The 461,373-nt window shown below is 35.3% G+C and carries 427 protein-coding genes, 34 pseudogenes, 5 riboswitches and 1 other annotated feature (2 of these 467 cut by a window edge); of the genes and pseudogenes, 374 read left to right on the top strand and 87 right to left on the bottom strand.

Annotated elements, in window-relative coordinates; genetic code table 11:
* On the top strand, positions 1-202 hold the 3' end of the coding sequence (locus AC0L8O_RS14345) for an efflux RND transporter permease subunit (RefSeq protein ID WP_473443229.1). 3,044 nt of this gene lie to the left of the window's left edge; only the last 202 of its 3,246 coding nucleotides appear in the window; the start codon falls outside the window, past its left edge; it ends in the stop codon at positions 200-202.
* A gap of 239 nt (positions 203-441) precedes the next feature.
* Here the strand turns inward: AC0L8O_RS14345 and AC0L8O_RS14340 are convergent, their stop codons facing one another.
* Both AC0L8O_RS14340 and AC0L8O_RS14335 read right to left on the bottom strand, forming a co-directional pair.
* Positions 442-591 carry a hypothetical protein gene (locus tag AC0L8O_RS14340; RefSeq protein WP_473448896.1) on the bottom strand — a complete coding sequence of 50 codons (150 nt, stop codon included), beginning with the start codon at positions 589-591 and terminating at the stop codon, positions 442-444.
* Positions 588-2,264: a DNA ligase D gene (locus tag AC0L8O_RS14335; RefSeq protein ID WP_473448894.1), complete on the bottom strand. Its 1,677-nt coding sequence runs from the start codon at positions 2,262-2,264 to the stop codon at positions 588-590. Before AC0L8O_RS14335 ends, AC0L8O_RS14340 begins: the two co-directional genes overlap by 4 nt.
* Before the next feature lie 96 nt (positions 2,265-2,360).
* On the opposite strand from AC0L8O_RS14335, the gene AC0L8O_RS14330 reads away from it, so the two are divergent.
* A complete protein-coding gene (locus AC0L8O_RS14330) occupies positions 2,361-2,879 on the top strand; it encodes a D-glycero-alpha-D-manno-heptose-1,7-bisphosphate 7-phosphatase (protein WP_473443227.1) in 519 nt (172 codons plus the stop codon).
* A gap of 218 nt (positions 2,880-3,097) precedes the next feature.
* The gene (pulA, locus tag AC0L8O_RS14325; protein ID WP_473443225.1) at positions 3,098-9,283 is read left to right on the top strand and encodes a type I pullulanase; all 6,186 of its coding nucleotides are present in this window, start codon (positions 3,098-3,100) and stop codon (positions 9,281-9,283) included.
* 104 nt (positions 9,284-9,387) lie between these two features.
* On the opposite strand, the gene ku is transcribed toward pulA, so the two are convergent.
* Positions 9,388-10,287: a non-homologous end joining protein Ku gene (gene ku / locus AC0L8O_RS14320; protein WP_473443223.1), complete on the bottom strand. Its 900-nt coding sequence runs from the start codon at positions 10,285-10,287 to the stop codon at positions 9,388-9,390.
* Between the two features lie 89 nt (positions 10,288-10,376).
* On the bottom strand, positions 10,377-11,156 hold the full coding sequence (locus AC0L8O_RS14315; RefSeq protein ID WP_473443221.1) for an undecaprenyl-diphosphate phosphatase: 780 nt from the start codon (positions 11,154-11,156) through the stop codon (positions 10,377-10,379).
* 153 nt (positions 11,157-11,309) lie between these two features.
* Positions 11,310-11,471: riboswitch (yybP-ykoY riboswitch) on the top strand.
* Positions 11,472-11,519: 48 nt separating this feature from the next.
* Between AC0L8O_RS14315 and AC0L8O_RS14310 the strand changes: the two genes are divergently transcribed.
* The 3 genes from AC0L8O_RS14310 to AC0L8O_RS14300 all read left to right on the top strand — a co-directional run bounded on the left by AC0L8O_RS14310 (position 11,520) and on the right by AC0L8O_RS14300 (position 14,744).
* Positions 11,520-12,323 (top strand): TerC family protein, encoded by an 804-nt coding sequence (locus AC0L8O_RS14310; RefSeq protein WP_473443219.1) that lies wholly within the window; start codon positions 11,520-11,522, stop codon positions 12,321-12,323.
* 484 nt (positions 12,324-12,807) lie between these two features.
* Positions 12,808-13,554: an RNA polymerase sigma factor SigI gene (sigI, locus tag AC0L8O_RS14305; protein WP_251683429.1), complete on the top strand. Its 747-nt coding sequence runs from the start codon at positions 12,808-12,810 to the stop codon at positions 13,552-13,554.
* A gap of 41 nt (positions 13,555-13,595) precedes the next feature.
* Complete coding sequence (locus AC0L8O_RS14300; RefSeq protein WP_473443217.1) at positions 13,596-14,744, top strand: anti-sigma-I factor RsgI family protein; 1,149 nt, start codon at positions 13,596-13,598, stop codon at positions 14,742-14,744.
* Positions 14,745-14,899: 155 nt separating this feature from the next.
* On the opposite strand, the gene AC0L8O_RS14295 is transcribed toward AC0L8O_RS14300, so the two are convergent.
* Positions 14,900-15,100: a small, acid-soluble spore protein, alpha/beta type gene (locus AC0L8O_RS14295; protein ID WP_473443215.1), complete on the bottom strand. Its 201-nt coding sequence runs from the start codon at positions 15,098-15,100 to the stop codon at positions 14,900-14,902.
* Positions 15,101-15,221: 121 nt separating this feature from the next.
* Entirely contained in the window at positions 15,222-15,899 is a 678-nt protein-coding gene (locus tag AC0L8O_RS14290) for a DUF1836 domain-containing protein (RefSeq protein ID WP_473443214.1), read from the bottom strand.
* A 174-nt stretch (positions 15,900-16,073) separates the two neighbouring features.
* Between AC0L8O_RS14290 and htpX the strand changes: the two genes are divergently transcribed.
* From htpX to AC0L8O_RS14275, 3 genes are all read left to right on the top strand, one after another.
* On the top strand, positions 16,074-16,952 hold the full coding sequence (gene htpX, locus AC0L8O_RS14285) for a protease HtpX (RefSeq protein ID WP_473443212.1): 879 nt from the start codon (positions 16,074-16,076) through the stop codon (positions 16,950-16,952).
* 267 nt (positions 16,953-17,219) lie between these two features.
* Positions 17,220-18,566 (top strand): TrkH family potassium uptake protein, encoded by a 1,347-nt coding sequence (locus tag AC0L8O_RS14280; RefSeq protein ID WP_473443210.1) that lies wholly within the window; start codon positions 17,220-17,222, stop codon positions 18,564-18,566.
* A 114-nt stretch (positions 18,567-18,680) separates the two neighbouring features.
* Positions 18,681-20,699, top strand: coding sequence for a penicillin-binding transpeptidase domain-containing protein (locus AC0L8O_RS14275; protein WP_473443208.1), 2,019 nt, complete (start codon positions 18,681-18,683; stop codon positions 20,697-20,699).
* 53 nt (positions 20,700-20,752) lie between these two features.
* On the opposite strand, the gene AC0L8O_RS14270 is transcribed toward AC0L8O_RS14275, so the two are convergent.
* Complete coding sequence (locus AC0L8O_RS14270) at positions 20,753-21,094, bottom strand: DUF3905 domain-containing protein (RefSeq protein WP_473443205.1); 342 nt, start codon at positions 21,092-21,094, stop codon at positions 20,753-20,755.
* 150 nt (positions 21,095-21,244) lie between these two features.
* Here AC0L8O_RS14270 and AC0L8O_RS14265 point away from each other — a divergent pair, with 150 nt between their 5' ends.
* Positions 21,245-21,403: a hypothetical protein gene (locus AC0L8O_RS14265; RefSeq protein ID WP_169908412.1), complete on the top strand. Its 159-nt coding sequence runs from the start codon at positions 21,245-21,247 to the stop codon at positions 21,401-21,403.
* On the top strand, positions 21,400-21,567 hold the full coding sequence (locus AC0L8O_RS14260) for a hypothetical protein (RefSeq protein WP_473443203.1): 168 nt from the start codon (positions 21,400-21,402) through the stop codon (positions 21,565-21,567). Before AC0L8O_RS14265 ends, AC0L8O_RS14260 begins: the two co-directional genes overlap by 4 nt.
* A 17-nt stretch (positions 21,568-21,584) precedes the next feature.
* On the opposite strand, the gene AC0L8O_RS14255 is transcribed toward AC0L8O_RS14260, so the two are convergent.
* The gene (locus AC0L8O_RS14255) at positions 21,585-23,351 is read right to left on the bottom strand and encodes a B12-binding domain-containing radical SAM protein (protein ID WP_473443201.1); all 1,767 of its coding nucleotides are present in this window, start codon (positions 23,349-23,351) and stop codon (positions 21,585-21,587) included.
* A 170-nt stretch (positions 23,352-23,521) separates the two neighbouring features.
* Entirely contained in the window at positions 23,522-24,529 is a 1,008-nt protein-coding gene (locus tag AC0L8O_RS14250; RefSeq protein ID WP_473448892.1) for an acyltransferase family protein, read from the bottom strand.
* A 355-nt stretch (positions 24,530-24,884) separates the two neighbouring features.
* On the opposite strand from AC0L8O_RS14250, the gene AC0L8O_RS14245 reads away from it, so the two are divergent.
* Together AC0L8O_RS14245 and AC0L8O_RS14240 are read left to right on the top strand one after the other, a co-directional pair.
* Entirely contained in the window at positions 24,885-27,074 is a 2,190-nt protein-coding gene (locus AC0L8O_RS14245) for a PAS domain S-box protein (RefSeq protein ID WP_473443199.1), read from the top strand.
* Between the two features lie 57 nt (positions 27,075-27,131).
* A complete protein-coding gene (locus AC0L8O_RS14240; RefSeq protein WP_473443197.1) occupies positions 27,132-27,632 on the top strand; it encodes a methylated-DNA--[protein]-cysteine S-methyltransferase in 501 nt (166 codons plus the stop codon).
* 260 nt (positions 27,633-27,892) lie between these two features.
* On the opposite strand, the gene mtnA is transcribed toward AC0L8O_RS14240, so the two are convergent.
* The 3 genes from mtnA to AC0L8O_RS14225 form a co-directional block, all read right to left on the bottom strand.
* Positions 27,893-28,942, bottom strand: a complete 1,050-nt coding sequence (mtnA, locus tag AC0L8O_RS14235) for an S-methyl-5-thioribose-1-phosphate isomerase (protein ID WP_473443195.1) — start codon at positions 28,940-28,942, stop codon at positions 27,893-27,895.
* Between the two features lie 25 nt (positions 28,943-28,967).
* Positions 28,968-30,170 carry an S-methyl-5-thioribose kinase gene (gene mtnK / locus AC0L8O_RS14230; RefSeq protein ID WP_473443193.1) on the bottom strand — a complete coding sequence of 401 codons (1,203 nt, stop codon included), beginning with the start codon at positions 30,168-30,170 and terminating at the stop codon, positions 28,968-28,970.
* Between the two features lie 99 nt (positions 30,171-30,269).
* A riboswitch (SAM riboswitch) is annotated at positions 30,270-30,414 on the bottom strand.
* Between the two features lie 143 nt (positions 30,415-30,557).
* Positions 30,558-31,346 (bottom strand): carbon-nitrogen family hydrolase, encoded by a 789-nt coding sequence (locus tag AC0L8O_RS14225; protein ID WP_473443191.1) that lies wholly within the window; start codon positions 31,344-31,346, stop codon positions 30,558-30,560.
* A 102-nt stretch (positions 31,347-31,448) separates the two neighbouring features.
* Here AC0L8O_RS14225 and AC0L8O_RS14220 point away from each other — a divergent pair, with 102 nt between their 5' ends.
* From AC0L8O_RS14220 to AC0L8O_RS14200, 5 genes are all read left to right on the top strand, one after another.
* The gene (locus AC0L8O_RS14220; protein ID WP_473443189.1) at positions 31,449-32,624 is read left to right on the top strand and encodes an aminotransferase class I/II-fold pyridoxal phosphate-dependent enzyme; all 1,176 of its coding nucleotides are present in this window, start codon (positions 31,449-31,451) and stop codon (positions 32,622-32,624) included.
* A 60-nt stretch (positions 32,625-32,684) separates the two neighbouring features.
* Positions 32,685-32,796, top strand: a riboswitch (SAM riboswitch).
* Positions 32,797-33,007: 211 nt separating this feature from the next.
* Entirely contained in the window at positions 33,008-34,249 is a 1,242-nt protein-coding gene (mtnW, locus tag AC0L8O_RS14215; protein ID WP_473443187.1) for a 2,3-diketo-5-methylthiopentyl-1-phosphate enolase, read from the top strand.
* Complete coding sequence (locus AC0L8O_RS14210; protein WP_473443185.1) at positions 34,246-34,908, top strand: 2-hydroxy-3-keto-5-methylthiopentenyl-1-phosphate phosphatase; 663 nt, start codon at positions 34,246-34,248, stop codon at positions 34,906-34,908. Before mtnW ends, AC0L8O_RS14210 begins: the two co-directional genes overlap by 4 nt.
* The gene (locus tag AC0L8O_RS14205; protein ID WP_473443183.1) at positions 34,905-35,525 is read left to right on the top strand and encodes a methylthioribulose 1-phosphate dehydratase; all 621 of its coding nucleotides are present in this window, start codon (positions 34,905-34,907) and stop codon (positions 35,523-35,525) included. Before AC0L8O_RS14210 ends, AC0L8O_RS14205 begins: the two co-directional genes overlap by 4 nt.
* A 44-nt stretch (positions 35,526-35,569) precedes the next feature.
* Positions 35,570-36,112: a 1,2-dihydroxy-3-keto-5-methylthiopentene dioxygenase gene (locus tag AC0L8O_RS14200; protein ID WP_473443181.1), complete on the top strand. Its 543-nt coding sequence runs from the start codon at positions 35,570-35,572 to the stop codon at positions 36,110-36,112.
* A 20-nt stretch (positions 36,113-36,132) separates the two neighbouring features.
* Here AC0L8O_RS14200 and abc-f read toward each other — a convergent pair whose 3' ends face one another.
* The gene (abc-f, locus tag AC0L8O_RS14195) at positions 36,133-37,836 is read right to left on the bottom strand and encodes a ribosomal protection-like ABC-F family protein (protein ID WP_473443179.1); all 1,704 of its coding nucleotides are present in this window, start codon (positions 37,834-37,836) and stop codon (positions 36,133-36,135) included.
* Between the two features lie 377 nt (positions 37,837-38,213).
* On the opposite strand from abc-f, the gene cbpA reads away from it, so the two are divergent.
* Complete coding sequence (gene cbpA, locus AC0L8O_RS14190; protein WP_473443177.1) at positions 38,214-38,852, top strand: cyclic di-AMP binding protein CbpA; 639 nt, start codon at positions 38,214-38,216, stop codon at positions 38,850-38,852.
* A gap of 46 nt (positions 38,853-38,898) precedes the next feature.
* Here the strand turns inward: cbpA and AC0L8O_RS14185 are convergent, their stop codons facing one another.
* Positions 38,899-39,675 (bottom strand): divergent polysaccharide deacetylase family protein, encoded by a 777-nt coding sequence (locus AC0L8O_RS14185; protein WP_473443175.1) that lies wholly within the window; start codon positions 39,673-39,675, stop codon positions 38,899-38,901.
* A gap of 482 nt (positions 39,676-40,157) precedes the next feature.
* On the opposite strand from AC0L8O_RS14185, the gene AC0L8O_RS14180 reads away from it, so the two are divergent.
* Positions 40,158-40,406 carry a Spo0E family sporulation regulatory protein-aspartic acid phosphatase gene (locus tag AC0L8O_RS14180; RefSeq protein WP_473443173.1) on the top strand — a complete coding sequence of 83 codons (249 nt, stop codon included), beginning with the start codon at positions 40,158-40,160 and terminating at the stop codon, positions 40,404-40,406.
* A 44-nt stretch (positions 40,407-40,450) separates the two neighbouring features.
* Here AC0L8O_RS14180 and AC0L8O_RS14175 read toward each other — a convergent pair.
* A pseudogene (locus AC0L8O_RS14175) lies at positions 40,451-41,190 on the bottom strand (ZIP family metal transporter).
* 414 nt (positions 41,191-41,604) lie between these two features.
* On the opposite strand from AC0L8O_RS14175, the gene AC0L8O_RS14170 reads away from it, so the two are divergent.
* Positions 41,605-42,060 carry a MarR family winged helix-turn-helix transcriptional regulator gene (locus tag AC0L8O_RS14170; RefSeq protein WP_473443171.1) on the top strand — a complete coding sequence of 152 codons (456 nt, stop codon included), beginning with the start codon at positions 41,605-41,607 and terminating at the stop codon, positions 42,058-42,060.
* Between the two features lie 48 nt (positions 42,061-42,108).
* On the opposite strand, the gene motB is transcribed toward AC0L8O_RS14170, so the two are convergent.
* From motB to AC0L8O_RS14145, 5 genes are all read right to left on the bottom strand, one after another.
* Complete coding sequence (motB, locus tag AC0L8O_RS14165) at positions 42,109-42,870, bottom strand: flagellar motor protein MotB (protein WP_473443169.1); 762 nt, start codon at positions 42,868-42,870, stop codon at positions 42,109-42,111.
* The gene (gene motA / locus AC0L8O_RS14160; protein ID WP_473443167.1) at positions 42,863-43,663 is read right to left on the bottom strand and encodes a flagellar motor stator protein MotA; all 801 of its coding nucleotides are present in this window, start codon (positions 43,661-43,663) and stop codon (positions 42,863-42,865) included. The genes motB and motA overlap by 8 nt, the downstream gene beginning before the upstream one ends.
* Positions 43,664-44,059: 396 nt before the next feature.
* The gene (locus AC0L8O_RS14155) at positions 44,060-44,329 is read right to left on the bottom strand and encodes a hypothetical protein (protein WP_473443165.1); all 270 of its coding nucleotides are present in this window, start codon (positions 44,327-44,329) and stop codon (positions 44,060-44,062) included.
* Between the two features lie 135 nt (positions 44,330-44,464).
* On the bottom strand, positions 44,465-45,481 hold the full coding sequence (locus AC0L8O_RS14150) for a potassium channel family protein (protein WP_473443163.1): 1,017 nt from the start codon (positions 45,479-45,481) through the stop codon (positions 44,465-44,467).
* Between the two features lie 151 nt (positions 45,482-45,632).
* Positions 45,633-47,747, bottom strand: a complete 2,115-nt coding sequence (locus tag AC0L8O_RS14145; protein WP_473443161.1) for an ATP-dependent Clp protease ATP-binding subunit — start codon at positions 47,745-47,747, stop codon at positions 45,633-45,635.
* A gap of 241 nt (positions 47,748-47,988) precedes the next feature.
* Here AC0L8O_RS14145 and AC0L8O_RS14140 point away from each other — a divergent pair, with 241 nt between their 5' ends.
* From AC0L8O_RS14140 to AC0L8O_RS14115, 6 genes are all read left to right on the top strand, one after another.
* Positions 47,989-49,017, top strand: coding sequence for a YkvI family membrane protein (locus AC0L8O_RS14140; RefSeq protein WP_473443159.1), 1,029 nt, complete (start codon positions 47,989-47,991; stop codon positions 49,015-49,017).
* A 122-nt stretch (positions 49,018-49,139) separates the two neighbouring features.
* Entirely contained in the window at positions 49,140-49,874 is a 735-nt protein-coding gene (locus tag AC0L8O_RS14135) for a metallophosphoesterase family protein (RefSeq protein WP_473443157.1), read from the top strand.
* Between the two features lie 19 nt (positions 49,875-49,893).
* Positions 49,894-50,460 (top strand): HAD-IA family hydrolase, encoded by a 567-nt coding sequence (locus AC0L8O_RS14130; RefSeq protein WP_473443155.1) that lies wholly within the window; start codon positions 49,894-49,896, stop codon positions 50,458-50,460.
* 462 nt (positions 50,461-50,922) lie between these two features.
* Positions 50,923-52,266 (top strand): hemolysin family protein, encoded by a 1,344-nt coding sequence (locus tag AC0L8O_RS14125; RefSeq protein ID WP_473443153.1) that lies wholly within the window; start codon positions 50,923-50,925, stop codon positions 52,264-52,266.
* Positions 52,267-52,376: 110 nt separating this feature from the next.
* Complete coding sequence (locus AC0L8O_RS14120) at positions 52,377-52,877, top strand: hypothetical protein (RefSeq protein ID WP_473443151.1); 501 nt, start codon at positions 52,377-52,379, stop codon at positions 52,875-52,877.
* Positions 52,878-52,957: 80 nt separating this feature from the next.
* On the top strand, positions 52,958-53,083 hold the full coding sequence (locus AC0L8O_RS14115; RefSeq protein ID WP_226530086.1) for a DUF6254 family protein: 126 nt from the start codon (positions 52,958-52,960) through the stop codon (positions 53,081-53,083).
* A 17-nt stretch (positions 53,084-53,100) separates the two neighbouring features.
* Here AC0L8O_RS14115 and AC0L8O_RS14110 read toward each other — a convergent pair whose 3' ends face one another.
* The 3 genes and pseudogenes from AC0L8O_RS14110 to AC0L8O_RS14100 form a co-directional block, all read right to left on the bottom strand.
* The gene (locus tag AC0L8O_RS14110) at positions 53,101-53,322 is read right to left on the bottom strand and encodes a hypothetical protein (RefSeq protein ID WP_473443149.1); all 222 of its coding nucleotides are present in this window, start codon (positions 53,320-53,322) and stop codon (positions 53,101-53,103) included.
* A 33-nt stretch (positions 53,323-53,355) separates the two neighbouring features.
* Positions 53,356-53,424, bottom strand: a pseudogene (locus AC0L8O_RS14105) (hypothetical protein); the annotation flags it as partial.
* 34 nt (positions 53,425-53,458) lie between these two features.
* The gene (locus AC0L8O_RS14100) at positions 53,459-54,442 is read right to left on the bottom strand and encodes a DUF2254 domain-containing protein (protein ID WP_473443147.1); all 984 of its coding nucleotides are present in this window, start codon (positions 54,440-54,442) and stop codon (positions 53,459-53,461) included.
* A 309-nt stretch (positions 54,443-54,751) separates the two neighbouring features.
* On the opposite strand from AC0L8O_RS14100, the gene queC reads away from it, so the two are divergent.
* The 5 genes from queC (at position 54,752) to AC0L8O_RS14075 (ending at position 57,696) form a co-directional block, all read left to right on the top strand.
* Positions 54,752-55,414: a 7-cyano-7-deazaguanine synthase QueC gene (queC, locus tag AC0L8O_RS14095; protein WP_473443145.1), complete on the top strand. Its 663-nt coding sequence runs from the start codon at positions 54,752-54,754 to the stop codon at positions 55,412-55,414.
* Entirely contained in the window at positions 55,411-55,854 is a 444-nt protein-coding gene (queD, locus tag AC0L8O_RS14090; RefSeq protein ID WP_026559935.1) for a 6-carboxytetrahydropterin synthase QueD, read from the top strand. Before queC ends, queD begins: the two co-directional genes overlap by 4 nt.
* Before the next feature lie 50 nt (positions 55,855-55,904).
* Entirely contained in the window at positions 55,905-56,579 is a 675-nt protein-coding gene (gene queE, locus AC0L8O_RS14085) for a 7-carboxy-7-deazaguanine synthase QueE (protein WP_473448890.1), read from the top strand.
* Between the two features lie 24 nt (positions 56,580-56,603).
* A complete protein-coding gene (gene queF, locus AC0L8O_RS14080) occupies positions 56,604-57,101 on the top strand; it encodes a preQ(1) synthase (RefSeq protein WP_026559933.1) in 498 nt (165 codons plus the stop codon).
* Positions 57,102-57,426: 325 nt separating this feature from the next.
* Positions 57,427-57,696 carry a hypothetical protein gene (locus AC0L8O_RS14075; RefSeq protein ID WP_026559932.1) on the top strand — a complete coding sequence of 90 codons (270 nt, stop codon included), beginning with the start codon at positions 57,427-57,429 and terminating at the stop codon, positions 57,694-57,696.
* Between the two features lie 314 nt (positions 57,697-58,010).
* On the opposite strand, the gene AC0L8O_RS14070 is transcribed toward AC0L8O_RS14075, so the two are convergent.
* The 3 genes from AC0L8O_RS14070 to AC0L8O_RS14060 form a co-directional block, all read right to left on the bottom strand.
* Positions 58,011-58,697, bottom strand: a complete 687-nt coding sequence (locus AC0L8O_RS14070) for a CsxC family protein (RefSeq protein WP_026559931.1) — start codon at positions 58,695-58,697, stop codon at positions 58,011-58,013.
* 198 nt (positions 58,698-58,895) lie between these two features.
* Positions 58,896-59,519 (bottom strand): BC_2427 family protein, encoded by a 624-nt coding sequence (locus tag AC0L8O_RS14065; RefSeq protein ID WP_473443143.1) that lies wholly within the window; start codon positions 59,517-59,519, stop codon positions 58,896-58,898.
* A complete protein-coding gene (locus tag AC0L8O_RS14060; RefSeq protein WP_473443142.1) occupies positions 59,491-59,751 on the bottom strand; it encodes a DUF7852 domain-containing protein in 261 nt (86 codons plus the stop codon). The genes AC0L8O_RS14065 and AC0L8O_RS14060 overlap by 29 nt, the downstream gene beginning before the upstream one ends.
* 228 nt (positions 59,752-59,979) lie before the next feature.
* Here AC0L8O_RS14060 and AC0L8O_RS14055 point away from each other — a divergent pair, with 228 nt between their 5' ends.
* Entirely contained in the window at positions 59,980-60,156 is a 177-nt protein-coding gene (locus AC0L8O_RS14055) for a hypothetical protein (protein WP_473443140.1), read from the top strand.
* Between the two features lie 38 nt (positions 60,157-60,194).
* On the opposite strand, the gene AC0L8O_RS14050 is transcribed toward AC0L8O_RS14055, so the two are convergent.
* The gene (locus AC0L8O_RS14050) at positions 60,195-60,383 is read right to left on the bottom strand and encodes a YkvS family protein (protein WP_026559928.1); all 189 of its coding nucleotides are present in this window, start codon (positions 60,381-60,383) and stop codon (positions 60,195-60,197) included.
* Between the two features lie 306 nt (positions 60,384-60,689).
* Here AC0L8O_RS14050 and AC0L8O_RS14045 point away from each other — a divergent pair, with 306 nt between their 5' ends.
* From AC0L8O_RS14045 to AC0L8O_RS14005, 9 genes and pseudogenes are all read left to right on the top strand, one after another.
* The gene (locus AC0L8O_RS14045) at positions 60,690-61,547 is read left to right on the top strand and encodes a patatin-like phospholipase family protein (RefSeq protein ID WP_473443138.1); all 858 of its coding nucleotides are present in this window, start codon (positions 60,690-60,692) and stop codon (positions 61,545-61,547) included.
* Positions 61,548-61,612: 65 nt separating this feature from the next.
* Positions 61,613-61,810: a hypothetical protein gene (locus AC0L8O_RS14040; RefSeq protein WP_473443136.1), complete on the top strand. Its 198-nt coding sequence runs from the start codon at positions 61,613-61,615 to the stop codon at positions 61,808-61,810.
* A 173-nt stretch (positions 61,811-61,983) separates the two neighbouring features.
* Positions 61,984-62,586 (top strand): cell wall hydrolase, encoded by a 603-nt coding sequence (locus AC0L8O_RS14035; RefSeq protein WP_473443134.1) that lies wholly within the window; start codon positions 61,984-61,986, stop codon positions 62,584-62,586.
* A gap of 372 nt (positions 62,587-62,958) precedes the next feature.
* Positions 62,959-64,379, top strand: a pseudogene (locus AC0L8O_RS14030) (spore germination protein).
* 13 nt (positions 64,380-64,392) lie between these two features.
* Positions 64,393-65,484: a GerAB/ArcD/ProY family transporter gene (locus tag AC0L8O_RS14025; RefSeq protein ID WP_473443132.1), complete on the top strand. Its 1,092-nt coding sequence runs from the start codon at positions 64,393-64,395 to the stop codon at positions 65,482-65,484.
* Positions 65,481-66,554: a Ger(x)C family spore germination protein gene (locus AC0L8O_RS14020; protein ID WP_473443130.1), complete on the top strand. Its 1,074-nt coding sequence runs from the start codon at positions 65,481-65,483 to the stop codon at positions 66,552-66,554. Before AC0L8O_RS14025 ends, AC0L8O_RS14020 begins: the two co-directional genes overlap by 4 nt.
* 123 nt (positions 66,555-66,677) lie before the next feature.
* Entirely contained in the window at positions 66,678-68,003 is a 1,326-nt protein-coding gene (locus tag AC0L8O_RS14015) for a polysaccharide biosynthesis protein (RefSeq protein ID WP_473443128.1), read from the top strand.
* An 80-nt stretch (positions 68,004-68,083) separates the two neighbouring features.
* Positions 68,084-68,590 (top strand): TlpA family protein disulfide reductase, encoded by a 507-nt coding sequence (locus tag AC0L8O_RS14010; RefSeq protein ID WP_473443126.1) that lies wholly within the window; start codon positions 68,084-68,086, stop codon positions 68,588-68,590.
* Between the two features lie 266 nt (positions 68,591-68,856).
* Positions 68,857-70,785, top strand: coding sequence for a heavy metal translocating P-type ATPase (locus AC0L8O_RS14005; RefSeq protein WP_473443124.1), 1,929 nt, complete (start codon positions 68,857-68,859; stop codon positions 70,783-70,785).
* A gap of 295 nt (positions 70,786-71,080) precedes the next feature.
* Here AC0L8O_RS14005 and AC0L8O_RS14000 read toward each other — a convergent pair whose 3' ends face one another.
* On the bottom strand, positions 71,081-71,302 hold the full coding sequence (locus tag AC0L8O_RS14000) for a hypothetical protein (protein ID WP_473443122.1): 222 nt from the start codon (positions 71,300-71,302) through the stop codon (positions 71,081-71,083).
* A 166-nt stretch (positions 71,303-71,468) separates the two neighbouring features.
* The gene (locus AC0L8O_RS13995) at positions 71,469-72,980 is read right to left on the bottom strand and encodes a phytoene desaturase family protein (protein ID WP_473443119.1); all 1,512 of its coding nucleotides are present in this window, start codon (positions 72,978-72,980) and stop codon (positions 71,469-71,471) included.
* 285 nt (positions 72,981-73,265) lie between these two features.
* On the opposite strand from AC0L8O_RS13995, the gene AC0L8O_RS13990 reads away from it, so the two are divergent.
* The 3 genes from AC0L8O_RS13990 (at position 73,266) to pfkA (ending at position 76,352) form a co-directional block, all read left to right on the top strand.
* Positions 73,266-74,366 (top strand): M24 family metallopeptidase, encoded by a 1,101-nt coding sequence (locus AC0L8O_RS13990; protein WP_473443117.1) that lies wholly within the window; start codon positions 73,266-73,268, stop codon positions 74,364-74,366.
* A 12-nt stretch (positions 74,367-74,378) separates the two neighbouring features.
* The gene (locus AC0L8O_RS13985; RefSeq protein ID WP_473443115.1) at positions 74,379-75,086 is read left to right on the top strand and encodes a thermonuclease family protein; all 708 of its coding nucleotides are present in this window, start codon (positions 74,379-74,381) and stop codon (positions 75,084-75,086) included.
* 306 nt (positions 75,087-75,392) lie between these two features.
* Entirely contained in the window at positions 75,393-76,352 is a 960-nt protein-coding gene (gene pfkA, locus AC0L8O_RS13980) for a 6-phosphofructokinase (protein ID WP_473443113.1), read from the top strand.
* Between the two features lie 337 nt (positions 76,353-76,689).
* Here pfkA and AC0L8O_RS13975 read toward each other — a convergent pair whose 3' ends face one another.
* Positions 76,690-76,905: a WYL domain-containing protein gene (locus AC0L8O_RS13975; RefSeq protein ID WP_473443111.1), complete on the bottom strand. Its 216-nt coding sequence runs from the start codon at positions 76,903-76,905 to the stop codon at positions 76,690-76,692.
* A gap of 171 nt (positions 76,906-77,076) precedes the next feature.
* On the opposite strand from AC0L8O_RS13975, the gene AC0L8O_RS13970 reads away from it, so the two are divergent.
* Entirely contained in the window at positions 77,077-77,346 is a 270-nt protein-coding gene (locus tag AC0L8O_RS13970; RefSeq protein WP_473443110.1) for a hypothetical protein, read from the top strand.
* A 532-nt stretch (positions 77,347-77,878) separates the two neighbouring features.
* On the opposite strand, the gene AC0L8O_RS13965 is transcribed toward AC0L8O_RS13970, so the two are convergent.
* On the bottom strand, positions 77,879-78,076 hold the full coding sequence (locus tag AC0L8O_RS13965; RefSeq protein WP_473443108.1) for a hypothetical protein: 198 nt from the start codon (positions 78,074-78,076) through the stop codon (positions 77,879-77,881).
* 330 nt (positions 78,077-78,406) lie between these two features.
* On the opposite strand from AC0L8O_RS13965, the gene glcT reads away from it, so the two are divergent.
* The 11 genes from glcT to AC0L8O_RS13910 all read left to right on the top strand — a co-directional run bounded on the left by glcT (position 78,407) and on the right by AC0L8O_RS13910 (position 91,599).
* Positions 78,407-79,204 (top strand): glucose PTS transporter transcription antiterminator GlcT, encoded by a 798-nt coding sequence (gene glcT, locus AC0L8O_RS13960; RefSeq protein ID WP_473443106.1) that lies wholly within the window; start codon positions 78,407-78,409, stop codon positions 79,202-79,204.
* Positions 79,205-79,436: 232 nt separating this feature from the next.
* Positions 79,437-81,542, top strand: coding sequence for a glucose-specific PTS transporter subunit IIBC (ptsG, locus tag AC0L8O_RS13955; RefSeq protein WP_026559910.1), 2,106 nt, complete (start codon positions 79,437-79,439; stop codon positions 81,540-81,542).
* A 99-nt stretch (positions 81,543-81,641) separates the two neighbouring features.
* Positions 81,642-81,908: a phosphocarrier protein HPr gene (locus tag AC0L8O_RS13950; RefSeq protein ID WP_026559909.1), complete on the top strand. Its 267-nt coding sequence runs from the start codon at positions 81,642-81,644 to the stop codon at positions 81,906-81,908.
* The gene (gene ptsP, locus AC0L8O_RS13945) at positions 81,908-83,629 is read left to right on the top strand and encodes a phosphoenolpyruvate--protein phosphotransferase (protein ID WP_473443104.1); all 1,722 of its coding nucleotides are present in this window, start codon (positions 81,908-81,910) and stop codon (positions 83,627-83,629) included. Before AC0L8O_RS13950 ends, ptsP begins: the two co-directional genes overlap by 1 nt.
* 96 nt (positions 83,630-83,725) lie before the next feature.
* Positions 83,726-83,962 (top strand): transcriptional regulator SplA domain-containing protein, encoded by a 237-nt coding sequence (locus AC0L8O_RS13940; protein ID WP_473443102.1) that lies wholly within the window; start codon positions 83,726-83,728, stop codon positions 83,960-83,962.
* Positions 83,963-84,058: 96 nt separating this feature from the next.
* A complete protein-coding gene (gene splB / locus AC0L8O_RS13935) occupies positions 84,059-85,087 on the top strand; it encodes a spore photoproduct lyase (protein ID WP_473443101.1) in 1,029 nt (342 codons plus the stop codon).
* Between the two features lie 136 nt (positions 85,088-85,223).
* Positions 85,224-86,012, top strand: coding sequence for an SDR family oxidoreductase (locus AC0L8O_RS13930; RefSeq protein WP_473443099.1), 789 nt, complete (start codon positions 85,224-85,226; stop codon positions 86,010-86,012).
* Positions 86,013-86,077: 65 nt separating this feature from the next.
* Positions 86,078-86,947 carry an NAD(P)-dependent oxidoreductase gene (locus tag AC0L8O_RS13925; protein WP_473443097.1) on the top strand — a complete coding sequence of 290 codons (870 nt, stop codon included), beginning with the start codon at positions 86,078-86,080 and terminating at the stop codon, positions 86,945-86,947.
* 235 nt (positions 86,948-87,182) lie between these two features.
* Positions 87,183-89,279, top strand: coding sequence for a peptidoglycan D,D-transpeptidase FtsI family protein (locus tag AC0L8O_RS13920; RefSeq protein ID WP_473443095.1), 2,097 nt, complete (start codon positions 87,183-87,185; stop codon positions 89,277-89,279).
* Between the two features lie 80 nt (positions 89,280-89,359).
* On the top strand, positions 89,360-89,554 hold the full coding sequence (locus AC0L8O_RS13915; protein WP_473443093.1) for a hypothetical protein: 195 nt from the start codon (positions 89,360-89,362) through the stop codon (positions 89,552-89,554).
* Positions 89,555-89,793: 239 nt separating this feature from the next.
* Complete coding sequence (locus tag AC0L8O_RS13910) at positions 89,794-91,599, top strand: PAS domain S-box protein (RefSeq protein ID WP_473443091.1); 1,806 nt, start codon at positions 89,794-89,796, stop codon at positions 91,597-91,599.
* A gap of 75 nt (positions 91,600-91,674) precedes the next feature.
* On the opposite strand, the gene AC0L8O_RS13905 is transcribed toward AC0L8O_RS13910, so the two are convergent.
* The gene (locus tag AC0L8O_RS13905) at positions 91,675-92,826 is read right to left on the bottom strand and encodes an aminotransferase A (RefSeq protein WP_473443089.1); all 1,152 of its coding nucleotides are present in this window, start codon (positions 92,824-92,826) and stop codon (positions 91,675-91,677) included.
* Positions 92,827-93,147: 321 nt separating this feature from the next.
* Here AC0L8O_RS13905 and AC0L8O_RS13900 point away from each other — a divergent pair, with 321 nt between their 5' ends.
* The gene (locus AC0L8O_RS13900) at positions 93,148-93,333 is read left to right on the top strand and encodes a hypothetical protein (protein ID WP_473443087.1); all 186 of its coding nucleotides are present in this window, start codon (positions 93,148-93,150) and stop codon (positions 93,331-93,333) included.
* Positions 93,334-93,394: 61 nt separating this feature from the next.
* Here the strand turns inward: AC0L8O_RS13900 and AC0L8O_RS13895 are convergent, their stop codons facing one another.
* The 4 genes from AC0L8O_RS13895 to AC0L8O_RS13880 form a co-directional block, all read right to left on the bottom strand.
* Entirely contained in the window at positions 93,395-93,523 is a 129-nt protein-coding gene (locus tag AC0L8O_RS13895; RefSeq protein ID WP_285844079.1) for a hypothetical protein, read from the bottom strand.
* A 144-nt stretch (positions 93,524-93,667) separates the two neighbouring features.
* Positions 93,668-94,054, bottom strand: a complete 387-nt coding sequence (locus tag AC0L8O_RS13890; protein ID WP_473443085.1) for a transporter — start codon at positions 94,052-94,054, stop codon at positions 93,668-93,670.
* Positions 94,055-94,190: 136 nt separating this feature from the next.
* On the bottom strand, positions 94,191-94,583 hold the full coding sequence (locus tag AC0L8O_RS13885) for a hypothetical protein (protein ID WP_473443083.1): 393 nt from the start codon (positions 94,581-94,583) through the stop codon (positions 94,191-94,193).
* A 116-nt stretch (positions 94,584-94,699) separates the two neighbouring features.
* Positions 94,700-95,986, bottom strand: coding sequence for an NCS2 family permease (locus AC0L8O_RS13880; RefSeq protein WP_473443081.1), 1,287 nt, complete (start codon positions 95,984-95,986; stop codon positions 94,700-94,702).
* A gap of 341 nt (positions 95,987-96,327) precedes the next feature.
* Here AC0L8O_RS13880 and AC0L8O_RS13875 point away from each other — a divergent pair, with 341 nt between their 5' ends.
* Together AC0L8O_RS13875 and AC0L8O_RS13870 are read left to right on the top strand one after the other, a co-directional pair.
* Complete coding sequence (locus AC0L8O_RS13875; protein ID WP_473448888.1) at positions 96,328-96,978, top strand: glycoside hydrolase domain-containing protein; 651 nt, start codon at positions 96,328-96,330, stop codon at positions 96,976-96,978.
* A 166-nt stretch (positions 96,979-97,144) separates the two neighbouring features.
* Positions 97,145-98,050 (top strand): chemotaxis protein, encoded by a 906-nt coding sequence (locus tag AC0L8O_RS13870; RefSeq protein ID WP_473443079.1) that lies wholly within the window; start codon positions 97,145-97,147, stop codon positions 98,048-98,050.
* A 129-nt stretch (positions 98,051-98,179) separates the two neighbouring features.
* Here AC0L8O_RS13870 and AC0L8O_RS13865 read toward each other — a convergent pair.
* The 3 genes and pseudogenes from AC0L8O_RS13865 to AC0L8O_RS13855 form a co-directional block, all read right to left on the bottom strand.
* Positions 98,180-98,658 (bottom strand): annotated as a pseudogene (locus AC0L8O_RS13865) (YkyB family protein).
* Between the two features lie 301 nt (positions 98,659-98,959).
* Positions 98,960-100,258, bottom strand: coding sequence for an MFS transporter (locus tag AC0L8O_RS13860; protein ID WP_473443077.1), 1,299 nt, complete (start codon positions 100,256-100,258; stop codon positions 98,960-98,962).
* A gap of 91 nt (positions 100,259-100,349) precedes the next feature.
* Positions 100,350-100,844: a L,D-transpeptidase family protein gene (locus tag AC0L8O_RS13855; protein ID WP_473443075.1), complete on the bottom strand. Its 495-nt coding sequence runs from the start codon at positions 100,842-100,844 to the stop codon at positions 100,350-100,352.
* Positions 100,845-101,095: 251 nt separating this feature from the next.
* On the opposite strand from AC0L8O_RS13855, the pseudogene AC0L8O_RS13850 reads away from it, so the two are divergent.
* Together AC0L8O_RS13850 and AC0L8O_RS13845 are read left to right on the top strand one after the other, a co-directional pair.
* Positions 101,096-102,573, top strand: a pseudogene (locus tag AC0L8O_RS13850) (Ppx/GppA phosphatase family protein).
* Positions 102,574-102,714: 141 nt separating this feature from the next.
* Positions 102,715-104,826, top strand: a complete 2,112-nt coding sequence (locus AC0L8O_RS13845) for an RNA degradosome polyphosphate kinase (protein WP_473443073.1) — start codon at positions 102,715-102,717, stop codon at positions 104,824-104,826.
* A gap of 197 nt (positions 104,827-105,023) precedes the next feature.
* Here AC0L8O_RS13845 and AC0L8O_RS13840 read toward each other — a convergent pair whose 3' ends face one another.
* Positions 105,024-105,884: a metallophosphoesterase gene (locus AC0L8O_RS13840; protein ID WP_473443071.1), complete on the bottom strand. Its 861-nt coding sequence runs from the start codon at positions 105,882-105,884 to the stop codon at positions 105,024-105,026.
* Between the two features lie 187 nt (positions 105,885-106,071).
* Between AC0L8O_RS13840 and fadH the strand changes: the two genes are divergently transcribed.
* The 4 genes from fadH (at position 106,072) to AC0L8O_RS13820 (ending at position 109,364) form a co-directional block, all read left to right on the top strand.
* On the top strand, positions 106,072-106,836 hold the full coding sequence (gene fadH, locus AC0L8O_RS13835) for a 2,4-dienoyl-CoA reductase (protein ID WP_473443069.1): 765 nt from the start codon (positions 106,072-106,074) through the stop codon (positions 106,834-106,836).
* A 137-nt stretch (positions 106,837-106,973) separates the two neighbouring features.
* On the top strand, positions 106,974-108,191 hold the full coding sequence (locus AC0L8O_RS13830; RefSeq protein WP_473443066.1) for an EAL-associated domain-containing protein: 1,218 nt from the start codon (positions 106,974-106,976) through the stop codon (positions 108,189-108,191).
* A 64-nt stretch (positions 108,192-108,255) separates the two neighbouring features.
* Positions 108,256-108,495: a hypothetical protein gene (locus tag AC0L8O_RS13825; RefSeq protein WP_034332189.1), complete on the top strand. Its 240-nt coding sequence runs from the start codon at positions 108,256-108,258 to the stop codon at positions 108,493-108,495.
* A 206-nt stretch (positions 108,496-108,701) separates the two neighbouring features.
* Complete coding sequence (locus AC0L8O_RS13820; protein WP_473443064.1) at positions 108,702-109,364, top strand: DUF3993 domain-containing protein; 663 nt, start codon at positions 108,702-108,704, stop codon at positions 109,362-109,364.
* A 181-nt stretch (positions 109,365-109,545) separates the two neighbouring features.
* Here the strand turns inward: AC0L8O_RS13820 and AC0L8O_RS13815 are convergent, their stop codons facing one another.
* Positions 109,546-109,779, bottom strand: a complete 234-nt coding sequence (locus tag AC0L8O_RS13815; RefSeq protein ID WP_473443062.1) for a glutaredoxin family protein — start codon at positions 109,777-109,779, stop codon at positions 109,546-109,548.
* A 396-nt stretch (positions 109,780-110,175) separates the two neighbouring features.
* Between AC0L8O_RS13815 and AC0L8O_RS13810 the strand changes: the two genes are divergently transcribed.
* The 9 genes from AC0L8O_RS13810 to AC0L8O_RS13770 all read left to right on the top strand — a co-directional run bounded on the left by AC0L8O_RS13810 (position 110,176) and on the right by AC0L8O_RS13770 (position 117,201).
* The gene (locus AC0L8O_RS13810; protein ID WP_473443059.1) at positions 110,176-110,412 is read left to right on the top strand and encodes a YkuJ family protein; all 237 of its coding nucleotides are present in this window, start codon (positions 110,176-110,178) and stop codon (positions 110,410-110,412) included.
* A 24-nt stretch (positions 110,413-110,436) separates the two neighbouring features.
* On the top strand, positions 110,437-110,589 hold the full coding sequence (locus AC0L8O_RS13805) for a hypothetical protein (protein ID WP_473443057.1): 153 nt from the start codon (positions 110,437-110,439) through the stop codon (positions 110,587-110,589).
* 121 nt (positions 110,590-110,710) lie between these two features.
* Positions 110,711-111,229: a ribonuclease H-like YkuK family protein gene (locus tag AC0L8O_RS13800; RefSeq protein ID WP_473443055.1), complete on the top strand. Its 519-nt coding sequence runs from the start codon at positions 110,711-110,713 to the stop codon at positions 111,227-111,229.
* Between the two features lie 253 nt (positions 111,230-111,482).
* Positions 111,483-111,941, top strand: coding sequence for a cyclic-di-AMP-binding protein CbpB (gene cbpB, locus AC0L8O_RS13795; RefSeq protein WP_026562806.1), 459 nt, complete (start codon positions 111,483-111,485; stop codon positions 111,939-111,941).
* A 212-nt stretch (positions 111,942-112,153) separates the two neighbouring features.
* Positions 112,154-113,656 (top strand): MDR family MFS transporter, encoded by a 1,503-nt coding sequence (locus AC0L8O_RS13790; RefSeq protein WP_473443053.1) that lies wholly within the window; start codon positions 112,154-112,156, stop codon positions 113,654-113,656.
* Positions 113,657-113,831: 175 nt separating this feature from the next.
* A complete protein-coding gene (locus AC0L8O_RS13785) occupies positions 113,832-114,713 on the top strand; it encodes a LysR family transcriptional regulator (RefSeq protein WP_473443051.1) in 882 nt (293 codons plus the stop codon).
* A gap of 106 nt (positions 114,714-114,819) precedes the next feature.
* Positions 114,820-115,530: a 2,3,4,5-tetrahydropyridine-2,6-dicarboxylate N-acetyltransferase gene (dapD, locus tag AC0L8O_RS13780; protein ID WP_026562803.1), complete on the top strand. Its 711-nt coding sequence runs from the start codon at positions 114,820-114,822 to the stop codon at positions 115,528-115,530.
* An 84-nt stretch (positions 115,531-115,614) separates the two neighbouring features.
* Positions 115,615-116,742, top strand: a complete 1,128-nt coding sequence (locus AC0L8O_RS13775) for an N-acetyldiaminopimelate deacetylase (protein ID WP_473443049.1) — start codon at positions 115,615-115,617, stop codon at positions 116,740-116,742.
* Positions 116,743-116,955: 213 nt separating this feature from the next.
* Positions 116,956-117,201, top strand: coding sequence for a YkuS family protein (locus AC0L8O_RS13770; protein ID WP_026562801.1), 246 nt, complete (start codon positions 116,956-116,958; stop codon positions 117,199-117,201).
* Positions 117,202-117,264: 63 nt separating this feature from the next.
* Here AC0L8O_RS13770 and AC0L8O_RS13765 read toward each other — a convergent pair whose 3' ends face one another.
* Positions 117,265-118,098, bottom strand: a complete 834-nt coding sequence (locus tag AC0L8O_RS13765; RefSeq protein ID WP_473443047.1) for a mechanosensitive ion channel family protein — start codon at positions 118,096-118,098, stop codon at positions 117,265-117,267.
* Positions 118,099-118,490: 392 nt separating this feature from the next.
* Between AC0L8O_RS13765 and AC0L8O_RS13760 the strand changes: the two genes are divergently transcribed.
* The 7 genes from AC0L8O_RS13760 to AC0L8O_RS13730 all read left to right on the top strand — a co-directional run bounded on the left by AC0L8O_RS13760 (position 118,491) and on the right by AC0L8O_RS13730 (position 122,762).
* Positions 118,491-119,033 carry a peroxiredoxin gene (locus AC0L8O_RS13760; RefSeq protein WP_473443045.1) on the top strand — a complete coding sequence of 181 codons (543 nt, stop codon included), beginning with the start codon at positions 118,491-118,493 and terminating at the stop codon, positions 119,031-119,033.
* A 104-nt stretch (positions 119,034-119,137) separates the two neighbouring features.
* Entirely contained in the window at positions 119,138-119,749 is a 612-nt protein-coding gene (locus tag AC0L8O_RS13755) for a molybdenum cofactor guanylyltransferase (RefSeq protein ID WP_473443043.1), read from the top strand.
* Positions 119,750-119,778: 29 nt separating this feature from the next.
* Positions 119,779-121,059, top strand: a complete 1,281-nt coding sequence (locus tag AC0L8O_RS13750) for a molybdopterin molybdotransferase MoeA (protein WP_473443042.1) — start codon at positions 119,779-119,781, stop codon at positions 121,057-121,059.
* Positions 121,038-121,562 carry a molybdopterin-guanine dinucleotide biosynthesis protein B gene (mobB, locus tag AC0L8O_RS13745; protein WP_473443040.1) on the top strand — a complete coding sequence of 175 codons (525 nt, stop codon included), beginning with the start codon at positions 121,038-121,040 and terminating at the stop codon, positions 121,560-121,562. The genes AC0L8O_RS13750 and mobB overlap by 22 nt, the downstream gene beginning before the upstream one ends.
* On the top strand, positions 121,555-122,010 hold the full coding sequence (locus AC0L8O_RS13740; RefSeq protein WP_473448886.1) for a molybdenum cofactor biosynthesis protein MoaE: 456 nt from the start codon (positions 121,555-121,557) through the stop codon (positions 122,008-122,010). The genes mobB and AC0L8O_RS13740 overlap by 8 nt, the downstream gene beginning before the upstream one ends.
* A complete protein-coding gene (gene moaD / locus AC0L8O_RS13735) occupies positions 122,007-122,240 on the top strand; it encodes a molybdopterin converting factor subunit 1 (RefSeq protein WP_473443038.1) in 234 nt (77 codons plus the stop codon). The genes AC0L8O_RS13740 and moaD overlap by 4 nt, the downstream gene beginning before the upstream one ends.
* A gap of 318 nt (positions 122,241-122,558) precedes the next feature.
* Positions 122,559-122,762 carry a cold-shock protein gene (locus tag AC0L8O_RS13730; RefSeq protein WP_216773001.1) on the top strand — a complete coding sequence of 68 codons (204 nt, stop codon included), beginning with the start codon at positions 122,559-122,561 and terminating at the stop codon, positions 122,760-122,762.
* Positions 122,763-122,800: 38 nt separating this feature from the next.
* On the opposite strand, the gene AC0L8O_RS13725 is transcribed toward AC0L8O_RS13730, so the two are convergent.
* Positions 122,801-122,980, bottom strand: coding sequence for an H-type small acid-soluble spore protein (locus AC0L8O_RS13725; protein ID WP_026562794.1), 180 nt, complete (start codon positions 122,978-122,980; stop codon positions 122,801-122,803).
* 302 nt (positions 122,981-123,282) lie between these two features.
* On the opposite strand from AC0L8O_RS13725, the gene AC0L8O_RS13720 reads away from it, so the two are divergent.
* Positions 123,283-124,251, top strand: coding sequence for a phosphatidylglycerol lysyltransferase domain-containing protein (locus tag AC0L8O_RS13720; RefSeq protein ID WP_473443036.1), 969 nt, complete (start codon positions 123,283-123,285; stop codon positions 124,249-124,251).
* A gap of 199 nt (positions 124,252-124,450) precedes the next feature.
* Here the strand turns inward: AC0L8O_RS13720 and AC0L8O_RS13715 are convergent, their stop codons facing one another.
* Entirely contained in the window at positions 124,451-124,738 is a 288-nt protein-coding gene (locus AC0L8O_RS13715; protein WP_473443033.1) for a DUF6509 family protein, read from the bottom strand.
* A gap of 276 nt (positions 124,739-125,014) precedes the next feature.
* Here AC0L8O_RS13715 and AC0L8O_RS13710 point away from each other — a divergent pair, with 276 nt between their 5' ends.
* From AC0L8O_RS13710 to AC0L8O_RS13690, 5 genes are all read left to right on the top strand, one after another.
* Entirely contained in the window at positions 125,015-126,508 is a 1,494-nt protein-coding gene (locus tag AC0L8O_RS13710; RefSeq protein ID WP_473443030.1) for a BCCT family transporter, read from the top strand.
* 205 nt (positions 126,509-126,713) lie between these two features.
* A complete protein-coding gene (locus AC0L8O_RS13705; RefSeq protein ID WP_473443029.1) occupies positions 126,714-127,982 on the top strand; it encodes an ammonium transporter in 1,269 nt (422 codons plus the stop codon).
* A 55-nt stretch (positions 127,983-128,037) separates the two neighbouring features.
* On the top strand, positions 128,038-129,027 hold the full coding sequence (locus AC0L8O_RS13700) for a DUF294 nucleotidyltransferase-like domain-containing protein (protein WP_473443027.1): 990 nt from the start codon (positions 128,038-128,040) through the stop codon (positions 129,025-129,027).
* A gap of 77 nt (positions 129,028-129,104) precedes the next feature.
* Entirely contained in the window at positions 129,105-129,728 is a 624-nt protein-coding gene (locus AC0L8O_RS13695) for an exonuclease domain-containing protein (RefSeq protein ID WP_473443025.1), read from the top strand.
* A 266-nt stretch (positions 129,729-129,994) separates the two neighbouring features.
* Entirely contained in the window at positions 129,995-132,007 is a 2,013-nt protein-coding gene (locus tag AC0L8O_RS13690; RefSeq protein ID WP_473443023.1) for a methyl-accepting chemotaxis protein, read from the top strand.
* Positions 132,008-132,127: 120 nt separating this feature from the next.
* Here AC0L8O_RS13690 and AC0L8O_RS13685 read toward each other — a convergent pair whose 3' ends face one another.
* On the bottom strand, positions 132,128-132,319 hold the full coding sequence (locus AC0L8O_RS13685; RefSeq protein WP_473443021.1) for a histidine kinase: 192 nt from the start codon (positions 132,317-132,319) through the stop codon (positions 132,128-132,130).
* 320 nt (positions 132,320-132,639) lie between these two features.
* On the opposite strand from AC0L8O_RS13685, the gene AC0L8O_RS13680 reads away from it, so the two are divergent.
* From AC0L8O_RS13680 to AC0L8O_RS13620, 13 genes are all read left to right on the top strand, one after another.
* Positions 132,640-134,394 (top strand): ABC transporter ATP-binding protein, encoded by a 1,755-nt coding sequence (locus AC0L8O_RS13680; protein WP_473443019.1) that lies wholly within the window; start codon positions 132,640-132,642, stop codon positions 134,392-134,394.
* Positions 134,395-134,402: 8 nt separating this feature from the next.
* Positions 134,403-136,223: an ABC transporter ATP-binding protein gene (locus AC0L8O_RS13675; protein WP_473443017.1), complete on the top strand. Its 1,821-nt coding sequence runs from the start codon at positions 134,403-134,405 to the stop codon at positions 136,221-136,223.
* 221 nt (positions 136,224-136,444) lie between these two features.
* Positions 136,445-136,603, top strand: coding sequence for a hypothetical protein (locus AC0L8O_RS13670; protein WP_169908394.1), 159 nt, complete (start codon positions 136,445-136,447; stop codon positions 136,601-136,603).
* A 211-nt stretch (positions 136,604-136,814) separates the two neighbouring features.
* Positions 136,815-138,254: an NAD-dependent malic enzyme gene (locus AC0L8O_RS13665; RefSeq protein WP_473443015.1), complete on the top strand. Its 1,440-nt coding sequence runs from the start codon at positions 136,815-136,817 to the stop codon at positions 138,252-138,254.
* Between the two features lie 293 nt (positions 138,255-138,547).
* A complete protein-coding gene (gene yknW, locus AC0L8O_RS13660) occupies positions 138,548-139,219 on the top strand; it encodes a YknW family membrane protein (protein ID WP_473443014.1) in 672 nt (223 codons plus the stop codon).
* On the top strand, positions 139,219-140,337 hold the full coding sequence (locus AC0L8O_RS13655; RefSeq protein ID WP_473443012.1) for an efflux RND transporter periplasmic adaptor subunit: 1,119 nt from the start codon (positions 139,219-139,221) through the stop codon (positions 140,335-140,337). Before yknW ends, AC0L8O_RS13655 begins: the two co-directional genes overlap by 1 nt.
* The gene (locus AC0L8O_RS13650) at positions 140,334-141,017 is read left to right on the top strand and encodes an ABC transporter ATP-binding protein (protein ID WP_473443010.1); all 684 of its coding nucleotides are present in this window, start codon (positions 140,334-140,336) and stop codon (positions 141,015-141,017) included. The genes AC0L8O_RS13655 and AC0L8O_RS13650 overlap by 4 nt, the downstream gene beginning before the upstream one ends.
* On the top strand, positions 141,018-142,211 hold the full coding sequence (locus AC0L8O_RS13645; protein WP_473443008.1) for an ABC transporter permease: 1,194 nt from the start codon (positions 141,018-141,020) through the stop codon (positions 142,209-142,211).
* Positions 142,212-142,544: 333 nt separating this feature from the next.
* Positions 142,545-143,456 carry a 1-phosphofructokinase gene (pfkB, locus tag AC0L8O_RS13640; RefSeq protein ID WP_473443005.1) on the top strand — a complete coding sequence of 304 codons (912 nt, stop codon included), beginning with the start codon at positions 142,545-142,547 and terminating at the stop codon, positions 143,454-143,456.
* 13 nt (positions 143,457-143,469) lie between these two features.
* Positions 143,470-145,329, top strand: a complete 1,860-nt coding sequence (locus AC0L8O_RS13635; RefSeq protein ID WP_473443002.1) for a PTS fructose transporter subunit IIABC — start codon at positions 143,470-143,472, stop codon at positions 145,327-145,329.
* A gap of 122 nt (positions 145,330-145,451) precedes the next feature.
* Positions 145,452-145,877: an organic hydroperoxide resistance protein gene (locus tag AC0L8O_RS13630; RefSeq protein WP_473443000.1), complete on the top strand. Its 426-nt coding sequence runs from the start codon at positions 145,452-145,454 to the stop codon at positions 145,875-145,877.
* A gap of 174 nt (positions 145,878-146,051) precedes the next feature.
* A complete protein-coding gene (gene lepB, locus AC0L8O_RS13625) occupies positions 146,052-146,612 on the top strand; it encodes a signal peptidase I (protein WP_473442997.1) in 561 nt (186 codons plus the stop codon).
* Between the two features lie 117 nt (positions 146,613-146,729).
* Positions 146,730-147,665, top strand: coding sequence for a DUF4349 domain-containing protein (locus AC0L8O_RS13620; protein ID WP_473442995.1), 936 nt, complete (start codon positions 146,730-146,732; stop codon positions 147,663-147,665).
* Positions 147,666-147,672: 7 nt separating this feature from the next.
* On the opposite strand, the gene AC0L8O_RS13615 is transcribed toward AC0L8O_RS13620, so the two are convergent.
* Positions 147,673-147,933, bottom strand: coding sequence for a hypothetical protein (locus tag AC0L8O_RS13615; protein WP_473442993.1), 261 nt, complete (start codon positions 147,931-147,933; stop codon positions 147,673-147,675).
* A 159-nt stretch (positions 147,934-148,092) separates the two neighbouring features.
* On the opposite strand from AC0L8O_RS13615, the gene AC0L8O_RS13610 reads away from it, so the two are divergent.
* Together AC0L8O_RS13610 and AC0L8O_RS13605 are read left to right on the top strand one after the other, a co-directional pair.
* Positions 148,093-149,064 (top strand): aminoglycoside phosphotransferase family protein, encoded by a 972-nt coding sequence (locus AC0L8O_RS13610; protein WP_473442991.1) that lies wholly within the window; start codon positions 148,093-148,095, stop codon positions 149,062-149,064.
* A gap of 96 nt (positions 149,065-149,160) precedes the next feature.
* Complete coding sequence (locus AC0L8O_RS13605) at positions 149,161-150,051, top strand: lysostaphin resistance A-like protein (RefSeq protein ID WP_473442989.1); 891 nt, start codon at positions 149,161-149,163, stop codon at positions 150,049-150,051.
* Positions 150,052-150,078: 27 nt separating this feature from the next.
* Here AC0L8O_RS13605 and AC0L8O_RS13600 read toward each other — a convergent pair whose 3' ends face one another.
* Entirely contained in the window at positions 150,079-150,501 is a 423-nt protein-coding gene (locus AC0L8O_RS13600; RefSeq protein ID WP_473442987.1) for a hypothetical protein, read from the bottom strand.
* A gap of 315 nt (positions 150,502-150,816) precedes the next feature.
* On the bottom strand, positions 150,817-151,017 hold the full coding sequence (locus AC0L8O_RS13595) for a cold-shock protein (RefSeq protein ID WP_026560538.1): 201 nt from the start codon (positions 151,015-151,017) through the stop codon (positions 150,817-150,819).
* Positions 151,018-151,351: 334 nt separating this feature from the next.
* Here AC0L8O_RS13595 and AC0L8O_RS13590 point away from each other — a divergent pair, with 334 nt between their 5' ends.
* On the top strand, positions 151,352-152,971 hold the full coding sequence (locus AC0L8O_RS13590; RefSeq protein ID WP_473442985.1) for an ABC-F family ATP-binding cassette domain-containing protein: 1,620 nt from the start codon (positions 151,352-151,354) through the stop codon (positions 152,969-152,971).
* Between the two features lie 59 nt (positions 152,972-153,030).
* Here the strand turns inward: AC0L8O_RS13590 and AC0L8O_RS13585 are convergent, their stop codons facing one another.
* Together AC0L8O_RS13585 and AC0L8O_RS13580 are read right to left on the bottom strand one after the other, a co-directional pair.
* Positions 153,031-153,945 (bottom strand): CobW family GTP-binding protein, encoded by a 915-nt coding sequence (locus AC0L8O_RS13585; RefSeq protein WP_473442983.1) that lies wholly within the window; start codon positions 153,943-153,945, stop codon positions 153,031-153,033.
* An 83-nt stretch (positions 153,946-154,028) separates the two neighbouring features.
* The gene (locus AC0L8O_RS13580; RefSeq protein WP_473442981.1) at positions 154,029-155,261 is read right to left on the bottom strand and encodes an aminopeptidase; all 1,233 of its coding nucleotides are present in this window, start codon (positions 155,259-155,261) and stop codon (positions 154,029-154,031) included.
* 166 nt (positions 155,262-155,427) lie between these two features.
* On the opposite strand from AC0L8O_RS13580, the gene AC0L8O_RS13575 reads away from it, so the two are divergent.
* A complete protein-coding gene (locus tag AC0L8O_RS13575; RefSeq protein WP_473442979.1) occupies positions 155,428-156,594 on the top strand; it encodes an acyl-CoA dehydrogenase family protein in 1,167 nt (388 codons plus the stop codon).
* A 65-nt stretch (positions 156,595-156,659) separates the two neighbouring features.
* On the opposite strand, the gene AC0L8O_RS13570 is transcribed toward AC0L8O_RS13575, so the two are convergent.
* The 3 genes from AC0L8O_RS13570 to mreBH all read right to left on the bottom strand — a co-directional run bounded on the left by AC0L8O_RS13570 (position 156,660) and on the right by mreBH (position 158,327).
* On the bottom strand, positions 156,660-156,926 hold the full coding sequence (locus tag AC0L8O_RS13570; RefSeq protein WP_473442977.1) for a hypothetical protein: 267 nt from the start codon (positions 156,924-156,926) through the stop codon (positions 156,660-156,662).
* Positions 156,927-156,950: 24 nt separating this feature from the next.
* A complete protein-coding gene (locus tag AC0L8O_RS13565) occupies positions 156,951-157,088 on the bottom strand; it encodes a protein YkpC (protein ID WP_198025723.1) in 138 nt (45 codons plus the stop codon).
* 231 nt (positions 157,089-157,319) lie between these two features.
* Positions 157,320-158,327: a rod-share determining protein MreBH gene (gene mreBH, locus AC0L8O_RS13560; protein ID WP_026560532.1), complete on the bottom strand. Its 1,008-nt coding sequence runs from the start codon at positions 158,325-158,327 to the stop codon at positions 157,320-157,322.
* 579 nt (positions 158,328-158,906) lie between these two features.
* Here mreBH and AC0L8O_RS13555 point away from each other — a divergent pair.
* Positions 158,907-161,234, top strand: a complete 2,328-nt coding sequence (locus tag AC0L8O_RS13555; protein WP_473448884.1) for an immune inhibitor A domain-containing protein — start codon at positions 158,907-158,909, stop codon at positions 161,232-161,234.
* Positions 161,235-161,506: 272 nt separating this feature from the next.
* Entirely contained in the window at positions 161,507-163,642 is a 2,136-nt protein-coding gene (gene recQ, locus AC0L8O_RS13550) for a DNA helicase RecQ (protein ID WP_473442975.1), read from the top strand.
* Between the two features lie 266 nt (positions 163,643-163,908).
* Here recQ and AC0L8O_RS13545 read toward each other — a convergent pair whose 3' ends face one another.
* Positions 163,909-164,865: an AbrB family transcriptional regulator gene (locus AC0L8O_RS13545; RefSeq protein ID WP_473442972.1), complete on the bottom strand. Its 957-nt coding sequence runs from the start codon at positions 164,863-164,865 to the stop codon at positions 163,909-163,911.
* Between the two features lie 388 nt (positions 164,866-165,253).
* Between AC0L8O_RS13545 and AC0L8O_RS13540 the strand changes: the two genes are divergently transcribed.
* Complete coding sequence (locus AC0L8O_RS13540; protein WP_026560529.1) at positions 165,254-165,913, top strand: potassium channel family protein; 660 nt, start codon at positions 165,254-165,256, stop codon at positions 165,911-165,913.
* 94 nt (positions 165,914-166,007) lie between these two features.
* Here AC0L8O_RS13540 and rnjA read toward each other — a convergent pair whose 3' ends face one another.
* From rnjA to AC0L8O_RS13520, 4 genes are all read right to left on the bottom strand, one after another.
* Positions 166,008-167,675: a ribonuclease J1 gene (rnjA, locus tag AC0L8O_RS13535; RefSeq protein WP_078434482.1), complete on the bottom strand. Its 1,668-nt coding sequence runs from the start codon at positions 167,673-167,675 to the stop codon at positions 166,008-166,010.
* A gap of 5 nt (positions 167,676-167,680) precedes the next feature.
* Complete coding sequence (locus tag AC0L8O_RS13530; RefSeq protein ID WP_026560527.1) at positions 167,681-167,890, bottom strand: DNA-dependent RNA polymerase subunit epsilon; 210 nt, start codon at positions 167,888-167,890, stop codon at positions 167,681-167,683.
* Between the two features lie 441 nt (positions 167,891-168,331).
* Positions 168,332-168,886 (bottom strand): peptide deformylase, encoded by a 555-nt coding sequence (def, locus tag AC0L8O_RS13525; RefSeq protein WP_473442970.1) that lies wholly within the window; start codon positions 168,884-168,886, stop codon positions 168,332-168,334.
* 172 nt (positions 168,887-169,058) lie between these two features.
* Positions 169,059-169,208 carry a YjcZ family sporulation protein gene (locus AC0L8O_RS13520; RefSeq protein WP_473442968.1) on the bottom strand — a complete coding sequence of 50 codons (150 nt, stop codon included), beginning with the start codon at positions 169,206-169,208 and terminating at the stop codon, positions 169,059-169,061.
* Between the two features lie 267 nt (positions 169,209-169,475).
* Between AC0L8O_RS13520 and AC0L8O_RS13515 the strand changes: the two genes are divergently transcribed.
* The 5 genes from AC0L8O_RS13515 (at position 169,476) to lpdA (ending at position 175,562) form a co-directional block, all read left to right on the top strand.
* Positions 169,476-170,138, top strand: a complete 663-nt coding sequence (locus tag AC0L8O_RS13515; RefSeq protein ID WP_473442966.1) for a YkyA family protein — start codon at positions 169,476-169,478, stop codon at positions 170,136-170,138.
* A 513-nt stretch (positions 170,139-170,651) separates the two neighbouring features.
* Entirely contained in the window at positions 170,652-171,767 is a 1,116-nt protein-coding gene (gene pdhA, locus AC0L8O_RS13510; RefSeq protein WP_026560524.1) for a pyruvate dehydrogenase (acetyl-transferring) E1 component subunit alpha, read from the top strand.
* Positions 171,768-171,770: 3 nt separating this feature from the next.
* Positions 171,771-172,748, top strand: coding sequence for an alpha-ketoacid dehydrogenase subunit beta (locus AC0L8O_RS13505; protein WP_026560523.1), 978 nt, complete (start codon positions 171,771-171,773; stop codon positions 172,746-172,748).
* Between the two features lie 54 nt (positions 172,749-172,802).
* Complete coding sequence (locus AC0L8O_RS13500; RefSeq protein WP_473442964.1) at positions 172,803-174,149, top strand: dihydrolipoamide acetyltransferase family protein; 1,347 nt, start codon at positions 172,803-172,805, stop codon at positions 174,147-174,149.
* A gap of 3 nt (positions 174,150-174,152) precedes the next feature.
* Positions 174,153-175,562, top strand: coding sequence for a dihydrolipoyl dehydrogenase (lpdA, locus tag AC0L8O_RS13495; RefSeq protein ID WP_473442962.1), 1,410 nt, complete (start codon positions 174,153-174,155; stop codon positions 175,560-175,562).
* 101 nt (positions 175,563-175,663) lie between these two features.
* On the opposite strand, the gene AC0L8O_RS13490 is transcribed toward lpdA, so the two are convergent.
* Positions 175,664-176,038 (bottom strand): hypothetical protein, encoded by a 375-nt coding sequence (locus tag AC0L8O_RS13490; protein WP_473442959.1) that lies wholly within the window; start codon positions 176,036-176,038, stop codon positions 175,664-175,666.
* Positions 176,039-176,865: 827 nt separating this feature from the next.
* On the opposite strand from AC0L8O_RS13490, the gene AC0L8O_RS13485 reads away from it, so the two are divergent.
* Complete coding sequence (locus AC0L8O_RS13485; protein ID WP_473442957.1) at positions 176,866-177,012, top strand: GapA-binding peptide SR1P; 147 nt, start codon at positions 176,866-176,868, stop codon at positions 177,010-177,012.
* 124 nt (positions 177,013-177,136) lie between these two features.
* Here the strand turns inward: AC0L8O_RS13485 and AC0L8O_RS13480 are convergent.
* A pseudogene (locus AC0L8O_RS13480) lies at positions 177,137-178,611 on the bottom strand (aminotransferase class I/II-fold pyridoxal phosphate-dependent enzyme).
* A gap of 477 nt (positions 178,612-179,088) precedes the next feature.
* Here AC0L8O_RS13480 and AC0L8O_RS13475 point away from each other — a divergent pair.
* Positions 179,089-179,358 carry a UPF0223 family protein gene (locus AC0L8O_RS13475; protein WP_473442955.1) on the top strand — a complete coding sequence of 90 codons (270 nt, stop codon included), beginning with the start codon at positions 179,089-179,091 and terminating at the stop codon, positions 179,356-179,358.
* A 110-nt stretch (positions 179,359-179,468) separates the two neighbouring features.
* Here AC0L8O_RS13475 and AC0L8O_RS13470 read toward each other — a convergent pair whose 3' ends face one another.
* Positions 179,469-180,089, bottom strand: a complete 621-nt coding sequence (locus AC0L8O_RS13470) for a YktB family protein (RefSeq protein WP_473442953.1) — start codon at positions 180,087-180,089, stop codon at positions 179,469-179,471.
* 311 nt (positions 180,090-180,400) lie between these two features.
* On the opposite strand from AC0L8O_RS13470, the gene AC0L8O_RS13465 reads away from it, so the two are divergent.
* The 3 genes from AC0L8O_RS13465 to AC0L8O_RS13455 all read left to right on the top strand — a co-directional run bounded on the left by AC0L8O_RS13465 (position 180,401) and on the right by AC0L8O_RS13455 (position 181,992).
* Positions 180,401-180,589, top strand: a complete 189-nt coding sequence (locus AC0L8O_RS13465) for a hypothetical protein (RefSeq protein ID WP_026560515.1) — start codon at positions 180,401-180,403, stop codon at positions 180,587-180,589.
* 147 nt (positions 180,590-180,736) lie between these two features.
* A complete protein-coding gene (locus AC0L8O_RS13460) occupies positions 180,737-181,528 on the top strand; it encodes an inositol monophosphatase family protein (RefSeq protein WP_473442951.1) in 792 nt (263 codons plus the stop codon).
* Positions 181,525-181,992 (top strand): GNAT family N-acetyltransferase, encoded by a 468-nt coding sequence (locus AC0L8O_RS13455; protein ID WP_473442949.1) that lies wholly within the window; start codon positions 181,525-181,527, stop codon positions 181,990-181,992. The genes AC0L8O_RS13460 and AC0L8O_RS13455 overlap by 4 nt, the downstream gene beginning before the upstream one ends.
* Positions 181,993-182,030: 38 nt before the next feature.
* On the opposite strand, the gene AC0L8O_RS13450 is transcribed toward AC0L8O_RS13455, so the two are convergent.
* A complete protein-coding gene (locus AC0L8O_RS13450) occupies positions 182,031-182,216 on the bottom strand; it encodes a YlaF family protein (RefSeq protein WP_473442947.1) in 186 nt (61 codons plus the stop codon).
* A gap of 200 nt (positions 182,217-182,416) precedes the next feature.
* Here AC0L8O_RS13450 and typA point away from each other — a divergent pair, with 200 nt between their 5' ends.
* Both typA and AC0L8O_RS13440 read left to right on the top strand, forming a co-directional pair.
* Positions 182,417-184,258, top strand: a complete 1,842-nt coding sequence (gene typA, locus AC0L8O_RS13445; protein WP_026560511.1) for a translational GTPase TypA — start codon at positions 182,417-182,419, stop codon at positions 184,256-184,258.
* Positions 184,259-184,499: 241 nt separating this feature from the next.
* Positions 184,500-184,817: a YlaH-like family protein gene (locus AC0L8O_RS13440; protein WP_473442945.1), complete on the top strand. Its 318-nt coding sequence runs from the start codon at positions 184,500-184,502 to the stop codon at positions 184,815-184,817.
* A 104-nt stretch (positions 184,818-184,921) separates the two neighbouring features.
* Here AC0L8O_RS13440 and AC0L8O_RS13435 read toward each other — a convergent pair whose 3' ends face one another.
* Entirely contained in the window at positions 184,922-185,122 is a 201-nt protein-coding gene (locus AC0L8O_RS13435) for a YlaI family protein (RefSeq protein ID WP_473442943.1), read from the bottom strand.
* 189 nt (positions 185,123-185,311) lie between these two features.
* On the opposite strand from AC0L8O_RS13435, the gene AC0L8O_RS13430 reads away from it, so the two are divergent.
* Positions 185,312-185,770, top strand: a complete 459-nt coding sequence (locus AC0L8O_RS13430) for a pyridoxamine 5'-phosphate oxidase family protein (RefSeq protein ID WP_473442942.1) — start codon at positions 185,312-185,314, stop codon at positions 185,768-185,770.
* Between the two features lie 95 nt (positions 185,771-185,865).
* Here AC0L8O_RS13430 and AC0L8O_RS13425 read toward each other — a convergent pair whose 3' ends face one another.
* Entirely contained in the window at positions 185,866-186,468 is a 603-nt protein-coding gene (locus tag AC0L8O_RS13425; protein WP_473442940.1) for a YhcN/YlaJ family sporulation lipoprotein, read from the bottom strand.
* Between the two features lie 276 nt (positions 186,469-186,744).
* On the opposite strand from AC0L8O_RS13425, the gene AC0L8O_RS13420 reads away from it, so the two are divergent.
* Positions 186,745-188,073, top strand: a complete 1,329-nt coding sequence (locus AC0L8O_RS13420) for a PhoH family protein (protein ID WP_026560506.1) — start codon at positions 186,745-186,747, stop codon at positions 188,071-188,073.
* A gap of 64 nt (positions 188,074-188,137) precedes the next feature.
* On the opposite strand, the gene AC0L8O_RS13415 is transcribed toward AC0L8O_RS13420, so the two are convergent.
* Positions 188,138-188,635, bottom strand: a complete 498-nt coding sequence (locus tag AC0L8O_RS13415; RefSeq protein WP_473442938.1) for a peptidyl-prolyl cis-trans isomerase — start codon at positions 188,633-188,635, stop codon at positions 188,138-188,140.
* Between the two features lie 209 nt (positions 188,636-188,844).
* On the opposite strand from AC0L8O_RS13415, the gene AC0L8O_RS13410 reads away from it, so the two are divergent.
* Together AC0L8O_RS13410 and AC0L8O_RS13405 are read left to right on the top strand one after the other, a co-directional pair.
* Positions 188,845-189,126, top strand: a complete 282-nt coding sequence (locus AC0L8O_RS13410) for an Fpa/YlaN family protein (RefSeq protein WP_026560504.1) — start codon at positions 188,845-188,847, stop codon at positions 189,124-189,126.
* 291 nt (positions 189,127-189,417) lie between these two features.
* Positions 189,418-190,639, top strand: a pseudogene (locus AC0L8O_RS13405) (FtsW/RodA/SpoVE family cell cycle protein).
* A gap of 440 nt (positions 190,640-191,079) precedes the next feature.
* Here the strand turns inward: AC0L8O_RS13405 and AC0L8O_RS13400 are convergent.
* Positions 191,080-192,018 (bottom strand): COX15/CtaA family protein, encoded by a 939-nt coding sequence (locus tag AC0L8O_RS13400; protein ID WP_473442936.1) that lies wholly within the window; start codon positions 192,016-192,018, stop codon positions 191,080-191,082.
* A 613-nt stretch (positions 192,019-192,631) separates the two neighbouring features.
* Here AC0L8O_RS13400 and cyoE point away from each other — a divergent pair.
* The 8 genes and pseudogenes from cyoE (at position 192,632) to AC0L8O_RS13360 (ending at position 199,922) form a co-directional block, all read left to right on the top strand.
* Positions 192,632-193,561, top strand: a complete 930-nt coding sequence (gene cyoE, locus AC0L8O_RS13395; RefSeq protein ID WP_473442934.1) for a heme o synthase — start codon at positions 192,632-192,634, stop codon at positions 193,559-193,561.
* A 99-nt stretch (positions 193,562-193,660) separates the two neighbouring features.
* Positions 193,661-194,737, top strand: coding sequence for a cytochrome c oxidase subunit II (gene coxB / locus AC0L8O_RS13390; RefSeq protein ID WP_473448883.1), 1,077 nt, complete (start codon positions 193,661-193,663; stop codon positions 194,735-194,737).
* A 32-nt stretch (positions 194,738-194,769) separates the two neighbouring features.
* Positions 194,770-196,623 (top strand): annotated as a pseudogene (gene ctaD / locus AC0L8O_RS13385) (cytochrome c oxidase subunit I); the annotation flags it as partial.
* A 9-nt stretch (positions 196,624-196,632) separates the two neighbouring features.
* The gene (gene ctaE, locus AC0L8O_RS13380) at positions 196,633-197,259 is read left to right on the top strand and encodes a cytochrome c oxidase subunit III (RefSeq protein ID WP_034332400.1); all 627 of its coding nucleotides are present in this window, start codon (positions 196,633-196,635) and stop codon (positions 197,257-197,259) included.
* A 4-nt stretch (positions 197,260-197,263) separates the two neighbouring features.
* On the top strand, positions 197,264-197,596 hold the full coding sequence (gene ctaF, locus AC0L8O_RS13375) for a cytochrome c oxidase subunit IVB (protein WP_473442933.1): 333 nt from the start codon (positions 197,264-197,266) through the stop codon (positions 197,594-197,596).
* A gap of 149 nt (positions 197,597-197,745) precedes the next feature.
* Positions 197,746-198,648, top strand: coding sequence for a cytochrome c oxidase assembly factor CtaG (gene ctaG, locus AC0L8O_RS13370; protein WP_473442931.1), 903 nt, complete (start codon positions 197,746-197,748; stop codon positions 198,646-198,648).
* An 89-nt stretch (positions 198,649-198,737) separates the two neighbouring features.
* Positions 198,738-199,204, top strand: a pseudogene (locus AC0L8O_RS13365) (DUF420 domain-containing protein).
* A 205-nt stretch (positions 199,205-199,409) separates the two neighbouring features.
* Positions 199,410-199,922 carry a GNAT family N-acetyltransferase gene (locus AC0L8O_RS13360; protein ID WP_473442929.1) on the top strand — a complete coding sequence of 171 codons (513 nt, stop codon included), beginning with the start codon at positions 199,410-199,412 and terminating at the stop codon, positions 199,920-199,922.
* Positions 199,923-199,960: 38 nt separating this feature from the next.
* On the opposite strand, the gene ytvI is transcribed toward AC0L8O_RS13360, so the two are convergent.
* Both ytvI and AC0L8O_RS13350 read right to left on the bottom strand, forming a co-directional pair.
* Positions 199,961-201,019: a sporulation integral membrane protein YtvI gene (ytvI, locus tag AC0L8O_RS13355; RefSeq protein ID WP_473442927.1), complete on the bottom strand. Its 1,059-nt coding sequence runs from the start codon at positions 201,017-201,019 to the stop codon at positions 199,961-199,963.
* A gap of 157 nt (positions 201,020-201,176) precedes the next feature.
* On the bottom strand, positions 201,177-201,536 hold the full coding sequence (locus AC0L8O_RS13350; protein ID WP_473442925.1) for a YugN family protein: 360 nt from the start codon (positions 201,534-201,536) through the stop codon (positions 201,177-201,179).
* Positions 201,537-202,024: 488 nt separating this feature from the next.
* On the opposite strand from AC0L8O_RS13350, the gene AC0L8O_RS13345 reads away from it, so the two are divergent.
* Entirely contained in the window at positions 202,025-203,098 is a 1,074-nt protein-coding gene (locus AC0L8O_RS13345; protein ID WP_026560493.1) for a CAP domain-containing protein, read from the top strand.
* Positions 203,099-203,178: 80 nt separating this feature from the next.
* Here AC0L8O_RS13345 and AC0L8O_RS13340 read toward each other — a convergent pair whose 3' ends face one another.
* Positions 203,179-203,667, bottom strand: coding sequence for a PaaI family thioesterase (locus tag AC0L8O_RS13340; protein ID WP_473442923.1), 489 nt, complete (start codon positions 203,665-203,667; stop codon positions 203,179-203,181).
* A gap of 204 nt (positions 203,668-203,871) precedes the next feature.
* Between AC0L8O_RS13340 and ylbD the strand changes: the two genes are divergently transcribed.
* From ylbD to AC0L8O_RS13315, 5 genes are all read left to right on the top strand, one after another.
* Positions 203,872-204,222 carry a spore coat protein YlbD gene (gene ylbD / locus AC0L8O_RS13335; RefSeq protein ID WP_473442921.1) on the top strand — a complete coding sequence of 117 codons (351 nt, stop codon included), beginning with the start codon at positions 203,872-203,874 and terminating at the stop codon, positions 204,220-204,222.
* Positions 204,223-204,254: 32 nt separating this feature from the next.
* On the top strand, positions 204,255-204,494 hold the full coding sequence (locus AC0L8O_RS13330) for a YlbE-like family protein (RefSeq protein ID WP_026560490.1): 240 nt from the start codon (positions 204,255-204,257) through the stop codon (positions 204,492-204,494).
* A gap of 98 nt (positions 204,495-204,592) precedes the next feature.
* The gene (locus AC0L8O_RS13325; RefSeq protein WP_473442919.1) at positions 204,593-205,024 is read left to right on the top strand and encodes a hypothetical protein; all 432 of its coding nucleotides are present in this window, start codon (positions 204,593-204,595) and stop codon (positions 205,022-205,024) included.
* Positions 205,025-205,103: 79 nt separating this feature from the next.
* On the top strand, positions 205,104-205,547 hold the full coding sequence (locus AC0L8O_RS13320; RefSeq protein ID WP_473442917.1) for a YlbF/YmcA family competence regulator: 444 nt from the start codon (positions 205,104-205,106) through the stop codon (positions 205,545-205,547).
* 194 nt (positions 205,548-205,741) lie between these two features.
* On the top strand, positions 205,742-206,014 hold the full coding sequence (locus tag AC0L8O_RS13315; protein ID WP_026560488.1) for a YlbG family protein: 273 nt from the start codon (positions 205,742-205,744) through the stop codon (positions 206,012-206,014).
* Between the two features lie 72 nt (positions 206,015-206,086).
* Here the strand turns inward: AC0L8O_RS13315 and AC0L8O_RS13310 are convergent, their stop codons facing one another.
* Complete coding sequence (locus tag AC0L8O_RS13310; protein WP_473442915.1) at positions 206,087-206,476, bottom strand: DUF7147 family protein; 390 nt, start codon at positions 206,474-206,476, stop codon at positions 206,087-206,089.
* A 619-nt stretch (positions 206,477-207,095) separates the two neighbouring features.
* Here AC0L8O_RS13310 and rsmD point away from each other — a divergent pair.
* Positions 207,096-207,671: a 16S rRNA (guanine(966)-N(2))-methyltransferase RsmD gene (gene rsmD / locus AC0L8O_RS13305; RefSeq protein WP_473442913.1), complete on the top strand. Its 576-nt coding sequence runs from the start codon at positions 207,096-207,098 to the stop codon at positions 207,669-207,671.
* The gene (gene coaD, locus AC0L8O_RS13300; protein ID WP_026560485.1) at positions 207,664-208,149 is read left to right on the top strand and encodes a pantetheine-phosphate adenylyltransferase; all 486 of its coding nucleotides are present in this window, start codon (positions 207,664-207,666) and stop codon (positions 208,147-208,149) included. Before rsmD ends, coaD begins: the two co-directional genes overlap by 8 nt.
* A gap of 33 nt (positions 208,150-208,182) precedes the next feature.
* Here the strand turns inward: coaD and ylbJ are convergent, their stop codons facing one another.
* Positions 208,183-209,379, bottom strand: a complete 1,197-nt coding sequence (gene ylbJ, locus AC0L8O_RS13295; protein ID WP_473448880.1) for a sporulation integral membrane protein YlbJ — start codon at positions 209,377-209,379, stop codon at positions 208,183-208,185.
* Between the two features lie 265 nt (positions 209,380-209,644).
* Between ylbJ and AC0L8O_RS13290 the strand changes: the two are divergent.
* Together AC0L8O_RS13290 and AC0L8O_RS13285 are read left to right on the top strand one after the other, a co-directional pair.
* Positions 209,645-210,444: pseudogene (locus AC0L8O_RS13290) on the top strand (patatin-like phospholipase family protein).
* Entirely contained in the window at positions 210,434-211,462 is a 1,029-nt protein-coding gene (locus AC0L8O_RS13285; RefSeq protein ID WP_473442911.1) for a SepM family pheromone-processing serine protease, read from the top strand. The pseudogene AC0L8O_RS13290 and the gene AC0L8O_RS13285 overlap by 11 nt, the downstream one beginning before the upstream one ends.
* Positions 211,463-211,504: 42 nt before the next feature.
* On the opposite strand, the pseudogene AC0L8O_RS13280 reads toward AC0L8O_RS13285, so the two are convergent.
* Positions 211,505-212,729 (bottom strand): annotated as a pseudogene (locus AC0L8O_RS13280) (nucleotidyltransferase).
* Between the two features lie 272 nt (positions 212,730-213,001).
* Here AC0L8O_RS13280 and AC0L8O_RS13275 point away from each other — a divergent pair.
* The 3 genes from AC0L8O_RS13275 (at position 213,002) to AC0L8O_RS13265 (ending at position 214,661) form a co-directional block, all read left to right on the top strand.
* A complete protein-coding gene (locus AC0L8O_RS13275; RefSeq protein ID WP_473442909.1) occupies positions 213,002-213,520 on the top strand; it encodes a YceD family protein in 519 nt (172 codons plus the stop codon).
* An 85-nt stretch (positions 213,521-213,605) separates the two neighbouring features.
* Entirely contained in the window at positions 213,606-213,779 is a 174-nt protein-coding gene (rpmF, locus tag AC0L8O_RS13270; protein WP_026560479.1) for a 50S ribosomal protein L32, read from the top strand.
* A gap of 255 nt (positions 213,780-214,034) precedes the next feature.
* On the top strand, positions 214,035-214,661 hold the full coding sequence (locus AC0L8O_RS13265; RefSeq protein WP_473442907.1) for an RsfA family transcriptional regulator: 627 nt from the start codon (positions 214,035-214,037) through the stop codon (positions 214,659-214,661).
* A gap of 53 nt (positions 214,662-214,714) precedes the next feature.
* Here the strand turns inward: AC0L8O_RS13265 and AC0L8O_RS13260 are convergent, their stop codons facing one another.
* Complete coding sequence (locus tag AC0L8O_RS13260) at positions 214,715-215,179, bottom strand: N-acetyltransferase (protein ID WP_026560477.1); 465 nt, start codon at positions 215,177-215,179, stop codon at positions 214,715-214,717.
* A 269-nt stretch (positions 215,180-215,448) separates the two neighbouring features.
* On the opposite strand from AC0L8O_RS13260, the gene AC0L8O_RS13255 reads away from it, so the two are divergent.
* From AC0L8O_RS13255 to AC0L8O_RS13005, 51 genes and pseudogenes are all read left to right on the top strand, one after another.
* Positions 215,449-216,327 (top strand): 2-dehydropantoate 2-reductase, encoded by an 879-nt coding sequence (locus tag AC0L8O_RS13255; protein ID WP_473442905.1) that lies wholly within the window; start codon positions 215,449-215,451, stop codon positions 216,325-216,327.
* Between the two features lie 12 nt (positions 216,328-216,339).
* Positions 216,340-216,735, top strand: coding sequence for a DUF3397 domain-containing protein (locus AC0L8O_RS13250; protein ID WP_473442903.1), 396 nt, complete (start codon positions 216,340-216,342; stop codon positions 216,733-216,735).
* 59 nt (positions 216,736-216,794) lie between these two features.
* Positions 216,795-218,423, top strand: coding sequence for a bacillithiol biosynthesis cysteine-adding enzyme BshC (bshC, locus tag AC0L8O_RS13245; RefSeq protein WP_473442901.1), 1,629 nt, complete (start codon positions 216,795-216,797; stop codon positions 218,421-218,423).
* A gap of 122 nt (positions 218,424-218,545) precedes the next feature.
* Positions 218,546-218,977 (top strand): division/cell wall cluster transcriptional repressor MraZ, encoded by a 432-nt coding sequence (gene mraZ / locus AC0L8O_RS13240; protein ID WP_026560473.1) that lies wholly within the window; start codon positions 218,546-218,548, stop codon positions 218,975-218,977.
* Between the two features lie 127 nt (positions 218,978-219,104).
* Positions 219,105-220,037 carry a 16S rRNA (cytosine(1402)-N(4))-methyltransferase RsmH gene (gene rsmH / locus AC0L8O_RS13235; protein WP_473442899.1) on the top strand — a complete coding sequence of 311 codons (933 nt, stop codon included), beginning with the start codon at positions 219,105-219,107 and terminating at the stop codon, positions 220,035-220,037.
* Between the two features lie 38 nt (positions 220,038-220,075).
* Positions 220,076-220,438 carry a cell division protein FtsL gene (ftsL, locus tag AC0L8O_RS13230; protein ID WP_026560471.1) on the top strand — a complete coding sequence of 121 codons (363 nt, stop codon included), beginning with the start codon at positions 220,076-220,078 and terminating at the stop codon, positions 220,436-220,438.
* Between the two features lie 114 nt (positions 220,439-220,552).
* Positions 220,553-222,736 (top strand): penicillin-binding transpeptidase domain-containing protein, encoded by a 2,184-nt coding sequence (locus AC0L8O_RS13225; protein ID WP_473448878.1) that lies wholly within the window; start codon positions 220,553-220,555, stop codon positions 222,734-222,736.
* A gap of 215 nt (positions 222,737-222,951) precedes the next feature.
* Positions 222,952-224,898, top strand: coding sequence for a stage V sporulation protein D (locus AC0L8O_RS13220; protein ID WP_473442897.1), 1,947 nt, complete (start codon positions 222,952-222,954; stop codon positions 224,896-224,898).
* A gap of 246 nt (positions 224,899-225,144) precedes the next feature.
* Complete coding sequence (locus AC0L8O_RS13215; protein ID WP_473442895.1) at positions 225,145-226,602, top strand: UDP-N-acetylmuramoyl-L-alanyl-D-glutamate--2,6-diaminopimelate ligase; 1,458 nt, start codon at positions 225,145-225,147, stop codon at positions 226,600-226,602.
* Between the two features lie 183 nt (positions 226,603-226,785).
* Entirely contained in the window at positions 226,786-227,760 is a 975-nt protein-coding gene (gene mraY, locus AC0L8O_RS13210) for a phospho-N-acetylmuramoyl-pentapeptide-transferase (RefSeq protein WP_078434431.1), read from the top strand.
* Positions 227,761-229,116, top strand: coding sequence for a UDP-N-acetylmuramoyl-L-alanine--D-glutamate ligase (gene murD / locus AC0L8O_RS13205; protein WP_473442893.1), 1,356 nt, complete (start codon positions 227,761-227,763; stop codon positions 229,114-229,116).
* A 121-nt stretch (positions 229,117-229,237) separates the two neighbouring features.
* Positions 229,238-230,383 carry a stage V sporulation protein E gene (spoVE, locus tag AC0L8O_RS13200; protein ID WP_078435323.1) on the top strand — a complete coding sequence of 382 codons (1,146 nt, stop codon included), beginning with the start codon at positions 229,238-229,240 and terminating at the stop codon, positions 230,381-230,383.
* Positions 230,384-230,578: 195 nt separating this feature from the next.
* Complete coding sequence (gene murG / locus AC0L8O_RS13195; protein ID WP_473442891.1) at positions 230,579-231,670, top strand: undecaprenyldiphospho-muramoylpentapeptide beta-N-acetylglucosaminyltransferase; 1,092 nt, start codon at positions 230,579-230,581, stop codon at positions 231,668-231,670.
* Between the two features lie 35 nt (positions 231,671-231,705).
* Positions 231,706-232,614 (top strand): UDP-N-acetylmuramate dehydrogenase, encoded by a 909-nt coding sequence (gene murB, locus AC0L8O_RS13190; RefSeq protein ID WP_473442889.1) that lies wholly within the window; start codon positions 231,706-231,708, stop codon positions 232,612-232,614.
* 208 nt (positions 232,615-232,822) lie between these two features.
* Positions 232,823-233,611 (top strand): cell division protein FtsQ/DivIB, encoded by a 789-nt coding sequence (locus AC0L8O_RS13185; RefSeq protein ID WP_473442887.1) that lies wholly within the window; start codon positions 232,823-232,825, stop codon positions 233,609-233,611.
* Entirely contained in the window at positions 233,601-234,302 is a 702-nt protein-coding gene (locus AC0L8O_RS13180; RefSeq protein WP_473448876.1) for a DUF881 domain-containing protein, read from the top strand. The genes AC0L8O_RS13185 and AC0L8O_RS13180 overlap by 11 nt, the downstream gene beginning before the upstream one ends.
* A gap of 200 nt (positions 234,303-234,502) precedes the next feature.
* Positions 234,503-235,093, top strand: a pseudogene (locus tag AC0L8O_RS13175) (DUF881 domain-containing protein); the annotation flags it as partial.
* A gap of 90 nt (positions 235,094-235,183) precedes the next feature.
* Entirely contained in the window at positions 235,184-235,549 is a 366-nt protein-coding gene (locus AC0L8O_RS13170) for a small basic family protein (protein ID WP_026560460.1), read from the top strand.
* A gap of 165 nt (positions 235,550-235,714) precedes the next feature.
* On the top strand, positions 235,715-237,001 hold the full coding sequence (gene ftsA / locus AC0L8O_RS13165) for a cell division protein FtsA (RefSeq protein WP_473442885.1): 1,287 nt from the start codon (positions 235,715-235,717) through the stop codon (positions 236,999-237,001).
* Between the two features lie 44 nt (positions 237,002-237,045).
* The gene (ftsZ, locus tag AC0L8O_RS13160) at positions 237,046-238,197 is read left to right on the top strand and encodes a cell division protein FtsZ (protein WP_078434423.1); all 1,152 of its coding nucleotides are present in this window, start codon (positions 237,046-237,048) and stop codon (positions 238,195-238,197) included.
* A 278-nt stretch (positions 238,198-238,475) separates the two neighbouring features.
* Positions 238,476-239,405 carry a sigma-E processing peptidase SpoIIGA gene (spoIIGA, locus tag AC0L8O_RS13155; RefSeq protein WP_473448542.1) on the top strand — a complete coding sequence of 310 codons (930 nt, stop codon included), beginning with the start codon at positions 238,476-238,478 and terminating at the stop codon, positions 239,403-239,405.
* Positions 239,406-239,528: 123 nt separating this feature from the next.
* Positions 239,529-240,248 (top strand): RNA polymerase sporulation sigma factor SigE, encoded by a 720-nt coding sequence (gene sigE, locus AC0L8O_RS13150; protein WP_078434421.1) that lies wholly within the window; start codon positions 239,529-239,531, stop codon positions 240,246-240,248.
* Positions 240,249-240,289: 41 nt separating this feature from the next.
* Positions 240,290-241,171, top strand: coding sequence for an RNA polymerase sporulation sigma factor SigG (gene sigG / locus AC0L8O_RS13145; protein WP_264143864.1), 882 nt, complete (start codon positions 240,290-240,292; stop codon positions 241,169-241,171).
* Between the two features lie 285 nt (positions 241,172-241,456).
* Positions 241,457-241,735, top strand: a complete 279-nt coding sequence (locus AC0L8O_RS13140; RefSeq protein ID WP_026559437.1) for a YlmC/YmxH family sporulation protein — start codon at positions 241,457-241,459, stop codon at positions 241,733-241,735.
* 92 nt (positions 241,736-241,827) lie between these two features.
* Positions 241,828-242,664: a peptidoglycan editing factor PgeF gene (gene pgeF, locus AC0L8O_RS13135; RefSeq protein WP_264143865.1), complete on the top strand. Its 837-nt coding sequence runs from the start codon at positions 241,828-241,830 to the stop codon at positions 242,662-242,664.
* 3 nt (positions 242,665-242,667) lie between these two features.
* On the top strand, positions 242,668-243,354 hold the full coding sequence (locus AC0L8O_RS13130; protein WP_473448538.1) for a YggS family pyridoxal phosphate-dependent enzyme: 687 nt from the start codon (positions 242,668-242,670) through the stop codon (positions 243,352-243,354).
* A gap of 1 nt (position 243,355) precedes the next feature.
* Complete coding sequence (locus tag AC0L8O_RS13125; RefSeq protein ID WP_264143867.1) at positions 243,356-243,805, top strand: cell division protein SepF; 450 nt, start codon at positions 243,356-243,358, stop codon at positions 243,803-243,805.
* Between the two features lie 6 nt (positions 243,806-243,811).
* On the top strand, positions 243,812-244,075 hold the full coding sequence (locus AC0L8O_RS13120) for a YggT family protein (RefSeq protein WP_078434417.1): 264 nt from the start codon (positions 243,812-243,814) through the stop codon (positions 244,073-244,075).
* Positions 244,076-244,207: 132 nt separating this feature from the next.
* The gene (locus AC0L8O_RS13115) at positions 244,208-244,984 is read left to right on the top strand and encodes a YlmH family RNA-binding protein (RefSeq protein WP_264143868.1); all 777 of its coding nucleotides are present in this window, start codon (positions 244,208-244,210) and stop codon (positions 244,982-244,984) included.
* A gap of 125 nt (positions 244,985-245,109) precedes the next feature.
* Positions 245,110-245,616 carry a DivIVA domain-containing protein gene (locus AC0L8O_RS13110; protein ID WP_078434415.1) on the top strand — a complete coding sequence of 169 codons (507 nt, stop codon included), beginning with the start codon at positions 245,110-245,112 and terminating at the stop codon, positions 245,614-245,616.
* A gap of 72 nt (positions 245,617-245,688) precedes the next feature.
* Positions 245,689-245,917, top strand: a binding site (T-box leader).
* 105 nt (positions 245,918-246,022) lie between these two features.
* Entirely contained in the window at positions 246,023-248,785 is a 2,763-nt protein-coding gene (gene ileS, locus AC0L8O_RS13105; protein WP_473448533.1) for an isoleucine--tRNA ligase, read from the top strand.
* A gap of 285 nt (positions 248,786-249,070) precedes the next feature.
* Positions 249,071-249,390: pseudogene (locus AC0L8O_RS13100) on the top strand (TraR/DksA family transcriptional regulator).
* Between the two features lie 155 nt (positions 249,391-249,545).
* The gene (gene lspA / locus AC0L8O_RS13095) at positions 249,546-250,010 is read left to right on the top strand and encodes a signal peptidase II (protein WP_264143870.1); all 465 of its coding nucleotides are present in this window, start codon (positions 249,546-249,548) and stop codon (positions 250,008-250,010) included.
* Positions 250,010-250,924, top strand: coding sequence for an RluA family pseudouridine synthase (locus tag AC0L8O_RS13090; RefSeq protein WP_078434412.1), 915 nt, complete (start codon positions 250,010-250,012; stop codon positions 250,922-250,924). Before lspA ends, AC0L8O_RS13090 begins: the two co-directional genes overlap by 1 nt.
* A 195-nt stretch (positions 250,925-251,119) precedes the next feature.
* Complete coding sequence (pyrR, locus tag AC0L8O_RS13085) at positions 251,120-251,665, top strand: bifunctional pyr operon transcriptional regulator/uracil phosphoribosyltransferase PyrR (protein ID WP_473448873.1); 546 nt, start codon at positions 251,120-251,122, stop codon at positions 251,663-251,665.
* Between the two features lie 184 nt (positions 251,666-251,849).
* Positions 251,850-253,130 carry a solute carrier family 23 protein gene (locus AC0L8O_RS13080; RefSeq protein ID WP_473448530.1) on the top strand — a complete coding sequence of 427 codons (1,281 nt, stop codon included), beginning with the start codon at positions 251,850-251,852 and terminating at the stop codon, positions 253,128-253,130.
* Positions 253,131-253,301: 171 nt separating this feature from the next.
* Positions 253,302-254,219: an aspartate carbamoyltransferase catalytic subunit gene (locus AC0L8O_RS13075; RefSeq protein ID WP_078434409.1), complete on the top strand. Its 918-nt coding sequence runs from the start codon at positions 253,302-253,304 to the stop codon at positions 254,217-254,219.
* Positions 254,203-255,489, top strand: a complete 1,287-nt coding sequence (locus AC0L8O_RS13070) for a dihydroorotase (protein ID WP_473448526.1) — start codon at positions 254,203-254,205, stop codon at positions 255,487-255,489. The genes AC0L8O_RS13075 and AC0L8O_RS13070 overlap by 17 nt, the downstream gene beginning before the upstream one ends.
* Positions 255,486-256,577, top strand: a complete 1,092-nt coding sequence (locus tag AC0L8O_RS13065; protein WP_264143874.1) for a carbamoyl phosphate synthase small subunit — start codon at positions 255,486-255,488, stop codon at positions 256,575-256,577. Before AC0L8O_RS13070 ends, AC0L8O_RS13065 begins: the two co-directional genes overlap by 4 nt.
* Entirely contained in the window at positions 256,577-259,789 is a 3,213-nt protein-coding gene (gene carB, locus AC0L8O_RS13060; protein ID WP_264143875.1) for a carbamoyl-phosphate synthase large subunit, read from the top strand. Before AC0L8O_RS13065 ends, carB begins: the two co-directional genes overlap by 1 nt.
* On the top strand, positions 259,789-260,565 hold the full coding sequence (locus AC0L8O_RS13055) for a dihydroorotate dehydrogenase electron transfer subunit (RefSeq protein ID WP_473448872.1): 777 nt from the start codon (positions 259,789-259,791) through the stop codon (positions 260,563-260,565). The genes carB and AC0L8O_RS13055 overlap by 1 nt, the downstream gene beginning before the upstream one ends.
* 1 nt (position 260,566) lies before the next feature.
* The gene (locus tag AC0L8O_RS13050) at positions 260,567-261,502 is read left to right on the top strand and encodes a dihydroorotate dehydrogenase (RefSeq protein WP_078434404.1); all 936 of its coding nucleotides are present in this window, start codon (positions 260,567-260,569) and stop codon (positions 261,500-261,502) included.
* A complete protein-coding gene (pyrF, locus tag AC0L8O_RS13045) occupies positions 261,474-262,190 on the top strand; it encodes an orotidine-5'-phosphate decarboxylase (protein ID WP_473448521.1) in 717 nt (238 codons plus the stop codon). Before AC0L8O_RS13050 ends, pyrF begins: the two co-directional genes overlap by 29 nt.
* Positions 262,187-262,818: pseudogene (gene pyrE, locus AC0L8O_RS13040) on the top strand (orotate phosphoribosyltransferase). Before pyrF ends, pyrE begins: the two are co-directional and overlap by 4 nt.
* 379 nt (positions 262,819-263,197) lie before the next feature.
* The gene (locus tag AC0L8O_RS13035; RefSeq protein ID WP_264143878.1) at positions 263,198-263,899 is read left to right on the top strand and encodes a phosphoadenylyl-sulfate reductase; all 702 of its coding nucleotides are present in this window, start codon (positions 263,198-263,200) and stop codon (positions 263,897-263,899) included.
* A gap of 12 nt (positions 263,900-263,911) precedes the next feature.
* A complete protein-coding gene (locus AC0L8O_RS13030) occupies positions 263,912-264,979 on the top strand; it encodes an inorganic phosphate transporter (RefSeq protein ID WP_264143879.1) in 1,068 nt (355 codons plus the stop codon).
* Positions 264,980-265,077: 98 nt separating this feature from the next.
* The gene (sat, locus tag AC0L8O_RS13025; protein ID WP_264143880.1) at positions 265,078-266,217 is read left to right on the top strand and encodes a sulfate adenylyltransferase; all 1,140 of its coding nucleotides are present in this window, start codon (positions 265,078-265,080) and stop codon (positions 266,215-266,217) included.
* A 17-nt stretch (positions 266,218-266,234) separates the two neighbouring features.
* On the top strand, positions 266,235-266,837 hold the full coding sequence (gene cysC / locus AC0L8O_RS13020; protein WP_078434398.1) for an adenylyl-sulfate kinase: 603 nt from the start codon (positions 266,235-266,237) through the stop codon (positions 266,835-266,837).
* A 99-nt stretch (positions 266,838-266,936) separates the two neighbouring features.
* A complete protein-coding gene (gene cobA, locus AC0L8O_RS13015) occupies positions 266,937-267,716 on the top strand; it encodes a uroporphyrinogen-III C-methyltransferase (protein WP_264143881.1) in 780 nt (259 codons plus the stop codon).
* A complete protein-coding gene (locus tag AC0L8O_RS13010) occupies positions 267,713-268,480 on the top strand; it encodes a sirohydrochlorin chelatase (protein ID WP_264143882.1) in 768 nt (255 codons plus the stop codon). The genes cobA and AC0L8O_RS13010 overlap by 4 nt, the downstream gene beginning before the upstream one ends.
* Before the next feature lies 1 nt (position 268,481).
* Entirely contained in the window at positions 268,482-268,982 is a 501-nt protein-coding gene (locus AC0L8O_RS13005) for an NAD(P)-dependent oxidoreductase (RefSeq protein WP_473448514.1), read from the top strand.
* Positions 268,983-269,022: 40 nt separating this feature from the next.
* Here AC0L8O_RS13005 and AC0L8O_RS13000 read toward each other — a convergent pair whose 3' ends face one another.
* Complete coding sequence (locus AC0L8O_RS13000; protein ID WP_473448511.1) at positions 269,023-269,940, bottom strand: DMT family transporter; 918 nt, start codon at positions 269,938-269,940, stop codon at positions 269,023-269,025.
* A 157-nt stretch (positions 269,941-270,097) separates the two neighbouring features.
* Positions 270,098-271,812: pseudogene (locus tag AC0L8O_RS12995) on the bottom strand (Rqc2 family fibronectin-binding protein).
* A 233-nt stretch (positions 271,813-272,045) separates the two neighbouring features.
* Here AC0L8O_RS12995 and AC0L8O_RS12990 point away from each other — a divergent pair.
* From AC0L8O_RS12990 to spoVM, 18 genes and pseudogenes are all read left to right on the top strand, one after another.
* Positions 272,046-274,736: a calcium-translocating P-type ATPase, SERCA-type gene (locus AC0L8O_RS12990; protein WP_473448509.1), complete on the top strand. Its 2,691-nt coding sequence runs from the start codon at positions 272,046-272,048 to the stop codon at positions 274,734-274,736.
* Positions 274,737-274,938: 202 nt separating this feature from the next.
* Positions 274,939-275,814 carry a YicC/YloC family endoribonuclease gene (locus AC0L8O_RS12985; RefSeq protein ID WP_473448505.1) on the top strand — a complete coding sequence of 292 codons (876 nt, stop codon included), beginning with the start codon at positions 274,939-274,941 and terminating at the stop codon, positions 275,812-275,814.
* 74 nt (positions 275,815-275,888) lie between these two features.
* Positions 275,889-276,152 (top strand): extracellular matrix/biofilm regulator RemA, encoded by a 264-nt coding sequence (gene remA, locus AC0L8O_RS12980; protein WP_026559405.1) that lies wholly within the window; start codon positions 275,889-275,891, stop codon positions 276,150-276,152.
* A gap of 15 nt (positions 276,153-276,167) precedes the next feature.
* On the top strand, positions 276,168-276,782 hold the full coding sequence (gene gmk, locus AC0L8O_RS12975) for a guanylate kinase (RefSeq protein ID WP_226528379.1): 615 nt from the start codon (positions 276,168-276,170) through the stop codon (positions 276,780-276,782).
* A 1-nt stretch (position 276,783) separates the two neighbouring features.
* On the top strand, positions 276,784-276,984 hold the full coding sequence (gene rpoZ / locus AC0L8O_RS12970) for a DNA-directed RNA polymerase subunit omega (protein WP_026559403.1): 201 nt from the start codon (positions 276,784-276,786) through the stop codon (positions 276,982-276,984).
* Positions 276,985-277,166: 182 nt separating this feature from the next.
* Positions 277,167-278,295, top strand: a pseudogene (gene coaBC / locus AC0L8O_RS12965) (bifunctional phosphopantothenoylcysteine decarboxylase/phosphopantothenate--cysteine ligase CoaBC); the annotation flags it as partial.
* An 80-nt stretch (positions 278,296-278,375) separates the two neighbouring features.
* Positions 278,376-280,790, top strand: a pseudogene (gene priA, locus AC0L8O_RS12960) (primosomal protein N').
* Positions 280,791-280,832: 42 nt separating this feature from the next.
* The gene (def, locus tag AC0L8O_RS12955) at positions 280,833-281,315 is read left to right on the top strand and encodes a peptide deformylase (protein ID WP_473448500.1); all 483 of its coding nucleotides are present in this window, start codon (positions 280,833-280,835) and stop codon (positions 281,313-281,315) included.
* A 5-nt stretch (positions 281,316-281,320) separates the two neighbouring features.
* A pseudogene (gene fmt, locus AC0L8O_RS12950) lies at positions 281,321-282,254 on the top strand (methionyl-tRNA formyltransferase).
* Positions 282,247-283,598 (top strand): annotated as a pseudogene (rsmB, locus tag AC0L8O_RS12945) (16S rRNA (cytosine(967)-C(5))-methyltransferase RsmB). Before fmt ends, rsmB begins: the two co-directional pseudogenes overlap by 8 nt.
* 24 nt (positions 283,599-283,622) lie before the next feature.
* A complete protein-coding gene (gene rlmN, locus AC0L8O_RS12940; protein ID WP_473448869.1) occupies positions 283,623-284,696 on the top strand; it encodes a dual-specificity RNA methyltransferase RlmN in 1,074 nt (357 codons plus the stop codon).
* Between the two features lie 5 nt (positions 284,697-284,701).
* Positions 284,702-285,456, top strand: a pseudogene (locus tag AC0L8O_RS12935) (Stp1/IreP family PP2C-type Ser/Thr phosphatase).
* A pseudogene (pknB, locus tag AC0L8O_RS12930) lies at positions 285,450-287,457 on the top strand (Stk1 family PASTA domain-containing Ser/Thr kinase). Before AC0L8O_RS12935 ends, pknB begins: the two co-directional pseudogenes overlap by 7 nt.
* Before the next feature lie 80 nt (positions 287,458-287,537).
* Positions 287,538-288,421 (top strand): annotated as a pseudogene (gene rsgA / locus AC0L8O_RS12925) (ribosome small subunit-dependent GTPase A).
* Between the two features lie 2 nt (positions 288,422-288,423).
* Positions 288,424-289,080 carry a ribulose-phosphate 3-epimerase gene (rpe, locus tag AC0L8O_RS12920; protein ID WP_473448498.1) on the top strand — a complete coding sequence of 219 codons (657 nt, stop codon included), beginning with the start codon at positions 288,424-288,426 and terminating at the stop codon, positions 289,078-289,080.
* 74 nt (positions 289,081-289,154) lie between these two features.
* Positions 289,155-289,331, top strand: coding sequence for a hypothetical protein (locus AC0L8O_RS12915; protein WP_473448495.1), 177 nt, complete (start codon positions 289,155-289,157; stop codon positions 289,329-289,331).
* Positions 289,332-289,439: 108 nt separating this feature from the next.
* Positions 289,440-290,084 (top strand): thiamine diphosphokinase, encoded by a 645-nt coding sequence (locus AC0L8O_RS12910; RefSeq protein WP_473448493.1) that lies wholly within the window; start codon positions 289,440-289,442, stop codon positions 290,082-290,084.
* 145 nt (positions 290,085-290,229) lie between these two features.
* Positions 290,230-290,310, top strand: coding sequence for a stage V sporulation protein SpoVM (gene spoVM, locus AC0L8O_RS12905; protein ID WP_216775481.1), 81 nt, complete (start codon positions 290,230-290,232; stop codon positions 290,308-290,310).
* A gap of 99 nt (positions 290,311-290,409) precedes the next feature.
* On the opposite strand, the gene rpmB is transcribed toward spoVM, so the two are convergent.
* The gene (rpmB, locus tag AC0L8O_RS12900) at positions 290,410-290,598 is read right to left on the bottom strand and encodes a 50S ribosomal protein L28 (protein WP_026559391.1); all 189 of its coding nucleotides are present in this window, start codon (positions 290,596-290,598) and stop codon (positions 290,410-290,412) included.
* A gap of 276 nt (positions 290,599-290,874) precedes the next feature.
* On the opposite strand from rpmB, the gene AC0L8O_RS12895 reads away from it, so the two are divergent.
* The 133 genes and pseudogenes from AC0L8O_RS12895 to AC0L8O_RS12235 all read left to right on the top strand — a co-directional run bounded on the left by AC0L8O_RS12895 (position 290,875) and on the right by AC0L8O_RS12235 (position 429,002).
* A complete protein-coding gene (locus tag AC0L8O_RS12895) occupies positions 290,875-291,237 on the top strand; it encodes an Asp23/Gls24 family envelope stress response protein (protein WP_473448490.1) in 363 nt (120 codons plus the stop codon).
* 17 nt (positions 291,238-291,254) lie between these two features.
* The gene (locus AC0L8O_RS12890; RefSeq protein WP_473448487.1) at positions 291,255-292,919 is read left to right on the top strand and encodes a DAK2 domain-containing protein; all 1,665 of its coding nucleotides are present in this window, start codon (positions 291,255-291,257) and stop codon (positions 292,917-292,919) included.
* 338 nt (positions 292,920-293,257) lie between these two features.
* A complete protein-coding gene (gene recG / locus AC0L8O_RS12885) occupies positions 293,258-295,303 on the top strand; it encodes an ATP-dependent DNA helicase RecG (RefSeq protein ID WP_473448866.1) in 2,046 nt (681 codons plus the stop codon).
* Positions 295,304-295,422: 119 nt separating this feature from the next.
* Positions 295,423-295,995 carry a transcription factor FapR gene (gene fapR / locus AC0L8O_RS12880; RefSeq protein ID WP_473448484.1) on the top strand — a complete coding sequence of 191 codons (573 nt, stop codon included), beginning with the start codon at positions 295,423-295,425 and terminating at the stop codon, positions 295,993-295,995.
* 8 nt (positions 295,996-296,003) lie between these two features.
* Entirely contained in the window at positions 296,004-296,984 is a 981-nt protein-coding gene (gene plsX, locus AC0L8O_RS12875) for a phosphate acyltransferase PlsX (RefSeq protein WP_473448481.1), read from the top strand.
* 18 nt (positions 296,985-297,002) lie between these two features.
* Complete coding sequence (fabD, locus tag AC0L8O_RS12870; protein ID WP_473448479.1) at positions 297,003-297,947, top strand: ACP S-malonyltransferase; 945 nt, start codon at positions 297,003-297,005, stop codon at positions 297,945-297,947.
* Positions 297,947-298,687 carry a 3-oxoacyl-[acyl-carrier-protein] reductase gene (gene fabG / locus AC0L8O_RS12865; protein ID WP_473448476.1) on the top strand — a complete coding sequence of 247 codons (741 nt, stop codon included), beginning with the start codon at positions 297,947-297,949 and terminating at the stop codon, positions 298,685-298,687. Before fabD ends, fabG begins: the two co-directional genes overlap by 1 nt.
* Positions 298,688-298,815: 128 nt before the next feature.
* Entirely contained in the window at positions 298,816-299,049 is a 234-nt protein-coding gene (gene acpP, locus AC0L8O_RS12860) for an acyl carrier protein (RefSeq protein ID WP_026559383.1), read from the top strand.
* Between the two features lie 249 nt (positions 299,050-299,298).
* Positions 299,299-300,042 carry a ribonuclease III gene (gene rnc / locus AC0L8O_RS12855; protein WP_473448474.1) on the top strand — a complete coding sequence of 248 codons (744 nt, stop codon included), beginning with the start codon at positions 299,299-299,301 and terminating at the stop codon, positions 300,040-300,042.
* Positions 300,043-300,266: 224 nt separating this feature from the next.
* Positions 300,267-303,829: pseudogene (gene smc, locus AC0L8O_RS12850) on the top strand (chromosome segregation protein SMC).
* Positions 303,830-303,878: 49 nt separating this feature from the next.
* Positions 303,879-304,847, top strand: coding sequence for a signal recognition particle-docking protein FtsY (gene ftsY / locus AC0L8O_RS12845; protein ID WP_473448864.1), 969 nt, complete (start codon positions 303,879-303,881; stop codon positions 304,845-304,847).
* Positions 304,848-305,064: 217 nt separating this feature from the next.
* Complete coding sequence (locus AC0L8O_RS12840) at positions 305,065-305,397, top strand: putative DNA-binding protein (RefSeq protein WP_026559379.1); 333 nt, start codon at positions 305,065-305,067, stop codon at positions 305,395-305,397.
* Positions 305,398-305,409: 12 nt separating this feature from the next.
* Positions 305,410-306,753 (top strand): signal recognition particle protein, encoded by a 1,344-nt coding sequence (gene ffh, locus AC0L8O_RS12835; protein ID WP_473448471.1) that lies wholly within the window; start codon positions 305,410-305,412, stop codon positions 306,751-306,753.
* 171 nt (positions 306,754-306,924) lie between these two features.
* The gene (rpsP, locus tag AC0L8O_RS12830; RefSeq protein ID WP_078434369.1) at positions 306,925-307,197 is read left to right on the top strand and encodes a 30S ribosomal protein S16; all 273 of its coding nucleotides are present in this window, start codon (positions 306,925-306,927) and stop codon (positions 307,195-307,197) included.
* Positions 307,198-307,208: 11 nt separating this feature from the next.
* Entirely contained in the window at positions 307,209-307,439 is a 231-nt protein-coding gene (locus AC0L8O_RS12825; protein WP_216773142.1) for a KH domain-containing protein, read from the top strand.
* 176 nt (positions 307,440-307,615) lie between these two features.
* Complete coding sequence (locus AC0L8O_RS12820) at positions 307,616-307,996, top strand: YlqD family protein (protein WP_473448468.1); 381 nt, start codon at positions 307,616-307,618, stop codon at positions 307,994-307,996.
* 5 nt (positions 307,997-308,001) lie between these two features.
* A complete protein-coding gene (gene rimM, locus AC0L8O_RS12815) occupies positions 308,002-308,523 on the top strand; it encodes a ribosome maturation factor RimM (protein WP_473448466.1) in 522 nt (173 codons plus the stop codon).
* Positions 308,523-309,257, top strand: a complete 735-nt coding sequence (trmD, locus tag AC0L8O_RS12810) for a tRNA (guanosine(37)-N1)-methyltransferase TrmD (protein WP_473448463.1) — start codon at positions 308,523-308,525, stop codon at positions 309,255-309,257. The genes rimM and trmD overlap by 1 nt, the downstream gene beginning before the upstream one ends.
* 137 nt (positions 309,258-309,394) lie before the next feature.
* Entirely contained in the window at positions 309,395-309,739 is a 345-nt protein-coding gene (gene rplS / locus AC0L8O_RS12805; RefSeq protein WP_473448460.1) for a 50S ribosomal protein L19, read from the top strand.
* A 226-nt stretch (positions 309,740-309,965) separates the two neighbouring features.
* Complete coding sequence (gene lepB / locus AC0L8O_RS12800; protein ID WP_473448457.1) at positions 309,966-310,517, top strand: signal peptidase I; 552 nt, start codon at positions 309,966-309,968, stop codon at positions 310,515-310,517.
* Between the two features lie 19 nt (positions 310,518-310,536).
* Entirely contained in the window at positions 310,537-311,397 is an 861-nt protein-coding gene (gene ylqF / locus AC0L8O_RS12795) for a ribosome biogenesis GTPase YlqF (protein WP_473448454.1), read from the top strand.
* A gap of 124 nt (positions 311,398-311,521) precedes the next feature.
* Positions 311,522-312,292, top strand: a complete 771-nt coding sequence (locus tag AC0L8O_RS12790; RefSeq protein WP_473448452.1) for a ribonuclease HII — start codon at positions 311,522-311,524, stop codon at positions 312,290-312,292.
* Positions 312,293-312,310: 18 nt separating this feature from the next.
* Entirely contained in the window at positions 312,311-313,348 is a 1,038-nt protein-coding gene (locus AC0L8O_RS12785) for a hypothetical protein (RefSeq protein ID WP_473448451.1), read from the top strand.
* A gap of 86 nt (positions 313,349-313,434) precedes the next feature.
* Positions 313,435-313,563: a hypothetical protein gene (locus tag AC0L8O_RS12780; protein ID WP_473448449.1), complete on the top strand. Its 129-nt coding sequence runs from the start codon at positions 313,435-313,437 to the stop codon at positions 313,561-313,563.
* A 39-nt stretch (positions 313,564-313,602) separates the two neighbouring features.
* Positions 313,603-313,845, top strand: a complete 243-nt coding sequence (locus AC0L8O_RS12775) for an EscU/YscU/HrcU family type III secretion system export apparatus switch protein (RefSeq protein WP_473448446.1) — start codon at positions 313,603-313,605, stop codon at positions 313,843-313,845.
* A 233-nt stretch (positions 313,846-314,078) separates the two neighbouring features.
* Positions 314,079-315,239, top strand: a complete 1,161-nt coding sequence (gene sucC, locus AC0L8O_RS12770; RefSeq protein WP_473448444.1) for an ADP-forming succinate--CoA ligase subunit beta — start codon at positions 314,079-314,081, stop codon at positions 315,237-315,239.
* 18 nt (positions 315,240-315,257) lie between these two features.
* Positions 315,258-316,160 carry a succinate--CoA ligase subunit alpha gene (gene sucD, locus AC0L8O_RS12765; protein WP_026559365.1) on the top strand — a complete coding sequence of 301 codons (903 nt, stop codon included), beginning with the start codon at positions 315,258-315,260 and terminating at the stop codon, positions 316,158-316,160.
* A gap of 65 nt (positions 316,161-316,225) precedes the next feature.
* Entirely contained in the window at positions 316,226-317,134 is a 909-nt protein-coding gene (gene dprA, locus AC0L8O_RS12760) for a DNA-processing protein DprA (RefSeq protein WP_473448441.1), read from the top strand.
* A gap of 277 nt (positions 317,135-317,411) precedes the next feature.
* A complete protein-coding gene (topA, locus tag AC0L8O_RS12755; RefSeq protein WP_473448438.1) occupies positions 317,412-319,487 on the top strand; it encodes a type I DNA topoisomerase in 2,076 nt (691 codons plus the stop codon).
* A 93-nt stretch (positions 319,488-319,580) separates the two neighbouring features.
* Positions 319,581-320,891: an FADH(2)-oxidizing methylenetetrahydrofolate--tRNA-(uracil(54)-C(5))-methyltransferase TrmFO gene (gene trmFO / locus AC0L8O_RS12750; RefSeq protein ID WP_473448435.1), complete on the top strand. Its 1,311-nt coding sequence runs from the start codon at positions 319,581-319,583 to the stop codon at positions 320,889-320,891.
* Positions 320,892-320,964: 73 nt separating this feature from the next.
* Positions 320,965-321,866, top strand: a pseudogene (gene xerC, locus AC0L8O_RS12745) (tyrosine recombinase XerC).
* Positions 321,867-321,889: 23 nt separating this feature from the next.
* Positions 321,890-322,432 (top strand): ATP-dependent protease subunit HslV, encoded by a 543-nt coding sequence (gene hslV, locus AC0L8O_RS12740; RefSeq protein WP_026559361.1) that lies wholly within the window; start codon positions 321,890-321,892, stop codon positions 322,430-322,432.
* A gap of 20 nt (positions 322,433-322,452) precedes the next feature.
* Positions 322,453-323,852: pseudogene (gene hslU / locus AC0L8O_RS12735) on the top strand (HslU--HslV peptidase ATPase subunit).
* Positions 323,853-323,888: 36 nt separating this feature from the next.
* Positions 323,889-324,668: a GTP-sensing pleiotropic transcriptional regulator CodY gene (gene codY / locus AC0L8O_RS12730; RefSeq protein ID WP_368659201.1), complete on the top strand. Its 780-nt coding sequence runs from the start codon at positions 323,889-323,891 to the stop codon at positions 324,666-324,668.
* 340 nt (positions 324,669-325,008) lie between these two features.
* Complete coding sequence (gene flgB / locus AC0L8O_RS12725) at positions 325,009-325,401, top strand: flagellar basal body rod protein FlgB (protein WP_473448430.1); 393 nt, start codon at positions 325,009-325,011, stop codon at positions 325,399-325,401.
* A gap of 2 nt (positions 325,402-325,403) precedes the next feature.
* Entirely contained in the window at positions 325,404-325,853 is a 450-nt protein-coding gene (flgC, locus tag AC0L8O_RS12720; protein WP_473448427.1) for a flagellar basal body rod protein FlgC, read from the top strand.
* 9 nt (positions 325,854-325,862) lie between these two features.
* Entirely contained in the window at positions 325,863-326,177 is a 315-nt protein-coding gene (gene fliE / locus AC0L8O_RS12715) for a flagellar hook-basal body complex protein FliE (protein ID WP_473448425.1), read from the top strand.
* Positions 326,178-326,247: 70 nt separating this feature from the next.
* Positions 326,248-327,849 (top strand): flagellar basal-body MS-ring/collar protein FliF, encoded by a 1,602-nt coding sequence (gene fliF / locus AC0L8O_RS12710; protein WP_473448422.1) that lies wholly within the window; start codon positions 326,248-326,250, stop codon positions 327,847-327,849.
* A gap of 12 nt (positions 327,850-327,861) precedes the next feature.
* Positions 327,862-328,878, top strand: a complete 1,017-nt coding sequence (gene fliG, locus AC0L8O_RS12705) for a flagellar motor switch protein FliG (protein ID WP_473448419.1) — start codon at positions 327,862-327,864, stop codon at positions 328,876-328,878.
* Between the two features lie 84 nt (positions 328,879-328,962).
* Positions 328,963-329,622, top strand: coding sequence for a flagellar assembly protein FliH (gene fliH, locus AC0L8O_RS12700; protein ID WP_473448416.1), 660 nt, complete (start codon positions 328,963-328,965; stop codon positions 329,620-329,622).
* A gap of 13 nt (positions 329,623-329,635) precedes the next feature.
* A complete protein-coding gene (gene fliI, locus AC0L8O_RS12695) occupies positions 329,636-330,955 on the top strand; it encodes a flagellar protein export ATPase FliI (RefSeq protein ID WP_473448861.1) in 1,320 nt (439 codons plus the stop codon).
* A complete protein-coding gene (gene fliJ / locus AC0L8O_RS12690) occupies positions 330,955-331,398 on the top strand; it encodes a flagellar export protein FliJ (protein WP_473448413.1) in 444 nt (147 codons plus the stop codon). Before fliI ends, fliJ begins: the two co-directional genes overlap by 1 nt.
* A gap of 10 nt (positions 331,399-331,408) precedes the next feature.
* Positions 331,409-332,005 (top strand): MotE family protein, encoded by a 597-nt coding sequence (locus AC0L8O_RS12685; RefSeq protein ID WP_473448410.1) that lies wholly within the window; start codon positions 331,409-331,411, stop codon positions 332,003-332,005.
* A gap of 15 nt (positions 332,006-332,020) precedes the next feature.
* Positions 332,021-333,493 (top strand): flagellar hook-length control protein FliK, encoded by a 1,473-nt coding sequence (locus AC0L8O_RS12680; RefSeq protein WP_473448408.1) that lies wholly within the window; start codon positions 332,021-332,023, stop codon positions 333,491-333,493.
* Positions 333,494-333,505: 12 nt separating this feature from the next.
* Positions 333,506-333,931 (top strand): flagellar hook assembly protein FlgD, encoded by a 426-nt coding sequence (gene flgD / locus AC0L8O_RS12675; protein ID WP_473448405.1) that lies wholly within the window; start codon positions 333,506-333,508, stop codon positions 333,929-333,931.
* Between the two features lie 15 nt (positions 333,932-333,946).
* Positions 333,947-334,318, top strand: a complete 372-nt coding sequence (locus tag AC0L8O_RS12670; protein WP_473448402.1) for a TIGR02530 family flagellar biosynthesis protein — start codon at positions 333,947-333,949, stop codon at positions 334,316-334,318.
* Between the two features lie 84 nt (positions 334,319-334,402).
* Positions 334,403-335,908, top strand: coding sequence for a flagellar hook-basal body complex protein (locus tag AC0L8O_RS12665; RefSeq protein WP_473448400.1), 1,506 nt, complete (start codon positions 334,403-334,405; stop codon positions 335,906-335,908).
* A 50-nt stretch (positions 335,909-335,958) separates the two neighbouring features.
* Positions 335,959-336,180 carry a flagellar FlbD family protein gene (locus tag AC0L8O_RS12660; RefSeq protein WP_473448397.1) on the top strand — a complete coding sequence of 74 codons (222 nt, stop codon included), beginning with the start codon at positions 335,959-335,961 and terminating at the stop codon, positions 336,178-336,180.
* Positions 336,173-336,601, top strand: a complete 429-nt coding sequence (gene fliL, locus AC0L8O_RS12655; protein WP_473448395.1) for a flagellar basal body-associated protein FliL — start codon at positions 336,173-336,175, stop codon at positions 336,599-336,601. Before AC0L8O_RS12660 ends, fliL begins: the two co-directional genes overlap by 8 nt.
* Positions 336,602-336,635: 34 nt before the next feature.
* Positions 336,636-337,634, top strand: coding sequence for a flagellar motor switch protein FliM (gene fliM / locus AC0L8O_RS12650; protein WP_473448393.1), 999 nt, complete (start codon positions 336,636-336,638; stop codon positions 337,632-337,634).
* Positions 337,624-338,898 (top strand): flagellar motor switch phosphatase FliY, encoded by a 1,275-nt coding sequence (fliY, locus tag AC0L8O_RS12645; RefSeq protein WP_473448390.1) that lies wholly within the window; start codon positions 337,624-337,626, stop codon positions 338,896-338,898. Before fliM ends, fliY begins: the two co-directional genes overlap by 11 nt.
* Positions 338,899-338,922: 24 nt before the next feature.
* Positions 338,923-339,285, top strand: a complete 363-nt coding sequence (locus AC0L8O_RS12640) for a response regulator (RefSeq protein WP_026559341.1) — start codon at positions 338,923-338,925, stop codon at positions 339,283-339,285.
* Between the two features lie 192 nt (positions 339,286-339,477).
* On the top strand, positions 339,478-340,008 hold the full coding sequence (locus AC0L8O_RS12635) for a flagellar biosynthetic protein FliO (RefSeq protein ID WP_473448388.1): 531 nt from the start codon (positions 339,478-339,480) through the stop codon (positions 340,006-340,008).
* Positions 340,001-340,666 carry a flagellar type III secretion system pore protein FliP gene (gene fliP, locus AC0L8O_RS12630; RefSeq protein WP_026559339.1) on the top strand — a complete coding sequence of 222 codons (666 nt, stop codon included), beginning with the start codon at positions 340,001-340,003 and terminating at the stop codon, positions 340,664-340,666. Before AC0L8O_RS12635 ends, fliP begins: the two co-directional genes overlap by 8 nt.
* 14 nt (positions 340,667-340,680) lie before the next feature.
* The gene (gene fliQ / locus AC0L8O_RS12625) at positions 340,681-340,950 is read left to right on the top strand and encodes a flagellar biosynthesis protein FliQ (RefSeq protein ID WP_026559338.1); all 270 of its coding nucleotides are present in this window, start codon (positions 340,681-340,683) and stop codon (positions 340,948-340,950) included.
* Between the two features lies 1 nt (position 340,951).
* Positions 340,952-341,743 carry a flagellar biosynthetic protein FliR gene (gene fliR, locus AC0L8O_RS12620; RefSeq protein WP_226528298.1) on the top strand — a complete coding sequence of 264 codons (792 nt, stop codon included), beginning with the start codon at positions 340,952-340,954 and terminating at the stop codon, positions 341,741-341,743.
* Entirely contained in the window at positions 341,730-342,812 is a 1,083-nt protein-coding gene (gene flhB, locus AC0L8O_RS12615) for a flagellar biosynthesis protein FlhB (protein WP_473448859.1), read from the top strand. The genes fliR and flhB overlap by 14 nt, the downstream gene beginning before the upstream one ends.
* A gap of 56 nt (positions 342,813-342,868) precedes the next feature.
* On the top strand, positions 342,869-344,905 hold the full coding sequence (gene flhA / locus AC0L8O_RS12610; RefSeq protein WP_473448384.1) for a flagellar biosynthesis protein FlhA: 2,037 nt from the start codon (positions 342,869-342,871) through the stop codon (positions 344,903-344,905).
* On the top strand, positions 344,902-346,056 hold the full coding sequence (gene flhF / locus AC0L8O_RS12605) for a flagellar biosynthesis protein FlhF (RefSeq protein WP_473448382.1): 1,155 nt from the start codon (positions 344,902-344,904) through the stop codon (positions 346,054-346,056). The genes flhA and flhF overlap by 4 nt, the downstream gene beginning before the upstream one ends.
* Before the next feature lie 6 nt (positions 346,057-346,062).
* The gene (locus tag AC0L8O_RS12600) at positions 346,063-346,929 is read left to right on the top strand and encodes a MinD/ParA family protein (protein ID WP_473448380.1); all 867 of its coding nucleotides are present in this window, start codon (positions 346,063-346,065) and stop codon (positions 346,927-346,929) included.
* Between the two features lie 5 nt (positions 346,930-346,934).
* Positions 346,935-348,020, top strand: a complete 1,086-nt coding sequence (locus AC0L8O_RS12595; protein WP_473448378.1) for a protein-glutamate methylesterase/protein-glutamine glutaminase — start codon at positions 346,935-346,937, stop codon at positions 348,018-348,020.
* 83 nt (positions 348,021-348,103) lie between these two features.
* Positions 348,104-350,125, top strand: a complete 2,022-nt coding sequence (locus AC0L8O_RS12590; protein WP_473448376.1) for a chemotaxis protein CheW — start codon at positions 348,104-348,106, stop codon at positions 350,123-350,125.
* 73 nt (positions 350,126-350,198) lie between these two features.
* Positions 350,199-350,663 (top strand): chemotaxis protein CheW, encoded by a 465-nt coding sequence (locus AC0L8O_RS12585; protein WP_473448374.1) that lies wholly within the window; start codon positions 350,199-350,201, stop codon positions 350,661-350,663.
* 6 nt (positions 350,664-350,669) lie between these two features.
* Positions 350,670-351,311 (top strand): chemotaxis protein CheC, encoded by a 642-nt coding sequence (locus AC0L8O_RS12580; protein ID WP_473448372.1) that lies wholly within the window; start codon positions 350,670-350,672, stop codon positions 351,309-351,311.
* On the top strand, positions 351,301-351,801 hold the full coding sequence (locus tag AC0L8O_RS12575; RefSeq protein ID WP_473448370.1) for a chemotaxis protein CheD: 501 nt from the start codon (positions 351,301-351,303) through the stop codon (positions 351,799-351,801). The genes AC0L8O_RS12580 and AC0L8O_RS12575 overlap by 11 nt, the downstream gene beginning before the upstream one ends.
* Before the next feature lie 97 nt (positions 351,802-351,898).
* Positions 351,899-352,666: a FliA/WhiG family RNA polymerase sigma factor gene (locus tag AC0L8O_RS12570; protein ID WP_473448368.1), complete on the top strand. Its 768-nt coding sequence runs from the start codon at positions 351,899-351,901 to the stop codon at positions 352,664-352,666.
* A 65-nt stretch (positions 352,667-352,731) separates the two neighbouring features.
* Positions 352,732-353,028 carry a hypothetical protein gene (locus AC0L8O_RS12565; protein WP_473448367.1) on the top strand — a complete coding sequence of 99 codons (297 nt, stop codon included), beginning with the start codon at positions 352,732-352,734 and terminating at the stop codon, positions 353,026-353,028.
* Between the two features lie 25 nt (positions 353,029-353,053).
* Positions 353,054-353,587 carry a hypothetical protein gene (locus tag AC0L8O_RS12560; protein WP_473448365.1) on the top strand — a complete coding sequence of 178 codons (534 nt, stop codon included), beginning with the start codon at positions 353,054-353,056 and terminating at the stop codon, positions 353,585-353,587.
* A gap of 227 nt (positions 353,588-353,814) precedes the next feature.
* Positions 353,815-354,518 (top strand): annotated as a pseudogene (gene rpsB, locus AC0L8O_RS12555) (30S ribosomal protein S2).
* 191 nt (positions 354,519-354,709) lie between these two features.
* On the top strand, positions 354,710-355,591 hold the full coding sequence (gene tsf / locus AC0L8O_RS12550; RefSeq protein WP_473448364.1) for a translation elongation factor Ts: 882 nt from the start codon (positions 354,710-354,712) through the stop codon (positions 355,589-355,591).
* A gap of 157 nt (positions 355,592-355,748) precedes the next feature.
* Complete coding sequence (gene pyrH, locus AC0L8O_RS12545) at positions 355,749-356,480, top strand: UMP kinase (protein ID WP_473448362.1); 732 nt, start codon at positions 355,749-355,751, stop codon at positions 356,478-356,480.
* The gene (frr, locus tag AC0L8O_RS12540) at positions 356,473-357,030 is read left to right on the top strand and encodes a ribosome recycling factor (RefSeq protein ID WP_473448360.1); all 558 of its coding nucleotides are present in this window, start codon (positions 356,473-356,475) and stop codon (positions 357,028-357,030) included. The genes pyrH and frr overlap by 8 nt, the downstream gene beginning before the upstream one ends.
* A gap of 187 nt (positions 357,031-357,217) precedes the next feature.
* Positions 357,218-357,997, top strand: a complete 780-nt coding sequence (locus AC0L8O_RS12535; RefSeq protein WP_473448358.1) for an isoprenyl transferase — start codon at positions 357,218-357,220, stop codon at positions 357,995-357,997.
* 18 nt (positions 357,998-358,015) lie between these two features.
* On the top strand, positions 358,016-358,813 hold the full coding sequence (locus tag AC0L8O_RS12530; protein WP_251682779.1) for a phosphatidate cytidylyltransferase: 798 nt from the start codon (positions 358,016-358,018) through the stop codon (positions 358,811-358,813).
* A 41-nt stretch (positions 358,814-358,854) separates the two neighbouring features.
* Positions 358,855-360,006 carry a 1-deoxy-D-xylulose-5-phosphate reductoisomerase gene (gene dxr, locus AC0L8O_RS12525; protein ID WP_473448355.1) on the top strand — a complete coding sequence of 384 codons (1,152 nt, stop codon included), beginning with the start codon at positions 358,855-358,857 and terminating at the stop codon, positions 360,004-360,006.
* 16 nt (positions 360,007-360,022) lie between these two features.
* Positions 360,023-361,282 carry an RIP metalloprotease RseP gene (gene rseP, locus AC0L8O_RS12520; protein WP_473448353.1) on the top strand — a complete coding sequence of 420 codons (1,260 nt, stop codon included), beginning with the start codon at positions 360,023-360,025 and terminating at the stop codon, positions 361,280-361,282.
* Between the two features lie 32 nt (positions 361,283-361,314).
* A pseudogene (locus tag AC0L8O_RS12515) lies at positions 361,315-363,017 on the top strand (proline--tRNA ligase).
* A 163-nt stretch (positions 363,018-363,180) separates the two neighbouring features.
* A pseudogene (locus tag AC0L8O_RS12510) lies at positions 363,181-367,493 on the top strand (PolC-type DNA polymerase III).
* A gap of 525 nt (positions 367,494-368,018) precedes the next feature.
* Positions 368,019-368,489, top strand: coding sequence for a ribosome maturation factor RimP (gene rimP / locus AC0L8O_RS12505; RefSeq protein ID WP_473448351.1), 471 nt, complete (start codon positions 368,019-368,021; stop codon positions 368,487-368,489).
* A gap of 120 nt (positions 368,490-368,609) precedes the next feature.
* Positions 368,610-369,743 (top strand): transcription termination factor NusA, encoded by a 1,134-nt coding sequence (gene nusA, locus AC0L8O_RS12500; RefSeq protein WP_078434314.1) that lies wholly within the window; start codon positions 368,610-368,612, stop codon positions 369,741-369,743.
* Between the two features lie 13 nt (positions 369,744-369,756).
* A pseudogene (rnpM, locus tag AC0L8O_RS12495) lies at positions 369,757-370,028 on the top strand (RNase P modulator RnpM).
* A 4-nt stretch (positions 370,029-370,032) separates the two neighbouring features.
* Complete coding sequence (locus AC0L8O_RS12490; protein WP_216773193.1) at positions 370,033-370,338, top strand: YlxQ family RNA-binding protein; 306 nt, start codon at positions 370,033-370,035, stop codon at positions 370,336-370,338.
* A 19-nt stretch (positions 370,339-370,357) separates the two neighbouring features.
* On the top strand, positions 370,358-372,517 hold the full coding sequence (gene infB / locus AC0L8O_RS12485) for a translation initiation factor IF-2 (RefSeq protein ID WP_473448349.1): 2,160 nt from the start codon (positions 370,358-370,360) through the stop codon (positions 372,515-372,517).
* Positions 372,514-372,792, top strand: a complete 279-nt coding sequence (locus AC0L8O_RS12480) for a DUF503 domain-containing protein (protein ID WP_026559309.1) — start codon at positions 372,514-372,516, stop codon at positions 372,790-372,792. The genes infB and AC0L8O_RS12480 overlap by 4 nt, the downstream gene beginning before the upstream one ends.
* A 17-nt stretch (positions 372,793-372,809) precedes the next feature.
* The gene (rbfA, locus tag AC0L8O_RS12475) at positions 372,810-373,166 is read left to right on the top strand and encodes a 30S ribosome-binding factor RbfA (RefSeq protein WP_026559308.1); all 357 of its coding nucleotides are present in this window, start codon (positions 372,810-372,812) and stop codon (positions 373,164-373,166) included.
* A 71-nt stretch (positions 373,167-373,237) separates the two neighbouring features.
* Positions 373,238-374,157, top strand: a pseudogene (gene truB / locus AC0L8O_RS12470) (tRNA pseudouridine(55) synthase TruB).
* A gap of 51 nt (positions 374,158-374,208) precedes the next feature.
* Positions 374,209-375,156, top strand: a complete 948-nt coding sequence (ribF, locus tag AC0L8O_RS12465) for a bifunctional riboflavin kinase/FAD synthetase (protein ID WP_473448347.1) — start codon at positions 374,209-374,211, stop codon at positions 375,154-375,156.
* Positions 375,157-375,279: 123 nt separating this feature from the next.
* A complete protein-coding gene (rpsO, locus tag AC0L8O_RS12460; protein ID WP_026559305.1) occupies positions 375,280-375,549 on the top strand; it encodes a 30S ribosomal protein S15 in 270 nt (89 codons plus the stop codon).
* 211 nt (positions 375,550-375,760) lie between these two features.
* Complete coding sequence (pnp, locus tag AC0L8O_RS12455) at positions 375,761-377,881, top strand: polyribonucleotide nucleotidyltransferase (RefSeq protein ID WP_473448345.1); 2,121 nt, start codon at positions 375,761-375,763, stop codon at positions 377,879-377,881.
* Positions 377,882-378,018: 137 nt separating this feature from the next.
* The gene (locus tag AC0L8O_RS12450) at positions 378,019-378,996 is read left to right on the top strand and encodes a polysaccharide deacetylase family protein (RefSeq protein ID WP_473448344.1); all 978 of its coding nucleotides are present in this window, start codon (positions 378,019-378,021) and stop codon (positions 378,994-378,996) included.
* 23 nt (positions 378,997-379,019) lie between these two features.
* On the top strand, positions 379,020-380,261 hold the full coding sequence (locus tag AC0L8O_RS12445; RefSeq protein WP_473448343.1) for a M16 family metallopeptidase: 1,242 nt from the start codon (positions 379,020-379,022) through the stop codon (positions 380,259-380,261).
* A gap of 89 nt (positions 380,262-380,350) precedes the next feature.
* Entirely contained in the window at positions 380,351-380,611 is a 261-nt protein-coding gene (locus AC0L8O_RS12440) for a YlmC/YmxH family sporulation protein (RefSeq protein WP_473448342.1), read from the top strand.
* 209 nt (positions 380,612-380,820) lie between these two features.
* Positions 380,821-381,722, top strand: a pseudogene (gene dpaA / locus AC0L8O_RS12435) (dipicolinic acid synthetase subunit A).
* Positions 381,719-382,321, top strand: a complete 603-nt coding sequence (locus AC0L8O_RS12430; RefSeq protein WP_026559299.1) for a dipicolinate synthase subunit B — start codon at positions 381,719-381,721, stop codon at positions 382,319-382,321. Before dpaA ends, AC0L8O_RS12430 begins: the two are co-directional and overlap by 4 nt.
* A gap of 124 nt (positions 382,322-382,445) precedes the next feature.
* Positions 382,446-383,489: an aspartate-semialdehyde dehydrogenase gene (asd, locus tag AC0L8O_RS12425; protein ID WP_473448340.1), complete on the top strand. Its 1,044-nt coding sequence runs from the start codon at positions 382,446-382,448 to the stop codon at positions 383,487-383,489.
* Between the two features lie 68 nt (positions 383,490-383,557).
* Positions 383,558-384,775, top strand: coding sequence for an aspartate kinase (dapG, locus tag AC0L8O_RS12420; protein WP_473448338.1), 1,218 nt, complete (start codon positions 383,558-383,560; stop codon positions 384,773-384,775).
* Positions 384,776-384,881: 106 nt separating this feature from the next.
* The gene (dapA, locus tag AC0L8O_RS12415; RefSeq protein WP_473448336.1) at positions 384,882-385,760 is read left to right on the top strand and encodes a 4-hydroxy-tetrahydrodipicolinate synthase; all 879 of its coding nucleotides are present in this window, start codon (positions 384,882-384,884) and stop codon (positions 385,758-385,760) included.
* A gap of 190 nt (positions 385,761-385,950) precedes the next feature.
* Positions 385,951-387,618, top strand: a complete 1,668-nt coding sequence (locus AC0L8O_RS12410; RefSeq protein ID WP_473448857.1) for a ribonuclease J — start codon at positions 385,951-385,953, stop codon at positions 387,616-387,618.
* Positions 387,619-387,960: 342 nt separating this feature from the next.
* Complete coding sequence (locus AC0L8O_RS12405; protein ID WP_473448334.1) at positions 387,961-388,695, top strand: ClpP family protease; 735 nt, start codon at positions 387,961-387,963, stop codon at positions 388,693-388,695.
* Positions 388,692-388,916, top strand: a complete 225-nt coding sequence (locus AC0L8O_RS12400) for a YlzJ-like family protein (RefSeq protein ID WP_078434297.1) — start codon at positions 388,692-388,694, stop codon at positions 388,914-388,916. The genes AC0L8O_RS12405 and AC0L8O_RS12400 overlap by 4 nt, the downstream gene beginning before the upstream one ends.
* Before the next feature lie 143 nt (positions 388,917-389,059).
* Positions 389,060-391,438, top strand: a complete 2,379-nt coding sequence (locus AC0L8O_RS12395) for a DNA translocase FtsK (RefSeq protein ID WP_473448332.1) — start codon at positions 389,060-389,062, stop codon at positions 391,436-391,438.
* Between the two features lie 394 nt (positions 391,439-391,832).
* Positions 391,833-392,558, top strand: a complete 726-nt coding sequence (locus tag AC0L8O_RS12390; protein WP_078434295.1) for a GntR family transcriptional regulator — start codon at positions 391,833-391,835, stop codon at positions 392,556-392,558.
* A 214-nt stretch (positions 392,559-392,772) separates the two neighbouring features.
* Positions 392,773-393,849 (top strand): BMP family lipoprotein, encoded by a 1,077-nt coding sequence (locus tag AC0L8O_RS12385; RefSeq protein ID WP_026559290.1) that lies wholly within the window; start codon positions 392,773-392,775, stop codon positions 393,847-393,849.
* Positions 393,850-394,147: 298 nt separating this feature from the next.
* Positions 394,148-395,671 carry an ABC transporter ATP-binding protein gene (locus AC0L8O_RS12380; RefSeq protein WP_473448329.1) on the top strand — a complete coding sequence of 508 codons (1,524 nt, stop codon included), beginning with the start codon at positions 394,148-394,150 and terminating at the stop codon, positions 395,669-395,671.
* A 2-nt stretch (positions 395,672-395,673) separates the two neighbouring features.
* Entirely contained in the window at positions 395,674-396,720 is a 1,047-nt protein-coding gene (locus tag AC0L8O_RS12375; protein WP_473448328.1) for an ABC transporter permease, read from the top strand.
* 6 nt (positions 396,721-396,726) lie between these two features.
* Positions 396,727-397,680, top strand: coding sequence for an ABC transporter permease (locus tag AC0L8O_RS12370; RefSeq protein WP_473448856.1), 954 nt, complete (start codon positions 396,727-396,729; stop codon positions 397,678-397,680).
* Positions 397,681-397,828: 148 nt separating this feature from the next.
* Positions 397,829-399,061, top strand: a complete 1,233-nt coding sequence (locus AC0L8O_RS12365; protein WP_473448326.1) for an MFS transporter — start codon at positions 397,829-397,831, stop codon at positions 399,059-399,061.
* Positions 399,062-399,220: 159 nt separating this feature from the next.
* Positions 399,221-400,498, top strand: coding sequence for an EF-P 5-aminopentanol modification-associated protein YfmF (gene yfmF / locus AC0L8O_RS12360; protein WP_473448324.1), 1,278 nt, complete (start codon positions 399,221-399,223; stop codon positions 400,496-400,498).
* On the top strand, positions 400,495-401,781 hold the full coding sequence (gene yfmH, locus AC0L8O_RS12355; protein WP_473448322.1) for an EF-P 5-aminopentanol modification-associated protein YfmH: 1,287 nt from the start codon (positions 400,495-400,497) through the stop codon (positions 401,779-401,781). The genes yfmF and yfmH overlap by 4 nt, the downstream gene beginning before the upstream one ends.
* A 95-nt stretch (positions 401,782-401,876) precedes the next feature.
* Entirely contained in the window at positions 401,877-402,587 is a 711-nt protein-coding gene (gene ymfI / locus AC0L8O_RS12350; RefSeq protein ID WP_473448321.1) for an elongation factor P 5-aminopentanone reductase, read from the top strand.
* A gap of 69 nt (positions 402,588-402,656) precedes the next feature.
* Positions 402,657-402,914, top strand: a complete 258-nt coding sequence (locus AC0L8O_RS12345) for a DUF3243 domain-containing protein (protein WP_026559282.1) — start codon at positions 402,657-402,659, stop codon at positions 402,912-402,914.
* 108 nt (positions 402,915-403,022) lie between these two features.
* Positions 403,023-403,814, top strand: a complete 792-nt coding sequence (locus AC0L8O_RS12340) for a DUF3388 domain-containing protein (protein WP_078434285.1) — start codon at positions 403,023-403,025, stop codon at positions 403,812-403,814.
* Positions 403,815-403,830: 16 nt separating this feature from the next.
* On the top strand, positions 403,831-404,712 hold the full coding sequence (locus tag AC0L8O_RS12335; protein WP_473448319.1) for a helix-turn-helix domain-containing protein: 882 nt from the start codon (positions 403,831-403,833) through the stop codon (positions 404,710-404,712).
* A gap of 138 nt (positions 404,713-404,850) precedes the next feature.
* Entirely contained in the window at positions 404,851-405,429 is a 579-nt protein-coding gene (gene pgsA / locus AC0L8O_RS12330; RefSeq protein ID WP_026559279.1) for a CDP-diacylglycerol--glycerol-3-phosphate 3-phosphatidyltransferase, read from the top strand.
* Positions 405,430-405,457: 28 nt separating this feature from the next.
* A complete protein-coding gene (locus AC0L8O_RS12325) occupies positions 405,458-406,705 on the top strand; it encodes a competence/damage-inducible protein A (protein ID WP_473448317.1) in 1,248 nt (415 codons plus the stop codon).
* A 298-nt stretch (positions 406,706-407,003) separates the two neighbouring features.
* Positions 407,004-408,044: a recombinase RecA gene (gene recA / locus AC0L8O_RS12320; protein ID WP_026559277.1), complete on the top strand. Its 1,041-nt coding sequence runs from the start codon at positions 407,004-407,006 to the stop codon at positions 408,042-408,044.
* Positions 408,045-408,514: 470 nt separating this feature from the next.
* The gene (rny, locus tag AC0L8O_RS12315; RefSeq protein WP_034331980.1) at positions 408,515-410,077 is read left to right on the top strand and encodes a ribonuclease Y; all 1,563 of its coding nucleotides are present in this window, start codon (positions 408,515-408,517) and stop codon (positions 410,075-410,077) included.
* Positions 410,078-410,161: 84 nt separating this feature from the next.
* Positions 410,162-410,956 carry a TIGR00282 family metallophosphoesterase gene (locus AC0L8O_RS12310; RefSeq protein ID WP_473448315.1) on the top strand — a complete coding sequence of 265 codons (795 nt, stop codon included), beginning with the start codon at positions 410,162-410,164 and terminating at the stop codon, positions 410,954-410,956.
* Positions 410,957-411,162: 206 nt separating this feature from the next.
* On the top strand, positions 411,163-411,423 hold the full coding sequence (gene spoVS / locus AC0L8O_RS12305) for a stage V sporulation protein SpoVS (RefSeq protein WP_003181955.1): 261 nt from the start codon (positions 411,163-411,165) through the stop codon (positions 411,421-411,423).
* Between the two features lie 99 nt (positions 411,424-411,522).
* Positions 411,523-412,446, top strand: a complete 924-nt coding sequence (locus AC0L8O_RS12300; RefSeq protein ID WP_473448312.1) for a dipeptidase — start codon at positions 411,523-411,525, stop codon at positions 412,444-412,446.
* A 191-nt stretch (positions 412,447-412,637) separates the two neighbouring features.
* Positions 412,638-414,374, top strand: a complete 1,737-nt coding sequence (locus AC0L8O_RS12295; protein ID WP_473448310.1) for a 2-oxoacid:acceptor oxidoreductase subunit alpha — start codon at positions 412,638-412,640, stop codon at positions 414,372-414,374.
* Between the two features lies 1 nt (position 414,375).
* Positions 414,376-415,245: a 2-oxoacid:ferredoxin oxidoreductase subunit beta gene (locus AC0L8O_RS12290; RefSeq protein WP_473448308.1), complete on the top strand. Its 870-nt coding sequence runs from the start codon at positions 414,376-414,378 to the stop codon at positions 415,243-415,245.
* Positions 415,246-415,430: 185 nt separating this feature from the next.
* The gene (locus AC0L8O_RS12285) at positions 415,431-417,572 is read left to right on the top strand and encodes a DNA topoisomerase III (protein ID WP_473448306.1); all 2,142 of its coding nucleotides are present in this window, start codon (positions 415,431-415,433) and stop codon (positions 417,570-417,572) included.
* 363 nt (positions 417,573-417,935) lie between these two features.
* Positions 417,936-419,462, top strand: coding sequence for a tRNA (N6-isopentenyl adenosine(37)-C2)-methylthiotransferase MiaB (gene miaB / locus AC0L8O_RS12280; RefSeq protein WP_473448304.1), 1,527 nt, complete (start codon positions 417,936-417,938; stop codon positions 419,460-419,462).
* Between the two features lies 1 nt (position 419,463).
* Positions 419,464-419,898, top strand: coding sequence for a regulatory iron-sulfur-containing complex subunit RicA (gene ricA / locus AC0L8O_RS12275; RefSeq protein WP_473448302.1), 435 nt, complete (start codon positions 419,464-419,466; stop codon positions 419,896-419,898).
* 356 nt (positions 419,899-420,254) lie between these two features.
* Positions 420,255-420,797 (top strand): outer spore coat protein CotE, encoded by a 543-nt coding sequence (cotE, locus tag AC0L8O_RS12270; RefSeq protein WP_026559268.1) that lies wholly within the window; start codon positions 420,255-420,257, stop codon positions 420,795-420,797.
* A 166-nt stretch (positions 420,798-420,963) separates the two neighbouring features.
* Positions 420,964-423,561 (top strand): DNA mismatch repair protein MutS, encoded by a 2,598-nt coding sequence (mutS, locus tag AC0L8O_RS12265; protein WP_473448300.1) that lies wholly within the window; start codon positions 420,964-420,966, stop codon positions 423,559-423,561.
* A gap of 38 nt (positions 423,562-423,599) precedes the next feature.
* A pseudogene (gene mutL, locus AC0L8O_RS12260) lies at positions 423,600-425,497 on the top strand (DNA mismatch repair endonuclease MutL).
* Positions 425,498-425,621: 124 nt separating this feature from the next.
* Positions 425,622-425,795, top strand: coding sequence for a hypothetical protein (locus AC0L8O_RS12255; protein WP_473448298.1), 174 nt, complete (start codon positions 425,622-425,624; stop codon positions 425,793-425,795).
* Positions 425,796-426,035: 240 nt separating this feature from the next.
* Positions 426,036-426,974 (top strand): tRNA (adenosine(37)-N6)-dimethylallyltransferase MiaA, encoded by a 939-nt coding sequence (gene miaA, locus AC0L8O_RS12250; RefSeq protein WP_473448296.1) that lies wholly within the window; start codon positions 426,036-426,038, stop codon positions 426,972-426,974.
* A gap of 38 nt (positions 426,975-427,012) precedes the next feature.
* A complete protein-coding gene (gene hfq, locus AC0L8O_RS12245; protein WP_026559264.1) occupies positions 427,013-427,240 on the top strand; it encodes an RNA chaperone Hfq in 228 nt (75 codons plus the stop codon).
* 340 nt (positions 427,241-427,580) lie between these two features.
* Entirely contained in the window at positions 427,581-428,537 is a 957-nt protein-coding gene (gene spoVK / locus AC0L8O_RS12240) for a stage V sporulation protein K (protein ID WP_473448294.1), read from the top strand.
* Positions 428,538-428,648: 111 nt separating this feature from the next.
* A complete protein-coding gene (locus tag AC0L8O_RS12235) occupies positions 428,649-429,002 on the top strand; it encodes a hypothetical protein (protein ID WP_473448293.1) in 354 nt (117 codons plus the stop codon).
* Between the two features lie 37 nt (positions 429,003-429,039).
* On the opposite strand, the gene AC0L8O_RS12230 is transcribed toward AC0L8O_RS12235, so the two are convergent.
* The gene (locus AC0L8O_RS12230) at positions 429,040-429,363 is read right to left on the bottom strand and encodes a hypothetical protein (RefSeq protein WP_473448291.1); all 324 of its coding nucleotides are present in this window, start codon (positions 429,361-429,363) and stop codon (positions 429,040-429,042) included.
* A 325-nt stretch (positions 429,364-429,688) separates the two neighbouring features.
* Here AC0L8O_RS12230 and AC0L8O_RS12225 point away from each other — a divergent pair, with 325 nt between their 5' ends.
* Complete coding sequence (locus tag AC0L8O_RS12225) at positions 429,689-430,033, top strand: hypothetical protein (protein ID WP_026559261.1); 345 nt, start codon at positions 429,689-429,691, stop codon at positions 430,031-430,033.
* 90 nt (positions 430,034-430,123) lie between these two features.
* Here AC0L8O_RS12225 and AC0L8O_RS12220 read toward each other — a convergent pair.
* Positions 430,124-430,752, bottom strand: a pseudogene (locus AC0L8O_RS12220) (trimeric intracellular cation channel family protein).
* Between the two features lie 281 nt (positions 430,753-431,033).
* Between AC0L8O_RS12220 and hflX the strand changes: the two are divergent.
* The 4 genes and pseudogenes from hflX to glnA all read left to right on the top strand — a co-directional run bounded on the left by hflX (position 431,034) and on the right by glnA (position 435,425).
* Positions 431,034-432,241 (top strand): annotated as a pseudogene (gene hflX, locus AC0L8O_RS12215) (GTPase HflX).
* Positions 432,242-432,244: 3 nt separating this feature from the next.
* Positions 432,245-433,519, top strand: a complete 1,275-nt coding sequence (locus AC0L8O_RS12210; protein WP_473448288.1) for a methionine gamma-lyase family protein — start codon at positions 432,245-432,247, stop codon at positions 433,517-433,519.
* 106 nt (positions 433,520-433,625) lie between these two features.
* Positions 433,626-434,027, top strand: a complete 402-nt coding sequence (locus AC0L8O_RS12205) for a MerR family transcriptional regulator (RefSeq protein WP_216773238.1) — start codon at positions 433,626-433,628, stop codon at positions 434,025-434,027.
* A gap of 63 nt (positions 434,028-434,090) precedes the next feature.
* Entirely contained in the window at positions 434,091-435,425 is a 1,335-nt protein-coding gene (gene glnA / locus AC0L8O_RS12200) for a type I glutamate--ammonia ligase (protein ID WP_026559256.1), read from the top strand.
* An 83-nt stretch (positions 435,426-435,508) separates the two neighbouring features.
* Here glnA and lexA read toward each other — a convergent pair whose 3' ends face one another.
* Entirely contained in the window at positions 435,509-436,129 is a 621-nt protein-coding gene (lexA, locus tag AC0L8O_RS12195) for a transcriptional repressor LexA (RefSeq protein ID WP_078434219.1), read from the bottom strand.
* Between the two features lie 155 nt (positions 436,130-436,284).
* On the opposite strand from lexA, the gene yneA reads away from it, so the two are divergent.
* From yneA to AC0L8O_RS12165, 6 genes are all read left to right on the top strand, one after another.
* Entirely contained in the window at positions 436,285-436,596 is a 312-nt protein-coding gene (yneA, locus tag AC0L8O_RS12190) for a cell division suppressor protein YneA (protein ID WP_473448285.1), read from the top strand.
* 34 nt (positions 436,597-436,630) lie between these two features.
* Entirely contained in the window at positions 436,631-437,293 is a 663-nt protein-coding gene (locus AC0L8O_RS12185) for a YneB family resolvase-like protein (protein ID WP_473448283.1), read from the top strand.
* A gap of 119 nt (positions 437,294-437,412) precedes the next feature.
* Entirely contained in the window at positions 437,413-437,643 is a 231-nt protein-coding gene (locus AC0L8O_RS12180) for a DUF896 domain-containing protein (protein WP_078434216.1), read from the top strand.
* 170 nt (positions 437,644-437,813) lie between these two features.
* Entirely contained in the window at positions 437,814-438,263 is a 450-nt protein-coding gene (gene sirA / locus AC0L8O_RS12175) for a sporulation inhibitor of replication protein SirA (protein WP_026559251.1), read from the top strand.
* Between the two features lie 86 nt (positions 438,264-438,349).
* Positions 438,350-438,568 (top strand): YneF family protein, encoded by a 219-nt coding sequence (locus tag AC0L8O_RS12170; RefSeq protein ID WP_026559250.1) that lies wholly within the window; start codon positions 438,350-438,352, stop codon positions 438,566-438,568.
* Between the two features lie 346 nt (positions 438,569-438,914).
* Positions 438,915-439,295, top strand: a complete 381-nt coding sequence (locus AC0L8O_RS12165) for a PH domain-containing protein (protein ID WP_473448281.1) — start codon at positions 438,915-438,917, stop codon at positions 439,293-439,295.
* Positions 439,296-439,490: 195 nt separating this feature from the next.
* On the opposite strand, the gene AC0L8O_RS12160 is transcribed toward AC0L8O_RS12165, so the two are convergent.
* Complete coding sequence (locus tag AC0L8O_RS12160) at positions 439,491-439,676, bottom strand: hypothetical protein (protein WP_078434210.1); 186 nt, start codon at positions 439,674-439,676, stop codon at positions 439,491-439,493.
* Between the two features lie 412 nt (positions 439,677-440,088).
* A complete protein-coding gene (locus tag AC0L8O_RS12155) occupies positions 440,089-440,250 on the bottom strand; it encodes an aspartyl-phosphate phosphatase Spo0E family protein (RefSeq protein ID WP_084042933.1) in 162 nt (53 codons plus the stop codon).
* 238 nt (positions 440,251-440,488) lie between these two features.
* Here AC0L8O_RS12155 and AC0L8O_RS12150 point away from each other — a divergent pair, with 238 nt between their 5' ends.
* The 3 genes from AC0L8O_RS12150 (at position 440,489) to AC0L8O_RS12140 (ending at position 442,515) form a co-directional block, all read left to right on the top strand.
* Positions 440,489-441,196, top strand: coding sequence for a cytochrome c biogenesis CcdA family protein (locus AC0L8O_RS12150; protein ID WP_026559247.1), 708 nt, complete (start codon positions 440,489-440,491; stop codon positions 441,194-441,196).
* A 278-nt stretch (positions 441,197-441,474) separates the two neighbouring features.
* Positions 441,475-441,834, top strand: a complete 360-nt coding sequence (locus tag AC0L8O_RS12145) for a response regulator (protein ID WP_026559246.1) — start codon at positions 441,475-441,477, stop codon at positions 441,832-441,834.
* A gap of 237 nt (positions 441,835-442,071) precedes the next feature.
* A complete protein-coding gene (locus AC0L8O_RS12140) occupies positions 442,072-442,515 on the top strand; it encodes a CcdC family protein (RefSeq protein ID WP_473448854.1) in 444 nt (147 codons plus the stop codon).
* Positions 442,516-442,599: 84 nt separating this feature from the next.
* On the opposite strand, the gene AC0L8O_RS12135 is transcribed toward AC0L8O_RS12140, so the two are convergent.
* Positions 442,600-443,025, bottom strand: coding sequence for a DUF2621 domain-containing protein (locus AC0L8O_RS12135; protein ID WP_026559244.1), 426 nt, complete (start codon positions 443,023-443,025; stop codon positions 442,600-442,602).
* A 122-nt stretch (positions 443,026-443,147) separates the two neighbouring features.
* The gene (locus AC0L8O_RS12130; RefSeq protein WP_026559243.1) at positions 443,148-443,354 is read right to left on the bottom strand and encodes a hypothetical protein; all 207 of its coding nucleotides are present in this window, start codon (positions 443,352-443,354) and stop codon (positions 443,148-443,150) included.
* A gap of 478 nt (positions 443,355-443,832) precedes the next feature.
* On the opposite strand from AC0L8O_RS12130, the gene AC0L8O_RS12125 reads away from it, so the two are divergent.
* A complete protein-coding gene (locus tag AC0L8O_RS12125; protein ID WP_473448278.1) occupies positions 443,833-444,300 on the top strand; it encodes a sugar phosphate isomerase/epimerase family protein in 468 nt (155 codons plus the stop codon).
* Positions 444,222-444,584 (top strand): sugar phosphate isomerase/epimerase family protein, encoded by a 363-nt coding sequence (locus tag AC0L8O_RS12120; protein ID WP_473448852.1) that lies wholly within the window; start codon positions 444,222-444,224, stop codon positions 444,582-444,584. The genes AC0L8O_RS12125 and AC0L8O_RS12120 overlap by 79 nt, the downstream gene beginning before the upstream one ends.
* 108 nt (positions 444,585-444,692) lie before the next feature.
* Here AC0L8O_RS12120 and AC0L8O_RS12115 read toward each other — a convergent pair whose 3' ends face one another.
* A complete protein-coding gene (locus AC0L8O_RS12115; protein ID WP_473448276.1) occupies positions 444,693-445,568 on the bottom strand; it encodes a helix-turn-helix domain-containing protein in 876 nt (291 codons plus the stop codon).
* A 142-nt stretch (positions 445,569-445,710) separates the two neighbouring features.
* On the opposite strand from AC0L8O_RS12115, the gene AC0L8O_RS12110 reads away from it, so the two are divergent.
* Positions 445,711-446,784, top strand: a complete 1,074-nt coding sequence (locus tag AC0L8O_RS12110) for a Gfo/Idh/MocA family protein (protein ID WP_473448274.1) — start codon at positions 445,711-445,713, stop codon at positions 446,782-446,784.
* A gap of 86 nt (positions 446,785-446,870) precedes the next feature.
* Positions 446,871-447,701, top strand: coding sequence for a sugar phosphate isomerase/epimerase family protein (locus AC0L8O_RS12105; protein WP_473448272.1), 831 nt, complete (start codon positions 446,871-446,873; stop codon positions 447,699-447,701).
* A 45-nt stretch (positions 447,702-447,746) separates the two neighbouring features.
* Here the strand turns inward: AC0L8O_RS12105 and AC0L8O_RS12100 are convergent, their stop codons facing one another.
* Positions 447,747-448,307, bottom strand: a complete 561-nt coding sequence (locus tag AC0L8O_RS12100) for a peptidoglycan-binding domain-containing protein (protein ID WP_473448270.1) — start codon at positions 448,305-448,307, stop codon at positions 447,747-447,749.
* 227 nt (positions 448,308-448,534) lie between these two features.
* Between AC0L8O_RS12100 and AC0L8O_RS12095 the strand changes: the two genes are divergently transcribed.
* From AC0L8O_RS12095 to AC0L8O_RS12065, 7 genes are all read left to right on the top strand, one after another.
* Complete coding sequence (locus tag AC0L8O_RS12095) at positions 448,535-449,635, top strand: NAD(P)-dependent alcohol dehydrogenase (RefSeq protein WP_473448268.1); 1,101 nt, start codon at positions 448,535-448,537, stop codon at positions 449,633-449,635.
* A gap of 40 nt (positions 449,636-449,675) precedes the next feature.
* Positions 449,676-450,575 (top strand): helix-turn-helix domain-containing protein, encoded by a 900-nt coding sequence (locus AC0L8O_RS12090; RefSeq protein WP_473448266.1) that lies wholly within the window; start codon positions 449,676-449,678, stop codon positions 450,573-450,575.
* A gap of 152 nt (positions 450,576-450,727) precedes the next feature.
* Positions 450,728-452,239: an alpha-galactosidase gene (gene melA / locus AC0L8O_RS12085; protein ID WP_473448264.1), complete on the top strand. Its 1,512-nt coding sequence runs from the start codon at positions 450,728-450,730 to the stop codon at positions 452,237-452,239.
* Positions 452,240-452,396: 157 nt separating this feature from the next.
* A riboswitch (SAM riboswitch) is annotated at positions 452,397-452,509 on the top strand.
* A gap of 81 nt (positions 452,510-452,590) precedes the next feature.
* Positions 452,591-452,778: riboswitch (cobalamin riboswitch) on the top strand.
* A 156-nt stretch (positions 452,779-452,934) separates the two neighbouring features.
* Positions 452,935-455,232: a 5-methyltetrahydropteroyltriglutamate--homocysteine S-methyltransferase gene (gene metE / locus AC0L8O_RS12080; RefSeq protein ID WP_473448262.1), complete on the top strand. Its 2,298-nt coding sequence runs from the start codon at positions 452,935-452,937 to the stop codon at positions 455,230-455,232.
* A gap of 274 nt (positions 455,233-455,506) precedes the next feature.
* Positions 455,507-456,460 carry a ribose-phosphate diphosphokinase gene (locus AC0L8O_RS12075; RefSeq protein ID WP_473448260.1) on the top strand — a complete coding sequence of 318 codons (954 nt, stop codon included), beginning with the start codon at positions 455,507-455,509 and terminating at the stop codon, positions 456,458-456,460.
* A 181-nt stretch (positions 456,461-456,641) separates the two neighbouring features.
* Positions 456,642-457,391: a pentapeptide repeat-containing protein gene (locus AC0L8O_RS12070; RefSeq protein ID WP_473448850.1), complete on the top strand. Its 750-nt coding sequence runs from the start codon at positions 456,642-456,644 to the stop codon at positions 457,389-457,391.
* A gap of 374 nt (positions 457,392-457,765) precedes the next feature.
* A complete protein-coding gene (locus AC0L8O_RS12065) occupies positions 457,766-458,437 on the top strand; it encodes a serine/threonine protein kinase (RefSeq protein ID WP_473448258.1) in 672 nt (223 codons plus the stop codon).
* Between the two features lie 281 nt (positions 458,438-458,718).
* Here the strand turns inward: AC0L8O_RS12065 and AC0L8O_RS12060 are convergent, their stop codons facing one another.
* Both AC0L8O_RS12060 and AC0L8O_RS12055 read right to left on the bottom strand, forming a co-directional pair.
* Positions 458,719-458,853 (bottom strand): anti-repressor SinI family protein, encoded by a 135-nt coding sequence (locus AC0L8O_RS12060; protein WP_473448256.1) that lies wholly within the window; start codon positions 458,851-458,853, stop codon positions 458,719-458,721.
* 29 nt (positions 458,854-458,882) lie between these two features.
* Entirely contained in the window at positions 458,883-459,476 is a 594-nt protein-coding gene (locus AC0L8O_RS12055) for a TetR/AcrR family transcriptional regulator (protein ID WP_473448254.1), read from the bottom strand.
* A gap of 244 nt (positions 459,477-459,720) precedes the next feature.
* Between AC0L8O_RS12055 and AC0L8O_RS12050 the strand changes: the two genes are divergently transcribed.
* Both AC0L8O_RS12050 and AC0L8O_RS12045 read left to right on the top strand, forming a co-directional pair.
* On the top strand, positions 459,721-460,710 hold the full coding sequence (locus AC0L8O_RS12050) for a beta-ketoacyl-ACP synthase III (RefSeq protein ID WP_473448252.1): 990 nt from the start codon (positions 459,721-459,723) through the stop codon (positions 460,708-460,710).
* On the top strand, positions 460,700-461,373 hold the 5' portion of the coding sequence (locus tag AC0L8O_RS12045; RefSeq protein ID WP_473448250.1) for an ATP-grasp domain-containing protein. It continues 475 nt past the right edge of the window; the window shows 674 of its 1,149 coding nt (coding positions 1-674); it begins with the start codon at positions 460,700-460,702; its stop codon lies off the right edge, out of view. The genes AC0L8O_RS12050 and AC0L8O_RS12045 overlap by 11 nt, the downstream gene beginning before the upstream one ends.

The raw sequence follows: 461,373 nt of genomic DNA, 5'->3' as shown, positions 1-461,373 counted from the left end.
AACAAGAAGAATGAATAAAAAATACGTTACACCAGAGGGGTATCTTGTATCACCCTATCGAATAGAAGATCCAATTTTCCATCAAAATGAACAATATGATTCAAAGAAAGAAGAATTGCCTGGACCCTCTAAATTTGACAAAGATGATATGGTCAATATGCTTGAACAAATGATAGATATTGTGAAGGATAAAAAGAAGTAAAGCAAAGTTGGTAGTCAATGTAGACTGTCAACTTTGTTTTACTTTTATATCTTAGTGTGTGAAATGTTGAAAGACAAAAAGAAAAGAAACCTAGTCAGAATGTCTCTCATAGAGCAGATGAAAGAAAAAAAGGAAACGAAACCGAATCAAAATGTCACTCATCATAAATCATATGAAAACAATCCAGGAAAGAAACGTGAAACGTCCTTAATGTCCAACCAAGGAATAATAAAGCCTTCTTATTGCACATTGTTGATTTGGTCAATTATTGTTCTTAGCGTTTTATCCTGAGGAGATTCAAAATAATCTTGAAAAGGACAACCGATTGTTTTTGATCGGTGAAGCACCTCATCAATTGTAAATTGTTCTACTGACAAGTGTTCATTTATTTCATCCCAAAAAAGGGGTGATGCAATAAATGCTCCTTCTTTTTCCCTCGGAGAGAGTAGGGGGCGATAATGGTCTTGCCTTCAGCATGTTGAATATAGTCTAAATAAAGTCGGTTACCACGATTTTTTTTCATCCGTTCAATCGTAAAATCTTCAGGAAAACTTGTAACAAGAAACTGAGCGATAAATTCTGTGAAAACACGAGTTTCCTCATAAGTAAATGAATTTTTGGTAAGTGGTATATGAATTTGCAACCCTTTATTTCCTGACAATTTAGGAAATGTCTTAAGTTGAAATTGATCAAAAATTTTTTTCATTTCTAATGCAGCTTTTATCGCTAAAGAGAAATTTTCTCTGGAAGGTGGGTCCAAGTCAAAAACAATTTCGGTTGGGTGTGCTGTATCAATGGTCTGGAATGGAACATGGAACTCAAATGCTAGTTGATTTCCTAACCACATCAATGTTGAAAGATCTTCACAAATAATATACTCGATTCCTTCATGTTTACTTGTTTTTATAAAGGAAGGAGCATAATCAGGACAGTTTTTTTGATAAAATGCTTCACCAAACATTCCATGTGGAAAACGAATAACTGTAAGTAGTCGTTTTCGTAAAAAAGGTAGCATTAATGGTGAGATTTGATAAAGATAACTTAAAAATTTCTCTTTCTTAACATCAACCGTTTCCCACAATGGTTTATCGGGATGTGTAATGGAAATCTCGTCACGAATAGGCGCTGTTTTAATCAATAATTGATCCCATGTGCAATCATCGATATGGACATCAAATCGAAATGATGAAAAAGAAGGTTCACGTAATTGATTTTTATAAAGAGATAAAAATTGAATTTCTACAACAATAGCTGGTTCTATCTCAATAAAGGAGGTTGTTTCAGTTGTTTTATTTTCACGTACTATTGTTAATAGTGCTTCCCGCTCGGTACTTGATATTCCATGTGAGAACACCCCTAATGGAACAACTTGTTCCTTTTGAAAAACTCCAACATGAAAATATCCATTTTCTTTGTAATAACCCGTAATAAAAAAGTTTGCATATTTATAGTTTTTAATTTTTAACCATTGTTGTGTACGCATCCCTGCTTCCCATTTGCTTTTTAATTGCTTGGCAATAATCCCTTCTCCATTTTCAAGACGAATTTCTCCCCACAACTTAGAATAGTTCGTTGTATAAGGAACATACTGTAAAAGATTGGATGAAACGGGAGTTACATATCCAGTTTCTAACGTTTTAAATAATACATGAAGCAGTTGTTTTCGTTCATTAAGTGACTTTGTGAATAGAGTTTCTCCGCTTATTTCCAAAAGGTCAAAGGCAAGAAATCGGCACGGACGTTTTTGTGCTTCATTTCCAATTTTGTCCTGATTTTTTAATCTCCCTCTAATTTGAAGTTGTTCGAAATCCGAGAAATGTGTTGAGATAAGGCAGACGATTTCACCATCCAAAATTAGGGGCAAATGTGGTTTTAAAGTGTCCTTCATTCTCTCAAGTTCTGAAATGATTTCGGGGAATTGCTTGTTTAATGATTTTTCATTCCGGCTCATTAATTCAATTGTTGAATCTGTTACATATAAGATAGAACGAAATCCATCATACTTGGTTTCATATATCCAATCAGAACCTGTAGGAATATCAGTATGTAATGTTGGGAGCATTGGTTTCAAAGAGCATCATCCTTCAATATTTATACTATTTTCTTTATCATTAATATGATCAAATTCGTGACGATTCATGAAAGGAGAATCCAAATTGTGAAAAAAGCTGTGTTCCTTGATCGAGATGGTGTCATTAATGAGGTGTTAAGTAACCGTGTAAAATTCGTTAACAAGCCGGAGCAAATGCATTTATTAGAAGGAGTTGCTGAAGGAATAAAACTCTTAAACAACGCAGATTATCTTGTCTTTGTGGTGACAAATCAAGGTGGTGTTGGTTTAGGGTATATGAAGGAAGGTATGCTAAGGAAGGTTCATGAAAAAATGAAGGGCGATATAGCAAAAAATGGAGGGAGAATTGATGATATCATCTATTGTCCACACAAACCGAACTCTGGTTGTGCATGTCGAAAGCCAGAGCCAGAAATGCTTTATACATTAGCGGAAAAACATGAGGTAAATTTGAAGGGAAGTTATATGGTAGGAGATCGGGATGTTGATATATGGGCTGGCAAACAGGCAGGCACCAAAACGATTCTAATTGGTGATAAAGAAGGATTAGCTGATGCCCAATTTCCTTCATTATTAATGGCAGCTCAATGGATTATCACTCAATGACGAGCAATCAACATGAATTTGATTGCTCTAATTAGGAGAAATAATGATGATTGATTCATAATACATATTGCAACAATATTTTGAAGGTGATATTCTGAATGGTATAGAAAGCGTTTGCATTTGAAAGTCTGTATGGAGAGGATACGTTTTTACTTTCTTTTTTTAATGTGCAATCGTTTTCGCAACAAATGACAGATTTAAAGGGGAGGCAAAGGAATTTGAAGAGGTCAAATTTGAGAGCGTTATCTTTGTTGGTTGTATTTTCTTTCGTTTTACAACTATTTTTGGCATTTCTTCCTTATGAAAGCGTTAGCGCAGAAGTGACGAGTCCACTAATCAATGATGATGGGACTGTTACATTTTTATATGAGGGGGAAGCAACATCTGTTAAGATTGCAGGCAGCTTTACAGATTGGCAAAATGGAGCTATTAATATGACAGAAGAATCAGATGGAATATGGACTCTAACGAAAGAGCTTCCAGAAGGAACTTATGAGTATAAGTTTATTGTAAATGAAGAATGGATAATGGATCCTTCTAACTCTAAACAAGCAAATGGGAATTCTGTATTTACAATAGGTGAACCGCCCGCATCACCTGTTATTAAAAGCCCGGTCATAAATGAGGATGGCACGGTTACTTTCAATTACGAAAGTAAAGGGGAAACCGCAATTTATGTAATTGGCAGCTTTAATAACTGGGATTTAACAACAGCTGTAGAATTGATAGAGAAAGATGGTATTTTTTCAACTACACTTTCAGGCCTTGAACCAGGTGAGTATCAGTATAAGTTTATTTTTAACAAGCGCAGTTGGGATGAAAACAGTGCAGATCCGCTGAATCCAAACGTAATAGATGGAAATTCAGCTTTCACAATTGAATCATCGGAGTCCGTTAAGGTTCAATCTGCATTAATGGAGTCACTAAATGAAATTTTGGTTACAACAAATAAAGAATTTGGAAAACAAGAATTTGTGTTAACTGACAATAAAACTAATGAGGTCATTGATACCACAACAACAGTTTTAGGTGATAAAAAAGCAAAAATTACGATTGCTGATGGCAAAAATATTGATGTCCGGAACGTGTATGAAGTTTCATTGGGGCAATCAGAAGGTCAAATAGTAACGATGCGTAATGTCCTGAATGATGATCGTTTCTATTATGATGGAGATGATTTAGGCTATACCTACTCTTCTAGCCAAACAACTTTTAAGTTATGGGCACCGACCGCAACAAAGGTAAATCTAGCAATCTATGATGAAGAAGGTACATATGAAGGTGCTTTTGTTAAGGACCACTCAGGTGGTAATGAAATAGACATGGAAAGAGCAAATAATGGTGTATGGTCTATCACGATAAAAGAAAACTTGAAAAATAAATATTATATGTACAAACTTGAATTCGCTGATGGAACGTCTCATTATGCTGTTGATCCATATGCCCGTGCAACGTCTGCAAATGGGCAAAGAGCAGCCATTGTTGACTTAGATAGTACAAATCCTAGTGGATTTGATCCAGCTGATAAACCAGCAATCGTGTCACCAGCGGATGCGATCATTTATGAACTCCATGTAAGAGATTTCTCGATTGATGAGCAATCTGGAATGGACAATAAAGGGAAATATTTAGCCTTTACAGAAACAGGAACAACAGGACCAAATGGGGTGAAAACAGGTGTTGATTCCTTAAAAGAATTAGGTGTGAATTACGTTCACTTATTACCAACTTATGACTTCGGTTCTGTAAATGAATTAACGGTTAATGATCCTAACTCCACAGACGCAAAATTTAACTGGGGCTATGATCCGATACATTTTAACGTACCAGAAGGATCTTATTCTACTGATCCTACTGATCCAACTAGTAGAATAAAAGAATACAAGCAAATGGTGCAATCTTTGCATGATAACGGAATTCGTGTCATTGCAGACGTTGTCTATAATCACACATATATGAACGAATCAACACAATTGGAAGGCAGTTCCCCATTTGACTTGATTGTTCCAGGTTATTACTATCGTACAGACGAAACAGGAAAAATGACAAATGGCTCTGGGACAGGAAATGAAGTAGCGTCAGAACGGCCGATGGTTCGTAAATACATTAAAGACTCTGTTCATTATTGGGCTACAGAATTTGGTATTGATGGCTTCCGTTTTGACTTAATGGGCTTAATTGACCAAAAAACAATGCAAGAATTAACAAAAGAATTGAAGAACAATGTAGATCCGAATGTGCTGATTTACGGTGAACCTTGGACTGGTGGTTCAACTAGCCTACCATCTTCAATGCAGCATGTAAAAGGATCGCAAAAAGATCAAGGCTATTCTGTTTTTAACGATAATATCCGTGGTGCCATTAAAGGGGACAGTGATGGAGCTGGGACTGGTTTTGCAACAGGTGCTGCTGGTAAAGAGGGAGATATCGTTGCCGGTATAAAAGGTGCAATCGATCAATTTACAAGTAAGCCTCAAGAAAGCATAACATATGTCACGGCACATGATAACTTAAACCTTTGGGACAAGTTAATGAGAGTAGCAGGTACAGATGGCGATCGCGAGTCAGAGCAATATGACCCTCATGCTGTGATCACAGAAGAAAATGCATTGAATAATGAATGGGTAAAACGCAGTCTATTAGCTAACGGCATCGTCTTAACTTCACAAGGTACTCCATTCCTTCATGCCGGAGAAGAAATGTTAAGAAGTAAATATGGTGTACACAATAGCTATAAGAGTCCTGATACAATTAACCAAATTCGTTGGGAATTAAAGAACGAATATCAATCTGTCTTTAACTACTACAAAGGCTTAGTAGAACTACGAAAAAAACACACTGCTTTTAAAATGGAGTCGAAAGAAAAAGTTGAAAAACACCTTCAAGTTCTCAAGCAGGATGAAAACATTGTTGCATACCAATTAAAGGATAATGCGAACAATGATACGTGGAAAAATATTGTTGTGATTTATAATGCAAATAAAACAACAAAAGAAGTAGCTCTACCAGTAAACGGAAACTGGAATGTTGTCGTTGACCATACTTCAGCAGGAACAGAGACAATACGTACAGTAAAATCAGACAAGGTATCTGTTGAAGGTCTTTCAATGATGGTACTGTATGATCAATCTGAAGCAGAATATATTCCTAAACCAACCAGTATTGAAGTAAATCCTGATACATTTGCCATTAACCCTGGTGACACGAAGGGTGTAACAGCATATGTAAAAGATCAAAACGGTCGTGTCATGCTTGGCGAAGAGCTTATTTGGTCAACTTCTGACAATGAAGTAGCAACTGTAGACAATGGAAGAGTGGTTGGAGTAGCAGAAGGTGTTGCTACCTTAAAGGTAAAGGCGGGTGACATTGAAGCTTCAATTGAAGTAACGGTTGAAACATTAGTTGCCGATACAATCACTATCGTAGGTAATGACTCTGTTTTCGAGACATATTCAACTCAGCTTTCTGCTCATGTTAAAGATCAATTTAATCAAGATATGCATCAGGCTAAAATATCATGGTCTTCATCAGATAAAACAATTGCTACAATTGATAACACAGGAAAGGTTACTGGGGCCAAACCAGGAAACGTAGTGATCACAGCTACCTCTGGTGATGCAGAAGCAACATTAGACATGGCTGTAAAGAAAAATGTAAAGCGTTATGTCCGCATTAAATATGTCCGTCCAGACGGAGATTTTACAGGTGATTTTGGAGCTTGGAACCTTTGGGTATGGAATACTGGTGTAAAAAACGATCAAATCGATTTTGAAACAATTGATGGTGATACAGCAGTAGCAAACGTTGAAATTGCTCCTGAAACAGAATCAATGGGATTCTTAATACGTAAAGGTACTGATTGGAATACAGCAAAAATTTCTCCTGACAGTGATGATCACAATATTCAAATTAACCGGGATGATATTATTACAAAAGTGACCGTTGTCACTGATGTCCCAGGACAAACAGTTGTACCATCTGTCAATGGACCTGTTTTAGAGGATGGAAATGTTACGTTCTATTATCGAGATGAAGAGTTATTCCAAAGTGATGAAATGCATTCAATCGAAGAAGTAAAAGTAAAAATCGGTGGAAAAGAATATCCATTAGAATATAATAAGGAAAATGAGTATTTTTCTTATAAACTTGAGGGTCTTGAGGAAGGAACTCATGAGTATACGTTCCTAGTTACAAAAGACGGTGAAACGGTCGAAGTAATTGATCCAAATAATATAAAGAATGGCAAGTCAACGATTATCTACACACGTCCAAATCTTACAATTAAGACAAGCGTTTCTCCCTCTGAAATCTCTTTTGATGAAAATGCGGTTTTACAAGTAGATGTAACATCTGGAGATAAGGTAAACATAAAAGAAATATATGCCGACTTAAGAGCACTTGGTGGCAAGGAAAAGGTTGAAATTGATCCAAATGTGGGCGCTGTTTCAATTGCTGCTAATCAATCCGTTACTGCGGGTGAAAAAGAGATTAAAATCGTCGTCATCGATGAGTTTGGTAACACGCATAAGCAATCAGTAAAAGTAACCGTTAAACCAGAGCAATCTGTTGGTGGAAAAATGAACTTTAATTGGGATGAAGCACGTATTTACTTTATGCTAACAGACCGTTTTAAAGATGGTGATCCATCTAATAATGGTAAGGAAGAATATGATCCAACTCATTCTGAAGCATATCATGGTGGTGATTTCCAAGGGATTATTGATGAATTAGATTATATTGATGACTTAGGAATCAATACAATTTGGATTTCGCCAATTGTCGATAATATTGAATTCAATAAAGGTTTAGATTTTAAAACCGCTGTAGGTCTTGAACCAAAGCAGTATGGTTATCATGGTTACTGGGCAAAGAATTTTACTACTTTAGATGAACATTTAGGGGATATGGAAACATTCCAAGAGCTTATTGAAAAAGCTCATGATCGTGGAATTAAAATCATGCTTGATGTAGTTGTAAATCATGCTGGATATGGAATGGATGGAGACATTTGGGATACATGGAAAGCTGATGCAGAAAATCTTCCTACAGAGGACGAATTAGCAATGTTTAATGGGATGTTACGAACTGTGGATGAGGACCCAACGGTAAGGGGAGAACTTGATAATCTTCCAGACTTCAAAACAGAAGATCCAGCTGTACGACAAAAAATCATAGATTGGCAAACAGATTGGCTTGAAAAGGCAAGAACAGATCGTGGAGATACAATTGACTATTTTCGTATTGATACAGTAAAACATGTTGAAGATGCAACATGGCAAACACTAAAAAATGAGCTAACTGCCATTGATCCGTCTTTCAAAATGATTGGAGAATATTGGGGTGCAAGTATAACAAATGACGGAGGTTACTTAGGTACAGGTCAAATGGATTCTCTGTTAGATTTTGATTTTAAAGAAAAAGCAAAAGCATTTGTAGATGGAAATATTGATAGTGTGGAAACTTATTTACAAGATCGAAACAATAAACTAACAAATTCAGCAACACTTGGCCAATTCCTAAGTAGTCATGATCAAAATGGCTTCTTGACAGAATATGTACAAGGGGATGTAGGAAAATTAAAAGTTGCAGCTGCTCTACAAATCACAGCAAAAGGTCAGCCGGTTATTTACTATGGTGAAGAATTAGGTAGATCTGGTAAGTCTGATTGGGAAAAAGATGCTGATGGAAATGTATTGGCATTTGGTCAAAATCGTGATGATATGCCTTGGGACCTTTATGAAAATGAGGATCCGGAAGCTATGGCTCTTCACAAACACTATTCTACTCTCTTAAATATCAGAGAAGATTACTCAAAAGTCTTTTCAAAAGGAACTAGGGAAAAAATAGCAGGTGGAGATGCAGAGAAATACATTGTTTTTAAGCGACAATATGATGATGAAAATATTTTGGTAGGTTTAAATACAGCAAACGAAGAAAAACAAGCAACTTTTCCGGTTGATTTTGCTGCTAATACAATATTAACAGACCTATATAATAACAAAGAATACGTTGTAAACGACAAGCAAGAAGTAACGATTATACTTCCCTCTAAAGACAACGGCGGAACTGCAGTATTGACGTATGCTACCGAAAAACCAGGAGACAATCCAGGAGAAAAACCAGGAGACAATCCAGGAGAAAAACCAGGAGGAGATACTGGAGATGTAAATTCAGAAAATTCCGGTAATAAGCCAGAGCATAAATCTGACGTAAAGTCCGGTAACAATCCTAGCGATAAACCGAATGACAGCAAGAAAGGCAACAAACCAGTTTCTTCGTCAAAAGAAGGGAACTATTTACCATTAACTGCATCTACTCATTACAACTGGTTAATAGTGGGAGTAATTATGATATTAATTGGAAGTGCTTATGTTTTTGTTCAAAGAAGAAGAGTAAAAAGGTAATTGAAAAGGCGAAATAAAACTTGGTGATTTGCACAACCACCAAGTTTTTTCGTTTTTGAGATATAGGGGATAAGACCCAAGTGGAAAATGATAAAGTTTCATAACTAGGCCTTTTTTCGAACGGTTTTTGTTTTCTTTTCTGTAGTTCCACTAGTATGAGCTGTTTTTTGAGAGTTATCATCACCAACTGCCTTTGCGGACTTTGCCTTTGGCTTTGCTTTTGTTTGCGGTTTTTTTGTTTTTTCAATACTTGCTTGAAGAGCACTCATTAAATCAACTACATTTTGACGAGGTGCTGCTTCTGTTGGTGTTTTTCCTTCATCCTGGTTTACTTTTCTCTCGATTAATTCTTGTAAAGCTAAACGATAATCATCCTTATATTTTTCTGGTTCAAACGTGGTGGTTAACTGATCAATAAGCATGATAGCTGTATCCAGTTCTTTTTCACCGACTTCTACATTTTCAGGAACACTAGGGACTTCTTTTACGTTTCTGACTTCGTCCGGATAATGAACAGTTTCCATGACAATGCAATTCTGATAAACACGTACCATTGCAAGCTGTTGCTTAGAACGGATTGTAATTTCTGCAATTCCAATTTTCTCTGATTTCGTTAACGCTTCTCTAAGTAAACCATACGCTTTTCCGCCATTCTCTCCCGGACCAATAAAATAAGAACGGTTAAAATAGATAGGATCAATATCATCCATTTTGACAAAATCAATTATTTCTACCGTTTTATCTTCATGTTCATCCTTTAATTCCTTAAGCTCATCATCTGTTAGTACAACATATTTTCCTTTTACATATTCATAGCCTTTCACAATTTCATCTTGTTTTACTTCTTCATCACAATTCGGACATGTTTTTTCATATTGAATAGGACTATGGCATTTCTTATGAAGGGTTCTCAGTTTTATGTCCTTATCTTCTGTTGCTGCATAAAGTTTAATCGGAATGTTAACTAAACCGAAACTAATGGAGCCTTTCCACATTGTATGCATATAATCCCCTGCCTTATGTTATAAGTTTCCTGCTTTTATTTTTTACTTAAGACAAGGGTTTCATTAGTAGCAATAGCTGCCAATTATGTTTAGAAAATAGATAATTGCTGAAGAACAATAATGATAATACCTAAAATCCACACATAAACGGCAAAGATTTTTAAAGATCTGTACTTAACAAATGCAATCATAAATCTAACGGCAATATAACCGAAAATCGCTGAAGATAATGTGGCTATAAACATAGATGAAAGACTGATTTGAGGTACTGATCCTGAAATCATATCTTTTAATTGATAGATAACTCCTCCACATATAGCGGGGATAGATAGGAGAAATGAGAAATAGGCTGCAGCTTCTTTATCCATTTTTCTTAAGAGAGCACCAACGATCGTCATACCAGATCTGGAAATTGCAGGGAATATAGCAAGTGCTTGAAAGCTACCAATAAAAAATGAATCAAATAAAGAAAGGTTTTCAACTTTTTTTGATCCGTTCTTAATTGAATCTGCAAACCACAAAAAAAGACCTGTAATTAAAAATTCCCATCCAATGGAAACTCCGGATTTTGATAGTCCATCAAAGTAATCGCTAAAAAGTACACCGGTCATAACAGCTGGGATCGTTCCAATAACTAATAGTGCTGTTATCCGGCTAAATGGTTTTTTTATTAATTTGATTAGTATGTCTTTATAAAAGACAATAAGAGCAATAAGTGTACCCAAATGAAGCATTGTATCTAAAAATAAACCTGCTTCTTCTAATCCAAAAAAGTTACGCCCCAAGTAAAGATGCCCTGTACTACTTATCGGAATAAACTCTGTTAAACCTTGAATAATTCCCAAAATAACTGCCTGTATCCAGTCCATGTTCATCCCCCTCAAAACAAAGCTTGTCTGTATTTATGAATATGTAGGATAGTTCCTTGTGTAGAACAATTTATTAAAGAATATAAGGTAGGAACAAAGAAAAACATTTGACAAAAAAACATGCTAGCACGTATGATAAAGGTAACATAATAATCTTCTTTCAAAGGGGAGTAGCGTTCAGGGGAACCTGAAAACAAAGTCGTCATTTCATGGATATCTTTCCATCGGCTTTGTTGGCATGATCGGATCGGTTTAACATGCTCAGCAAGACCTTTGCCTTTAGCGGCAAGGGTCTTTTTTTGTTGTCCTATTGCTAATAAAGGGTTAAAGAAGATAAATACCCTAAGCATAGGAGGAGAAATAATGGAAGTAACTTTATTATTAGAGTACGGTTGGGTGCTATTAGTGTTAGTTGCCCTGGAAGGGATCTTAGCAGCAGATAATGCATTGGTAATGGCTGTTATGGTGAAGCATTTACCAGAGGATCAAAGAAAGAAAGCTTTATTTTACGGATTGGCTGGAGCATTTGTTTTACGATTTGGTGCACTATTTCTCATCTCATTTCTTGTCAATGTTTGGCAAGTTCAGGCAATAGGTGCCATTTACCTTCTTTATATTTCAATCAACCATATTGTGAAGAAGTTTATTTTAAAGAAAAGTGAGCAGCACAAGGTTGTAAAGAAGGAATCTGGTTTTTGGGGTACAGTCCTAAAGGTAGAACTTGCAGACTTGGCTTTTGCAGTAGATTCCATTTTGGCTGCAGTAGCACTTGCCGTTACACTACCAGCAACAAATTTACCTACTATAGGTGGACTTGATGGCGGACAATTCCTTGTGATCTTAGCAGGTGGAATAATTGGAATTGTGATCATGAGATTTGCCGCAACGTATTTTGTGAAACTGTTAAAGAAAAAACCAAATTTAGAAACGGCTGCGTTTTTAATTGTTGGTTGGGTAGGTGTGAAGCTTTCATTATATACACTTGCACATCCACAAATTGATGTCATTTCAAAGCATTTTATAGAATCTGCCACTTGGAAAATCATTTTCTGGATTATCCTTGCTGGTATTGCAGTAGGTGGATGGTTCTTATCTAAAGATGTCAATGAAGAAGAGGCCATTGAAGAAAAGACCATAGATAAAGCTAAAGCGAGTAATGATTTTTAAATAATAAATAATAAAAAGGAATCCGATTCGGGTTCCTTTTTATATTGACTAAAGAAAATATACACATAAATATATCAAATGTGTAACATTTTGTAGGTCTAAAATCATATTTGAGTTATTTTTTAAAAAATATTATTTTAACACCCTTAAGATAAATTATTGTGACGTAACTATTTAGAGAATAAATTAAATCTTGAGAGGGGGAATATGACAAAAGGGAATTTTCCTAATATTTTTCTGTTTTTTCATTGTTTTGCTAATGTGTTGTCTTGTTTGAAGTGACCTGTTAATTTGATTAGTCTTTGCTTTTTTGATGATTTATAATAGGTTTAAATCAATAGGTCTAAAGTAGTTTGTTTTGTAATAATTGACTTTCTTTTGTAGAAAATTAGAAAGATAGTTTCATATATCTTCCTTTGCGATCCCCTATTAAATTAGCTATGATATACAAAGTAATATAGGGGAAACAGAGGTGAACATCCCAATGCTTAGCCTTTTGTTTAAATTAGGTAAAAAGAAGCGAACATTAGAAGAAACAGTTCTCCAAATACAAAAGGGAGATCTACATTTACAAAATGAACTAATCGAACAATATAAACCATTTGTTGCTAAAACAGTCTCATCTGTTTGTAAACGATATATTAGCGAAACTGATGATGAATTTAGCATAGGTCTTATCGCATTTAATGATGCCATTGAGAAATATTCGACTGATAAGGGGAGCTCACTATTAGCTTTTGCTGAGCTTGTCATTAAAAGGAAAGTGATTGACTATATTCGAAAGGAAGCACGCCATCCTTATACAGTCCACCTTGAGCTGCAAGAGCATGAAGAAGGAGAATTTTCCCAAAGCAAAATTGAATCAGACTTATCAATTGAAGAATATACAAAAGCAATTGAACAAGAACATCGTAGAGAAGAAATTATTTATTTTCAACACTGCCTAAACGATTTTCAATTAACTTTTGCTGAAATTGTGGAACAATCTCCAAAACACTTTGATGCCAGACAAAATGCGATGTTAGTGGCAACTGAGTTGGTAAATGATGAGAAACTGCGAAATATACTTTTTACCAAACGACAGCTGCCAGTAAAACAGCTCGAGGCAAAAGTTTCAGTAAGTCGCAAAACAATAGAGAGAAATAGAAAATACATCATAGCTATGGCTATCATTCTTTCGGGAAACTTCGTCTATTTAAAAGATTATATAAAAGGGGTGCTAGATTCATGAAAAAAGGGGTCGTCGTAGATCTCGATGATGACTTTGTTACATTGCTTACCCCAGATGGGCAATTTCTAAAGGCTTCAAATAAAGAGGGTAATTATGAATTAGGTGAAGAAATTTCTTTTTTTCCTTTAGCGGATAAACGTGAAGAAGCTGCAACAAGAACAAAAAGGGCAAGCAATCATACCTTTCTTAAATCTTTACGTACTCGAACAGCTAGGGTAGGTGCTTTATCAGCAGTCGCCATCATATTTTTTATGATTAGTTTTCTACCTTTATTTAACAATGATAAAGTTTATGCATACATGTCAATTGACATAAATCCTAGCTTTGAAGTAAGTCTTGATGATCATTTAAAGGTAATTTCATTAGTACCGCTTAATGACGAGGCTAATAACATTATGAAAAGCCTTAAAGATTGGGAGAAAAAGCCACTAAATGAAATTATGCAAATAATTATTAAGAAATGTAAGTCAGATGGATACGTTTATCCTGGGAAAGAAATTGTTATCACTACGGTAATGAATGACACTGACAAGAAAATTGAAAAAGAACTGCAAGAAGGTTTGACAGAAATAAGTTCAGTGATTGAAGAAGAGGAAATGGTCGTAAAGACAATTAATTCAGATAAAGATACAAGAGATAAAGCACAAAAACAAGGGGTTTCGACCGGTAAATATATTGAACTTGTTGAGCAAAAAGAAGAATCTAAAGAAACAGAAGCGCCTGAAGAAACAGATGAATCAACACAGAGTGAAATTACACCAGCTCCAACTGTTCCAGAAAAAAAGGGCACAAGCATAACGAGTCAAGTAAAAGAACAGAAGAACCCTAAACCTGCTGATAATACCACTTCTGTGCAAAAAGATAAATCTGAAGCAAAAGAAAAGTTAACTAAAGCTAAGGAAAAGCTACAAGAGAATGCTCATCAAATTCAACAAAAGAGAAATGAAAATAAACAACAGAATAAACAACACCATAATCAACGTGCTAAGTTTAACCAAGAGGAACGGAAAAAAGGGCGTACCGAAAGTGAAAAACCCTGGCAAGAGAAAAAAGACAGGTATGATGACAACGACGATCGCAATGATGACCGAAGGGTTGAGCGCAAAGGAAACAATAGAGGTAAAAACAACAACGGTCGCCAAGATAGAGATGATAACAAACGAGGAAAGAAAGACCGTGACCACGATTAAATAACGTACAGTTTTATATACCAAAAGGCTGATCAATCGGATCAGCCTTTTTACACTATCAGAAAGTATATAAATTTTTATGGAAGATAGTATAAGAAAAACTAAGGCTTTCGCCATTAGGACTTGGCGACAAGCCAAGTTTTTCTAACCATACATTATTCAGTTTTTTGTCCGTTTAACTGTGATTGGGCTTGTGCCACAAGACGTTTGGTGATTTCTCCACCTACTGAACCATTTGATCGAGAAACAGTATCTGATCCTAATTGCACACCGAATTCTTGTGCGATTTCATATTTAATTTGATCCAGAGCTTGTTCAATCCCTGGTACAAGTAATTTATTACTACTTCTTGCCATTTCTTAGCACCCCTTTTATATTAATTGCTTTAGTCTATAAAGAGTTTCCTTTATAGCCTTACTCATAAGGTTTCTTTGAGTATGTATTTCTATACTGGAAATGTTTAGTGGTGCTTAAAATTTATATATCATTTAAATAAGTTTGTGCCCTTGTTTGGATATGTGAGGCTAATACTGCCAAAACAGTTGTCACCAAGATTCTACGAATTGTATAACATTGATCATTTGTCAAGTTTAAAATAATTTGTGAGGGGAACTTTATTTTGCTATTAATACGTTTTTCCAATGTTAAATCATTCCCCGAGCTCGTGTCTAAGCTTTCCAACACAGATCCATATATTTCATAAAAAGTTATTGGGCTCATTAAATCATCACTTCGGTCTGAAAGTGTGTTAAATACCTCAGTCAAGATGTTTCGGATTCGCTCAAAATCAAAAATTGCTTTTAAATCTTTTACAATTAATAGCATAGCTGCTTGTTCTATTGAATATTTTTTACCAAGCTCCGGTTGTCCGATTAATTCCTTTACATCACGTTTTATCCAATTTTGAATGGAGGTAGATTTTAAAGAAGTTAGTTCGCATAGATTGGCTAATGAAACAATTTCATTTGTAGATAAGCCATACTCAACTTGGTTTTTACGGTTGCTAGCCTTTATTAAGAAGTTTGGAATCACTTCTTCAGTGAAGGACGATGTTTTTACGGCTTCCTGTATAATATGTAAAGGAGTCTCTACCGACTCACCTTTTAACGCATATAAAAGTTTTGTCATTTGTACTCGAGTTAATTGAAAAGACATCTTAACACCTCGTTTTATGAATCTAAAAGATGGTTTAATCTTTATTGTAAAGGATTTAACAAAATCGTGAACGATTTATTAAATGTAAGTATTCTATCTTGCTTTTTATGAAAAATATTTCTATAATTCTTATTATAATATAAGTTCATGTGAACTTGAAAGATGGAGGTCTGTATGGCAAAAAGAATTTTTCTTTTTCTATTATCAAATATTTTAGTTATCACCACAATTGGCATTGTTTTATCCCTATTGAATATATCACCTTATCAAACAGCAGGTGGTGGTCTCGATTTAGTTAGTCTCCTCATCTTTAGTGCAGTTGTAGGTTTTACAGGGTCATTTGTATCATTGGCTATGTCTCGTTGGATGGCCAAAATGATGATGGGTGTAAAGGTATTAGATCCAGATAGCTCGCTCTCCCCGGCAGAAAGAGAATTAGTAGAACGAGTTCATCGCCTATCAAGAGCAGCAGGGCTTATGAAAATGCCTCAAGTAGGAATTTATCAGTCTCCTGAAGTAAATGCTTTTGCTACAGGTCCTTCCAAGCGTCGTTCTTTAGTAGCTGTATCAACAGGACTGTTACATGAAATGGACGATGATGCTATTGAAGGCGTTGTTGCACATGAAGTAGCTCATATCGCAAACGGTGATATGGTGACGATGACATTATTACAAGGTATTGTTAATACATTTGTTGTATTCCTAGCACGTATAGCAGCATGGCTCGTTTCACGATTTGTTCGGGAGGACTTGGCTCCGATTGTGCATTTTGTGGCTGTGATTATTTTCCAGTTAGTCTTTTCAATACTCGGAAGCTTAGTTGTATTTGCGTTTTCTAGATACCGGGAATATCACGCAGACAGAGGTGGAGCCGATTTAGCCGGTAAAGATAAGATGGTTCATGCTCTGCGTTCACTTAAACAATATACTCAACGAGTAAGAGATGATCAGGCGTCTTTATCCACATTAAAAATTAACAGTAAAAAAGGGATGTCACTATTTTCAACACACCCTGACTTAGATGATCGTATAAATAGATTGGAAGCGAAATAAAAGAAAAGGATGGCATAATTGCCATCCTTTTCACTTTTTGTTTACCTATATTAAAGGATTAAAGTATAAGGAAAGGCATTGACTTCCGACATGCTTGGAGGTAAGTCGTGTTTTCAAATAATTAACATACATGGTGGTAATAGTTGATTCAAATAAGAAGGTAATTAGCCTTTTCATTTCCAGGAATAATCGTTATGATATAAAACATGGGTACATCAATACACTTTAATTCATAGTTTTTGAACTGTAAGATAGGAATGAATGGATATGAAACAATTAAAGCATAGATTACAATCATTAACACCGGTACAACTAATCGTTGCCTATTATTTTTTAGCTGTAAGTGTTTCTGTTTTATTGCTGAGTTTACCAGTGGCGCATAAGCCCGGTGTTGAATTTGCCTTCATAGACAGACTATTTACTGCAGTAAGTGCTGTAAGTGTAACAGGTTTAACAACTGTGCCTACTGCTGAAACATTTAGTGTTCCCGGCATATTTATCTTGGCTTTTGTATTGCAATTCGGTGGAATTGGAATTATGACACTCGGAACATTTGTATGGCTTATTATGGGGAAAAAGATTGGCTTAAAAGAACGGCAACTTATTATGGCAGATCAAAATCAAGTTAACTTATCAGGAATTGTGAACCTAATTCGCCAAATTATTGTGCTCATTCTTTTGATTGAATTTCTTGGTGGGTTAATACTCGGAACCTATTTTCTTAAATATTACCCAACTTGGCAAGAAGCCTATTTACAAGGTTTCTTCACTTCTATCAGTGCAACAACCAATGGTGGTTTTGATATAACAGGACAATCAATGATCCCGTTCGCCCATGATTATTTTATTCAATTTATCACCATGATACTAATAGTATTGGGAGCGATTGGTTTTCCAGTTTTGATTGAAGTAAAGGATTTTTTATTTAACAAAAATAAAAGACATCGGTTTACATTATTTACTAAGTTAACAACTATTACATTCTTTGCCCTTATTTTGTTTGGAACAATTGCTATTGCTATTTTAGAATACTCACACTTCTTTAAGGGAAAAGAATGGCATGAAACCTTCTTTTATTCATTGTTTCAATCAACTGCTACTAGAAGTGGAGGGTTAGCAACAATGGATGTAAGTTTATTCACTGAGACAACCATTTTAATATTATGTGCTTTAATGTTCATTGGAGCTTCACCCAGTTCAGTTGGAGGAGGAATCCGTACTACAACATTTGCTTTAAATTTATTATTCCTTTTCCATTTCGCCAGAGGACATAAATCAATCAAGATATTTAAACGGGAGCTACATGAAGCAGACCTTAATAAGTCTGTTGTCGTCACAATGATGGCCTTCTTAATATGTTTTACCTCAGTCGTCATTTTATCAATAACAGAACCTTTCCCGTTTGTTTCAATTTTATTTGAAGTATGCTCTGCATTTGGAACAACCGGATTATCAATAGGAATTACACCGGAACTTAGTATAATAGGCAAAATCATCATTATGATCTTAATGTTTATCGGTCGTATTGGGATATTAACATTCTTATATCTGTTAGGTACAAAAGAGAAAAAAGATAATTTTCATTATCCAAAGGAAAGAGTCATTATTGGATAGGGAAGAAAAAGAGTTGGTGTTAAATCCAACTTTTTTTCATTTAACAAAAAATCAAACGTTATTAATTGATGGCTTCATAGTCTTTGGTACAATATGTAAGGAGGAGGGAGCGATATGAGAAAAAATTTATTGGCATTTGTTTTTTTTGTATTATTAATCGTCTTAAGTGCATGTTCAGAAGCACCAACTGCTGCAGACCGTTTTTCTGAATACATAAAATTATGGAATGATCAAAAGTTTTCAGAAATGTACGATAAACTATCGTCACATGCAAAAGAGGAGATTACAAAAGAAGATTTTGTTAATCGCTATGAAGGAATATACGAGGGTGTGTCAGTTAATGAGTTGAAGGTTGAGTTTGATAGACCGGAAGAAGAAAAGATAGATGATAAGACAACTGAGGTTAGCTACCCTTTTTCATTAACAATGGAAACCCTGGCTGGCCCAATATCATTTGATCAAGATGTGAAGATTATCCAGGAAAAAACAGAAGATGGAAAGGATTGGTTTGTTTCCTGGTCACCTTCTATGATCTTTCCGCAATTAGAAGGTAATGAAGAAGTAAGAGTGAGTAGTACATCACCGGAGCGTGGACAAATTTTTGATGAAAAAAATAAAGGGCTCGCAGTGAATGGTTTAGCATATGAAATTGGAATTGTTCCCGGCAATCTTCCGGAAAATCGGGATGAGACGGTCGAAAAGATTGCTAAAATACTTTCAATGGATGTGAAAGAAATAGAAGATAAGCTTTCACAAAGCTGGGTTCAACCTGAATTATTTGTTCCCATTAAAAAAATTGATCCACAACGACAAGAATTACTAGCTGAATTAATTTCAATTCCATCAATTCAAAAGAAAGATGTTCCAGCAAGATTTTATCCTTACGGAGAAGCTGCAGCACATCTAACAGGATATATTGGAAGCATTACAGCAGAACAGCTTGAGGAATTAAAAGATGAAGGGTATTCCAGTCAATCCTTGGTTGGAAAAGCCGGTTTAGAACAAGTATTTGAATCAAGGTTAAAAGGAGAAACAGGTTATACCATTTACGTTGAAGGTACAGAAAAAATTATTGCCGAAAAGCCTCCTAAAAATGGTGAGGATATCCAAGTAACCATTGATGGTGAGCTGCAAAAACAACTGTTTGATCAGCTCGAGGGTGAAGCAGGTACAGCTGTTGCGATGGATCCTTTAACAGGAGAAACATTAGCTTTAGTGAGCAGTCCTTCTTATAATCCAAATGAATTTATATATGGTCTATCTTCCTCACAGTATGCGGCATTATCTGATCATCCACAAAAGCCATTAATGGCTCGTTTTAATAAAACATTTTCTCCAGGATCTTCTTTGAAACCGATTATTGCATCAATTGGATTGAATGCAGGAAAGTTAGATCCTAATGCTGAAAAGCAAATAACAGGACTAACGTGGAAAAAAGATGCTAGTTGGGGAAATTATAGCATTACAAGAGTGTCAGATGCAGATTCAAATGTTAACTTAAAGGATGCTCTTATCTATTCTGACAATATCTATTTTGCACAATTAGCATTGGATATAGGGGCAGAGGAAATGGTAAACGGATTAAAACAGTTTGGATTTGAAGAAGACATTGACTTCCCTTTTCCAATTGCAACATCTTCTATTTCCAATGAAAATCTTTCAAATGAACAGCTTCTGGCTGATTCCGGTTATGGACAAGGAGAAATATTGATGAGTCCTTTTCATTTGACAGCAGCATATACAACCTATGTAAATAATGGCAGTATGATAAAGCCGTATCTCGAGGTCACAGATGAAGATAAAACAAGTTTTTGGAAAGAAAGTATGACAAAGAAAGAAAATAACGATATTCTTCTGTCAAATTTAAAAGAAGTTGTAAACAATCCAAATGGTACCGCTTATAAGCCTAAAGTAGATAGCCTACAAATAGCAGGCAAAACTGGAACAGCTGAATTAAAACAGTCAAAAGAAGATAAGGCAGGTAAAGAAAATGGATGGTTTGTAGCTGTTAATACAGATAATCCTAAACTCTTGGTTACAATGATGATTGAAGATGTAAAAGACAGGGGAGGGAGCCATTACGTAGTTCCTAAAGTAAAAGAAGTAATGAAGCAATACTTCTCAAATGAATAATAAATGGATGACTCAAATGAATTTGACATTTTGAGTCATCTTTTTTATTTAAATTAGTCACTGCTATAACTTACATCTTTATCAGGATGTGTAAAGAGAGCACCTTTTGCTTCTCTCTTTTCTTCAAGTAATTCTCTATTTTCAGGAGTATTCCAGCCAATATCATTTGTCTGGTGAACCCATTGTTCACCAGACATAATAGCCGGATCAGTCTCATCACTCCATTTGTTTAATGGAGAATGCTTGGAGTTATAGTTGCTATCTCCAATCACCACCCCATAGTCGTTTATAAACGGTTCCTTCATTGTCACTCCTGTTCCTTCCCAAGATGGAGCATGTATTTGATGTGGTAATGATTCATCAAGTGAAAACTTGTCTTTCTTTTCCTTTTTCATATATTTCACCTCAATCTTGTTTATGTTTAGAATGCCCAATCAGTACCTGATCTTTTTTCCGATTTCTACCTATGATAGAAAACAGTAAAATGGAGAAAGTAAAAAAGTAACATCTTGAACTAGTCGAAACTTATCATTGAGGTGAGAAGATTGAAGAGAAAAGCATTTAGAAATCAAGCCGTAAAACATAATAATACACCAACGGAAAGTCTGCCAGATGTGGAATTTGCTGAAATTAATGATGATGAAAACCCGATGAAGGGTGCAAATCGAAATTCTAAACATGGAAAGCAAGGGAAATCATCATGACACATAAAAAGGTGAAAAGCAGAGATATGCAAAACCATAAAATTCCTACTGAAAAGGATTTGCTACAAGAAGAATTTGGTCATGAAATGGGAGATGTTAATGCATCTCAACTTTATAGCGCACTAGCAGGTAATAAAAAGGAAAAAAAGAAAAGTGAGAGATAATCCTCTCACTTTTTCCTTCACCCTACTTTAGATTCGAATTCATGTGATAAAGCTGTATAAACTGTTGTTTTTGATTGGATGGTATCGTAGTGTACAAGAATGAAAGAGCCTTCTTCTACCATTTTTCCTGTTTTAAGATAGTGATTTAAATTAAATGGTAAGGTTTCAAGCACTGTATGTTTGAATAAATCCTTCTCTGTTAGTTGTTTTCTTGCAAATTCTTCCCCTAAAAGAAGAGGATTTTCCAATATGGAGTGATAAATTTTGCTACGTTCCTGTTTAGAAAGTGCATCATCCCACCATGGTTTACGTGGTTTGAATTTTTGATTACGTAAATAATCATATTTCATAAATCCACTAACAATGTCTACAACGTCATGATTAGAGCTTGCAAGGAATTCAAAAAGATGTTTATAAAGATCTTCTAACTGATGGCCAATTCGACTCCAGCCTTTTTTATCCCAAAATGTTCCAAAATCCTGAAAAAAGTCAAAAGGAGATGCAAATACATTTGAAACTAAGTATTCAATAGTTTCATCCATTCGATGATCATTCCAATATTTTTCTAATACATCTTCTACATGTTTAATTTTTGTAATGTCTTCAAATGACAGGATGTTGTTTTTCAAAATTTCATAAGGGGAATGATCCATATATACATAACCATGATCTTCAGCCCGAAGTCTGAGACCCGTTCCTCTTAACATTTTCAAGAATCCTAGCTGAAGCTCTTCTGGACGTAGTTCAAAAACATCATTAAAGGTTTTCTTAAATGAATGATAATCTTCTTCAGGTAAACCTGCAATTAAATCAAGATGCTGATCAATTTTCTGTCCTTCTTTTACCATTGTGACAGTACGTGTTAATTTACTAAAGTTTTGTTTCCTCATCACAAGTTCATTTGTTGCATCGTTTGTTGATTGAACACCAATTTCGAATCTGAACAAACCTTTAGGGGCATTGTCGTTTAAAAATTGAATGACCTCAGGTCTCATAATGTCTGCTGTTATTTCAAATTGAAAAACAGTACCAGGCTTGTGCTCATCAATGAGAAATTGAAACATTTCCATGGCATAGCTACGGCTAATATTAAATGTACGATCAACAAATTTAATTGTCTTTGCTCCATGTTCCATTAGAAAGCGAATATCCTCTTTAACTTTTTCACGATCAAAGTAACGTACACCTACTTCAATCGAAGATAGGCAAAATTGGCAGCTAAAAGGGCACCCGCGACTTGTTTCAATATACGTAACACGCTTTGAAAGCTGTGACAAATCTTCTTTAAAACGAAATGGAGAAGGTAATGTCTTTAGATCAATTTTGTTCCGCTGCGGTTTAATTTGTAATGCTGCGTCTTTGCGGTAAGCAATCCCACTAACATTTTCATAATGATGTTCACCGTGTAATTCATCTAATAATTGCTTAAATGATTGTTCTCCTTCACCGATAATAATAAAGTCAACTTCCGGAATCTTCTCCATCCATTCTCTTGTGTCATATGTTACCTCTGGTCCCCCTAATACAATCAGTAAAGAGGGGTTAATCTTCTTCAACATTTTTATCACTTTTATGGTTTCTTCAATATTCCAAATATAGCAGCTAAATCCGATAATCTCAGGTTTTTTTGCATGAAGGTCTGTAACGATATTCATTGCAGGATCTTTGATTGTATATTCTGCTAACTCTATATCATAATCTGGCTCTGCGAAGGCTTTTAAATAACGAATTGATAAACTTGTATGGATATATTTTGCATTTAATGTTGATAAAACAGTTTTCATTTCTACACCACTTTTATTTGATTTTAATAAAAATAAATTGCGTAACCTTTTAATCAATTATTTATTTTAACATAATGCTTCGATTGGGTATATAACCACAGTATGGAAGGAATACCAGACATTTAAACAAAAATGAGACATGATCCTTTATAGGAAAATGTCTCATATCATTATTTATTCAATGAAAAAGGCTTATTATATATATGTGATGGCTTTAACTCAATAAAAGGGCTCGCAATTTCTTTCACTGTTTTTGTTGATAATACCGTTGTTAGCAAAACTGCTAACAGCGTAAGAGTAGCAATACTTTGATAATCGCCTAACCACTCAATCGTATCACCTTTTCTCATATATTGTATGATGAAGCCATGTAGAAGATATACATAGAACGTTCTAGTACCCCACTCAGTGAAGAAAGCATGTCTGGTAGGAATGAGAGCCAAGAAACTAAGAGACGTGATCAATGTTAGAGTGTAAAAGCCCATTCGAATAATAGCATTAAAAATGGAGACTTCACCAAACTGTGAATAAGGCTTTGAACCAAATAACCATTCATAATCAAAGTCTAGGTAGAAGTACGAAACAAATGTTATGGTTAACAATAACAAGGCAATAACTCTGATATTTGGTTTAGTAAGGAACGTAAAATGCTCTTTCTTTAAATAAAAACCAATTAAAAATAATGGGAAAAACACAAATGTTCTTGATAAGCTTAAATAATTACTTACTATGTCAAAATATCCAACTGCAATTCCGATCGCAAAAGCTAAAGTTAATGACCATTTCGGAGAAAGCTTTGCTGCTCCAAATAAGAAAACATTCCAGAAGAATAAACTGACTAGAAACCATAGTGACCAATGGGGATCTAATGGGTCCAAAACACTTGCACCTTGTTTTTCAATCGCAAAATAATAGACAGAGTAAATTCCTTGGAAAATTAAATAAGGCAAAATAAGCTTTTTGGCGATTTTACTGACATAGCCCTTTTTATTAAATCCCTTGGCAAAATAACCGGATACTAAAATGAATGCTGGCATATGGAACGTATAAACAAATTTATAAATGGTCAACATAACATCACTTTCATCGATAAACGGCCTAATAATATGACCAAAAACAACTAAAAAAATTAAAAAGAATTTTGCATTATCAAAATAACTCAAACGATTAGTCATTATTTTATCATTCCCTTTGAAGTAATTAATCGTAAAATTATCCTTTTTATTCCCGAAAAGAGGTGGAAATAAACGTTGTATGAATTTAAATCAATATGAGCTTATTACATTACTTTCGATAAAAATAGTTTTTTTATTAGGGACGTAACAAAGCTGTCATCTATTTGTAAAACGATGACAGCTTTTATGTGGGTGAATTGATCATTTCTCTTTTCCTTAAACAAAATACTTTAATATATTACACCGTTCACAGTTAAAAAGAAACATTTTCTATCATTTTGTAGATAGGTGAAGGACAATGAAGGAACTTGTAGAATAGAACTTATAGAAGAAAGTGAGTCAGGTAGGGGTGAATGAATTGAAACAAACGATGGAGGATTTCGAAATCGTTACCTTGAAAGCACAATTAGCTAAATTAGAAAAAGAAAATGAAATGTTAAAATTTAAGTTACTGCAGCACGAAAATATATTGGAAGGTGCATTAGATGCTGTAGCTATTTTTGATGAAAATATGAAATTTATTGATGTAAACTCGGCGGCATGTCATATGTTTCAACTACAAAAGAAGGAATTATGTCAAAAAAGCCTTTATGATTTTCTATCTCTAATTCCAAAAAATCAATTGAGCGAAGTTATGGAAGCAATCTATCAAGATGAGCCTGGCAGAAATGAATTAATCGTAAAACTAGAAAATGGACAAGTGAAGTTTTTGGAAATTTCTGTACGTAAGCAGGCGATAAATGGGTATGATCTTGCGATGATCAAAGATGTCTCATTCAAGAAAATGCTTGAACGAGAAAGAACAATTAATGAACAACTTTTTAAAGATCTATTTCACCGGGCTGTTGATGGAATTGTGATATTTGATCAAGATGGAGCATTTATAGATGCAAATGGCTCCTTTTGCACAAGTTTTGACATTAATAAGAATCAGTTAAACTCATTTGTTTTAGGCGATTTTATTGATGAGCCGGATCTTTATAAATTGGATAGACTATGGAAGATGTTGAAAGAAAATGGAAGTGCAAAAGGTGAACTTCCCGTGCTGCTTAGAAATGGCAGTAAAAAGGTTTTTGAATTTACAACAACTTCAAATATTATTAATGGTTTTTACATGGCGATTATGCGGGATATAACTGAAAAACGATCGATGGAAATGAAACTATACAAGAGTGAGGAGCGCTTTAGAGAGGTTTTTGAAAATGCCATTGATGCCATCATGATCTGGGGGAAAAATGGGCAAATTCAAAAGGTAAATCAAGCCGCAAGCAGAACGTTTGAATTAAGTGAGACAGAGCTTGTACAAAGAAATATTTTAGATTTTGTGGATCAGAGTTCAGTAAGCTTTCAACGAGTGAAAAAAGAATATTTTCAAACAGGTGCCATAAGAGAAGAGTTGCTTTTTCACATGCCGAACGGTCAAAATAAAGAACTTGAGTTCACCTCAAAAATGGACATTTTAGATGGCCATCATTTAACAATCTTTCGGAATGTTAGTGAAAGAAAAAGAATGGAAAAAGTCTTAAGAGAAAGTGAGCATAAATTTAGGAATATATTTAATGCATCTATGGACGGTATCATCCTTTTTAATAAAAATTATGAAATTATTGAAGCAAATCCTGCTGCAAGGAAAATTTTGAATCTATCTTCAAGTGATATAAAGTCGTATAAAATTTGTGATATTCTTTTTTCGAAGATGGCTGATCTTTATCAGGAGGAAGAATTAGATTTTTACGAGGCCAAAACACAGGAGACCATTTACACTCTTTCTAATGGTGCAGAGAAAATTTTAGAGATTTCTTTAAAACATCATATAAATGAAGATATGAATCTAGCGGTATTTCGAGACGTAACAGAAAAGAGAGAATTAGAGGAGCAATTGCGGAAATCCGATACATTAAATGTTGTTGGAGAACTGGCAGCTGGAATTGCCCATGAGATACGAAATCCAATGACAGCATTAAAAGGTTTTATTCAGCTCTTAGAGGGAAGTGTGAAGGATGATTTTTCTATGTATTTTAATGTGATCACATCAGAGTTGAGTAGAATTGAATCGATTATTACTGAGTTTCTTATTTTAGCTAGGCCGCAAGCAATTAAATTCTCTGAGAAAGATCTCAGTATCATCATGAAGGAAACAACTGAATTATTGAACGCTCAAGCCATTCTAGTCAATGTTCAGATGATCCTTGATATCGAAGACAATCTTCCGCTAATTTATTGTGAACCAAATCAATTAAAACAAGTTTTTATCAATGTGTTAAAAAATGCAATTGAAGTTATGCCGAATGGCGGTCAAATTGACGTGAAAATAAAACAAAAAGATCAAGATAATCTTCTAGTATCTATTACAGACAGAGGTTCAGGTATTTCTGAAGATAAAATCAAACGGTTAGGGCAGCCTTTTTATACAACGAAGGAGAGAGGAACCGGTCTTGGTCTAATGGTTAGTTATAAAATTATTGAAGAGCATCAGGGACAAGTGGTTGTAGAAAGTGAAGAAGGGAAAGGCACAACTTTTCATATTATGTTACCTATTAGACAATAGAATAATAGGTTATTTTATGGTAAACGAAAAAGCTTGAGAAAAATGAGGGTTTTATTTATGTATTATTATCGATTATTGGAATCACCATTAGGAACATTAACGATTGTCTCAAAAAAAGACAAGCTAACAAACTTGTTTTTAACAACAGAACTATTTGATTCGTTTCGATTGGGAAAAGAGATTGTTCATGATCATGAACATAAATGTGATGTTCTGGAGAGTGCCATTCAACAATTACATGAGTATTTTCATGGAGAACGAAAAGAATTTGACATACCTATGGAACTAAATGGAACTGACTTTCAAAAAAAGATTTGGGGAAGATTAAGAGACATCCCTTTTGGAAAGGTATACAGCTATCAGGATATAGCAGTAGCTATTGGACAAAAAAATGCTGTACGAGCAATTGGTCAGGCTAATAAAGCAAATAAACTTCCAATCTTTATTCCATGTCACAGAGTAATAGGTAAGAACAAAAAACTTACTGGTTATGCGGGGACGAAAATCGAGTTGAAAGCAACCCTATTAACACATGAAAAAATTACATTTAAAGAGTAATTCATAACTTGTCACACTTTTGACTTTGTAACATATTATTTCATTAAGAGAAAAAAGTTGCGTAAGGTAAAGAAAGGGGCAAGGTAAATGTGGGCACAAAAGAAACGGTCTAAAAAAGTGTATTTTTATTCTGTTTTGTTATCAAAATTACACATTTTATCAGAACAGGAAAAAAACACACTTCTTCAAAAAAAGAATTAGTTAATAAAAAGAACAAAGTAATCACGATGTGAAAACTTTGTTCTTTTATTAATTACTTATTAATTAAATAAAGAAGAAATTGCTTCCTTTAAATCACCAGTTAAAATGCCCTTTTCCGTAATAATCCCTGCGATTAATTCATTCGGTGTTACATCGAATGCAGGATTAAACACTTTAACACCATCAGGTGCTACTTGAACACCATGAATATGTGTGATTTCTTCTGAATGACGTTCTTCAATCGGTATTTGATTTCCATCTGTAATCGCAGGATCAAATGTAGATAATGGTGCTGCAACATAAAATGGAATGTTGAAGGCACTAGCTAAAAGCGCTAGATTAAAAGTTCCTATTTTATTTGCAGTATCACCATTTGCGGCGATTCGATCAGCACCAACAATGATAGCGGTGATGTTTTTTGATTTAATGGTATGTGCTGCCATATTATCAGTAATTAATGTTACATCAACACCTGCTTGCATCAGTTCCCATGTTGTAAGACGTGCTCCTTGCAGAACTGGTCTTGTTTCACAGGCATAGACACTTAAGTTTATATTTTTTTCTTTGGCAAGATAAAAAGGTGCTAGAGCTGTTCCGTATTTAGCTGTTGCTATAGAACCGGCATTGCAGATTGTCATAATCCGATCACCGTCTTTAAAAACAGAAAGAGCATGTTCTCCAATTGATTGGCACACTTTTTCATCTTCCGCTTCAATAGCTTTTGCTTCATTTAAGATTGTTGTCTTTGCTTCATCTATGTTTGTCACTTCTTTTATACTGTTCATTAATCGATCTAATGCCCAGAATAAGTTAACAGCTGTTGGTCTTGAACTTGCCAGATAATCACGATGTTTTTTCAGATTGTTTAGAAAGGCTTCATAAGTTTGTGAAGTTTCCTGGTTAGCCGCTAATGCTAAACCATAAGCGGCAGTTATACCAATTGCAGGAGCTCCTCTTACTTTTAATGATTGGATAGCTTCCCAAACATCCTCGACTGTTCTCAGTTCGAGATACTCAGTGACTTGAGGGATCTTTTGTTGATTTAATAAAGAAATATACTCTTCCTTCCAGATGACAGAACGAGGTATAACGAAATTTTGTGTTGGCATTTTGTAAAACTCCTTTTGCAATTCTTTAGTTGACTGTTACAGCAGTTTGCTTTACATATTCTTTAAATTGTTGTGGTGATGTAATTGATTTTCTGTTTTTGATTAACTCGATTCCCAAAGATAAAGCAACTTGCTTTGTTGCAATTCTTCTTTCAAAGGGTTCAATTGTATCTAAGTCTGCAACATGTGCCAATCCGATTGTACGACGAATAATTTCACAGCCGGCAAACCCGACAGCTTCTTCAAAGATTTCAGTTAAAACATGCTCCAAATAGCCATCGACTTTTGCGAAAATCTCGAGTGCATCTTTGTTCCATGCATTGGAAAATTCAGTTACAAACACATCCCATGTCGTTTCAATATGGTTATAGATGACGCCTTGATGTTCGGGATTACGAGCCAATACATTAAAGAGAAGGTTTGCAAATACTTGCCCAACATCGAAACCAATAGGTCCAAAATAGGCGAACTCAGGATCGATGACTTTTGTCTCGTTTTCATCAGCAAAAATACTACCTGTATGTAGGTCACCATGAACGAGTGCTTCGGCCTTGGTAAGGAATAGCTGTTTTAACTTTGCTGTTTCTAGTTTTAACGCTTGATCTTTCCAGATTTTTTCTACATCTTGTTGCAGCTCCTGCTCATAATCATTTGTGTCATGATTAAAGAAAGGATCTGTAAAGACAAGATCTTCTGTAATTTTACAAAGGTCAGGGTTAATAAATTGTTTAACCAATGTTTTTTTATAATGCTGGTTTAGACCGTAATCAGATGTATAAAATAATGTTTTAGCTAAAAACTCTCCGATATGTTTGGATAAAAGTGGTAAATCGTTACCTTCAATTAAAGCTGCTCTTGCAATTTGTAAATGTGAAAGATCTTCCATGATCGTAATCGCAAGTGCTTCATCTGAATAAAACACTTTAGGTACATATTGAGGAACAAATTCCGCTTGCTTTAAAAGAGCATTTGTTTCAATTCTTGAACGATCTAAAGTTAATGGCCAACTTTCTCCAACGACCTTTGCATAGGGTAAAGCCTGTTTAATAATGATGCTATCACCAGATTCAATGTTTTTCACTTTAAATACAAGGTTTAAATTCCCGTCACCAATTTCATTACAAGTTAATTGACTGTTCTCTTCAAAAAGCTGAAGCTTTTTTGCTAAAGCGATTGCTCCGTTTTCATTTAATGGTTCATATGCAGATGATTTTTTGTTTGCACACATTTGAATGACCTCCAAGTAATAATTGTGTTGGAGGCTTTTCTGAAAAATAAGAAAAGCCCCTTTCCAGATTGAAAGAGGCTTGAAGTCGTCGCTTCGCACCTCTCATCTTTCAGAAAGTTTCCCTTCTGATGGAATTAGCACCGTGCCCTACTGGTAGTTGCCCAGATTTATTTCATGAAAATGAAATATGGTCGGTTGCTGCGGCGTCATTGGGCCAAGTCCCTCTGCCAACTCTTGATAAGAGATTATTATAAAAATAATAGATTCATTTAATTGTTTTTAGGTATAAATGCTTTTAGCAAAATATAACGCTTGATTAGCATATTATCAATGTTCATAAGATTTTGTCAACAGTAAATCTAAAGAATTGCCTAAATATTTGTAAATTTAACGATAATAATTTGGGAGACGGTCATCGAAAATAGGGATTTGACTGCGAACTTGTTTCACCATGTTGATGTCCAGTTCAGCTGAGATTAAACCTGGATTTTCATCTGCTTCAGCTAAGATATTTCCCCATGGGTCAATAATAAGTGAATGTCCTGCAAATTCATTATCTGGGTCACTTCCTGCCCGATTGCATGCTACTACATAGCATTGATTTTCTATTGCTCTGCTGAGCAGCAGCGTTTTCCAATGGTGAAGACGAGGCATTGGCCACTCTGCTACAACGAATAATACCTCTGCTCCCATTGTGGTATGCGCACGAATCCATTCTGGAAAACGAATATCATAACAAATGACTCCAGCACCTTTCATGCCGTCAAGGTCGAATAGTCCTTTTTCCTTTCCAGCAGTAAGGTAGTGATGTTCATTCATAAGCTTAAATAGATGAAGTTTGCTATATTCATGGATAAGCTGCCCATTATTATCCACAATGAACATCGTATTTGTAACATGCTTGTCACTCTTTTTTGCGATGGATCCACCGATGATGTGTATGGTATATTTTTTTGCAAGCTTTTGCAAAAATGAGCATGTTTTTTCTCCATTTTCATCAGAGATTTCATCTAAGCGAGTTAGATCATATCCAGTTGTCCATAGCTCTGGTAGAACGACGATTGTTGAATCTTCTTGTTGAACAGCTTGTGCAATCTTTTCTTCTACTTGTTGATAATTAAAGTCTGGATCACCGAATTTAATGTCTAATTGAATACATGTAATGATAGATTTCATTTTGTTCACACTTTCATTATAAAATTTTTACTTTACAAGTTGTTACTAACAATATATGATTTGTGACTAGAATTTCAAGAATTTTTTGAGTAGGTGCTAAAAATGAAAATATATAAGCAATCAGAATTATTAACTTCATTACCAACGCAGTTTTTTGCAAGTCTTGTTGAAAAAGTTAACGATATTATGGAACAAGGACATGATGTGATTAATTTAGGGCAGGGAAATCCTGATCAGCCAACACCGGCACATATCGTAGAAGCGATGGAAAAGGCAGTGCAGAATCCTAATTACCACAAGTATTCTCCGTTTCGGGGTCAGACCTTCTTAAAGGAAGCCGTCTCTCTTTTTTACAAGAGAGAGTATGGAGTGGATGTTGATCCGCAATCAGAGGTGGCCATTCTTTTTGGAGGAAAAGCAGGGTTAGTTGAGGTTCCTCAATGTCTTCTCAATCCGGGGGATGTTGTGCTTGTACCAGATCCAGGTTATCCTGATTACTGGTCAGGTGTAGAATTAGCTCGGGCAAAAATGGAAGTAATGCCTTTGTTGGAGGAAAATAAGTTTTTACCGGATTATAAAAGTTTGCCAAAAGATGTCGTAAAACAAGCAAAATTAATGTTCATTAACTATCCGAATAATCCCACTGGAGCAACAGCATCAGCAGAATTTTTCGAAGAGACTGTTCAGTTTGCAGATGACCATAATATTTGTGTTGTTCATGATTTTGCATATGGTGCGATTGGCTTTGATGGGAAAAAACCGAAAAGTTTCCTACAAACAAAGGGTGCGAAAGAAGTTGGAATTGAAATATACACATTTTCTAAAACATTTAATATGGCCGGTTGGAGGGTTGGATTTGCAGTAGGTAACCCATCTGTTATTGAGGCGATAAACTTGCTGCAGGACCATATGTATGTAAGTGTATTTAGTGCAATCCAAGAAGCGGCTGCACATGCTTTATTAAGTCCGCAAACATGTGTAGAAGAATTAAATGAATTATATGAGTCTAGACGAAATGCATTAATAGAAGCATGCCTTGATATCGGGTGGAAAGTAACCGCACCAGCTGGATCGTTTTTTGCATGGCTACCTGTACCAAAACAATTTGAATCTTCTCAAGAATTTTCGGATTTTTTGCTTGAGAATGCCCATGTTGTTGTAGCACCAGGTGTTGGATTTGGAGAGTATGGTGAAGGGTATGTGAGGGTTGGTTTACTTACATCTGAAGAAAGATTAAAAGAAGCAGTTGAGAGAATAAAGAAATTAAATATTTTCTAATCTTGACAGATTATATTTTGTTCTGTCATAATCTTATTAATTTAATATATTGAACGTTCGTTCTTATCAAGAGCAGGTGGAGGGACTGGCCCGATGAAGCCCGGCAACCGACTTAAACATTACAATGTTAAGCACGGTGCTAATTCTTGCAGCATAAGCTGATAGATAAGGGAAATTGCTTTATACATTTGTACGTACAAAAAGCTCCTTTGATCTATTCAAAGGGGCTTTTTTAGTATTAATTTTAAATCCGTATATGAAACGAAATGTTCAAGATTTACAGAAGGAATCAAATGGCATAGAGTAATAAAAGATGTTAAAATTAGTATGATTAATAGAAAGATTCAGATAATGTCAGATGTATTGAGAAAGTAGGGTTATCAGTGAGTGAAGTTATTGCTACATACCTTGTACACGATCCAAAAGGTAATTTAAACAAAAAAGCCGAAGGCATTGCATTGGGTTTAACGGTTGGTTCATGGACCGATCTTCCATTGCTTGAGCAAGAACAATTAAAAGCCCATAAAGGTCGTGTATTAGAAGTCAGTCAGCTTGATAGTTGTGAAAAAACAAATCAATTTTTAGGGAAACATGTTACAAAAGGAATCATCAAAATTGCTTATCCAAGCGTAAATTATAGCCATGATATACCAGCCATTTTAACAACTGTTTTCGGAAAATTATCTCTTGATGGGGAAGTGAAGCTTCTTGATTTAGAGTTATCTGAAGAGGTGAAGAAAGCATTTCCAGGTCCAAAATTCGGTATACCTGGGATCCGTGACTTGGTAGGAGTTTATGATCGACCACTACTAATGAGTATCTTCAAGGGTGTCATTGGTAGAGATCTTGTTTACTTAAAAGACCAATTGAAGCAGCAAATATTGGGTGGAGTTGATTTAGTAAAGGATGATGAAATCCTCTTTGAGAATCCTTTAACACCTTTTGATGCTAGAATTGCAGCTGGTAAAGAAGTATTACAACAAGTATTTGAAGAAACAGGACGTAAAGCATTATACGCGGTAAACTTAACAGGAAAAACATTTGAGCTGAGAGACAAAGCGAAAAGGGCCACTGAGCTCGGAGCCAGCGTGTTGCTTTTTAATGTGTTTGCATATGGTTTGGATGTAATGCAAAGTTTAGTGGAAGATCCGGAAATTAATATACCGATTATGGCACATCCGGCTGTTAGTGGTGCTTCAACAGCATCAAGTTTGTATGGGTTTTCCAGCTCTTTACTATTAGGAAAACTAGTTAGAATGTCTGGTGCTGATTTCTCTTTATTTCCATCTCCATATGGAAGTGTTGCTTTAGATCGAAATGAAGCGCTCGGAATTGCGGAATACTGTTTGAAACAAGAAGGGCTAAAGCAAGCATTCCCGGTTCCGTCTGCAGGTATTCACCCAGGATTAGTCCCCTTATTAGTGAACGATTTTGGAATCAATTCTGTGATTAATGCCGGTGGCGGTGTACACGGACATCCAAATGGAACAATTGGTGGGGGACAAGCCTTCCGAGCAGCGATAGATGCTGCCCTTTCAGGTAGTTCCTTAAAGCAAGCTGCCGAAACAAGTGAGAACCTTAAGCTTGCCATTGATCTTTGGGGTGCAAAAGAGGTAAGCAAATGAGTGACACAGTAATTATTTGTGACTTTGACGGGACAATCACTGAGACAGACAACATTATAGCTATTATGAAAAAGTTCGCTCCACCTGAATGGAATGCTCTTAAAGAAGGGGTTTTATCCCAGGAAATCTCCATAAAAGAAGGAGTAGGCAAGATGTTTCAATTACTTCCTTCTTCATCAAAGGCGCAAATTGTGGATTATATCCTTAATCATGCTGAAATCCGATCAGGCTTTAGTGAGTTCGTTCAATATACAATCGATAAAAATATTCCACTTTATATTGTCAGTGGAGGAATTGACTTTTTTGTTTATCCTCTTCTTCACGGATTAGTTCAAGAAGATCAAATTTATTGTAATGTGGCTAATTTTTCTCATGAAAAAATAGTAATTGAATGGCCAAACAGCTGTGATGATTTATGTGCAAATGAATGTGGATGCTGTAAGCCGTCTCTTATTCGTCAGCTTACAAATGAGAATCAGAAGAAGATCGTAATAGGTGACTCAATAACAGATTTACAGGCTGCAAAATTGGCGGACTTTGTGATTGCCAGGGATCTGTTATTAAAAAAATGTATAGATTTAGAGTTACCACATCAGTCCTTTACTACATTTTATGAAGTGGTGAACATTTTGGATCAGTTTGAGGAGGTGAGTGTGTGAGTTTACTAGAACAACGCTGGGATGAACTAGCTGATATAAAAAGAGTGCTAGCTAAGAGAGAGTGGTTCCCGGGAACAAGTGGTAACTTGGCTATAAAAGTGAATAGTGATCCTATTTCGTTTCTTGTTACGGCAAGTGGAAAGGATAAAACAAAGGAAACGAGCGAAGACTTTTTGCTTGTAGATAGCACCGGTCAGCCGGTCCATGACACTCACTTAAAGCCATCAGCTGAAACGCTGTTACATGTTGAAATATTTAATAACACGGATGCTGGCTGCAGCCTTCATGTCCATACAGTCGATAACAATGTCATTTCCGAACTGTATGGTGATAATGAAAAGATCACGTTTAAAGGTCAGGAAATTATAAAAGCTTATGGTTTGTGGGATGAAGATGCAGAGTTTACGATTCCAATCATTTATAATCATGCTCACATTCCTACATTAGCAAAAGAGTTTAGTGAATATGTTAAAGGTGATGCAGGTGCAGTCCTTATTCGTAATCATGGTATTACTGTATGGGGAAGGGATGCATTAGAAGCGAAAAAATTCTTAGAAGCTAGTGAATTTTTGTTTTCCTATCATCTTAAATTGATGGCTTTGAAAGCAGTGCGCTAAAAATGAATGTTATATAACAATTTAATATATTGGAGGAGAAAAGAATGGCAGTTATTAAAGTAAGAAACACAAAAGAAGTTATAGAAGGTCAAGAGAAGGTTTCTTCATTTCTAGAAAAACAAGGTGTTTTATATGAGCATTGGGATATGAGCAAACTTCCATCACATTTAGTTGAAAAATTCGTTCTAAATGATGAAGAAAAATCAGAAATATTAACAACTTATAAAGCGGAAATTGAAGATTTAGCTGAAAGAAGAGGATACAAGACTTGGGATATCGTGGCATTATCAGATGCGACACCAAACCTAGAAGAGCTATTAAAGAAGTTTGAAAATGTTCATACACATACTGAGGATGAGGTTCGTGCAATTACTGCGGGGCATGGGATTTTTATTATCAAAGGTGACGAGCAAACAGGATATTTTGATGTAGAGTTGGAAGCGGGAGATGTTATATCTGTACCAGAAGGAAATCCTCATTTCTTTACATTAATGGAAGATCGTCAAGTTGTAGCTGTTCGTTTATTTATTGAAACTGAGGGATGGGTGGCACATCCTTTTAAGGAAGAGCAAGAATTAACTAAATAAGACGAAAAAAAGCGGAGATTTTATTTCTCCGCTTTTTTTAATAAGTGTTGTTTTTTCTTTGTTAACTTTAGAAATTCTTGATCTAATATTGCATATTTTTCAGAATCCGGTGTTAATAAGCTAAGCTCACCAAGTACCGCAGAAATTTCTGTGTTCACTCTCAATAATTCTTCTTCTATTTCCTTTTGGCTAGAAGAAATAGATTTTTGAGGTGTAGTTCGTTTCTTCTCATACTCTTCAATCGACATTTCTATACGTTTAATTTTTTTATCCTCGAAAACTAACAGTTTATCACAAACATGTTGTAAAAAATAGATATCATGAGAAACGATAAGAATGGTTCCGGAAAAATCTTTTAATGTTTTTTCTAATTGATTTCGGCATGCTAAATCTAAATGATTTGTCGGTTCATCCAGGATTAAGAGGTCGTATTCATTAACTAGCATGTTTGTTAATTTAATTCTTGTCCGCTCTCCCAGACTTAAAGTTCCAACTCGTTGACTCAGTTTTTCTGCGTCCATTCCCATATTTGCCAGAGTTGTTCTGGCTTTAAGTAGTTGTGTCCGGTCTGAGATCTGTAATGCTTCTAAACCTGTTTGCGAGATATCCATATCTGCAACATCCTGACTTAAACTTGCGATGTTAAGTGAGGAGCTAATAGTTAAATTACCTGATGTGATTGTTTCTTTTCCCCTTAACATATTTATTAATGTTGTTTTCCCTGAACCATTTGGTCCATAAATACCAATTTTTTCTCCATGCTTAATATAAAAATGACTTTGCTGAAACAACATTCTTGTTTGATACTTTTTCATAAGGTCTTTTGCCTCAATGATACGGTTTCCTCTTTTTTCGTTTGCTTTAAATTGAAATGCAATGTTTTTCTCTTCAGAAGGTTTTTCAACCTTATTTTTTTCTAATTCACTTTTTAGTCTTTTCATTTTTGACTTCATTGCACGATCTATTTTCTTCGCTTTCACACCATGGAATTCTTTCATTCCTTCTTGATCACGCATTGTACGGTGAGCTTTTCCTGCCCAATGTTGTAATTGCTCCATTTGAGCTTCAACTCTTGCGATATCCTTTTGCTGGCTATGATAGTGATGGAATTGAACGTCTCTGCGTTTCTTTTTCTCATTAAAGTAAGAAGTGTAATTTCCTTCATAAGTTGTAAGATGTCCGTTCTCCAGGTCAAAAATATGACCAACAGTTTGATCTAAAAAGTAACGATCATGAGAAATGACAACGATAGCTCCTTTGAAGGTTTTAAGTTGTTCGATTAACCAATTAATTCCTTGAAAATCCAGATGGTTCGTAGGTTCGTCAAGTAAAAGGATATGTGGATGACATGACCAAACTTCAGCTAAAGCAATTTTAAGTTTTTCACCCCCACTTAAATGTGAGAGGCGGTCATGATCCCACGATTGGTATTTTGAAAGTCCTAATTCACTTGTCTTTTCTAGAAATTCACTAGAAGGATGTAACATTTCTGCTGATTGAAAATCGACGGATTGCTTTAAATAACCAATTTTAAGTGAGGGAGCTTTTACGATTGTGCCGCTATCAGGCTCTATTCTGCCGTAAATCAAGTTGGCAAGTGTTGATTTTCCTGCACCATTTATACCAACTAACCCAATTCGATCTTGGTTTTTTATTTCAAAGGAAACATCGTTTAAAATCTGTAGATCACCAAAATGTTTGTGAATATTCCGTACTGTAAGCATAAAAAAACCTCCCTAGCCCTAGAGAGATCATTCTTTTAAAAATACATATGCATATGAAAAAAGGCTTCTGATATGGAAGAACATATCAAAAAGTTTCATAAGGGATGTATAATGTTGAAGAATGCAGACTAATCCAATTTCTCTAGGTAATATTAAGATTCAATAAATAAATGAATAATAATAGCCTGAAAAAAAGATTAGAACTTCATTGTCTCAACATTCACCCTTTCCGTTTTTATTACTATTATTATATGTAACAGGAAAAGAAAATGCAACACCATATCATATACATGGAAAACGGATATTTTCAAATGCCCTTTACTATTAAGTAGGGCTATGATAAGTTTTTATCAATTACACTTCAAGGGGGCTGTGTTATGAAAGTTCGCTATCATTATGTGAACAAAGCTGAAGTTAAATATTGTGAAAGTCAATGGACTGTCAAGGAAGCATATGAATATTTAAAGGAAGCAGGGTATAGGTCAATACCCGTTTTAAAGGATGATGGGAAAACATTTGTTGGTTTCATCTATAAAGTCCATTTATTGGAGCATTTTGTTGAACATAATGGAAAGGAAACAGATCAAATTGAGCCATTCATTAAAAATCAAGATGCATACATATTTGAAGACGATTCTTTCTTTAAAACATTTTTATCCATTCGCCGGTTGCCTTTCCTAGCTGTCATCAATGAACAAAATGAATTTTCCGGTATTATTACTCATTCAAATATCATGGATGTATTAGAAGATTCTTTCGGAATGAAAACCGGGGGAGTTCTTTTAACAGTTGGTACGAAGGAGCATAAAGGTGCAATAAAGGATTTAGTAACTGCTGTAAAAGATATTAATATCGAAGGTTTGTTAACATTAGATAATGGTGATGAGTATATTAGAAGGATCATTTTAAATTTATCTGGAGATTTATCTGATCAAAAACTTCAAAAAGTCGTGAAGAAATTAGAAGACAAAGATTTTCGTGTAACTGCAATCGACCGCATTGCCAAAACAAATTAATAACCAAGGGATTGTTCGAATATAGAACAGTCCCTCTTTTTTTCTATTATTGAAAATTTGTCACGTCTTCTGGATGAAGAAATAATTCTGATAGTGTAACCGCTTTTGCTTTCTCTTTGACCTTTGGTACATACTGTCTTAGGACTGCTGCTGTTTTATCTCCGGCAATTCCAACATGACCAATTGCTATAATTTCAGTATCATCCTCAATCCTGTTTAATAATAAATTTGCTTGCCTAACAATATGACTTGTCGTATATTGTTCATCAAAAAATAATTCGTTTTCAAGGTAGGGGACACCTAACTCACTTGCCAATTTTTCAACAACACTTTTTCCAGTTGTTTTACTATCTAAGTAATATAAACCTTTCTCCTGACATACTTCCAAAATGATTCTCATAATTCGTGAATCAGCTGTAATTTTTGACCCCATATGATTATTCATTCCAACAGCATGGGGAACATCTTCTATAGCTTTTATGACTCTATCCCGTACTTCTTGATCTGATAAATTACTTGTAATTGCACCTGGTCCTAGCCAGCTCTTTTTTCCATGTAATGGTTCCATTGGAAGGTGAAGAATCACTTCATCCCCTTTTTGATGTGCAAGCTCTGCATCTTTTTTCGTGGTTGATAAAAAAGGCATCACTGCTACAGTAAGAGGAATAGGTAAAGAAAGAATTTCCTTTGTTCCTTTCATGTCATTTCCAAAATCATCAATCACAATGGCGACATGTTTTGGACCTGTAGGTTGAGAAGCCTCAGAAAGCATAGGACTTGCAATATTCAAAAAAAGAAAACCAAAGATCATTAAAATCTTCATATTTGATACTCCTTTTGTTTAAATTTCATCTTTCGTTTACCCTTATAAAAAACTGTTCATTGTTTTCACAGATATTGCTGTTATGAAAATATAGTAACTCTGTAGTAGAGCGCGATGAAATGAATGGAATTTCACTTTTAATCATTAAAACAAACAACAAAGTATGTGGAAAACAGCCTAACTTTTTTATAGTCTATCCAATCAAGAAAAATCGATGTGTATATAATGTCAAAATCAATCTGAAGGGAAGTTTAAAGAATACAAAATGTGGGAATAAAGAAAATATAAGTAAGTAAAAATGAAATGAAGATGTTTGCAATATTGACATATTTAATTATGCGAAAATTGTCTAAATATGCTTTAGTCTTTACAGATTTGAGAAATTCTGTAATAATTTTTGTCATAATAAAATGGATTTTGATAATGCATAACTATTTGAAGTCCTAGATTCTCGTATAAATGAATAACTAGGAGGCTATGTAATGAATACTGAACACATGAAGAAGAGTTTACTTGAATTAATAAACAATAAAAGAGAAGAAATGATTGAAACAGCAAATAGAGAAGGTTATACAAGTGTATTAGCGGTTCAATGCAGTCAAGATTTGGACAAGCTATTAAATGAATATCAACGGTTATTATTAGATGAAAAAAAACCGAAAAGAGGAACTTTTCAGCATTTTGTTCCAAATATGAAATTTTTTTCGTTTCAAGATACTTTTTCCTATTAAAAAAATACAGTGGACACCACTGTATTTTTTCTTTGTTTCAATTATTAAAAGCTATTGATTAAGATGACCATACATAGGATCCCTGTAATAAAGGAATAGGTGGCAAACTGTTCGTTTCCATCACCATGGGATTCGGGTATAAGTTCTTTGTAAATAATAAATAGCATAGCTCCTGCTGCAAATGCTAAACCATAAGGGACTAGAAAACCTACATAGTTAGTTAAATAAAATCCTAATAATGAAGCAACAATTTCTACAGCACCAGTTGCGGTTGCAATTAAAAATGCTTTTCCTCTTTTAATACTTTGATTAATTAAAAACAGCGCTACTAAAAAACCTTCCGGAGCATTTTGTAAACCGATTGCAAACGCAATGAGATTTCCGGTTTCATTTGCACCGCTGCCTGATGATGCATAACTAACCCCCACAGAAAGTCCCTCTGGGATATTATGCAATGTTATAGCAGCAATAATGAGAAGTGCTTTCTCATCAAATTTTATCCCGCTTTTGGTATGCTCTAAGTCAATATGAGGAATGGCTCTTTCTAGGGAGGTTAGAATTAAAACACCTAAAAATAACCCGATTGAGACCTCTATTATACCTCCATATTTTAATGATTCAGGTATTAAGCCTAACATTGCAGCAGTCATCATGATTCCAGCTGTAAAGGCTAATAAAATGTCTCTCCAGCGATGTGTAATGGTTTTTTGTAAAAAAGGATTGGAATGGCACCTAATCCTGTTGATAGGGCTGATAAAATACTACCTATTAATACTTCAGACATTTGAGTTTTCTCCTTTTAATATGGATACCCTTTGTTCATTTATTATCATTTAGAACTATTATAGCTGAATCTCTTATTACGAAGAAACAAATACCTTTAAAATTATACTACTCATGTATCTATTTTGATTAGAACAAAGAATTCATAGATGGTATAACATTCTGTAAATACTTGGAGTAAACACGACTTTATGTAAGTATATGTTAAAGTGGGCTCCGTGTGCCTTCGTTGTTTGATATAGGGGAGTTATGAAGTGTTGATTCAAGTAAAAAACTTGTGTAAGATATTTTTAAATGAGGAACCAATGCCAAACAGAGGAGCTATGTAGTTCTGTTTGACATTCTGATTAACATAGTCTATTATTATGCTTAATCAATATTTTGAATTCAAGATAATTTTAAAGGGTTGAGAAAAATGGCTAATACAAAGAATATTGAAGAATCATTGAAATTTTTTATCGTGCTTTCACGTGCACATCGAGCTTTTAATGATGTCGTGAATAAACATATATCCACATTTAATTTAAATCCAACTGAATTTGCTGTACTTGAGTTGCTTTATCATAAGGGACCACAACCTTTGCAGCAAATTGGCGGAAAAATTTTGCTTGCAAGTGGAAGCATCACATACGTAGTTGATAAATTAGAGCAAAAAGGATTACTGGAAAGACGAGCATGTCCAAATGACCGCCGTGTTACACATGCCCAAATTACTGAAAAAGGACAGGAATTAATCGAAGAGATCTTCCCAACTCATCAAGAGAAGATAGATGAAATAGTCAGCGTCTTAACAGACGAAGAGAAAAATCTTGTTACAGAGCTTCTTAAAAAGGTTGGCTTTCATGCTAATGATATCATGAAAGGTGAGTAATTATCATAAAAAGGATCATCCTGAGTTATAGGATGATCCTTTTTTAGTTTACTCTTTCTGTTCATAAGGTAAAACTAGAACTTCAACTCTTCTGTTTTTCTGTCTGCCTTCTTTTGTGTCGTTGCTGGCAACCGGCTTGTATTCACCAAACCCTTTAGCGCTAAATGCTTTAGCATCCAGCTTATCATTTTCAATTAGGATCTTCATAAAATTAACGGCACGCATTACACTTAAATGCCAGTTAGAATCAAAATCCGAGTTACTAATAGGTACATTATCTGTATGTCCACTCACAATAATATTCCGGGGAGGATTCATAACAAGTAGTTCGGATATTCCTCTTGCCAGCTGTACATCTTTTGAACGTATATCCGCATTTCCTGAATCAAAGAAAATGTCATTTAAAATTGTAATCATTAATCCTTCGTCAGTTAAAGTTGTTTGTAATTTCGTTTCAAGATGATTATCTTTAATATACGTATTTATTTTTTCCTGTATTTTTTGCAAGTTTTGTTGTTCCATCCGTTTTTGTGCTTCTTCTATATTTTCTTCAGATTGCTCTTTTTCAACATTTAGTTGCTCCATTTGTGCCTCAGGTGTTGGACTCGGATATTCCAATACACCAGTACCACCGGTAAAAGCAGCGTTTAAAGATCTAGCGATTTGTTGGAACTTTTGTGCATCAACTGAACTCATGGCAAATAAAACAATGAAAAGTGCAAGAAGTAATGTTAATAAGTCGGCATAGGGGACAAGCCAAGACTCATCTACATGTTCATCATGGTGTTTATGTTTTTTCTTTTTAGCCATCTATGCTCTCTCCCCCGGCGATAGAAGCATTTAGTTTATTTCTTTCTGCAACAGGTAAATATGTGGATAATTTTTGCTCAATTGCTTTAGGTGCTTGTCCTTCTAATACAGAAAGAACCCCTTCAATGATTACCTCTTTTACCTTTGCTTCTTGTCGTGATTTGCGCTTTAATTTGTTTGCAAAAGGATGCCAAAGTACATATCCTGTGAAAATCCCCAACAGAGTTGCAACAAAAGCGGCACTGATAGCATGTCCTAGTGCGTCCGTATTGCTCATATCAGAAAGTGCTGCAATCAATCCAACTACGGCACCAAGTACTCCAAGGGTTGGAGCGTAAGTTCCCGCTTGAGTAAAAATGGAAGCATTGGTTTGATGTCGATCTTCCATTGCCTCAATTTCTTCTGTCATTACATCACGAATAAATTCTGCATTTTGACCATCAACAGCCATTAGTAATCCACTTTTTAAGAAAGGATCATCAACTTCTGTTATCTTGGCTTCGAGTGCAAGTAAGCCTTCTTTACGAGCAACCTGAGCCCATTCAGAGAATAAAGGTATTAATTCTTGAATAGTAAATGTTTTTTGCTCTTTGAAAATAACTCCAAATAATTTTGGCACTTTTTTAATTTCACTTGTAGGGAATGCGATAACAACCGCTGCAGCTGTACCTAATATAATAATTAATAATGCAGCCGGATTAATTAGTACTACGGGACTAACACCTTTCATAAACATACCGACTCCAACTGCAATCGCTGCTAAAACTAAACCTAATAATGACGTTTTATCCATTGTAAATCACCAAATTCCTCTTATTTTTCTTATGTATTATATCGGAGGAAAAAGGAAAAACTTTAGAGTTTCTTCAAAGAAGTTGTGAAAAGAATATGACAAGGAGAGATTCATTATCATATTCTGCAACTATTCAAGTTTTAGGGGTTGACGTTTTTAACACTTGCTCATCTTCATCGAGGTGGGTGTTCAGTTTATTTTGTTCTTCAAGTTCGTAAAGAAAAAAATCGTATAACAGCTTATGGGTATATTCATTAAAAAACATTTTTTTCATCTCCAATCAATGAATTTCTTAAGTTCATCATAGAAGAGAAATGAAAAAAAGACGTCGGGAACTTGAAGGAAATAATGCTCATCAAAGAGGTGGAGATTATTCAGTCTATTGACTGAGAGGTACTAACTTAAGATAAGTGAAAAACCATAGTAATAGAATGGGAGGAATGTAATGACCAGGTTGCTGTAGAAAAATAAACGGGAGTAGTAGCTGGTTTTTTCTTCATATGCGATAGATGCTAAAAGTGCGCCAAATAAACTTGTACCACAAAATAATGCAATCCCAAATCCATCACCCAATCTTGCTTGGAAAAGGATAAAGCCTATGGCAGAGCCATTTAAGAAGAGGAAACAAAAAGAAATGAACAAAAATAAAGTTGAAATCTTCATCATGGACAACACCTCATTGGATGTATATGATCAATGAAGACAGGCCATGACAAGATATGCGAAAGAATGGATAAAATGATGAAAACAAGTGAGAGTATAGGGGAGTTTTTACTAAGTTCCTCACTTGTTTCCTGGATTTTAAACTATATCCTTATAATTATCGTCATGACAAATGATAAATAAATTCGCATCTTCAGGGATTGTTTCTTGTAATCGGTTAATGATTGAAAAGTCATTCCCATTTGAAATAAGAAGTGCACCTTTTTTAGAAAGGGCCTTCCTTGCATCTTCATACGTTTTCCATTCGGTTTTTTTAGGAATGGAGTATAAGTCATAGCCTTCATTACTCGTAAGCTGCCGAATAACTTCACTTGAGCCATTAAAAAGGATTGATCGTGCAGCTAAATGTGCAGCTGTGTCGTTAGCTGTTATGTATTCATTAACATTTACATGTGCAAATGCCTTAATATGTGCAGAATTCGTTACTTCACAAAGAGTATAGATAGGTTTATTATTTTCCTTTTCAATTCCTTTAACCATCGAACCGATTAATAATGTGTGACCATCAGCTTGGGATGCAGTTTGTAAGTCATCTGGTGAAAAGATCATAACTGATTTGGAGTGAAGAATGTTAGCTTGTTCAAGGATAGAAGTATTCGCAGGATTGCCTTTTACAAATTCTACTCTGTCGTGCTGAATCGGTATTTTAGGTAGATGCTCATCAATGATAACGACCTGGATATGTTCAAATGCTTTTAAGAGTTCATCAAGTGTAATAGCAGCCTTTTTTGTCCAATTGATTAATAGAATGTGATTTTTTGTTGAAATAGCCATTTTTCCTTCCTCCTTTAATCGCTTACGAATGCTAAAAAAGTCAATCACTTTTCCAATAAAAATACTCATAAGTCCAATCCCTATAATGTATAAAAACATAGCAAATATTTTCCCGCTAACTGTCGTAGGTGAAACATCTCCATATCCCACAGTAGCAATGGTTGTCATTGTCCACCAAAGACCTTCGAAAGGATTAGCAAATGTTTCGGGTTCAATAAAGTAAATAATATAACTACTTGATAATATAAGGGTTAATGTGGCGAACATAAGTATCCAACTGTTTATTTGGATGGCCTTTAAAAAAAAACGTATCAAAATCATGTAATATCCCTCCTAGTGTTGAAGTGTTGAAAAATACAACTTTATGAAAATATTAACATAAAATGAATCGCTTTTTTAGTTGATAAAGAAGACGTAAGTAGTATCCATACAAAAAGGATTGCCCAGTTAAGACAATCCTTCAGTAAACAAATTAACTAATAATGATGTTATCTTTTTCTACATCAACAATAATTTGATTGATTTTTTGTTGTTCCAATAAAAGGTCTGTAATTTTATCTTCAACATGCTCTTGGATAACCCTACGCAGTGGACGGGCTCCAAATGCTGGATGATAACCAAGTCCAGCTAGCTTTTCTTTTGCTTTATCAGAAACGGTCATGGAAATATCTTGTTCTGCTAAAGTTTCAGCCAAATCGTCAAGCATTATTGTGACAATTTTTAAGAGATCTTCTTCTTCCAATGAAGAAAACTCAATAATATTATCAAATCGATTGAGAAATTCAGGCTTAAAGAATGAACCTAATGATTCTAATAGTTTGCTTTCTTCAACAGCAGTATTCGATGAAGTTTCAAACCCAACAGTCACACGTTTTTCTGCAACACCGGCATTGCTTGTCATAATAATAACAGTTTCTTTGAAGCTTACAGTCCGCCCCTGACTATCTGTTAGACGGCCATCTTCCAATATTTGAAGGAACATATGCTGAACATCAGGATGAGCTTTTTCTATTTCATCTAACAAGATAATACTATATGGGTTGCGACGAACCTTTTCTGTTAATTGTCCTGCTTCATCATGACCAACATAACCCGGAGGTGAACCAATAATTTTAGACACTGCATGTTTCTCCATATACTCGCTCATATCCAGGCGAATCATTGCATCTTCTGATCCGAATAATTCTTTTGCCAATGATTTTGTGAGCTCAGTTTTACCAACGCCTGTAGGACCAACAAATAGGAAGGAACCGATTGGTCTGGTTTTTGATTTAAGACCAGCTCTGCTTCGTCTAATAGCTTTTGCCACCTTTTTAACGGCATCTTCTTGACCAATCACTTTATTGGAAAGGTTCTGTTCTAAAAACTTCATTTGTGTTTGTTCATGTTGTTGAAGTTGGCCTACAGGAATACCTGTTTTCTTTTCGACGATTGCTTGGATATCTTCAATAGTAACCGAAAGCATGTCGGCTTTTCCTTCGTTATGATTTAATTGTTCTGTTAATTTATTTTCTTCATCGCGTAATTTTGCTGCTACTTCATAGTTTTCAGTATTTGTTGCTTCCTGTTTTTCCTTTCTAAGTTGAATTAATCGTTTTTCTATTTCAGCGACTGAAGGAGCAACTTGCATTAAGTTCTTTTTTGAGCCAGCCTCATCAAGTAAATCAATGGCTTTATCTGGTAAATATCTATCCTGAATATAACGGTGTGAGAGATTTACGCAGGCTTGGATGGCTTCTTCCGTATAATTGACTTGATGATAGTCTTCATATTTGCCCTGAATACCTTTAAGGATCTCGACTGCTTTTTCAAGAGATGGTTCATGAACAATAACGGGTTGAAAACGTCTTTCCAAAGCTGCATCTTTTTCAATTTGACGATATTCCTTTAAGGTAGTAGCTCCAACTAATTGTAATTCTCCCCTTGCTAAAGCAGGTTTTAAAATGTTTCCCGCATCCATAGATCCTTCTGCAGATCCTGCACCGACTACTTGATGAATTTCATCAATAAAAAGAATGATATTTTTGCGATTTTGTAAATCGTCAATTAACTTTTTCATTCTTTCTTCAAATTGTCCTCTAATACCAGTGTTTGCGACAAGTGATGCCACGTCTAATAAATAGACCTCTTTGTTAGCAAGCTTTGCAGGTACAGTTCCATTAGCAATATTTAGGGCAAGTCCTTCCACAACAGCTGTTTTTCCGACACCTGGCTCACCAATTAGTACTGGATTGTTTTTATTGCGTCTATTTAAAATTTCGATGACTCTTTCTACTTCTTCGTCGCGCTCAATGACTGGGTCAATGAGACCTGCACGTGCAGCAGAAGTTAAGTTACGGCCTAATTGATCAAGGATGCCGCCGCCACCTTGCTTGTTTTGTGGTTGTTCCATTTCAGTTGGATTTGGCTGAAACCCTTTGAAAAATTGCTCAAAAGGAATAGAAGAAAATCCTCCAGAACCAGTAGGAATCGCTTGTTTATATGAAGAATAGCAGTCTTGACATAATGTTAGTTGTTTTTGTTGTTTATTTATTTGAATATTTAAATGAATAGTAGCTTTGTTTGTTTTGCATTTTTCACATTGCATATTAAAAACTCCTTTTTCAAATAGTTTTGATATTAGAGGTCTTGACCAACTTTGACTAATAGGATAAAAAATGATCAATTGTTTGACCTTGTTTGACTATAGTATACTTTGACCAAATTTGACATTCAACTATTTTGATTCATGAAATTTTTTCCAAATGGTACTTGAAAGGAAATAGAATCTTCCTGTTTTTCTTTCATATAATGATACAAGCCTGTTTAACTATAGTGAGGTGTACTGGATGAGAAGATCGTGGATTGCTCCTTTCCAAATTGCTGCTGTTTATATAGGAACTGTTGTGGGAGCTGGCTTTGCGACAGGAAGAGAGATTGTTGAATTTTTTACAAAATACGGCGTATTTGGACTTGCGGGTATTTTGTTAGCTGGAATACTTTTTATGTTTGTTGGAACAAAACTGCTCATCTTATCAAAAAGAATACGAGCTACATCGTACCAGGATGTTATGATTTACTTATTTGGGGTTAGATTTGGAAGATTTGTAAATATATTTATGCTTATCGTGTTATTAGGTTTAACCTCCATCATGTTATCAGGAGCAGGAGCAATTTTTAGAGAGCAGCTTGGCCTATCAGTTCGACTTGGTGTGATCATTACTATATTGTTGACGATTGCAGTCATGACTTTCGGAGTAAAGGGTCTTTTTAGTGTTAATCTTATTGTAGTTCCAATGTTAGTAGTTTTTAGTTTATTGTTAGCTGTACAAGCATTTTCAATCGAATCATTTGAATACAGACCAAACAAATCATCTGATTCATATAAATGGATTATATCAAGTTTTTCATATGCAGCCTTTAATTTAACGATGGCTTCAGCTGTACTTGTCCCTCTAGCTAATGAAGTGAATGATGAAAAAATGTTAAAAAGAGGGGGCATGTTGGGAGGGTTTTTATTAACAGCTATTTTAGTAAGCAGTCATATTGCTCTCTCTACATTACCAAATGTAGTTGAATTTGATATACCGATGGCAGAGGTAATGAAATCAACATTATATGCCGTCTACTATATATACATTGCCATTATATATGGAGAGGTTTTTACATCAGTTATTGGAAATTTGTATGGCCTTGAAAGACAAATTGTGTCAATTATTAATGTACCAAGAATGATTATTGTATGTGGGATCTTGTGTTTGGCAGCATTTATCAGTAAGATCGGATATAGTTCATTAATTTCATCATTGTATCCTATATTTGGCTATGTTTGCTTAGGAATGCTTGTTTTATTAATCGTTAAAAAAGTGCCGGAATGATCGTTGGTTTGTGCTACACTAAAGAAACCAATATACTGAAGTCGTCGTGCAATTAATCTTGCATTTCACTTCAGGGAAATAAAAGGACAAGCTGCTAAAGACGTGATAAGGAGGCATTATTAATGGAACAAATTGCCTTAGTTTCTGATATACATGGAAACATGCCGGCGTTGACATCTGTATTGGAGGACATTGAAAGAAGAGGAATTAAAAGGATTTTTTGTCTTGGAGATTTAGTAGGTAAAGGTCCGGACTCTTTTGGATCAATTGAAAAAATCAAACAAACATGTGAGCATGTATTAAAGGGGAATTGGGATGATTTTATTACCAAGGATACTGAATTTGATACATTAAAATGGCATCAAAAGCAATTATCAGACGAACAGAATGTTTATTTGGAATCATTACCCTTTTCGATTGATTTTTATATGAGTGGCAAAATGATTCGATTATTCCATGCCTCACCGTTCAGTTTATATACTCGTATACAACCTTGGGATTCGATAGAAAAGCGTCAAAGTATGTTTGAAAACACAGAAAATACAGGAAACTCTATGGGTAGTCCTGATGTAGTTGGATACGGTGATGTTCATAATGCTTTTATTCAGCATCTTAACGGAAAAACTCTTTTTAATACGGGAAGTGTAGGGAATCCTCTTGACCATACTTCTGCAGCATATGTTATTTTAGAAGGGGAATACGACTCCAAAGATGAAGCTTCTTTTTCTATTCAGTTTGTTAGAGTACCGTATGATATTCAATATGCAATTAAATTAGCTAAAGATGTAAATATGCCGGATCTGGAACCATATATGAAAGAATTAACAACTGGCACATACCGTGGAATGAAAAATTAAGTAATAACAGGTGAGTAAAATGAACATCTTATGGGACTTTGATGGAACTTTATTTGATACATATCCTGCATTTACTCTTGTTATGCATGATCTTTTGCATGAGAGAGCAGAGAAAAAAGACATTCTTAAACAGCTTAAAGTATCTTTTCGTCATGCGGCAAAATATTTTAATTTGTCAGAAGAACAAATTAATATGTTTAAAGAGAAAGAAAAATCTCTTTCTCCAAAAATGAAAAAGCCATTTCCTTATGTTGAAAAAATTCTTATGAATGCAAATATAAATGTGATTATGACACATAAGCCGAGAGATGAAGTAAAGTTAATTTTAGACTACTATAATTGGAATGATTATTTTCATGAAATTGTGGCAGGCGATGATGGTTTTCCGCGAAAACCGGATTCAGCATCTTATCGATATTTACATGAGAAATATCAATTAGATATAGCAATAGGGGATCGTTTGTTGGATATTTTACCTGCAAAGGAAATTGGAATTTTGACATGTCTTTTTCAAAATCATTCACAAGGAGCGGATTTTTACTTAGATTCATATAGGGACTTCGATAAAATTGTGAAATTATTGTAATCTAATCTTACTCGCCGATTGGCGGGTTTTTTGTTTCAGTATATGATTAAATAAAGGTTAAATATTAAAGGAAAAGGATGCTTTATTAAGAATTGAGTATAAGTGTTTTTTCAAAATCTAACAAACATTCCTTAAAATGTGGTAAATATGTTCATTTCGGGTCATAATGAGTGGTTTTTCATTAGAAAAGGTATTATTAAACGAATTATCACATATTTATTTAAGAAATCGGCAAAGTGTTATGTTTGACTGAAGAGTTTCATTCATATTATGATAATTCTAACTAAAACTGTGGGGTGATAATATGGGGCAGTGTTAAAAATAAATACAATTATCGCATCCCTTATTGTACTCCAAGCGGACGCAGATAATGATCATGTAAATTAATACAAAACATTTTATTATGATTTGACTCTCAGGAGGTGACTCCTTTTCCGTTAATAACGGAGAAAGGAAGCTTATTTGGACATAGTGAATTTGTTGCTTGTTGCAATTTTAATCGCTCTTACGGGTTTTTTCGTTGCTTCTGAATTTGCAATTATTAGAATTAGGAGCTCTCGTATTGACCAATTAATTGCAGAAGGAAACAAAAAGGCAGGCGCTGCAAAGAAAGTCATTAGTAATCTTGACGAATATTTGTCTGCCTGTCAGTTAGGGATAACCATAACAGCTTTAGGTTTGGGGTGGCTTGGAGAACCTACGATTGAACATTTGCTAAAACCTTTGTTTCAGCAATATGAACTGCCTACATCTGTAGCTACTGTGTTATCATTTGCAATTGCCTTTACATCAATTACGTTTTTACACGTAGTTGTCGGAGAATTGGGACCTAAAACAGTTGCTATTCAAAAGGCTGAAGCTGTTAGTTTATGGTTCGCAAAACCTTTAATGGCTTTCTATTTTATAATGTACCCATTTATCTGGATATTAAACGGATCAGCTCGATTTATTACAGGCCTTTTCGGATTTAAACCTGTTTCAGAGCATGAACTGGCACATAGTGAAGAGGAATTAAGAATTATTCTTTCTGAAAGCTATGAAAGTGGGGAGATTAATCAATCTGAATATAAGTATGTGAATAAAATCTTTGAGTTTGATAATCGAATTGCTAAAGAAATTATGGTGCCGCGTACTGAAATTGTATCTTTATCAATTGATGCACATATTCATGAGCAATTGGAAATTATCAAAGATGAGAAATATACAAGATACCCAATTGTAGATGGAGATAAAGATCACATTGTTGGTATTGTCAATATTAAAGAAATTTTTACAGATCTTATACAAGTCGAAAACCAAAAAGCGTTTTCAATTGAAAAATACGTTCGACCTATTATACAGGTGATAGAGTCAATTCCTATTCATGAACTCTTGTTGAAAATGCAAAGAGAACGAATTCATATGGCCATCTTAATTGATGAATATGGAGGGACAGCTGGCCTAGTGACTGTTGAAGATATCTTGGAGGAAATCGTAGGAGAAATTCGTGATGAATTTGATGCGGATGAAGTACCTTTAATTCAGAAGATATCTGATTCCAGATATATTATTGATGGAAAAGTTCTAGTTAGCGAAGTGAATGGATTATTAGGAGTAGATATCGATGATTCTGACGTTGATACTATTGGTGGCTGGGTATTGACAGAACGATATGATATTAAGAAGGGTGATTTTATCGAATTTGATTCCCATATTTTTAAAGTTCATGAAATGGAAAACCATCACATTCGTTCCCTTGAAATTACAACAGTTCCACAGGTTGTATCGACAACAAGTCTACTCGATAAAAAAATAGCCACATCATAGAGGTGAAAAGAACTTACATCATGTAGGTTCTTTTTTCTTTATTTGAAACTTTTCCCATATTTTAACGTAACATAGAGATAGAAGTTATACAAAGTGAGAGGAGGGAACTTATGAAGAACGGTAAAGTTTTTTATGGTGTCTGTTTAATTGGGTTAGGACTATTCTTTTCATTACAATCATTTGGACTAATAGGTAATTTATGGAGTGTCTCCTGGCCAATTATTTTGTTGTTTGTTTCAGTAGGTTTTCATTTAGGATTCTTTTTGAGTGGAGGCAAAAAGCAGCAAGCGGGATTGTTGGTTCCTGGAGGTGTATTATTTGTATTAAGTTTACTCTTTATGTTTGAAGAGATGACAAATTGGTCATTTTCCGGTTATACATGGCCTGTTTATCTTTTCGCCGTTGCATTTGGCTTATTTGAATTATGGTTATTTGGTGGAAAAGAGGTGGGATTGCTTATCCCCATTTTTATATTATCTGGATTAGGTTTTGTCTTTCTTATCCAAAATCTTTTTACTTTTAACATTCTTTCCTTTTGGCCAGCTATCTTAATTATTATCGGGTTAATTCTGATTTTTGGCAGAGGAAGACATCACTCGAAAGATTTATAAGAGAGAATTGATTTTCCCTTTTGAGGATATCATAAAAAAGCTTCATAATTGAGGCTAAAATGCAACCTGGGGGAGTAATTATGACACAATCCAAGTCTCAAAAAGAACGCCAGTGGACTGTACGTAAGCAATCACAAAATCCTCATGGTAAAGTAAAATCATTTGATCAGCTTGCACAGGATGCAGGTAAAAAAGAAGATCATTAAGAAAAAAGGTGAGATTCTCACCTTTTTTCTATCAACATCAATTCATCCGATTTGTTAAACTTTTGACAAGCCTTGGCAATGTTTTTTAGATGATTATTTAAGTGTGCTTGATCTCTCGATAACCATTTCGTTTCTTTTAATCCCTCAACGATATAATATGAAAAATCCCAGACAGCTTGTTTAATAATAGGAGAATTTTCTTGTGCAATGTATGTCAATGCCTTTAAGATGGCGGTCATAACGGAAACATCTTCTTTTGCGTAATGTCGTATTTGATAAAAACTTTCATATAAATAGTCATCAAAGCCTGGTCTTTCATAAATGACTCTTAATTGACGATGCTGATCATAATAAAATGGTGTTGCTAAATGTTTTTTACCAAGTAACGATAAAAATTTTAGCCAAGTGGTTAATGCTGTTTATTGCGGTATATGGATCATTTATGGATGGTGAAATTGCTCTAAGAGCAATTTCAACAAGTTTTTGAAAACCAAAATGAACATCTTGGAAAGGCTCTTGATCAGATGAAATCGTAATATATGATAAATAAATTTCTGCTTGTTTTTTATTCTTAAGCCTCCAGATCGAGAACAGTGGGGTATATTCATCCACATATTTCCCTAAATCCTGTTCTATTTTAATGATGAGATTATCTTTTGTTGAGTGAGTCATTAATTTATCAAATTCAATATATTCAATATAGCCCGAGCGTTTGCTATATACTAAATAAGGTTCAAGCGATTGAATTTCATCAAACTCCCAATTTTCCCAGGGTGGATATTCTTTATAGTTTTCTTCATCAACAAATTGTTTATGAATCGATTGAATCGTTTTTTGAGTGATGTGAAAAATTAAGTTACTTACTTTAATCCATGTTGTGACATGATGAATGAAAAAAACGAACATTCCTAAGCAAATAATGGAGACAATGATAGCGAATGTTGGAACAATATAAAATGAAGGATCTTCATTATTTCTAACGAGCAGTAATAAAATGATTGTATAAATAAATCCACCTATAAAAATACCCAGTACACGCTGTGTGTGGTGATCAGTGATAAAATTTTGTAGAGTTCTGGGTGAAAATTGAGAAAGATAAGTAGTTAATACGACTAGAATTGATGAAAACGTTATTGTAGTCATTGTTAATAGTGAAGTGGATAATGAGCTAAGAATGGTTTGGGCAAGATTTACATCTGATAAAAAGACATTTGGTAATAGTATAGAAAAATCATGTGACAGAATAAACCTATCAATAACCATACTGATAATTGCTAAAATAAAGGCAATAATACTATAAACAGTCGGTAAGTACCAGAAACTGCTTCGAACTCGAATGAGGATTTGCTTTAGTGACATACGAAGTCCTCCATAGATAAATTCATTGCAAAAAAATATATTCATGATATATTTTCTTAGTTGAAAATTTAACAAAAATCCGATTCTCATAAATCGGGAGAGGTTCTAGCTAAACCCTCTATAAAAAACTATAATATCTGTTCTTGAGATATAAGTTTTATTATAGATGAGCTATAGCAAACACCTCGAATATGAATTCGAAGGTGTTTTTTTATTTTGTAAATATAATTTTAAAATTTCTAATATGTAAAGTTTATGTTAAATACTCACTGTTATACACGTAAGATCATGTAGAAGGGAACGGTTTAGATGAAGAATGAAAAAGCGGTTGTTGTTTTTAGTGGTGGACAGGACAGCACAACTTGTTTGTTTTGGGCGTTAAAGCAGTTTAAGGAAGTAGTGGCTGTTACGTTCAATTATAATCAACGGCATAGCTTAGAAATAGAGGTTGCCAAGTCTATTGCGAAAGAATTGGAGATTCAACATCATATTTTAGATATGTCCTTACTAAATCAGTTAGCTCCGAATGCATTAACAAGATCGGATATTGAGATTGAACAAAAGGAAGGAGAACTTCCGTCAACTTTTGTTCCTGGTCGTAATCTTCTGTTTTTATCGTTTGCCACTATTTTAGCAAATCAAATTGGGGCAAAACATATTGTAACAGGTGTTTGTGAGACTGATTTTAGCGGCTATCCAGATTGTCGTGATGCATTTGTAAAATCATGTAATGTGACGTTAAATCTAGCTTTAGATCGCTCGTTTGTCATCCATACACCACTAATGTGGATTAATAAAGCTGAGACATGGCAAATGGCAGATGAGCTTGGTGTTCTCGATTTTGTCCGTCATAAGACACTTACATGTTATAACGGCATCATTGCCGAGGGATGTAGGGAATGTCCGGCATGTGAATTACGTCAAAAAGGACTTGATGAGTACTTGTCTGATCGTGAGGTGAAAGAGCAATGATGCAACAAATATATCCTCAAGTTCAGCACCCTTTCCAATTTGAATTAAATAAAGATATGCATATTGCTGCAGCACACTATATTCCACATGAGGACGCAGGGAAATGTCAGAAAGTCCATGGCCATACGTACTTTGTTAACATCACCATTGCTGGGAATGAGCTTGATGAGTCTGGATTTTTAGTGAATTTTGCTTCATTAAAAAAATTAATCCATAACCGATTTGATCACTCACTATTAAATGAACATACAGATCTTTTTTCAGATAAAGATTCAAATTACTTTCCAACAACCGAAGGTGTGGCAAGAGCAATATATGAAGTGATACAAAAAGACTTGGATACAAAAGAAAATAAACCTAAATGTGTTCAAGTTTTCGTTAGAGAAACACCGACTAGCTATGTAGTGTTCCGCCCGAAAAATAAGGAGGAACAAGCGTGAAGAAAGTACCGGTATTAGAAATATTCGGACCAACCATTCAAGGTGAAGGAATGGTTATTGGTCAAAAAACAATGTTTGTTCGTACTGCGGGATGTGATTATTCTTGCAATTGGTGTGATTCAGCCTTTACCTGGGATGGATCTGCGAAAGATGATATAAGACAATTGACAGCAGAAGAAATTTGGTCAGAGTTAGTTGAATTAGGTGGAGATTGCTTTTCACATGTTACCATTTCAGGAGGAAATCCAGCTCTTCTAGGAAACCTTCAAGAGTTCGTTACCTTGCTAAAAGATAATGGAAAGCAGATTGCAATTGAGACACAAGGCAGTCGTTACCAAGAGTGGTTAAAGCAAATCGATGATTTAACCATTTCACCTAAGCCGCCTAGCTCTGGTATGAAGACCGATTTTGAAAAACTCGACCACATTATTCATAAGTTAACGAGAGAAGAAACCTCTCAGTCTATAAGTTTAAAGGTTGTTGTGTTTAACGAACAAGATCTTTTTTATGCAAAGAATGTTCATAAACGTTATCGGGACATTCCATTTTACCTGCAGGTAGGAAATGAAGATGTTCATGGTTCTGATACAGATCATCTTGTCCAACACTTGCTTAAAAAATACGAGTGGCTCATTGACCAAGTGATAGTAGATTCAGATTTAAATAATGTGCGTGTTTTACCACAGCTTCATACGTTAGTATGGGGAAATAAACGTGGTGTGTAATCAAGAATGTAAGGAGGCCAAATCATGGCAGGAAGAAAAAACGAAGAATTAAAAGATGTAACATTATTAGGGGATCAAGGAGTCAAATATTTATTTGAATATTCACCTGATATTCTGGAATCATTCGATAACAAGCATCCTAATCGTGATTATTTTGTTAAATTTAATTGTCCAGAATTTACATCATTATGTCCAATAACAAATCAACCCGATTTTGCCACTATATATATTAGCTATATTCCTGATAAAAAAATGGTTGAAAGTAAGTCACTAAAGTTATATTTATTCAGTTTTAGAAACCATGGAGATTTCCATGAAGACTGCATGAATATCATTATGAACGACCTTATTAAATTAATGGATCCACGTTATATTGAGGTATGGGGTAAATTCACGCCACGTGGAGGGATTTCAATTGATCCTTACACAAACTACGGAAAGCCTGGAACAAAATATGAAGAAATGGCACAATACCGTTTAATGAATCATGATTTGTATCCTGAAACAGTAGATAATAGATAGTAAAAAAGATAAGTTGTGACGTGTCACACAGATATGTATGATGTCACTGTGATACAAGGTATAACGATATTTAAGTTGAAATTGAACTAAATAAGTTTGATTTTTAGAGGCAATCCTTTTGGGTGCCTTTTTTGTTGTATAGTAAGACGCTCTTACAGATGATTCTAACAGTCATATCCTTTTTTCTTTGATTCTTTGTTTCTAATAACATCAATCCTAATAAAGGAGTTCTGTTTTTCTAAAGCACTTTTTTTGAGTGAAACTTGCAAAACTACAATTCGTTATGATAAAACCTATAAGAAGTTACCTATAGGAGGTTGTTCTAATGAACGAAATCAAAGACTTATTATCTAAAGCATTAAAAGCAAATGAAGAAACGATAAAAGGCAAGGAATTCAGTGTGCAAGCAAATTTAAAAGGAACTGATGATTACATAAACCTTTATGTAAAGGGTGCGGTAGTAGCTGTATACGATGCAGATGATCAAGATCTTAATATTATCAATTATGATTATAAGAAAGCCGTTAAATTCTTTGGTGAATGCTTAGAAGAAGAGGGAATGGAAGTATATATTGATGAAGGATTGATGAATTGACACTCAATAACGGGTGTCTTTTCTTTCTCCATTAAATCTAAACTTTATTTAAAACGATTAGGGATGTGAAATTGGAAAAATATCAAGTAGTAGACAATTTAAATGAGTTGTCAAAGAATATCTAAAAGAAACTTTGAGGAAATTCCAATACCGTTTAATGAACCATGATTTTGTACCTGAAACAGTAGATAATAGATAGTAAAAAAGATAAGCTGAGTGATTAGTATACTCAACTTATCTTTTTTGTATATTTAATGACAAATGCTTTCTTACAAGGGTTTATTGATTACTTGAGTATTCCTTATCGGAATAAATTACTCATCACCATTTCCATTAAGAGGAATTTGTTGGAATTGTAATACTTTTAAAGTAACGTCCATAACAATTTTTTCACGTAATGTGCTAAAGCACTTAGCTGGTCCGTTGTGATGATGAGGAGAAAAGTCTAATTCAAAGAAGTCAGCTCCGATAAGTTCACAGAATGGCTGTTCATTGTAAAGTACACTATTTTCAAAGAAGTACTTATCTAAACGAGGTGATTCTAAACCAACAGGATCAATAAATTGAGCTCTTCTTTGTTCACCAAATCCAAAGATTGGATCATTTAATAATTCTCCAGAAATATCAGCAAAACCTGAGAAAGGTACTTTTGCTGTAGTTGTACGAATTGAACCGTAACATTCTTTTGTTGCATATTCAATGTTTTTACGGATATAACCTTCTACAAATAATTTAGCTCCTGCAGAAGTAAAGAATCCTGTATCACCAATTTCTGTGAAAGGTCCAACCGGTACAAGTTTGCATTGAGTTAAAAATACATCTTTTAAAACTCGTTTAATTTCGCCTGCTGGAGGATTAAGCGGAATATCCGCTTCTACTACGACCTGGATTGTAGGTTCTGCCAAAACAAGAGGAACCTTGATTAGCGGACTAACCAGGTTTGGATTCACAACAGCTGGACCTGTTGAAACAGGAAGTTGTGTCTCTGTACGAGCCTTCACTTCACAATTATTTTTTTTGCACCAACACACTTTGATTTACCATTACCTTTAGGATAAAAACCCATTAATATTCCCTCCTACTTACTATTTAAAGAATTAAACTTTATACAATAGGATATACAATTTCTTCTTTTATGATTGGATGAATATTACTAGTTTAATAGTGGAATTTTTTGATTGGGTCGTGTGTTTTTGCTTTTAACTAGACGAACTACTAGAATTAATAACCTGCTGCTGGAGCAAAAGAAGTTGCAGCTCAACAATAAGTACCTGATCAATTTGGTAACATATCTTTTTAATCCATTCTCTTGGCGGTTTTTGGTCTAAATTTAACGCGGGAATAAATTCTATTGATTCATCAATAAAACCTTCAATAAATAATGTTCCTTTTGAAACATGTCTTTTCATTTTATTTGAATCAAGAGAATAATCCGTGGGGAGAAATTTACAATTTGTTAATACGACTTCTTTAGTAACATCAACAATGTTTGTAATCCCTTTTTTGAACGGAATAGTTGAATGAATAATTATATCTGTTTTGTACTCACCAAGAACAATCGGAAGTAATGCTTTAGGGTACACTTGGGTATCTCCGAGTTCTAAGTTAGTAAGGGTTTCTGTTGAGATGGACTGTCCAGTGTGAATTGGTGTAAAGGTATTAGGTAAAGTCTCAATTAACTGATTCTGTTGTATCCCTTTTTTGTTTAAATCAGTCATTAACCGGATATCGGAACGGACAAGTTTGCAAAATGGTTGATCCTGATAATACGTAGTAGTAGTAAATTGCTGTTGATCAACGTGATGATCGTCTTTTTTTATCAAATAATTTTATATTCTGTTTTATTTTATTTCCATAAATAGGATTGTTAAGAAAAGAATCAATATGAATATAACTGGAAAATGGAATAGTTGCCATTTTTATTTTGTGGGAATTACTTTTTCCTTTAATGTAGTTTGTTGAGCCAACCAATTTATTGGTAGATTTATTCGTCTCTATTTTTGCTTGGTTACTAAGGGGGAAGGGGCTGGTTTTATTATTTGTAACCTGTAACATCTTTTCACTCCTGACACAATTATTTCCTTAATATTGTGTATGCAACTATTTTTTATTTGCCCCCTTATGAAGCAATCCATTCCTTGCTTGCAAATACTTTGGGATAAGTTCATTTTACTGTAAAGTGTTATCGTGAATTTTATTCATCATTGATTGATAGCATAGCATCTAATAAAAATCAATAAAATAAGAATATGTAAGAAGAGATTTATTTTGGGGGTGTATTTAATGGAGTTCCATGAAGCAGCTAAATTGCGAAAGGAATGGGAGGAAAAGGGAAAAAGAGAGTGTGAACATTTTCAGCTTGAACAGCGTTTTTTGGGAGAATATGCTGGTGACTATGCGTGCAAAGTATGCGGGCAAACTTTTTTGTCCCCATTTCTTGATAGTAAAGATGAAAAATAAAACGAGAAGGATTAACCATCCTTCTCGTCGCTTTTCTATTAAGAAAATGAATCTTTAATAATTTTATAGTTTTTATGATTAACAACCGTACGTCTATCAAGGTCTAAATCATGGAAATTCTCCATATACGTGAGATCAACAATTACGGAATTTTCATTTACTTTTTCAACAACACCTGTTAAACCGTCTTTAAATTCAATGATACTGCCAACTTTAGCGATTTTCATTGCCTCGCTCCTTTACATATTCTTATACGATTAAAATTTTTTATCTCTTTCAATTCTAATCATCTGTATACGCTTAACGCCGTGAGCCAAGGGCGCTAATAAAATAATAGAAAATCTCTATTAGAATTATTTAACACTATTTTTTTTACTAAGTAAAGCGTTTTTACTTATTTTTTCAAAAATATGACAAATGCCTTTTACCTCACACATCAAAGGAAAGAGTCGATGATTAGTAGAACTCAATAACTGATCAAAAAGGTTATTTATGTTATATTAAAAAAGAGTTAAAGTGAAGGAGCGTTCAACATGGATGACACAGGTTTAGTATTAGAAGGCGGAGGGATGCGAGGGATATATACAGCTGGTGTTTTAGAGGTTTTTATGGAACAGGATTTGTACGTTCCATATGTTATTGGTGTATCAGCTGGTGCATGCTTTGGAGCTTCTTATTTATCGAGACAACGAGGGAGAAACCGTAAGGTGAATATAGATTATGTTACACACCCAAAATATCTTTCTCTTCAAAACTATATAAAGCATCGTCAATTATTTGGCATGGACTTTATATTTGATGAAATTCCTAACTTACTTGTTCCATTCGATTATGAAACCTTTTATAAGGGTACAGAAGAATTTGTCATAACGGCAACGGATTGTCAAACAGGTCAGCCGGTTTATTTTAATAAAAAGGACTATGGAAAAGATATGTTAACGGTTATCCGTGCATCAAGTTCATTACCTTTTATAGCTCCTGTTGTTGAATATAAAGGAAAACAATTATTGGATGGAGGGATCACTGATTCTGTTCCAATTAAAAAGGCGGAAGAAGACGGAAACAAACGTAATATTATTGTGCTAACAAGAGAAGAATCCTACTCCAAGAAAAAATCAAACATTAGGTGGTTAATTAATAAATCTTATCGGCAATATCCTAAATTAATCGAAGCCATCTTAGCTAGATATAAGATGTACAATGACACACTTGAACATATTAAGGTACAGGAAAAAGAAGGTAAAGTATTTGTGATTAGGCCAAGCTCAAAATTGAAAGTGGGCAGAATTGAGAGAAATCAAACCAAACTTGAAGATCTATACATGATGGGAATGGAAGATGCCAAGAGGGAGTTTAAGCGATTGGAAACTTGGTTAAAAACATCTAAATAAGATCCTTGCAAATAAACACCCTTTTTTCTATAATGAAGCATTGAATGCTTATAAAGTGAGGAAAAATGATGGACAAGCAAACAATTAATGACATTCTTAATAAATTAAAAGAGGGAGAATTACACGAATATTATGTTGCAAAAGAACAATTCTTGCCATTTCGTGATGTTCTCGTAGCGCGTGAGGATTTTAAACATTTTCGCGGTATTGCAAAACAAGGTGGACATGTTGTCTATCATTATTTAAAAGAGCCGAGAAGTTAGTATCACTTCTTCTAGGCTCTATTTTTTTGTCCGTAAACCTATTAATAACTTTTGGTAAGTCTACCAGATTTTGATGAGTGCTATTAAAGAGTGATCCTGTTAGGCTTGTGTATGTGGCGAGAACAACAAGATCAAAATTATTAACTTATGAATCTTTAGGAGGTAACAAACCTATGAAAAAAATGGTCCTAAAACTTGTTGCTGTTTCAACATTAGCTTTATCGCTTGTTGCGATTACTGCACCACAATCAAAAGCTAATGCTGCAACAACACATCAAGTAAAAACAGGTGATACATTTTGGAAAATTGGCAAAAAATATGGAGTGCCCGTAAAATCGTTAATGTCAACAAACAAAAAAACATCCCATTTATTATTAGTAGGTGAAAAATTAGTTATACCGCAGAATGTAACAAATGCTGAGATGGATTTATTAGCAAGGCTAGTACATGCTGAAGCAAAGGGTGAGCCTTATGCAGGGAAAGTAGCGGTTGCCTCTGTTGTACTAAACCGAGTTGATAGTTCATTATTTCCGAATGATATAAAAAGTGTCATATATCAAAAGGATCAAGGCTATTATGCTTTTACACCCGTTCAAAACGGAGCCATTAATCAACCGGCGGATTCATCTGCAAAAGAAGCTGTGAAAGAAGCATTAGCTTTCCGTGGAATGGGGAACGGTTCTCTCTATTTTTATAATCCCAAAACAGCGAAAAGCACTTGGATTACTTCAAGAGAAGTAACCATTACAATCGGTAACCATCGTTTTGCTAAATAGTATGATGATAAAAGGAGTACCTAAGGAGGTGCTCCTTTTGTATTTTTATATGATCTGAATGGGTAGGGAAAAGTAAGAATTTCACCAGTAGGAATTGGTGTTAAGCCAAGTTTTTCTTCTTAAAAGATAAGAAGGTATAGAATTTAGTTCTAAGTTTGGTGTTTATTAACCTCAGGCGCCACCGGCTCGAGGTTATAAGAGGAAAGGTGGGCACATTGTGCTTTTCTAATCAAAAGGCTGCGCTGCATAATTCTAACAAAAGTTGGAAACCTAAAAAAAACGATATTACGGAGCGTGTAAAGTGGATAAATGGATAAAAAAATGTCGAATAACAACATAGTGCAGGAACCAATTGTACAAGTTGTCAATAAAATGAGAACGTCTTCAGATTTTATTCAATACAGTGATAAGAATGACCATACTCAATATTGGTTCTCGTATTTTCGTACATTAGTTGATACGGAGACTCTACAAAAGAAGATATTGCCAGCACTAAAAAGTAACGATTGGAAATCACTTTTAGGATTGAAGAATGCTATTCCAATCGAAGAGATCCTTCTAACGACAGATACAAACACAATTAAAGACAAGCTGCTTGATGGATATATTATGGTCACGTTAACAGAATATGGTGTGCATTGTTTACTCATAAAGGCAACCCTTAATAAAGCCCGTGATGTTTCACTTCCAGAGGTCGAATTTAGTGTTGTAGGGCCAAAAGAAGCATTTGTAGAATCGATTGAATCTAACATAAATTTAATTCGCAAAAGAATACCTGATGAGAAATTAAGAATCCGTGAGCTTCAGATAGGAGATCTCTCCAAAACGAAAGTCGCCATTTTATGTGTTGAAGAAATTGTAGATGAAGAGAACTTCCGAACTATTTTGCAGCGGATAAATGAAATTGAATTTGATCAAATAAGTGATAGTTCGTTTATTACCCAAATGATATCAGATAATCATAATTCACCATTTCCTCAGCTATTAGATACAGAAAGACCTGATCGGGTTGCTTCTATTCTAGCTGAAGGAAAAGTAGGTGTAATGGTAGATGGTTCACCACATGTACTAATCGGACCTACCACGTTAGTTGAATTTTTTTCAGCATTTGATGATTATTTCTACAATTGGTTAAATGCGTCATTTATCCGGCTTGTTCGATTGTTTGCCGTTGCTTTTTCGATTTTAATTACACCCATTTATGTTGCTGCCTTAACTTATCATTATGAGTTAATACCTAATGATTTATTAAATACACTTATTTCCTCTCGCCGAGAGGTTCCGTTACCTCCTTTATTAGAAGCGTTATTTTTAGAACTAACGATTGAACTATTACGGGAAGCAGGAGCACGACTTCCAACAAAGGTTGGTCAGACAATCGGTATCGTTGGAGGAATTGTGATCGGAACTGCTTCTGTTGAAGCAGGATTAACAAGTAATATTTTGCTTATTATTGTGGCGTTATCCGCACTAGCTTCATTTACTACACCTATTTATGCCATGGGCAATACGATTCGAATGCTTAGATTCCCTTTTTTGCTCTTTGCAGAGTGGCTAGGATTATTAGGGATTGTGCTTTGTTTTTGTTTTTTAACGACCCATTTGTTGAAGTTAACATCGCTGGGACGACCTTTTTAGAGCCGATCTATCCACCAAGAACAGCTGATATGAAAGATTCATTAATTCGTTTGCCATTTTCCTTAATGGCAAAGCGTCCTCAACAATTACGACCTGGAAAGCCAATTCGCTTTTCAATTAAAAAAGCCAAGCAAAACAAGGATATTGATGAATAAGTGAGGTGATACCATGATTAAGATAGCAGAACGTTTTCAAGTATCTCATTTTTTAGTCTTTTATTTAATTCATTCACTTCAATTTGGAGTTGGAGTATTAGGGTTTCAAAGAATTGTGGCTGAAAAAACAGGAAGAGATGCTTGGATTAGTGTTATTTTAGCTGGTATCCTAGTCCATATTTCCGTATGGATGCTTTATAAAATTCTAAAGGATTCAGGCGGAAACGTAATTACAGTTCATCGAAATCTTTTTGGTAAATGGATTGGAGGATTGTTGAGTGTAGGTTTAGCACTTTACTTTTGTTTATTAGCCATAACAGTTCTCAGAACTTATATTGAAATTGTTCAAGTATGGATGTTTCAAGATTTGAATGTATGGGCGTTTACGCTTGTCTTTCTACTACTTGTCTACTATATCATTTCTGGTGGATTTCGGGTTGTTACAGGAATCAGCTTCTTTGGAGTAATTCTGCCGGGCTATGTATTGTTAACCTTTCTGTTTCCACTTGAATTTTCAGATTTAAGTAACCTTGCTCCACCTTTAAATCATTCAATTAAGGATTTTGCACAGTCCACAAAAGATATGTCGCTAACAATCGTCGGATTTGAGGCATTACTTGTTTTTTATCCGTTTATTAAAAAGCCTGAAAAATCAAAAAAGTGGGCTCATATAGCTGTTGCGTTTAGTACCGTCATCTATACATTAATTATGTTGGTTTCGCTTGCTTATTTTAGTGAAGAACAGCTACAAAAAAATGTATGGGCTACATTGACAATATGGAAAATTGTTGAAATGCCTTTTGTTGAGCGCTTCGAATATATAGGAATTGCGAATTGGTGTCTAATTATTTTGCCTAATATTTGTCTAACTTTATGGTGTGCTAGCAGGTGTTTAAAAGATACATTTAAAGTGAATCAAAAAATAGTCCTTCCCATTGTGCTGCTAGGAGCATTTTTAGTCGTTTCCTTTTCTCAAACAAGAGAACAAATCAATGTTTTAAATGATTTAGTAGGTCGACTAGGTTTTTATATGATGTTTACTTATATCCCGTTTATCTATATTTTTAATATAATTACGAGAAAAGTAAAGGGGAGAATAAGATGAGGAAGAAGTTATTATTAACGATGGTTATGATCCTTCTCCTATCTGGTTGTGTGGAAAAGGAAGTTATTGATGATGTGAATTTAGTCGTTGCAGTCGGATTTGATTTAACTGAAGATGGGAAAATCCGGGGGTCTGCCAATGTTAATACATACATGAAAGATCAACCAGTTACAGATTACCTAATGGTATCCGAGTCAAAGCTTAGTAGAGATGTATTGTCAGAAATGCAGAAGCAATCTCCAGATCCATTAGTTATCGGGAAGCTGCAAATTGCCCTGTTCGGTGAAAAAATAGCAAAACAAGGATTATCTGAGATTGTTGATACCTTGCAGCGTGATGCTTCCATTGGAGAAAGATTATTGTTAGCGGTAACAAGAGGTGATGCTAATAATATACTGGAAGCAGAATTTGCCACAGTTGGTGCGGCTAAATATTTAACAAACTTAATTTTACATAATAAATTAAGTAGGGATTTGCCTAGAACCAATCTCCATTTATTTTTGTATCAACATTATTCGGAAGGACAGGACCCTTTTCTCCCTATCTTAAAGAAAAATGAACAAACCGGAAGTGTTGAAATTGATGGAATTGTCTTAATGGATGATAAAAAGGTTGTAGGAGAACTACCGAATAACAAGTTGTTGTTTTTTAAAGTTCTTACAGATCAATATACAAAGGGTTCACACATCGTAGAAGTCCCTGATTCAGAAGATTCAGCTGTTGTTAAAAGTATATCTTCTTCAAGAAAGCTAAAGGTGATTTCTACAAATCCCTTAAAGGTAAAAATTGATGTGAAGATTGAGGGGTTTATTAATGAATACACAGGTAAGAAAATTACACCACAAGTAAAGGAACAACTCGCGAAGGCCTTTGAGAGTCAAGTAGAAAAAGAATCAACTGCGTTAATTCAAAAGTTTAAGGAACTGAAGATCGATCCAATTGGAATTGGGGATGAACTCCGGTCAAAAATTCGCACATTTAAAATTAAAGAGTGGAGGGAAAGAATTCCTGAGCTAGTAGTAGATGTTCACGCTGATGTTATAATTTCAGAAACGGGTGTTATTGATTAGCATATGATGAATGGGATAGACAAACGTAAAAATTAATAAAAAGTACGAAAGCTTGTTTTATTTAAGAACCTTGTCTCATATTCTTTACAAACGGATTGTAAAAGATAAGGGGACAAAGACATCATGAATAATTTTGTAAAAGGAACTTTATTGCTAGTTATTGCCGCCTTTTTTGGAGAATGCTTGGAGTTTGTCATTAACATGATTTTAGCGAGGGAGCTTGGTGAAGAAGGTATGGGGAAGTACATGTCTATTCTGCCCATCATCTTCTTCATTGTCATAATTGCAAGTCTAGAGCTCCCTGTTTCTATTTCAAAGTTTATTGCTGAGAAACATCGTGAAACACATTATCATATGTTAAAGCACACATTAACGCTAACCATTATTTTCACTTGTTTGTTTACGGTGTTTGCTGCAATCGTATTGCCGTATTTACCGATCTTTCAAGGATACCATCCATATGTAAAGTGGCTTTTTATTTTGCTTATACCTGTTATTGCGTTTTCATCCATCGCTAGAGGTTATTTTATGGGTGTTCAGCATATGGGCAAAATAGCAGTTTCGAACTTTCTTAAAAAAGTTGTTCAGTTGGCTATTTTGTATTGGGTTTATCAATCTTTTCATTTTAACTTAGAAGTAGCGCTGTTAATAGCCTTAGCCACCTTAATAGGAAGTGAGCTGCTTGTATGTACCTATTTAGTTGCTATGTATTTTATAGAAGTTCAAATTCTTAGTAAGGAAAAAAAGAAATTTATTAGAGGCAGCAAGGTTCGTCGGGCCTTGTTTGCTGTTTCATTTCCTACAACGGGTTTAAGACTATTTCATTCTTTAACACATGCAATACAGCCCTTTTTAGTCAAGGGAGCATTAATTGCAGCAGGTTTTTCCACGGTAATGGCGAATGAACATTATGGGATGCTCGCAGGTGTGGCGATGTCAATTGGGTTTTTTCCTGCTTTTATTGGACATTCCTTAATGGTCATGCTAATTCCAAATGTATCTGAAGCTTACGCGAATAATGAGACCAATAAATTAATCCGGCTTCTGCAGCAATCCATGATGATAACGATGATATATGGAGCAGTTTCAATGGTAGTCATGTATGTTTATGCTGAACCATTGACACATTTGTTCTTTGATTCTACTGCAGCATCTATTTATTTAAAGCTGCTATGGCCTTACTTTCTATTTCATTTCTTTATTATTCCGATGCAGGCTTATTTAATTGGGCTTGGTCTGGTTAAGGAGGCTCTTTTTCATACTGTATGGTCACATATGATCTCTTTTGGGATGATGTATGTGCTTGGATCAATGGAAACACTTCAAATGAAGGGTATTATTCTCGGAATGAATATGGGGGCAGTCCTTCTTATGCTCATGCATTATGTAACGATCTGTAATAAGTTGGGTGTGAGTGTATATTTTTTAAGGAAAAAATTAACTATTTAATGGTATGTATGCTGATATGTATACATACCTTTTTTTGTTGGTAAAAGTAATAACAAGTCAATCAACGGAAGGTGATTCTATTGAATAAACAAAGATGTTATCAGATTGTTTTTTTTGTTTTCCTGATTATTGGATTTGCAATAAATAATGTCTCAAAGGTGAGTGCCTTAAATGAAGGTGAAAAAGCAATTGATTTTACGTTGGAATCTAATTTAAATAAAAGTATTCGACTAGAGGATTTAAAAGGGAAAATAATTGTAATAAACTTCTGGACAACATGGTGTACATACTGTCAGGAAGAAATTTCAGAGTTACAAACATTCTACAAAGAAAAAGGTGGTGATATTGAATTAATCGCTGTTAACTTAACTGCATCAGAACAAAGTAAGCAAGGAGTCCTTCAATTTATTAATCAGTCAAACATTCCATTTACTGTACCATTGGATGTGAATGGTGAGGTTGCGAAAAAATATAATATTATTGGTATACCAACTACTTTTATCATTGATAAAAAAGGAATCATTACAAAAAAGGTAGTAGGTCCAGTTACAGCTGATATGCTGCAACAATTAATTGATCAACTTTAAGAAACAGGACATATGGGACTGTTTCTTTATTTAATTAGCTTAAATTATTATACATAGGGGTAATGAGAGATAGTGAGAAGAATTATCGTTATCAATAATTATTATAAAGTAATAATTATAATAATTATTACTTGAAAATGAACTGGTATTTGTTATAATCATATTATACCTTAAATTATAAGTGTTTTAAGTGGTTTAAAAAGAAAAATGCGACATTATTGAGAAGATGATGATGAATCTTATTCTCAATTAGAGGAGTGGAGAACATGGAAATAAACAATGTTACAGAAATTGAACATCATACTGAATCAACTAAAAATCAGTTTTATACAAAATGGGTAGAACATATTGAATTAATTAATGCTATTATTTCCGGAATTCTAATTGGGATTGGCTGGTACTTAAACTCGCAAGGAAATGAAAATATAGCAATTCCTTTATTTATATTAGCCTTTGTTATTGGGGGATTTGCAAAGGCTAAGGAAGGGATAGAGGAAACCATAGCAGAGCGAACATTAAATGTAGAACTGCTGATGATATTTGCTGCAATTGGTTCTGCGATTATTGGATATTGGGCTGAAGGAGCAATACTAATTTTTATTTTTGCATTAAGCGGTGCTTTAGAAACCTATACAATGAACAAAAGTCAGCGTGAAATCTCAGCACTTATGAGCTTGCAGCCTGAAGAAGCGTTACTCATAACAAATGGAAAAGAACGTCGCGTACATGTGTCTACGTTAACTATTGGTGATACGATCTTAGTTAAACCGGGTGAACGAATTGCAACGGACGGATATATCTTGTCAGGTAGGACGTCAATTGATCAATCTGCGATAACTGGTGAGTCAATGCCTGTTGAAAAAGAGGTAAATGATGAAGTGTATGCTGGAACAGTAAATGGCAATGGTTCCATTACTGTTTCTGTGATGAAAAAAAGCACTGAAACGATGTTTCAAAAAATACTTGACCTTGTTCAATCAGCACAGTCAGAAAAGTCACCATCCCAGCAATTCATTGAAAAATTCGAAGGGACTTATGTTAAAGCTGTTTTAATGTTGGTTGCTTTAATGATGGTATTGCCTCATTACTTACTGGGATGGAGTTGGAACGAAACAATTTACCGTGCGTTAGTGCTTATGGTTGTGGCCTCTCCATGTGCACTTGTTGCATCAATTATGCCTGCAACACTATCTGCAATTTCAAATGGTGCAAGAAAAGGTCTCTTATTTAAAGGTGGTATGCATTTAGAAAGATTAAGTAAAACAAATGTTGTTGTTTTTGACAAAACAGGTACATTAACTAAGGGTGAACCGGAAGTAACGGATATTTTGACATTAGAGAATGCAGATCTTCAAGAATTTTATGAAGCGGTCCTATCAATAGAAAATCAATCAAACCATCCACTTGCAAAAGCAATTGTTGCAAAAATCAATCAAGATTTCCCTACTGAAGCAGCAAAAATGACATCGGTTGATGAAAAGTCAGGTTTTGGTGTAAAGGCAAATATTCATGGTGTACAGTGGAAAATTGGGAAAGCAGATTTTGTAGGAAGGGATGCAGCAGATTCTTTTCATTTAGGTATTAATACGACTCTCTCGAGAGATGGAAAAACAATTGTATATGTTCAACGTGAGAATGAAATCATCGGAATCATTGCTTTAAAGGATGTAGTAAGGGATGAGGCTAAAGCTACTATTAGAGAGTTGCAAAACAATGGAATTAAAGCTGTAATGTTAACCGGAGATAGTGTAGAAACAGCAGAGGCCATTTCGAAGGAGTTAAATATCGACATATTTAAAGGAGAATGCTTACCAGAAGATAAGGTTACAGAAATTAAATTATTGAAAGAAAAGTATGGAAATGTAGCGATGATTGGTGACGGAATTAATGATGCTCCAGCATTAGCAACAGCAGATGTAGGTATCGCAATGGGAGAAGGAACAGATGTTGCTCTTGAAACTGCTGATATCGTTTTAATGAAAAACGAACTTTCCAAGTTAACCTCGTCATTTACTTTATCTAAACAGATGAATCGGATTGTTAAACAAAATATTGTGTTTTCAATGTCTATTATTGCTTTATTAATTTGTTCGAATTTCTTTCAAGTACTTGACTTACCTTTGGGTGTTATAGGACATGAAGGAAGCACAATTTTAGTCATCTTAAATGGATTACGTTTATTAAGAGGTGAATAAAGTAAGGGGCTGACCCAAAAGTCTAGATTTTAGACCTTGGGTTAGCCTTTTTTCATATTTTGACCTTTTTAATTCAGACAAACGTATAAACTGGGACATTCCATTGCGCTCCAGACACTTGCTTTCCGCGGGGAGGGAAATAAAGAAAGAGAGAAAAATAGATACCAATAAGGAGGGAGGAATACCCCATTTCATTAAAAAAATCCCACTATTTGATTCTTTTCAAAAACAAATAAGAAAAAGGTGCTCAAAAAGTCGTCATTTAACGACCTTTTGAGTCACCCTCTTTTTAGTGCTACATTTTAATGGTCTCTTCTGAAGTTTGTACGGAAATTTCTTCTTCATCTGGGCGTTTGCTAAGGATGATATAGGATGTAACGAAGCAACAAAAGCCATTGATCCACCCGACGATCGTACTAAAGTAAAAGATATCTATTAACATCATACCTACAACTGGAGAAAGAATTCCTATAATACAAAGTACTAAAATTAAATGACGTTTTACCCATTGAAGCACAAAGAACAACTCCTTAATAGGAAGAAAGATTGCTTTATAGGATTATTATACAAGAAAAAGAACTTTTGTAGTATCAACGAAATGTTAAAAACAGATTACAATTTAATTTTGATGATATCATTCCTGTAACTCCGATACTTAAAAATGTCAATGATAGCGGAAGGGTTTAGCTTATTTCTTTTTTTAGATTGGATTTAACATCTTTAGAAAGGATAAGATCGGCAGTTAATTGACCCGAGAGAGTAACATAGGGAACTCCTCCTCCAGGGTGGGTAGAACCTCCAACAAAGTATAGATTTTCTAGTAGAGCACTTTCGTTTGGAAATTTAAAACCGCCATTTTTTTTGCGATCTGAGACAACTCCGTACATAGACCCTCCATTTGATCCATATAGATTTTTAAAATCATCTGGTGTTAGGGTATACTCAAACTCGATGTTATTATTTAGTTCCTTTAGACCCATTCGTTCAAGCTTATCAAAAATAAGTTTGCGATACTTTTCTTTTTTGTTTTCCCAGCTGTCTCCTTCGCTTAATGGTGGTACATGTGTTAACACAAAGAAGTTTTCCTTTCCCTGAGGTGCTTGGGATTGATCAGTTTTTGAGGAAATACCAACATATATTGTAGGATCATCTGCTGGAACACCCTTATTGAAGATTTGATCGAATTCTTTATCGGGATTATCGGAAAAGAAAAAGTTATGGTGTGTAAGATTATGATATGGCTTTTTTATGCCGAGCAATAAAGCGAAACCTGACACTGTTGGAGGGAATTTCTCTTCCTCTTGCTTAAGTTGTCTACTGTTCAAAGCATCTTTCAATAAAGTCTTGTATGTAGGGATAACGTCTATATTAGAAATAACAAGGTCAGCATCAATGACAATTCCATTTTCCAATTCAACTCCAATAGCTTTGGTTCCAGAGGTTAAAATTCTTTTTACTTGAGTGTTTAGGTGTACATCTGCTTCTAATTCATGCAACACTCTGGACATAGCGTCGGCAATTTGAAACATGCCGCCTTCTACATAATAAATACCTAGACCTAATTGTATATGAGCTAATTGAGATAAGAAGGCTGGTGCATGATATGGAGAAGAACCGATATACATGGTGAGAGTGTTAAATAATTGTTGAAGCTTTTTGTTTTTGAAGAATCTTTTCGTCCCTTGGCTTATCGTTTTCAGTGGATCCATAGATAGGAGCTCCTTTACACTATGCATGGATCGTAAGTCTGTTAAACCGGTTAAACTCTTTTTATAGAAACTTTTTAAACTATATTCATACATTTTGCTGCAATAGTTTAAATAGCTAAAAACTTCATTGGCATCATCTTTTGAAACGGATTCCAGTTGTTTAATTAATTCTGGAATATCGCATGTTAAATCTATAACAGTTCCATCTTCAAAAAAGGTCTTCCATTGAGGTTCAATTCTTTTTATACGAATGTAGTCAGAAAGATTTCTGTTAACATGATGAAAAAGTTGTTCAAGCACCCATGGCATCGTTAAAATGGTGGGACCAATATCAAAGGTATACCCCATACCTCCACGTTTATTTAATTTACCGCCAAGACGTCCTCCTTTTTCCAAAATAGTAACATCATAATTATCTGCAGCAAGACGAATGCCTGCAGACATACCGCCAAGACCTCCACCAATAATGACAACTTTCTTATCCAAGTCCTATAACCTCCTCATTTCGTTAAATTTATGTGCAAAATTAATCATCATTTTGAGTTTAAATATGTTTCTATTGCTTTTCATTCTAACCACCATTTCTACATTCATAACAATATAAGGATTTATTCTTTCTTTGACGGGTAAAAAATGTATACAGATAGCTTTAATCTTCCTTTTGTTGAAATACTGTTTGAGAAGATTGAATCGTTTTTAAGTTGTTCGATTGTACTTTCTACTACTCATTGTTATGATAAAAAAAGAAGTTTTTTGAAGGGTAGTGACAATATGAATCAGCGTTTAGAGAAAGTAATGGAGTGGCTACAAGAGCAAGATATCGATTTGTGTTTCATTCAATCAAAGGAAAATGTATTCTATTTTACACAGTTTTATACAGACCCACATGAGCGTTTAATGGGGGTTTTTCTATTTAAAGAGCAGGATCCATTTTTTGTTTGTCCAAAGATGGAAGCGAACCAAGCGAGGGCTGCAGGATGGTCATTTGAAGTGATAGGATATAGTGACCACGAAAATCCTTGGGATTTAATCGCAAGTGCCTTAAAACAGCGTCAAGTTTCTATTCAAAAAGTTGCCATCGAAAAAGACGTGACATCATACAGTCGTGCGGAAGAATTACTTGAAAAGACTGGTCATCCTAAAATTGTGTCAGCAGAAGGAAAATTAAATCAACTTCGCTTAATAAAAGATAAAGATGAAATAAAAATCATGAGGGAAGCGGCGAGGCTTGCAGACTTTGGAGTTCAAGTTGGAATAGATGCCTTACAAACAGGTGTCACCGAAATGGAAGTTTTAGCAACAATTGAGTATGAATTAAAGAAAAAAGGTATCCGTGAGATGTCTTTTTCTACCATGGTTTTATTCGGAGAAAAATCTGGCGATCCTCATGGAAATCCAGGGCAAAGAGTGTTAAAAGATGGGGATTTTGTTCTGTTCGATCTTGGGGTTGTGTTGGATGGATATTGTTCAGATATAACGAGAACCGTTGTTTATAAAAAAGCTACTCAAGAACAAAAAAACATTTATGACACTGTACTTAAAGCGCAAACGGCTGCATTAGAAGCAAGTAAAGAGGGTACTAGAATTGGTGATTTAGATACTCTTGCAAGAAATATAATAGAAGATGCAGGATTTGGTGAGCATTTTCCACACCGTCTAGGTCATGGGCTAGGAATCAATGTTCATGAGTACCCTTCAATGAGTTTTACAAATGATGAATGTTTAAAAGTTGGAATGGTGTATACAATTGAACCGGGAATTTATTTACCTAAAATTGGTGGCGTGAGGATTGAAGATGATGTAGTGATTACAGAACAAGGGTACGAAACATTAACAAAATTTCCGAAAGAGTTTACCGTTATAAATAGGTAATAGTTATTGATAATGAAAAAAACAAAAAGTTTATACAGTTTTTTCCTTCTTGTTTTAACTTTTACTCTTATAACCGGTTGTGGAAGTGAACAAACAAATACAACCTTATTGGATGCAGAAGTAACAAAAGTGGTAGATGGAGATACACTTCACGTCATGATTAGTGGAAAGAAGGAAACAATTAGACTCTTGCTAGTAGACACCCCTGAAACAGTTCATCCATCAAAGCAGGTCCAGCCATTCGGACCTGAAGCAAGCAATTATATGAAAGAAAAATTAAATGGTGAAGAAATACAAGTTGAACTCGGTATAGGAGAAAGAGACAAGTATGGACGTTTGCTCGCATACGTTTATCAAGATAATCAGATGATCAATAAACTATTATTGGAAAAAGGGTTAGCTAGGGTGGCGTATGTGTTTGAACCAAATACAAAATATATTGATGAATTTAAGGAAATTCAAAAACAAGCCCAAAATGAACAAGTAGGGATTTGGAGTCTTGAAAACTATGCGTCAGAAAATGGCTTTCAAGATGAAACACAAATTGAAAATGACGATACAGTTAATTCTGGTTGTACGATTAAAGGAAACATAAATTCAAAAGGAGAAAAAATTTATCATACAGTGCAATCTCCTTCCTACAATGTGACAAAGCCTGAAGAATTATTTTGTACAGAGAAAGAAGCGGTAGAAGCAGGCTATCGCCCAGTGAAAAGATAAAAGGTGATAAGAGCGTTAAAAACGTTCTTATCACCTTTTTTAGGTACTAAATATTTATTTCCTTACTTTATATCAATGAGTTAAACAAGTTACCATTATGGTTGTAAATCGTTTTAGAAGACTATTGATTAGAAAAAGAAAAATAGGAAAATCTATAATGAAGGAATTATTTGGTGGAAAAATGATTTATACATTCCCTATTGGTGAATATATTTATTGAAAATGAAATAAAACTAGATTTATAACTAAGGCTTATTTGTTACTTTCTGGATATATATAAATGGTTTTTTGAATGGAGGGATTTACATGAAGAAAATAGCTGTTCTAACAAGTGGGGGAGATTCACCAGGGATGAATGCGGCAATCAGAGCTGTAGTAAGAAAAGGTATTTATGAGGGTTTAGAGGTATATGGGGTTTATCAAGGATACGCTGGACTAATGGAAGGAAAAATGAAAAAGCTGGAACTTGGATCAGTAGGTGATATTATCCACAGAGGTGGAACGATTTTATACTCTGCTAGATCTGAGGAATTTAAAAAGGATGAATCCCAATATAAAGCAATTGAACAGTTAAAACAGCTAAGAATTGAGGGACTTGTTGTGATCGGTGGTGACGGCTCATATCGAGGGGCTGCGAAATTATCAGAGAAAGGGTTCCCTTGTGTAGGTTTGCCTGGAACAATTGATAACGATATTCCGGGAACAGATTATACTATTGGATATGATACGGCGTTAAATACTGTGATTAATAGTATTGATAAAATAAGAGATACTGCTACATCTCATGATCGTACGTTTATAATTGAAGTAATGGGGCGGCACGCCGGGGATATTGCCTTGTTTTCTGGTTTAGCTGTAGGAGCGGAGTCCATTATTATTCCTGAAAAAACGTATGAAATTCAAGATATAGTTGCAAAGCTGAAAAAAGGAATTGAAAGAGGAAAAAAACATTCCATCATTGTGTTGGCTGAAGGTGTTTGTTCCGCGAGTGAGCTTGCAGCAAAATTATTGAGTAATTATCAATTGGAAACAAGAATTTCGGTTTTAGGGCATATTCAACGAGGAGGAACTCCAACCTGCTTTGATCGTGTATTAGCATCTAGATTAGGAGCAAAAGCGATAGAGCTTTTACTGGAAGGGAAATCAGGTAGGGCAATTGGAATGCAAAAACAGGAAATTGTAGATCATGATATTATTGAAATTTTAAAGAAAAGGGATCCAATCCAGGAAGGTGTGTACACACTTTCTAAAGAGCTGTCCATATAAAAAAGTTGTTAATCGTTGGTAGAGGCTGACCAGTACGTATGATTTTTAGCGTACTGACCAGCCTCTTTTTTGTTTTAATTCCTATGTAAATGGAGGAATTTTTTAAAGGGAAATTTATTGACGCCTTTATGATATAAGCCCTGCCTCTCTTATATCGTTGCGGCTCCTAGGCCGCGCCACGTGTTTATGCGTCTAGCTGTGTTTGTTATAGGTAATGTCACTGGTAACGCGCTCAATTATGTATTACCCCAATAACACAGGGTAAAACCTATAGACAAGCTATTGGGAAATATAAAATGAGGAAAGAGGGCTACATGTCGAAGTAATTAGTATAAGGTTATACAGCGTTTGAAGAAGTTTGGATTCCTGCTGATAAAATATGATCAATTGAAAAGGTCCTTATTTGCCTGCGAAGTAAACAGTATGCAATTAATCTGTTTGGTGTGACTTTCTTTACGATGATTTTTCTTTGAGTAATTGAACGATCCTTAGCAATATAAATAATCGTGATCGGATGGTTTTGCTCCAGGCTCTGTGTGAAAAAACAATTCATTTCATCCACCTCCAATGTATTCCTTTATATTATATACGAACATACATTCTTTTATCCATACATACAAACATACATTCTTATTATTTTCTGCCATAATTGAACATTGTATAGCGTATGATGGATATTAGTAATCCGTGAAAAAATATATTAATGATGGATGGGGGAGAGAGAATGACAACTATCGAAAAAGCTAGGAGAATTAAGGAAATAACCAATGAAATGATCAGACATTATGTTAAAGATAATAAAGGAATAAAAGAAAGTGAACAGGAAAGGGCTGTTGAATTATTAGCTAGTGCTATTCAAGACTTTTCAGAAATATATCTAAATAAAAATGCAGACGACGATGAGATGCTAAAAGGAATTTTAGCAAAAGTAAAAATTGCTTCAAATATAATAGATGAAGTAAAAAAGCCAAAAGTGGTGATCAAAAGGGTATGATGTAGGCTAATATTACCAAAGTAAGAACGTGTGTTCTAATTTTAGGCGTCGTATGGTACAATTAGGTTGCAGTTTCATTAGGATCGAACAAGCCCCTTCTGGAAGGAGGTGATGCTTGTTGACGATTTATGAAAGTTTAATTTCAATGTTTACATTCGCCTCATTAATTATCGCTATTTTAGCCTTCTCACAAAAAAAATAGACCCTATGAAAAAGGTCTACTTATGTCACAAGATTTGGTCCAATAAGAAACTGCAGACTGTGGATGCGGCAACATCCACGGTCAATCCGGATTTAATTATAACACAAACTGGGAGATGTAGCAGTATCATTGTATCTTATTTACCGTTCATTGCTAAATTTAATTCTTTAGATAGGGTTGTGAATTCAAAATAGATGTCAAAAAAGACTGGTGTATTTTCATCATTATATAAAATAAGTCTATGTTGGGTTTTATCCTCTACATTATAAATAATTAATGCCTCTGAAATAAAGTCATCAAACCATTTATTTTTTACCTTTACTGAATTGGTTAAAGGAACTCTAATGAGATACCCTTTTTTAGGAAGGGGCTTGCTTGAATTGTAATATTTTTAATACCTTCTATTGCTTTTTTAACTTCACGATCAAATAATAATGAGCTTTCTTTCTCAAGTATAACAGAATTAGATTCTATATCTAGCACTTTTACGTCTGGTTGTTCTGCAGCTCGAGCGTTGTTTAATGTCATTAATCCTATAAAAAAAATAGCTGAATCATGATCATTGATTTTCGCATGTAGTCACCTCTTCTATAGCTTCCCCCAGCTTTTGATTTTATTCCTAAATAAATGTACGGTACAGCGGAACCCTACTCATAATAACTAGTAATTTACAGGTGTAAAGTGATATAAAAAAATAATTCCATTGTATTATAATCACTATAATAATTCTTTACTACAAAAATCGACAAATTCATTGACGTCCATGCTTAACTTTTGTACGATATGTAAGATTGAATGTAAAGGAGTTGTGGATTTCGTGAAGGAGTCCTTTAAAATAAAAAAACATTAAATAACAATGTGTTGATCGCTTCACATGACTCTTACGGAGAAGTGGTATTGATAGGTAAAGGTATAAGTTTTGGTAAAAAGAACGGTGACATTATTCAAGAGCAGAGCTATGAAAAAATGTTTGTGCTTACAAACCAAAAAGAACAAGAGCAATATAAAATGTTATTATCAGACATTGATGAAGACATGCTCGAAGTTGTTCAAGATGCTATTCGGTATATTTTTGAGCGTGTGGAAAAGCCGCTTAATGAACACATCCATATCGCACTTACCGATCACATAACTTTTGCTTTAAAGCGTTTGCAACAAGGGATGGATTTGAAAAATCCCTTTTTGTTAGAAACGAAATCTCTTTATCCTTTTGAATATGAGCTGGCAACAGATGTTATACAGTTTTTAAATAAGTCGTTATCTGTTGATTTGCCGGAAGGGGAAATAGGGTTTATTGCTCTCCATATTCATAGCGCAATTTCTAATAAACCATTATCTGAAGTTAATCAATATTCACAATTAATAAGCCTTTTAACTGAGGTTATTGAGGATTCACTTAAGGTGAAAGTGGACCGGGACAGTGTGAATTATCTACGATTAATTCGCCATCTTCGTTACACGATAGAAAGAGTTAACGCTGGTGAAACTGTATCAGAACCAGAAAAATTATCTTTTCTGTTGAAAAAGGAATATCCCTTATGCTACAATACTTCTTGGAAAATGATAAAAGTGATGCAACAGGTGTTACAAAAACCTGTTTATGAAGCTGAAGCAGTTTATTTAACAATGCACTTATACCGATTAACAAATAAATAATTGTAACCGATATTATTCACGTGTTACTGATTCGATCAGGCATGAGTGAACAAAGTGTTTTTATTTGCTATTTTGGGGAACTATACCTAATAGCAGATGAAAGCTATGTTCACCATGCCTTTTTTGTATTTGATACCTCATTGTAGGGAGATTGTAAACGGTTAATATTAAGAGTGTTTTTGGCTTCAAGACTTTTATTAAGCAAATATGTAATGAAATAGGAGGTTGTTTTATGTTTAAAAATGCATTTGGCGTCTTGCAAAAAGTTGGACGTGCTCTAATGTTACCAGTTGCATTACTACCTGCTGCTGGATTATTACTTGCATTAGGTAATGCGCTGCAAAATCCAACACTAACTGATTTAGCTCCATTCTTAACAGCTGATTGGGTTGTGTTAATTGCGAGTGTAATGGAAAACGCGGGTAATATTGTATTCTCAAATCTCCCAGTATTATTTGCCGTTGGGGTAGCTATCGGCCTAGCTAACGGAGATGGAGTTGCAGGTATCGCAGCTTTAATTGGTTACTTAATTATGAACATCACCATGAGCAGTATTCTTAAAGGGGTAGGGACTATTCCAGAAGGTGGACAGGAACTTACCGAGTTTTTAGCTAATAATGGAGCTGCTTATGGTAATGTCCTAGGCATTCCAACACTACAAACAGGAGTTTTTGGAGGTATCATTGTTGGTATCATTGCAGCAGCAATGTACAATCGTTTCTTTACAATTGAATTGCCTTCATATTTAGGGTTCTTTGCAGGGAAACGATTTGTTCCAATCGTAACGGCTGCATCTACAGTATTATTAGGGATTGCAATGTACTTTGTATGGCCTCCAATTCAAACAGGGTTAAATGCTTTCTCAACAAATCTTTTAGACGCAAATAGAACATTGGCTGCCCTTATCTTCGGGATCATTGAGCGTTCATTAATTCCATTTGGTTTACACCATATTTTCTATTCACCATTTTGGTTTGAATTTGGCAGTTATGTTAATGCTGCTGGTGAGACTGTTCGTGGTGACCAAACAATTTTCTTTGCGCAAATTCGTGACGGAGTTCAAGACTTAACAGCAGGTACATTCATGACAGGTAAGTTCCCATTCATGATGTTTGGGTTACCAGCTGCTGCTCTTGCAATATACCATGAAGCAAAACCAGAAAACAAAAAAGTTGTTGCAGGTTTGATGGGTTCTGCTGCATTAACTTCTTTCTTAACAGGTATTACAGAACCACTTGAATTCTCTTTCTTATTCGTTGCACCAGTGTTATTTGGTATCCATGCTTTATTTGCTGGGTTATCATTTATGATCATGCACATCCTTGATGTGAAAATTGGGATGACGTTCTCTGGAGGATTAATCGACTTTTTACTATTCGGGGTATTAAACCCTCAAACAAACTGGTGGTATGTAATTCCAGTAGGTTTGGTACTAGCAGTCATTTATTATTTTGGGTTCCGTTTTGCTATACGTAAATGGAATCTTGCCACACCTGGTCGTGAAGCGGCAGATGTCGAGACTTCTGATCAAGGTCAAGCAAAACCTTCTACAGGTGATTTACCTTCACAAGTTTTAGAGTCATTAGGCGGATCAGGAAATATCAAGCATTTAGATGCTTGTATTACTCGTTTACGTGTAACAGTTAATGACAGTAAAAACGTTGATAAGGATCGTTTGAAAAAATTAGGTGCTTCAGGTGTACTTGAAGTTGGTAACAATATTCAAGCTATCTTTGGTCCTAAATCGGATAACTTAAAAACTCAGATCCAAGACGTCATGTCCGGAAAACGTCCAAAAGCAACTGGAACACATTCACAAGAACAGGAAGTTCAGGAGCAAGTGGAAGATGTAGTTGCTGACGGAATTAAAAATGAAGTCGTTAATGAAACATTTGTTGCGCCACTTACTGGAGAAATAAAAGAAATTACAGAAGTTCCTGACCAAGTATTCTCCGGGAAAATGATGGGAGATGGTTTTGCTATCTTACCTACAAATGGAACGGTTGTTTCACCTGTAAATGGTAAAATTCTAAATGTATTCCCAACGAAACACGCGATTGGGATCCAATCTGATGGTGGGAAAGAAATATTAATCCACTTTGGAATTGATACAGTAAACTTAAAAGGTGAAGGTTTTGAAGCGTTTGTTCAGGAAGGTGACATTGTTGAGCAAGGTCAAAAAATACTTGAAGTAAATCTTGATTTTGTAAAGGAAAATGCACCATCTGTAATGACACCAATTGTATTTACAAACCTAAAAGATGGTCAATCAATTAAGCTTCAAGCCCAAGGTAATGTAACGGCAAAAGATGCAGATGTTATTTCGATTGAAGATTAATTTGAATATAAAAAAGATGCCACACTTGTCATTTGACTAGTGTGGCTGATAAAATAAAAACTTGAAAAAAATGTTGAATTTTAAAGGAGATTGATGAAAATGGCAGAAAAAACATTCACAGTAACAGCAGATTCAGGAATTCACGCACGTCCGGCAACAGTTTTAGTACAGGCTGCTAGCAAATATGATTCAGATGTTAACTTAGAATATAATGGTAAAAGTGTTAACCTAAAATCAATTATGGGTGTTATGTCTTTAGGTATTCCTAAAGGATCTCAAATTAAAATTATTGCTGCTGGTTCAGATGCTGAAGATGCTGTTGCAGGATTAGCAGAAACATTTAAAAATGAAGGGCTAGGCGAATAATGAGTAATAACCTTAAAGGGATTGGAGCTTCTGCAGGTATTGCAATTGCAAAGGCATACCGCTTAGAAGAACCAGAATTAAAGATAGAACAAAAAACTGTAACAGATAAAGAAGCAGAGAAAAGCAGATTCGAAGCGGCAATTGCTACATCAAAATCTGAGCTTGAAAAAATTAAAGAGCATGCTAACCGTGAGTTAGGTGCAGATAAAGCAGAAATTTTTGCTGCTCACTTACTAGTTTTAAGTGATCCCGAGTTATTAAGTCCTGTAAAGGATAAAATTGAAACAGATGGTGTTAATGCAGAATCTGCAATGAAAGAAACAGCAGACATGTTCGTTTCAATGTTTGAATCAATGGACAATGATTATATGAAGGAGCGCGCAGCAGATATCCGCGATGTAACGAAACGTGTTATCGCTCATTTGTTAGGTGTTCAAATTCCTAATCCTAGCTTAATTTCAGAAGAAGTTGTGATCATTGCTGAAGATTTAACTCCTTCTGATACAGCTCAGTTAAACCGTCAATTTGTAAAAGGATTTACAACTGATATTGGCGGTCGAACATCACATTCAGCAATTATGGCAAGATCAATGGAAATTCCTGCGGTTGTTGGTACGAAGCAGGCAACTTCTTCTATTGAGAATGGCGTAATGGTTATTGTAGATGGGCTTGATGGTGATGTCATTATCAATCCATCTTCAGATGTCATTGCACAATACGAAGAGAAAAAAGCAAAATTCGAAGCTCAAAAAGCTGAATGGGCAAAGCTTGTTAACGAACCGACAATCTCAAAAGATGGTCAACACGTTGAGCTTGCAGCAAACATCGGAACTCCTGATGATGTAAAAGGTGTATTAGAAAACGGTGGAGAAGGAGTAGGACTTTATCGTACTGAATTCTTATACATGGGAAGAGATCAGCTTCCAACTGAAGAGGAGCAATACGATGCATACAAAACAGTTCTTGAAAGAATGGGAGATAAGCCGGTTGTTGTTCGTACGTTAGACATCGGTGGAGACAAAGAATTACCATACTTACATCTTCCAAAAGAAATGAACCCATTCTTAGGTTTTAGAGCAATTCGTTTATGCTTAGAGGAACAAGAGATTTTCCGTACACAATTACGTGCGTTACTACGTGCTAGCAGCTACGGAAACCTAAAAATCATGTTCCCTATGATTGCGACTCTTTCTGAATTTAGAGAAGCAAAAGCAATTCTTTTAGAAGAAAAAGAAAAGCTGGTTGCAAGTGGAGTTCAAGTATCTGATTCAATTGAAATTGGTATCATGGTTGAAATTCCATCAACTGCCGTTATGGCAAGCCAATTTGCAAAAGAAGTAGACTTCTTCAGTATCGGAACAAATGATTTAATTCAGTACACAATGGCAGCTGATCGTATGAACGAGCGTGTCTCATACTTATACCAACCATACAGTCCTGCAATTTTACGTCTTGTTTCAATGGTTATTGAAGCAGCTCATAAAGAAGGGAAATGGGCTGGAATGTGTGGTGAGATGGCAGGCGATCCAATCGCAATTCCATTGCTGCTTGGACTAGGCCTTGATGAATTCTCAATGAGTGCAACATCAATACTTCCGGCACGTACACAAATTAAAGGATTATCAAAAGAACAAGCTCAAAGCATTAAAGAAACTGTATTATCCATGGATACTACAGAAGAAGTTATTGCATTTGTAAAAGAAACATTTCAAATAGATTAATGTCTTAAGAAGGACGGGCTGAAAATGCCTGTCCTTTTTGCGTATTTACTAATCAATAGGGAAAACTACCTTTATCAAATGAAGGAAGGTGTCTTAATGAATAATTTTAGAGTAGGGGAAGAGGTATATGTCATTTACAGAAATCCCCATGCTGTCAATGTAGCGAATATTGAAAAAGCAGAGATCGTAGAACATCCTAATAACAACCAAGAGCTTGCTCTGTTTCTTCATGATGCCTACCATCCGCTTGCAGAGGATGATGCTGTTTTTTCCAGCTTTGAAGACGCTGAAGAATTGTATAACCAATTGTTTGATTATAAAACGCATGATTAAATAGGAAATTATTATTGAGACTAAGGGTGTAACGAAATGCATATTTTAATGATGTATAGTTCTTTCTAGTGACTTTTAACAAAGGAAGGTACATTCATGATTAAACCGTTTGTTCCACAATTAGTTTATATAGAACCAAGAGCTTTGGAATATCCCCGTGGTGTTGAATTGAAAGAAAAATTTGAGAAGATGGGATTGGAAATTCGGGAAACGACTTCACATAATCAGGTTCGTAATATACCTGGTAAGAATCACTTACAACAATATCGAAATGCAAAATCAACCCTTGTTGTTGGGGTAAGAAAGACTTTGGAATTTGATAGCTCAAAACCTTCGGCGGAATATGCCATTCCATTAGCCACTGGCTGTATGGGGCATTGTCATTATTGTTACTTACAGACAACAATGGGAAGCAAACCGTATATTCGCACATATGTAAATGTTGATGAAATCCTTGAACAAGCACAAACTTATATGGAGCAGCGAACACCTGAAGTCACACGTTTTGAAGCTTCGTGTACATCAGATATAGTAGGAATTGACCACCTTACACATTCACTAAAATCTGCCATCGAATTTTTTGGACAAACCGATATGGGAAGACTTAGATTTGTGACGAAGTTTCATCATGTAGACCATCTGTTAGATGCGAAACATAATGGCAAAACCAGATTTCGTTTTAGTATAAATGCTGATTATGTTATTAAAAATTTTGAACCTGGAACATCGCCGCTGGAAATGCGTATTGAAGCTGCCGTGAAAGTAGCAAAAGCCGGATATCCCTTAGGGTTTATAATTGCTCCTATATATGTTCATGAAGGATGGCAAGAAGGATACAAAGTGTTATTTGAAAAACTCGATGCATCCTTGCCAAAAGAGGTTCGAAGTGATATCACGTTTGAGATGATTCAGCATCGTTTCACTAAACCGGCAAAAAGAGTGATACAAAAAAATTATCCTAAAACAAAGCTGGAGTTAAATGAAGAGGAAAGAAGATATAAGTGGGGCAGGTATGGTATCGGAAAATATATCTACCCAAAAGATCAGGAGCAGGAACTTCGAGAAACACTTGAGGATTATGTTGATCATTATTTTCCTACAGCAAAAGTTGAATATTTTACCTAAAGGCTATACTCTCATCAAAAGATGGGAGTTTTTTGTTTTATACTTAACGAGTAGTACAGCTTCAACTGAAAGCTCACTTTATCACACATTACATGTAATGGTAAAATAAATTTATCATACATAAGAGGTGAAATAAATGCATCTAAATCTAAAAGGTAAAAATGCCTTAGTCATCGCTTCGAGCCAAGGTTTAGGTAAAGCAATAGCTGAAAAATTGTTTGAGCAAGGTGCTAATGTCATGATATCCAGCCGTGACCAGGCAAAACTGGAGAAGATAAAAGCAGAGCTTGAAAGTAAGAAAAGTCATGCTCGCATCATTTATCAAACATGTGATATAAAAAATAAGCTGGAAATCGAAGCACTTGTTGCAAAAACAGTAACCGATCTGGGATCTATTGATCTTTTAGTTAATAATGCAGGAGGACCGCCTGCAGGTACATTTGAGCAAATGACAGATGAAGATTGGCAGCATTCGTTTGAATTAAATCTGCTTAGTTATATTCGGATGATTAGAGCGGTTTTACCTCACATGAAACAAAATGGTGGCAAAATTGTCAATATCGCCTCTTCATCAGTGAAAGAGCCTATTCCCGGTCTTATTTTATCAAATACATTTCGAATTGGGATAGTCGGTTTATCTAAAACATTGGCTTCAGAACTTGCTCCATATCAAATACTAATAAATACGGTGGCACCCGGCCGAATTGCAACAGACAGGGTAGCGTTTCTGGATGAAACAGCAGCAAAAAATAATGGGGTTTCAAAAGAGGAAATAGAAGATAAAATGAGAAAAACGATTCCTTTAGGAAGATATGGTTTACCCGAGGAATTCGCAAATTATGTTGCATTTCTTTTATCTGATCATAATAGTTTTATGACTGGTCAAACCTTCTTAATTGATGGAGGTATGGTGAAGTCAATTTAATTAACTGAAAATGAAACCTCATAAAATAAGTGAAAATATTTATAAAAAATAAGGAGGAGTTACTGATGAAACAAAAGGTTGGATTTATTGGATTAGGTGTTATGGGACAAAGCATGGCTAAACATATCTTACAGGCAGGTTATCCCTTAAGTGTCTATACAAGAACAAAGAAAAAGGCAGAAGATCTTATAAATTTAGGGGCAGTTTGGATTGATTCTATTAATGAATTGGCTAATGAATGTGAAGTCATCATTACCATGATTGGCTACCCAAAAGATGTTGAAGAAGTATACTTAGGGGAAAACGGGATTGTTTCCTCAGCAAAACCTGGTACATATGTTATTGATATGACAACCTCACAACCTTCGTTGGCTAAAAAAATATATGAACAGGCTAAGTTAAAAGATATATATGCTCTTGACGCCCCTGTATCTGGAGGAGATATAGGAGCTAGAGAAGCACGGTTAGCGATTATGGTTGGCGGTGATAAAGAAGCTTTTGACACCTGTTTTCCTCTATTTGAAAAGATGGGAAAAAACATTGTCTATCAAGGAGAAGCTGGATCTGGTCAACATACAAAAATGTGTAATCAAATTGCTATTGCTTCAGGTATGATCGGTGTTTGTGAGGCTATTTCTTACGCGAAAAAATCAGGGCTGGAACCTGAAAATGTACTGAAAAGTATTACGACCGGTGCAGCTGGAAGTTGGTCATTAAGCAATCTCGCACCACGTATGTTGGCAGATGATTTTGAACCGGGTTTCTTTATCAAACACTTTATAAAAGATATGGGCATTGCGCTTGATGAATCAACTACAATGAACCTTTATACTCCTGGATTGGAACTTGCACATCAATTGTACGAGAAACTGGCTGAAGCTGGTTTTGAAGATAAAGGCACACAAGCTTTAGTGAAATTATGGGAAGAAATTTGAAGAAAAAACAAAATTAGTATCCTTTTTTGAAACTTTTCATAAAATAAAATCGTCTAAATATAAAAGGTTGTCCAATAAAAATGGACAACCTTTTATATTCATTTCACTTTTTCTACTTCACATGAATGTCATAAAGCAATCTATCTCTTTGTGCTTTTTAGTGGTAAAATAAAGGGTAGCCTAATTTTATAAATCATTTTTTTATATAGAAAAAATTTAGATAGGAGGGAGTTCTTTGACAGAACAAAACACAAGTAAATCAGAACAGCGAAAGCTGAGAAAATCAAGGTACATAAGGACCAATGTGTTCTTTTTTGTTGTGTTCCTGTTATTTGTTGCTTTAATTGTTCGATTAGGAGTCGTTCAAATTGTTCAAGGGGAAGAATTTTCAAAGGAAGTTTCAAAGACAGAATCAGATTACGCAAGTCTGCCTGCTCCACGGGGAAAGATGTATGACAGGTACAATCGTGTGGTTGTTGATAACAAAAGGGTGCCTGCGATTACCTATACTGTTGATAAGACGACAAAAGCAGAAGACAAAATCAATACGGCCATTAAGCTTGCAGAGTATATTAGCTATGAACCCGAATACTTAAAAGAAGAGCTTAAAGAGCGTGATATACGTGATTTTTGGTTAGCTTCGAATCCAACAAAAGCAAAGGAATTATTAACTGAAAGTGAATTGGAATTAGAACCATCTGAAACATATAAGCTACAAGTAGAACGTGTTCCTAAAGCTGAAATTAGTAAAATTGAGAACAGCCTGGAAGATATGGAGTTAGCTTATATTTACACACGCTTTTCGTCAGGCTACCAATATGAACCACAAGTTGTAAAATCGCTAAATTTAACAGATGATGAGGTTGCACTTGTTGCTGAACATTTAGAACAGCTTCCTGGGGTTGATGTTATTACGGATTGGGGACGTGAATACCCTTATGCTTCCCTACAAACGATTTTCGGTGGAGTAACTTCGGCTGAACAGGGTATTCTTCAATCACGTCAGGATTATTATAAGGCAAGAGGATATGCAAGAAATGAACGTGTAGGAAAAAGTTATCTTGAATATCAATATGAAGATTATTTAAATCCTAAAAAAGCAAAAATTGAATATATTTCTGATAATAATGGGAATATTGTATCCGAACAAGTTGTAGAAGAAGGACAACGCGGATATGATTTAAAGCTGTCATTTGATATGGAATTGCAGATGGAAGTAGAAAAAATCATTGAAGAAGAACTACGCAAAGCGAGTAGAAGTCACTTTCTTATGGATCGGGCGTTTGTCGTGATGATGGATCCGTATCAAGGTGATGTATTAGCGATGGCTGGAAAGATGCTTGATCCAGATGACCGAAGTGGAGAAATGCTTGACTTTGCTTATGGAGCCTTTGCTACTCAATATGAAGCTGGATCAACTGTTAAGGGTGCAACTGTGCTAGCTGGTTATCAGGATGGGATGCCTATTGGGCAAGGATTTGTTGATAAAACAATGTATTTCAAAGGAACTCCACCAAAAAGTTCTTATAGTACTCTCAATTATGTTACTGATCTAACTGCATTACAACGGTCATCAAATGTGTATATGTTTAATGTTGCTCTAAGAATTGCTGATATAAAATATGTTCCACATGGCCCCTTAAATGTGTCAACGGAGGACTTCCAAAAGCTTCGTAATTATTTCGCCCAATTTGGTTTAGGAGTTCCAACTGGTATTGATTTGCCTCAGGAATCAGCTGGTTTGTTAAGTACACCTGATGCAGCTGGTAAGCTTCTGGACATCTCCATCGGACAGTTCGATACGTATACACCACTTCAATTGGCTCAATATGTATCTGTTATTGCAAACGGTGGTTCACGTGTTCAACCGAGAATCGTAACAAGTATCCATACACCTGTTGATGAATCAACACTAGGGCCAATTGCTGTAGATAAGTCTCCAACTGTATTGAATCGAGTAAACAATACTCAAGATGAAATTGAGCGTGTTCAACAAGGGTTTAAAATGGTTGTTCAAACAGCTCGTGGTACTGCTTCAAGGTACATTGATTATGATTCAGCAGGTAAAACAGGAACATCTCAAACAAATTACTATGGACCCAGACGTGAATATTGGGGTAAGAAAACAAACAATTTAAACTATGTGGGTTATTATCCAGCAGATAAACCAGAAATAGCATTCAGTGTTGTTGTGCCTTGGGCAAACAATGATAAAACCCCTGTAAATAAAAATATAGCCAACAAAATTATTAAAGCTTATATAGATCTCCAAAAGAAATATGTTACCACAACCGAAATTGATCCTGAAAAATCGGCAAAAGAAGAGGAATAATCTCCTCTTCTTTTGCTATTTATGGAAAAATTTATTTATCACATATTTCATTCTTCCTATCGCAAAATAAGATTAATCGTGTGAAAGGAGTGAAGAAAAATGGCAAAACGAACGAAAAAAATGATCCGCAACAAAAAAATAAAAAAGGCTTTGATTCCAGTGTACTCGATTCAGAGTTTAGCCATGAGTTTGGAAGCGCTGCGGCAAATAAAATTCATAAAGATAAGGCGAAAAAAGAAAAAGCGGCTAAAAATAATGGGGAATATAAAGGCTAAAAACTTGGCGGTATGCCAAGTTTTTTCTTATGATCCCTACAAAAAGAATAGAATAATGAAATTTGATAGATTGACAAACTTACAGAACAATGTAAACTTATTTTTAAGAAATATGCGGTCTTAAAAAAGGAATTTTTACTATAGAAATAGAATTATTAAGGTTAAAATAATCGAGATGTTTGTTCGTTATATAAAACTAATGAACTAGTATAGAGGTCACGAAAAAGGTGGGAGAACGAATGGAAAGAGGCTTAGTACGTCAAGAGGAAGTGAGTCAGTCTTTAGAACTTTATGCTGTTGTCTCTTCAAATGGCCGCTTTCAATATATTTCATCCAATTCATTAGAATTACTGGGCTATTCAAGTTCTGAACTGGTCGGTAAGTACATGAAAGAATTTTTACATATCGAGGATTTATTTTTAGTTGAAAGTTACTTTTTTAATGAGCATCATCTTCATCCTTGTTCATTCCGTTTTTTTACTAAATTAGGTAAATATGTCTGGTTTGAAGCTGACCTTGACTTTATCCGCAGCAATGTTCAAGATGTTGAGCAGGAAATCATCCTCAAAATGAGATTATTAACCAAAGCAGCTACCGGTTTGACTGATCATAATCAGAATGGCTTAACCAAGTTGAATGATAAAGAATTTGTGAGCCAAGACCGTATTCTACTTGAAGATTTGCCTACACCTGTTTTCATATCAAAGAAGGGAAAGCTTTGTTTTGTTAATCAAGCATTTCAGGATTTATTAGGGGCAGCTTCCAAGGAACAACTAATTGGGAAACATACATTCGATTTTACGGATAAAGGATATCATGATGTCATTAAAAATAGAGAATATCGATTATACAACGGAGAGAAAATCGGTATTATTGAAGAAACTTGGCACACGTTAGATGGTCGTGAAATCAATCTGGAGATAATGGCCTCGCTAACGAAATTTAAAGGGTCCTTAGCTGAACTGGTAGTTATGAATGACATTTCTTCTAGAAGGAACTTTCAAAAGATCCTCCAGAAAAGTAGAGAAAGATATCAAAGGCTCATTGATAATTCCATCGACACAATAGCCGTTATTCATAAAGATAAATGGGTGTTTATGAATGAATCAGGTGTGAAGCTTTTTAAGGCAGAAGATTATCCAGATATGTTGGGACGTAATATTTATGAATATTTACATCCTGGCGATCATCAAACAATGAGGAATTCTTTGAAACATATTTTAGACGGAACATCAGATGTACAACTAACAAAACAATCATGGTTAATTTCAAAAGAAACAACCATATATACTGAGATGGTATGCATTCCTACAACTTATTATGGGGAAAAAGCAGTTCAAGTGATTTTGCGTGATATTTCTTACCGAAAAAAAACAGAAGAGTTAATGATTAGATCCGAAAAATTATCAATTGCTGGGCAATTGGCGGCAGGTATTGCACATGAAATTCGTAATCCATTAACATCCATCAAAGGATTTTTGCAAATCATGCAACCGGATATTTCTAATCATAGTCAATATTTTCATATCATTTTTTCAGAGCTCAATAGAATCGAAATGATATTAAGTGAGCTTCTTATGTTAGCAAAACCACAGGAAACAAAATTTACGAAAACAGATTTGGTAACATTACTCAATGACGTTGCAATTCTACTAGAAACACAAGGGAATATGAATAATGTTTCAATCTTACAAAAGCATTCTTTCCCGGAATTGCAAATCAATTGTGATGAAAATCAATTAAAACAAGTATTTATTAATTTATTTAAAAATGCAATAGATGCAATGCCTAAAGGCGGTAAAGTAAAAGTACTAACAGAGAAAATCAACCAATCTGTTAAGATTATTGTAAAGGATGAAGGAGAAGGGATTCCTCCCGAATTTCTTGAGAGAATAGGTGAACCTTTCTTAACAACGAAGGAAAAGGGAAATGGTTTAGGTTTAATGATTACATATAAAATAATTGAAAACCATAGGGGTAATATGTATGTAGAAAGTGAAGTAGGAAAAGGAAGTATATTTACAATTGTATTGCCATGTGGATAATTTTTTTCGTTAAGCTGAAACAACGGCAAATGCCGCTGTTTCAGAAAGTTAACGGTTGGAAACGAACAGAAAAGATCATGAAAGATTCGTTACGTAGTTTTCCATTCTGTCCATTGCTTTTTTTAATTGCTCCATTGAGTAAGCATATGATAATCGCACGTATCCCTCTCCATACTCCGAAAAAGCACTACCGGGTACTAAAGCAACTCCAGCATTTTTCACCAATGATAAGGCAAAATCAAATGATGATTGCTTGAATTGGCTAATATTAGGGAATAAGTAAAATGCTCCATTTGGTTTTACTACATCGAATCCCATTTGAATTAATCGATCGTACACATAATCTAAACGTTCTTGGTATGAATGTTTCATAGCATTAGCATCGTCCATTCCAATCGTTAAAGCTTCTACGGCCGCTTTTTGAGATATAGATGTAGCGCAGGAAACATTGTATTGATGAACCTTTAAAAGATGTTTGGTGATAGCTTCAGGAGCAAATACAAAGCCGACTCTCCATCCAGTCATACTATGTGACTTTGATAAGCCATTAATGACAATGGTTTGTTCCCATATATGTTTAGCAATAGAATGATGAGTTCCTTCATAAACTAATTCACTATATATTTCATCTGATAAAACAAAAATATCTTTTCCCCTGACAAGATCTGCAATTTCACTTAATTCTATATCAGTAAGTGTCACTCCGGTTGGGTTGGACGGGTAAGGAAGAACAATACATCTCGTCTTTTCTGTTATGTAAGGTGCTAAAAGTTCGGCAGTTAACTTAAAATCAGTTTTTGTTGTATCCACGTAGACTGGTGTTCCACCAGCGAGTTTTATTAGTGGTTCGTACCCAGGATATACGGGACTAGGTAAAATGACCTCGCTCCCTGTCTCAAGTATTGTACGAAACGTACAATCAATTGCTTGGCTAGCGCCAACCGTCGTAATGATTTCGTTATTTGGAGAGTAGGTTAAACCATATTTTTTATTCACAAATTGACTAGCAGCTTCTCTTAATTCAATCAACCCAGCATTATGAGTATAAGTTGTGAAATTATCATCAATTGCCTTCATTCCTGCGGCTTTTACATGCTCAGGTGTTGGAAAATCCGGTTGTCCAATCGTGAGAGATATAACATCTTCATAATCTGCTACAAGATTAAAGAACTTTCTAATGCCTGAGAGTTCTATTTGTTTTACTTTAGAATTAACTAAATGTTCCATATATGAATCCTCCTAAAGATAATGTAAAAGGTTGTATGATTGCGTTAAAGCTTGGCATATTTCTAAAAATTAAACATATAGGAGTAATTTTACCATTTTTATTGGACATGTCACCTTTTTTCTTATATAGAATATATGTCTTTTTAACGTGTTTAGATATGAGAATAAAAGGGTAAAGTGAATTGGATGTAAGAAGGAGATCTAAAGATAATACAAAGAATAACAATAATTATAAATCTCCATATTTAGAAAGACCGACACAAAGGTGGTTTAACGACCGAATAATTATAGAAACATGATTTTATAACTATTGAGGTGATAATGATGAGTGAAGAAATAACATTATTAACCAAAGAAGAACAAGCGCTAATTGATAAGTTGGAAAATGAAATGCTTTTTGCCCTTTCAAGTGCACATGTTAAATTTTATAAAAATGAAATACAAACGATAATTTCACAAGCAAAACGAAGACAAGCATTTTTAACAAAATATGCTTATGAACTATAAAATGTTTAAGGTTCTCAAAACTACGGAATCATGTAGGTGAGAACCTTTTTGTTATCATATTTTACTGATTTCGAGGACGAGTTTTTTCTGCTTTTTTATTAACCGATGTAAGATCTTTAGAAATTTCAAGATCTGTGATAGGTTTAGCCGTTTGAAGTCCGGATTTTGTTTTAATATTGCGCTTTGTCATGATATTGCCCTCCTAATAAATATTTGGTCTTGCAAAATTACTATGTACAGGTAATGGTGATTTTATTTTTACAATTTTTACTTCTGAGTCAAAATAAAAAATCATGAAGGTTGCACATAGGACAATCCTTCATGATTTTTGCTGTTAACAACTAAACGAGCGAATTTGATCAAGGTCAATTCCAAAGTAAACCCAACGATATTGACGTCTTCTCCAGCGATAGCCTGCAACTGAATTTCGACCTACAAATGTAGGATAATACCAAAAGGCACGACCATTATTTAGACGAACGTACGTAAAGCGGAATAAACATCTACGGATTCCACCGGGATCAACTGCAAAAGTTCCTATTTGACTTTGGGATTGCATTGGAGGTATCTCACCAGGTGGTGGTCCTTGTGGGGGTCCCCCTTGACCAGGCCCTCCTTGAAAACCCGGTGGTCCAAATGGTGGTTGTTGATCAAAGCCGCCGCCAGGAGGTCCAAATGGCGGGAAACCGGGCATTGTAAACTGACGATTGTATGGATACATGTGTAATTCTCCTCTCATAAAACCTTCACGTTTACAATATGCCAGTGTCAAAAATAGGTGAATGTCCACATAGAGAGTGATTGGAAAATAGTGAGGGGCAGCTCATTTTGCATGAGCTGCCCCATTCACTAGAACATTAACGAACAAGTGTCTCGACTGTTCTAGTTTGTAAATCCACCATATACCATGCTTCACTTTTTTCACGATTACCTTCAAGAGAGTAGACATGTACTATATAATTCCCATCTTCAACATGATCGTATTGTACGATCGTATTCTTATCTCTTCTAACTCCAAGCTTCTCTTTTACTAATTCCTCTGCTTGTGTAGGGTGAAGAGGGTCACGATCATGATCATAATTTACTTCTTCTCTTGCTTCTAAAAGAAGATCATCATTTGTTTTGACTCGATTATTTCCTGTTTGTAATAATCCCTCTTCTTGATTCTCACTTGTAGCCTCATCCTCGTTTACGTTGTTGCACGCTGTCATCATTAATAATGTTAATAACAATACAACATATCTTCTCATGCTTCACCTCTAGTATACTTTTTTCACATTATCTTTATTTTGTGAAAAGGAATAAATTTTATACGAAAGATGTAGAAGTAAAAGAGGCAATGAAAAAAGACAGACAAGTGTCTGCCTTAATGAAGGGTATGAAAAACAAAATTAAATAAAAATAGCAAAGCAATAATATACAGAGCTGGTTTTACCTCATCTTTTCTTTTTAAAATGACTTTTACTATAGGATACATAATAAAACCAAATGCCATACCATCTACGATACTGTAAGTAAAAGGAATTAAAGCGATGATAAGAAAAGCTGGAAAGCTTTCACTAAAATCATGTAAATCAATGTGTTGGATATTTTGTATCATTAAGCTACCAATTAAAATGAGAATTGGTGCAATAGCACTATCCGGGATAATTTTGATAATAGGTAAAAATAACAGAGAACTTAAAAAGAGCAAACCTGTTGTAATAGAAGTTAAACCCGTTCTCCCACCTGCAGTAATCCCAGCTGCAGTCTCAACTGTACTTACAGTTGGACTTGATCCGAAAATGCCTGATGTGATAGTAGATAAGGCATTAGCTTGAAAAGAACGCTTGTAGCGATCAGGGCGATTGATCATATGAACCTGACCAAATACTAGCCCAATATTTTCAAAAACAATAACCATTGTTAAAGAAAAAGTAGCAGTCCAAAATGCAAGATCCATTATACGACTAAATGACATGGCAAAAAGGACATCTTTGTAGACAAGAAAAGCCTCATGCGGTTTTGTCGAGAAATCAACTTCCAGCAAACCAAAACATGCAGATAAAATGGTACCGGCAAAAATACTGATTAGAAAATTACCAGGGATTTGTCTGATAAATAAGCCAACCGTAATGAGTAAAGTTAAAAGTGTCACGATCACTCCAGGTTGGCTAAAGTCTCCTAAAGCAACAAAGGTATCACTATTAAGAACAACAATCCCACCCTTTTGCAATCCAATAAATGTTAAAAAGAAACCAATACCCACTGTAATTGCTTCTTTTAATGAGAGGGGAATAGATTCTGAAATAATGACAGACAGCTTTGTAAATGCAATTAGTGTAAAAAGAATGCCGGACACAAACACAACTGCTAAACCTTCTTGCCATGTTAGTCCCATTCCCATGACAATTGTATACGTAAAGAGAGCGTTGACACCCATGCCTGGTACAAGGATGATCGGAGTATTTCCGAAGAAGCCCATAATTAGGCAACCTGCTATTGAGGTCAGAACCGTTGCAATAATCCCAGCCTCTAAAGGTATTCCCGCATCTGATAATATTGAAGCATTTACAACAACGATGTAGACGATCGTAAAAAAGGATACTGTCCCTGCAAGTATTTCCTTTTTTATAGTGGTCTTGTTTTCATGCAATCGAAAAAACTTTTCCAAAGTTACCCTTCCTTATGTGTGTAACCCTCAACCCAACCCGTAAATTTGTAATCAAACAATTTACAAATGGATTATATCAGGAGTGTTACAACTTTGCATTATTTTTAATTTATAAAGTGTGAAAATTTCAATCATTTACATGTAGGATGGCATTAAAATATTCGAAACATGTACATGTTAGGAGATTGTATAATTTGTTATGACCTTAGCTGGTGAAACAAATGCAGAAAATCATAAAGCTTAATGTAAAAAAAGATCAAACTTTATTTGTTAGCATGCTTTAAACAACCCTTGTCATACATATATATGTGTAGAGCTTAGAGAGAAAGGGCGTGATGTCTCTGGCACGTAAGATTTGGGGAGTAAATTCTACTGGCCCAGTTAATCAGGATTTCTTCATAAGGGTAAGAAAAAATTTAGGATTACCAAAATATTGGGGGAGATATCTAACAGAAATCCCCAATGTGTCAAGCGGTTTAACAAAAGCGGAAATTAACTTTCTTAGAAATAAAGGAATTAAGATTTTGCCAATATATAATGTCATTAGTGAAGAAATAGGCTACGAATATGCTCAAGTTGCTGGTAGGAATGCAGTATATCATGCAAGGAGGTTAGGTTTTCCGAAAGAAACAGTATTGTTTGCAAATCTAGAGAATTTACATAATGTCGATGCCTTATGGATACGTGGGTGGACGGAAACTCTTATTCCATCAGGCTATAGAGCAGGATTTTATCAGGATTCTAAAAAAGGAAGTTTTGCTCAGGCATTTTGCCAGGCAGTAAAAGATAATCATGACATTGCAACACAAACAATACTTTGGAGTGCTGAACCTGAAACGGGTACTTCATCTGAAAGAAAAGCACCAAGATATAATCCTGTAACTCCATCTTGCAGAGCCAATGTCTGGCTGTGGCAATATGGTCGAGATATGAATAATGGTCCGATTGATACAAATTTAGCAGATGATAGAATTTTAAATTTCTTATATTGATGAAGAAGCTTGGATGTTAGACCAAGCTTTATTTAAGTACTTGTGAGAAAATAGAAACTAATTTACTTCTTTCCTATCATTCATATTATATGAAAAAGGGCTATAATTTTTTAATAATATGCCGATATAAAGTATACAAATGTATCTTCATGGAAGGAAGTTTTATATGGACCAACAAAAGGGTATTTTACTTGAAAGCGGCACAAATGAGCTTGAAATAGTCGAATTTAGTATTGGGAAGAGTAAGTTTGGTATTAATGTAATTAAAGTTAAAGAAATTATTCAGCCAGTACAAGTTACTAAAATACCACATTCTCACCCAAATGTAGAAGGAATAATAGAAATCCGGGGAGAGATTCTTCCTGTGGTGGATGTAGCGAAAGCTCTGGGATATCCTCAAAGTGATAGACCATTAGAAGAGAAATATATTGTAACTGAATTTAATCAAACGAAATTGGTTTTTCATGTTCATTCTGTTACACAAATCCACCGTATCTCTTGGGAACATATTGAAAAACCATCTGGAATGTACCAGGGGCTCGAGAGCCAAATAACCGGAGTAGTGAAAATGAATGATCAAATGATTTTACTATTGGATTTTGAAAAGATCGTTGTTGATATAAATCCTGATTCAGGGATAAACATTGAAAATGTAAAAAAATTAGGTGAAAGAGAGCGGTCTGAAAAGAAGCTAGTTGTGGCTGAAGATTCACCACTTCTTAGAAAGTTACTCCAGGAAACGTTAAATGAAGCAGGGTTTCAGCATATTGAGTTTTTTGAAAATGGGAAGGATGCTTTATTCTATCTAATTTCAATTGTAGAATCTGGGAAAGCGATTGAAGATGAAGTTCAACTTCTCATAACAGATGTTGAAATGCCGCAAATGGATGGACATCATCTAACTAAGCAAATTAAAGAAAACCAGTCCTTAAGTGTCCTTCCGGTTGTGATCTTTTCGTCGTTGATCACAAATGACCTTCGTCATAAAGGACAAATGGTTGGAGCTAGTGCGCAGATTAGCAAACCTGAAATAAATCTTCTTGTAGAGCAAATAGACAAACATATTCTATAATATAAAGGCTATCATGTTGTAATATACATGATAGCCTTTTGTTAAAATATAGAAAAAATTCAGGGATGGTAGAATATATGTGGAGAATAGCCACTTATAAAAGTGCGTATTTCCAAAGTGTGGCTATTATTACCTGTAACTTTCACCTAATCTTTTAAACACGGGTTTTTCATATGTACGTGTTTTTTTGATTGAAAGGATTGAGCTGGCTTTTTTTCTTCATTCATACCAACATAACATTGTAAAAGGATTTTAGCCTTTGATAAAGACATATGTGCTTTGGGATTTCGATAGGTTTTATTTAAAGTACCTAAATGTGGAAGTTTATCGAAGTCATCTTTTGTAGGAGGCATATGAAAGTAATATTCTCCTGCTGATACTAAAACATCTGATTGCTGTTTGCTAAATTTAGGATTGTTTGAAAAATGTAGTCCTTTTTTTAAAGCTTTCCCCTCGTGGACAAGTTTCAATAATGCTTTCTTCTTTAATGCATAGAGAAATTTAGGGTTTGGCGCAGTTTTTGCATGTCTATTTACAACATAAATAGCACGGGCGAGGTTTTCTGTAGATTGTTGATTACTTGGATCGAGACGATTATGATCCTCCATTGGTTCTCTCCTTTTCATTTTACACTCTCATTTAATAAGTTTCTTACTTAAATTATACTTAGTAAAGAGTAAAATGCAACAAGTTACGGTATTTATTTTGAATAATTCAATAGCTATTTCGTATTATTGTATAAACAAGTACATTAGAAAAGGTTAGAAAAACTAGGCTTGTCAACTGTCCTAATGGAGAAAGCCTTAGTTTCTTCTATACTATCATCCATAAAATTAATATACTTTCTGATGAAATAAAAATAAAAGTGTATCTGCTCAATTGTATATCAGTTGAGCAGATGCACTTTCTTTACATCGATGGGACATTACTTGGTTTTTGTGTTTTTTGTTTGTGTTGTAGTAGTTTTTGTTTCTTATCAAAAGCTTCGCTTAGCTTAGGTAAGGTAAAAGCATAGAATAAAGAAACCAATAATATGACAAATGCAATACCATAATATAAGTAATCAATTTCTTGAATAAACTTAGGGAAAAGGAGAGCAATTAATCCCAGTGTTGCGGATTGGGCGAACATCATTAAAGGATCAATCCAACCGCTTACACGTCCCATTAGCTTCGGATGTACTATTTTTGGCATCCAACCGCCTATAGCAATATTAATTGGTCCCAGGCATGTCCCAATAATAAACACAACGACAAGGAAGACAGAAAGTTTATCTGTAAAGCCTAAAAAGAAAATGAGTAAACTTGTTAAGAAAATAGGAAAAATCATTAATTGATGAGGCTTGAACTTTGAGGCAATCAAGGTTCCTAAACCGCTGCCTGTTAACAATCCGAAGCCTAAGGAAACAGCAAATAAAGAAGCGTACCATTCATAGTTCGTTGGTGATAACTCATATTTCATGGTAAACATTGGTAAAATGGCGAAAGCTCCGTTGAAGAATCCGAAAATAAAAAATCCGAAAATAAGGACGGAAAGCAATCGGTTTTTGACAATATAAAGAATACCAGCCTTAAAGTCTCCAATAGATGATTTTATGTTTACATCTTTCCAGTCTACTTTCCCATTAGGCAATCTTGCAGAAGTAGGGATTTTGCAAGAGCGGATTAACAAAGCAGAAAATATAAAACTAAAAAAATCTACAATGACCGCACCATGGACGCCAACTGTTTTATAGATAGCGGCTCCTAAACCAACTCCAAACACCATAAAGATACTAAAAAGCATTTGATTTAATCCAGCAGCTTGGGCATATTGCTCTTTATTTAATATTCCTTGAACAAGGCTGTTCTCCGCTGGGAAAAAGAACTTAGTAACAGCACTTCTTAAAAATAATACGAGAAAAATAAAAGGAATAGAATTGGTGAAAAGAGCTCCGAAAAGGAGAACTGTTAAGGCAGCTCGAATCCAATCGCAATTTTCAGCCACTTTTTTTCGATCAAATCGATCTGCAACGACTCCGACGATAAAAAACACAAGGATGGTTGGTAGTGAATACATTAATTCAGCTATAGTTGCGTAAGAAGGTTGATGACTAAAGTGATCTAAAAGATAAAAGGCAAAAGCCATGTTTCCAATCGTTGTTCCCATTTGAGAGAAGAGGGCTGCAAAAAATAATTTTACAAAATTTCGATTATGAAAGATTTTCATGGGTACGCTCCTTATATGACAATATTCCATTTGTCATTATAAGGTAATATTACTCGTTTTGATACGTTAATTACAAAATCTTAATAAAATCTTAAGGTCTAATTGATACTTTAGTTCCATTTGGAACCAGGGAAGCCAATTCCACGACATCCTCATTATACATTCTGATACATCCAAGTGATACTGCTTTTCCAATCGAAGCAGGGTTATTTGTACCGTGAATACCATAGTGTATCTTGGATAAAGAAAGCCACATTACTCCAAATGGACCTCCAGGGTTTGGTTCACGATTTACGATCACAAAGTCTCCTACAGGAGTAGCAGTAACCATTTTACCAACTGCAATAGGATATTGTTTCATTACCTGTCCGTTCATGATTAAAGTTAACCTTTTCAGTGAGATTGAAATCTCTATGGAATAGGGAATACTGTTGGGATCGGGTAAACCTGGTATTGTAATTTTCTGACCTATAAATAGTAAGTTTGGATTGGTAATCCTATTAACAGCTATGAGCTGTTGTATAGATGTGCGATAATTAGCAGCGATTACGGCCAATGACTCTCCTCGTTGAACAGTATGAATCATTAACATCACTCCAGTTGGAAGTAAATTGCCCAAGGAACAGGGATTTTGTAGGTTAAAACTTAATATACCTTATGAATGAATATGTTATAATGTACATTAATTTATGACTGTTTATTTTTCTTTTTAGTTGATAATCTGTAAAGTTGAAGCTCTATGACTTGTGTAAAAGTAAATGTATTTTTATTTTGAAAATAAGGGTGTTGAATTTGGATAGAGAAAAATATGCAATTGTTGATATCGGCTCAAATACAATGCGTTTGGTTATTTATTTACGTGAGAAAAGCGGTAGATTAAAAGAAATAGAAAATGTTAAGGTTGTTGCACGGTTACGAAATTTTCTTTCGGATGAAGGAGACTTAACAGAGGATGGTATTCGTATACTTATTGATTCACTATTAAGTTTTAGGGAAGTTACGAACCATCATTCTTTATATGATGTAAAGTGTGTTGCAACTGCTACTATTCGACAAGCAAAAAATCAACAGCAAATTCTTGAACGTGTAAATAATGATACTGAATTTTCAATTCAAATCTTGTCTGAATACGAAGAAGCTTATTTTGGTTATTTAGCTGTGGTCAATACAACATCCTTTCAGAGTGGGATCACTATAGATATCGGTGGAGGAAGTACAGAAGTAACGTACTTTCATGACCGGAAGTTAATGAACTATCATAGTTTTCCTTTTGGGGCTTTATCATTAAGAAAACAATTTATTTCTGGGGAAATTCCCACTGAATCAGAATTAATAACCCTTCGTAATTTCATTAAAAATCAATTGGACCAGTTAGAATGGGTGAAAGATAAATGTCTACCTATAATTGGTATCGGAGGTAGTGCACGTAACCTGGTCCAAATTCATCAAGAATACGTTGCCTATCCAATTGCCGGGGTTCATCAATATTTAATGAGTAGAGAAGATGTTTTTGAAATGAATCAGTATCTACAATCCCTTTCATTTCCCGAGTTGCAAAAGGTAGAAGGACTTTCAAAAGACCGTGCAGATATTATTATACCTGCTGTTGAGGTGTTTCGTCAGTTAATGAGCATCGTAGGAGCGGAACATTTTGCCTTAAGTCGAAAAGGGTTACGGGATGGAGTTTTCTTTGAAGAATTAACAAAAGAATTTGGTATTTCTTTTTTCCTAATGTTATTGAGGAAAGCTTTTATGAGCTTGCAACAGACTATAACGTTAATTTAAATCATGTTTTTCATGTTACAAATAGTGCTGTAATGATAACGGAATTATTAAATAAAGCTGGAGTTATTTCAACAACAGATGAGGATAAGTTGTTTTTAAAACGGGGTGCCTTTGTTTATAATCTTGGATCATATATCGATTCTGAATCAAGCAGTCAGCACACATTTTATTTATTAGCAAATCGTACAATTGATGGATTATTTCATAAAGACCGTATGATTGTTGCCCTCATCGCTTCTTATACAAGCAAGTCAGGATTTAAGCGATATGTTACTCCATATAGTCAATGGTTCTCAAGAGAAGAGTTACAAACATATAGGATATTAGGGGCAATCTTAAAATTTGCTTACAGCTTAAATGCAACAAAAAGAAATATTATTAAATCCATTGATTTACATACTTACAAAGAAGGATTAACCTTTTCTATTACATGTCATCATGATTGGAAACCGGAACAATATCAAGCTGAAAAGCAAAAAAAGCATTTAGAAAAATTATTGAAAAGGTCAATAACAATTATTTTTTCCTGAGGAGGACATTTTAAAAAGTAGCAAGACAAAACGAATTCTATTTACGAAAAATTAATAATAATTTACAAAAAATTTACAATCGAATTAGTCCCTTAGTGCTATTATGAAACAAAAGAAATTGTCGAAAAAGGGTGAAGGTACATGAATACAATCAATCAAAAAGCTTTGGATCTTCAAAGTCCGCTTTATTATAACAATAGAGAATTAAGCTGGCTTGCATTTAATGAACGTGTTTTAGAAGAGGCTTTAGATGAGCATAACCCTTTATTTGAGAGGTTAAAGTTTCTGGCTATCTTTAGCTCTAATTTAGATGAGTTTTTTATGGTTCGTGTAGCGGGATTAAAAGATCAGGTAAAGGCTGGATTTAATAAGCCTGAAAATAAAGCTGGGATGACCCCAAAACAACAATTAAATCAAATTGCTCAAAATGCTCATAGGCTAGTTGGGCTGCAATATGACTCATACAATAATTTGCTTATCCCACAGTTAAGGGAAGAAAACATCGAAATACTACATATGACTGACTTAACGTCTGAACATTATAAAATTCTCGAGGAATATTTTGATGAGCAGATTTTCCCTGTCTTAACACCTATGGCAGTTGATGCATATCGCCCATTTCCTATGCTCCTCAATAAAAGCTTAAACTTGGCCATTGTGATTGAGGATAACGATGAATTCGAGGAAAATCGCTATAAGACAGCAATCGTTCAAGTTCCTGCTGTTTTAGAACGATTTGTAAAATTACATACTTCCTCTGATCAAAATCGGTTTGTTTTATTAGAAGATATTATCAGTACATTTATTCATAAGCTTTTCAAGGGGTATAAAGTAGTGTCAGTTTCAGTTTTTAGGATTACAAGAAATGCGGATATGACAATACATGAAGAAGGTGCTCGGGATTTACTGAAAGAGATTGAAAAAGAGTTAAAGAAACGTAAATGGGGAGCTGCGGTTAGGTTGGAAATTCAAAAAAATGGATTTGACTTAAACATTCTGCGTTATTTAACTAAAGAACTTGAAATCCATGAAAAAGATGTATATGAAATTGATGGACCTCTTGATCTAACCTTCCTATTTAGCTTTGCAAAAGAAATGTCAAAACTTAGAGAAGATCTTACATTTGAAGCTCTAATTCCCCAGCCACCGGTGGACATTTCTTCAGATGAGGATATCTTTGAAAAAGTATCAGAACAGGATGTGTTTCTTCATCATCCATATGAATCATTTGAACCGGTAGTAGAGTTTATATCGGATGCTGCTGACGATCCGGATGTATTAGCGATTAAGCAAACATTGTATCGGGTTAGTGGAGATTCGCCAATTATTGATGCATTAAAACGTGCGGCTGAAAACGGTAAGCAAGTAACAGTTTTAGTTGAGCTGAAGGCACGCTTTGATGAAGAAAAAAATGTACAGTGGGCTAAGGAATTAGAAAAGGCCGGATGTCATGTTATCTATGGAATGACATATTTAAAAACTCACAGTAAGATAACACTTGTCGTAAGAAGAAAAAATAACCGGATTGAACGTTTCGTTCATTTAGGCACAGGTAATTATAATGATCAAACAGCAAAGATTTATACAGATATGGGACTTATCACTTCAAAGCGTAAGTTCGGAATTGATGCAACAAACTTTTTTAATTATTTAAGTGGATACACTGAAAAGCCAGACTTCCATCATCTTTCAGTGGCACCTTTTGACATTAGAAAAGATTTTATAAAATTAATAGATCAAGAGATTCAATTTCAAAAGAGATTCTCTAACGGACGTATTATTGCAAAAATGAATTCATTAACAGATAAAGTGATCATTACAAAACTTTATGAAGCATCAAATGTAGGTGTGCAGATTGATTTAATCATCCGTGGAACGTGCTGCTTACGACCAGGAATAAAGGGCGTAAGTGAAAATATTAGAGTTCGAAGCATTGTTGGGCGATTTTTAGAACATAGTAGAATCTATTTTTTCCATCATAATGGTGAAGAGAAGACCTTTCTTTCATCTGCAGACTTGATGACAAGGAATATGGAAAAACGTGTTGAAATTTTGTTCCCTATTTATGAGGGTCATATAAAAATGAGGCTAAACCAGGTGCTGGCTCTGAATTTAGCTGATAATGTGAAGGCAAGAGAACAAGATCAACATGGAGTTTACCATTATGTTAAACGCAATGAGGATGAAGCATTAGTTGATAGCCAGCTCACATTATTTAGCAAAGCCTATCAATTGCTAGAGGATGAAGAATAATTGAAGATCCAGTAAGACATGACTTTACGCCAAGAATGGAGGAAGTTGATGTCTTTTCTAATAAGTTGAAAATTTAAAGTATTAAAAGGACAATTTCTTAGAAATTGTCCTTATTTTGAGTTAAGAAAGTATAAAATAGGTACTTTTTTCTAGCACAAGCGCTAAGCCCCTTGATGGACTAGGCGCTTGTGCTTTTCTTATTCAGAATGAAGAGTTATTTGTGTAATCTCCGGAACGGATAAAAAGCGAAAAGGAAGTCTTGTTGTTCCTAAGCCCCTATTAACATAGAGCTTCATATTATCAATATCATACATTCCTTCAAAATATTCAGTTGCGAATGGAGGTGTAATAAGAGGGCCGTAAAAAGGAAGCTGCACTTGACCACCATGACTATGACCTGACAATTGTAAATGAACATGATATTTTCTTGACTCAAGAGCAGCATCCGGTTCATGTGCTAATAAAATATTAAATGTATGTTTATTTAATTTACCTAAAGTTCCTTCATAGCTTGGTCTCCCTAACATTAGATCATCAATCCCGGAAACGGAAATTTTATGTCCATCTAACATGGAAATATTTTGCACTTGGTTTTGGAGTAATGTAAAGCCTGACATTGTAATAACATTTTGGTAAATATCAGTCCCATATCCTCCATGATCATGATTTCCATAAACAGCAAATTTTCCAAAAGGAGCTTCTAATTTTTCAAGTACAGGAACAATTTCATTTATTTGTGAATATTGATTAGGCTCATCCATTAAATCACCAGTGAAAAACAATAAATCAGGTGATAGATCATTTATTTTATCGACGATTGTTCGTAGTCTTCCAATCGTAAAGTATTCACTAAGATGTGTATCACTGAATTGAACAATTTTAAATCCATCGAACGATTTTGGGATCGTTGAATGTGTAATTTTTAGTTGATTTATATCTAAGAAACCAGGTTCAAAATATCGAGCATATGTATACCCGCCGGCTCCAGCCAAGATTCCTCCAATGGATATGGAAAAAAGTCCTTTAAGAAAAGATCTTCTTGAATAAAGTTTTTTCATTAAATACCAACCATTCTCAAACATTTTTCAATAGATCAATTATTTCATACTAAATTATAGCACGGTTTTATGACTAAGTCCTATTTAAACGTAAAGATGAACCTTCAGTTTCATTAGATAATAGGGCTAAGTTATGATAAAATAGATGAATGAATAGTCATTCATAAAAAGGGCAGGAGGGAAGAACATGAAAAATAAAGTGATCATTGTAACTGGTGGTTCTAGCGGTATGGGAAAAGTGATGGCAAAGCGATTTGCTAGTGAAGGGGCTAATGTTGTTATTGTTGGGAGAAATCAGGATAGACTTGATGAGGCTCGAAAAGATATCGACGGAGAAACTGGGAAAATTTTTTCTTTTCAAGCAGATATAAGAGAACCGGAAAAAGTATCAGAATTAATTCAATATGTTGATTTAACATGTGGAAGAATAGATGCAGTAATTAATAATGCTGCAGGAAATTTTATTTGTCCAGCTGAAAAGCTGTCAATTAATGGTTGGAAATCTGTCATTGATATTGTCCTAAATGGTACTTTTTATTGTTCATCCGCTGTAGGGAATTATTGGATTGATAAGCAAATAAAAGGTTCGATTATAAACATTGTGGCTACATATGCATGGGGAGCCGGTGCAGGTGTTATTCATTCAGCAGCTGCTAAAGCCGGAGTATTATCAATGACGAGAACCTTAGCTGTAGAATGGGGGAAAAAATATGGAATAAGGGTGAACGCTATTGCACCTGGGCCAATTGAAAGAACAGGTGGAGCTGAGCGTTTATGGGAATCTGAGGAAGCGGCGAAAAGAACGATCGATAGTGTTCCACTAGGTCGTTTGGGTACGCCTGAGGAAATTGCAGCATTAGCATCATTTCTTCTTTCAAATGATGCAGCTTATATTAATGGAGAATGTATTACAATGGATGGTGCTCAATGGTTAAATAAGCATCCTTTCTAATACGAGAGTTAAGTCTAACTGTTGACACATCTATACATTAAGTAAAACCATTGTTCACAAAGTATAAATACATCTAAACATTCCCTTAATATGCTATAATTATGTTTATACAGATAGAGATATGTGAGGGGATTGCAATGGATCCGTTAGATGTGTTAACGAATATAGATAAGGTTATACCTTACTACCAGGCCATTTTCAGCGCTGATGAACAAAGGATCATCGGATATGAAGTATTAGGAAGAATAAAGCTAAATCATGAGATTAAAAGTTTGGGTGAATTTTTCCAGGATGAAAACATTCCAGATGAATATCGGATTGAAGTAGACGATTCTATCTTACATAATGCAATAGATGAGTTTCTGGAATTAAAGGAATCGCATCTTCATCTCTTTATTAACCGTGATGCAAACTTATTAATGATGGATCATGGTGAAAGTTTTTTAAACATCCTACTGGATAAACAGGAAAAAGGATTAAAACTTAATCAGATCGTATTAGAGATTACCGAACATAATTTTCGAGGTGATATTGAACAACTTTATCATCTTTTATTATATTACAGAACATACGGTATTAAAGTAGCGATTGATAATATAGGTAAGGCTAGTAGTAATCTTGATCGGATTGGTCTTTTATCTCCTGATATTCTAAAAATAGATCTACAGCCATTAAGACTAAGTTCACCATCCCAATCATATTACGATGTACTTTATTCAATCTCCCTTTTAGCAAGGAAGATTGGGGCTACATTGCTGTATGAGGATATTGAGGTCAATTTTCAGCTTCAATATGCGTGGAAGAATGGCGGCCGTTATTATCAAGGATTTTACTTAAATAAACCACAACGGGAATTTGCAGAAATTGATGATTGTAAAAATATGCTAAAATATGAGTTCCAGACATATATTTCCTCCGAGAAAAAGAAGCTTGAAAAACTTTATCTTTTTACGGAAGCCTTTAACAACCGTGTGCAACAAGTGCTTCATAAAATAGGGAAGCAATTTATTGATTACGAAGATCTGTTACAACAGCTATCAAAGCAGCTAGATGACTGTAGTTTTAGAATTTATATTTGTGATGAAGATGGTTTTCAACAATCCGTTAATATTTTCAAAAAGGATAATTGGCAAATTCAGCCGCAATATTACTTAAATAACTGGAGTTGGCGACCTTATTTCTTAGCCAATATTATGAGAATGAGATTTGATCAAAAAGGATTTTTAAGTGATGTATACAGTGATATTGAAACGGGAGAATTAATTCGGACATTTTCCTTTCCCTTAAACCAAAAGCATTATCTATTTATTGACTTGTCTTATGATTACCTCTATGAAGAAGAAGGTCTATTATAAGTTTTTCCAAGGCATATTTATTTATTGAGTGAGTCATCCTATTTATAAAAGGGGTGACAGTAGGATGACCTATTTAACAATGGTTCTTGGTGTAATCGCATTACTAATATTAGTAACAAGCTTAATATATACCTTTAAAATAGGGAAGCTTGTTAGTGGAAGAAAAGCGAAATATGATACACAGTTAAATGAGAAGGTGCAGGATCATCCTTATTCGCGTAATCCTGTTTTTTTGGCCTATATGATTGCAGCAGTTCTTTCATTAGCTTATATTTTTTATTTGGCTTTTTCAATATCATGGTAAACAGTGGACAAAGGTTCACTGTTTTTTTTGTGAATTTATAAAGATCGATTAGACCTTTGTCAAATTGGGTAGAGAATAATGAAGGTTGTTGTCATAATTTGATTGGATTTTACGAACGTTCATACCGCTATATTGACAAATTTGTTGGTAAAATAGGGAAGAGATAAAGATTGTCCAAATCATTAATGAGAGAGGATGGAATAAGAATGAGACAAAATAAAGTATGTTGCAGTTTACTTATCATAGCTATTCTCCTGGTATTTTCTCATCCAGTATTTGCTTCAAACCTTGAAAGTTTGAATAGAGAAAACATCTTATCTCATCTACAAGATGCCTTTAAAGCACAACAATCATTATCAGAAAAGCCAAGAGAAAAAGAGGAAATAATCCAAATTCTTTCTGAATATTTTGATAAAGATATAACATCCCAATATTTAAACAAAAATCTGTTTGAAGAAGACGGGAAATATATTGTTTATGGTACAGATTTTCCAATTCACGTGATTCCGTTTTTTAGCTTTGACGAAAAGACAAAGATTGTTGAAGAAAATGAACAAATTGTTGTTTATGAATTTTTCCCTGCCTCAAATGATGGTCCTGTTAGCTATGATGACCACTATGAGTGGGTAAAATTAACGAAAACACAAAAAGGATTAATGGTTACTGATATTAAAAACTATGCAAAAAATTTAGAAGAAATTGGACATAATAAAAAGAATGGACAAGAAGTTAGAGGGACAAAAAATTCAGAAGTGGATAATCATAATGAAAGAGGATATCTTTTAAATCAACACTTAAGCCAGATCTTGTTACCTTATTTTTACTCAAAGACAATTTCACATCATTTTCTCATAGAGAAAATGATGTGAGTTTATGAAAAAAACATTTGACATTGAAAGTGATAATCATTATCATTATAAATGAGAAAGATAATCAACTACTGCCTATTGCTACGTAGGAACTTGATTAGTCATAAACTCTCGTTTTCCCCAAACCCCTTTAATAGAGTGAAAAAAGCTTGGCTGGTCACCAAGCTTTTTTCTATTCCTTTTACAATCCTAATAGTTCCTCAAGTTTTTTTAAATCAAACCCAATAACAACATGGTCGTCAACAGTAACAGTGGGTGTTGACGATGATTGTAAATCTTCAACAAGGGTGTGCCGTGCATCTTTATCGACACTAATATCTTTATCAATATAAGTGATATTATGATGGTCTAAAAATTGTTTAACAACTTGGCAAGGTGGACAACTTGGCTGAGAATATACAATTATTTTTTTCACGTTTATCTCCCCAAACAATAAATATTTCCTATGGAGTCATTGATAACAAATTTTATTAGTAGAATAATGAATGTATTTGTGTTAGTTAATAGAACAACATCTGTTTTATGAACATCATAGGAATATGTGTTACAATTATACAGGCTACTGCTTCGAGCGTAAATAAATAAACGACATTTTCATATAATATGATGAAAAAGTGGACAAAATAAAGGAAGTTTAACATACTTTGATAATTTCCTTGGAATTCCCTACATACATAGTGTAAAATTGACATGGCACAAAAGTAAGATGCTGATTATTGAATCGTCGTTTAGTGGATAGAATGAGTGGTAGAGTAAACAATAAAACGAAGGAATTAGTTATACGTTAACTCTTCCGGAAGGGGGATATCTGGTGTCACAACTTTTAGGTATTATTACAAGACTTCAAAATCTTCAAGAAAATTCTGGTTCAGGAGAACCTATCCAGCGCTTTTTTGAGGTTGAAGGTGAAAAACGTTGCAGTGTAAAATATTTTGACAAGAATAGTACGTTTGAGCTTGAGGTTTATCAAAAAGGTGAAAAACCTCAATCATATCAATTCGATAATATTGATATGATTGCTATGGAAATTTTTGATCTCCTTCAATAACAGTTTTAAAACTAAGGAGGCAAAATGAAAAAAGATCCTTTTGTTATTTGTCCATTTTGTCAAGGAAAAGGACCACTTTCAGAATCATTAACAGCACAATCTAATCAAAATGTGATCTTTACCTGTACTCAATGTCACGAGACCATTAGAAACATTGAAACAAGTAAAGGGGAATAGTCATACCATCTGGTATGGCTATTTTTTATTCATATTATGTCTTGTCTTCGTCATACAGTATAGTAACGGAAAATTTGTTTTTCGAACATACTAACAATGAAATATGACAAGGAGTTGTAAGATGAACGATTCTTTCACCTTTTATAATGTCTCTGAGAAGAGGATGTCCTTTCAAACTGTACTTGAGCGTATAAAAGGCTTTATGTTAAAGGACCCACGTTCAGAATATGTATTGTCTATTGGGTCAGATTCACATGTTCATCAGACAGAAACAAAGTTTATTACAGCTGTTCACCTTCATAGGGTTGGTAAAGGTGCGTGGGGTTGCTTGAAAAACCATACTGTAAACCGGCCGATTACAAGCATTAGAGAAAAGATCTCAATGGAAACAGCACTAAGCCAGGAAATTGCTTACTATTTTATTTCTAAATATTTAATGGAATTAGCAGATATTCTAATTCCGTTTGCAGATGAGGGAGCAGATTTAATTTTTGAGATACACTTGGATATTGGCAGAAGAGGAGTGACAAAGGAATTAATCCAAGAAATGACTGGAAGAATTGAAGCAATGGGAATCGAGGCAAAAATAAAACCGGAATCCTACACAGCTTTCAGTTATGCAAATAGATATACCAAATGAGAATTAAATAGTCTTGAATAAGTAGATACTCCTGCAAGAGTATCATTTTTTTGTCATCAGAAAAACCACATTGTATAGCTGTATGAACCGTATACAACGGATCTCAACAGTTAAAATATTACGATTTCTTATCTTTTTAAGAATATAGGAGAGTAAACGAAGAAATGGAATTTCATTTTATGATATGATAGATTAGGAAACTTTAACACACCTCTTTGTGGTTAAAAATAGCTTTTTAGAGAGGAAGAACAACATGTTTAGCTTAAGTGCCAATGAATTAATGGGTTTAACTATACAAGATTTAATGATTTCAGGGGATAAAGTAGCACATGTCCAGATAGGTAATAATTTAGAGCATGCATTATTAGTTTTAACAAAAACAGGCTATACAGCCATTCCTGTTTTGGACCCGACATTTACATTACATGGACTTATTGGAATGAATTTAATAATGGACAATATTTTCGGATTGGAACGAATTGAATTTGAAAAGTTAGAGAATATGAAGGTCGAAGAAGTGATGAATACGGATATCCCAAGGTTGTATTTACATGATACCGTTGAAAAAGGCTTAGACCTTGTTGTGAATCATCCGTTTGTTTGTGTGATAAATGAAAACAACATATTTGAAGGTATATTCACAAGAAGAGCGATACTAAAAAAAGTAAAAAAACAAATTCAACTTGCTAATAATGGAAATGATAGTGAATAAATATGTAGAAAGATTGAATGATGAAAAAAGGGGACTGTGCACATTTTGCAACATAAGATGACAGTCCTTTTTTATCTGGATTGTTATTTAATCATTTACTTTTTTATACTTTAAGAAAGTTTATCTATATAGATTATAGTATAAGAAAAGACATCGCCTTCCGCCATCCTTGGCGGTGTGTCGTGTTTTCTAAAAGGAAGGTATTATTTCAAATGGGACAAGAACTGTATGTTTTAAAAGCAAAGGAACGTAAAACAAAGCGACCCTATGTGCTGGCTACGGTAATGTTAGCAATGTTTATGGCAGCAATTGAGGCGACAATTGTGGCAACAGCCATGCCTGCCATCGTTGCAGAATTAGAGAATTTTTCCCTCTATAGCTGGGTATTTTCATCGTATTTATTAATGAATGCTGTGACTGTATTGATTTATGGGAAATTATCTGATTTATTTGGCAGGAAGCCAGTTCTAACCATTGGTATTGTCATCTTTTTAATTGGTTCAATTTTATGTGGAATGGCTTCATCAATGGAAATGCTTATTTTTGCACGTTTTGTGCAAGGTTTCGGTGCAGGTGCAGTAATGCCGATTGCCACAACCATTGTTGGTGATATTTATACAAAAGAAGAAAGAGCGAAGATTCAGGGATATTTGTCCAGTGTGTGGGGAATCTCAGCGATTATGGGTCCTGCTATTGGTGGATTGTTAGTGGAATTTGTTAGTTGGAGATTTGTTTTTTGGATTAATATTCCCCTTGGAATACTTGCTATTATAGGATTGTATTTATTTCTACAAGAAAATATAGAAAAACGTAAACCTCAGGTTGATTATGGTGGTGCTGTTTTTTTAACAATTGCTGTCACTTCCTTTATGTTTATCCTGGTAGAAGGCGGAGTTCGCTTTGATTGGCTTTCCTTACCAGTCTTATTGCTGTTTTTGCTATCATTATTTAGCTTTATTGTTTTTGTTTTCTATGAAAGAAAAGTTGATGACCCAATGATGCCTTTTGAGCTTTGGAAAGAGAGGTCTATATTAGTAGCAAATCTTACATCCTTAACTACTGGAGTTATCGTAATAGGATTATCGACATTCCTCCCAACATTCGTACAAGGAGTTATGGAAGAAAAGCCAATCGTTGCTGGTTTCACTTTAACAACAATGTCGATTGGTTGGCCAATTGCCGCAATGATATCAGGCAGGGCCATATTGAAGATTGGCTTTAGAACAACCTCTATATTTGGCGGAATATCACTAATTCTGGGAAGCGTTGTATTTATTTTCTTATCAAGCGGCGATAGCCCAGTTTTTGCTGCTTTTGGTTCTTTTTTAATTGGTACAGGTATGGGACTTACTACTACAGCCTTTATTGTTTCAATTCAAAGTACGGTTGAGTGGAATAAAAGAGGAGTAGCTACAGCGACGAATATGTTTATGAGGAATGTTGGCAGCACTATTGGCGCAGCTTTATTAGGCGGGATATTAAACAGTCAGTTGATTTCATTCTTTAAAAGCGAAGGTGTAGATAATGAATTAAACCTCGATTCAACAACACTTATTTTAGATGATCAACAAAGAACATCACTAACTTCACAAGCGCTAAAGATCCTCAAAGAAGGCCTTGAAATGGCTCTTCATCATGTTTTTATAGTTATATTAGGTTTTGCTGTTTTAAGCTTTATCTTGATCACATTTTTGCCTAAAAAAGAAAAAATATAATGAGGACTGCCCAAATCTTTTTGGCAGTCCTTCTTTTGTTATCTTTTTTAACGATATATAAAATCCTTTACAAAAGTCACCGATATCCTTATGATACAATTGATACCTCAATAACTAAATAAGTATTTTTTTAGTTTTTTCTATAAGGAAAACTTATTATGAAAAGGGTGAGTGGATGCAAACTTCTGAACTTAGAATGCTGGTTGTTTTAGCAGAAGAAATGAATATGAGAAAAGCGTCTGAACGACTGTTTGTTTCTCAACCAGCATTATCACAGCGGTTACAAACAATTGAAAAGTCTTGGGGATTACAATTATTTATCAGATCACAGAAGGGCCTTACTCTAACTCCAGCGGGTGAAAAAATTGTTGCTTATGCACAAGAAGTCGTTCTAAAAGAAGACAAAGTAAAAGAAGAAATACTGGCGCTGGAAGGTGAGGTACACGGAACATTAAAGCTTGCTGTGGCTTCTATAATTGGCCAACATTGGCTACCAAGTGTATTAAAAACATATGTTAGAAAATATCCTCATGCAAAAATATCACTCATCACCGGGTGGAGTAGTGAAATTTTGAAAAGTATGTATGAAGATCATGTTCATTTAGGAATTATACGTGGAAATCCTGAATGGAAAGGGATGAAAAAACACCTATTAACAGACACGCTTTACCTGGTAGATACCGAGATACAGAATATTGAAGAAGTCCTACATACGGAAAGACCTTTTATTCAATTTAAAAGCGATTCCTCTTATTATCAAGAAATACAAGACTGGTGGCATCGCCAATTCAATACATCACCAAAGAGAACGATTGTTGTTGATCAAATTGAAACATGTAAACAAATGGCGTTGAATGGAATTGGTTATGCCATTCTTCCTTCCGTCACATTAAAGGATGAGGAACAGGAGGTGTTTAAAATACCACTTCTAGAAGAAGATGGGAAGCCAATTGAAAGACATACTTGGTTATTGGGTTTTGAGTCATCCTTTGAATTAAAACAAGTAAAAGCTTTTGTCGAAATTGTGGAAGAACATCAAAGGGATGAATGTTATTAGAAAAATAAGAATTCGACAATATGACAAATTTAACAGATCTCTTGTCAACAGTTTGATCCTTTGATACAGTAAAGAATGACTGACATAGTACAAGGAGGAAATACATATGAACATGATGGATGCAAATGAGATTATCTCATTTATACAAAACAGTAAAAAATCAACACCTGTAAAGGTTTACGTTAAAGGAAACCTTGAAGGAATTAATTTTGGGGATTCTGCTCAAACCTTTATTACTGGAAACACAGGGGTTGTTTTTGGTGAGTGGGCTGAAATTGAAGCAGCATTAGAAAGCAACAAAGCAAATATTGAAGACTATGTGATTGAAAATGACCGTCGTAATTCAGCTATTCCTTTACTGGATCTTAAAGGAATTAAAGCACGTATCGAGCCAGGTGCGATTATTCGTGACCAAGTTGAAATTGGGGATAATGCAGTTATTATGATGGGTGCTTCTATCAATATCGGTTCTGTCATTGGTGAGGGAACAATGATTGATATGAACGCAACATTAGGTGGACGCGCTACAGTAGGTAAAAATTGTCACATTGGTGCAGGTTCCGTATTGGCAGGTGTTATTGAACCGCCTTCTGCAAAACCGGTTGTTATTGAAGATGATGTTTTGATTGGTGCTAACTGTGTTGTTCTCGAAGGTGTAACAGTTGGTAAAGGTGCCGTTGTAGGTGCTGGATCAATTGTAACAAAAGACGTTGAGCCATATACAGTTGTATACGGTGCCCCAGCCCGTAAAATTAAAGATATCGATGCTCAAACACAATCTAAAACTGAAATTATGCAAGAACTAAGACAATTATAAGAATGGTGAGGATGACTCTGGATGGTCTATACAACAGACTATTTCGTATAGTCATCCTCTTCTGTATAGAGAGGATTGGTCATTGTGGGGACAGAACACCTTATTCAAATACGCAGGGATCTACATCGGATTCCTGAGATTGGTTTTCAGGAATTTAAGACACAACAATATCTTTTAAATCTCTTAAAACAATTTCCGGAACACCGTTTGAAAGTAAAAACGTGGAAAACGGGTATATTTGCTTTGGTGAAAGGTACCAATCCACAAAAAACGATTGGCTATCGAGCTGATATCGATGGGCTGCCAATAACAGAAGAAACAAACGATGATTTTAGCTCTGAACATCCAGGATTCATGCATGCATGTGGACATGATTTTCATATGACAATTGCGATTGGTATATTAACACATTTTGTGAAGAATCCAATTTCAGATAATGTCCTATTTTTATTCCAACCGGCTGAGGAAGGACCAGGTGGGGCAGAGCCAATGTTAAATAGTGATATAGCTAAAGAATGGAAACCAGATATAATCACAGCACTCCATATTGCTCCAGAGCTCCCAGTTGGAACAATTGCAACAAAACCAGGTCTGCTTTTTGCCAACACATCAGAGTTGTTTATCGATCTGAAAGGAAAAGGCGGACATGCTGCATATCCTCATACAACAAATGATATGGTTGTAGCTGCATGTTCATTAGTTACTCAGCTCCAAACTATTATTGCCCGTAATATAGACCCATTAGACAGTGGTGTTATTACTATTGGAAAAATAACGGGTGGAACTGTACAAAATATCATTGCCGAGAATGCAAGATTAGAAGGTACAATACGAACATTATCCGTAGAATCTATGGAAAAGGTCAAGGAAAGAATCGAAGCTATTGTAAAAGGGATCGAAATAGGGTATTCATGTAAAACAATGATTGATTATGGTTCGATGTATCATCAAGTAGACAATGATGAGATGTTAACGAGAGAATTTATGGAATATATTTCAGATCAGACGAGCTATGATGTAAGAGAGTGTACAGAAGCGATGACAGGTGAAGATTTTGGATATATGGTAGATCAAATATCAGGCTTCATGTTCTGGCTAGGTGTAGGCTCGCCATATGGGTTACATCATGCGAAATTACAGCCAGATGAATCAGCCATTGGAGTTGCAGTTGATATTATGTGTAAATATATTTCTTATAAAGCAAACCAATAATGTGGAAAAGCAATCGGTGAGAACCAATTGCTTTTTTTGAGCAACCGACGGTGTAGGATTTTGACGAACGATGTCTAATAGTGGAAAAACATAAAAATTAAAGAAAAAATCTTAAGGATTGATATATTCTGTTCATAGTCACATATTATCACCAATTTACAAAGTATATTTTATCCAACTGTGTACACAATACTTGTAGGAGGTGGATAAATGATGGCAAAAATCGGTGTAGAACAATCATTATCTGATGTTACTTCAGCATTACAAGAAAAAGGGTATGATGTTGTCCAATTAAACAATGAAAATGATGCAAAAGGCTGTGATTGCTGTGTTATCACTGGTCAAGATTCCAACGTAATGGGGATTAGCAATGCAGTAACTGCTGGTTCAGTTATTCAAGCTAGTGGTTTATCAGCAATGGAAATCTGCCAACAGGTTGAAAGTAAAGTAAATCGTTAATAGCAAGAAAATTGCAAACTACAAAAAGAGCCTAAAGTTTTTCAGGCTCTTTTTGAACAATATTTATTTTTTCTCCACGTTCACTTGATGGGGATATGGAATTTCAATCTTATTAGCATCAAATGCCTCTTTAATTGCTTTACGAAGGTTACGTTCGACTGCCCATTGCTCCATATTTTTTGTTTTTGCAAGAACTCTAATGACAACATCTGAAGATCCAAGTGCTTGCACACCCAAAACATTTGGGCCATCCACAATATTTTCATCCTCTGCAGAAAGTTTATCACATACATCTTGTAATACTGAAATGGCCTTGTCGATATCATCGTCATAGGATATACCAATATCAACTAATGCCCTCATGTTTCCACGTGAATGATTGCTTACATTAGTTATTTCCCTGTTTGGAACATAGTGAAGTGTACCGTCAAACCCTCTAATCTGTGTAGTACGCAGTCCTACTTGCTCTACAATCCCATCAAAGCCCGCGACTGTTACATAGTCTTCAACATCGATTTGCTTTTCCAACAGCAGGAAAAAACCAGTCACTACATCACTAACCAATCCTTGTGCTCCAAAGCCGATCGCTAATCCTACAACACCTGCTCCAGCTATTAAAGCAGAAACATTATAATTAAAAACTTCAAAAATCATGACAATAAAAATAAAAATTAACACATAGGAAAAAATGTTTAAGGTCAAACTGTGTAACGTTAAAGCTCGTCCATTCGATATATTTTCACGTTCTTGTAACCTATCGAACATCTTTCTAATTACTTTGTTTCCAATTGCTTTAACTATTAAAAAAGCAATTATGATACCAAGTAATTTCAAAATAATAATTCCTGCAGTGGTCATTAGCGCTGACCACTCAATTTTTTCAAAAAAATCCATCATTCAACATCCTTTCTCGAAATAGAGGTTCTTTCAACGTGCACGCAATAGCTGGAATTATACTCTAAATTTTAAAGAAAGAACACATTATTAATACCCTCCGCCTACCATGTTAAACATATTTTGTTCAAAAATGAAGGGTTTAAGCTCAGTTGTCGTAAATTACGGGCAATTTGAATAGTAGATTTGAATATCGCTTAAACTACAAAATAGGATTTGTTCCAGATTGTCTCCTTTATTTTATATAAGTTCCGGAAAAGTGTAAGTAAGAAAGTATGAAATTTTGACTTAGTGTTGGTGTCTAGTGCAAGCGCCTAGTCCTTCGGAGCTGATCAAGGCGTTTGTGCTTTTCTTAGATAACACATAAATAGAACATGATTAGGAGGAATGGTATAATGACAGAACGAATGGTTGGAAAACAAGCGCCAAGATTTGAAATGGACGCTGTATTAGCTAATAAAGAATTTGGTAAGGTAAACTTGGAAGACAATATGAAAAATGATAAGTGGACTGTTTTGTTTTTTTATCCTATGGATTTTACATATGTTTGTCCGACTGAAATTACTGCACTTTCTGACCGTTATGAAGAATTTGAAGAATTGAGTGCAGAAGTGATTGGTGTTTCAACGGATACAATCCACACTCACTTGGCATGGATTAAAACGGATCGAAAAGACAATGGCTTAGGCAATATTAAATATCCTTTAGCGGCTGATACAAATCATTCTGTCTCACGTGACTATGGTGTGTTAATTGAGGAAGAGGGAATTGCCCTTCGCGGATTGTTTATCATAAATCCAGGTGGAGAACTTCAATATGCAGTTATAAATCACAACAATATAGGGCGTGATGTTGATGAAACATTACGGGTACTTCAAGCACTTCAAACAGGAGAACTCTGTCCTGTAAACTGGAAGCCGGGACAATCTACGCTTTAATTATAGTGAATGGACAGCGGTAAAAAATGAAATTAGTCGGTTACCATATGTCGGTAACTGACTTTTTAAATTTTAAGTTAAAAAATCAGAGGGGATGGGGGAAAATGCAACAAATTATAGGGGTTTTACTCGCGGGAGGAGAATCAAGGAGATTCGGTCAACCTAAAGCATTTGCAGAGTACAATGGTAAAAAATTCTGGCGCTATTCAATGCAGGCCTTAAAAGAAACAACTGAAAAACAGGTTATTGTAAGTCATCAAAATCTTTTAACGAAATTTACTGATGAAACAAAAGTAAATGTTATAACTGATGATCATCAATTTATAGGAGATGGTCCTAAAGCTGGGGTATATACTGCGATGAAAATCGAAGTGTCAGAGTGGTTTGTTATTTTGTCATGTGATATTCCTCTCATTACTGGAGAAGTGATTAAAAAATTACTAGCTTATATTTCTTCAGGTAAGAAAGTCATTATTCCAAAAATTGAAGGAAAGTTACATCCCTTAGTAGGAGTATATCATCACTCAGTTTTTCCATTAATTGAAAAGCAATTAGTAAATAAAGATCGAAAAATGATGACACTTCTAAATCAAGTTAACGTATTGTTTGTGACGGAAAAGGAATTAAATATAGATCCTAAAATATTTAGTAACATAAACTCACCAAAAGATTATGGTATGCTATTAAATAATGATAAAATATCAGAATCTAAATAGTAAACTATATTTGTCTCGGAGAGGATTATATGATTGAAAAAAGAAAGCCATTACCAGTAAAAGAAGCAATAAAGAAAGTGATGAGTTTTGCGACTGTCGGAGACATAGAGCAAGTACCCCTTAGAGAAAGTTATGGACGGTATTTAGCGGAGGATTTAATTGCAACTCACCCAGTTCCACCTTTTGATCGGTCACCCTACGATGGGTTTGCTATACGTACGCATGATACAGTTAATGCCAAAGCTGATCAACCCGTTGAATTTGAGGTGATTGATGAAATCGGTGCCGGTAGTGTTAGCAAGGAAAGTGTTGGTCAAAATCAAGCGATCCGTATCATGACAGGTGCGCAAATGCCTTGTGGCAGTGATGCGGTTGTTATGTTGGAATTAACGAAAGTTTATACGAAGGACAATAAAGTATATATGTCGATAAAAAGACCCTTTCATAAAGGTGACAATGTATCTTTTAAAGGTGAAGATACACCAGAAGGAAGTATACTTGTTAAAAAAGGTACATACATCACGCCGGGAACTATTGCGTTACTTGCAACATTTGGTTATGAAATGGTTAAAGTGGTAAGGCAACCACGTATTGGCATTATTGCAACAGGTAGTGAATTATTGGAAGTTGGTGAGCCCCTTGAACCAGGCAAAATAAGGAATAGTAATTCATTTATGATAGAAGCACAGGCAAAAAGAGCTGGGGCACAACCGATATACCTCGGGAAATTAGCCGATGACTTTGAAACTTGCTATAAAGCTGTAGTTGACGCCTTGGAAGAGGTAGATATTTTACTCACAACGGGAGGCGTTTCTGTTGGAGATTATGACTATTTGCCGGATATTTATCAACGTTTAGGGGCCAATGTTCTATTTAATAAAGTTGCCATGAGACCTGGGAGTGTGACAACGGTAGCTGAATACAATGGTAAGTTATTATTCGGGCTTTCTGGAAATCCATCTGCATGTTATGTTGGGTTTGAGTTGTTTGTTCGACCAATTGTTCGACATTTCTTATACTCAACCCGCCCGCATTTACAAAAGGTTACAGCTGTTTTAGGAAAGGATTTCTTAAAGCCAAATCCTTTCACAAGATTTGTAAGAGGATCTTTTCAACTAATCGATGGACAAGTTATTGCAAGCCCTGTTGGTTTGGATAAATCGAATGTCGTATCATCATTAGCTGATGCTAATGTCTTTATTGTCTTGCCGGGAGGATCAAGAGGATATAAAACTGGAGATATGATTGATCTCTTATTATTTGAAGATCAACTAGGAAGTGACACGCATTGGGCAGAATCCTTCAAGTAGTCGGATATCAAAACAGTGGAAAAACCACATTTGTCACGGAGTATATTAGAGAAGCGGCTAGATATAAATTAAAGGTGGGTACCATCAAACATCATGGGCATGGTGGAGCATTAACCCAAAATGATAATGGGAAAGATACTCAAAAACATCGTGAAGCAGGCGCGCAAGTATCGTTTATCGAAGGAAATGAATCTTTTATTTTATCTTCAAATCAATTTAAATTAACACTTTCCCAGATGATATCTTTGTATAATACATTTTGCTTAGATGTTATCTTAATAGAGGGCTATAAATTTGAGGGATATCCTAAAGTTGCTTTGCTTCGATCTCATGAAGATCTTCCGATGTTAAAAAAATTAGTTAATATTACATGTGTATTGGCCAGTTTCTCATTACCTCTTGAAGTTAGAGAAAAATATCTAATCTTTTCTTCTCGAGATAAGTGTATTGAATGGCTTATGATAAATGAAGTAGGTGAAGATATTGACAACGCAAATGTTTGAAATTGTAAAGAATCCAATTTCAATAGAAGAAATTACTAATAAAGTTATACGTAACGAGGCCGGCGCTGTTACAACTTTTACTGGAACGGTAAGAGAATTTACATATGGAAAACGTACCTTATCACTTGAATATCAAGCTTATGAAAAGATGGCAGTGAAAAAGCTCGAACAAATAGGGGAAGAAATAAAAGTGAAATGGAGTGACGCGAAAGTAGCGATTACTCATCGGATCGGGAAATTAGAGATTTCAGAAATTGCTGTTGTAATTGCTGTGTCAACCCCACATCGTAAAGATGCTTATGCAGCAAATGAATACGCGATTGAAAGAATAAAACAAATCGTACCAATATGGAAAAAAGAAATTTGGGAAAGTGGAGAAGCTTGGATAGGAGATCAATTAGAAAAAACTCCATATCCAGAAGGAAAGCCGATGGAGGAAGATAAATGATAAAAGTACTTTTGTTTGCTCATTTACAAGAAAAGGTTGGACAAGAAAGCATTAGTATTGAAAGAAACCAGACAACAGTGAAGGACATTAGAGACTATATGTTATCCGCCTATGACTTAGGAAATTTAGAAAATGTCATGATTGCTGTAAATGAAGAGTATGCTCTGGAGGATGATATGGTTAAAGCTGGGGATGTAGTAGCCTTTATTCCTCCTGTTAGTGGCGGGTAATCCTTTTTTCGTAGTTTTATTATCGTAATTTTTTCAAGAGTATTAGATAAAAAGGGATTTAATTTGACAACATCATTATATTGATCTATAATAGATCTTTATGCTTGATTAAAATCCTCACTATATAGTGATTTGTGGATGAAACGTATAATGTGCTTTCAATTCACACTGGCGCGGACTAGGAGCCGTAAGGACGGAAGAGAGGTAGGGCTTTCGTTGTTTTGAGTAACGGCAATTTCGATAATAAAACAATTGATCATAATATATTCTAGTTAAAATATAGAGCAACGTTTTAAAAAATCTTTGGAGGTTCTACTTATGAAAACAACTGGTACTGTAAAATGGTTTAATTCAGAAAAAGGTTTTGGATTTATAGAAATTGCTGAAGGAAATGATGTATTCGTTCACTTCAGTGCTATAACTGGTGAAGGTTTTAAAACGTTAGAAGAAGGACAAAAAGTTGAGTTCAACATAGTTGAAGGTAACAGAGGTCCTCAAGCAGAAGACGTAGTGAAATTATAAGCATAATTTAAAATGTGGACTGACATATGTCAGTCCATTTATTCTTCAATTAATACATCCACAGGAACGTTTTTTTCAGCTTGGGGATTACTCAGTGAGAAAATACGAGCAGTTCCTTGATCCTCATTTACAGATTGGATATAAATGGATTCACCTTCGTATTGCACATTCACCATTTCTCCCATATTTGCAATTTCTTTCGCTCGATTTACATTCATTTTCTCCACTCCTTTTTTACAACGATAAAAGTATTAAATGTAAAAGCCTATCTATACATTTTCCTAAACCGATAAAATTATGCCAAAAAACTTATGTTAAAATGTATTTTCTAAAATAAGTGAATGTGTTATCTTTTATAGAGGAAAAAGGGGGATCAAGTGTATTGTTTATTGCAATAGTCATACTTTTTACTATCATGGTCGTAATAACCTTTCTATTAACCAACTCTCTCAAGAAGGATCACCATAAAATTAATGTTTCTTTTACTTCATCTTTTATAAAAAGATTTGGTGGAAATACATTGTCACATTTGCTTTTTTTAGAAGATAAACAGTTATTTTTAGCGCAAGGTGATTCGGTGTTAATTTCATATAAACAAATGGGGAAAAAGCTATTCGTTTTAGGTGATCCGATTGGTGATGAAGATAAGTTTGATGGTGGATTAGAGGAGTTTTTTGATTTTGCTTTAAAGAACCGTATGACACCGATTTTCTACCAAGCATCTGAGAAGTATTCTTCGAATTATCTAAAGCGAGGTTATCGTTTATTTAAAATTGGAGAAGAGGCAAAAGTTGATTTAAAAACCTTTGCTATTGAAGGAAAAAAATTCAGTAATATGCGAAACATAAGAAATAAATTTTCGAAGGAAGGCTATCGTTTTTCAGTTGTTCATCCTCCTTTTAGAAAAGAATTACTAGAGGAATTGCAATTTGTTTCAGATGAGTGGTTAAATGATCGTAAAGAAAAAGGTTTTTCAGTAAGTTCTTTCTCTGAGAAATATATCGGCCATTTTTCAGTGGCCTTATTTCGTGATCCTGATGGCTCTTTATTAGCGTTTGCTAGTCTTCCTACTGATTATCAACAGAAGCAAACAATAAGTATTGATTTAATGAGATATAGAAAACACAGCCCGAGAGCAACGATGGATATGGTGTTCGTTTCAACTATTCTTTGGGCGAAAGAAAAAGGATACTCAGTTTGCGGTTTGGGAATGTCTCCTTTATCTAATGTTGGAATAGATCCCGGCTCACCTTACCAGGAGAAATTGGCAAGATATGCTTTTTTGAATGGGTGTAAATACTATAACTTTAAAGGTTTAAGAAAGTATAAAGGAAAGTTTGCGACAAATTGGACTCCGCGATACTTGGTCTACAAAAAATCAGTATTGGTTATTATTATCATCCAGCTCATTATAATTGTGAGGAAAGTGCCTAAACAGAATGAACTAATTTTCTTAAGGAAACTTACGCGGGATAAACAGGTGGTTTGAGAGGACAACATTAAGTTGTCCTCTTTTGTTTTTGCTTAGGAAACGATAAAATTCTTTGTACTGTGGATAAGTCTCGGCATCCAGCTCCAGTGCCTAGCACCTCGACGTCATAAGCCAATTTAGAATTGAAGGCAAAGAACGCCTTCTATTCTAAATCGTCTTATTTGCCTTAGGTTGTTCAAGGCACTTGCGCATTTGGTTAAAATTCTGCCACAAGTTTCTCGCAATAGGCTTTTACTTGCTGCTCTTCTTCTTCTTCTAGAGCGAAATCTAATACTTCCCCTGTCGTGCTCTCGATAAAATCATATTGAGCAATCTTTGATTGGTTTTGATCAATGGCAAAGATTAGTTTCAATTTAATTCCATGTTCACTATATAACTCATCCTCCTCATCAACTTCTAATGTAAGGAAAATTTCATAACGTTCGCCGGACAAAATGCCAAATGGATCTTCCAGTTTTTCGATTGTTGATTCAATAATGTTCATATTAATACCTCTTTCATTATCCATATACAAGGTTTTGTTTTGCATTTAATATTATAGCTCTTTCATTGGGTTAAGCCAAATTTAAGAAAATTGATTGAATGGAGTGATGCATATTAACTCAAAAGCTCCGGTTTTATGTTTAGTTTTAATAAAATGGGTTAATTTTCCCTATCGAAGAGATTAGTAATTCTTATAAAAAAGAGAAATGCTACATAATAAACACAAATACATTTTTTAAGTTTTTTCTATGATCTACATCAAAAGGAGAACAATATAATGGAAAAAGTAACAAAGGTTTTTTGGATTTCAATCGTAATTGCCACTTTTTTTGTTGGTTGGGGTGTTGTTGCTCCTGTTCATCTAGGGGAAATGATGGATAAAACGAAGGGCTTTTTTCTAAGTAGCTCTGGTTGGTTTTATCAATTGTCTGCAACATTCTTTTTGATTTTTGCATTGTTTTTAATATTTAGTAGGTATGGAAAAATTAGACTTGGTGATGATGGTGAAAAGCCGGAATTCAAACGACCTACTTGGTTTGCGATGTTATTTAGTGCAGGGATGGGTATTGGATTGTTGTTTTTTGGAGTTTCGGAACCAGTATCACATTTCGCGAGTCCACCAATCGGAGATGGAGGGACCGCTGATGCTGCAAAGGTGGCACTACGCTATACGTATTTGCATTGGGGCTTCCATGCATGGGCTATTTACGCAGTGATTGCACTAGTGTTAGCTTATTACAAGTTCAGAAAAAAGCAGCCTGGATTGATGAGTGTAACATTAACTCCTTTGCTCGGGAAACGCGCAACCGGAACACTGGGAATAATTATTGATGTTATAGCTGTCTTTGCTACGATTTTCGGGGTGGCTGCATCTCTTGGTCTGGGAGCAGCACAAATTAATAGCGGATTAAATTATATAACAGGTATTCCGATATCTTTTACGATACAGTTAGTTATTATTTCAATTGTGACTGTCTTATTTATGTTATCAGCTACGACGGGTATTCAAAAAGGGATAAAATATTTAAGTAATGCTAATTTAATAATGGCTGTTATTCTTCTTATCGTCTTTTTATTCCTAGCACCTACTGGTTTTTTATTGGATTTGTTTACGACAACTTTAGGTAGTTATATTCAAAATTTACCTAGCATGGGATTAAGACTTGCTCCATTTAACGAGGAAAATGCTTCATGGATTCAAGACTGGACGATCTTTTATTGGGCATGGTGGATAGCATGGGCACCATTTGTAGGAACATTCATTGCTCGTGTTTCGAAAGGAAGAACGGTGAGAGAATTCATGATAGCTGTATTAGTTATACCGACACTTGTTTGTATTTTTTGGTTTGCAGTATTTGGTGGTACCGGTATTTACTACGAGTTTTTTGAAGGGCTGGATGTAAGTGGCCAGACATTGGAGACGGTTCTATTCTTTGTTTATCAACAATTACCACTAACAGGATTATTAATTGTCATAACACTAATGTTAATTACCACATTCTTTGTTACATCAGCTGACTCAGCTACCTTTGTTTTAGGGATGCAAACAACTAACGGAAGTTTAAACCCGCCAAATATCGTGAAAGTTGTTTGGGGATTTTTCTTATCAGCATCCGCGGTCGTCTTAATGCTCTCAGGTGGATTAAATGCGATGCAAACAGCAATTATTGTTAGTGCATTTCCTCTAACTTTTGTCCTAATTGCGATGTCGTTTTCAATTCTTAAGGACTTTAGTAAGGAAATGAAAAGGAAGAAAGTCATAAAACAATGAATCGTCTTAGAAAGCATCTCATGTTGTTTGGGGTGTTTTTTATTTATTTTGTTTTTTAGATTGTGTCAGATATTCTAACATTAAATTATCAGAAACTTTAAAAAACAGGTTGACACTTGTAGAATATCGTATAGAATAGTAAATAAGAAATAGATGTTATATTTTCTAACATCTTAAGTTAAGTATACAGACAGGAGGAAATAGTATGGAAGACACTTTGTTTTTGATGAATAGTGTTTGGATTATGTTAGGTGCAATTTTAGTTATTTTTATGTTAGGTGGGTTTATTTTACTAGAAGCAGGATCAACAAGAATGAAAAACGCCGGTCATATTGCTGGTAAAACAATTTTCACAGTTGGTCTTGCATCATTAGTGTATTGGGCAGTCGGTTATGCATTTACATTTGGTGGAAATGGAAACTTTTTCGTTGGATTAACAGACTTCTTCTATTCAGGAGCTCAAGCAGAAGGGGCAAGTTATTCGACTGCAGTATTCTTTGTATTTCAATGTGCGTTTGCTTGTATCTCAATTACAATTGCTTTAGGTGGTTTCGCTGAACGTGCTAAATTATCTGTTTATCTTGTATTTACAATTCTATTCTCAGCACTTATTTATCCTGTAATAGCTCATTGGATCTGGGGTGGCGGATGGTTAGCTGAACATGGTAAGCAAGACTTCGCAGGATCAACTGTTGTTCACTTAACTGGTGCAATGGCTGCATTTGCAGCAACAATTCTCTTAAAACCTCGTATCGGAAAATACAATAAAGATGGCTCAGCAAACAATATTCAAGGACATAACCAAGTCTTTACAGCTCTAGGTGTGCTAATTCTTTGGGTAGGTTGGTTTGGATTTAATGCAGGTAGTACTGTAGCAGTTGATGAAGGGTTCTTTGGATTTGTCGCAATGAATACAAACTTAGCTGCGGGAGCAGGTGCAGTTTCCGCACTTCTTATATCTTGGATGGTTTTAGGAAAATCAGATGTACCTACTATGCTTAATGGTGCATTGGCAGGATTAGTTGCAATCACTGCATCATGTGCATTTGTAGACACATGGGCAGCAGTTGTAATTGGATTTATTGCTGGTATTCTAGTATTCTATAGTGCAAGATTCTTCGAAAAGAGAAAAATTGATGATCCAATCTTTGCACTTTCTGTTCACGGTGTAGCAGGTGTCTGGGGCACATTATCAACAGGATTCTTCGCAACACCGGAATTGGCTACTGTTGGTAAACCGGGCCTATTCTACGGCGGTGGTTTTGATCAATTAGGTGTACAGTTCATGGGTGTAGCTGTCTCAGGAATTTACGCATTTGTTGTATCATTTGTTATCCTGGCTATTGCCAAGAAAGTAATGAACGGTTTGCGTGTAACTGAAGAAGAAGAAGTGATGGGATTAGACATGAGTGAGCATGGAAGCTATGGTTATCCTGAATTATTTGCTTCCAAAGATCAAAATGTTGGTTCATAATCAGGATAAGTGGTCTAGAACACTCATTTTGACAAAACGTGAGGAAGTGTCTCTCATGAAAGGAAATTTCGATTCCTATGAATCAATTAAAAAATGGAAAGATGAACATATCCACAATTATGAGTCTGAAACAAGAATCTTGAATGAGTTTCATGATGAGATGATGAGGAGTGCTAGTCAAATAGCACTCTTTCATCATGAAAGAACTTATGGAAAACCTCCATGTCCTTATTCTTGGTTTATAACAGGAAGTGGAGGTCGTTATGAACAAGGAATTATAAGTGATCAGGATCATGGTTTAATTTATGAGCAACATTCTAATCAGGCAAAGGAGTATTTTAATAAGCTTGGTGAAGAATTATCTAAAGGATTATTTCTTATCGGGTATCCGTATTGTGAAGGAAAAGTTATGAGCTCAAATCCCTTATGGTGTAAATCATTTCAGGATTGGAAAGGTCAGCTTATTCATTGGATGGATGAAAGAAGTTGGGAGTCGATAAGATATTTACAAATTTTTTATGACTCCCGAAGTTTGATAGGCAATGGTGATCTTGTGAAAGAGTTGAAGAAAATCATCTATGATTATCAACAAAAGGAGCCAATGCTTTTGAAGCGGCTTATGGATAATATACAGCATATTAAACAATCCGTAGGTCCACTGGGGCAAATTTATGTGGAGCAAAGCGGTCAATACAAAGGTTCGATTGATTTAAAGAAAACGGCATTTTTACCTTATGTAAATGCTATAAGAGTTTTGGCAATGAAAGAAGGCATTTTAAAAACTTCAACTATAGACAGGTTGAATTGCCTATCTGAAATTGGAAATTACAAAAATGATATGCCCTATTACAAACATAACTTTGAAAAATTACTCAAATACAGAGTCATGTTATTTAAAAGTGCTACTTCATATGATGATGTTCATTACTTGAATATAAAAAAGATGTCAAAGGAAGAAAAACGTGACATGAAATGCATTTTAAGGGATGGAAAAAAACTTCATTATTATGTAGAAGGGATTATTGATAAAGGGTGTTTATCATGACATTTGACCCGTTTTTTTTTATGAAAGGAAGGCTAGGCGGATCACAAGGGAGGCAATCTCATCAGCAGGTTGCATATATGAGACAATTGCAGCGAGAAATGAAGGTTGAAGAAACGTTAAATATTCCGCTTACAGACCTTAATGTCATTGTGTTTGATATTGAAACAACCGGATTTTATCCTGATCAAGGAGATCAAATAATTTCGATAGGTGCTATTAAGGTAAAGGGAGATGAAATCAAAGAGAGAGAGACATTTTATTCTTTGGTCCGCTCAGAAAAAAAGATTTCTGAAGAAATAAGTCAACTAACAGGATTAACAAACAAAGAGTTGGATCATGCTCCATTATTATCTGAGGCACTATTTGAATTTTTTCAATTTACTCAAGACTATACACTTGTCGCACATCATGCTAATCATGAGAAAAATTTCCTTCAGCATGCTTCATGGAAGTTATATCGTGCTCCGTTTAAACATCGTCTTGTTGATATGTCTTTTCTGTATCGAATTGCAGAACCTGATCAAAAGTTGGTCACTCTTGAAGAATGTTGTGAGCATAATGGTATTTCTATCCATGGAAGACATCATGCTCTATATGACGCAAAATTAACGGCAGAACTTTGGAGTATATACGTAAATAAACTCCGTCAAAAAGAATGTTATTCATTAAATGATCTTTATGAGCGATATACGATTGCTTGATTTATTAGAGGGACAGTCTTAGGTGATCATACAACCGGGGCTGTCTCTCTTTTTTTGCTTTCCTTAAAAATAAAAATTAGGTAGAAAGTAATAGTGATGAATGATTAAAGAGTTGTCGTTATATTCAGAATATACAAAATTGAGATTATTTTGTAGTCATATTGAGTTAGACATAGTATGATTGACCTATATGATTGTTAGTCTAATATAACGATGGAAAAATGAAATTCTTTAAAGTTACATATTAAAAAGAGGAGAATGGCATCATGAAAGATTTATTCGAACGTATAAAAAAATTACGAAGTAAATGGAATTCCAATTTAACAATAAGAAAAAAATTAATCATTGCTTTTGTATCTATATTACTGATACCGAGTTCTTTGATAGGGCTAATTTCGTATAAATCGGCACAATCAGAGTTGGAAAAAAGTATGTTACAAACCGCCCGGGAAAGTGTCCAACTTATTAATTCTTCTTTAAATGCTCAACTTGAGCCAATAAAAGAGGATATCGAATATTTTGCTAAAACAGCAAAAACAGCTAATGCTAAAGTAGAAACTGATGATTTTGAGAAAATCATGATGAAATTTAATCAGTATATTCAAACAAAGCCAAGTGCTCAGGCGATTTATATCGGATTTAATACAGGTGATATGGTTGTTTCACCTAGGTCTGTCCAGTTACCAGATGACTATGATCCAAGAGATCGTCCTTGGTATACCCTAGCAATGGAAAATAAGGGGGACGTTGTCATAACGGATCCATATATTGATGCCGACACAAATGAAATATCTGTTACGTTTGCAAAGGTACTTAACGATGCTTCTGGTGTTATAGCCGTTGACATTGATATTAACTCTTTAAGTGAGTTGACTAGTGAGGTAAAGGTAGGGAGTGAAGGATATGTCACGATTATTGATAAGACTAAAAACTATATCATTCATCCAACAATGCAAGGCGAAGAGGTCAAGGGAACTTGGGTAAATAAATTATTTGAAAGTGAAAAGGGGGTTTTCGCTTATCAATTAGATCATAATGATATGCGAATGGATTTTACTACCAATGAGCTTACTGGATGGAAAATTGCTGGTACGCTTTATTCAAGTGAAACAACAGAGAGTGCTAATGGAATTCTGCAAGACACTTTAATTGTCATTATTATTTCTTTTGTAGTAGGTGGGATCATCATTTTTATGATAATAAGAGCAATTTTACAGCCGATTCGTAAGTTGATTCACACATCTGAAAGTATATCGAATGGTGATTTAGGCGTTGCGGTTGATACAAACACTAATGATGAAATTGGCAAGCTGTCTAAAAGCTTTAAAATAATGGTTGAAAACCTGCGTAGTATGATCACTAATTTACAGTCTGCTTCTGAACGAGTTAGTTCATCTTCTGAAGAACTAATTGCAAGTGCCGATCAAACAACGGCAGGGACAAAACAAGTAACAGAAGTTATCCAAGAGGTTGCTGCAGGTGCGGAACAACAAACTTTAAAAATCGAGGCAAATAATGCAGCATTAGAAGAAGTTCTTCAAGGTGTTCTTCGCATTTCTTCAAGCTCTCAAAGTGTCTCGAACTTAGCACAAGATACAATAAATGAAGCTGAAATCGGTGGGGAATATGTAAAGAATAGTTTAGAACAAATGAGATTTATTCATGCCTCTGTTACAGAATCTAACAAAGTCATTCAGTCGCTTTCTATTCGTTCTCAAGAGATTGGAAAAATATTAGACGCAATATCAGATATTGCGAATCAAACAAATTTATTAGCACTTAATGCAGCTATTGAGGCTGCAAGAGCTGGAGAACATGGGAAAGGATTTGCAGTTGTTGCAGATGAAGTACGGAAATTGGCTGAACAATCTCAACAATCAGCAGGACAAATCTCTGCACTTATCTCTTCTATACAACATGATACTGACCAATCTGTTGAGGTTATGAATGAGGTATCCAAAAACGCTGAACAAGGGCTTTCTATTTCAACAGAAACCTCAGAAAAGTTTGATGTAATAATGAATCGAATGAATAGGATGACTCCACAGATCGAAGAAGTATCAGCAGTTGTCCAGCAAATTTCTGCTGCTGTACAGGAAGTAAGTGCTTCAGCCAATGAACTAGTTGTTATTGCAAAAGAAAGTTCAGCCACTTCTGAAGAAGTAGCTGCTACAACAGAAGAGCAGCTTGCTTCTATGGAAGAAATTACTGTGGCTGCAAAATCATTAACGGATATGGCTGAAGAACTTCAATCAATTATTGATCGCTATCATGTATAAATCTTCCAAACTAGCTAATTTTACAATTGTTAAATTAGCTAGTTTTTTTGTTCTAAAGAATTTTGGGATAGGATCGTCATTTCGAAGGTTAACATAATGGATGAACCTTCGAAATAATAATTAATGTTGTTTTTGATTCTGATTACCTGGAAATAGAAAATAGGAGATAACACCAGAAATGAAAGCTCCTCCTAACGCTATTAAGGTTCTTATGCCAATTGTAATATCTTCACCATAATTTTGATCAAGAATTCTGATCGCAAAAATAAAGACAATAATTGAAATAGGGATGACGATTTTTAACCTTTTCAATATGACACATCCTTCAGGGAAAAGTAACATGTTCATAGTTTAACATAAAAAAGGAAAAGATCGTGTGATATTAATAAGTAAAGCTGAGTTAGAGGGGGTATGTTGTACATAGTTAACACTAATGAGAGATCGGAATGGGTTTAGTATGTATTCTGATTTCCGTCCTTTGGAGTAGGTCTGTTCATTCTATAGTTGTGTTTTTTTAAAGATTCAGATAAATATATGGAAAAATATTTCGATTCCCGATATATTTAAACGTATCACGTTATATGTATAGATAATGTGATCAAAAATGGAACATGTGAACGGGGAGGGTATATATGGAAACCTTTAAAAAGCTGAAAAGCTTTTATTGGCCATATAAAAAGTATTTTTTATGGTCATTGTTTTTTGTTTTATTTATTACCACCATTACTGTGGTCTATCCAATTGTTCTTCAATTAACAATTGATGAAATTGTTTTAAAAGAACAATATGAATATATCCCATGGATTGTAAGTGGATTTTTAGCATTAATGGTTGTAAAAGGGGTATCTGCATTTTTTCATCAATATTTAGGTGATATGTTTGGAATTCAATCTGTGTACCGGCTTCGGAATGCATTGTACGAGAAGCTCCAGAGGTTGCCTTTTATGTATTATGACAATGCAAAAACAGGTGACTTAATGTCCCGGCTAACTGCTGATGTAGAAGGATTTCGTTTCTTTTTATCTTTCGGGTTTTCAGAACTAGTTCGTTTTATCCTTTTAGTGTGTGGGACATTAACGGTCATGTTTATTTATTCTGTACCATTAACTTTTGCTACGATTGCTGCATTACCGTTTTTAGCCTTGACAGTTTATCGTTTTGATAAAAGAGTTCATCCGGCCTTCCGGAATATTCGTAAATCATTTGGGAAATTGAATACAAATGTTCAAGAAAATATTAGTGGGATTCAAACCGTAAAAGCACTTTCTCGAGAGGACTTTGAGATAGGAAAATTCAATCAATCAAATGGAGATTATAAAGAAAAATCTTTAACAACTTCATATGTTTGGGCGAAGTTCTTCCCGCTTATGGAGCTGATAGGTAATATTTGTGTTGTTGCATTACTCGCATACGGAAGTATTTTAGTCATTCAAGGTAGTCTTCAACCAGGTGAACTTGTCGCATTTTTTAGCTTAGTTTGGTATTTAATGGGCCCGATTATGCACTTGGGATTTGTTATTAATCTATTTTCTCAATCAAAAGCTTCTGGAGAAAGATTGCTGGAAATTCTCGATGCCGATGAGAAGATTAGAGATATGGATACATCAATTTCCGAGACAAAGATAAATGGCAATGTCGAGTTTCATCATGTTAGCCTTCGGTATAAGGATGAGGATGAGCTTGCGTTAAATGACATTTCATTTAACGCAACATCTGGAAAAACAATAGGATTAATTGGTGCAACCGGGTCTGGGAAAACGAGCTTAACCCAACTTATAACACGGTTTTATACTCCATCAAGTGGGCAGATTGTTATCGATGGCAAAGATATTAGAGATTATTCCTTACATGCATTACGTTCAAATATTGGAGTTGTCTTACAAGAATCATTTTTATTTTCTTCCACAATAAAATCCAATATTTCATATGGCAGACCAGATGCTTCAATGGATACCATTATTGATGCAGCAAAAAGAGCACAGGCACATGACTTTATTATGGAACTACCAAATGGTTATGACACTATGCTTGGTGAGCGGGGTCTTGGTTTATCTGGCGGCCAAAAACAAAGAATTGCGATTGCAAGGGCTATTTGTTTGAATCCAAGTATATTAATTTTAGATGATTCCACGAGTGCGGTTGATATGACAACAGAATTTAATATTCAAAAAGCGTTAAAAGAAGTTATGAAAGGAAGAACTACTTTCATAATTGCTCATCGTATATCATCTTTAAAGCACGCTGATGAAATTCTTGTCCTTGAAAACGGTTTAATTACTGAAAGAGGAAAACATGAGGAATTAATCAGGAAAGATGGCTATTACAAACGAATTTATGATATTCAATATAAGGACCAAAAGGCTGTTTTACAGTCAACGGCAGGGTAGGTGTTATTATGGATCATAAGCAAAAAAAAGAAAAAATTATGGAAAGGTTTCACTATTCCACAGACACAATTATTGATAAACCATTTAACTGGAAGCAAATGTGGAGACTTTTCAGCTATTTAAAGCCGTACTCAAAAAATTTGCTTCCAGCAGCATTTGTTGCGGTATTCATTTCAGCACTTGTCAGGTTGATTGCTCCAATCTTAATTGGAAAGTATACACTTGACTATGCTATTGCTAATAAAGATATAAATCTATTAACAGTATTAGTTGTTACAATTGCAGGATTGTATATTTTGTCTTATATTGCCAATAAATTCCGCATTAAATGGATGAATATGTTGGGTCAGAATGTAATATATGATATACGTAAGCATTTATTTACACATGTTCAAACGTTGTCACACCGATTTTTTGATCAACGTTCGGCAGGTTCGATTCTTGTGCGAATTATGAATGATATTAATTCACTTCAAGAATTGTTTACTAGTGGAGTTATTAATCTATTAATGGATTTTATCCTTTTAATTGGTGTTGTTGCCTTATTATTTACGTTAAGTCCACAACTAACGTTAGCTATCTTAATTATTGTTCCATTAATGTTTTTTATTTCTACAAGCTTACGAAAAAAAATACGCCGTTCCTGGCAAACTGTAAGATTAAAACAATCAAAATTAAATTCTCATTTAAATGAGTCCATTCAGGGAATCCGTGTAACACAATCATTTACACAAGAAAAAGAGAATATAGAATTCTTTGATGGCGTGAATAGTGAAAACTTCCGTGCTTGGCAAAATGCAACAAAAAGAAATGCAATGTTTACACCGATGGTTGAAATGACAAATGCAATTGGAACAGCGATTTTAATTGCATACGGTGCCAGTTTAATAGCAAATGAATCAATTACGATCGGAATCTTCGTTTCATTTGCCTTTTATTTAGGCATGTTTTGGGAACCGATCTCACGCTTAGGGCAGGTATATAATCAGTTGCTGATGGGGATGGCTTCATCTGAACGGATTTTTGAATTCCTGGATGAAAAACCGATAGTGGCTGAATCTCATAGTCCTATTTCTCTAAGAAATATGGATGGGAAAATAACGTTCGAATCTGTAGAATTTGCCTATGATTCCTCAAGAAAGGCATTACATGATGTCTCTCTTACCATTGATGCTGGGCAAACAGTAGCCCTTGTAGGGCATACAGGGTCAGGTAAAACGACGATAGCAAACTTAATTAGTCGTTTTTATGATGCAACAGCTGGAAAGGTAAAAATTGATAACATTCATATAAAAGATTTATCGATTCAGGAACTAAGATCACAAATAAGTGTTGTTCTTCAGGATACTTTTATATTCTCTGGAACGATCATTGATAATATCCGTTTTGGTCGTCCTGAGGCATCTGATGAAGATGTTATTGAGGCAGCTAAAGCAGTAGGTGCAGATGATTTTATTAAAAATCTGTCAAGTGGCTATTTTACTGAGGTAGAAGAAAGAGGGAACATTTTATCAGTAGGTGAAAGACAATTAATTTCATTTGCAAGAGCATTGCTTGCAGATCCGCGCATCATCATCCTTGATGAGGCAACCGCTAGTATTGATACAGAAACAGAAGTGAAAATTCAACATGCATTGAGAACACTTTTAAAAGGAAGAACTGCAATTATGATAGCCCATCGACTCTCAACCATTCGAGAAGCTGATAATATCATTGTCCTTGACCATGGTCATATTATAGAACAGGGAAGCCACCAACAATTGATGGAGAAAAAAGGTATTTACTATGGGTTAGTGAAAGCACAGTTTAATATGTTAGAAGTAGGATAAAAAAGCGTTGACCTAACGCTTTTTTTTCTTGCAATAGATAGAGTTTATTCGTTGAAAGGTAATAAGCTTAAGTGATCTAGCTTCAATGGTATAGTTCATAAATTTGAACATTATGTAAAATATATTTCTACCTATTTACAATACTTAAAATTAGAGATATTATTTTTGGTGGAAGTAAAATTGTTTTTTAATCCACTAATTATTGGAGGCACAACAGGAAAATGTGGGTCATAACCTTGTATGATGAAGAGAATATTAAAATGTATGAGTTTGATAATGAAGAGGAAGCAAAACAATCTTTGAAGAAGATGAAAGGTCAAACCATTCTCTCACATGTTGTCTATTTTAATGATCAAATTTTAGAAGCTGTTCATCCATAAATGATGATACCGGCACCCTTTAATAAAAAGGGTGCCGGTTTTTTTGTGAAAATGAGTTTTTAGATAAACAAGAAGAAAACAGTTACAATTTATAAAAGTTGTACTAAAATGGAAATAGGATATTTAAAACGCTTACAATGAACGTTTATAAGTGAGCTGTATTATTCTTGAAAATATCCCTCTTTAAAAGTAAAAGATATGGAGGTCAGAGATGTCACAATTAAGTAATGCTAGCACAAATATTATTATTCGATTGCATTTTCAAAAAAACTTAATTACCTTTAGTGAAATTGCAAAAGTAATAGGTGAAGTTGGCGGAGATATAATAGGGATTGATGTGATCTCTACAAGCAAAACACAAACAGTACGAGATATTACGATAACAGTAAAAAATCAGAAGCATGGTCAAAACGTAATGGATGTTCTAGGGTTACTAAAAGGTGTAAAAGTCATCTCGGTTTCCGATCGTACTTTTCTCTTGCACCTTGGAGGAAAAATAGAAGTTACACCAAAAAATCCTATTAAAAACCGCGATGATTTATCAAGAGTTTACACTCCAGGTGTTGCACAGGTTTGTCGTGCGATAGAAGATGAACCACAAAAAGCTCACTCATTAACAATTAAGCGAAATACCGTTGCGGTTGTTTCTGATGGTACAGCCGTTTTAGGCTTAGGTGATATTGGTCCATTAGCAGCGATGCCTGTAATGGAAGGGAAAGCAATGTTGTTTAAGCAAATGGCAGATGTTGATGCATTTCCAATATGTCTTGACACGAAAGACCCTGATGAGATTATTAAAATTGTTAAAGCGATTGCACCTGCATTTGGCGGTATAAATTTGGAGGATATTTCTTCACCAAGGTGCTTTGAAATTGAGGAAACACTTAAATCTGAATTAAATATTCCTGTTTTTCACGATGATCAGCATGGTACAGCTGTTGTATTGTTAGCAGGGCTTTATAATGCGTTGAAGTTGACAGGAAAGAATATAGAAGAAATTAAAGTCGTTCTTAATGGAGTGGGAGCTGCAGGAACAGCTTGTGCCAAAATGTTGCTAGCAGCAGGTGTCCGTCAAATTATTGGAGTTGATCGCGTAGGTGCCCTTAACAAAAATGAATCCTATGAAAATCAAAACTGGACAGCCTTTTCTCAAATGACTAATCCGGATAACTTAAAGGGTTCGCTTACAGATGTCATTAAAGGTGCTGATGTTTTTATTGGAGTATCTGCACCAGGAGTTTTAACAGTAGAACACCTTCAATCAATGGCAAAGGATCCTATTGTATTTACATTAGCAAATCCGGATCCGGAAATTGATCCGGAAATTGCAGAACCGTATGTAAAAGTATTGGCCACCGGACGCTCTGATTATCCAAATCAGATTAATAATGTTTTATGTTTTCCAGGTATTTTTCGCGGTGCATTAGATTGCAGAGCTTCAGAAATCAATGAGCAGATGAAGATTGCTACAGCAAAAGCAATTGCGGATGTTGTTTCAGATGATGAATTAAGTGAAACATATATTGTACCTAGTGTTTTTAATCAAAAGGTTGTTGAAAAAGTTAGACAAGCAGTTGTCAAAGCTGCTCATGAATCGGGTGTCGCAAGAAAAGATTTGTATAAAGAAGAAAATAGTTTCCAAGAAAATTGATAGGTTAATACTCTTAAGTTCATCTTCTATATAATCTTCATGAAGGCATATTTGAAGGTTATATAGATCATGGTACTTAAGAGTTTTTTTATACGATCAGAAAATTTAAGATTTTTATTCATTGATAGTTAAAAGAATTTAAGAATTTCTCCATTAAACTTGGCGATAAGCTATGTTTTTCTAATGAAAGATTAGTAGTTCAGAAATTTTTTACAAATAAACACCTTTTTTATGAAACTATTTCCAATCACCCTCGTATAAGTATATGAAAATATAATTTGGAGGGAAAAAAGATGGAACAAGAAACTATACAAACAAAGAAACCATCATTATTTGGAATGATTTTTCAACCGGGGGAACAGTTTGAAAGAATGCGTGAAAAACCGAAAATTTGGCTTCCTTTAATTATTCTTTCTATTTTAGGTGCACTTGTGGGTGTAATAGCCGCTTTAAATGTTGATTACGCAACAATGCCAGGCATGGAAGGAATGCCGGCTGATCAAATAGAAATTTCAAAAATGTTTGGGATTATCTTCGGGGGCATTGGAGCATTGTTCGGTACACCGATTGGATATTTAATTGTTGGTGGTATATTATTTGGAATCACGAAGATTGCTAAGTCACCGGTTACATTTAAACAAATGTTTTCATTAATCATTTTTACAAGTTTTATTTCAGCTATTGGGCAAATATTAAATCAGCTTATTATATTTGCTATTGGATCACATTCAATGGTTATGGTTACAAGTCTTAACAGTTTTGTGGGTGCTGAAGGTGTTTTGGGTGGTATTTTAGGTGCGATCGAGGTATTTCAAATCTGGTATTATATCTTACTTGGAATCGGTCTAGTGAAAGTAGCACAACTTTCTAAACCGGCAGCCTATACAATTACAATTATCTTCTTTGTATTAGGTCTTATCTTTGCTGCAGCTTCTGGAGCTTTAGAAGGGCTGGCTCAATTTTAATGAAGAAAAAGGTTTGGATTTCAATAGCTGTCGTGTCTTTGATCATACTATTAGTTGGAGTAAACATCTACAGGGCATCAAATCAGGAAGTCCTTTCAGTGGAGACGGAGACAGTAGAGGAGCGTGAGTTGACCGGGAGTGTTATGGTTCCCGGTACGCTCTCTTTAAGTCAAGAAAACTTTGTATATTATGTGCCTGAAAATGGTGAGGTAGCCGAGGTCCTTGTAAAAGAAGGTGATAAGGTAGCCGAGGATACCCCATTAATAAAATATGAAAACGAACAGTTACAATTAGAAAAAGAACAAAATGCTCTTTCCCTTGAATCCTCCTATTTACAAATTAATCGAATTAAAGATCAAATTGATGATTTAGATGATAAAGAAAAGGATTTAAAGGAACAAGTAGGAGAAGAGGAAGCTGAAAAACAAATTGATGCTGAACGTGATCAGCTTAAGACGGATTTAAAGGTCGCAGATCTTGATGCAAGGCAGATTCTGCTTCAAAAGGAAACGATTGAAAATAAGCTTGAAGATCTTGTCGTTAAAAGTGAAAGTGCTGGAACAGTTCTTACTATCAATGATGACGCGATAAAAGGGATTTCACAAGCTCCTATTTTACATATAGGTAATTCAGAAGACTTAATGGTGAAAGGGACAATATCGGAATATGATTCCTTGAAAATAAATGAAGGGCAAGCCGTTACTTTGCGTTCAGATGTTCTTACTGACAAGGAATGGAAGGGAAAAGTAGCAAAAGTTAGCTATTTACCTGTACAAAGTGAAACAGCGATATCAGGTGAAGAAACAGCTGTTCAATATTCTATTGAAGTTTCTATTGATGATAAAAATATTGAGGCTAAGCCCGGATTTAAGCTGATTATGGATATTGAAACAGAGAAACGCTCTGCAGTAGCTGTGCCTTTAGAGGCTGTAAAACAAGATGGCGAAAACTACTATGTATACACCCTCGAAGAAGGAAAAGCCGTTCATAATGAGGTCGAAATTGGAACAGCCAGTAATGAGTATATGGAAATCAAATCAGGTCTTAAATCAGGATCAAAAGTCATTCTTAATCCTTCAGAAGAAGTCCGGGATAACGTGGAAGTGAATGAAAAATGATTGAGCTAACGTCAATTACAAAAAGCTATAAAGTAGGTCAAGATACGTTAGACGTGTTAAAAAATATCAATCTTACGATTAATAATGGAGAGTTTGTTGCCATTATGGGTCCATCGGGTTCTGGAAAATCAACTTTAATGAATGTAATAGGTTGTCTGGATAATCCCACTTCAGGAACCTACCTTTTAGATGAAGAGGACATTTCAACATACAAGGATGAAATGCTTGCAAAAGTAAGAAACCTCTCGATCGGATTTGTTTTTCAACAATTTCAATTATTACCAAGGTTATCAGCCTTGAAAAATGTGGAACTTCCAATGGTTTATGCCGGGTACAAGAAGAAAGAGCGGGAGGATCGAGCAAAACAAGCTCTTGAAAAGGTGGGTTTAGGTGAAAGAATAAATCACCTGCCTAATGAATTATCTGGTGGACAAAAACAACGGGTTGCTATAGCCAGGTCAATTGTGAATGAACCGAAAATTATTTTGGCTGATGAACCCACCGGTGCTCTTGATAGCAAGACAAGTATAGCCATTATGGATCAATTCACACAATTGAACAAAGAAGGTACTACCGTCATCCTTGTTACTCATGAACAAGAGGTTGCAGATTATGCAAATCGAATTATTACAGTTAGAGATGGAATTATTCTCTCTGATGAAGAGCGGGGGAGAGTATAGATGAGTTTAATGGAAAATATTAAAATGGCATTAAGCTCAGTTCTCGCTCACAAATTACGTTCCATTTTAACTATGTTAGGTATCATTATTGGTGTAGCGTCAGTCATTCTTGTTGTCGCAATAGGACAGGGGGGCGAACAATTATTAAAAACTTCGATAACAGGACCCGGAAACACTATAGAAGTCTATTATGAACCGAGTGAAGAAGAATTGTTATCAAACCCTAATGCCTATATGAATGCAGCTTTCACCCAAGATGATGTAAATGCATTAAGTGAGATTCCTGAAGTGAAAAAAGTCGTTGCATCATCAACCGAATATTTCCAAACAAGTTTCCGTGAAGAAACAGCTGATACAAGTGTTTATGGTGTAAACCAAGCATATATGGAAGTGAATAATTTAAATGTTCAATCTGGCAGAAACCTATTAGAAAGTGAATATATAGGAGGAACCAGAGTAGGTGTTATTAGCCACGAGCTGAGCACAGAAATTTTCGACGATAAGTCTGCAATAGGTGAAGTAATTTGGGTTAAAGGTCAGCCAATTGAAATTGTTGGAGTATTAGAAAAACCTAGTGGATTATTTGCATTCGGAGCTATGGAAGTATATATTCCTTGGAATACTTTTCGTAATTCTTTTGGTAAAAATGAATATAACCAAGTAACATTACAAGCCAAGAATGCTGATGTGATGAAAGAAGTGGGAGAGAAGGCAACGACTCTATTAAATACCTCCCATAATACTGAAGAGTCATACAAAGTGTTTAATATGGAAGAAATGGCAGAAGGAATCGGACAAATTACAACGATAATGACGTTAATCATTGGCTCAATTGCTGGAATATCCCTTGTCGTTGGAGGGATTGGTGTTATGAATATTATGCTTGTTTCTGTTACAGAAAGAACGAAGGAAATTGGTATTCGAAAAGCACTGGGTGCCACAAAGCGGCAAATTCTAACCCAATTCCTAATTGAATCTGTTACCCTCACACTAATCGGAGGGGTTATAGGTATAATTTTAGGTGCTGTTGCAGCAAATATCGTATCCATTTTTGCTGGATGGCCACCTTTGATTTCGTGGGAAGTTGTTGTCGGTGGACTACTTTTCTCTATGATTATAGGAATTGTGTTTGGCATGCTCCCTGCAAATAAAGCAGCCCGATTAAGTCCAATAGAATCTTTACGATATGAATAAATTAAGAGAACCTCACAATCAGATTATTTCTATGTGAGGTTTTTTGTTATTCATTCGAAGGAATAAATACATGTTTAGATAGTGTTAATCGTATTAAAATTCTAAATTATGATTGTTTGTGATTGATAAAATGCTATATAGATATAAAAATGATAGTTTTTGATATTTTACGATTGATTTTGACTGAAAGTGAAAGTATAATAAGATGTAAGCAAGCGGTGAATTCGCTTACAAAAATTAGTTGCAATGAAATGTTACAAAATACTTGTAATGGATATTAGGGGAAAAGCTTTATCCATATATAAAAAATAAAGCAATAAAGGTAGTGAATTCATGATTTATACTATTACGCTAAATCCTTCGGTGGATTACATTGTTAAATTAGAACAATTCGAAATAGGCTCTTTGAACAGAATGACAGATGATTCTAAGTTTCCTGGAGGAAAGGGAATTAATGTATCAAGAGTTATGAAGCGACTAGGAGTAGAATCTAAGGCAATAGGTTTTTTAGGTGGCTTTACGGGTGTCTTTATTGAAGATTTTTTAACTGCTGAGAATATTAATCATCAATTTATAAAAGTATCTGGTGATACACGAATTAACATAAAATTAAAAACCGATGTTGAAACAGAAATCAATGGTTTAGGTCCAAGTGTGTCAGATGAGCAATTAGATCGGTTTTTACAACAATTTGAAGACATGGATCGCCATGATATCGTTTTATTAGCAGGAAGTATCCCTGGAACATTACCATCATCCATCTATAAGAGAATTATGGATATTTGCAAAGAAAAAGAGATAAAAGTGGTTGCAGATGTTTCAGGAAATGCATTGAAAGAAGTTGTATCCGGAAAACCTTACTTAATTAAACCTAACCATCATGAATTGGGCGAATTATTCGGTACAAGAATTGAATCGGTAGAAGAAGCACATGAATATGCGAAGAAGCTAGTTTCACAAGGAGTTCAACATGTTATTGTGTCATTAGCTGAAAAGGGCGCATTGCTTGTAACTGAAAAAAATAGTTTTGTTGCGAATGTTCCGAAGGGAAAAGTGTTGAATTCAGTTGGTGCAGGTGATTCTGTAGTTGGAGGATTTATTAGTGCGTATTCAACAAATCATCCAATTGAAGAAGCATTTAAGATTGGAGTCGCTTCAGGAAGTGCAACAGCTTTTTCAATTGAGTTATGTACAAAAGAGGAAATGGAAGAATTATTGCCTCAAATTGAAGTGAAGAAGGTATAGAGGGGGAAGAAAGATGAGAATAACAGAGATATTAACAAAGGATACAATTATATTAAATATCCAATCAACATCTAAAGGCGATGTTGTAACAGAATTAGTGGAAGTATTAAACCGTGCGGGCAAGCTATCTGATAAGGTTGCTTACGAACAGGCGGTTTTAGAACGGGAAAAGCAAAGTACAACTGGAATTGGTGATGGGATTGCAATTCCACATGCTAAAACAGCAGCTGTTAAAGAACCGTCTATTGTATTTGGACGATCAGTTGAAGGGGTAGATTATGAGTCATTAGATGGTCAGCCCAGCTATTTATTTTTTATGATAGCAGCTCCGGATGGTGCGAACAATACTCATTTAGAAGCATTATCGAAACTATCCAGTATTTTAATGAAACAAGAAGTAAGAGATCAATTAATGGCTGCAAAAACAATTGAAGATGTGTTGGCTACTATCGATAAATACGATGTTCAAGATGAGGACAAAGAGGTAGAAGGTACCAATAAAGGGAAAATCCTCGCAGTTACTGCTTGTCCAACAGGAATTGCCCATACGTATATGGCAGCAGACGCGTTAAAAGAAAAAGCAAAAGAGATGAATCTTTCTTTTAAGGTTGAAACGAATGGCTCTGGTGGAGCAAAAAATGTGTTAACAGCATCAGAAATTGAAGAAGCTACTGCCATTATTGTTGCGGCAGATAAGCAAGTTGAAATGGAACGCTTCAAAGGAAAGCATGTCATCATCGTCCCTGTAGCGGATGGAATTCGTAAAACAAAGGAATTACTAGATCGAGCTGTTAACCAAGATGCTCCTATTTATAAAGGAAATGGAGAAGGAAGAAAAGAAGAGGGAAGTAGTGAAAGAACTGGATTTTATAAACACTTAATGAATGGTGTTTCGAATATGCTTCCGTTCGTTGTTGGAGGCGGTATCTTAATCGCTCTTTCTTTCATATTTGGTATTCATGCTTCTGATCCGAACGATCCTTCACATAATGTTTTAGCAGAAGCGTTAAGTACGATTGGTGGCGGAAATGCTTTTGGTTTAATGATACCGGTATTAGCCGGATTTATCGCATTAAGTATTGCTGATCGCCCTGGTTTAGCACCTGGTATGGTTGGTGGGTTTATGGCAGCACAAGGTGGGGCTGGTTTCTTAGGAGGTTTAATTGCCGGTTTCTTAGCGGGTTATATTGTTGTTCTTTTGAAGAAACTACTTTCAGGTTTACCAGCATCATTAGAAGGAATTAAGCCTGTTCTGTTATATCCAGTTTTAAGTATCTTATCTGTCGGAATGATCATGTTCTTTGTGGTAAACAAACCAGTAAGCGCATTAAATGCTGGTATTAGTGATTTCTTAGGTGGATTAGGAACTGGTAACTTAGTATTACTTGGTTTATTATTAGGAGGAATGATGGCTATTGATATGGGTGGTCCTGTCAATAAAGCTGCTTTTACTTTTGGTATTGCGATGATTGACTCAGGAAATTTTGCTCCACATGCCGCAGTAATGGCTGGAGGAATGGTTCCACCGTTGGGAATCGCTTTAGCAACAACTTTATTTAAGAACAAATTTACAAAACGTGAACGTCAATCAGGTATTACATGTTATATAATGGGTGCATCCTTTATTACAGAAGGAGCAATACCGTTTGCGGCGGCCGATCCAGGTCGTGTCATTCCTTCAATTGTAACAGGCTCAGCTGTTGCTGGTGCATTAGCGATGTTTTTCGGAAATGGATTACGTGCTCCTCATGGTGGCGCATTTGTTATTCCATTGGTTGAGGGAAATCCATTTTTATATCTTCTAGCAATTGTGATTGGTGCTGTTATAACAGCTATTATGCTTGGGATTTTGAAAAAACCAGTGAAGGAATAATAAGAAAGCTGATTTGTCTCGGATAATTCGAAACAAATCAGCTTTTTTTGATTAGATATGTGTAAAATAGGGTGCATTCTAGTAATGGTCAAACTAAAGAAAATGGAAGGTGGAATATATTCATGTCAGAATCATTGTTTACATCAACTGCAAAAGCTGTTGGTGGTAGAGATGGAAGAGTAGAGTCTTCTGATGGGAAAATGAACTTGAAATTAGCTATGCCTGGTTCACCTCAGGCTAAAGAAAATCCTGATGCTACAAATCCTGAACAATTATTTGCAGCAGGATATTCTGCATGTTTTGATGGTGCCCTCCAATTAATGGCGAAAAGAGAAAAAGTTCATTTCGAATCTGAAGTAACAGCAAATGTATCTTTATTGAAAGATAATACAGATGATGGCTTTAAAATAGGGGTTACCTTACAAGTAAAAGGGACAGGCATTGAAAAAGCAAAGCTAAGGGAGCTGGTTGATAAAGCTCATAAATTTTGCCCTTATTCAAAAGCAACACGAGGAAATATTGATGTAGAGCTTGAAGTTGTTGAATAACCAAATAAAACCATATTAGAAGCAGGCCCTGGATACTGGTAGGGCTTGTTTTTTTATGTTTATATACTCTTTTAGGAGTATCATTCAATAAAAGATAAAGGATTTTTAAATATTTAACAAATGGGCATATAAAGAGGTATAATAAGAAGAGGATTGAATTTAGGAGGACTTTTCATGTCACAAACAGAAACTGAAACAACAAAATCTAAAATATGGGAATGGACTAAGGCCATCGTTTTAGCTGTGGGGCTCGCAATGATTATACGATTCTTTTTATTTGAGCCGTATCTTGTAGAAGGTTCATCAATGGACCCTACTTTACATGATGGTGATCGTCTATTTGTAAATAAAACATTAAAATTTATCGGTGAAATAAATAAGGGAGATATTGTTATTATTGATGGTGAAGAAGAAAATATTCGTTATGTAAAGCGAATAATTGGATTACCAGGTGATAAGGTTCGTGCAGAAGAAGGACAAGTATATGTGAATGATCAACTTATAGAGGAACCCTATTTATCAGAAAACCGTGAAGAAGCTGAGCAGTTGGGAATGATGCTAACAGGAGACTTTGAAGAGGTGGAGGTACCTGAAGGAAGTTATTTTGTGATGGGCGATAATCGTTTAAATAGCATGGATAGTCGAAATGGATTGGGTCTTATTGAATCAAGCCGGATACTCGGTAAGTCTGAATTCATTTTTTATCCATTTGATCATTTTCAAAAAACAGAGTAAAAACAAAGAGTCGATACTATAGGTGTCGGCTCTTTGTTTTTTTCCATTTTTGTAACATTTGATCTCTCTATACGTCTACTTCTAAGAGATTACAACCTATTAAGGAAGTGTTGTGTAATGAAAAGTTGGATGGTTATCATATGTTCATTTTTACTAGTAATTGTTATTGGCGGATGCAGCAATTCTTCTAGTGAAGAAAGTCAAGCAGATAAAGCTAATTATGCATCTGAAGGTGATACTGTTGAAGAAAAGGCAGTTGAAACAGAAAACAAGGCAGAGTTAAGGTCAGATCCTGTTGAACAAAAGGAATCGGATACTAAATCTCAGGTAACAAATATGAGTGATCGAATGGTCATTTATACAGCAAACCTTTCCATTCAAGTTAACAGCTATACTCAAGCTATATCCTTTATCCAAAAGGAACTACAAACAAATAACGGATATATCGTAAATACAAATTCTTATTCAGTAGAAGATGAATTAATGGAAGGGACTATTACGGTAAGAATTCCTCAAGAAAACTTCCAATCATTTTTAAAGACTGTTGAAAGCGAAAGTACAAAAGTAATTGATGAATCCATAAGTGGTCAAGATGTGTCAGAAGAATATGTAGATTTGGAATCAAGACTTAAATCAAAACAAGTAGTTGAAAAGCGTTTACTTGAATTTATGGAGAAAGCAGAAAAGACAGAGGATCTATTAAAAATATCAAATGATTTAGCTGCTGTTCAGGAAGAAATAGAACAAATAAAAGGTAGAAAGAATTATTTAGATAATCAGGTGAGTTTAGCAACCATAACAATTCATTTACAAGAGAGTAAGGTCAATGTTCCCGCTCTTGAAAATAATGACTTAAATACCTGGAATGAAACGAAAAAGCAATTCATGGAAACTCTAAATTTCGTCATTAGAGCCATATCTACAGTAATAGTATTTATCGTAGGTAGTATACCCGTCTTCATTGTGTTAGGTGGCATTCTCATTGTCGTTTGGTTCATTTTAAAAAGAAAGCGAAGACAGCAAGAAGAACCACCTGAAAATACAGGGAAATAGTTTTTCGTCAAGTTGCTAAAATTGTTAAAATTAGCATTGTAATAAATACACTTCCACTTATTAAAGCAACACTTACTAATAGTGAAAGTTTTTTATTTTCGATCTGGTAGTGTGGGAGAATCCGTTTCAATAACAATGTGATAATTATGTAAATAAAGATTACACCAATAATAAAGGCAATTCCATTTGATTGAAAGCCCAGAAATGCAAAATAAATCCCGGAAAAAAGTATAAGTAAACAATATTCAATAAGTGTATGTAGTTTCATGTTGTGGCTCCTCATATGATTAAGATAATCTATTTTACCATAGTTTATTTCTTTGATTAAGTAAATCGTATCTTTTGAGAATAATGTTCAATTTAAGGAGTGAAGGAATGTAGAGACGGATATAGAATATATAGTTAATTAAAAGTTATGGAGGAAGCGATGAGTTATTTACCAGATCACTTTATCAGGACTATAAAGTCAATTCATAAGCAAAAAGGAGATGAATGGCTAGAACATTTTGATAACTTAAAGCGTGACTGTGAATTAAAATGGGACTGTGACATTCTCCAACCATATGAATTATCTTATAATTTTGTTGCTCCTGCTGTAAAAAAAGATGGAAGTTTTATTGTTGTAAAATTTGTTGTGCCCCATGGAAAAGAATTTATACAAGAAGTTGAGGCGTTAACAAATTTACAGAGTAGCACGATAGTTAGATTACTAGATGTAGAGGTTGAAAAAGGGATAATGGTACTGGAACACATTTCGCCAGGAGAAAAGCTATATACTGTTAACAATGACGAAGATGCCACTTTCATTATGGCAAATGTTATGAAAAATTTGTGGACTGAAGCTCCTCTAAAAAGTTCAATACCAACTATTTTTCAAAGAGAAGAAGACTTTAAAAAGATTCGTTTAAATCATAAGGATGGAATTGGACCAATTACAGCTGATATGTTGATTGAAGCAGAACTAATTTTCTCAGAACTTACAAGTTCAATTGAAAAGTTATTTTTGCTACATGGTGACCTTCATCATCATAATGTTTTATTCTCAAATCAACATAAATGGATTGCTATCGATCCAAAAGGGCTAATTGGAGAAAGAGAATATGATGTAATTCAATTTCTCTTGAACAAAGTGCCTCCGGAGAATTATTTAGAGGTTTTGGAAAGGCGGATTGACATACTAGTTGACCATTTACTTTTAAAAAAAGATCGAATTATTTTATGGGGCTTTTGCCATTCCATCCTAAGTTTATATTGGGATATAGAGGACTTTGGTAAAGTAAATGAACATACATGGAGCATCGTTAAATCATTTGAATGTTTAATGAAAAAAGTAAACGGAGCTATTCACAGATTAACAATTTTATTGAATAGCTTCAAAGAACTCGGCAATTACAAATAAACTAGATATATATATTGTACAAAAATCTTTTATGATGTTAATTTATGTAAAACTAAGTTAATATTAGTAAGATAAAACATTCATAAAAGGAGATTGATGATGAGTCAAAATTTTATAAAGATTGAAGAAGGAAAAAATACTCATAAACGTTATATTAGTTCACTTCTTGTTATATTAGCTTTTATGGTTATTTTAGGTACTCTTGCATACATAGTTGCTTTAATCATTGGTGAAGTCATAAACCCTGGCCTTCTTGATATCGAAACAGGTTTAGTAACAGATCCGCTTGTAGATCTTTATTTATTGCATCTTCAGAGTATCTTATTGGTTGTTGGGTTATTTATTGCTGTTAAATTTATATTAAAAAGAAGATTTATTTCGATCATTACCCCAGCCGATAAACTTAATTGGGCAAAAATTGGGTATGGTTTTCTGGTTTTCCTTGTGATTCTGGGTGTTTTTTCTTTTATTGATTTTATCATTTTCCCTAGTGATTATCACTTGAATGAGTTTGATATGTCGAGGTTTCTATGGTTATTAGTAGCTGTTATTTTCCTTGTACCTATTCAAACAACTTCCGAGGAATTATTGTTTAGGGGCTTTTTACTGCAATGGGGTGGGAAATTTACACAAAATCCAATTCTATTAACTATTATTGTTGGTGGAATCTTTGGAAGTCTTCATTTCTTTAATCCGGAGATGGAATATGGAGCATTTTGGGTTGCGTTAGATTATCTTTCTATGGGCTTTATATGGACCTATATTTCTATCAAAACAAATAGTTCCGAATTTTCAATTGGTGCTCATGCAGCAAATAATATGTTTCTTTGTCTATTTTTAACAATGGAGGACACTGTATATGGTGATATTCCTTCCTTGTTTGTCACGACAAATGTAAATGCCATGATATCCACTTTAACAACAGTTGTGACCGGGATTATATTTTCCATTATTGTTTTTAGAAAAAATAAAAAAGCTGCATTCTAAAAAAGCGTGCAAACTATGCATGCTTTTTTAAATAAAGCTGTTATTCCGACCTTCCAGAATATGCTTGATTAAGGTCAAATGAATGGTTGCCCAAGCCTTTTCCCTAAAGTGTAAGATAACACTAATGATTAAGATGGACAGATAAACTGTAATAAATATAAAAAACGGCATACTCCCGTTATTAAATAAAAATTCTTGAAGTTGTTTGGAGAATAGAAACAGCAGCCATGGTCCTGCCGAAACAAAAATAGGTATCATTCCCATTCCGTTTTTTTCTTTTAGCATTCGATAATAGATTTTCTCCAAAGTTGCGGTATCGATTTTCTTATAAAATGTTTTCATTGCAGATATTTCTCTTAATTCATTTAATTCATGTAATGGTTCGCCCTTGTCTGATATCCTTTTAAATTTCAGGTATAATTTATGTGCATCCCCACGAGTTGAAAACATTTATGTAAACCTCCATTCTGTACCCTAAAATCGTTTGCAAATTTAAGATGAAATATACTTAAAAAGAGGAATAGAGTATAAGGAAGGATAAGGATTAGGTTTATTTTTAATTATGTGGTATCCTTGAGGTACCATTTAATACTTGTAGCAAGACTTCAACCACTCATTTTTGAGTGGCTTTTTTATTTTTTAGAAGAATTACGCAGATTAATCGGCTATATGAATAAGTAAATGGATAACTACAATTGGCGGTTTGTTTATAAAAAAAGAAGGCCTCTAAATTAGAGACCTTCTTGTCATAAATCAATCAGTTAATTATAATTTTGTAACGTTAACTGCTTGAAGACCGCGTTGACCTTGCTCTGTGTCAAAAGAAACTTTTTGACCTTCGTCTAAAGATTTAAATCCTTCGCCTTGGATAGCTGAGAAATGTACGAATACGTCGTCTCCACCTTCAACTTCGATGAAACCGAAACCTTTTTCTGCGTTAAACCATTTTACTGTACCTTGTTGCATAATTGTTGCCTCCTGTGTGGAAAATCCACGTTTTATTACTATCCTTGCTCAATTAGATATCAAAGGCGAAAAGTTTAAACCACTTATTCTTTCCTTACAGACCGAACAAAAATAATTCTTACTTATCATAACAGAAATAAAAGGGAAAAGCAAATAGTGAATAGGTATTATTAAAAAATCTTCGTTTTTCTAAGAGTGGATTGATTTGTTGTATTCATTGCTATCACTATGATTTTCCATTATAATAGGCATGTCCATAAAAGTATATATAGTAGTAAAAATACTTACTTTTAAAGAAATAGGGTAGACAACCCTTTATTAATGGAGGAGTTATATGATTCAAGTGACAAATGTTAGCTTACGATTTGGTGATCGAAAGCTTTTTGAAGATGTAAATATTAAATTTACACCTGGTAACTGTTATGGATTAATTGGTGCTAATGGTGCTGGAAAATCCACATTCTTGAAAATTTTATCAGGGGAAATTGAAGCTCAAACTGGTGATGTTAGTATGGCGCCGGGTGAACGATTAGCAGTATTAAAACAGAACCATTTTGAATACGAGGAGTTTGAGGTTCTAAAAACAGTCATAATGGGGCATAAACGCCTTTATGAGGTTATGCAAGAAAAAGATGCGATCTATATGAAGGAAGATTTTACAGATGAAGATGGAATGAAAGCAGCTGAGCTTGAAGGAGAATTTGCCGAACTAAACGGATGGGAAGCAGAAAGTGAAGCAGCTATACTTCTAAAAGGTCTGGGAATTACTGAAGAGCTTCATTCGAAAAAAATGGCTGAACTTACTGGTGGAGATAAGGTCAAGGTATTATTAGCACAGGCATTATTTGGCCAACCTGATGTTCTGTTACTAGATGAGCCGACAAACCACCTTGATATTCATGCAATTCAGTGGTTGGAAGAGTTTCTTATTAACTTTGAAAATACGGTTATCGTTGTATCACATGACCGTCACTTTTTAAATAAAGTATGTACTCATATTGCTGATCTTGACTTTTCTAAGATCAAAGTCTATGTCGGTAACTATGATTTCTGGTATGAGTCAAGTCAATTAGCATTAAAATTAGGCCAGGAAGCAAATAAGAAAAAAGAAGAAAAGATTAAAGAACTTCAAAACTTCATTGCTAGATTTAGTGCGAATGCATCTAAGTCAAAGCAAGCAACATCAAGAAAAAAATTATTAGACAAAATTACTCTAGATGATATTCAACCTTCTTCCCGTCGCTATCCATATGTAAACTTTACACCAGAACGTGAAATTGGTAACGATGTATTACGTGTAGAAGGACTATCTAAAACAATAGATGGAGTAAAAGTATTAGATAATATAAGCTTTATTATGAACAAAGAAGATAAAATTGCCTTAGTTGGTCGTGACGAGATTGCGATTACTACATTATTTAAAATTTTAGCTGGGGAAATGGAGCCTGATAGCGGGACATTTAAATGGGGTGTAACAACATCACAAGCTTATTTTCCAAAAGATAATGGAGAGTATTTCAAAGGGGATGAGCCAACATTAGTCGATTGGCTGCGTCAATATTCTCCAAATGATCAAAGTGAAAGCTTTTTACGCGGATTCTTGGGAAGAATGTTATTTTCTGGAGAAGAAGTATTGAAAAAACCAAGTGTCTTATCCGGGGGAGAGAAAGTTCGTTGCATGCTATCTAAAGCGATGTTAAGCGGTGCGAATGTCCTGTTATTAGATGAACCTACAAACCACTTGGATCTAGAATCTATTACAGCGTTAAATAATGGTTTAACAGTTTATAAAGGTGCCATGATTTTTACATCTCATGACCATCAATTTGTCCAAACAATTGCAAATCGTATCATCGAAGTTACACCAAACGGTACTGTAGATAAACAAATGACATACGATGAATTTCTTGAAGATGAACAAGTTCAAAAACAAGTGAAAGAACTTTACATTTAATAAAATGTTTTAATAAGCCAAGCATCTAAACCTAGACGCTTGGCTTATTTGTTTTGAGCTCATATCACTAGAGTATCTAGCTGCTTTTGTAATGAGGAATGATCTAAGTTTTCACCAATAAATACAAGAGTTTGTTTTCTGTTCACTTGCTCCTTCATATATAAAGGCATACCGTAGGAATACTGAAAAAGAAATGATTCGTTTGAATGACTAAAACGAATATAGCCTTTTATACGGAAGATTGTATCAGGCATCTCTCTCAAAAAATCTTCAAATTTATCTAAATCGATCGGATTAGCAAAAGTATGTACATAGCTTCTTAAGTGAAGATGATTGTGAACATGTGCTTGTTCATGTTGTTGCTTCTTGTTCATTTTATTTATCTGAATGGATGATAAAGGAATTCTGGCAAATTCAGTCATAAACAGTTTTCCTGTTTGATTTATTGATTGTATTTCAGAGGTGACCTTTGCTTTTTCGTTTTCAGATAAAGAATCTACTTTGTTAAGAAGAACAACATCTGCATGTTCAACTTGTTCGCTCAGTAATTTACGTAATTGAATGCTTAGTGCGGTTCGATTTTGCCACCTATGTGCATCCACTATGGTTAATATGGCTTTTACTTCAAGTTTTTCTGCGAAAAGTGGGGACAAGCAGGCATCCAAGACTTCGATTGGGTGTGCAACACCAGTTGTTTCAATGTATATAGCATCGAGGTCATATTCTCGAAGCATGTTTTCTAACTGTACTTCAAGCTGTCCTTGGATGGTACAGCAAACACAGCCATTTAGCAGTTCCTTTAGAGGAGTCTCTTCAGGAATCATATTTGAATCGATTGAGACTTCACCAAGTTCATTCATTATGACGGCTATTTTACGATGATTCTGTTGTTCCTCTGAAAGGATATTTTGAAGAAGTGTGGTTTTTCCAGCCCCTAAAAATCCAGATAAAATATATACTTCAACTTGCTTCATGAAAAAACTCCTTATCTATATAAATAAACGATTGTCATGGTTACTTATGAAAAGGGCTGACAACTGTCAGCCCATTTAGATAACTAAAAAGCCCATGTTCCATTTCGGAAGATCGCTTCAGATGTTCCATCTTCTCTAATACCATCAATATTCATGTCAGCTGAACCGATCATAAAGTCAACATGTGTTATGCTGGAATTTACACCTACTTTTTCTAATTCTTCGCGAGACATTTTCTTTCCGCCTTCTACACAAAATGCATAACCGTTTCCGATTGCTAAGTGATTTGATGCATTTTCATCAAAAAGTGTGTTATAAAAAAGGATACCGGATTGAGAAATAGGTGAATCATGTGCAACTAATGCTATTTCTCCTAAATAGTGTGAACCTTCGTCTGTTTCAACAAGTTGTTTTAATACTTCTTCACCTTTTTCTGCTTGTACAGAAACAATTCTTCCATTTTCAAAGGTTAGTGAAAAATTATCAATTAAATTTCCGCTATAGCTTAGAGGTTTTGTGCTTCTCACAATCCCGTTTACACCATTTCGTAGTGGTACCGTAAAGACTTCTTCTGTAGGCATGTTTGCCATAAAGAAATTTCCCTTTTCATTTTCACTTCCAGCGCCAACCCATGTATGAGTTTCATGAAGTTCGATTGTCAAATCTGTTCCCGTTGCTTTATAGTGAAGCTTTTTATACTTTTTGTTATTTAAGTAATCCACTTTTGTATGTAAGTTGTCATTATGCTGATTCCAAGCTGTGACAGGATCTTCCTGATCCACACGTGTTGTCTTAAATATAGCTTCCCAGAGCTTTTCAACTTGTTTGTCTTCATGCTCGTTTGGGAAGACTTTTTCTGCCCATTTCTTTGAAGAAGCTGCAATAACAGACCAGCTAGCTTTATCTGCTTGTAAATAATTTCGATACTTTGATAGAGCCATTCCGGCAGCTTTGGTTGATACAGCGATTCTCTTTGGGTCTATACCGCTTAAAAGATCAGGATCAGAAGAGATAATGGACATAAATGCACCATCATTTTCAGCTAAAGTCTCAAGACCTCTTGCTTTCCATTCAGGATAATCACTTAAAGACTCTTCAGAAGCAAGTTCAAAACGAGTTCGAGTGATCACATCATCACTCCACTCAACATAAACATTTCGAGCACCTGCTTCATATGCTTTTTTTACAACAAGGCGAACAAAATCGACTACTTCTATTGATGCGTTTATTGTTAAATTTTGGTTTGGTTGAAGATTAACTCCTACACGAACAGCTAGGTCCGCATATTTTTCTAGGCTTTTTTGAAAATTTGACAAATTAAACACTCCTTCTTATCAGGAAATATGTAAAAACTGCTAAACTTATTTCATTATTATTGTAACAAAACAAACCAATAGATGAAATGTTTAAGCCCTTTCATAAGTTAAATTACTTTCAGTTAGAATGGAAAATGAATACAATAAGAAGTAATGAGGTGATGACGTGAATTATTTGGATGAACAATTTATTAAAACATCGGATCAAAGAAAATGGCTAATGAAAACAGAAAAGTTATCAAAGGAATTCGCTAAACGAGCAGACTATAATGACAGGAACGGAACATTTCCGTTTGAAAATTTTGATGCTTTAAAGACAGAAGGATACCTTCATCTTACTATTCCTAAAGAATTTGGAGGACATGGAGTAAGCTTATATGAATTTTTATTAGTTCAAGAAAAAATTGCACAGGGTGATGGTGCTACTGCCTTGTCATTAGGGTGGCATTTAGGGATCATGATGCATTTGCATGTAACAAAAAAATGGGATGAAGAGATTTATAAACAAATTTGTCAGGATGTCATTTTAAATAAAACATTAATTAATAGTGCTGCAACAGAACCTAACTCAGGAAGTCCGGCGAGAGGAGGAAAACCGGAGACGACCGCTTTTAGAGAAAAAGATACTTGGATTATTAACGGGAAAAAAATCTTTACATCATTGGCTCCAGCTCTCGATTATTTTATTGTTCCCGCAACAATTGAAGAAACCGGTGAAATCGGGGATTTTCTCATCCCTAGAGAAACACCGGGAGTTGTAATTGAAGAAACGTGGGATACTGTCGGCATGCGTGCAACAAGAAGTGATGACCTTATATTAACGAATGTTCGCCTTCATGAGAGTGCATTAGTTGAAAGAAAAGAGAAGAAGGAGCGACCGTCAGCTCAAGGATGGCTGCTTCATATTCCTGCCTGTTATATTGGAATAGCTCTTGCTGCGAGAAATGAAGCTGTTAGTTTTGCAAAAGCCTATCAGCCGACAAGCCTGCCTCATCCTATTAAAGAGGTGCCAGAGGTAAGACGGAAGGTCGCGGAAATTGATATTAAGTTAACGAGTGCAAGAACATTATTATATACCACAGCTGATAAATGGGATGAAACACCTCAACAGGAGAGAGGAAAGCTGGTTTACGACTTAGCCATTGCAAAAACAATTGTCACGAACACAGCAGTAGAAGTAGTTGATTTAGCTATGAGAATTGTTGGCGGTCAAAGTTTGTACTCTTCAAATCCTCTTCAAAGGTATTATCGTGATGTGAGGGCAGGATTGCATAATCCGCCTTCCGATGATATCACGTATAAAATTTTAGGTGATCGGGCTTTTAGTGAGTAAATAAAAGCATTCAAGAAGGGGAAGATCAACATTATCCCCCCTTGAATGCTTATTTATATGTATATTTATATGTCAGCCGCAAACCCGATAAAATACAATACGGCACCTCCAAACATTAATATTCCTATTACGTAAAGATTAATAATGGATCCAATTACAGCCTTTTTGTTCATCATCGATACAAATGAATATGCGAATCCAAACATTAAAATAATGACAAAGACGGGAATTGTATAGGAGCCTCCCCACCCGCTAAAAAATAAAAACAGAGCAGTAATCGGAAACGAAAATGGAATGATGTGTTGAGTAGTGTTTTTATTTTCAATAAACATACTTCCTAAAAACCTCACTTTTACTTATTCGCTGACAACTTGCACAATTTCATCATTATCAGTAGGATTACCTGGCATATTTGCTAGTGAAACACTCATGCCACCCATAATAATAAGCGCTAATGTTAAACTGATGATAAAACGTCTACTTAGATCCTTCACTCATGTGCCTCCTTAGGTATTGATTAAATAAAAAAACAAATCATAACTTTTTGCCACTAGTAAACCAGATATAATGTATTCATGAATAAAAGAATTGATGCAACTTATTTTGTAAAATTCTTGGAAAGATAGAAAAAGAGGCTCATAATTATAATAAAAAGGATTAAACCCACTTGAATTTGTTTCCTTTAATCAAGTGAGTTTAATCCTTTTATTATTTTAATTTTCGTATTACTTTGCTACTCTTAGTAATTTGTTTATCACAGAAAGAGATCTGCCTGTACCAATAGCAACTGATTCCAATGGATTTGGAGCTATATGAACTGGAACAATCATTTCTTCACTTACCCATTCTTGAAGTCCCTTCATTAATGCACCGCCACCGGTTAAGATGACACCACGGTCTACAATATCACCACTTAATTCAGGAGGGCAATCTTCTAGTGTCGCACGAATTGCTTCTAAAATGTGTAGCAGTGACTCTTTCATGGCTTCTTGCATTTCGGTAGATGTGACAGTTATTGTTTTTGGTAATCCTGTCACTAAATCCCGACCCCTGATCTCCATTGATTCTTTTTCATGTTCAATTAATGCATAACCAATCTCCATTTTCATTTGTTCGGCCGTTCTCTCACCAATTAATAGGTTGTAATGTTTACGTACATATTGAATGATATCCTCATCTAATTGATCCCCGCCTATCCGAATGGAGTGGCATGTAACAACACCGCCAAACGATATAATTGCTACTTCAGTAGTCCCTCCGCCGATGTCAACAATTACGTTAGCGATCGGTTCATCTACTGGCAAATCAGCACCAATGGCAGCCGCTACAGGTTCTTCAATTAAATGAACTTGTTTAGCACCTGAACTTCGTATTGCATCCTGAATTGCTCTTCTTTCCACAGAGGTTGCTCCTGAAGGTGTACAAACAACAACTGTCGGCTTTCTTACAGACATTCCTAGCTTTTTTGATGCAATTCTCATTATATGTTTTAACATATCGGTGGTAATGTCATAATCAGCGATAACACCATCCTTTAGCGGTCTAACGGCTACAATTTGGCCTGGTGTTTTTCCGATCATGTTTTTGGCTTCAGAACCAACAGCTAATACCTTCTTAGAAACAGTATCAATTGCGACTACAGAAGGTTCGTTCAGGACAATTCCTTTGTTTTTTGTATAAACAAGTATATTTGCTGTTCCTAGATCTATTCCAATTTCAGTTGTTGAAAACATAATTTATACTACCTCTTTTCATCATAACTTATATATAGAATTTGTAGAACTTTGTTGTTTTTTGGGGGCTTTCCTCAAGTTGAAATGAGAACGTCATCCCTTTGTCATAAATGTAATATTTAGGTTTAATATATTTTTTAGAATAATATTCTTTAATGGATGAAAGCTTTAAAGCTAAAATAATTTAAAGTAGAGGTGTCAAATCAAAATAATCCATGTGAAATAGTGTTGTTTATCTGATAAAGCAATATTCTTGGTGAGAAAAACTGCCAGGAATATTGATAAATTAAGTTATTTTTGACAATTTAAAACTACTTATAATGACCTAGACAATGAGGGAAATATAGGGAAAAAGAACTTATTTTAATTTTCAGAAAATAGAATCTTCGAACTATTTATTATATTCATATAAAGATTATAATTATGTTGTAGTTATTTATAATTTTAGTAGAATCATTTGTATTCTAAAGGCTTTCTACTAAAAGAAGGGGGATTTCAGTGAGAAAATTGAATAGGGGTAAACAGGAGAAAAACAGGCGGTGGCAAACCACGTTAAAAATTACCGCGAGCTCGGTCGTTATGGGGGGACTTTTATTCAGTACATATATACCGAATATTTCAAATGTCCAAGCAGTGAGTAATGTACAAGAATCTGCACCTATCGATTGGAATATCATTCCTGAAGAAAGATTAGCAAACTCATTGAAAGAACAAGGTGTTGTTTCGAAGAATGCTAGTAGTCAGCAAGTAAATAATGCAGTTAAGGAATATGTTGAGAAAAAGCAAGGTGAGAAGCCTGGTAAGGTATCCGATAAACATGAAAATGAAGTGTTAATGGACAAGAAAACAAAGGATTTTCTTACAAAACAAAAGGACAAGCTAGCTAAACAACTTAGCAAAGGGCATGAAAATTATAAAAAAGGTAAACCAAATGGTGCAGTGAAAGTAAATTCAGCCAAGCAGACACCTTACAATGGTGATGTCCGTACGGATAAAGTTTTAGTTCTTTTGACTGAATTTGAAGATTTTAAACATAATAATGTTGTTCAAGAAGATGGATATATGTATGCTGAAGACTTTAATCGAGAACATTATGAAAAGTTAATGTTTGGTGATAAGGAATTCAAGCTGTTTAACGGAGACAAAGTGAAAACGTTTAAACAATATTATGAAGAACAATCAGGTGGAAGCTATACGGTAGATGGTACAGTTTCAGATTGGCTGACAGTCCCAGGTAAGGCGGCTGACTATGGTGATGACAACCCTGAAGGGGGACATGATAACCTAGATCCTCAGGGGCCGCGTGATTTAGTAAAAGAGGCGTTGGATGCTGCGGTTGAAAATGGAATGGATTTATCCGAATATGATGAGTTTGATTTATACGATTTAGATGGTGATGGAAATCAAAATGAACCAGACGGTCTAGTCGATCATCTTATGATTATTCATGCAGGTACAGGTCAAGAAGCGGGTGGAGGACAGCTTGGAGATGATGCTATTTGGTCTCATCGCTGGACTTTGGATGGCGTATACTCTGTCCCTGGATCTCAAGCAAAGGTAGACTATTGGGGAGGTCAAATGGGTGCGTTTGACTATACAATTCAACCGGAGGATGGAGCTGTTGGTGTTTTCGCACATGAATTTGGACATGATTTAGGGTTGCCAGATGAATATGATACACAATATACAGGTCAAGGTGAGCCTGTTGCTTCATGGTCGATCATGAGTGGTGGAAGCTGGAACGGAAAAATTGCTGGAACAGCCCCTACAAGTTTTTCTCCGCAAAATAAAGAGTTCTTCCAAGCGACTATGGGAGGTAACTGGGCGAATATTTTAGAGGTAGATTATGAGCAGATTACGAAATTAGGTATTGCATCGTATATTGATCAAAGTGTAACAAAATCTAAGAACCCTGGTATTGTAAAAGTAAATTTACCACAGAAAAATGTTAAGGGTTTCTTGCCTGATGAGGCTGGAGGGGAAAATTATTACTACAGCACAAAAGGTGATGACCTTCATACAAATCTTCAAACTCCGGAATTTGATTTAACAAATGTAACATCCGCAGAATTTAATGCGTTGCAATGGTTTGAAGTTGAATATGATTATGACTATGTCTATGTAAATGCTGTAACAAGTGATGGACAAACTGTTCAGTTAGACGTTATCGGTGATGAAAATACTGAAGGTGGAATGGAAACGACAAATGGTAAATGGGTAGAAAAAACATATGATTTGAGTCAATTTTCAGGTAAAAAGGTTAAACTTGTATTTGAATATGTAACAGATGGAGGCTTAGCTCCACAAGGATTTGCTCTCGATAACATTTCAGTTACAGCTGATGGCACAGAAATTTTTTCTGATGATGCTGAAAGTGAAGCGTTAGTAACATTAGATGGATTTATTATTTCTAACGGGTTTTCAAAAGCGAAAAATCATTACTATCTTGAGTGGAGAAACTACGCTGGATCGGATAAAGCTTTAGCATATTCTCGTGAAGCAGTATATAATACAGGTTTGCTGGTTTGGTACGCAGATGAAAGCTATACAGATAACTGGGTGGGTGTTCATCCGGGCCAGGGTTTCCTTGGTGTCGTTGATTCACATCCTAAGGCGGTCTATGGTACATTAAACGGACAGAAAACTGTAGCCCAAAGTACTCGTTATCAAATTGCAGATGCTGCGTTTTCATTTGATAAAACGCCAAGTTTCTTTGTGGATTCTCCTACACGTGGAGCATACGAATTTGTAGGTTTCAAAGGAGAGAAAAAGTTTGATGATTCCAACAAGTATATCGATCCTGCAATCCCGGATGCTGGTCGACTTATTCCAAACCATGGCTTAAAGTTTGAGGTGATTGGCGAAGCAAAAGACAACTCGGCAGGCGCTGTATGGATTCATAAATAAATTGATAACTAACTCATACTCTTCTATATGGAGATGGATGAGTTAGTTTTTTTCTTTTCCATAATAAATGTTATTTTTTTGCTCAATAAACCCTAAAAACAATATTCACTATCATAATTCGATGAAGTGAAATATTTTTTGGTTGTTTTGATTACCTTAAAAAGCAGTTTTATCATTTAAAAGATCAATATTACTAAAATTACGGAAAATGATTCTCGTGTTATACTTAGATTTATGTAAATGATAGGACCAATTAATACAAGGGTGATGAAATGTTTCAAAAAGCAGAAGAACTTTTAAAAGAATACTATGGTTATACCTCTTTTCGTAAAGGGCAAGAGGATATAATAAAAAATCTATTAGCAGGCAATGATACATTAGCTATTATGCCAACTGGTGGGGGAAAATCAATCTGTTATCAAATACCAGCATTATTACTGGATGGGATTACAATTGTTATATCACCGTTAATTTCTCTAATGAAAGATCAAGTAGATGCTCTGACAAGTGTTGGTATTTCTTCTACTTTTATAAATAGCAGTTTATCCTCAGAACAACTGAACGAAAGAATAATCGAATTGAGCGCTGGTGAGTACAAAATCGTGTATATCGCTCCAGAGAGATTAGAGTCTGCCTCATTTCGTGACCTGCTTGTTTCTCTTCCAATTTCCATGGTAGCCATTGATGAAGCGCATTGTATTTCACAGTGGGGGCATGATTTTCGACCGAGCTATAGAAATATCGCACATATGATATCGATCCTACAAATAAAGCCATTGGTTGTTGCCTTAACGGCTACAGCAACAAAAGAAGTAACCGCAGATATTTGTCAGTTGTTGGATTTAAATCAGGCCCATACATTTGTTACGGGTTTTACAAGGGATAATTTAACATTCAATGTGATCAAAGGTGAAAATAAACGCGATTTTATTTTGAAATATCTAAAAGCAAATCCAAGTGAACAAGGCATTATATATGCAGCAACTCGCAAAGAAGTTGATGAATTATCAAATTTTCTTGAGAAAAGCGGATTTAAATGTGGTAAATATCATGCTGGTATGTCGGAACATGCCAGAGCTGCACAACAGGATCAATTTCTGTATGATGAATTTCAGATTATGATTGCTACGAATGCATTTGGTATGGGAATTGATAAATCGAATGTTCGTTATGTCATTCATCATAATTTACCCAAAAATATCGAGGCATATTATCAAGAAGCAGGCCGTGCCGGAAGAGATGGTGAACCGAGTGAATGTTTCATTTTGTTTGCAGGGCAAGATATACAGCTTCAGAAGTTTTTGATAGAGCAATCAAGCCTGAATCATGATAAGAAGGTTCATGAATACCAAAAGCTTCAGCAAATGGTGGATTTATGTCATACAGAAAAATGCATCCAATCCTATATAGTTGAATACTTTGGTGAAATAATCCCTGAAGTGGATTGTGGGAAATGCATGAATTGCCGTGATACACGTTCTAAGATCGAAGTGACAAGAGATGCCCTTATGGTATTTTCATGTGTAAAGCGAATGAATGAGAAATTTGGTAAGACAATGGTTGCACAAGTATTGAGGGGATCGAATAATAAACGAATTTCTCAATTCGAATTTCATAAACTCACAACATACGGCCTTATGAAAACTAAAACAGAAAAACAAATTGTTGATTTTATTGATTTTTTAATAGCTGAAGGATACTTGTCATTAACAAATGCTCAATATCCTGTATTACTGCTTACGAAGAAGGCTATAGAGGTATTGGTGGAGAAAAAGCAAGTGTTCAAAAAAGAACGAATGACTGTTCAAGCTATCCAAGTGAATGATGAATTATTTGATAAGTTGAAGATGATAAGGAGAGATCTTGCAACAGAATTAGGTGTCCCACCTTATATTATATTTTCGGATAGTAGTTTAAGGGATATGAGTAATAAATGTCCAACAAATGTTGAGGATTTTATGGAAGTTAAAGGTGTTGCTCAAACAAAGTTAGAACGCTATGGAGAGGTATTTATATCTGCTATTTGTGAGTATGTTAAGGTAGAAAGAACCAAGTCCAGTGATCAAGTTATTAGCAAAAAAGTAATTGAAAACCATGATAAAACACCAAGTCACCTTATAACATTTCGATTGTTTATTGAAGACGTAACGATTAAAGAAATTAGCGAACAGCGGGGGTTAACAGAAATCACCGTTCAAAATCATATTATTCGTGCTATTGAAGAAGGTCAATCTATTGATTGGTCGCGAATTCTTACTGAAAAGCAAGAAGAATTAATAAAAGATAAAATTAAAGAACTCGGGGCAGATTTATTAAAGCCGCTTAAAGAAAACTTACCAAATCACATCGATTATTTTCAAATAAAGGCAGCAATTAGTAAATTGAAAATGGATAGAGTGAAAAATTAATAGAAGCGAGGCTGGGACAAAAGTATTTTAGCCAAAGAAAAATCCGAACTATAATTCATGATTCTACGATTAGAATGTTGAATTAGTTCGGATTTTTTCTATTAAAGTGCCTACTCTAACCAAAATTATTCGTCAGTAGTAATGAACATTTTAGTTTTGTCCCAGCCTCGTACTTTTTTAAAAGTAAGAAAATATATAATTTTCCCCTAAAGTTTAGTGTCTAGCTCCAGACGATTGTCGGGGTTAGGCGGCGCCTTGCGGTTTTCTTATGCACTAAGATGTTTATTTTGTACTTTATTAATATTGAATTTCAATATAGAAGGAACAAAGCTAATAATAAAAATTAATCGGATGAATTGCAGGGAACTTACTATTGCAGGATCTGCACCTATTGTAGATGCTGTTAATACCATCTCAACAAGACCACCTGGTGCGAATGATAGCATCGCTGTTCCCATATCTATATCAGTTATAAGAGTGAACACATAACCAAACCCAAAACTAGCTCCAATTAATAAAATAGTTGATAGCAAATAAAGTCCACAATATTTTCCGCCACTTTTTAGATCATGAAATGTAATCATTAAACCAAAACCTACACCAATTGATACCTGAGCAAATAGCAGAAAAAACTCATGAAATACAGGTAAATTCAAGCCAATGATATTTAATAAAGCTGTCGTAAGGAGTGGTCCAATAACAAATGCTGCAGGTAAAACTTTTCTAAGGCTCCATCCAACTAAGCCGGCTAGTATGTACCAACCAAACGCTAAATTACTTGAGTTAACATCCGTAGTAACAATTGTTTGTGCAACTTGATTTGAGTTAAACATATGTTGAATCGTAAAGGGAACCAAAAAAACGACAGTTAAAAGTCTAACAGTTTGAAAAATTGTTACAAGAGATGAGTTTGCTTGAACTGATTCACTAGCTGCAACCATTTCAGTTAATCCACCAGGTATGGATGCGAAAATACTTGTGTTTCGATCGATATTGACAATTTTACTAATAAAGACACCGTTTATTATGCTAATGATAATCAATAATATTGTAACAACTAAAAAAGGTAGTATATAAGGTCCTACATGAAGAAAGGTTTCTTTTGTAAAGGAAAGACCAAAAGATATTCCTAATATAATAAAAGAGCTGTTTTTTAAAATAATAGGTTGTGAGAATTGATCATAATCAGTAAAAATAGATCGCCATAAGATTAAGAAGGTCATAGGTCCTAATATCCATGCGAGTGGAATGTGGCAAAGAAAAAAATATATCCACCTAAAAACCCGATAATATAGGGGAAGAGGGTCGCTTTAATTTTATTCAATATCTAATCCTCCAGTGTATGTATATCACCAAATAATCAAAAACTTAAGCATGTAAACCATTTGGGTTATGTCATTATTTATTCATTTCATTTTATCATAATTCCCATTTCTGTCATGATTAGTTCTTCTGTAAAAGAATTATGATTTATGGTACGATTTTTTAGAAAGCTTAAACGATCTTTGGTATGAAATTTCACGGAAGGTCGTATAAAGTAGATTTGGCTATTACCATTCAAATTGACAACAAACCGAGATTTTCTAATGGTTGGTATGTGGAGGAGTACTTATGGGAAAAGAATTTGCAGTTATTGGACTTGGGCGGTTTGGAGGAAGTATCTGTCGTGCGTTAAGTGAAGAAGGTATGGAAGTTATGGCGATTGACACTGATGAAGATAAGGTGAATGAATTTGCTAATATTGCTTCACACGCTGTTGTTGGAGATACCACTGATGAAACAGTTTTAAAAAGTTTAGGTATACGTAATTTTGATCATGTAATAGTTGCGATAGGTGATAATATACAAGCTAGTATTTTAACAACACTTATCTTAAAAGAACTTGGAGTGAAACATATCACAGTAAAAGCCCAAAATGATTATCATGAAAAAGTTCTTTCGAAAATTGGGGCAGACCGAATAGTTCATCCTGAGCGTGATATGGGGAGAAGGATTGCTCATAATATTATTTCAAACAATGTATTAGACTATTTGGAGTTGTCAGATGAACACAGTATTGTTGAAATTGTTGCAAATGAAAAACTTAATGGTCATTCTATTATTGATCTGGATATCCGTGCAAAATATGGAATTAATATAGTGGCGATGAAGAGGGATAAAGATATTATCGTTTCACCGCAAGCAAATGAGATTATTAGAAAGAATGATATCCTTATCGTCATCGGAGCGGATACAGATATCAACCGTTTTGAAAAGCGATTACTTGGGTAAAAAACAAAAGCCGTCACTTAGGTGACGGCTTTTGTTTTTTTATTAAACTTCCATAATAATCGGAAGGATCATTGGACGACGTTTTGTTTTTTTATTAAACTTCCATAATAATCGGAAGGATCATTGGACGACGTTTTGTTTTTTCGTATAAGAATGGTGAAAGGGTATCTGTTATTTCGTTTTTAATTTCAGACCATTGACTTGTACGACGTTCCATAATTTTATTTAAGTGTTTAGTAATTAGTGTTTGTGCATCATTGATTAAATCGCCTGATTCACGCATATACACAAATCCTCTTGAAATAATGTCAGGCCCTGCTGCGATTTTGAAATCCTTCATGTTAATGCTCACAACAACGATTACAAGACCTTCCTCAGAAAGGATACGACGGTCACGAAGCACGATATTTCCAATATCTCCAATACCGCTTCCGTCAATATATACATTGCCTGAAGGGATTTTCCCAGCTATTCCAACTTCACGATCACCGATAGCTAAAACCTCTCCATTATCCATAATGAAGCAATTTTCTTCTTCCACACCACAATCAACAGCGTGTTTTGCATGCATTTTTTGCATACGGTATTCACCGTGAATTGGCATGAAATACTTCGGTTTCATTAAACGAAGCATTAGTTTTTGCTCTTCTTGACCACCATGACCTGACGTATGGATGTCGTTAAATGGTCCGTGGATTACTTCTGCACCTGCTCTGAAAAGTTGATTAATTGTCTTACTTACACTAAGTGCGTTCCCTGGAATTGGTGAAGAAGAGAAAACAACATTATCTCCAGGTATTATTTGTATTTGACGATGAGTACCATTAGCAATACGTGATAAAGCTGCCATTGGTTCACCTTGGCTACCTGTACAAAGTATTGTTACTCTGTGAGCTGGCATTCGATTAATTTCATGAGCATCAACAAAAGTATCTTTAGGGCAACTGATATAACCTAAATCTTGTCCGATTTGAATAGCTGCTTCCATACTCCGGCCGAATACTGCGATTTTACGCCCATGAGAGACCGCTGCTTCAACTACTTGCTGTAGTCGGTGAATGTTTGAAGCGAATGTTGCAAATATAATTCGTCCATCTACTTTCCGGAATATTTCATGGATGCTGTCCCCAACACGTCTTTCAGACATTGTGAAGTTAGGGATTTCACTATTTGTACTATCTGAGAGTAAACATAATACACCGTCCCGGCCAATTTCAGCCATTTTTGTTAAGTTAGCTGGCTCACCTACAGGAGTAAAATCAAATTTAAAGTCACCAGTATGTACGATGTTACCAGGAGGTGTCTTGACAACAATTCCATAGGAGTCAGGAATACTATGTGTTGTTCTAAAAAAAGTAACAGATGTTTTTCTAAACTTAATAATATCGTCTTCTTGAAACTCAATTAATTTTGATTGACGTAAAAGACCGTGCTCTTCTAATTTATTTCGAAGTAATCCAAGCGCTAATTTCCCACCGTAAACAGGGATATTAACTTGTCGAAGTAAATATGGAATACCCCCAATATGATCTTCATGTCCGTGCGTAATAAATAAACCTTTAATTTTATCTTCATTTTTAACTAGGTACGAATAATCAGGAATGACATAATCAATACCAAGAAGTTCATCCTCCGGGAACTTTATTCCGGCATCGATAAGAATGATTTCATCTTGAAACTGAACACCGTACGTGTTTTTACCAATTTCACCAAGTCCGCCTAATGCAAAAACTGCAACTTGGTCATTTTTTACAAATTTCATAACGATCAGTTCTCCAATACTTTATAGTTTTCACTTTGCTTTTCATATTCTAAATATGCTCCATCAACTGGAGTGATAAATTCGATGTTAAACCCGCGCTCTTTTAATTTAGATCGAACATCCTCTTCAGATGTTGCTTCGATATATAGAGTGTTTGTTCTTTCTCGAACAGGCACCTCAGTAATTTTATCTTGATAGTACACTTTAAAAATCATTTACCAAATCTCTCCTTAACTACCGAATGTTAGACTAACTTTTTCTATTATATTCGATATTCTTATTCAAGCCAAGTATATCAAGAAAAGTGTAGGGAGTTCTTTTTTATCGAATATAAATTTGGACACTTTATAATTTTTGTTTTTCTCCTTTAAAGCCATATATAACAAGGTTTTAAGCGATTAATTTTCTTTTAAGTAGCTGGTTCATATGTTCTCGGAGTGACTTTTTTAATTTTTTCAGCAAAGTGATTACCTCCTATTATAAATTTCATCAAGAGCCGTCCCATATTAAAGCAGTTATAGTATATGGAGAAGGGGCATTTCTTTTGCATTTTGATTAGTGGGAATTATTTACTGTTCTTCAATTTTTAAAAAGTAAGTAAAAATAAGTTTCATAATTATGGATGAATTAAAAAAGCAAGGACATATTGTCCTTGCCTATCTTTCAATTGGTATCGCATTTTCAGGTTCTTGAAAGGGGTTGTTTTTATCAATATGATCATAAAACATAACACCATTTAAATGATCAATTTCATGTTGAAAGACGATAGCAAGAAGTCCCTTCAAGCGGACATCTATTTGTTCACCGTCGAGGGTAGTTGCTTTTACACGAATACGAGCAAAACGAGGGACAATACCAGGAACAGCACGATCAACTGATAAGCAGCCTTCTCCCGAAGTTAAATAGCTTTTTTCAATAGAATGACTAACAATCTTAGGGTTAAAAAGTGCATAGCTGTGTTGGTTTCCTTTTTCGTCCAAGGTATGAATAGCAATCATACGTTTTGACACGTTTATTTGGGGAGCTGCTAGACCAATTCCAGGTCGGAGCCCATATTTTTCAGCAATCTCAGAATCTTGACTATTTTTCACATATTCAAGCATCTTTGTTAATATTTGTTTATCTTCCTCAGATGCAGGGAGAGAAACCTCTTTTGCTACTTCTTTTAACGTTGGATGTCCTTCTCTAATAATATCTTCCATTGTAATCATGGTGTAACACTCCTTTTAACACGGTGACAGATTTATTGTTTTTACATATTAATCTTTGTATGTAGAAAGTCTCCATATCACAATAATCTATACTTTGATTATAAATGAACGGATTAGAAACGAAAAGAAAAACGTGGATGATCAAAAGTGTAGATATCCACGTTTACAATTATTAACAACCTAAATATACTGCCCCAACAATTATTAACAAGATAAACAATACAACTATTAATGAAAAGCCATTGCCATAGCTAACAGGAGCTGCAAATCCGTAATCATAATATCCGCATCCATCGTGAGTTCCAAAGTCGTAATAATGCATTGTAAGTACCTCCTCCAAATCATTACGCCATACCGTGACGTATAGTACACATTATGTTACTTAGGTAAAAGTGTATAGACAGATGCCCAAAGAAGCTTTTGTTAAAAAGATGGTCTAACGAAAAGACAAGTATTCATATATTGATAACAATAGAAGACGAATTCAAATCTCTCCATTTAATTCCAAAATATCAAAAAAAGATTGTGTAAATAAATGGAACAGATTATAGTAGAAAATGTGTGAATGATTAGGGGGAATTTGTTTAAAATGATGAAAAAACAAACGGTTTTAATGCTATTTTTATGTATTATTTTACTATCAGGTTGTTTAGGTCCCTCACCGGAAGAAAATATCTATCAAACATTAGAAGAGGTTGCCTCACTGGAAGACACATTTAAAGAACAACAGGAGCCACTACTTGAGCTTGAAAAGAAGGAATCTGAGATCTATAACAAAATTATGGACTTAGGTATGACTGAATTTGATCAAGTTGTATCCTTATCAAAAGAAGCGATAACGATTGTTGAAGATCGTGAGAGCAAAATTGAAGCTGAGCATGACAGTATTATGTCATCAAAGGAAAAATTTGAAGAAATTACTGATAATATAGCTAATATTAAAGATGAAGAATTAAGAGATTCTGCAAATCAGCTAAAAAAGACAATGGAAGATCGATATAAATCCTATGAAACGCTTTTCAAGAATTATGAAACTTCTCTTACACTAGATAAGGAATTATATACAATGTTACAAAAAGAGGATTTGACTATTGAAGAATTAGATGCGCAAATTTCAAAAATTAATGCAGCTTATAAAAGCGTTATGGAGCAAAATGAGGAATTCAATAAATATACAGAGCAATATAATGAACAGAAAATGACATTCTATGAACAAGCAGAACTGGATGTTAAAATAGATGGAAATGAGTAGAGAATGACTTAAATGAAGAGTCATTCTCTTTTTTTGAACATATTTACTACTAAAAACCATTTGTGGAAAAGTAACAGCTAGAAGTAACTGTACCAACAACACTGTTACAGATTATATATTTGTAATAATACAGTTTTGTTTAATTTGAGTTTTCAGAAAGAATTGTCTTTAAAAATCCTCATACAAACTAATTGACGGAGGAGAAAATATTAGTGTAAACTTGTAAATGAATTGTTAACGTGTATTAGTTTATATAAAATTTTAACTAATACAGTATGGACTTTTTAAAGGTTCATAGACCATACATAGAGAACGTTTTATACATCTCATGAGTGGTATTAACGGTAAGAAGAGTTGAATTCAAAAAAATTGTGTCATCCAAATGATTTTAGGGTAACCTATTGCTGTGAATAATGGAATTCTCTTACTAATACTAAATATGTTCAAAGTTGAAATGATGCAAAGTCATTCAAATTTGGGCAACTTTTAAAATGGAAAGGAAGAGGTTATAAGATGGCTGCAAAAACAAAAAGCGCTGTTGTTGACAGTAAGAAACAGTTTGAAGCTATTTCGAAGCAGTTTGAAACATTCCAAATATTAAATGAAGAAGGTAAAGTCGTAAACGAAGCGGCAATGCCTGAAATTAGTGACGAGCAATTGAAAGAGCTTATGCGTCGCATGGTTTATACTCGTATCCTTGATCAACGTTCCATTTCATTAAACCGTCAAGGACGTTTAGGTTTCTATGCTCCTACAGCTGGTCAAGAAGCTTCTCAAATTGCATCTCAATTTGCTCTTGAAAAAGAAGATTGGATTTTACCGGGATATCGTGATGTTCCACAAATCATCTGGCATGGTCTTCCATTATACCAAGCGTTTTTATTCTCACGTGGACATTTCCATGGTAACCAAATGCCTGAAGGGGTAAATTGTCTTTCACCTCAAATCATTATTGGTGCACAATACATCCAAACAGCTGGTGTTGCTCTTGGACTTAAAAAGAAAGGGAAGCAAGCAGTTGCAATTACTTACACAGGTGATGGTGGTGCATCTCAAGGTGATTTCTATGAAGGAATTAACTTTGCTGGTGCTTATAAAGCTCCTGCTATCTTCGTTGTTCAAAACAACCGTTATGCGATTTCAACTCCAGTTGAAAAGCAATCTGCTGCGCAAACTATCGCACAAAAAGCTGTTGCTGCTGGTATCGTAGGTGTGCAAGTTGACGGAATGGATCCTTTAGCGGTATATGCTGCTGTTCGTGATGCTCGTGAGCGTGCTGTTAACGGTGAAGGTCCTACTTTAATCGAGACGTTAACTTTCCGTTATGGCCCACACACAATGGCTGGAGATGATCCAACACGATATCGTACAAAAGAAACGGAAAATGAGTGGGAAGCAAAAGATCCATTGGTTCGTTTCCGTAAGTTCTTAGAAGATAAAGGTATCTGGAACGAAGAAGAAGAAAACAAAACAATCGAACAAGCAAAAGAAGATATTAAGGACGCAATCCAAAAAGCGGATAAATATCCAAAACAAAAGGTAACGGACCTGATGGAAATCATGTACGAAGAAATGCCTTATAACTTAAAAGAGCAATATGAAATATACAAAGCAAAGGAGTCGAAGTAAGCCATGGCACAAATGACAATGATTCAAGCCATCACTGATGCATTACGCACCGAACTAAAAAACGATGAAAACGTCCTTGTTTATGGGGAAGACGTTGGTGTAAATGGTGGCGTATTCCGTGCGACGGAAGGACTTCAAAAAGAATTTGGTGAAGATCGTGTATTCGATACTCCACTTGCTGAATCAGGTATCGGTGGTTTGACAGTTGGTTTTGGTTTAACCGGATTCCGTCCTGTAATGGAAATTCAATTCTTCGGTTTTGTATACGAAGTAATGGATTCTTTAAGTGGTCAATTAGCACGTATGCGTTACCGTTCAGGCGGTCGTTGGACAGCACCGGTTACAATCCGTTCTCCATTTGGTGGATTTGTACATACACCAGAGCTTCATGCAGATAGCTTAGAAGGTCTTGTTGCTCAACAACCGGGATTAAAAGTAGTTATTCCTTCAACACCTTATGACGCAAAAGGTTTATTAATTTCTGCTATTCGTGACAACGATCCTGTTGTTTTCTTAGAGCACATGAAATTATATCGTTCATTCCGTCAAGAAGTTCCAGAAGAGGAATATACAATTGAAATTGGTAAAGCAGATGTAAAACGTGAAGGAACAGACCTATCAATCATTACTTACGGTGCAATGGTTCATGAATCATTAAAAGCAGCGGAAGAATTAGAAAAAGATGGTGTATCAGTTGAGGTTGTTGACCTACGTACAATAAGTCCATTAGATATCGAAACAATCATTGCTTCTGTAGAAAAAACAGGCCGTGCAATTGTTGTTCAAGAAGCACAAAAACAAGCAGGTATAGCAGCTAACGTTGTTGCTGAAATTAATGAACGTGCAATCTTAAGCTTAGAAGCTCCTGTATTACGTGTTACAGCACCTGATACTGTATACGCATTTACTGAAGCTGAAAATGTATGGCTTCCAATTTATAAAGATATTCTTGAAACAGCTAAAAAAGTAATTAATTTTTAATTTGTACTATAAATCATAATTGACATAACACAATTACTTAGGAGGTAGAATGATTTGGCATTCGAATTTAAACTGCCTGATATCGGTGAAGGTATCCACGAAGGTGAAATCGTAAAGTGGTTTGTAAAAGCAGGCGACAAAGTTGAAGAAGATGATGTCCTAGCTGAAGTACAAAATGATAAAGCGGTTGTAGAAATCCCATCACCAGTAAAAGGGACAGTAACAGAAGTTAACGTTGAAGAAGGTACAGTTGCGACTGTAGGTCAAACAATTATAACCTTTGATGCACCTGGTTATGAGGACTTGAAATTCAAAGGTGATCACGGTGATGATGAGCCGAAAGCTGAAGAAAAAACAGAAGCACAGGTTCAATCTACTGCAGAAGCTGGTCAAGATGTGAAAAAAGAAGCAGCACCTAAACAAGAAAAACAAGCAGGTGTACAACCTGAGGTTGAAGTAGATCCGAACAAACGCGTTATTGCTATGCCTTCGGTTCGTAAATATGCTCGTGAGAAAGATGTAGATATTCGTCAAGTATCTGGCAGTGGTAAAAACGGACGTGTACTAAAAGAAGATGTTGAATCATTCTTACAAGGTGGAGGAGTTGCAGAAGCAAAACCTGCTACAGAAGAAGCAGCACCTGCACAAGAAGAGAAAAAAGCGAAGCCGGCTGCAGCTCAAGCGATTCCTGAAGGAGATTTCCCTGAAACTCGTGAAAAAATGAGCCCAATCCGTAAAGCAATTGCTAAAGCGATGGTAAACTCTAAACACACAGCTCCACACGTTACACTTATGGATGAAGTGGATGTAACAAACTTAGTTTCTCACAGAAAGCAATTCAAAAATGTTGCAGCAGAGCAAGGAATTAAGTTAACATATTTACCGTACGTAGTGAAAGCTCTAACTTCAGCACTTAAAAAGTATCCGGTTCTTAATACAACTCTTGACGATAAAACAGAAGAAGTTGTTCAAAAACACTATTACAACATTGGTATTGCTGCTGACACTGAAAAAGGTCTCCTTGTACCTGTTGTTAAAAATGCAGAACGTAAATCTGTTTTTGAAATTTCAGATGAAATTAATGGACTAGCTACAAAAGCACGTGAAGGTAAGCTTGCACCAAATGAAATGAAAGGTGCTTCATGCACAATTACAAACATTGGTTCGGCTGGTGGACAATGGTTTACACCTGTTATTAACCATCCTGAGGTTGCAATCTTAGGTATTGGTCGTATTGCTGATAAACCAATTGTTCGTGATGGAGAGATTGTTGTAGCTCCGGTTCTAGCTTTATCTTTAAGCTTTGACCACAGAATGATCGATGGTGCTACAGCTCAAAATGCTCTTAACCACATCAAGCGTTTACTAAACGATCCACAATTAATTTTAATGGAGGCGTAATCGATGGTAGTTGGAGATTTCCCGATTGAAACAGATACTCTTGTCATTGGAGCAGGCCCAGGTGGATACGTTGCAGCGATCCGCGCTGCTCAATTAGGGCAAAAGGTAACAGTAGTAGAAAAAGCAACACTTGGAGGAGTATGTTTAAACGTAGGTTGTATTCCTTCAAAAGCGTTGATCGCTGCAGGTCATCGTTATGAAACAGCTAAACACTCTGAAGAAATGGGTATTAAAGCTGATAACGTAACAGTTGATTTTTCTAAAGTTCAAGAATTCAAGCAAGGTGTTGTGAAAAAATTAACTGGCGGTGTAGCCGGATTACTTAAAGGTAATAAAGTTGATGTCGTTTCTGGTGAAGCGTACTTCGTTGATAATGAAACAGTTAAAGTGATGGATGAAACATCTTCACAAACGTACAAATTTAAAAATTGTATCATTGCAACAGGTTCTCGACCAGTTGAGATTCCAACATTCAAGTATACGAAGCGAGTAATCAATTCAACAGGCGCATTAAATCTTCAAGAAATTCCTAAAAAGCTAGTTGTTATCGGTGGAGGAGTAATCGGAATCGAACTTGGCTCTGCATATGCTAACTTTGGAACAGAAGTTACGTTCATTGAAGCTGCAGATGAAATCCTAGCAGGTTTTGAAAAACAAATGAGCGCTATCGTAAAACGCAACCTTAAGAAAAAAGGTGCTGAAATTCACACAAAAGCGTCAGCGAAAAGTGTTGAAGAAAACGAAAATGGCGTGAAAGTTACTTTTGAAGTGAATGGTGAAGAAAAAACAATTGAAGCTGATTATTTATTAGTTTCCGTTGGACGTCGTCCAAACACTGATGAACTTGGTTTAGAGCAAGTTGGAGTGGAAATGACTGATAGAGGAATTATCAAAATTGATAAGCAATGCCGCACTAATATCTCTAATATTTATGCAATTGGTGATATTGTTGAAGGTCCTCAATTAGCACATAAAGCTTCTTATGAAGGAAAAATTGCTGCAGAAGCAATTGCAGGAGAAAAGGCTGAAATCGACTATCTTGGTATTCCGGCTGTTGTCTTCTCTGAGCCTGAGCTTGCATCTGTTGGTTATACAGAAGCAGATGCTAAAGCAGATGGAATTGAGGTAACTGCTGCTAAGTTCCCATTTGCTGCTAATGGTCGTGCATTATCATTAAATGACACGGATGGTTTCTTAAAGCTTGTTACTCGTAAAGAAGATGGATTAGTTATTGGTGCACAAATTGCTGGGCCAAGTGCGTCTGATATGATCTCAGAACTTGGTTTAGCGATTGAAGCTGGAATGACAGCTGAAGATATCGCTATGACAATTCACGCTCACCCTACATTAGGTGAAATTACAATGGAAGCTGCTGAAGTTGCAATTGGTAGTCCAATCCATATTGTAAAATAATCATAAAAAAGATGCTAACTTCAAAGTTAGCATCTTTTTATTGTTCGATTTTTAAAAGGAGAAGCTACACATACCAAAAGAGGGACATGAGTCCCCCTTTTTCACTCTAATAATGCATTAGAAACTGGCTCTAAAATTTCTTCTTTTGATAAAACTGTTCCCTCAATTTGTACAAGAATTTCCTTTTTTGATACAACTAAAAGTGAAGGGTATGTATCAACCTCATATAAATGTTTATCCATATTTTCAGAAATCACTCTCATATTCTCAAACTCTTCTGGAAAGTCTTCTTTAATGACTAATAATGCATCATAGTAAATCGCTTCTCTATCAATATTTTTATCATCAGAAAAAAACACGATTTGTTTATCTCTATTAAGAGTGAAATCTGTGGGCACATTTGAATTTATAATGTTTTTGCAGGAGGAAAGAACAACGACTGGAATAATGAAAATAATAAGTATTGATCTTTTCATCCATGTCCACCTCTTCTAAATAATTTAAATAGTTCCAAAATAGTATGTACAGCAAGGTTATATTTAACTAGATACGTACAATAAGACTAAATTATAACTATTTTATCATATATATTTGTTTAACCTTCTCTTGTCATCTATTTGTTACATAAATGAAAAATATTACGTTTTACCTATGCAAATTCTTAAAATTTCCAATTCAATGAGCTAATTTATTGTGGGGGATTCTATATTGTAGTCCGTTTTCATACATATTGAAGAGGTGGAGTGAAATGAAATTTACTTTAGGCTTACTATCCTGTATACATATAATATTATGGAGTGGATACAGTGTAATTGAATGGTTATCTAATAAAGACAGCTTGATAGCTAAGTCCATTTTGCTGCTGATGTTTTTCTATCTCTCCTATTTGATTGCTCTTACATTGATGGAAAAAAGAAAATCTGCGATTGTTTTTTCTATTTCATCGCTTATAACATATGTTATCTCATACAAAGTGCTATTGCTCTTTGTTATTGGATGAGTATGACACATTTGAGATTATAGGGGAATTTTGATAAGGAAATTTTGCAGTTCATAAAGAACATGTCTAACTTATCCATCGTATAAAAGGGTATTTAATGCTATTAATTATGTATTTTTTATTTGTTCTTCATACCTCCAAAATAATGTGATTTTTTTGAATTATTATGATCGATTAATTAATTAGGTTATACAAATTGGGTATTGACTAACTAAATGTGTTATATTATTATGAATTTAAGAAATGTTATGCGCTTCCATAGAATTAGAGGTTTTGAGAGTGCAAAATTGATTGAAAAGGGGTATGGAGATGGGAACAATTGTATGTCAGCACTGCAACTCTACAATTGGTCATATTGAAGGGGAGAAAGTGACAACTTTGTATGGGAAATGTAGTCACCAGGATTGTTGTAACCAAAACCAAAAAATAGTAAAAGTAAAGTTCAATTAAACAGGTTCCACATAAATATATAGTAGAGTAAAATAAAGGGACAGTCTCCAATGTATGAATATAATAGTTCTTTTAAAGGAAAAGGGCTATATATTCTTGGGAGTCTGTCCTTGTTTTTCATCATTTACCTGATAGCACGATGTTCTTTAATGACTCTTAAATTATCTAAAGTTGGGTCTTCTGGTCCTTGTACAGGTAAACCCACTTCTAAGTTTTTCTGAATGTATGTTAAGTTCTCTTCTGTAATAATTTCACCGGGAATAAAGATTGGTATACCGGGAGGGTAAACCATAATAAACTCAGCAATAATTCTTCCGGCAGATTCGTTAAAGGGAATTACTTCTGTTTCAGCATAAAATGCATCACGAGGGGTTAATGCAAGAACTGGTATATCCGGTAAAAAGATTCGTTCCTTAGATTTCGCTTGGTCTTGGGTTACTTGAATTTTATGTGATAATTCTTTTAATGCGCTAATTAACATATCTACATCCTCTTTCGTGTCACCCGGTGTAATAATACAAAGAATATTATATAAATCAGATAATTCCACTTCGATATGATAATTTTCCCGCAACCATTTTTCAACATCATAGCCTGTAATTCCGAGCTCATAAATAGGAATAATTAATTTGGTAGGGTCATAATCAAAGGTAGCTTTTGTCCCGATAATTTCTTTTCCTATACAAGATATGTTTGGTATTTCATTTAATTGATCTCTTGTGTAATTAGCTAATTCAATTGTTTTTTGAATTAATTCATGACCTTCTGTTGCCAATCTTTTCCTTGCTACATCAAGTGATGCTAATAATAAATAGGAAGTTGAGGTTGTAGTCATCATACTTAAAATAGATTGCACCCGCTGAGGTGATACAAGTCCTTCTCTTACGTTTAAAACTGAGCTTTGAGTCATGGAACCTCCAAGCTTATGAACGCTTGTTGCGGCCATATCTGCTCCAGCCTGCATAGCGCTCAAAGGCAGGTCTTCATGAAAATGGATGTGTACACCATGTGCTTCATCTACTAATACAGGTACAGAGTATGAATGAGCAATCTCAACGATTTTCTGTAAATCTGCGGAAATACCAAAATATGTTGGATTAATAACTAATACTCCTTTTGCATCAGGATGTTGTTCAAGTGCTTTTTCAACTGCATCTGTCGTGATGCCATGTGAGATTCCTAATCTTTTATCAATTTCTGGATGTATAAAAATTGGTGTAGCGCCGGAGAAGACAATAGCCGACATAACAGATTTATGTACATTTCTAGGAACAATAATTTTATCTCCTGGGCCACATACAGCCATGACCATAGTCATAATAGCTCCGCTTGTTCCTTGTACAGAGAAAAAGGTATGGTCGGCTCCGAATGCGTCTGCAGCTAAGTCCTGAGCTTTTTTTATTATACCTTTAGGTGCATGTAAATCATCTAATGGTCCAATATTGATCAAATCAATAGACAGTGCATTATCACCAATGAAAGTCCTAAATTCCGGGTCAATACCTGCACCTTTTTTATGACCTGGTATGTGGAATTGAATTGGATTTTTTTAGCGTGTTCTATTAGACCTGTAAACAATGGTGTTTCAAATTGTGACAACGTATTTCCACCTTCTTTTCTTTTTTATTTTAAATGTTTATCACGTATAGGACATGATGAAATTTTATTTTTGTATATATGCTGCTAAACGAATTATTTCAGTTTCGGTTACATTTTCTATTATGTAGAGTTTGTGTCGAAATCTGACTATTTATTTAACATAAAACAAATGAATTATATCGTTATCAATTAGCACAGTCAACATTTTTTATACTAAGTCTATAATGTTCAGAAGTATAAAAAATAATTTAGAATAAATACTATTTCCTACAAAATGGTGAAAAGAAAATTATATAAGTGAATTTGCCATTAAATACATAAATAATGGTAAGATTGATGGGGGATTTCTTAATGGCAGGACAAGTTATATGGCAAGTAAAATAGCCTATCTGTACAAGAGTTTTGCGAAGGAATTAACAGTATGCATAACATCGTGGAACATTATTGGGTTAGAAAACATAGGAAAGAGGTTATGTAATGGACTATCAATATCCTATCTCCCTTGATTGGAGCACAGAGGAAATAGTGGATGTGGTAAAGTTTTTTGAATGTATTGAAAAGGCGCATGAAAAAGGTATTGAACGTAACGAGTTACTTACTGTTTATAGAAGGTTTAAAGAAATTGTTCCAAGTAAAGCCGAAGAAAAAACAATTTGCAACGAATTTGAAGAAGTCAGCGGATACTCGTCATACAAGGTAATGAAAAAGGCAAAAGATAGCAATGAACATACAATTAGAATGTCATAACACTTAAAAAGTCTGATCCATTATTACGGATCAGACTTTTTAGTTCTATAAAAAATTAATAAACATTTTACTTTTTTCATTAAAATCTGCTTTTTATCTAACCATAATAATTACTTAAATGAAAGTCTATATAATGGTGTTAACTCTTCAAAGGTGTTCCTGATGATTTCATATAATTTTTCACCGTTTTGAACCACTGGATCATCTGCTCGAAAGTGGCGGCCAATAAGAAATTCTGCTTTCTTAACATCTCTAAAACGTTCCAAAGAACGGTTTAAGTCAATTTCTTCAAATGACTTAGCATCTTTTTTTGTATGATCGAGTGAAATGACATAATCTTTTGAAGAAAACTTATCGAATTCATTGATATGTGTTATAAATGTTTTAGCAATGCCATCTTTATTCGGTAACTCATAAATAAAAGCCAACCAAATAAATAAATGGTCATCAAATAAACCAACTTGAAAGTGAGGATGTTGTTTATATCCCCGTTTATTTCCGGCAATCGCTAACCAGGTGTCTTTGGGTGGATTAACTGATCTTCTTGCATGCTTGGCAATATGCAAAAACATTTCAGTCTGCAGGCTGGCGGAAAGATCATCTGTTAAGGCTTGTCCAAGTTCTTTAAATTTTGGTTGTATTCTCTCGCGAATAGCGTCCATTCTATTTTCAAGACCATCTATAGTAAATGAATTAAAATCCTCATCAGTAAAACCATTAAATTTATTCATTTTATGCGTCCTCCTAGTTAGATATATTCTCTTTTTATAATAATTATTAATTATAAACAATGAATGGATTTTTCACAATGAATTGTGCTCAAATCTTTTGTTAATATCATCTATTTATGAATCGTAAACGACGTTTTGAACATTCACTTAGGTGGTATTTACTAGGTATATACACAATTTCGTCTAAGCAGTTCCAACTTTTTTTATAAACACATATTATATAAAAAAACTATTAAAAACCTAAATTGACTCTTTGAAATCGCTTAGTTATTACTTATAAAATCATCAAGAGAATGAAAGGGGCGGTAAAAATGAAACAAATTGTAAAGACGAGTGGTCAGAAAATGATGAATAATCGTATTGGGGTGTTAAGACTCGAACTTGATTACGAATTAGCCACCCTTTATGAGGCAATGCAAAATAAAGATCAAAAGAAAAAAATAGAGTGTAAACAAAAATTAGAGAAGTTAAGAAAAGAGTGGATGAAGCTCCAGGCCTAGATGGAGATAAGTTTATCTGCAAACGAACCTCGCGAATAGGTTCGTTTTTATCTGCGCGATAAAGGTACTCTTACTTGATTTCGGTTAATTCATTACAGTATCCTAAAAATAGTAAGTAGGATTGATACATAGAAAAGAGGTAGCAAAATGACGAATTGGCATGAAATTGATCAACACGCAAAAAAATGGATAAAAGAAGCCGGAGAGATCATTAGATCATCATTTGAATCAACACTTTCTATTCAATATAAATCAAATCCCAATGATTTGGTGACAAATATGGATAAGGAAGTAGAGCAATTTCTTATCGGCAAAATACAAGAAACATATCCCGAACATCGGATTCTTGGAGAAGAAGGCTATGGTGATGAGGTTACAGATCTGAATGGAGTTATATGGATTATTGATCCAATTGATGGAACGATGAATTTTGTTCACCAACAGCGTAATTTTGCGATATCAATTGGCATTTATGGTGATGGTGTCGGCTACATAGGACTAATTTATGATGTTGTTCATGAAGAGCTTTATCATGCATTTAAAGGTAATGGAGCCTATATGAATGAAGTGCCTCTGCCTAAGCTTGATCAAGTTAAAATTGAGGAAGCTGTTATAAGTATAAATCCGGTTTGGGTAACAGAAAATAAACGATTTGATCATAATGTTATTGTACCAATTGTAAAAAAGGTACGGGGAACACGCTCCTATGGTTCCGCTGCAATTGAATGTGCATATGTTGCAGCAGGGAGATTAGATGCATACATAACAATGAGATTGGCTCCATGGGATTTCGCCGCGGGCATTATCTTAATTGAAGAAGTAGGTGGTAGTGTGTCTAAACTAGATGGAGAGCCGCTAGACCTAATCTCCAAAAACAGCTTCTTTATCGGTGAAAAGCATTTGCACCAACATATTATCGAGGAATACTTAAATAAGTGACGAAAATTAATGCACGAGAACTTCAGTCAAAAGACCTCCCATTTTTTCAGGAATTAATCGATGCTAGTCCGGAGTGGCAGGAAGAGGAATGTATGAGTGTCGAGCTGGAGACTTATTTACGTTCATACTCTATGTATAAAGGACAGTGGAGAATCTGGTGTGATGAGTTTGACAAAAAAATAGGTGTCAGCTTCATGATTGAGTGGTCTCCGTCGAATGAAAAGCCTTGGATTGGAACCATCTTAATTCATCCTTCAAAACATCACAAAGGTTTTGGAAAGAAGATAATAGCACAGTATAAGGAAGAATTGTCAAAAAAAGGTTATAAAGTATTGTTTGCAGGTTGTCCAATTCAGCGGGATTCTTGGATACGATTTTTAGGGAGATGTGGTTTCGAACAATTTAAAGTGGAGAAAGATGAAGGAACTCAAAAGGAATACATGATATCAGTTTTACCTCTATAAACGAAAAGAAGGAATCTAATTGATCCCTTCTTTTTGTTTTAAATTAAACCTTTTTTGCGCATTTTTCTTTTAAAAATAAAACCCGTAGCCATTATACCGATTAACCCGATAATGGCTAAAAGGATCCCAGCGATGCTTCTTTCGCCAATGGCAATTCCAATACCAGCCATACATACAGCTGCTAAAATAGCTAATATGAGAAAAATCCATTTTCCTGGTTTCAATATACAGACATCTCCCAACCTTAAAACAGATATTTTTACATCTTTCTACAGTTTACTTAAAAACTTTCAGCTTTTCTAGATTGTTTATGGTATAATATCGAAGGTGATTTTGAAATAATGAATATATTACCTCAGAATACAGCAAGAATAGCCTTTAGGTTGCTTTTTCTTGTTATTATACATTTTTAGGAGATGAAATAGTGAAACTTCGAAATGATATTCGCAACATTGCTATTATTGCCCACGTTGACCATGGGAAAACAACTTTGGTTGACCAATTGTTACATCAATCTGGTACTTTTCGTACAAATGAACAAGTTGCAGAGCGTGCAATGGACTCAAATGATATTGAGAGAGAACGTGGAATTACAATCTTAGCAAAAAATACTGCAATTAATTATAAAGACACACGTATCAATATCATGGATACTCCTGGACACGCTGACTTCGGTGGCGAAGTAGAACGTATCATGAAAATGGTTGATGGTGTTTTGCTTGTTGTTGATGCATATGAGGGCTGTATGCCACAAACAAGATTTGTATTGAAGAAAGCATTGGAACAAAATTTAACACCAATCGTTGTAGTTAATAAGATTGACCGTGACTTTGCTCGTCCATCAGAAGTAGTTGATGAAGTGTTGGATTTATTTATTGAACTTGATGCCAATGAAGAACAATTAGAATTCCCAGTAGTGTTTGCTTCTGCAATAAATGGTACAGCTAGCACAAGCCCGGATCCGGCTGATCAAGAAGAAAATATGGCTTCTTTATTTGATGCTATTGTTGATCACATTCCTGCACCTATAGACAACCAAGAGGAGCCTCTTCAATTCCAAGTAGCTTTACTGGACTACAATGATTATGTAGGTCGTATTGGAATTGGCCGTGTGTTCCGTGGAACAATGAAAGTAGGACAACAAGTATCACTTATGAAAGTTGATGGATCAATCAAAAACTTCCGTGTATCAAAAATATTCGGTTTCCAAGGACTAAAGCGTGTTGAAGTTGAACAAGCTATTGCAGGAGATCTGGTAGCGGTATCTGGTATGGAAGATATCAATGTCGGTGAAACAGTTTGTCCGGTTGAACATCAAGAAGCGCTTCCGATTTTACGTATCGATGAACCAACTTTACAAATGACATTTGCTGTTAACAACAGTCCATTTGCTGGTCGTGAAGGTAAGTTTGTTACTGCTCGTAAAATAGAGGAACGTTTATTATCTCAGCTCCAAACTGATGTAAGTTTACGAGTTGACCCAACTGATTCTCCAGATGCTTGGGTTGTTTCAGGCCGTGGGGAGCTACATCTTTCAATTTTAATTGAAAATATGCGCCGAGAGGGCTACGAATTACAGGTATCGAAGCCGGAAGTTATCGTTAAGGAAATCGACGGTGTAAGATGTGAACCTGTTGAGCGAGTACAAATTGATGTGCCTGAGGAACACACAGGTGGTGTTATGGAATCGATTGGAGCACGTAAAGGTGAAATGATTGATATGATCAATAATGGTAACGGTCAAGTTCGTTTAATCTTTAATGTACCTGCTCGTGGATTAATTGGTTATTCAACTGAATTTATGTCATTAACTCGTGGATTTGGTATTATTAACCATACATTTGATAGCTACCAACCAATGCAACCTGGTAAAGTTGGTGGACGTCGCCAAGGTGTACTTGTTTCAATGGAAAATGGAAAATCAACAACATACGGTATCCAAGGTGTTGAAGATCGAGGAATCATTTTTGTTGAAGCTGGTGTTGATGTATACGAGGGAATGATCGTGGGAGAACATACTCGTGAAAATGATCTAGTCGTTAATATTTGTAAAATGAAACAACAGACAAATATCCGTTCTGCAACAAAAGACCAAACGAGTACGATGAAAAAACCACGTATTATGTCATTGGAAGAAGCATTAGAGTATTTAAATGATGATGAATATTGTGAACTAACTCCGGAATCCATTCGATTAAGAAAGAAAATTCTTGATAAAAATGAACGTGAAAAAGCAGCTAAGAAAAAGAAATTAGCTGGGATTTAATATTAGAAGTAATTAGGCTGATTCTACTGGAGGATTCTTTAGTTTTGAATCAGCCTATTTCATTAAGGTGTAATAATGTATGAAATTTTGTACGTAGTTTTGGGTCTAGCTCCAGGCGCTATCTGCTCAAGGGTCTAGTCAAATAGGGATTGAAGCTAGGTAGACCTTCTATTCCTATCCGCTTATGCGTGTCACCGAATACATAGTGGCCTGCACTTTTATTATAAAGGAGGACAAGTTGATGGATGTTTCAGAAAGATTGTCTTTTTTTCCAAGCTTATATCGTGTAATTGATCATCCGGAGATAGGAATGTGGATGTTGTACTTGACAATTTTGTTTCTATCAATTTTAGTTTATAAGCTGGGATTTGCTAAAAAATTACCGATATTAAAGTCAGCTGTTATATATACATTCTTAGCGCTTGGCTGTACGGTACTGACATTTTTAGGAATCTTTTTACCTGTTGCAGAAGGATTGGTAGTAGCAGCTCTAATCCTAATTATTTACAAGATCCGTCTTCATCAATCTAAAAATCAAGAGGCAGAAGATGTTCGTTAATTTTAAAAAGAGTAAGACAAGGTTTTGCAATCAAACCTGGTCTTACTCTTTTTAATAGTTAACTGAGTAATATTTAATCATAAACTTAAAGTAACAACCGTATGTTACCAATTGTCGTCATTCTTTTTATCACGGTAAAAGCGAAACTTCCCCGTTGCCACTCTGGCTTTTGTTTTCTCTGTAATTCGATCTTGGCATGTTGTACACATATATGTATGAATGGGGCGATTTCTTAATCTTTTTGCGACTAAAGTTTCATCTACTATAGATTCTACAAGGTCACATATAACACATTTCACTTTCATAAAACACCTCTATTAGTAATCTGCCTTGTTTTCATATGAATGTAAATAAGGGATTCCTTTTTTTGTTGGTTGGTTAGACAAAAATTATTATACCATAGAAAGATGAAAAGATTTAGCCGTATATATTTTGTTGGACAAAGTGAAAAAAACAGGTATGATATTTGTATAAAGTGGAAAGGAAGGGTTGAAATGGCAAATAGAGTAGAAACAGCACTCATCGATCCATTATTTCAGGAGTTACAAAAAGAACGTTTTGTAACAATATCTACAATCGATCATGAAACAGGCTCACCAAATGTAAGTGCTATATCATGGGTCTTTGCACCAGATCAAAATCGTATATTAATTGCGATAGATCAAAAGTCAAGAATTGTTGAGAATATAAAGAAACATCCTGCTGTTGTTTTAACTTTAATCGCTAACGAATCAACATACTCGATTAATGGAAATGCACATCTAAATAATGAAAAATTAAAGAATGTTCCATTAAAACTAGTATTGGTAGAACTATCTATTGTAGAAGTAAGAGATGTTATGTTCTATGGTTCGAAAATTTCGACAGTACCCCAATATGAAAAAACATATGACGAAAAAGCTGCTGCAAAACTTGATAAACAAGTATTAGATGCATTGAAGAATTATATATAAAACAAAGACTGCCATATATTTCACCATTAAGAGATCACTTTACCAATGGATGATAAAAGGTCTTAGGATAGCGAATAGGCAGTCTTTTTTATCGTTTACTTATTTAGGTGATTGTTGGATTGATCTTGTTGTTCCTTTTCCAATTTTTGTTGTTCTTCTTCATTTAACTGATCATTATTTTGGTTGGTAGGTTGTTTTTGTTGATTATCAAGAATTTCACTTGGTATTTCCGGAACGATTCTGCCGACAATAGCGGCTAATTCATCTAGTATTCCAACAATCGGCCGCCCCTCTTGTATATCGGTGGCCATTTCACGTAATCTAACGTTTGTATCAGCATCAGCGATAACAATTGCTCTAGCGCCATATGGATCATGCATAAGGCTCTCTGCAACTGTATATTTAATTGTCTCCACTTTATTACGGTCCAGTTTGGAATTAACATCTATGCCTACTACGGCATATGGTCCCAGAACTACAGCAGTCGCATCATTTACTTCAGGAATTTCATTTGCAAGGTCAACAAGATGTTTTGAAATTTCCTGCCCGGACTTACGATCTACATGTTCTTCTACACTGTTTTTAACGTTAATCGGTTCGCTGCCATTATCTTTTTCCTGATCTGTTTTTGGAGCACCTTGATTAGCTGTACATCCTGCCAGGGTTAAAATTAACAATATCGTAAGTAAAAATTTCATGTCATCACTCCTTTATTCTAATGAAGATCTAAATGGTAGAATATGGTGTTAAGTCTTGCAGGAATATTTTTGAAATAACACTTTTGTTTCTAGAATGAACAATATGAAAGTGCTGAAAGAGGTTTTTTCCTGCTTTTTAATTTTTATTGTCTAATAAACCTTCTATCTTTATTCATTCTTTCATATATTTTAGCAACGCTTCATTCACAGCTTGACTTTTTTCACCCTAATTGTTTCACTCCATAAAAAAATAGCAACGGAGTAGGAGGCGGAGGTTTGAGGAAGATTTATGTTCTAGACACAAATGTATTATTGCAAGATCCGAATTCCATTTTTTCATTTGAGGAAAATGAGGTTGTTATTCCTGCAGTCGTTTTGGAAGAGGTGGATTCAAAAAAACGCTATATGGATGAGATCGGCAGAAATGCTAGACAAGTTTCAAAACTGATTGATCAACTTAGAGAAACAGGGAAATTACATGAAAAGATCCCATTGACGAATGGTGGCTCATTAAGAATAGAACTTAACCATCGGTCGTTTCATCAGTTGCAAGAGATTTTTGTTGAGAAAACGAATGATAACCGAATTTTAGCTGTAGCAAAGAACTTGTCGTTAGAGGAGCAAACGAAGGAAGATGGACGAACAGTCATTTTAGTTAGTAAAGATACGTTGGTACGAGTCAAAGCGGATGCTATTGGATTAATAGCGGAGGATTTTCTAAGTGATCGAGTGGTTGAGATTGATCATATTTATTCAGGTTTTCTTGACTTATATATAAGTGGGGAGAATTTAAATCGATTTTACGAAAAAAATGAATTAATTTTATCTGAAATTACAAATCATCCTTTCTATCCCAATCAATTTGTCATTATGAAAGATGCTTTAGGTGGATCTTCGTCAGCAATTGGAAAGGTAGATCATACAGGGAAAAAAATTCAGCGTCTGGTTTTTGACCATGATCATATTTGGGGGATAAGACCAAGGAATGTTCAGCAAACAATGGCATTGGAACTTTTGCTAAGAACGGACTTGCCTTTAGTCACTTTAATTGGAAAAGCAGGTACCGGGAAGACATTGCTTGCTTTAGCAGCCGGACTTATGCAAACAGAAGATTTAGGCACATATAAAAAGCTGCTTGTTGCCAGGCCTATTGTTCCAGTCGGCAAAGATATAGGTTTTCTTCCCGGAGAAAAAGAGGAAAAGCTCAGGCCATGGATGCAACCTATATTTGATAATTTAGAATATCTTTTTAATACGAAAAAACCGGGTGAACTAGATGCCATTTTGGCAGGTATGGGCTCTATCGAAGTAGAGGCATTAACCTATATAAGGGGGAGAAGTATTCCTGACCAAATCATAATTATTGATGAAGCTCAAAATTTAACAAAACACGAAGTGAAGACAATTTTAACTCGGGTAGGGGAACGTAGTAAAATTGTTTTAATGGGAGATCCGGAGCAAATAGACCATCCGTATTTAGACGAATATAACAATGGACTAACCTATGTGGTGGAAAAATTCAAAGATCAACCAATTGCGGGACATGTAAAATTAGTGAAGGGTGAGCGTTCAGGGTTAGCTCAATTAGCAGCAGATTTGCTCTGATGGCTATCTTTTATAGTAAAAGAAAATGAGCTAACTACCATAGTTGGCTCATTTTCCGATGATGCTATTGGATTATAATTTCTTTTACGTTTTTAATTGGGTTTTTTAAATTTGACCCATCTCCATAATAGACATGGATTGGTCCATCATTTGTTAATGGTTTACCTTCTTTGCTAAATCCAAAAATAAATTGATGAGCTTCTGAAAGAGGTACTGTAATTTCTTGATCTTCTGTTATTAATTTTACCTCTGTAGCATCATCGTGAACTTCAGCATTCAAAAGGAAAGGCTTAAACGGTATTCCAAAAGTACCAGTTAAAACTTTTATTTTTTCGTATTTTTGCTCAGTTTTAAGTGTTGGAGGAAAAACAGCACCTTCTCTAATTTCCCTTTCCCAATGTTTAGAAACAGCCTTTGTATATTCTTCCAGTTCATCTTTTTCAACTTGCTCTTGTTGAAAATAAGTTGTTAGATCAATTTTTCTATCATCAAATATCCAAACACCAGGATCTAAAGTGATTTGATAATCCACCTTGCCTTTTAGTAAAATAATTGAATTCATACAATGTACACCCCTTTTCATCAAAATAAGTATAAGCTTTAATGTAAATTTTGTCACATATATTGGGATGTTTAAACACAATTACTTAATATCTCTTTTATTTTTGAGCAAAACTTTTTCTTTAGGCGGTTTGTCCTTGCTTTTTTCTCTTAATGGGCTTAATATTAAAATATATAATAGGGTAATCGCTCGGAAACGGAGGGATTAAATTGGCGTCTGAGATTGCTGTTAATCATCGAGATAAAGCACTTGCGGTACTTAAGGCAGATGCTGATAAGATCATGAGACTGATCAAGGTTCAAATGGATAATTTAACAATGCCTCAATGTCCACTTTATGAAGAGGTTTTAGATACACAAATGTTTGGTTTATCTAGAGAAATAGACTTTGCTGTAAGACTTGGCCTTGTAGAGGAACATGAGGGTAAAGAACTGCTCGATACATTGGAGCGTGAGTTGTCTGCATTACATGATGCATTTACAACAAAATAATAACTAAAAACTCAAGCTAATTTTATTAGTTTGGGTTTTTTTAATCACTTAACCCACCTTAATGGGCAATAATCAAGGAAGATTAGTAGGAAATAACGGCACGTAAAGTTTCGATAAGTCTCGCTAACCAACAGTGGGGATGAAGAAAACCCTCAATGTTGGAAGTCCCACTCATGAGAAAATATGAATAAAGTAATGTTTTTAAAGGTTTTTACTCATTTTCAGTCGAAGTTATAGTAAAATGAAAACAACTAGATTGACTTCATGTTTCTAAGTAAGGAAGAGATAAATATGGTGAAAAAAATAATAAAATCATATGATTATTCATTAATATTAGCTGTTATATTACTATGCTCATTCGGGCTGGTGATGGTATACAGTTCAAGTATGATAACAGCAGTTGCCCGTTATGGATTTGAACCGGATCATTTTTTCGAAAGGCAAAAGCTTGCACTTATTGCAGGAGGATTAGCTTTTTTGGTCATGATGATTCTTCCATATAGAGCATTTTTAGACGGTCGAGTCTTAAAATTTATTGTATTTGGGTCAATTGGTCTTTTAATTTCTTTGTTTTTTATTGGACATGTTGCCGGTAATGCACAAAGTTGGATTAAAGTAGGCGGAATGAGTCTACAGCCAGGTGAATTTGTTAAATTAAGTGTTATTATTTATTTAGCTGCAGTGTATGACAAAAAGCAGACATATATTGATGAATTTGGTCGAGGTGTTCTACCCCCTTATTTTCACAGGTTTAATATGTTTTTTTGTTGTTATTCAACCTGATTTTGGTACTGCATTTATCATTGGAATGATAGCAGTCTGTATGATCGTTTCATCTGGTATGGCAGTTAAAAGTATGTTAAAACTTATTTCTTGTCTACTTTTATTTGCATTGCTAATGACTCCATATATTTTTATTAAAGGATTTTTCAGTGATGAACAGCTTAGTCGTTTTACAGGTGTTTCTGATCCATTCGGGAACGAAGCGGGAGCAGGTTATCAATTAGTGAATTCTTTCTATGCGATTGGATCTGGCGGACTCAAAGGTCTTGGTTTAGGACAAAGTGTTCAAAAGTATGGTTATTTGCCTGAATCTCATACAGACTTTATTATGGCAATTATTGCTGAAGAGCTTGGGATTTTAGGTGTGCTCTTTGTCATAATTCTGTTGGCTTTTGTTGTATTAAAAGGGTTTGCTGTAGCCCGTAAATGTCAGGATCCTTTCGGTACTCTTTTAGCTGTAGGGATCTCAAGTATGATTGCTATACAAACCATGATAAATTTAGGTGGTTTAACCGGGCTTATTCCAATAACGGGGGTACCTTTACCTTTTATTAGTTATGGAGGATCTTCAATATTGTTATTGCTAATTTCAATGGGGCTTTTAGTAAATGTCTCAATGTTTACGAATTACAGAGAAATCTATAAAAAGCCTACTCGGTCTGAACAAACAGATGTACCTAATATCAAGGCAGTACAACCAAGAGAAAAATCGGTATTTAAAAGCTTCTAACCTGTTTAAGGCTAACTTTTAGTTAGTTTCAGTTTGTAGATAAAGTAAAATTTGCTAGCCTTTCAGACTGATTGCTAACACCTGCTTTCGAGGCACGAAGCCTTGTGAGGAGCGGAGTTACCGGTGTTGGTAATGAGCACCGCAGCAAGGTGAGTAACGAAGAAAGCGAGCGTTTGTCAACAGTCTGAGGCTAACTTTTTAGTTAGTCTTTTTATTTTGTTCTATTATATAAATTTGAACGATAATATGGCATTTTGTTAGAAAAATTCTACAAAGAAGAATTAGGTAGGAATAAAGGGCACGAGGTGTTTACCATTTGCCTATGGAGGGTAAAGACTAGAAAGTAGGTTATATTTGATACGATGATAAAAAGACAAAAATGTACATAATCACCAGAGCAATTTAAGTCCATTTTTGTCTTTTATGTATCCCATATTTTATTATGAAAAGTGTTGATCATTTGTAGAGCTTATTTCAGCGTTAATATTACTCCTGCTCACTAGTAACAGGAAGTAACTAAGTAGTCCAAATAAACACGAAATAATAAGGGCATGTGCTAAAGATACATATAAATTTAATCCGGTAAGGACAACCAATGCACCTGAGGTTACTTGCATTGAAACTAAAATAAACGCAATTATCCAACCCCAATAGATGACCTTTTGATTTTTATGGTATTTTAGAGCTCGCCAAGCTGTATAGGTGATCCAAATAAAAATAATAGCTGCTGCCATTCGGTGTCCCATTTGGATCCATTCGTGTAATGTAGTAGGGAGACCGTTAGCTCTATTACTACATACTGGCCATTTAGGACATGCGAGACTTGCTCCTTTATGCCTCACATAGGCACCCGTATATACAACGATATACGAATAGACTATAATACCGACCATATGGAATTTCATTGTTTTGTCAATTATAAGCGCTTTCGAATCAAATTTTTTATCCACTTCAAAAATTAATAATGTCAAAAGCAACACTGATGCAAAGGATATAAGTGAAATCCCGAAATGGAGAGCAAGTACAGCGTCAGATTGCCCCCATTTAACAGCCGCTGCTCCAATCAAAGCTTGTAGTATTAAGAAAAACATAGAAAGAACAGCTAAAAATTTCGTTTCTCTTATATGGCCGATTTTTCTCCATGACCAGATTGAAAGTATGAGAACAGCTATTCCAGCAAGTCCACTAACAAGTCGATGACTTAATTCTACTACAAGTTCAAAAGTAATTTGGCTCGGAACAAGCTCACCATGACATAATGGCCAAGAATCTCCACATCCTGCACCTGACTCAGTTTTTGTCACAAGGGCTCCACCAATTAACACGAATAACATAATAATCGTTGTGAAAATTGAGAACCATTTAAGAGCACGTTGCAAAATGTTCACCTACTTATATAATTGGTATAAATAATAGTAAATACTCATCGTATAGTACACAATGTAGGAGAAAAAGACAATAAAATGAAGGAAAAGTTCACAAAGTTATTAGATATTCTTGAGAAGCGCTTACTCCTTTTGATTACGTAAGTAACATGAAATGAAAAACATAATGAAAATTTATAAAAAATTTTTCTTATTTGGATAGAAAGGGTTGAATAATCAGAAGGATTTTGCTAGAACTAGATATGTGTTCGATTTTATACATAAACACATTGATTAAAAAAGAAACGATTAAAGAATTATGAAAAATAGGGTAACCTAAGCGTATAGCAATTTCTTTCGTGTGACATACCCTTTCACAATTTCGACAAAAATACTTCATAAATTATTCACAATTGATGGAAGAATTATGTTTTAATATCAATTAGACCGTTTTTAAATTATCATTTTTTTAGTATCATAAGATGTAGAAAATTTATATGTTGGAACCGCCTTCATATAGTGCTTTCTAGAATCTAATGATTAGAATTACTCTAAATCAAAAGAGGAAAGTAATTTACAGAGGAATATACGAATTCCTAATGTAATGGAGGGGGAAGGAGGTATATAGTTGGCCGAAACAAAAGCATTGAATGATGCAACTGTTACGCACCATTCAAATGATATACAAGAAACAACCTTGTGGAAAGATTTCCTTGCACTAATAAAAGTAGGGATTGTAAATTCCAATGCGATCACTACGTTTACTGGTATCTGGCTAGCTCTTTATTTTAGTGATAAAGGATTTTTAGCCAATATAGATGTTGTCTTATTTACTTTAATCGGTTCATCGTTAGTTATTGCAGGATCATGTGCAATTAACAATTACTATGACCGAGATATTGATTATTTGATGGAGAGAACGAAAGAAAGACCAACTGTCACAGGAAAAATGAATCCTTTCTATGCGTTATGGGTAGGGATATTTTTATTAACAGTAGGACTTGCTTTTATGCTTATGACAACTATAACCGCTACTATCATTTCAATGGTTGGGGTTGTCACCTACGTATTCCTTTATACAATGTGGTCAAAACGTCTTTATACAATTAATACAGTAATAGGTAGTATATCAGGTGCTGTACCACCTTTAATTGGATGGGCCGCAATTGATTCAAATCTAAGTGTTATGGCATGGGTGCTGTTTTTAATTATGTTCATATGGCAGCCACCTCATTTTTTAGCATTAGCTATGAGGAGGACTGACGAGTACCGTGCTGCAAACATTCCTATGCTTCCTGTTATTCATGGATTTGATATTACAAAACGTCAAATCATGGTATGGATTGCATGTCTTCTACCTTTACCGTTCTATTTATATGAACTTGGAATTGGATTTTTAATTCTAGCTACTTTGTTGAATTTAGGCTGGATTATACTTGGAATAAAAGGGTTTAATAACAAAGACCAGGAATTAAAATGGGCGACAAAAATGTTTGTTTACTCTATTAATTACTTAACAATCTTGTTTGTATCAATGGTGCTTTTTACCATTGTTTAATTTATAAATTCTTTCTTAACAAGAATTTACTTATAAAAAGTTCCTGTATTTTAAAGTGATAGGAATTTTAAATTACTGAAAGAGGGGTTTGATTTGGCTATGAGAAAATGGCTGACAAAGTGGCGTCTATTATCGCTATTTGCATTATTGACGCTTGTCTTGGCCGGCTGTGGTGAACCGTTTCTTTCCACGCTTAAGCCTGCTGGTGAAGTAGCGGATATGCAGTATGACCTGATGGTGTTAAGTACACTTATTATGGTTGTTGTCATTGCAGTCGTAACAGTAATCTTCATTTACGTTGTCGTTAGATTCCGTAGACGTAAAGGGGAAGAGAACATTCCTGTACAAGTTGAAGGGAATCATAAGCTAGAAATCATTTGGACTGTTATTCCTATTCTTTTACTGCTTGTCTTGTCTGTTCCAGTTGTTTCTGCAACATTTAAACTTGCAGAAGTAGATGCAATTGATGATGAGAACCGTAAGCCTGAAGAAGCGATCGTAGTTAACGTTCGTGCAAATCTTTATTGGTGGGAATTTGAATATCCTGACTACGGAGTAATTACAAGTCAAGATTTGATTGTTCCAACTGATGAGAAAGTTTACTTTAATTTGATTGCATCAGATGTAAAGCATTCATTTTGGATTCCGTCTGTAGGTGGGAAAATGGATACTAACGTAGATAATGTAAACAAAATGTGGTTGACATTTGACTCAGAAAGAGCTGACCAAGCTGGAGAGTATTTCTATGGTAAATGTGCTGAGCTATGTGGCCCTTCACACGGACTAATGGATTTTAAAGTGAAAGCTGTTTCAAGAGATGAGTTTGACCAATGGATCTCTGATATGGAAAATGCGAAAGCAGTTGCTTCAACAGATTTAGCTGTTCAAGGTGAGCAACTATTTGAGGAAAAAGGTTGTATCGCATGTCATGCTGTTTCTCCAACAGATGAAAGACCAGCTGCAGCAAGAACTGCTCCTAACTTAGCTACGTTTGGAGAACGCGCCCGTGTAGCAGGTGTGCTAGAACATAATGAAGAAAATGTTCGAAAATGGTTAGAAGATCCTGAGACATATAAGCCTGCAAATAAAATGACAGGAACATATGATAAATTAACGGATCAAGAGCTTGATGCTCTTACTGAATACTTAATGGGATTAAAAGTCTCTAGTAATTAATTATTGAGCAAAATGAAAAGGGAGGTAACACTGTGAGCACGTTAACTCAGAAAAAAGGGGTCGGTGCGACAATTTGGGACTACTTAACAACGGTAGACCACAAGAAAATCGCCATCCTTTACCTGATATCCGGTGGCTTCTTCTTCCTTGTTGGTGGATTAGAAGCAATGCTGATCCGCATTCAGCTAGCTGTTCCGAATAATGATTTTGTTAGTGCAGGTTTATATAACGAGATATTAACAATGCACGGAACTACAATGATATTTCTAGCTGCAATGCCTTTACTATTCGCATTAATGAATGCGGTTGTACCATTACAAATTGGAGCTCGTGATGTTGCGTTTCCATTCTTAAACTCTTTAGGTTTTTGGTTATTCTTCTTCGGAGGGGTTTTCTTAAACTTAAGTTGGTTTTTAGATGGTGCTCCTGATGCAGGTTGGACTTCTTATGCTTCACTGGCATTAGATTCACCTGGGCATGGTGTTGATTTTTACCTGTTAGGTCTACAGGTTTCAGGTTTGGGTACATTGATTGCAGGGATTAACTTCCTTGTTACAATTATCAATATGCGAGCACCTGGAATGACATATATGCGTATGCCATTATTTACATGGACTACATTTGTTGCATCTGCACTTATTTTATTTGCTTTCCCTGCATTAACAGTAGGATTAGCATTCTTAATGTTTGATCGATTATTTGGTACAGCATTTTTTGATCCTGCATTAGGCGGTAATACAGTAATATTCGAACATATCTTCTGGATTTTCGGACACCCTGAAGTATATATCTTAGTTTTACCTGCATTCGGTATCTTTTCAGATATTCTTCCGGTATTTGCTAGAAAACGCTTGTTTGGATATTCATCCATGGTATTTGCAACTGTATTAATTGGATTCCTAGGATTCATGGTTTGGGCTCACCACATGTTTACAACTGGATTAGGACCAATTGCTAACGCTATTTTTGCAGTGGCTACTATGGCTATAGCCGTTCCTACAGGTATAAAAATTTTCAACTGGTTATTCACTATTTGGGGTGGATCAATTCGATTTACATCTCCTATGGTATGGTCAGTAGCATTTATACCTACATTTGTAATGGGTGGGGTTACAGGGGTTATGCTTGCAGCAGCTGCAGCAGACTATCAATATCACGATAGTTACTTCGTAGTAGCTCACTTCCACTATGTAATTGTAGGTGGGGTAGTATTCTCATTATTCGCTGGTGCTATATACTGGTGGCCAACAATGTTTGGTAAGATGTTAAATGAAAAGTTAAATATGGTCATCTTTGTGCTATTCTTTACAGGTTTCCATTTAACATTCTTTATTCAACACTTCCTTGGACTAATGGGTATGCCTCGTCGTGTATTTACTTTCCTGCCAGGTCAAGGTTTAGATATGGGGAACTTTATAAGTACAATAGGTGCTTTCTTAATGGCGGCAGCAACAATTCTATTACTAATTAACATTGTAATTACAGCTGTCAAAGGTAAAAAGGTTGGAAGAGATCCTTGGGGAGACGGCCGAACTCTAGAGTGGGCAATTTCTTCACCGCCACCTGAATATAACTTTAAACAAACTCCACTTGTCCGTGGATTAGATCCATTATGGATTGAAAAGATGGAGGGGAATAAAGAAATGACACCGGCAGAACCACTTGGTGACATTCATATGCCTAATGGTTCAATCTTACCGTTTATTATGTCATTTGGTTTATTCATCGTATCCTTTGGATTAATGTACCGTGAAGATTACGGATGGGGACTTCCTGCAATTATTGTAGGTTTCCTAATTACGTTTGGATGTATGTTCTTACGTTCTGTCATTGATGATCATGGGTATCACATCCATAAAGAAGATTTACTTAATGAAGATAAAGGGGGAAGCATAATGGCATCTGTTGAAGAGAAATTAACAGCTGAAAACTATCCGGCTGCGCCTGAAAAAGCTACCCTCGAAGGAAAAAATAAATTTATTGGCTTTTGGTTATTTCTAGGTGGAGAAACTGTGTTGTTTGCAACTCTTTTTGCAACTTTCTTAGCTTTAAGGGAATCAAACGCAGGAGGAGCAACAACACAAGAGCTTTTTGAGATACCACTTGTGTTTGCAGCAACTATGCTACTTTTAACATCAAGTTTAACAAGTGTTTACGCAATGTATCACATGAAAAACTTTAATTTTGGAAAAATGCAATTGTGGTTGATCATAACTGTACTTTTAGGATTAGCCTTCCTAATATTGGAGATTTATGAGTTCAATCACTATGTTCATGAGTTTCACTTTACAATTACTGACAGTGCACTTGGTTCGTCTTTCTATACATTAGTTGGTACACATGGACTTCACGTTGCATTCGGACTACTTTGGATCACTACACTAATTGTACGAAACGCAAAACGTGGACTAAGCTTATACAATGCACCTAAATATTACGTAGCAAGTTTATATTGGCACTTTATCGACGTAGTATGGGTGTTTATCTTTACAGTTGTATACTTAATGGGAATGGTGGGATAAACTGATGGCAAATAATCACAATTCAGCAAACCCAAAAGTAGACTTAGCCTATAGACGTAAGAAAAATGCAGAAGATATGAAACACCAAGTGGTTACTTTTGGTATGATGATCTTCTTAACAATCGTTGCTTTTATCGCTGTTGGTTATGATGGAATTGGGGAATGGTTTAAGGTTCCGTTCATCATTACTCTTGCTGTGATACAGGTAATATTTCAACTTTATTATTTCATGCATATGAGTCACAAAGGTCATGAGACTCCTGCACTGTTCTTATTCTCAGGAGTAGGAGTAGCTGCCTTAACAGTACTAGCGTTTGTTACTATAATTTGGTGGTAATTATTTTAAAAGAGCAATTGGCAAACGGATGCCAATTGCTCTTTTTAATACATTTATTAAGACTGAGATTTGTCATAGAACGTTCATTGCTACAAAATATATGGAAGTGTATAATAACTTTGAAGGACTAGCTTAAGGAGCTGAATTTAATGAGCTTTGATATATTTGGATTTCGTGCTTTATGGAGTCCATATTTTATTGTTGTGATCTTATTGATCACTGCGCTTTATTTTATGATTATAGGGCCTTGGAAAACAAAATTTAAAGATAGCTCAACTGTTCCTCTCAAGCAACAGTTGCTGTTTGTTGTAGCAATACTTTTTCTTTATATTAGTAAAGGTAGTCCCGTTGATCTTTTGGGACATATTATGTTTAGTGCACATATGACACAGATGGCTGTTTTATATTTGGTTGTACCACCATTACTTATTTTAGGAATCCCTGATTGGTTATGGAAATCCATATTGTACCGACCAGTTGTAAAGCCTGTTATAAAACTATTTACTAATCCAATTGTAGCACTTATCTTCTTTAATGGAATATTTTCTCTTTATCATGTTCCATTAGTATTTGACTTTGTAAAAACTGATCCTATTTACCATTCAGTCATGACAACGCTTATATTTTTTGGAGCATTGTGTATGTGGTGGCCACTACTTACTACATTACCAGATTGGAAGTCACTATCAGGGATAAAAAAAGTTGGCTATATTTTCGCTGACGGTGTGTTATTAACACCCGCTTGTGCTCTCATTATTTTTGCAAGTGACCCTCTTTATTTAACTTATTCCGAACCACAAGCATGGTTGAATGCATTGCAGTTATGTGTACCCGCTGATATGCTGTCAGGTTTGAATTTAACAGGTCCGGAAATGTTTACCACATTACCGATTGTTGAAGATCAACAACTGGGTGGTGTCCTTATGAAAATTATCCAGGAAATTGTATATGGATCCATTCTTGCATATATCTTCTTCCAGTGGGCTCGTAAAGAAAGAGAAAAAGATGAGATTGATTTAAATAAGAATTTTTCACCTGATCCGATTAAATAAATTGATGTTAAGAGGCTGACTAAATGTTCGCCAGTCTTTACATATGATATAGCTATTAAAAGCTGTACTAAAAAGAAAGGATTTCATGTATGAATACATCTTTACCTATTTTACCTACTATAAGTACTTCGTTTATCGTTCTTAGTGCAATATTAGTTGCAATTGGATGGTATTTAATAAAGCAGCGTAATATTGAGGCACATATGAGAGTCATGTTTGGAGCTGCAATTGCTGCAATAGTTTTCTTTATTATCTATGCCTCAAGAACCATTTTTATTGGTAACACAGCATTTGGGGGTCCTGATGAAATCAAAATCTACTATACAGTTTTTCTTGTTTTTCATATTACATTAGCGACTGTCGGTGCTGTATTAGGTATTATATCTTTAATTACAGGTTACAAAAAAATTACCAGAAGCATCGTAAGCTTGGTCCAATAACGAGTATTGTATGGTTTTTCACTGCCATAACAGGTGTTGCTGTGTATTTACTTTTATATGTTTTTTATCACGGTGGAGAAACAACATCAGTTATTAAAGCAATATTAGGATTTTAAACATATTTTCAAGGTGGTTTAGAATAAAATATTCTAAACCATTTTTTTTGCCCTCTAAAAGGTATTCTTTAGGATTTTTTCTTTTCTGAATTTATTTAGTTTACCTAAAGGTGAAATTCCTCATTTGTATATTGAATGATGAATATGTATGGGTTATATAGTTACTCCCAAGTATGCTGAAAATACAAAGAGGGGAGAGGATGGATTGATTGAAATCTTAACAAATCGGTTAATGATTATACCCTGTTCACTTGATATTGCCAAATCATTAGTTTTCCATCGAAAGGAACTTGATAAACGTTCTCCCATAGAAATTCCCGCTAGCTGGCCGTCAGCTTATGTGCGTGGTTTCTTGCCATACTATATCGAAAGTTTAGAAAAGGACGATAAGGATTTAGACTGTGGTGTATGGATGATTATATTATATGAAGAGAAAAAAATAATTGGAGATATTGTTTTGCAAGGAAAACCACTTCAAGAACAAAATGTAAGATTAACTTATCATATTGAAGAAGCTACAACAGATGGATCAATAGCATATGAGGCAATTGATGCATTTATTGACTGGTTAACTTATCAGATGGGTGTGAAAAAGGTTGTAATGGAATGTGAAGTACAGGACAAGGAATCAATCCAACTATTTGATAAATTAGGTTTAATCTGTACAAAAAAAGATGGCCAATTCTTTACTTGGGAAATTCAAAAAGAGGAGGAATAAGAAAGAGAATGTGTTTCTCTTTCTTTCACTTCAATTTACTATATTTTAAAATTTATTTTGATTAATCCTGCTTCTCTTGCGGAATTATAAATAATTATTATCATAGGACCAATAAAAAATCCTAATACACCGAATAGCCTCATTCCCAGGTACATAGAGATAAGTGTGGCTAAAGGAGAAAGTCCGATATGGGTGCCCATTACTTTTGGCTCGATAGTTCTTCTTATCACTAGTAATATTACGGCTAGCATACCTAGCTTTGCTGCAAGTGCAACATCACCTGTAATAAGATGATATAATGTCCAAGGTCCCATAATGATAATCGAGCCAATTAAAGGTATAACATCAATTATCCATATAATTAGAGACATAATTAATGCAATTTCAGGTGTAATCAATAATAACCCAATTAAAGAAGTGACAAATATGATTATACTAACTAAGAATTGAGCTTTAATAAATCCTACCACCACATAAGCCAATCTTGATATCATAAATGAGACTTTTTCTGCAGTCTTTTCCGTTAAGTATGAATATGCTTTAGTTTTCAATCTTGGAAGTTCTATCATAAACAGGAAAAGAGCAATTAAGTAGACAATTAAATTAACAAGATAGGTAGGAATATTTGTAATTACTGCTTTGGCATTTTCTATATTGACATAACTAGTTAATTCTGTTCTAGTCTTTTGAAGAAAACTTGTTACTTGGTTACTGATTTCTTCCACGAAAAATGGAGGGAGATCTTGTGTTTTATTGGCAATGTCGTCCTCAATATTTTCCCAAACTTTTGTGATTTCATTGATATATGTAGGTGTATTTTCTGCTATTTGAACGACCTCACCAACTACTTTAGTTGTTAATACATAACCAATCATACCTATTAATATCACAAAGAATAAAAAGACAATTACAACAGAAAGTTGTCGTTTTATCTTTCCTCTGTTTTGAAGCAATCTTATTGCTGGTTCTAGGAAAAGGGCTGTTATAAAAGCAACAATAAGTGGAATTGATATTGGCAAAATAAGGAGGGATATAGCGCCAATAATAATAACCGATAGTATAAATATTAGTTTTTTTCTGTTTAAGATGCTGGTCAAAAGTGAACCCCTTTCTAATGCAATGTATTTAATTTTCTTTAAACACAAAAAAGTGATAACAATAAAACAAGAAATAAACAATGTAAAGTCACAAAAATAAAAAAGCAGGGACTAGTCCTTTGCTTTTTTATTTTATAATATTTAGTAATTGTAAATATTAAGATTGAACTTTTTTCAGTTCTTCTGCTACTTGTGAAAGTAAGTTTTTACTTGTGTTGACTACTGCTGCAGGAAATTCTTCCCCTTCTCCATATTCAACACCGTGTGGATAATAATGTTTGCCTAATAGCGGTGTCATTAATTTTACAACAGCATGTCTTCCGCCGATATCTCCTTCAACAGCATATGCCTGAACACGGAGGTAAAAAACATCCCCTTTTGTTTCAATCTTACGATCATATGTAACTCGCTCATAGTCCCATTGCCCCGCACGAACTAAACCAATATTATCCATAAGTTCATCTAATCGTGATAAGTCTATCTTAATACCCTCTATACCTGTATCTTCCATTCTCATCTAAATTCCCTCCTAAAGCCTTTTCACGTAATTTATTATAGCTTAAATACATGTAAAAGTTAAAGTGAAACTTCTATTATTGGGAAATGTTTTCCTCCCAATAATAGTTAGTTGACCTTACCAGACCATTACTTACAGTTGTAGAAGTGGAGAACTAAAAGAACATAGAAAAACAGAGTAGGCCTAAAAATTGCATATTTATAGAAAGTTATTAATGAATCTCACTTTAATTATGGTTTATAACAATGCTTTTTAATCACCATTCACTCATAATTTTGGTACAATAAAAGTAAAAAGATTAGGAAGTAAGGGAACATTCGGAAGACTTTTGTTCATGTTTTAGATTTAATTGTCGTGGTAATAATGAAAGAAAGAGATTAGTTTAGCTTATTGATGATCATGATGTTGGAATGTATAACCAGAATATCTATTTTAAGGTCACATATAATGATAGAAAAACAGAAGGTAATTTTAGGGAGGTGGGCAAACTGCGTGTTATTAGTAGGACTATTATCATTTTTGTTATTATTTTTATTAGTTATACTCTATTTATATATTACGGCCAATATACTCCGAATGAACAACATGAAGAAGAAAATGTGCAAATTTCAAATGAAGAATTAACAAACTCGGAAGAAGAGCATTCGGATGGGGGTAAGGAAACTGTACCAAATGAAGGTGTTTTGTCTTTAATGGAAAAATCTTCGGAGGAAATTACAGCACTTCTTGGTGAACCTGATAGGATTGATCCTTCTGCCTATGATTATGATTGGTGGATTTACAATATATCTGAAAACGAATATATCCAAATAGGAATATTAAATCAAAGAGTTGTTACAGTTTATGCAATTGGAAGCGAGGTAAATGTGAAACCTTTTCAAATTGGACAATCTGTACAGGAAGTGTTTAAAATTCAACCTGTTTCATCTAGTCTGTCATTAGAGTTTGAAGGAAATTCCTATCGATTTGAATTTTCAGAAGAGGATATGAATACCAGACCGACAATAAAGATCGGAGATATCTATGTTCAATTATACATTGATAAGTTTGATGGTATATTATCAAGTATTCGATTGTTAGACGCTGAAACTTTTATAAAACAGAGATCTTATGAAGTGACTTATCGTGGTGAGTTAATTAAGCCTCAAGAAATACCGGATGAAAAATGGAAGAGAATAGAAGATGGTGCGGAACAACAAATTCTATCTATTACGAATATGCTTCGTAAAAGACATGGTTTAGAAAGAGTAAAATGGGATCAAGCTACTTCAGAAGTTGCATTTTTGCACAGCAGGGACATGAAAGAAAATAATTATTTTGCACACGAATCACCTACTGAGGGAAGTCTTGTCAATAGATTGTCAAAGCAAGAGATAAAATATCAAATGGCTGGAGAAAACATTGCTGCGCAGTATGTTGATGGTATTGCAGCTAGTGAAGGGTGGTTAAATAGCAAGGGTCATCGTGATACATTATTGAATGAAGATTTTACTCATTTAGGGGTCGGTGTAGATGGTTTATACTACACACAAAATTTTATAACAACCTGGAATTCAAATTAAGTAAGCATTTTAAGGAGGTGTCAAACCAAAACCCATTAAAGGGAATGGTTTGACACCTTATCTTTTTAATAAGCACACGACTATTGCCTGTTTATTATAAAGAAGCTAGCGGTACTATGAGCAATTAAAGTTCCATCTTCTCGGAATACCTGTCCTTCTGTGACAACTGTTTTATTTCCTTTGTGAATCACACGTGAGGTGCAAGATAACTCTTTTCCAACACCTGGTGCAACATAGTTTATTTTTATTTCGGTCGTAACTGCCGCCTTATCAGGTGGAAGAATATGATGTACGAGTCCGCCCATTGCGGAGTCAAGCAGAGTAGCTGTAATCCCTCCATGAACAATATTTAATGAGTTTTGTATAATAGGTGTATTGGGTATGTTTATGTAAAATTGCTCATCTTTATACTCAGATGTGGCGTGAAGGAGAGCACCTATGTAGGATCCTTGTTCATGATGTTGTTTCTTTTTTAATCCTTTTAATAAAAGTTCAATAACATATTGATCTTCTTCATTTGCTTGATCAATTACTTCTTTAGCTAATTGCAACAGTTTCTCTTTTTTCATCTTTTTACCCTCTCCTTTTGGTTAGTGTTATTTTACCAAATATTTCATTTGATTTTCAATTCTTCATTATTTTATTAATACTTAATAATATTGGGCGAACAGTTTTGCTGATTTGAAAATAAGATATTATAGGCAAATGTATCAATGAGGTGAGGAAATGACATCGAAAAAAAACATCCATCCGTTCAACAGTTTAAAGATTTTGTGAAAAAGCATCCAAAACTTATTCAAGAAGTTCGAAAAGGGAATAAAGACTGGCAAGAAGTATTTGAAGATTGGTATCTACTTGGAGAAAACGATATGATATGGCAACAATATAAAGACGAACAATCTAATGAAACAAAAGAAAAAGATGAAACAAGTAAAGCAGATTTCATGAATCAATTATTCACTGCGGTAAAGAAAATGGATATGAATACTGTTAATCATCATCTAACCAACATGAGTAGTACGATATCGACATTACAAGGATTGTTTGATCAATTTGGTTCTAAAGGATCCGGCCAGAACTCTTCTGCCTCAAGTCAACATCCTTTTTCATTTAGAAAGGATTAAAAAAGCAAGTATTGATAAGGTAGGGGGAAGCGATGAGAAAGGATGTTCAAGAATACATTCGGGCAAATGAAGAACGTGTAAGATTTATAAGAGAACAACCGTATTGGTATCGAAAACTTTCCAGAAATCCCAGCGATCTTGATTCAATGGAGCTAAATTTGATGAATTATTATCAAAAAACAATTCCACACAAAGTTCAACAATTTTCTAACTCAGTCCAGATGGCATCCATGATGATCGCGATGTTTCAATCTATGAAACAGCAAGATTAAAAACTTGGTTGAGTATTGTTATCCACAATAAGTTCTCTAAAACGATTCATGTTTTTCTAAGTCTCTGTAAACAATAAAAATAAAGGAGGCTCATGAATATGAATCGTTTTGTTTTAATTTTTGTATGTTTATTATGTATTTTATCAGGGTGTGTTGAGGATAAGCCCAGACCGGAAGGAAGCATGAGCGTTGTGCCGCTTGATATTGTGGAAGCATCAGAATCTGCAATTGAAGTTTCTAGTCTCAAACAGCCTATAGACATAGTTGTTAATCACCATGTACGAGGTCGAAATATTTATGTGGAATGTTATATCCCATCCTTTACTTTTAAGGAAAAAGGTGGGATGAATGTGAATGGAGAAGGCCATATACAAGTGTATGTTGACGGTAAAAGAGTCGATGAAATCTCCACAGCTGCCTTTATTATAAAGGGATTAGAGAAGGGGAATCATCATCTTATGATAGAGGTTGTTCATAATGATTCGTCTGATTATCAATTGAAAAAATCATGGAACGTTAACATTAAATAAGACTGATAATGTAATGACGCTATTATTTTTCATTTTCTGTTATTCGTGTTAAAATGAATAACGGAGGTGCTTAAACTCTATGTTTGCTACACTTGAAAGCACAAAGATAATAGATCAAGCAGAACAACTTGCGAACTGGGTACTTCAATCAGAAATTGTAAAAGAGTATCGCCGTTGTTATCATATATTAAAAAATGATACAGAAGCACAGCGACTAATTAGTGAATTTACGAAAATTAAGGATTTATATGAAGATGTTCAACGCTTCGGTAAATATCATCCTGATTATCGGAAAATTACAAAAGAGTTGCGGGATGTTAAGAGAACCGTGGATTTAAATGATCATGTCGCAAATTTTAAAAAAGCGGAAAACGAAGTTCAGTCCCTGCTAGATGAAATTAGTGTTCAAATAGGTCAAGCTGTTTCTGTTCATATAAAAGTTCCTACCGGGAATCCATTTTTCGAATCGAGCTGTGGTGGAGGCTGTGGTACAGGAGGAAGCTGCGGCTGTAAAGTTTCATAAAACGAGTCTACTCGTATTATTTACTTAAGGCTTAATGTATAAGAAAAGGCATCGATTACCGCCAATTTTTGGCGGTAAGTCGTGCTTTTCTAATTAATTTTTATCAAAATATTGTTTGAAGTTGAAATTTTTGCTAGACTTTTAATGATTAGATTTTTTTATACATTCTGTTTAGATATTAAGGGAGAATGAGTATGTTTGAAAAGCGTCAAGGTATTGTGGTTTGGCTTCATACATTAAAGCAATTAAAAATGCTTAGGAAGTTTGGTAATGTACACTATGTTTCAAAGCGATTAAAATATGTTGTGCTTTATTGCAATATGGATGTCGTGGAGCAAACGACTCAAAGGCTGTCATCGTACTCGTTTGTTAAACATGTTGAACCTTCATATAAACCATTTCTGAAGCTCGAATTTGAATCGAAGGTTGATAAAGCGAAAGAATACGATTATAAGATAGGGCTATAAAACAAAAAAGAATGCTTGAGGGTTATTACCTTCAAACATTCTTTTTTCTTTATAGCTTTTTTATGATAGTGTTCACTGTAATGGTGGTAATAAGTGATTTAGACGGAGAATACCAATTAAATATTGGTAATATAAGTCTATTTCGTTAAACATAGATGAAGGTTTTACTTCAATTTCAATAATTTGTTTATCTAATAATTCTGAAAGCTCTTTAAATAACTCATAACGTTTGTTTGTAATAAAATTTGGATTAGAAATTCCTTCACGACATATATAAATAGCTTGGAAATTTCCGGGATCTGTTGGCTTCATTATAACAACAAGTGAAGTAACTTCTTTTGTGTTACGTTTCGTATGTAATGCTATTAACTGTGTTACTCTATGTTGATTAGCCTTGGAAGTTTCTATTAATTCATAAATATCCGAATATCCTTCCCCAAGTTCAATGAATCGTTGAATCATATTTATCCCCCTAAAGGTTTTTTATCCGTACATTTTACCGAATATCACTATAGCATGAACCAACTAAAAAGTTAAGAGGGTAGGACTCTTTATGTACCTTTTCTAATATTTATATCTGTTAAGATTTTAAATCGCTCAACAGAAAAAAACCCTACAGATAAATCCTGCAGGGTCCTTCAATACCTTTTCCTAAAGGCTGAAGGCAAAGGGAGAGGAGAAACCGGAGGAAAGACTTATGGGGAAACGTAAGTCTTCTCCGCGGTTGGCAACAACATCAACGAATCGATGTTGTTACTACTCATTATCACCATTTCATCTATCTGTATACATAATAATTTCAAAAAAATTCTTTATATAGATACAAAGGTATATATAGTCTTAATGACTAAGTACGTCTAGAAAGGAAATGATTGTATCGTATAGAATGGCTGTGGTAGGATAAAGTGAAACTTGAAAAGTGGATCTGTAGTTTAATTAAATTCAATCCACATTATACGATCGGTAGAACGATTGATTGTATAAGGAAACATATCTGCGCAATAGGAAGCGGGGAAATCAAGTTTTTTGAAGCATATTACATATATGAAAAAGTAAAAATTTAGAAGTAGTGGTGAAACAGATGAGAGTTGTATCAGGAAATTTTAAAGGTCGCCAGCTGAAAGCTGTACCAGGTGTGACCACGAGACCAACAACCGATAAAGTGAAAGAAGCTATTTTTAATATGGTTGGCCCCTATTTTGATGGAGGCATTGCCCTAGACCTTTTTGCTGGAAGTGGTGGCTTAGGCATTGAAGCACTTAGTAGAGGAATTGAGAAATGTGTTTTTGTCGATCGAGAGACAAAGGCAATTCAAACTATACATAAAAATTTAGAAATATGTCAGATAGAAGCAGACAGTTTCGAAGTTTATCGAAATGATGCGGAAAGAGCAATTAAGGCTATCATTAAAAGAAGTCTTCAATTTCATTTGATTTTTTTAGACCCACCGTATAAGCAACAAAAGTTGAAAGCGCTTATTGAAAAGTTGAGTGATAATAATGTCATGAATGAAAATGGCTTCATTATTACTGAACATGGTTCAGATGTTCAGCTGGATCATGAGATTGGGCATTTTTTACAAGTAAAGCATGAAACATATGGAATGAGTTCCATTTCAATCTATCAATATAAAAAGGGGAGGAATAGTAATGAGTAGTATTACTGTATGTCCTGGGAGTTTTGACCCAATTACCCTCGGACATCTTGACATTATAAAAAGGGGAGCAAAGGTTTTTGATCAAGTATATGTTTGTGTGCTAAATAATTCGTCAAAGCAACCTCTTTTTACTGTTGAAGAGCGGTGTGATCTTATTCGAGAGGTAACAAAAGAAATCCCTAATGTTATTGTCGAATCTTACAAAGGTTTGTTAATAGACTATGTTCGTGAAAAAAAGGCACAAGCAATTTTACGTGGTTTACGAGCAGTATCAGACTTTGAATACGAAATGCAAATTACGTCTATGAACCGTGTACTAGATGAAAATATTGAAACTTTTTTTATGATGACAAATAATCAATACTCATTTTTAAGCTCAAGTATTGTAAAGGAAGTAGCTAAATACAAAGGGAATATTTCAGAATTAGTCCCTGAGGTTGTGGAAATGGCGCTGAATAATAAATTTTCAAACATATAAAAGGTGAGGCCCCCCTCACCTTTTGCTGTACAATTAACTCGTTTTCGTAAAGACATTTCTTTTACCATATAGAAAAATATAGAAAAGTAACGAAATAATTGTTATAAGCGGACCACTTTGTACTATCAATTCCCAATAATCTTTAGCCAAGCTTGGTCCATGTTTCATTAACATAACGGGTAATTCGCTAGTGTTAAATGATTCCAGATTGAGATATATTGGTCTAAAAAGAAGAAAAGCGATTATAGAAGAATAAATACCTTGCAAAATTCTTGCCATAAAAAAGGGTTTAAACCGAATATCAGTATCAGCTAAAATGCTTGCAACTTGGGCTTGAATAGATAATCCTCCAAAGGCTAAGATAAAACTTGCAATCATAACTTTTTCAAGCAAACTAGCGTTTGTCTCACTTACAAGTTGATTACCTAGCGTAATTTCAAAAATGCCAGTAATTAAAGGAACACTAAGATCTGAAGCAATATGAAAAAGTGATAAGGCGCCAGAAAAAACAACACCGATAAGCTGTGTTACATGAATGATGGCTAAGATTTTATTAAATACTGAAAAAAGGATAATAAACCCACCAATCATTAATAAGGTTTGTATGGAGGAAATAACAGCATCTCCAAGCATTTTTCCTAGAGGTCGGGATTCGTTAATTCTTGTTGAATGAAGCTCCTTAAATGCTTGTAAAGGAGAGGGGAAAAGCTTCTTCTTACCGTTTTTAATTGTATCATCAGATTTACCGTAAAACCTCATCGTAAGGCCGACACAAAGATTTCCTAGATAGTGTGCAGCTGCTAATAAAATCCCAAGGGACGGTTTATCAAAGAAGCCTACTGCTACAGCACCAAAGATAAACAAAGGATTTGAGGAGCTAGTAAACGAAACTAATCGCTCGGCTTGAATTTTTGTAAGTTGTTTTTCTTGTCTCATTCTTGCGGTAAGCTTGGCACCGGCAGGATTACCGGAGGCCATTCCCATTGCCCATACAAATCCGCCAACCCCTGGAACCCGGAACACAGGTCTCATTAATGGTTCCAATAAAACTCCGATAAATCTTACAACCCCAAATCCGATAAGAAGTTCTGATACTATAAAGAAGGGAAGTAATGATGGAAAGACAACTTCCCACCATATGGTTAAGCCTCTTAGAGAAGCATCGAGTGATTCCTTAGGATTGAGTATAATCGCAATCGTTAAGCCACTAATAAAAATGGCGATGAACATTGTCTTTAGTTTTGATGAAAAACTCAAAATATGACGCCCCCTAGTATCTTTTAAGCAACAAGTCCTTATAAATAAAAGTTCAAGTACTTGTACAGTTCTCATTAATTCAATATACGTGAATAGGTGTAGATTTTAGACCACAGAATGTTACACAAGTTTATACATTAGTTTGATCATGCTTGAATAATATAGTCCTAACAAAACGTTCAGGTTGAATGTACAATCATTTCTTGATAAACATAGACAAAATAAGGGGGGATTCTCCTTGGAACGAGATCCTAAAATTGGACTAGCGCTTGGGTCAGGTGGAGCAAGAGGCTTCGCACACTTAGGTGTATTAAAGGTTTTAAAAGAAGAAGGTATACCCATTAACCTTATTGCGGGAAGTAGTATGGGAGCATTAGTCGGAAGTTTCTATGCTGCTGGAATTAGTTTGGAAAGATTATATCAATTTGCTCTAGCATTTAAGCGAAGATATTATCTGGATTACACTGTTCCAAAGATGGGCTTTATTTCTGGAAACAGAGTGAAAGAACTTATTCGAATATTTACTCACCAAAAAAATTTGAGGAATTAGATATACCTGTTGCCGTTGTGGCAACAGATTTATATGATGGGAAAAAGGTTATATTTAATAGTGGACCTGTTGCAGAAGCAGTTCGTGCTAGTATTGCTATTCCTGGGATCTTTGTTCCTGAGAAAATTGATGGTAAACTATTGGTGGATGGTGGAGTAGTAGACAGGGTGCCTGTGTCGGTTGTGAAATCTATGGGTGCTGATATTGTGATAGCAGTTGATGTATCACATGTGAAAAAAAATGAAGATATCACCTCAATTTTTGATGTCATTCTCCAAAGTCTGGATATTATGCAGGATGAATTAGTACATCATAGAGAAATTGCTTCTGATGTAATGATTAGACCACATGTTGAACAGTACAGCTCACGAGCATTTACTAACATTAAGGAAATCATTGAGATAGGAGAATTGGAAGCTATACGGCATATTCCTAAAATAAAGGATTTAATTGAGAAGTGGAAGGAGAATCACTCTGATGAAGAGTAGAACAATTTTGCGTTCAGGTTTGGTATTAGCAATTATTTTGCTAATTATGTCTTTCATAAAACTTCCTTTTTACATTACCCAACCTGGTATGGCATCTGAGCTTGAACCAATAATCAAGGTAGAAAATGGTTTTGATGATGAAAAAGGCAGCTTTTCCTTAACAACAGTTCGGTTTGGTCGTGCGAACCCTTTAACATACGTTTGGGCAAAGGTAAACGAATTTTATTATATTCACCCTTTAGAAGATATAAAGAGGGAAGATGAGTCAGATAAAGATTACATGAATAGACAATTACATATGATGGAAGTGTCTCAAGAAGCCGCTATATCTGTTGCGTATGAAAAAGCAAATAAAAAAGTAAAATATACATTCCAAGGTATATATGTAGATGGGGTAATAAAAAATATGCCTGCAGCATCAAAGTTAGAGGTGGGAGACCGAATTTATAAAGTAGATTCATTAGAATTTCAAACTGCTGAAGAATTTATTGAATATGTAGCGAAAAAGAAAGAGGGAGAAGAAGTAATTATAACTTTTGAGCGAGATGGAAAACGGGACGAAGCCAAAATAACATTGTCAGCATTCCCAAATCAACCAGATAAAATAGGGTTGGGAATATCCTTGGTGACAGATCGGCAAATGGATGTAGAACCTAAAATTGAGCTTCAGACGGAGGAAATAGGAGGTCCATCAGCAGGACTCATGATGTCACTTGAAATTTACAATCAGTTAACTGAAGGTGACTTAACAAAAGGTTATCAAATTGCTGGTACCGGTACGATAAATGCTGAAGGGATAGTTGGTCCAATTGGTGGGATATCACAGAAAATTGTTGCTGCTGATAAAGAAGGAATTGACATTTTCTTTGCGCCAAATGAAAAGGGGGATCAAGCATCAAATTACAACGAGGCTCTTGAAACAGGGGAAAAGATTGGGACTGACATGGAAATAATCCCTGTGGATACGTTTGATGAAGCTATCGAATACTTAAATAATTTGGAGCAAAAAAATGCATAATCAAATGCAAAATAATTGTTAAGAGAAAGGGATTCCTTTCTCTTAAATTTTTTCAATCCGAATAGGAGGTGTGGCAAATTCTTTTTGGAGAAGTCCAGAACGCAAAGGCTCAGTGCATAATCATATAATATGTATTCGCAGCTTTTACATCAAGATCCAATATGGGATGTTTAAACGTTGAAAGTTTTGAGATAACTGGTAACTTCATCTTTTTTTTATGTGTGCTTAAATATTCTCTGCCATTAGATGACATACCCAATAACCTTATATAAGGAGATCTTTGAAGGTTTTGACTTTTTATTTGATTTTTAGTCGTGTTAGTTAATATATGTGTACATAATCTTTGGAGTCTTGTCCAGGTATACCTCTTTGTTTTTATTCTTCCCATAAATTCTTCAAAGCTTGTAGCTTTTTGAATTTGTTGTTTCAACCTATTTTCAAGTCCTTCCTCAACTTCATAGATTGCATTTAACTCATCTAAGCTCATTGTCATTATACGATATTTTAAAAGGTGGAAGTAACATTCCCATTGATGAAGAATTTGATGTTGTCTTTCATAATCGTTTAAAAGATTAAATGTTTCATTAGGAACGTATGAGCCAATTTCTCGATTATCTGAAAAAATTGCTTTTCGTATACTAGTTGCACTAGCTATTGTTGGTGAATGGAAATGAAGATCATGATATCCGGCAGACATACGCTTTATTGTTGTTGGTTTCATTGATGATTTCTGGTCATGTATAGCTTTAACATAATGATAACCTAAAATATTATTAGGTAACGAAAGATCTATATAAGATGAATGATGTTCCCCTGACTGAAGATTTTGGAAAGCTAGTGTTAGTGCTTTCGGATAGCTAATACCAGTTTTTGTATAGTATTGAATAAGTTCATCGTAACTTTTTTCCGCTTTTGATAACATCTCTTTTGTAGCTAAAAAAGGCTCAATTTTTCCTGTTTCACTCCCAAAACAAAGGAAATCACAGTATAGGGCATCAAGAATTGAAATAGCACCATTAGCAAATGTTTCAGCCTTTTGGGTGGCAAACGCATAAGGTAATTCAACCACTAAGTCAACACCGCTGGCAAGAGCCATCTCAGTTCTCGTCCATTTTGAGACAATTGCTGGCTCGCCGCGTTGTAAAAAATATCCACTCATAACTGCTATAACAATATCAGCATTCGTCGTTTTTTTAGATTCATTTAAATGAAATAAATGTCCATTATGAAATGGGTTATACTCAACTACAATTCCTAAAACACTCATATTCTCACCACATTTTATGATAAATTCAAAATAGTTAATTACTATCACAATAACCAATTTCTTATCATTATATCTTATCTTGTTCGAAAGTTTTTCTGAAAAATAAAAAATAATAAAGAGAAATGAATTAAATATACCAAACCATCAATGAATGTACTAATTATATTTTGAAATAAATAGATTATCATGTATACTTACACTGTAAAGAAAAAATATTGACAAATATAATTGCGAAGGCTATAATTACCTTTGTTGCCTTGAGGTGATATGTATTGAAATGGACAATTAGTCAACTACATCAATTGCAAAGCAAGGGGTTAAAGATTGATGAAGAAATTGATCTGAGTGATTTGGTTAGAACTCATTCGGATATTCGAGACATTTCCTCAGTAAATGTTAAAGGAAGAGCTGATATTAGTTCGACCAAAGCTACATTCCACTTATCAATTTCAGGTTCAATGGTTTTACCTTGTTCTCGAACTTTAGTGGATGTTCCGTATCCATTTTCAATTGATACAACGGAAACTTTCTTATTAAAACCATCAGACTATGAAATGGAAGAGGATTTTTATCTTCCAGAGGGTGACGTGATTGATCTAATCCCCATTATTAAAGAAATCATAGTGGTTGAAATTCCAATGCAAGTGTTCTGTGATGATGTAACAAATGAAGAAGGAGCTGCTCCTCAAGCCGGTAAAGACTGGGAAGTTATTTCTGAAGAAGATCAAAACAATAAGATCGATCCCAGGTTGGCTGGACTGGCAAATTTCTTCGAAAATGAAGAAAGCTAATTATTTTTTTATAGCTTAACAACAGCGATTGAACCGGTTCTAATCGGTTTCTTTATGCGCAATGCTCTTTAAGGAGGTGGGAATAATGGCTGTACCTTTTAGAAGAACTTCTAAAACGAGAAAACGACTACGTCGTACACATTTTAAACTACAAGTACCTGGTATGGTAGAATGCCCAAACTGCGGTGAAAGCAAACTTGCTCACCGTGTATGTAAAGCATGTGGAACATACAAAGGAAAAGACGTTGTTAGCAAATAATACATTTGTAACAGCTTAAAAGCGTAAGAATCTTTGATTCTTACGCTTTTTTATATATTAAATTCAACGAGTTCTAGAATAAATGTTGTAATTAAATAACCAACAGTAATATTCTACCATTTTGATTTTGATTCTTTAAATATAAAAGGGTAGATTTGTCCCCCTCTTTTTTCATACATAATAGAGTGTAATTTAGTCTACTTAATCTATTAGCTGCATATGTATAGAAAAAAGTAATTTATGGAGGGAGATATCATGACAACTACTCGTCAAGATGCTTGGACACATGATGAAGATTTATTGTTAGCTGAAGTTGTGTTGAGACATATTCGAGAAGGAGCTACCCAACTTGCAGCTTTTGAGGAAGTTGGACGCAAACTATCCAGAACACCTGCAGCTTGTGGGTTTAGATGGAATTCATATGTTCGAAAACAATATAAAACAGGAATTGAAGTTGCAAAAAAACAAAGAAAAGAACTAAGAACACATATTTCACAAGATACAGAAGAGCTTACTGAATCTCATGATGAAGTAGTCGGAGAAGTTCCTACAATACAGGCTGATTCTCAATCAAAAAATACAATAAAAGAGCTTATTTCCTTTCTTCAACAATATGAAGAGGCTCCATCTCTACAAGTTGTACAAGAGGAGAATAGTCAGTTGAAAATGAAAATCCAAAGTTTGGAAAGAAGAATAGCTGAGCTTCAACAGGAAAAACAATCACTTGTAAATCATATTCAAATAGTTGAAGAGGATTATCGAGCATTAATTGAAATAATGGATAGAGCTAGAAAAATGGTGATTCTACAAGAAGATGAAAGAAGCAGAAAGGTTAAATTTCAAATGGACAAAAACGGTAACCTTGAGAGGGTAGAAAAATAAAAGAGAAAACACAACAGCACGGGGACTATGCTTCTTCCGTGCTGTATTTATTCTTATTGCTGAGTAGTTCCAACTGGATACCATACTAAAGGGTTTTCTCCTTTATCCCGATCCATATCATATTTAACAGGCTCAAAACCCATCTTTGACCAAAATCCACTTGATTTTACTCTGGGGTTCGTTTTAATGGGTAGTTGAAAAGATTTAGCATATTCAACAAGTGCTTTTCCGTAACCTTTTCCTTGGTAATTAGGAAGTACCTCAAGTTTCCATAATTCTAAGTAATCCTGCTGGGGTTGAAAGTATTGATCGAATTTTTTGTCAACTTGATAAAGACTCATCCTGGCCACAAGCTTATCTCCGAAGTAAACTCCATAAAATGGAGAGTTGCTGTCATCTTCAATTATGTTGGATTGAAGATCCTCCAGCATTGATAGTTCTTGAATTCCATACTCTTTAAACTTTTTAAACTCCTCTAAAGTTTTATAATTGACTAATAATCTTTCAACTTTTAACATATTTTTCCCCCTTGATGCGATCATCTAGAAAAGATCATGTAAGATAGATGAAATGAATAGGTAATACTATTATATCATGCAGAGCAAAGTCCGTGATATGAAAAAGATTTAACTCTTTCATATTCATATTTATGATTCATCAGGATAATATAAGCAAAATTCTAGTATAAGTGTTGTTATTTTTGATATGATGGTGCTGATTAATGTAAAAAACGATTATTACGTATAATGGAAGGGTGTTTATTGAATTAAATAAGTAGGTGAATTATATGGAAATTGGTGTAATTGGTGCAGGTTCTTTAGGTCTTCTTTATGCGTATTATCTTTCGAAAAGGCATAAAGTTACACTTTATACAAGCCGGCAAGAACAGGCTGATCAGATTAATAACTTAGGAATTCAGATGGTTAAAGGGAGTTCTTATCATACTGAATATGTATGTGCCACATCGGAAACAAGTTATAGGGAGTCCATATTAATCATAACTGTGAAGCAATACCATTTAGTAACAGTAATAGATCTTCTGAAAAAGCTTAGCTCTAGAACAATTGTGTTTCTACAAAATGGAATGGGACATGTAAGTCAATTAGCCTCTTTATTACATCATCATGTTATTGTAGGAATAGCTGAGCACGGTGCATTAAAGGTTAACGAACATATTGTCCACCATACAGGAGAAGGTTTAACAAAGCTTGCGCTATATCAAGATCAAGCTGAGCCAATCCATGACTTGTCCCTATTGAGGAACGAACAGATAAATCATTTTCCAATTGTATTTTTGCCGGAATGGGAAGAGATGTTAAAGGAAAAATTAATTGTCAATGCTACTATAAATCCTTTAACAGCATTGTTGCGAGTGAGAAATGGAGAATTAATGACCAATAAATATTATAAAAAATTATTTTATGAACTTTTTGAGGAAGTCATATCAATTCTTGAAATGGAAGGTAAAGATAAACTGTGGGACTATGTGTGTGAAGTTTGTACGAAAACTTCTGAGAATGAATCATCTATGCTTCGAGATATTCATCACCAACGCAAAACTGAAATTGATTCAATTTTAGGATATTTGATTTTAAATGCAAACGGAAAAAGTATCCCTCATGTATCATTTCTTTTCACTGCCATTAAAGGGATCGAAGTCAGGTAGAGAGGTGGACATATGGGTGGTTTCATAAACTGGATTATTTCAATATTAATTACACTGCCAATAATCAGTCTATTTTTGCTGTATATTATCATACGCATTTTTATAGATAATCCAAGAAAGTCGATTCTTCTAACAATTGATCTTTCAACTGTTTTTTTTATTGTTTCAGTGCATTTTCATTTCATTGCTATTTTTGAGAAATCATTTTTACTATTTATCATACTTGGTATTTGTTGTTTAATTTTGTTCTTCTATTATGTTGAAAAGAGTAAATGTAAGAACCCTTCTATAAAGAGGGTAGCAAGAAATACATGGAGATCTGCATTTTTACTATTTGTTGCAGGTTATATTATTTTAACTGTACTTGGCTTTACATCTGGAGTTATAAAAAACATATTTCCTTTATAGGGAATAAAATTGCTCAAAAAGAGCCAGCATAAGATTTTAATCGAGAAAGGAAGTTTTATATGGAGATTGTTGAACTCTCCCTACGCTCTTCGAACCAATTAGTCAACGACATACAAGATCAAACTATAAATCACGGACTATTTTTCGATTATCATGTTTACTCGCCTGATGTTTTTCAAAGTAGGGCTGAGGATTTAAAAAAACGCTCTTTCCAGCGTAGGGAACTGTCGACTTATTTAAGAGAATATACAAATCGATGTTTAGACCATAATGAGAAAACATTAGAGAATATAAATAGGTTAGAAGATCCAAGCAGTTTAGTTGTCATTGGCGGTCAACAAGCGGGATTATTAACAGGTCCTTTATATACAATACATAAAATTATAACGATTATAAAACTTGCAAAAGAACAAGAACAGAAATTAGGTGTACCTGTTATTCCGGTATTTTGGGTAGCTGGTGAAGATCATGATTTTGCAGAAATTAATCATATTTTTATTAAGAAAAATAAAATGGCCAAGAAATTAGCCATTAATGAGAATCCTTTGAAAAAACAATCTGTTTCTGAACAACCTTTAAACAAACAAAAAACAATTGAGTGGGTTGAAGAGGTATTTGAAGCATTCGGAGAAACAGATTATTCAAATCAGTTAATCGGTACTATGAAAGAGTGTGTGGAAAGGTCAAAGACATATGTTGAATTTTTTGAAAAGCTCATATTAAAGCTCTTTGGTGATACCGGACTCGTTCTCATTAATTCAGGGGATCCAGATTTAAAGTTATTGGAAAAATCCTGTTTTCGAGCAATCGTTGATCGTAATGAGGAAATTTATCATGCGGTACAATCACAGCAGATAAAAATGCGTGAACATCAATATAACCCCATTATTGAAATGGGTAATCAAAGTGCAAATTTCTTTTTTCATCATAATGGTGAACGATTTTTATTTGAAAGACGGGGAAATGATGTCTACCATATATCCGAGATTGGTTTAACGTATTCGAAGGCTGAATTAATTGATTTAATTGAAACTTCTCCAGAGAAGTTTAGTAATAATGTCGTCACAAGACCGTTGATGCAAGAGTATTTATTTCCAACATTGGCCTTTATTGCCGGGCCCGGTGAAGTAACATATTGGGCAGAATTAAAAAAAGTGTTTTCGTTGTTTGAAATGAAAATGCCTCCTGTATTGCCCAGAATACAAATGACATTTCTTGAAAGAGCAATAGAAAGAAATATCGATGAAACAGGGATTAGGATTGAGGAAGTATTGTATGAAGGAGTCGAGAGTGCAATAGAGCGATTTCTTCAAAAGGAAACACCAATCGATATGAATCCGCTTATTGAAAAAGCGAAATTAAATATAGCAGAGATTCATTCATCATTAGTTGAAGCAGCAATTGAAATCGATCCAAGCTTAAAACCCGTGCTGAAAAAGAATGGTGAATTTATTCAGGATCATCTTGAATTCTTTTCAAAAACAGTTGATAAAAGAAAAAGACAAATACATGATGTGATGCTTTCAAAATTTCAATCCATTGAATTAGAGTTATTACCAAGTTTGCATCCGCAAGAAAGAATATGGAATATTTATTACTATTTAAATAAGTTCGGCCCGGAATTTGTAGGAGAACTGCTAAACTTGTCATATTCTTTTAATGGAAAACATAAAATTGTCAAAATTTAAATAAAAGTTTTTTGAAAATCCTGTGATTACAGGGTTTTTTTTTGTGAAAAGAAATGTAGAATAGAAGTGGAGATAAGTGGGGGGAAGTGGTGAGTTAGGGAGAGAAAGTGGGGACATCGAGCATGTTTATGGGAGAATACCATCACACCATTGATATAAAAGGCAGAATGATCGTCCCTTCAAAGTTTAGGGAAGGCCTTGGTGAAACATTCGTTGTTACAAGAGGTCTTGATCAATGTTTATTTGTTTATCCAATGAGTGAATGGAACATAATTGAAGAAAAGCTAAAAGCACTCCCGCTAACGAAAAAAGATGCTCGTGCATTTACTCGATTTTTCTTTTCAGGTGCGACTGAATGTGAGATTGACAAACAAGGTCGTGTTAACATTGCCACACCATTACTTCAATACGCAAAACTAGAGAAAGAATGTGTTGTCATAGGCGTTTCAAATCGGATTGAGCTATGGAGTAAGTCCATTTGGGAAAGTTATGTTGCTGAACAGGAAGATTCTTTTGAGGAAATTGCGGAAAATATGATTGATTTCGATCTCTAATCTTCACTTTGCAGAAAACAAACGAAAATGGACAAGCTAAGGATAGACAAAAAATTGGGGATAGAGATATCTTTCCAATGTTTTGGTATCTAAAGTAGGAAACTGATTTGAAGAGGTGGTACAACTTATGTTTAAACATACAACTGTGTTATTAAAGGAAACTGTGGATGGCTTAAATATTAAAGAAGACGGGATTTATGTTGATTGCACACTAGGTGGAGCAGGCCATAGCAGCTATCTTCTTTCAAAGCTATCGAAAAAAGGTCATTTATATGCATTTGACCAAGATGATGTAGCACTGAATAATGCAAAAGAAAAACTAGCTTCGTATGAAGGACAAGTAACGTTTATTAAAAGTAATTTTCGATATTTGGCTGAAAAATTAGCTGAATTAGAAGTAGAGAAGGTAGACGGAATCTTATTTGATTTAGGTGTTTCCTCACCACAACTGGATACCCCTGAACGTGGGTTTAGCTATCATCATGATGCGCCATTGGATATGAGAATGGATCAGCAATCAGATATTTCAGGGTATGACGTTATTAATACTTGGTCTTATGAGCAGTTAGTTAAAATCTTTTTTCGATACGGTGAAGAAAAGTTCTCAAAACAGATTGCAAGAAAGATTGAATCTCAAAGAGAGCTACAGCCAATTCGTACTACCGGCGAATTAGTTGAAATAATAAAAGATGCAATTCCGGCACCTGCCAGAAGAAAAGGTGGACATCCTGCTAAAAGGATATTTCAAGCGATAAGAATTGCCGTTAATGACGAATTAAAAGTGTTTGAAGAGGCAATTGCTCAATCAATTGAATTGTTAAAACCACAAGGGAGAGTCAGTGTGATTACATTCCATTCCCTAGAAGATCGCATTTGTAAAACTGCATTTAAAGAAGCTGCTACACCGCCAGAACTCCCAAGGAATATGCCTTTTATTCCTGAAGGATATGAGCCTAAAGTGAAGGTTATTACTAGAAAGCCTATTTTGCCAAGTGAACAGGAACTTGAAGAAAATAATCGAGCAAGATCAGCTAAGTTACGTATTGCTGAAAAAATATAAGAAGAGATTATTTGAAAAATAAAGGAGGTTGCAATAAAATGAGTAATTTAGCAATGAAATTAGAACAACAACGACAAGAACAGATCCAGCACATGCCGAAACAAGAACCAATTATTATTAAGAGAAGAGCCTCAATTACACCAGGAGAGAAATTTCTCATTTTAGTTTTTGTTTCTTTATTTGTTATCGGAGCTATTGCGATTGTGACGAATTCTTATTCTGTTTATCAATCGAACATCGAAATTCAAGAGATTGAAGCTCAGATTGAAAAACAAACAAAGTTAAACAGTGACCTCCATGTTCAGGTAGAGGAATTAAGTACATATGATCGTATATGGGAAAAGGCAAAAGAGCTCGGGCTTACATTAGATCAAAATAACGTCAAAAGTGTACAAAATTAATAGTGAAAATACAAGAAGAGGATGACCCGGAATATTGAGTCATCCTCTTCATTCTTATCCTATTCAATTGTCGTATTAGGTGGTATGATACACCGTAGGAGGTTTAGTATGAAATTGACTCAAAAAAATAAGAACATGAATAGAGGCGCTGCTTTTTTGGCGTTAATATTTGGAGTGCTGTTTTTTACTATTTTCATTCGTTTCTTTTATATTCAATCGACTGGTTCGGTTCATGGACAAGCTCTCGCTGCAAAAGCGGAAGAGTTGTATGAAAGCCAAAGGACTATTGAAGCTAAAAGGGGTTCGATTCTTGACCGAAAAGGAGAAGTAATCGCTGAAGATAAATCATCTTATAAACTTGTTGCTATATTAGATGATAAAATAACGACTGATCCCGATAACCCTCAACATGTAGTTGATGTTCAAGAAACGGCTGAAAAAATTGCACCATTGATTGATATGAAAGTAAATGAAGTTGAAGAAATTCTTTCAAAAGACTTGTACCAGGTGGAATTTGGTTCAGCAGGACGAGATATTAGTCACACACTAAAGGAGAAAATTGAAGAATTAGAGCTCCCTGGAATTACATTTAATAGGGATACACAACGTTTTTACCCAAATGGTTTGTTTGCTTCCCATTTAATTGGATATGCTCAAAATCAGGAAGATACCGGACAAACGGTTGGTATGATGGGTCTTGAAAAAACGTTGGAAAAATATCTTCACGAGGAAGACGGATATATAAAATTCGAAAAGGATCATTATAATTGGAAGCTTCCTAATAGTGACGATGAAATTGTTGCTCCGAAGAATGGCAATAATGTCTATTTAACGATAGATCAAAAAATACAAACATTTCTAGAAGACTCTATGAACCAAGTAGTGGAAGAATATTCACCAGAAAAAATAATTGCAGTCGTAGCAGATCCAAAGACAGGAAAGATCTTAGCTATGGCCCAGCGCCCAAGTTTTGATCCTAATACAAGAGATATCACCTCATATTATAATGATGTAATTTCCTATCCTTTTGAACCCGGATCAACAATGAAAATATTTACACTAGCATCTGCGATTGAAGAAGGGGTCTATAATGGAAATGCAACTTTCCAATCAGGTTCATATGCTGTTGGTCCTTCTGTTGTTCGAGATCATAAACGTGGAGGATGGGGTGTTATATCATTTGACGAGGGTGTCCAAAAGTCCTCGAATGTCGGTTTCTCCATTTTAGCTAAAGAAGCATTAGGAACAGATAGGTTCTATCAATACTTAGATAAATTCGGTTTCACAAAGAAAACTGGAATTGATTTACCAAACGAAGCTGAGAGCAAAATGAACTTCAATTATGAAATTGACAAAGTCTCTACTTCATTTGGACAAGCGTCTGCTTTTACACCGATTCAATTAGTTCAAGCGGCAACTGCCATTGGAAATAATGGGAAAATGATGAAGCCTTATGTCATTGAAAAAATTGTTGACCAAGACACAGATAAGATTGTAAAAGAAAACAGTCCGAAAGTAGTTTCTCAGCCGATCTCGGAAAAAACAGCAAAAGAAACACTTAATATTTTAGAAACCGTTGTAAGTTCAGAAGGTGGTACTGGTAAACCATATAGAATTGATGGATATGAAGTAGCAGGAAAAACCGGAACTGCCCAAATTCCAAACCCAAATGGAAAAGGCTATATGACAGGTCATGATAATTATATTTTTTCTTTTTTAGGTATGGCTCCTAAGGAAGATCCTGAGCTTGTAGTCTATGTTGCAGTCCAACAGCCTGATTTAAAAGGCAAGGCTGGCTCAGTACCAGTCTCGATGATCTTTAATACTGTGATGAAAAATAGCTTGCAATATTTGCAAATAGAGCCAACTGAAGAAGTGAACACGAATAATCAGGCACAAACGACTTCAGACGGAATTGAACTTCTTGACACTGTTGATTTAGGTCCGACAGATGCGGTGAATCAGTTAAAAGAGTTAGGCATGGAACCAGTAATACTTGGCAGTGGAAAAAAAGTAATCTCTCAATACCCAACTGCCGGTACTGCGATGATGCCAAATGAAAAAATACTCATTCAAACCTCAGAAAATGTGAAAATACCTGATTTAAATGGCTGGTCAAAACGAGATGTGATGAAGCTTGGAAATCTATTAGGTTTATCAATAAAAACTGAAGGGTCCGGATACGTAACAAAACAAAGTGTTAAGAAGGGCACCGTCTTGAAGAAGGGAGACGTTCTTACGATAACTCTAAGTTCTTTAGAGGTGAAAACTGAAAAAAATAATGAAGCAACAGATTAAGTAAATAAGCAGAACAGCGCTAAATTGATATCGGAATAGATGATGTTAAATCTCTATTTAAGTATATCAATAATGTGCTGTTCTTTTTTGTGATATGTAAAATGAAAAGTATAGTGCTATAGTTGAAAGTGGTTAGGGTACTCGTTTTTTGTTCTACCTCCCATTGTACAAGCATATATATTTGAACGAGCCTAGACAAGGGGGAATAAAAGGATATGCGGGTATCAAATGTAACCGTTCGAAAACGTCTTGCTTTGACGTTGCTTTTCGGTTTTCTCATTTTCTTAGTGATTGATATACGTCTAGGATATGTTCAATTTTTTCTTGGGAATACACTGACCTCAGGTGCTAAAGATTTATGGAGTAGAAATATACCTTTTGAGCCTGAGCGCGGAGAAATTCTGGATCGTAATGGTGTAAAACTCGCTACAAATATGAGTGCACCAACGATATATGTTGTACCAAGGCAAATTGAGGATCCGGCAGATGCAGCAAAGCAATTAGCAGCAGTATTAAATATGTCTGAGGAAAAAGCGTATAGTCATATTACGAAGAAGGTTTCAATTGAGAAGATCAATCCTGAAGGAAGAAAAATATCACATGAGAAAGCAAATGAAGTACGAGATTTAAATATTAAAGGCGTCTATATTGCCGAAGATTCTGTCCGGTATTATCCTTTTGGAAGCTACCTGTCCCATGTGTTAGGATTTGCTGGTATAGACAACCAGGGCTTATTAGGTCTTGAAGCATACTATGACGAGCAGTTAAAAGGGCAAAAAGGATACGTGAAATTTTATTCTGATGCAAAAGGAAAAAGGATGCCAGATGAAGCTGATGATTATACAGCACCTGTTGATGGGGACAATTTGAAATTAACCATCGATTCAAGGGTACAAACTATTGTGGAGAGAGAACTGGATAATGCCCAGGCTACCTATAATCCGGATGGAATCATAGCCATCGCTATGAATCCTAATAATGGTGAAATATTGGCGATGTCAAGTAGACCTGATTTTGCCCCTTCTAATTTTAAAAAAGTAGATCCTATGATTTACAATCGAAATCTGCCGGTTTGGAGTACGTATGAGCCTGGTTCAACTTTTAAAATTATTACATTAGCAGCAGCCCTTGAGGAAGGGAAAGTAGATTTAAAGAAAGACGAGTTCAATGATTCGGGATCTGTAGAAGTGGATGGAGCGAGGCTTCGGTGTTGGAAGAGGGGAGGCCATGGCCATCAAACGTTCTTGGAAGTTGTCCAAAATTCCTGTAACCCGGGCTTTGTTGAATTAGGGCAAAGACTTGGCGAAGAAACATTATTTAAATATATTAAAGACTTTGGGTTTGGGGAAAAAACAGGTATCGATCTTCAGGGGGAAGGAACCGGTATTATGTTTAAGCCCGAACAGGTGGGGCCGGTTGAACTGGCAACTACCGCATTCGGGCAAGGTGTATCAGTTACTCCAATTCAACAAGTTGCAGCTGTTTCAGCTGCGATAAATGGAGGTGTACTCTATACTCCTTATATTGCCAAAGAATGGGTTGATCCTATTACAAACGAAGTAATTAGCAGAAATACACCTGAGGCAAAAAGAAAAGTTATTTCAGAAGCGACTTCAAAGGAGATTCGATATGCTCTTGAAAGTGTAGTGGCGCTTGGTTCTGGACGAAATGCATTTGTAGATGGATACCGTGTTGGTGGTAAGACCGGTACAGCTCAAAAAGTAAAAGATGGTCGTTACATGGAAAATAACCATATCGTTTCGTTTATTGGATTTGCACCTGCAGATGATCCTCAAATTGTTGTGTATGTGGCTGTTGATAATCCTAAGGATACTGTTCAATTCGGTGGGACAGTTGCCGCGCCTATCGTTGGTAATATTATGAGAGATGTATTACCTGAAATTGGGGTCAAGCCTAGAAAAGGTCAAATTGAAAAAGAGTATAATTGGCTAGACACAAAACTTGTCGAAGTACCGAATATTATAGGGTTATCAAAAAAAGAGCTGGCTGAACAATTTGTGAATTTAAATCTAGATGTGTCAGGTGAAGGAGATGTTGTTGTGCAACAATCCCCGAATGAAGGTGTTAAAGTAAAGGAAGGATCTACACTAAGAGTATATTTAGGTGAGGAAAACGAATCGAAATCAAAACAAAATGAATGAATGAAGAAAGCATGCCCTTTGCAAAAAAAGTTGCATTGGCACGCTTTCTTTTTGTTGTTATGTTAAAAAATGCAGGTTAAATAAATTTCCTGTCTTTTTCGTAAGAAAATGAAAGGAAAGATGGCTTCTTTCTCATAAGTAAGATAAAATAAGTACGGAGAAAAAATACATACTTAATGAAAGATTGATTTACTATTGTCTTTCTATGAAGACAAATTGAAACAAGTGATGAAGGTAGGAATAAAGATGAAGTTAAATGAATTACTTACATATTTGCATGATGATTTAACAATATCTACAGCAAATCCAACTATCGGCTCTATTGAAATGGATTCAAGAGAAGTGAAGCCTGGTAGCTTGTTTATTTGTATAAAAGGGTACACAGTAGATGGACATGATTATGCTCATAAAGCTGTTGAAAATGGTGCAGCAGCTATCCTCGCAGAGAAAGAATTGGATGTTACAATTCCTGTTATTATTGTAAAAGATACGAAAAGGTCTATGGCGGTACTTGCTGATATTTTCTATGGTCAGCCTACACATTCAATGCATCTTATCGGTGTAACCGGAACAAACGGAAAAACAACTACAACTCATATCATAGAAAGAATCTTAAATGAAGCAAATAAAAAAACCGGCTTGATCGGTACTATGTATATGAAAATAGGTGACAAACAAAAAGAGGTTAAAAACACGACACCTGAGAGTTTGACCCTTCAAAAAACATTCCGAGAAATGAAAGATGCCGATGTGACACATGCAGTGATGGAAGTGTCTTCCCATGCCCTGCATCTTGGAAGAATTCATGGTTGTGACTTTAACGTAGCTGTTTTTACAAATTTAACACAGGACCATTTAGATTATCATAAAACAATGGAAGCCTATAAATATGCAAAAGGCCTGTTGTTTGCACAATTAGGAAATCGATTTGAACATGACCGTATGAAATATGCAGTATTAAATGGAGATGAAGAAGCATCAGAAGATTTTAAAAAGATGACAACTGCTAAGATTGTTACATATGGAATTGACAGTGATGCAGATATAATGGCTAAAGATATTAGAATGACGTCAAAGGGTACCACATTTCAGCTTATTACTCCCGTTGGCACTGAATTTGTCACGATTCAAATGGTTGGAAAGTTCAGTGTTTATAATGTTCTAGCTGCTGTCGCTGCTACATTATGTTCTTCAATTGCTTTAGAAACAATCGTAAAAGCAATTGAATCGATGGATGGTGTAAGGGGACGTTTTGAATTAGTTGATGGTGGTCAAGATTTTACGGTTATTGTAGATTATGCCCATACTCCTGATAGTCTTGAAAATGTTCTGCAGACTATTAAGCAATTTGCAGCAGGAAGGATCTTTTGTATCATAGGTTGTGGTGGTGATCGAGACAAAACAAAGAGACCTTTAATGGCAAAGATTGCTGTGGAAAATTGTGAAGAACCTATCTTCACCTCTGATAACCCAAGAAGTGAAGATCCGAAAAGTATATTGCTTGACATGGAAGAGGGCGTAGTTGGACAACATTATACATCAATTGTTAATAGAGAAGAGGCTATATCTTACGCTATTTCAAAAGCCAAAAAAGATGATGTAATTCTCATAGCTGGTAAAGGGCATGAAACATATCAGCAAATAGGAACAAATACCGTTGATTTTGATGACAGAGAAATTGCCCTTAAAGTAATAAAAAAATGAATTTAGTTGTGAAAATTTAGGACCTTTCATAAGAATAGGTAACAATGTAGAAAGAGAAGTTGATAAGATGAAGAAAAAAATACGTTTAGAAAAACATAATAAAAAAAATACTTCATATGATATTGTCGTAAAAGATACGCTTGTATATGAAAATAAATCGGATTTCCCTGGGGAGGTGTACTCATGTTAGAGCAGGTGATTTTAATAACTATCGTTATGGGATTTCTAATAAGTGTATTGCTATCCCCAATCATTATACCGTTTTTAAGAAGATTGAAATTTGGTCAAAGTATAAGAGAAGAAGGGCCGAAATCGCATCAAAAAAAATCGGGAACTCCTACTATGGGAGGTGTAATGATCATTATTTCAATTATCATTACAACGATTGTCATGACGGGTAAGTTTTCTCAACTTAGTGTAGAAATGTACCTTTTATTGTTTGTAACGTTCGGATATGGTTTACTTGGCTTTTTAGATGATTTTATAAAAGTTGTCATGAAGCGCAACCTTGGATTAACGTCTAGACAAAAGTTGCTTGGTCAAGTGATTATTGCAGTTATTTTCTATTTAGTGTTCACACAATATGGTTTTTCTACGGAAATTTCAATTCCTGGAACGTCTGTTTCATTTGATCTGGGTTGGGGATATGTGATTTTAGTCATTTTTATGTTAGTTGGCGGTTCAAATGCTGTTAACTTAACAGATGGACTAGATGGGCTTTTATCGGGAACAGCCGCAATTGCGTTTGGTGCTTTTGCTGTTTTGGCTTGGAATCAGTCACAATATGATGTAGCAATATTCTCAGTAGCTGTTGTTGGAGCGGTTTTAGGATTTCTAGTCTTTAACGCTCATCCGGCAAAAGTGTTTATGGGAGATACTGGATCTCTGGCTTTGGGTGGAGCGATTGTAACTATTGCAATTTTAACAAAACTAGAAATTTTACTTGTATTAATTGGCGGAGTTTTTGTAATAGAAACACTATCTGTTATTATTCAAGTCATTTCATTTAAAACGACTGGTAAAAGAGTTTTTAAAATGAGTCCTCTTCATCATCATTACGAATTAGTTGGATGGTCCGAGTGGAGAGTTGTTGTAACGTTCTGGACGGTTGGTCTTTTATTTGCAGTACTTGGAATTTATATTGAGGTGTGGTTGTAATTGAAAAACGTGAAAGATTATCTACATAAACATGTATTAGTTATAGGTTTAGCAAAAAGCGGCTTAGCGGCCGCTAAATTATTACATCGGCTTGGAGCAAATGTTACAGTAAACGATGTAAAAGCTACAGAGGAAGACCCTAAAGTTAAAGAATTAATGAGTCTGGGGATCAAAGTAATTGGAGGGAGCCATCCGTTAACTTTAATTGACGAGAACCCTGTTGACATTATTGTGAAAAATCCAGGTATACCTTATTCAAATCCCTTAATTGCCCGTGCTAAAGAAAAAAATCTACCGATCATAACTGAGGTGGAGCTTGCTTATAAAGTATCAGAAGCAGATATCATTGCTATTACTGGTTCAAATGGTAAAACAACAACTACTACTCTTATTTACGAAATGCTTAAAATGGATCAAAAACAACCATTAATTGCCGGAAATATTGGTACTGTCGCTTGTGAAGTAGCAGAAAAAGCAACAAAAGAAAATGTTATTGTTATGGAGCTGTCATCATTTCAACTATTGGGAACAATTGATTTTAAACCTGCAATTGCGATGATTCTGAATATTTTTGATGCACACCTAGATTATCACGGAACGAAAGATGAATATGTATATGCAAAAGGTAAAATTTATGAAAATCAAACAAATGACGATGTATCAATAGTTAATAAAAATGACAATGAGGTTTATGCATTGTCGGAAACTTCTAGGGCGCAAAAAATCTACTTTTCAACATCAAGTGTACTGGAAAATGGAGTATACATTAAAGATGAGTGTATTTGGTTTAAGGGTGAAAGGGTTATTAATATTAAAGATATCGTTTTACCTGGAGAACATAATTTAGAAAATATTCTTGCAGCAATTACAGCTGTAAAATTAAGAGATGTTTCAAATGAGGCAATTTATAAAGTACTGACAACATTTCAAGGTGTTAAACATCGTCTTCAGTACGTCGATTCTGTTGAAGGTCGACGCTTCTATAATGATTCAAAGGCCACAAATATGCTTGCTACAGGTAAAGCACTTCAAGCCTTTTCATCACCTACGATATTGCTGGCAGGCGGCCTTGATCGAGGAAATGAGTTTGATGAATTAAAACCATTCTTAAAAAATGTAAAAGCGATGATTTTATTTGGCGAAACAGCACCAAAGCTTGAGAGAATAGCAAAAGATAGTGGAATAGAACATATTAAACGTGTCGATAATGTAGAAAAAGCTGTATCTGCGGCGTTTAATGTTTCTGAAAATGATGATGTTGTATTGTTATCACCTGCATGTGCAAGCTGGGATCAATACAAAACTTTTGAAGAAAGAGGAGACATTTTTATTCAAGCCGTGCATAAGCTTAAATAAGGGCTTGTACGATTGAATCAGCCATAATGCTTATAATGTGAACGTTGCTATACACATTGTAAGATATTGGTGAATTCTCTTTTAATGCTATCGTTTAGTAGCTATTAATATGACATGATCTATGTGCCATACAGCCCTTAATAAACTGATACAGGGGTGTTCGGCGTTGTCAGCGAAAAGGTCTACTCCAGATTTTATCTTAGTTATCCTTACCTTATTACTCTTAACAATTGGCCTGATAATGGTATACAGTGCAAGTGCTGTGTGGGCTACGTATAAATTCGATGATTCGTTCTTCTTTGCAAAACGTCAGCTTTTATTTGCCGGTGTTGGTGTCATTGCTATGTTTTTCTTAATGAATGTCGATTATTGGACATGGAGAACCTGGGCAAAAATGCTCATCATTGTTTGTTTTTTTCTACTAATCGCGGTATTAATCCCTGGAATTGGTATGGAAAGAAACGGTTCAAGAAGCTGGATTGGAGTCGGAGCTTTTTCCATACAGCCTTCTGAGTTTATGAAATTGGCCATGATAGCATTTTTAGCTAAATTTTTATCAGAAAATCAGAAAAAAATTACATCCTTTAAAAAAGGTCTGTTGCCATCGTTAGGATTGGTTTTTACAGCTTTTGGTATTATCATGCTCCAGCCTGACTTGGGAACAGGTACAGTTATGGTTGGTACTTGTATTGTCATGATTTTCGTATCCGGTGCAAGAGTTATTCACTTTGTATGGCTTGGACTTCTTGGAGTTGCTGGATTTGTTGGACTCGTATTATCTGCACCATACCGAATCAAGAGGATTACATCATTTTTAGACCCATGGGAAGATCCGTTGGGAAGTGGATTCCAAATTATTCAATCTCTTTATGCGATTGGACCAGGAGGATTGTTTGGTCAAGGACTGGGACAAAGCCGCCAAAAGTTCTTCTATTTACCTGAACCCCAAACAGACTTTATTTTTGCAATATTAGCAGAGGAACTAGGTTTTATAGGAGGGTCATTAGTCATTTTGTTGTTTGGCTTGTTACTTTGGAGGGGAGTAAAAATAGCCCTCGGTGCCCCAGATTTATATGGCAGCTTTTTAGCCATTGGCATTATTACAATGGTTGCTATTCAGGTGATGATCAATATAGGCGTTGTAACAGGCTTAATGCCGGTTACAGGAATTACACTCCCTTTTTTAAGTTATGGAGGGTCCTCGCTCACTTTAATGTTAATGGCAATGGGAGTATTATTAAATGTAAGCAGATATTCAAAGTATTAAGTGAAATTTGTTTTATCAAAGGTTGTTTATCATATAAAATAAAGGTATTGAGGCTGACGTTAGGTAAGTGACAGATCCATGAGGTTTCATTAATCTCTGGCAGTCCTTAATGGTCAGCCTTATTATATTTACATAGTGTATCATTATCATTAAAAATGATAAAAAACTTAAATTGTAGTTAATGGGGGAAAGAAAATGAGAGTTGTAGTAAGTGGTGGAGGAACTGGAGGACATATCTATCCGGCACTAGCGTTAATTAATGAAATAAAAAAACACCACTCAGATGTTGAGTTTTTATATATTGGCACGGAAAACGGCTTGGAACATAATATTGTGAATAGAGCGGGAATTCCTTTTAAATCGGTAGAAATTTCAGGTTTTAAAAGAAAGATTTCTCTTGAAAATATAAAAACAATAACACGTTTTATTACAGCTGTTTCATTAAGCAAACGATATTTAAAAGATTTTAAAGCAGATGTAGTAATTGGAACAGGTGGATATGTTTGCGGACCTGTGGTTTATGCTGCTTCCAAATTAAACATTCCAACTGTGATTCATGAACAAAATAGTTTGCCTGGGATAACTAATAAGTTTTTATCCCGGTATGTTGATAAGGTGGCAATTTGTTTTGAAGAGGCAAGAAGTTACTTTCCAGGAAATAAGGTTGTATTAACTGGAAATCCACGTGCGTCAGAAGTGATCGGTCAAAATGCAATGAAAGGGCGAGAATCTCTTGGATTGGACAAAGATAAGAAAACAGTCCTCATTTTCGGGGGAAGCCGTGGAGCAAAAGCCATAAATGAAGCTGTATTGGAAATGATTCCTTCTTTAGAAGGAAAGCCATATCAAGTAGTCTATGTGACAGGGGAAGTTCATTATGATAAGGTGATTGAGGAAGTGAAATCATTAACCCAATCAGCACATGTAATCATCAAACCTTTTATACACAATATGCCTGAAGTATTAGCGTCTGTTGACTTAATTGTTTCAAGAGCAGGTGCAACATCACTAGCTGAGATAACAGCATTGGGATTACCGAGTATTCTTATTCCAAGTCCATATGTAACAGCTAATCATCAGGAAGTGAATGCAAGGTCGTTAAGTGATCATGATGCAGCTATTTTAATCAAGGAATCAGATCTTAACGGTCAAATATTAATATCTCAAATAGACAATCTTTTACTCAACGAACTCAAACTCAATAAAATGAAGAAAGCGTCGAAAGATTTAGGTATACCAGATGCCGCAAGTAGGCTATATGATGTATTAAAAGATATATCTAAATAAAACAGCAAAGATTTACGTGAATAGGGAGGTAAAGTATGAAAACTTTATTTAATGAGTTAACAGAAGCGAATATTGGGAAAGTCCTTGAAAATGAACCACTAGCCAAACATACAACTATAAAAATCGGTGGTCCTGCCGATATATATATAGAACCAAATAGTACAGATAGTTTATGTAAAGCAATAGAAATCATTAAAGATAATAATGTTAAGTGGACGGTCATAGGAAGAGGGTCTAATTTGCTTGTTGCAGATAAAGGAATTGAAGGAGCAGTTATAAAACTTGGAGCCGGAATGGATGACTTTGATCTAAATGGAGAAATCCTTACAGTTGGTGGAGGTTGTTCTGTTATTAAGCTTGCAACAATAATTAGTAAAAAGGGATTTTCAGGCCTAGAGTTTGCCAGTGGAATTCCTGGGTCCATTGGTGGAGCAGTGTATATGAATGCAGGTGCTCACGGATCAGACATGTCCAATATTGTTGTAAAAGCACGCATTTTATTTGATGATGGTACAATACAATGGTTATCAAATGAAGAACTTGATTTTTCATATCGAACGTCGATACTTCAGGAAAAAAGACCAGGTATATGTATTGAAGCTGTTTTACAACTGAAAACAGGGGAAAAAGAAGACATAGTTGCTGTCATGCAAAAAAATAAAGATTACAGAAGAGACACCCAACCGTGGAACTATCCTTGTGCAGGTAGTATTTTCCGCAATCCTCTGCCGAACTATGCAGGTCAATTAGTTGAAGCTGCAGGGCTGAAAGGATACCAATTGGGGGGAGCGAAAATCTCTGAAATGCACGGTAATTTTATTGTAAATGCTGGCGGAGCAACTGCTCAAGACGTACTTGATTTAATTGCATTTGTTAAAAAAACAATCCTCGAAAAATACGACATACCGATGGAAACAGAGGTAGAAATAATTGGCCGTAATTAGTCACAATACTCCCCATTATTTCCTTTTATTGTGTTATAATGACTAATGTAAAAATGGCTAAATGATCTTTTTTGATTTATAAACGGCATTTTTAAAATGCCGTTTATTTTATACGATCATATTATTAGAATTTCATTAACTTAAGAGCCAAATTATTTGCTTAAAGAAATCTACCTAGACTCATTCAACTAGGGTGGGGTGAAACGGATTGGAGAAAAAAGTTGTTTCGTTAGAAGACCGCATACCGAAATTACAGCACCAGCGAAAACAGAAAACGAACCGAAGGCTTATTTCATTCTTATCTATTTTCTTTCTGCTAATATTACTAGTTATTTATTTTCAATCTCCATTAAGTAAAGTAGGCAGTATTAAAGTAGAAGGAAATGTTCATGTTGATGCAGAAGAAATTATCAATTTGAGTGAAATAACAACCTCATCAGGCTTCTGGAATATTAATACAAAAAATGTTCAAACATCCATTGAAGAGCATTTACAGATTAAAAAAGCCACGATAGAGAAAAAATTCCCTAATCAAGTTGTATTGGTTGTCAATGAATATGAAAGTATGGCATACCTTGAGGATCAAGAGGGATATAGGCCAATACTTGAAAATGGACAAGTTCTTAAGGAAAGAACTGTAAATATTCCAGCAGATGCTCCGGTTTTAATTGGTTGGAAAAAAGAAGAACATATCAAAGAAATGATGAGTGAATTGAAGAAATTATCTCCAAGTATTTTTAATTCTATTTCTGAAATTCACCATACTCCGGATAAAACAGATCCTTGGCTAGTTCATCTTTATATGAATGATGGATATGAAGTAATGGCATCTGTTCGAACTTTTTCAAAGAAAATGAATACTTATTCTAAAATAGTCAGTCAGTTAGATGAAGATAGTAAAGGAATCATACATTTTGAAGTTGGTACGTATTTTGAATCTTTTACACCACTAACAACTATGGAGGAGGATGAGACAATTAATGAAAATGAGAGGTAGCTATGTCATTTTCTCACTCATTCTTCTTGTTCTTGGTTTTCTAATTTCATATTCGTATCAGCTAACTAAAGAGAAAAGCCGTGATGGATCCATTACATCAGAACAATGGAATCGTGAATATGAGGTAAGGTCACAACTCATCGCAAAAGAAGAAACAAATCAAGAACTTCAAGCTGAACTTAACAAAAAACAAGATGAAGTTAAAAATATTGAAGAGTCTTTAAAAGATGAGACGCAGGTGTACTATAATCTTGTTGAAGATGTAGAGAAATTTCGAATGTATGTAGGAGACTTGGCGGTAGAAGGAAAGGGTGTACAGGTTACGTTAGAGGATGCATCTTATGTACCTGAAGGCGAAAATGTCAACAATTACATTGTTCATGAAAGCCATATATTTAATGTAATTAATGAGCTGTACATATCAGGAGCAGACGCAATCTCAATAAACGGTCAAAGATTATCGAGTCATTCGTATATATATTGCAATGGCCCTGTCATTACGGTTGATGGAAATCAATATCCTGCACCCTTTATCATTGCAGCTATAGGTGATCCAAATGTATTATTACCTGCATTGAATATAAATGGAGGTATTGTTGATCAACTAGCATATGATAATATTGTTGTTACTTTAGAGAAAAAAGAACAAATTATTATGGAGCCTTTACTTCAAGATCAAAGTTCTTCATAATACGTGTCCTGTCTTGTAATGAGATTCTTAAATGTTTATTTTATACTTTAAAAATGTGTAAACTTATTAAAGGATAAAAGTATAAGGAAAAACACCGACTTCTTTTATTCCAGGTGGCATGACGTGTTTTTCTAAGACTGATAGGTGGTAGGGTGAAGGAAACAAATGGGAAAAAAGGGCTTAGTTTTACAATTTTAACGATGATTTTTGGGTTAATGCTTGGAGTTCAATATCAAACAATAAAAAATCCGATTGAAAGAGACACACGTGATATGTGGCAATTAAGAGAGGATTTGAAAAAGGAACAGCAGCTTCAATTAGAGTTGTTATCTGAAATACGGAAATATAATGAAGTTATCGAGTCTCATGAAAACAAAGACAGTGCAGATCCTGAAAATGCTCTTAAAGAAACTTTGGCCGTTTTAAAGGAAGAGGCAGGACTTACGGAGGTAACAGGTTCAGGTATAACTATAACGATTGATAAGTTGTTTTCTGAGGAACTTCTAGGGATAGAAATTCAGGATATTTCTCCGGATTTACTAAAACGTCTGGTAAATGAATTAAATTCGTATGGTGCAAAAGAAATTTCTATTCAAGGTAGGCGCTTGATAAATTCAACCGTAATAAGAGATATTAATGGACAAACAAAAATAGATAATTTTAGTTTGCACTCCTATCCTATAGAAATTAAAGTTATCTCAGAAGATGTGGACAAGCTTTATAACCGTATGAATGCTTCAACAACGGACGAAGATTTTGCCATTGATAATTTAAGTTTAACAATCTCTGATCCAATTGATGAATTGACCGTTCCTGCATACGAGGATTCGATTCGTGTTCGGAATATGAAGCCTAAAGAGATAGTTGAAGGGGAGATTAATATGTGGCTGCCAATTCTTGGTCTCATATTAGGAGTATTTTTAGGATTAGTGTCAGAGTTAAGAATTCCCCCCGAATATTCAAATTATTTATCAATAGCCATACTAGCAGCTCTTGATACTTTATTAGGTGGAATTCGAGCTCATTTGCAGGATATTTATGATGAAATGGTATTTGTTTCCGGTTTTTTCTTTAACATCATTTTGGCTGCAAGTTTAGCTTTTCTCGGGGTCCATATTGGTGTAGACTTATATTTAGTAGCTGTGTTTGCGTTTGGTGTTAGGCTTTTTCAAAACATTGCCGTAATTAGAAGGATATTGATTTCAAAATGGTCAATTTCTCGTGGAAAACTGAAAAAAGTTGAATAAATTAAAGGAAATATTAAGTATTTGACGAATAAACACTAGTGAAGCCAAAAATCAAGTTTATCTTAAAAAATTATTTTGTAACAAACCTGTAAAGCTAGATTCATTGTCATGTTGTTCTGTAAAGAATAGAATAGAAAGTATTGATAGATAGGGAGGTGCCTTAGAATGAACAACAATGAATTATTTGTAAGTCTTGACATCGGTACATCCAGTGTTAAAGTAATTATTGGTGAAATGACAAATGATACTTTAAACATTATTGGTGTAGGTAATGTGAAATCAGAAGGAATTAGAAAAGGATCTATAGTAGATATTGATGAAACGGTTCATTCTATTAAAAAAGCGGTAGAACAGGCCGAGAGAATGGTTGGAATCTCCCTTAAGCGAGTCGTGGTAGGTGTAACAGGAAACCATGTTCAACTCCAAGACTGTCATGGAGTTGTTGCTGTTTCCAGTGAAAATCGTGAGATAACAAATGAGGATGTAAGAAGAGTTATAGAGGCTGCTCAGGTTGTCTCAATACCGCCAGAAAGGGAAATCATTGATGTGATTCCAAGGCAGTTTATCGTGGATGGACTAGATGAAATAAATGATCCAAGAGGTATGCTTGGTGTACGTTTAGAAATGGAAGGCGCGATCATAACTGGATCTAAAACGATTTTACATAACTTATTACGATGTGTAGAACGTGCCGGATTGGAAATAACAGATATTTGTTTACAGCCATTGGCAGCAGGTTCTGTTGCATTATCCAAAGATGAGAAGAACCTGGGTGTCGCATTAGTTGACATTGGTGGCGGTTCAACCACTATTGCAGTATTTGATCAAAATCATTTAATTGCAACAAGTGTGCTTCCGGTCGGTGGTGAAAATATCACAAAAGACATTTCAATAGGTCTACGTACAACTACTGATGAAGCTGAACGTCTTAAAGTGAAGTATGGACATGCTTTTTATGACCATGCATCGGAAGATGAAATTTTTGATGCTTCTGTAATTGGATCAGACCAAAAAAGAACATTTAATCAATTAGAGCTTGCGGATATTATTGAAGCAAGAATGGAAGAAATCTACGAACTTATTTTACATGAACTTAGTAGACTTGGAATTCAAGAACTACCGGGAGGATATGTATTAACTGGCGGCACTGTAAAAATGCCGGGGGTCCTAGAACTAGGACAAGCAGTCCTTCAAAATAGTGTGAGAATCGCAAGTCCTGATTATATTGGTGTTAGAGAGCCTCAATATATGACGGGAGTGGGTCTAATCCAATTTGCATATAAAAATGCTAAAATTCAAGGCAGAAAAATAGGATCAAATGTTACGGTTGATGCAGTTGAGGTTGCTGCATCAAATGAACCACAGCCACAACAGAGAATAAAACCTCAAAAGCAACAAGAAGATAAAAAAGTAAACAAAGTGAAGAAATTTTTTGGCTACTTCTTTGAATAGTTAACATCAATTAGAAGTCATTTGATGGATTAGGAGGATTTTGCATGTTGGAGTTTGATACAAATATTGACGGCTTAGCTACCATTAAGGTCATCGGGGTTGGTGGCGGTGGTAATAACGCTGTTAATCGAATGATAGAACACGGAGTTCAAGGTGTGGAATTTATTGCAGTTAATACAGATGCTCAAGCATTAAATTTATCTAAAGCTGAAATTAAGATGCAAATTGGCTCAAAACTAACAAGAGGATTAGGTGCAGGAGCAAATCCTGAGGTTGGTAAAAAAGCAGCTGAAGAAAGTAGAGAACAAATTGAAGAAGCGCTTAGAGGCGCGGATATGGTATTCGTAACAGCTGGTATGGGTGGTGGAACAGGTACAGGTGCAGCACCTGTTATCGCTCAGATAGCAAAAGATCTCGGGGCATTGACAGTGGGTGTTGTAACAAGACCTTTCACATTTGAAGGTCGTAAACGTCAAATGCAGGCTGCAGGCGGAATTACATCTATGAAGGAATCTGTTGATACTTTAATCGTGATTCCTAACGATCGACTACTTGAAATTGTCGATAAGAATACGCCAATGCTTGAGGCGTTTAGAGAAGCGGATAATGTATTGCGACAAGGTGTTCAAGGTATTTCAGATTTAATTGCTACACCTGGCCTAATAAATCTTGATTTTGCAGACGTGAAAACCATTATGTCGAACCGTGGCTCAGCATTAATGGGTATTGGTGTTGCAACTGGTGAGAACCGTGCTGCTGAGGCCGCTAAAAAAGCTATTTCAAGTCCTTTATTAGAAAAATCAATTGACGGTGCGCAAGGTGTACTAATGAATATTACTGGTGGAATGAACTTAAGTTTATATGAAGTTCAGGAAGCTGCCGATATCGTCGCTACAGCATCAGATCAAGATGTTAACATGATTTTTGGATCCGTTATTAATGAAAACCTTAAAGATGAAATCATTGTTACAGTTATTGCGACTGGATTCACTGAACAAGAAATGAACCCGTTAAAGCCGCAAAGTACTCGTTCATTTGGTAGTAATGGTGGTACAGTGTCTAAACCAGCTCCAAAACGTGAGGCTCATCGTGAGGAACCTGTTCAAGAATCAATCAGTCGAGGTAATGTTCAACAACAAACAGATGAAGCATTGGATATACCTACATTTTTAAGAAATAGAAACAAACGCAGATAAAAAAGAGTGCCTTTGGCACTCTTTTTTTCTGTTTTCACCTTCTTTTGATTAAGACAGTAAATGATTCTTTCTCAAACTTCCCCTTTTTCTATGATTCAAACCTGTCGACAAAAATTCTGATAATCTATCAAAAATACTTACTGTTTCTCGGCAGTAAATGACAGACTTCCTATTGGATTGGATTTATACTAGTTCCAACAGGTGCTCATCTATTGATCTACTATAAAATGGGATAGATAATAGGAGGGATTCAATGACACGGGGGAAAGGAGTAACAGATGTCTATTTATTTAGACGTAATTTGGCTTTTAAACTTTTCCTTTGATTTACTTCTACTTGTTCTAACAGCAATCGTGTTAAAAAGGAAAACAAATAAATTACGAATGGTTTTGGCAGCTCTTATTGGATCAAGTATTGTAATAATGATGTTTACACCATTAGCTTTTATTGCAAATCATCCATTAGGAAAAATGTGTATATCCGTTTTAATGGTTTTGTCAGCTTTTGGTTTTAAAAGATTCCGTTTCTTCTTCCAAGGACTGCTTACCTTTTATGTTGTAACTTTTTTGGTTGGCGGTGGAATGATTGGAATACATTATTTTTTACAGCAGGAAATGACATATTTAGAAGGGGTTTTAATGACAAATTCGACTGGTTTTGGTCACCCAATTAGCTGGTTATTTGTTCTAATTGGTTTTCCTGTATTATGGTTGTTTGCTAGAAATAGCATAGAAGGAATTGAAACTAAAAAAATCCATTATGACCAGTTAGTAAAGGTACAGATTACTGTGGATAATATTCAGTTTTCATTGAAAGGACTTATTGATAGTGGAAACCAACTGTTTGATCCTATTACAAGAAGTCCTGTCATGATTATCGATACATTAAAAGTACAGGAATTTCTCCCAAAGCTTCTAGTTCATCAAGCTATCCAGGATGATGTAATGAAAGCAATGAGCGAACAAAACGAAGGTCATGCTTGGGAACATAGGGTTCGTATTATCCCTTATCGCGTAGTAGGAAGTGAGCATCAATTTCTCTTAGGCTTTAAACCTGATGAAGTTTGTATCGAAACCAAAAATGAAACCATAAAGGTTCAAAAAACAATTATTGGTTTAAACCGTACCACATTATCCTCTGAGGATGCGTATGAATGCATTGTTCATCCGAAAATGCTTCAGGGACCATCGATTCAGCAAGTATCTTAGTGATGTTACTTCTATCATACTCTGTAAAGAACCATTTAGTACGTCAGAGTATATTTCTTTTGAAAATTATTTAGTAAATGTTATGTAATACTGGTCATTAATTATGATTTGAGGGGGAGGAAAATGAAGAAATTAAAATTACATCTTACTTATTTATGGTATAAGCTTTTAATAAAACTTGGTATTAAATCTGATGAGGTATACTACATAGGAGGCAGTGAAGCATTACCGCCACCTCTCTCGAAAGAAGAGGAAGAAGTATTATTGCAAAAGCTACCATCTGGTGACCAGGCGGCAAGATCAATTTTAATTGAGAGAAATCTTAGACTTGTTGTGTATATCGCTAGAAAATTTGAGAATACAGGAATTAATATTGAGGATTTAATTAGTATAGGTACAATTGGATTAATTAAAGCTGTTAATACATTTAATCCTGAAAAGAAAATTAAACTTGCTACATATGCATCCCGCTGTATTGAAAATGAAATTTTAATGTATTTACGGAGAAACAACAAACTTCGTTCTGAGGTGTCTTTTGATGAACCGCTGAACATTGACTGGGATGGAAATGAATTATTATTGTCTGATGTATTAGGAACAGAAGATGATATTATTACAAAGGATTTGGAAGCAAACGTAGATCGAAAATTGCTTTTAAAAGCTCTTCAGCAATTAAATGATCGAGAAAAACAAATTATGGAGCTCCGATTTGGGTTACAGGGTGGAGAAGAAAAAACCCAAAAGGATGTTGCAGATATGCTTGGAATTTCCCAATCCTATATTTCAAGACTTGAAAAAAGAATTATTAAAAGATTGCAAAAAGAATTTAATAAAATGGTGTAAAAAAATTTTTTATCTTATCAAAGCCTAATATATCAATAAAGATGAGGATATCTGCTTCAACTGACCTATATAGCTTGTGCATATTTTTTCCTGTCGAGGAGATACTTAACTCTGTACAGCAACTCCTGTTAGGAGGGAAAAATGTGACAAGAAATAAAGTCGAAATTTGTGGAGTAGATACCTCAAAACTTCCAGTTCTTAAGAATGAGAAAATGAGAGAACTATTTAAGCAAATGCAAAACGGAGACTTATCAGCAAGAGAAGAGCTGGTAAATGGCAACTTAAGATTGGTACTTAGTGTAATCCAGCGATTTAACAACAGAGGAGAGTTTGTTGACGATTTGTTTCAAGTTGGCTGTATAGGATTAATGAAATCCATCGATAATTTTGACTTAGGCCAGAATGTCAAATTTTCAACATATGCTGTACCAATGATTATCGGAGAAATCCGTAGATACTTAAGAGACAATAACCCAATCCGGGTATCCCGCTCACTTCGTGACATTGCTTATAAGGCACTTCAGGTAAGAGAACGACTCATGAGTGAAACATCTAGGGAACCTACTGCAGAGGAAATATCAAAAGAGCTTGATGTGCCTCATGAGGAGATTGTGTTCGCACTTGATGCGATCCAGGACCCGGTGTCACTGTTTGAACCAATCTATAATGATGGTGGAGATCCAATCTTTGTTATGGATCAGTTAAGTGATGAAAAGAATCGCGATATTCAATGGATTGAGGAATTAGCTTTAAAAGAGGGCATGAGACGCCTAAATAGTCGGGAAAAGTTAATTTTAAGAAAACGCTTCTTCCAAGGTAAAACTCAAATGGAAGTTGCCGAAGAAATCGGAATATCTCAAGCACAAGTGTCAAGGCTTGAAAAAGCTGCAATCAAACAAATGAATAAAAATATTCAAAACTAGGGCTGCTCATTATGAGGAGCCTTTTTCTATTTATCCATTAAACAGGCAGTAAAACTCCACTTTAGATTAGAGAGAAGCGAAGAAGATAATTGGGAGATAACTGCCTCTAAAGATCTGCCGAAGGACAGGACATCCAAGTAAGTCTAGACATAAAGATGTGGTGTTTTGATCGTGATAAGTATCATTTATATTATAAAATACAAGAAATAATTTACTTGTTTTGAATAGTTCGTACCCTAACTAACATAGATATGTATGAGGGGAGTTAGTGAATTGTGACGACCGATGAAGGACATTGGAGGGAAGCTTATGTATATTTCTGAGTTCCAAACAAAAGATGTTGTCAACGTTTCGGATGGGAAAAAATTGGGGAATATTGGAGATTTTGATATTAATGTTACAACAGGTAAGATACAAGCTATTATAATTAACGGCAATGGGAGAATGCTGGGTTTCTTTGGGAAAGAAGAAGAATTTATCATTCCTTGGAGAAATATAGTTAAAATTGGAGAAGATGTCATTTTAGTTAGAATGAATCGACAAAATGAGATACAAGATGAATAATTTCTCACTCAATACTAAACGTAGTGGGGAAAATGTGGTAAAATAAAGAGTAATAGTATACATTAAATGTCGAAAATAAGGATTGAACATTTATGAAAGCTAATGTTTTTGAGCAAATAGACGATACCCATCTAACTTTAACAGATTGGAATAGGCTAATAAAGGGTCTGACAGTTGGCTTTACTACAAAATCTGGTGGTGTTAGTACGGGGAACTTTACATCTTTAAATCTTGGCCTTCATGTACAAGATCAGCCGGAAGATGTTCGAGAGAATCGAGAAGTTCTCGCGAAGTCACTCTCGTTTTCAATCAGAAAATGGGTCTTTGCTGAACAAGTTCATTCAAACAGGATTATGAAGGTGAACAAATCCAGTTGTGGGAAGGGAAGACTCAATTACGAAGATGGATTAGCAGCTTGTGATGGCGTTTATACGACTGAAAAAGGAGTTATGCTATCCCTTTGTTTTGCAGATTGTGTTCCTTTGTACTTCATTGCTCCAAAACACTCTCTTATAGGGTTAGCACATGCAGGCTGGAAAGGGACGGTAAAAGATATAGCTGGTGAAATGGTGAGAAAGTGGCGGTTAAATGAAGGTATAGATGCAGACGATATTTATGTTGCCATAGGCCCTTCAATAGGAGATTGCTGCTATGTCGTTGATGATCATGTTATATCATCAATTGATAAAAGGGTATTAGATTATAAACCAATACCCTATAAACCAATGGCTAATGGAAAATATCAACTAGATTTAAAGCTTCTTAATGAATATTATTTAAGAAATGCAGGTATTCTCAAAGAAAACGTATTAGTTTCAGATCTTTGTACAAGCTGTGAGAAAGAATTGTTTTTTTCACATCGAAGAGATAATGGGAAAACAGGTAGAATGCTCAGTTTTATTGGAATAAATGAGGAGGTTACCCTCTAACAAATGAACATTCAGGATAATTACAAAGCTATTCAGCATACAATACAAACTACTTGTCAACGAGTTGGTAGAATTCCAAAACAAATAAATGTCATAGCCGTAACAAAATATGTAAGTGTTCAACGTGCGAAGGCAGCTCTTGAAGCTGGTGTCCGTCATCTAGGTGAAAACCGTGATGATGGACTGAATGAAAAGGTAAAAGAACTAGGAAACGATCCAATCTGGCATTTTATTGGTTCACTGCAAACACGTAAAGTGAAAAACATCATTGATAAAGTTGATTTCATTCATTCTCTTGACAGATTGTCATTAGCGAAGGAAATTGATAAAAGATCTTCCAAACCAATGAAATGTTTTGTACAAGTAAATGCTTCTGGAGAAGAATCTAAACATGGCTGTTCACCAGAGGAACTTGTTGATTTTATTCAGCAGTTAACTCATTATCAACATATTCAAGTTGTTGGGCTAATGACAATGGCGCCAAACACAGAAGATAAAGAAGTTATAAGAAATTGCTTTAAAAAGGTAAGACAACTTCAACATGATGTACAAGCTTTACAATTACCATCAGCACCTTGTCACGAGTTATCAATGGGAATGTCAAATGATTATGAGATAGCGATTGAGGAAGGTGCGACATATATAAGAATTGGTACGTCACTTGTTGGAAACGAAACTGGAGGTGTATAATATGTCAATTAAAAATAGATTTAAAAGCTTTTTTGCCTTAGATGACGAAGAATATGAATATGAGGAACCTGAAATGAAAGAACCGCAATATGAGGCTCCACAGCCACAGGCTTTTCCAAATAAAACGCCACAATCAACTAAACAAAATGTTGTAAGTTTGCAAAGTGTTCAGAAATCGTCTAAAGTTGTTTTAAGCGAGCCTAGGGTGTATGCAGAAGCACAGGAAATTGCCGATCAATTAAAAAATCGTCGTGCTGTTGTTGTTAATCTACAAAGTATACAAAGAGATCAAGCAAAACGGATAGTGGATTTTCTGAGTGGTACTGTTTATGCAATAGGTGGGGATATTCAACGAATTGGCACCGATATCTTTTTATGCACCCCTGATAATGTGGATGTATCGGGAGCAATATCTGAATTAGTATCAGAAGATGATCATCAAAGGTGGTAGGCAAACATGAGTATATTGTTAAGTTTAATTAACACTCTAATCACGTTCTACTCGTATGCGCTTATCGTATACATATTACTATCGTGGTTTCCTGGAGCTAGAGAATCAGGTTTTGGCCAATTCTTGGCTAAAATCTGTGAACCGTATTTAGAGCCTTTCCGAAAAATTATTCCTCCATTAGGAATGATTGATATTTCACCAATTGTCGCAATCTTAGCTTTACGTTTTGCTCAATATGGGGTTTCTTCAATATTTAGAATGATTGGCTAGGGACTATTAGTATAGTCCCTCTTTTTTATCATATTGGAACGATGATAAATTTCTTGAACTGAGGTTAGATCAAGGGATCGAACTAATTTTCATATTTAGTATGTGACACTTTTTATATAACGGAGTTGAATTATGAATCAAATTTATCAACATTTTCGACATGAAGAACGGCAATTTATTGATCAAGTAGTAGAGTGGAAAGAAAACGTTCTAAATCAATACAGTCCAAAATTAACAGATTTTTTAGATCCTCGTGAACAGGAAATCGTCTCTTCTGTTATAGGAGAACATATAGATGTGAAGGTATCCTTTTCAGGTGGTGTTGAGGATACAGAAAGAAAGCGAGCTTTCCTCTATCCTGATTATTATCAAGTATCAGAGGAAGATTTTAAACTAGCTTTGTTTGAAGTACAATATGCCTCTAAATTTATTACCTTGCAACATAGGCAAGTATTAGGATCTTTAATGAGCCTTGGATTAAAACGCAGTAAGTTTGGAGACATTCGTTTTCATAATGATACAGTTCACTTTATATGTGCGACCGAGATCTCTGAGTATCTTAGTGCGAATTTTAAAGAGATTGGCCGTGCAAAGATATCTTTGAAAGAAATTGATTCTTATCAATTCATTCCTAACAAAGAAGAGGTACAAGAAATGGTCACAACTGTTTCTTCGTTACGACTAGATGTGGTAGGAGCAGCTATATATAATTTATCACGTCAAAAAATTCAACCTTTGATCACCAATGGCCATGTAAAGGTGAATTGGAAAGTCGTTGATTCAGCATCTTTTGAATGTCAAGATGGGGATACTTTATCAATACGAGGATATGGAAGAAGTAAATTGACTTCCGTTGAAGGAAGAACGAAAAAAGATCGAGTTAGGATTGTCGTTAGGAAACAAAAATAAAGTTTGTGCTATCATATAATAAAATAATTTAAAAGAAATAGCAGGATTTTCAACAAACATGTCGAAATATGATTTATAATGTTGTCAAGGATTAACTATTTCACTACATATTGGAGGTGGCATCCATGCCTTTAACACCTTTAGACATCCATAATAAGGAATTTAATAAAGGGTTTCGTGGATATGATGAGGATGAAGTAAATGAGTTTTTAGATCAAGTCATAAAAGATTACGAGATGATTATCCGCGAAAAGAAAGAACTTGAGTCTCGTGTAACAGAATTAAATGAAAAATTAGGTCACTTTACCAATATTGAAGAGACATTGAATAAATCAATTGTGATCGCTCAAGAAGCAGCAGAAGAAGTGAAGCGAAACGCTCAAAAAGAATCAAAGCTTATCATTAAAGAAGCTGAGAAAAATGCTGACCGTATTATTAATGAATCATTATCAAAATCACGAAAAATCGCGATGGAGATTGAAGAACTTAAAAAGCAATCTAAAGTATTTAGAACTCGGTTCCAAATGTTGATTGAAGCTCAACTTGACCTTCTTAAAAATGACGATTGGGATCATTTATTAGAGTATGAAGTTGAACCTGTTTTTGGTGAAGCAGAGGAAACAAAAAGCTAAACTTGACTTTTTGTTTTTTTATCGCATATAATACGGAAACGTAGATATTTTTTGAAAAACTTATAACACAAAAGTTAAACGGTGAAAGGGACAGTAGTCTTTTAGCAACCTTATTTAAGCGAATCGGGGATGGTGGAAGCTCGAAATAAGGTAAAAGATGAAGATCACCCTGGAGTTCCATGCTGAACATATCTAATAAGTAAGCTATGGCGATACATTCACGTTACGAATGATGGAGTGGATTAAATATTATATTTAATCTAATAGGGTGGTACCGCGAGATAACCTTCTCGTCCCTTGTAGGGATGAGAAGGTTTTTTGTGTTTTCATGAGGTTGGAATTAATCTTATGAGATAGAAAGCAGAAAATAGCTAAATTAAGATGAAAGAATTTGGAGGAATACTACATGGATTACAAAGATACCCTTTTGATGCCAAAGACAGATTTTCCGATGAGAGGGAATTTGCCTAAAAGAGAGCCATTAATCCAAGAAAAATGGGAAGACATGAAGATTTATGAAATGGTACAGGAACGAACAAAAGATCGTCCTCTTTTCGTTTTACATGATGGCCCTCCATATGCCAATGGTGACATTCATATGGGGCATGCTTTAAACAAAATCTTAAAAGACTTTATTGTACGCTTTAAATCTATGAGTGGATATTGTGCTCCTTATGTACCTGGTTGGGATACACATGGTTTACCGATTGAAACAGCCTTAACAAAAAACAAAAAAGTTAAAAGAAAAGAAATGTCTGTAGCTGAGTTCCGCAAGCTTTGTGAAGAGTATGCATGGGAGCAAATCAATGGTCAACGTGAGCAATTTAAGCGACTTGGTGTTCGTGGTGATTGGGAAAACCCTTATGTGACACTTAAACCGGAATATGAAGCACAACAAATTAAAGTGTTTGGTGAAATGGCGAAAAAAGGTTATATCTATAAAGGGTTAAAACCAGTATATTGGTCTCCATCAAGTGAATCAGCACTTGCTGAAGCAGAGATTGAATATGCAGACAAACGCTCACCATCAATTTATGTAGCATTTCCAGTGAAAGATGGTAAAGGTGTTCTTTCAAATGATGTGAAAATTGTGATTTGGACGACAACACCATGGACAATGCCAGCTAATTTAGGGATTTCAGTTCACCCTGAACTAGAATATAGTGTCATTACAGTAGATGGTGAAAAATATCTAGTTGCATCAGAATTAGTAGAATCTGTTGCTTCAACAATTGGTTGGGAAGATTATAAAGTTGATCAAACTGTAAAAGGATCCCAACTTGATCGTGTTGTAGCCAAACACCCAATTTACGATCGTGATTCATTAGTAATGCTTGGAGAGCATGTAACAAGTGAAGGTGGAACTGGTTGTGTTCATACGGCACCTGGTCACGGTGAAGATGACTTTGTTGTAGGTCAACAATATAACTTGGATGTTTTATGTCCTGTGGATGAAAAAGGATATATGACAAAGGATGCACCGGGCTTTGAAGGACTATTCTATGATGAAGCAAATAAACCAATCACAGAAAAGCTTCAAGAAGTTGGAGCATTATTAAAGCTTCAATTTATTACACACTCTTATCCACATGATTGGAGAACGAAAAAGCCAACTATTTTCCGTGCAACAGCACAGTGGTTTGCTTCTATTAAAGATTTCCGTGATGATCTATTGAAAGCTGTAAATGAAACAAAATGGGTGCCTGCATGGGGAGAGACGCGTCTTTATAATATGGTTCGTGATCGTGGAGATTGGTGTATTTCCCGTCAACGTGCTTGGGGTGTACCGATCCCTGTATTTTACGCTGAAAATGGTGAACCAATTATTACAGATGAAACGATTGAGCATGTGTCCAACTTGTTCAGAGACAATGGATCTAATATTTGGTTTGAGCGTGAAGCAAAAGATCTTTTACCAGAAGGATTTATACATGAAGGCAGCCCGAACGGTAAATTTACAAAAGAAAATGATATTATGGATGTTTGGTTTGATTCAGGTTCATCACACCAAGCTGTATTATTTGAAAGAGAAGATCTCCAAAGACCTGCTGATTTATATTTAGAAGGTTCTGATCAATATCGAGGTTGGTTTAACTCATCTTTATCAACTGCTGTAGCTGTTACTGGAATAGCGCCATACAAAGGTGTTCTAAGTCACGGTTTTGCACTTGATGGAGAAGGGCGGAAAATGAGTAAATCATTAGGTAATACAGTAGTTCCTGCTAAAGTTATGAACCAACTTGGTGGAGATATTCTTCGTTTATGGGTAGCTTCTGTTGATTATCAGGCAGATGTACGTGTTTCAGATGCAATTCTTAAACAAGTTGCTGAAGTATACAGAAAAATTCGTAACACATTCCGTTTCTTATTAGGAAACTTAAGTGATTTTAATCCAACTACAGATTCAGTAAGCTTGGAAAATTTACGTGATGTTGACCGTTACATGCTTGTAAAGCTTAATAAGCTAACGAAACGAGTTAGAGAAGCTTATGATCAATATGAGTTTGCAGCAATTTATCATGCAGTTCACAATTTCTGTACAATTGAATTAAGCTCATTCTACCTGGATTTTGCAAAAGACGTACTATATATTGAATCAAAAGAAAATCAAGAGCGTCGTGCTATTCAAACGGTGCTTTATGAAACATTACTTTCACTAGTTAAATTAGTAACACCAATTCTTCCACATACAGCTGATGAAGTTTGGGAACAAATTGACTCTGTTAAAGAAGTGAGTGTTCAACTTGTTGATATGCCTGAGGTAAAAGAGTATGAACAAGCAGATGAACTAGAAAAGAAATGGGATTCATTTATGTCCCTACGTGATGATGTGTTAAAAGCATTAGAAGTAGCACGTAATGAAAAAGTTATTGGAAAATCGTTAACAGCAAGCATTTCTCTATATCCAAATGCAGATGCAAAAGCATTACTGGATTCTGTAGAAGAAGATTTAAAACAATTATTTATTGTTTCCGGGTTTGAAATTGCAGGAGAATATGCTGTGGCTCCCGAACATGCACAAACGTTTGATACTGTTAAAATCGTTATTTCACAAGCTGAAGGTGAAACATGTGAACGTTGCTGGATCGTAACTCCTGAAGTTGGTCAAGTTGAAGATCACCCAACATTATGTACACGATGTGCGTCAATTGTTAAAGAACATTATTAATGCTAAAAAGCCATGTCCATTTTAGGATATGGCTTTTATCGTAATAACGAAGTACACGCCCATTTTTTTACAAAAGTGTTTGGAGTAAATGAAAGCAGGGTAAGAAATACATATCTAAACAATGAGTTGGCCGAAAATCAAAGTTAACAGCCTTTACATGCACAGGAAAATTCTTATCAGGGTGAGTCAAGATACTTTCGGGCAAAACTATATTAACATCATGAGAAGGATAAGGAGTTGTCCATCTTGAATAAATTTTCTGGTATTTGCTATGAATTACAAGTGATGAAAGAAGAACTGCGAGCCCGTTTATTTGATCACAGTTTGTTTGAAATGACTTGTGACGATCATCAAGGTAAAAGTCATACATGCATCATATAAAAGAGGAACTTCAAGATGTAGAACGTGCCTTAATGAAAATTGATAAAGGACTTTACGGGTATTGTGAAGAAACCGGTGAAGAAATACCTTTTGAAAAATTAAGGATACTCCCAACAGCCAGAACAAAATATGATTTCTTTTTCCAGGAACTATTTGAAAGAAAATCCCTTCCCCAACACGACTATACTCATGAAGGAACATATATCACAGGCAGCGATTTTTAATTGAAAGCTCAAATTACTTTTTGATGGTAAGTAATTTGGGCTTTTTATTGCAAAAAAGAAGATCATTTTACTACTTCTTTAGCTTTCTTTTTTATTATGGTACAATTCATAAGGATAAACCTTGTACAAATAGAACATAGAAAGTTGGGGAGAATGTGTATTATTACATAATTGCCGGTTTAATTATCATTATTGACCAACTAACAAAATGGTTGATTGTGAAGAATATGGAAATTGGTGATCATATTCCTGTTATTGAAAATTTCTTTTATATCACATCCCATCGTAACCGGGGAGCAGCCTGGGGGATACTTCAAGGACAAATGTGGTTTTTCTACATGATCACAGCGGTCGTCATTGTGGGGTTAATCTATTATATCCAAAAACATACGAAGGAAAATAAGGTCATGGGTGTTGCGTTAGGATTTATGCTGGGTGGAGCAATTGGTAATTTCATTGACCGTTTATTTCGCAAAGAAGTTGTCGATTTTATAAATACATATATCTTTTCATATGACTTCCCAATTTTTAATATAGCCGATTCTGCTTTATGTATTGGAGTTGGATTATTATTTATCCATATGTTGTTTTTTGAAGGGAAAAAGAAGGAGCAAGCTTAATGAACATCGTTGAAATACAAGTAAGTGAAGAGTATAAAAATGAACGTATTGATAAGTTTTTATCAACAGTAAATAATGAATGGTCTAGAACTCAAGTACAGCTTTGGATTAAAGACGGATTAGTTAAAGTAAATGACCGATTAATAAAAACGAACTACAAATGCCAAGTGGATGATAACATTGTAGTCGAAATTCCAGAACCAGAAGCACTAGATGTTGTTGCAGAAGAAATGGATTTGGATATCTATTATGAGGATCAGGATGTGTTAGTTGTCAATAAACCGAAAGGAATGGTTGTTCATCCTGCGCCGGGTCATATGAGTGGTACGCTAGTGAATGGTTTAATGGCCCATTGCAAAGATCTATCAGGAATTAATGGTGTCTTAAGACCTGGCATTGTCCATAGAATTGATAAAGACACATCCGGATTACTTATGGTAGCAAAAAATGATATGGCACATGAATCCCTAGTGCAACAACTTGTAGATAAAACAGTTACCCGGCGATATAAAGCACTTGTACACGGAAACATCCAGCATGATCATGGAACAATTAATGCCCCGATTGGCCGTGATAAAGTTGACCGTCAAAGTATGACAGTTACCAATGTTAGCAGTAAAGAAGCGGTCACTCATTTTCATGTAATAGACCGATTTGAACAATATACATTTGTTGAGTGTCAACTTGAAACAGGAAGAACTCATCAAATTCGTGTTCATATGAAATACATCGGATATCCACTTGTAGGTGATCCGAAATATGGACCTAAAAAGACACTGCCGATTGATGGACAGGCGCTTCATGCAGGAATCCTTGGTTTTGAACATCCGAGAACAAAGGAATACCTTGAGTTTGAAGCGCCCTTACCAGCAGAGTTTTTAAATGTTTTGGAACAGATTAAAAATAATCGTTGACACATTTCTACATGTTTGTCATAATGTAAATAACTTAAGAAGAACCTTTAACACAGTCCCGTGAGGCTGAGAAGGAAAACGGATAAGACATCAAAGTCTTTTGACTTAGGATGATTATGTCTTCGTTGACCCTCTCACTGTATACGGTGGGAGGGTTTTTCGTTTTCAGAGGTTAAAAACGAAAGGAGAATGATGATGTCTCAAAAAGCAGTTTTATTAGACGAACAAGCAATCCGCAGAGCGTTAACTAGAATTGCTCACGAAATTATCGAGAGAAATAAGGGGATTGAAGATAGCATCTTAGTAGGTATTAAAACAAGAGGCATTTACCTTGCAAATAGACTTGCAGAACGAATCGAGCAGATAGAGGGTAATAAGATTGCCATTGGCGAATTAGATATCACTCTTTACCGAGATGATCTGTCAAAAAAAACAGATGATCAAGAACCGCTGGTAAAGGGATCTAATATACCGGTTGATGTAACAAACCAAAAAGTCATCTTAGTTGACGATGTTTTATATACAGGCAGAACAGTAAGAGCAGCTATGGATGCACTTGTGGACATTGGCAGACCTGCAAATATTCAACTAGCTGTGTTAGTAGATAGAGGGCATCGTGAATTGCCAATTCGTGCAGATTATGTAGGGAAGAACATTCCAACATCAAGTTCTGAAAAAATCGTTGTCGAATTAAAAGAAGCTGATCAGCAAGATCTGGTTACAATACATGAAAATGAATAAGTATACCCTTTAAAGATTTGTCCAGAGAGGCAGCAAAGGGGACATAAAGATGTAGTCAACATAAGACTGCTTATCTTTTTGTACCTCTTTGCCCTAATAGCAAAGAGGTTTTTTGTTTAATGTCAAACATTTCTTTCAAACATACATGCTAACAAAGATTGAAATAACATCGGAGGTTTAATACATGAAAGAAGATCAAATCGTTTTAGACGTAAAAGATACGCCAAAACCAGTAACATGGCTTGCACTTAGTTTTCAACATTTATTTGCAATGTTTGGTGCGACAATCCTTGTACCGTTTCTAGTTGAATTAGACCCGGCAGTAGCTTTAATTTCAAGCGGACTTGGCACAATCGCCTTTTTATTAATTACTAAAGGCCAAGTACCTGCATATCTTGGATCATCGTTTGCATTTATAACACCAATTATTGTTGCAAAAGCATCTGCAGGTATAGGGGCAGCAATGGTTGGGAGCTTCTTAGCGGGTTTAGTTTATGGAATAATCGCCTTGCTTATTAAAGGAACCGGACATAAATGGATTATGAAAATCCTCCCTCCGGTAGTTGTCGGCCCTGTTATTATCGTTATCGGATTAGGCTTAGCTGGTACAGCAGTTGGAATGGCAACAAATGATACTGCTGGTGAATATAGCTTAAAATATTTCTCAGCCGCATTAGTCACATTATTAATTACCATCTTATGTTCAATTTTTCTTAAAGGTTTTTTCAACCTAATACCAGTGTTAATCGGAATTGTTGGAGGTTATATCTATTCTCTAGCAATTGGCATCATTGATTATACAAGTGTTATTGAAGCAAAATGGTTCCAAGTGCCGAACTTTGTTCTTCCATTTGTTGATTATACACCATCAATAACACTGGACATTGTCCTGTTGATGGTCCCTGTTGTTGTTGTAACAATATCAGAGCATATCGGTCATCAGTTAGTTTTAGGTAAGGTTGTAGGTAGAGATTATATTGAAAAGCCAGGCTTACATCGTTCATTATTAGGTGATGGTGTAGCAACAATGATCGCGTCACTAATTGGCGGTCCTCCAAACACAACATACGGGGAAAACATCGGAGTATTAGCCATTACAAGAGTTTATAGCATCTTTGTTATAGCGGGTGCTGCAGTACTAGCAATCATCTTCGGATTTATAGGGAAAATTTCAGCGCTAATCAGTTCAATCCCTTCACCAGTTATGGGTGGTGTATCAATCCTATTATTCGGGATTATCGCTTCTTCAGGATTACGAATGATGATTGACAGCAAATTAGATCTGGGAAACAAAAGAAATCTCATTATTGCTTCTGTGATTTTAGTCATAGGAATTGGTGAAGCAACTTTGAAAATAGGTAATTTAGACTTGCATGGTATGGCATTAGCAGCCCTTATTGGAATCGTATTGAACTTAGTCCTGCCAGCTGATAAAGATGAAACAGTAAATAAAGAAACAGCATAAGAGAATGACTTAGATCTTTTAAAGAATAGTCCAGAGAGGCTTAAAAGGGTGTAAGGCAAACAAAGGTATACCATACCTTCATTTGCTCTACCTTCAAACACCCTGAAAAAAATCAGGGTGTTTTTTCTATAAGAAATTAAAAAATAAATAAGATTATAGGAGTGGTTGGGCATGTCAAACGTATTAACGATGAACCAGCTTACGAATGAGGAAATTCACTCAATCTTAAACGATGCAGAACAATATAAATTAGGGAATGGTTGGAGGCCGTCAGATACAGTTTTTGTCTCAAACTTATTTTTTGAGCCAAGTACTCGAACAAGATTCAGTTTTGAAGTAGCTGAAAAGAAATTAGGACTTCAAGTATTGAATTTTACAGCAGAGCATTCAAGTGTTCAAAAAGGTGAAACCTTGTATGATACTGTAAAAACTCTAGAATCCATTGGTGCAAATGCCGTGGTAATTAGACATCAGCAAGATCACTTTTTTGAGAATTTGATTGACAAAGTATCAATTCCAATTATAAATGCAGGAGACGGTTGTGGTCATCATCCAACCCAATCATTGTTAGATCTACTTACAATAAAGCAAGAATTTGGTCATTTTGAAGGTTTGACAGTATCAATACATGGCGATATAAGACATAGCCGTGTTGCAAGATCTAATGCAGAAGTTTTGACAAGATTGGGAGCAAAGGTGCTTTTCTCCGGCCCAAGTAAATGGCAAGATTCAACAAACACCTATGGTGAATATGTCGATGTTCATACTGCAATCCAAGAATCAGATGTTGTGATGCTTCTAAGAATTCAGCATGAAAGACATGAAGAAAAAGATCAAGCAAAAGATTACTTGTATGAATTTGGATTAACAAAAGAAAGAGAAAAACTTATGAAGAAGCATGCGATTATCATGCACCCGGCACCTGTCAATCGTGGAGTTGAAATTGATGGAGATTTGATAGAATGTGAGCGATCAAGAATCTTTAAACAGATGGAAAATGGTGTTTTCGCTAGAATGGCAGTTTTAAAGAGAGCTTTACAACAAATTGAGCAAAATCAGGAGGTAATGAAACATGTTATTTGTTCTTAAAAATGGGTTAATTTTAGATGAGCTTGGTGAGTTGAAAAAGTCTGATGTAAAGGTGGAAGACGGTAAGATTATTGAAATTGGAGAAAAACTCTCAACAGATGGTTGTGAAATCATTTCAGTTGACGGGCAATTCATTTCAGCTGGTTTTATCGACCTGCACGTCCATTTAAGAGAGCCGGGCGGTGAACACAAAGAAACAATTGCTACAGGTACACGAAGTGCTGCTAGAGGCGGATTTACTACAATCGCACCAATGCCAAATACCCGTCCTGTTCCTGATACAAAGGAGCAGATGGAGTGGTTACAAAATCGTATTAAAGAAACTGCTGTTGTTAAAGTCTTACCTTACGCATCAATCACAACGAGACAGCTTGGTGAAGAATTAACAAACTTTAAAAGTATAAAAGAAGCAGGGGCATTTGCCTTTACTGATGATGGTGTAGGGGTACAATCCGCCGGAAAAATGCTTGAAGCAATGAAACTAGCAGCTTCAATCGGTGCATCGATTGTTGCACACTGTGAGGAAAATACGTTAATTAATAAAGGGTCAGTACATGAAGGTGAATTTTCTAAAAAACATGGTATTAATGGAATTCCTTCTGTATGTGAGTCTGTACATATCGCAAGGGATATTCTTCTTGCGGAAGCTGCAGGCTGTCACTATCATGTGTGCCATATCAGTACAAAAGAATCTGTACGGGTTGTAAGAGATGCAAAACGTGCTGGCATAAATGTAACAGCTGAAGTAACACCACATCATTTATTATTATGTGAAGATGATATACCAGGACTTGATCCGAACTTTAAAATGAACCCTCCTCTAAGAGGAAAAGCAGATCAAGAAGCTTTAATTGAAGGTCTATTAGATGGAACAATTGATTTCATCGCAACAGATCATGCACCACACGCAGCAGAAGAAAAAGCAGAAGGTATGCAGTTAGCACCGTTTGGAATTGTCGGATTAGAAACAGCATTTCCGTTACTATATACACACTTCGTGTTAACAAAGAAATTCACACTAAAACAACTAGTTGATTTCTTAACAATTGAGCCTGCAAAAGCATTTGGTTTAACTGGAGGAGTACTTAATGTTGGAGAAACAGCTGATATTACAGTGGTAGATTTAGAAACAGAAGCAGCAATTGACCCAAGTGAATTTTTATCAAAAGGAAAGAACACACCATTCACAGGCTGGAATTGTAAAGGGTGGCCAACATTAACAATCGTAGATGGAAACATTGTATGGGAAAAGGGAGGCATCACAGTATGAAAAGACAACTAATCTTAGAAGATGGAACAGTATTTTTAGGTGAAGCATTTGGAAGTGATAAAGAAAATTTCGGAGAAGTCGTATTTAATACAGGTATGACAGGTTATCAAGAGATTCTTTCAGATCCATCATACTGTGGTCAAATTGTTACACTAACATATCCGTTAATTGGAAACTATGGGATTAATAGAGATGATTTTGAAACAATTACGCCATTTATCAATGGGTTTGTTGTAAAAGAATTTTGTGATTTTCCTTCAAACTGGAGAAGTGAATACACAATCGACGAGTACTTTAAAATGAAAAATATCCCGGGAATTGCCGGAGTTGATACTCGTAAGTTAACAAGAATCATTCGTATGCACGGTACATTAAAAGGTGCGATCGTTTCTGCAGATGCAAATCCGGAAGAAGTTATTAGCAGACTAAAGGGAGCAGAACTTCCTACTAATCAAGTTCAAGTGGTTTCAACAAAAACTGCCTATCCAAGCCCAGGTAGAGGACATCGTGTAGTCTTAGTTGATTTCGGGATGAAGCACGGAATTTTAAGAGAATTAAATAAACGTAACTGTGACGTCGTTGTTGTTCCTCATAATGTAACAGCAGAGGAAGTATTACAACTTAACCCAGATGGAATTATGCTTTCAAACGGTCCTGGAGATCCAAAGGATGTACCTGAAGCAATTGAAATGATTAAAGGTATTTTAGGGAAAGTTCCATTATTCGGAATTTGTTTAGGTCACCAATTATTTGCTTTAGCATGTGGAGCGGATTCAGAAAAAATGAAATTCGGTCACCGTGGATCTAACCATCCGGTAAAAGAATTAAGTACTGGCAAAGTAGATATTACTGCACAAAATCATGGATATACAGTTAAGGAAGATTCAATTAAGGATACAGGATTAGAAGTAACACATGTTGCTTTAAATGACGGAACAGTTGAAGGTCTAAAACATAAACAAGCACCTGCATTTACTGTGCAATACCACCCAGAGGCTTCACCAGGCCCTGAAGATGCGAACGGATTATTTGATCAATTTTTAAATCTGATGATTGAAGCTAATAAGAAGAAAGAAGGGGTTCTATAATGCCAAAACGTACAGACATCAATAAAATTCTTGTTATCGGTTCAGGTCCGATCGTCATCGGTCAAGCAGCAGAGTTTGACTACGCTGGAACACAAGCGTGTATCGCACTAAAAGAAGAGGGATATGAAGTTGTTCTTGTCAACTCAAACCCGGCAACAATTATGACGGATACAGAAATTGCAGATAAAGTATATATTGAGCCCCTTACGGTAGAGTTTTTAAGCAATATTATTCGTAAAGAGCGCCCGGATGCACTTGTTCCAACATTAGGTGGTCAAACAGGTCTTAACATGGCAGTTGAACTTGCTGAATCTGGTGTACTTGAAGAGTGTGGTGTAGAAATCTTAGGAACAAAACTATCAGCGATTAAGCAGGCGGAGGATCGTGATTTATTTAGACAATTAATGAATGAGCTAAATGAGCCGGTACCTGAGAGTGAAATTATCCATAATTTAGATGAGGCATTTGCGTTCGTTAAACAAATTGGTTACCCAGTCATTGTAAGACCAGCTTATACATTGGGCGGAACTGGTGGAGGCATTTGCGAAAACGACGAAGAGCTTGTAGAAATCGTGACGAGCGGGTTAAAAAACAGTCCTGTAACACAGTGTCTTCTTGAAAAGAGTATTGCAGGCTTTAAAGAAATTGAGTATGAAGTAATGCGTGATTCAAATGACCATGCCATCGTTGTATGTAACATGGAAAACTTTGATCCAGTTGGAGTTCATACTGGTGACTCAATCGTTTTTGCACCAAGTCAAACGTTAAGCGATCGCGAATATCAAATGCTACGTAATGTATCATTAAAAATTATCCGTGCTTTAAAAATTGAGGGTGGATGTAATGTTCAGCTAGCACTAGATCCGGATAGCTTTAACTACTACATTATTGAGGTTAATCCTCGTGTAAGTAGATCATCAGCGTTAGCTTCTAAAGCAACTGGTTACCCAATTGCTAAACTTGCTGCAAAAATTGCTGTCGGTTTAACTCTAGATGAAATGAAAAACCCAGTTACAGGTAGAACATATGCATGTTTTGAGCCTGCATTAGACTACATTGTTTCTAAAATCCCTCGTTGGCCATTTGATAAGTTTGAGTCTGCAAACCGTCGCTTAGGTACTCAAATGAAAGCAACTGGTGAAGTAATGGCTATAGGACGTACTCTTGAAGAATCACTGTTAAAAGCAGTTCGCTCTTTAGAATCAGATGTAGATTATCTACGATTAAACGATTCAGATCAACTTACGGATGAGCTCATTGAAAAACGTATTCGTAAAGCTGGAGATGAGAGATTATTTTACATCGGTGAAGCATTAAGAAGAGGTGTAAGTAAAGAAACGATTCATGAATGGAGTAAAATTGACTTATTCTTCTTAATGAAAATTGAAAAAATCATTTCGTTTGAACAGAAACTTAAAGAAAATCCTTATGAATTAACAACATTACAAAAAGCTAAAGAAATGGGCTTTGCAGATTCTGAGATTGCTAAGCTATGGAATACAAATGATCGCGAAGTTTACGAGTTAAGAAAACAAGCGGATATTATCCCGGTTTATAAAATGGTTGATACATGTGCTGCGGAATTCGAATCGGCAACACCTTACTTCTACGGATCTTATGAGGATGAGAACGAATCTCTTGTTACTGAGCGTGAAAGTGTCGTTGTTCTTGGATCAGGTCCAATTCGAATTGGCCAAGGTGTGGAGTTTGATTATGCTACAGTACACTCTGTTTGGGCGATAAAAGAAGCTGGATATGAAGCTATTATTGTAAATAACAACCCGGAAACAGTTTCAACAGATTTCAGTATTTCAGATAAGCTTTATTTTGAACCATTAACAATCGAAGATGTTATGCATATTATCGATTTAGAAAAACCAAAGGGTGTAGTTGTCCAATTCGGTGGGCAAACAGCTATAAATCTTGCTGATGAGTTAGAAGCTAGAGGCGTGAAAATCCTTGGAACATCTCTTGAGGATTTAGATCGTGCTGAGGATCGGGATAAATTTGAGCACACTTTAGCAACACTAGGTGTACCACAGCCACTTGGAAAAACAGCAACATCAGTAGAACAAGCTGTTAAGATTGCCAACAGCATTGGCTATCCGGTATTAGTAAGACCATCATATGTACTCGGTGGACGTGCGATGGAAATCGTATACCAGGAGGCTGAGCTTTTACACTACATGAACAATGCAGTGAAAATTAACCCGCAGCACCCTGTTTTGATCGATAAATATTTAACAGGTAAAGAAATTGAAGTTGATGCAATTTCCGATGGAGAAACAGTTCTTATTCCTGGAATTATGGAACATATTGAACGCGCTGGTGTTCACTCTGGAGATTCGATCGCTGTGTATCCTCCACAATCTTTATCTGAGGAAATCAAAAACAGCATTATTGATTACACAATCAAGCTTGCAAAAGGCTTAAATATTGTTGGGTTGTTAAATATCCAATTTGTACTCTCAAAAGGTGAAGTTTATGTCCTTGAAGTAAACCCTCGTTCAAGCCGAACTGTTCCATTCCTAAGCAAGATTACAGGAGTGCCAATGGCAAACTTAGCAACAAAAGTCATTCTTGGTGCGAAATTAACAGAACTTGGGTATGATACAGGCCTACATCCTGAGAGTGAAGGTGTTTATGTAAAAGCTCCTGTCTTCTCATTTGCGAAATTACGCAGAGTTGATATCACATTAGGACCTGAAATGAAATCAACCGGAGAGGTAATGGGTAAAGATGTAACTCTTGAAAAAGCTCTTTATAAAGCACTAGTTGCATCTGGAATTCAAATTAAGAATCATGGATCTGTGTTATTAACAGTTGCGGATAAAGATAAAGAAGAAGGTTTGGAGATTGCAAGAAGGTTCCATCAAATCGGATATCAAATCCTTGCGACAAGTGGAACTGCTGATTATTTAAGAACCTATAATATCCCAGCGAAAGTAGTCAATAAGATTGGTGCAGATGAACCGAATTTACTTGATGTTATTCGCAAAGGTGAGGCGCAATTTGTCATTAATACATTAACAAAAGGAAAGCAACCTGCCAGAGATGGATTTAAAATTCGCCGTGAATCTGTAGAAAATGGTATTCCTTGCTTAACTTCATTAGATACAGCTGTAGCCATTTTACGAGTATTAGAATCTATGACATTCTCAACAGATACAATGCCTAAGATCAAGAAGCAACTAGAGGTGAGCTTAACGTGATAAAAAAAGAACTCATGGTCGTGACAAAGCATGAAAAAATAGCGGAACATATTTTTCAGCTAACACTGCAAGGTGAATTAGTTTCAGAAATGGGTAATCCTGGTCAGTTTGTACACTTAAAGGTATCAGAAGGAACAACACCTCTTTTAAGAAGACCAATTAGTATTTCTGAAATCAATAAAGAGAAAAAACAATTTACTATGATCTATAGAGCAGAAGGGGCTGGCACTCAGCTCCTTTCTCAAAAGGTCGTAGAAAATGTAGTGGATGTTTTAGGACCTTTAGGGAATGGATTTCCGATTGAGCAGGTTGAGAGCGGTCAGACAGCTTTATTAGTTGGAGGCGGAATTGGTGTACCACCATTGCTTGAGCTTTCAAGACAATTAGTAGCAAAAGGTGTAAAAGTGCAACATGTACTAGGTTTCCAATCTGAAAATGCTGTATTTTTAGAGGGAGAGCTCTCCAACCTTGGAAAAACAATTGTCACAACTGATGATGGTTCTTTTGGGTATAAAGGCTTTGTAACAGATGCAATCAAAGATCACGACATGCAGTTCGATACAATGTTTTCATGCGGGCCAACTCCAATGTTAAGAGCATTAGAAAAACTTCATGGTCATAAACCACTATTTCTTTCACTAGAAGAAAGAATGGGTTGTGGCGTTGGAGCTTGTTTCGCATGTGTATGTCACACGGGTGATGATCCAACTGGAACCAGCTACAAAAAAGTTTGTAGTGATGGACCTGTGTTTAAAGCTGGAGAGGTGGTTTTATAACATGTTAGATATTAACTTACCTGGATTATCACTAAAGAACCCTATTATGCCAGCATCCGGATGTTTTGGCTTTGGGAGAGAATACAGCAACTTTTATGATTTAAGCCAGCTTGGCTCAATTATGATAAAAGCTAGTACACAGGAGCCTCGTTTTGGTAACCCTACTCCACGTGTAGCAGAAACAGAAGCTGGAATGTTAAACGCAATTGGTCTGCAAAATCCCGGTGTAGAAAAAGTCATTTCTGAAGAATTAGCCTGGCTTGAGCAGTACGATGTTCCAATCATTGCAAATGTTGCAGGTTCTCAAATTGAGGACTACGTCTATGTAGCCGACAAAATCAGTCATGCACAAAATGTTCATGCTCTTGAATTAAATATTTCATGTCCAAATGTAAAAACGGGTGGTATTGCATTTGGAACAATTCCAGAGGTTGCAGCACAGCTTACAAAAGCTGTGAAGAACGTATCAGCTGTCCCCGTATATGTAAAGCTGTCCCCGAATGTATCAAACATCGTTGAAATGGCCAAAGCAATTGAGCAAGCAGGTGCGGATGGCTTAACGATGATCAATACACTTATTGGAATGAGACTTGATCTAAAAACAGGCAAGCCTGTTATTGCGAATAAAACAGGTGGATTATCTGGTCCTGCTATTAAGCCGGTTGCCATTCGTATGATCTATGAAGTGAGCCAGGCAGTGAACATTCCGATTATTGGGATGGGCGGCGTTCAAAATGTAGACGATGTAATTGAATTTTTATATGCAGGTGCAAGTGCTGTTGCAGTTGGTACGGCAAACTTTGTTAATCCTTTTGTTTGTCCTGAAATCATCGAGCAATTGCCATCGAGATTACATGAGTTAGGTTTTCAACATGTAACGGAATGTATCGGAAGGAGTTGGAAGGTAAATGGACAGACCCCTCATTATAGCTCTTGATTTTCAAGACCGACAAGAAGTTGAAACGTTTTTAAAGAAGTTTGAAGATGAAAAGCTATACGTGAAAGTAGGGATGGAGCTATTCTATCAAGAAGGCCCATCAATTATCTCACATATAAAACAATTGGGACATAAGATCTTTCTTGATTTGAAACTCCATGATATTCCAAATACTGTCAAGCAGGCGATGCACGGATTAGCTAAACTTGATGTTGATTTAGTCAATGTTCATGCAGCTGGCGGTAAAAAGATGATGCAGGCAGCAATTGAAGGCTTAGAAGCCGGAACACCTGAAGGTAAGAAGCGTCCTGCTTGTATCGCTGTAACCCAATTAACAAGTACTTCTCAATCAATGGTAGATGAAGAGCTTCTTATTAAAGGTGATATTAATGAAGTTGTTCTTCATTATGCTCAAAATGCAAAAGAAAGTGGGCTAGAGGGAGTTGTTTGTTCAACACATGAGGTAGAATCTCTTAATCAAAACTTAGGAACTTCATTTATGACAGTTACTCCAGGTATTCGAATGAAAGATGATTCATCAGATGATCAAACTAGAATAGCAACACCAGGTCAGGCGCGTCGTCTAGGATCAACAGCCATTGTCGTTGGAAGAAGTATAACAAAGGCTGAGAATCCTTATAAAGCCTATTTGAATGTAAAAAAAGCTTGGGAGGAAATCGGGGAATGAAACAAACAATCGCAAAACACTTACTAGAAATCAAGGCAGTATATCTCCAACCAAACGATCCATTTACATGGTCCAGTGGGTTAAAATCACCAATTTACTGTGATAATCGCCTCACATTATCATTCCCTTCTATTCGTACAGACATAGCAGAAGGCCTTTCAGCTTTGATTAAAGATTATTACCCAGAGGTAGAAGTTGTAGCAGGTACAGCTACAGCGGGGATCCCACATGCAGCATGGGTAAGTAATAAATTGAATTTACCGATGTGTTATGTACGTAGTAAAGCAAAAGGACATGGAAAAGGAAATCAAATAGAAGGTAAGGTTTCTGAAAACCAAAAAGTTGTAGTGGTAGAAGATTTAATTTCAACAGGCGGTAGTGCTATTACAGCAGTGGAAGCTCTTCGTGCTGCAGGCTGTGATGTACTTGGGGTTGTATCGATTTTTACATATGATCTTGCCCTTGGAAAATCAAAGCTTAATGAAGCAAGTATAAAAACCACTCATTATGTGATTACGATACACTTGTGGAAGTTGCTGCAAAAGAAGGATATGTAACAGAACAGGATATTAATAAGTTGAAGATGTGGAGAGAAAATCCAGCATCTGAAAAATGGCTTGAAGGTTAAAAGCAAATAATAACTCAAAAAGCGTTTTGTTGATACTAACAAAACGCTTTTTGAGTTATTAAAAATATTAATCCGATCAAGAAACTCGGGTTGACATTTATTTAAATTATGCTAAAATTTTGAATTAATATGACAGATTATATTTATTCATAGTAATCGTACAGGTTATTTGACTGAAGTCTTATTAACTAGCATTTAATGGAGTTTTACTAAAAATAAAAATATTTTAATTTCACCATGCAAATGTATTGTCAAATCACAGATTAAGTGTATAATTCATACTATGTTGATAGGTTTTACACTTAATCCCGAGTATTAACGTATGAATAAAGGGTATTTAAATCCGAGTTTAATAGTATGGAAGAAAGAGGTGAATCGTATGTTAACATATGAAAACTGGTCAGAACCAAGAAATGATTTTGAAGTTGATGAAACATATAAAGGTGCTTTAAATGTTATAAACTGGGCTTACGACCATTACGGTGAAGAGGTTGTCTATGCATGTAGCTTTGGTATTGAAGGAATCGTTTTAATAGATTTAATTTCAAAGGTAAAACCTGATGCCAAAATTGTTTTCCTTGATACAGATGTTCACTTTAAGGAAACATATGAACTTATTGATAAAGTAAAAGAAAAGTATCCATCATTGAATATTGAGTTAAAGAAACCTGAATTAACATTGGAAGAACAAGCTGAGCAATTTGGCGACAAATTGTGGGAAACGAATCCTAATCAGTGCTGTAATATCCGAAAAATTGTTCCGTTAACTGCTACTTTAAACGGCGCGACAGCTTGGATATCAGGTTTGAGACGTGAACAGTCTGAGACAAGAAAACATGTAAATTATATTAATAAGGATGATCGCTTTCATTCAGTAAAGATTTGCCCACTCATTCATTGGACATGGAAAGATGTATGGAGATACGTTCATAAAAACGATCTAACATATAATCCATTACATGACAGAGGTTACCCTAGTATTGGTTGTTTTCATTGCACGAAGCCGGCATATGATGAAAATGATTTAAGATCAGGAAGATGGTCAGGGCAAATGAAAACAGAATGCGGCCTCCACCAGTAGGAGGATAAATAAATGTTAGAGATCATTGCCATCATAATCAGCTTCTTTTTTGCAATGAATATTGGTGCCAGTGGCGCTGCTGCCTCAATGGGTGTTGCATATGGATCAGGAGCAATTGTGCGACCAAGAAATGCTTTAATTTTATGCGGAATAGGTGTCATATTAGGAGCTGTTATTGGCGGTGGAGAAGTTGTTAAAACAATTAGCGGGGGAATCATTCCTTCCTCACTAATTTCGATAAAACTGGTTATTATAATCCTTTTTTCAGCAACCTTCTCCTTGTTTTTATCAAATCTATTAGGTATTCCGCTATCTACAAGTGAAGTTACCGTAGGAGCAGTTGTAGGTGTGGGAATAGCCTATCAGGCGTTATTTGTGAATAATTTACTTTACATCGTTATGTTTTGGTTTATTGTTCCTATCTTCGCTTTTGTTATCGCCTATATATTTATCATGATACTTCATAAATTTAAGCTTAATGAAAAGTATAATTTTCAAGGAAAGCTGATTACTTATTTGCTAATATTTGCAGGGTTTTTTGAGGCCTTCTCAGCGGGAATGAACAACGTGGCAAATGCTGTCGGACCATTAGTAAGTGCCGGTATTCTAACAGTTTCAAAAGGGACCTTATATGGTGGAATCTTTGTTGCTCTTGGTGCATTATTTTTAGGCCGTCGTGTTCTTGAAACAAATGGAAAAAAGATCACGAGTTTTTCTAAAATTGAGGGTGTGTTAATATCAGGTACAGGAGCTACATTAGTTACGATCGCATCCATTTTCGGAATTCCAGTCCCGCTCACTCAAATTACAACTTCCTCTATATTAGGAATTGGAATTGCAAAATCAGGTACAAATGTCCTTCAACAAAAAGTTGTTAAAAATATGTTGATGGTTTGGCTAATTTCCCCACTTGTTTCACTAACAATGTCTTATTTTTTAGTGAAATTGTTTTTAGAAAGTGACTTATATACAATCTTTGTGTTAGGAAGTTTATTACTTGCTACAATAGGCGCAAATAGTCTTATGAAGGCAAGTAAACAGGAAAAACGTACCGTTCATGAAGAGGGCGGGGGAATTTAATAATTCAATCCCTATTATTCGCATTGGTTTTGTCTTGATAGGGAGACGAATTTATTTTTCAAACAAAATATTACAATTGAATTTGGAGGAATTGAAAAATGAGCTTACTTCCACATGGAGGAACTTTAATTCAGAAATTATCTATTGGAACCGATGTGTCACATATTCAAAACGAAATTGAAATTGATGCCATTTCACTTAGTGATCTTGAACTTATTGCAATTGGTGGATACAGTCCAATTGAAGGATTTTTAACTCAAGAAGATTATGAATCTGTTGTTGAGAATATGAAATTGAAAAATGGTGTTGTCTGGAGCATACCAATTACGTTACCTGTAACAGAGGAAAAAGCAGCAACACTTTCAATCGGTGAGGAAGTTCGCCTTGTGTCAAACCAAGTTACATATGGCACAATTAACATTTCGGATATTTTTACACCTGATAAACAAAAGGAAGCTGTGAATGTTTATCGTACAGATGATTTAGCACATCCTGGTGTGAAAAAAATGTTTGAACGTGGAAATGTATATGTAGGTGGAGAAATCACACTTGTGAATCGTCCTGAGAAAAAATTTGCTGATTTCTATTTAGATCCAAAAGAATCTCGAGCAAAATTTGAAGAATTAAACTGGAAAACAATTGTTGGATTCCAAACACGTAATCCTGTTCACCGTGCACACGAATATATTCAAAAAACTGCATTGGAAACAGTTGATGGTTTATTTTTAAATCCATTAGTAGGAGAAACAAAATCTGATGACATTCCTGCGCATATCCGTATGGAGAGCTATCAAGTATTGTTAAAGAATTATTACCCTGAAGATCGTGTACACCTTGCAGTTTTCCCGGCTGCAATGCGCTATGCAGGACCACGTGAAGCTGTTTTCCATGCACTAGTTCGTAAAAACTATGGTTGCACACACTTTATTGTTGGTAGAGACCATGCAGGTGTTGGCGATTACTATGGAACATATGATGCTCAAAAGATCTTCTCAAACTTTACAGCTGATGAACTGGGAATTACACCGATGTTCTTTGAACATAGCTTCTATTGCATAAAATGTGAAGGTATGGCTTCATCTAAAACATGTCCACATGGTAAAGAAGATCGTGTTATTCTATCGGGCACAAAAGTTCGCGAAATGCTAAGAAATGGAGAACTGCCTCCAAGCACTTTCAGTCGTAAAGAAGTTGTAGAAGTTTTAATTAGAGGAATGAGAGAGACGGTTAATTCTTAAAAAGGAGGTCATTTAGCATGACAGCGAATAATATTGTGTGGCATGATGCATCTGTAACAAAAGAAGAAAGAAGAGAAAAGAATAAATACCAAAGCTATGTTTTATGGTTTACTGGTCTTTCAGGATCTGGAAAGTCAACATTAGCTAATGCACTTGCAAGATACTTGTATGAATCAAACATTCAGGCATATGTTCTTGATGGCGATAATATCCGTCATGGATTAAATAAAGACTTAGGTTTTACAGATGATGATCGAAAAGAAAATATTCGCCGTATCGGTGAAGTATCCAAGCTTTTTGTAGACAGTGGCCAAATCGTGCTAACTGCATTTATTTCACCATTTCGTGAAGACAGACAACAAGTAAAAGACATTCTTTCTGATAATGAATTTTTTGAAGTTTATGTTAAATGCTCACTAGATGAATGTGAAGTACGTGATCCAAAGGGCTTATACAAAAAAGCGAGAAATAATGAAATTAAGCATTTCACAGGTATAGATTCACCATATGAGGAGCCGGTAAATCCTGCAATAACTGTTGATACTGAATCTCAAGATATAGAAGCATCTGTAAAGCAAATTGTCAATTTTTTATTAGAAAAAGGCTTAATTCAAAATTAATATGTTAATGATAATAGCAATTGGCTGAGGCCAATTGCTATTACTTTCATTTACGTTAAAAAATATCTTGCTTTTCAGTAAAAAGATGGGGGAGCTTTCATGTCAAAGGTTTTTTTAGTTGGAGCAGGACCTGGTGATGAGGAATTATTAACGATTAAAGCTCTAAAATGCATTCAACAATCAGATGTGATTTTATATGATCGATTAGTAAACAAGGAAATTCTTAAACATGCAAAAAAAGATTGTGAGCTTGTATATTGTGGGAAGCTACCAAACTATCATACAATGAAGCAAGAAACGATTAATTATTGTTTAATCAATTATGCAAAAATGGGTAAGATCGTGACAAGACTTAAAGGTGGAGATCCATTTATTTTTGGACGTGGAGGAGAAGAAGCTGAAGCGTTAAAAAAACATCGTATTCCATATGAAGTCATACCGGGAATTACTTCAGGTGTTGCAGCAGCAGCTTATGCCGGCATTCCAGTTACTCATCGGGATTTAAGTGCAAGTGTTGCTTTTGTTACGGGGCATAAAAAACAAGGTAATGATGAAGAAATGAAATGGGAATCATTAGCCAAGGGAATCGATACAATCGCTATTTATATGGGTGTTGGTAATTTGCCATATATTCAGGAACAGCTTATTAAACATGGAAGAAATAGACATACCCCTGTTGCAGTTATTCACTGGGGAACAACAAATGCTCAAAAAACTGTAACAGGAACTCTTGAGGATATTTATGATCAAGTTATCAAACAAAAAGTTACAAATCCCAGTATGATTATTGTCGGTGAAGTTGTTTCTCTAAGAGAACATCTCAGTTGGTATGAGAATATGATCTCAGAATATGAACAAAGTGAGGCTCTAATGCTATGAAGCAAGCTGTTTTATATGTTTGTCATGGAAGCCGAGTTCCTAAAGCTCGCAAGGAGGCAGTTGAATTTATCGAAAAGGTTAAACCTAGAATTCATGCACAAATTCAAGAGGTATGTTTTCTGGAATTAGCTGAACCATCGATTGAAAAGGGCTTTAAAACATGTGTGGAGCAGGGTGCTACAACTATTGCCGTTATTCCGCTATTATTATTAACAGCTGCACATGCTAAAAGTGATATTCCTGTAGAAGTTGCCCATGTATCAGCAGCATTTCCGAATGTACATGTTACGTACGGTAAACCGATAGGAGTAGATCCGCTCCTTGCTGATATGCTAATGGACAAGGTGAATGAAAAATCCCCCATAAAGAATTCTTCCATTGCTATTCTTGTTGGTAGAGGAAGTAGTGATAAAGACGTTGTCCGGGACTTAAACAAAATATCTTCTTATTTACAAGAAAGTTCAGAAATAAAAAAAGTATACACTTGTTTCTTAACAGCCGCAGAACCACGTTTTAAGAAAATGATTGAGGATATTCATCAATCAAAAGAGCAATCAATTTTTATTATTCCGTATTTAATTTTTACTGGCTTATTAAAAAAAGAGATCGATCATACAATAAAAGCATTTGATTGGGCCGAGCGTCATATCGAAGTTTGTTCCTATCTTGGACCACACCCAATTCTTCTGGATCTTTTTACAAAGCGTGTACTAGAAGCAATTGACAATCGTGATGGATCATATACTTTTAAAGGGGAGAAGTAGAATGCTGCCTCTTCACATTGATGTAAACAATCGTCAAGTTTTAGTTATTGGTGGAGGGAAAATTGCTTATCGACGTCTTCTATTATTTTTAGATGAAGGAGCAAATATAACTGTAATTAGCCCTGAAATTATTAATGATATAGAAGATTTAAGTCAAAAAAAGCAAATTTTATGGAAGCAAAAAAAGGTCGAACTTTCAGATTTACAGCAAGCATTTATTATTGTTGCTGCTACAAATGACCCTGCCGTAAACGAGTGGGTGTCTGAGAATGTGAATAATCACCAGTTGGTAAATGTAGCAAGTGATATGACGAAAGGGAATTTTATAGTACCTAAGTCAGTGAAAAAGGGGAGACTTTCCATTTCAGTTTCAACAAATGGAGCTAGTCCAAAGCGGGCAAAAGAAATTTGTGAACATCTATCAAGTCAATTTGACGAAGAATATATTAACGAACTCGATCGGTTATATGATCAAAGACAGCAAAATAAGCAACAAAGATAACGAGGAGATGAATATCACAGATTCATATTCCTCGTTTTTTTTAGATATCATTTTTTAAAGTTTGTAGCTTGATGTCAGTATGATTTGTTTTCTTTTCTTGAACAATGAATACAGCCATAATAACAGCAATAATACCAACATATTGCCATACGCTTAACTTTTCTTGAAAGACGAGGAATCCAATTAAAGTAGCGACTACTGGTTCTACTGTTGCCAGGATTGAGGCTCGACCTGATTCAACACTCTCTAACCCTTTGGTATAGAGCAAAAAGGCTAACAGTGTCGAGAAAAGGCCAAGTCCAATAATTGAAAGCCAAACTTCTAGATTCGTAAAGATAGTTCCAACATGCCAAAGTCCACTAAACGGAGTTATGGCAATAGCAGCAAAAACAAATGTATAGGTTGTCACAGTTACAGATGAATACTTTATAAGGGCAAATTTACCGAAAATACTATATAACGCATAAAAGAAACCTGATCCTAATCCTACTAAAAGACCATAAATAGTTACTGACTCATTTGTGTTTTGGAAAAGTCCAATAACAAGAATACAACCAATAAAGGTAATAAGGAGCGCTAAAATTTTTCTGATTGTAAATAGTTCTTTAAATAAAAATCTAGAGAAAATCATAACAAACGCTGGAGCGGTATACAGGAGTACACTTGATACTGAAATTGAAGTTTCTTTTATTGCCTCAAACATGCACCAATTAAAAAAAACGATACTAATTACACCGGTTCCTACAAAGTATTTGCTGTCAGAAAGTTTAATTTTAATGGCTTCTCTCTTTTTCCAGAAAACAAAGAATAAAAGAAAAATAGAGGCAGATATTGCACGAATCGCAACCACTTGGGTCGGAGAAAAACCAGCTTCATAAAGAAACGTTACAAATAAGCCAATCATACCCCATAATGCTGCACCAGAAAGGATATATACATACGCAAAATTTTTATTCAAATCAAACATCCTTCCTTTTACTTAGCGTAGGCTTTATTAAAATAAAATAATGGAAATAATTGAAAACATCCAAATCTCATCTTACCAAACAAAGGTGTGAAAAGAAAATAAAATAAATGACAAAAACACCGCCTGAGAATGACGGTGTTTGTTAAAATCAACTTTTTCGTAAGTGAAAGACAAGATCTTCATTTGGAGTAACATAGACTGTTTGCTGATGATCATAAATAACAAAACCAGGCTTTGATCCGCTAGGTTTTTTAACATGTCTTATTGCCGTATAATCAACAGGAACTGAACTGGAATTTTTCGCCTTGCTAAAATATGCTGCAATATTTGCTGCCTCAATTATTGTTTGTTCTGATGGGGTGCTACTTCGAATCACAACATGAGAACCTGGAATATCCTTTGTGTGAAACCATACATCGTCACGTGCAGCAAGTTTATTTGTCAAGTATTCATTTTGTTTATTATTTTTCCCTACGATCATTTCTGTCCCATCAGTTGAAAGATAATGCTCCAATATTGGCTTTAGGTTTTTTTCTTTTTCGTATGACGAGACTGTCTTTGTTTTAAATAACCACCTTCCATTAATTCTTCTCGAATTTCCTCTATATCCTTTGGGGAAGCTGATTCAATTTGTTGTATTAACCCTTCGAAATAATTAATTTCCGCTTGTGCTAACTGAATTTGTTCATGCACAACTTCGACTGAATTTTTTGCCTTTTGATACTTCGAGAAATATCTTTGTGCATTTTCTGATGGTGTTTTTTGCGGGTCAAGCGGAATCTGAATCGATTGGTTTTCTTCGTCATAATAATTAATGACTTCAGCTACTTTATCTCCCTTTTTAATCGCATATATATTGGCTGTTAGTAACTCACCATATAATTGAAATTCATTTGCTTTTTCAGCTTGGTCTAATGTTGCAGCTAACTTTTTAATTTTCTTTTCATTCTTTTTCTTTTCATTTACCATAAAGCGTTCTAAGTCATTTCCTTGCTGTTTTACACGATCTCTTTCTGCTTTTCCGTAATAATAGCGATCTAAGAGTTCAGATAGCGTTGAAAACGTCTTATTTTTCATGTTTGTTAAATGGGTAAGGTTGATCATATAAAATAGTTCTTTTTGATTTTGTTCGTAGATGCCGGGATGGATTCTATTTTCTTTGATCTCATCAATAAGTGTTAAAAAAGCTTCTGGAACTGTTTTACGATTAACAAGACCGGCACGATGAGTTACTTCTTTAGCAAATAAAGGAGATATTCCTGAAAACTGCTGAACAATCTGCTGATCTATTTTCCCTGCATTAAAATCTAATTTCTTTAGAACAATCTCCTCATTAGCTTCAAATGGGTTTGTTTTACCTTGTTCCGGCGGTAATACGTATGGATGACCTGGTAAAACAGTTCTATGTCGGTTAACTGCAGGTGATAGATGCTTTATACTGTCTACTATCATATCTCTTTCTCTATCGACCAAGATTATGTTACTATGTCTTCCCATGATTTCAACCATTAATCGCTTAATGCTCACATCACCGAGCTCATTACGACTTCTTATATCAAAAATGATGATTCTCTCCAGTCCAGGCTGTTTAATATGCTCAATAACACCACCCTCTAAGTGCTTTCTAAGCAGCATACAAAACATAGGAGGCTCACTAGGGTTTTCATAACTCTCATTTGTTAAATGGAGCCTAGCGTAACTAGGGTGAGCAGAAAGAAATAGCTTGTGATTTTTTCCTCCTGATCTGATTTGAAAGATCAAGTCATATTTATAAGGTTGATGAATTTTTGTGATTTTTCCATTTAAGAGTACATTTCTTAACTCTTCAGTAATCGTATATGTAAATAGACCATCATATGACATGGCAATAACTCCTTCTAATAAAGACATTATGTTGGGATAAAAGGTCACGAACGTATATCTTTTACCTTTCAAGCTTGAATAGCTTCAGGTTCATAACTTTTCTACATGATTATAGCATGTTTTAGGACGAGGCTGAATAAGTTGTCTTATAGGCTTGGCAACTACAAGGTCAATCAATGAAAAAGAATCCTTGAAAGTGAAAAATTCGTCTTAAAGGGGTGTGCAGGTGATTCATGAAGTGGCATGAAATGAGATCAGATGAAGTAATGGATACCATTCATTCAGACCGTGATAGTGGATTAACGAATAAGGAGGTACAAAAAAGAACACAGAAATTTGGGCTTAATGAATTGAAAGAAGCTGACCGACCTTCAGCTATTATTATATTTCTAAATCAATTTAAAGATTTTATGGTTCTTGTACTACTTGCAGCAACATTAATTTCAGGACTTTTAGGAGAATACATTGATGCCATTGCAATCATTGCAATAGTGATTGTAAATGGTGTTTTAGGCTTTTTTCAGGAGAGACGTGCTGAACGTTCCTTAGAAGCCTTAAAAGAGCTATCTGCTCCACAAGTAACCGTGTTACGGGATGGTAAGTGGGAAAAAATTCTTTCGAAGGAAATAGTACCTGGTGACATTGTTAAGTTTACGAGTGGTGATCGAATTGGCGCAGATATGAGATTAATTGACACAAAGAGTTTAGAGGTGGAAGAATCAGCCCTAACGGGAGAATCCTTACCTGTACAAAAATCAACGCAGCCGATAGCAGGTGAAAATGTTGGTCTTGGTGATTTAACAAACATGGTCTTCATGGGAACACTTGTTACAAGAGGTTCTGGTATTGGGGTCGTGATTGGAACAGGAATGAATACGGCGATGGGACAAATTGCTGATCTCCTTCAGAATGCTGAAACAATGGAAACCCCTCTCCAAAGACGGTTAGAGCAATTAGGGAAAATATTAATTGTTGTTGCTCTATTTTTGACATTACTTGTTGTAAGTATTGGGGTTCTGCAAGGGCATGATCTTTATAATATGTTTTTAGCTGGTGTGTCATTAGCTGTTGCTGCTATTCCAGAAGGGCTTCCAGCGATTGTAACGGTAGCATTATCTCTTGGTGTTCAGCGGATGATCAAACAAAATTCGATCGTACGCAAACTTCCTGCAGTAGAAACATTAGGGTGTGCTTCTGTTATTTGTTCAGATAAAACCGGGACAATGACACAGAATAAAATGACGGTAACACATGTATGGTCAGGTGATCAAGTGTGGAATATTACCGGGACAGGATATCATCCTCATGGAGAATTTTTAAGGGATGGTAAACCGGTTGATGCACCAAAGACAAAAACGCTACAGCAAATTTTAACCTTTGGCTCATTGTGTAATACTGCAACGATAAAAGAAAATGATGGACAATATCATCTTGATGGCGACCCGACAGAGGGAGCTCTATTAGTTGCTGCAATGAAAGCAGGGTTAAGAAAAGAAACCTTACTGAAAAATTTTGAAGTCATAGAAGAATTCCCTTTTGATTCATCGCGAAAAATGATGAGTGTTATTGTACGTGATAAAACGGGAAATCAATTTGTCGTAACAAAAGGAGCTCCAGATGTTTTAGCAGGTGTTTCAAAATATATCTTATGGAACGAACGGCAAGAGAATTTCAATAGTAAATATGATACTAATGTGAAACAAGCTATTGAATCACTAGCATCCCAAGCGTTACGAACGATTGCTGTTGCGTTTAAACCTCTAAAATCCAATGAGAAAATTAATACAAGCTTTGAAGCGGAAAGAGACCTCGTATTTATTGGCTTACAAGGAATGATCGATCCACCACGTCCAGAGGTAAAACAAGCTGTTAAAGAGTGTCGTGATGCAGGAATTAAAACGGTAATGATTACTGGAGATCATATCATTACAGCAAAGGCAATCGCACAACAACTTAATATCCTCCCTCAAAATGGGAAAGTGATGGAAGGGAAGGATTTGTCAGACCTTTCTGTCGAAGAGCTTGAGGAGATTGTTGATGATGTTTATGTGTTTGCTCGTGTTTCACCTGAACATAAATTGAAAATTGTTAAGGCATTACAAAGCAGAGGTCATATTGTAGCGATGACCGGCGATGGTGTAAATGATGCACCTGCAATAAAGGCTGCAGATATCGGAATTTCTATGGGAGTTACCGGTACTGATGTGGCAAAAGAAGCTTCCTCATTAATATTGGTTGATGATAACTTTGCCACAATAAAATCAGCAATAAAAGAAGGTAGAAATATTTACGAAAATATACGTAAGTTCATCCGCTATCTCCTTGCATCAAATGTTGGAGAAATATTGGTCATGCTCTTTGCTATGTTATTAGCACTACCTTTGCCATTGGTTCCAATTCAAATTCTTTGGGTTAATTTAGTCACTGACGGACTCCCAGCTATGGCGTTAGGGTTGGATAAACCTGAAGGGGATTTAATGAATCGAAAACCGCGACATCCTAAAGAGGGCGTTTTCGCGAGAGGGCTGGGGTGGAAAGTAATATCACGCGGATTCTTAATTGGTATCGTAACATTGGCAGCATTTATGATTGTTTATTATCGTAACCCAGATGACCTTGCTTATGCGCAAACTATTGCCTTTGCTACATTAGTTATGGCACAATTAATTCACGTATTTGACTGCCGAAGTGAAAAGTCCATTTTTGAACGAAATCCATTTGGCAATATGTACTTAATTGGTGCTGTTATTTCGTCAATTCTACTCATGCTTGTGGTTATCTATTATCCGCCGTTACAACCGATTTTCCACACTCTGCCTATATTAGCCCGAGATTGGTTGTTAATCCTTGGACTATCCGCTATACCAACTTTTTTACTAGCAGGATCACTTTTAACAAGAAAAAGCACAAAGACTATGTTATAATCCTAAAGGGGGTGACCCAAAAAGTCATCCCCTTTGCTTGTTGACAATCTACCATGCTATTTTATATATAAGAAAAACTTGGCTTTTCGTCAAAGTCCTTTCTTATACTTTAATCCTTTAATAATAATGGTAAACGACCTTAAAGTATAACAAAGTTACCCAACAAGCTTTTCCGCTTTTCGTAGAAAGAGAGTGATACATAATGTTACGAAGTATGACTGGATTTGGCCGTGCCAGTGGGCATATTCAATCCTGTCTATTTACAGTAGAAATGAAATCTGTAAATCATCGGTTTTTGGATATTCATTTGAAAATGCCTAAACAGCTTATGAATATGGAAGATAAAATAAGAAAGCTCATATCAAAGTTCATCAGCCGAGGTCGTATTGAAGTCTACATAAATGTTGAAGGGGAAGTTCTTACAACAAAATCCATTCATGTTGATTGGGATTTAATAGATCAATATGTTTCTTCTCTTCAACAACTAAAAAGTCGTTTTTCAATTGATGAACAACTTTCATTGCAACATATACTTGCTTTAGATGGTGCTATCGATGTACAAAAGGAGTCAGTTTCTAGTAACGCTTTGGAAAATGGAGTTCTGGAGTTAGTAAACTCTGCTGTTAAGGAATTATCATTAATGAGAAAAGCTGAAGGTGAGCATTTAGCTGCTGACTTAAATCAAAGGTTGACTATGCTTAGTCAGATTAACGATCAGTTAGAGAAGTTTGCTCCCATTGTTGTTGGCAATTACCAAGAACGAATTAGTAATCGTGTTGCAGAATTTATATCAGGAAAATTAGATGAAAATCGAATTCTTACCGAAGTAGCACTTTTTGCTGATAAAGCTGACATAATGGAGGAAATTACAAGAATACATAGTCATATTCAACAATTCAGAGATTCATTAACTTTTAGTGAGCCTATTGGACGTAAGTTGGACTTCCTTGTTCAGGAGTTGAATCGGGAGGCAAATACGATTGGTTCTAAGGCAAATGATAGCCAAATCGCAAAAAATGTTGTTGAATTAAAAAGTATTATTGAAAAATTGAAAGAACAAGTTCAAAATATTGAATAAGCATAAACAACCATTGATTATAAAAGGGCTTATAAGGCAAAAATAGTTTTGTCCTAATTAGGGGGAGCATTTGAATGAGCATTAAATTAATCAATATCGGTTTCGGGAACATTGTTTCTGCAAACCGTATTATATCTATTGTTAGTCCTGAATCAGCTCCAATTAAGAGAATTATTCAAGACGCAAGAGATAGAGGTATGTTAATCGACGCTACATATGGCCGTCGTACAAGAGCAGTTGTAATAATGGACAGCGATCATATCATCCTATCCGCTGTTCAACCAGAAACAGTTGCTCAAAGGCTTTCAAATAAAGATGAGCTATCAGATGAAGGGTAGGGAACAGAAGCATTGATAAAAGAAAGAGGATTATTAATCGTCCTATCAGGACCTTCAGGTGTAGGAAAAGGAACGGTTAGAAAAGAGCTATTTTCACAAGAAGATACGGCATTTGAATATTCCATTTCGATGACAACCAGAAAACCACGTGAAGGTGAAGTTGACGGTGTGGATTATTTTTTTAAATCGAGGGAAGAATTTGAAGCCTTGATTGAACAAAATAAATTGTTGGAATGGGCAGAGTATGTAGGGAATTACTATGGTACACCTGTTGACTACGTTGAAAAAACGCTAAGTGAAGGTAAAGATGTATTTCTTGAAATAGAAGTTCAAGGTGCTCTCCAAGTAAGAAATGCATTTCCTGAAGGATTGTTTATCTTTTTAAGTCCACCTAGTTTAAATGAACTGAAAAACCGAATTGTAACTAGAGGAACAGAATCCGAAGACTTAATCAATAACCGAATGAGAGTGGCAAAAGAAGAAATTATTATGATGGATGCCTATGATTATGTTGTAGAAAACGATGATGTTTTACTAGCATGTGATCGTATAAAAGCGATTGTGTTGGCAGAACATTGCCGCCGTGAGCGTGTAGCACCTAGATACAAAAAAATTCTGGAGGTTGAATAAAATGTTATACCCTTCTATTGATGTACTTATGAATAAATTAGATTCTAAATATACACTTGTAACAGTAGCGGCAAAACGTGCCCGTGAAATGCAGGAACTTAGTGATCAACAAATTCAGAAACCTGTTTCATTCAAGTATGTTGGGAAAGCACTGGAAGAGATCAATGCGGGACTTCTTAATTATAAACGTACTGAAAAATAATGAGCGGTAGTAGAGGATGACGGAGAGCTTAGGGTCAGTTCCCACTAAGACAATATATAGACTTTACCTTTAGTGAAGAACTATATATTGCTTAATTATGTGGGAGCTGACCCTATTGTGTCATCCTTTTTCTTTTCGTTTCAATCATACAAAAAAAGGATACATGAAAGTTGGTGGAAAAAATGATATCAGGTAGAAAGATATTATTATGTGTGAGCGGAGGAATTGCTGTTTATAAAGCAGCAGCATTAACAAGTAAACTTATACAAGCTGGTGCAGAGGTGAAAGTGATCATGAGTCATTCAGCTATGGAATTCGTTTCACCATTAACCTTTCAAGCATTATCTCGAAACGATGTCTTTTTTGACACCTTTGATGAAAAAAACTCTAAAGTCATTGCACATATTGATCTTGCCGATTGGGCAGATCTTGTATTAGTAGCGCCTGCTACAGCCAATGTAATTGGGAAATTAGCAAATGGAATTGCAGATAATATGTTAACAACAACATTGTTAGCTACTACTGCAAAAGTATGGATCGCACCTGCTATGAATGTCCATATGTATGACAACCCTGCTGTGCTAAAAAACATCCAAACACTATATAAATATGGGTATGAATTTATAGAACCAAGTGAAGGGTTTTTAGCTTGTGGATATATAGGAAAAGGACGCTTAGAGGAGCCAGAAAAAATTTTAACTCTTGTATCAAACTACTTTGAGAAGCTAGAACATGGTGAACCATTAAAAAATGTAAAAGTGCTAATTACAGCTGGACCTACGAGAGAAAAGGTAGACCCTGTTCGGTATTTTACAAATCATTCATCAGGAAAAATGGGCTATGCTATTGCAGAAGAAGCGGCGAAATTAGGAGCAGAAGTTACCTTGATTACAGGTCCAACATCTGTTGACTTCCCTAATTATGTTGATGTAATTAAAGTTGAATCAGCAGATGAGATGTATCAGCAGGTGATGACCTACTATCCTAATGCTGATGTAGTGATAAAGTCTGCTGCGGTCGCCGATTATCGTCCTATTCATACGTTTGAACAAAAGATGAAAAAGAGTCAGGACCATTTAGTGATTGAGATGGAGAAAACAACAGATATTTTAAAAGAGCTGGGAAGGCAAAAAAGACAACAAATATTAGTAGGATTTGCAGCAGAAACAAATGACCTTGAGCAATATGCAAAAGAAACTGCAAAGCAAAAACCTAGACCTGATTGTAGCAAATAATATAACGACTGAAGGAGCAGGGTTTGGTACCGATACTAATATCGTAACAATTTATGATCGGAATCTAACTAAAACAGAACTTCCTCTTTTGACAAAAACAGAAGTTGCAAGAAAGCTTCTTGAGAAGGTTCGAAGTTTAGTAAAGGGTGTTAAGGAATGAAATATGCAAGTGTTATTGTAGATGTTCCGGCTATGCAAACTGACAGATCCTTTGACTATAAAATTCCTGAAGAATGGCAAGACTTTTTAACACCAGGTATGAGGGTTATCGTTCCTTTTGGTCCAAGAAAAGTACAGGGCTTTGTTGTTGAGACAAAGAATTCTTCTGAATTTGATCGTCTAAAAGCAATTTCTGAATGCTTAGATTTAACACCTTGCCTTACTCCGGAATTATTAAAGGTGGGACATTGGTTAACTGAAAAAACACTTTGCTTTAAAATTTCAGCTTTTCAGGCAATGCTTCCTGCAGCTATGAAAGCAAAATATGAAAAAATTGTAACTATTACATCAGATCATTCTATTGAACATTTATCGGAGCAACTTCAACCCTTTTTCAACAAAAAAATCAAGTTGATATGAAAGAAATTGAACAGGCAGTACCTCTTCGGGTCATTCAAAAGGATATTAAAAACGGTTTTCTCGAACTGATTTATAAGGTGAAGCAAAAAGGGAAAAAAAGAAGATTAGAATGGTAAAACTTAATTGTTCATTTGATCAATTGGCTGAAATAATCAAAGGCGTTAATTCGAATGCGAAGAAACAACTCACAGTCATGACGTATTTAAAGGAAAATGGCATTCGTATCATTCCTGTTGCAGATTTATTAGCTGTAACAAATGTATCAGATGCGACATTAAAGACATTGATCTCCAAAGGTATATTAGTAGAAGAATATAAAGAAGTGTATCGGGATCCCTATCAAGATCGTCTTTTTGAGAAAACAAAAGCTTTGCCATTAAATAATGAACAGCAGAAGGCAATAGCACCCATCCTTTCGGCAGTCGAAAATGATGAACACCATGTGTTTCTCATGTATGGAGTAACAGGAAGTGGAAAAACAGAGGTATATCTTCAATCGATACAAGAAGTTCTAAATAATGGTAAAGAAGCAATCGTTTTAGTACCTGAAATTTCACTTACACCACAGATGGTTAATCGCTTTAAGGGTCGGTTTGGTTCTAAGGTCGCTGTACTTCACAGCGGACTGTCAACAGGGGAAAAATATGATGAATGGAGAAAGATACAACGAAAAGAAGTGCAATTAGTTGTTGGAGCGAGATCTGCTATATTTGCTCCATTTGAGAACTTGGGGATGATTATCATTGATGAAGAGCATGAATCTAGTTATAAACAAGAAGAAAATCCGCGTTATCATGCTCGGGATGTAGCCATATATAGGGCTAAATTTCATCAATGCCCTGTAGTGCTAGGCAGTGCGACACCTACATTAGAAACTTTTGCACGCGCACAAAAGGGTGTTTACAAGCTTTTAACTTTAAAAGAACGTGTAAACAAAAGGTCAATGCCGTCAGTTGAAATTATCGATATGAGAGAAGAGCTTAGAAGTGGAAACAGGTCGATGTTTTCAACTGCATTAATTGAAAAGCTAACAGATCGGTTGGAAAAAAATGAACAATCGGTCTTATTCTTAAATAAACGCGGATACTCATCATTTGTCATGTGCCGTGACTGCGGTTTTGTTATACAATGTCCCCATTGTGATATTTCATTAACATATCACCGTTTCGGGCAGCAGCTAAAATGTCATTACTGCGGACATGAGGAAAACATGCCAAATGTATGTCCTGAATGCCAAAGTGAACATATTCGTTTCTTCGGCACTGGTACTCAACGTGTGGAAGAGGAATTAGTAAAAGTAATGCCAGAGGCTCGAATAATTAGAATGGATGTTGATACGACTGGTCGAAAAGGCGCACATGAAAAGTTGTTATCAAAATTTGAAAATAAAGAAGCAGATATCTTACTTGGAACTCAAATGATTGCAAAAGGTCTGGATTTTCCGGATGTTACTTTAGTTGGTGTCTTAACAGCGGATACAATGCTGCATTTGCCCGATTTTCGAGCAACTGAAAAAACATTCCAACTCCTTACACAGGTAAGTGGAAGAGCAGGTAGACATGAATTACCGGGTGAAGTCATTATTCAAACCTATACTCCTGAAAATTATAGTATTCAACTAGCAAGTAACTATGATTATGATGCCTTTTATGAACATGAAATGTATTTAAGAAAATCACATGCATACCCACCATACTACTTCCTTGCCCTAGTGACAGTTTCCCATCCTGAAATAACAAAAGTGGTGTCAGTGACTGACAAGATTGTTCAGTTCTTAAGAAGAAATATTTCAAATGAATCAAAAATTCTTGGGCCTGTTGCATCTCCTATCCCTCGTATCAATGATAGATATCGCTATCAATGCATGGTAAAATACAAACGGGAAAAAACTTACATGAAACGTTAAGGAAAATTATTGAACATTTTCAGCAGGAAATGAGTTCAAATGATTTAATGATTACGATTGATTTAAGTCCTAATACTATGATGTAGGGTATCTTAAAGATAGAAATTATTTTGTTTGGAGGTATTTTTTTGACAGTAAAACCTATAGTGATGTATCCAGCACAAGTTTTAGAGATGCCTTGTGAAAAGGTTCAAAGTTTTGATAGAAAGCTTTCAAAGCTTTTGGCAGATATGTATGATACGATGATTGAGAATGATGGCGTTGGATTAGCTGCACCCCAAATAGGGCTTTCCAAGCAAATCGCAATTGTTGATATTGATGATCATCACGGAACGATTGAACTAATAAACCCTGTTATTATAGAGCAGCGCGGCACACAAACCGGTCCTGAAGGTTGTTTAAGCTTTCCGGGTTTATATGGTGACGTGAGCAGGTCTGATTACATAAAGGTAAGAACTTATAATAAAAAAGGGAAAATGAGAATAATAGAAGCTGAAGGTTTCCTAGCCCGGGCGATACAGCATGAAATAGACCATTTAGAAGGTATTCTTTTTACATCAAAGGTGGAAAGGTACATAACGGAAGATGAATTAGAAAGCACGGAAGGATGACATATATGACTAAGATCGTTTTTATGGGAACTCCTGATTTTTCAGTTCCTATCCTAAAAAGCCTCATTGAAGAAGGTTATAACATTGTTGGTGTTGTTACTCAACCAGATCGTCCAAAAGGAAGAAAAAAGCTCTTAACTCCGCCTCCTGTTAAGGTTGAAGCAGAGAAGCACAATTTAAAAGTGCTACAGCCTGAAAAAATTCGTCATGAAGTTCAGGATGTTTTAGCATTAGAACCTGATCTAATTATCACCGCTGCATTTGGACAAATTTTACCGAATGAGCTTTTGGAAGCTCCAATGTATGGATGTATCAATGTTCATGCTTCACTTTTACCCGAATTAAGGGGGGGCACCTATTCATTATTCAATCCTTCAAGGGAAGACTAAAACAGGTATAACCATCATGTATATGGCAGAAAAGCTTGATGCAGGGGATATTCTTACTCAAATTGAAGTTGAAATAGATGAAAGAGATACTGTTGGCTTATTACATGACAAATTAAGTACAGCAGGTGTGAAATTATTATTAGAAACACTGCCTCCTTTATTAAAGGGAAATATAACACCTCAGAAACAGGATGATACAAAAGCTACTTTTGCATCTAATATAAAAAGGGAACAAGAACGAATCGATTGGTCTAAGACAGGTGAAGAAATCTACAACCAAATTAGAGGATTAAATCCTTGGCCAGTATCGTTCACCACCTATCAAGATCAATTAGTGAAAATTTGGTGGGGAGAAAAGGTACAGAGTAATGAAGATGCAAATCCAGGGACGATTCTATTGATAGAAGATGATGGGATTGTTGTCTCAACAGGGAATAAAACAGCTATCAAAATAACCGAGCTTCAACCATCTGGTAAAAAGAAGATGACTGGAGAAGAATTCTTGAGAGGGACAACCATGAACGTGGGTGAAAGATTAGGCAATGAATAACAAAAAACAAATGACTGTACGTGATGTTGCTGTAGAAATATTATTACAAATAGAAAAGAACCAAGCCTACAGCAACTTGTTATTAAATTCCATGATAAAAAAGCATCAAGTAAATTCAAAAGACATTTCTCTTTTAACAGAGATTGTGTATGGTACTTTACAAAGAAGAGATACACTTGATTTTTATTTAGAAGGTTTCATAAAAAAGGCAAAAAAAATTGAACCCTGGGTTAGAGTATTGCTGCGAATTTCGGTCTATCAAATGGTGTATTTAGATCGTGTTCCAGAACGTGCCATTTTCTTTGAAGCAGTAGAAATTGCCAAAAAAGAGGCCACAAAGGAATCTCTTCCTTTTTAAATGGAGTATTAAGATCTGTTCAGCGGGAAGGTATTCCTAATATTAACCTAATAAAAGAACCTATTGAAAGATTATCAATTAAAACAAGTCATCCAAAATGGCTGGTTCAAAAGTGGATAAAACAATTCGGTTATGATGAAGCGGAAAAAATGTGTGAGTCAAATTTACTGGCACCATCACAAACAGCACGCGTTAATCAAATAAAAAAAACAGTTCATGAAATAATTAGCGAATTACAAAGCAAAGATATAAGCGTAGAGCAAGGTGATTTAGCTATAGATGCTATAAAAGGAATGAAGGGAAACCTTGCACTTACCGAAGCGTTTTCTGACGGACTTTTAACGATTCAAGATGAAAGTTCGATGTTAGTTGCACGAGCTCTTAACCCTAAAGAAAATGAGACCATTTTAGACTCTTGTGCGGCACCAGGCGGGAAATCTACGCATATTGCGGAATTAATGAAGGGTACGGGAATTGTTCATTCTCTGGACCTGCATGAGCATAAAGTAAAGCTGATAAAGCAGCAAGCTGAGCGTTTAGATCTGAAAAATATCCAAGCGGAAACAATGGATAGTAGGGTAGCGGGAGATCGATTTACAAAAGAGAGCTTTGATCGCATACTAGTAGATGCACCATGTTCTGGTTTTGGTGTGATACGTAGAAAACCTGATATTAAATATACAAAGTCTCAACAAGATGTTCATAAGCTAGCAGAACTACAAAAGAATATTTTAGCATCTGTTGCACCTTTATTAAAATCAAATGGTGTGTTAGTTTATAGTACATGTACTGTGGATGAAGAAGAAAATCAAGGTGTTGTTGAAGCATTTTTAAATGAACATCCAGCCTTTGAACGGGATGAATCAGCTATAAACAATTTTCCGGAAAAACTTCATCCTTATGTTCAGAATGGTGAGGTACAATTGCTTCCGCATTACTTTGGAACAGATGGATTTTATATAGCATGTTTACGAAAGAAGGGTTAAAATGGAACAGATAAATACAACTAGATCGAAAGAGGACAACTTGGAGAAAAAAGTAAGCCCTCCATTTATTCATTTGAACTACATGAACTTGAAAATTGGTTAAAAGAACAAGGAGAAAAGGCTTTTCGTGCAAATCAAATTTTTGAGTGGCTTTATATAAAACGTGCCACCAGCTTTGATGACATGTCTAATTTATCTAAAAGTCTTCGTACACTTCTAAATGAGCATTTTACGTTAACAACATTAAAAACAATTATTCAACAAACATCTAAAGATGGAACAATAAAGTTTCTGTTTGAACTTCATGATGGATATTCAATAGAAACTGTTTTAATGAGACATGATTATGGCAATTCTGTTTGTGTAACCACTCAAGTTGGTTGTAGAATTGGTTGTACATTTTGTGCTTCTACATTAGGTGGACTTAAAAGAAATCTTGAAGCAGGAGAAATCGTGGCACAAGTCGTAAAAGTACAGCAAGCACTTGATGAATTTGAAGAGCGTGTTAGTCATGTTGTTATTATGGGGATCGGAGAGCCCTTTGACAATTATGATGAAATGATGTCTTTCTTGAAGATTATCAACCATGATAAGAGCTTAAATATCGGTGCAAGACATATTACTGTATCAACTAGTGGTATTATCCCGAAAATTTATAAATTCGCAGATGAAAAACTGCAAATCAACTTTGCCATTTCATTGCATGCACCAAACACAGAATTGCGATCAAAGCTTATGCCGATTAATCGAGCTTATAAGCTTCCTGACTTGATGGAAGCAGTAAAATACTATGTAAACAAAACAGGTAGACGTGTTAGTTTTGAGTATGGGTTATTTGGCGGAGAAAATGACCAGGTTGAGCATGCTGAAGAGCTTGCAAAGTTAGTAAAGGGTTTAAAATGTCATATTAATCTTATCCCTGTAAACTATGTACCTGAAAGAAACTACGTACGTACACCAAAAGAACAAATCACATTATTTGAAGATACGCTTAAAAAGCACGGTGTAAATGTCACAACAAGAAGAGAACAGGGACATGATATTGACGCAGCGTGTGGACAACTTCGAGCTAAGGAGCGTAAAGAGGAGACGAGGTGACCATGTTGGATCATGTTTTTTTGTCGGATAGGGGAAAAGTTAGGCAACATAATGAAGATTCTGTAGGATTTTTTCAAAACAACGCCGGTATTTTAGCAATAGTTGCCGATGGCATGGGGGGCATTTGGCGGGAGACGTTGCCAGTCAAATGACAATCTCAACTTTTAAGACACTATGGGAAGAAGAACCTGCTATAAATGGACCCGGAGAAGCAGAAAGTTGGTTACTACAAAAGGTTTCCGAAGTAAATAAAGCTGTTTATGAGCACTCAGTATCCCACCCTGAATGTCAAGGAATGGGTACAACAATTGTTACAGCTTTAGTAACAAAAACATACGCTACAATCGGTCATATTGGAGACAGCCGCTGTTATTTATTAAATAATAGTGGCTTTAACCAGATCACACAGGATCACTCTCTTGTAAATGAGCTGGTAAAATCAGGTCAGATTTCTAAAGAAGATGCTGAACATCACCCTCGAAAAAATGTTCTTTTACGAGCACTTGGAACAGAACAAAATGTGGATCTGGACTTAAAAACAATTGAAATGGACGATAATGATATATTATTACTATGTTCTGATGGTCTATCCAATAAAGTTACTGATGACATATTAGAAAAAGAGCTGTCTCAATCAGATAATCTTACAAAAACAGCCCATGAACTGGTTCAGTTAGCAAATGATAATGGTGGAGAAGATAATATCTCTTTAATCATGCTAAAAAAGACGGCACATAAAATAGGTGAAGACTCGTGCTAATAGGTAAAAGAATTAGTGGCCGTTATAAAATTCTAGAAGTGGTCGGTGGAGGCGGGATGGCGAACGTCTATCTTGCACGCGATATGATTCTAGAGAGAGAAGTGGCAATGAAAGTATTGCGCTTTGATTTTTCTAATGATGATGAATTCATCAAGCGGTTTAGAAGAGAGGCCCAATCTGCAACAAGCTTGGCTCATCCAAATATCGTAAGCATTTATGATGTTGGTGAGGAAGATGGCGTTTATTATATCGTAATGGAATATGTAGAGGGACAAACTTTAAAACAGTACATACAACAATTTGCACCTGTGCATCCAAGAAAAGCTGTAAGTATTATGGTTCAAATTGCTTCGGCTATTCAACACGCACATGATAATCAAATTATACATCGTGACATTAAACCACATAATATTTTGATTGATCATCATGGGAATGTGAAAGTAACAGACTTTGGGATAGCCATGGCATTAAGTGCAACTACGATCACACAAACAAACTCGGTTTTAGGTTCTGTTCATTACTTATCTCCTGAACAAGCAAGAGGCGGGTTAGCAAATAAAAAATCAGATATTTATTCTATCGGGATTGTTTTCTTTGAGTTACTCACTGGTAGATTACCATTTGATGGAGAGTCTGCTATTTCTATTGCTTTAAAGCACCTACAGTCGGAAACACCATCACCAAAGAGATGGAACCCAGACATCCCTCAAAGTATTGAAAATATAATAATCAAATCAACCGCTAAAGATCCTTTTCATCGATATGATAATGTTGAAGAATTGGAAAATGATTTGGAAACAGCTTTTGATGTTAAAAGATTATCAGAGCCTCGTTTTGTTATTCCTGAAGATGAAGAGGCAACGAAAGCTATACCTATCATTACAAATGAAAACATTGAAAATTTTAAGGCTGACGATACAATTGTAAGAAAACCTACTGTTCAGTCCGAACCAAGTCCACAAACCCAAAATAATGATTCTAAAAAAGATAAAAAAGCTAAGAAAGAAAAAAGCAAAAGAAGAAAAAAGTAAAGTTGCAACATTTATTATTACCACTTTTATCGTAATCATTATCTCAATTATTGCCGCGTTCTTTATTGTTCCGGAATTCTTATTACCGAAGGACGTAGAAGTACCGGATCTTACGGGAGAATCATACGAAGAAGCTGTTACAATCCTCCTTGAACATGGTTTTGATGTCGGAGAGGAACCTATTCTTATGACTGATGAAGAAATTGAAGAAGGACATGTTATTAAAACTGAGCCCGAAGCAAATAACAGCGTTAAAGAAGGTTCTTTAATTACCATATATGAAAGTACAGGAAAAGAAAAGGTTGTTTTAGATGATTATGTGGGGCGTTCGATTGAAAGAGTTAAATCTATTCTTCAGTTAAAAGGATTTGAAAACATAAAGGTAACGGAAGAAACAGACGAAAATGAAACAGCTGGCAGGATTATTTCACAAAGTCCCGAAGTAGGTGAAGAAGTCGTACCTACTGAAACCGAAATAGAATTAGTTGTCAGTAAGGGGCCGGCACAAATTAAGATTGAAAATTTAGTTGGGAAAAACAGGTCTGAAATAGACGAATATGTGACTCAATATGGTTTTATACCTAATATATCTGAAGAGAACTCTGATACAGTTCCTGAAGGAAATTTAATTTCTCAATTACCAGAACCCGGGACAGAAGTTGTTCCAAAGGATACAACATTAAAGTTAGTTTATTCTTCTGGTCCTGAAGCTAAGCCACCAAAAACAGTGACAAGAAAAATCGAAATACCGTATGAACCGGAACAAGAAGGGGCAGAATTGACTGTTGAAATCAATATTGATGATGCGGAACATTCTATTTCTGAAGTATATAGAACATTTAAAATAACCAGTCCCCGAGAGGAAACATTAAATTTCACCATCAACCCGGGAGATGATGCGTATTATCAAATAATCGTTGATGGAAAAGTACACTCATCAGAAAAAATTGAATACCCGGCGGATGAGTAACTAATAAGAAATAATATGTTCCCATTTTAGCTTAGAGAATGATAATAAAATTTTGATGAAGATCATCAAGGAGGTTTTCCATGCCACGTGGAAAAATTGTAAAGGCTCTTAGTGGTTTTTACTATGTGCAAGACAAGGAAAGATTAATTCAATGTCGCGGAAGAGGTGTGTTCCGTAAAAATAAAATCACACCTCTTGTAGGTGATGAGGTTGAGTACCAGGCTGAAAATGATCTCGAAGGTTATATTTTGGAGGTTTTTGAACGGAAAAATGAATTAGTTCGACCCCCATTTGTAATGTTGATCAAGCGATCCTTGTTTTTTCTGCTGTAGAGCCGGATTTTAGTACAACATTATTAGATCGTTTTTTAGTGTTAATAGAAGCGAATGATATTATCCCTATTATTGTTATAAGTAAAGTAGATCTGATTCCATCTGACGAAATAAGAGAAAGAGTAGGGTCTTTTGCAAAAGACTATCAAAATGCAGGATACACAGTTCTTTTAACCTCAACAGTAGAATCAACGGTAGATAAAGACTTGTTACCATTTCTTAATGGCCATATTTCTGTATTTGCCGGTCAATCAGGTGTGGGAAAATCATCATTATTGAACGTTCTTAGACCTGATTTAGAGCTTAAAACAAATGATATATCCTCCCACCTTGGCCGGGGAAAGCATACAACACGGCATGTAGAACTTATTTCGGTAGGAACGGGTTTTGTAGCTGATACCCCAGGGTTTAGCTCTTTAGATTTTACAGGGATTGAGGTAGAAGATCTTACCTATTGCTTCCCTGAAATGAGAGAAAGAAGTGGGGATTGTAAATTCAGGGGATGTACTCATGTAAGAGAGCCGAAATGTTCAGTGAAAAATGCTGTTGAAGCAGGCGAAATTCCACAGTATCGTTATGATCACTATTTAACATTTGTTGAAGAAATTAAAGAGAGAAAGCCGAGGTATTAAGTATGATAAAAATTGCTCCATCTATTTTATCGGCAAACTTTGCAAAATTAGGAGAGGAAGTAAAAGATGTAGAAAATGGGGGGGCAGACTACATCCATGTTGATGTAATGGATGGACACTTTGTACCGAACATTACAATTGGACCGTTGATTGTAGAGGCAATACGTCCCGTTACAAAGCTTCCTCTAGATGTTCATTTAATGATCGAAAAACCTGATCAATACATTAGAGAATTTGCGAAAGCTGGTGCAGATATTATAACTGTGCATGTTGAAGCATGTAGACATTTACATCGTACACTGCAGTTAATAAAATCTGAGGGTGTGAAATCTGGTGTGGTATTAAATCCTCATACCCCAATCGAATCGATTGTTCATGTTTTAGAGGACGTTGACATGGTGTTATTTATGACAGTCAATCCTGGATTTGGCGGTCAAACATTTATTCCTCAAGTTTTACCAAAAATAAAGCAATTAGTAAACATAGTAAAAGAAAAAAATCTTTCTATCGACATTGAGGTTGATGGTGGAGTAAACGAAGAAACGGCAAAATTATGTGTTGAAGCAGGTGCGAATGTCCTTGTAGCAGGATCATTTATCTATAACAATCCTGATCGGCACCAAGCTATTCAAACATTAAAACAAGCTGTTCTTTCCTAAGAAATAATAAAATCGTACAAAGTAAACCATCCTATTTAATGATTTAGATTAAATATAACTGGGGGCTTTTTACGATGAATTTTTCAAAAGAAGATATAGTAATTATTGAACAAGCTTTAAAAGCTGTTTTAAATTCCAGTACTGATTACCAGGAACTTGAACAATATAAAACAGTATTGCAAAAGCTTAAAAACAATTTGGAAACCGCACAAATAGATGGTTTTAGATATGATTATGATGATAATATGTAAGAGAAAGAAAGTTCTGACACCGAAAGTAGTGTCAGGCTTTTTTCTTATTTTTTGACCAACTGAAAAATATCCTTAATATTATATATAGATTGGGTGAAAGGCACATATATGAAAACTATATCTCTTGTAGCAGGAGGACCTAAAGAAAACCTTGCAGACTTAACTAAATATCATTCAGATGAAATGATCTGGGTTGGAATTGATAGAGGGTCCCGTTATCTTTTAGATCTCAACATACCTTTACATCATGCGTTTGGAGATTTTGATTCAATATCATATAAAGAACATGAAAGTTTAAAGACAAGAATACCGAACTTAAATACACTGCCTTCTGAAAAAGATAAAACTGATACTGAAATAGCCCTAGATTGGGCAATTTCTCAAAAACCTGATCAAATATATATTTTTGGAGCAACAGGAGGAAGGCTTGATCATTTACTTGGGAATATTCATCTTCTTATAAAATCCACTTCAACTCTATCCAAAATTGACATAATCGACCAACAAAATCAAATCACGCTCTACACATCAGGTACATATAAAGTAAAGAGGAAAATTGAGTGGGACTATATCTCATTTATTGCCATAAGTACTGATATATACGGGTTAACATTAGATGGATTTAAATATCCGTTAAAAAACTGTCATATCAGGCTTGGCTCCACATTATGTATTAGTAATGAACTCATTGGTGATGTAGGTACTTTTTCTTTTCAAGAGGGCATATTATTAATGATAAGAAGCCGAGATTAACTGTTGTTCAATGAGCAAGATAGCGTCATTTTTTATATGGGAACTGAATATAATGCTAAGGAACTGATTCATAACATTTTTTGACGCTTCTAGCACCTTTGAACAAGCTTTAACCTTGTTGAATGATTGGTTGAGGAGGGAAACAATGAAATTTTATACGTTTAAGCTACCGAAGTTTTTAGGAGGAATTGTTCGAGCAATGCTCGGTTCGTTTAAAAAAGATTAAGAAAAAAGCACCGAATTATCGGTGCTTCTTTCTTGTTTCGCTTTATAGTATCTATATTCTCGAAGATAAGAGAATAAGTTTTTGAGTAAGCTTAATAAATTAAACTCGCTCAACTTTACCTGATCTTAAAGCGCGAGCAGATACATATACTCTTTTTGGTTTTCCGTTAACTAAGATGCGAACTTTTTGAAGGTTTGCGCCCCAAGTACGTTTGTTAGCGTTCATCGCGTGTGAACGAGAGTTACCTGAGCGAGTTTTTCTACCAGTAACAACGCATTTACGTGCCATGTTATTCCCTCCTTACTACAAAAAAACACTACATATTTTACAATAGTCATGTACATAGCCATGAGATACTTTAATAATTTATCATAACTGTCATTAGAATGCAATACTTCTACAATAGTCTTTCAAGAATTTTTCCTTGACATAGTATTTTAAGTATTGTTGTATATAATAGAAGTACTTGTATTTATACTTCGGACTTATAATCGCTTTTAAAATTTCTGGGCTTATAGTAAAATAACTGTAGCCAGTGCGAACAATTCCAAAGGGGGAACTAATATGTCCATTGAATTAAAAACAAAGTACGGACAAATTGATATTTCAAACGAAGTCATTGCTACCATTGCAGGTGGTGCAGCTATTGACTGCTATGGTATTGTTGGAATGGCATCAAAGAATCAAATAAAAGACGGTCTTACGGATATCCTAAGAAAAGAAAACTTTAGCAGAGGCGTAATCGTTCGTCAGGATGACGAATCGATTAATATAGATATGTATATAATCGTCAGCTATGGTACAAAAATTTCTGAAGTCGCACATAACGTTCAAACGAAAGTAAAGTACACGTTAGATCAGACGGTTGGACTTGCTGTTGATTCTGTTAACATTTTTGTACAAGGTGTTCGTGTTGCGAACCCGTAGTAAGGAGGAAACTACCTGTGTCTAATACAACCTTAGATGGTAAGCAGTTTGCAGAGATGATTTTGCAAGGTGCGAACCACCTAGCCAATAATGCAAAATTAGTTGATGCGCTCAATGTATTTCCAGTTCCAGATGGAGATACTGGTACAAACATGAATCTATCAATGACATCAGGCGCAAAAGAAGTAAAAAACAATAAAGCTGATCATATCGGGAAAGTTGGGAATGCGCTTTCAAAGGGTCTATTAATGGGTGCTCGAGGTAACTCCGGTGTGATTCTGTCACAATTATTTAGAGGATTTTCTAAATCCATAGAACTAAAAGCATCCATTAATGCAACTGAGTTTGCTGCTGCCCTTCAAGCTGGTGTTGACACTGCCTACAAAGCTGTTATGAAACCTGTCGAAGGGACAATATTAACTGTTGCTAAGGATGCTGCAAAAGCTGCAGTACATGTAGCTGAGACTGAGACATCTATCACAAAGGTTATGGAGTTAACCTTAAAAGAAGCGGAAGCTTCCCTGAAGCGCACTCCTGAGCTTTTACCTGTATTAAAAGAAGTAGGTGTGGTGGATAGTGGAGGCCAAGGCTTAGTTTTTGTATATGAAGGCTTTTTAGCAGTCCTAAAAGGTGAAAAGCTTACGACTGCACATGTCACAACACCATCTATGGATGAGCTTGTGAATGCAGAACACCATAAGAGTGTTCAAGGTCATATAAATACAGAGGATATTGAGTTCGGATATTGCACCGAATTTATGGTGCGCTTTGAAGCTGACAAAACACCTTTTGATGAAGATACGTTTAGGAATGAATTAAGTGAATTCGGTGATTCATTATTAGTTATTGCTGATGATGAATTGGCAAAAGTACATATACATGCTGAATATCCAGGTGAAGTACTATCTTACGGGCAAAAATATGGAAACCTCATCAATATGAAAATAGAAAATATGAGACAGCAACATACCGATCTTGTTGGGGAACTCCAACAGACTGAACCAACAGTAATGAAAGTCGAAAAAAATAAATATGGTATCGTAACTGTTTCAATGGGTAAAGGTATTGCAGAGTTATTTAGAAGTATTGGGGCAAATGAAGTCATTGAAGGCGGTCAAACAATGAATCCAAGCACTGAGGATATTGTTAAGGCGATTCATGACGTAAACGCCGAAAATATTATCATTTTACCAAATAACTCAAATATTGTTATGGCAGCTCAACAAGCAGCATCAGTAGTTGAAGAAAATGTTATCGTTATTCCATCTAAAACAGTGCCGCAAGGAATGGCTGCATTACTGGCGTTTAATCCAACAGCTGAGACAGAAGAAGTTGAAGGATTGATGAATGAAGCATTGCAGCATGTGAAGAGTGGTCAGATAACATATGCCGTACGTGATACAAATATAGATGGACTCGATATTGCTAAAGGCGATTTTATGGGTATATCAAACGGTAAAATTGTTATTACAGATCGGGAACAATTAGCTGCCTCTAAAAAACTTCTCACTGAAATGATTTCTGAAGATGATGAAATTGTTACGATAATTCAAGGTGAAGAAGCAACAGAAGAGGAGACAGAACAGCTGTTACAATTTGTTGAAGAAATGTTTGAGGACGTAGAAGTTGAAGTGCATAAAGGGGATCAACCTTTATATTCCTATATATTTTCAGTTGAATAATAAACAACAAAAAACCCGGATTTCTGGGTTTTTTGTTGTTTATTAACAAGATTTTATTAATTTTATTTTTTGGAATGCTGACTACGAATTATAGACATGCTGATTTTCCTTATTTCTGTTAAAATAAAACTGTAGGAAACGAATGTTCCCGTTCTGTTAACAATAGTAAATAATAAGATAAGAACATTATTTAAAATAAAAGGGTAGACGAGCAATATTGAACATAATCAAGTACTGCTTCTTTTGCTTAAAGTAACTTAATAAGGAGGGTTAGCTGCGGCTCCTACAGGTCAACAGCTAAGATCTTATGGCTTATGGAAGACGCAAATTTAATGGTGATGAATAAATTATTAGAACCAATTTCTGAATTAAAAGGTGTAGGAAGTGAAACATCTGAATTATTAAATGATGTAGGGATTTATACAATTCAAGACCTGTTGGAGTATTTTCCATATCGATATGATGATAACAGTCTGCGAGACTTAGAAGATGTTAAGCACGATGAGCGAGTAACGGTTGAAGGAAGGGTACATAGTGAGGCTTCACTTACCTTTTTCGGAAGAAAACGTTCACGGTTAACATTTCGTTTACTTGTTGGAAAGTACCTTTTATCAGTTGTTTGTTTTAACCGTCCTTACTTTAAAAATAAACTTACCATTGATTCAACTGTTACAGTAACTGGAAAATGGGATAAGCATCGGCAAACAATTACCGTCCAGCAATTATCGTTCGGTCCTAAGAAAGAACAATCAGGCATAGAGCCGGTTTACTCTATAAAGGGTAAACTTACAGTAAAAGGGATAAAAAAGTTTGTTTCACTTGCCTTATCAACATATTTAAAAGATATTGAAGAAATTCTCCCTGATGATCTGTTACAAAAATATAAGTTGTTAACCAGAAGAGAAGCACTATACACAATTCATACTCCTCATGAAAAGGAAGATTTAAAATTAGCGCGCAGACGTTTTGTGTATGAGGAATTTCTATTATTTCAACTTAAAATGCAGGCGTTAAGAAAAATACAACGTGAACAGTCAAAAGGGGTTATGCATGAATTTTCAAGGGAGAAACACCAGCAATTTATTGATTCATTACCTTTTCCGCTTACAAAAGCACAATCAAGAGTGGTGAATGAGATTTTACAGGATATGACATCTCCATACCGCATGAATCGATTATTACAAGGAGATGTTGGTTCTGGAAAAACCATTGTAGCTGCTATCGCTTTTTATGCTGCGGTGTTATCCGGCTATCAAGGGGCTCTTATGGTTCCAACTGAAATTTTAGCAGAGCAACATGCTGATTCACTCGTGCAACTTTTTGAGCCATATAATGTAACTGTAGCATTGCTGACGAGTTCAGTTAAAGGGAAAAAGAGAAGAGAATTGCTAGAAAAAGTTGAAAAAAATGAGATTCAATTATTGATTGGTACACATGCCTTAATCCAGGATGATATAAAGTTTCATAAACTTGGTCTTGTTATTACAGATGAACAACATCGCTTTGGTGTGGAACAAAGACGAATGCTCCGTGAAAAAGGAGAACATACAGATGTATTATTTATGACAGCAACACCGATTCCAAGAACATTAGCTATAACAGCTTTTGGGGAAATGGATGTATCGATAATTGACGAGTTACCTGCCGGAAGAAAAGCAATCGAAACTTACTGGGTAAAACCTTCTATGCTTGAGAGGATTCTCGTATTTATTGAAAAAGAGTTATCAAAAGGACGCCAGGCCTATGTTATTTGTCCATTGATTGAGGAATCTGATAAGTTGGATGTTCAAAATGCTCTTGATGTTCACAGTATGTTGACTTCTTACTATAAAGGGAGATTTCAAATTGGTCTCATGCATGGAAGACTCTCTTCAGATGAAAAAGACTCTGTAATGAGAAGCTTTAGTCAAAATGAAGTAAATGTATTGGTATCTACAACTGTCGTTGAAGTGGGTGTCAATGTTCCGAATGCTACAACAATGATTATTTATGATGCAGAACGGTTTGGCCTTTCTCAACTCCACCAATTAAGAGGTCGGGTAGGTAGGGGCAGTGAACAGTCATATTGTATTTTGCTTGCAGATCCTAAATCAGAAACTGGAAAAGAACGAATGAAAATCATGACCGAGACAAATGATGGATTTGTCCTCTCGGAACGTGATTTAGAACTTAGAGGACCAGGTGACTTCTTTGGGAAAAAACAAAGCGGAATGCCAATCTTTAAAGTAGCAGATATGGTACATGATTATCGTGCATTGGAAGTAGCGAGACAAGATGCAGCAGAACTTATCCAGTCAAAGGCTTTTTGGGAAGAAGTAAAATATGAACCATTAAGAGTATACTTACATCAATCAGGCATACTCGAGGGCGAAAAGCTGGATTAATGATAGTTTAATAACTTTTTCTCAGAAAACAGATAGCAATACAGTTGCAATCTGTTTTCTTTATCTATATACTACTATTAGTACCTAGTCTTAATAGTTCGGACGGTGTCATTGATATCATGAGAAAAAGTAAAAAAGAAAGACAACTTTTATTACAGGAGACAATTACTAACACACCATTCATAACCGATGAAGAGCTAGCTGAGAGGTTTCAAGTTAGTATTCAAACGATACGCTTGGATAGGTTAGAATTATCCATTCCTGAATTAAGGGAACGAATAAAACATGTCGCTGAAAAGAAATTGGATGATGAAGTTAAGGCATTACCGATAGAAGAAGTAATAGGAGAAGTTATAGACTTACAACTCGATGAGTCCGCAATTTCTATTTTGGAAATTAAAAAAGAGCATGTATTTAGCAGGAATCAAATTGCCAGGGGTCACCACTTATTTGCACAAGCAAACTCACTGGCTGTAGCAATGATAAATGATGAATTGGCATTAACAGCAAAGGCAAATATTCATTTTACAAGACAAGTAAAAGAAAATGAGCGTGTCATTGCCAAAGCAAAAATGGTGAAAAGTGATTCTGAACAAAAACGAACGATGGTAGAAGTAAATAGCTTTGTAGGAAGTGAATTGGTTTTTTCTGGTGAGTTTGAAATGTATCGCTCTAATCAAACACAAAGGTAGGTTACATAATGAAGCTAGCGATCGATGCAATGGGTGGAGATCATGCGCCAAAATCGGTAGTTGAAGGTGTCATGAAAGCTATAGCCGCATTTCCCGATTTAGAGGTCACGCTTATTGGTCAGGAAGATAAAATAAAAACATATTTAAGAGATGCTACAAGAATCAACATTATACATACTGATGAAATAATTGAAGGAACAGATGAGCCTGTTCGAGCAGTACGTCGTAAAAAAAATGCATCAATGGTCTTAATGGCAAATGAAGTGAAAGAAGGGAGAGCAGACGGGTGTATTTCAGCAGGAAACACAGGTGCTCTCATGACAGCTGGATTATTAGTTGTAGGAAGAATTGAGGGTATTGAAAGGCCTGCATTATCGCCCACATTACCAACACTGGATGGTAAAGGTTTTTTGTTTTTAGATGTAGGTGCAAATGTTGATGCAAAACCGGAACATTTACTTCAATATGCCATTATGGGATCAGTATATGCTGAAAGAGTTAGAGGAATTAATAACCCTCGAGTAGGCCTTTTAAATGTTGGGACAGAAGATAAGAAAGGGAATGAGTTAACTAAGCAAACTTTTGAACTGTTAAAAGAAGCGAATGTTAACTTTATCGGAAATGTTGAATCAAGAGATTTGATGGAATCTGTGGCAGATGTGGTTGTTACAGATGGATTTACTGGAAATATCGCCCTAAAGACAATCGAGGGTACAGCCCTTTCTGTATTTTCGATGCTGAAATCTGCTTTAACAAGTAATTTCACTTCAAAGCTTGCTGCAGGTGTGTTAAAACCCCAATTAAAAGTAATCAAACAGCAAATGGATTATTCTGAATATGGCGGTGCTGCTCTATTTGGTTTAAAAGCCCCTGTGATTAAAGCCCACGGATCATCGGATGCTAATGCAATTTATAATGCTATCCGTCAAACAAGAGAAATGATATCAAATGATGTATCCGGTACAATTCTTTCTTCAATAAAGGGATAGGAAACGGAGGAACACGAGATGACGAAGATTGCTTTTTTATTTCCTGGTCAAGGTTCACAAGTAGTTGGCATGGGAAAGGACTTCTATCAAGACATTACTGAGTCAAAAGATATTTTTGAAAAAGCCGACAAAAAATTAGGACAGAAATTAAAGGAACTTATTTTCGAAGGACCACAAGATACATTAACATTAACTTATAATGCCCAGCCTGCTTTACTAACAACAAGTATCGCTATTTTAGAATATGTTAAGAAATTTAATGTCCATGCAGATTATGTTGCTGGTCATTCGTTAGGGGAATACTCGGCTCTAGTTGCTGCAGGTGTTCTGGATTTTGAGGACGCTGTGTATGCTGTAAAAAAACGTGGAGAATATATGGACGAGGCTGTACCTGCAGGTAAGGGAGCAATGTCGGCCATCCTGGGAATGGCGGCAGAAGAATTGGAAAAGGTCACAAACAATGTAACTGAAAATGGCGATTCGGTTCAATTAGCGAACCTAAATTGCCCAGGACAAATCGTTATTTCTGGAACAGCTGCAGGGGTTGAAAAGGCGTCGTCACTTGCAAAAGAAAATGGTGCAAAACGAGCAATTCCATTAGTTGTCAGCGGGCCGTTCCATTCTGAATTAATGAAACCTGCAGCAGAAAAGTTTGATCAGGTATTATCTGAAGTTAAATTTAAGGATGCTTCTACCCCGGTCATTGCAAATGTAACAGCAAAACCGGTAGAATGTCACGAGCAAATTAAGGATTTACTTGTCAAACAGTTATACTCACCTGTAAGATGGGAAGAATCAATAAGAACAATGGTACAAAATGGTGTGACAACATTTGTCGAAATTGGACCTGGTAAAGTGTTAACTGGATTGGTGAAAAAAATTGATCGTTCAGCATCGGTTTATAATATATTTGATCTTGAATCTTTACATGTAACTGTAGACAAATTGAAGGAGGAAGCTTAATGCTAAGCAATAAGGTTGCTTTAGTTACCGGGGCATCACGTGGAATTGGAAGAGCCATCGCATTGGATCTTGCAAAGAATGGGGCAAGTATTGCTGTTAACTATGCCGGAAACGAAGCGAAGGCTAATGAGGTTGTTGATGAGATCAAAGCAAGTGGTGGACAAGCTATCGCTATTAAAGCCGATGTGTCTAATGGTGATGAAGTTCAGCAAATGATAAAAGAAGTGATTAAGGAATTTGGTCAATTAGATATTCTTGTAAATAACGCAGGAATAACAAGAGATAATCTTCTCATGAGAATGAAGGATTCAGAATGGGATGAAGTTATCGACACAAACTTAAAAGGTGTATTTCTTTGTACAAAAGCAGTTACAAGACAAATGATGAAGCAAAGAAATGGCCGAATTATTAATATAACATCAGTTGTTGGTGTAAGTGGAAATCCTGGTCAAGCAAATTATGTTGCAGCAAAAGCGGGAGTAATAGGATTAACAAAAACAACAGCCAAGGAATTAGCATCTAGAAATATTACTGTAAATGCTGTAGCGCCCGGATTTATTTCAACAGACATGACAGATGAATTAAATGACGATATCAAAGCTGATTTACTTAAACAAATTCCATTAGCAGCTTTAGGAGAACCAAGTGATATAGCTAATGCTGTAACATTCCTTGCTTCGGAGAAAAGTAAATATATCACGGGGCAAACTCTTCATATTAACGGTGGAATGGTGATGTGATTTTTTGTATTTCCTTGATGTTTGCAAGGTAAACTAGTGAAGAATAACTGTTTGAAATAAAATACTAGAAACAAACCTAGTTTTTCATAATAAAATCATCTATAATACTTGAGGGGAGGTGAAGGAAAATGGCAGATGTTTTAGAACGTGTAACAAAGATTATCGTTGACCGTTTAGGTGTAGATGAGGCTGAAGTGAAATTAGAGTCTTCATTTAAAGATGATCTTGGAGCAGATTCCCTTGATGTAGTTGAGCTTGTTATGGAACTTGAAGATGAGTTCGATATGGAGATTTCTGACGAAGATGCAGAAAAAATCGGTACAGTGGGTGACGCTGTTAACTACATAAATAGCCAACAGTAATGTTGCTGAAAAAAGTCCCGTAGGTATTACGGGACTTTCCCCCTTTCTTTAGCATTTAAAAAATATTTTTGCTGGTATCAGGCTTCTATGCTTTATTCTTAGCATGATGTATACTACTGGTAAACACATGCACAGGTCATAAGCCACTTCATAATTCAAGGGGACAATGACAATTACCTTCAATTATGAAGTGTCTTATACAAGTTTAAACATGGAGTTGCTTTCGTATTTAAATTGGAGGTCCAAGCTATGGCAAGACATATAAATTATAAAGAGAGACGCTCTTTTGCAAAAAAAGCGGAAGAGTTTAAAAAATTCCAAGTGAATATTGGACATGCGTTTGCAAATGAAAAACTCTTGTACCAAGCATTTACTCATTCCTCATATGTTAATGAACATCGAAAAAAACCATATGAAGATAATGAGAGGCTGGAATTTTTAGGTGATGCTGTTCTTGAGTTAACTATTTCTCAATACCTTTACAAGAAATATCCAATGATGAGTGAAGGGGAATTAACAAAATTACGTGCTGCGATCGTATGTGAGCCCTCACTTGTTGGTTTTGCTAATTCTCTTTCGTTTGGTAGTTTGGTGTTACTTGGTAAAGGTGAGGAAATGACAGGAGGGCGTTCTCGGCCTGCTTTACTCGCAGACGTATTTGAAGCATTCATTGGAGCGCTTTATTTAGATCAAGGTCTTGAGGCCGTTGTTCAATTTTTAGATAAGTTTGTTATCCCAAAAGTTGATGAAGGAGCCTTTTCGCATGTAATGGATTTCAAGAGTCAGCTTCAGGAATTTGTTCAAAGAGATACAAAAGGGGTATTAGAATATAAAATCCTTCAGGAAAAAGGTCCTGCGCATAACCGTGAATTTGTCTCCACTGTTTCTTTGGATGGCAAGGTGTATGGTACAGGTAGCGGTAAATCAAAAAAAGAAGCAGAGCAGCATGCTGCCCAAGAAGCACTATCGAAACTGCAACAAATAAATAAATAGGATCAAGGACAAAGGACAACCTTAGAATCGTATGATAAACAACATACGAAATTGAAGGAGTTGTCCTTTTTTAAGGTTTATCTATTTAAAACTCTTAACGATAAAAAAACTTTAAGATATGTCGACAAATTATGATAAAATATGGAGGAGTTTGTCATAATTACGATGATATAAAACATAATTGACGAAAACATTAGAAAAAAGAATAAGTAAGGAGGATCACAATGTTCCTCAAACGTTTGGATATTGTTGGATTCAAGTCCTTTGCTGAAAGAGTCACCGTAGATTTTGTCAAAGGTGTTACTGCAGTAGTTGGACCTAATGGTAGTGGAAAAAGTAATATAACCGATGGTATTAGATGGGTACTTGGAGAACAGTCGGCTAAATCTTTGCGCGGAGCAAAAATGGAAGATATTATTTTTGCCGGAAGCGATTCGAGAAAAAGCTTAAATGTAGCTGAAGTAACCCTTACGCTTGATAATGAAGATCATTTTCTTCCTATTGATTATCATGAGGTAAGTGTAACCCGCCGTGTTTACCGTTCAGGAGAAAGCGAATTTTTCATTAATAAACAAAGCTGTCGATTAAAAGACATTGTTGACCTGTTTATGGACTCAGGGTTAGGGAAAGAAGCATTTTCGATCATAAGCCAAGGGAAAGTAGAAGAAATCCTAAGCAGTAAATCTGAAGAAAGACGTTCAATTTTTGAAGAAGCTGCAGGAGTTTTAAAATATAAATCTCGGAAGAAAAAGGCTGAATATAAACTTGCGGAAACACAAGAAAATTTAAATCGTGTAAATGATATTCTTCATGAGTTGGAAGGGCAAGTCGAACCTTTAAAAATGCAGGCATCTATTGCCAAGGATTATTTAGAACAAAAGGAAGAACTAGAGCAGATTGAAGTTGCTTTAACAGTGTTTGAAATAGAAGAACTTCATCAAAAATATGAAAATCTTTCTAAATCTGTAGAAAATAACAAGGTCTTAGAAGGAAACCTTTCAGCTACCATGCAAAAAAAGAAGCAGCAGTCGAACAGATGAAAGATCATATTAGTGCTTTAGATGACTCAATTAATGACCTTCAACAGGTTCTTTTACTTGCAAGTGAAGAGTTAGAAAAGCTTGAAGGTAGAAAAGAAGTCCTAAAAGAGAGAAAGAAAAATGCCCATCAAAATAAAGCTCAATTAGAAAAAACAATAGCCGACTATACAACGCAAATAGCCCAATTACGTCATGAAAAATCAGAACAAGAAATGCTTCTTGACGTTTATTCAAATGAATTGGAATTGATCAAAAAAGAATTATCAGAAAAACAAAAGATGGCATTATCATATAATCAAAATATTGAAGAGCTAATTGAAGAATTGAAAAGTGAATATTTTGAACTCCTTAATGAGCAAGCTACAGCAAGAAATGAGATTCAATATTTAAATGAACAATTAACTCAACAAGAAAGAAAAAATGAAAGATTGCTAGAATCAAATAAACGGTATGTGGTAGAGCGCTCTGAAATTTTAGAGAAAAAATTAAAGATTGAAGCAAACTATGCACTGGTTGAGAAACAATTATCAGATCAAATAAAAAATTTCCGAGACACCTCAGCCAAACTAGAAAACCTTAAAAATACGTATCAAAAAAAAGAATCGGCATTATATCAGGCCTATCAATTATTACAACAAACCAGGTCACGCAAAGAAGTACTAGAATCAATGCAGGAAGATTATGCTGGATTTTTTCAAGGAGTAAAAGAGATTCTAAAGGCCAAAGACAAACTCGGAGGAATTCATGGTGCTGTGGCAGAATTAATTAAGACGGAAAAGGATTTTGAAACTGCCATTGAGATTGCCTTAAGCAGCTCTATGCAGCATGTAGTTGTTGAAGATGAAGGTGCTGCTAGAAAAGCGATACAATTTTTAAAGCAAAACTCATATGGGAGAGCTACGTTACTCCCTCTGTCAGTCATTAAAGAGCGTGCTATCAACAAGCATGATTTGAATATGATTCAAAATCACCCGGCTTTTATCGGTATAGCTACAAGTCTTGTGGAGTATGAACCTAGATTTAAATCAATAATCGCTAACTTACTAGGAACAGTCATTGTTACATCAGATCTAAAAGGTGCAAATGATATTGCAAAGTTAATGAATTATCGTTACCGGCTTGTAACGCTACAAGGAGATGTTGTAAATCCAGGGGGTTCGATGACTGGTGGAGCCGTTAAACAAAAAAACAACTCCCTCTTAAGTCGACAACGCGAAGTTGAACAAATTTCGAAAAAGCTGACGGTAATGGAAGAGAAAACAGAACAACTCGAAATTGATGTAAAGTCTTCCAAGGAGATCATTGTAAAACAAGAAAGGCAATTAGAGGATTTACGCTCAAAAGGTGAAAATCTTAGACTAGAGGAACAAAGAATACGAAGTGATATCCGTGAAATTGAATTAAATGAAAAAAATGTGAATGATCATTTAACATTATATGATTCTGAAAAAGAAGCGTTTGATTCAGAAAAGGATCGGATTGATCGTCGTAAAAAAGAGCTTGAGGCTAAACTTCAAGAAGTGTCAACAAAAATAGTTGACCTTGATCAAAAAATTGAGGAAATGTCTGAAAAGAAAAACACACAGCAAACCTCAAAAGATGAGCTTCAGACTGAACTAACAGAATTAAAAGTTGTCTTAGCCGGAAAACAACAATTGTTTGAAAATCAAAAAGAAAAAGTAGAAAGAATTCATGAAGATCTAAAGCATGCTCAACAAAAGCATGACGAAGCAGCTGATGATTACTCTCTTCTATCAAGTGAAATGACGTCAAGCTCATCCGGAGAAGAAAAACTGGAAGAAGCGGCAACCAAAAAGCTTCAAGATAAAAATAAAACAATCGATTTAATTGCAAGTAGAAGAGAAGAACGTCTTCAGCTACAAGGCAAGCTTGAGTTTGAAGAAAGCGAGTTAAAAGAGATAAAACGGCAGGATAAGCAGTTGCAAGAAATCCTTAAAGATGAAGAAGTAAAGCTAAACCGCCTGGACGTTGAACTCGATAATCGCTTAAATCATTTACGTGAGGAATACTTTTTATCCTTTGAAGGAGCAAAAGAAAAATTCACACTTGAGATTGAAGTGGAGGAAGCGAGAAAACGTGTTAAACTGATTAAACTTGCAATTGATGAGTTAGGAACGGTAAACTTAGGAGCGATTGATGAATATGAACGTGTTTCTGAACGTTTTACATTCTTAACCGAGCAACGTGATGATTTACTAGAAGCGAAAGACACACTTTACTTAGTGATTGATGAAATGGATGATGAAATGAAAAGAAGGTTTGAGCAAACCTTTAATGCAATTCGATCACATTTTGAAGCTGTATTCCAAGCCCTCTTTGGTGGGGGAAGAGCGGAGCTTAAACTAACAGATCCCAATGATTTGTTAAACACAGGTGTTGAAATTGTTGCACAACCGCCTGGCAAAAAATTACAAAATCTTGGGTTGTTGTCTGGAGGAGAACGTGCATTAACAGCTATAGCATTATTATTCTCTATTTTGAAAGTCCGCCCTGTTCCGTTTTGTGTACTTGATGAAGTTGAGGCAGCTCTTGATGAAGCAAATGTACATCGATTTGCGCAATATTTAAAAAAGTTCAGTCATGAAACTCAATTTATCGTTATCACCCATCGTAAAGGTACCATGGAAGAAGCGGATGTATTATATGGGGTAACGATGCAGGAATCAGGTGTCTCAAAGCTTGTATCAGTTAGATTAGAAGAGACAAAAGAATTAGTTCAATCTTAGCCGAAAGGACGAACAACAGAATGAGTTTTTTAAGAAATTAAAAGAAAAAATCACTCAACAAACAGATGCTGTAACTGTAAAATTTAAAGAGGGCTTAACAAAAACCCGAGATTCTTTTGCTGGTAAAATGAATGATTTAGTGGCGAAATATCGAAAAGTAAATGAAGATTTTTTCGAGGAACTTGAAGAGCTTTTAATTAGTGCAGATGTGGGTGTCGCAACTGTTATGGATTTAATTGATGAGTTGAAAATGGAAGTGAAGCGACGCAACATCCAAGATACAAAGGATGTCCAAGCTGTCATCTCTGAAAAACTTATTGACATTTATGAAGGTGACAGTGTAGACGAACCTATTAACAAATTAAACCTGGAAAAAGGCAGACTAAATGTTATTTTATTCGTAGGTGTTAATGGTGTTGGAAAAACAACTACAATTGGAAAATTAGCTCATAAATTAAAAAGTGAGGGCAATTCAGTTCTTTTAGCAGCTGGAGATACATTTAGGGCCGGAGCAATTGAACAGCTAGAAGTATGGGGAGAAAGAGTTGGCGTAGATGTAATCAAACAATCGGAAGGCTCAGATCCTGCTGCTGTTATGTATGATGCCGTCCAAGCTGCTAAAGCTAGACAAGTAGATGTTTTATTATGTGATACAGCCGGGCGTCTTCAAAACAAAGTAAACTTGATGAAGGAGCTTGAAAAGGTAAAACGTGTGATAGAACGTGAGATCCCTGGAGCACCGCATGAAGTATTACTTGTATTGGATGCAACAACAGGTCAAAACGCGATGACACAAGCAAAACAATTTTCACAAGCAACAGATGTTTCAGGTATTGTTCTTACTAAATTAGACGGTACAGCTAAGGGTGGTATTGTATTGGCTATTAAAGGTGAACTGGATATACCAGTGAAATTTGTTGGTTTAGGTGAAAAGATGGATGATTTACAAGAGTTTCATACTGAGCAATATGTGTACGGTCTGTTCTCAGGTATTATTGAGGAACAAGAAAAAGAATAAATTCTTATTAAGCTAACCTTATCTTGGTTAGCTTTTTTATACGTAGAAAGGATAGAAATGTTATGGATATCGTTTAAGAAACTAGGACTTAGCTATTAGGATTTGGCAAAAAGCCAAGTTTTTCTACTATATGCCTTTATATACTTGACAAGAAAATGCTTCGTATGTAGACTTATATGTTGTAAAGGTAATTCACTTAACAAAGGGGTGAAAAGGCATGATGCTTGAAAAAACAACGAGGTTAACATATTTATTTGATTTTTATCAATCACTGTTAACCCCTAAGCAGAAGAGCTATATGTCCTTATACTATCTAGATGATTACTCCCTTGGTGAAATTGCGGAAGAGTACAGTGTTAGTAGACAAGCTGTTTACGATAACATTAAGCGAACTGAAGCAATGTTGGAGCAATATGAGGAAAAGCTAGTATTATTTCAAAAGTTTCAAGAGCGACAGAAAATCATGACAAAACTGCGTGAGTTTTCTGCTGAAGTGGCAAATCATAATCAGTATGAAGTCTTGCTTCAAGAACTTGAGAAATTAGATTAGGAGGCGGCATTTATGGCATTTGAAGGATTAGCCGACCGACTGCAGAATACAATGGCCAAAATTCGCGGCAAAGGAAAAGTAACCGAAGCGGATGTAAAGGAAATGATGCGCGAAGTGCGCCTTGCCCTTTTAGAAGCAGATGTTAACTTCAAGGTCGTAAAGGAGTTTATTAAGCGCGTAAGTGAGCGTGCTGTTGGTCAAGAAGTTATGAAAAGCTTAACTCCTGGACAACAGGTCATTAAAGTAGTTAAAGATGAGCTAACCGAATTAATGGGTGGAGAGCAAAGTAAGATTGCGGTATCAAATCGCCCACCGACAGTTATTATGATGGTTGGTTTACAAGGTGCAGGTAAAACAACAACTACCGGTAAGCTGGCAAATCTCTTAAGAAAGAAACATAATCGAAATCCATTGCTTGTTGCGGCAGATATTTATCGACCAGCTGCTATTAAGCAGCTGCAAACTCTAGGAAAACAATTAGATATGTCTGTATTTTCCTTGGGAGATCAAGTAAGTCCAGTTGAAATTGCAACAAAAGCATTAGAGCATGCAAAGCAAGAGCATCATGACTATGTGATCATTGATACAGCTGGTCGACTTCATATAGATGAAAATCTAATGGAAGAGCTTGAACAGGTAAAAGAAATTGCCAAGCCTGATGAAATTTTCCTTGTTGTTGACGCAATGACTGGACAAGATGCAGTTAACGTTGCTAAAAGTTTCAATGAACAGCTTGGATTAACCGGTGTTGTTTTAACAAAACTTGACGGTGATACACGTGGCGGTGCTGCATTATCGATTCGCTCTGTAACGAATACACCAATTAAGTTTGTTGGTCTAGGAGAAAAGCTGGATGCTCTTGAAGCGTTTCATCCTGAACGTATGGCATCTAGAATTTTAGGGATGGGTGATGTGTTAACACTCATCGAAAAGGCTCAAACAAATGTTGATGCAGAAAAAGCAAAAGAACTAGAACAAAAAATGCGTACAGCATCTTTTACATTTGATGACTTTCTTGAACAATTGGGACAAGTTCGCAATATGGGACCTTTAGAGGATCTTATTGGCATGTTGCCTGGTGCAAACAAGGTGAAGGGATTAAAAAACCTACAGGTTGATGAAAAGCAAATAAGTCATGTAGAGGCTATTATTAAATCAATGACGAAGGCTGAAAAGTCCAATCCTGAAATGATGAATGCTTCACGTAAAAAGCGAATTGCAAAAGGTAGCGGTACGACTGTTCAAGAAGTGAACCGTTTATTAAAGCAATTTGAAGATATGAAAAAAATGATGAAGCAAATGACAAGCATGACAAAAGGTAAGAAAAAAGGTGGATTTAAATTTCCATTTATGTAATGAATTAATTTTGAAATCTACTGAAACGAAAGCTGATTTTTGTACAAAAATGTAGTAATTTACACTGTTTTTAGAGGTTTTTTAAAACTGACAAGAAAAAAACCTTTACATCATATAACTTATTTGATAATATACTATCTTGTTGAAACATTTTCGGAGGTGCTTTATAAAATGGCAGTTAAAATTCGTTTAAAACGTATGGGAGCAAAAAAATCTCCTTTTTATCGTATCGTAGTAGCAGATTCTCGTTCACCACGTGATGGACGTTTCATTGAAGTTGTAGGAACTTACAACCCAGTTGCTCAACCAGCAGAAGTAAAAATCAATGAAGAATTAGCACTAAAATGGATGTCAAATGGTGCAAAACCATCTGATACAGTTCGTAACTTGTTCTCTAACGAAGGCATTATGGAAAAATTCCATAACGCTAAAAACAGCAAGTAATGACTGTTGGGATGAAAGAGTTAATCGAAGCAATTGTGAGGCCGCTTGTTGATAAGCCAGATCAGATTGAGATCACTGAACATGAAGAGGGGCATCAAATGATATTCCGACTTTCTGTTCATAAGGACGATATCGGTAAAGTGATCGGTAAACAAGGAAGGATCGCAAAAGCCATTCGAACTGTTGTTTATGCAGCGGGATCTAATTCATCTAAACGAATCCAACTAGAGATTAACGACTAAAAAAGGGTGAGGAGGTTCCTCCCCTTTTTTTGTACTATCAGAAATTAGAAAACTAAGGCTTTCGCCATGAGGACTTGGCAAATGCCTTAGTTTTTCAAATACTTTACAACATTTAATAAAAGTTGGTGAGTGCTTATACTTTAGTAGTATTAAGCTTTAAAAGGGGAGGAACAATAATGAAGATACTCCACCGCGTGACTGTTAAACAAATGATAACAGAAACTAGTAAGCAATCATTAATAAAAGAATTTTCTTCACGAAAAAAGTTGATCGAACAAGAATGTGATCAACTGTATTTTGAATATAAAAAGGTGGAGAAAACAAGTAAGCAGCTTTCGACACAATTTTTAAAAGAAATAGATAAACGGCGTGAAAAAATCAAGCTAGTAGAGTTTCAATTAGAACAGGTACATACATTGCCAATTGGAAGTGAAATAAAAGAAAAAGAAGTAGATGCTATAATTGATTTAAATGTTGGTGACAATTGGGATGAACTAATGAAAGAAAAGAGCATTGTTATAAAAGATGGTATAGTCGATCAAATACGCCTGAGGTGATAAATGTGGCTGAAAAATGGTTTAATGTTGGGAAAATAGTCAATACACATGGTATTAGAGGAGAAGTACGCGTTATTTCAAAAACAGATTTTGCTGAAGAAAGATATGAGCCTGGAAATACTTTATATATTTTCAAGGAAGGATCAACTAATCCGATAGAAGTCATTGTTGACTCTCACCGTGTACATAAAAACTTCGACCTATTAACGTTTGAGGGATTACACTCTATTCAGGATGTTGAACCTTTTAAAGGATCTTTAATAAAAGTATCAGAATCTCAATTATCTGAGCTTGAAGAAGGTGAATATTACTTCCATGAAATTATAGGGTGTAAGATGTATTCAGATAGCGGGGAAGAAATCGGAACAATACGTGAAATTCTGGCAACAGGTGCAAATGATGTTTGGGTTATTCAAAGAAAAGCAGGAAAAGACTTGCTTGTACCTTACATAGATGAAATTGTAAAAGAAATCAACATTGATGAAAAGAAGATCATTATCACACCAATGGAAGGGTTACTTGATTAATGAAGATTGATTTTCTAACTTTGTTTCCAGAGATGTTTCATGGAGTATTAAATGAATCTATTCTTAAAAAAGCTCAAGAAAAAGAAGCTGTTACATTTAATGTGATTAATTTTCGTGAATATTCATCAAATAAACATCAAAATGTTGATGATTATCCTTATGGCGGGGGAGCTGGGATGGTATTAACTCCACAACCTATTTTTGATGCTGTAGAGGACATACGTAAACAGCATAACTCAAAGCCTAAGGTAATATTGGTTTGCCCTCAAGGTGAAAGGTTTACACAAGCAAAAGCAGAACAATTAGCTAGAGAGGATCACCTACTTTTTGTTTGTGGACATTATGAAGGCTACGACGAGAGGATTAGAGAACATCTTGTGACAGATGAGATTTCTATAGGTGACTTTGTCTTAACGGGAGGAGAGCTCGCATCAATGGTCATAACAGATAGTATTGTCCGGCTCCTTCCAGGTGTACTGGGAAACGAGGACTCTCCTATTTTAGATTCTTATAGTTCCGGCTTACTAGAGCACCCCCATTACACAAGACCGGCTGATTTTAGAGGCCTCAAAGTGCCGGAAGTACTTTTATCAGGAAATCACAAATTAATCGCTGAGTGGCGTGAGGAGCAATCTCTAAAAAGAACCTTTGAACGTCGTCCGGACCTATTAGAAAAATACCCGTTGACAGAAAAACAAAAAGCGATCATTAAAAAATGGCAAAATGGAATCTAGCTATTGCACCCAATGTAGTGATATGGTATGATAAATCTCGTGACTTGCTGATGTATAATATGCAAGTCTTTTAAAACGATGTTCCGCTGCAATCTATAAATATTGGAATGAGCATCTGTTGGAAGGAGTTGAAAACGATGCAAAAACTAATTGAAGAAATCACAAAAGAGCAATTAAAATCTGATTTACCTTCTTTCCGTCCTGGTGATACTGTACGTGTACACGTTAGTATCGTTGAGGGTACTCGTGAACGTATTCAGGTATTTGAAGGTGTTGTGATTAAGCGTCGTGGTGGTGGAATTAGCGAAACATTTACTGTTCGTAAGATCTCTTACGGTGTAGGTGTTGAACGTACTTTCCCTGTACACACACCAAAGATCGCGAAGCTAGAAGTTATTCGCCGCGGTAAAGTTCGCCGTGCAAAACTTTACTACCTACGTCAATTACGTGGTAAAGCTGCGCGTATTAAAGAAATTCGATAAGACAGCTTAGTTTACCCTAAGCCTAACATATATGGGTCAGTATACTGTCCGTATAGTTGAAAAGGAGCTTGTTGCTTAACAAGCTCCTTTTTCAATAATACTGTCATTCCTTAACTATTTTTTAAAAACTGTTACATAGAAATAATAATAATAAAAGTCAATTAATAATACGTGTATATCAAGAAACAAACAGTGGACATAATGATTGCTAGAAGCAGGTGAAGATATGACAAAAAAGAAAAATGAAGTCCTAGAGTGGATAAAAGCTTTAGCTATCGCTGTCATCTTAGCGGCAATCATAAGATCCTTCTTTTTTGCACCTATTGTAGTTGATGGTTATTCAATGATGCCAACACTACATACACAAGATAGAATGATTGTGAATAAGTTTTTATATAAAATAGGTGAACCTGAACGTTTTGATATCGTTGTTTTCCATGCTACGGTTGATAAGGATTATATTAAACGAGTAATTGGCTTACCAGGCGATCATGTTGAATATAAAAATGATACGCTGTATATAAATGGTGAAAAATATGAAGAACCATATCTTGATGAATATAAAACTGAACTCATAGATGGTCCTTTAACAGAGCCTTTTGATTTAGAAAGCATTACAGGGGAATCTACGGTACCCCAAGGCTATCTGTTTGTTATGGGTGATAACAGACGGCAAAGTAAAGATAGTAGACATATAGGAACGATACCAATTGAAGAGGTAATGGGGAAAACGAGTTTAGTCTATTGGCCATTCTCACAAATTCGTCTCGTCGAGTAAGAAAAAAGAAGGTGTAATTATGACAATACAATGGTTTCCAGGACATATGGCTAAAGCAAGAAGACAAGTTACCGAAAAGCTTAAATTAATTGATATTGTCTTTGAGCTTGTTGATGCAAGAATTCCAATGTCATCTAGAAATCCAATGATTGATGATATTGTTTCATCCAAACCAAGGATTGTGTTATTGAATAAAGCTGATAAGGCGGATGAAGCAATTACAAAACAGTGGATTGAATATTTTAAAGAACTGAATATTCCTGCAATTGCAATTGACGCTCAATCCGGTACAGGATTAAAGCAAATTACTTCTTTATCAAAGCTTCTATTAAAGGATAAATTTGATAAAATGGCTGCCAAGGGAATTAAGCCTCGTGCGATACGTGCTTTAATCATTGGGATTCCTAATGTAGGTAAATCTACATTGATTAACAGACTTGCAAAGAAAAATATAGCAAAAACTGGAGATCGACCTGGTGTCACAACTGCCCAACAATGGGTAAAGGTAGGGAACGAGCTAGAGCTCTTGGATACACCGGGAATACTATGGCCTAAATTTGAGGATCAGCTTGTAGGTCAAAAGCTTGCAACTACAGGCGCAATAAAAGATGCTATCTTGAACTTACAGGACATAACTGTATTTGCATTAACATTTTTAAAAGAACATTATCCAAATAGACTGATTGAACGGTTTCATTTAGAAGATCTTTCTGATGAAATTGTTTTACTTTTCGATGAAATCGGTAAAAAGCGTGGTTGTATGATGTCAGGCGGGTATATTGATTATGATAAAACGTCTGAGCTCATTTTAAGAGAAATTCGAACAGATAAATTAGGAAGGTTATCCTTTGAAACACCTGCAGATTTTAGAAAAGAATAATACTCAAATGACTCGCTCATGATGCGGGTCTTTATTTATTATATTATGTGCCGATATAATAGATATATATTTATAAAACGTACATACAAAAACAGACAATATGCGTAATAGGGAGAAACAAGACATGCAATTAACGATTAATGAAATTAAACAAAAGCTTTCTTCAATAACAAATGAAGCTGATCCATTTCTAGTTGAGTGTCAGTCTGATCATAGAAAAGGAGTACAGCAATTAGTTGAAAAGTGGTTCAAACAATATGAGCAGCAGAGTAAACTACAAAGTCAGTTTTATAGCATGCTACGCTTTGAGAGAGAAGCTAAAAAGAATGGATTTCATCTTATAGCAGGTATTGATGAGGTTGGCCGTGGACCGTTGGCAGGACCAGTTGTAGCAGCGGCTGTTATTCTAAAAGAGGATTGCTATATTCCTGGATTAACAGATTCTAAAAAACTCACAGCATTGATGAGGGAACGCTTTTATGACATGATTCATGAACAGGCTGAAGCAATAGGTGTTGGAATCGTTTCTCCATCAATTATTGATGAAATTAATATTTATGAAGCAACGAAGCTTGCAATGTCAAAGGCAATTGAAAATCTTTCGAAAACACCGACTTATTTACTATTAGATGCTATGAAACTTAATGTTCAGATTCCACAAACATCAATTATCAAGGGTGATTCTCAAAGTATTTCAATTGCAGCAAGTTCAGTCATTGCAAAAGTTACTCGAGATCGATTAATGGGAAACATTGCGAATCAATATCCTGAGTATGGATTTGCTCAACATATGGGATATGGGACAAGACAACATTTAGAGGCTATAAATGTTCATGGAGTTACTGAGCACCATCGAAAAAGCTTCGCACCAATTAAAGAGCTTCAAAGTCCTTGAGTTAAGGGGAGAAAGAAAATGATTCAATATTCAGCAATCAAAGGATTTCTTAATGATTCTATTGCACAAATGAATATGTCAACAAATAAGTTGACATTAACTAATAATCAAGTAGTTCAAGGGCAAGTACTTAAACTCTTTCCTGATCAAAAAGCTCTAATTCAAATAGGACAATCAAAGTTAGTTGCTCAGCTTGAAGCTTCAATAAATTCTTTAGATCGCTACTGGTTCCGTGTGGAAGGATCTGAACAACAGGGATTACAATTAAAAATCATGAAGCAGGTAAATCAATTGACACACCAGTCAGTAGCAAAAGATTTGCTTTCAATGTTTCAGCAAAAAACATCCAAAGAAAATATAGTATTAACAGATGCATTAGCAAAAGAACACATTCCATTCACCAAGGAACAACTACTAAATGCTATAGAACTGCTGAAGAATACACCCAAAGGAGATGTATCAGCTTTTGTAGAAGCAGTAAAATACGCAATTAAACAAGAATATCCATTAACAGAAAATGTGATAAAGTCCCTCATGCAAACACAATCCAATGTCTCATTAGCAAACCAAATTGATACTTTATTTCATTCATTGCAGGAATTGGATCAGCCATCAAGTACAGTTACACAATTAAAACAATCATTAGTAAGCCTCATGCAAAATTCGGAAGACTTCCTCTCTGTAAAGCAACTTGAGTTAGGCAGAGAGAATCGCTTGACAATAAAAGATATTACAAATGAGATACAAGCGCTAAGGGATATGCTATTGGTTGTTAGTAAAGAAGGTGAAGGACTTGCAAAGGTCAAAGATCAGATTGATTCACTTATCCAACGATTGAACGGTCAAACATTACTTCAACAAGATTTAGGTCCTACAACTCAGATGATCACACAAGTTCCTTTGTTTCCATTGGGTAATTCTGATTTAACCATACAATGGCATGGAAAAAAACAAGAAAATGGAAAAATTGACCCATCATTTTGCCGCATTCTTTTTATTTACAGCTACCTATTCTTAAAGAAATGGTGGTTGATGTACAAATTCAAAACAGAGTGATCACGATTAGCATCACAAATAATTTTGAAAATATAAAACCTATCATATCCAGTCACTCTGAAGGACTAAAAGGGCTCTTAAATGAAATGGACTATAAATTATCTGCTATTCATGTTAAATCATTTGATACAGTAGCAAACCAATCTCATCATAAAGAGCAAGTTAGCATAACAAGTGGTTTTGTTCCTTATACAGGAGTTGATGTGAAGATATGATGAATAAAGATACTGTAAAAAAGGCGGTTGCATTAAGATTTGATAAAGAAAATGAGCAAGGCACCTAAGGTAATTGCAAAAGGTAGTGGATTTGTTGCAGAACAAATACTAGAGAAAGCCAAATATAAAGATATTCACGTACAAGAGGATAAGGCCCTTGTAGAGCTTTTATCAAAACTTGAGATACACCAGCAAATTCCCGAAGAATTATATGAGGCTGTGGCAGAAATATTTGCTTTTGTGTATCACTTAGAGAAAGAAATAATAGAAAAGAACGAATAATTTCTCTAATAGACCTATAGTATGAGAGTGACTCGCTGATTCTCTCATACTTATAGGTTCTTTGTTTTATCTAGGTAAAAAGTCTGTGAAAATTTATATTTTCTTTTATACTTAAAAAATAAAAATTAACTTGAATTTTACTATTTTGTGTGTAATTGTAGACAAGGTTCGAACTATTATATAAAATGAAAGCGCAGTCTAATTTTTATGCAAATTGGTTAGGAGGATGGCAAATGAATATCCATGAGTACCAAGGAAAAGAACTCCTTCGCAAATACGGAGTTTCTGTACCTAATGGACGAGTTGCTTTTTCAGTAGATGAAGCAGTTGAAGCTGCAAAAGAACTTGGAACAGATGTAGTAGTGGTAAAAGCGCAAATCCATGCAGGTGGACGCGGTAAAGCAGGCGGGGTAAAAGTTGCGAAAAACCTTGACGAAGCACGTACATATGCAGAAGAAATTCTAGGAAAAACACTTGTTACACATCAAACAGGTCCTGAAGGTAAGGAAGTAAAACGTCTCCTTATTGAAGAAGGCTGTGATATTAAGAAAGAATATTATATAGGTCTTGTATTGGACCGCGCTACTTCTCGTGTCGTTTTAATGGCTTCTGAAGAGGGTGGAACAGAAATTGAGGAAGTAGCAGAACAAACACCGGAGAAGATCTTTAAAGAGGTTATTGACCCTGCTGTTGGTCTACAAGGCTATCAAGCTAGAAGAATTGCATTCAATATTAATATTCCAAAGGAATTAGTTGGTCAAGCTGTTAAGTTTATGATGGGGCTATATCAAGTATTCGTTGAAAAAGATTGTTCCATCGCAGAGATTAATCCTTTAGTGATAACTGGTGATGGAAAGGTTATGGCACTAGATGCAAAATTGAATTTTGATTCAAATGCATTATATCGCCATAAAGATATCGTAGAATATCGTGATCTTGAAGAAGAAGATCCAAAAGAAATTGAAGCTTCTAAATATGACTTAAGTTATATTTCTTTAGACGGTAATATTGGCTGTATGGTAAACGGTGCCGGTCTTGCTATGTCTACAATGGATATTATTAAGTACTATGGCGGCGAACCTGCAAACTTCCTGGATGTTGGGGGCGGTGCTACTGCAGAAAAAGTAACTGAAGCTTTCAAAATTATTCTTTCTGATCAAAATGTAAAAGGAATTTTCGTTAACATCTTTGGCGGAATCATGAAATGCGATGTAATAGCTGAAGGTGTAGTAGAAGCGACTAAACAGGTTGGCTTAGAAATTCCTCTTGTTGTACGCCTTGAAGGTACAAACGTTGAATTAGGTAAGAAAATTTTAGATGAATCCGGTTTAAATATTACTTCTGCAGAGTCTATGGCTGACGGCGCACAAAAAATCGTTTCATTAGTGAAGTAAGAAAGGCAGGGGACAAACATGAGTGTATTTATTAATAAAGATACAAAAGTTATTGTACAAGGTATCACTGGTTCAACAGCGTTATTCCATACAAAGCAAATGTTGGAGTATGGAACAAATATTGTTGGAGGTGTAACACCTGGTAAAGGTGGTACAGAGGTAGAAGGGGTGCCTGTATTTAATACAGTTCAAGAAGCAGTACAAACGACTGGTGCAAATGCATCTGTTATCTACGTGCCTGCTCCATTCGCTGCAGATGCGATTATGGAAGGTGTAGATGCAGAATTAGATTTGGTCATTTGTATTACAGAACATATTCCTGTAATGGATATGGTAAAAGTGAAGCGCTACATGGAAGGAAAGAAAACTCGCCTTGTAGGGCCAAACTGTCCGGGGGTTATTACTCCTGAAGAGTGCAAAATTGGTATTATGCCTGGATATATTCATAAAAAAGGACATGTTGGCGTTGTATCTCGCTCCGGTACTTTAACGTATGAAGCAGTTCATCAATTATCACAAGCCGGTATTGGTCAATCAACTGCTGTAGGAATCGGCGGGGACCCTGTTAACGGTACAAACTTTATTGATGTCCTTAAAGCTTTCAACGAAGATGAAGACACATACGCTGTCATTATGATTGGAGAAATTGGTGGTACAGCTGAAGAAGAAGCGGCTGAATGGGTAAAAGCGAATATGACAAAACCTGTTGTAGGGTTCATAGGCGGTCAAACAGCACCTCCAGGAAAACGCATGGGTCACGCAGGTGCAATCATTTCAGGTGGTAAAGGTACTGCTGAAGAAAAAATTAAAACAATGAATGCTTGTGGAATTAAAGTGGCTGATACTCCATCTGTTATGGGAGAAACCCTTATTTCAGTATTAAAGGATCAAGGTTTACTTGAAAAATGTAAAACGCATTAATAAATTTAATAGTAGGAACAGGTTTTTTACCTGTTCCTATTTGTCATGCAAAATTGGAGGGAAATATGAATAAAGAATTGTTTTTATTAGCTCATTGTAAGGGAGTAAGTCAGCAGTTACTTCGTAAAATTATGAGTGTAGACCCTACGCTCAAGCTCTTTTTTCATTTGAAAGACCATGAATGGGAATCTTACTTTCAGTTAAAAAAGGAAAAAATTCAAGCTATAAAAAATGAATATCATTCTCTGTCATTCTTAGCTCTCGAACAACAATATAAGAAAGATAACATCATGTTTCTCTCTCTCTATGACCAGGCATACCCACCTTTATTAAAAGAGATTTCTGATCCACCACCATTTTTGTTTTACAAAGGTGATATTGAACTATCTCATTCAGCACAAAGCATTGGTGTTGTAGGTACAAGGAACCCGAGCCAATATGGTAGATTTGCACTGGAATATATAATAAAACCATTGATCGTAAATAATTGGGTGATTGTAAGTGGACTGGCAAAAGGAATCGATGCATTGGCACATACACTTTCTATTAATCAAAAAGGTAAAACCATTGCTGTAATAGCTGGAGGTATTTATCATTTATATCCTAAACAAAATCAACCTCTGGCAGAACAGATCATGTCCTCACATCTCATTCTTTCAGAACATCCTCCATCTACTCCACCTCAAAAATGGCATTTTCCAATGAGAAATAGATTGATTAGTGGTCTTTCCAAGGGCACGATTATTATACAAGCTCAGAAGAAAAGCGGATCACTCATTACAGCCCAACAGGCACTTGATCAAAATCGTGAAGTATTCGCTGTTCCAGGTTCTATTTTTGATGAATACTGCGGAGGAACAAATGAATTAATTCAAAACGGTGCAAAGCTTGTACAGGATGCTTCACATATTATAGAAGAATTTCCTGGGATAAAGTTGTTAATAAATGAATCAAAGGACCGAAAAAAATGTTAATTTAGTTAAAATATTCATGTTTTTTCTTTAAGAATTGGTATATGATTAGGGTAATTTATTTCTAATATGTTTGACAAACCTTATAGGAATATTTAATAATAGTGGAGATTTCAGTATAGGATTAGCATTTTAAAACGCTCCATGCATTAAGTGAGAGCAAAATTAAAATCTTTACTCACGTATTGAATATGCTTCGTTTATTTATATAACAGATAACATCTTAAAAAATGAAAAAGAAATACTAAAGAGAGAATACCTCTTAAGGAGGATACCAGGCATGTCGGATTATTTAGTGATTGTAGAATCACCTGCTAAGGCAAAAACAATTGAGCGTTATTTAGGGAAAAAGTATAAAGTAAAGGCCTCAATGGGACATGTTCGAGATCTGCCAAAGAGTCAAATTGGCGTAGATGTTGAACATAATTTTGAGCCGAAATACATTACAATCAGAGGAAAAGGCTCTGTACTAAAAGAATTAAAGACAGCAGCAAAAAAAGCGAAGAAAGTCTATTTAGCGGCTGACCCGGATCGCGAAGGGGAAGCGATTGCGTGGCATTTAGCTCATAGTCTTGATGTAGACATTAATTCTGATTGTCGTGTTGTGTTCAATGAAATTACTAAGGACGCGATTAAAGAATCCTTTAAGCATCCTCGTTCTATAAATATGGATTTAGTTGATGCACAACAAGCAAGACGTGTCCTAGATCGGTTGGTTGGGTACAAGATAAGCCCTATTTTATGGAAAAAAGTTAAAAAAGGTTTAAGTGCTGGTCGTGTTCAATCAGTAGCAGTAAGACTGATTATTGATAGGGAAAATGAAATCAAAGCATTTGTACCTGAAGAATATTGGTCTATTGAAGGTCAATTTTTAAAAGGGCAAAAAGAATTTGAAGCATCTTTTTACGGAATAAATGGCGAGAAAAAAGCTTTAAATACAGAATCAGAAGTAAAAGAAGTTCTGGAAATTATAAAAGAGAACAAATTTACAGTTGAAAAAGTAACAAAAAAAGAACGAAAACGAAACCCTGCAGTTCCGTTTACAACATCTACTTTACAACAAGAGGCAGCCCGAAAATTAAACTTCAGAGCAAAGAAAACAATGATGATTGCTCAGCAACTTTATGAGGGAATTGATTTAGGAAAAGAAGGAACAGTTGGTTTAATTACCTATATGAGAACCGACTCAACTAGAATTTCCGAGACAGCGCAGAATGAAGCATCACATTATATTACAGAAAAATATGGTCAAGAGTTTTTAGGTACTAACACTAAGTCTGCTAAAAAGAACACGAATGCTCAAGATGCTCATGAAGCGATCCGTCCAACCTCAACATTACGCGATCCTTCCAGCATAAAAGAATTTTTAAGTAGGGATCAATTAAGATTGTACAAATTAATCTGGGAACGGTTTGTTTCCAGTCAAATGGCTCCAGCGATACTCGATACAATGAGCGTTGATTTAGTTAACAATGGAGTATTGTTCCGAGCGAATGGATCAAAAATTAAATTTCCTGGATTTATGAAAGTGTATGTTGAGGGAACTGATGATCAAAAAGTGGAAAAGGATCGACTACTTCCGGAGTTAAAGGAAGGGGATGAAATTTATTCTAAAGATATTGAGCCTTCCCAGCATTTTACTCAGCCACCGCCTCGATATACTGAAGCAAGACTTGTAAAAACGTTAGAAGAGCTTGGGATAGGCAGACCATCCACATACGCACCTACACTAGATACAATTCAAAAAAGAGGGTATGTAACATTAGATAATAAGAGGTTTATTCCAACGGAATTAGGCGAAATTGTGTTGGAGTTGATCAGAGAGTTTTTCCCTGAAATTATCAATGTTGAATTCACTGCTAATATGGAAAACAGCCTTGATGAAGTTGAAGATGGACATATTCAATGGATTAAGATCATCGATAATTTCTATAAAGACTTTTCTCCAAGACTCGAAAAGGCTGAAAATGAAATGGAGAAAATTGAAATAAAAGATGAGCCTGCTGGGGTTGATTGTGAGGAATGTGGTCACCCAATGGTCTTTAAAATGGGCAGATTTGGAAAGTTTATGGCCTGTTCAAACTTTCCGGATTGTCGTAATACAAAACCGATCGTTAAAGAAATTGGAGTAAAATGTCCGAACTGTGAAGAAGGTACGATAGTTGAGAGAAAATCAAAAAAACGCAGAATATTCTATGGGTGTAATCAATACCCTGAATGCGAATTCCTCTCATGGGATAAACCAATTGCAAGAAATTGTCCAAAATGTAGTAAAATGCTCGTTGAGAAAAAACTGAAAAAAGGCATTCAAGTACAATGTATGGAATGTGACTATAAAGAGGAACAACAACAATAGGTGAGCGGAATGACGCTCACCTTTTTTAAGAAAAAAAGGAATGACGGATAATAATATTTATTGCTATAAATGTAGTTGGAGGATTAGGTAAAAATGAATCATGAACCAATGGTAAATGTAATAGGTGCAGGTTTAGCTGGTAGTGAAGCTGTATGGCAATTAGCAAAAAGAGGAATAAAAGTTCGGTTATATGAGATGAGACCTGTAAAACAAACACCGGCACATCACACAGATAAATTTGCAGAGTTAGTTTGTAGTAATTCCTTAAGAGCAAATAATTTAACAAACGCTGTCGGTGTGTTAAAAGAAGAGATGCGGCTATTAGACTCAGTCATTATAAAAGCAGCTGATGAGTGTGCTGTGCCGGCAGGTGGTGCACTTGCAGTAGATCGGCATGAATTCTCTCAAAAGGTAACAGAGCTCGTAAAGGGACACCCTAATGTAACGGTAGTAAATGAAGAAGTCCAGGAGATACCAAATGGTCCTACTATCATTGCTACAGGACCGTTAACATCAAAGAAACTTTCAGAGCAATTAATGTCATTAACTGGTGAGGAGTATTTGTATTTTTATGATGCTGCAGCACCAATTGTTGAGAAGGATAGCGTCAATATGGACAAGGTTTATTTAAAGTCCCGCTATGATAAGGGAGAAGCAGCTTACCTAAATTGTCCCATGACTGAAGAGGAATTCGACCGTTTTTATGAAGCGTTAATAGCTGCAGAAACTGTTCCATTAAAAGAATTCGAAAAGGAAATCTTCTTTGAAGGCTGTATGCCTATTGAAGTAATGGCTCAAAGAGGGAAAAAGACAATGTTGTTTGGTCCCCTTAAACCTGTAGGATTGGAAGATCCTAAAACAGGGAAGAGACCATATGCGGTTGTCCAACTAAGACAGGATGATGCAGCTGGTACACTTTACAACATTGTTGGTTTTCAAACTCACTTAAAATGGGGACCTCAAAAAGAGGTGCTGTCCCTTATCCCTGGATTGGAGAATGTTGAAATTGTTCGATATGGTGTTATGCATCGTAATACATTTATCAACTCCCCTAGATTGCTTGAGCCAACTTATCAATATAAAAATCGAAAAGATCTGTTCTTTGCCGGGCAAATGACTGGTGTTGAAGGGTATGTAGAATCCGCAGCATCTGGATTAGTAGCAGGGATAAATGCAGCACATCTTGTTTTAGATAAAGAGTTGGTTGAATTTCCTAATGAAACAGCGATTGGAAGTATGGCGAAATATATCACATCTACAAATGCAGACAATTTCCAACCAATGAATGCGAATTTTGGTATATTTGCTCCACTTCCAAAACAAATTAAAGGTAAAAAAGAGCGTAATGAAATGCATGCAAAGCGAGCGTTGGAAACAATTCAAAAAATTTCGAAAGATCTATAGAAATAATTTGCAAGGGCTACTACTGTTGTGATAACATTTAGTAGCCCTTTTGTGTTGTTGTGAGGTGTCTAGAGTGACAAATGTTAAGAATTATTTAAATTTGTTCATTGAATATTTACAAATTGAGAAAAATTATTCAAAATATACAATTGTGAATTATACCACAGACATTGAAGATTTTTTTCCTTTATGAAAGAACAAGCAATCCTACATCTAGAAGAAATTACATATAATGATACAAGGTTATATTTAACTCAGTTACATACAAGAAAGTATTCTAGAAAAACAATTTCAAGGAAGATTTCCTCATTAAGAAGTTTTTATAAGTTTCTAATACGAGAAAGTATTCTCAATGAAAATCCTTTTTTACTTGTTTCAATTCCTAAACAGGAGAAGAAAATTCCTCAGTTTCTATATGAAGATGAGATTAAGCAATTATTCTCCGTGTCGGATATTCACACTCCTATAGGACAAAGAAATCAAGCATTAGTTGAAATTTTATATGGCACCGGCATTCGTGTCAGTGAATGTTGTGGGATTAAGATTTCTGATATTGACTTTTTTATCGGAACAATACTTGTTACTGGTAAAGGTGGAAAACAACGATACATTCCATTTGGTGCCTATGCTCAAGATGCGGTAGAACGTTATATTTATGATGGCCGGAAATTATTAATAAGCAAACAGAAGGAAGACCATCTATATTTATTCGCAAATCACCGTGGTGAAGCGCTAACAGACCAGGGAATAAGACATATTCTTAATAGGATGATAAAAAATGTCTCTTCAATTCTACATATTCACCCACATATGTTTAGGCATACTTTTGCTACACATTTATTAAATGAAGGTGCTGATATGAGAAGTGTTCAAGAATTGCTAGGGCATTCACATTTATCTTCTACTCAAGTTTATACACATGTAACAAAAGAACACTTGAAGAAAGTGTATATGGCCCATCACCCTCGAGCTTAATGCTTAATATTGGAGGTAGAAAAATGTCTCAATTTCATGCGACAACAATTTTTGCTATTCATCACAATGGAAAGGCTGCAATGGCAGGTGACGGACAAGTAACGTTAGGTAATGCTGTTGTAATGAAACATACGGCTAAAAAGGTTAGGAAATTATTTAATGGGAAAGTAATTGCTGGTTTTGCAGGCTCGGTTGCTGATGCTTTTACATTATTTGAACTCTTTGAAAGCAGACTTGAAGAATATAATGGGAATTTACAACGTGCTGCAGTAGAACTGGCAAAAGAATGGCGAAGTGACAAGGTATTAAGACGTCTAGAAGCAATGCTGATTGTCATGAATGAGAAAGATCTATTACTAGTATCAGGAACAGGTGAAGTGATAGAACCGGACGATGGTATCTTAGCTATTGGCTCTGGTGGTAATTATGCTTTATCTGCAGGCAGGGCTTTAAAGCGATTTTCAGGTGATCAGTTAACAGCTCGTGAGATTGCGGAGGGAGCTCTAACAATTGCTGGAGAAATCTGTGTTTATACCAATCTGAATATTATTGTTGAAGAACTTTAATTTAAGGGAGGCAGAGCTAAATGAATAACCAACTAACACCAAAACAAATTGTCGAACGTTTAGATCAATATATCATAGGACAAAAGGAAGCAAAAAAAGCAGTAGCGGTTGCATTGAGAAATCGTTATAGAAGAAGTTTATTACAAGAAAAGCTGCGAGAAGAAGTTGTTCCAAAAAATATTCTTATGATAGGACCTACAGGTGTTGGGAAAACGGAGATTGCAAGAAGAATTGCAAAGCTTGTAAATGCTCCATTTATTAAAGTTGAGGCAACAAAATTTACTGAGGTTGGGTATGTCGGTAGAGATGTTGAATCGATGGTTAGAGATTTAGTAGAAACAGCGGTTCGATTAGTAAAGGAAGAAAAAATATCTGATGTAAAAGGGCTTGCTGAAGAAAATGCAAACAAGCGGCTAATTGAGCTGCTCGTTCCTGGTAAGAAAAAACAATCAACTGCGAAGAATCCACTTGAAATGTTGTTTGGTGCAGCTAATCAGCAATCACATGAACAGGATGATCAATCATTTGATGATACATCTATGCAGGAAAAACGCCGTCGAATTGCTCATCAATTAGCATTAGGTGAACTTGAGGATCATTATGTTACCGTTGAGATTGAGGAACAACAAGCTTCAATGTTTGATATGCTCCAAGGTTCGGGTTTGGAACAAATGGGTATGAATATGCAGGATGCTTTAGGAAGTTTAATGCCAAAGAAAAAGAAAAAAGAAAGTTGACTGTTCGAGAAGCAAGAAAGGTGTTAACGAACGAGGAAGCTAGTAAATTAATCGATCTTGATGAAGTGAGTCAAGAAGCTGTTGTAAGAGCGGAACAAACTGGTATTATTTTTATTGATGAGATTGATAAAATTGCCGGCAAGTCAAAAGGTGGTTCTGCTGATGTCTCAAGAGAAGGTGTACAAAGAGACATTTTACCTATTGTTGAAGGATCCACCGTTGTTACGAAGTACGGATCTGTAAAGACAGATCATATGTTATTTATAGCAGCAGGTGCTTTCCATATTGCGAAACCATCTGATCTTATTCCTGAATTACAAGGAAGATTTCCGATTCGGGTAGAACTAACAAAACTTAGCGTTGAAGATTTTGTGAAGATATTAGTTGAGCCGGATAATGCATTATTAAAGCAATATAAAGCTTTAATTGAGACTGAAGGTATAGAATTAGAATTTTCTGACGAAGCTATTCGTAAAATAGCTGAAGTAGCATTTGATGTAAATCAGGACACTGATAATATCGGTGCTCGAAGATTACATACAATACTTGAACGACTATTAGAGGATCTATCATTCGAAGCCCCAGATATTAACCTTGAAAAGATTGTGATTACTCCACAATATGTAGAAGATAAACTAGGTAAAATATCAAAAAATAAAGATCTAAGCCAATTTATATTATAGTACATATAATTTCATATGTTACAGGAGGAACCATACATGTCTTTATTACAAAAAACACGTAAGATTAATGCAATGCTTCAAAGAGCGGCAGGAAAACCAGTAAACTTTAAGGAAATGTCAGAGACACTAAGCGAAGTAATTGAAGCGAATATATTTGTTGTCAGCCGTAGAGGAAAACTACTAGGATTTGCGATTAATCAACAAATTGAAAATGAACGCATGAAAAAAATGTTGGAAGATCGCCAATTCCCTGAAGGTTATACAAACAATCTTTTTAACATAACTGAAACATCTTCAAATATTGATGTTTACAGTGAATATACTGCTTTCCCAGTTGAAAACCGTGAATTATTTGAAAATGGGTTAACAACAATTGTCCCGATTATCGGTGGAGGGGAGCGCTTAGGAACACTTATTCTTGCAAGAGTTCAAGAGCAATTTGCTGATGAGGACTTAATTTTGGCAGAATACGGTGCGACTGTGGTAGGTATGGAAATTTTAAAGGAAAAAGCAGAAGAAATTGAAGAAGAAGCACGTAGCAAAGCAGTTGTTCAAATGGCTATCAGTTCACTTTCTTATAGTGAATTAGAAGCAATTGAACATATCTTTGAAGAATTAAATGGTAATGAAGGATTATTAGTTGCGAGTAAGATTGCTGATCGGGTTGGAATTACAAGATCAGTTATCGTCAATGCACTTCGCAAATTAGAGAGTGCCGGTGTTATTGAATCTCGTTCACTTGGTATGAAAGGAACGTATATTAAAGTATTAAATGCCAAGTTCTTAGTTGAATTAGAAAAAATGAAAACAAATTAAAAAATTTGCAAAAAGGGGATGATCAATTGATCATCCCCTTTTTATGTTACAAGCGTATTACAATTATTAAAATTGGAAAAAAATTATATGTATGGATTTGTCGAATTATATGGTACCTTATAAAAGGATTAATCAGTACCTCTTTTAAACTAGCGTACACCCTCATCCAGTAAAAAAAGCGTAGTACAATAGTCCTCTTTTTAAAATAGATAGAAAATCCGACTTTTTTTTACAAAGTCTTAATGGACTTTAAGACTATTATTTCATACAATTAGATAGGAATTAACATATTTCGACACTATATAATACGTACCTATGTTTACTTTTGTGAGGGGATATCATGAATTTATTTTCAAATACTATTACAAGCCTAGAAAAAGCCATTTCACAGTCAACTGCTAAGCAAAAAGTCATTTCGAAAAATATTGCAAATGTAGATACTCCGAATTATAAAGCTCAAGACGTTCGGTTTGATACGACATTATCGAATGAAATGCAAAAGCTTCAAGCAAATAAAACAAATAGCATGCATATAGAATTCGGCGGTTCAGATTCATCCAGTTTTCGGATCGTAACAAAGAATAATACGAATTATAACCATAATGGTAACAATGTTGATATAGATCAGGAAATGACCGAAATGGCAAAGAACCAAATTCAATATAATGCACTAATTGAGAGATTAAGTGGCAAATTTAACTCATTGAAAACTGTTATAAAAGGTGGCAATTAACCATGTCGATTTTTCAATCAATCAATACATCCGGTTCAGCCTTAACTGCACAACGAGTAAGAATGGATGTTATTTCTTCAAATATGGCCAATATGGATACGACAAGAGGGGAATTTGTAAATGGTGAATGGCAACCATATCGTAGGAAAATGGTTGTTACTCAGCCACAAGGAAATCAATTTTCTTCTTTTTTAAATAAGGCTATAGGCTCAAAAGAAACGGAAGGGGGAGTTAAGGTAACCGAAATTACCGAGGACCAAACTCCCTTTGAACTTGTATATGATCCAGAACACCCAGATGCTAACGGAGAAGGTTATGTAGCAATGCCTAATGTTGATCCCTTAAAGGAAATGGTCGACCTTATTAGCAGCACAAGATCGTATGAAGCTAACGTTACGGTAATGAACGCATCCAAAGGAATGTTAATGAAAGCTCTAGAAATAGGAAAATAGGTGATAGTTATGATAAACAGTGTTAATCCTTTCCAGTTATCAAATCAACCCATTCAAATACAACCTAAGTTTACTTCAATAAATACCAATCAAACAGATAGTAAGACAAGCTTTGGGGAAACTCTGAAACAAGCAATTGATCATGTTAATAAAGCACAGTTAGAGTCTGACAAAATGACAGAAGCACTAGCAACGGGGAAAAATGTAGAACTTCATGATGTGATGATTGCATCTCAGAAATCCAGTATTACACTACTAACTGCGGTGGAAGTAAGAAATAAAGCAATAGAAGCTTATCAAGAGATGATGAGAATGCAAGTTTAGTATAAAGAATCTTTTGAAATACTTTGATTACTAACTAGCAAATGTCATTGTAACCGGGGGATTTTATGGAATGAACGAAAAATTATTAACTATTAAAGACAAACTATCCGGGGTATGGCAACAGAAGAGTAAGTTACAAAAATCAACCATTATTTCAAGTGTAATATTGTTTTTTGTTGTAGTAGGGTTACTAACTTACTTTATGTCCAGACCAAATTTAGTTCCTCTTTATTCAAATCTCTCTCCAGCTGAAACTGGTCAAATAAAAGAAACACTTGATGCAAAAGGTGTAAAATCAGAAATCTCTAACAATGGTACATCAATTTTGGTGCCTAATGAGATGGTCGATACTTTAATGGTTGAGTTAGCTGCGGAAGGTGTTCCTGATTCTGGAATAATTGACTATTCATATTTTGGTCAAGATTCCGGCTTTGGGATGACGGATAAGGAGTTTGATGTAATTAAACTTAAGGCAACACAAACTGAGTTGGCTAATTTAATGAAAGGTATTGAAGGAGTCAAAAATGCAAGTGTGATGATTAACCTTCCAACAGAATCAGTTTTTGTTGGTGATCAACAAGAAGGTTCCTCTGCTTCAGTTGTTCTTAATTTGGAGCCAGGGGCTCAACTTGATCAGGAAAAAGTAAATGCCCTTTTTCATTTGGTTTCAAAAAGTATACCAAATCTTTCGACTGATAATATCGTCATTATGGATCAAAATTTTAACTATTATGATTTAAATGGTGGACAAAATACTTCACCTGGTACAAGCTATGCATCACAACAGGAAATTAAATCACAAATCGAACAAGATATACAAAGAGATGTTCAGAAACTATTAGGCACAATGATGGGACAGGACAAGGTAGTAGTTGCAATAACAACTGATATTGATTTCACTCAAGAAAACCGCGAAGAAAACCTTGTTTCACCTGTTGTAGAAGGGGAAGACGAAGGATTAGCTGTAAGTGTTGAACGAATAACTGAGGCTTACACTGGTAATGGAGCTGCAGCAGCAGGTGGTGTGAATGGAACTGGGGAAACGGATGTTCCAGGATATGAAGCGACAACAGAAACCTCAGGTGATGGAGATTACGAGCGAATTGAGGAAAGAATTAATAACGAAGTGAATCGTATAAATAAACAGATTGTTGAAAGTCCTTATAAAATTCGTGATTTGGGAATTCAAGTTATGGTTGAACCACCGGATCCTGAAGATCCACTATCATTTACACCAGAACGAGAAGAAGATATTCAACAAATTCTTTCAACTGTAGTAAGGACATCTATTAATAAGGATTTTTCAGAAGAGCCGCTATCGGATGAGGAAGTTGACTCCAAAATTGTTGTATCAGTTCAACCATTTGACGGAAAACTTCAAACTGAAGAAACAGAAGCAAGTCAAACGATTCCTATATGGATGTATATTGTTGGAGGCGTCTTGTTATTAGCGATCGTTATTCTTATCATTCTTCTTATTAGAAAGAAAAAAGAAAGTGAAGAAGAATATGAAGAGGATGATATCCCTGTTGAAACTTCGTTTAATGTCCCGGACATTAACCATGAAGTTGAATCAGAGACTACTGTCCGTAAAAAACAACTTGAAAAAATGGCAAAAGAGAATCCGGAAGATTTTGCAAAACTATTGCGTACTTGGATATCTGAAGACTAGGAGGTTAGAGACTTGGCAAGAAAAGAAAATAACGCATTGACAGGTAAACAGAAAGCAGCCATTCTCTTAATCTCTTTAGGTCCGGAGGTATCTGCATCTGTCTATAAACATTTATCTGAAGAAGAGATTGAAAGACTTACTTTAGAGATTTCCGGTGTTCGCAAAGTCGAAGCCGAGAAGAAGGAAGAAATAATAGAGGAATTTCACGATATTGCGATGGCTCAAGAGTTTATTTCACAGGGTGGTATAGCTTATGCGAAAGAAGTGCTGGAAAAAGCCCTCGGTTCTGAGAAGGCAACAAGCATTATTCATAGGCTTACTTCATCCTTACAAGTTAAACCGTTTGATTTTGCAAGGAAAGCGGATCCTTCTCAAATATTGAATTTTATTCAAAATGAACATCCACAAACAATTGCACTTATTTTGTCCTATTTAGAACCTGCTCAATCTGGTCAAATACTATCAGAATTGCCACAAGAGCTACAGGCTGATGTTGCAAGAAGGATTGCTGTAATGGATCGAACAGCTCCTGAAATTATTAATGAAGTTGAACAAATTCTTGAACGAAAGCTATCATCAACAGTTACTCAAGATTTCACACAAACCGGTGGAATTGAAGCAGTAGTGGAAGTGCTAAATGGAGTTGACAGAACCACGGAAAGAACGATTTTAGATTCTCTTGAAATACAAGACCCTGTCTTGGCGGAAGAAATTAAAAAGAGAATGTTTGTGTTTGAAGATATTGTTACGCTCGATAACCGTGCAATACAACGTGTAATCAGAGATGTGGAGAATGAAGACCTAATGCTGTCACTTAAAGTGGCCAGTGAGGAAGTTCGCGATGTTGTGTATAAGAACATGTCTAAACGTATGGTAGATACATTTAAAGAAGAAATGGAATTTATGGGACCTGTTAGACTTCGCGATGTTGAAGAAGCTCAGTCAAGAATTGTCGGAGTGATTAGAAGACTTGAAGAAGCCGGAGAAATTGTCATAGCCCGCGGTGGAGGAGATGATATTATTGTCTAGGCTGATTAAGTCGCAATATACAAATCATCATGAAGAGGGAAAAAAATTGCTGTTCAAACAATTAAAACACTTCTCCAAGAAAAATTGAATGAAAATAACCCTGAAATGATCAAAGAGGCTTCTTTTATCATTCAATCTGCAAAAAATGATGCAGACCAAATGATCCAAAAGGCTATGGAAGAATCTTCAATCATCCAACAGCAAATACAGTTCGAAAAGAGTAATTGGGATCAGGAACATGAACAATTAATGGAACAGGCTAAACAAGAAGGATATGCAGAAGGTTTAGAACTCGGTAGACAGGAAGCATTGAGACAATACCAGTCAATGATTGAAGAATCGAATCATGTCATTGAATTGTCTAAACGTGATTATGACGAAAAAATCCAATCAGCAGAAAATGCCATATTAGAACTTTCGATAAAAATTGCAGAAAAAATCATAGCTGCTAAATTATCGGAATCACCTAATCATTTTCTACCTCTTGTCAAAAAGGGTCTAAGCGAAGTGAAGGATTATGAACATATTAAAATACACGTCCATCCTCAATATTACGAATTCGTATTAAGTCAAAAGGACGAATTAAGAACATTGGTGACAAATGATACAGATTTTAATATCTATGCCAATACAGAATTAAACGAACATGATTGTTTTATAGAATCTGCTTTTGGTCGAATAGATGCCAGCATTGATACACAATTAGAACAATTAAAAAAACAATTAATGGATTTACTAGGGTAAGAGGTGGTATGAACTGAGAGCAGCAGATTTAGTACATGCAATCGACACATTGGATTCTTATAAACGATACGGAAAAGTAAAAAGAGTTGTTGGTCTTATGATTGAATCAAGAGGTCCGGAAAGCTCAATTGGTGACTTGTGCTACATTTATGCCGGATCTACGAATAAAGCGAAAATTCCTGCTGAGGTTGTTGGCTTTAAGGATGAAAATGTTCTCCTCATGCCTTATCTGCAAGTAACACATATTTCTCCCGGAAGTATTGTTGAGGCAACAGAACAGCCTTTAACTGTAAAAGTAGGTACAGGCCTGATTGGACAAGTACTAGATTCATTTGGCTTACCTTTAAATGAGTCATCACTACCGAAAGGCTTAGCTAGGGTTCCAACAGATCAATCACCTCCAAATCCAATGAAACGTCCACCCATCCATGAAAAAATGGAAGTCGGAGTGCGAGTTATTGATAGTCTCTTAACTGTGGGTAAAGGTCAACGTGTGGGTATATTTGCAGGTAGTGGTGTTGGGAAAAGTACATTAATGGGTATGATTGCAAGAAATACAAATGCAGACTTAAATGTAATCGCGTTAATAGGTGAACGTGGTCGGGAAGTACGTGAATTTATTGATCGGGATTTAGGTCCGGAAGGTTTAAAAAGATCCATCGTCGTTGTTGCTACATCCGACCAACCTGCATTAATGAGACTGAAAGCAGCTTACACTGCCACTGCCATAGCTGAATACTTTCGTGATAAAGGATTGAACGTAATGTTTATGATGGATTCCGTTACTCGTGTTGCAATGGCTCAGCGTGAAATAGGGCTTGCCGTTGGCGAGCCTCCAACGACAAAAGGATATACACCGTCTGTATTTGCTATTTTGCCCAAATTATTAGAACGTACGGGTACGAATGAACTTGGAACAATTACAGCTTTCTATACAGTCTTAGTAGATGGTGATGATTTGAATGAGCCAATCTCTGATACTGTTCGCGGAATTTTAGATGGGCATATTGTGTTAGATCGACAGCTAGCAAATAAAGGCCAATTCCCGGCAATAAATGTGTTAAAAAGTATAAGTCGTGTTATGAATCAAATTGTTGATTCCAATCATAAAAGCTCAGCATCTAAATTACGAGATCTTTTATCCACATACTTAAACTCTGAAGACTTAATCAATATTGGTGCATACAAAAGAGGTTCATCTAGAGAAATAGATGAAGCGATTAAGTATTATCCAAAAATCATTTCATATTTGAAACAAAATGTTGAAGATAAAGTTTCCATTGAACAAAGTATTAGTTCGCTTAATCAGTTGATTGAAAAAGGTGATTTTTAATGTCAATTCATTTTCGATTTCAAAAAATAATGGATATTAAAGAAAATGAAAAAGAACAATCTCTTGCGGAGTATAACCAGTCTGTTAATGATTTTGAAACAGTGGCAAGCAAACTCTATGAATCTCTAAAACAAAAAGAGGTACTGGAGGAAAATACTCTTTTAAGACTGAATTCAGGTATGTCTGTACAAGAAATAAGACATTATCAACAATTCGTAACAAACATTGAAAAAACCATTTCCCATTATCAAAATCTCGTTTTGTTAACTCGCAATAGAATGAATGAAAAGCAATCGAAGCTTATGTATCAAAACATGGAATTAAAGAAGTATGAAAAGCTAAAAGAAAAACAGTTTAACGAATATGTTCATCACTCAAAACAGCTTGAAAATAAGTTTATGGATGATCTTTCAATTCAAACTTTTATGTACCGTGGAAATTAGGTGAATACAGATGGAAACCGAAAAGCAGGAATATAGTAAACTTCAATGGTTTTTCTTTGTAATCTTTATTCCGGTTGTTTTTACACTAACACTTGTATTAATTATTTTATCTGTTGCAGGCTTTGACGTACTAGGAAAAGCAAAGTCAACGATCACAAGTATTCCTGTTGTTGAAAACTTAGTAAATAAAGAGGAAGAAAAAACTGATGAATCAGCGATTGCGGTAAAAGAACAAGAAACACTGGAAGAAAACAAAAAACTTGAGAAAAAGATCGAAGATCAAGCAAACTTGATTAGTGCATTAGAAAACGATGTTGAAACAAAAGAAAAAGAAGTTCAAAAATTAACCCAAGAAATTAGTTCCTTAGAAAAACAAATAGAAGAAATAGCAAAAGCTGAAGAAGAGAGCCAATCAAGAGATATTGGTAAACTTTATGATAATATGAGCAGCAAAAAAGCCGCGGGGATTATTCCAAACCTCACGCAAGAGGATGCTTTATTAATCCTGTCGTCTCTTGATGACAAACAAGTTGCGGATATTTTATCTAAAATGTCTGTTGAGGATGCTGTAAAGTTTACTAATCTTTTATCTTCAAACTCAGAGTAAAAGGAAGGTGGAATTTTGGAGATCTTACCATTTTCACAAAAAGTAAATTCATTATCCACTACTTCTGGTCAAGGCTCTAAAACTAGTAGTTTGAGTTTTAGAAACTTATTGTCTAGAGAAAGTGCGGTCAAGCAACTTGATGAAACAAATCGTTTGAATAACTCTAGTTCCGAGAAAATATCAATTGAAGGAATTATTAATGATTTAAATAATATTGTGAATCAGCTTCAACAAGAGACAATTTCAACTGAATCTATAGGAGAAGTGAATATTACTTCTTTTCTTGATGAAAGTGGAGAAATATCAGCAACATTATATTCAATTAGCATTGAAATAGCGGAGGTATTGTCTGAAAAGCTTTCAATAATTGAGCTTATAGGAGAACTTAAAAACGAACCAACAATTGTAAATATTTTATCTTTGGTTAAAGTAATAGAAGATTCGGGTGATTCAATACAATCTGATTTCAACTCGGTATTGACTGATATTAATAAGTACTTAGAGAATGAATTTCCTTCTTTTAAAAATGACCAATCAATTAGTTTAGAAAGTATGTTGAAAAGTTTTGCTAAAATGAATTCCAAAGACCAAACACAGCTAGAAGGACAGATGCTAATAAGTAGGTTAATAAACAAGGGAACAGAAAATGTTGAAATATTAGATAAATTGTTAGAGATAAGCAATGATTTAAAAGTTCATAAAAATGAGTCGATCCAAAGTGATTTACAAGTGAAAAATAACATAATCGCCGAACTCAGCTCTGTTTCTTCCTTGACTGATCATAAGGAGTTAATTAAAAGTTTATTAGAGAAAGCTGATCTTCAAGCAATAAAATCATTATTCGTTAATGAAGTTGATAGATTTTTACAAAAAGACATAAAAAATAATCTCAATTTGCTAAATGAATTCGAACAGCATGTTAATTTTATGTCGGTTGATTCAAAAAAACAATTACAAGTTGAGAACTTTGCCAACGATATAAGAGAAGAAACTTTTGTTATTCATCTTAATCAGCTGAATTCAAGTGAGAATGAGTCACAAGGATTTACCAAAACAGATATTTCTTCTCGTCATGAGTTTACAAATCAACTTTTGAATGCTTTTAAAAATAGTAAATTCGGACAAATGCCTAATGGAGCTAATAGGCTTATACTTAAGCTTAACCCAGAGCATTTAGGTTTAATTACAGTAAGGCTCATTCAAAAGAATGGAGGAGTGATGGTCGCTCGCCTTATTACTTCTTCTCAATCTGCTAAAGACTTATTAGATCATAGTATTCATCAGTTAAAACAGGTGCTACCTTCTGTTCAAATAGAAATTGAACGTTATGAGGTTCAAGCTGAGCAACCTCCAAAAACGTTGAGAGATCATTCTGAAAACAGAGGAGACAGCAATAGTGAGCAGCAACAACAGCAGCATGACGAAGAAGATAATAGTGAACAAACCTTTATAAATTCATTAAGAGAAGCATTAAATACAACTGTGTAAGGAGGCGATCTCATGACATCGATTGATCCTACTTTATTATTATCGAGTAAACCATCAACTACGAATACAGGTAGCTCAAACCTTGGAAAAGATGAGTTTTTGAAAATATTAATGACACAATTACAAAACCAAGATCCTCTAAATCCGATGGAGGATAAGGAATTTATTGCACAAATGGCTCAGTTTTCTACCTTAGAGCAAACAACAAATATGGCCAGTATGTTAGAGAAGTATATTAATATTCAGACGCAAGGAGATTCTATCATAAAGTATTCAGAAATGATTGGCAAAAATATCGAATGGAAGAACTCTAATGAAGAAACTGGAACAGGTGTAGTAAAATCTGTAAAAAAAGGTGATAAAGGCCTTGAATTAGAACTTGAAAATGGTTCTTTCATTTCAGTTGATAACATTATAAAAGTATCCAAAGCAGATTAATAATGGTGATGAACAATGTCTCTACAAATAAATAATATCAATCATTTTCAATCAGGGCAGCAGATTCAAAAACAAATTTCAAAGCCTAATAGATTTAAAGAATATTTAACTAATGAAATAAATGAAAAGCATCATTTGAAAATTAGTAAACATGCCCATGAAAGGTTAAGCCAAAGGCATATAACTATATCCGAGGCAGATTGGTCACTTATTGAAAATAAGATACACAAGGCAAGTCAGATGGGTGTTAAGGATTCACTAGTTCTACTAAATGAAGCAGCGCTAATCATCAACACCCAAAATAATACGGTTATTACAGCAATGGATCGTGAAGAAGCAAAAACACAGATTTTTACGAATATTAATGGAACAATTATTATGGATTAATGGCTGGACCAAATATGGAAGCCTTGAGTTGTGGATCGACAGAAGCAACTAAATCTATCAATTGGTAAAAGGGAGAGAATATATATGTTACGTTCACTATATTCCGGAATTAGTGGTATGAAAAACTTTCAGACAAAACTAGATGTTATTGGTAATAACATTGCAAATGTAAACACTTATGGATTTAAAAAATCTCGTACAACATTTGCTGACTTAGTAAACCAACAAATAGCAGGAGCGGCTGGTTCAACACAAACTACCGCAGGTACAAACCCACAACAAATAGGGTTAGGTGCAAAAATTAGTTCAATTGATACAATTCATACATCTGGTTCAACACAAACTACTTCTAGAACATTAGATATTGCTTTAGCAGGAGATGGCTTTATCCCTGTGGCATCTATAAATGATTTAAGTAGAGTAAATATTGACCAAGGAAATCAAATTGGAAATAACATTATTGCCGGTGCCATTGATTCTGCAGTTGATATGAATTATACACGAGCAGGGAATTTATATTTAGATGATCGTGGTTATTTAGTTACAGCTGAAGGGTTGTTTGTAATTGGTGAAACTGGACAAAAGTCAGTACCTACCCAACAAGCAATTACAAAGTCACAAAACGCTTTAAATGCCATTAATAACTTTAGTACGCCATTCGGAAATATGACTACAGCTTTAGAAGATTTCACTAAACAAGCGAATGATCTTATGAATGCATACCAAGAATATAATGATGCTCAAATTAGCTATACAAAAAATGAAGCTCCTGCAACAGGTGGACCTTTATACAATGCTATGGTTAGCTCACATTCTGCATTAACAACACTAGTAAGTCAATTTAGTACCGCCCAAACAGCTTATAATACGACTGCGAATGGTTTTAGTGGAGGAAATATTGGGGCGTTAAATACAGCTGTAGCTTCTTTTAATTCGACTGCACCTTTAGGAACTATAATTAAAGAATTTAATACAACAATATCTCAAATTAATGGTACTTACACAGTTCCTGGACAGGGTGCAGGTGTACCGGATGCAACTTTATCGAATTTAAATACAATGCTATCAAATTTAAGCAACAACATGATTGACCTGGAAAAAATCGGACAATCTGTTATTAATTTTGAAAGTATAGCATCAAACCTACAAGACCCTTCATTTACCAATAAGCTAAGTGGAGAAGCAGGATTAATACAAATCCCTTTAGATGCAAAAAGTTTTAGTATCGGACCTGATGGCACTGTGACTTTTGTTAATAATGCCGGTGAACTAAATGTTGCAGGGCAAATTCGTGTAGCTATGTTTGCCAATGCAGGTGGACTTGAAAAAGTTGGGGGAAACTTATTCAAGCAATCCTCAAACTCAGGTTCTATTGATAAAAATAATAATGGTATTCAACTTAATGAACTTGCAATTGCTGGACAAGATGGAGCAGCATCCATTATTGCAGGTGCTCTAGAAATGTCGAACGTAGATTTATCAGAAGAATTCACAGAAATGATTGTTGCACAGCGTGGTTTCCAATCAAATACAAAAATTATTACAACGTCAGACGAAATTTTACAAGAATTAATGGGTCTAAAACGATAGCAAGGGGGAAGAGGCTAACACTAGATCTTTTACGTTAGCCTCTATAAAATATGATTCAATTAACAAGGTTGAATGGAAAGCAATTTACATTAAATGCTTTATACATTGAAGTGATTGAGTCATTTCCTGATACAACCATAACCTTAACGAATGGGCATAAATATGTTGTAAGAGAACCTCAGCATGAGGTGGCTATGAAAATTTCTTCCTTTTATCGGGATATCAATGTTTTGTCTTTGAGAAAAGACACGGAGGTTTTTGGTGATGAATAAGAAGCTTTTAACTATTATGCTAGTTATTTTAGGGTCTATTACATTAATTGGTGTTACAGCACTAGTCGTCGTTACTAAATTTTTAGGAAATGAAGATGAGCATAAAGAACCTTCGATAGAAGAAGTTGTTGAAGCATCAGTCGATATACCCGAAATAACCACAAATTTATCCAGCGGTAATATTGTGCGCATATCATTTAAAATTGAAACAGATTCGAAAAAAGCAAAAGAAGAATTAATACAACGTTCCTTCCAGGCTCAAGATATTATTATTTCGGAGTTAGCTAATATGGAGGCTTCACAAATAGAAGGAACAGATGGAATGAATAAGCTCAAAGAGTCTATTTCCAATAAAATTAATGCATTAATGCAAGAAGGCAAGGTCAAAAAGGTTTATACCACATCCTATATCCTTCAATAATTGAACATTAAAATAAAAATAGGAGGTGAAAACTTTGGCAGGTGATATTTTATCACAAAGTGAAATTGACGCCTTGCTATCCGCCATTTCAACTGGTGAGATGGATGCAGATGAATTAAAAAAAGAAGAGTCAAGTAAAAAAGTAAAGGTCTATGATTTTAAACGAGCTTTACGATTTTCAAAAGATCAAATTCGAAGTTTAACAAGAATCCATGAAAATTTTGCTAGACTTTTAACGACTTATTTTTCAGCTCAATTACGCACATATATACAGATTACAGTTGGCTCTGTTGACCAACTGCCTTATGAGGAATTTATCCGATCCATCCCTAAAATGACGGTGTTAAATATTTTTGAAGTTGCTCCATTAGATGGTAGAGTACTTATGGAAGTTAATCCTAATATAGCATACGCTATGATGGATCGAATTATGGGTGGAATCGGAGCGAGTGTTAATAAAATAGAAAGTTTAACAGAAATTGAAACAAAAATTATTTCAAATATTTTTGAGAAATCATTAGATAATTATCAAGAGGCATGGGAATCATTAATTGAAATTGAACCAAGTATGTTGGAATTTGAAGTTAACCCACAGTTTTTACAAATGGTTTCCCCTAATGAAACGGTTGTCGTAATATCCCTGAATATTCAAGTGGGAGAAACAAGCGGTATGATAAACCTGTGTATTCCGCACGTTGTTTTAGAACCTATTATTCCTAAGTTATCTGTACATTATTGGATGCAGTCTGACAGAAAAGAGCCAAAGCAACATGAAATGGATGCATTAAGAAAGCAAATTAATCTTGCTGATCTTACAGTTGCAGCTGAGCTTGGAACATCAGATATATCAATACAAGACTTTCTTCAATTACAACTTGGTGATGTCATCCAATTAGATTGCGTCATCGACCAGCCATTGGTGGTTAAAATAGGTGATAAGCCAAAGTTTACAGGACAACCTGGAAAAATGAACAAAAAATTAGCGGTTCAAATTATTGACCACTTATCGAGAGGTGACGAAGATGGTGAGTAATGATATGTTATCGCAGGATGAAATCGATGCACTCTTAAAAGGGTCAAGTATTGATGAAGAGGAACATCCTGTAGAGACAGAAGTACTTATAAATAATGAAGATTATTTTGACGCAATGGAAGAAGATACAATTGGTGAAATAGGAAATATTTCATTTGGAAGCTCAGCAACAGCTTTATCAACTCTTTTACAACAAAAAGTTGAAATTACAACACCAAGCGTGTCAATCATTCACAAAAATAAATTAGGTGAACAATTTCAACATCCTTATGTTGCGATAGAAGTGAATTATACAGAAGGATTTTCAGGAAGTAACTTGTTGGTTATTAAGCAAAGCGATGCAGCAATTATTGCAGATTTAATGATTGGTGGAGACGGAACAAATCCCGATGAAATGTTGGGAGAAATTCAAGTCAGTGCAGTTCAGGAAGCGATGAATCAGATGATGGGTTCTGCGGCAACATCGATGTCAACCATATTTAATAAAAAGGTAGACATCTCTCCGCCAAGTGTAGAACTTCTTGATGCAAATGAAACGGAAGAGGCAAATACAATACCTAATGATGAGTTGTTTGTGCAGGTATCTTTCAGATTAAAGATTGGAACATTAATTGATTCAAATATCATGCAATTATTGCCTTTACATTTTGCCAAGGATCTTATAGATCAATTAATTAATCCAAAACAGGAGGCGGCTGCTACTGCCGAAGCAATAAAAGAGGTTCAGGAGCCACAAGCAGTAATACATGCACCGATACCTGAGATGACACATTTAAATCAAAATGATGCTCAACAGAGTAACTCACATGCTCAACCTGTATATGAGCAACAAATGCAGCAACAACAGTCGGGTTTTAATAACCCAATGTACCAGCAACAATTCGGACAACCAATGTTCGAGTCTGTTCCCGGGCAGCCTATTCAACAAAGACCACAGCCTTCAGTTAATGTAAAACCTGCTGAATTTGCTTCTTTTGAGCAAGTTTCATATCAACAGCATGGAATGCAAAACTTGGATATGCTGTTAGACATCCCTTTAAAGGTAACAGTGGAATTAGGCAGAACAAAACGTTCCGTAAAAGAAATTCTTGAATTATCTTCAGGGTCCATTATTGAATTAGATAAGCTTGCTGGAGAACATGTAGATATATTAGTTAACAATAAGATTGTTGCAAAAGGAGAAGTTGTTGTTATTGATGAGAACTTTGGTGTCCGTGTAACAGACATTATTAGTCAATCAGAACGATTAAACAAATTAAAATAAATTTGTAAAGTAGGAGTGGGGAAAATGGCACACAAAATTATGATAGTAGACGATGCAGCTTTTATGAGAATGATGATTAAAGATATCTTAACGAAAAATGGGTATGAAGTAGTAGCTGAAGCAGCTGATGGTGCACAAGCTGTTGAAAAATACAAAGAACATCAACCAGATTTAGTAACGATGGACATCACAATGCCTGAAATGGATGGAATTGCAGCATTAAAAGAAATTAAAAAAATCAACAGTAATGCTAAAGTTATAATGTGCTCGGCAATGGGGCAACAAGCAATGGTTATTGATGCGATTCAAGCAGGTGCTAAAGACTTTATTGTAAAACCTTTCCAAGCTGATCGTGTTTTAGAGGCAATTGGAAAAACATTAAGTTAAAGGTGGAGAGACTTTGCTTCATAGAAAAACCCTCATATTGACGGTAATAGCTCTTATCTTTTTGCTCCGCAACCTACAGCGATTGTAGTTGCGGAGGGCACACAAAACGAAAGTGTATATGAAAATATTAATAAGCAAGAGCAAGAAAATAATCAAAATCAATTAAATGAAAACCAGGAAATACAAGATCATGTGCAACTAAATAAAGAAACCGACGTGCAAGGGGATGCACTCTCAATAACAGCATGGGATTTTATGAAGATGATATTTGCTTTGGGTTTTATTATATTTCTTATCTATGCCTTATTGAAGTTTGTCACCAAGAAAAATCGTGTTTTTCAGCAAGGACAAGCTATTGTGAATTTAGGCGGAACAAATCTAGGGCAAAATAAATCAGTTCAAATGGTAAAAGTCGGAAAACACGTGTTAGTTGTCGGAGTTGGCGAGTCGATTACTTTGTTAAAGGAAATTGAGGATGAGCAGGAGAGTAAGAGCATTATTGAAGACTTCGAGAGAAAACAAGAAACGGTCATTGATTCGAAAGATATATTCCAAAAGTTAGCTTCAACAATCGTTCACCGATCAAAAGGGAATAAGACCATTTCAAACTCAAATACACCAGTTTTTTCAACAAAGTTAAATGAACAATTACAAAAAATAAAGGAAGAACGAACAAAACAGTTTGATGATATTAAAAGAAAGGGTCTAAAGAAGAATGAATGAGTTTATGGAGTTTTTTAATAATAGTAACCCGGAAGACGTCAGTACTTCTGTAAAGCTTCTATTATTATTAACGGTATTATCGATTGCACCCAGTATTTTAATATTGATGACTTGTTTTACAAGGATTATTATTGTATTGTCATTTGTTCGTACTTCACTTGCAACACAATCAATGCCACCGAATCAAGTATTAATCGGTATAGCTATGTTTCTAACATTTTTCATAATGGCACCTACATTTTCTCAAGTAAATGAACAGGCGTTAACGCCTCTTTTTAATGAGGAAATAGGTCTCGAAGAAGCTTATGAAAGAGCTGCAAATCCTTTTAAAGAGTTTATGAGCAAACACACCAGGCAAAAAGACTTAGCTTTATTTTTAAATTATGCTGGCATAGATAATCCTAATTCCATAGAAGAAATCCCATTAACGGCTTTGGTTCCTGCCTTTGCTATAAGTGAAATAAAAACCGCTTTTCAAATTGGTTTTATGATTTTTATACCGTTTTTAGTTATTGATATGGTCGTTGCAAGTATCTTGATGTCCATGGGAATGATGATGTTACCACCAGTTATGATTTCTCTGCCTTTTAAAATTCTTCTATTTGTATTAGTAGATGGTTGGTATTTAATTGTGAAGTCATTGTTACAAAGTTTTTAGAAGGGTGTGAATGAATGAGCTCCGAGTTTGTTATTTCATTAGCTGAAAAAGCTGTTTATACTGTACTGATCATATGTGGACCTCTTTTGTTAGTAGCATTAGTCATTGGACTTATTGTAAGTATTTTTCAAGCTACAACGCAAATTCAAGAACAAACACTGGCCTTTATCCCAAAGATCGTCGCCGTATTAGTAGGCTTAATATTTTTTGGACCCTGGATGTTGTCCACTCTTATATCTTATGCACAAGATATCTTTGGAAATTTAAATAGGTTTGTAGGATAAAATGGTAACTTTACTGGAAAATTATCCTGCATTTCTTCTGATTTTTATGAGGGTTACGGCTTTTTTTGTAACAATGCCTTTTTTCTCATATCGAAATATTCCTAATACACATAAAATTGGTTTCTCTTTCTTTTTAGCATGGATCATGTTCTTTTCTATAAATCCGCCGACTATTGAAGTTGATGGTCAGTATTTCATGCTTATTTTAAAAGAGGTATTACTTGGCCTTGCGATCGGGTTTTCAGCATATTTTATCCTTGCAGCAGTTCAAATTGCCGGCAGCTTTATCGATTTTCAGATGGGATTTGCTATAGCGAATGTTATTGATCCCCAAACAGGAGCACAAAGCCCGCTAATAGGTCAATTCTTGTACACTTTTGCATTATTATTACTTATTACAACAAACGCACATCATCTTTTATTAGATGGTATATATTACAGCTATCAATTTGTGCCAATAAATCAACCTTTTCTTCCTATGGGTAATGAAAATATTATTGAGTTTATTATCACTTCGTTTAATTCAATGTTTATCATTGCTTTTCAAATGTCAATTCCTGTGGTAGGATCGCTTTTTTTAGTAGATATAGCTCTAGGCATCGTTGCAAGGACTGTTCCTCAATTGAACATTTTTGTTGTTGGATTGCCTTTGAAAATTATTGTTAGTTTTATCATGCTCATTTTAACAATGAGCGCATTATTTTTATTAATGTCACAATTATTTGAGACGATGACGTATACAATGCGTGGTCTAATGGAGTTGTTTGGAGGTGGAGGCAATCAACCTACTTAGATTAGATTTGCAGTTTTTTTCTGGAGAAAAGACCGAGAAAGCTACTCCACGAAAAAAACAAGATGCAAGAAAAAAAGGTCAGGTAGCTAAAAGTGCAGATGTAAATACAGCACTTTCACTTCTTACTGTTTTTTTATCGTTTATATTCATTGGCGCTTTCATGAGAGATCGAATACTTATTATGCTAAGAGGTATATTCCAGGATTATTTATTAATTGATGTAACAAATCAAAATGTTCATGACGTTTTTTTAACACTTGCTTATCAAGCAACTATGATTTTAGCACCGATTATGGGAGTTGCTTTGGTTGCGGGGGTTTTAGCAAATTATTTACAAGTAGGCTTTTTATTTTCAACGGAAGCTATTCAAATGAAGTTAAATAAATTGGATCCAATCCAAGGTTTTAAACGGATCTATTCAATACGTGCGTTAGTTGAACTGGTTAAATCGTTATTAAAAATCTCCTTTGTGGGAGTTGTAACATTTTCCGTTTTATGGCTTGAACTTGATAATGTATTGAGATTGTCACAAATGACTGTTGAACAGTCACTACAATTTATCGGGTCCTTAACTGTTAAGATGGGGCTATCTGCGTCGATTGCCCTGCTATTATTATCATTGCTTGATTATATGTATCAGAAATATGACTATGAAAAAAACCTAAGAATGTCTAAACAAGACATTAAGGATGAATATAAAAAATCTGATGGTGACCCGCTCATAAAATCAAAAATAAAGCAAAGGCAGCGTGAAATGGCGATGAGAAGGATGATGCAGGATGTTCCTACAGCCGATGTTGTCATCACAAATCCAACTCACTATGCTATTGCGTTAAAATATGATGAAACAAAAATGGATGCTCCATATGTTGTCGCTATGGGGGTAGACATGGTTGCACAAAAAATAAAAGAAATCGCAAAAGAGAATGACGTCATGATGGTAGAAAATCGCCCTCTTGCAAGAGCCCTTTATGCTCAGGTAGATATTGGACAAGCTATTCCAGATGAGTTTTTTCAGGCTGTTGCAGAGATTATCGCGTATGTATATCAAGCGAAATCTATTTCATAAAAAGTGATTATTTCTACTAATTCAATAGATTGATTGGGTTTAAGGAGAGAAAAAACATGTCCGGAAAAGACTTATCTGTATTACTTAGTGTTATTTTAATTGTGGCAATGCTGATCATTCCGTTCCCGGGCTGGTTGTTAAGTTTTTTAATTATTATAAATATATCTCTTGCACTATTAGTAATTCTTACGTCAATGAATATGAATGAGCCATTGCAATTTTCAATCTTTCCCTCATTGATTCTTCTGTTGACTCTATTTCGCTTAGGACTAAACGTGTCCACGACTAGAGCGATATTAGCAGAAGGTGATGCAGGGAAAGTGGTTGAGACTTTCGGGACGTTTGTTACCGGAGGAAATGTTTTGGTCGGGTTTGTTGTTTTTATTATTTTAATTGTTATTCAGTTTGTTGTTATTACAAAAGGTTCTGAACGTGTATCAGAAGTAGCTGCCCGTTTTACACTTGATGCAATGCCCGGTAAACAAATGAGCATTGATGCAGATTTAAATGCAGGTATGATTTCTGAGCAACAGGCTCGTGAAAGACGAGATAAAATTGCGAATGAAGCTGATTTCTACGGGGCAATGGATGGTGCAAGTAAGTTCGTAAAAGGTGATGCGATCGCCGGTATTATCATGGTATTAATCAATATGTTATTTGGCATCATTATTGGCATGATGCAGCTTGGTATGTCTATTTCTGAGGCTGCATCACATTTTACAATGCTGACAGTCGGTGATGGGATTGTAAGCCAAATTCCGGCATTATTAATATCCACTGCAACAGGAATTGTAGTAACACGTGCTGCCTCGGAAGGAAATCTTGGTACAGATATTACAAATCAACTATTTGCTTATCCAAAAATGCTCTATGTGGCATCAGGGACCATTTTTTTATTAGGTATTTTTACGCCGATTGGTATTCTATTAACACTTCCAATTGCAGCATTGCTCACTATTGGAGGCTATATGATTACAAAAACTAGAGAACAAAACGTGCCTGATGAAGAAGAAATTGAGCAAGAGATAGAAATGGACGAAATGAAGAGTCCAGAGAGTGTAGTTAACCTGTTAAATATTGATCCAATTGAATTTGAGTTTGGGTACGGATTAATTCCTCTTGCTGATACAAATCAGGGTGGAGATCTACTTGATCGGGTAGTTATGATTAGAAGACAGTTAGCTATTGAACTAGGTATTGTCATACCTGTTGTAAGAATAAGAGATAATATTCAGTTACAACCTAATGAATATCGTTTGAAGATCAAGGGAAATGAATTGGCAAAGGGTGAAATCTTACTTGATCACTATTTAGCTATGGCTCCCGGAATAGAAGATGATTCAATTGAAGGAATTGATACAATTGAACCATCTTTTGGATTGCCTGCTAAATGGATAACAGATGAAGTTAAAGATACAGCTGAAATGTACGGTTACACAGTTGTTGATCCTCCATCTGTTGTATCAACACATATAACAGAAGTCATAAAACAACATGCGCATGAATTATTAGGTAGACAAGAAACTAAACAATTAATCGATCATTTAAAGGAAACTTATCCTATTTTAGTAGAAGAAGTTACGCCAACTCCACTTGGTATTGGTGAGATTCAAAAAGTACTCGCTAAGTTATTACGTGAAAAAGTGTCGATAAGAAATTTACCGATTATTTTTGAAACCTTAGCTGATTTTGGAAAAATGACTTCGGACACGGAGTTACTGGCGGAATATGTAAGACAAGCCTTAGCTAAGCAAATAACTGTACAATATGCTGAACAGGACAATTTTCTGAAGGTCGTAACTTTATCGGGTAGAGTAGAAAAATTAATTGCAGATGGTGTACAACAAACCGAACATGGCAATTACTTATCATTAAGTCCTGATGTTTCACAGATGATTATTGAATCGGTAGCAAAGGAAGTTGAAATGTTATCCCTCGAGCAGCAGACACCGATCATATTATGTTCTCCTGCTGTGAGAATGTATGTAAGACAATTAACAGATCGATATTTTCCACAAGTGCCTATTTTGTCTTACAATGAGCTGGAAGCAAATGTTGAAGTACAGAGTATTGGGGTTGTGAATGTAGAATGAAGGTAAAAAAGTATGTCGCAACATCTATGCAAGAAGCGATGAAAAAAATCCGAAGTGAAATGGGAAATGATGCAGTCATTTTAAACTCGAAAATGATTCAAACCGGAGGATTTTTGGGGTTCTTTACTAAAAAGAAAATTGAAGTGATTGCTGCAATGGATCCGGATGTTAGCCCAATTGAAATGAAGACTGTAAAAAATGTCAGGAAAGAAGCATCAAAGCCTCTCATCAAAGATAGTGGTTTAGAAATAGCACAACAAGTACAAACAAATTCACAAAAAAATATCGATCAATTACAACTTTTAGATGAATTAAGTGATTTGAAAAGGTTGCTTAAGTCTGTTTCTACAAATGAAAAAATCGATATGTATCCACAGCCTTTGAAAAAAGTGCTCGAAAATATGATTGAACAGGAAATATCACCCGTATTGAGAAGTCAATTGATGGCAGAGCTTTTAGACTTTTGGTATGTCCGAAAAGGTGACATATCGGATGAAGAATTACTTGAAAAGCAACATGATTTTTTTGCTCATCACCTAGCAGATCTTGAATTCGGGGGTATTTCTTACAAGCGAAAATACATTAATGTTATCGGCCCTACAGGAGTCGGGAAAACAACAACCCTTGCAAAACTAGCTGCTGAATGTGTTCTTCAAAGAAAGAAGAAGGTTGCTTTTATAACCACAGACACATATCGAATTGCAGCGATTGATCAATTAAAAACGTATGCGAAGATTCTAGATGTTCCAATTGAAATTTGTTATACGATTGAAGACTTTAAACAAGCTAAACAGAAATTAGCAATGTATGATTATGTTTTTATTGACACGGCAGGACGAAATTTTCTGGAGCCTAAATATGTTTCTGATTTACAGAATATTATTGACTTTGACGAAGAAATGGAAACATTTTTAGTCTTAGCCGCAACGGCAAAGCCAACTGATATGCTTGCCGTATTTAAACAGTTTTCTGTTATTCCGATCCATAAGCTTATTTTTACAAAATTGGACGAAACATCAACAAGAGGATCACTATTTGATGTCATGTTAAACACGAAAAAAGGCATTGCATATACAACTCATGGACAAAATGTTCCGGAAGATATCGAAGTGGCTACAAGAGACCGTATAGTCGAACAAATGTTGAGGTAAGAAAAAATGTCATATGATCAAGCACAGCGTCTAAGAGAACGTTTAAAAAGTTTAAAAACAGAAGCAAAATCTGTTGCTGTTATGAGTGGAAAAGGTGGAGTGGGAAAGTCAAACTTTTCACTTAACTTTTCGTTAGCATTACAACAAGAAAAGAAACGAGTATTATTATTCGATTTAGATATCGGTATGGGTAATATCGATATATTAATTGGTGAAAGTTCTGCATATTCAATTGTCGACTTCTTCCATCAGGATATGTTGCTCTCAGAAATTATTTCTTCCGGCCCAAATGGTCTGGATTATATTTCGGGTGGTACAGGACTTGGTATTATTTTTTCAATGGATGAAGAAAAGTTTCAACAATTTCTTCAGCAACTCGGTTTGTTATTTAAATTATACGATTATATTGTTTTCGATATGGGGGCCGGTATATCAGAAGACAGCTTGCGTTTTTTATTATCTGTTGATGAAATTATCGTGATTACTACTCCTGAGCCTACTTCTATGACAGATGCGTACGCAGCAATAAAAAATGTTTGTGTAAATAATGGAACAATTCCATTCACTATTGTCGTAAATCGAGCTTTCAATAAGAAAGTTGCTGAAACTACGTATAAAAGATTAGAACAGACGATCAATCAATTCTTAAAACGAGAAGTTTCTCTACTTGGAACAATTCCTGATGACTCTACCATTATGAAGGCTGTGATCGATCAAAAACCTTTCATTCTTTTCCAACCTGGTTGTCAGGCAAGCAAAGCATTAAAAATGATTTCACAAAATTATTTGGAAAAAAAGAATACGATTGAAAAAATTCAAGAAGAAGCACCTTTTATTTCGAAGCTAAAACATTTCTTCATGAAAGGCAGGTAACATTTATGGGAAAAACAAGTGTCTTAGTTGTCGATGACTCAGCTTTTATGAGAAAGCTAATTTCTGATTTTCTTTCTGAACATGAACAAATTCAAGTGGTAGGGACAGCTAGAAATGGAGCGGATGCCTTAACTAAAATTGAAGAGCTTAATCCGGATGTTGTTACTTTAGATGTTGAAATGCCTATCATGAATGGATTAGAAGCCTTAAAAATCATTATGAAAAAATGTCCAAGGCCTGTGATCATGCTTTCAAGTACGACAAAAGATGGTGCTGAAAATACGATTTTATCATTGCAATATGGTGCTTTTGACTTTATTCCTAAGCCTTCAGGATCTATATCTTTAGACCTACACAAAGTCAAGGAGGAACTAAAAAATAAAGTTATTCTTGCGAAATCTGCAAATTTAAAGAAAGTAAACAATCAATTATTACAAAAACCTACAAGTTATAGTAAAATAGACTCAAATGCTAGCCAAAGTCCAGTTTCTTTCGACAAAGACAGATTTGGTCAATCAGTCATTTGTATTGGGACCTCTACAGGAGGACCGAGAGCTTTACAGCATGTATTAACAAAATTACCATCCGATCTTAATGCACCAATTTTTATTGTTCAACATATGCCTCAAGGCTTTACACAGTCACTGGCAAACCGGCTTCACACAATTTCTTCCATTGATGTAAAAGAAGCTGTCAATGGGGAAGTTGTAAAAAAAGGCACGGCATATATAGCTCCTGGTGGATCACATATGACAATTGTAAAATCAGGCTCAGTATTAACAATAAAAATAGACCAATCAGACATAAGAAATGGTCATCGACCATCCGTTGACGTAATGTTTGAATCTGTAAGTGAACTAAACAATTATCGCAAAATTGCAGTCATTATGACAGGAATGGGTTCTGATGGTTCAGAAGGGTTAAAAAAGATGAAATCAAAAGGAGTCGTGAAGGCTATATCTGAATCAGAAGAGACATCTGTTGTCTACGGAATGCCTAAATCAGCTGTTTCAACAAATTTAGTTGATAGAGTTGCAAATGTGGAAGAAATTGCTGACGTTATTTTACATTTTCTTTCGCCAGCATACTAAGAAATAAAATTTTATAATTTACTAAACAACAGTGTTCTGGTTGTTTATCCGATATTCAACTCGAAACTTAGGGGTGTTACCGTATGGAAATGAATCAATATTTGGAAGTATTTATTGAAGAAAGTAAAGAGCATTTACAATCATGTAATGAAAAATTACTAGAGTTAGAGAAAAATCCTACGGATCTATCAATTGTGAATGAGATATTCAGGTCTGCCCATACATTAAAAGGGATGAGCGCCACAATGGGCTACGAAGATTTAGCTAACTTAACACATCAAATGGAAAACGTTCTTGACGCAATCAGAAATGAAAAGCTTACAGTGACAGCTGAGATTTTAGATGTTGTCTTTGCATCTGTAGACGACTTAGAAGAAATGGTATTCTCAATTGCTGAAGGTGGGGACGGGAAAAAAGATGTTTCAAAAGTTGTAGAAATGTTAAAGCAAATTGAAAATGGTGAAACGGTAACAGCTGATACGAATACCGCATTAGCTCCACAACCTCTAATGCAATCAATTGGTTCTTATGACGATTATGAAAATGCCGTTATTCAACAATCAAAGGAGCAAGGCTTTTCTCCATATGAATTAACTATTACATTGAGAACTGACTGTTTATTAAAGGCTGCAAGAGTATTTATGGTGTTTGAAATTTTAGAACAAGCTGGTGAGGTCATTAAATCTGTTCCATCAGTTGAGCTTTTAGAGGAAGAAAAATTTGATCATGAATTTACTGTAGCACTTGTTACAAAAGAATCTTCAGAAGATCTTAAAAACAAAGTAATGAAAGTGTCAGAAATTGAAGATGTTATTGTAAGGCAAATTGATCTTGATCATGTCTCGGCAGTTGTGTCTGAACTAAGCACAGGAGAGCAACATGAAACACCTGATAATCAAGAAGTTGAACAGGTAAAAGAGGAAGTGAAAACAGCAACAAAACAGGTTGCTGCCACCAGTTCCAAAACAATCCGTGTCAACATTGAACGTTTAGATATCCTAATGAATCTTTTTGAAGAGCTTGTTATTGACCGTGGGAGATTGGAGCAAATATCCAGGGATCTAAATAATTCAGAGCTTAATGAAACGGTAGAAAGAATGTCAAGGATTTCCGGTGATTTACAAAACATCATTTTAAATATGAGAATGGTTCCAGTTGAAACAGTATTCAACCGTTTCCCTAGAATGATTAGACAATTAGCGAAAGATTTAAATAAAAAAATTCATTTGGACATTGTTGGAGCTGAAACGGAACTGGACCGAACAGTAATTGATGAAATTGGAGATCCGCTTGTTCACTTACTGCGCAATGCAATTGACCATGGAATCGAAATGCCGGAGGAACGTGTAAGAAACGGTAAGAGTGAGGAAGGTCATGTAGTATTAAGTGCGTATCATAGTGGAAATCATGTCTTTATCGAAATTGAGGATGATGGGGCAGGTATTAATCGTGACCGTGTACTTAAAAAAGCATTGGATCGTGGTGTGGTGACAGAGCAGCTAGCTGCTACTTTAACGGATAAGCAAGTTTATGAGCTGATTTTCTCATCTGGTTTTTCAACAGCTGACAAGATTTCAGATATATCAGGTCGGGGTGTTGGATTAGATGTAGTAAAGAGTACGATCGAATCTCTGGGCGGTACAGTTTCTGTTGATGCAAAAGAAGGTAAAGGATCATTATTTTCTATACAGCTACCACTGACATTATCGATTATTTCAGTTATGTTAGTTGAATTAAGTAATGAAAAATATGCTATTCCATTATCATCTATTATTGAAACAGCAGTAATTAAAAAAGAAGATATTCTACAAGCGCACAATCAAAAAGTCATTGATTTTAGAGGTAAAATTGTACCATTAGTCTTTTTGTCCGAAATCTTTGAAGTTCCTTGTGCAAATGAAGATGAAGATTTTGTCTCATTAATTATTGTCCGTAAAGGAGAAAAAATGGCTGCATTAGTCGTTGATTCTTTCATTGGACAGCAGGAAATTGTATTGAAATCGTTAGGGAATTATTTGAATTCTGTTTTTGCTATTTCGGGAGCGACTATTTTAGGAGATGGTCAAGTCGCATTAATTGTTGATTGTAATGCTCTTATAAAATAATTAACTAAGCATGATAAGGTTGACTTAAAGGAAAGAAAATAGATAGGGGTATGTCTAGAGAGGAGTATTTACAATGAGTGAACATTTAGTTGGAGATCTTAAAGTCATTGTTTTTCAACTGCAGGACGAAGAGTATGGAATTCCTGTACAACAAGTGCGTTCAATTGAGAAAGTTGAGCATATTACAAGAGTTCCAAGGACAGCTCCATTTATTAAGGGAGTAATTAACTTGCGTGGTGTGGTTACACCAATTATCGATCTCCGAAAACGATTTGGTCTTCAAGAACTTGAGGATACTGAAAGTACAAGAATGATCATTGTTTCTAAAGAAGACATTGAAGTAGGTTTTATTGTGGATGCAGCAAATGATGTTATTGATATTCAAAAGGATATTATCGAACCAGCACCTGAAGTTGTTGGCTCTGTAGAGGTTGAATACATTCAAGGTGTTGCTAAATTAGAAAAGCGATTAATTGTGATGATTGATCTTGATGAAGTATTAAAAACAGAACAAACACTAGCACTTCAGGATATTTAGAAAGACATGGATTATACAAAATCAATTACGCCAATTCATTTAGATATATTAAAAGAGGTTGGGAATATAGGTGCCGGACACTCTGCCACATCTTTATCTATGTTACTAGACAAAAAGATTGATATGACAGTACCCGATGTAAAGATAATTTCTTTTACTGAGCTTATGGAACTGGTTGGTGGACCAGAAGTGGTTGTTGCAAGTGTTTTTTTAAGAATGGAAGGTGATATCCCGGGTTCACTATTTTTTGTTCTTAGTATTGAACAAGCAGAGCGGTTTATTAAAAAGTTAATAGCTGATGATGATTTTTCATTAAAAAAGACACCTTATAGTGAGTTGGGATTATCTGCTTTTCAGGAGCTTGGGAATATTTTAACTGGATCCTATTTATCATCATTATCGGATTTAACAGATTTAATGATATATCCTTCTGTTCCAGCTTTAACAATTGATATGTTTGGTGCAGTGATTACTCATGGTTTAATTGAATTATCGCATGTAAGTGATTACGCAATCATTATTGATACTGCGATTAAGGAAGAAGATCAGCTTGATATAGATTCTGTTAAAGGGCATTTCTTTTTATTGCCAGATCCGAATTCTTTCAAAAAGTTATTTGATGCCCTTGGTATTAATCATGAAAAATGAACTGGCTGAAGTTGTTAAAGTTGGTATTGCTGACCTCAATATTGTGAAATCTCCAAATAGGATAAGGACTTCAGGTTTAGGTTCATGTGTAGGACTAATCCTTTTTGATAAAATCAATGAAATAGCAGGTTTGGCACATATTATGTTACCTGACTCATCACTTGCGAATCAAACAACTATTAATCATGCTAAATATGCAGATAGTGCAATCCCGTTATTAATAAATAAATTAGTAGGTTCAGGAGCGAAAATGAGACTTCTCCATGCAAAAGTGGCTGGAGGTGCTCAAATGTTTCAATTTCAATCATCAAATGACATGATGCGAATTGGACCTAGAAACGTAGAAGCAGTAAGAAGAATACTACAGACATATAATATTCCGATTCTTAATGAAGATGTGGGTGGAAATAGCGGCAGAACGATTGAATTTGATCCCAAAACAACTGAATTAATGATTCGGACTGTCAACCAAGGGACAAAAATAATATAGGGTTTAATCCTGGAACCATTTAGTAACGGGACTAAATAACAAAGATCAGATAGATGAAGATCTTTTCATGATATTTATGTTGATCAGGGGGATAAAAATGACACAATTGACACAAATCGACGAACATGTAATATGGCAAAAATGGATTGATGTACGTGATGCACATGCTGGTAATGCACTCATCAAAAAATATATGCCCCTTGTATCTTATCATGTTCAAAGAATATCTGTAGGACTCCCAAAAAATGTGACGAAAGATGACTTAATGAGTTTAGGACTTTTCGGATTATATGATGCCTTAGAAAAATTTGACCCTAATAGGGATTTAAAATTTGACACATATGCTTCATTCAGAGTACGTGGAGCAATAATTGATGGATTAAGAAAAGAAGACTGGTTACCAAGGAGCTCAAGAGAAAAAGCGAAACGTGTAGAAGCTGTAATTGATAAATTGGAGCAAAAGCATCTTCGAAATATAACTTCAAAGGAAATTGCAGCAGAGCTGGGCTTATCTGAGTCAGAAGTTGTTGGTGTAATGAATGAGGGCTTCTTTGCGAATGTTCTTTCGATTGACGATCAATTGTTTGATCAAGAAGATGGTGAAAGTATTGGTTTCACAGTCAAAGATGATAATCAAAAAACACCGGAAGAAAAGATGGTATACGACGAGTTAATTGGACAATTATCGGAAGTGATTACACAATTAAGTGAGAAAGAACAGCTGGTTATCAGCTTCTTTTATAAAGAGGAATTAACATTAACTGAAATTGGTCAAGTTATGAATCTATCAACCTCCAGAATTTCTCAAATTCATTCAAAAGCATTATTCAAGTTACGAAAAATATTAGAAAATGTCATCCACTAAGAATAAATGATAAATATAAATCACCATAGATTAGTCTAACAAGATATCCAACTAATCATAAGGGTGTGACTGATATAAGCCTCAAAAACATTGAAATGCAACTTGCTCTACCACGAACACATGATGCCGGTAAGATGCAAGATCTTATAAACCAAAGAAATCAGCAAATTCAAGATCAACTTGCACATTCTACTCAAAAGGAAGTAGACTTAAAAAGAACTCAGGTATCACAAAATAATGAGAGTGATAAACTATTTTTGAAAAAAGATCATTCACAACAACATCACGAGCAAAATAAGAAAAAGAAAAAAGTACAAAAAAAGAGGAGAATCCTGACCATCCTTTTAAAGGAAAAAAATTGACTTTTTTGGTTAAGAGAGGATGCCTATGCCAACTACTATTTTACTATTATTAAGTTTACTACTTCACGTAGTAGCTTTTTATTTTATTATCGTCCTTTATGTGAAGTATTCAAATATGAAGGATCTTTCAGATACACAACGTCAGATTCTTGAAGAAACAGAAAATTCAATGACAAATTTTTTAATTGATATGAAGGATGAAAATGAAAAATTTATTAATACTTTGTTAAGATCTTCAAATGAAAGAGTACCAAAACCGATTAATGAAGATTCGACTGAGCTAAACCAAGATTCCTATTCAGAAAGGGAACAGAAACCTAAGGTTCCCAACAAAACGGAGATAGAAATAAACTCAAATGAATTGCCTGGACATTTGTCAGGGATAGACGACATGGAAGATATTGTTGAAATTACACAAACTTCCAATAAAAATAAGCCCCCATTTGAGATTGAGGCACTAAATCTTTATAAACAAGGATATACTGTAGAACAGATTGCAAAAAGGTTAAATAAAGGAAAGACAGAAGTTGAACTACTTCTTAAATTCCGCCAACTATAGACTATATTCTATAATATATGACAAATTTATGATGAACCTGTAAAGTTTCTTCACTTTACTCTTGATTGTCATATTTCGATATGGTATATTAATTTTTGGTGTTATTACACACGCTTATAGATTTAAGTATTGGTGCTGTTTTTTTACATCATATGCTTAAAAAGAATAGTTATGCTTAAAGATGATATAAGCGGAGGAGATCAAAACCATTTAGGAGGAACAAACACATGTCAGTAATTTCTATGAAGCAATTGCTTGAAGCTGGTGTTCACTTCGGTCATCAAACTCGCCGTTGGAACCCAAAAATGAAACGTTACATCTTTACAGAGCGTAACGGAATTTACATCATCGACCTTCAAAAAACTGTTAAAAAGGTTGAAGAAGCTTACAAATTCGTTAAAGAACTTGGAGCTGAAGGTGGTACAATTCTTTTCGTAGGTACAAAAAAACAAGCGCAAGATTCTGTTAAAGAAGAAGCAGAACGTTCTGGAATGTACTTTGTAAACCAACGTTGGTTAGGTGGTACATTAACTAACTTTGAAACAATCCAAAAACGTATCAAACGTTTAAAAGATATTCAAAGAATGCAGGAAGATGGTACTTTTGAAGTACTTCCTAAAAAAGAAGTAGTACAACTAAACAAAGAGCTTGAGCGTCTTGAAAAATTCCTAGGCGGAATTAAAGACATGAAGCAATTACCAGATGCATTATTCATTATCGATCCTCGTAAAGAGCGCATCGCTGTTGCAGAAGCTCGTAAATTAAACATTCCGATTGTTGGTATCGTTGATACAAACTGTGATCCGGATGAAATTGATTATGTAATTCCTGCAAATGATGATGCAATTCGTGCTGTAAAACTTCTACTGCAAAAATTGCAGATGCAATTTTAGAATCTAAACAAGGTGAAGAAACAGTAACACCTGCTTAATGTGCAAAAGGTGATAAGGGGATTTGACCTTTTATCACCTTTTTTAAAGCAAGCTACATACTAAGTGAATAATCCAATATGTTATGTATTACAGCATATGGTGTAACCTAACATAATGATGAGAACATTCTATTTTTATTGAATGGTTTAATGTAACCCAAACCTATATGACCTTAAGGAGGAATACCGTTATGGCAGTAACTGCTCAAATGGTTAAAGAATTACGTGAAAAAACTGGCGCTGGAATGATGGATTGTAAAAAAGCGTTAACTGAAACAAACGGAGATATGGATCAAGCAATTGACTATCTTCGTGAAAAAGGTATTGCGAAAGCAGCTAAAAAAGCTGATCGTATTGCTGCAGAAGGTTCTACTTTAGTGAAAGTAAACGGAAATGAAGCTGTTATCCTTGAAGTAAACTCTGAAACTGACTTCGTTGCAAAAAATGAAGGCTTCAAAGAATTGATTAACGGATTAGCTGATTTCTTATTAGAAAAGAAACCTGCTGATGCTGAAGCTGCTTTAGCTGAAACAATGGGTAATGGAACTACAGTAGCAGATTACATTAACTCAGCAATTGCAAAAATCGGTGAAAAAATCACTCTTCGTCGTTTTTCAGTATTAACAAAAACTGATAATGATGCGTTTGGTGCTTACCTTCACATGGGCGGACGTATTGGCGTATTAACATTATTAGAAGGTACAACTGATGAAGAGGCTGCTAAAGATGTTGCGATGCATGCTGCTGCAGTTAACCCAAAATATGTTTCACGTGACCAAGTTTCTGCTGAAGAAGCTGAACATGAACGTAAAGTTTTAACTGAGCAGGCATTGAACGAAGGTAAACCGGAAAACATCGTTGCTAAAATGGTTGAAGGACGCCTAGGTAAGTATTTTGAAGAAATTTGCTTATTAGATCAAAGCTTCGTTAAAAATCCTGATCAAAAAGTAAAACAATTTGTTGAGTCTAAAGGCGCAACTGTAAAAACTTTCATCCGTTATGAAGTTGGTGAAGGAATCGAGAAACGTCAAGATAACTTCGCTGAAGAAGTAATGAGCCAAGTCAAAAAATAATCGTAAACACATTGAAATAATTTTGTGTTTAAACTAGAGAAAATTTTCTTATAATGGAAAAAGGGAACACAGCCAGTGTTCCCTTCTTTTCGAGATGAGTATAAGATATATATGTAGGACATGTAAATTAAGAGCGGATAGAGAGTTGGAGGTAATCATGAGTAAACCTAAGTATCAACGTATTGTACTTAAATTAAGTGGTGAAGCACTTGCAGGTGATAATGGTTTTGGAATAAATCCATCTGTTATACAATCAATTGCAAAACAAGTGAAAGAAATTGCAGAATTAGATGTAGAAGTTGCAGTTGTTGTAGGCGGTGGAAACATCTGGCGTGGAAAGATTGGCAGTGAAATGGGAATGGATCGTGCAACTGCTGATTATATGGGAATGCTTGCGACTGTGATGAATTCCTTGGCTTTACAAGATAGCCTTGAAACACAAGGGATTCAGACACGAGTACAAACATCGATTGAAATGAGACAGGTTGCAGAACCTTACATAAGAAGAAAAGCAATTCGTCACCTCGAGAAAAAACGAGTTGTTATTTTTGCAGCTGGAACAGGAAATCCTTACTTCTCAACTGATACAACGGCTGCTCTACGTGCTGCGGAAATTGAGGCAGATGTAATTCTAATGGCTAAAAACAATGTTGATGGTGTATACAGTGCAGATCCTCGTGTTGATAAAGATGCAGTAAAATATGAGACACTATCATACTTGGATGTTCTTAAAGAAGGTTTAGCAGTTATGGATTCGACTGCATCATCTCTATGTATGGACAATGATATACCGTTAATTGTTTTTTCAATTATGGAAGAAGGAAATATTAAACGTGCCGTAACTGGTGAAAATATTGGTACAATTGTTAGGGGAAATAATCATGGCTAAACAAGTATTAGCAAACACGAAAGAAAAAATGGAAAAAGCTGTTGGTTCTTTAAGTCGTGAATTAGCGTCCGTAAGGGCTGGGCGTGCAAGCGCAAATCTTCTTGATAAACTATCTGTTGACTACTACGGTGCACCTACACCTGTTAATCAACTTGCTTCTATCAGTGTTCCTGAAGCACGCCTATTAGTCATTCAACCATATGACAAAACTGTGCTTGGTGATATTGAAAAAGCCATTTTAAAATCAGATCTAGGATTGACACCTGCTAACGATGGTTCTTTAATTCGCTTATCAATTCCTGCGTTAACTGAAGAAAGAAGAAAAGATCTAGTTAAATTGGTTAAAAAATATGGTGAAGAAGCAAAAGTTGCTATCAGAAATATTCGTCGTGATGGCAATGATGAGTTGAAAAAGCTTGAAAAAAATGGTGAGATCACAGAAGATGAATTACGCAGCAATACTGATAATGTACAAAAATTAACAGATGAATACATCGTTAAAATTGACCAAGTTGCAAAAGATAAAGAAAAGGAAATTTTGGAAGTTTAATTCATTCGTGAAATGAATTCTTAAATTCCATTCGTATATGGAATTTTTCAGTTTCCTAATCGACAAAAAATATGTACAATAGGTATGAAAAGACCCTCTAATGTTTACAGGGGGTTTTTTTGTTAATACTGTTAACGTCATCAAAGAAAAATGAGAAACAGGAATTATTGGGTGATGGAGGAATCACATGCTCAACATACTTAAAAAATGGAGAGGATCTCCTGATCTATCCAACGAACAAATCATAAATCAAGAGGAACTATTAAAGGGGGAAATACCCAAGCATATCGCGATCATTATGGATGGAAATGGAAGATGGGCGAAAAAACGTGCACTTCCAAGAATTGCCGGCCATCATGAGGGTATGAAGGTTGTAAGAAGAGTTACAAAGCAGGCTAATGCTCTGGGGGTTCATGTTCTTACATTATATGCATTTTCAACTGAAAACTGGAAACGGCCGAAGGTTGAAGTAGATTATTTAATGAAGTTACCGGAAGAATTTCTGACTACTTTTTTACCTGAATTAATTGAAGAAAATGTTCAGGTTCGTGTAATGGGAGATAAGAATAAACTTCCAATACACACATTAAAAGCTGTGGATAAAGCAATTGAAGAGACGAAAGATAATGACGGGCTTATTTTGAATTTTGCATTAAACTATGGAAGTCGTACGGAGATCATTGCTGCAGTACAGGATATTGTAAAACAGGTAGAATCAGGAAAATTAAAAAAAGAAGAAATTGATGAAAGTATCTTTTCGAATTATTTAATGACACAAACACTACCTGACCCTGATTTGTTAATTAGAACAAGCGGGGAAATAAGATTAAGTAATTTTATGCTATGGCAACTTGCTTATACAGAATTTTGGTTTACTGATGTACTTTGGCCTGATTTTAATGAGCAATGTTTATTACAAGCCATTCACACATATCAACATAGAGGCCGCAGATTTGGTGGCGTATAAAGGTGATGAAGTAAAAAAATGAAACAACGAATTTTAACAGCTGTTATAGCTGCTGCTTTATTTCTTCCATTTGTTATTTACGGGAAACTGCCGTTTACGATATTTGTTTATTTACTCGCGTCAATCGGATTATATGAATTATTACGAATGAAAAAAATATCGCTGGCTAGTTTTCCCGGGTTCATTAGTTTATTAATATTATGGGTTCTATTAATACCAAATTCTTATATATCATTAATAAATGATTTAATTTTCTCGAAAGCTGAATTTGCATTGCTCGGACTTCTGTTGCTTTTGACATATACAGTTCTGGCAAAAAATAAATTCACCTTTGATGATGTAGGTTTTGTCGTAATCGCTGTATTTTATTTAGGTATTGGATTTTACTTTTTTATTGAGACAAGAAATATTGATTTAAATCATGTATTTTATGCATTACTTTTAATATGGGTGACAGATTCAGGTGCATATTTTGTTGGACGATCATTGGGGAAAAATAAACTTTGGCCTGAAATAAGTCCAAATAAAACAATAGAGGGTGCACTAGGTGGCGTGGTATTTGCGGCTATTTTTGCATGTATCTATCAGTATTTTACAAATGTGTTTGATAATTATGTAATTGTTATAATTATGACCGTTTTCCTCTCAATTTTTGGACAAATAGGAGATCTTGTTGAATCTGCATTTAAGCGACACTATCAGGTAAAGGATTCAGGAACTATCCTCCCTGGACACGGAGGAATTCTTGATCGTTTTGACAGTTTATTATTTGTTTTACCTTTAATGCATTTTTTAAGTATCTTATTTAGTTTATAAGTCCAAGCAAACGTATTTCATTTTTGATTGGAAGTGACTTCGTGAAAAAAATTAGTCTTTTGGGTGCTACAGGATCTATAGGTATACAAACATTGGATGTAATCAATGCACACCCAGATCAATTTAAATTGGTTTCCATGTCTTTTGGAAGCAATATCTCATCAGGAATTAAGATTATTCGTCAATTTCAGCCGAGTTTTGTAGCTGTTAAGGATAAAGAAACATATGAAAAATTAAAATTAGAAATACCGAATGAAGAGGTAAAGATCGGTTATGGGCAGAACGCTCTTATCGAAGCAGCTATTTTTGATGGAGTAGATTGTTTGGTTAATGCTGTTGTCGGTAGTGTTGGCCTGGTCCCTACATTAAAGGCAATTGAACACAAAATTACGATTGCCATAGCAAACAAGGAAACTCTCGTAACAGCAGGTCATCTTGTAACAGAACATGCTAGAAAATATGGTGTTGATCTTTTACCAGTAGATAGCGAGCATTCAGCGATTTTTCAATGCCTACAAGGTGAAAACCCCAAAAATATCGAAAGACTGATTGTTACTGCTTCAGGAGGAAGTTTTCGTGATAAAACAAGAGAAGAACTAACCGATGTAACAGTAGAGCAAGCACTAAATCATCCTAACTGGTCAATGGGTGCGAAGATTACAATTGATTCTGCAACAATGATGAATAAGGGTTTAGAGGTTATAGAAGCTCATTGGCTTTTTGACATCCCTTATGAAAAAATAGATGTCTTATTACATAAAGAAAGTATCATTCATTCCTTAGTCGAATTTCAAGATCATAGCATTATTGCACAATTAGGAACACCTGATATGAGAGTTCCAATTCAATATGCTTTAACTTTCCCTAATCGATTACAAGTGAAAAATTCGAAGAGACTGGAATTATGGGAAGTTGGGAAATTACACTTTGAAAAAGCAGATTTTGATAGGTATAAATGCTTACAATTTGCCTATGATTCGGGTAAAATAGGTGGAACAATGCCAACGGTTCTAAATGCAGCAAATGAAGAAGCTGTAGCTGCATTTTTAAATGGGAAAATTAAGTTTCTTCAAATTGAGGAATTTATCGAAAGAGCAATGGTTAAGCATGAGAGCATCGCACATCCTGGGCTGGAGGAAATTCAGGAAGTTGATCAACAAACTCGAAATTTTGTACAAACATTAATCTCATAAAGGTGGTCATACAAAAATGAATACAGTGATAGCGTTTGTTCTTATTTTCGGTGCTCTGGTTTTCTTTCATGAGCTCGGCCATTTAATACTTGCAAATCGAGCGGGCATCCTTTGTCGGGAATTCGCAATAGGCTTTGGTCCTAAAATATTATCCTTTAAGAAGAATGAAACAGTTTATACCATTCGTCTACTGCCAATTGGCGGTTTTGTTCGAATGGCTGGAGAAGATCCCGAGGTAATTGAAGTAAAGCCTGGTCATAATGTGGGCTTACTTTTTAATAAAGAAGAAAAAGTAGAAAAAATCATATTAAATAACAAAGAAAAATATCCAAATGCAAGAATCATTGAAGTTGAAAATGTAGACTTGGAACATGGCATGTTCATTTCGGGTTACGAGCACGGGGAAGATGATTTTTTAAAAAGGTTTGAAGTAAGTGAAACTTCTTATTTCATTGTGGATGGACAACAAACACAGATTGCTCCTTTTAACCGACAGTTCCAATCCAAGACGGTTGGTCAAAGGATTGCAGCAATTTTTGCTGGTCCCTTTATGAATTTCCTCCTGGCATTCGTTATTTTGTTTTCTCTCGGATTTATCCAAGGGGCGCCGGTTAATGAAGCTAGATTAGGTGAGTTAACGTCTGATGGTTCCGCGAATAAAGCTGGCCTACAAGAAGGGGATGTCATTCATTCAATTGAAGGAGAAGCAACTTCTACTTGGGAAAGTGTCGTGTCAATTATTCAGGAAAGTCCTGACAAGGAATTAACCTTTGAAGTTGAACGTGATGGTGAAATGTTAAGCTATGAGGTTATCCCCGAAGCAACAAAAGTAGGAGAGAGTGTGATTGGGCGCATTGGTGCGTATAATCCTGTTGACAAATCCTTTGGAAGCTCCCTCAAATATGGATTTGTTGAAACATTTACTTGGACAAAAGAAATATTAATTAGTTTTGGGAAGCTTGTAACAGGTCAATTTTCAATTGATATGCTGTCAGGACCTGTCGGTATTTATGACATGACAGATCAAGTTGCTGAGTCAGGTACTACGAACCTCTTAAGATGGGCTGCTCTGTTGAGTATAAATTTAGGTATTGTTAATTTATTACCTATTCCGGCCTTAGATGGTGGACGTTTATTATTTTTATTTATTGAAGCATTAAGAGGAAAGCCTATCGATCGACAAAAAGAAGGTATCGTTCATTTTATTGGTTTCTCGTTATTAATGTTGTTAATGTTAGTTGTGACGTGGAATGATATCCAACGTTTATTTCTATAAACAAAAGTTAATTTAAAATAGAGGTGCTCGTAATGAAACAAAGTATGACATTTATTCCTACTCTTAGAGAAGTTCCGGCTGATGCTGAAGTGAAAAGCCATCAGCTTATGCTGCGAGCTGGCTTTATTAGACAAAACACGAGTGGTGTATATAGCTACTTACCTTTAGCGCACAAGGTTCTGAAAAAATCGAACAAATTGTACGTGAAGAAATGGACAATGCAGGGGCTTCTGAATTATTGATGCCCGCTCTACAACAAAGTGAATTATGGCAAGAATCTGGGCGTTGGTATTCCTACGGACCAGAATTAATGAGATTAAAAGATCGCCATAATAGAGAATTTGCACTTGGTGCAACTCATGAAGAAATGATTACAAGTCTTGTGAGAGACGAAGTAAAATCATATAAACGTCTTCCTTTAGCTTTATATCAAATTCAAACAAAATTTCGTGATGAAAAGCGGCCGCGTTTCGGAGTATTACGAGGACGTGAATTTATTATGAAAGATGCATATACGTTCCATGCAACAAATGAGAGTTTGGATGAAGGTTATCAAAAGATGTTTACTGCCTATCAGAATATCTTCTCACGTTGTGGATTAGATTTTAGAGCAGTTATTGCTGACTCAGGTGCAATGGGTGGAACGGATACACATGAATTTATGGTTTTATCTGATATTGGGGAAGACACAATTGCCTATTCTGATACATCTCAATATGCTGCAAACATTGAGATGGCACCTGTTATTACAACATATGAGAAAAGCAGTGAAGCATTTATAGATCTAAAGAAAATTGAAACGCCAAACCAAAAAACGATTGAAGAGGTTTCTGGTTTTCTAGAAGTTTCAAAAGAAAAATGCATTAAATCAGTTTTATTCAAAGTTGATGAAAAATTTGTCCTTGTGCTTGTACGTGGTGATCATGAAGTAAATGATATTAAGGTGAAAAATGTATATGGAGCTTCTGTTGTTGAATTGGCAACTGCTGAAGAAACAAAAGAAATGTTACATTGTACTCCTGGTTATGTCGGTCCGATTAATGTATCAGATCAAGTGGAAGTAATTGCAGATCATGCAGTTGCTAGTATTGTAAATGGTGTATGCGGAGCAAATGAAGAACCATTCCATTATACAGGTGTAAATATTGAACGTGATGCAAAAGTGTCCCAATTTGTTGACCTTCGTTTTATCCAGGAAGGAGATGCTTCTCCTGACGGTGAAGGAACGATCAAATTTGCAAAGGGCATTGAAGTTGGTCACGTATTTAAATTAGGAACACGATATAGTCATGCTATGAATGCGACATTTTTAGATGAAAATGGGCGTTCTCAACCCATGATTATGGGCTGTTATGGTATTGGAGTATCACGAACGTTAGCCGCAATTATTGAACAAAACAATGATGAAAATGGGATTCTTTGGCCGAATTCAGTAACTCCATTCCAAATACACATCATCCCAGTAAACGTAAAGAATGATACACAAAGGGATCTTGGGGAAAAATTATACTCAAATTTCTCCCGGAACGGATATGAGGTGCTTCTAGACGATCGTCAAGAACGTGCAGGAGTAAAATTTGCAGATTCAGATCTTATCGGAATACCAGTGCGTATCACAGTGGGGAAAAAAGCTGATGAAGGTATTGTTGAAGTTAAACTTCGGAAAACTGGTGAATCATTTGAAGTATCAATAAATGATCTTCAAGATAAAATAACCGAACTACTTGGAAACTAAAAAAGCTTACTCCTAAGTTAAAACCATGTTAAAATAATAAAATGACAAGAAGAGGCTGACTCGATTTAACAGGACTATTTCCTTTTAGGAATTGTCTGAAATGAGGCAGCCTCTTCAATTGTGAAAGAACAATCTCTATGCTTATTTGAGAGGGGGAACAAAAATGGATATGCAAGCAAACCAAGTTGATCGATTTCAACTTTTGCTTCAGCAAATAAATCTTACAGAGGATGCTGCAGTTGTCCATTTTAGAAATGGTTCAATTGCTCGTTTAACTGTTCATAAACAATTAAAGAAATGGCATTTCCATTTCCAGTTTGAAAAGATATTGCCCTTCAATGTGTACCATTTATTCCATACAAAATTATCAAAATCCTTTTCACATATAGCAGATGTTTCATTTAGCTTTGAAGCAAGAGACACCGCTTTTGATGAAAAGTTAGTTCAAGATTATTGGTCAATTTGTATTCAGGAAATGGATGGAATTTCACCGCCAATGTTAGCACTGCTTAATGAACAAAAGCCCACTCTTCAAGGAGTAAAAGTCATTGTGAAAACGAAAACCGATACAGAAGCAATGACAATAAAGCGTAAATATGCCTCATTAATTCAGGAAAGCTTTCAACAGTTCGGTTTCCCGGCATTTCAATTAGATACGACAGTGGCCGTAACTGAAGAGGAAATTAAGCAATTTCAGGAACAAAAGCTCCAAGAGGATAAGGCAAGAGGGCTTCAAGCTTTAACTGATATGGAAAACGCTGAGAAGGAAGAGTCAAGTCAGCAGGAGTTAACAGGCCCACTGACGATTGGATATACAATTAAAGACGATGAAGAGATAAGAACAATGGCATCGATTGAGGATGAAGAGCGGAGAATTGCGATTCAAGGTTATGTATTTGATGCTGAGACAAAAGAGCTTCGAAGCGGAAGAACATTATTAACGTTCAAAATCACCGACTACACAAGCTCTATATTAGTCAAAATGTTTGCAAGAGATAAAGAAGATGCCGTTTTGGTACAAGCAGTTAAAAAAGGCATGTGGCTGAAAGTACGTGGAAGTATTCAAAATGATACATTTGTCCGTGACCTAGTGATGATCGCAAATGATATTAATGAGATTTCTCCCCAAGAAAGACAAGACCGTACTCCTGAAGGTGAAAAAAGAGTCGAGTTGCATTTGCATTCCCCTATGAGTCAGATGGATGCTGTCACATCTGTTAGCAAATATGTTGAACAAGCTAAAAAATGGGGGCATACTGCAATTGCATTAACAGACCATGCTGTTGCACAATCATTCCCGGAAGCTTATTCAGCAGGAAAAAAGAATGGTATAAAAATTTTATACGGTGTCGAAATCAATTTAGTTGATGACGGTGTTCCTATTGCATATAACGATGATAACCGCTACTTGCCAGATGAAACATTTGTCGTATTCGATGTTGAAACAACTGGGCTTTCTGCTGTATATGATACGATAATTGAGCTTGCTGCAGTTAAAGTACGTGATGGAGAAATTGTTGATCGATTTGAATCATTCGCTAATCCACATCATCCTCTTTCGGCCACAACGATAGAATTAACCGGTATTACAGACGATATGGTAAGAGATGCTCCTAATGTTGATATTGTTTTACGGAAGTTTAAGGAATGGATTGGTCAGGACATTTTAGTTGCTCATAATGCCAGCTTTGATATGGGGTTTCTAAATGTAGGATACAAAAAGCTTCTTGGTGAAGAAAAAGCTAAAAATCCTGTAATAGATACTTTAGAGCTTGGTCGCTTTTTATATCCGGAGCTGAAAAATCATCGTCTTAACACGCTTTGTAAGAGATTTGATATCGAGCTAACTCAACATCACCGTGCCATTTATGATGCCGAAGCAACTGGCTACTTACTAATAAAAATGTTGAAGGATGCTGCTGAAAAGGGAATTGAGTTCCATAATCAATTTAATGATAATATGGGTAAAGGAAATGCGTACCAACGTTCTCGTCCTTATCACGCGACAGTATTAGCTCAAAATGAAACAGGGTTAAAAAATCTATTTAAATTAGTATCAATTTCTCACCTTAATTATTTCTACCGAGTACCTCGTATACCTCGTTCTCAATTAAATAAGTATCGCGAAGGTCTAATTATTGGATCGGCATGTGATAAGGGAGAGGTTTTTGAAGGGATGATGCAAAAGTCTCCCGAGGAAGTTGAAGAAATAGCGGCATATTACGATTATTTGGAAGTACACCCTTTGGATGTGTATAAGCATCTTATTGCGCTTGATTACATTAAAGACGAGGCATCTCTGCAAGAGATTGTTACAAACATCGTAAAACTTGGTGAAAAACTAGAAAAACCGGTTGTTGCAACGGGAAATGTACATTATCTAAATCCAGTTGATAAAGTCTACCGAAAAATATTGGTGAGTTCTCAAGGTGGAGCCAATCCATTAAACCGCCATGAGCTGCCCGATGTTCACTTCCGCACAACAGATGAAATGCTTGAATGCTTTTCTTTTCTAGGTAGTGAAAAAGCGAAACAAATTGTCATAGAAAACACAAATAAAATTGCTGATATGATTGAAGAAGTAAAACCAATAAAGGATGACCTGTATACACCGAAAATTGAGGGTGCTGATGAAGAAATCCGTGAAATGAGTTACTCAATGGCAAGAAGTATATATGGTGAAAACCTTCCAGAATTGGTAGAAGCCCGTTTAGAGAAAGAATTAAAAAGTATTATCGGACACGGTTTCGCGGTTATTTATTTAATTTCTCATAAGTTGGTAAAAAAATCTCTTGATGATGGATATTTAGTAGGTTCCCGTGGTTCTGTCGGTTCGTCCTTTGTGGCAACAATGACAGAGATTACTGAGGTTAACCCATTGCCACCTCATTATGTTTGCCCAGATTGTCAGCATTCTGAATTTTTTAATGATGGATCAGTTGGTTCCGGATTCGATTTACCCAACAAAGAATGTCCGAAATGCGGGGCTCAATATACAAAAGATGGACATGATATACCGTTCGAAACTTTCCTTGGATTTAAAGGAGACAAAGTTCCCGATATTGATTTGAACTTCTCAGGTGAATATCAGCCAACAGCTCATAACTATACAAAAGTTCTCTTTGGTGAGGATAATGTCTTCCGTGCAGGTACGATAGGGACAGTTGCAGAGAAAACGGCTTATGGTTATGTTAAAGGGTATGCGAATGACCGTAATCTTATCTATCGTGGTGCTGAGGTTGATCGCCTAGTTCAAGGCTGTACCGGTGTAAAAAGAACAACAGGCCAACACCCCGGCGGAATTATTGTAGTACCTGACTATATGGATATATTTGATTTTTCACCAATTCAGTATCCCGCTGACGCAACAGGATCAGAATGGAGAACAACTCATTTTGACTTCCATTCCATCCATGATAATTTGTTGAAGCTTGATATTTTAGGACATGATGATCCTACCGTTATTCGTATGCTTCAAGATTTAAGTGGTATTGATCCTAAGACCATTCCAACTGATGACCCTGAAGTAATGAAAATCTTTAGTGGTACGGAATCTCTTGGTGTAACTGAGGAACAAATTATGTGTAAGACCGGAACTCTTGGAATACCAGAATTCGGAACTAGATTCGTCCGCCAAATGTTAGAAGATACAAAGCCGACAACATTTTCTGAATTAGTACAAATATCAGGTCTATCACATGGCACAGATGTATGGCTTGGAAATGCGCAAGAACTTATCCATAACAAGACTTGTACACTAAGCGAAGTAATTGGTTGTCGTGATGACATTATGGTGTATTTAATTTATCAAGGTCTTGAACCATCATTTGCTTTTAAAATTATGGAATCAGTTCGTAAAGGTAAAGGGCTAACAGAAGAAATGGAAGAGGAAATGAAAAAAATGAAGTCCCTTCGTGGTATATTAACTCTTGCTTAAAGATCAAATATATGTTCCCTAAAGCCCATGCTGCGGCTTATGTATTAATGGCTGTTCGAATAGCTTATTTTAAGGTTCATTTACCACTTTTATATTATGCAGCTTACTTTACAGTCCGTGCTGATGACTTTGATATCGATACAATGGTAAAAGGTCCAACACCAATCCGTGCAAAAATTGAAGAAATTAATCTTAAAGGATTAGAAGCTTCACCAAAAGAGAAAAATCTTCTAACGGTGCTTGAGTTAGCGTTGGAAATGTGTGAGAGAGGGTTCTCATTTCAAAAGGTTGATCTTTATCGTTCTAGTGCAGATGAGTTTATTATTGATGGTAACAGTTTAATACCACCATTTAATTCAATTCCTGGGCTAGGAACAAATGCTGCAATAAACATTGTAAAAGCTAGAGAAAACGGTGAATTCCTCTCTAAAGAGGATTTACAGCAACGAGGAAAAGTGTCAAAAACGATCATTGAGTATCTTAATAACCATGGTTGCCTTGATGAATTACCAGATCAAAATCAATTATCGCTATTCTAAAATGGCTTTTAGATTATTCATACGTCGCTTTCGATTTCTAATTGTTATTAGGATTATAAGTATTTTACTAAGTGTTATTGTCTAGCTACAGCGACTGGTTAGCGACTAGTGAACTTCACCCTCCTCCTTACGAAAGATTAAGTCAACATCGAATCGCTTCCGCTCTTCGTGTTTCCTATATCTCATACGGAGGCCTCCAGTTCATACGTCGCTAACCGGTCGCTTTCACTTTTCTAAATAATTTGCATAAAAAAGATGGTTATGTTATGCTTTTAATGGAAATGCTAGCGATAAGCAGAGGAAAAGAGTGGGGTAATCACCCACTCTTTCGTATTGTAATAGCCCTCGTCATTCGGATAGTATACTACATACCATTCCCTGCTCACAAGGCAGGGTTTTTCAGCAGCTAAAGGTGTTAACTGCTATTGTTCAAATGTAAAGTAGCGCACATGAAATCCCGCCTCGTAGTTAAAAATGATGATATTTTAAACGTGGCAAAGCGCTTTTCTTACAAGGAGGAAGAGAATGAGCAAAAAAGTAACAGAAATCGTTGAACAATTAGTCTCACCTATTCTAGAGGACATGAACCTTGAATTAGTTGATATTGAATTTGTAAAAGAAGGTTCTAATTGGTTTCTTCGATTATTCATTGATTCTGAAACAGGTATTGATATTGAAGAATGTGGAATTGTAAGCGAGCGATTAAGTGAAAAGCTTGATGAATTAGATCCGATTCAGCATAACTACTTTTTAGAGGTTTCTTCACCGGGTGCGGAGAGACCATTAAAAAAAGAGCCTGATATTAAAAAAGCAATCGGAAAACAAGTCCACATCAAAACATATGAGCCTATCAATGGAGAAAAGGTTTTTGAAGGTGTCTTAACTGATTTCGATGGTCAAACGCTTACAGTCACTGTAACGATTAAAACTAGAAAGAAACAAGTTGAAATCCCTTATAATAAAGTGGCTAAAGCTCGTCTTGCTGTCACCTTTTGACTATAGACAAGGAATGACCTTGGCTATTTATAACCTTACAAAAGTCTCTTCTAAATTTCATGAAAGATGAGACAAAAGTAGTTTAACATGAAGCTTATTTTTAAGGGGGAAGCCGTTAAAATGAGTAGTGAATTATTAGATGCCTTAACAATTTTAGAAAAGGAAAAAGGCATTAGCAAAGAGATTATTATTGAGGCAATTGAAGCGGCACTAATTTCTGCATATAAGCGTAATTTCAATCAAGCTCAAAATGTCCGTGTTGATTTAAACCGTGAGACAGGAACTATGAAGGTGTTTGCCAGAAAAGATGTTGTTGATGAGGTTTATGATCCTCGTTTAGAAATTTCACTTGGTGAAGCACAAAGTATTAACCCAAACTATGTGGTGAATGATGTTATTGAAATGGAGGTAACTCCAAAAGATTTTGGCCGCATAGCAGCTCAGACAGCTAAACAGGTCGTAACTCAACGTGTAAGGGAAGCTGAACGCGGAGTTATTTATGGTGAGTTTATTGATCGTGAAGAAGATATCATGACAGGTATTGTTCAACGTATTGATAATAAGTTTATTTATGTGAGTTTAGGGAAAATAGAGGCACTCTTACCTGTGAGTGAACAAATGCCGAATGAAACATATCGACCACATGACCGGATTAAGGTTTTTATTACAAAAGTTGAAAAAACAACAAAAGGGCCACAGATCTTCGTTTCACGAACACATCCTGGCTTACTTAAAAGGTTGTTCGAAATTGAGGTTCCTGAAATATATGATGGTACAGTTGAGATTAAATCTGTATCTCGTGAAGCAGGTGACCGATCAAAAATTTCTGTTCATTCTGAAAATCCTGAAGTGGATCCCGTCGGCTCCTGTGTCGGCCCAAAAGGCCAACGTGTACAAGCGATTGTAAATGAGCTTAAAGGTGAAAAAATTGATATTGTCAAATGGTCTCAGGATCCTGTAGAGTTCGTTGCCAATGCACTTAGTCCGTCAAAAGTAGTCGAAGTGCTAGTTGATGAAGGAGAGAAAGCAACAACAGTCATTGTACCTGACTATCAACTATCATTAGCAATTGGAAAGCGGGGACAAAATGCTCGCTTAGCTGCAAAATTGACTGGATGGAAAATCGACATTAAGAGTGAATCTGATGCAGAAAAAGCAGGGATTTATCCTGTTCAAGCGAAAGAATCAATCTTGGATGTTGATGATGATGAACCGCTTTTGACAAGTGTTCAAGAACCTGAGCTTAGTGAATAAGAGGTGAAATCACATGAACAATCGCAAAATTCCTTTGCGTAAATGTGTAGCAACAGGAGAAATGAGAAGTAAAAAAGAGTTGGTCCGCGTTGTCCGGTCAAAGGAAGGCGATGTATCTGTCGACTTAACCGGTAAAAAAACGGACGGGGTGCATACATTACTCTTGACAAAGAGAGCATCCTGCTTGCGAAAAAGAAAAATATTCTTGCCAATCATCTTAAAGCTAATGTAGATGAATCAATTTATGAAGAGTTGATCCGACTGGCTGAGAAGGAGAAGCATTAAATAAATGAAACAGCAGCAACAATGGACGTCCTTATTGGGCTTAGCAAATCGAGCACGAAAAGTTATTTCGGGAGAGGAACTTGTTGTTAAAGAAATTAGACAACAAAAAGCTAAGCTTGTTCTTCTTTCACAAGATGCATCCGCTAATACAATGAAAAAGGTAACAGATAAATGTAAGTTTTATCAGGTCCCCTTTAAAATGGTTGAAGATCGCTACCTGTTAGGGCAAGCAATCGGGAAAGAAGCGAGAGTCGTTGTAGCGATAAATGATGCAGGCTTTGCTGCAAAGTTAAAAACCTTGCTCGATTAATATTCTTGGGGGTGAACGTATGTCAAAAATGAGAGTATATGAATACGCGAAACAAACGAATGTATCTAGCAAAGACATTATTACTACGTTGAAAGGAATGAACGTAGAAGTAAATAATCATATGTCAACAATTGAAAATGACGTTATTACTAAGCTTGATCAAAAATATAAAACAACGAACAATGAAAGCACAAAAAATGAATCAACAAAGAAACCGGGGAAACAAGTGGATAATACAAATAAAACAAACAATACAAATAGTGCACAAAAGCCTTCAAATAACAACAAAAAACAAACTCAAAATAATCAAAACAAAAAATCAAATCAGCCTGGAAACAAGCCTTCTAATCAAAAAGGGAAAAAGAATAACAAAAAAAGTAAAGGTAATCAAAGTTTTCAGCAGCAACCGAAACCAAAGAAAGAACTGCCGGAGAAAATTACGTTTTCAGGCAGCTTATCAGTTGGTGAGCTAGCGGGTGAACTTGGAAAAGAGCCTTCAGAGATTATTAAAAAGCTTCTTTTATTAGGCACAATGGCTACAATTAACCAGGAACTTGATAAAGATTCAATTGAATTAATTGCCGGTGAATACGGTGTCGAAGTTGAAGAAGAAATTGTGTTTGAAAAAACAGAATTTGAAAAATATGAAGAAGAAGATCGTGTGGAGGATCTTAAAATTCGTCCAGCAGTTGTAACAATTATGGGGCACGTTGACCATGGTAAAACAACTCTTCTTGATTCTATAAGAAATACAAAAGTAACAGAAGGTGAAGCCGGTGGTATTACACAACATATTGGTGCATACCAAATTGTTGCAAATGATCAAAAAATCACCTTTTTAGATACACCGGGTCACGCAGCTTTCACTACTATGCGTGCTCGTGGGGCTCAAGTAACAGATATTACGATTTTAGTTGTAGCAGCTGATGATGGTGTTATGCCTCAAACAATTGAAGCAATAAACCATGCAAAAGCAGCGGAAGTACCGATCATTGTCGCAGTGAATAAAGTTGATAAACCAACAGCAAATCCTGATCGTGTTATGCAGGAATTAACAGAACATGGACTAGTACCAGAAGCATGGGGTGGAGATACTATCTTTGTACCTGTATCTGCTTTAACTGGTGATGGAATCGACGATCTTCTGGAAATGATCTTATTAGTAACAGAAGTTGAAGAGTTAAAAGCAAACCCTAACCGTCGTGCTACAGGAACAGTTATCGAAGCACAACTTGACAAAGGTAGAGGTTCAGTTGCTACACTTCTTGTTCAAAATGGTACATTAAAAGTTGGTGACCCTATCGTTGTTGGTAACACATTTGGTCGTGTTCGTGCGATGGTGAACGATCTTGGTCGCCGTGTAAAAGAAGCAGCACCTTCTACACCAGTTGAAATCACTGGTTTAAATGATGTTCCATTAGCTGGAGATCAGTTCATGGTGTTTGAAGATGAAAAATCAGCACGTCAAGTAGGAGAGGCGAGAGCTCAGAAGAAACTTGATGAACAACGAAGTGAAGGATCAAAACTAAGTCTTGACGACTTATTTGAGCAAATTAAGCAAGGCGAAATTAAAGATATAAATTTAATTGTTAAAGCTGATGTTCAAGGTTCTGTTGAAGCTTTAGCGGCAGCCTTACAAAAGATTGATGTTGAAGGTGTTAGAGTTAAAATCATTCACACTGGCGTTGGTGCCATCACTGAATCAGATATTATTTTGGCAGCAGCTTCTAATGCAATTGTAATTGGCTTTAATGTACGACCAGATGCAGGTGCTAAGAAAACTGCTGACGTTGAAGAAGTGGATATTCGACTTCACCGTATCATTTACAAAGTAATAGAAGAAATTGAGTCTGCAATGAAAGGGATGCTTGATCCTGAATTTGAAGAAAAAATCATCGGTCAAGTCGAAGTACGTACTACTTTCAAAGTTTCTAAAATTGGGACAATTGCAGGCTGTTATGTAACAGAAGGAAAAATTACCAGAGACAGCGGAATACGCTTAATTCGTGACGGTATCGTTATTTTTGAAGGGGAAATTGATACACTTAAACGCTTCAAGGATGATGTCAAAGAAGTAGCAAGGAACTATGAGTGTGGTATTACAATTAAAAATTACAATGATGTCAAAGAAGGCGACGTTATTGAAGCATATGTTATGGAAGAAATTGAACGTAAATGATTGGATATGTTGATTGTGAATGTTTGATTTATGACTCACAGTCTTTAAAAGATAAAAGAGCCGTTTTACAACGAGTTCTAACAAGAATCAAACAAAAGTACAATGTCTCTATTTCTGAAATAGACTATCATGATACATGGCAACACACGAAGTTTGGAATAGTAGCTGTAAGCACATCTAAAGTGCAAACAGAGAAAGAATTGCATCGTGTGTTACAATTTATTGATTCTTTTCCTGAAATAGAGAGAACAGTTACAATGTTTGAATGGTTTTAAGTTAAGAGGTGATTGACATGAGCTTAAGAGCAAACCGTGTCGGAGAACAAATGAAAAAAGAGTTAGGGGATATTATTGGGCGTAAAATTAAAGACCCGCGTATTGGCTTTGTTACTGTGACAGATGTAAATGTATCCGGAGATTTACAAATTGCAAAAGTCTTCATATCAGTTTTAGGAGATGAAGAACAACGTCAAAATACGTTAAAAGGTCTTGCGAAGGCCAAAGGGTTTATCCGTTCAGAAATTGGCCAACGTATTCGCCTGAGAAAAACACCGGAAATTCAATTTGAATTTGATGAATCGATTGATTATGGAAATCGAATTGAAACTCTTCTACATGAGTTAAATGTAGAGAATAAAGAGGAGGAATAACTCCTTTCAAAGGGATAGACACCTTCGTCTATCCCTTTTGTGTTGAATATCTGAAAGTCGGAGGTATGATAATGGAAGGTGTGCTTTTATTAAATAAGCCCACAGGAATGACATCTCATGACTGTGTAGCAAAGATGAGAAGACTTGCAAAAACAAAAAAGTTGGTCACACAGGAACATTGGATCCTGATGTTACTGGTGTACTTCCCATCTGTCTTGGAAGAGCGACAAAAATAGTTGAATACTTGACTGCCGCTACGAAGACCTATGAGGCTGAAGTAACAATTGGTTATTCTACAACAACTGAAGATGCATCGGGAGAAGTAGTAGAAAGAAAAAGTGTAGAATCTCCAATAACGAAATTGATGGTAGAAGATGTATTACAATCGATGGTTGGTACAATTGAACAAGTTCCGCCAATGTATTCGGCTGTAAAAGTAAATGGTAAAAAACTCTATGAATATGCACGTGCAGGGATTGAAATAGATAGACCAGCCAGACTTATTACAGTTAATGAGCTGGTTTTGCTTGGGGATGTAATAAAAAAAGATGGACTGGTTACATTCCGATTTCGTGTAACATGTTCAAAAGGTACATATGTTAGAACATTGGCCGTTATGATAGGGGAAAGACTGGGATTTCCGGCACATATGTCACATCTTATTAGAACCAAATCAGGTAATTTTCATTTAAGTGATTGTTTTACATTTGAGGAAATTGAAGAAGCAGTTGAAAAAAATGAATTACAAAAATATTTACTCCCAATAGGACATGCGCTTAATGATTTGCCGAAACTACTAATACATGATACTCTAGCAGAGAAAGTGAAAAATGGTGCAGTATTAGAGCTACCGACACAATTTCATGACATTGAAGCTGGTTCTCCAATCATTATCTTTAATGAAGAACACCAATGTTTAGCTATATACACAAAGCATCCGACAAAAAGTCACCTTATGAAGCCGATTAAAGTCTTATATAATGAAGCTTAAGGTACTTTTTAATTATTGACAGCATTATAATTGAAAAAGGTGAAGTTGACTGTGAAACAAATTAACCTGTCCCACCCACATCATTTAGAACGTTCAGAACAACCTGAGATGGTTATGGCTCTGGGGTATTTTGATGGGGTTCATAAAGGTCATCAAAAGGTCATTTTAAAGGCAAAGGAAATTGCGGATAACACTGGAATAAAATGTGCCGTCATGACATTCCATCCACATCCCCTGGTAGTTCTTAGAAAACAAGAAGACATTGAATATTTAACACCATTAGACGAAAAAATCAAATTAATCGAGCAATTAGGTGTAGATCTATTATATGTAGTAGAATTCACACAAGAATTTGCTGCTTTGTTACCTCAACAATTTGTTGATGAATTTATTATTGATCTTAATGTTAGACATGTTGTTGCAGGATTTGATTTTACATATGGCCACCTGGGGAAAGGTTCGATGGAGACGATTCCATTTCATTCAAGAAACCAATTTTTACATACAACAGTTGAAAAGTTAACAGATCATGACCGTAAAGTAAGTTCTTCACTTATACGAGAAGTCATTCAGAGTGGAGATGTAGCATATGCTGAAACCTTACTTGGTAGACCTCATTTTGCAACAGGAACAGTTATCCACGGTGATAAACGTGGAAGAACAATAGGATTTCCAACAGCAAACATAGAGGTGGAAGAATCCTTTTTACTCCCTCCAACTGGTGTATATGCAGTTTCAATCAAGGTGGAAGACCAAGTCTATGAGGGTGTGTGTAATATTGGGTATAAGCCTACCTTTAAAGATCAAAAAGCTGTAAAACCAAGTATTGAAGTTCATATCTTTGATTTTAAACGTGATATTTATGGTGAAATGGTATCAGTTTTCTGGTATAAACGTATAAGAAGCGAAAAGAAGTTCCATAATGTAGAGGAGCTAATTACACAAATTTCTAAGGATAAAGATCAGAGTCAAGAATTCTTTCAGAAAAAGATGGTTTAGTCCTTGCATTATCTTTAGAAAAATAGTATTCTAATTGATGTAGTTTAAAACCATTGCTTGGCAAATCGAGTCACCAACGTTTGCTCGGTAATTGGGGTTTTGCAAAATAAGGAGGTGAAAAGGATGGCTATCACACAAGAACGTAAAAATGAACTTATCGCTCAATACAAAACACATGAGTCTGATACTGGATCTCCAGAGGTTCAAATTGCTATCCTTACTGAGGACATCAATAATCTTAACGATCACTTACGTGTTCACAAAAAAGACCACCATTCTCGTCGCGGTCTATTAAAAATGGTAGGTAAACGTCGTAACTTATTAACTTACCTACGTAATAAAGACGTAACTCGCTATCGTGAGTTAATCAACAAGCTTGGATTACGTCGATAATTACTTTAAAAGCGGGATTCCTCCCGCTTTTTTAGTGTATATAAAACTGCAATAAAATAGATGTTTCTACACCTTTTTTTGTAAATAAATTAGCTGCTTTTTAAAAGTTGTCGAAAATCTATTTACATATAAAAACTATGCTGATATGTTGAAATTAAATGGTTCATACTATTACATAACGCAATTAAAAAAGAGAAGGAGTTTTACATATATGGGACAAGATAAACAAACGTTTTCCATAGACTGGGCCGGTCGAAACTTAACAGTTGAAATTGGTCAGCTTGCAAAACAAGCAAACGGATCTGTACTGATTCGTTATGGTGATACAGCTGTATTAAGTACTGCTACTGCGTCAAAAGATCCAAAACCTCTTGATTTTTTTCCACTCACAGTAAACTATGAGGAGCGTTTATACGCTGTTGGTAAAATACCAGGTGGATTTATTAAACGAGAAGGCCGCCCAAGTGAAAAGGCTATTTTGGCAAGTCGATTAATCGACCGCCCAATCAGACCATTATTTGCTGACGGCTTTAGAAATGAAGTACAAGTTATTAGTATTGTAATGAGTGTTGACCAAGATTGCTCTTCAGAAATGGCAGCAATGTTTGGGTCATCTTTAGCATTATGTGTGTCTGATATTCCTTTTGAGGGACCTATTGCCGGAGTTACAGTTGGAAGAATTAATAATGAATTTGTTATTAATCCTAATGTAGAACAGGCAGAACAAAGTGATATACATTTAGTAGTAGCCGGAACAAAAGATGCAATCAACATGGTTGAAGCCGGTGCAGATGAAGTTCCTGAAGAAACAATGTTGGAAGCGATTATGTTTGGTCACAATGAAATTAAACGTCTTATTGCTTTCCAGGAAGAAATAGCTGCAGCAGTAGGTAAAGAGAAAAAAGAAGTTCAGCTTTTTGATCTTGATGCTGATTTAGAAAAACATATTCGCGATCTTGCTGAAAAAGAACTTCTGCAAGCCATTCAAGTTCAAGAAAAGCATGCGCGTGAGGATGCAATCAATGCGGTGAAAAATAGTGTTGTCGAGAAGTTTGAAGCTGATGAGGCAGACGAAGCTACAATCAAAATGGTCAAACAAATATTATCCAAGCTTGTGAAAGCAGAGGTACGTCGATTAATTACAGAGGATAAAGTCAGACCGGATGGACGTGGAGTAGATGAAATTAGACCACTTTCATCAGAAGTTGGTTTACTCTCAAGAACACATGGTTCAGGTTTATTTACTCGTGGACAAACACAAGCGTTAAGTATTTGTACACTTGGAGCTTTAGGCGATGTGCAAATTTTAGATGGATTAGGAATTGAAGAATCAAAACGTTTTATGCATCATTATAATTTCCCGCAATTCAGTGTTGGGGAGACTGGCCCAATGAGAGGTCCAGGACGACGTGAGATTGGACATGGGGCATTAGGAGAGCGTGCTTTAGAACCAATTATCCCTTCTGAAAAAGACTTCCCTTATACAATCCGTTTAGTATCTGAAGTACTTGAATCAAATGGTTCTACTTCTCAGGCAAGTATTTGTGCCAGCACACTTGCGATGATGGATGCGGGTGTTCCGATTAAAGCTCCTGTAGCAGGTATTGCGATGGGCCTTGTAAAATCAGGTGAACACTACACAGTATTAACAGATATTCAGGGTATGGAAGATGCTTTGGGTGATATGGACTTTAAAGTAGCTGGAACTGAAAAAGGTGTTACAGCCCTGCAAATGGATATTAAAATTGACGGCTTATCTCGTGAAATTTTAGAGGAAGCTTTACAACAAGCGAAAAAAGGTCGTATGGAAATTCTGAAATCAATGATGGCAACCATCTCTACACCAAAAGGTGAGTTATCACAATATGCTCCTAAGATCTTAACAATGGCAATTAACCCGGACAAGATTCGAGATGTTATCGGACCAAGCGGAAAACAGATAAACAAAATCATTGAAGAAACGGGCGTTAAGATTGACATTGAACAAGATGGAACAGTATTCATTTCTTCTGTTAATGAAGATATGAATCAGAAAGCAAAGAAAATTATCGAAGACTTAGTACGTGAAGTTGTAGTCGGACAAATGTACTTAGGTAAAGTAAAACGAATTGAAAAATTCGGAGCATTCGTTGAAATCTTCAGTGGAAAAGATGGCTTAGTTCATATATCTGAGTTGGCTGAAGAGCGCGTCGGTAAAGTTGAAGATGTTGTGTCAATTGGTGACGAACTATTAGTAAAAGTAACTGAAATTGACAAACAAGGTCGTGTAAACTTATCGAGAAAAGCAGTTCTTAAGGAACAAAAAGAAAATCAACCAGAACAACAAGGTTGATGACATGATAGGAGGCCGTGGGTAACCAGGCTTCTTTTTCAATTTAATACTTCTGTACCTCAATTACGGAACAAGTTCCATTTTTGTTCTACCTTGTCCTCTTTTTACATATTTTTTAGTAAAAAGGGGGATACATAATGCAAAGGAAAATCATTCAAGTTGTTGGTTTTATTTTCATCATAACTGTAGCCATTGGCTTTATTAAAAATCCATTTACCACATCCTATCTTGATCAAATAAAAAAAGCAGACGTGACAGTTGCAAAACACCAAGATAAGCTGTATGAAGAAATTTCAGCTAAAGCCAAGGAATACAGTATTCCAGCTCAAAATGCAGAAATACATAAAGTTTGGAAATCGACCCCAGGGTATAATGGCTTAGAAGTAGACATTGATGAGTCATATAGAAAGATGAAGGCGAAGGGCACTTTTGATGAAAAACTTCTTGTTTATCGACAAGTTAAACCATCTGTACACCTTGAGGATTTAAAAGCTGAGCCAATTTATAGAGGTCATCCTGACAAGCCGATGGTATCTTTTATTATTAATGTAGCTTGGGGAAATGAATATATTCCAGATATGCTTGAAACATTAAATAAATACCATGTTAAAGCTACTTTTTTTCTAGAAGGAAGATGGGTGAAAGAAAACCCAGATATGGCAATGATGATCGTTGATGCAGGACACGAAATAGGAAATCATTCTTATACACATCCTGATATGAGTCAGCTTTCTGCAAATAAAATAAGAGAGCAATTGTCGAAGACGAATGAAGTGATAAAATCGGTAACAGATGTTACCCCAACTTGGTTTGCTCCTCCAAGTGGCAGTTTTAAAAATGAAGTTGTAAAAATTGCAGATGAGATGAAGATGAAAACTGTTATGTGGAGTGTGGATACAATTGATTGGCAGCGTCCAGAACCACATGTGTTAGTTTCACGAGTAATGGGTAAAGTTCATAATGGAGCACTGATTTTAATGCATCCAACATCTTCAACATCGGAAAGTTTAGAAACATTAATATTATCCATTAAGCAAAAAGGATATTCCTTTGGTTCAGTGTCTATGCTCGTTGATGAGGAACGATTATTTAAAGATGATCCTAAAACAAATTAAACAACTAAGAAGGAGGAACACTTTTGATCAAAAAATATACGTGTCAAAATGGAGTAAGAATTGTGTTAGAAAATATTCCTACTGTTCGATCTGTTGCAATTGGTGTATGGATTGGAACAGGTTCTCGAAATGAAAGCCTTGAAAATAACGGGGTGTCCCATTTTCTTGAGCACATGTTCTTTAAAGGAACTAAAACAAGAACGGCAAGGGAAATCGCTGAATCCTTTGATAGTATTGGTGGTCAAGTAAATGCCTTTACTTCAAAAGAATATACTTGTTACTATGCTAAAGTACTTGATGATCATGCCAGCTATGCCCTGGATGTACTAGGTGACATGTTTTTTAACTCAACGTTTGATGAAGATGAACTTAAAAAAGAAAAGAATGTCGTATATGAAGAGATTAAAATGTATGAAGATACTCCAGATGATATTGTTCATGATATTTTAAGCAAAGCTACATATGGAAGCCATCCTTTAGCATATCCAATATTAGGAACAGAAGAGACCTTAGCTTCCTTTAATGGTGACACATTGAGAGAATACATGAACAATCATTATACTCCCGAAAATGTGGTTGTATCTGTAGCCGGAAACGTGACAGAAAGCTTTATTAAAGAAATTGAAAAACTCTTTGGTTCATATGAAACAAACTCATTGAAACGTGAATTTGAAAAACCAAGCTTTCATGACGAAAAACTCGCTAGACAAAAAGATACAGAACAAGCTCATCTATGTATAGGATTTAATGGTCTTGAAGTGGGCCATGATGATATTTATAGTTTAATCGTCCTAAATAATATCTTGGGTGGTAGTATGAGTAGCCGTTTGTTTCAAGATGTTCGTGAACAAAAAGGTCTTGCTTACTCTGTTTTCTCATACCACTCTTCATACGAAGATAACGGTCTTCTTACTATCTATGGCGGTACAGGAAGTAAGCAACTTAATCTCTTGTTTGATACGATTCAGGAAACATTAGCGACGTTAAAAGCAGAGGGAATTACGGCAAAAGAATTAGCTAATAGTAAAGAGCAAATGAAGGGTAGTCTTATGCTAAGTCTGGAAAGCACGAACAGCCGTATGAGCCGAAATGGGAAAAATGAGCTTTTACTGGGTTATCACCGCTCATTAGATTCGATTATTGAAAAAGTAAATGAAGTAAGTGAAGAAAGTGTTAATACACTTGCTAATCAGGTATTCACAGACACTTATTCAGTTGCTCTTATTAGTCCTGAAGGTACTTTACCGGAAAAACTTCAATCCTAATTAAAAATGCCTACGATTTATTTTTCTTATAAATTGTAGGCATTTTTTTATGAGGTCAATAGATAAGATAGTAGTAAGGAGGAATGGACATGAGACTTAGTGAACTATCCGGAAAAGAAATTGTTGATGTGAAACGTGCAGAACGTTTAGGTGTTCTTGGTCAAACTGATTTGGAGATTAATGAACAAACGGGACAAATTACAACACTAATCATCCCATCGTTAAAATGGTTTGGATTAAGAAAACAGGGCCAAGAAATACGGGTTCCATGGCATCATATTAAAAAGATAGGAACAGATATGATCATTCTTGATATACCCGATGAACAAATTGATAAAATCGATTCATAACTACACTTCTTCGGTTGGCATTTGGCCAATCGATTTTTTTGAATAAAACCGCGGGTTCGATTACTCCCTTTTAATATGTATCCTCTTTCTTTTTATTCATCTGTTTATTCACCCATATGTTGATTTCTACATAGTATGTTGAAGTAAGTTATCCTAGGATCTCAAGGAACTATAACAGAAACACAAGCAAAAGAAGGTGAACATACAATATGTTAACAGGATTAAACGTAGCTGTAATCGGTGGTGATGCCAGACAGCTAGAAGTTATCCGTAAATTAACTGAACTTGATACAAAGCTTTTTCTCATTGGTTTTGACCAACTGGACCATGGCTTTACTGGTGCAACAAAAGTCAAAATGGATGAGGTTCCATTTCAAGAAATAGACGCGATTATTTTGCCTATCCCTGGTACGAATCAAGAGGGGATTGTAGAAACTGTTTTTTCAAATGAAGAGGTTATTTTAGCTGAAGAGTTAATTAATCAAACACCTTCTCATTGTACCATTTATTCAGGTATTTCAAATTCCTATTTAGATAATCTCGTTCAATCGACAAATAAAAAATTAGTTCAACTTTTAAAAGGGATGATGTGGCAATCTACAATTCAATTCCAACAGTTGAAGGAACACTCATGATGGTCATCCAACATACCGATATAACGATACACGGCTCAACTGTAGCTGTATTAGGGTTAGGAAGAGTAGGAATGAGCGTGGCAAGAACCTTCTCTGCACTAGGAGCGAAAGTTAAAGTAGGTGCAAGAGATACGGCAGACTTAGCCAGGATTACTGAAATGGGCCTTGAGCCTTTTCATATTGATCATCTAGAGGATAAGGTAACAGACATCGATGTGTGTATAAATACAATCCCAGCTATGATCGTAACGGCTAAGGTAATTTCCAATATGCCGGCACACACATTAATTGTTGATCTTGCTTCAAAACCAGGAGGAACCGATTTTCGATACGCTGAGAAAAGAGGGATTAAAGCACTATTAGCTCCAGGATTACCTGGCATAGTGGCACCAAAAACTGCCGGGCAAATTGTAGCGAATGTCTTAACACAGCTATTAAATGAGTTAAAGATAGATGGAAAGGGGTTATCTTCATGAAATTAGAAGGTAAGCGGATTGGATTTGGTATTACGGGTTCTCATTGCACGTATGAGGAAGTGTATCCACAAATCAAATCATTATTAGATGAGGGAGCAGATGTTATCCCGGTCGTCACATTTACAATGAAGAACACAACAACTCGTTTTGGAAAAGCGGGGGAATGGGTTGAAAAAATAGAGGAATTAACAGGTAACAAAGTGATCGACTCTATTGTTGCAGCAGAACCACTAGGACCTAAACTTCCGTTAGATTGTATGGTGATCGCTCCACTAACAGGTAATTCAATGAGTAGATTTGCTAATGCTCTCACTGATTCGCCTGTGTTGATGGCTGCAAAAGCAACCTTAAGAACCCATCGCCCTGTTGTTTTAGGCATATCTACAAATGATGCGCTTGGTTTAAATGGAGTAAACCTTATGAGGTTAATGGCAACAAAAGATATATATTTTATTCCATTTGGCCAGGATGCACCTGATAAAAAACCAAATTCAATGGTTGCAAGAATGGAAGCATTACTTGATACTGTATTAGCTGCATTAGAAGGAAAACAATATCAGCCGGTTGTTGTTGAGAAGTTTCGAGATTTAGAAGAATAATTTCTTAATTCAATCAAAGAATCAAATTTTTTCATCCATTCGACAATTATTGTGATAGAATAGTACGTAAAAGATTTGTAGCTGTATTTTGAAAAGGAATATAGCTGGAAGGAGCTAGTGTTTAATGGAAGCAAAAGGTTATCATGTAGCAGTAGTCGGAGCAACAGGGGCTGTGGGGCAACAAATGCTTCACACATTAGAACAACGTAATTTTCCAATTTCTAAATTAACTTTGCTTTCTTCTGAGCGTTCAGCAGGAAAAAAAGTAATGTTCAGAGATGAAGAATATATTGTCGAAACAGCAACTCCTGAAAGTTTTGAAGGTGTTCAAATTGCGCTATTCTCAGCGGGTGGAAGTGTGTCTAAACAACTTGCTCCAGAAGCAGTAAAGCGTGGGGCAATTGTTGTAGACAATACGAGTGCATACCGCATGGATGAGAATGTTCCATTAGTTGTTCCTGAAGTGAATGAAGAAGCATTAAAAACACATAAAGGTATCATTGCAAACCCGAACTGTTCAACAATACAGATGGTTGTGGCTCTTGAGCCTATACGTCATCAATTTGGACTAAACAAAGTAATTGTTTCTACGTACCAAGCAGTTTCAGGTGCAGGAGCAGCTGCAATTAATGAGTTGAAGGAACAAGCAAAAGCAATATTAAATGGTGATGATTTCACACCTGAAATTCTTCCTGTAAAGGGTGACGAAAAACATTATCAAATCGCATTTAATGCAGTTCCTCAAATTGATAAATTCCAAGATAATGGTTATACTTTTGAAGAAATGAAAATGATTAACGAAACGAAAAAAATAATGAATATGCCTGCACTTCATGTTGCAGCAACTTGTGTTCGTTTACCAGTTGAAACAGGCCATTCTGAATCTGTGTATATTGAAGTAGATGCTGAAGGTGTTTCTGCTCAACAAGTAAAAGAATTATTAAAAGAATCTGATGGAATTACATTGCAAGACGATCCATCACAACAAATTTATCCAATGCCGGCTAACTGTGTAGGTAAAAATGATGTATTTGTTGGAAGAATCCGTAAAGATTTAGACCGTGATAATGGTTTCCATATGTGGATTGTTTCTGACAACCTATTGAAGGGTGCTGCATGGAATTCGGTTCAAATCGCTGAAAGTTTAGTGAAATTACAACTAGTTTAACTCTTTGAAGAAGAGAGCATGGTAATCACCAGCTCTCTTCTCTCACGTCTATAGTAGAGGTGTTAACATTGAAAATGATTGTTCAAAAATTTGGCGGAACATCTGTAAAAGATGATCGCGGGCGAAAAATGGCGCTTGGTCATATACAGGATGCGATAAAAGAAGGATATAAAGTTATTGCTGTTGTCTCAGCAATGGGACGGAGCGGTGACCCATACGCAACTGACACTTTATTAAGCTTGGTATATGGTGAGTTGAGTAATATTTCTAATAGAGAACAAGACATGCTTCTCTCATGTGGAGAAGTTATTTCGTCTATCGTATTTTCTAGTTTATTAAATGAAAACAATATTAAAGCAACTTCATTAACAGGTGCTCAAGCTGGGTTTGTTACAAATGATGAGCATACGAATGCAAAAATTTTAGAGATGAAATGTGAACGGTTGGTAGAAACTTTGTCCCAACATGATGTGGTTGTTGTTGCCGGATTTCAGGGCGCTTCTGCAACAAATGGCGATATGACTACAATCGGTAGAGGAGGCAGTGATACTTCTGCAGCAGCAATTGGTGCAGCGGTTGGCGCTGAGTTTGTTGATATTTTTACAGATGTAGAAGGTGTTATGACTGCAGATCCAAGAATTGTAGAAAATGCAAAATCTTTATCGAAGGTAACGTATACAGAAATTGTCAATCTTGCCTATCAGGGAGCAAAGGTCATTCATCCCCGAGCAGTAGAGATAGCAATGCAGGCTGAAGTACCAATTCGAGTAAGATCAACATACTCTAAATTACCAGGCACTTTAGTCTCCTCTAATCAAACTGATAAAAAGGGCAGTGATGTTCACGAAAGATTGATCACGGGAATTGCCCATGTTTCAAATGTAACACAAATAAAAGTAACCGCAAAAGAAGGACAGTATAGTGTACAGACAGAAGTATTTAAAGCAATGGCAATGGAAGGGATAAGTGTTGATTTTTTCAATATCACCCCTAAGTCAGTTATCTATACTGTAACAGATCAAGTAACATCCCGAGCTGTTGAAGTATTACGGGAACTCGGATATGAACCGATAATTACGAGACAGTGTGCGAAGGTCTCTGCAGTAGGTGCAGGAATTATGGGAGTTCCGGGAGTAACATCCAAAATTGTAACGGCTCTGTCTGAAAAAGGGATACAAATCCTTCAATCAGCTGATAGTCATACAACAATTTGGGTGCTTGTCAAAGAGGATGACATGATTAAAGCGGTTAATGCTTTACATGAAGCCTTTGATCTATCAAAATAGAGATAAATGATTTTCTAACATAAAAAATAGAAATCTTACTTTACTTTTTATGAATAAGTAAGATAGCATCTAGTTACAAAGTGCAGCAAAAGGAGTGAAGGTAATAATGAGTCATTTTGGAAAAGTTTCTACAGCGATGATAACCCCATTCGATAAAAATAATAACATTGACTTTCAAAAAACGACTATGTTAATTGACTATCTCATTAATCATGGATCAGATTCATTAGTAGTCACAGGGACGACAGGGGAATCTCCAACATTAAGCAACGAGGAGAAAATAGCTCTTATCAAACATACCGTGAAAGAAGTAAATGGTAGAGTTCCTGTTATTGCGGGAACAGGTAGTAATAACACTGCAGCCTCAATAAAATTGACAAAACACGCAGAAGAAGCTGGTGTGGATGCTATAATGCTTGTAGTGCCATATTATAATAAGCCAAGTCAAGAAGGGTTGTATCAACATTTTAAAGCAATAATAGAATCAACTTCATTACCGGTAATGTTATACAACATTCCAGGTAGAAGTGTGATCAACATGTCAGTAGATACAATTATTCGTTTAGCTGAGTTTCCTAATGTTGTTGCGGTAAAAGAGGCAAGTGGAAACTTGGAAGCCATGGCTGAAATTATCACAAATACAAAAGAGGATTTTGCTGTTTACTCAGGTGATGATGCGTTAACTTTACCGGCTCTTGCAATAGGTGCTGATGGAATTGTTTCTGTAGCTTCTCATATTATAGGAAATGAAATGCAAGCTATGATAAATTCCTTTCTATCTGGTGAAACTGTAGCTGCAGCAGAACAACATCGTAGATTGTTACCAATTATGAAGCAGTTGTTTACTACACCAAACCCTGGCCCAGTAAAAACAGCACTACAGTTTAAAGGGTTAGACGTCGGATCAGTCCGTCTTCCTCTATTACCATTAACAAGTTTAGAACGAAGTGAATTAATGAATGTTATCCAAAATAATTTAGGGTAATATTTTGACCTTTTTTAAGTGGAACTAAAGAGGGTGCTTAAACATAGCACCCTTTTTAGTTCCTTTTTTTACCCTTGCCTAAATATGAGGTAGCAAAGCATATTATAGGACTAAAATTTCCTTGTATTCCAATTCTTTCTTCAGTTATAATATTTCTAAGTGACGTTGAACGGGTACTTCAGTAGGGAGGATTTTCATGGAAAAGACAGAGAATATAAAGTTAATCGCTTTAGGCGGTGTGGGAGAAGTCGGAAAAAATATGTTTGTTGTTGAAATTAATTCTGACATTTTTGTGGTGGATGCCGGTCTTATGTATCCTGAGGATGGAATGTTAGGAATTGATATGGTAATTCCGGATATAACATATTTAAAGGAAAATGAAGATCGAGTAAAGGGGATCTTTTTAACACATGGTCATGACGAGAGTATAGGTGGCATCTATTATTTATTAAATAACATTAGAGTTCCTATTTATGGGACAAAGCTTACACTTGCTTTAGTAGGCGAAAAACTTAAAGAAAATAAAATGCGACAGACGGTTCTAGTTAAAGAGATTGATAATGAAACCGTATTATCTTTTGATAGTACCACCGTTTCCTTCTTCAGAACAAATCATAGTATACCAGATTCTGTGGGAATTAGTTTTTCAACAACAATGGGTTCAATCGTTCATACAGGCGATTTTAAATTCGATCAAACACCGGTTGGAAATAGCCAGATGGATATTGGAAAAATTGCAAGTCTCGGTGAAAATGGTGTACTTTGTTTATTATCTGATAGTGTAAATGCGGAAAAGCCGGGCTATTCTGGTTCAGAGGCCATTGTTGGCGGAGAAATTTCAGATGTTATGTATAATGCTGAAGGCAGGGTTTTTGTTGCTGTATTTGCTTCTAATTTATATCGTATTCAACAAGTAATTAATGCTGCAATTAAAAATAATAGAAAATTGGCTGTTGTTGGGAAAAATATGAGGAATATTCTTAACTTAGCTATTAATCTGGGGTATATCTCTGTTGAAGAAGATGTGTTTATATCAGTAAATGATATTAACAAGCATTCTGAAAAGGAAATTGCGATTTTAACGACAAGCAATCACGGTGACCCGCTTGCTGTTCTTTCACGTATGGCCAAGCAGGCTCATAAACAAGTAAATGTAAAAGTTGGGGATACAGTGTTAATAGCTGCTACTCCAATTCCAGGACAAGAAATTGTTTTCTCAAAAACAATTGATATATTAAGCAGAGCTGGTGCAAATGTTGTCTTTGGTCAAAAACAAATACATATGTCAGGGCACGGACACCAAGAAGAACTTAAAATGATGCTGAACTTAACAAAGCCAACATATTTTATCCCTGTGCATGGGGAATATAAAATGCAAAAATCACATGAGAAATTAGCCAAACAAGTTGGTGTTGATGCTCAAAATATCTTTCTGGTTGAGAAAGGTGATGTCGTTGAGTTTAAAGGTGACCATGTGTACACAGGCGGAAAAGTTCCATCAGGAAATGTATTAATCGATGGTTTAGGAATTGGGGATGTAGGTAATATTGTTCTTCGTGATCGCCGATTATTATCTCAGGATGGCATTTTAATTGTTGTTGTAACATTGGATAAACAAAGAAAACAAATTATTTCCGGTCCGGAAATAATAACAAGAGGATTTGTATATGTAAGAGAATCAGAAGAACTAATTACAAATGCAACAAATGTAGTTTCGACTATCGTTGAACGAAGCATGCAGGAACATTCAATTGAATGGTCACAGCTAAAATTAAACATTAGAGAAGCACTTAATCAATTTTTATATGAAAAGACAAAAAGGCGTCCAATGATTTTACCAATAATAATGGAAATATAAAAGATGACTTTCATTAGAGGGGGGTTCCTCATCCCTTTTAATGGCTCGTGAAGACTTATCACGCATAACGCCACGTCCTGTGGCTTCGCCTGACTCGGACGTCTGATCTATACATTCTTTATCCCCCTTTATCTTTTTTGTTTCTATCGGATATTGAAGTGGGATTTTACTGCCCGTTAAGGGGGATGAAATGTAAAAAAAGCATTGATTTTTCAATGCTTTTTTTCTTTAAAACGATAGGAATAAAACTGTGATGTATCAGATTCATCCTTATTTCCTTCTGTATGAAAACTACAAGGTTGTAAATACTACAAACAGAATGAAAAAGAAAGGATGGATAACATGGCAAATCATGACCATTACATAAAAAATGAGGATGCTGAGAAACAGGAAAATAAAGAAAGTTCGATTGTAGAAAAAATTCAACAGCTTGGTCAAACCAATGTCCCTCAAATGGGAAATGATTCAAAAATTCATTGTTTAACGATTGTGGGACAAATTGAAGGACATATTCAATTGCCCCCTCAAAATAAAACAACAAAATATGAGCATGTTATTCCTCAAATCGTTGCAATCGAACAAAACTCAAATATTGAAGGGTTGCTTGTCATCTTAAATACTGTTGGAGGAGATGTGGAAGCAGGACTTGCGATTGCAGAAATGCTTGCATCTTTATCGAAACCTTCAGTATCAATTGTTTTAGGAGGAGGACATTCAATTGGGGTCCCAATAGCTGTTTCTTGTGATCATTCTTTTATTGCGGAAACAGCAACAATGACCATTCACCCAGTCAGATTAACTGGTTTAGTAATTGGTGTTCCACAAACTTTTGAATATTTAGACAAGATGCAAGAACGTGTCATTAATTTTGTAACGAGCCATTCAGGCATTAGTGAAGAAAAATTTAAAGAGTTAATGTTATCAAAAGGGAATTTAACAAGAGATATCGGAACGAATGTTGTGGGAAGAGATGCTGTTGAATACGGGTTAATTGATGAGGTCGGCGGCGTAGGTCAAGCAATTCAAAAACTCAACAGTATGCTTGAAAAAAATAATGAAGATCAGGTGTTACAATGATATACTATACAATGATGCCAGAAGAACTAATGTTCCCTTCTGTTGGAACTGACTTTGAAAAGCAATCAATCATTGAATTAAATGGTGTTCAACTACTCGTTCAACAAACGGATAACTCCCAATATGAAATAATTCGCTTAATGAGCAGTGATCCACAACATTATCTTGACTCTCAATTATGTCCGGGTCAAAAAATTACAATGTCGTTTTCGATCAATTAAAAGGTATGTGGTATAATAAAAGAAACTTATTTCAAAGAGGCAGCCAGATACGGCTGCTTTCTTCTTTTCATTGTAGATCATATTAAATAAAATAGTAAAAGCCTTTGGCTAAATTGATAAAAAAGATTATTAAATAACAGGTGATGGAAATGGCTAAGAGAAAAAGAAGACAAAGAAAGTCAAAGGATGATTGGAAAAGAACACTAAAGTTTGAATTGACAGGTTTAATTATTTTGGCGATCTCTCTCATCTCAATATCAAAACTGGGGTTTGTTGGTTCTACATTTGTGCACTTATTTCGCTTCTTCAGCGGTGAATGGTACATGCTATTTTTGATTGGGATCGTCTTATTTTCCTTGTTTTTAATTTGGAAAAGGGAAATTCCAAGGTTATTTACAAGGCAGATGGTCGGAATTTATTGTGTTACAGCGTCGTTATTGCTATTAAGTCATGTCACATTATTTAAAATGCTGTCACATAATGGTACGTTTGCTTCCCCGAGTGTTATTTCAAATACACTAGAACTATTTTGGATGGACGTCAAGGGTGAAGCAAGTAATGTTGACTTAGGTGGAGGAATGCTTGGTGCCATTTTATTTGCCTCTTCTTATTACTTATTTGCAGAAGCTGGCTCGAGAATCATCTCGGTCGTCTTAATCGTAATTGGTATGATCCTTATTACTGGAAGGTCTTTACAGGTAACAGTTGCAAAAATTCTCAGACCAATTGGAATGTTTATGAAAAATCAGATCTTTGGTTTTTTGGATGATATGAAGAGTATTCCAGGAGCGATCAAACAGAAGCGCACAAAACAAAAAGAAAGAAAACGGCAAAGGCAACTTGAAGAAACGGAAGATGACGAAGTATTGTTGGAGAATAAGGAAGAACTCAAGCCAATAATCTCAAGTTTTTCTGATAGTGAAAATCATCAAGAAATGATTATACATACAATGGAAAATTCAACAAATAGTCCTCCAAAAGAACATGAGCCAGTGTCTAATAAATCGAAAAGTGATCAGGAACAATTAATAGATGGGATAAGCCTAGAGCATGAGGTGATCCAAGCAATGGCTTTTGTTGAAGTGGAGAATAAGGATTACAAACTTCCACCATTAGACTTATTAAAAGCACCAAAGCATAATTCGCAACAAGCAGATAAGAAAAATATCTACGAAAATGCAAGAAAGCTAGAAAAAACATTTCAAAGTTTTGGAGTTAAAGCAAAGGTAACACAGGTCCACTTAGGTCCTGCTGTGACAAAGTATGAAGTATATCCTGATGTAGGTGTCAAAGTGAGCAAAATCGTTAACTTAAGTGATGATTTGGCATTGGCTCTTGCGGCGAAAGATATTCGTATTGAAGCGCCAATTCCGGGGAAGTCAGCAGTTGGGATAGAAGTTCCTAATTCTGAAATTGCAATGGTTTCCCTTAGAGAGGTATTAGAATCAAAAGCAAATGACCGCCCGGATGCAAAACTTTTAATTGGTTTAGGTAGAGACATATCAGGTGATGCGGTTTTAGCTGAACTAAATAAGATGCCTCACTTACTTGTAGCAGGTTCTACAGGTAGCGGTAAGAGTGTTTGTATTAATGGAATTATTACCAGCGTTTTAATGAGAGCAAAACCACATGAAGTCAAATTAATGATGATTGATCCGAAAATGGTAGAATTAAATGTATATAACGGGGTGCCTCATTTATTAGCTCCTGTTGTGACAGATCCTAAAAAAGCATCACAGGCCCTTAAAAAAGTCGTAAACGAAATGGAAAGAAGATATGAGCTTTTTTCACATACAGGAACAAGAAACATTGAAGGTTATAATGAGATTATCAGGAGAAATAATCTGGAAGAAGAAGCTAAACAACCGGAACTTCCTTACATTGTAGTGATTGTTGATGAGCTAGCAGATTTAATGATGGTTGCTTCGTCAGATGTTGAAGATTCCATTACAAGGCTATCACAAATGGCTCGTGCGGCGGGTATTCATCTCATTATTGCGACCCAACGTCCGTCTGTTGATGTCATTACAGGAGTTATTAAAGCAAATATACCTTCACGTATTGCATTCAGTGTTTCTTCACAAACAGACTCACGAACTATATTAGACATGGGAGGAGCTGAAAAGCTACTAGGACGAGGTGATATGCTTTTCCTTCCTGTTGGTGCATCAAAGCCGGTTCGTGTCCAAGGTGCATTTTTATCTGACGAAGAAGTTGAGCAAACAGTGAATTTTGTTATTGCTCAACAAAAGGCTCAGTATCAAGAAGAAATGATTCCAACTGAAGTAACTGAGTCTAAAACTGAAGTTGAGGATGACTTATATGAAGATGCTGTACAGCTTGTCGTTGATATGCAAACGGCATCAGTATCTATGCTCCAGAGACGTTTTCGCATCGGATATACGCGGGCAGCAAGGTTGATAGATGCAATGGAGGAGCGGGGAGTTGTTGGACCATATGAAGGATCTAAACCACGCGAAGTTCTACTTTCTAAAGAAAAACATGAAGAATTAACATCTTGAAATAAGAACTAAACATAAATGGTGAAATACACCTTCTATGTTTAGTTTTTTTACGATAAGAAAGTTTAACTAAATGAATGGATCTAGGTATAAGAAAAACGGTTGACTTCCGCTTATTCTTGACAAATGTTTTGTTTTTCTAATTTCTTTATCGACATTTTACGACAATAAGAGTACGATAAGTAGGATGAAGACAAAGTATCAGTATCTGTATGAAAATATTACTATGGAAGAAACTATATAATATTTATTGACAACATTAATTATTTCGACAATTTTCATTGTTTCTATTTATTTCTAGGGGAAAACATGATATAGTATTTTCGATTAGAGTAAGGTATAACATCAGATGTCTGATCTCTTATACATAGTGGGTAAAATGGGGGATAGATCAATGACCATAAAGTCTGACAATCGACATTTGTATTTACAAGTGATTGATAAAATAAAAGAAGATATTGAGAATGGTACATATAGAGAAAAAGAAAAACTTCCATCCGAATTTGAGCTTTCCAAGAGCTTAGGCGTTAGTAGAGCCACATTAAGGGAAGCTTTACGAACACTTGAAGAAGAAAACGTTATCATTAGGCGACACGGCGTTGGTACTTTCGTGAATTCCAAACCAAAATTCACATCAGGTATTGAACAGCTAAATAGTGTGACAGCAATGATTGAACAAGCAACCTTAAAGCCAGGTACTGTTTTTCTTTCATCCTCTATTACAGGGGCAACAGAAGATGAAATTAAAAAATTCAAGTGTAAAAGAGATGAAGAAATCTTTTTACTTGAAAGAGTTCGAACAGCAAACAGCGAACCTGTTGTTTACTGCCTGGACAAAATACCTACATCTGTATTGCCTGATACATTTGACCATGAACAGGAATCTTTATTTAAATTACTTGAGGATAACGCTAATATATATATAAGTTATGCTGTTACTCATATTGAACCAATCGGATATCATGAAAAAATTTCTCCCATTTTAGAATGTGATCCTGAAACATCGTTGCTCTTGTTAAAACAGATGCACTATGATGACAAAGATCAACCTGTTCTTTACTCATTAAACTATTTTAGAGCGGATCACTTTAGTTTTCATGTTGTAAGAAAGCGTTTATAGGTCAGAATAGATAGAAAAAGCAGTTTTCTAAAAAAGAATAGATTCGTTCATAAAGTTTGTAAGCAAATCTCCACTGTTTCGTGCTTTAAACCTAAAGGTTGTTTAAAATAACGAATGTGCATGGTCTATATTGTAAGGAGGTGATTTGCTCGTATAGACTGTAACTTTTTGTTTAGTTTAATACTTATACTATATTTTTTTTGGGGGTTTTAAAATGAAAAAGAGACATGGACTAGCTTTATCCTTATTTTTAGCAGCTGGTACTCTGCTAGCAGGATGTGGTGGAGGAAATAAAGATGAAGGTGCTGGCTCAGAAGGCGGCAAAGAAGCAGCTGATGATCAGTTTACAGTAGCAATGGTAACAGATGTTGGTGGAGTTGATGATAAATCATTCAACCAATCAGCTTGGGAAGGATTACAAGCATTCGGTGAGGAAAACGGTCTTGAAAAGGGAACAGACGGTTATGACTATTCCCAATCCCAAAGTGATGCAGATTATGTAACAAACTTAAATACACTGGCACGTAAGAATTTTGATTTGATATACGGAATTGGATACTTGTTGCAGCCTGCAGTTGAAGAGATTGCAGAACAACAAAAAGATACACACTTTGCAATTGTTGATAGTGTTGTAGAAAAACCAAATGTAGCTAGCATTACATTTAAAGAGCACCAAGGTTCATACCTGGTTGGTGTAGTAGCAGGATTAACAACAAAAACAAATAAAGTTGGATTTGTTGGCGGTGTTGAAGGGGATTTAATTAAAAAGTTCGAAGTTGGCTTCGTTGAAGGCGTTAAAGCTGTAAACCCTGATGCAACTGTGGATGTACAATATGCAGGTGCTTTTGATGCAGCTGATAAAGGAAAGGCAATTGCATCAAGCATGTACGGATCTGGTGCTGATATTATCTATCATGCGGCCGGTGGAACTGGTAATGGTGTATTCTCTGAAGCGATTGACTTAAAAGTTCAAGACCCCGACCGTGAATTATGGGTAATTGGTGTTGACAAAGATCAACATGAAGAAGGAAATGGTAAGACAAAAGATGGTGAGGAATTTAACATCACATTAACTTCAATGGTTAAACGAGTAGATGTTGCTGTTCAAGACCTTTCTGAAAAAGCAAAAGCTGGTGAATTCCCAGGCGGAGAAGTGATTGAATACGGTATCGAAGAAGAAGCGATCGGTATCTCTCCAAGTGATGAACACTTATCAGAAGAAGTAAAAGCAAAAGTTAAAGAATACGAAGAAAAAATTGTTAATGGCGAAATCGAAGTACCAACAAAATAATTAATAGATAAGGGCTGACTTACTCAAATGTTCAGAATCCTCAATCCATTGGCTCATTTACAAGCTTATAGATAGAGGGTAAGAAGCATAGTAAAAGTCAGCTTTTATTCCTGAAAATCAATAAATTTAAATCTTCTAACTATTTGAATTCAATGAACGTAAAACAAATAACTTAGTGGATTTACATTTGGTGATTTTCATACCAGTATACTTTTTTGCGAAACAATGCTTGAGAGTGAACAAAATGAAAAATTTTTATACCTACCTTAATGTTGTTCAGGAAAAGGAGTGAACAAATTTGAATTATGTAATAGAAATGCTGAATATTCGTAAGGAATTTCCTGGCATAGTAGCAAATGACAATATTACATTACAAGTAAAAAAAGGCGAAATTCATGCTCTTTTAGGTGAAAATGGAGCTGGAAAATCAACATTAATGAATGTTCTTTTTGGTCTATATCAACCTGAAAAAGGGGAAATTCGAGTTAATGGAAAGAAAGTGAACATTACAAATCCTAATATTGCAAATGATTTAGGGATTGGAATGGTTCATCAACATTTTATGCTTGTTAATACCTTTACAGTTACAGAGAACATTATATTAGGAAATGAACCAAAAAAAGGTTTTTCCGTCAGTATAAAGGATGCAGAAAAACAAGTGAAAGAAATATCTGAGCGGTATGGTCTTGCTGTAGACCCAACAGCTAAAGTTTCAGATATTTCCGTAGGTATGCAACAACGTGTTGAAATTTTAAAAACCTTATATCGAGGGGCAGAAATTTTAATTTTTGATGAACCGACTGCTGTTCTTACTCCTCAGGAAATTAAAGAATTAATTCAAATTTTGAAAACACTTATTAAAGAAGGTAAATCGATCATTTTAATTACTCATAAGCTTAAAGAGATAATGGAAGTATGTGATCGTGTAACCGTTATACGTAAAGGTGAAGGAATTGGAACAGTTGATGTGGCGAACACAAATCCTAACGAGTTAGCATCATTAATGGTAGGCCGGGAAGTTTCATTCAAAACAGATAAAACAACAGCCAAACCCAAAGATGATGTATTAACGATCACTGATTTAATAGTAAAAGATAATCGTCAAGTGCCTATGGTAAATTCTTTAACTTTATCAGTGCGTTCAGGGGAAATCGTTGGTATTGCTGGTGTGGACGGAAATGGTCAATCTGAACTGATTGAAGCAATTACAGGATTAAGAAAAGTAGCTTCTGGTACTATTAAATTAAATAATAAAGATATAACAAATAAGCATCCTAGAAAAATTACAGAAACAGGTGTTGGTCATATTCCTCAAGATCGTCATAAACATGGTTTAGTTCTTGATTTCCCAATCGGAGAGAATATGGTCTTACAAACATACTATAAACAACCATTTTCCAAAATTGGTGTACTGAATTTTAAAACAATCTATGATAAAGCAAAAAACCTTATTAAAGAATTTGATGTGAGAACACCAAGTACATCTACACTCGCTAGAGCACTTTCTGGTGGTAATCAGCAAAAAGCGATTATTGGCCGGGAAGTTGACCGCAACCCGGATTTGTTAATTGCAGCACAGCCTACTCGTGGTCTTGATGTTGGAGCAATTGAATTTATTCATAGTCGTCTTATTGAACAACGCGATAACGGCAAAGCTGTTTTGTTAATTTCATTTGAGCTAGATGAGATTATAAATGTTAGTGATCGAATTGCAGTTATTTATGAAGGGAAAATTGTAGACATCGTTGACCCTAAACAAACAACTGAGCAAGAACTAGGACTCCTTATGGCGGGTAGTAAACGTCAGAAAGAAGGTAATTAATTATGAACTTAAATCGGTATATGAATTTGTTAATTCCTGTTATCGCTGTTATTTTGGGTATTCTATGTGGTGCAATTATTATGTTGGTGAGCGGGTATAATCCAATAGCCGGCTATAATGCTCTTTGGTATGGAATGTTCGGTGATTCATACTACCTAGGTGAGACAGTCAGACAATTAACACCATATATTTTAACAGGGTTAGCTGTTGCATTTGCTTACAGAACAGGCCTATTTAATATAGGTGTTGAGGGGCAGGTAATAGTGGGGTGGTTTGCAGCAGTTTGGGTTGGAGTAGCTTTTGAATTGCCAACTTTTATCCATCTTCCACTAGCAATCATTGTTGCTGCTTTAGCTGGGGCACTTTGGGGGTTTGTACCGGGTCTTTTAAAGGCACGATTCAAAGTTCATGAAGTTATTGTAACGATTATGATGAACTATATTGCTTTGCATGTAACAAATTATTTAATTAGAAATGTTTTAACTGACAATAGTGATACATCAGAAAAGATTTACCCGTCTGCATCATTACGTTCAGAATTTTTTGAAAATATTACAGATTACTCCCGAATGCACAACGGAATATTTATCGCATTAATTGCTGCATTTATTATGTGGTTTCTTCTAGAAAAAACAACAAAAGGCTTTGAGTTGCGAGCTGTAGGATTTAACCATGATGCCGCACATTACGCTGGTATGAATGTTAATCGAAACATCATCCTTTCAATGGTCATCTCTGGTGCTTTTGCAGGTGTAGCCGGTGCTATGGAAGGTTTAGGAACCTTTGAGTATGTGTCTGTAAAAAGCGGGTTTACTGGAATCGGGTTTGATGGAATTGCAGTAGCGCTAATCGGAGGGAATGCCGCCATTGGTATTTTATTCTCTGCGGCATTATTTGGCGGCTTAAAAGTTGGTGCTCTCAATATGCCATCAGAAGCTGGAGTACCTAATGAGCTTGTTGAGATTATTATCGCACTTATTATCTTCTTTGTAGCATCAAGCTATTTTATCCGTTGGATATTACTTCGTTTTAAAAAGGAGGGGAAATAAGTGAGCATATTGCAAGCATTAGAAATTATTATCCCAACAGCTTTATTTGTAGCAGCTCCACTTATTTTTACCGCACTTGGTGGTGTATTTAGTGAGCGGTCCGGTGTTGTTAACATTGGTCTTGAAGGATTAATGATTATTGGGGCATTTGTTGGTATTGTGTTTAATTTACAGTTTGATGATATATTGGGTAAAGCAACGCCATGGTTTGCCATTTTGGCTGCAATGGTGGCAGCTGCTCTTTTTTCCCTGCTTCATGCAGTAGCTTCAATAACATTTAAGGCAGATCAAGTAGTTAGTGGTGTTGCGATTAACTTTTTAGCCTTAGGATTATCCCTTTTTCTCGTAAAAAATATCTATGAAAAAGGTCAAACAGATCGAATTTCAACTAGTTTTAATAAGATGGATGTTCCATTATTAAGCGATATACCAGTCATAGGTAAGATTTTCTTCTCCGGAGGATATATCACATCATATTTGGCTATTATCTTAGCTATTATCGTGTGGTATGTGATCTATAAAACACCATTTGGCCTTCGTTTACGATCTGTAGGTGAACATCCAATGGCAGCTGATACTATGGGGATCAATGTAACAAGAATGAGATATATAGGTGTTTTATTAAGTGGTGCCTTCGCAGGTATTGGCGGTGCAGTGTATGCCACAATCATCTCTAGAGATTTTAGTCATGCAACAATAAGTGGTCAAGGATTTATGGCACTTGCAGCTGTTATCTTTGGAAAATGGCACCCACTTGGTGCAATGGGAGCAGCATTATTCTTTGGTCTTGCACAAGGATTAAGTATTATTGGAGGAACCATTCCGTTTTTAAAGGATATTCCGTCCGTATATTTATTAATACTTCCTTATGTGTTAACCATTCTGGCACTAACAGGATTTATCGGACGTGCTGATTCACCAAAAGCTCTTGGAACACCATATGAAAAAGGAAAAAGATAAAATTTTGCTCTCTCCGATTGTTGGAGAGAGTTTTTTGTCTTTGAAAAGAATCGAAAAGGTAGATGTAACTTAATTCCAGTATATGTTAGCTTCATTTAACGCAAAATGAACTTGTTAACAAAATAAAAAGTAGACAGGTGAAGGCGATATGGAAGCACGAAAGAAGCTGGATTTACTTGCATTATCTTCTGTTCCTCTTGTCATGACGTTAGGAAACTCTATGTTAATTCCTGTTTTACCTCAGATCTCCAAAAAATTAGGGATTAGTGCTTTTCAGGTATCTTTAATTATTACGGTATATTCGATTGTGGCCATATTATTAATCCCAATTGCAGGATATCTATCAGACCGGTTTGGTAGGAAAGTTGTGATGGTTCCTTGTTTAATCATAGCGGGGGTAGGTGGAGCAGTTTCTGGATGGGCTTCATGGAAGATGGATGATCCATATATCATGATCCTATTAGGACGTGTATTACAAGGTATTGGCTCTGCAGGTGCAGCACCTGTTGTTATGCCATTAATAGGTGACATGTTTGAAGATGATGAACAAATAAGTGCAGGTCTTGGATTAACTGAAACAGCAAATACAGCTGGAAAAGTTTTAAGCCCGATAATAGGTGCAGTTCTAGCTGCATTTGTATGGTTTTTGCCTTTTTGGTTTATTCCATTTTTCAGTTTAATCAGTGTGCTGCTTGTATTTTTCTTAGTAAAAGTACCAAAACAGGAAGATGAAGAAAAACAAAGCTTTAAAGAATTTGCTCATTGTGTAAAAGGGATCTTTAAACAGGATGGTAAATGGTTATTTGCCATTTTTGCAGTTGGCTGTACCATTATGTTTGTTTTATTTGGTATATTGTTTTTCCTTTCAGATATGCTTGAAAAACAATATGCAATAGATGGGGTTAAAAAAGGGTTAGTTTTAGCCATACCATTATTAGCCCTATCTATTAGTTCATATTTTTCAGGTAAGAAAATTGGTCAAGACAGACATTTAATGAAAAGTGTCATTATTATCGGTATGTGTTTAGTGACATTTTCATTTATTGCTTTAAGAGTGCAACATTCATTAATCTTTTTAATTTCTTTTTTAGTTCTAACTGGGGTAGGAATTGGGATTACATTACCAAGCCTAGATGCATTAATAACGGAAGGAATTGAGAAAGAGCAACGAGGTACAATTACTTCTATTTACAGTTCAATGCGGTTTATTGGTGTTGCAGCGGGACCACCGGTATTTTCTTATCTGATGTCCGTTAGTGAACATCTTGTTTATTATATATCTGCAGGCACAAGTGTCATCGCTGTCATGGTTGTGATGCTCTTTATAAAGCCAGATAAGGACTTTGAAAAAGATCCAAATCAACTTCCAAAACTTGCATAAACCAAAGACAGTTCTAAAATTAGAACTGTCTTGCACTTTCATCCAAGAGGTATATGGATGATTATTTAGAGTAAAGATATAAGTAAATGTGTATTATTTCCTTTATTATCCTCGTATTGATATAATTACTAACAATGAATTCGAAAAAGGAGGGTCTTAATGTCTTATATTGATGAACAACTTACAGATATTCATGGGATTTCGCTACACTCTGTAACCACATCCAAATTTAAGACGAATACAATTGTTTTAAAGTTATTAGCACCACTAGATGAAAAAGATGTTACATATAGAGCGTTATTACCGTATGTTCTTCAAAGAGGTACGCAAAACTTCCCCACAAGTACTCGTTTAAGACAGCACTTAGATGAACTTTATGGTGCAACACTAAATGTGGATTTGTCAAAAAAAGGCGAACAACATATTATTTCCTTTCGAATGGAAGTGGCAAATGAAAAGTTTTTATCTGATTCAGCACCACTTTTAGAAAAATCTTTAAAGCTACTCGCAGACATTTTATTAAATCCGGTTACGGATGGTGGGATTTTTTTAGAGGAATATGTTACACAAGAAAAAAGAACATTAAAGCAAAGAATTCAGTCTGTATATGATGACAAAATGAGATATTCCAATCTTAGACTTGTTCAAGAAATGTGCAAAAACGAACCTTATGCATTGCATGTTAACGGAGAATTAAAAGACATTGATGAAATATCAGCTCAATCGCTCTTCGATTATTATAAAAACACGTTATTGCATAACAAAATAGATCTATATATTGTTGGTGATATTGATCGCCAAGAGGTAGAAAAATATGTTGAAAATTATTTTTCAATAAAGAATACACCACAGAATATTGTTCATTCAACAGAAAAGAATGATGTGGTAGAAAATGAAGTCATTGAAGAGCAAGATGTAAAACAAGGTAAGCTAAATATCGGGTATCGAACAAACAGTACCTACCGAGACGATGACTATTATGCACTTCAAGTATTTAATGGCATTTTTGGTGGTTTCTCCCACTCAAAACTTTTTATCAATGTTCGTGAAAAAGCAAGCTTGGCATATTATGCAGCATCAAGAGTAGAGAGCCATAAAGGCCTGCTAATGGTGATGTCAGGAATTGAGTTTCAAAATTATGAAAAAGCCGTCACTATTATTAAAGAACAAATGGCAGCTATGAAAAATGGAGAATTTACAGATCAAGAATTTGAACAAACGAAAGCGGTAATTCGAAATCAACTGTTAGAAACGGTGGATACACCGTACGGATTAGTTGAAATTGTTTATCATAATGTCATTGCCTCTATAAACCGCTCTTTTGATGAATATTTAGAAGGTATTGAAAACGTAACGATGGAAGAGGTTGTAGAAGTTGCGAAGAAAGTGGAACTCGATACAATCTACTTCTTAAAAGGAATGGGGGGAACCGCATGACAAAACCTATTCATTTTGAGCAATTACAGGAATCTCTTTACTATGAAAAAATGGACAATGGATTAGATGTATATGTACTGCCTAAAAAAGGCTTTAATAAGACATATGCTACGTTTACGACGAAATACGGATCAATTGATAATACTTTTGTTCCAATAAACAAAGATGAAATGATTCAAGTTCCTGATGGAATTGCACACTTTCTAGAGCATAAGCTATTTGAAAAAGAAGATGGAGATGTCTTTCAACAATTTAGTAAACAAGGTGCATCAGCAAATGCGTTTACATCGTTTACTCGGACAGCATATCTATTTTCGAGTACCAGTCAAGTGGAAAGAAACTTGGAAACATTGATTGACTTTGTTCAAGAACCTTACTTTTCTGAAAAAACGGTAGAAAAAGAAAAGGGGATTATCGGGCAGGAGATTAATATGTACGATGATAACCCTGATTGGCGTTTATACTTTGGGCTCATTCAAAATCTTTTTCATCAACATCCTGTTCGAATTGATATTGCCGGGACAATCGATTCGATCGCAAAAATTACAAAAGATTCTCTTTATGAGTGTTACAATACTTTTTATCATCCAAGTAACATGCTGTTATTTGTTGTCGGAGCTGTTGATGCTGATAAAATTTTACAGCAAGTCCGAGAGAATCAACAAAAAAAGGATTTTACAGCACAATCTGAAATAAAAAGAGAATTTCCTACTGAACAAGAAAATGTATTTAAAGAAAAAGAAATATTAAAAATGAACGTACAAAGTTCAAAGTGCTTAGTAGGTTTAAAAGCCAAAAAGCCAAACAGAACTGGTGCGGAATTATTAAAATATGAGCTTTCCATGAATGTTCTTCTTGATATGCTGTTTAGTAAAAGCTCAACAAACCATGAAGAGCTATATAAAGAAGGTCTAATTGATGACACGTTTAGTTATGATTATACAGAAGAAAGTGGGTTTGGATTTGCAATGATTGGCGGTGATACTGTGGATCCTGACCGTTTAGCGGAAAGAATTAAGGATATATTATTTAAAGCAAAAAATCATGGTGTTGACTTCTCAACTTTTGAAGCGACGAAAAAGAAAAAAATTGGTGCTTTTTTAAGAGCAATTAACTCTCCTGAATATATCGCCAATCAGTTTACCCGCTATGCATTTAATGAAATGAATCTATTTGATGTCGTACCAACACTGGAATCACTCTCTAAAGAAGATATGACGAATACCCTGAATGAATCTGTAGAAGAGTCACTCTTTTCAGTATGTCAGGTTGTCCCTAAATAAATATTATTTCACTGAGGTCTGCCATTGTCAGGCCTTTTTTGAATGGGATATGATAGTATAATGAGAGATTATTTCTTTATAATTAAGGAGTATTTATGGATAAATATGCATTAGTGACTGGAGCAAGTGGCGGAATAGGAACCGCCATTGTAAAAAAGCTCATTGAAGATGGCTACATGATTTATGTACATTACAACCAAAATGTTCAAGCGATAGAAGAATTGAAAACATACTCTAATAACATTATTCCTGTCCAAGCCGATTTGACAATAAAAGCAGGTGTTGAAGCTTTGCTAGAGCAAATCCGAATGCCAATTGAAGTACTCGTGCTAAACAGCGGAATAAGCTTATACGGATTAGTTACCGATTTACATGACGATGATATCGATAATATGGTCCAATTACATATAACAAGCCCTTTTAAATTGGTACAGCAACTCATTCCTTCTATGATAAGGAAAAAATCCGGCAACATCATTGTCATATCATCTATTTGGGGAATTACTGGAGCCTCTTGCGAGGTCTTATATTCAATGGTTAAAGGTGGTCAAAATGCTTATGTAAAGGCACTGGCCAAAGAACTTGCACCCAGTCAAATAAGAGTCAATGCAGTGGCGCCTGGAGCTATTGCTACCAAAATGTTATCTCATTTTACCGAGGAAGATATTAGGAACTTATCAGAAGAAATTCCACTGGGGAGACTTGGGCAACCAGTTGAAATTGCGAATACAGTGTCATTTTTAGCCTCTGAAAAGGCTTCTTATATTACAGGTCAGGTTATTTCAGTTAATGGTGGATGGATCTAAAAAATGATGAATAAAATGAACCTCCTCTAGGAACAATAAATTTGTATCAATTAAAAAGGAGGAACTCCTATGTCTGTCTTAGAAAATTGGAATGAATGGAAAGATTTTTTAGGTGATCGTTTAAACCATGCTCAAAATGAGGGTATGAACGAACAAGTAGTATCCAACCTAGCATTCGAGATTGGGGATTATTTAGCAAAGCAAGTAGAAGCTAAAAACCCACAAGAAAAAGTACTCGCAGATTTATGGAGTGTAGCATCTGAGCAAGAGCAGCATGCCATTGCAAATATGATGGTTAAGCTTGTTCAAAATAACGGTTCACATTAAGAGAGGAGAGATCCTCTCTTTTTCATTGATTTCATTGTCTTCATACTTTCTTCTTTTAGTAAAATCATTTATTATAGTTGGTAGTGGTTATTATAAGGGGGGCTTTCTTTGCCATTTGAATGGTATTTAGAATACGAGATCCAAAAAAATCGGCCCGGACTATTAGGTGATGTATCTTCGTTATTGGGAATGCTGTCAATAAATATTATTACGATTAATGGGGTAGATGATTCCAGACGCGGCCTATTGCTTAAGTGTGAGAGCAATGATCAAGTACGTAGACTTGAATCAATTTTAAATACAATGGATAATATAACAGTTACAAAGCTCCGAGTACCAAAGCTGCGTGACAGATTGGCAGTAAGGCATGGAAGGTATATCCAAAGAGATGCGGATGACAAGAAAACATTTCGTTTCGTCCGGGACGAACTTGGGTTATTAGTTGATTTTATGGCAGAACTCTATAAACAGGATGGACACAAATTAATTGGAATCCGTGGAATGCCAAGGGTAGGAAAAACTGAATCCATTGTTGCGTCAAGTGTATGTGCTAACAAGAAATGGTTATTTGTTTCTTCGACATTGTTAAAACAAACAATTCGAAGTCAATTAATAGCGGATGAATATAGTGAAGATAATGTCTTTATTATTGATGGGATCGTATCAACAAGAAGAGGGTCAGAAAAACATTTTCAATTGGTAAGAGAAATTATGAGGCTTTCTGCAACGAAAGTTGTTGAACATCCTGATATTTTCGTCCAAAATACAGAGTATACAATTGATGATTTTGATTACATAATAGAAATCCGGAATGAACCTGATGAAGAAATTACATATAAAGATGTAGAAAATCCACCGATGATGTTTGACACATCAGGACTCTCAGGATTTGACTTTTAGTTATGGGGTGTTACGGTTGAGTGAACTAGGTAATCGACTCAAACAAGCAAGAGAAGAGAAGAATATGAGCTTGGATGATCTCCAGGAGATCACCAAAATTCAAAAAAGGTATTTAATTGGTTTAGAAGAGGGCAACTATTCAATGATGCCCGGAAAATTTTATGCCCGAGCATTTATGAAGCAATATGCTGAGGCTGTTGACCTGGATCCTGAAATGCTTTTTGAAGAATACAAAAATGAAGTACCAAGTACATACAAAGAAGATGTTCCTGAGCAATTATCAAGAGTGAAAACACATAAAGAGTTACCTAAATCAGCTTCAAAATTTATAGAGATACTTCCAAAATTGGCAGTAGTAGCAGTTGTTATTATTGTGGCCATTCTCCTCTGGTTGTGGAGACAAGATGCTGCTCAAGATAAAACAGCAAATGATCAGTCAGAAAATCAAACAAGCGATGTTGAGTTTGAAAAAATAGAAAATTCAGCAACAAATGAAGAACAAAACGAAGAAGAGACTCCTGCACAGGAAAATGAGGAGGCTGCTCAAGAAGAAGCTGAAACTAATGAGCCGGAAACAGCATCTCAGACTTTAACAGTAAAAGGTGTAGAAGGTTCAACAACAACGTATGAATTAACAGGATCTGAAAAGTTTGAGCTTGAGGTAATTGCAAAAGACCGTACATGGGTTGGCATAAAAAATGGTAAAGGTAAGACATTCTTTGGGGCTGAAATAGCACAAGGTAAATCTCAAGTAAATGATTTTACCGCTGAATCCGAGATTACAGTTCGTGTGGGGAATGTTCCCGGAACCGATTTGAAGATCAATGGTGAACTTGTACAATATGAGGATACAAAGAAAACACCTCAAAATATAACCATAATTTATAAGAAAGAATAGGGACAGACTCAATTGAAGGGGGGCTCGGTCCTTATCCTAACAATTTGCTGAGATGTTAGGATAAGGATTATCCCCTTTTTAAGAGTCGTCCCATTTTAGTTATCATCATTTGTTAAAAAGATTACGGAGGAAAAATAAATGAATTTACCGAATAAGATTACGATTTCAAGAATTTTACTTATACCAGTTTTTATGGTGATCATGTTGGTTCCGTTTAACTGGGGAGAGCTTACTTTTGGCACTGAAACGATTTTAGTCACCCATTTTGTTGGAGCTATAATCTTTATCATAGCCTCAACAACTGACTGGATTGATGGTTATTATGCAAGAAAGCTTAATCAAGTTACAAATCTGGGGAAATTTTTGGATCCATTGGCAGATAAATTATTAGTATCAGCGGCACTTATTATCTTAGTTGAACTTGGACTTGCTCCATCTTGGATGGTTATTCTGATCATTAGCCGTGAATTTGCTGTTACTGGATTGCGTTTGGTGTTAGCTGGAGAAGGTGAAGTTGTTGCTGCAAACATGTTAGGGAAAATAAAAACATGGACTCAGATCATTGCAATCTCTGCATTATTATTGCATAATCTACCATTTGAATTAATGAACATCCCATTTGCAACAATTGCACTATGGGTGGCAACATTTTTCACTGTCATCTCAGGTTGGGATTATTTTATGAAAAATAAACAAGCATTTGTTAATTCTAAATAATACTAATATGAAAAAAGGGGGATAAGTAATGGATATACGTACTGAGATTATTGCTGTTGGATCAGAATTGTTATTAGGTCAAATAGCCAATACCAATGCTCAATTTTTATCAAAGGAACTTGCTGAGATTGGTTTAAATGTTTATTACCATACTGTTGTGGGAGACAACCCTGCACGGCTTGAGTCAGCAATAAAGATTGCAAAAGAACGTTCTAATATCATTATCTTTACAGGTGGGCTTGGCCCAACCAAAGATGATTTAACAAAGGAAACGATTTCTAAATCATTAGGTAAAACTCTAGTCTTTGATCACGATGCTTTAGAGAGTATTGAGGATTACTTTGCCCGGACTAAACGGACGATGTCAGAAAATAATAAAAAGCAGGCACTTGTTATTGAGGGTTCAACAATATTAAAAAATGATTATGGTATGGCACCTGGAATGGCTTTGGAAGCCGACCAAACGATTTATATGCTATTACCTGGTCCACCAAGTGAAATGAGACCCATGTTCAAAAATTATGGAAGAGAATACTTTCAAAACCAACTAGGGATTCAGGATAAAATCGTTTCACGTGTGTTACGATATTTCGGTATTGGTGAATCTCAACTTGAAACAGATATACAGGATCTTATTGATGGACAAACAAATCCAACTGTCGCTCCCTTAGCAGCAGATGGTGAAGTCACTCTTAGACTAACGGCAAAGCACACAGATGAAAAAATGGCTCAAAAATTACTAGATGAAGTAGAAAGAAAGATTAATGCCCGTGTAGGTGACTTTTTCTATGGTTATAATGAAACAACTCTTATAAATGAGGTTAAGGCACAACTAATTAAAAAGAAAAAAACAATTGCTGCAGCAGAGAGTTTAACTGGCGGTATGTTTTCAGAGCTTGTCACTTCATTGGATGGTGCCTCTCAAGTTTTCAATGGAAGTATTATCTCGTATACAAATGAAGTCAAAAAACATATGTTACATATGCGAGAAGAAACTCTTGCTGCATACGGAGCTGTAAGTGAACAATGTGCAAAAGAAATGGCTGAACAGGTTCGTAAACTACTTAATAGTGACATTGGGATTAGCTTTACAGGTGCTGCCGGGCCTGAACCACATGAAGGACAACCAGTTGGAACAGTGTTTATTGGTATAGCTGACAAGGATCAAACGAACGTTTATGCTTTAAACTTAGCCGGTTCAAGAAAAGGAATCCGTACAAGAACGGCAAAGTATGGATGTCACTATTTGGTCAAACTATTAAATGAAATAGAATGATATAATGAAGTCTGTTATGCAAAGCCTATATAGCGAAGCTTAACAGACTTTTTTTATTGAAATGTAATTGCTTGAGAGACAGGAAGACAAATGAGCTTTTACAAAAACAATATAAAAATAGTTAAAATTGAATTTTGTTTGATAAGCTGGTACTTATTTTAACGTTTTCTATTAGCGGAAAATGATATTTTTATATTTTATTACCTAAAAAAAATCGAATGAATGTTCGACTTTTTGCTTGGCAAACGAATGAAAAAGCGTTATATTTATTATAGATTGATTTTAAGGAGGAAATTTTGTGAGCGATCGTCAAGCCGCCTTAGATATGGCGTTAAAACAAATAGAGAAACAATTCGGTAAAGGTTCTATCATGAAATTAGGAGAGCAAACAGATCGTAAGGTATCAACTGCTCCAAGTGGTTCTTTAGCTCTTGATGCAGCGTTAGGGATTGGTGGTTATCCTCGAGGTAGAATCATAGAAATATATGGACCAGAGAGTTCTGGTAAAACAACGGTTGCTCTACATGCAATTGCAGAAGTTCAACAACAAGGTGGTCAAGCAGCATTTATTGATGCTGAGCATGCCTTAGATCCTGTCTATGCCCAAAAATTAGGTGTTAATATTGATGAATTATTGCTTTCACAGCCTGATACAGGTGAGCAAGCACTAGAGATTGCTGAGGCACTTGTTCGTAGTGGTGCCGTTGATATTCTTGTTATTGACTCAGTAGCAGCATTAGTTCCAAAAGCTGAAATTGAGGGTGAGATGGGTGATTCTCACGTTGGACTGCAAGCTCGATTAATGTCACAAGCATTACGTAAGCTATCAGGTGCAATTAATAAATCAAAAACAATTGCTATCTTCATTAACCAAATTCGTGAAAAAGTAGGCGTTATGTTTGGTAACCCTGAGACAACTCCTGGTGGTCGAGCACTAAAATTCTATTCTTCTGTTCGTTTAGAAGTTCGTCGTGCTGAAACACTTAAACAGGGTAATGAAATGGTTGGGAACAAAACAAAAATTAAAGTCGTAAAGAATAAGGTTGCACCTCCATTTAAAGTGGCTGAAGTTGATATCATGTACGGAGAAGGGATTTCAAAAGAAGGAGAAATTATTGATCTTGGTTCAGAAGTTGATATCGTTCAAAAGAGTGGATCTTGGTATTCATATAATGAAGAGCGCTTAGGTCAAGGCCGAGAAAATGCAAAACAATTCCTGAAGGAAAATCCTGCACTTCGCTTAGAAATTCAAGAAAAGATTCGTCAACATTATGGTCTGGATGAAGAAGTTACTGCCCCAGACGAAAGTCAGGAAGAAATGGATTTATTAGGAGAATAATGATTAATAAAAGGGCTTTTATGCCCTTTTTTATTATGCAAAAATAAATAAAAAACGAAGTCTTTCTGAATCATAAAAAGGTAATCTTATACATTATTCATTTTAAGGGTATTATATATTGTGACATATTTCTACAAAAATCAACCTTGTTTTTAGGTTTGGAGCGACTATTTATAATAAGGTGGCTCTCAAAATGCCTGTAAACATTATGTTACCGGGCTTGACAATAAAATTTCACAGATTTACAATTGAGATGTATATTTTACATTTTTGTAGAATCATGATTGAAGCATTTTGAAAGCAGAAAATGTTGGTACTTGATATTGTCTTATTTCAACTCATGTAAAGACGCAAAGAGTTCCACATGAAAAAAAGGCTTTGAGCTGTATGTTGACAACTTATACTTGAACAATGTACATGCCGACACTTTAATCTAGAAAAACAAGTTCATAGCAAGAGGAGGTGTAATGATGGACGTATTATCAATAATCATCTCCATTTTGCTTGGCCTAATCGTCGGTGCAGTTGTTGGCTATTTTGTTCGAAAATCTATTGCCGAAGCGAAGATTGCTGGCGCTACAAGTGCAGCAGAGCAGATTCTTGAAGATGCAAAACGTGATGCGGAGGCTACTAAGAAAGAAGCTCTTCTTGAAGCGAAGGATGAAATCCATAAGCTGCGCACAGATGCTGAACAAGAAATTCGCGAAAGACGCAATGAGCTTCAAAAACAAGAAAATCGCTTATTACAAAAGGAAGAGAATCTTGACCGTAAGGATGAGTCTTTAGATAAACGTGAGGTTATGCTAGAGAGAAAAGAAGGTTCTCTGAATGAAAGACAACAGCATATTGAAGAGATGGAAAGCAAAGTGGACGAGATTGTGCGTAAACAGCAAACAGAGCTTGAACGCATTTCCAGCCTTACACGAGATGAAGCAAGAAGCATCATTCTTGATAAGGTTGAAAATGAACTCACACATGATATTGCAATCATGATTAAAGAAAGTGAGAATCGAGCTAAGGAAGAGGCTGACAAAAAGGCTAAAGAAATCCTGTCACTTGCTATTCAACGATGTGCAGCAGATCATGTAGCCGAAACAACCGTGTCTGTTGTTAATCTTCCAAATGATGAAATGAAAGGCCGTATTATCGGACGAGAGGGACGTAATATCCGTACACTTGAAACACTTACTGGTATAGACCTAATCATCGATGATACACCTGAGGCTGTCATTTTATCAGGATTTGATCCAATTCGACGCGAAACAGCTAGAATCGCTTTAGACAAGCTGGTTCAGGATGGCCGGATTCACCCAGCAAGAATTGAGGAAATGGTTGAAAAATCTCGTCGAGAAGTGGATGAATACATTCGTGAAATCGGTGAGCAAACGACATTTGAAGTAGGGGTACATGGTCTCCACCCTGATTTGATTAAAATACTTGGTCGTTTAAAATTTAGAACAAGTTATGGTCAAAATGTATTAAAGCACTCAATGGAAGTTGCTTTCTTATCAGGTTTAATGGCTGCTGAGCTTGGTGAAGACGAATTATTAGCAAAACGTGCAGGTTTATTGCATGATATCGGGAAGGCTATTGACCATGAAGTTGAAGGAAGCCACGTTGAGATTGGTGTTGAATTAGCTACAAAGTATAAAGAGCATCCTGTTGTCATTAATAGTATTGCTTCACACCATGGCGATACAGAGCCAACTTCAATTATTGCGGTCATAGTAGCTGCTGCTGATGCATTATCAGCTGCTAGACCTGGTGCACGCAGTGAAACACTTGAAAATTATATTCGTCGCTTAGAAAAGCTTGAAGAGATTTCTGAATCCTATGAAGGTGTTGAAAAATCATTTGCTATTCAGGCTGGTCGTGAAGTACGAATCATGGTTAAGCCAGATACGATAGATGATTTACAGGCACATCGTTTGGCAAGAGACATTCGAAAACGAATAGAAGAAGAGCTCGACTATCCTGGTCACATTAAAGTTACGGTAATCCGTGAAACTCGAGCTGTTGAATATGCAAAATAAAGTGGTGCAGAGATGCGCCACTTTATTTTTGCACTAATATGTGCAACACTAGATGTAAAACTATAAAGTAAAGAAGGTACATAAATGAAAATATTATTTATCGGGGATGTTTTTGGATCACCGGGTCGGGATATGGTGAAGGAATACTTACCAAAGTTAAAAACAAAATACCAGCCACACGCTGTCATTATAAACGGAGAGAATGCAGCACATGGCAGAGGTATTACAGAAAAGATGTATCAGCAATTTATACAACAAGGTGCACATGTAATCACGATGGGAAATCATACATGGGATAACCGTGACATTTTTGAATTTATTGATGATACAACTCAAATGATACGACCTGCCAATTTTCCTGAAAACAATCCGGGAAAAGGAATGACCTTTATTACAGTAGGTGGAAAGGAAATAGCGGTCATAAATTTACAAGGACGTGCATTTTTACCACCTTCAGATTGTCCTTTTAAAAAAGCTGATGAATTAATAGAACAAGCTAAAAAGCGGACTTCAGTCATATTTGTGGATTTTCATGCTGAAGCAACCAGTGAAAAACAGGCGATGGGTTGGTATTTAAATGGACAGGCATCGGTAGTTGTAGGAACACATACACATGTTCAAACAGCTGATGAAAGGATATTAGATAAAGGAACTGCATACATAACAGATGTTGGAATGACAGGTCCGTATGATGGAATATTAGGCGTAGACAGAGAAATGATCTTAAAGCGTTTTTTAACGGGCCTTCCGGTTCGTCATGATGTAGCAGAGGGTAGAACTCAACTAAGTGGTGTTGTAGTTAATGTGAATGATAAAACTGGAAAAGCTAGTAAAATTGAACGTATTCTTATTAATGATGATCATATGTTCTTTGAGTAAAAACAAGAGTTTGTGTATAAGTGCGAATTTTTCGAAATAATGTACGAACAAGCAGGAATATATTCCAACTCTAGTGAATATAGTAGCAATGGATATATAACTAATACTGTTTAAAAGGAATTTAGGGGAGGTCCTTTTAGACAAAATATACCAATGATTGTTCTAATGAACACTCAAGTATTCATTGAAAAAAGGGGGAACTAGAAATGGAAATATTAAAGGTTTCAGCAAAATCAAATCCTAATTCAGTTGCTGGTGCATTAGCTGGAGTATTGAGGGAGAGAGGTGCTGCCGAAATCCAAGCAATTGGTGCAGGAGCCCTTAATCAAGCAGTAAAAGCTGTAGCGATTGCGAGAGGATTTGTAGCTCCAAGTGGAGTGGACTTAATTTGTATTCCTGCATTTACAGATATTCAAATAGATGGTGAAGAGCGTACTGCCATAAAATTAATCGTAGAGCCGAGATAATAAACTCTATGTAAGAACATGAAAGGGGTTTGACTCAATGAGTCAAACCCTGTTTTTTTATAGATAATTAGTAAAAGTGAGATAAAGGAGTGAGTAGTCTTGAAAATCTTTGATGCACATTGTGACATGCTTTTTAAGCTATGGGAAAATCCAAAACTAGATGTGTTTAATGATAATCGGTTACATGTCGATCTATCAAAACTTAAAACAGCTAAAAAGAATATTCAATGTTTTGCCATTTTTGTTCCAGAAAATATTCCATTTGTCCAAAGGTTAACTGTAGCACAACAACAAATCAATATTTTTTATCAAAAAATTCTTCATAAATATCCCGAGATTAAACTTATAAAAACGAAGGAAGACCTAGCAGGCTTAAAGAATGGGGAAACTGGTGCCATTTTAACACTTGAGGGATGTGATGCAATAGGCGATCAAATCGATAACCTTGAGCTCCTATATGAGCTTGGTGTCCGATCTGTAGGGCTAACATGGAACTATGCCAATCTAGTGGCAGACGGTGTGTTAGAAAAGCGAAATGCCGGCATTACAAACTTTGGGACAGAAGTTATACGCTATTTAAATAAACAAAAGATGTGGACAGATTTATCACATGCAAGTGAAAGAAGCTTCTGGGAAGCATTAGATCTCGCAGACTACCCTATTGCTACTCACTCAAATGTTTATACTATATGTTCACATGTAAGGAATTTGAAAGATGAACAAATCGTGGCTCTTTTTCGTAAGAAAGGTGTTATTGGTGTTACATTTGTTCCTTTTTTTACGTCTGAACAACCTGAACCAACTATTTCAAATCTACTTAAACATATTGATTATTTGTGTTCATTAGGTGGAGAAAACCAAATTGGGTTTGGTTCAGATTTTGATGGAATAGATGAAACGATAGTTGGACTTGAAAATTATTCCTGTTATGAGATTTTAGGAAATGAGTTACTACAACATTATTCTGATACACAAGTGAAAAAGTTTCTTTTTCAAAATTTAGTTGATTATCTTTCTTTTTAATATTTTAGTTAAGGTCTTGTATTTTTTCCTGGTAAGGTCTACAATTGAATACGTTTAGTGTAAAACCAATCATTTTACTAAGTTTTGGGCTGCATCGCAACAATTACATAAAAGTTGGTATACTTAACGTGGTGTAATCTAAAAGAAAAATAGATAAACAAATGAACGTATAATTGAGGAGTGTAGAGGGCATGATTAGTCAACTTTCCTGGAAAGTTGGTGGACAGCAAGGTGAGGGTATTGAAAGTACAGGGGAAGTATTCTCTATTGCATTAAACCGACTAGGATACTATTTATATGGATACCGCCATTTTTCATCTCGTATAAAAGGCGGACATACAAATAATAAGATCCGTGTAAGTACTACACAAGTTCGTGCTATTTCAGACGAGCTTGATATATTAGTAGCGTTTGATCAAGAGACGATAGATGTTAATTTTCATGAGCTTCGTGATGGAGGAATTATCCTTGCAGATACCAAGTTTAATCCAACAGTTCCTGAGAATGAGGGTGTAACTCTTTATTCTGTTCCATTCTCTGAAATTGCCACTGAACTTGGAACATCGCTAATGAAGAACATGGTAGCTATTGGTGCAACAAGTGCTATTTTAGATATTGATGCAACCCAATATCGTGAAGTAGTGCAAGAAATTTATGGTCGTAAGGGTGAACAAATTGTCGCCAAAAATATGCAAGCTATCGAAACGGGTGCAAAATATTTAAGAGACGAGCTTGAATATAACCGGGAAGATCTATATTTAGAAAAAGCAGATGGGAAAAAGCGTATGTTTATGATCGGCAATGACGCTATTGCATTAGGTGCTATTGCAGGTGGATCACGCTTTATGGCTGCCTATCCTATAACTCCTGCTTCTGAAATAATGGAATACTTAATTAAAAAATTACCTAAGTTTGGTGGAGCAGTAATTCAGACGGAAGATGAAATTGCTGCTTGTACAATGGCGATCGGTGCCAACTATGCTGGAGCACGTACATTTACAGCATCAGCAGGACCGGGTTTATCTCTCATGATGGAAGCAATCGGATTATCGGGTATGACTGAACAACCACTTGTTATTATAGATACACAACGTGGTGGACCAAGTACCGGATTACCAACAAAGCAGGAGCAATCTGACTTAATGGCCATGATTTATGGTACACACGGTGAAATACCTAAAGTGGTTATGGCTCCAAGTACAGTTCAAGAAGCATTTTACGATACAATTGAGGCATTTAACATTGCTGAAGAATACCAGGTTCCTGTAATCTTATTAACTGATTTGCAACTTTCTTTAGGAAAACAAACAGTAGAGCCATTAGATTATAATAAAATTGAAATTCGCCGAGGAAAATTAGTGTCCGATGACTTACCGGAGGTCGAAAATAAATCATATTTTAAACGTTATGAAGTAACAGAGGATGGAGTATCACCTCGTGTAATTCCTGGTATGAAACATGGAATTCACCATGTTACAGGTGTTGAACATGATGAAACAGGCAAACCTTCAGAGTCTGCAGGAAATCGTGTAGATCAAATGGATAAGAGGTTAAGAAAATTAAACAATTTACAATTCAATAACCCTGTTCATAAAAATGTGTCTCATGAAAACCCTGATGTTTTACTAGTTGGTTATATTTCTACTAGAGGGACAATTGAAGAGGCAATGACACGACTTGAAGAAGATGGAATAAAAGTTAATCACGCACAAATTCGTTTAATTCACCCTTTCCCGACAGAGGAAATGCTGCCATTAGTAGAAGCGGCTAAAAAAGTGATAGTTGTTGAGAATAATGCAACTGGTCAACTGGCAAGCTTACTAAAAATGAACGTAGGACATGCGGGTATGATATCTTCGCTATTAAAATATGATGGGAATCCATTCTTACCTCATGAAATTCATACGCGAAGCAAGGAGTTGATCTAACATGACTGCAACATTTAAGGATTTTCGTAATAATGTTAAACCAAACTGGTGCCCAGGTTGTGGTGATTTCTCTGTTCAAGCAGCTATTCAGCGTGCGGCAGCAAATGTAGGGCTTACTCCTGAAAATTTAGCTGTGGTGTCAGGTATTGGTTGCTCCGGACGTATTTCAGGATATATCAATTCATACGGATTCCATGGTATTCATGGTCGATCTTTACCAATTGCTCAAGGAGTAAAAATGGCAAATAAAGATTTAACTGTTATTGCTTCTGGAGGAGATGGAGATGGCTTTGCCATTGGAATGGGACATACAATCCATGCAATTCGCAGAAATCTTGATATCACATATATCGTCATGGACAATCAAATATATGGTCTAACAAAAGGTCAAACTTCACCACGTAGTGATGCAGGATTTGTGACCAAAAGTACCCCACAAGGCTCAATTGAATCAGCTCTTTCTGTAATGGAAATGGCATTAACAGCAGGCGCAACTTTTGTTGCACAGAGTTTTTCAACTGATTTAAAAGATTTAACAGCATTAATTGAAGCCGGAATTAATCATAAAGGGTTCTCATTAATTAATGTATTTAGTCCATGTGTAACTTATAATAAAGTAAACACATATGACTGGTTTAAAGAAAATCTTACTAAGCTTGGTACTATTGAAGATTATGACCCTCACAATAGAGAACAGGCTATGCAAACTCTTATGAAACATAATGGATTAGTAACAGGACTAATCTATCAAAATAAAGAGCAAAAATCATATCAAGATATGATCAATGGTTACAGCGATATCCCGCTTTCAAAAGCCGAACTGGAGATAGATGAAGAAGAGTTTAATAAATTAGTTGCAGAATTTATGTAAAATAACAGAAGGGCTGATGGTAATTCATCAGCTCTTTTTCTATGTTAGGTAATCAAGTGAAAATATGAATTTACTATGTTAATAAGACATATTTTCATGTAAAATTAATTTTCTGTTGTTTTTCATAAAAGAAAAAATAAAGTAAACTAGAAAAAGAATTGTAAATTAGTAGGTGTAGGAAAGTTATGAAAATAATTATTGCCGAAAAGCCTGATCAAGCATCAACCCTTTGTGCACAATTTCAACGAATAAAGCGAGATGGATATTTTGAAATTAAACCAAATGAACTATTTCCTAATGGAGCCTATTGCACATGGGCGATTGGACACTTAACTGAGTTAAGTCCACCGGAAGCCTATAAATCTGAATGGAAAAAATGGTCCATAACAATGTTACCGATCATACCCGATAAATTTCGATACATGGTAACGAAATCGAAAGCCAAGCAGTTTTATATTGTTAAGCAACTTCTGACTAAACCAGAAATTACAGAAATTATCCATGCAGGTGATGCAGGGCGTGAGGGAGAGTTAATTGTTCGTAATATTATTCATTTGGCTGGTGTGAAAAAACCAATCAAAAGATTGTGGATTTCGTCATTAACACCTGCTTCAATATACGAAGGTTTTAACCAATTATTAGATGATGAAAAAACTAAAAATTTATTTTATGAGGCGTACTCTCGTGCATGTGCAGATTGGTTAGTAGGTATGAATGCTTCTAGAGTATATTCTCTTCTTCTTAAAGAACATGGTATGAATGATGTGTTCTCTGCAGGACGTGTACAAACACCAACCCTCGCTTTAATAGTGAAACGTGAAAGAGAAATTGATGAGTTTAAACCGGAACCCTTTTGGGAAGTCATTGCCACGTTTAAGATAAATGGGAAAAAATATAAAGGGAAATGGCATAAAGATCAACAAACACGTGTAATGGACCAAGAGCTTGCGAGTAAGATAGCCGCATTTTGTAAAGGAAAGACTGCTGTCATTAAGGAAATAAAGACAGAACGAAAAGAATATCAACCACCACTTTTATTTAATTTGTCATCTCTGCAGGCAACCGCTAACAAGGGGTTCAAATTTTCTCCAAAGAAAACGTTGGATATTGTTCAGTCTCTCTATCAAAAGGGAATTGTTTCCTATCCACGTAGTGATTCAACATATGTAACGAAAGGAGAAGCCGAGCAATTTCCAGATATTTTGCAAAAGTTAAGTGTGTTTGATGAATATAGTAATTTGTTTCCGTTACCTAAATCATCTATTCTTACTAATTCCCGTTATGTTAATGAAAAAAAGGTGACAGATCACTATGCTATTATCCCAACAGAACAAGTGCGAGATCCTAAGAAACTATCAGCAGATGAACAAAAAATATATGATATGATCGTTCGTAGATTAATTGCTGCTCACTATGATCAGGCAATATTTGATTATTCGACTCTTACCACCTTAGTTGATGGACGTGCTGAATTTATAACAAAAGGAAAACAACAAATTCAGGAAGGTTGGCGTAAAGTCATTTATCAGGATGATAAGGAAAAAGACGAAATACTTCCAAATCTACAAAAAAATGATGATGGAATTGTAGATAAAATTGATACTAAGGAAGGTAAAACTCAACCACCAAAACGATATACAGAAGGTCAATTAATCACGTTAATGAAAACAGCGGGAAAATATTTAGAAAATGATGAGCTCGAAAAAGTATTAAGTAAAGTAGAAGGTCTTGGAACAGAAGCTACAAGAGCAGGAATTATTACTATGCTTAAAGATCGAAAATATATTGAGGTAAAGAAAAATCAAGTTTTCGCAACAGATAAAGCAAAAGTCTTAATTCAAGCAATAGGTGATCATATTTTGGCATCACCAGAAATGACGGCAAAGTGGGAACAAAGATTATCTGAGATTGGGGACGGGCATGCATCACCTTCTGTTTTTATGGAACAAACGAAAAAATTGTCAAAGAAGATAGTATCTGATGCAATTGAGGTTTCAACGACATGGAGTTTTGAAGGCTTAAAAATTGAGTCAATACAACGAACTTCTTCACGTTTTACAATAGGAAAAAAAGCCGGAAAATGTATGTTATGTGAAGGTAATGTAGTTGATAAGGGGGAGTTTTACGGCTGTACAAATTATAAAACACATCAATGTAAATTTACCATTTCAAAGAAGATTCTTGGCAAAAAAATCTCTCAAACTAATATACAAAAGCTTTTAAATGAAGGACAAACAAATGTCATCAAAGGATTTAAAAAGGGTGAGAAGACATTTGATGCCCGATTGGAATGGAAATCAGGAAAGATTAGTTTTTTGTTTGAATAGCGTTAAATAAAAGAAGAAATTTACATGATCATTTATATACCAATCTAGATGAAAGCCTTTTAATAAAAACAAAAGGCTTCCATCTATAAATATATAGTTTACATAATTATATTATCGACATCTGGAATCATAACTTTTTTGTGATTTTCCATAAAACGATATTAGCCTTTTCTGCTGAAAACGTGTAAAATTTAAGGCGGTATGTGTTTATTATTGTATTCTTTATAGATAATCGATATACTTTTATGATGTACGTTGAATGATTATATTTATTCGTACGATTTATTAATAATAATTGAGTTAATGTTAAAATTCAGAGTGATGTTTTGCTGTTCATAAGCAAATTGAAAGGAGATTGACACTATGAACGAACAACAACGTAAGGAAAGCACTCAAGTAACTCCTTCGGACAAAAAATCCGATAAGGACTACAGCCAGTATTTCCAAGCGGTATATATGCCACCTTCCTTAAAAGATGCGAAGAAACGTGGTAAGGAAGAAGTAAAGTATGATGGCTTCTCAATACCTGAAGAGTTTAAAGGAATGGGACAAGGTCGTAAGTTTTATATCCGCACATATGGCTGTCAAATGAATGAACATGATACAGAGGTAATGGCTGGAATTTTCATGGCATTAGGATATGAGCCAACAGATGGTGTAGAGGATGCTAATGTGATTTTGTTAAATACATGTGCGATTCGCGAAAACGCAGAAAATAAAGTATTTGGCGAGCTAGGTCATTTTAAAACATTAAAAAAGCAAAGACCCGATTTACTATTAGGTGTTTGTGGTTGTATGTCACAGGAAGAATCAGTTGTTAACCGTATACTAAAAGTACACCCATTTGTAGATATGATCTTCGGTACTCATAATATCCACCGTTTACCACAGATTTTAAATGAAGCATATCTATCAAAAGAGATGGTTGTGGAAGTGTGGTCTAAAGAAGGAGATGTAATTGAAAATCTTCCGAAAGTACGTAAAGGGAATATTAAAGCATGGGTAAATATTATGTATGGATGTGATAAATTCTGTACGTATTGTATTGTTCCATATACACGTGGTAAAGAGCGTAGTCGTCGTCCTGATGAAATTATCCAAGAGGTGCGTCATTTAGCAGCACAAGGATATCAGGAAATCACGCTTCTTGGTCAAAACGTAAATGCCTATGGTAAAGATTTCGAGGATATTAAATATGGACTAGGTGATTTAATGGACGAAATCCATAAAATCGATATTCCTAGAATCAGGTTCACTACAAGTCATCCTCGTGATTTTGATGATCACTTAATTGAAGTGCTGGCAAAGGGTGGAAATCTTCTAGATCATATTCATTTACCAGTTCAGTCAGGAAGCTCAGAAATATTAAAAATCATGGCACGTAAATATTCACGTGAAAGCTATTTAGAGCTTGTTGGGAAAATTAAAGCAGCAATGCCAAATGCATCTCTAACAACAGATATTATTGTAGGTTTCCCAAATGAAACAGAAGAACAATTCGAAGAAACACTTTCATTATATCGTGAAGTAGAATTTGATAGTGCCTACACATTCATCTACTCTCCACGTGAAGGTACACCTGCTGCAAAAATGAAGGATAATGTACCAATGGAAGTGAAAAAGGAACGTCTTCAACGTTTAAATAAGGTAGTTAACGAGATTTCTGCCAAGAAGTTAAAGGCATATGAAGGCCAAATTGTCGACGTATTAGTTGAAGGTGAAAGCAAAAATAACCCTGAAGTTTTAGCAGGATACACTGAGAAAAGTAAGCTAGTAAACTTTAGAGCACCTAAGTCAGCAATAGGGAAAATTGTCAAAGTAAAAATTACAAAAGCAAAAACATGGACATTAGATGGAGAAATGGTAGAAGAAGCGATTGAGGTGAAATAAGATGACAACAACATTTACAAAAGATGATATTGTAGCAAAGGCACGTGAACTTGCACAAATGATTTCTGAATCAAAAGAAGTTGATTTCTTTAAACGTGCAGAAGCACAGCTTAATGATAATCAAAAAGTTCGTGAAATGATTGCAAGTATTAAAAGTTTGCAAAAACAAGCAGTAAACTTCCAACATTATGGAAAACACGAAGCGTTAAAGCAAGTTGAGGCTAAGATTGATAACATTCAAAATGAATTAGATGAGATTCCGATTATTCAAGAATTCAAAGAATCTCAACTGGAAGTAAATGATTTGCTTCAACTTGTATCACATACAATTTCAAATAAAGTGACAAATGAAATTATCACAACTACTGGTGGGGATTTATTACAAGGAGAAACAGGATCGAAAATCAAAAATTCTCCTGGAAGCAGTTGTTCTTGAACGCTATTAATTAATAAAAACTGCTATCAATGGGATTCGAATGGATTATTCGAATCCTTTTTTAAATTTCAAAACTAGTCATAAGTTTTATCTATTCCTCATAAACTCTTCTGAATAATCTTTTTAAATGAAAAGGTCATTTACTTTTTTCTTCAACAAAAAAATAGGCCATTATTTTCTTATTATCCAGGCACCTTTTTTTATTTTTAGGCACATATTCTGTCACCCTAGCATACAATGTATTATACGTTACGGGTATTGGCGTAACATGTCATGAATTCATTTAATTACTTAGCACATCTGTTATTAGCCTAGCATAGGATTAAATGAAGATTTATTGAGGAGGGTATGCTCGAATGTCTGAATACAGAGAAATTATAACGAAAGCTGTTGTTGCAAAAGGACGTAAATTTTCACAATGCACACATACGATTGCACCATCGCAAAAACCAGCGAGCATTTTAGGTGGCTGGATCATCAACCATAATTATGATGCTCAAAAGAATGGCAGAACTGTTGAAGTAGAAGGTACTTATGATATTAATGTATGGTATTCTTACAACGAAAATACAAAAACAGAAGTTGTAACAGAACGCGTAGAATATGTTGATATTATAAAATTAAGATATAAAGATGATAATTTTCTTGACGATGAGCATGAAGTTATCTGTAAAGCACTTCAACAACCGAATTGCCTGGAAGTGACCATTTCACCTAATGGAAATAAGATTATCGTTCAAGCAGAACGCGAACATCTCGCTGAAGTTATTGGTGAAACAAAAGTATGTGTTCATGTGAATCCTGAAGGCTGCGAAGATGATGAAGACTGGGAAGAAGAATTAGATGACGAGTTTGAAGATTTAAATCCGGAATTTTTAGTTGGAGATGTAGAAGAATAACTAGGGGGAAAGCAACCTCCTAGTTTTTTAGTGTATAAATACATAAAAATAATAGAGTATTATTTACGTAAATTCCCTTTTAGTCAATATCACAGCAATTTGTCGATTTATGTTATAATGGAATGTATGAAAAAATGCACGTTAACTGTGGTATTGGAGGTTTAACATGGCTACTTATACGCCGATGATACAGCAATATTTAAAGATTAAGGCAGATTATGAAGATGCCTTTTTATTTTTTCGTTTAGGAGATTTTTACGAAATGTTCTTTCAAGATGCAATTTCTGCATCACAAGAACTAGAAATTACATTAACTAGTCGTGACGGTGGTGGTGAAGAAAGAATTCCAATGTGTGGAGTTCCTTACCATTCTGCACCAAACTATATAGAACAGCTTATATCAAAAGGGTACAAAGTGGCCATTTGTGAGCAAACAGAGGATCCTAAACAGGCAAAGGGTGTTGTAAGAAGAGAAGTTGTCCAACTTATTACACCTGGAACAGTGATGGATGGAAAAGGTATTCAGGAAAAAGAGAATAACTATATTGCTTCAATATCAGTCTTTGGAACTCAATTCGGGTTAGCTCTTAGTGATCTAACAACAGGCGAGAACCTGGTGGCACTCTGTATGAGCTTTGATGAACTACTAAATGAAGTATATTCTGTAGGTGCAAAAGAAATAGTCATGTCAAATGACTTACAGGAACAATGGAAAAAACAATTAATTGATCGATGCCAAGCAACTTTGTCCTACCAGTCCGAATCATTGATTCATGACAATTTTAAACCCTTAGTAAGGGATGTAAACGATGAACGACTTGTTTCAACATTTGCAAAACTTATCACATACCTAGAACGGACCCAAAAGCGTAGTCTGGATCATTTACAAAATGTAAAAGTGTACTACCTTCAGGATGCAATGAAAATTGATTTGTTTTCAAAGCGAAATCTTGAATTAACTGAAACCATCCGCTCAAAAGGAAAAAAAGGTTCCCTTTTATGGCTCTTAGATGAAACAAAAACAGCGATGGGGGGCAGATTGTTAAAACAATGGGTAGATAAGCCTCTGGTTAGTCGAGATCAGATTGAAGAACGGCTGAATATTGTTGATACTCTTATAGATCACTACTTTGAGAGAGAAGATTTAAGAGCGTTGCTTAAAGAAGTATATGATCTTGAAAGATTAGCGGGACGAGTTGCGTTTGGTAATGTAAATGCCAGAGATTTAATTCAGTTAAAAAAATCCTTGCAACAAGTTCCCTTTATTACGGAACTTTGTTCAGGATTACAAAATGAACACTTTACTTTAAGAAAACTCGATGCTTGTAATGATTTATCGAGACTTCTTGAAGATAGTATCATTGATCATCCACCACTTTCTATTAAAGAAGGTAATATCATTAAAGATGGATATCATCAACAATTGGATCAATATCGTGATGCCAGCCGTAACGGAAAAACATGGATTGCTCAATTAGAGCAGCAAGAGCGTCAAAAAACAGGAATTAAGTCATTAAAGATTGGTTATAACAAAGTATTTGGCTATTATATCGAAGTAACAAGAGCAAATCTTCATCTTTTGGAAGAGGGCCTATATGAAAGAAAACAAACCTTATCAAATGCTGAGCGATTTATTACACCAGCTCTTAAGGAAAAAGAATCACTTATTTTAGAGGCTGAAGAAAAAATAGTGGAACTTGAATATCAACTATTTGTAGAAATTCGCGAGAATGTTAAGCAATATATTCCAAGACTACAAGAATTGGCTAAACGTTTAAGTGAACTTGATGTTTTACAATGTTTTGCTACAGTTAGTGAAAATCGTCATTATTGTAAGCCGATATTTTCAACTAATAACGAGCTATTTATTAAAGATGGTCGTCATCCAGTTGTTGAAAAGGTGATGGACTCTCAAGAATATGTAGCAAATGATTGCTATTTTAGTCAGGAGCGCCAAATGCTTCTCATAACAGGGCCAAACATGTCAGGTAAGAGCACGTATATGCGTCAAGTTGCATTAACAGCAATATTAGCGCAAATCGGATGTTATGTCCCTGCTTCTGAAGCCGTGCTCCCAATTTTTGATCAAATATTTACAAGAATAGGAGCAGCAGATGATCTCATTTCCGGTCAAAGTACATTTATGGTGGAAATGCTGGAAGCGAAAAATGCGATTGCTCATGCAACATCTAAAAGTTTAATCCTTTTTGATGAGATTGGAAGAGGCACATCGACCTATGATGGGATGGCACTTGCCCAAGCAATTATTGAACATATTCATGAACATATTGGTGCAAAAACATTATTTTCAACACATTATCATGAACTAACGATTCTTGAAACACATTTAAGCTCATTAAAAAATATTCACGTAAAAGCGATCGAAGAAAATGGGAAAGTTGTTTTCCTTCATAAAATCGAAGAGGGAGCAGCTGATAAAAGTTATGGTATTCATGTGGCTGAGCTTGCTGATCTTCCACCTTCACTCATACAACGTGCAAAACAGATATTAACCGAATTAGAACAAGATCGTTCAGATACAACAACATTGCCAAAAATGAAAAAAGCAGTTATAAAAGAGGATTCCTTAACAGATTCACAGCTTTCTTTATTCCCTGATGAACAAGTTGTATCGGTAAAAGAACCTGTTTTGTCTAAAAAGGAGAAATCAGTTCTTGACCTATTAAAATCGCTGAATCTGCTGGAGATGACACCTCTTGATGCAATGAATGAGCTTTATCAGTTACAGAAAAAAGTTAAATAGTTTTTAAGAAACGATCATAAATTAAAGGCGGTGAGAAAATGGGGAAAATAATACGTCTTGACGATATGCTTTCGAACAAAATCTCTGCCGGGGAAGTAGTAGAGCGACCGGCATCTGTTGTGAAAGAATTACTTGAAAATGCAATTGATGCAAATAGTACAATTGTTGAAATTGATATAGAGGAAGCTGGATTAAGTAAAATACGAATTGTTGATAATGGAGACGGAATCGTGCCGGATGATTGTCTTAATGCTTTTCATCGTCATGCTACAAGTAAAATAAAAGATGAAAATGACTTGTTCCGTATAAGAACATTAGGTTTTAGGGAGAGGCATTGCCAAGTATCGCCTCTGTTTCGTTATTGGAAATGAAGACAAGCACAGGCGAAGGTGCTGGTACTCACCTTATTCTATCCGGTGGGAAAATTGAAAAACACGAGTCAACCTCCAGCAGAAAAGGAACGGATATCTCGGTAAGAAATTTATTTTTTAATACACCTGCTAGACTAAAATATATGAAAACAGTACACACAGAGTTAGGAAACATTACAGATATCGTCAATCGAATTGCCCTTGCACATCCCGAGGTCTCCATTCGACTAGTTCATAATGGCAAGAAGCTTCTTCATACAACTGGTAATGGTGATGTTCGTCAAGTCTTATCTTCTATCTATGGCCTTTCGATAGCAAAAAAAATGAAAAAACTATCGTTGGAATCATTAGATTTTGAGATTAATGGCTTTTTAGCATTACCAGAAATGACTCGAGCTTCCAGAAATTACATTTCAACAATAATTAATGGTCGTTTTGTTAAAAATTATCCTTTAGTAAAAGCGATTCAACAAGGGTATCATACGTTACTTCCAATTGGTCGTTTTCCTATCGTTTTCTTAGAAATTAACATGGACCCGTTACTTGTAGATGTTAATGTGCATCCTTCAAAACTTGAAGTTCGACTCAGTAAGGAAGCGGAGTTAAATGAATTAATTACGAATGGAATAAAGGATGTCTTTAAGCAGCAACAGCTTATTCCGTCAGTTGAAATTCCAAAAACAAAAGTAATAAAGTCAACAGATCATCAACAACAATTTACATTTGAACATCATGCAGAAGCAGTGACAAGAACAGAGCCAACATTTTATAATTCAGTGAAAAGTTCCTTTGTAAAAGAAACGCCGAACAACCAGCCTATCCAGGCAGAACCGTTATATCCATTGGATAATAGTGAAGTGGAACAAGATCATGATGAAAAAGAAACAGAAGCACTTGAATATGTTGAACACGTTTCAGAGATTGAGCCTACTCATAATGCAGCGGAAATAGATGAGGATGAAGAAGTTTTCGAGCAAGAAAATCGTGTTCCTCCTCTATATCCCATCGGCCAAATGCATGGAACATATATATTAGCGCAAAATGATCAAGGTCTTTTTATCATTGATCAACATGCAGCACAAGAACGAATCAAGTATGAATTTTATCGTGAAAAAGTTGGTCAAATTCAGTCTGAGGTACAAGAGCTTTTAGTTCCATTAACATTTGAATATTCGAATGATGAGGCAATGATTATTGAAGAACATTTAGAAACTTTATCTGGTGTTGGAATTTTCTTAGAACCATTTGGTCGTAATAGTTACATTGTCCGCTCACATCCGCAATGGTTTCCAAAAGGTGAAGAAACTGAAACAATTGAGGAGATCATACAACAAGTTCTTGATGAGAAAAAAATTAATATTAAAAAGCTTAGAGAAGAAGCAGCCATTATGATGAGTTGTAAAGCATCCATTAAGGCAAATCATCATTTGAGAAATGATGAGATCTTTGCTTTGTTGGAGACGTTGAGAAAGTCTTCTGATCCTTTTACATGTCCTCACGGCCGCCCGATTATTGTTCATTATTCTACTTATGATATGGAAAAGATGTTTAAACGTGTGATGTGATTTATTTTAGGTAAAACCTTTGAATTGAGGTTTTACCTTTTTTCATGCAAAGCAGGTATTTTCTTGTTTTTTATGAACTGAACAGGTAATGGATGAATATAATACCGAAAAAGGAGGAATTGTCATGTTAATTGACCTAATTATTTACATGATGATTGGAATCGTCTTCTCACTTTATAAATATAGAAAAGTTAATAGTATTAAGGCAATTTTCACAATCCTTTTTTGGCCATTTGTCCTGTTGGATTCTTATATTGAGCTAGTTCAAAAAATTAAGTATAAAAGCAGAAAGCGTTAAGCCCTCATTATGAGGGCTTTTTATTTGGGGATATAGGATTGAATTTCATCTGTATGTATGATACTTAATATTTGAAACACTTAAAGTATTATTACATAATATTATTATGTAAACTAAAAACCCGATTTTCTACCTATGTTTACATTTGTGTTAAAACGGCAACAATAAACTGGTGTTCCATTGATTCCCATGTTAAGATGATGAACGTAGAATCTATTTGCTTTGAAAGAGTGGTTGTATTTGGAAAGAAAGAAACTTGTTGTCATTATTGGACCAACAGCAGTTGGTAAAACTAAACTTAGTATTGAAATTGCCCATCGTTTAAACGGTGAAATAATTAGTGGTGATTCAATGCAAATTTATAAAGGAATGGACATTGGTACAGCTAAGATTACCAAGGAAGAAATGGAAGGGATTCCACATCATCTTATTGATATTAAGAAACCTGATGATGCATATTCAGTAGCCGAATTCCAGGAAACAGCCAGACTTTTAATTAATGAAATTACGGATAAAAACAAAATGCCCATGATAGTTGGAGGGACAGGCCTTTACATACAATCTGTACTATATGACTATCAGTTTACGGAGGCTCCATCTGATCCGGAATTTCGAAAAAAACTTGAAGTGGAACTAAATGAAAAAGGTGAGCAGGCAATTCATCAAATATTAACTCAAGTTGATCCTGTATCAGCCGAGAGGATCCATCCGAACAATACAAGAAGAGTAATAAGGGCTCTTGAAATTTTTCATTGTACAAAAATTCCAATGCATGAACATCTAAAACAACAAGAAAATAAGTTGTTATTTGATGTGGCTCTTATTGGGTTAACGATGGATCGTGATCTCCTGTATCAGCGTATAAATGACCGTGTAGATATAATGGTTGAAAATGGCCTTCTTAATGAAGTGAAAGGCCTTTATAATCAAGGTCTGCGGGATACACAATCAATCAAAGCAATTGGATATAAAGAAATATATGATTATTTTGATGGGAAAGTATCGTACAATGAAGCACTGAATCAGTTAAAACAAAATTCCAGGAGATATGCAAAACGGCAATTAACATGGTTTCGAAATAAAATGGATGTAAAATGGTTTGATATGACACCACCGATAAAAAACGAACAAATGGTGGATGAAATTTTTTCATACATAGCAGGAAAGCTTCAACTTTAATCGAATTAAAAGGTATAGAGAAAAGAGGAGGACGAAACATGAAGCAATCTATTAATATTCAGGATCAAGTACTTAATCAATTACGGAAAGATGGCACATTTGTCACTGTTTTTTTACTTAATGGCTTTCAATTAAGAGGTCTTGTTAAAGGCTTTGATAATTTCACTGTATTATTAGAAACAGAAGGAAAACAACAACTAATTTATAAACATGCAATCTCTACATTTTCACCACAAAAGAATATTCAAATTGAGCTGGAGCAGTAATAAAGAAAAGGAGTTGATGATACTTTCATCAACTCCTTTTCTTTATTATCTTTCCTTCCACCGCAAAAAGTCCTCATTTAGTTGCATGTCCCTTCATACATTTTATATAGAAACTAATGGCTTAGGTTGTAACTTGAAAATATCAGCATATAAATAAAAGGAATAAATATTTCTTGGGAAAGCGCAAAAAGCAACAAGATTCTTGTGTTTTCGTAAATAATCAACAGTTCTTTTATTTTTGATCTTAATGAACTTGTCGAAATAAATAACTTAATAGAGGCTAGGGTATGGAGTCATAAAGCCTTTTCTTTAATCGGAGCAGATTGTGAGGTGGACATCTATGGAACGGGATCAAGCAGTCACATACAAGACAAATGGACAGATAAACATTATTTTAAATAATCAGTCAAAAGAAAAGATAGAAGTTAGTCCTTCTTCTTATGATTTAAAAATTCCAAGGCTTGAGGTTAAACATGCAGTCCTAAATGAAATAGAAGAAGAAATGAGTTCGCTTGTTGGTATGAATGAGATGAAGAGAATGATAAAAGAAATATATGCGTGGATCTTTATTAATAAAAAACGAGAGGAGCAAGGACTAAAAGCGGGTAAACAAGCACTTCATATGATGTTTAAAGGTAATCCGGGGACGGGTAAAACAACTGTAGCTAGACTTGTAGGAAAGTTGTTTTTTCAAATGAATGTTCTTTCAAAAGGCCATCTTATTGAAGCTGAAAGGGCTGATCTTGTTGGTGAATATATCGGTCACACTGCACAAAAAACAAGAGATCTCGTAAAAAAGGCTCTAGGCGGTATACTGTTCATTGATGAAGCATACTCCCTTGCAAGAGGTGGAGAGAAGGACTTTGGAAAGGAAGCAATAGATACTTTAGTAAAACATATGGAAGATAAACAACATGATTTTGTTTTAATATTAGCTGGATATCCTCGAGAAATGGAACATTTTTTATCATTGAATCCGGGTTTATTGTCAAGGTTTCCATTAGTTGTTGATTTTCCTGATTATTCGGTTGATGATTTAATGGAAATCTCGAATTTAATGATGGCAGAAAGAGAATATAAGTTTCATCAAGATGCAGCTATGAAATTGAAAGAACATTTAATGAGTGTTAAATCAGTAACACACCCCTCAAAGTTCAGTAACGGTCGTTATGTTCGAAATATAATAGAAAAGTCGATTCGCTCCCAAGCTATGAGGTTATTATTAACCGACAAGTACCATAGAGAAGATCTCTTGACAATCAAAAGTCAGGATTTAGTCATTTCCGATGAGAATTGATCCTACATCAGCAGGAAAAGTAGCTTGGGCTTCCTGTTGATTTTCTTTGATTCTGATTATATCTATCATATCGTTCTAATTGATGGGACTTTTTTTGTTTTATTGGAGGTAATGATGAAAACAAAGGTTACTTTATTAATCATTCTAGTTGTAATATTAATCATGTTATCGATCGTGCTAATGTATTCTTTTCCAAATGGAGGAGAAACAAAGGAAACGGCAGTTAAATCCGAACCATTGGGAAATTACAAAACCCTTACATACATCATTACAGAAGTTGACGGAAACCAATACTTCGGGGAATCTGTTGATGGAAAGTCAAAAATACAATTTCACCGTGATCGTGTAAAATATCCTATAACCGATTCAATAAAAGTTCACGATAAAATTTTAGCTTATGTTGAGTCTGAAAATCATATTGATGGTATTGTTAGAGTTGAAAAAATTGAAGCAGAGAAGGATTAAAAAGATAGCCTCCGGATGTGAAGGCTATCTTTTTTAATTATTTTTCATATGGAACATACTGACGATCAGGTGTCATTTCATCTGATACAATTTCAGCATTCATCTCGTTTGTTACAGTATTTTGCTGTAGTGATTGTTGACTATTCACTGATTTCTCTGAAAGATCTGGAGGTGTTTTTGCATTGAAAAAACCTCTCCCGCTTTCAGGATTTGAAATAATTCCTAGTGTAACAAGGATCCCTAATATAGATGTGACATATGTTTCCCAACTAGTGAGGTCAATTTGAAGGCCTAAGTCTCTAAAAACCATATATAATACAGATGCAATAGACATCCATAGTCCATAATTTCTCCATTTCAAATTTCTTCACACCTTTTTAAAGACGTTTTTAATAAGTTATTCTTGTGTCTTAAAAATGTGAGTAAAATACCTTTTCATCGGTAATAAAGCAAGGTTTACAGTATATGTATAAAAGGTCAATACGTTAATTAGGTAGTGTCTTATTTAATCCTAACATTGTAAAGAGTATGTATACCCATTTATGAATAACAATGCAAAGTGATACGTAATCAGCATAGAAGATTAAGGATTTGATCGAAAAAAGCTATTGAAATCAATGATGTTAACGCTTTCAAAACAAGTCTGCCGATGTTAGAATACAAAGTATAAGAAGGAGTGATCAGAAATGAGTGATAACAAATTATTTTTAGAAGAGTTAAAGGATCTTGTAGAAAATGGATTGTCACTTAATGAATATAGAGTTAATGGATTAGTTGAAAAATACAATAAAAATCCGTTTTTAGTTATACAACTTTATCAAATAATTGTAAAAAATTATCGTGTGCATCCTTTTTTTATTGATATTGAATCAGCCATTTATGAATATATTGTGAATGAGGAGATGTCAAACGATAGAACATTTTACGGAGCTACGTTATATGTGGCAGATATGTTTGATACGACTCAAACATATGTTAAATGTAAAATAAATCAAACAAAAAAAGCACCAAACAGGCTGTTAAGTGCGTAAGAGATATAACGGCAACTCTGACAAATTTTGAGTTGCCATTTTTTATCTGAAATGGATGATTACAAGATCAAATCATAGTCGTGGGAATTTTCATCCTGCCATGGTATTTTTATTTGATGGCACATGAAATCTCCGGTTCGGCAGTCGCCATTTATATGTATAGGACAGAACTCGAAGAACGACAATGAGGAGAAAAAGGATATACAGCTCGTATGATTGATCTACTACCTTGAAGCCGATTAAAAAACCAGCTATGATCGCCCAAAATGCATATATTTCAGCCCTTAGAACAAGAGGTTTCCGACCTGCTAATAAGTCTCTAACTATCCCTCCGCCACTTCCGGTTAAAACAGCTGCAACAATGGTTGCGCTAATGGGATGTTCCATCTCAACAGCGTATAAAGCTCCTTGTATAGCAAATGCAGAAAGACCGATAGCATCTGTTAGGTTTCCCCATTTGTGCCAGTGCTGTAATAGACGATGTGGAAATAAAAAACCAATGTCATTGCAAAAAGAGCGATTTGAAATAATAGTCCTTGCTCCCATAGGGCTGAAATAGGCACCCCAATTAATAGATTCCGAATAGCACCACCACCAAAAGCGGTGACAATTCCTAAGATATAAACACCTAAAATATCATATTCCTCTTCCATTGCAACAATTGCGCCACTTATAGCAAATGCAATAGTGCCAATTATACTTAAAACTTCCCAAGTCAATGTCCATTCCTCCAGGTTGCACTTTTTATAGCTCAGACAATTTTAAATGGGAAATAAGCTAAAGGTCAATGTTTTTTTGTTAGATTTACTTTCAATCTACTTGAAATCTCCGGAATACAATCTCAAGAATTATGTCTATACTATAGAAATAATTAGTGAACAACGTAAATATTTGGTATGATTAGATTGCTAAAATAGCGTAAGGGAATGGTTTTTTATTGAAAAATACAGTAGACTCACTTAAAGAAAAGGTTATATTGGCTGGGTGTCAGTTACAAACAATGGAAGATGAACACTTTCAATATTCGATGGAGGAGCTCGGCTCATTAACGAAAACGGCAAACGGTGAAGTTCTCGTTCAATTAACTCAAAAAGAGAGAGACCGCATCCTGCGACATATATTGGAAAAGGAAAAGTTGATGAATTACTAAACCTTGTGGAGGAACTTAGTCCTGATATTGTGATTTTGAATGATGAACTATCTCCAAGTCAGCTTAGAAATTTATCTGAGATATTAAATGTAAGAATTATCGACCGTACACAGTTAATTTTAGATATCTTTGCTCAACGTGCAAAGTCTAAAGAAGGAAAACTTCAAGTAGAATTGGCACAGCTTCAATATTTACTTCCAAGATTATCTGGTCAAGGTATTGCCCTATCGCGTCAAGGGGGAGGGATTGGTACAAGAGGACCTGGTGAAACACAATTGGAAACCGATCGTCGACATATCCGAAATCGTATTAATGAAATCAAACAACAACTTTCAACTGTTGTACGTCATAGAAATCGCTACCGGGAGCGTCGTAAGAAAAACCAGGCGTTTCAAATTGCGTTAGTAGGTTATACAAACGCAGGGAAATCAACGATTTTTAACCGCTTAACAACAGCAGGAAGTTTTGAAGAAGACTTGTTGTTTGCTACATTGGATCCAATGACTCGTAAGGTATTGTTACCTTCTACATATCAAGCACTTATAACAGATACTGTCGGGTTTATACAAGACTTACCAACAACCCTGGTTGCTGCCTTTCGCTCTACCTTGGAAGAGGTTAAAGAAGCTGATCTTATTTTGCACGTAGTGGATAGCTCTAACGACGACTATTCAAACCATGAAAAAACTGTTTATAAATTAATGGAACAACTTGAAGTCTCTGACAAGCCAATTTTAACGGTGTATAATAAGAAGGATCTTACTTCTAATTCATTTGTACCTTCTCCCTCTGCTGATTATGTGAAAATTTCAGCTTTTAATGAAAAAGATCTGGAACTTTTGTTAGCTAAGGTTGAAACGGTTGCTAAGAATTCTATGAAACATTACTCTGTTCTTGTGCCTTCGAATGAAGGGAGACTGATTTCACAATTGAAAACAGAGTCCTTAATTGAACAAATAAAATTTATTGAAGAAAGTGAAATGTATGAAATTGAAGGTTTTGTTCTTCCAGAACACTCCATTCATTCACAACTAGAGAAGTATAACGGAGAGGGTTAAAAGATGTTTGATTTTTTGAAATATGGTAGCAAGCTATCACCGATTGTAGAAAAAGTGGAAAAGAAGATCCAACCTATTCATTTAAAAATAGACAAAATAAGTGAATTAAATCAGTTCAAGGTTTTAAAAAGCTTTCAACAGCATAGAGTGAGTGACTCTCACTTTATCCCAACTACAGGCTATGGCTATGATGATATTGGAAGGGATACGTTAGAAAAAGTTTACGCTGACGTGTTTGGTGGTGAAGCAGGATTAGTTCGACCACAAATAATCTCAGGTACTCATGCCATATCCATCGCGTTGTTCGGAGTATTAAGACCAGGTGATGAACTTATTTATATCACTGGTAAGCCATATGATACCCTTGAGGAGATTGTAGGAATTCGGGGTAGTGGGATTGGCTCTTTAAAAGAATTTCAAATCGATTATCAAACTGTGGAATTAAAAAAAGATGGAGCAGTTGATTATGACGCAGTAAAACATGCTGTAACAAACAAAACTAAATTGATTGGCATTCAAAGATCAAAAGGTTATGCCACACGACCATCGTTTACAATAGAAGAAATAAGGGAAATGATAAAGTTTGTTAAATCTTTAAAAGAAGATATTGTCATTTTTGTAGATAACTGCTATGGTGAATTTGTAGAAGAGTTAGAACCCTGTCATGTTGGTGCTGATTTAATGGCTGGATCTCTAATTAAAAACCCAGGTGGTGGACTTGCTAAAACAGGTGGATATCTTGTTGGTAGACAAGATTTAATCGAAGCATGCTCGTATAGAATGACATCTCCGGGAATCGGAGCCGAAGCTGGTGCTTCTCTATATAGTCTGCAGGAAATGTATCAGGGATTCTTTTTAGCACCACATGTAGTGGGACAAGCTTTGAAGGGAGCAGTATTTACTTCAGGCTTTTTAGAGGAACTAGGATTAAAGACAAGTCCTATGTGGAACAGTACGAGAACTGACTTAATACAATCTGTGCAGTTTGATGATCCAGACATGATGGTTGCCTTTTGTCAGGCGATCCAATATTCTTCACCAATTAATTCTCATGTAACTCCATACCCGAATTATATGCCTGGGTATGAAGACGATGTCATAATGGCGGCAGGCACGTTTATTCAAGGAGCCAGCATCGAGTTGTCTGCAGATGGTCCAATTCGAGCACCATATGTTGCTTATGTACAAGGCGGATTAACATACACTCATGTGAAAATTGCGGTTTGTTCAGCTGTTGATTCCTTAATAGACAAAAACTTAATCTCGATTGTTAGTTAACTACCAATATAGATATTGATTTATATGTTATGTAAGCTGACATTTGATTGACACATAATGTTACATAGGTTATAATGAAATTAGTTAACTTAAAGGAGCGAATAACATGAGTGATAATATTCGACGCTCAATGCCCCTATTTCCTATTGGAATTGTTATGCAGCTCACCGATTTATCTGCAAGACAAATTCGTTATTATGAAGAAAATGAATTGATCTTTCCAGCTAGAACAGAGAGCAATAGAAGATTATTTTCTTTTAACGACGTAGATAAATTATTGGAGATTCGTAATTTGATTGAACAGGGTGTCAACTTAGCAGGAATAAAAGAGATTTTTTCTCGCAATAGCTCACATAGTGAAGAAAAACAAGAGCAACCTAAAACAGTTGAAAAACCTGATATAAGCGATTCAGAGTTACGTAAGCTTCTTAAATCCGAGCTCATGCAAGCGGGTCGTTTTAATCGACCTACATTAAGACATGGAGACATGTCGAGATTTTTCCACTAATTAATGTAGTAGCAATTAAAAATTGAATATAAACTTTTTGAAATTGGAGAGGAGATTTTAAGGGTGGCTAAATATTCAAGAGAAGATATAGTGAGTTTGGTAAAAGAAAATAATGTAAAATATATCCGATTGCAATTCACGGATATTCTTGGAACAATCAAAAATGTTGAAATCCCAACAAGTCAGCTAGATAAAGCACTAGATAATAAAATGATGTTTGATGGTTCTTCAATTGAAGGGTTTGTACGAATTGAAGAATCCGATATGTATTTATATCCAGATTTAGATACATTTGTAATCTTCCCTTGGACAGCTGAAAAAGGAAAAGTAGCACGTTTTATCTGTGATATCTATAATCCGGATGGAACTCCGTTTGCAGGAGACCCACGTAATAACTTACGCCGTCTTCTTTCTGAAATGGAAGAACTTGGGTTTACTGATTTCAACTTAGGGCCAGAACCAGAATTTTTCTTATTTAAATTAGATGCAAAAGGTGAGCCGACTCTGGAACTTAATGATAATGGCGGTTATTTCGACTTAGCACCGACTGATCTTGGTGAAAACTGCCGTCGTGATATCGTTCTAGAACTAGAAGAAATGGGCTTTGAAATTGAAGCTTCTCACCATGAAGTGGCACCGGGGCAACATGAAATTGATTTTAAATATGCTTCTGCTATTAGAGCATGTGATGATATTCAAACATTTAAGCTAGTTGTTAAGACAATTGCTCGCAAACATGGTTTGCATGCTACATTTATGCCAAAACCTTTATTTGGTGTTAATGGTTCAGGTATGCACTGTAACTTATCTTTATTCAGTAAAGGTGAAAATGCATTCCTAGATCCAAATGGAGACTTGCAATTAAGTGATACCGCAAGACAATTTATTGCAGGTATAATCAAGCATGCTCCTGCCTTTACAGCAGTGACAAACCCAACGGTTAATTCATATAAACGTCTTGTCCCTGGTTATGAAGCACCTTGTTATGTTGCTTGGTCTGCGCAAAACAGAAGTCCATTAATTCGTATTCCAGCATCTCGCGGCCTAAGTACACGCGTAGAAGTACGTAGCGTTGACCCTGCAGCAAACCCTTATTTAGCAATGAGTGTTCTATTAGCAGCCGGTCTTGATGGAATTAAAAATAATCTTGAAGCTCCAAAACCAATTGACCGCAACATTTATGTTATGTCAAAAGAAGAGCGTATTGAAAATGGGATCGTGGATTTACCGGCAACATTAGCTCAGGCACTAGATTTATTAAAAGCTGATAGCACAATGAAACATGCGTTAGGTGAGCACCTATTTGAACACTTCATTGAAGCGAAAGAAATCGAATGGGATATGTTCCGTACTCAAGTTCACCCATGGGAAAGAGAACAATACATGTCAATGTATTAATAGAATAGAGAAGGCCTCGACTATTGTTGAGGCTTTTTTGTATTTAGAGCAAAACAAGAAAAGGCTTATCTTTTAAGATAAGCCTAGTGTACTGTACGATAAACGCCAATTACTTTACCTAAAATACTTACATTTCGTAAAATAATAGGTTCCATTGTAGAGTTTTCAGGTTGCAGACGAATATAATCTTTTTCTTTAAAAAATCTTTTACATGTCGCTTCGTCGTCTTCTGTCATAGCGACAACAATATCACCATTGTTTGCGGTCTGTTGCTGGCGAACAATCACTAAGTCTCCATCTAAGATACCGGCTTCAATCATACTTTCACCCATAATTTCTAGCATAAAGACATGTTCATCTTCCGAAATATAGCGATCGGGTAAAGGAAAATACTCTTCTACATTTTCGATAGCAGTTATAGGAAGACCAGCAGTGACTTTTCCGATAACCGGAACATTTACCACGTTACTCTTTGGAATATGGGGTGTTTCTTCTTCTAAAATCTCAATTGCTCTAGGTTTTGTTGGGTCCCTTCTAATTAATCCTTTGGATTCTAATCTAGCTAAATGTCCATGGACAGTTGAACTTGATGCCAGACCTACAGCTTCACCAATTTCACGGACAGAAGGTGGATATCCTTTCTTTTGGACCTCATCTTTTATGAAGCTTAAAATATCTTGTTGTCTTTTTGATAGTTTTGTCATCCTCTGTGACACCTCGGATCCTCTAATTTATGTTTATTATAGCATCATTTACCTATAAATACAAACATAAGTTCGAAAAAAACGCTTGACTAGAACAGTTGTTCGTCTTATACTTTAAGTATAAATACGAACAAATATTCTTACGGGGTGTTATTATGAAAAAAGAATCTTTATCTTACATACTAGCTTTTTTTGTTGTTCTATTAGCCATTACAGCAGGAATTACTTATACAAATAAAACAGACAGCTTAGAAAAATATCACCAAGTCGAAATTAAAGAGGGTGATAGTCTCTGGTCGATTGCAGATCAGCTTCAAGAGAAACATAGTATTTCGAAACAAGAGTTTGTCAAATGGGTTCAGGAAAAAAATCATATTCATTCAACTACCATAGCTCCAGGGGACATCGTTTTTGTACCAATACAAAAGGAAGAATTCCAACAATTTCAACAGATAGCGAGCGAATAAAACAACAAAGAATGAATTGATAGGTGTGACAGAAATGAAAGCAATTATTTATTGTCGTGTTAGTACAGAGAAAGATACACAGGATACTTCAATTGATAGACAAAAAGAAGAGCTTCTTACACTAGCGGAAACTCACAGTATGGAGGTTATTAAAGTAATTGAAGAAAGGCATAGTGGATTTGATGTTGATCGTGATGGGATTATTGAAGCGCTTGAATTGTTAAAAGACAAGAAAGCATCTGTATTATTAGTTCAGGACGATACTCGGTTAGGACGAGGTCACGCTAAAATTGCACTCTTACATGAAATAAAGAAATTTGATGCCACAGTATTCACCTTAAATGAAAAAGGTGAGCCTGAGTTATCCGAAACAGATTCAATGATACTGAGTATTCTTGCAACAGTAGAAGAATTTCAAAGAAAGCTGACAAATTACAAGATTAAAAGAGGAATGCAGAGAGCGATAGAAAATGGTTTTAATCCTCAGGATAATTTAAAGAATCAAGAACAGGGAGGAGGACGTGAGAAGATAGAGGTACCAATTGATGAAATCATTAAACTAAGAGATAAGAAGCTAACATTTCAGGAAATAGCTGCAACACTGAGAGGTTTAGGATTTGATGTTAGCAAAGCGACAGTCCATAGAAGATACAAAGAGCACCTCGAAAAAACTCACCGAAATTTAGATGATACATAAGTTAAGAAAGTTGTTATTTTCTTCTCTATTTAGTATGATGACATTTGTGACAATACTTATATCCAAAAATTATTTACGCAGTGTGCTGAGTATATATTAATAATGTGAGGAGTAAAATGATGTTACCAAAATCTAAAATAGATCGAATAAATAAATTATCTAAGAAATCAAAGACAGAAGGCTTAACGGATAAGGAAAAGGTTGAACAACAGGCATTACGTAGGGAATATTTAGATGCTTTTCGCTCTTCTATGAAAACTACACTTAAAGGAGTTACAGTTGTTGATCCAAATGGGAATGATGTAACACCTCAAAAAATCAAAAATGAGAGAAGGAAAGATCTTCATTAATGACAGGAGGAGGGCCATTATTCCTCCTGTTTCCTTTTTGAAACTGATGTTTAACCAGATTCAAACTATAGCTGTTCGACAAAAATAGTGCCTTATCTCTCCAGTTTAAGACAATTATTTCTTTTGACTTCTTATATAATGAGAGAAATAGAATGGTTGGGGAGAGTGAAATGGTGAGACACTATTATATTTATTTAATAGAAGAAGAGTTTGCAAGTCACTATTTTGGGCGGGAATCAAAAATCTACCATCTGTTTCAAGACTTTCACTGGACAACAGCTCGTTCAGCTCATGGAAGTACAATCGAAAAACAAATTCAGTATATTTCAAAACCAATACCAGCTTTATTTATACATCAATTACTAGGAACACATTTATCAAAACGTACAGATTATCAAATGTTCCATCATATACATAAGATTGCATTAAAAGGAAATGTCGGAAACGCTACCCTTATTGTGAAAAACCGGCATCTTGAACTCTCTTCTGATGGAAGTTTTGAAGCAGAAACGATATTTTTTGAAGTATTAAGAAAGTTCGATCCTTGTTTTTTAGCAATGGATTTTAAGGGTGAAAGATATGGTTGGTTAAACCCTATAAAAGAAAGAAATTTTGGCTGAAAAATAGAGAAATTATAGTTCAAATGTTGTATAATTGCTATGGGTTTAGTACACTGTAAGATAGACAACATGAAGGAGGAAAACCAATGGAATTATGGGTTGTTATTCTAGTAGGCATTCTAGCTCTACTTGCTGGAGTTGCACTAGGATTTTTCATTGCGCGTAAATATATGATGAATTACCTGAAGAAAAATCCACCAATTAACGAACAAATGCTAAAAATGATGATGATGCAAATGGGAATGAAACCATCACAAAAGAAAATCAATCAAATGATGTCTCAAATGAACAAAATGCAAAAATAAGAAAAACGTTGGTATAACAAGATAATATATTCTTGTTTTGATATATATTATGCGTATTCTTTCATGAAAAAAGGATAATTATTTTTTTTGAAATTTTGATCTTATTTTTGCTTTATTTTTCATTAGACCAATCCAAAACCACTTATTTTGTTGGAAACTATACCAATAAAGGGTGGTTTTTATTGTTCCAGTTTTTAAAATGAATACTATTTTGATTCATTCATTTTCTAACTAGTGCAATAATATGAATGAATTTACCGTATAAGGCTTAAAACATAATACTTAGGAATAAAATAACCATGTAAAGAAGGAAAAATTATTAATTATTTTAATATTGGAGGTTTATATGGGTATTTTAGATGGGTTAATGGGAAATGTTTCAGAGGTTGATATTAAATCAGTGGAAAAAGAATTAGAGTTAGTAATTGTTGAAAGTGAAAAAGTTGAAAAAGCTTATAAATTAATCCGTGATTTAATTGTTTTCACTAATACTCGTTTAATTCTAATTGACAAGCAAGGAGTTACTGGTAAAAAAGTTGAATATCACTCTATTCCTTATAAGAGTATTACACATTTTAGCGTAGAGACTGCTGGGAGTTTTGATTTAGATGCAGAGTTAAAGATCTGGATATCTAGTACGGCAAATCCAGTTTCGAAACAATTTAAAAAAGACAAAAGTATCTATGATGTACAAAGAGCAATAGCAACGTATGTGTCAAAGTTATAAATGATGTAAAAATTTTTTTATCCTGCCTAGTTCAAATTTTATTTTTAGTTTAATTAATAACTTATTAGAAATTCTTTTAAAGTTAAAGGAAATTTGATGTAGATAGCAAGACCGCGATCAATTGATTGCGGTTTTGTTTAGTAGTTAGCACGTATATAAAAAGGGAAAGCATTCAAGGAATACTTTCCCATACCTCTATTTACTAAACAAATTTCTAACGCCATAATAAATAAGTACCAGTGAGAATATTAGAATCGCTAATACACCAATTATCGTTGTAACAGGTTCGATACTAGCTAGAAATGTGTCAGCTAAAGGAATTCGAATAAGTGCAAAACCACTGAAAATTGTTGCTAGGAATAAGAAAATCCGACTATTCATGGTTTTTCCTCCTTCCTAATGGATTGTTAGATTATATGTCTAAATTGTGGCTATTATACATATTTAAAGGCGCATTTTTAAAGGGAAAATAAAATTTGTAAAACTAAAAATGGGGAATTTGTTGAAGATACGATCAAACGTAGAAACGTAGAACAAAAGCACAAGCGTCTTGATCAACCTTGGGCAAATAAGAAGCAAATGAATAGAATATTTCCTTTGTCTTCAATTCATTTGTGGCTAGACCCTAGAGGCTAGGCGCTGGCAGTCTAAAAACGCGACGTTGATCTCAACGACTGCACTTTCACATCCTGTGCTTCGGAGCTGGATACCGGGCACTTATCCACAGTTCAAAGAATTTTATAGTTTCATGAGCAATAAAAAAAGCACGTTTAATGTGCTTTTTCATTTTGATTTATGAACAAACCTGCTTTTTATGAGGTAAATCTTCTTTTATATATTGTGTTAATAATACATCAAGCTCTTGGCTATATTTAATTGATATGTTAGAATTCAGCCCATTTTGTAGGACAATGTCAATTAGCTCGGCTCGTTTCTTTTCAATCATTTGAAGCATTTCTTGTTTAGACACGAGAACTTGTCCTTTCTTTGCATAGATTAGCTATTTCGATTATATCATTTTCAAACATATGATATAAACAGCAATGATTCTATTATAAATGGTTGAAAGGTGGAATGAAAAGGAAAAATTGCCATAAGATATGAAATTGACATAAAAATGTCACATAAAGAAACATTTAAAATAATACAACTTTTGCTAGAATAGAGAAGACATTCTCTTTAGGAGGAGTAATATGACAGATGTGAATATATTTTTAGCTTTTGGAGCAGGTTTTTTATCTTTTATTTCTCCATGCTGTTTACCACTATACCCGGCATTTTTATCGTATATAACAGGAGTATCTGTTGGTGAGCTAAAATCTGAAAATGCATTATTACAGAAAAGAAGTTTATTACATACAGTCTTCTTTTTATTAGGATTTTCTTCAATCTTTATAGCACTTGGGTTTGGTACGTCTTTTATAGGAGAACTTTTTCAAAATTATCAAGATTTAATAAGACAAATTGGAGCTTTGTTAATTATCGTATTTGGACTCATGATAGTTGGAGTTTTTAACCCTAAATTTTTAATGAAAGAGCACCGGTTTGAATTTAAAAATCGTCCTACAGGCTATATAGGTACATTCTTTATTGGCATGGCTTTTGCAGCAGGCTGGACACCATGCACGGGACCAATTCTCTCTGCGGTTATTTGGTTAGCAGCAACAAATCCAGGATCCGCAATGCTTTATATGATTGCCTATATATTAGGCTTTGCAGTTCCATTTCTCGTATTATCCTTTTTTATCGGGAAGCTTGGTTGGATTAAAAAGCATAACATGGCGATAATGAAAATAGGAGGATATCTCATGATTTTTATGGGGATTCTGTTATTTTTTGACATAATGACATCTATTATTATTTTCTTAACAAGGATTTTTGGGGGATTCACTGGTTTTTAATCTTTTGCTATTTTAGTGACATTTTTACTATATTTAAGACATAAATTTGATATAATGGTCATATGTGTGATAGATATTGCATTGAAGGTTAAAAGAAATGAGATAGCCTCCAATTAAGTCAAATGTCAATCGCCTTCTATTAAGAGAGAGTGTGGGTTCAATCTTTCTTTTATATTATCAGAATTTTAGATCATATCTGATAGTATAAGAAAAACTGAGGCTTTCGTCTATAGACGATCAGCTGGGTTTTTCTCATCATGTATGAGGAGGAGCTAGGCATGGCTAGAATTTTAATTGTTGATGATGCCAAGTTTATGAGAATGACTTTGTCAAATATATTGAAAAAGGCAAACCATGTAATTGTAGGAGAAGCTGAAAATGGGATTCAGGCTGTTGAACTTTTTGAAAAGGAAAAGCCTGATTTGGTTACTTTAGATATTACAATGCCAGAGAAAAATGGAATTGAAGCTCTAAAAGAAATCAAACAGCAATATTCAGATGCAAAAATTATTATGTGCTCTGCTATGGGACAACAAAAAATGGTTGTTGAAGCGATTGAAGCAGGAGCAAAAGATTTTATTGTAAAACCGTTTGATGAAAATCGTGTACTAGAAGCGATTGATCGAGTATTAGGATAATAGATTAAAAACCATTTAGGATATCTATATCTTAAATGGTTTTTATCTTTAACTGTTTTACCACTTAGAGTCTGAACAGATCTATTAGGAGAATTTTCTATTCTGTGGGATATGTTATTTTTATTAGAGATTTTCTAGGTATCCTTTAGAAATTCGTTTATACTAGTACATGTAGAGTTAACTAGTAAAGGATTGATATTATTGTTAACGGTTGTTTCATCGTTCATTGCTGTAGCAATGGCCTTATTTGTATTATTCATTCGTTTTAAATCTGCTAAAAAACCAGCATCAGCTAAAAAGATTATCTTGCCACCGATCTTTATGAGTACAGGTGCGTTGATGTTTATTCATCCATTCTTTCGCGTAACAGCAGCGGAATTTTTTGAGGCTTTATTTGTAGGAATGTTTTTTTCTATTTTTTTAATTAAAACTTCAAATTTTGAAATTAGAGATAATAACATTTATTTAAAACGATCCAAGGCATTTGCTTTCATATTAATAGGTTTATTAATTATCCGAATCATCATGAAGTCCTTTTTGAGTACGACAATTGATGTAGGGGAACTAAGTGGGATGTTTTGGATTTTAGCTTTTGGAATGATTGTTCCATGGCGAATTGCTATGTATCGTGCTTTTTTACGTGTCCAGAAAGAACATCATTTATCGAATAACCATAAATAACTTATCATGCTGAATTACATTAAAAAGATCCGAAATCATTAGATTTCGGATCTTTTTTGGTGACAGGACTTGGCTCTTTAGTCATTAAAAAAGTGCTTTATATTCAGAGTAGTCAATTTGTTTTTCAGTAAGTCTTTTCATAAGAAATTTATGATCACGTTTAGGAGTTGCCATAATATAACCTCTTATGATTAAATCTAAATTGATTGATGATGCTTGCTCTTTTAAGGCTAATTGACCAACTTTTCCTGCGATTTTAGCTCTTGCAACATCTCGAAACAGCTCAGGCACTGGTTCTACCAACTCTTCTAGCAAATTTTTTTCATCATCATTCCACATATGTCTTGTCTTTTCTAAATAGTAGTCTTGCCAATCCAAATCCGATTTTCCATCTTCTTTAGGTAATCTTTGTAAAAATTTCCGGAACATGAAGTAGCCGCCAATCGCAAGCATAGACACAAGAAATACAACCCAAAACAAGATAAACCAAAGGAACCAACCTGCTAACAATTTATTCACCTCTTGTCCTAATCATATAAAGGATTAAAAGAAGCAGCTAATGCAATTAATAATACTTATTGCATTACTGCCTATAATTATTTGTTATTTAATTTCAATATATTTCGTTTGACCTACTCATGATGGCCAAAAGCATGATGCTCTTTTGCTAAGAGGAGTAATGATTTCTTAACAGCTTCCACTTTTTTTCGATCATAAGAAGAAGTCATCAAATCATTCAATTCAGCTTGAACGTGAAACATGGAATGTTTATAAAAAATATCAAGTCGAATTGTCCCAACATCTGTTGGTAAGTATAGAAATTCATATGTACGTGACATAATAGCTCCTCCCAAAGAAGACACCAATCATAAGTTGGCTATTTAAAAGTAAATATATATTCTAATAATAGCAGAAAACGTTTTAATACGCACTAATTTTCCTAAAAATTTGCCATTATTAAACAAACAAATGCGTATCAGCATATTCCTGAAAAAAGAGGAGGTTAAACATATGTTTAACCTCCTCTAATCCCTTCCGATCCGTACATTGGTTAAGTGTCCCGCAACAAGCGAATGTTTCGGAAGGGATATTGTTAGTGTAGTCAATTTTTTTATAAATGTAAAGAATTGTTTATATGGTTAATAATGGATTGAATACATTCTGCGAGGAAATTTTATTTTAGATGTTACATATGGGATTAAATGTATTGAGTTGATATATAAAATACAAAAAATTTGATTTGATATTTTTTATATGTTTTTATTAAATAGTTCTGTTATGATAAAAATGAGACTAGCATGAAGGGAAGAAAAAATAATGGGAAAATTAATAGCTGTTCAATTATTCACACTAAGAGATGAGTGTGAGCAGGATTTTTATGGCACATTAGAAAAAGTAGCTGCACTAGGGTTTAATGGAGTTGAATTGGCTGGGTATTATGGCAAGGAAGCTAGTGAATTAAAACAAACGCTGGATAACCTTGGATTAGTTGCTGTAAGCAGTCATGTGTCATTAGAAAGAATGGAACAACATTTAGAGGATGAATTAGCGTATTTGAAAACGCTTAATTGTAAAAATATTGTGTGTCCATACTTAGTTGAGGATCGAAGAGATGAATATGATCAACTTGCGCAAACTTTAAATAAAGTCGGAGAACGTTGTTCTGAAGAAGGAATCGCACTAAGCTATCACAATCATGATTTTGAATTAGAAAAAGAGAAGGCCGCTCACATCTTGAGAGATTATTTGATGAGACGAATCCGGAGTATGTTAAGGCTGAATTAGATGTATATTGGTTAACACTAGCTGGTGAAGATCCGGTAAATTGGATGAAAAAATATACTGGACGTATGCCATTGATCCATTTAAAGGATATGACAACTGATTCTGATAAAACTTTTGCAGAATTAGGAACTGGTGGGGTTAATCTTGAAGCTATCATACATACTCTTGATGAAGCGAAAGTTGAATGGATGGTTGTTGAACAAGATAAATGTAAACGTTCACCACTTGAAAGTGTGGAAATAAGCATTAATTATTTAAAAGATTTACTCTCAAAAGTAAATTAATCTATAAAAAAATGAAAGCACTCTAAACAAAGGTGCTTTCATTTTTTTATAGATTTGTAGTTTTTAGGATGATGAAGTTTATTCCCAAAAGGTGTATTGGCAACTTGTTTACATTTCTATGCTTCTATGTTGTAGATTTTGTTTACGATAAGCTGTTGGTGAAACCTTTTTTTGATCACGAAAAACCCGTGAAAATGTCTGGAATGAACGATATCCTACCTCTAAAGCTATATCTGTAACAGGAATGGTTGTTGATGTTAATAGGCTGCATGCATGACGAATTCTAACTTCGTGTAAGAAATGAACAAAGTTTTGACCTACATGTTCTTTAAAAAGTTCGCTTAAATATGGAACACTCACATGAAATTTAATTGCTAAATTGGATAAAGTGATATCATCTTGATAATGTATATGAATGTATTGAATAACATCCCAGATGATTCCTTTTTTTGTAGCCTTTTTACTTGTGGCTGCAGAGGAATTTTGTGTCCGTCTCAATCGTTCAAATATGACCATAATTTCAGCAAGCTTAGCTTTTATTAAAATGTCTTTATAAGGTTTATTTTGTGTGTATTCTTCAAGCATTTCTTCTAGGATGTTCCTCATTTTTAGGAAATCTTGAGCATCTATCTTGATAAACGGATCTAAAAAAAGATCTTCTGTATTAATTAATGCGTCTTGTAATCCTAAATGATGAAGTAATGCCAAATCAAACATACAATTATATAAAACCAATGTAGATTCTTTATCTGCAGATATTTTATGTATTTGGTAAGGGAGAATAAACGTGAAGGTACCGGGCTCCATCTTATGGTTTTTTCCGTTGATCATCTCAGTCCCGAATCCTTCAATAACTAATGAGAATTCAAGATAATCATGACGGTGTGAAGGAAACTGATCTTTAATTCTATGAATTGATAGATGAAACGGAAATGATGTGTTCATATTAGGATATTCAGATAAATACATGGGAAAAGTGGTCATATTAACCGTTTCCTCCTATCAGAAAAAATGAGATAAACAGATGAAAAACTGATCAGCTTTTTTATACATTATATTTTACCATATCTGTAAGCGTTTTTTTTATATTGATAAAAAGGAATTATGAGTAAGGAGGTTTTTTACGATGAATAGTCAAAAAATTAGATTAGGTATCATAGGTGCAGGGGCAATTGGAAATGTTCATTTAAGTACATTTTCACAATTAACCGATTCAATCGTGCTGCAAGGGATCACTGATGCTTATCTTCCACTTGCAGAACAAAGGGCAAATGAATTTAAAGTACATCAAGTGTTTAATAGTGCAGAGGAATTAATTCATGATTCCAACATAGATGCTGTAATTATTGGTGTACCTAATAAATGGCATGCTCCACTAGCATTACAGGCGTTAAAAGCAGGGAAGCATGTGTTAATTGAAAAACCGATGGGAATCGATAGCGAAGCAGCAAAAGAAATTGTAAGAACACAGCGAGATTCAGGAAAGATCGTCATGGTTGCACATCAAATGAGATGGCAATGGCAAATTCAGCAAATTAAAGAACAGGTAGAAAAGGGTTCGTTAGGAAAGATTTATCATGCCAAAACAGGCTGGTTTCGTAGAAAAGGGATCCCGGGTTGGGGAAGCTGGTTTACGACCAAATCAGAAGCTGGTGGGGGGCCATTAATTGATATCGGTGTTCATATGTTAGATTTAGGGCTATATTTAATGGGTAATCCTAAACCGGTTTCCGTTTACGGCTCTACCTATGCTGAATTCGGGCCAAGAAAGAAAGGAATAGGTACCTGGGGAACTCCAAATTGGAATGGACAATTTGATGTTGAAGATCTGGCCACAGCTTTAATCAAAATGGAGGATGGATCAACACTTTCCCTGGAAGTTAGCTGGGCTGTACATATGGCTACTAGCAATAATCCTTTTATTCACTTAATGGGTTCTGAAGGCGGTGCATCTCTTGATGGGAATTCTGCAAAGATTTTGACTGAACAGTTCGATCGAGCTATTGATCTCGAGCTTACTCCAAAGGATCTTGAAGAAGATGAACGCATTCAATTAAGCAAACATTTTATTGAGTGTATTCTTGAGGAAAAACAACCGATTACCTCTGTAATGTCAGGGTTAACGAACAATCTTATTTTAGATGCGATCTATGAATCATCCAAAACCGGACGTGAAGTCATTTTAGATTGGGAGATTTAGTTATTGAAAAATTCCTTAGCTAAACAAATGATGATCATAGGTTTAATACGAAGTTTTTCAAATTTCCTTAAAAAGGGTGATAGTTGATGTTAAGGGGATTAACCAAAGCCGGATTAGGGTCATTCGCAGATGATAAACAATTTATTGAGTTAGCGTCAGAATACTCTTTTCAATCTGTTGATCTTGATGCAGAGAATTTAATTGAAGACTATGGACTAATTGGAGCAAAAGAGATATTGCAAGGTAATAACATTCAATTAGGTGCCATAGGATTACCGGTTGAATGGAGAAGCTCTCAAGAAGATTTCACAAAAGATTTAGTCAAACTTGCTTCGGCTGCTAAGGCAGCACAAGAATTAGGTTGTACTCGATGTTGTACGTATATTTTACCCTCAACTGACTTGAAATCAGCCCAATTTATGAGTCTAGCAGTAAAACGTCTGAGGATTTGTGCTGAAGTTCTAGGTTCATATGATGTGAGACTTGGTTTGGAATATGTTGGTCCACACCATTTAAGAAACACCTGGAAAAATCCATTTATATGGACACAAGAGGAAACACTCCAATTAATTGATGCGATAGGTTTACCGAATGTAGGTTTATTGTTAGATTCGTATCATTGGTACACAACAGGCCTCTCAAGTGAAGACTTATCCAATTTAAATGAGCAGCAGATTGTTCATGTTCATATTAATGATGCAGAGAATTTACCGGTTGAAGATCTTAAGGATAATGATCGGCTTTATACAGGGGAAGGGATAATTGATTTACCTTTATTCTTGAAAAGTATTAAGAAAACCGGCTATAGCGGCCCAATATCCCAAGAAGTATTAACTCCTTCACAACCAAGTGAATCAGGTGAAGAGCTGATTAAACGTTCTAAAATAGGGTTTGATAAAGTGTTTAACAACATCTAAAGAATAATAAAGGCGATCAGAAAATTGATCGCCTTTTACTAGATTTCAGTCATTTAAAACCTTATCCATAACTGCCTTAGTTTTAGGTCCGAAAATTCCATCATTTACAAGGTCCGGGAAACGTTTTTGAAATGTAATAACAGCTTCCTTTGTTTCTGGTCCATATATTCCATCTACTGTCACGTCATAGCTCATATCATTTAATGCTTTTTGAAGTGTTTTCACTGCTTCACCTCTGCTGCCCATTTTTAAAACAGTGTTTTCAAAGCCGAAAGAGTTGATTTTCTTCGATAGTTCAGCATGTGTTTTTGGGCCGTAAATTCCATCTGCTTTTAGCGTTTTCGTTGATTTTTGAAAGGCAATTACAGCTGTTTTTGTATTAGGGCCAAAAATTCCATCCTCAGATAATTCAGCACCCATTTCTTTATTTAATGCACGTTGCATGATTTTTACATTTTCTCCCTTAGAACCTTCTTTTAATGTACCCGATAGGTCAAAAATAGAATAATTGACATTTTCTTGAGCACTTACACCCCCAGCAGGAATACCTAATAATAGGACAGATGCAGTTAACACAGTTGCTGATAATTTTTTAAAGTTTTTCAAGTGAAACAGCTCCCTTTGTTTGTTATTCATCTATGAAACGAATGATGTTGATCGATTGTTTCATTCTAATGATGATTTTTCACTTTTTTGTTCTAGAAAATGGTGTTATTCTAGTAGGGACAAGATTTAAAATCTTATGCACCTAGCTATTCAGGGATGATATTTTTTAAAAAGGTAAAATGGTAAGCGTTTTCGTTATAGAAGATAAGAAAGGGGAAGGTAGAGATATGTCGAATCAATCTGTTTTCAAAAGTGTTGAAAAGGTAGAGGTTCCAACTATTATGAAAGCGGCAGTAATGACAAGACCTTATGAGATTGAAGTCCAAGAAGTTGCTGTTCCAAAGGTTGAAGGAAATGAAGTTTTAGTTAAGGTGATGGCAGTCGGAATATGTGGGTCTGATATTCATTATTATGAACATGGAAAAATAGGAAGGTATGTTGTTGAAAAACCGATTATATTAGGTCATGAATGTGCAGGTATAGTAGTAGAGGTTGGAGATCAAGTTTCCAGGTTGAAAATCGGTGATCGTGTGGCGATTGAACCGGGTATTACATGTGGACAATGTGAATATTGCAAGGAAGGGAGATATAATCTTTGTCCGGATGTACAATTTTTAGCAACACCTCCAATCGACGGTGCCTTTGTTCAGTATATAAAGCACAGAGAAGATTTCTTATTTCCAATTCCGGATGAACTATCATTTGAAGAAGCATCACTTGTTGAGCCTTTTTCGGTAGGGATTCATGCAGCAAAAAGGTCTAAACTTCAACCTGGTTCAACAGTGGCTATAATGGGAATGGGTCCTGTTGGCCTTACAGCCATAGCTGCAGTGAAAGCTTTTGGGGCTTCGAAAATTATCGTAACGGACTTGGAGGATAATCGATTGAATGCCGCCAAAAAGCTAGGTGCTACGCATGTTATAAACGTTTTGGAGCAGGATCCAAATGAAGAAATCTCGACTATCACTGCTGGAAAAGGTGTTGACGTTTGCTTTGAAACTGCAGGTAATCCTAAAGCGCTTCAAACAGCATTAAAATCATTAAAAAGAGGTGGTAAATTAGCAATTGTTGGGTTACCGCCACAAGATGAAATTCCATTAAATGTACCACTTATAGCAGATTATGAATTAGATATTTATGGAATCTTTAGATATGCAAATACGTATAATCAAGGAATTGAGTTTTTAACATCGCAAAACTATAATTTGGATAGCTTAATTACCGATCGATATACTCTTGATGAGACGAAAGAAGCAATGGAACGTGCTAGACTTAATAAAAAAGAAAGTTTAAAAGTTATTGTGTATCCAAATGGTTTAATAGAATAGTAAGCTACATAAATAAGTATGATTCGAATATGGAGGACCTATGGGTAATTTTAGTCTTTATCAGCATGAATTACTCACAAATCACTATTATCCAAGAGTAAATGCTTATTATTTTAAACAGTGGGATTTTCATCATATGGATTTTCATACTCATAAAGAAGTTGAGATTATGTATGTGATAAACGGTCAATGTGTAGTAGAGGCTGAGCAAGAAACGATTCAGATGAAAAAGGGGGATGTGATTCTCCTTGATGCAAATGTTCCCCATCGTTTACTTGTTGAAGAAGGTAGCCCGTGTCGAATGTTAAACATTGAATTCACTTTTGTATCAAAAGAGGGAAGTTTTCCATCGATAAAGGAATTAACCGACCATTCCATTAGTTTAAAACGTTTTTTAGCTTTAAAAAGACCATATGTTATTTTTAAGGACCCGGATGAGATTTATCGTTCTTTAAAGACTTTGGTTTTGGAACTTGATAACGAAAGATCTATACAGGACCCGATGGTCTATTTATTATTTAGTCAGCTTTTGATTCAGCTATCGAGAATGATCATTGACAAGGATGAAAATAATCAATATGACTTAAGTCAGCAATCAAATGTTTATGTAAAACAAGCGGTTGATTACCTTCATCAAAATTATGATCGTGATATCCAAATCAAAGATGTTGCCATAGCGGTGAGCCTTCATTCAGGTTATCTCCACCGTATTTTTAAACAACAAATGAAGTGTACGATTTTGGACTATTTAACCAGGCTTAGAATCCAAAAAGCAAAAATGTTGTTAAAAGAAACAGAGATACCTGTAATTGAAATTACACATTATGTTGGTGTAAATAGTCGTCAATACTTTAGTATGTTATTTAAAAAATATACAGGTCAAACTCCAAATGAATACAGAAAATTAGTAAAAAAGTCTATTCACAAAGTGAATCACTGAATTTGGGATGACCATTGGTCATCCTATTTTTATATTATAAAAGTTAGGATTTTTGACATGAAAACCTTTGAGAAAGTTACAATATTGGAAACGTATTCAATCCTTTGTTGTTAAAATAATCATAACAAAAGGAAAAGGAGTGCTTTCTTTATATGTCATTTAAAATTTCTTTTATCGGCGCAGGAAGTATAGGGTTTACTAGAGGACTTTTACGTGATTTGTTATCTGTATCTGAATTTCAAGATATTGAAGTATCTTTTACAGATATTAATCCTTCAAACCTTCAAATGGTAACAGAACTGTGTCAACGCGATATTGATGAAAATGGATTTGATATAAAGATTCATGCTACAACTAATCGCAAGGAAGCTTTAAGAGGCGCAAGATATATTTTTTCGGTTGTAAGGATCGGTGGACTTGAGGCCTTTGGACTGGATATTGATATCCCACTTAAGTATGGGATCGATCAGTGTGTTGGTGATACATTGTGTGCTGGTGGGATTATGTATGGTCAACGCGGAATTGCAGAAATGTTGGAGATTTGTAAGGATATTAAAGAAGTAGCAGAGAAGAATTGTATTCTTTTAAACTATGCAAATCCAATGGCTATGATTACTTGGGCTTGTAATGTATATGGCGGTGTGAAAACAATTGGACTTTGTCATGGAGTACAAGGCGGGCATAGGCAAATTGCAGAAGTGTTAGGCTATAAAAAAGAAGAAATCGACATTATTTGTGCAGGGATCAATCATCAAACATGGTACATTAGTGTGAAACATAAGGGAGAAGATGTAACAGGAAATCTTTTAGAAGCATTTGAGGAACATCCTGAGTTTCGTAAAACAGAAAAAGTCAGAATTGATATGTTAAGGAGATTTGGCTATTACTCCACAGAATCAAATGGGCATTTAAGTGAATATGTCCCATGGTATCGAAAACGCACGGATGAGATTAAGGAATGGATAGATTTAGGCTCATGGATAAATGGTGAAACAGGTGGTTATTTGCGTGTGTGCACAGAGGGAAGGAATTGGTTTGAGACAGATTTCCCAAATTGGATGAAGGAACCATCTCTTACATATAAACCCGAGAACCGCAGTGAGGAACATGGTTCGTATATTATTGAGGGACTTGAAACAGGAAGAGTATATCGAGGACATTTTAATGTAGTGAATAATGGGGTGATCACAAATCTTCCTGATGATGCCATAATTGAAGCTCCCGGATATGTGGATCGTAATGGGGTCAATATGCCACATGTAGGTGACCTTCCGCTTGGCTGTGCTGCTGTATGTAATGTGAGTATTTCTGTTCAACGATTAGCAGTGGAAGCAGCTGTTAAGGGAGATGACTTTCTACTGCGTCAAGCGATGATGATGGACCCATTAGTAGGAGCGGTATGTAATCCGAAAGAAATATGGCAAATGACAGATGAACTATTAGTTGCACAGGAAAAATGGTTACCACAATATTCAAAAGCAATTTCAGAGGCAAAATATCGTCTTGAAACAGAACAACTTATCCCAACGAAAAATTATAAAGGTGCTGCTCGATTAAAAACTAAAACAGTCGAAGAAATGGCGGAAAATAAAGAAGAAGCAACGAAAAATGCAAGTGCTGCAGATAAGGCAAAAGAACGGCAATCATCTGTTGGGGAATTATGACTTCAAGAAATTAAACGAAAAGTAAAAGTGCTCATGACTCTATTATTTACTTGAAAAATTAATTTGAATTGGTGAAATAATGAAAAACTTTTTGACAGCTTTACCTTTCTCGTGCTAATATGCTATTAAATTCAAAATATCATTAATTATCAAAATACTCTTATTCAGAGTGGCGGAGGGACTGGCCCGATGAAGCCCGGCAACCATTCAACTTTCATTCGTTGAAAAGGTGCTAATTCCTGCAAAGTGTATGGCTTTGACAAATAAGAGGGGATTTCATTGAAATGAAGACCTCTCTATTTTAAATAGAGAGGTCATTTAGATACTGGAAGAAGAAATCGTCTGAAAAATTACATATCAAATGTAACAGGTGCTGTGAAATCTATCACAGCTTAAAAGGGAAGTTCGGTGAAAATCCGGCACGGTCCCGCCACTGTAATGGGGAGCAACTTATTATTAACCACTATTTCATATGAAATGGGAAGGGATAAGAAGCCATGAACCTAAGTCAGGAGACCTGCCTGTTATATGCGCTTGTACCTACGGATGTATAGGGAGGAGTGAGGAATACGTGTTGAGAAATCCGGAATGTCTCAACTCTAGTTAGCTATGCGTATGAATCTCTCTTTTCTAATTTGAAAAGGGAGATTTTTTGTTTGGGGCAAAAATAGAAATGATAGGAGTGCATGAATACAATGAGTCAAATACAAAGCTCGAACTTAGGATATCCTCGTATTGGTGAAAAACGTGAATGGAAAAAGGTGCTTGAACAATACTGGGCAGGGAATCTTGATAAAGACACATTTTTAAACCGAATGGAAGAGATCCGCCTACAACATCTAAAAAAACAAAAAGAGCAAGGCATTGATTTAATACCGATAGGAGATTTCAGCTTTTATGATCATGTTCTTGATACAGCTGTAATGTTTGGTCTTGTTCCCGAGCGATTTGATTACACGACTGGCGCAGTTTCTTTAGAAACATATTTTGATATGGCAAGGGGTAATAAAGGTGCAGTTGCTTGTGAAATGACAAAATGGTTTAACACAAATTATCACTATATTGTTCCAGAGTTAAATAATGCTGAACCTAAACTTGTGGAAAACCGTCCACTTGCATTTTATAAAGAAGCAAAACAAAAGTTAAATATTGAAGGAAAACCAGTCATTTTAGGTCCAGTGACTTTTGTAAAGCTATCTAAAGGATACAAAAAGTCTGAGTTTCGCGATTTAGTAGAGAGATTTGTCCCGCTTTATGCTGAAATCCTGCAGCAATTACAAACAGAAGGTGTCCAGTTGGTTCAAATGGATGAACCAATAGTAGCGACAAATATTACTTATGAAGAGGTTGAACTGCTCCGTGAAGTCTATCAGCAGTTACATGAAGCAGCACCAAATGTTCACGTAATTTTACAAACGTATTTTGATCATATTGAATATTTTAAAGAAATTTGTTCATTACCAGTACATGGTATAGGACTTGATTTTGTCCACGATAGCGGCCATCACCTTAAAGCTTTAAAAAGCTTTGGTTTTCCTAGTGATAAAGTGTTAGCAGCTGGTGTAGTCAATGGCCGTAACATTTGGCGTTGTAATCTCGAAGAGCAACTTTCACTTTTGACAGAAATATCAGAGTTTGTTTCAAACGACCGTTTAATCGTCCAACCATCATCAAGTTTGTTACATGTACCAGTAACGGTCAAAAGTGAAGAAGTAATTGATGTGGTTCTCAAAAATGCCCTATCCTTTGCTGATGAGAAAATAAATGAAGTTATTGTCTTAACTAAAGCGCTGAATAATGGCATTGAATCTGTACAAGTACAACTGAAAGAGTGTACTGCATCTATTCAATCTTTAAACCATTCTTCATTTAGAAACAATTCGGATGTACAAGATGCGATAAAAAACATTCATGTATATGATGTAGGTCGGAGAGCGGATTTTTTGATACGCCAAGAATTACAGGCTAAAACCTTTGAGTTACCAATGCTTCCTACGACAACGATCGGAAGCTTTCCCCAAACAAAAGAAGTAAGAAATCAACGTTTAAAATGGCGTAAAGGCGAGTTAACCGATGCGGAATATGAGGAATATATAAAAGCAGAAATTAAAAAATGGATAGATATTCAAGAGGAATTAGGTCTGGACGTTTTTGTTCATGGAGAATTCGAACGTACAGATATGGTTGAATATTTTGGAGAAAAACTACTAGGATTCCAATTTACAAAGTTTGGATGGGTTCAATCATATGGATCACGATGTGTGAAACCGCCACTTATCTATGGTGATGTTGATTTGAAGGAATCGATGACGGTAAAGGAAACGGTATTCGCTCAATCACTAACAGCAAAACCTGTTAAAGGAATGCTGACTGGCCCGATAACTATATTAAATTGGTCATTTGTTCGTGATGATATTTCCCGTTTCGATGTGGCAAATCAAATTGCTCTGGCACTGAGAAAAGAGGTTGATAGCCTTGAGAAAAACGGAATCCGAATGATTCAAGTTGATGAACCGGCAATTAGAGAAGGTTTACCTTTAAAACGTGAAAATTGGGATCGTTACCTTAATGAAGCAGTATATGCATTTAAGCTTGCAACAACATCAGTTCAAGATGAGACCCAAATTCATACACATATGTGTTATTCAGATTTTAAAAATATTATTACAACCATTGATGAACTTGATGCAGATGTTATTTCTATTGAAACTTCAAGAAGTCACGGAGAATTAATCCAAGCTTTTGAAGAAACGACATATAATAAAGGGATTGGACTGGGTGTATATGATATTCATAGTCCACGTGTTCCAAAAGTTGAGGAGCTTTTAAGAAATATTGATCGGGCACTTCAAGTGTTGGATCCAAAATTGTTCTGGATCAATCCTGATTGTGGATTAAAGACACGCGGAAAAGAAGAAACGGTTGCAGCGTTAAAAGTAATGGTAGAAGCAGCCAAGTACACGAGAGAAAAGCTGCTTGTAAACAATAGTTAATAAATAACGTAAACAATGCGGGATCTCATTAGGTCCCGTGTTTTTTATGACCATTGACTACTTTATGAAAAAGAGTTCACAAAAAATAAAAGAATTATAGTGAAGTCTCTGTTGAATACAAACCGAATAGTGTAAAATAGGTATGTAAATTACTCATTTTGAGGCTTGTTTAAATTTCCTGTTGATTTCCGTTTCATTTAATAATGATAAAAATCAATACTTATCAATAACATGGCCACAAATTATAAGTCCAACTGGAGGTTTTCACTTTACCATGCCTAGTCGTTATGCAGATTCTAATTTAAAACTATTTTCGCTTAACTCTGATCCCAAGTTAGCGAAGAAGATTGCCGAAATTCTTGGGATTGAATTAGGGAAGAGTTCTGTTACTCGTTTTAGTGATGGAGAAATTCAAATTAACATTGAGGAAAGTATTCGTGGAGATGAGGTGTACATCATCCAATCGATTAGCAATCCTGTAAATGAACATTTAATGGAATTATTAATTATGGTAGATGCTTTAAAGCGTGCATCTGCAAAAACAATCAATTTGGTTATTCCATACTACGGATATGCCAGACAGGACCGTAAAGCTAGGGCAAGGGAGCCAATTACTGCAAAGCTAGTGGCAAATCTACTCCAAAGAGCAGGCTCTACTCGGGTGATTGCTCTTGATTTACACGCCCCCCAGATTCAGGGCTTCTTTGATATTCCAATAGACCATCTATTAGGTGTTCCAATCTTAGGGGAATACTTTATAAATAAGAACTTAGAAGATATTGTCATTGTGTCACCAGACCACGGCGGTGTTACAAGAGCTCGTAAATTAGCAGATCGTTTGAAAGCTCCAATTGCGATAATTGACAAAAGACGTCCAAGACCAAATGTTGTAGAGGTCATGAATATCGTTGGCCATATTGAAGGGAAAACAGCAATCTTAATTGATGATATTATCGACACAGCCGGTACCATAACATTAGCCGCAAATGCACTAGTAGAGCATGGGGCAAAAGAAGTGTATGCATGTTGTACACATCCGGTTTTATCCGGCCCTGCAATTGAACGAATCCAAAGTTCTAAAATAAAGGAATTGGTTATAACCGACTCAATTACAATTCCGGAAGAAAAGCGTATTGACAAATTAGTAGAGTTATCAGTCGCGCCATTAATTAGTGAAGCGATCAAACGAATTTATGAAAAGCAATCAGTGGACGAGTTAGTGCAATAATAATGTTTAATGAAGAATTAACCGGAGCTGGTAAGCATACTCCGGTTATTCTTATTGTTGAAATTTCCCAGTAGAAAGTTATAAGGAAGTGGAAGTTTTGAGTATAAAAGCAACAGAGTTAAAAGACCTAAGTGCAGATTGTGAAAATTGCTTTGGCTTGTGTTGTGTAGCTTTGCCTTATATGAAATCTGCAGATTTTGCCTATGATAAGGACAGTGGGATACCATGTGGTAACCTTCAGTCGGATTATCGGTGTAGCATTCATAAGAACTTAAGAAGTAATGGATTTCGCGGTTGTACTGTGTATGAATGTTTTGGGGCAGGTCAAAAGGTTTCACAAGTAACATATAGTGGGAATGATTGGAGAAGCAAAAAAGAGATTGCAAAAGAAATGTTTGAGGTCTTCCCCATCATGCAACAACTTCATGAAATGCTTCGTTACTTATATGAAGCTCTAAATAGAAAAGAAGCAAGAGAAATACATAAAGATATACATCAAGCAACAGAACAGACTGAACACCTCACCTATTTAAATCCGAAGTCTATATTAAAAATAGATCTATTACAACATAGAGCATTTGTTAATGAAGTATTAATTAGTACGAGTGAATTTGTGCGTACAAAAGGAAAGAATGGTCAAAAACAAAAGGTGAAATTGAAAAAAGGAATCGAACTGATGGGCTCAAATTTAAGGGGAGCAAATCTTAGAGGAGAAAATTTAAGGGGAGCTTTTCTTATTGGATGTGATCTAAGAGATGCTGACTTGAGATATGTTGATTTTATTGGAGCTGACCTTCGAGATGCAAATATTAGTGGAGCAAATTTAAGTGGGAGTATTTTTCTAACTCAAGCACAAATTAATTCAGCCAATGGAGATCTTCATACAAAATTACCTTCATCTTTAGATATTCCTTCCCATTGGTTGAAATAAAGAATAGATGAGAAATTCCTTTGTCATTTTCAAAATTGACTTAATGTGAAAATTCTGTTAAAATTATAGTAAGTTAAATGAACGTTCATTCCTCCAAAGGGGAGTAGCTATTAAACAAAGTCGTCATTTCGGGTCCATACCCCGGCTTTGTTGGCAATAATTATTGCTAGCGAGACCTTTGCCAATTGATTTTTCAATTTGGTAAAGGTCTTTTTTAGATCTTTACCATTATCGGTAAAGGTCTTTTTCTTTTAGTAAGGAATTCTTTCTTTTAGCTTATACTATTGAATGGGAGTGAGTGAAAAGCATATTTAGCAGCATAATCAATTTCCAACAAAAACGAAATGTTACTTTAGGAGAAATTGGGTGATAGTATGGAGAAAGATATATTAGTAGTAGATGAACTATTGGCACAAATAAAAATTACAGCGAATACTAACAATAAACCAGTAACGATTTCAGGAAATGTTCATGATCTAAGTTGTATTGGTGTTGGTACAGATGCTGCTGTTTTTCAGTATGTTCATGAACCATCATATGCTTTTAAGTTATATGCTGATGAGAAAAAAGATAAAATTCAAACAGAAGCGAAAGTCTATGAAGAATTAAATGGCTCACCTTACTTTTCAAAATGTTTTGGAGCGTATGATAGATATTTAGTATTAAGTTTTGAATCAGGTATTACACTGTACGACTGTCTACTTCAAGGAATCCATATTCCTTCACAGGCAATAGCAGATGTTGAGGATGCACGAATTTATGCACAACAACAAAATCTAAATCCAAGAGATATTCATCTGAAAAACATCTTACTTCAGAACGGCAGAGCCAAAGTAATTGATGTATCAGAATACTTAAAACCGGGAAATGATCATCGATGGGAACATTTGAAAAAAGCGTATGATGAATATTATCATTTAATTGATGGAAAAGCGATCCCGATTTGGCTTTTGGAAACCATTCAAAGATGGTATAACCAAAGAAATAACTCTTCAATTGAAGAGTTTATAAAAGATGTATTAAAGTTAAAAGTATTTTGGAAATAAATTTGAAAGTAAGTATAAAAAGGGAGAGAAAATAGCATGTTAAATAAAATACTAAAATCTTTATTAGACAAAAAGTCTCATGGAAAACATAGCTCAAGTGATTTTAAACGAAGAAAATACTCAAAGCATCATCATCCATCAAAGTACGGGCATCAGTACTATAAAAGAAAAGGGAAATCTAGTAGTTTTTTTAGTTCATATAGCAGTTAATGTAAAATTCTTGAGGATTGTTCATAACGATCCTTTTTTTTCGCTAATCATACATATATGCAATAGGGAAATTAACTTTTCCGATTTGTATTTAAAAAATTCTGAACTTCTTCTATTGACAAACCAATTTCTAAAGCCTTTTTCATTAGTTCAATCCACTCTATATCTAAATCTCCATCTTTTACCGATTTCAATGAATTCATCATGATCATCCCCATTATACAAGGTATAGAAATTATTGAATCTGCAAACCATACAAAAAAAGATCTACAATTTCTCTTGCTAATTCATCAGGTTTTTTAAGTCCTTTAAAAAGACATGTGACAGTAAGTCGTTCAATTACACCGACTAATCCATCCGCTACAATTCTCATATCTATATCTTTACGGAAATATCCATCTTTCTGTTCTGACACCAAATTACTTGCTATTTGATCTGCAATTTGATTTTTTATGTCATCCGCTTCTGTTGAAATAAAAAAGCCGATCTTGGTTAACTGATGATCCTCGTCTAAAAAGTTAAAGATAGCAGAAAGCCCAACAGCTATTCTCCCTGGAAGAGTGTTTACATCTAGTCCTGTTTCAAGTCTGCTTTCTTTAGTTAAGTCTGTCAGCTTAGTTCGAAAATGGGTGACTAGTTCCTGAAATATAGCTTCTTTGCTATGAAAATATAAATAAAAAGTAGGTTGAGTTACACCCGCTTTTTTTACGATCGTACTAATTTTTGTTTCATGAAATCCATTTGTAGCAAATTCTTCGGTTGCAATGGAAAGTAACTTAGCTTTACTTTCTACTCCAACTGAACCTTGTTTTCGTCCTCTTTGTCCCATGTTGAAAATCTCCATATAAAAAACATTATATTACTCATAAGTATTATCTTACGAAATGAAGAAACTAGTCAAGAGTTTTATGTGTTTATAAAGTCGATACCTATTTGGGTAATTCAATAATCATTTTCTAATTTGTTAAGTAAATATTCCTCCTGTACAAGTGGGAAAAATGGTAAAATTAAGAATCTGAGTCATAAAGATAGTAAGTAAGTTGTATTGGATGAAGAATGAGGTGTAAGTGAACATGAAACGAAAAGTAAAAATACTAGGTACAGGATCCTATGTACCTAAACGGGTCGTAAATGCTCAAGAAATTGATGCATTAATTGGAAAAGCAAAAGGTTGGTCTGAGAAAAAATCAGGTGTAAAACGAAGGTATTTTGTAGAGGATGAAACAGCATCTTACATGGGGGCAGAAGCAGCAAAGTCAGCCATTAAAGATGCAAATATATCATTGTCAGATCTAGATTGTATTATTAGTGCAAGCGGAACAAATGAACAGGCTATACCATGTAATGCTTCATTAATACAAAAACAATTAGGTTTAGAAGGCTCAGGAATACCTTGCTTTGACTTTAACTCAACATGTCTTAGCTTCGTAACAGCTCTAGACATGATGTCATATGCAATTGATCAAAAAAGATTTCAACATGTGCTAATCGTTTCTTCCGAGATATCCTCTGTTGGTTTAAATTGGAGTCAACATGAAAGCAGCATATTATTTGGAGATGGCGCATGTGCATTTATTTTGTCTCACAGTAATGAAACATCCGGAATCATCTCTTCGAAAATGGAAACGTACAGTGAAGGGGCTAAACTTTCAGAGATAAGAGGCGGTGGAACAAAAATTCACCCCAAAAATTATAGTGAGCAATCTGCGCATAATTTTTTATTTGATATGGATGGTCGGGCAATATTTAAATTATCCTATAAAAAGTTACCGGATTTTTTAGAAGGATTGTTTAATCAGACTGGATTGACAGTACAGGATATGCAAATGGTCATTCCTCATCAAGCAAGTAAATCTGCAATGAATATTATCCGAAAAAAGCTCGGTGTTAAAGAAGAGCGGTTTATGAGTATTATTGAGAATTATGGAAATGTCATAGCTGCATCTATTCCATTGGCCTTCCATGAGGCAATTAGAGCAGGAAAACTGAAACGAGGAGATCTTGTTTTATTATTAGGAACATCTGCAGGTTTATCTATCGGAGGTATTATTCTTGAATACTAGATTACGGGTATTAGTAACAGGGGCTCGGGCCCCTGTTACACTCCATGTTTGCAGATTATTAAACCAATCTGGTGCAGAGGTCTATGCCACTGATTGTACCTCAACACCACTTACAAAAGCGTCTAATAGTATAAAACAATTTATCCTCACTCCTTCTCCTAAATTCGAAACAAAGCTCTATATTAAAGCTTTAGTGGAACTTATTAAAAAGGAAAGAATTAACTATTTAATTCCTATTTGTGAAGAAATTTTTTATATCTCAAAGTATAAAGATGAACTTAATCAATACTGTGAAGTTCTTGTTGATGATTTTTCAAAATTACAATCCTTACATAATAAATACAAATTTATTAAAATGGTTGATTCTTTAGGGTTTCAAGTACCTAGAACAGCTATGTTATCTGAAAAAACGATGAATAATAAGTGGTTTAAAAATAATCATTTAGTCATGAAAAAAATATTTTCCAGATTTTCAGATTCTGTTATATTTTTACCTTCTATAGATGACATACCTTCAACAAGATTTGATGAATCAAGCTGGATTCTTCAAGAAAGAATTAAAGGGGACCAGTATTGTTCTTACTCGATAGCAAAGAATGGGAAAGTTCTCGCACATTCAGTTTATAAAAGTAATTTTACAGCTGGTTTAGGTGCAACATTATC

The sequence above is a fragment of the Metabacillus sp. KJ11-3 genome (genome assembly GCF_055808295.1).
This window is presented reverse-complemented; position numbering and strand designations above follow the sequence as displayed.

Bases quoted from the DNA above. Each gene is read 5' to 3' on its own strand.
- AC0L8O_RS14335 (WP_473448894.1), bottom strand. From the start codon at position 2,264: ATGCTCCCAACATTACATACTGATATTCCTACAGGTTCTGATTGGATA.
- ku (WP_473443223.1), bottom strand. From the start codon at position 10,287: ATGCATACAATGTGGAAAGGCTCCATTAGTTTCGGTTTAGTTAACATT.
- AC0L8O_RS14315 (WP_473443221.1), bottom strand. From the start codon at position 11,156: ATGGACTGGATACAGGCAGTTATTTTGGGAATTATTCAAGGTTTAACA.
- AC0L8O_RS14310 (WP_473443219.1), top strand. From the start codon at position 11,520: ATGGAAGTAACTTTATTATTAGAGTACGGTTGGGTGCTATTAGTGTTA.
- sigI (WP_251683429.1), top strand. From the start codon at position 12,808: ATGCTTAGCCTTTTGTTTAAATTAGGTAAAAAGAAGCGAACATTAGAA.
- AC0L8O_RS14295 (WP_473443215.1), bottom strand. From the start codon at position 15,100: ATGGCAAGAAGTAGTAATAAATTACTTGTACCAGGGATTGAACAAGCT.
- AC0L8O_RS14290 (WP_473443214.1), bottom strand. From the start codon at position 15,899: ATGTCTTTTCAATTAACTCGAGTACAAATGACAAAACTTTTATATGCG.
- htpX (WP_473443212.1), top strand. From the start codon at position 16,074: ATGGCAAAAAGAATTTTTCTTTTTCTATTATCAAATATTTTAGTTATC.
- AC0L8O_RS14280 (WP_473443210.1), top strand. From the start codon at position 17,220: ATGAAACAATTAAAGCATAGATTACAATCATTAACACCGGTACAACTA.
- AC0L8O_RS14275 (WP_473443208.1), top strand. From the start codon at position 18,681: ATGAGAAAAAATTTATTGGCATTTGTTTTTTTTGTATTATTAATCGTC.
- AC0L8O_RS14270 (WP_473443205.1), bottom strand. From the start codon at position 21,094: ATGAAAAAGGAAAAGAAAGACAAGTTTTCACTTGATGAATCATTACCA.
- AC0L8O_RS14260 (WP_473443203.1), top strand. From the start codon at position 21,400: ATGACACATAAAAAGGTGAAAAGCAGAGATATGCAAAACCATAAAATT.
- AC0L8O_RS14255 (WP_473443201.1), bottom strand. From the start codon at position 23,351: ATGAAAACTGTTTTATCAACATTAAATGCAAAATATATCCATACAAGT.
- AC0L8O_RS14240 (WP_473443197.1), top strand. From the start codon at position 27,132: ATGTATTATTATCGATTATTGGAATCACCATTAGGAACATTAACGATT.
- mtnA (WP_473443195.1), bottom strand. From the start codon at position 28,942: ATGCCAACACAAAATTTCGTTATACCTCGTTCTGTCATCTGGAAGGAA.
- mtnK (WP_473443193.1), bottom strand. From the start codon at position 30,170: ATGTGTGCAAACAAAAAATCATCTGCATATGAACCATTAAATGAAAAC.
- AC0L8O_RS14225 (WP_473443191.1), bottom strand. From the start codon at position 31,346: ATGAAATCTATCATTACATGTATTCAATTAGACATTAAATTCGGTGAT.
- AC0L8O_RS14220 (WP_473443189.1), top strand. From the start codon at position 31,449: ATGAAAATATATAAGCAATCAGAATTATTAACTTCATTACCAACGCAG.
- AC0L8O_RS14210 (WP_473443185.1), top strand. From the start codon at position 34,246: ATGAGTGACACAGTAATTATTTGTGACTTTGACGGGACAATCACTGAG.
- AC0L8O_RS14200 (WP_473443181.1), top strand. From the start codon at position 35,570: ATGGCAGTTATTAAAGTAAGAAACACAAAAGAAGTTATAGAAGGTCAA.
- abc-f (WP_473443179.1), bottom strand. From the start codon at position 37,836: ATGCTTACAGTACGGAATATTCACAAACATTTTGGTGATCTACAGATT.
- cbpA (WP_473443177.1), top strand. From the start codon at position 38,214: ATGAAAGTTCGCTATCATTATGTGAACAAAGCTGAAGTTAAATATTGT.
- AC0L8O_RS14185 (WP_473443175.1), bottom strand. From the start codon at position 39,675: ATGAAGATTTTAATGATCTTTGGTTTTCTTTTTTTGAATATTGCAAGT.
- AC0L8O_RS14180 (WP_473443173.1), top strand. From the start codon at position 40,158: ATGAATACTGAACACATGAAGAAGAGTTTACTTGAATTAATAAACAAT.
- AC0L8O_RS14170 (WP_473443171.1), top strand. From the start codon at position 41,605: ATGGCTAATACAAAGAATATTGAAGAATCATTGAAATTTTTTATCGTG.
- motB (WP_473443169.1), bottom strand. From the start codon at position 42,870: ATGGCTAAAAAGAAAAAACATAAACACCATGATGAACATGTAGATGAG.
- motA (WP_473443167.1), bottom strand. From the start codon at position 43,663: ATGGATAAAACGTCATTATTAGGTTTAGTTTTAGCAGCGATTGCAGTT.
- AC0L8O_RS14155 (WP_473443165.1), bottom strand. From the start codon at position 44,329: ATGATGAAGATTTCAACTTTATTTTTGTTCATTTCTTTTTGTTTCCTC.
- AC0L8O_RS14150 (WP_473443163.1), bottom strand. From the start codon at position 45,481: ATGATTTTGATACGTTTTTTTTTAAAGGCCATCCAAATAAACAGTTGG.
- AC0L8O_RS14145 (WP_473443161.1), bottom strand. From the start codon at position 47,747: ATGCAATGTGAAAAATGCAAAACAAACAAAGCTACTATTCATTTAAAT.
- AC0L8O_RS14140 (WP_473443159.1), top strand. From the start codon at position 47,989: ATGAGAAGATCGTGGATTGCTCCTTTCCAAATTGCTGCTGTTTATATA.
- AC0L8O_RS14135 (WP_473443157.1), top strand. From the start codon at position 49,140: ATGGAACAAATTGCCTTAGTTTCTGATATACATGGAAACATGCCGGCG.
- AC0L8O_RS14130 (WP_473443155.1), top strand. From the start codon at position 49,894: ATGAACATCTTATGGGACTTTGATGGAACTTTATTTGATACATATCCT.
- AC0L8O_RS14120 (WP_473443151.1), top strand. From the start codon at position 52,377: ATGAAGAACGGTAAAGTTTTTTATGGTGTCTGTTTAATTGGGTTAGGA.
- AC0L8O_RS14115 (WP_226530086.1), top strand. From the start codon at position 52,958: ATGACACAATCCAAGTCTCAAAAAGAACGCCAGTGGACTGTACGTAAG.
- AC0L8O_RS14110 (WP_473443149.1), bottom strand. From the start codon at position 53,322: ATGACCGCCATCTTAAAGGCATTGACATACATTGCACAAGAAAATTCT.
- AC0L8O_RS14100 (WP_473443147.1), bottom strand. From the start codon at position 54,442: ATGTCACTAAAGCAAATCCTCATTCGAGTTCGAAGCAGTTTCTGGTAC.
- queC (WP_473443145.1), top strand. From the start codon at position 54,752: ATGAAGAATGAAAAAGCGGTTGTTGTTTTTAGTGGTGGACAGGACAGC.
- queD (WP_026559935.1), top strand. From the start codon at position 55,411: ATGATGCAACAAATATATCCTCAAGTTCAGCACCCTTTCCAATTTGAA.
- queE (WP_473448890.1), top strand. From the start codon at position 55,905: ATGGTTATTGGTCAAAAAACAATGTTTGTTCGTACTGCGGGATGTGAT.
- queF (WP_026559933.1), top strand. From the start codon at position 56,604: ATGGCAGGAAGAAAAAACGAAGAATTAAAAGATGTAACATTATTAGGG.
- AC0L8O_RS14075 (WP_026559932.1), top strand. From the start codon at position 57,427: ATGAACGAAATCAAAGACTTATTATCTAAAGCATTAAAAGCAAATGAA.
- AC0L8O_RS14060 (WP_473443142.1), bottom strand. From the start codon at position 59,751: ATGTTACAGGTTACAAATAATAAAACCAGCCCCTTCCCCCTTAGTAAC.
- AC0L8O_RS14055 (WP_473443140.1), top strand. From the start codon at position 59,980: ATGGAGTTCCATGAAGCAGCTAAATTGCGAAAGGAATGGGAGGAAAAG.
- AC0L8O_RS14050 (WP_026559928.1), bottom strand. From the start codon at position 60,383: ATGAAAATCGCTAAAGTTGGCAGTATCATTGAATTTAAAGACGGTTTA.
- AC0L8O_RS14045 (WP_473443138.1), top strand. From the start codon at position 60,690: ATGGATGACACAGGTTTAGTATTAGAAGGCGGAGGGATGCGAGGGATA.
- AC0L8O_RS14040 (WP_473443136.1), top strand. From the start codon at position 61,613: ATGATGGACAAGCAAACAATTAATGACATTCTTAATAAATTAAAAGAG.
- AC0L8O_RS14035 (WP_473443134.1), top strand. From the start codon at position 61,984: ATGAAAAAAATGGTCCTAAAACTTGTTGCTGTTTCAACATTAGCTTTA.
- AC0L8O_RS14025 (WP_473443132.1), top strand. From the start codon at position 64,393: ATGATTAAGATAGCAGAACGTTTTCAAGTATCTCATTTTTTAGTCTTT.
- AC0L8O_RS14020 (WP_473443130.1), top strand. From the start codon at position 65,481: ATGAGGAAGAAGTTATTATTAACGATGGTTATGATCCTTCTCCTATCT.
- AC0L8O_RS14015 (WP_473443128.1), top strand. From the start codon at position 66,678: ATGAATAATTTTGTAAAAGGAACTTTATTGCTAGTTATTGCCGCCTTT.
- AC0L8O_RS14005 (WP_473443124.1), top strand. From the start codon at position 68,857: ATGGAAATAAACAATGTTACAGAAATTGAACATCATACTGAATCAACT.
- AC0L8O_RS13990 (WP_473443117.1), top strand. From the start codon at position 73,266: ATGAATCAGCGTTTAGAGAAAGTAATGGAGTGGCTACAAGAGCAAGAT.
- AC0L8O_RS13985 (WP_473443115.1), top strand. From the start codon at position 74,379: ATGAAAAAAACAAAAAGTTTATACAGTTTTTTCCTTCTTGTTTTAACT.
- pfkA (WP_473443113.1), top strand. From the start codon at position 75,393: ATGAAGAAAATAGCTGTTCTAACAAGTGGGGGAGATTCACCAGGGATG.
- AC0L8O_RS13975 (WP_473443111.1), bottom strand. From the start codon at position 76,905: ATGAATTGTTTTTTCACACAGAGCCTGGAGCAAAACCATCCGATCACG.
- AC0L8O_RS13970 (WP_473443110.1), top strand. From the start codon at position 77,077: ATGACAACTATCGAAAAAGCTAGGAGAATTAAGGAAATAACCAATGAA.
- AC0L8O_RS13965 (WP_473443108.1), bottom strand. From the start codon at position 78,076: ATGACATTAAACAACGCTCGAGCTGCAGAACAACCAGACGTAAAAGTG.
- ptsG (WP_026559910.1), top strand. From the start codon at position 79,437: ATGTTTAAAAATGCATTTGGCGTCTTGCAAAAAGTTGGACGTGCTCTA.
- AC0L8O_RS13950 (WP_026559909.1), top strand. From the start codon at position 81,642: ATGGCAGAAAAAACATTCACAGTAACAGCAGATTCAGGAATTCACGCA.
- ptsP (WP_473443104.1), top strand. From the start codon at position 81,908: ATGAGTAATAACCTTAAAGGGATTGGAGCTTCTGCAGGTATTGCAATT.
- AC0L8O_RS13940 (WP_473443102.1), top strand. From the start codon at position 83,726: ATGAATAATTTTAGAGTAGGGGAAGAGGTATATGTCATTTACAGAAAT.
- splB (WP_473443101.1), top strand. From the start codon at position 84,059: ATGATTAAACCGTTTGTTCCACAATTAGTTTATATAGAACCAAGAGCT.
- AC0L8O_RS13930 (WP_473443099.1), top strand. From the start codon at position 85,224: ATGCATCTAAATCTAAAAGGTAAAAATGCCTTAGTCATCGCTTCGAGC.
- AC0L8O_RS13925 (WP_473443097.1), top strand. From the start codon at position 86,078: ATGAAACAAAAGGTTGGATTTATTGGATTAGGTGTTATGGGACAAAGC.
- AC0L8O_RS13910 (WP_473443091.1), top strand. From the start codon at position 89,794: ATGGAAAGAGGCTTAGTACGTCAAGAGGAAGTGAGTCAGTCTTTAGAA.
- AC0L8O_RS13905 (WP_473443089.1), bottom strand. From the start codon at position 92,826: ATGGAACATTTAGTTAATTCTAAAGTAAAACAAATAGAACTCTCAGGC.
- AC0L8O_RS13900 (WP_473443087.1), top strand. From the start codon at position 93,148: ATGATGAGTGAAGAAATAACATTATTAACCAAAGAAGAACAAGCGCTA.
- AC0L8O_RS13895 (WP_285844079.1), bottom strand. From the start codon at position 93,523: ATGACAAAGCGCAATATTAAAACAAAATCCGGACTTCAAACGGCTAAA.
- AC0L8O_RS13890 (WP_473443085.1), bottom strand. From the start codon at position 94,054: ATGTATCCATACAATCGTCAGTTTACAATGCCCGGTTTCCCGCCATTT.
- AC0L8O_RS13885 (WP_473443083.1), bottom strand. From the start codon at position 94,583: ATGAGAAGATATGTTGTATTGTTATTAACATTATTAATGATGACAGCG.
- AC0L8O_RS13870 (WP_473443079.1), top strand. From the start codon at position 97,145: ATGGACCAACAAAAGGGTATTTTACTTGAAAGCGGCACAAATGAGCTT.
- AC0L8O_RS13860 (WP_473443077.1), bottom strand. From the start codon at position 100,258: ATGAAAATCTTTCATAATCGAAATTTTGTAAAATTATTTTTTGCAGCC.
- AC0L8O_RS13855 (WP_473443075.1), bottom strand. From the start codon at position 100,844: ATGATTCATACTGTTCAACGAGGAGAGTCATTGGCCGTAATCGCTGCT.
- AC0L8O_RS13845 (WP_473443073.1), top strand. From the start codon at position 102,715: ATGAATACAATCAATCAAAAAGCTTTGGATCTTCAAAGTCCGCTTTAT.
- AC0L8O_RS13840 (WP_473443071.1), bottom strand. From the start codon at position 105,884: ATGAAAAAACTTTATTCAAGAAGATCTTTTCTTAAAGGACTTTTTTCC.
- fadH (WP_473443069.1), top strand. From the start codon at position 106,072: ATGAAAAATAAAGTGATCATTGTAACTGGTGGTTCTAGCGGTATGGGA.
- AC0L8O_RS13830 (WP_473443066.1), top strand. From the start codon at position 106,974: ATGGATCCGTTAGATGTGTTAACGAATATAGATAAGGTTATACCTTAC.
- AC0L8O_RS13825 (WP_034332189.1), top strand. From the start codon at position 108,256: ATGACCTATTTAACAATGGTTCTTGGTGTAATCGCATTACTAATATTA.
- AC0L8O_RS13820 (WP_473443064.1), top strand. From the start codon at position 108,702: ATGAGACAAAATAAAGTATGTTGCAGTTTACTTATCATAGCTATTCTC.
- AC0L8O_RS13805 (WP_473443057.1), top strand. From the start codon at position 110,437: ATGAAAAAAGATCCTTTTGTTATTTGTCCATTTTGTCAAGGAAAAGGA.
- AC0L8O_RS13800 (WP_473443055.1), top strand. From the start codon at position 110,711: ATGAACGATTCTTTCACCTTTTATAATGTCTCTGAGAAGAGGATGTCC.
- cbpB (WP_026562806.1), top strand. From the start codon at position 111,483: ATGTTTAGCTTAAGTGCCAATGAATTAATGGGTTTAACTATACAAGAT.
- AC0L8O_RS13790 (WP_473443053.1), top strand. From the start codon at position 112,154: ATGGGACAAGAACTGTATGTTTTAAAAGCAAAGGAACGTAAAACAAAG.
- AC0L8O_RS13785 (WP_473443051.1), top strand. From the start codon at position 113,832: ATGCAAACTTCTGAACTTAGAATGCTGGTTGTTTTAGCAGAAGAAATG.
- dapD (WP_026562803.1), top strand. From the start codon at position 114,820: ATGAACATGATGGATGCAAATGAGATTATCTCATTTATACAAAACAGT.
- AC0L8O_RS13770 (WP_026562801.1), top strand. From the start codon at position 116,956: ATGGCAAAAATCGGTGTAGAACAATCATTATCTGATGTTACTTCAGCA.
- AC0L8O_RS13765 (WP_473443047.1), bottom strand. From the start codon at position 118,098: ATGATGGATTTTTTTGAAAAAATTGAGTGGTCAGCGCTAATGACCACT.
- AC0L8O_RS13760 (WP_473443045.1), top strand. From the start codon at position 118,491: ATGACAGAACGAATGGTTGGAAAACAAGCGCCAAGATTTGAAATGGAC.
- AC0L8O_RS13755 (WP_473443043.1), top strand. From the start codon at position 119,138: ATGCAACAAATTATAGGGGTTTTACTCGCGGGAGGAGAATCAAGGAGA.
- AC0L8O_RS13750 (WP_473443042.1), top strand. From the start codon at position 119,779: ATGATTGAAAAAAGAAAGCCATTACCAGTAAAAGAAGCAATAAAGAAA.
- AC0L8O_RS13740 (WP_473448886.1), top strand. From the start codon at position 121,555: ATGTTTGAAATTGTAAAGAATCCAATTTCAATAGAAGAAATTACTAAT.
- moaD (WP_473443038.1), top strand. From the start codon at position 122,007: ATGATAAAAGTACTTTTGTTTGCTCATTTACAAGAAAAGGTTGGACAA.
- AC0L8O_RS13730 (WP_216773001.1), top strand. From the start codon at position 122,559: ATGAAAACAACTGGTACTGTAAAATGGTTTAATTCAGAAAAAGGTTTT.
- AC0L8O_RS13725 (WP_026562794.1), bottom strand. From the start codon at position 122,980: ATGAATGTAAATCGAGCGAAAGAAATTGCAAATATGGGAGAAATGGTG.
- AC0L8O_RS13715 (WP_473443033.1), bottom strand. From the start codon at position 124,738: ATGAACATTATTGAATCAACAATCGAAAAACTGGAAGATCCATTTGGC.
- AC0L8O_RS13710 (WP_473443030.1), top strand. From the start codon at position 125,015: ATGGAAAAAGTAACAAAGGTTTTTTGGATTTCAATCGTAATTGCCACT.
- AC0L8O_RS13705 (WP_473443029.1), top strand. From the start codon at position 126,714: ATGGAAGACACTTTGTTTTTGATGAATAGTGTTTGGATTATGTTAGGT.
- AC0L8O_RS13700 (WP_473443027.1), top strand. From the start codon at position 128,038: ATGAAAGGAAATTTCGATTCCTATGAATCAATTAAAAAATGGAAAGAT.
- AC0L8O_RS13695 (WP_473443025.1), top strand. From the start codon at position 129,105: ATGAGACAATTGCAGCGAGAAATGAAGGTTGAAGAAACGTTAAATATT.
- AC0L8O_RS13690 (WP_473443023.1), top strand. From the start codon at position 129,995: ATGAAAGATTTATTCGAACGTATAAAAAAATTACGAAGTAAATGGAAT.
- AC0L8O_RS13680 (WP_473443019.1), top strand. From the start codon at position 132,640: ATGGAAACCTTTAAAAAGCTGAAAAGCTTTTATTGGCCATATAAAAAG.
- AC0L8O_RS13675 (WP_473443017.1), top strand. From the start codon at position 134,403: ATGGATCATAAGCAAAAAAAAGAAAAAATTATGGAAAGGTTTCACTAT.
- AC0L8O_RS13670 (WP_169908394.1), top strand. From the start codon at position 136,445: ATGTGGGTCATAACCTTGTATGATGAAGAGAATATTAAAATGTATGAG.
- AC0L8O_RS13665 (WP_473443015.1), top strand. From the start codon at position 136,815: ATGTCACAATTAAGTAATGCTAGCACAAATATTATTATTCGATTGCAT.
- yknW (WP_473443014.1), top strand. From the start codon at position 138,548: ATGGAACAAGAAACTATACAAACAAAGAAACCATCATTATTTGGAATG.
- AC0L8O_RS13655 (WP_473443012.1), top strand. From the start codon at position 139,219: ATGAAGAAAAAGGTTTGGATTTCAATAGCTGTCGTGTCTTTGATCATA.
- AC0L8O_RS13650 (WP_473443010.1), top strand. From the start codon at position 140,334: ATGATTGAGCTAACGTCAATTACAAAAAGCTATAAAGTAGGTCAAGAT.
- AC0L8O_RS13645 (WP_473443008.1), top strand. From the start codon at position 141,018: ATGAGTTTAATGGAAAATATTAAAATGGCATTAAGCTCAGTTCTCGCT.
- pfkB (WP_473443005.1), top strand. From the start codon at position 142,545: ATGATTTATACTATTACGCTAAATCCTTCGGTGGATTACATTGTTAAA.
- AC0L8O_RS13635 (WP_473443002.1), top strand. From the start codon at position 143,470: ATGAGAATAACAGAGATATTAACAAAGGATACAATTATATTAAATATC.
- AC0L8O_RS13630 (WP_473443000.1), top strand. From the start codon at position 145,452: ATGTCAGAATCATTGTTTACATCAACTGCAAAAGCTGTTGGTGGTAGA.
- lepB (WP_473442997.1), top strand. From the start codon at position 146,052: ATGTCACAAACAGAAACTGAAACAACAAAATCTAAAATATGGGAATGG.
- AC0L8O_RS13620 (WP_473442995.1), top strand. From the start codon at position 146,730: ATGAAAAGTTGGATGGTTATCATATGTTCATTTTTACTAGTAATTGTT.
- AC0L8O_RS13615 (WP_473442993.1), bottom strand. From the start codon at position 147,933: ATGAAACTACATACACTTATTGAATATTGTTTACTTATACTTTTTTCC.
- AC0L8O_RS13610 (WP_473442991.1), top strand. From the start codon at position 148,093: ATGAGTTATTTACCAGATCACTTTATCAGGACTATAAAGTCAATTCAT.
- AC0L8O_RS13605 (WP_473442989.1), top strand. From the start codon at position 149,161: ATGATGAGTCAAAATTTTATAAAGATTGAAGAAGGAAAAAATACTCAT.
- AC0L8O_RS13600 (WP_473442987.1), bottom strand. From the start codon at position 150,501: ATGTTTTCAACTCGTGGGGATGCACATAAATTATACCTGAAATTTAAA.
- AC0L8O_RS13595 (WP_026560538.1), bottom strand. From the start codon at position 151,017: ATGCAACAAGGTACAGTAAAATGGTTTAACGCAGAAAAAGGTTTCGGT.
- AC0L8O_RS13590 (WP_473442985.1), top strand. From the start codon at position 151,352: ATGATTCAAGTGACAAATGTTAGCTTACGATTTGGTGATCGAAAGCTT.
- AC0L8O_RS13585 (WP_473442983.1), bottom strand. From the start codon at position 153,945: ATGAAGCAAGTTGAAGTATATATTTTATCTGGATTTTTAGGGGCTGGA.
- AC0L8O_RS13570 (WP_473442977.1), bottom strand. From the start codon at position 156,926: ATGTTTATTGAAAATAAAAACACTACTCAACACATCATTCCATTTTCG.
- mreBH (WP_026560532.1), bottom strand. From the start codon at position 158,327: ATGTTTTCAACAACTGAAATTGGAATAGATCTAGGAACAGCAAATATA.
- AC0L8O_RS13555 (WP_473448884.1), top strand. From the start codon at position 158,907: ATGGGGGGACTTTTATTCAGTACATATATACCGAATATTTCAAATGTC.
- recQ (WP_473442975.1), top strand. From the start codon at position 161,507: ATGTTTCAAAAAGCAGAAGAACTTTTAAAAGAATACTATGGTTATACC.
- AC0L8O_RS13545 (WP_473442972.1), bottom strand. From the start codon at position 164,865: ATGACCTTCTTAATCTTATGGCGATCTATTTTTACTGATTATGATCAA.
- AC0L8O_RS13540 (WP_026560529.1), top strand. From the start codon at position 165,254: ATGGGAAAAGAATTTGCAGTTATTGGACTTGGGCGGTTTGGAGGAAGT.
- rnjA (WP_078434482.1), bottom strand. From the start codon at position 167,675: ATGAAATTTGTAAAAAATGACCAAGTTGCAGTTTTTGCATTAGGCGGA.
- AC0L8O_RS13530 (WP_026560527.1), bottom strand. From the start codon at position 167,890: ATGATTTTTAAAGTGTACTATCAAGATAAAATTACTGAGGTGCCTGTT.
- def (WP_473442970.1), bottom strand. From the start codon at position 168,886: ATGATTACAATGGAAGATATTATTAGAGAAGGACATCCAACGTTAAAA.
- AC0L8O_RS13520 (WP_473442968.1), bottom strand. From the start codon at position 169,208: ATGCATTATTACGACTTTGGAACTCACGATGGATGCGGATATTATGAT.
- AC0L8O_RS13515 (WP_473442966.1), top strand. From the start codon at position 169,476: ATGATGAAAAAACAAACGGTTTTAATGCTATTTTTATGTATTATTTTA.
- pdhA (WP_026560524.1), top strand. From the start codon at position 170,652: ATGGCTGCAAAAACAAAAAGCGCTGTTGTTGACAGTAAGAAACAGTTT.
- AC0L8O_RS13505 (WP_026560523.1), top strand. From the start codon at position 171,771: ATGGCACAAATGACAATGATTCAAGCCATCACTGATGCATTACGCACC.
- lpdA (WP_473442962.1), top strand. From the start codon at position 174,153: ATGGTAGTTGGAGATTTCCCGATTGAAACAGATACTCTTGTCATTGGA.
- AC0L8O_RS13490 (WP_473442959.1), bottom strand. From the start codon at position 176,038: ATGAAAAGATCAATACTTATTATTTTCATTATTCCAGTCGTTGTTCTT.
- AC0L8O_RS13485 (WP_473442957.1), top strand. From the start codon at position 176,866: ATGGAGATGGGAACAATTGTATGTCAGCACTGCAACTCTACAATTGGT.
- AC0L8O_RS13475 (WP_473442955.1), top strand. From the start codon at position 179,089: ATGGACTATCAATATCCTATCTCCCTTGATTGGAGCACAGAGGAAATA.
- AC0L8O_RS13470 (WP_473442953.1), bottom strand. From the start codon at position 180,089: ATGAATAAATTTAATGGTTTTACTGATGAGGATTTTAATTCATTTACT.
- AC0L8O_RS13465 (WP_026560515.1), top strand. From the start codon at position 180,401: ATGAAACAAATTGTAAAGACGAGTGGTCAGAAAATGATGAATAATCGT.
- AC0L8O_RS13460 (WP_473442951.1), top strand. From the start codon at position 180,737: ATGACGAATTGGCATGAAATTGATCAACACGCAAAAAAATGGATAAAA.
- AC0L8O_RS13440 (WP_473442945.1), top strand. From the start codon at position 184,500: ATGGATGTTTCAGAAAGATTGTCTTTTTTTCCAAGCTTATATCGTGTA.
- AC0L8O_RS13435 (WP_473442943.1), bottom strand. From the start codon at position 185,122: ATGAAAGTGAAATGTGTTATATGTGACCTTGTAGAATCTATAGTAGAT.
- AC0L8O_RS13430 (WP_473442942.1), top strand. From the start codon at position 185,312: ATGGCAAATAGAGTAGAAACAGCACTCATCGATCCATTATTTCAGGAG.
- AC0L8O_RS13425 (WP_473442940.1), bottom strand. From the start codon at position 186,468: ATGAAATTTTTACTTACGATATTGTTAATTTTAACCCTGGCAGGATGT.
- AC0L8O_RS13415 (WP_473442938.1), bottom strand. From the start codon at position 188,635: ATGAATTCAATTATTTTACTAAAAGGCAAGGTGGATTATCAAATCACT.
- coxB (WP_473448883.1), top strand. From the start codon at position 193,661: ATGAGAAAATGGCTGACAAAGTGGCGTCTATTATCGCTATTTGCATTA.
- ctaE (WP_034332400.1), top strand. From the start codon at position 196,633: ATGGCATCTGTTGAAGAGAAATTAACAGCTGAAAACTATCCGGCTGCG.
- ctaF (WP_473442933.1), top strand. From the start codon at position 197,264: ATGGCAAATAATCACAATTCAGCAAACCCAAAAGTAGACTTAGCCTAT.
- ctaG (WP_473442931.1), top strand. From the start codon at position 197,746: ATGAGCTTTGATATATTTGGATTTCGTGCTTTATGGAGTCCATATTTT.
- AC0L8O_RS13350 (WP_473442925.1), bottom strand. From the start codon at position 201,536: ATGAGAATGGAAGATACAGGTATAGAGGGTATTAAGATAGACTTATCA.
- AC0L8O_RS13340 (WP_473442923.1), bottom strand. From the start codon at position 203,667: ATGAAAAAAGAGAAACTGTTGCAATTAGCTAAAGAAGTAATTGATCAA.
- AC0L8O_RS13330 (WP_026560490.1), top strand. From the start codon at position 204,255: ATGAGAAAGGATGTTCAAGAATACATTCGGGCAAATGAAGAACGTGTA.
- AC0L8O_RS13325 (WP_473442919.1), top strand. From the start codon at position 204,593: ATGAATCGTTTTGTTTTAATTTTTGTATGTTTATTATGTATTTTATCA.
- AC0L8O_RS13320 (WP_473442917.1), top strand. From the start codon at position 205,104: ATGTTTGCTACACTTGAAAGCACAAAGATAATAGATCAAGCAGAACAA.
- AC0L8O_RS13315 (WP_026560488.1), top strand. From the start codon at position 205,742: ATGTTTGAAAAGCGTCAAGGTATTGTGGTTTGGCTTCATACATTAAAG.
- AC0L8O_RS13310 (WP_473442915.1), bottom strand. From the start codon at position 206,476: ATGATTCAACGATTCATTGAACTTGGGGAAGGATATTCGGATATTTAT.
- rsmD (WP_473442913.1), top strand. From the start codon at position 207,096: ATGAGAGTTGTATCAGGAAATTTTAAAGGTCGCCAGCTGAAAGCTGTA.
- coaD (WP_026560485.1), top strand. From the start codon at position 207,664: ATGAGTAGTATTACTGTATGTCCTGGGAGTTTTGACCCAATTACCCTC.
- ylbJ (WP_473448880.1), bottom strand. From the start codon at position 209,379: ATGTTCATCGCCATTTTTATTAGTGGCTTAACGATTGCGATTATACTC.
- AC0L8O_RS13285 (WP_473442911.1), top strand. From the start codon at position 210,434: ATGAAGAGTAGAACAATTTTGCGTTCAGGTTTGGTATTAGCAATTATT.
- rpmF (WP_026560479.1), top strand. From the start codon at position 213,606: ATGGCTGTACCTTTTAGAAGAACTTCTAAAACGAGAAAACGACTACGT.
- AC0L8O_RS13265 (WP_473442907.1), top strand. From the start codon at position 214,035: ATGACAACTACTCGTCAAGATGCTTGGACACATGATGAAGATTTATTG.
- AC0L8O_RS13260 (WP_026560477.1), bottom strand. From the start codon at position 215,179: ATGTTAAAAGTTGAAAGATTATTAGTCAATTATAAAACTTTAGAGGAG.
- AC0L8O_RS13255 (WP_473442905.1), top strand. From the start codon at position 215,449: ATGGAAATTGGTGTAATTGGTGCAGGTTCTTTAGGTCTTCTTTATGCG.
- AC0L8O_RS13250 (WP_473442903.1), top strand. From the start codon at position 216,340: ATGGGTGGTTTCATAAACTGGATTATTTCAATATTAATTACACTGCCA.
- bshC (WP_473442901.1), top strand. From the start codon at position 216,795: ATGGAGATTGTTGAACTCTCCCTACGCTCTTCGAACCAATTAGTCAAC.
- mraZ (WP_026560473.1), top strand. From the start codon at position 218,546: ATGTTTATGGGAGAATACCATCACACCATTGATATAAAAGGCAGAATG.
- rsmH (WP_473442899.1), top strand. From the start codon at position 219,105: ATGTTTAAACATACAACTGTGTTATTAAAGGAAACTGTGGATGGCTTA.
- ftsL (WP_026560471.1), top strand. From the start codon at position 220,076: ATGAGTAATTTAGCAATGAAATTAGAACAACAACGACAAGAACAGATC.
- AC0L8O_RS13220 (WP_473442897.1), top strand. From the start codon at position 222,952: ATGCGGGTATCAAATGTAACCGTTCGAAAACGTCTTGCTTTGACGTTG.
- AC0L8O_RS13215 (WP_473442895.1), top strand. From the start codon at position 225,145: ATGAAGTTAAATGAATTACTTACATATTTGCATGATGATTTAACAATA.
- mraY (WP_078434431.1), top strand. From the start codon at position 226,786: ATGTTAGAGCAGGTGATTTTAATAACTATCGTTATGGGATTTCTAATA.
- spoVE (WP_078435323.1), top strand. From the start codon at position 229,238: ATGTGCCATACAGCCCTTAATAAACTGATACAGGGGTGTTCGGCGTTG.
- murG (WP_473442891.1), top strand. From the start codon at position 230,579: ATGAGAGTTGTAGTAAGTGGTGGAGGAACTGGAGGACATATCTATCCG.
- murB (WP_473442889.1), top strand. From the start codon at position 231,706: ATGAAAACTTTATTTAATGAGTTAACAGAAGCGAATATTGGGAAAGTC.
- AC0L8O_RS13180 (WP_473448876.1), top strand. From the start codon at position 233,601: ATGAGAGGTAGCTATGTCATTTTCTCACTCATTCTTCTTGTTCTTGGT.
- AC0L8O_RS13170 (WP_026560460.1), top strand. From the start codon at position 235,184: ATGTGGCTGCCAATTCTTGGTCTCATATTAGGAGTATTTTTAGGATTA.
- ftsA (WP_473442885.1), top strand. From the start codon at position 235,715: ATGAACAACAATGAATTATTTGTAAGTCTTGACATCGGTACATCCAGT.
- ftsZ (WP_078434423.1), top strand. From the start codon at position 237,046: ATGTTGGAGTTTGATACAAATATTGACGGCTTAGCTACCATTAAGGTC.
- spoIIGA (WP_473448542.1), top strand. From the start codon at position 238,476: ATGTCTATTTATTTAGACGTAATTTGGCTTTTAAACTTTTCCTTTGAT.
- sigE (WP_078434421.1), top strand. From the start codon at position 239,529: ATGAAGAAATTAAAATTACATCTTACTTATTTATGGTATAAGCTTTTA.
- sigG (WP_264143864.1), top strand. From the start codon at position 240,290: ATGAGGATATCTGCTTCAACTGACCTATATAGCTTGTGCATATTTTTT.
- AC0L8O_RS13140 (WP_026559437.1), top strand. From the start codon at position 241,457: ATGAAGGACATTGGAGGGAAGCTTATGTATATTTCTGAGTTCCAAACA.
- pgeF (WP_264143865.1), top strand. From the start codon at position 241,828: ATGAAAGCTAATGTTTTTGAGCAAATAGACGATACCCATCTAACTTTA.
- AC0L8O_RS13130 (WP_473448538.1), top strand. From the start codon at position 242,668: ATGAACATTCAGGATAATTACAAAGCTATTCAGCATACAATACAAACT.
- AC0L8O_RS13125 (WP_264143867.1), top strand. From the start codon at position 243,356: ATGTCAATTAAAAATAGATTTAAAAGCTTTTTTGCCTTAGATGACGAA.
- AC0L8O_RS13120 (WP_078434417.1), top strand. From the start codon at position 243,812: ATGAGTATATTGTTAAGTTTAATTAACACTCTAATCACGTTCTACTCG.
- AC0L8O_RS13115 (WP_264143868.1), top strand. From the start codon at position 244,208: ATGAATCAAATTTATCAACATTTTCGACATGAAGAACGGCAATTTATT.
- AC0L8O_RS13110 (WP_078434415.1), top strand. From the start codon at position 245,110: ATGCCTTTAACACCTTTAGACATCCATAATAAGGAATTTAATAAAGGG.
- ileS (WP_473448533.1), top strand. From the start codon at position 246,023: ATGGATTACAAAGATACCCTTTTGATGCCAAAGACAGATTTTCCGATG.
- AC0L8O_RS13090 (WP_078434412.1), top strand. From the start codon at position 250,010: ATGAACATCGTTGAAATACAAGTAAGTGAAGAGTATAAAAATGAACGT.
- pyrR (WP_473448873.1), top strand. From the start codon at position 251,120: ATGTCTCAAAAAGCAGTTTTATTAGACGAACAAGCAATCCGCAGAGCG.
- AC0L8O_RS13080 (WP_473448530.1), top strand. From the start codon at position 251,850: ATGAAAGAAGATCAAATCGTTTTAGACGTAAAAGATACGCCAAAACCA.
- AC0L8O_RS13075 (WP_078434409.1), top strand. From the start codon at position 253,302: ATGTCAAACGTATTAACGATGAACCAGCTTACGAATGAGGAAATTCAC.
- AC0L8O_RS13070 (WP_473448526.1), top strand. From the start codon at position 254,203: ATGTTATTTGTTCTTAAAAATGGGTTAATTTTAGATGAGCTTGGTGAG.
- AC0L8O_RS13065 (WP_264143874.1), top strand. From the start codon at position 255,486: ATGAAAAGACAACTAATCTTAGAAGATGGAACAGTATTTTTAGGTGAA.
- carB (WP_264143875.1), top strand. From the start codon at position 256,577: ATGCCAAAACGTACAGACATCAATAAAATTCTTGTTATCGGTTCAGGT.
- AC0L8O_RS13050 (WP_078434404.1), top strand. From the start codon at position 260,567: ATGTTAGATATTAACTTACCTGGATTATCACTAAAGAACCCTATTATG.
- pyrF (WP_473448521.1), top strand. From the start codon at position 261,474: ATGGACAGACCCCTCATTATAGCTCTTGATTTTCAAGACCGACAAGAA.
- AC0L8O_RS13035 (WP_264143878.1), top strand. From the start codon at position 263,198: ATGTTAACATATGAAAACTGGTCAGAACCAAGAAATGATTTTGAAGTT.
- AC0L8O_RS13030 (WP_264143879.1), top strand. From the start codon at position 263,912: ATGTTAGAGATCATTGCCATCATAATCAGCTTCTTTTTTGCAATGAAT.
- sat (WP_264143880.1), top strand. From the start codon at position 265,078: ATGAGCTTACTTCCACATGGAGGAACTTTAATTCAGAAATTATCTATT.
- cysC (WP_078434398.1), top strand. From the start codon at position 266,235: ATGACAGCGAATAATATTGTGTGGCATGATGCATCTGTAACAAAAGAA.
- cobA (WP_264143881.1), top strand. From the start codon at position 266,937: ATGTCAAAGGTTTTTTTAGTTGGAGCAGGACCTGGTGATGAGGAATTA.
- AC0L8O_RS13010 (WP_264143882.1), top strand. From the start codon at position 267,713: ATGAAGCAAGCTGTTTTATATGTTTGTCATGGAAGCCGAGTTCCTAAA.
- AC0L8O_RS13005 (WP_473448514.1), top strand. From the start codon at position 268,482: ATGCTGCCTCTTCACATTGATGTAAACAATCGTCAAGTTTTAGTTATT.
- AC0L8O_RS12990 (WP_473448509.1), top strand. From the start codon at position 272,046: ATGAAGTGGCATGAAATGAGATCAGATGAAGTAATGGATACCATTCAT.
- AC0L8O_RS12985 (WP_473448505.1), top strand. From the start codon at position 274,939: ATGTTACGAAGTATGACTGGATTTGGCCGTGCCAGTGGGCATATTCAA.
- remA (WP_026559405.1), top strand. From the start codon at position 275,889: ATGAGCATTAAATTAATCAATATCGGTTTCGGGAACATTGTTTCTGCA.
- rpoZ (WP_026559403.1), top strand. From the start codon at position 276,784: ATGTTATACCCTTCTATTGATGTACTTATGAATAAATTAGATTCTAAA.
- rpe (WP_473448498.1), top strand. From the start codon at position 288,424: ATGATAAAAATTGCTCCATCTATTTTATCGGCAAACTTTGCAAAATTA.
- AC0L8O_RS12915 (WP_473448495.1), top strand. From the start codon at position 289,155: ATGAATTTTTCAAAAGAAGATATAGTAATTATTGAACAAGCTTTAAAA.
- AC0L8O_RS12910 (WP_473448493.1), top strand. From the start codon at position 289,440: ATGAAAACTATATCTCTTGTAGCAGGAGGACCTAAAGAAAACCTTGCA.
- spoVM (WP_216775481.1), top strand. From the start codon at position 290,230: ATGAAATTTTATACGTTTAAGCTACCGAAGTTTTTAGGAGGAATTGTT.
- rpmB (WP_026559391.1), bottom strand. From the start codon at position 290,598: ATGGCACGTAAATGCGTTGTTACTGGTAGAAAAACTCGCTCAGGTAAC.
- AC0L8O_RS12895 (WP_473448490.1), top strand. From the start codon at position 290,875: ATGTCCATTGAATTAAAAACAAAGTACGGACAAATTGATATTTCAAAC.
- recG (WP_473448866.1), top strand. From the start codon at position 293,258: ATGAATAAATTATTAGAACCAATTTCTGAATTAAAAGGTGTAGGAAGT.
- fapR (WP_473448484.1), top strand. From the start codon at position 295,423: ATGAGAAAAAGTAAAAAAGAAAGACAACTTTTATTACAGGAGACAATT.
- plsX (WP_473448481.1), top strand. From the start codon at position 296,004: ATGAAGCTAGCGATCGATGCAATGGGTGGAGATCATGCGCCAAAATCG.
- fabD (WP_473448479.1), top strand. From the start codon at position 297,003: ATGACGAAGATTGCTTTTTTATTTCCTGGTCAAGGTTCACAAGTAGTT.
- fabG (WP_473448476.1), top strand. From the start codon at position 297,947: ATGCTAAGCAATAAGGTTGCTTTAGTTACCGGGGCATCACGTGGAATT.
- acpP (WP_026559383.1), top strand. From the start codon at position 298,816: ATGGCAGATGTTTTAGAACGTGTAACAAAGATTATCGTTGACCGTTTA.
- rnc (WP_473448474.1), top strand. From the start codon at position 299,299: ATGGCAAGACATATAAATTATAAAGAGAGACGCTCTTTTGCAAAAAAA.
- AC0L8O_RS12840 (WP_026559379.1), top strand. From the start codon at position 305,065: ATGATGCTTGAAAAAACAACGAGGTTAACATATTTATTTGATTTTTAT.
- ffh (WP_473448471.1), top strand. From the start codon at position 305,410: ATGGCATTTGAAGGATTAGCCGACCGACTGCAGAATACAATGGCCAAA.
- rpsP (WP_078434369.1), top strand. From the start codon at position 306,925: ATGGCAGTTAAAATTCGTTTAAAACGTATGGGAGCAAAAAAATCTCCT.
- AC0L8O_RS12825 (WP_216773142.1), top strand. From the start codon at position 307,209: ATGAAAGAGTTAATCGAAGCAATTGTGAGGCCGCTTGTTGATAAGCCA.
- AC0L8O_RS12820 (WP_473448468.1), top strand. From the start codon at position 307,616: ATGAAGATACTCCACCGCGTGACTGTTAAACAAATGATAACAGAAACT.
- trmD (WP_473448463.1), top strand. From the start codon at position 308,523: ATGAAGATTGATTTTCTAACTTTGTTTCCAGAGATGTTTCATGGAGTA.
- rplS (WP_473448460.1), top strand. From the start codon at position 309,395: ATGCAAAAACTAATTGAAGAAATCACAAAAGAGCAATTAAAATCTGAT.
- lepB (WP_473448457.1), top strand. From the start codon at position 309,966: ATGACAAAAAAGAAAAATGAAGTCCTAGAGTGGATAAAAGCTTTAGCT.
- ylqF (WP_473448454.1), top strand. From the start codon at position 310,537: ATGACAATACAATGGTTTCCAGGACATATGGCTAAAGCAAGAAGACAA.
- AC0L8O_RS12790 (WP_473448452.1), top strand. From the start codon at position 311,522: ATGCAATTAACGATTAATGAAATTAAACAAAAGCTTTCTTCAATAACA.
- AC0L8O_RS12785 (WP_473448451.1), top strand. From the start codon at position 312,311: ATGATTCAATATTCAGCAATCAAAGGATTTCTTAATGATTCTATTGCA.
- AC0L8O_RS12780 (WP_473448449.1), top strand. From the start codon at position 313,435: ATGGACTATAAATTATCTGCTATTCATGTTAAATCATTTGATACAGTA.
- sucC (WP_473448444.1), top strand. From the start codon at position 314,079: ATGAATATCCATGAGTACCAAGGAAAAGAACTCCTTCGCAAATACGGA.
- sucD (WP_026559365.1), top strand. From the start codon at position 315,258: ATGAGTGTATTTATTAATAAAGATACAAAAGTTATTGTACAAGGTATC.
- dprA (WP_473448441.1), top strand. From the start codon at position 316,226: ATGAATAAAGAATTGTTTTTATTAGCTCATTGTAAGGGAGTAAGTCAG.
- topA (WP_473448438.1), top strand. From the start codon at position 317,412: ATGTCGGATTATTTAGTGATTGTAGAATCACCTGCTAAGGCAAAAACA.
- trmFO (WP_473448435.1), top strand. From the start codon at position 319,581: ATGAATCATGAACCAATGGTAAATGTAATAGGTGCAGGTTTAGCTGGT.
- hslV (WP_026559361.1), top strand. From the start codon at position 321,890: ATGTCTCAATTTCATGCGACAACAATTTTTGCTATTCATCACAATGGA.
- codY (WP_368659201.1), top strand. From the start codon at position 323,889: ATGTCTTTATTACAAAAAACACGTAAGATTAATGCAATGCTTCAAAGA.
- flgB (WP_473448430.1), top strand. From the start codon at position 325,009: ATGAATTTATTTTCAAATACTATTACAAGCCTAGAAAAAGCCATTTCA.
- flgC (WP_473448427.1), top strand. From the start codon at position 325,404: ATGTCGATTTTTCAATCAATCAATACATCCGGTTCAGCCTTAACTGCA.
- fliE (WP_473448425.1), top strand. From the start codon at position 325,863: ATGATAAACAGTGTTAATCCTTTCCAGTTATCAAATCAACCCATTCAA.
- fliF (WP_473448422.1), top strand. From the start codon at position 326,248: ATGAACGAAAAATTATTAACTATTAAAGACAAACTATCCGGGGTATGG.
- fliJ (WP_473448413.1), top strand. From the start codon at position 330,955: ATGTCAATTCATTTTCGATTTCAAAAAATAATGGATATTAAAGAAAAT.
- AC0L8O_RS12685 (WP_473448410.1), top strand. From the start codon at position 331,409: ATGGAAACCGAAAAGCAGGAATATAGTAAACTTCAATGGTTTTTCTTT.
- flgD (WP_473448405.1), top strand. From the start codon at position 333,506: ATGACATCGATTGATCCTACTTTATTATTATCGAGTAAACCATCAACT.
- AC0L8O_RS12670 (WP_473448402.1), top strand. From the start codon at position 333,947: ATGTCTCTACAAATAAATAATATCAATCATTTTCAATCAGGGCAGCAG.
- AC0L8O_RS12665 (WP_473448400.1), top strand. From the start codon at position 334,403: ATGTTACGTTCACTATATTCCGGAATTAGTGGTATGAAAAACTTTCAG.
- AC0L8O_RS12660 (WP_473448397.1), top strand. From the start codon at position 335,959: ATGATTCAATTAACAAGGTTGAATGGAAAGCAATTTACATTAAATGCT.
- fliL (WP_473448395.1), top strand. From the start codon at position 336,173: ATGAATAAGAAGCTTTTAACTATTATGCTAGTTATTTTAGGGTCTATT.
- fliY (WP_473448390.1), top strand. From the start codon at position 337,624: ATGGTGAGTAATGATATGTTATCGCAGGATGAAATCGATGCACTCTTA.
- AC0L8O_RS12640 (WP_026559341.1), top strand. From the start codon at position 338,923: ATGGCACACAAAATTATGATAGTAGACGATGCAGCTTTTATGAGAATG.
- fliP (WP_026559339.1), top strand. From the start codon at position 340,001: ATGAATGAGTTTATGGAGTTTTTTAATAATAGTAACCCGGAAGACGTC.
- fliQ (WP_026559338.1), top strand. From the start codon at position 340,681: ATGAGCTCCGAGTTTGTTATTTCATTAGCTGAAAAAGCTGTTTATACT.
- fliR (WP_226528298.1), top strand. From the start codon at position 340,952: ATGGTAACTTTACTGGAAAATTATCCTGCATTTCTTCTGATTTTTATG.
- flhA (WP_473448384.1), top strand. From the start codon at position 342,869: ATGTCCGGAAAAGACTTATCTGTATTACTTAGTGTTATTTTAATTGTG.
- flhF (WP_473448382.1), top strand. From the start codon at position 344,902: ATGAAGGTAAAAAAGTATGTCGCAACATCTATGCAAGAAGCGATGAAA.
- AC0L8O_RS12600 (WP_473448380.1), top strand. From the start codon at position 346,063: ATGTCATATGATCAAGCACAGCGTCTAAGAGAACGTTTAAAAAGTTTA.
- AC0L8O_RS12595 (WP_473448378.1), top strand. From the start codon at position 346,935: ATGGGAAAAACAAGTGTCTTAGTTGTCGATGACTCAGCTTTTATGAGA.
- AC0L8O_RS12590 (WP_473448376.1), top strand. From the start codon at position 348,104: ATGGAAATGAATCAATATTTGGAAGTATTTATTGAAGAAAGTAAAGAG.
- AC0L8O_RS12585 (WP_473448374.1), top strand. From the start codon at position 350,199: ATGAGTGAACATTTAGTTGGAGATCTTAAAGTCATTGTTTTTCAACTG.
- AC0L8O_RS12580 (WP_473448372.1), top strand. From the start codon at position 350,670: ATGGATTATACAAAATCAATTACGCCAATTCATTTAGATATATTAAAA.
- AC0L8O_RS12575 (WP_473448370.1), top strand. From the start codon at position 351,301: ATGAAAAATGAACTGGCTGAAGTTGTTAAAGTTGGTATTGCTGACCTC.
- AC0L8O_RS12570 (WP_473448368.1), top strand. From the start codon at position 351,899: ATGACACAATTGACACAAATCGACGAACATGTAATATGGCAAAAATGG.
- AC0L8O_RS12560 (WP_473448365.1), top strand. From the start codon at position 353,054: ATGCCAACTACTATTTTACTATTATTAAGTTTACTACTTCACGTAGTA.
- tsf (WP_473448364.1), top strand. From the start codon at position 354,710: ATGGCAGTAACTGCTCAAATGGTTAAAGAATTACGTGAAAAAACTGGC.
- pyrH (WP_473448362.1), top strand. From the start codon at position 355,749: ATGAGTAAACCTAAGTATCAACGTATTGTACTTAAATTAAGTGGTGAA.
- frr (WP_473448360.1), top strand. From the start codon at position 356,473: ATGGCTAAACAAGTATTAGCAAACACGAAAGAAAAAATGGAAAAAGCT.
- AC0L8O_RS12535 (WP_473448358.1), top strand. From the start codon at position 357,218: ATGCTCAACATACTTAAAAAATGGAGAGGATCTCCTGATCTATCCAAC.
- AC0L8O_RS12530 (WP_251682779.1), top strand. From the start codon at position 358,016: ATGAAACAACGAATTTTAACAGCTGTTATAGCTGCTGCTTTATTTCTT.
- rseP (WP_473448353.1), top strand. From the start codon at position 360,023: ATGAATACAGTGATAGCGTTTGTTCTTATTTTCGGTGCTCTGGTTTTC.
- rimP (WP_473448351.1), top strand. From the start codon at position 368,019: ATGAGCAAAAAAGTAACAGAAATCGTTGAACAATTAGTCTCACCTATT.
- nusA (WP_078434314.1), top strand. From the start codon at position 368,610: ATGAGTAGTGAATTATTAGATGCCTTAACAATTTTAGAAAAGGAAAAA.
- AC0L8O_RS12490 (WP_216773193.1), top strand. From the start codon at position 370,033: ATGAAACAGCAGCAACAATGGACGTCCTTATTGGGCTTAGCAAATCGA.
- infB (WP_473448349.1), top strand. From the start codon at position 370,358: ATGTCAAAAATGAGAGTATATGAATACGCGAAACAAACGAATGTATCT.
- AC0L8O_RS12480 (WP_026559309.1), top strand. From the start codon at position 372,514: ATGATTGGATATGTTGATTGTGAATGTTTGATTTATGACTCACAGTCT.
- rbfA (WP_026559308.1), top strand. From the start codon at position 372,810: ATGAGCTTAAGAGCAAACCGTGTCGGAGAACAAATGAAAAAAGAGTTA.
- rpsO (WP_026559305.1), top strand. From the start codon at position 375,280: ATGGCTATCACACAAGAACGTAAAAATGAACTTATCGCTCAATACAAA.
- pnp (WP_473448345.1), top strand. From the start codon at position 375,761: ATGGGACAAGATAAACAAACGTTTTCCATAGACTGGGCCGGTCGAAAC.
- AC0L8O_RS12450 (WP_473448344.1), top strand. From the start codon at position 378,019: ATGCAAAGGAAAATCATTCAAGTTGTTGGTTTTATTTTCATCATAACT.
- AC0L8O_RS12440 (WP_473448342.1), top strand. From the start codon at position 380,351: ATGAGACTTAGTGAACTATCCGGAAAAGAAATTGTTGATGTGAAACGT.
- AC0L8O_RS12430 (WP_026559299.1), top strand. From the start codon at position 381,719: ATGAAATTAGAAGGTAAGCGGATTGGATTTGGTATTACGGGTTCTCAT.
- asd (WP_473448340.1), top strand. From the start codon at position 382,446: ATGGAAGCAAAAGGTTATCATGTAGCAGTAGTCGGAGCAACAGGGGCT.
- dapA (WP_473448336.1), top strand. From the start codon at position 384,882: ATGAGTCATTTTGGAAAAGTTTCTACAGCGATGATAACCCCATTCGAT.
- AC0L8O_RS12405 (WP_473448334.1), top strand. From the start codon at position 387,961: ATGGCAAATCATGACCATTACATAAAAAATGAGGATGCTGAGAAACAG.
- AC0L8O_RS12400 (WP_078434297.1), top strand. From the start codon at position 388,692: ATGATATACTATACAATGATGCCAGAAGAACTAATGTTCCCTTCTGTT.
- AC0L8O_RS12395 (WP_473448332.1), top strand. From the start codon at position 389,060: ATGGAAATGGCTAAGAGAAAAAGAAGACAAAGAAAGTCAAAGGATGAT.
- AC0L8O_RS12390 (WP_078434295.1), top strand. From the start codon at position 391,833: ATGACCATAAAGTCTGACAATCGACATTTGTATTTACAAGTGATTGAT.
- AC0L8O_RS12385 (WP_026559290.1), top strand. From the start codon at position 392,773: ATGAAAAAGAGACATGGACTAGCTTTATCCTTATTTTTAGCAGCTGGT.
- AC0L8O_RS12375 (WP_473448328.1), top strand. From the start codon at position 395,674: ATGAACTTAAATCGGTATATGAATTTGTTAATTCCTGTTATCGCTGTT.
- AC0L8O_RS12365 (WP_473448326.1), top strand. From the start codon at position 397,829: ATGGAAGCACGAAAGAAGCTGGATTTACTTGCATTATCTTCTGTTCCT.
- yfmF (WP_473448324.1), top strand. From the start codon at position 399,221: ATGTCTTATATTGATGAACAACTTACAGATATTCATGGGATTTCGCTA.
- yfmH (WP_473448322.1), top strand. From the start codon at position 400,495: ATGACAAAACCTATTCATTTTGAGCAATTACAGGAATCTCTTTACTAT.
- ymfI (WP_473448321.1), top strand. From the start codon at position 401,877: ATGGATAAATATGCATTAGTGACTGGAGCAAGTGGCGGAATAGGAACC.
- AC0L8O_RS12345 (WP_026559282.1), top strand. From the start codon at position 402,657: ATGTCTGTCTTAGAAAATTGGAATGAATGGAAAGATTTTTTAGGTGAT.
- pgsA (WP_026559279.1), top strand. From the start codon at position 404,851: ATGAATTTACCGAATAAGATTACGATTTCAAGAATTTTACTTATACCA.
- AC0L8O_RS12325 (WP_473448317.1), top strand. From the start codon at position 405,458: ATGGATATACGTACTGAGATTATTGCTGTTGGATCAGAATTGTTATTA.
- rny (WP_034331980.1), top strand. From the start codon at position 408,515: ATGGACGTATTATCAATAATCATCTCCATTTTGCTTGGCCTAATCGTC.
- AC0L8O_RS12310 (WP_473448315.1), top strand. From the start codon at position 410,162: ATGAAAATATTATTTATCGGGGATGTTTTTGGATCACCGGGTCGGGAT.
- spoVS (WP_003181955.1), top strand. From the start codon at position 411,163: ATGGAAATATTAAAGGTTTCAGCAAAATCAAATCCTAATTCAGTTGCT.
- AC0L8O_RS12295 (WP_473448310.1), top strand. From the start codon at position 412,638: ATGATTAGTCAACTTTCCTGGAAAGTTGGTGGACAGCAAGGTGAGGGT.
- AC0L8O_RS12290 (WP_473448308.1), top strand. From the start codon at position 414,376: ATGACTGCAACATTTAAGGATTTTCGTAATAATGTTAAACCAAACTGG.
- AC0L8O_RS12285 (WP_473448306.1), top strand. From the start codon at position 415,431: ATGAAAATAATTATTGCCGAAAAGCCTGATCAAGCATCAACCCTTTGT.
- miaB (WP_473448304.1), top strand. From the start codon at position 417,936: ATGAACGAACAACAACGTAAGGAAAGCACTCAAGTAACTCCTTCGGAC.
- ricA (WP_473448302.1), top strand. From the start codon at position 419,464: ATGACAACAACATTTACAAAAGATGATATTGTAGCAAAGGCACGTGAA.
- cotE (WP_026559268.1), top strand. From the start codon at position 420,255: ATGTCTGAATACAGAGAAATTATAACGAAAGCTGTTGTTGCAAAAGGA.
- mutS (WP_473448300.1), top strand. From the start codon at position 420,964: ATGGCTACTTATACGCCGATGATACAGCAATATTTAAAGATTAAGGCA.
- AC0L8O_RS12255 (WP_473448298.1), top strand. From the start codon at position 425,622: ATGTTAATTGACCTAATTATTTACATGATGATTGGAATCGTCTTCTCA.
- hfq (WP_026559264.1), top strand. From the start codon at position 427,013: ATGAAGCAATCTATTAATATTCAGGATCAAGTACTTAATCAATTACGG.
- spoVK (WP_473448294.1), top strand. From the start codon at position 427,581: ATGGAACGGGATCAAGCAGTCACATACAAGACAAATGGACAGATAAAC.
- AC0L8O_RS12235 (WP_473448293.1), top strand. From the start codon at position 428,649: ATGATGAAAACAAAGGTTACTTTATTAATCATTCTAGTTGTAATATTA.
- AC0L8O_RS12225 (WP_026559261.1), top strand. From the start codon at position 429,689: ATGAGTGATAACAAATTATTTTTAGAAGAGTTAAAGGATCTTGTAGAA.
- AC0L8O_RS12210 (WP_473448288.1), top strand. From the start codon at position 432,245: ATGTTTGATTTTTTGAAATATGGTAGCAAGCTATCACCGATTGTAGAA.
- AC0L8O_RS12205 (WP_216773238.1), top strand. From the start codon at position 433,626: ATGAGTGATAATATTCGACGCTCAATGCCCCTATTTCCTATTGGAATT.
- lexA (WP_078434219.1), bottom strand. From the start codon at position 436,129: ATGACAAAACTATCAAAAAGACAACAAGATATTTTAAGCTTCATAAAA.
- yneA (WP_473448285.1), top strand. From the start codon at position 436,285: ATGAAAAAAGAATCTTTATCTTACATACTAGCTTTTTTTGTTGTTCTA.
- AC0L8O_RS12185 (WP_473448283.1), top strand. From the start codon at position 436,631: ATGAAAGCAATTATTTATTGTCGTGTTAGTACAGAGAAAGATACACAG.
- AC0L8O_RS12180 (WP_078434216.1), top strand. From the start codon at position 437,413: ATGTTACCAAAATCTAAAATAGATCGAATAAATAAATTATCTAAGAAA.
- sirA (WP_026559251.1), top strand. From the start codon at position 437,814: ATGGTGAGACACTATTATATTTATTTAATAGAAGAAGAGTTTGCAAGT.
- AC0L8O_RS12170 (WP_026559250.1), top strand. From the start codon at position 438,350: ATGGAATTATGGGTTGTTATTCTAGTAGGCATTCTAGCTCTACTTGCT.
- AC0L8O_RS12165 (WP_473448281.1), top strand. From the start codon at position 438,915: ATGGGTATTTTAGATGGGTTAATGGGAAATGTTTCAGAGGTTGATATT.
- AC0L8O_RS12160 (WP_078434210.1), bottom strand. From the start codon at position 439,676: ATGAATAGTCGGATTTTCTTATTCCTAGCAACAATTTTCAGTGGTTTT.
- AC0L8O_RS12155 (WP_084042933.1), bottom strand. From the start codon at position 440,250: ATGCTTCAAATGATTGAAAAGAAACGAGCCGAGCTAATTGACATTGTC.
- AC0L8O_RS12150 (WP_026559247.1), top strand. From the start codon at position 440,489: ATGACAGATGTGAATATATTTTTAGCTTTTGGAGCAGGTTTTTTATCT.
- AC0L8O_RS12145 (WP_026559246.1), top strand. From the start codon at position 441,475: ATGGCTAGAATTTTAATTGTTGATGATGCCAAGTTTATGAGAATGACT.
- AC0L8O_RS12140 (WP_473448854.1), top strand. From the start codon at position 442,072: ATGGCCTTATTTGTATTATTCATTCGTTTTAAATCTGCTAAAAAACCA.
- AC0L8O_RS12130 (WP_026559243.1), bottom strand. From the start codon at position 443,354: ATGTCACGTACATATGAATTTCTATACTTACCAACAGATGTTGGGACA.
- AC0L8O_RS12125 (WP_473448278.1), top strand. From the start codon at position 443,833: ATGGGAAAATTAATAGCTGTTCAATTATTCACACTAAGAGATGAGTGT.
- AC0L8O_RS12115 (WP_473448276.1), bottom strand. From the start codon at position 445,568: ATGACCACTTTTCCCATGTATTTATCTGAATATCCTAATATGAACACA.
- AC0L8O_RS12110 (WP_473448274.1), top strand. From the start codon at position 445,711: ATGAATAGTCAAAAAATTAGATTAGGTATCATAGGTGCAGGGGCAATT.
- AC0L8O_RS12105 (WP_473448272.1), top strand. From the start codon at position 446,871: ATGTTAAGGGGATTAACCAAAGCCGGATTAGGGTCATTCGCAGATGAT.
- AC0L8O_RS12095 (WP_473448268.1), top strand. From the start codon at position 448,535: ATGTCGAATCAATCTGTTTTCAAAAGTGTTGAAAAGGTAGAGGTTCCA.
- AC0L8O_RS12090 (WP_473448266.1), top strand. From the start codon at position 449,676: ATGGGTAATTTTAGTCTTTATCAGCATGAATTACTCACAAATCACTAT.
- melA (WP_473448264.1), top strand. From the start codon at position 450,728: ATGTCATTTAAAATTTCTTTTATCGGCGCAGGAAGTATAGGGTTTACT.
- metE (WP_473448262.1), top strand. From the start codon at position 452,935: ATGAGTCAAATACAAAGCTCGAACTTAGGATATCCTCGTATTGGTGAA.
- AC0L8O_RS12075 (WP_473448260.1), top strand. From the start codon at position 455,507: ATGCCTAGTCGTTATGCAGATTCTAATTTAAAACTATTTTCGCTTAAC.
- AC0L8O_RS12070 (WP_473448850.1), top strand. From the start codon at position 456,642: ATGAAATCTGCAGATTTTGCCTATGATAAGGACAGTGGGATACCATGT.
- AC0L8O_RS12065 (WP_473448258.1), top strand. From the start codon at position 457,766: ATGGAGAAAGATATATTAGTAGTAGATGAACTATTGGCACAAATAAAA.
- AC0L8O_RS12060 (WP_473448256.1), bottom strand. From the start codon at position 458,853: ATGATGAATTCATTGAAATCGGTAAAAGATGGAGATTTAGATATAGAG.
- AC0L8O_RS12055 (WP_473448254.1), bottom strand. From the start codon at position 459,476: ATGGGACAAAGAGGACGAAAACAAGGTTCAGTTGGAGTAGAAAGTAAA.
- AC0L8O_RS12050 (WP_473448252.1), top strand. From the start codon at position 459,721: ATGAAACGAAAAGTAAAAATACTAGGTACAGGATCCTATGTACCTAAA.